The sequence below is a fragment of the Pseudomonas sp. E1MeOHC2 genome (assembly GCF_058745025.1).
Genome location: NZ_CP196675.1, coordinates 795,695 through 1,252,786, shown reverse-complemented (window position 1 = coordinate 1,252,786; position 457,092 = coordinate 795,695). Strand labels below are relative to the sequence as shown.

The 457,092-nt window shown below is 62.4% G+C and carries 386 protein-coding genes, 8 tRNA genes, 3 rRNA genes and 2 pseudogenes (2 of these 399 only partly in view); 209 read left to right on the top strand and 190 right to left on the bottom strand.

The window, feature by feature from the left end; all coding sequences use genetic code 11:
- Positions 1-273, bottom strand: the start of a protein-coding gene (locus tag ACSSU5_RS05515; RefSeq protein ID WP_492560762.1) for a DUF4917 family protein. 738 nt of this gene lie to the left of the window's left edge; 273 of the gene's 1,011 nt are visible here — the first part of the coding sequence; its start codon is at positions 271-273; the stop codon falls past the left edge of the window.
- Positions 274-407: 134 nt separating this feature from the next.
- Between ACSSU5_RS05515 and ACSSU5_RS05510 the strand changes: the two genes are divergently transcribed.
- The 4 genes from ACSSU5_RS05510 (at position 408) to ACSSU5_RS05495 (ending at position 5,946) form a co-directional block, all read left to right on the top strand.
- Positions 408-947, top strand: coding sequence for an RNA polymerase sigma factor (locus ACSSU5_RS05510; RefSeq protein ID WP_264311796.1), 540 nt, complete (start codon positions 408-410; stop codon positions 945-947).
- The gene (locus ACSSU5_RS05505; RefSeq protein ID WP_264311797.1) at positions 940-1,902 is read left to right on the top strand and encodes a FecR family protein; all 963 of its coding nucleotides are present in this window, start codon (positions 940-942) and stop codon (positions 1,900-1,902) included. Before ACSSU5_RS05510 ends, ACSSU5_RS05505 begins: the two co-directional genes overlap by 8 nt.
- A 71-nt stretch (positions 1,903-1,973) precedes the next feature.
- On the top strand, positions 1,974-4,355 hold the full coding sequence (locus tag ACSSU5_RS05500) for a TonB-dependent siderophore receptor (RefSeq protein WP_492560761.1): 2,382 nt from the start codon (positions 1,974-1,976) through the stop codon (positions 4,353-4,355).
- A gap of 7 nt (positions 4,356-4,362) precedes the next feature.
- The gene (locus ACSSU5_RS05495) at positions 4,363-5,946 is read left to right on the top strand and encodes an esterase family protein (protein ID WP_492560760.1); all 1,584 of its coding nucleotides are present in this window, start codon (positions 4,363-4,365) and stop codon (positions 5,944-5,946) included.
- Positions 5,947-5,960: 14 nt separating this feature from the next.
- On the opposite strand, the gene nadS is transcribed toward ACSSU5_RS05495, so the two are convergent.
- The 8 genes from nadS to ACSSU5_RS05455 form a co-directional block, all read right to left on the bottom strand.
- Positions 5,961-6,248, bottom strand: coding sequence for a NadS family protein (gene nadS / locus ACSSU5_RS05490; protein WP_264311800.1), 288 nt, complete (start codon positions 6,246-6,248; stop codon positions 5,961-5,963).
- On the bottom strand, positions 6,245-6,565 hold the full coding sequence (locus ACSSU5_RS05485) for a type II toxin-antitoxin system RelE/ParE family toxin (RefSeq protein WP_264311801.1): 321 nt from the start codon (positions 6,563-6,565) through the stop codon (positions 6,245-6,247). The genes nadS and ACSSU5_RS05485 overlap by 4 nt, the downstream gene beginning before the upstream one ends.
- Before the next feature lie 153 nt (positions 6,566-6,718).
- Positions 6,719-8,416 (bottom strand): SulP family inorganic anion transporter, encoded by a 1,698-nt coding sequence (locus ACSSU5_RS05480; protein WP_264311802.1) that lies wholly within the window; start codon positions 8,414-8,416, stop codon positions 6,719-6,721.
- A gap of 226 nt (positions 8,417-8,642) precedes the next feature.
- Positions 8,643-8,716 (bottom strand) — tRNA-Gly (locus ACSSU5_RS05475).
- A gap of 111 nt (positions 8,717-8,827) precedes the next feature.
- Positions 8,828-9,712 (bottom strand): alpha/beta fold hydrolase, encoded by an 885-nt coding sequence (locus ACSSU5_RS05470; RefSeq protein ID WP_492560759.1) that lies wholly within the window; start codon positions 9,710-9,712, stop codon positions 8,828-8,830.
- A 450-nt stretch (positions 9,713-10,162) separates the two neighbouring features.
- Positions 10,163-10,855 (bottom strand): pseudouridine synthase, encoded by a 693-nt coding sequence (locus ACSSU5_RS05465; protein ID WP_264311804.1) that lies wholly within the window; start codon positions 10,853-10,855, stop codon positions 10,163-10,165.
- Positions 10,856-10,888: 33 nt separating this feature from the next.
- On the bottom strand, positions 10,889-11,110 hold the full coding sequence (locus ACSSU5_RS05460) for a cysteine-rich CWC family protein (RefSeq protein WP_264311805.1): 222 nt from the start codon (positions 11,108-11,110) through the stop codon (positions 10,889-10,891).
- Complete coding sequence (locus ACSSU5_RS05455; RefSeq protein WP_264311806.1) at positions 11,103-12,593, bottom strand: sensor domain-containing diguanylate cyclase; 1,491 nt, start codon at positions 12,591-12,593, stop codon at positions 11,103-11,105. The genes ACSSU5_RS05460 and ACSSU5_RS05455 overlap by 8 nt, the downstream gene beginning before the upstream one ends.
- A gap of 212 nt (positions 12,594-12,805) precedes the next feature.
- Between ACSSU5_RS05455 and ACSSU5_RS05450 the strand changes: the two genes are divergently transcribed.
- A complete protein-coding gene (locus ACSSU5_RS05450) occupies positions 12,806-13,246 on the top strand; it encodes a hypothetical protein (protein ID WP_264311807.1) in 441 nt (146 codons plus the stop codon).
- Positions 13,247-13,287: 41 nt separating this feature from the next.
- On the opposite strand, the gene dspII is transcribed toward ACSSU5_RS05450, so the two are convergent.
- Positions 13,288-14,394, bottom strand: coding sequence for an enoyl-CoA hydratase/isomerase DspII (dspII, locus tag ACSSU5_RS05445; protein ID WP_264311808.1), 1,107 nt, complete (start codon positions 14,392-14,394; stop codon positions 13,288-13,290).
- Positions 14,395-14,521: 127 nt separating this feature from the next.
- On the opposite strand from dspII, the gene ung reads away from it, so the two are divergent.
- Positions 14,522-15,214, top strand: coding sequence for a uracil-DNA glycosylase (gene ung / locus ACSSU5_RS05440; protein WP_264311809.1), 693 nt, complete (start codon positions 14,522-14,524; stop codon positions 15,212-15,214).
- Between the two features lie 183 nt (positions 15,215-15,397).
- On the opposite strand, the gene ACSSU5_RS05435 is transcribed toward ung, so the two are convergent.
- From ACSSU5_RS05435 to ACSSU5_RS05410, 6 genes are all read right to left on the bottom strand, one after another.
- Entirely contained in the window at positions 15,398-16,333 is a 936-nt protein-coding gene (locus ACSSU5_RS05435; RefSeq protein ID WP_264309399.1) for an IS110 family transposase, read from the bottom strand.
- A gap of 246 nt (positions 16,334-16,579) precedes the next feature.
- Entirely contained in the window at positions 16,580-17,611 is a 1,032-nt protein-coding gene (locus ACSSU5_RS05430; RefSeq protein WP_264311810.1) for an AbrB family transcriptional regulator, read from the bottom strand.
- Positions 17,604-19,118, bottom strand: coding sequence for a tripartite tricarboxylate transporter permease (locus ACSSU5_RS05425; protein ID WP_264311811.1), 1,515 nt, complete (start codon positions 19,116-19,118; stop codon positions 17,604-17,606). The genes ACSSU5_RS05430 and ACSSU5_RS05425 overlap by 8 nt, the downstream gene beginning before the upstream one ends.
- A gap of 3 nt (positions 19,119-19,121) precedes the next feature.
- The gene (locus ACSSU5_RS05420) at positions 19,122-19,580 is read right to left on the bottom strand and encodes a tripartite tricarboxylate transporter TctB family protein (protein WP_264311812.1); all 459 of its coding nucleotides are present in this window, start codon (positions 19,578-19,580) and stop codon (positions 19,122-19,124) included.
- Between the two features lie 140 nt (positions 19,581-19,720).
- Complete coding sequence (locus ACSSU5_RS05415) at positions 19,721-20,701, bottom strand: Bug family tripartite tricarboxylate transporter substrate binding protein (RefSeq protein WP_264311813.1); 981 nt, start codon at positions 20,699-20,701, stop codon at positions 19,721-19,723.
- A gap of 32 nt (positions 20,702-20,733) precedes the next feature.
- A complete protein-coding gene (locus tag ACSSU5_RS05410; protein WP_264311814.1) occupies positions 20,734-22,023 on the bottom strand; it encodes an OprD family porin in 1,290 nt (429 codons plus the stop codon).
- Positions 22,024-22,224: 201 nt separating this feature from the next.
- Between ACSSU5_RS05410 and ACSSU5_RS05405 the strand changes: the two genes are divergently transcribed.
- Positions 22,225-22,896 (top strand): response regulator, encoded by a 672-nt coding sequence (locus ACSSU5_RS05405; RefSeq protein WP_264311815.1) that lies wholly within the window; start codon positions 22,225-22,227, stop codon positions 22,894-22,896.
- On the top strand, positions 22,889-24,268 hold the full coding sequence (locus tag ACSSU5_RS05400; protein WP_264311816.1) for a sensor histidine kinase: 1,380 nt from the start codon (positions 22,889-22,891) through the stop codon (positions 24,266-24,268). Before ACSSU5_RS05405 ends, ACSSU5_RS05400 begins: the two co-directional genes overlap by 8 nt.
- A gap of 106 nt (positions 24,269-24,374) precedes the next feature.
- Here ACSSU5_RS05400 and ACSSU5_RS05395 read toward each other — a convergent pair whose 3' ends face one another.
- Both ACSSU5_RS05395 and ygfZ read right to left on the bottom strand, forming a co-directional pair.
- On the bottom strand, positions 24,375-25,181 hold the full coding sequence (locus tag ACSSU5_RS05395) for an HDOD domain-containing protein (protein WP_264311817.1): 807 nt from the start codon (positions 25,179-25,181) through the stop codon (positions 24,375-24,377).
- A gap of 55 nt (positions 25,182-25,236) precedes the next feature.
- The gene (ygfZ, locus tag ACSSU5_RS05390) at positions 25,237-26,178 is read right to left on the bottom strand and encodes a CAF17-like 4Fe-4S cluster assembly/insertion protein YgfZ (protein ID WP_492560758.1); all 942 of its coding nucleotides are present in this window, start codon (positions 26,176-26,178) and stop codon (positions 25,237-25,239) included.
- 134 nt (positions 26,179-26,312) lie between these two features.
- Between ygfZ and ACSSU5_RS05385 the strand changes: the two genes are divergently transcribed.
- Positions 26,313-26,567: an FAD assembly factor SdhE gene (locus tag ACSSU5_RS05385; RefSeq protein WP_027594141.1), complete on the top strand. Its 255-nt coding sequence runs from the start codon at positions 26,313-26,315 to the stop codon at positions 26,565-26,567.
- Complete coding sequence (locus ACSSU5_RS05380; protein WP_492560757.1) at positions 26,551-27,009, top strand: protein YgfX; 459 nt, start codon at positions 26,551-26,553, stop codon at positions 27,007-27,009. The genes ACSSU5_RS05385 and ACSSU5_RS05380 overlap by 17 nt, the downstream gene beginning before the upstream one ends.
- 117 nt (positions 27,010-27,126) lie before the next feature.
- On the opposite strand, the gene nadB is transcribed toward ACSSU5_RS05380, so the two are convergent.
- Positions 27,127-28,731: an L-aspartate oxidase gene (gene nadB / locus ACSSU5_RS05375; protein ID WP_492560756.1), complete on the bottom strand. Its 1,605-nt coding sequence runs from the start codon at positions 28,729-28,731 to the stop codon at positions 27,127-27,129.
- A 434-nt stretch (positions 28,732-29,165) separates the two neighbouring features.
- On the opposite strand from nadB, the gene rpoE reads away from it, so the two are divergent.
- The 10 genes from rpoE to pdxJ all read left to right on the top strand — a co-directional run bounded on the left by rpoE (position 29,166) and on the right by pdxJ (position 39,252).
- Positions 29,166-29,747: an RNA polymerase sigma factor RpoE/AlgU gene (gene rpoE / locus ACSSU5_RS05370; protein WP_010220971.1), complete on the top strand. Its 582-nt coding sequence runs from the start codon at positions 29,166-29,168 to the stop codon at positions 29,745-29,747.
- Positions 29,748-29,778: 31 nt separating this feature from the next.
- A complete protein-coding gene (locus ACSSU5_RS05365) occupies positions 29,779-30,381 on the top strand; it encodes a sigma-E factor negative regulatory protein (RefSeq protein WP_492560755.1) in 603 nt (200 codons plus the stop codon).
- Between the two features lie 8 nt (positions 30,382-30,389).
- Complete coding sequence (locus ACSSU5_RS05360; RefSeq protein WP_492560754.1) at positions 30,390-31,355, top strand: MucB/RseB C-terminal domain-containing protein; 966 nt, start codon at positions 30,390-30,392, stop codon at positions 31,353-31,355.
- Positions 31,356-31,563: 208 nt separating this feature from the next.
- Positions 31,564-32,964 carry a DegQ family serine endoprotease gene (locus tag ACSSU5_RS05355; protein WP_492561302.1) on the top strand — a complete coding sequence of 467 codons (1,401 nt, stop codon included), beginning with the start codon at positions 31,564-31,566 and terminating at the stop codon, positions 32,962-32,964.
- Positions 32,965-33,327: 363 nt separating this feature from the next.
- On the top strand, positions 33,328-35,127 hold the full coding sequence (lepA, locus tag ACSSU5_RS05350) for a translation elongation factor 4 (RefSeq protein WP_264311824.1): 1,800 nt from the start codon (positions 33,328-33,330) through the stop codon (positions 35,125-35,127).
- A gap of 5 nt (positions 35,128-35,132) precedes the next feature.
- Entirely contained in the window at positions 35,133-35,987 is an 855-nt protein-coding gene (gene lepB / locus ACSSU5_RS05345) for a signal peptidase I (protein ID WP_264311825.1), read from the top strand.
- 161 nt (positions 35,988-36,148) lie between these two features.
- Complete coding sequence (rnc, locus tag ACSSU5_RS05340; protein ID WP_264311826.1) at positions 36,149-36,838, top strand: ribonuclease III; 690 nt, start codon at positions 36,149-36,151, stop codon at positions 36,836-36,838.
- Complete coding sequence (gene era, locus ACSSU5_RS05335; RefSeq protein ID WP_027594149.1) at positions 36,831-37,733, top strand: GTPase Era; 903 nt, start codon at positions 36,831-36,833, stop codon at positions 37,731-37,733. The genes rnc and era overlap by 8 nt, the downstream gene beginning before the upstream one ends.
- 51 nt (positions 37,734-37,784) lie before the next feature.
- The gene (recO, locus tag ACSSU5_RS05330) at positions 37,785-38,468 is read left to right on the top strand and encodes a DNA repair protein RecO (protein ID WP_264311827.1); all 684 of its coding nucleotides are present in this window, start codon (positions 37,785-37,787) and stop codon (positions 38,466-38,468) included.
- Between the two features lie 61 nt (positions 38,469-38,529).
- Positions 38,530-39,252, top strand: a complete 723-nt coding sequence (gene pdxJ / locus ACSSU5_RS05325) for a pyridoxine 5'-phosphate synthase (protein WP_371113220.1) — start codon at positions 38,530-38,532, stop codon at positions 39,250-39,252.
- A 95-nt stretch (positions 39,253-39,347) separates the two neighbouring features.
- Here pdxJ and ACSSU5_RS05320 read toward each other — a convergent pair whose 3' ends face one another.
- Positions 39,348-40,730, bottom strand: a complete 1,383-nt coding sequence (locus tag ACSSU5_RS05320) for a heavy metal sensor histidine kinase (protein WP_492560753.1) — start codon at positions 40,728-40,730, stop codon at positions 39,348-39,350.
- Positions 40,727-41,401, bottom strand: coding sequence for a heavy metal response regulator transcription factor (locus ACSSU5_RS05315; protein ID WP_264311829.1), 675 nt, complete (start codon positions 41,399-41,401; stop codon positions 40,727-40,729). The genes ACSSU5_RS05320 and ACSSU5_RS05315 overlap by 4 nt, the downstream gene beginning before the upstream one ends.
- 233 nt (positions 41,402-41,634) lie before the next feature.
- Here ACSSU5_RS05315 and ACSSU5_RS05310 point away from each other — a divergent pair, with 233 nt between their 5' ends.
- Positions 41,635-41,838 (top strand): hypothetical protein, encoded by a 204-nt coding sequence (locus ACSSU5_RS05310; RefSeq protein ID WP_264311830.1) that lies wholly within the window; start codon positions 41,635-41,637, stop codon positions 41,836-41,838.
- Positions 41,839-41,905: 67 nt separating this feature from the next.
- Here ACSSU5_RS05310 and cmoB read toward each other — a convergent pair whose 3' ends face one another.
- Both cmoB and cmoA read right to left on the bottom strand, forming a co-directional pair.
- Positions 41,906-42,862, bottom strand: coding sequence for a tRNA 5-methoxyuridine(34)/uridine 5-oxyacetic acid(34) synthase CmoB (cmoB, locus tag ACSSU5_RS05305; protein WP_492560752.1), 957 nt, complete (start codon positions 42,860-42,862; stop codon positions 41,906-41,908).
- Positions 42,859-43,602: a carboxy-S-adenosyl-L-methionine synthase CmoA gene (gene cmoA / locus ACSSU5_RS05300; protein ID WP_492560751.1), complete on the bottom strand. Its 744-nt coding sequence runs from the start codon at positions 43,600-43,602 to the stop codon at positions 42,859-42,861. The genes cmoB and cmoA overlap by 4 nt, the downstream gene beginning before the upstream one ends.
- Before the next feature lie 216 nt (positions 43,603-43,818).
- On the opposite strand from cmoA, the gene ACSSU5_RS05295 reads away from it, so the two are divergent.
- Together ACSSU5_RS05295 and ACSSU5_RS05290 are read left to right on the top strand one after the other, a co-directional pair.
- Entirely contained in the window at positions 43,819-45,009 is a 1,191-nt protein-coding gene (locus ACSSU5_RS05295) for an alpha-xenorhabdolysin family binary toxin subunit A (RefSeq protein WP_264311833.1), read from the top strand.
- A 1-nt stretch (position 45,010) separates the two neighbouring features.
- Positions 45,011-45,946 carry an alpha-xenorhabdolysin family binary toxin subunit B gene (locus ACSSU5_RS05290; RefSeq protein ID WP_492560750.1) on the top strand — a complete coding sequence of 312 codons (936 nt, stop codon included), beginning with the start codon at positions 45,011-45,013 and terminating at the stop codon, positions 45,944-45,946.
- A gap of 6 nt (positions 45,947-45,952) precedes the next feature.
- Here the strand turns inward: ACSSU5_RS05290 and ACSSU5_RS05285 are convergent, their stop codons facing one another.
- From ACSSU5_RS05285 to ACSSU5_RS05265, 5 genes are all read right to left on the bottom strand, one after another.
- A complete protein-coding gene (locus ACSSU5_RS05285; protein ID WP_264311835.1) occupies positions 45,953-46,345 on the bottom strand; it encodes a protease inhibitor I42 family protein in 393 nt (130 codons plus the stop codon).
- A gap of 108 nt (positions 46,346-46,453) precedes the next feature.
- Positions 46,454-48,874 carry an endopeptidase La gene (gene lon, locus ACSSU5_RS05280; RefSeq protein WP_492560749.1) on the bottom strand — a complete coding sequence of 807 codons (2,421 nt, stop codon included), beginning with the start codon at positions 48,872-48,874 and terminating at the stop codon, positions 46,454-46,456.
- Between the two features lie 147 nt (positions 48,875-49,021).
- A complete protein-coding gene (locus ACSSU5_RS05275; RefSeq protein ID WP_492560748.1) occupies positions 49,022-51,433 on the bottom strand; it encodes a glucose/quinate/shikimate family membrane-bound PQQ-dependent dehydrogenase in 2,412 nt (803 codons plus the stop codon).
- 30 nt (positions 51,434-51,463) lie between these two features.
- Positions 51,464-52,798, bottom strand: coding sequence for a carbohydrate porin (locus ACSSU5_RS05270; protein ID WP_492560747.1), 1,335 nt, complete (start codon positions 52,796-52,798; stop codon positions 51,464-51,466).
- A gap of 259 nt (positions 52,799-53,057) precedes the next feature.
- A complete protein-coding gene (locus ACSSU5_RS05265; RefSeq protein ID WP_492560746.1) occupies positions 53,058-55,115 on the bottom strand; it encodes a TonB-dependent receptor in 2,058 nt (685 codons plus the stop codon).
- A 165-nt stretch (positions 55,116-55,280) separates the two neighbouring features.
- Between ACSSU5_RS05265 and ACSSU5_RS05260 the strand changes: the two genes are divergently transcribed.
- Positions 55,281-55,502 (top strand): VF530 family protein, encoded by a 222-nt coding sequence (locus ACSSU5_RS05260; RefSeq protein ID WP_264311840.1) that lies wholly within the window; start codon positions 55,281-55,283, stop codon positions 55,500-55,502.
- A 1-nt stretch (position 55,503) separates the two neighbouring features.
- Complete coding sequence (locus ACSSU5_RS05255) at positions 55,504-56,145, top strand: Pr6Pr family membrane protein (protein WP_492560745.1); 642 nt, start codon at positions 55,504-55,506, stop codon at positions 56,143-56,145.
- A 55-nt stretch (positions 56,146-56,200) separates the two neighbouring features.
- Here the strand turns inward: ACSSU5_RS05255 and ACSSU5_RS05250 are convergent, their stop codons facing one another.
- The 3 genes from ACSSU5_RS05250 to ACSSU5_RS05240 form a co-directional block, all read right to left on the bottom strand.
- Entirely contained in the window at positions 56,201-56,962 is a 762-nt protein-coding gene (locus ACSSU5_RS05250; RefSeq protein ID WP_492560744.1) for a siderophore-interacting protein, read from the bottom strand.
- The gene (locus ACSSU5_RS05245; RefSeq protein ID WP_264311843.1) at positions 56,955-57,500 is read right to left on the bottom strand and encodes a PadR family transcriptional regulator; all 546 of its coding nucleotides are present in this window, start codon (positions 57,498-57,500) and stop codon (positions 56,955-56,957) included. Before ACSSU5_RS05245 ends, ACSSU5_RS05250 begins: the two co-directional genes overlap by 8 nt.
- Positions 57,501-57,588: 88 nt before the next feature.
- The gene (locus ACSSU5_RS05240) at positions 57,589-60,726 is read right to left on the bottom strand and encodes a transglycosylase domain-containing protein (protein ID WP_492560743.1); all 3,138 of its coding nucleotides are present in this window, start codon (positions 60,724-60,726) and stop codon (positions 57,589-57,591) included.
- 419 nt (positions 60,727-61,145) lie between these two features.
- Between ACSSU5_RS05240 and ACSSU5_RS05235 the strand changes: the two genes are divergently transcribed.
- On the top strand, positions 61,146-62,564 hold the full coding sequence (locus tag ACSSU5_RS05235; protein WP_492560742.1) for an amino acid permease: 1,419 nt from the start codon (positions 61,146-61,148) through the stop codon (positions 62,562-62,564).
- Positions 62,565-62,611: 47 nt separating this feature from the next.
- On the opposite strand, the gene ACSSU5_RS05230 is transcribed toward ACSSU5_RS05235, so the two are convergent.
- The 3 genes from ACSSU5_RS05230 to ACSSU5_RS05220 form a co-directional block, all read right to left on the bottom strand.
- Positions 62,612-63,109 carry a YkgB family protein gene (locus tag ACSSU5_RS05230; RefSeq protein WP_492560741.1) on the bottom strand — a complete coding sequence of 166 codons (498 nt, stop codon included), beginning with the start codon at positions 63,107-63,109 and terminating at the stop codon, positions 62,612-62,614.
- A 137-nt stretch (positions 63,110-63,246) separates the two neighbouring features.
- Positions 63,247-63,840, bottom strand: a complete 594-nt coding sequence (locus tag ACSSU5_RS05225; protein WP_492560740.1) for a hypothetical protein — start codon at positions 63,838-63,840, stop codon at positions 63,247-63,249.
- A 113-nt stretch (positions 63,841-63,953) separates the two neighbouring features.
- Complete coding sequence (locus ACSSU5_RS05220) at positions 63,954-65,573, bottom strand: FMN-binding glutamate synthase family protein (RefSeq protein ID WP_264311848.1); 1,620 nt, start codon at positions 65,571-65,573, stop codon at positions 63,954-63,956.
- A gap of 227 nt (positions 65,574-65,800) precedes the next feature.
- On the opposite strand from ACSSU5_RS05220, the gene ACSSU5_RS05215 reads away from it, so the two are divergent.
- Positions 65,801-66,214 (top strand): NUDIX hydrolase, encoded by a 414-nt coding sequence (locus tag ACSSU5_RS05215; protein ID WP_492560739.1) that lies wholly within the window; start codon positions 65,801-65,803, stop codon positions 66,212-66,214.
- Here the strand turns inward: ACSSU5_RS05215 and metR are convergent.
- Together metR and ACSSU5_RS05205 are read right to left on the bottom strand one after the other, a co-directional pair.
- Positions 66,198-67,115 carry a transcriptional regulator MetR gene (metR, locus tag ACSSU5_RS05210; protein ID WP_264311850.1) on the bottom strand — a complete coding sequence of 306 codons (918 nt, stop codon included), beginning with the start codon at positions 67,113-67,115 and terminating at the stop codon, positions 66,198-66,200. The two genes, ACSSU5_RS05215 and metR, sit on opposite strands and share 17 nt — an antisense overlap.
- Before the next feature lie 128 nt (positions 67,116-67,243).
- Complete coding sequence (locus ACSSU5_RS05205) at positions 67,244-72,013, bottom strand: dermonecrotic toxin domain-containing protein (protein ID WP_492560738.1); 4,770 nt, start codon at positions 72,011-72,013, stop codon at positions 67,244-67,246.
- A 462-nt stretch (positions 72,014-72,475) separates the two neighbouring features.
- On the opposite strand from ACSSU5_RS05205, the gene ACSSU5_RS05200 reads away from it, so the two are divergent.
- The gene (locus ACSSU5_RS05200) at positions 72,476-73,471 is read left to right on the top strand and encodes an alpha/beta fold hydrolase (RefSeq protein WP_492560737.1); all 996 of its coding nucleotides are present in this window, start codon (positions 72,476-72,478) and stop codon (positions 73,469-73,471) included.
- Positions 73,472-73,530: 59 nt separating this feature from the next.
- Here the strand turns inward: ACSSU5_RS05200 and aauR are convergent, their stop codons facing one another.
- The 6 genes from aauR to ACSSU5_RS05170 all read right to left on the bottom strand — a co-directional run bounded on the left by aauR (position 73,531) and on the right by ACSSU5_RS05170 (position 80,040).
- Positions 73,531-74,859: a two-component response regulator AauR gene (aauR, locus tag ACSSU5_RS05195; RefSeq protein ID WP_264311854.1), complete on the bottom strand. Its 1,329-nt coding sequence runs from the start codon at positions 74,857-74,859 to the stop codon at positions 73,531-73,533.
- Positions 74,856-76,760 carry a two-component sensor histidine kinase AauS gene (aauS, locus tag ACSSU5_RS05190; RefSeq protein ID WP_492560736.1) on the bottom strand — a complete coding sequence of 635 codons (1,905 nt, stop codon included), beginning with the start codon at positions 76,758-76,760 and terminating at the stop codon, positions 74,856-74,858. The genes aauR and aauS overlap by 4 nt, the downstream gene beginning before the upstream one ends.
- A gap of 67 nt (positions 76,761-76,827) precedes the next feature.
- Positions 76,828-77,562, bottom strand: coding sequence for an amino acid ABC transporter ATP-binding protein (locus tag ACSSU5_RS05185; RefSeq protein ID WP_264311856.1), 735 nt, complete (start codon positions 77,560-77,562; stop codon positions 76,828-76,830).
- Positions 77,559-78,230 carry an amino acid ABC transporter permease gene (locus ACSSU5_RS05180; RefSeq protein ID WP_264311857.1) on the bottom strand — a complete coding sequence of 224 codons (672 nt, stop codon included), beginning with the start codon at positions 78,228-78,230 and terminating at the stop codon, positions 77,559-77,561. The genes ACSSU5_RS05185 and ACSSU5_RS05180 overlap by 4 nt, the downstream gene beginning before the upstream one ends.
- The gene (locus ACSSU5_RS05175; protein ID WP_264311858.1) at positions 78,231-78,977 is read right to left on the bottom strand and encodes an amino acid ABC transporter permease; all 747 of its coding nucleotides are present in this window, start codon (positions 78,975-78,977) and stop codon (positions 78,231-78,233) included.
- A gap of 145 nt (positions 78,978-79,122) precedes the next feature.
- Positions 79,123-80,040, bottom strand: coding sequence for a glutamate/aspartate ABC transporter substrate-binding protein (locus ACSSU5_RS05170; RefSeq protein WP_264311859.1), 918 nt, complete (start codon positions 80,038-80,040; stop codon positions 79,123-79,125).
- Positions 80,041-80,368: 328 nt separating this feature from the next.
- Here ACSSU5_RS05170 and ACSSU5_RS05165 point away from each other — a divergent pair, with 328 nt between their 5' ends.
- Positions 80,369-84,772 (top strand): NEL-type E3 ubiquitin ligase domain-containing protein, encoded by a 4,404-nt coding sequence (locus tag ACSSU5_RS05165; protein WP_492560735.1) that lies wholly within the window; start codon positions 80,369-80,371, stop codon positions 84,770-84,772.
- A gap of 60 nt (positions 84,773-84,832) precedes the next feature.
- Here the strand turns inward: ACSSU5_RS05165 and glpD are convergent, their stop codons facing one another.
- The 4 genes from glpD to ACSSU5_RS05145 all read right to left on the bottom strand — a co-directional run bounded on the left by glpD (position 84,833) and on the right by ACSSU5_RS05145 (position 89,927).
- On the bottom strand, positions 84,833-86,371 hold the full coding sequence (glpD, locus tag ACSSU5_RS05160) for a glycerol-3-phosphate dehydrogenase (RefSeq protein WP_492560734.1): 1,539 nt from the start codon (positions 86,369-86,371) through the stop codon (positions 84,833-84,835).
- A 274-nt stretch (positions 86,372-86,645) separates the two neighbouring features.
- Positions 86,646-87,401, bottom strand: a complete 756-nt coding sequence (glpR, locus tag ACSSU5_RS05155) for a DNA-binding transcriptional repressor GlpR (RefSeq protein ID WP_186677481.1) — start codon at positions 87,399-87,401, stop codon at positions 86,646-86,648.
- A 123-nt stretch (positions 87,402-87,524) separates the two neighbouring features.
- Positions 87,525-89,024: a glycerol kinase GlpK gene (gene glpK, locus ACSSU5_RS05150; protein WP_492560733.1), complete on the bottom strand. Its 1,500-nt coding sequence runs from the start codon at positions 89,022-89,024 to the stop codon at positions 87,525-87,527.
- 51 nt (positions 89,025-89,075) lie between these two features.
- Positions 89,076-89,927: an MIP/aquaporin family protein gene (locus tag ACSSU5_RS05145; protein ID WP_033702676.1), complete on the bottom strand. Its 852-nt coding sequence runs from the start codon at positions 89,925-89,927 to the stop codon at positions 89,076-89,078.
- Positions 89,928-90,230: 303 nt separating this feature from the next.
- On the opposite strand from ACSSU5_RS05145, the gene ybaK reads away from it, so the two are divergent.
- A complete protein-coding gene (gene ybaK, locus ACSSU5_RS05140; RefSeq protein ID WP_264311863.1) occupies positions 90,231-90,701 on the top strand; it encodes a Cys-tRNA(Pro) deacylase in 471 nt (156 codons plus the stop codon).
- Positions 90,702-90,738: 37 nt separating this feature from the next.
- Here ybaK and ACSSU5_RS05135 read toward each other — a convergent pair whose 3' ends face one another.
- Positions 90,739-91,848 (bottom strand): ABC transporter ATP-binding protein, encoded by a 1,110-nt coding sequence (locus tag ACSSU5_RS05135; RefSeq protein WP_264311864.1) that lies wholly within the window; start codon positions 91,846-91,848, stop codon positions 90,739-90,741.
- Positions 91,845-92,765, bottom strand: coding sequence for an ornithine carbamoyltransferase (gene argF / locus ACSSU5_RS05130; RefSeq protein WP_264311865.1), 921 nt, complete (start codon positions 92,763-92,765; stop codon positions 91,845-91,847). The genes ACSSU5_RS05135 and argF overlap by 4 nt, the downstream gene beginning before the upstream one ends.
- A gap of 364 nt (positions 92,766-93,129) precedes the next feature.
- Between argF and ACSSU5_RS05125 the strand changes: the two genes are divergently transcribed.
- Entirely contained in the window at positions 93,130-95,238 is a 2,109-nt protein-coding gene (locus ACSSU5_RS05125; protein WP_492560732.1) for a molybdopterin oxidoreductase family protein, read from the top strand.
- 91 nt (positions 95,239-95,329) lie between these two features.
- Entirely contained in the window at positions 95,330-95,665 is a 336-nt protein-coding gene (gene grxD, locus ACSSU5_RS05120) for a Grx4 family monothiol glutaredoxin (protein ID WP_264311867.1), read from the top strand.
- Positions 95,666-95,722: 57 nt separating this feature from the next.
- Here grxD and bfr read toward each other — a convergent pair whose 3' ends face one another.
- Together bfr and ACSSU5_RS05110 are read right to left on the bottom strand one after the other, a co-directional pair.
- The gene (gene bfr / locus ACSSU5_RS05115; RefSeq protein ID WP_027594191.1) at positions 95,723-96,196 is read right to left on the bottom strand and encodes a bacterioferritin; all 474 of its coding nucleotides are present in this window, start codon (positions 96,194-96,196) and stop codon (positions 95,723-95,725) included.
- A gap of 201 nt (positions 96,197-96,397) precedes the next feature.
- Complete coding sequence (locus tag ACSSU5_RS05110) at positions 96,398-96,616, bottom strand: bacterioferritin-associated ferredoxin (protein ID WP_264311868.1); 219 nt, start codon at positions 96,614-96,616, stop codon at positions 96,398-96,400.
- A 210-nt stretch (positions 96,617-96,826) separates the two neighbouring features.
- Here ACSSU5_RS05110 and ACSSU5_RS05105 point away from each other — a divergent pair, with 210 nt between their 5' ends.
- On the top strand, positions 96,827-97,429 hold the full coding sequence (locus tag ACSSU5_RS05105; RefSeq protein ID WP_008099573.1) for a peroxiredoxin: 603 nt from the start codon (positions 96,827-96,829) through the stop codon (positions 97,427-97,429).
- Between the two features lie 86 nt (positions 97,430-97,515).
- Here ACSSU5_RS05105 and rnt read toward each other — a convergent pair whose 3' ends face one another.
- Positions 97,516-98,127 (bottom strand): ribonuclease T, encoded by a 612-nt coding sequence (rnt, locus tag ACSSU5_RS05100; RefSeq protein ID WP_371097688.1) that lies wholly within the window; start codon positions 98,125-98,127, stop codon positions 97,516-97,518.
- A 59-nt stretch (positions 98,128-98,186) separates the two neighbouring features.
- Positions 98,187-99,233 (bottom strand): dihydroorotase, encoded by a 1,047-nt coding sequence (gene pyrC, locus ACSSU5_RS05095; RefSeq protein ID WP_264311870.1) that lies wholly within the window; start codon positions 99,231-99,233, stop codon positions 98,187-98,189.
- A 130-nt stretch (positions 99,234-99,363) separates the two neighbouring features.
- On the opposite strand from pyrC, the gene ACSSU5_RS05090 reads away from it, so the two are divergent.
- Entirely contained in the window at positions 99,364-100,290 is a 927-nt protein-coding gene (locus ACSSU5_RS05090) for a flagellar protein MotY (protein WP_492560731.1), read from the top strand.
- 165 nt (positions 100,291-100,455) lie between these two features.
- Positions 100,456-101,673, top strand: coding sequence for an argininosuccinate synthase (locus ACSSU5_RS05085; protein WP_264311872.1), 1,218 nt, complete (start codon positions 100,456-100,458; stop codon positions 101,671-101,673).
- 70 nt (positions 101,674-101,743) lie between these two features.
- On the opposite strand, the gene ACSSU5_RS05080 is transcribed toward ACSSU5_RS05085, so the two are convergent.
- Positions 101,744-102,178, bottom strand: coding sequence for a hypothetical protein (locus ACSSU5_RS05080; RefSeq protein ID WP_264311873.1), 435 nt, complete (start codon positions 102,176-102,178; stop codon positions 101,744-101,746).
- Positions 102,179-102,547: 369 nt separating this feature from the next.
- Here ACSSU5_RS05080 and ACSSU5_RS05075 point away from each other — a divergent pair, with 369 nt between their 5' ends.
- Positions 102,548-103,171, top strand: a complete 624-nt coding sequence (locus tag ACSSU5_RS05075; RefSeq protein WP_264311874.1) for a response regulator transcription factor — start codon at positions 102,548-102,550, stop codon at positions 103,169-103,171.
- A gap of 42 nt (positions 103,172-103,213) precedes the next feature.
- Here ACSSU5_RS05075 and ACSSU5_RS05070 read toward each other — a convergent pair whose 3' ends face one another.
- The 7 genes from ACSSU5_RS05070 to metG form a co-directional block, all read right to left on the bottom strand.
- Positions 103,214-103,390 carry a PA3496 family putative envelope integrity protein gene (locus ACSSU5_RS05070; protein WP_027594199.1) on the bottom strand — a complete coding sequence of 59 codons (177 nt, stop codon included), beginning with the start codon at positions 103,388-103,390 and terminating at the stop codon, positions 103,214-103,216.
- A 104-nt stretch (positions 103,391-103,494) separates the two neighbouring features.
- Positions 103,495-104,133: an endonuclease III gene (gene nth, locus ACSSU5_RS05065; RefSeq protein ID WP_264311875.1), complete on the bottom strand. Its 639-nt coding sequence runs from the start codon at positions 104,131-104,133 to the stop codon at positions 103,495-103,497.
- A gap of 4 nt (positions 104,134-104,137) precedes the next feature.
- Positions 104,138-104,662, bottom strand: a complete 525-nt coding sequence (locus ACSSU5_RS05060) for an NADH:quinone oxidoreductase (RefSeq protein ID WP_492560730.1) — start codon at positions 104,660-104,662, stop codon at positions 104,138-104,140.
- Positions 104,655-105,257 carry an RnfABCDGE type electron transport complex subunit G gene (locus tag ACSSU5_RS05055; RefSeq protein ID WP_492560729.1) on the bottom strand — a complete coding sequence of 201 codons (603 nt, stop codon included), beginning with the start codon at positions 105,255-105,257 and terminating at the stop codon, positions 104,655-104,657. The genes ACSSU5_RS05060 and ACSSU5_RS05055 overlap by 8 nt, the downstream gene beginning before the upstream one ends.
- The gene (locus tag ACSSU5_RS05050; RefSeq protein ID WP_492560728.1) at positions 105,254-106,225 is read right to left on the bottom strand and encodes an RnfABCDGE type electron transport complex subunit D; all 972 of its coding nucleotides are present in this window, start codon (positions 106,223-106,225) and stop codon (positions 105,254-105,256) included. Before ACSSU5_RS05050 ends, ACSSU5_RS05055 begins: the two co-directional genes overlap by 4 nt.
- Before the next feature lie 42 nt (positions 106,226-106,267).
- Entirely contained in the window at positions 106,268-106,816 is a 549-nt protein-coding gene (locus tag ACSSU5_RS05045; protein WP_492560727.1) for an Rnf-Nqr domain containing protein, read from the bottom strand.
- 88 nt (positions 106,817-106,904) lie between these two features.
- Positions 106,905-108,950, bottom strand: a complete 2,046-nt coding sequence (gene metG, locus ACSSU5_RS05040; RefSeq protein ID WP_492560726.1) for a methionine--tRNA ligase — start codon at positions 108,948-108,950, stop codon at positions 106,905-106,907.
- 158 nt (positions 108,951-109,108) lie between these two features.
- Between metG and apbC the strand changes: the two genes are divergently transcribed.
- On the top strand, positions 109,109-110,203 hold the full coding sequence (apbC, locus tag ACSSU5_RS05035; RefSeq protein WP_264311881.1) for an iron-sulfur cluster carrier protein ApbC: 1,095 nt from the start codon (positions 109,109-109,111) through the stop codon (positions 110,201-110,203).
- 163 nt (positions 110,204-110,366) lie between these two features.
- On the opposite strand, the gene ACSSU5_RS05030 is transcribed toward apbC, so the two are convergent.
- Positions 110,367-110,576 carry a cold-shock protein gene (locus ACSSU5_RS05030; protein WP_012273869.1) on the bottom strand — a complete coding sequence of 70 codons (210 nt, stop codon included), beginning with the start codon at positions 110,574-110,576 and terminating at the stop codon, positions 110,367-110,369.
- A gap of 339 nt (positions 110,577-110,915) precedes the next feature.
- Between ACSSU5_RS05030 and dcd the strand changes: the two genes are divergently transcribed.
- Complete coding sequence (gene dcd, locus ACSSU5_RS05025) at positions 110,916-111,482, top strand: dCTP deaminase (protein WP_012313046.1); 567 nt, start codon at positions 110,916-110,918, stop codon at positions 111,480-111,482.
- 95 nt (positions 111,483-111,577) lie between these two features.
- Complete coding sequence (locus tag ACSSU5_RS05020; RefSeq protein WP_264311882.1) at positions 111,578-111,805, top strand: hypothetical protein; 228 nt, start codon at positions 111,578-111,580, stop codon at positions 111,803-111,805.
- 10 nt (positions 111,806-111,815) lie between these two features.
- On the opposite strand, the gene pdeM is transcribed toward ACSSU5_RS05020, so the two are convergent.
- The 10 genes from pdeM to ACSSU5_RS04970 form a co-directional block, all read right to left on the bottom strand.
- Positions 111,816-112,469 (bottom strand): ligase-associated DNA damage response endonuclease PdeM, encoded by a 654-nt coding sequence (gene pdeM, locus ACSSU5_RS05015; RefSeq protein WP_264311883.1) that lies wholly within the window; start codon positions 112,467-112,469, stop codon positions 111,816-111,818.
- Complete coding sequence (locus tag ACSSU5_RS05010) at positions 112,462-114,918, bottom strand: ligase-associated DNA damage response DEXH box helicase (RefSeq protein ID WP_264311884.1); 2,457 nt, start codon at positions 114,916-114,918, stop codon at positions 112,462-112,464. The genes pdeM and ACSSU5_RS05010 overlap by 8 nt, the downstream gene beginning before the upstream one ends.
- 69 nt (positions 114,919-114,987) lie before the next feature.
- Positions 114,988-116,103, bottom strand: a complete 1,116-nt coding sequence (locus ACSSU5_RS05005) for a succinylglutamate desuccinylase/aspartoacylase family protein (RefSeq protein ID WP_492560725.1) — start codon at positions 116,101-116,103, stop codon at positions 114,988-114,990.
- A 98-nt stretch (positions 116,104-116,201) separates the two neighbouring features.
- Entirely contained in the window at positions 116,202-117,860 is a 1,659-nt protein-coding gene (locus tag ACSSU5_RS05000; RefSeq protein ID WP_492560724.1) for an ATP-dependent DNA ligase, read from the bottom strand.
- Positions 117,857-118,873, bottom strand: coding sequence for a ligase-associated DNA damage response exonuclease (locus ACSSU5_RS04995; protein WP_492560723.1), 1,017 nt, complete (start codon positions 118,871-118,873; stop codon positions 117,857-117,859). Before ACSSU5_RS04995 ends, ACSSU5_RS05000 begins: the two co-directional genes overlap by 4 nt.
- Positions 118,874-119,016: 143 nt before the next feature.
- On the bottom strand, positions 119,017-121,458 hold the full coding sequence (locus ACSSU5_RS04990; protein WP_492560722.1) for a penicillin acylase family protein: 2,442 nt from the start codon (positions 121,456-121,458) through the stop codon (positions 119,017-119,019).
- 625 nt (positions 121,459-122,083) lie between these two features.
- Positions 122,084-122,287, bottom strand: coding sequence for an SEC-C metal-binding domain-containing protein (locus ACSSU5_RS04985; RefSeq protein WP_033694179.1), 204 nt, complete (start codon positions 122,285-122,287; stop codon positions 122,084-122,086).
- A gap of 7 nt (positions 122,288-122,294) precedes the next feature.
- A complete protein-coding gene (locus ACSSU5_RS04980; protein WP_264313874.1) occupies positions 122,295-122,771 on the bottom strand; it encodes an LEA/WHy family protein in 477 nt (158 codons plus the stop codon).
- A 2-nt stretch (positions 122,772-122,773) separates the two neighbouring features.
- On the bottom strand, positions 122,774-123,250 hold the full coding sequence (locus tag ACSSU5_RS04975; RefSeq protein ID WP_492560721.1) for a YchJ family protein: 477 nt from the start codon (positions 123,248-123,250) through the stop codon (positions 122,774-122,776).
- A 2-nt stretch (positions 123,251-123,252) separates the two neighbouring features.
- Positions 123,253-123,747, bottom strand: a complete 495-nt coding sequence (locus ACSSU5_RS04970; RefSeq protein WP_264311890.1) for a DUF6231 family protein — start codon at positions 123,745-123,747, stop codon at positions 123,253-123,255.
- 160 nt (positions 123,748-123,907) lie between these two features.
- Here ACSSU5_RS04970 and ACSSU5_RS04965 point away from each other — a divergent pair, with 160 nt between their 5' ends.
- The 4 genes from ACSSU5_RS04965 to ACSSU5_RS04950 all read left to right on the top strand — a co-directional run bounded on the left by ACSSU5_RS04965 (position 123,908) and on the right by ACSSU5_RS04950 (position 126,528).
- On the top strand, positions 123,908-124,600 hold the full coding sequence (locus tag ACSSU5_RS04965; protein WP_264311891.1) for a PA1041 family peptidoglycan-binding anchor lipoprotein: 693 nt from the start codon (positions 123,908-123,910) through the stop codon (positions 124,598-124,600).
- Between the two features lie 87 nt (positions 124,601-124,687).
- On the top strand, positions 124,688-125,401 hold the full coding sequence (locus ACSSU5_RS04960) for a PA1041 family peptidoglycan-binding anchor lipoprotein (protein ID WP_264311892.1): 714 nt from the start codon (positions 124,688-124,690) through the stop codon (positions 125,399-125,401).
- A gap of 100 nt (positions 125,402-125,501) precedes the next feature.
- Positions 125,502-125,777 carry a DUF1145 domain-containing protein gene (locus ACSSU5_RS04955; RefSeq protein WP_264311893.1) on the top strand — a complete coding sequence of 92 codons (276 nt, stop codon included), beginning with the start codon at positions 125,502-125,504 and terminating at the stop codon, positions 125,775-125,777.
- Positions 125,770-126,528, top strand: a complete 759-nt coding sequence (locus ACSSU5_RS04950; protein ID WP_264311894.1) for a collagen-like protein — start codon at positions 125,770-125,772, stop codon at positions 126,526-126,528. Before ACSSU5_RS04955 ends, ACSSU5_RS04950 begins: the two co-directional genes overlap by 8 nt.
- Positions 126,529-126,563: 35 nt before the next feature.
- Here the strand turns inward: ACSSU5_RS04950 and ACSSU5_RS04945 are convergent, their stop codons facing one another.
- The gene (locus tag ACSSU5_RS04945; protein WP_264311895.1) at positions 126,564-127,028 is read right to left on the bottom strand and encodes a CopD family protein; all 465 of its coding nucleotides are present in this window, start codon (positions 127,026-127,028) and stop codon (positions 126,564-126,566) included.
- 98 nt (positions 127,029-127,126) lie between these two features.
- Here ACSSU5_RS04945 and dinG point away from each other — a divergent pair, with 98 nt between their 5' ends.
- The 5 genes from dinG to pdxH all read left to right on the top strand — a co-directional run bounded on the left by dinG (position 127,127) and on the right by pdxH (position 134,606).
- Entirely contained in the window at positions 127,127-129,271 is a 2,145-nt protein-coding gene (gene dinG, locus ACSSU5_RS04940; protein WP_264311896.1) for an ATP-dependent DNA helicase DinG, read from the top strand.
- 81 nt (positions 129,272-129,352) lie between these two features.
- Positions 129,353-131,590 (top strand): beta-galactosidase, encoded by a 2,238-nt coding sequence (locus ACSSU5_RS04935; RefSeq protein ID WP_492560720.1) that lies wholly within the window; start codon positions 129,353-129,355, stop codon positions 131,588-131,590.
- A 120-nt stretch (positions 131,591-131,710) separates the two neighbouring features.
- On the top strand, positions 131,711-132,856 hold the full coding sequence (locus tag ACSSU5_RS04930; RefSeq protein WP_264311898.1) for a serine hydrolase domain-containing protein: 1,146 nt from the start codon (positions 131,711-131,713) through the stop codon (positions 132,854-132,856).
- A 99-nt stretch (positions 132,857-132,955) separates the two neighbouring features.
- Positions 132,956-133,939, top strand: coding sequence for an OmpA family protein (locus tag ACSSU5_RS04925; protein ID WP_264311899.1), 984 nt, complete (start codon positions 132,956-132,958; stop codon positions 133,937-133,939).
- Positions 133,940-133,958: 19 nt separating this feature from the next.
- The gene (gene pdxH, locus ACSSU5_RS04920) at positions 133,959-134,606 is read left to right on the top strand and encodes a pyridoxamine 5'-phosphate oxidase (protein ID WP_492560719.1); all 648 of its coding nucleotides are present in this window, start codon (positions 133,959-133,961) and stop codon (positions 134,604-134,606) included.
- A gap of 39 nt (positions 134,607-134,645) precedes the next feature.
- Here the strand turns inward: pdxH and ACSSU5_RS04915 are convergent, their stop codons facing one another.
- Positions 134,646-134,879, bottom strand: coding sequence for a hypothetical protein (locus tag ACSSU5_RS04915; protein ID WP_264311901.1), 234 nt, complete (start codon positions 134,877-134,879; stop codon positions 134,646-134,648).
- Positions 134,880-135,030: 151 nt separating this feature from the next.
- Between ACSSU5_RS04915 and ACSSU5_RS04910 the strand changes: the two genes are divergently transcribed.
- Positions 135,031-135,495: an outer membrane lipoprotein gene (locus ACSSU5_RS04910; protein ID WP_492560718.1), complete on the top strand. Its 465-nt coding sequence runs from the start codon at positions 135,031-135,033 to the stop codon at positions 135,493-135,495.
- 79 nt (positions 135,496-135,574) lie between these two features.
- Here the strand turns inward: ACSSU5_RS04910 and nhaA are convergent, their stop codons facing one another.
- The 8 genes from nhaA to ACSSU5_RS04870 all read right to left on the bottom strand — a co-directional run bounded on the left by nhaA (position 135,575) and on the right by ACSSU5_RS04870 (position 144,565).
- Positions 135,575-136,750 (bottom strand): Na+/H+ antiporter NhaA, encoded by a 1,176-nt coding sequence (gene nhaA, locus ACSSU5_RS04905; RefSeq protein WP_264311903.1) that lies wholly within the window; start codon positions 136,748-136,750, stop codon positions 135,575-135,577.
- A 247-nt stretch (positions 136,751-136,997) separates the two neighbouring features.
- Positions 136,998-138,611 (bottom strand): NAD(P)/FAD-dependent oxidoreductase, encoded by a 1,614-nt coding sequence (locus ACSSU5_RS04900; RefSeq protein WP_264311904.1) that lies wholly within the window; start codon positions 138,609-138,611, stop codon positions 136,998-137,000.
- Between the two features lie 103 nt (positions 138,612-138,714).
- Positions 138,715-139,389: a COG3650 family protein gene (locus tag ACSSU5_RS04895; RefSeq protein WP_264311905.1), complete on the bottom strand. Its 675-nt coding sequence runs from the start codon at positions 139,387-139,389 to the stop codon at positions 138,715-138,717.
- A gap of 231 nt (positions 139,390-139,620) precedes the next feature.
- Positions 139,621-140,322 carry an ABC transporter ATP-binding protein gene (locus tag ACSSU5_RS04890; protein WP_085273538.1) on the bottom strand — a complete coding sequence of 234 codons (702 nt, stop codon included), beginning with the start codon at positions 140,320-140,322 and terminating at the stop codon, positions 139,621-139,623.
- On the bottom strand, positions 140,323-141,090 hold the full coding sequence (livG, locus tag ACSSU5_RS04885) for a high-affinity branched-chain amino acid ABC transporter ATP-binding protein LivG (protein ID WP_027594237.1): 768 nt from the start codon (positions 141,088-141,090) through the stop codon (positions 140,323-140,325).
- Positions 141,087-142,343 carry a high-affinity branched-chain amino acid ABC transporter permease LivM gene (locus ACSSU5_RS04880; RefSeq protein WP_264311906.1) on the bottom strand — a complete coding sequence of 419 codons (1,257 nt, stop codon included), beginning with the start codon at positions 142,341-142,343 and terminating at the stop codon, positions 141,087-141,089. The genes livG and ACSSU5_RS04880 overlap by 4 nt, the downstream gene beginning before the upstream one ends.
- On the bottom strand, positions 142,340-143,263 hold the full coding sequence (livH, locus tag ACSSU5_RS04875; protein WP_003254876.1) for a high-affinity branched-chain amino acid ABC transporter permease LivH: 924 nt from the start codon (positions 143,261-143,263) through the stop codon (positions 142,340-142,342). Before livH ends, ACSSU5_RS04880 begins: the two co-directional genes overlap by 4 nt.
- Positions 143,264-143,449: 186 nt before the next feature.
- Positions 143,450-144,565, bottom strand: a complete 1,116-nt coding sequence (locus tag ACSSU5_RS04870) for a branched-chain amino acid ABC transporter substrate-binding protein (RefSeq protein ID WP_492560717.1) — start codon at positions 144,563-144,565, stop codon at positions 143,450-143,452.
- A 360-nt stretch (positions 144,566-144,925) separates the two neighbouring features.
- Here ACSSU5_RS04870 and ACSSU5_RS04865 point away from each other — a divergent pair, with 360 nt between their 5' ends.
- Complete coding sequence (locus ACSSU5_RS04865; RefSeq protein WP_264311908.1) at positions 144,926-145,231, top strand: DUF2288 domain-containing protein; 306 nt, start codon at positions 144,926-144,928, stop codon at positions 145,229-145,231.
- A gap of 210 nt (positions 145,232-145,441) precedes the next feature.
- A complete protein-coding gene (locus tag ACSSU5_RS04860) occupies positions 145,442-146,329 on the top strand; it encodes an NAD(P)-dependent oxidoreductase (RefSeq protein WP_492560716.1) in 888 nt (295 codons plus the stop codon).
- Here ACSSU5_RS04860 and ACSSU5_RS04855 read toward each other — a convergent pair.
- The gene (locus ACSSU5_RS04855; protein WP_492560715.1) at positions 146,229-148,493 is read right to left on the bottom strand and encodes a putative bifunctional diguanylate cyclase/phosphodiesterase; all 2,265 of its coding nucleotides are present in this window, start codon (positions 148,491-148,493) and stop codon (positions 146,229-146,231) included. The genes ACSSU5_RS04860 and ACSSU5_RS04855 overlap by 101 nt on opposite strands.
- 220 nt (positions 148,494-148,713) lie before the next feature.
- The gene (gene rapA / locus ACSSU5_RS04850; RefSeq protein WP_264311911.1) at positions 148,714-151,560 is read right to left on the bottom strand and encodes an RNA polymerase-associated protein RapA; all 2,847 of its coding nucleotides are present in this window, start codon (positions 151,558-151,560) and stop codon (positions 148,714-148,716) included.
- 151 nt (positions 151,561-151,711) lie between these two features.
- Here rapA and ACSSU5_RS04845 point away from each other — a divergent pair, with 151 nt between their 5' ends.
- The 8 genes from ACSSU5_RS04845 (at position 151,712) to ACSSU5_RS04810 (ending at position 157,124) form a co-directional block, all read left to right on the top strand.
- Positions 151,712-152,407: a M949_RS01915 family surface polysaccharide biosynthesis protein gene (locus ACSSU5_RS04845; RefSeq protein WP_492560714.1), complete on the top strand. Its 696-nt coding sequence runs from the start codon at positions 151,712-151,714 to the stop codon at positions 152,405-152,407.
- 61 nt (positions 152,408-152,468) lie between these two features.
- Entirely contained in the window at positions 152,469-152,798 is a 330-nt protein-coding gene (locus ACSSU5_RS04840) for an aspartate-semialdehyde dehydrogenase (protein ID WP_264311913.1), read from the top strand.
- Positions 152,799-152,865: 67 nt separating this feature from the next.
- Positions 152,866-153,027 carry a hypothetical protein gene (locus tag ACSSU5_RS04835; protein ID WP_077068735.1) on the top strand — a complete coding sequence of 54 codons (162 nt, stop codon included), beginning with the start codon at positions 152,866-152,868 and terminating at the stop codon, positions 153,025-153,027.
- Positions 153,028-153,162: 135 nt separating this feature from the next.
- Positions 153,163-153,279 carry a cytochrome c oxidase subunit CcoM gene (gene ccoM, locus ACSSU5_RS04830; protein ID WP_003254862.1) on the top strand — a complete coding sequence of 39 codons (117 nt, stop codon included), beginning with the start codon at positions 153,163-153,165 and terminating at the stop codon, positions 153,277-153,279.
- Between the two features lie 182 nt (positions 153,280-153,461).
- Positions 153,462-155,450 carry an FUSC family protein gene (locus tag ACSSU5_RS04825; RefSeq protein WP_492560713.1) on the top strand — a complete coding sequence of 663 codons (1,989 nt, stop codon included), beginning with the start codon at positions 153,462-153,464 and terminating at the stop codon, positions 155,448-155,450.
- Positions 155,437-155,643, top strand: coding sequence for a DUF1656 domain-containing protein (locus ACSSU5_RS04820; RefSeq protein WP_264311915.1), 207 nt, complete (start codon positions 155,437-155,439; stop codon positions 155,641-155,643). The genes ACSSU5_RS04825 and ACSSU5_RS04820 overlap by 14 nt, the downstream gene beginning before the upstream one ends.
- 34 nt (positions 155,644-155,677) lie before the next feature.
- A complete protein-coding gene (locus ACSSU5_RS04815; protein WP_492560712.1) occupies positions 155,678-156,547 on the top strand; it encodes an efflux RND transporter periplasmic adaptor subunit in 870 nt (289 codons plus the stop codon).
- 256 nt (positions 156,548-156,803) lie between these two features.
- Positions 156,804-157,124 carry a DUF2025 family protein gene (locus ACSSU5_RS04810; protein WP_264311917.1) on the top strand — a complete coding sequence of 107 codons (321 nt, stop codon included), beginning with the start codon at positions 156,804-156,806 and terminating at the stop codon, positions 157,122-157,124.
- Between the two features lie 48 nt (positions 157,125-157,172).
- Here the strand turns inward: ACSSU5_RS04810 and ACSSU5_RS04805 are convergent, their stop codons facing one another.
- Together ACSSU5_RS04805 and ACSSU5_RS04800 are read right to left on the bottom strand one after the other, a co-directional pair.
- Positions 157,173-159,761, bottom strand: coding sequence for a bifunctional diguanylate cyclase/phosphodiesterase (locus ACSSU5_RS04805; protein ID WP_492560711.1), 2,589 nt, complete (start codon positions 159,759-159,761; stop codon positions 157,173-157,175).
- 56 nt (positions 159,762-159,817) lie between these two features.
- A complete protein-coding gene (locus ACSSU5_RS04800; RefSeq protein ID WP_492560710.1) occupies positions 159,818-160,891 on the bottom strand; it encodes a diguanylate cyclase in 1,074 nt (357 codons plus the stop codon).
- A 130-nt stretch (positions 160,892-161,021) separates the two neighbouring features.
- On the opposite strand from ACSSU5_RS04800, the gene ACSSU5_RS04795 reads away from it, so the two are divergent.
- Complete coding sequence (locus tag ACSSU5_RS04795; protein WP_492560709.1) at positions 161,022-162,116, top strand: MBL fold metallo-hydrolase; 1,095 nt, start codon at positions 161,022-161,024, stop codon at positions 162,114-162,116.
- Between the two features lie 3 nt (positions 162,117-162,119).
- Here the strand turns inward: ACSSU5_RS04795 and ACSSU5_RS04790 are convergent, their stop codons facing one another.
- Positions 162,120-163,016: a formate/nitrite transporter family protein gene (locus ACSSU5_RS04790; RefSeq protein WP_492560708.1), complete on the bottom strand. Its 897-nt coding sequence runs from the start codon at positions 163,014-163,016 to the stop codon at positions 162,120-162,122.
- 456 nt (positions 163,017-163,472) lie between these two features.
- On the opposite strand from ACSSU5_RS04790, the gene ACSSU5_RS04785 reads away from it, so the two are divergent.
- The 11 genes from ACSSU5_RS04785 to ACSSU5_RS04735 all read left to right on the top strand — a co-directional run bounded on the left by ACSSU5_RS04785 (position 163,473) and on the right by ACSSU5_RS04735 (position 176,533).
- Positions 163,473-165,009, top strand: a 16S ribosomal RNA gene (locus ACSSU5_RS04785).
- A 77-nt stretch (positions 165,010-165,086) separates the two neighbouring features.
- Positions 165,087-165,163: transfer RNA gene (locus ACSSU5_RS04780), tRNA-Ile, on the top strand.
- A 6-nt stretch (positions 165,164-165,169) separates the two neighbouring features.
- A tRNA-Ala gene (locus ACSSU5_RS04775) sits at positions 165,170-165,245 on the top strand.
- Positions 165,246-165,474: 229 nt separating this feature from the next.
- Positions 165,475-168,367 (top strand): 23S ribosomal RNA (locus tag ACSSU5_RS04770).
- A gap of 135 nt (positions 168,368-168,502) precedes the next feature.
- Positions 168,503-168,618: ribosomal RNA gene (gene rrf / locus ACSSU5_RS04765) — 5S ribosomal RNA — on the top strand.
- The 16S, 23S and 5S rRNA genes sit together here with 2 tRNA genes alongside, the layout of an rRNA operon.
- A 289-nt stretch (positions 168,619-168,907) precedes the next feature.
- Positions 168,908-170,551 (top strand): acetolactate synthase large subunit, encoded by a 1,644-nt coding sequence (locus ACSSU5_RS04760; RefSeq protein WP_264311921.1) that lies wholly within the window; start codon positions 168,908-168,910, stop codon positions 170,549-170,551.
- A gap of 126 nt (positions 170,552-170,677) precedes the next feature.
- Positions 170,678-171,229: a UPF0149 family protein gene (locus tag ACSSU5_RS04755; RefSeq protein ID WP_492560707.1), complete on the top strand. Its 552-nt coding sequence runs from the start codon at positions 170,678-170,680 to the stop codon at positions 171,227-171,229.
- Between the two features lie 173 nt (positions 171,230-171,402).
- Positions 171,403-172,032, top strand: a complete 630-nt coding sequence (locus tag ACSSU5_RS04750; protein ID WP_264311923.1) for a glutathione S-transferase family protein — start codon at positions 171,403-171,405, stop codon at positions 172,030-172,032.
- Between the two features lie 27 nt (positions 172,033-172,059).
- Positions 172,060-174,084, top strand: a complete 2,025-nt coding sequence (locus ACSSU5_RS04745) for a pyridoxamine 5'-phosphate oxidase family protein (RefSeq protein ID WP_492560706.1) — start codon at positions 172,060-172,062, stop codon at positions 174,082-174,084.
- Positions 174,085-174,150: 66 nt separating this feature from the next.
- Positions 174,151-175,047: a LysR family transcriptional regulator gene (locus ACSSU5_RS04740; protein WP_264311925.1), complete on the top strand. Its 897-nt coding sequence runs from the start codon at positions 174,151-174,153 to the stop codon at positions 175,045-175,047.
- 190 nt (positions 175,048-175,237) lie between these two features.
- Entirely contained in the window at positions 175,238-176,533 is a 1,296-nt protein-coding gene (locus ACSSU5_RS04735) for an MFS transporter (RefSeq protein WP_492560705.1), read from the top strand.
- 48 nt (positions 176,534-176,581) lie between these two features.
- Here the strand turns inward: ACSSU5_RS04735 and ACSSU5_RS04730 are convergent, their stop codons facing one another.
- From ACSSU5_RS04730 to ACSSU5_RS04695, 8 genes are all read right to left on the bottom strand, one after another.
- Entirely contained in the window at positions 176,582-177,451 is an 870-nt protein-coding gene (locus ACSSU5_RS04730; RefSeq protein WP_492560704.1) for an aldose 1-epimerase, read from the bottom strand.
- 26 nt (positions 177,452-177,477) lie between these two features.
- Entirely contained in the window at positions 177,478-178,401 is a 924-nt protein-coding gene (locus ACSSU5_RS04725) for an EamA family transporter (protein ID WP_492560703.1), read from the bottom strand.
- Between the two features lie 53 nt (positions 178,402-178,454).
- Positions 178,455-179,735, bottom strand: a complete 1,281-nt coding sequence (locus tag ACSSU5_RS04720) for a TRAP transporter large permease (RefSeq protein ID WP_492560702.1) — start codon at positions 179,733-179,735, stop codon at positions 178,455-178,457.
- Complete coding sequence (locus ACSSU5_RS04715) at positions 179,736-180,263, bottom strand: TRAP transporter small permease (protein ID WP_492560701.1); 528 nt, start codon at positions 180,261-180,263, stop codon at positions 179,736-179,738.
- Positions 180,264-180,329: 66 nt separating this feature from the next.
- Entirely contained in the window at positions 180,330-181,301 is a 972-nt protein-coding gene (locus ACSSU5_RS04710; RefSeq protein ID WP_492560700.1) for a TRAP transporter substrate-binding protein, read from the bottom strand.
- Positions 181,302-181,366: 65 nt separating this feature from the next.
- Positions 181,367-182,245 (bottom strand): glucurono-1,5-lactonase, encoded by an 879-nt coding sequence (locus ACSSU5_RS04705; protein WP_264311932.1) that lies wholly within the window; start codon positions 182,243-182,245, stop codon positions 181,367-181,369.
- A 25-nt stretch (positions 182,246-182,270) separates the two neighbouring features.
- On the bottom strand, positions 182,271-183,077 hold the full coding sequence (locus ACSSU5_RS04700; protein WP_264311933.1) for an NAD-dependent epimerase/dehydratase family protein: 807 nt from the start codon (positions 183,075-183,077) through the stop codon (positions 182,271-182,273).
- Between the two features lie 188 nt (positions 183,078-183,265).
- Positions 183,266-184,504, bottom strand: coding sequence for an OprD family porin (locus ACSSU5_RS04695; RefSeq protein ID WP_492560699.1), 1,239 nt, complete (start codon positions 184,502-184,504; stop codon positions 183,266-183,268).
- A gap of 521 nt (positions 184,505-185,025) precedes the next feature.
- Between ACSSU5_RS04695 and ACSSU5_RS04690 the strand changes: the two genes are divergently transcribed.
- Together ACSSU5_RS04690 and ACSSU5_RS04685 are read left to right on the top strand one after the other, a co-directional pair.
- The gene (locus ACSSU5_RS04690; RefSeq protein WP_264313876.1) at positions 185,026-185,343 is read left to right on the top strand and encodes a helix-turn-helix domain-containing protein; all 318 of its coding nucleotides are present in this window, start codon (positions 185,026-185,028) and stop codon (positions 185,341-185,343) included.
- Positions 185,336-186,604, top strand: a complete 1,269-nt coding sequence (locus tag ACSSU5_RS04685; RefSeq protein ID WP_492560698.1) for a type II toxin-antitoxin system HipA family toxin — start codon at positions 185,336-185,338, stop codon at positions 186,602-186,604. Before ACSSU5_RS04690 ends, ACSSU5_RS04685 begins: the two co-directional genes overlap by 8 nt.
- A gap of 104 nt (positions 186,605-186,708) precedes the next feature.
- Here ACSSU5_RS04685 and pdxR read toward each other — a convergent pair whose 3' ends face one another.
- Positions 186,709-188,187: a MocR-like pyridoxine biosynthesis transcription factor PdxR gene (gene pdxR / locus ACSSU5_RS04680; protein ID WP_492560697.1), complete on the bottom strand. Its 1,479-nt coding sequence runs from the start codon at positions 188,185-188,187 to the stop codon at positions 186,709-186,711.
- A gap of 102 nt (positions 188,188-188,289) precedes the next feature.
- Here pdxR and ACSSU5_RS04675 point away from each other — a divergent pair, with 102 nt between their 5' ends.
- Positions 188,290-188,754: a GNAT family N-acetyltransferase gene (locus ACSSU5_RS04675; protein ID WP_492560696.1), complete on the top strand. Its 465-nt coding sequence runs from the start codon at positions 188,290-188,292 to the stop codon at positions 188,752-188,754.
- Positions 188,755-188,768: 14 nt separating this feature from the next.
- A pseudogene (locus ACSSU5_RS04670) lies at positions 188,769-188,879 on the top strand (type II toxin-antitoxin system mRNA interferase toxin, RelE/StbE family); the annotation flags it as partial.
- Positions 188,880-189,170: 291 nt separating this feature from the next.
- On the opposite strand, the gene ACSSU5_RS04665 reads toward ACSSU5_RS04670, so the two are convergent.
- Positions 189,171-190,421 (bottom strand): ribonucleotide-diphosphate reductase subunit beta, encoded by a 1,251-nt coding sequence (locus ACSSU5_RS04665; protein ID WP_027594698.1) that lies wholly within the window; start codon positions 190,419-190,421, stop codon positions 189,171-189,173.
- 714 nt (positions 190,422-191,135) lie between these two features.
- A complete protein-coding gene (locus tag ACSSU5_RS04660; protein ID WP_264311939.1) occupies positions 191,136-194,015 on the bottom strand; it encodes a ribonucleoside-diphosphate reductase subunit alpha in 2,880 nt (959 codons plus the stop codon).
- Positions 194,016-194,639: 624 nt separating this feature from the next.
- Here ACSSU5_RS04660 and ACSSU5_RS04655 point away from each other — a divergent pair.
- Both ACSSU5_RS04655 and ACSSU5_RS04650 read left to right on the top strand, forming a co-directional pair.
- Positions 194,640-195,338, top strand: a complete 699-nt coding sequence (locus tag ACSSU5_RS04655) for a response regulator (RefSeq protein WP_264311940.1) — start codon at positions 194,640-194,642, stop codon at positions 195,336-195,338.
- Positions 195,335-196,942 (top strand): ATP-binding protein, encoded by a 1,608-nt coding sequence (locus tag ACSSU5_RS04650; RefSeq protein WP_264311941.1) that lies wholly within the window; start codon positions 195,335-195,337, stop codon positions 196,940-196,942. The genes ACSSU5_RS04655 and ACSSU5_RS04650 overlap by 4 nt, the downstream gene beginning before the upstream one ends.
- 3 nt (positions 196,943-196,945) lie before the next feature.
- Here the strand turns inward: ACSSU5_RS04650 and ACSSU5_RS04645 are convergent, their stop codons facing one another.
- Entirely contained in the window at positions 196,946-197,647 is a 702-nt protein-coding gene (locus tag ACSSU5_RS04645; RefSeq protein WP_264311942.1) for a 4'-phosphopantetheinyl transferase family protein, read from the bottom strand.
- 80 nt (positions 197,648-197,727) lie between these two features.
- Complete coding sequence (locus ACSSU5_RS04640; RefSeq protein ID WP_264311943.1) at positions 197,728-198,519, bottom strand: dienelactone hydrolase family protein; 792 nt, start codon at positions 198,517-198,519, stop codon at positions 197,728-197,730.
- 129 nt (positions 198,520-198,648) lie between these two features.
- Here ACSSU5_RS04640 and ACSSU5_RS04635 point away from each other — a divergent pair, with 129 nt between their 5' ends.
- From ACSSU5_RS04635 to ACSSU5_RS04620, 4 genes are all read left to right on the top strand, one after another.
- On the top strand, positions 198,649-199,254 hold the full coding sequence (locus tag ACSSU5_RS04635; protein WP_492560695.1) for a hypothetical protein: 606 nt from the start codon (positions 198,649-198,651) through the stop codon (positions 199,252-199,254).
- Positions 199,255-199,377: 123 nt separating this feature from the next.
- Positions 199,378-200,055, top strand: a complete 678-nt coding sequence (locus ACSSU5_RS04630; protein WP_264311945.1) for a response regulator — start codon at positions 199,378-199,380, stop codon at positions 200,053-200,055.
- Entirely contained in the window at positions 200,052-201,398 is a 1,347-nt protein-coding gene (locus ACSSU5_RS04625) for an ATP-binding protein (RefSeq protein WP_264311946.1), read from the top strand. Before ACSSU5_RS04630 ends, ACSSU5_RS04625 begins: the two co-directional genes overlap by 4 nt.
- Before the next feature lie 307 nt (positions 201,399-201,705).
- Entirely contained in the window at positions 201,706-203,028 is a 1,323-nt protein-coding gene (locus ACSSU5_RS04620) for a dicarboxylate/amino acid:cation symporter (RefSeq protein ID WP_264311947.1), read from the top strand.
- A 57-nt stretch (positions 203,029-203,085) separates the two neighbouring features.
- Here ACSSU5_RS04620 and tsaA read toward each other — a convergent pair whose 3' ends face one another.
- The 5 genes from tsaA to rimO form a co-directional block, all read right to left on the bottom strand.
- Positions 203,086-203,781: a tRNA (N6-threonylcarbamoyladenosine(37)-N6)-methyltransferase TrmO gene (tsaA, locus tag ACSSU5_RS04615; RefSeq protein WP_492560694.1), complete on the bottom strand. Its 696-nt coding sequence runs from the start codon at positions 203,779-203,781 to the stop codon at positions 203,086-203,088.
- 6 nt (positions 203,782-203,787) lie between these two features.
- A complete protein-coding gene (locus ACSSU5_RS04610; RefSeq protein WP_492560693.1) occupies positions 203,788-204,249 on the bottom strand; it encodes a YehS family protein in 462 nt (153 codons plus the stop codon).
- 49 nt (positions 204,250-204,298) lie between these two features.
- Complete coding sequence (locus ACSSU5_RS04605; RefSeq protein WP_264311950.1) at positions 204,299-205,009, bottom strand: rRNA pseudouridine synthase; 711 nt, start codon at positions 205,007-205,009, stop codon at positions 204,299-204,301.
- 112 nt (positions 205,010-205,121) lie between these two features.
- Entirely contained in the window at positions 205,122-205,580 is a 459-nt protein-coding gene (locus ACSSU5_RS04600; protein WP_264311951.1) for a GNAT family N-acetyltransferase, read from the bottom strand.
- Between the two features lie 111 nt (positions 205,581-205,691).
- Positions 205,692-207,023 carry a 30S ribosomal protein S12 methylthiotransferase RimO gene (rimO, locus tag ACSSU5_RS04595; RefSeq protein WP_264311952.1) on the bottom strand — a complete coding sequence of 444 codons (1,332 nt, stop codon included), beginning with the start codon at positions 207,021-207,023 and terminating at the stop codon, positions 205,692-205,694.
- A gap of 236 nt (positions 207,024-207,259) precedes the next feature.
- On the opposite strand from rimO, the gene ACSSU5_RS04590 reads away from it, so the two are divergent.
- The gene (locus ACSSU5_RS04590) at positions 207,260-209,170 is read left to right on the top strand and encodes a potassium transporter Kup (RefSeq protein ID WP_264311953.1); all 1,911 of its coding nucleotides are present in this window, start codon (positions 207,260-207,262) and stop codon (positions 209,168-209,170) included.
- A gap of 43 nt (positions 209,171-209,213) precedes the next feature.
- Here the strand turns inward: ACSSU5_RS04590 and ACSSU5_RS04585 are convergent, their stop codons facing one another.
- From ACSSU5_RS04585 to ACSSU5_RS04565, 5 genes are all read right to left on the bottom strand, one after another.
- Positions 209,214-210,506 (bottom strand): virulence factor family protein, encoded by a 1,293-nt coding sequence (locus ACSSU5_RS04585; protein WP_492560692.1) that lies wholly within the window; start codon positions 210,504-210,506, stop codon positions 209,214-209,216.
- Entirely contained in the window at positions 210,506-213,148 is a 2,643-nt protein-coding gene (gene mprF, locus ACSSU5_RS04580) for a bifunctional lysylphosphatidylglycerol flippase/synthetase MprF (RefSeq protein WP_264311955.1), read from the bottom strand. Before mprF ends, ACSSU5_RS04585 begins: the two co-directional genes overlap by 1 nt.
- A gap of 265 nt (positions 213,149-213,413) precedes the next feature.
- A tRNA-Met gene (locus tag ACSSU5_RS04575) sits at positions 213,414-213,490 on the bottom strand.
- Positions 213,491-213,623: 133 nt separating this feature from the next.
- A tRNA-Met gene (locus ACSSU5_RS04570) sits at positions 213,624-213,700 on the bottom strand.
- Positions 213,701-213,835: 135 nt separating this feature from the next.
- Positions 213,836-213,912: transfer RNA gene (locus tag ACSSU5_RS04565), tRNA-Met, on the bottom strand.
- A gap of 221 nt (positions 213,913-214,133) precedes the next feature.
- On the opposite strand from ACSSU5_RS04565, the gene dinB reads away from it, so the two are divergent.
- Positions 214,134-215,192, top strand: a complete 1,059-nt coding sequence (gene dinB, locus ACSSU5_RS04560) for a DNA polymerase IV (RefSeq protein WP_264313877.1) — start codon at positions 214,134-214,136, stop codon at positions 215,190-215,192.
- Positions 215,193-215,234: 42 nt separating this feature from the next.
- On the opposite strand, the gene ACSSU5_RS04555 is transcribed toward dinB, so the two are convergent.
- The 3 genes from ACSSU5_RS04555 to ACSSU5_RS04545 form a co-directional block, all read right to left on the bottom strand.
- Entirely contained in the window at positions 215,235-216,188 is a 954-nt protein-coding gene (locus ACSSU5_RS04555) for a YceB family lipoprotein (protein ID WP_264311956.1), read from the bottom strand.
- Positions 216,189-216,208: 20 nt separating this feature from the next.
- Positions 216,209-217,924: a proline--tRNA ligase gene (locus ACSSU5_RS04550; RefSeq protein WP_492560691.1), complete on the bottom strand. Its 1,716-nt coding sequence runs from the start codon at positions 217,922-217,924 to the stop codon at positions 216,209-216,211.
- A gap of 160 nt (positions 217,925-218,084) precedes the next feature.
- Positions 218,085-219,368 carry an OprD family porin gene (locus ACSSU5_RS04545; RefSeq protein ID WP_492560690.1) on the bottom strand — a complete coding sequence of 428 codons (1,284 nt, stop codon included), beginning with the start codon at positions 219,366-219,368 and terminating at the stop codon, positions 218,085-218,087.
- Between the two features lie 763 nt (positions 219,369-220,131).
- Here ACSSU5_RS04545 and ACSSU5_RS04540 point away from each other — a divergent pair.
- Both ACSSU5_RS04540 and ACSSU5_RS04535 read left to right on the top strand, forming a co-directional pair.
- Positions 220,132-220,551, top strand: coding sequence for an HIT family protein (locus ACSSU5_RS04540; RefSeq protein WP_492560689.1), 420 nt, complete (start codon positions 220,132-220,134; stop codon positions 220,549-220,551).
- 1 nt (position 220,552) lies between these two features.
- Complete coding sequence (locus ACSSU5_RS04535; RefSeq protein WP_492560688.1) at positions 220,553-220,759, top strand: SlyX family protein; 207 nt, start codon at positions 220,553-220,555, stop codon at positions 220,757-220,759.
- Between the two features lie 38 nt (positions 220,760-220,797).
- Here the strand turns inward: ACSSU5_RS04535 and ACSSU5_RS04530 are convergent, their stop codons facing one another.
- On the bottom strand, positions 220,798-221,391 hold the full coding sequence (locus ACSSU5_RS04530) for a cold-shock protein (protein ID WP_319026033.1): 594 nt from the start codon (positions 221,389-221,391) through the stop codon (positions 220,798-220,800).
- A gap of 278 nt (positions 221,392-221,669) precedes the next feature.
- Between ACSSU5_RS04530 and ACSSU5_RS04525 the strand changes: the two genes are divergently transcribed.
- The 18 genes from ACSSU5_RS04525 to ACSSU5_RS04440 all read left to right on the top strand — a co-directional run bounded on the left by ACSSU5_RS04525 (position 221,670) and on the right by ACSSU5_RS04440 (position 235,320).
- The gene (locus tag ACSSU5_RS04525) at positions 221,670-222,143 is read left to right on the top strand and encodes a Dps family protein (protein WP_264311961.1); all 474 of its coding nucleotides are present in this window, start codon (positions 221,670-221,672) and stop codon (positions 222,141-222,143) included.
- A gap of 181 nt (positions 222,144-222,324) precedes the next feature.
- A complete protein-coding gene (locus ACSSU5_RS04520) occupies positions 222,325-222,654 on the top strand; it encodes a ribbon-helix-helix domain-containing protein (RefSeq protein ID WP_492561301.1) in 330 nt (109 codons plus the stop codon).
- Positions 222,655-222,747: 93 nt separating this feature from the next.
- Positions 222,748-222,969, top strand: a complete 222-nt coding sequence (locus ACSSU5_RS04515; RefSeq protein WP_033699849.1) for an FmdB family zinc ribbon protein — start codon at positions 222,748-222,750, stop codon at positions 222,967-222,969.
- A 93-nt stretch (positions 222,970-223,062) separates the two neighbouring features.
- Positions 223,063-224,838 (top strand): aspartate--tRNA ligase, encoded by a 1,776-nt coding sequence (aspS, locus tag ACSSU5_RS04510; protein ID WP_264311962.1) that lies wholly within the window; start codon positions 223,063-223,065, stop codon positions 224,836-224,838.
- A gap of 114 nt (positions 224,839-224,952) precedes the next feature.
- On the top strand, positions 224,953-225,699 hold the full coding sequence (locus ACSSU5_RS04505; RefSeq protein WP_264311963.1) for a YebC/PmpR family DNA-binding transcriptional regulator: 747 nt from the start codon (positions 224,953-224,955) through the stop codon (positions 225,697-225,699).
- 124 nt (positions 225,700-225,823) lie between these two features.
- Complete coding sequence (gene ruvC / locus ACSSU5_RS04500; RefSeq protein WP_264311964.1) at positions 225,824-226,348, top strand: crossover junction endodeoxyribonuclease RuvC; 525 nt, start codon at positions 225,824-225,826, stop codon at positions 226,346-226,348.
- A 109-nt stretch (positions 226,349-226,457) separates the two neighbouring features.
- Positions 226,458-227,075: a Holliday junction branch migration protein RuvA gene (gene ruvA, locus ACSSU5_RS04495; protein WP_264311965.1), complete on the top strand. Its 618-nt coding sequence runs from the start codon at positions 226,458-226,460 to the stop codon at positions 227,073-227,075.
- Positions 227,072-228,118 carry a Holliday junction branch migration DNA helicase RuvB gene (ruvB, locus tag ACSSU5_RS04490; protein WP_264311966.1) on the top strand — a complete coding sequence of 349 codons (1,047 nt, stop codon included), beginning with the start codon at positions 227,072-227,074 and terminating at the stop codon, positions 228,116-228,118. The genes ruvA and ruvB overlap by 4 nt, the downstream gene beginning before the upstream one ends.
- A gap of 125 nt (positions 228,119-228,243) precedes the next feature.
- Positions 228,244-228,696 (top strand): tol-pal system-associated acyl-CoA thioesterase, encoded by a 453-nt coding sequence (gene ybgC / locus ACSSU5_RS04485; RefSeq protein ID WP_264311967.1) that lies wholly within the window; start codon positions 228,244-228,246, stop codon positions 228,694-228,696.
- 2 nt (positions 228,697-228,698) lie between these two features.
- Positions 228,699-229,394: a protein TolQ gene (gene tolQ / locus ACSSU5_RS04480; RefSeq protein ID WP_008090219.1), complete on the top strand. Its 696-nt coding sequence runs from the start codon at positions 228,699-228,701 to the stop codon at positions 229,392-229,394.
- A gap of 14 nt (positions 229,395-229,408) precedes the next feature.
- A complete protein-coding gene (tolR, locus tag ACSSU5_RS04475; RefSeq protein ID WP_012273765.1) occupies positions 229,409-229,861 on the top strand; it encodes a protein TolR in 453 nt (150 codons plus the stop codon).
- A complete protein-coding gene (gene tolA / locus ACSSU5_RS04470) occupies positions 229,861-231,009 on the top strand; it encodes a cell envelope integrity protein TolA (protein WP_264311968.1) in 1,149 nt (382 codons plus the stop codon). The genes tolR and tolA overlap by 1 nt, the downstream gene beginning before the upstream one ends.
- Positions 231,010-231,035: 26 nt before the next feature.
- The gene (gene tolB, locus ACSSU5_RS04465) at positions 231,036-232,307 is read left to right on the top strand and encodes a Tol-Pal system beta propeller repeat protein TolB (RefSeq protein WP_264311969.1); all 1,272 of its coding nucleotides are present in this window, start codon (positions 231,036-231,038) and stop codon (positions 232,305-232,307) included.
- Positions 232,308-232,361: 54 nt separating this feature from the next.
- Positions 232,362-232,862: a peptidoglycan-associated lipoprotein Pal gene (gene pal / locus ACSSU5_RS04460; RefSeq protein ID WP_012273762.1), complete on the top strand. Its 501-nt coding sequence runs from the start codon at positions 232,362-232,364 to the stop codon at positions 232,860-232,862.
- Between the two features lie 6 nt (positions 232,863-232,868).
- Positions 232,869-233,684 (top strand): tol-pal system protein YbgF, encoded by an 816-nt coding sequence (gene ybgF, locus ACSSU5_RS04455; protein WP_492560687.1) that lies wholly within the window; start codon positions 232,869-232,871, stop codon positions 233,682-233,684.
- A gap of 159 nt (positions 233,685-233,843) precedes the next feature.
- Complete coding sequence (queE, locus tag ACSSU5_RS04450; protein ID WP_264311971.1) at positions 233,844-234,491, top strand: 7-carboxy-7-deazaguanine synthase QueE; 648 nt, start codon at positions 233,844-233,846, stop codon at positions 234,489-234,491.
- A gap of 17 nt (positions 234,492-234,508) precedes the next feature.
- Positions 234,509-235,183, top strand: coding sequence for a 7-cyano-7-deazaguanine synthase QueC (queC, locus tag ACSSU5_RS04445; RefSeq protein WP_492560686.1), 675 nt, complete (start codon positions 234,509-234,511; stop codon positions 235,181-235,183).
- 61 nt (positions 235,184-235,244) lie between these two features.
- Positions 235,245-235,320, top strand: a tRNA-Lys gene (locus ACSSU5_RS04440).
- 92 nt (positions 235,321-235,412) lie between these two features.
- Here ACSSU5_RS04440 and ACSSU5_RS04435 read toward each other — a convergent pair.
- From ACSSU5_RS04435 to ACSSU5_RS04425, 3 genes are all read right to left on the bottom strand, one after another.
- Positions 235,413-236,372: a cation diffusion facilitator family transporter gene (locus ACSSU5_RS04435; RefSeq protein WP_264311973.1), complete on the bottom strand. Its 960-nt coding sequence runs from the start codon at positions 236,370-236,372 to the stop codon at positions 235,413-235,415.
- Positions 236,373-236,513: 141 nt separating this feature from the next.
- Entirely contained in the window at positions 236,514-238,580 is a 2,067-nt protein-coding gene (locus tag ACSSU5_RS04430; protein WP_492560685.1) for a methyl-accepting chemotaxis protein, read from the bottom strand.
- A 66-nt stretch (positions 238,581-238,646) separates the two neighbouring features.
- Entirely contained in the window at positions 238,647-239,999 is a 1,353-nt protein-coding gene (locus tag ACSSU5_RS04425) for an APC family permease (protein ID WP_264311975.1), read from the bottom strand.
- A 437-nt stretch (positions 240,000-240,436) separates the two neighbouring features.
- On the opposite strand from ACSSU5_RS04425, the gene ACSSU5_RS04420 reads away from it, so the two are divergent.
- On the top strand, positions 240,437-241,945 hold the full coding sequence (locus ACSSU5_RS04420; RefSeq protein ID WP_492560684.1) for a YdgA family protein: 1,509 nt from the start codon (positions 240,437-240,439) through the stop codon (positions 241,943-241,945).
- Positions 241,946-242,160: 215 nt separating this feature from the next.
- Positions 242,161-243,219 (top strand): quinolinate synthase NadA, encoded by a 1,059-nt coding sequence (nadA, locus tag ACSSU5_RS04415; protein WP_264311977.1) that lies wholly within the window; start codon positions 242,161-242,163, stop codon positions 243,217-243,219.
- A 129-nt stretch (positions 243,220-243,348) separates the two neighbouring features.
- On the opposite strand, the gene ACSSU5_RS04410 is transcribed toward nadA, so the two are convergent.
- The gene (locus ACSSU5_RS04410; RefSeq protein ID WP_027594653.1) at positions 243,349-244,785 is read right to left on the bottom strand and encodes a M48 family metalloprotease; all 1,437 of its coding nucleotides are present in this window, start codon (positions 244,783-244,785) and stop codon (positions 243,349-243,351) included.
- A 120-nt stretch (positions 244,786-244,905) separates the two neighbouring features.
- Between ACSSU5_RS04410 and ACSSU5_RS04405 the strand changes: the two genes are divergently transcribed.
- Together ACSSU5_RS04405 and ACSSU5_RS04400 are read left to right on the top strand one after the other, a co-directional pair.
- Positions 244,906-245,145: a sulfurtransferase TusA family protein gene (locus ACSSU5_RS04405; RefSeq protein WP_264311978.1), complete on the top strand. Its 240-nt coding sequence runs from the start codon at positions 244,906-244,908 to the stop codon at positions 245,143-245,145.
- A gap of 20 nt (positions 245,146-245,165) precedes the next feature.
- Positions 245,166-246,236 carry an AI-2E family transporter gene (locus ACSSU5_RS04400; protein ID WP_264311979.1) on the top strand — a complete coding sequence of 357 codons (1,071 nt, stop codon included), beginning with the start codon at positions 245,166-245,168 and terminating at the stop codon, positions 246,234-246,236.
- A 35-nt stretch (positions 246,237-246,271) separates the two neighbouring features.
- Here ACSSU5_RS04400 and ACSSU5_RS04395 read toward each other — a convergent pair whose 3' ends face one another.
- Together ACSSU5_RS04395 and ACSSU5_RS04390 are read right to left on the bottom strand one after the other, a co-directional pair.
- Positions 246,272-246,745, bottom strand: coding sequence for a peroxiredoxin (locus ACSSU5_RS04395; protein ID WP_264311980.1), 474 nt, complete (start codon positions 246,743-246,745; stop codon positions 246,272-246,274).
- A gap of 9 nt (positions 246,746-246,754) precedes the next feature.
- On the bottom strand, positions 246,755-247,315 hold the full coding sequence (locus tag ACSSU5_RS04390; RefSeq protein WP_172219404.1) for a glycine cleavage system transcriptional repressor: 561 nt from the start codon (positions 247,313-247,315) through the stop codon (positions 246,755-246,757).
- Positions 247,316-247,574: 259 nt separating this feature from the next.
- Between ACSSU5_RS04390 and dapA the strand changes: the two genes are divergently transcribed.
- From dapA to ACSSU5_RS04365, 5 genes are all read left to right on the top strand, one after another.
- On the top strand, positions 247,575-248,453 hold the full coding sequence (dapA, locus tag ACSSU5_RS04385; protein WP_264311981.1) for a 4-hydroxy-tetrahydrodipicolinate synthase: 879 nt from the start codon (positions 247,575-247,577) through the stop codon (positions 248,451-248,453).
- A 17-nt stretch (positions 248,454-248,470) separates the two neighbouring features.
- Complete coding sequence (gene bamC, locus ACSSU5_RS04380; protein ID WP_264311982.1) at positions 248,471-249,589, top strand: NlpB/DapX family lipoprotein; 1,119 nt, start codon at positions 248,471-248,473, stop codon at positions 249,587-249,589.
- Entirely contained in the window at positions 249,590-250,348 is a 759-nt protein-coding gene (locus ACSSU5_RS04375; RefSeq protein ID WP_264311983.1) for an MBL fold metallo-hydrolase, read from the top strand.
- A gap of 29 nt (positions 250,349-250,377) precedes the next feature.
- Positions 250,378-251,088 (top strand): phosphoribosylaminoimidazolesuccinocarboxamide synthase, encoded by a 711-nt coding sequence (purC, locus tag ACSSU5_RS04370; protein WP_008097517.1) that lies wholly within the window; start codon positions 250,378-250,380, stop codon positions 251,086-251,088.
- A 92-nt stretch (positions 251,089-251,180) separates the two neighbouring features.
- Positions 251,181-251,270 (top strand) — tRNA-Ser (locus tag ACSSU5_RS04365).
- Between the two features lie 54 nt (positions 251,271-251,324).
- Here the strand turns inward: ACSSU5_RS04365 and ACSSU5_RS04360 are convergent.
- From ACSSU5_RS04360 to ACSSU5_RS04350, 3 genes are all read right to left on the bottom strand, one after another.
- Positions 251,325-251,600, bottom strand: coding sequence for a DUF3077 domain-containing protein (locus tag ACSSU5_RS04360; RefSeq protein ID WP_264311994.1), 276 nt, complete (start codon positions 251,598-251,600; stop codon positions 251,325-251,327).
- 136 nt (positions 251,601-251,736) lie between these two features.
- Positions 251,737-252,000, bottom strand: coding sequence for a hypothetical protein (locus tag ACSSU5_RS04355; RefSeq protein ID WP_264311995.1), 264 nt, complete (start codon positions 251,998-252,000; stop codon positions 251,737-251,739).
- 522 nt (positions 252,001-252,522) lie between these two features.
- Positions 252,523-253,140, bottom strand: coding sequence for a LysE family transporter (locus ACSSU5_RS04350; RefSeq protein WP_492560683.1), 618 nt, complete (start codon positions 253,138-253,140; stop codon positions 252,523-252,525).
- Between the two features lie 204 nt (positions 253,141-253,344).
- Between ACSSU5_RS04350 and ACSSU5_RS04345 the strand changes: the two genes are divergently transcribed.
- The 4 genes from ACSSU5_RS04345 to ACSSU5_RS04330 all read left to right on the top strand — a co-directional run bounded on the left by ACSSU5_RS04345 (position 253,345) and on the right by ACSSU5_RS04330 (position 256,935).
- The gene (locus tag ACSSU5_RS04345; protein ID WP_264311997.1) at positions 253,345-253,536 is read left to right on the top strand and encodes a YhfL family protein; all 192 of its coding nucleotides are present in this window, start codon (positions 253,345-253,347) and stop codon (positions 253,534-253,536) included.
- A gap of 348 nt (positions 253,537-253,884) precedes the next feature.
- Complete coding sequence (gene mqo, locus ACSSU5_RS04340) at positions 253,885-255,522, top strand: malate dehydrogenase (quinone) (protein ID WP_492560682.1); 1,638 nt, start codon at positions 253,885-253,887, stop codon at positions 255,520-255,522.
- Between the two features lie 157 nt (positions 255,523-255,679).
- Positions 255,680-256,318: a hypothetical protein gene (locus tag ACSSU5_RS04335; RefSeq protein WP_492560681.1), complete on the top strand. Its 639-nt coding sequence runs from the start codon at positions 255,680-255,682 to the stop codon at positions 256,316-256,318.
- Entirely contained in the window at positions 256,318-256,935 is a 618-nt protein-coding gene (locus ACSSU5_RS04330; protein ID WP_264312000.1) for a helix-turn-helix transcriptional regulator, read from the top strand. The genes ACSSU5_RS04335 and ACSSU5_RS04330 overlap by 1 nt, the downstream gene beginning before the upstream one ends.
- Before the next feature lie 99 nt (positions 256,936-257,034).
- Here the strand turns inward: ACSSU5_RS04330 and ACSSU5_RS04325 are convergent, their stop codons facing one another.
- On the bottom strand, positions 257,035-257,370 hold the full coding sequence (locus tag ACSSU5_RS04325) for an ArsR/SmtB family transcription factor (RefSeq protein ID WP_264312001.1): 336 nt from the start codon (positions 257,368-257,370) through the stop codon (positions 257,035-257,037).
- 49 nt (positions 257,371-257,419) lie between these two features.
- On the opposite strand from ACSSU5_RS04325, the gene xenA reads away from it, so the two are divergent.
- On the top strand, positions 257,420-258,511 hold the full coding sequence (gene xenA / locus ACSSU5_RS04320; RefSeq protein ID WP_264312002.1) for a xenobiotic reductase XenA: 1,092 nt from the start codon (positions 257,420-257,422) through the stop codon (positions 258,509-258,511).
- 129 nt (positions 258,512-258,640) lie between these two features.
- Here the strand turns inward: xenA and ACSSU5_RS04315 are convergent, their stop codons facing one another.
- The 5 genes from ACSSU5_RS04315 to ACSSU5_RS04295 all read right to left on the bottom strand — a co-directional run bounded on the left by ACSSU5_RS04315 (position 258,641) and on the right by ACSSU5_RS04295 (position 265,204).
- Positions 258,641-259,897, bottom strand: coding sequence for an NAD(P)/FAD-dependent oxidoreductase (locus ACSSU5_RS04315; RefSeq protein WP_492560680.1), 1,257 nt, complete (start codon positions 259,895-259,897; stop codon positions 258,641-258,643).
- Positions 259,898-259,900: 3 nt separating this feature from the next.
- A complete protein-coding gene (locus tag ACSSU5_RS04310) occupies positions 259,901-261,478 on the bottom strand; it encodes an aldehyde dehydrogenase (NADP(+)) (RefSeq protein WP_492560679.1) in 1,578 nt (525 codons plus the stop codon).
- Positions 261,479-261,629: 151 nt separating this feature from the next.
- Positions 261,630-262,577, bottom strand: a complete 948-nt coding sequence (locus tag ACSSU5_RS04305; protein WP_264312005.1) for a dihydrodipicolinate synthase family protein — start codon at positions 262,575-262,577, stop codon at positions 261,630-261,632.
- Positions 262,578-262,632: 55 nt separating this feature from the next.
- On the bottom strand, positions 262,633-263,559 hold the full coding sequence (locus tag ACSSU5_RS04300; RefSeq protein ID WP_492560678.1) for a 4-hydroxyproline epimerase: 927 nt from the start codon (positions 263,557-263,559) through the stop codon (positions 262,633-262,635).
- Positions 263,560-263,587: 28 nt separating this feature from the next.
- Positions 263,588-265,204, bottom strand: coding sequence for an APC family permease (locus ACSSU5_RS04295; protein ID WP_492560677.1), 1,617 nt, complete (start codon positions 265,202-265,204; stop codon positions 263,588-263,590).
- A gap of 418 nt (positions 265,205-265,622) precedes the next feature.
- Here ACSSU5_RS04295 and ACSSU5_RS04290 point away from each other — a divergent pair, with 418 nt between their 5' ends.
- Entirely contained in the window at positions 265,623-266,405 is a 783-nt protein-coding gene (locus ACSSU5_RS04290) for a helix-turn-helix domain-containing protein (RefSeq protein WP_492560676.1), read from the top strand.
- Here the strand turns inward: ACSSU5_RS04290 and ACSSU5_RS04285 are convergent.
- Positions 266,393-267,280, bottom strand: a complete 888-nt coding sequence (locus ACSSU5_RS04285; protein ID WP_264312009.1) for a LysR family transcriptional regulator — start codon at positions 267,278-267,280, stop codon at positions 266,393-266,395. The two genes, ACSSU5_RS04290 and ACSSU5_RS04285, sit on opposite strands and share 13 nt — an antisense overlap.
- Positions 267,281-267,420: 140 nt before the next feature.
- Between ACSSU5_RS04285 and moaB the strand changes: the two genes are divergently transcribed.
- Positions 267,421-267,960 (top strand): molybdenum cofactor biosynthesis protein B, encoded by a 540-nt coding sequence (gene moaB, locus ACSSU5_RS04280; protein ID WP_492560675.1) that lies wholly within the window; start codon positions 267,421-267,423, stop codon positions 267,958-267,960.
- Positions 267,961-268,076: 116 nt separating this feature from the next.
- On the opposite strand, the gene ACSSU5_RS04275 is transcribed toward moaB, so the two are convergent.
- Together ACSSU5_RS04275 and moaA are read right to left on the bottom strand one after the other, a co-directional pair.
- Positions 268,077-268,976 (bottom strand): bestrophin family protein, encoded by a 900-nt coding sequence (locus tag ACSSU5_RS04275; RefSeq protein WP_492560674.1) that lies wholly within the window; start codon positions 268,974-268,976, stop codon positions 268,077-268,079.
- Positions 268,977-268,996: 20 nt separating this feature from the next.
- Positions 268,997-270,001, bottom strand: a complete 1,005-nt coding sequence (moaA, locus tag ACSSU5_RS04270; protein ID WP_492560673.1) for a GTP 3',8-cyclase MoaA — start codon at positions 269,999-270,001, stop codon at positions 268,997-268,999.
- Between the two features lie 231 nt (positions 270,002-270,232).
- On the opposite strand from moaA, the gene ACSSU5_RS04265 reads away from it, so the two are divergent.
- Positions 270,233-272,563, top strand: a complete 2,331-nt coding sequence (locus ACSSU5_RS04265; RefSeq protein ID WP_492560672.1) for an FdhF/YdeP family oxidoreductase — start codon at positions 270,233-270,235, stop codon at positions 272,561-272,563.
- A 116-nt stretch (positions 272,564-272,679) separates the two neighbouring features.
- Here the strand turns inward: ACSSU5_RS04265 and ACSSU5_RS04260 are convergent, their stop codons facing one another.
- Positions 272,680-273,141, bottom strand: a complete 462-nt coding sequence (locus ACSSU5_RS04260) for an Lrp/AsnC family transcriptional regulator (RefSeq protein ID WP_492560671.1) — start codon at positions 273,139-273,141, stop codon at positions 272,680-272,682.
- A 128-nt stretch (positions 273,142-273,269) separates the two neighbouring features.
- Here ACSSU5_RS04260 and ACSSU5_RS04255 point away from each other — a divergent pair, with 128 nt between their 5' ends.
- Positions 273,270-274,454 (top strand): trans-sulfuration enzyme family protein, encoded by a 1,185-nt coding sequence (locus ACSSU5_RS04255; RefSeq protein WP_264312015.1) that lies wholly within the window; start codon positions 273,270-273,272, stop codon positions 274,452-274,454.
- A 61-nt stretch (positions 274,455-274,515) separates the two neighbouring features.
- Here the strand turns inward: ACSSU5_RS04255 and ACSSU5_RS04250 are convergent, their stop codons facing one another.
- On the bottom strand, positions 274,516-274,752 hold the full coding sequence (locus ACSSU5_RS04250) for an HP1242/YdcH family protein (RefSeq protein WP_264312016.1): 237 nt from the start codon (positions 274,750-274,752) through the stop codon (positions 274,516-274,518).
- Between the two features lie 299 nt (positions 274,753-275,051).
- Here ACSSU5_RS04250 and ACSSU5_RS04245 point away from each other — a divergent pair, with 299 nt between their 5' ends.
- The 4 genes from ACSSU5_RS04245 to ACSSU5_RS04230 all read left to right on the top strand — a co-directional run bounded on the left by ACSSU5_RS04245 (position 275,052) and on the right by ACSSU5_RS04230 (position 279,233).
- Entirely contained in the window at positions 275,052-276,689 is a 1,638-nt protein-coding gene (locus ACSSU5_RS04245; protein ID WP_492560670.1) for a phosphoethanolamine transferase, read from the top strand.
- A 109-nt stretch (positions 276,690-276,798) separates the two neighbouring features.
- Positions 276,799-277,932: a ribonuclease D gene (gene rnd, locus ACSSU5_RS04240; protein ID WP_264312018.1), complete on the top strand. Its 1,134-nt coding sequence runs from the start codon at positions 276,799-276,801 to the stop codon at positions 277,930-277,932.
- A complete protein-coding gene (locus ACSSU5_RS04235) occupies positions 277,929-278,222 on the top strand; it encodes a YcgL domain-containing protein (RefSeq protein WP_264312019.1) in 294 nt (97 codons plus the stop codon). The genes rnd and ACSSU5_RS04235 overlap by 4 nt, the downstream gene beginning before the upstream one ends.
- A gap of 78 nt (positions 278,223-278,300) precedes the next feature.
- Complete coding sequence (locus ACSSU5_RS04230) at positions 278,301-279,233, top strand: D-2-hydroxyacid dehydrogenase (protein ID WP_264312020.1); 933 nt, start codon at positions 278,301-278,303, stop codon at positions 279,231-279,233.
- Between the two features lie 132 nt (positions 279,234-279,365).
- Here ACSSU5_RS04230 and ACSSU5_RS04225 read toward each other — a convergent pair whose 3' ends face one another.
- Positions 279,366-279,959, bottom strand: coding sequence for a nitroreductase family protein (locus tag ACSSU5_RS04225; protein ID WP_264312022.1), 594 nt, complete (start codon positions 279,957-279,959; stop codon positions 279,366-279,368).
- 145 nt (positions 279,960-280,104) lie between these two features.
- Between ACSSU5_RS04225 and ACSSU5_RS04220 the strand changes: the two genes are divergently transcribed.
- Together ACSSU5_RS04220 and ACSSU5_RS04215 are read left to right on the top strand one after the other, a co-directional pair.
- Positions 280,105-280,554 (top strand): YcgN family cysteine cluster protein, encoded by a 450-nt coding sequence (locus ACSSU5_RS04220; RefSeq protein WP_492560669.1) that lies wholly within the window; start codon positions 280,105-280,107, stop codon positions 280,552-280,554.
- A 41-nt stretch (positions 280,555-280,595) separates the two neighbouring features.
- Positions 280,596-281,810: a hypothetical protein gene (locus ACSSU5_RS04215; RefSeq protein WP_264312024.1), complete on the top strand. Its 1,215-nt coding sequence runs from the start codon at positions 280,596-280,598 to the stop codon at positions 281,808-281,810.
- Positions 281,811-281,940: 130 nt separating this feature from the next.
- Here the strand turns inward: ACSSU5_RS04215 and ACSSU5_RS04210 are convergent, their stop codons facing one another.
- Positions 281,941-282,282 carry a DUF2892 domain-containing protein gene (locus ACSSU5_RS04210; RefSeq protein ID WP_264312025.1) on the bottom strand — a complete coding sequence of 114 codons (342 nt, stop codon included), beginning with the start codon at positions 282,280-282,282 and terminating at the stop codon, positions 281,941-281,943.
- 324 nt (positions 282,283-282,606) lie between these two features.
- On the opposite strand from ACSSU5_RS04210, the gene ACSSU5_RS04205 reads away from it, so the two are divergent.
- From ACSSU5_RS04205 to ACSSU5_RS04185, 5 genes are all read left to right on the top strand, one after another.
- Positions 282,607-283,323: a GntR family transcriptional regulator gene (locus ACSSU5_RS04205; protein ID WP_264312026.1), complete on the top strand. Its 717-nt coding sequence runs from the start codon at positions 282,607-282,609 to the stop codon at positions 283,321-283,323.
- A gap of 62 nt (positions 283,324-283,385) precedes the next feature.
- The gene (locus ACSSU5_RS04200; RefSeq protein ID WP_492560668.1) at positions 283,386-284,705 is read left to right on the top strand and encodes an NAD(P)/FAD-dependent oxidoreductase; all 1,320 of its coding nucleotides are present in this window, start codon (positions 283,386-283,388) and stop codon (positions 284,703-284,705) included.
- A 182-nt stretch (positions 284,706-284,887) separates the two neighbouring features.
- Positions 284,888-286,216, top strand: a complete 1,329-nt coding sequence (locus ACSSU5_RS04195) for an MFS transporter (RefSeq protein WP_264312028.1) — start codon at positions 284,888-284,890, stop codon at positions 286,214-286,216.
- Positions 286,217-286,291: 75 nt separating this feature from the next.
- Positions 286,292-287,194, top strand: a complete 903-nt coding sequence (locus ACSSU5_RS04190; protein WP_492560667.1) for a dihydrodipicolinate synthase family protein — start codon at positions 286,292-286,294, stop codon at positions 287,192-287,194.
- 2 nt (positions 287,195-287,196) lie between these two features.
- Entirely contained in the window at positions 287,197-288,687 is a 1,491-nt protein-coding gene (locus ACSSU5_RS04185) for an aldehyde dehydrogenase (RefSeq protein ID WP_492560666.1), read from the top strand.
- A gap of 166 nt (positions 288,688-288,853) precedes the next feature.
- Here ACSSU5_RS04185 and ACSSU5_RS04180 read toward each other — a convergent pair whose 3' ends face one another.
- Positions 288,854-289,324 carry an RNA methyltransferase gene (locus ACSSU5_RS04180; protein WP_027594606.1) on the bottom strand — a complete coding sequence of 157 codons (471 nt, stop codon included), beginning with the start codon at positions 289,322-289,324 and terminating at the stop codon, positions 288,854-288,856.
- Positions 289,325-289,395: 71 nt separating this feature from the next.
- The gene (locus ACSSU5_RS04175) at positions 289,396-289,767 is read right to left on the bottom strand and encodes a YajD family HNH nuclease (RefSeq protein WP_027594605.1); all 372 of its coding nucleotides are present in this window, start codon (positions 289,765-289,767) and stop codon (positions 289,396-289,398) included.
- Positions 289,768-289,899: 132 nt separating this feature from the next.
- Between ACSSU5_RS04175 and ACSSU5_RS04170 the strand changes: the two genes are divergently transcribed.
- Entirely contained in the window at positions 289,900-290,178 is a 279-nt protein-coding gene (locus ACSSU5_RS04170; protein ID WP_264312031.1) for a hypothetical protein, read from the top strand.
- Between the two features lie 54 nt (positions 290,179-290,232).
- Here ACSSU5_RS04170 and ACSSU5_RS04165 read toward each other — a convergent pair whose 3' ends face one another.
- Positions 290,233-292,275, bottom strand: coding sequence for a S9 family peptidase (locus tag ACSSU5_RS04165; protein ID WP_492560665.1), 2,043 nt, complete (start codon positions 292,273-292,275; stop codon positions 290,233-290,235).
- Between the two features lie 187 nt (positions 292,276-292,462).
- Here ACSSU5_RS04165 and ACSSU5_RS04160 point away from each other — a divergent pair, with 187 nt between their 5' ends.
- Genes ACSSU5_RS04160 through ACSSU5_RS04150 form a run of 3 tightly spaced genes read left to right on the top strand, consistent with a single transcriptional unit; the run spans position 292,463 to position 294,276 of the window.
- A complete protein-coding gene (locus ACSSU5_RS04160; RefSeq protein ID WP_264312033.1) occupies positions 292,463-292,957 on the top strand; it encodes an MFS transporter in 495 nt (164 codons plus the stop codon).
- Positions 292,958-292,971: 14 nt separating this feature from the next.
- Positions 292,972-293,745, top strand: coding sequence for a class II glutamine amidotransferase (locus ACSSU5_RS04155; protein WP_264312034.1), 774 nt, complete (start codon positions 292,972-292,974; stop codon positions 293,743-293,745).
- 9 nt (positions 293,746-293,754) lie between these two features.
- Positions 293,755-294,276 (top strand): DUF2937 family protein, encoded by a 522-nt coding sequence (locus tag ACSSU5_RS04150; protein ID WP_264312035.1) that lies wholly within the window; start codon positions 293,755-293,757, stop codon positions 294,274-294,276.
- 169 nt (positions 294,277-294,445) lie between these two features.
- Here the strand turns inward: ACSSU5_RS04150 and ACSSU5_RS04145 are convergent, their stop codons facing one another.
- Positions 294,446-295,357, bottom strand: coding sequence for a LysR family transcriptional regulator (locus tag ACSSU5_RS04145; RefSeq protein WP_492560664.1), 912 nt, complete (start codon positions 295,355-295,357; stop codon positions 294,446-294,448).
- Positions 295,358-295,486: 129 nt separating this feature from the next.
- On the opposite strand from ACSSU5_RS04145, the gene ACSSU5_RS04140 reads away from it, so the two are divergent.
- The 4 genes from ACSSU5_RS04140 to ACSSU5_RS04125 are packed head-to-tail and all read left to right on the top strand — an operon-like array spanning position 295,487 to position 299,168.
- Entirely contained in the window at positions 295,487-296,773 is a 1,287-nt protein-coding gene (locus tag ACSSU5_RS04140; RefSeq protein ID WP_492560663.1) for an MFS transporter, read from the top strand.
- 9 nt (positions 296,774-296,782) lie between these two features.
- The gene (locus ACSSU5_RS04135; protein WP_492560662.1) at positions 296,783-297,562 is read left to right on the top strand and encodes a 5-oxoprolinase subunit PxpA; all 780 of its coding nucleotides are present in this window, start codon (positions 296,783-296,785) and stop codon (positions 297,560-297,562) included.
- On the top strand, positions 297,559-298,254 hold the full coding sequence (gene pxpB / locus ACSSU5_RS04130; protein ID WP_492560661.1) for a 5-oxoprolinase subunit PxpB: 696 nt from the start codon (positions 297,559-297,561) through the stop codon (positions 298,252-298,254). Before ACSSU5_RS04135 ends, pxpB begins: the two co-directional genes overlap by 4 nt.
- Complete coding sequence (locus ACSSU5_RS04125; RefSeq protein ID WP_492560660.1) at positions 298,251-299,168, top strand: 5-oxoprolinase subunit C family protein; 918 nt, start codon at positions 298,251-298,253, stop codon at positions 299,166-299,168. Before pxpB ends, ACSSU5_RS04125 begins: the two co-directional genes overlap by 4 nt.
- A 103-nt stretch (positions 299,169-299,271) precedes the next feature.
- Here ACSSU5_RS04125 and ACSSU5_RS04120 read toward each other — a convergent pair whose 3' ends face one another.
- From ACSSU5_RS04120 to ACSSU5_RS04110, 3 genes are all read right to left on the bottom strand, one after another.
- A complete protein-coding gene (locus ACSSU5_RS04120; RefSeq protein ID WP_264312041.1) occupies positions 299,272-300,450 on the bottom strand; it encodes a vWA domain-containing protein in 1,179 nt (392 codons plus the stop codon).
- 10 nt (positions 300,451-300,460) lie between these two features.
- Positions 300,461-301,306, bottom strand: coding sequence for an AAA family ATPase (locus ACSSU5_RS04115; RefSeq protein WP_264312042.1), 846 nt, complete (start codon positions 301,304-301,306; stop codon positions 300,461-300,463).
- Positions 301,307-301,521: 215 nt separating this feature from the next.
- Positions 301,522-302,595, bottom strand: a complete 1,074-nt coding sequence (locus tag ACSSU5_RS04110) for a DUF748 domain-containing protein (protein WP_492560659.1) — start codon at positions 302,593-302,595, stop codon at positions 301,522-301,524.
- 133 nt (positions 302,596-302,728) lie between these two features.
- Here ACSSU5_RS04110 and cysK point away from each other — a divergent pair, with 133 nt between their 5' ends.
- Both cysK and ACSSU5_RS04100 read left to right on the top strand, forming a co-directional pair.
- On the top strand, positions 302,729-303,703 hold the full coding sequence (gene cysK, locus ACSSU5_RS04105; protein WP_264312044.1) for a cysteine synthase A: 975 nt from the start codon (positions 302,729-302,731) through the stop codon (positions 303,701-303,703).
- A 172-nt stretch (positions 303,704-303,875) separates the two neighbouring features.
- Positions 303,876-304,811, top strand: coding sequence for an aspartyl/asparaginyl beta-hydroxylase domain-containing protein (locus ACSSU5_RS04100; protein WP_492560658.1), 936 nt, complete (start codon positions 303,876-303,878; stop codon positions 304,809-304,811).
- A gap of 106 nt (positions 304,812-304,917) precedes the next feature.
- Here the strand turns inward: ACSSU5_RS04100 and ACSSU5_RS04095 are convergent, their stop codons facing one another.
- Both ACSSU5_RS04095 and azu read right to left on the bottom strand, forming a co-directional pair.
- Positions 304,918-306,570: a cyclic peptide export ABC transporter gene (locus tag ACSSU5_RS04095; RefSeq protein ID WP_492560657.1), complete on the bottom strand. Its 1,653-nt coding sequence runs from the start codon at positions 306,568-306,570 to the stop codon at positions 304,918-304,920.
- A 46-nt stretch (positions 306,571-306,616) separates the two neighbouring features.
- Positions 306,617-307,069 carry an azurin gene (gene azu, locus ACSSU5_RS04090; RefSeq protein WP_264312047.1) on the bottom strand — a complete coding sequence of 151 codons (453 nt, stop codon included), beginning with the start codon at positions 307,067-307,069 and terminating at the stop codon, positions 306,617-306,619.
- Between the two features lie 181 nt (positions 307,070-307,250).
- Here azu and ACSSU5_RS04085 point away from each other — a divergent pair, with 181 nt between their 5' ends.
- The 4 genes from ACSSU5_RS04085 to ACSSU5_RS04070 all read left to right on the top strand — a co-directional run bounded on the left by ACSSU5_RS04085 (position 307,251) and on the right by ACSSU5_RS04070 (position 340,594).
- The gene (locus ACSSU5_RS04085; RefSeq protein WP_492560656.1) at positions 307,251-308,234 is read left to right on the top strand and encodes a TauD/TfdA family dioxygenase; all 984 of its coding nucleotides are present in this window, start codon (positions 307,251-307,253) and stop codon (positions 308,232-308,234) included.
- 402 nt (positions 308,235-308,636) lie between these two features.
- A complete protein-coding gene (locus ACSSU5_RS04080; protein WP_492560655.1) occupies positions 308,637-315,116 on the top strand; it encodes an amino acid adenylation domain-containing protein in 6,480 nt (2,159 codons plus the stop codon).
- A gap of 1 nt (position 315,117) precedes the next feature.
- Positions 315,118-327,489 carry a non-ribosomal peptide synthase/polyketide synthase gene (locus tag ACSSU5_RS04075; protein WP_492560654.1) on the top strand — a complete coding sequence of 4,124 codons (12,372 nt, stop codon included), beginning with the start codon at positions 315,118-315,120 and terminating at the stop codon, positions 327,487-327,489.
- A gap of 7 nt (positions 327,490-327,496) precedes the next feature.
- Positions 327,497-340,594 (top strand): non-ribosomal peptide synthetase, encoded by a 13,098-nt coding sequence (locus ACSSU5_RS04070; protein WP_492560653.1) that lies wholly within the window; start codon positions 327,497-327,499, stop codon positions 340,592-340,594.
- Positions 340,595-340,862: 268 nt separating this feature from the next.
- Here the strand turns inward: ACSSU5_RS04070 and ACSSU5_RS04065 are convergent, their stop codons facing one another.
- Positions 340,863-343,328 carry a TonB-dependent siderophore receptor gene (locus ACSSU5_RS04065; protein ID WP_264312052.1) on the bottom strand — a complete coding sequence of 822 codons (2,466 nt, stop codon included), beginning with the start codon at positions 343,326-343,328 and terminating at the stop codon, positions 340,863-340,865.
- Positions 343,329-343,454: 126 nt separating this feature from the next.
- Positions 343,455-344,315: a dihydropyoverdine dehydrogenase gene (gene pvdO / locus ACSSU5_RS04060; RefSeq protein WP_264312053.1), complete on the bottom strand. Its 861-nt coding sequence runs from the start codon at positions 344,313-344,315 to the stop codon at positions 343,455-343,457.
- Positions 344,316-344,775: 460 nt separating this feature from the next.
- Here pvdO and ACSSU5_RS04055 point away from each other — a divergent pair, with 460 nt between their 5' ends.
- Positions 344,776-345,657 (top strand): DMT family transporter, encoded by an 882-nt coding sequence (locus ACSSU5_RS04055; protein ID WP_264312054.1) that lies wholly within the window; start codon positions 344,776-344,778, stop codon positions 345,655-345,657.
- A 17-nt stretch (positions 345,658-345,674) separates the two neighbouring features.
- Here ACSSU5_RS04055 and ACSSU5_RS04050 read toward each other — a convergent pair whose 3' ends face one another.
- Complete coding sequence (locus ACSSU5_RS04050; protein ID WP_492560652.1) at positions 345,675-346,133, bottom strand: DUF4265 domain-containing protein; 459 nt, start codon at positions 346,131-346,133, stop codon at positions 345,675-345,677.
- A 13-nt stretch (positions 346,134-346,146) separates the two neighbouring features.
- On the bottom strand, positions 346,147-347,022 hold the full coding sequence (locus ACSSU5_RS04045; protein ID WP_264312056.1) for a DMT family transporter: 876 nt from the start codon (positions 347,020-347,022) through the stop codon (positions 346,147-346,149).
- Positions 347,023-347,159: 137 nt separating this feature from the next.
- On the opposite strand from ACSSU5_RS04045, the gene aceK reads away from it, so the two are divergent.
- Positions 347,160-348,875 (top strand): bifunctional isocitrate dehydrogenase kinase/phosphatase, encoded by a 1,716-nt coding sequence (aceK, locus tag ACSSU5_RS04040; protein ID WP_492560651.1) that lies wholly within the window; start codon positions 347,160-347,162, stop codon positions 348,873-348,875.
- 23 nt (positions 348,876-348,898) lie between these two features.
- Here aceK and ACSSU5_RS04035 read toward each other — a convergent pair whose 3' ends face one another.
- Positions 348,899-349,759 (bottom strand): DUF6279 family lipoprotein, encoded by an 861-nt coding sequence (locus ACSSU5_RS04035; protein WP_492560650.1) that lies wholly within the window; start codon positions 349,757-349,759, stop codon positions 348,899-348,901.
- A 151-nt stretch (positions 349,760-349,910) separates the two neighbouring features.
- On the opposite strand from ACSSU5_RS04035, the gene ACSSU5_RS04030 reads away from it, so the two are divergent.
- From ACSSU5_RS04030 to ACSSU5_RS04015, 4 genes are all read left to right on the top strand, one after another.
- Entirely contained in the window at positions 349,911-350,429 is a 519-nt protein-coding gene (locus ACSSU5_RS04030) for a sigma-70 family RNA polymerase sigma factor (RefSeq protein ID WP_492560649.1), read from the top strand.
- Positions 350,426-351,367, top strand: coding sequence for a FecR domain-containing protein (locus ACSSU5_RS04025; protein ID WP_492560648.1), 942 nt, complete (start codon positions 350,426-350,428; stop codon positions 351,365-351,367). The genes ACSSU5_RS04030 and ACSSU5_RS04025 overlap by 4 nt, the downstream gene beginning before the upstream one ends.
- A gap of 96 nt (positions 351,368-351,463) precedes the next feature.
- Positions 351,464-353,911 (top strand): TonB-dependent siderophore receptor, encoded by a 2,448-nt coding sequence (locus ACSSU5_RS04020; RefSeq protein ID WP_492560647.1) that lies wholly within the window; start codon positions 351,464-351,466, stop codon positions 353,909-353,911.
- Between the two features lie 111 nt (positions 353,912-354,022).
- Positions 354,023-354,859 (top strand): CvfB family protein, encoded by an 837-nt coding sequence (locus ACSSU5_RS04015; protein ID WP_492560646.1) that lies wholly within the window; start codon positions 354,023-354,025, stop codon positions 354,857-354,859.
- Here the strand turns inward: ACSSU5_RS04015 and ACSSU5_RS04010 are convergent, their stop codons facing one another.
- Together ACSSU5_RS04010 and ACSSU5_RS04005 are read right to left on the bottom strand one after the other, a co-directional pair.
- Positions 354,860-355,240: a hypothetical protein gene (locus ACSSU5_RS04010; protein ID WP_264312060.1), complete on the bottom strand. Its 381-nt coding sequence runs from the start codon at positions 355,238-355,240 to the stop codon at positions 354,860-354,862.
- A 131-nt stretch (positions 355,241-355,371) separates the two neighbouring features.
- Positions 355,372-356,844 (bottom strand): right-handed parallel beta-helix repeat-containing protein, encoded by a 1,473-nt coding sequence (locus ACSSU5_RS04005; protein ID WP_264312061.1) that lies wholly within the window; start codon positions 356,842-356,844, stop codon positions 355,372-355,374.
- 232 nt (positions 356,845-357,076) lie between these two features.
- Between ACSSU5_RS04005 and ACSSU5_RS04000 the strand changes: the two genes are divergently transcribed.
- The 3 genes from ACSSU5_RS04000 (at position 357,077) to def (ending at position 358,901) form a co-directional block, all read left to right on the top strand.
- The gene (locus tag ACSSU5_RS04000) at positions 357,077-357,256 is read left to right on the top strand and encodes a CsbD family protein (protein WP_027593166.1); all 180 of its coding nucleotides are present in this window, start codon (positions 357,077-357,079) and stop codon (positions 357,254-357,256) included.
- Between the two features lie 158 nt (positions 357,257-357,414).
- Positions 357,415-358,368: a YihY/virulence factor BrkB family protein gene (locus ACSSU5_RS03995; RefSeq protein WP_492560645.1), complete on the top strand. Its 954-nt coding sequence runs from the start codon at positions 357,415-357,417 to the stop codon at positions 358,366-358,368.
- Positions 358,365-358,901 (top strand): peptide deformylase, encoded by a 537-nt coding sequence (gene def / locus ACSSU5_RS03990; protein WP_492560644.1) that lies wholly within the window; start codon positions 358,365-358,367, stop codon positions 358,899-358,901. Before ACSSU5_RS03995 ends, def begins: the two co-directional genes overlap by 4 nt.
- Here def and ACSSU5_RS03985 read toward each other — a convergent pair.
- A complete protein-coding gene (locus ACSSU5_RS03985; protein WP_492560643.1) occupies positions 358,856-359,224 on the bottom strand; it encodes a GNAT family N-acetyltransferase in 369 nt (122 codons plus the stop codon). The two genes, def and ACSSU5_RS03985, sit on opposite strands and share 46 nt — an antisense overlap.
- A 376-nt stretch (positions 359,225-359,600) precedes the next feature.
- Here ACSSU5_RS03985 and ACSSU5_RS03980 point away from each other — a divergent pair, with 376 nt between their 5' ends.
- Positions 359,601-359,858: a DUF2790 domain-containing protein gene (locus tag ACSSU5_RS03980; protein ID WP_264312065.1), complete on the top strand. Its 258-nt coding sequence runs from the start codon at positions 359,601-359,603 to the stop codon at positions 359,856-359,858.
- Positions 359,859-359,926: 68 nt separating this feature from the next.
- Here the strand turns inward: ACSSU5_RS03980 and ACSSU5_RS03975 are convergent, their stop codons facing one another.
- Entirely contained in the window at positions 359,927-361,273 is a 1,347-nt protein-coding gene (locus ACSSU5_RS03975) for an aminotransferase-like domain-containing protein (protein ID WP_492561300.1), read from the bottom strand.
- 91 nt (positions 361,274-361,364) lie between these two features.
- Between ACSSU5_RS03975 and ACSSU5_RS03970 the strand changes: the two genes are divergently transcribed.
- The 8 genes and pseudogenes from ACSSU5_RS03970 (at position 361,365) to ACSSU5_RS03935 (ending at position 367,277) form a co-directional block, all read left to right on the top strand.
- Entirely contained in the window at positions 361,365-362,330 is a 966-nt protein-coding gene (locus ACSSU5_RS03970; protein ID WP_492560642.1) for a threonine dehydratase, read from the top strand.
- Positions 362,331-362,388: 58 nt separating this feature from the next.
- Positions 362,389-362,721, top strand: a complete 333-nt coding sequence (locus ACSSU5_RS03965) for a type II toxin-antitoxin system HicB family antitoxin (protein WP_008098794.1) — start codon at positions 362,389-362,391, stop codon at positions 362,719-362,721.
- A gap of 79 nt (positions 362,722-362,800) precedes the next feature.
- Complete coding sequence (locus tag ACSSU5_RS03960; RefSeq protein WP_264312068.1) at positions 362,801-363,445, top strand: LysE family translocator; 645 nt, start codon at positions 362,801-362,803, stop codon at positions 363,443-363,445.
- Positions 363,446-363,551: 106 nt separating this feature from the next.
- Positions 363,552-363,977: a YybH family protein gene (locus ACSSU5_RS03955; RefSeq protein ID WP_264312069.1), complete on the top strand. Its 426-nt coding sequence runs from the start codon at positions 363,552-363,554 to the stop codon at positions 363,975-363,977.
- 44 nt (positions 363,978-364,021) lie between these two features.
- Positions 364,022-364,366 carry a YciI family protein gene (locus ACSSU5_RS03950; RefSeq protein ID WP_264312070.1) on the top strand — a complete coding sequence of 115 codons (345 nt, stop codon included), beginning with the start codon at positions 364,022-364,024 and terminating at the stop codon, positions 364,364-364,366.
- A 21-nt stretch (positions 364,367-364,387) separates the two neighbouring features.
- Positions 364,388-364,873: an SRPBCC family protein gene (locus ACSSU5_RS03945; RefSeq protein WP_264312071.1), complete on the top strand. Its 486-nt coding sequence runs from the start codon at positions 364,388-364,390 to the stop codon at positions 364,871-364,873.
- Positions 364,873-366,111: an RNA polymerase sigma factor gene (locus ACSSU5_RS03940; RefSeq protein WP_492560641.1), complete on the top strand. Its 1,239-nt coding sequence runs from the start codon at positions 364,873-364,875 to the stop codon at positions 366,109-366,111. Before ACSSU5_RS03945 ends, ACSSU5_RS03940 begins: the two co-directional genes overlap by 1 nt.
- Positions 366,112-366,342: 231 nt before the next feature.
- A pseudogene (locus ACSSU5_RS03935) lies at positions 366,343-367,277 on the top strand (IS110 family transposase).
- A 141-nt stretch (positions 367,278-367,418) separates the two neighbouring features.
- On the opposite strand, the gene ACSSU5_RS03930 reads toward ACSSU5_RS03935, so the two are convergent.
- Together ACSSU5_RS03930 and ACSSU5_RS03925 are read right to left on the bottom strand one after the other, a co-directional pair.
- Complete coding sequence (locus ACSSU5_RS03930) at positions 367,419-367,889, bottom strand: MaoC family dehydratase (RefSeq protein WP_264312073.1); 471 nt, start codon at positions 367,887-367,889, stop codon at positions 367,419-367,421.
- 34 nt (positions 367,890-367,923) lie between these two features.
- Positions 367,924-368,868, bottom strand: coding sequence for an alpha/beta hydrolase (locus ACSSU5_RS03925; RefSeq protein ID WP_492560640.1), 945 nt, complete (start codon positions 368,866-368,868; stop codon positions 367,924-367,926).
- Positions 368,869-369,090: 222 nt separating this feature from the next.
- On the opposite strand from ACSSU5_RS03925, the gene fadD2 reads away from it, so the two are divergent.
- Together fadD2 and fadD1 are read left to right on the top strand one after the other, a co-directional pair.
- On the top strand, positions 369,091-370,779 hold the full coding sequence (gene fadD2, locus ACSSU5_RS03920; RefSeq protein WP_264312075.1) for a long-chain-fatty-acid--CoA ligase FadD2: 1,689 nt from the start codon (positions 369,091-369,093) through the stop codon (positions 370,777-370,779).
- A gap of 264 nt (positions 370,780-371,043) precedes the next feature.
- On the top strand, positions 371,044-372,741 hold the full coding sequence (gene fadD1 / locus ACSSU5_RS03915) for a long-chain-fatty-acid--CoA ligase FadD1 (protein WP_264312076.1): 1,698 nt from the start codon (positions 371,044-371,046) through the stop codon (positions 372,739-372,741).
- Between the two features lie 128 nt (positions 372,742-372,869).
- On the opposite strand, the gene ACSSU5_RS03910 is transcribed toward fadD1, so the two are convergent.
- Together ACSSU5_RS03910 and ACSSU5_RS03905 are read right to left on the bottom strand one after the other, a co-directional pair.
- Positions 372,870-374,177, bottom strand: coding sequence for an NAD(P)/FAD-dependent oxidoreductase (locus ACSSU5_RS03910; protein WP_264312077.1), 1,308 nt, complete (start codon positions 374,175-374,177; stop codon positions 372,870-372,872).
- A gap of 25 nt (positions 374,178-374,202) precedes the next feature.
- Complete coding sequence (locus ACSSU5_RS03905; protein ID WP_492560639.1) at positions 374,203-375,567, bottom strand: glutamine synthetase family protein; 1,365 nt, start codon at positions 375,565-375,567, stop codon at positions 374,203-374,205.
- Between the two features lie 498 nt (positions 375,568-376,065).
- Here ACSSU5_RS03905 and hrpA point away from each other — a divergent pair, with 498 nt between their 5' ends.
- Both hrpA and ACSSU5_RS03895 read left to right on the top strand, forming a co-directional pair.
- The gene (hrpA, locus tag ACSSU5_RS03900) at positions 376,066-379,971 is read left to right on the top strand and encodes an ATP-dependent RNA helicase HrpA (protein WP_492560638.1); all 3,906 of its coding nucleotides are present in this window, start codon (positions 376,066-376,068) and stop codon (positions 379,969-379,971) included.
- A 177-nt stretch (positions 379,972-380,148) separates the two neighbouring features.
- Entirely contained in the window at positions 380,149-381,270 is a 1,122-nt protein-coding gene (locus ACSSU5_RS03895; protein WP_492560637.1) for a beta-ketoacyl-ACP synthase III, read from the top strand.
- 199 nt (positions 381,271-381,469) lie between these two features.
- Here the strand turns inward: ACSSU5_RS03895 and ACSSU5_RS03890 are convergent, their stop codons facing one another.
- Positions 381,470-382,714, bottom strand: a complete 1,245-nt coding sequence (locus ACSSU5_RS03890; protein ID WP_027593146.1) for a putative porin — start codon at positions 382,712-382,714, stop codon at positions 381,470-381,472.
- Between the two features lie 263 nt (positions 382,715-382,977).
- Between ACSSU5_RS03890 and ACSSU5_RS03885 the strand changes: the two genes are divergently transcribed.
- Positions 382,978-384,105 (top strand): GNAT family N-acetyltransferase, encoded by a 1,128-nt coding sequence (locus tag ACSSU5_RS03885; protein WP_492560636.1) that lies wholly within the window; start codon positions 382,978-382,980, stop codon positions 384,103-384,105.
- 183 nt (positions 384,106-384,288) lie between these two features.
- Here ACSSU5_RS03885 and ACSSU5_RS03880 read toward each other — a convergent pair whose 3' ends face one another.
- The 5 genes from ACSSU5_RS03880 to ACSSU5_RS03860 form a co-directional block, all read right to left on the bottom strand.
- The gene (locus ACSSU5_RS03880) at positions 384,289-385,224 is read right to left on the bottom strand and encodes an IS110 family transposase (RefSeq protein WP_264309399.1); all 936 of its coding nucleotides are present in this window, start codon (positions 385,222-385,224) and stop codon (positions 384,289-384,291) included.
- Positions 385,225-385,468: 244 nt separating this feature from the next.
- Positions 385,469-387,301, bottom strand: a complete 1,833-nt coding sequence (locus tag ACSSU5_RS03875; protein ID WP_264312082.1) for an ABC transporter ATP-binding protein — start codon at positions 387,299-387,301, stop codon at positions 385,469-385,471.
- 62 nt (positions 387,302-387,363) lie between these two features.
- Positions 387,364-387,921 (bottom strand): peptidylprolyl isomerase, encoded by a 558-nt coding sequence (locus ACSSU5_RS03870; protein WP_264312083.1) that lies wholly within the window; start codon positions 387,919-387,921, stop codon positions 387,364-387,366.
- Positions 387,915-388,727: an alpha/beta fold hydrolase gene (locus ACSSU5_RS03865; RefSeq protein ID WP_492560635.1), complete on the bottom strand. Its 813-nt coding sequence runs from the start codon at positions 388,725-388,727 to the stop codon at positions 387,915-387,917. Before ACSSU5_RS03865 ends, ACSSU5_RS03870 begins: the two co-directional genes overlap by 7 nt.
- Positions 388,728-388,740: 13 nt before the next feature.
- A complete protein-coding gene (locus ACSSU5_RS03860) occupies positions 388,741-389,664 on the bottom strand; it encodes a LysR family transcriptional regulator (RefSeq protein ID WP_264312085.1) in 924 nt (307 codons plus the stop codon).
- A gap of 48 nt (positions 389,665-389,712) precedes the next feature.
- On the opposite strand from ACSSU5_RS03860, the gene ACSSU5_RS03855 reads away from it, so the two are divergent.
- The 4 genes from ACSSU5_RS03855 (at position 389,713) to ACSSU5_RS03840 (ending at position 392,749) form a co-directional block, all read left to right on the top strand.
- Positions 389,713-390,027 carry a 3-phosphoglycerate kinase gene (locus ACSSU5_RS03855; RefSeq protein WP_492560634.1) on the top strand — a complete coding sequence of 105 codons (315 nt, stop codon included), beginning with the start codon at positions 389,713-389,715 and terminating at the stop codon, positions 390,025-390,027.
- A 107-nt stretch (positions 390,028-390,134) separates the two neighbouring features.
- On the top strand, positions 390,135-390,734 hold the full coding sequence (locus ACSSU5_RS03850; RefSeq protein WP_492560633.1) for an FMN-dependent NADH-azoreductase: 600 nt from the start codon (positions 390,135-390,137) through the stop codon (positions 390,732-390,734).
- A 202-nt stretch (positions 390,735-390,936) separates the two neighbouring features.
- A complete protein-coding gene (locus ACSSU5_RS03845; protein ID WP_264312088.1) occupies positions 390,937-391,812 on the top strand; it encodes a carboxylate/amino acid/amine transporter in 876 nt (291 codons plus the stop codon).
- 1 nt (position 391,813) lies between these two features.
- Positions 391,814-392,749, top strand: a complete 936-nt coding sequence (locus ACSSU5_RS03840; protein WP_492560632.1) for an AEC family transporter — start codon at positions 391,814-391,816, stop codon at positions 392,747-392,749.
- Between the two features lie 119 nt (positions 392,750-392,868).
- Here the strand turns inward: ACSSU5_RS03840 and ACSSU5_RS03835 are convergent, their stop codons facing one another.
- Entirely contained in the window at positions 392,869-394,155 is a 1,287-nt protein-coding gene (locus tag ACSSU5_RS03835) for a mechanosensitive ion channel family protein (RefSeq protein WP_492560631.1), read from the bottom strand.
- Positions 394,156-394,259: 104 nt separating this feature from the next.
- Between ACSSU5_RS03835 and ACSSU5_RS03830 the strand changes: the two genes are divergently transcribed.
- A complete protein-coding gene (locus ACSSU5_RS03830; RefSeq protein ID WP_492560630.1) occupies positions 394,260-395,621 on the top strand; it encodes a DEAD/DEAH box helicase in 1,362 nt (453 codons plus the stop codon).
- A 56-nt stretch (positions 395,622-395,677) separates the two neighbouring features.
- Here the strand turns inward: ACSSU5_RS03830 and ACSSU5_RS03825 are convergent, their stop codons facing one another.
- The 3 genes from ACSSU5_RS03825 to ACSSU5_RS03815 form a co-directional block, all read right to left on the bottom strand.
- Entirely contained in the window at positions 395,678-395,950 is a 273-nt protein-coding gene (locus ACSSU5_RS03825) for a hypothetical protein (protein WP_264312092.1), read from the bottom strand.
- Between the two features lie 112 nt (positions 395,951-396,062).
- A complete protein-coding gene (locus ACSSU5_RS03820; protein WP_027593133.1) occupies positions 396,063-396,356 on the bottom strand; it encodes an addiction module antidote protein in 294 nt (97 codons plus the stop codon).
- Positions 396,349-396,651, bottom strand: coding sequence for a type II toxin-antitoxin system RelE/ParE family toxin (locus ACSSU5_RS03815; RefSeq protein ID WP_264312093.1), 303 nt, complete (start codon positions 396,649-396,651; stop codon positions 396,349-396,351). The genes ACSSU5_RS03820 and ACSSU5_RS03815 overlap by 8 nt, the downstream gene beginning before the upstream one ends.
- A gap of 130 nt (positions 396,652-396,781) precedes the next feature.
- Between ACSSU5_RS03815 and ACSSU5_RS03810 the strand changes: the two genes are divergently transcribed.
- A complete protein-coding gene (locus ACSSU5_RS03810; protein ID WP_264312094.1) occupies positions 396,782-397,177 on the top strand; it encodes a transcriptional regulator in 396 nt (131 codons plus the stop codon).
- Between the two features lie 106 nt (positions 397,178-397,283).
- On the top strand, positions 397,284-398,210 hold the full coding sequence (locus tag ACSSU5_RS03805; RefSeq protein WP_264312095.1) for a DMT family transporter: 927 nt from the start codon (positions 397,284-397,286) through the stop codon (positions 398,208-398,210).
- Between the two features lie 9 nt (positions 398,211-398,219).
- Here ACSSU5_RS03805 and ACSSU5_RS03800 read toward each other — a convergent pair whose 3' ends face one another.
- The gene (locus ACSSU5_RS03800) at positions 398,220-399,401 is read right to left on the bottom strand and encodes an MFS transporter (protein WP_492560629.1); all 1,182 of its coding nucleotides are present in this window, start codon (positions 399,399-399,401) and stop codon (positions 398,220-398,222) included.
- A 106-nt stretch (positions 399,402-399,507) separates the two neighbouring features.
- Between ACSSU5_RS03800 and ptrR the strand changes: the two genes are divergently transcribed.
- Positions 399,508-400,401 carry a putrescine utilization regulator PtrR gene (ptrR, locus tag ACSSU5_RS03795; protein WP_264312097.1) on the top strand — a complete coding sequence of 298 codons (894 nt, stop codon included), beginning with the start codon at positions 399,508-399,510 and terminating at the stop codon, positions 400,399-400,401.
- A 124-nt stretch (positions 400,402-400,525) separates the two neighbouring features.
- On the top strand, positions 400,526-400,654 hold the full coding sequence (locus ACSSU5_RS03790; RefSeq protein ID WP_256214945.1) for a PA1414 family protein: 129 nt from the start codon (positions 400,526-400,528) through the stop codon (positions 400,652-400,654).
- Between the two features lie 77 nt (positions 400,655-400,731).
- Here ACSSU5_RS03790 and ACSSU5_RS03785 read toward each other — a convergent pair whose 3' ends face one another.
- Both ACSSU5_RS03785 and speB read right to left on the bottom strand, forming a co-directional pair.
- Positions 400,732-402,111, bottom strand: a complete 1,380-nt coding sequence (locus ACSSU5_RS03785; RefSeq protein WP_264312098.1) for a sodium:solute symporter family protein — start codon at positions 402,109-402,111, stop codon at positions 400,732-400,734.
- A 156-nt stretch (positions 402,112-402,267) separates the two neighbouring features.
- Positions 402,268-403,218 (bottom strand): agmatinase, encoded by a 951-nt coding sequence (gene speB, locus ACSSU5_RS03780; RefSeq protein ID WP_027593127.1) that lies wholly within the window; start codon positions 403,216-403,218, stop codon positions 402,268-402,270.
- Between the two features lie 223 nt (positions 403,219-403,441).
- Here speB and ACSSU5_RS03775 point away from each other — a divergent pair, with 223 nt between their 5' ends.
- From ACSSU5_RS03775 to ACSSU5_RS03765, 3 genes are all read left to right on the top strand, one after another.
- Positions 403,442-404,335, top strand: coding sequence for a LysR family transcriptional regulator (locus ACSSU5_RS03775; protein WP_264312099.1), 894 nt, complete (start codon positions 403,442-403,444; stop codon positions 404,333-404,335).
- Between the two features lie 135 nt (positions 404,336-404,470).
- Entirely contained in the window at positions 404,471-406,036 is a 1,566-nt protein-coding gene (locus ACSSU5_RS03770; RefSeq protein ID WP_264312100.1) for a methyl-accepting chemotaxis protein, read from the top strand.
- 75 nt (positions 406,037-406,111) lie between these two features.
- Positions 406,112-406,711 (top strand): tRNA-uridine aminocarboxypropyltransferase, encoded by a 600-nt coding sequence (locus ACSSU5_RS03765; RefSeq protein ID WP_492560628.1) that lies wholly within the window; start codon positions 406,112-406,114, stop codon positions 406,709-406,711.
- 99 nt (positions 406,712-406,810) lie between these two features.
- On the opposite strand, the gene ACSSU5_RS03760 is transcribed toward ACSSU5_RS03765, so the two are convergent.
- The 3 genes from ACSSU5_RS03760 to ACSSU5_RS03750 form a co-directional block, all read right to left on the bottom strand.
- A complete protein-coding gene (locus ACSSU5_RS03760) occupies positions 406,811-408,184 on the bottom strand; it encodes a TolC family outer membrane protein (protein ID WP_264312102.1) in 1,374 nt (457 codons plus the stop codon).
- A gap of 373 nt (positions 408,185-408,557) precedes the next feature.
- Positions 408,558-408,923, bottom strand: coding sequence for a YbaN family protein (locus ACSSU5_RS03755; RefSeq protein ID WP_264312103.1), 366 nt, complete (start codon positions 408,921-408,923; stop codon positions 408,558-408,560).
- 7 nt (positions 408,924-408,930) lie between these two features.
- Positions 408,931-409,518 carry a YecA/YgfB family protein gene (locus ACSSU5_RS03750; RefSeq protein WP_492560627.1) on the bottom strand — a complete coding sequence of 196 codons (588 nt, stop codon included), beginning with the start codon at positions 409,516-409,518 and terminating at the stop codon, positions 408,931-408,933.
- Between the two features lie 246 nt (positions 409,519-409,764).
- On the opposite strand from ACSSU5_RS03750, the gene recQ reads away from it, so the two are divergent.
- A complete protein-coding gene (gene recQ, locus ACSSU5_RS03745; protein WP_264312104.1) occupies positions 409,765-411,909 on the top strand; it encodes a DNA helicase RecQ in 2,145 nt (714 codons plus the stop codon).
- Between the two features lie 150 nt (positions 411,910-412,059).
- On the top strand, positions 412,060-412,497 hold the full coding sequence (locus ACSSU5_RS03740) for a MarR family transcriptional regulator (RefSeq protein ID WP_027593119.1): 438 nt from the start codon (positions 412,060-412,062) through the stop codon (positions 412,495-412,497).
- Positions 412,498-412,527: 30 nt separating this feature from the next.
- On the opposite strand, the gene ACSSU5_RS03735 is transcribed toward ACSSU5_RS03740, so the two are convergent.
- Positions 412,528-414,714, bottom strand: coding sequence for a patatin-like phospholipase family protein (locus ACSSU5_RS03735; protein WP_492560626.1), 2,187 nt, complete (start codon positions 414,712-414,714; stop codon positions 412,528-412,530).
- A gap of 67 nt (positions 414,715-414,781) precedes the next feature.
- Here ACSSU5_RS03735 and ACSSU5_RS03730 point away from each other — a divergent pair, with 67 nt between their 5' ends.
- The gene (locus ACSSU5_RS03730) at positions 414,782-415,063 is read left to right on the top strand and encodes an Rdx family protein (protein WP_264312106.1); all 282 of its coding nucleotides are present in this window, start codon (positions 414,782-414,784) and stop codon (positions 415,061-415,063) included.
- Here the strand turns inward: ACSSU5_RS03730 and ACSSU5_RS03725 are convergent, their stop codons facing one another.
- Together ACSSU5_RS03725 and ACSSU5_RS03720 are read right to left on the bottom strand one after the other, a co-directional pair.
- Positions 415,064-415,954 (bottom strand): DMT family transporter, encoded by an 891-nt coding sequence (locus ACSSU5_RS03725; RefSeq protein ID WP_492560625.1) that lies wholly within the window; start codon positions 415,952-415,954, stop codon positions 415,064-415,066.
- A 166-nt stretch (positions 415,955-416,120) separates the two neighbouring features.
- Positions 416,121-416,894: an AraC family transcriptional regulator gene (locus ACSSU5_RS03720; protein WP_492560624.1), complete on the bottom strand. Its 774-nt coding sequence runs from the start codon at positions 416,892-416,894 to the stop codon at positions 416,121-416,123.
- A gap of 126 nt (positions 416,895-417,020) precedes the next feature.
- On the opposite strand from ACSSU5_RS03720, the gene ACSSU5_RS03715 reads away from it, so the two are divergent.
- Positions 417,021-417,830 carry a UDP-2,3-diacylglucosamine diphosphatase gene (locus ACSSU5_RS03715; protein ID WP_264312109.1) on the top strand — a complete coding sequence of 270 codons (810 nt, stop codon included), beginning with the start codon at positions 417,021-417,023 and terminating at the stop codon, positions 417,828-417,830.
- Here the strand turns inward: ACSSU5_RS03715 and ACSSU5_RS03710 are convergent.
- Positions 417,827-418,138 (bottom strand): Mpo1-like protein, encoded by a 312-nt coding sequence (locus tag ACSSU5_RS03710; protein ID WP_492560623.1) that lies wholly within the window; start codon positions 418,136-418,138, stop codon positions 417,827-417,829. The two genes, ACSSU5_RS03715 and ACSSU5_RS03710, sit on opposite strands and share 4 nt — an antisense overlap.
- A gap of 153 nt (positions 418,139-418,291) precedes the next feature.
- On the opposite strand from ACSSU5_RS03710, the gene ACSSU5_RS03705 reads away from it, so the two are divergent.
- Positions 418,292-419,353 (top strand): AraC family transcriptional regulator, encoded by a 1,062-nt coding sequence (locus ACSSU5_RS03705; protein ID WP_264312110.1) that lies wholly within the window; start codon positions 418,292-418,294, stop codon positions 419,351-419,353.
- Here the strand turns inward: ACSSU5_RS03705 and ACSSU5_RS03700 are convergent.
- Positions 419,310-420,764: a TrkH family potassium uptake protein gene (locus tag ACSSU5_RS03700; protein ID WP_264312111.1), complete on the bottom strand. Its 1,455-nt coding sequence runs from the start codon at positions 420,762-420,764 to the stop codon at positions 419,310-419,312. The genes ACSSU5_RS03705 and ACSSU5_RS03700 overlap by 44 nt on opposite strands.
- A 102-nt stretch (positions 420,765-420,866) precedes the next feature.
- Here ACSSU5_RS03700 and ACSSU5_RS03695 point away from each other — a divergent pair, with 102 nt between their 5' ends.
- Complete coding sequence (locus tag ACSSU5_RS03695; RefSeq protein WP_492560622.1) at positions 420,867-421,424, top strand: NAD(P)H nitroreductase; 558 nt, start codon at positions 420,867-420,869, stop codon at positions 421,422-421,424.
- Positions 421,425-421,571: 147 nt separating this feature from the next.
- Here ACSSU5_RS03695 and ACSSU5_RS03690 read toward each other — a convergent pair whose 3' ends face one another.
- From ACSSU5_RS03690 to ACSSU5_RS03670, 5 genes are all read right to left on the bottom strand, one after another.
- Complete coding sequence (locus ACSSU5_RS03690) at positions 421,572-422,912, bottom strand: sensor histidine kinase (RefSeq protein ID WP_264312113.1); 1,341 nt, start codon at positions 422,910-422,912, stop codon at positions 421,572-421,574.
- Between the two features lie 60 nt (positions 422,913-422,972).
- Entirely contained in the window at positions 422,973-423,389 is a 417-nt protein-coding gene (locus ACSSU5_RS03685; RefSeq protein WP_264312114.1) for a Spy/CpxP family protein refolding chaperone, read from the bottom strand.
- A gap of 157 nt (positions 423,390-423,546) precedes the next feature.
- Positions 423,547-424,224, bottom strand: coding sequence for a response regulator transcription factor (locus tag ACSSU5_RS03680; RefSeq protein WP_264312115.1), 678 nt, complete (start codon positions 424,222-424,224; stop codon positions 423,547-423,549).
- Between the two features lie 187 nt (positions 424,225-424,411).
- Positions 424,412-424,711 carry a YciI family protein gene (locus ACSSU5_RS03675; protein ID WP_008091826.1) on the bottom strand — a complete coding sequence of 100 codons (300 nt, stop codon included), beginning with the start codon at positions 424,709-424,711 and terminating at the stop codon, positions 424,412-424,414.
- 1 nt (position 424,712) lies between these two features.
- Positions 424,713-425,306, bottom strand: a complete 594-nt coding sequence (locus ACSSU5_RS03670) for a septation protein A (protein ID WP_264312116.1) — start codon at positions 425,304-425,306, stop codon at positions 424,713-424,715.
- A 67-nt stretch (positions 425,307-425,373) separates the two neighbouring features.
- Between ACSSU5_RS03670 and ACSSU5_RS03665 the strand changes: the two genes are divergently transcribed.
- The 6 genes from ACSSU5_RS03665 (at position 425,374) to ACSSU5_RS03640 (ending at position 431,968) form a co-directional block, all read left to right on the top strand.
- A complete protein-coding gene (locus ACSSU5_RS03665; protein WP_264312117.1) occupies positions 425,374-426,234 on the top strand; it encodes a PHP domain-containing protein in 861 nt (286 codons plus the stop codon).
- Positions 426,235-426,247: 13 nt separating this feature from the next.
- Positions 426,248-426,877 carry an L-threonylcarbamoyladenylate synthase gene (locus ACSSU5_RS03660; RefSeq protein WP_264312118.1) on the top strand — a complete coding sequence of 210 codons (630 nt, stop codon included), beginning with the start codon at positions 426,248-426,250 and terminating at the stop codon, positions 426,875-426,877.
- Positions 426,874-427,728, top strand: coding sequence for a segregation and condensation protein A (locus ACSSU5_RS03655; RefSeq protein WP_492560621.1), 855 nt, complete (start codon positions 426,874-426,876; stop codon positions 427,726-427,728). Before ACSSU5_RS03660 ends, ACSSU5_RS03655 begins: the two co-directional genes overlap by 4 nt.
- Positions 427,715-428,494 carry an SMC-Scp complex subunit ScpB gene (gene scpB / locus ACSSU5_RS03650; RefSeq protein ID WP_492560620.1) on the top strand — a complete coding sequence of 260 codons (780 nt, stop codon included), beginning with the start codon at positions 427,715-427,717 and terminating at the stop codon, positions 428,492-428,494. Before ACSSU5_RS03655 ends, scpB begins: the two co-directional genes overlap by 14 nt.
- A gap of 274 nt (positions 428,495-428,768) precedes the next feature.
- On the top strand, positions 428,769-429,866 hold the full coding sequence (gene rluB / locus ACSSU5_RS03645) for a 23S rRNA pseudouridine(2605) synthase RluB (protein ID WP_264312120.1): 1,098 nt from the start codon (positions 428,769-428,771) through the stop codon (positions 429,864-429,866).
- Positions 429,867-430,549: 683 nt separating this feature from the next.
- The gene (locus ACSSU5_RS03640) at positions 430,550-431,968 is read left to right on the top strand and encodes an amino acid permease (RefSeq protein ID WP_264312121.1); all 1,419 of its coding nucleotides are present in this window, start codon (positions 430,550-430,552) and stop codon (positions 431,966-431,968) included.
- A 117-nt stretch (positions 431,969-432,085) separates the two neighbouring features.
- On the opposite strand, the gene ACSSU5_RS03635 is transcribed toward ACSSU5_RS03640, so the two are convergent.
- The gene (locus ACSSU5_RS03635) at positions 432,086-432,970 is read right to left on the bottom strand and encodes a LysR substrate-binding domain-containing protein (protein ID WP_264312122.1); all 885 of its coding nucleotides are present in this window, start codon (positions 432,968-432,970) and stop codon (positions 432,086-432,088) included.
- A gap of 152 nt (positions 432,971-433,122) precedes the next feature.
- On the opposite strand from ACSSU5_RS03635, the gene ydiJ reads away from it, so the two are divergent.
- On the top strand, positions 433,123-436,143 hold the full coding sequence (gene ydiJ, locus ACSSU5_RS03630) for a D-2-hydroxyglutarate dehydrogenase YdiJ (RefSeq protein WP_492560619.1): 3,021 nt from the start codon (positions 433,123-433,125) through the stop codon (positions 436,141-436,143).
- Between the two features lie 117 nt (positions 436,144-436,260).
- On the opposite strand, the gene ACSSU5_RS03625 is transcribed toward ydiJ, so the two are convergent.
- From ACSSU5_RS03625 to phhA, 4 genes are all read right to left on the bottom strand, one after another.
- Positions 436,261-437,460 (bottom strand): MFS transporter, encoded by a 1,200-nt coding sequence (locus ACSSU5_RS03625; RefSeq protein ID WP_492560618.1) that lies wholly within the window; start codon positions 437,458-437,460, stop codon positions 436,261-436,263.
- A 96-nt stretch (positions 437,461-437,556) separates the two neighbouring features.
- Complete coding sequence (locus ACSSU5_RS03620) at positions 437,557-437,685, bottom strand: hypothetical protein (protein WP_256214942.1); 129 nt, start codon at positions 437,683-437,685, stop codon at positions 437,557-437,559.
- A gap of 290 nt (positions 437,686-437,975) precedes the next feature.
- On the bottom strand, positions 437,976-438,332 hold the full coding sequence (locus ACSSU5_RS03615) for a 4a-hydroxytetrahydrobiopterin dehydratase (protein ID WP_099454978.1): 357 nt from the start codon (positions 438,330-438,332) through the stop codon (positions 437,976-437,978).
- A gap of 37 nt (positions 438,333-438,369) precedes the next feature.
- Complete coding sequence (phhA, locus tag ACSSU5_RS03610; protein WP_264312125.1) at positions 438,370-439,158, bottom strand: phenylalanine 4-monooxygenase; 789 nt, start codon at positions 439,156-439,158, stop codon at positions 438,370-438,372.
- 254 nt (positions 439,159-439,412) lie between these two features.
- Here phhA and ACSSU5_RS03605 point away from each other — a divergent pair, with 254 nt between their 5' ends.
- The gene (locus ACSSU5_RS03605; protein ID WP_264312126.1) at positions 439,413-440,972 is read left to right on the top strand and encodes a sigma-54-dependent transcriptional regulator; all 1,560 of its coding nucleotides are present in this window, start codon (positions 439,413-439,415) and stop codon (positions 440,970-440,972) included.
- 85 nt (positions 440,973-441,057) lie between these two features.
- Here ACSSU5_RS03605 and ACSSU5_RS03600 read toward each other — a convergent pair whose 3' ends face one another.
- Positions 441,058-441,312, bottom strand: a complete 255-nt coding sequence (locus ACSSU5_RS03600) for a DUF2790 domain-containing protein (RefSeq protein ID WP_027593091.1) — start codon at positions 441,310-441,312, stop codon at positions 441,058-441,060.
- A 117-nt stretch (positions 441,313-441,429) separates the two neighbouring features.
- The gene (locus ACSSU5_RS03595) at positions 441,430-441,687 is read right to left on the bottom strand and encodes a hypothetical protein (RefSeq protein WP_264312127.1); all 258 of its coding nucleotides are present in this window, start codon (positions 441,685-441,687) and stop codon (positions 441,430-441,432) included.
- Positions 441,688-441,719: 32 nt separating this feature from the next.
- On the opposite strand from ACSSU5_RS03595, the gene acs reads away from it, so the two are divergent.
- The 14 genes from acs to alaS all read left to right on the top strand — a co-directional run.
- Positions 441,720-443,681: an acetate--CoA ligase gene (gene acs, locus ACSSU5_RS03590; RefSeq protein ID WP_264312128.1), complete on the top strand. Its 1,962-nt coding sequence runs from the start codon at positions 441,720-441,722 to the stop codon at positions 443,679-443,681.
- A gap of 506 nt (positions 443,682-444,187) precedes the next feature.
- Positions 444,188-444,973, top strand: coding sequence for an ABC transporter substrate-binding protein (locus ACSSU5_RS03585; protein ID WP_264312129.1), 786 nt, complete (start codon positions 444,188-444,190; stop codon positions 444,971-444,973).
- Between the two features lie 88 nt (positions 444,974-445,061).
- Positions 445,062-445,751: an ABC transporter permease gene (locus tag ACSSU5_RS03580; RefSeq protein ID WP_264312130.1), complete on the top strand. Its 690-nt coding sequence runs from the start codon at positions 445,062-445,064 to the stop codon at positions 445,749-445,751.
- A complete protein-coding gene (locus tag ACSSU5_RS03575; RefSeq protein WP_264312131.1) occupies positions 445,748-446,446 on the top strand; it encodes an ABC transporter permease in 699 nt (232 codons plus the stop codon). Before ACSSU5_RS03580 ends, ACSSU5_RS03575 begins: the two co-directional genes overlap by 4 nt.
- Positions 446,447-446,468: 22 nt before the next feature.
- Complete coding sequence (locus ACSSU5_RS03570; RefSeq protein WP_264312132.1) at positions 446,469-447,233, top strand: ABC transporter ATP-binding protein; 765 nt, start codon at positions 446,469-446,471, stop codon at positions 447,231-447,233.
- 102 nt (positions 447,234-447,335) lie between these two features.
- The gene (argR, locus tag ACSSU5_RS03565; RefSeq protein WP_264312133.1) at positions 447,336-448,316 is read left to right on the top strand and encodes a transcriptional regulator ArgR; all 981 of its coding nucleotides are present in this window, start codon (positions 447,336-447,338) and stop codon (positions 448,314-448,316) included.
- Positions 448,317-448,646: 330 nt separating this feature from the next.
- Entirely contained in the window at positions 448,647-449,867 is a 1,221-nt protein-coding gene (locus ACSSU5_RS03560) for an aspartate aminotransferase family protein (RefSeq protein ID WP_264312134.1), read from the top strand.
- 142 nt (positions 449,868-450,009) lie between these two features.
- The gene (aruF, locus tag ACSSU5_RS03555; RefSeq protein ID WP_264312135.1) at positions 450,010-451,029 is read left to right on the top strand and encodes an arginine/ornithine succinyltransferase subunit alpha; all 1,020 of its coding nucleotides are present in this window, start codon (positions 450,010-450,012) and stop codon (positions 451,027-451,029) included.
- A gap of 86 nt (positions 451,030-451,115) precedes the next feature.
- Positions 451,116-452,144: an arginine N-succinyltransferase gene (astA, locus tag ACSSU5_RS03550; RefSeq protein WP_264312136.1), complete on the top strand. Its 1,029-nt coding sequence runs from the start codon at positions 451,116-451,118 to the stop codon at positions 452,142-452,144.
- Complete coding sequence (gene astD, locus ACSSU5_RS03545; protein ID WP_492560617.1) at positions 452,145-453,608, top strand: succinylglutamate-semialdehyde dehydrogenase; 1,464 nt, start codon at positions 452,145-452,147, stop codon at positions 453,606-453,608. It abuts the gene before it with no gap.
- Between the two features lie 23 nt (positions 453,609-453,631).
- The gene (gene astB, locus ACSSU5_RS03540; protein WP_492560616.1) at positions 453,632-454,981 is read left to right on the top strand and encodes an N-succinylarginine dihydrolase; all 1,350 of its coding nucleotides are present in this window, start codon (positions 453,632-453,634) and stop codon (positions 454,979-454,981) included.
- A gap of 14 nt (positions 454,982-454,995) precedes the next feature.
- Positions 454,996-455,286: a topoisomerase II gene (locus ACSSU5_RS03535; RefSeq protein WP_264312139.1), complete on the top strand. Its 291-nt coding sequence runs from the start codon at positions 454,996-454,998 to the stop codon at positions 455,284-455,286.
- Positions 455,287-455,296: 10 nt separating this feature from the next.
- A complete protein-coding gene (astE, locus tag ACSSU5_RS03530) occupies positions 455,297-456,304 on the top strand; it encodes a succinylglutamate desuccinylase (RefSeq protein ID WP_492560615.1) in 1,008 nt (335 codons plus the stop codon).
- Positions 456,305-456,634: 330 nt separating this feature from the next.
- Positions 456,635-457,092: the beginning of an alanine--tRNA ligase gene (gene alaS / locus ACSSU5_RS03525; RefSeq protein WP_492560614.1), read on the top strand. Its footprint extends 2,167 nt past the window's final position; 458 of the gene's 2,625 nt are visible here — the first part of the coding sequence; its start codon is at positions 456,635-456,637; its stop codon lies off the right edge, out of view.

Here is a 457,092-nt window from a genome sequence, read left to right as displayed (position 1 = left end):
GTTGATAGCCAGGGCGGCGTTGGCTCGTACGGTGGTATTGAGGGCGCTGAGCACAGGCTCGAACAGCTCCGTGGCGAGCGACTTGAACAGGGCCTGGTCGCTGATTGCCAGGCCCTTTTTGCGGCCCGCGCGTTGCGCTTGCTCGAACAGTGAGAAATAGCCGAACGGCTTCCACAGTGCACGGCTGGCGCCATTGCCCAGCAACAGGGCGTCGCAAGGGTGGCGTTGGTCGAGTTCAGGCCAAGGGGCGAGGTGAGCGTCAAGTGCGGGCATGCGGGGTCCGTTGGGCGAAGCGGAAAACGGGGCGACTTTAGCATGCCATGCAAACACCCGGTTATTGAGGCTGGCGATGGCAAGAAGTCATGTGTGAGAATGATAGGAATTCCTATTAACGACGCTCGCCTTCAATGACCTCCATTACCACGCCCTGGGCTGGCACTGCTTCGACGTTTCAGGCAGTCGTCGATGACCTGCTGGCCAACTACAGTGATTTGCGTCGCTACCTGTGCGGGCGCCTGCGTAACCCCGACGACGCCGCAGACATTGCCCAGTCCAGTTTCGCCCAGGCCTACGCCCATGCCCTGAATGCGCCGGTGCTCAATGCCCGCGCGTTGTTGTTTCAGGCCGCGCGTAACCTGTGCATTGACCAGTACCGCCGTCGCAGTACTGAACTGGCGGCGTTGGAAGACTGGCTGGTGCGGGTGGACGGGCTGAGCCCCAGCGTCGAAGACATCATGATCGCGCGTGAGCAACTGCAGCAATTGATCGCGATGATCGAGCGCATGCCACGCCTGCGCCGCGAAGTGTTCGTGCGGGTGCGGCTGTATGGCCAGAGCCACCGGGAAGTGTGCGATGCGCTGGGGCTGTCGGCCAAGTCGGTGGAATTGCACATCGCCCGCGCGGTGTTCGACCTCTCCGAACTGCGCATGGCCAGCCGTCATGGCTGAACCTGCAGCCGCACGCAAGGTACAGCAGGCCCTGGTCTACCTCGCCGCCATGCATGGTGACGACCCCGCACGGGTGCGCGAAGCCAGCGGCCAGGCACAGCGCTGGCGGCACAAGAGCGATGAGCATGAGCAGGCCTGGCAAGAGGCTGAACAGCGCTGGCAGTTGGTGCACCGCCTGGCGCCGCAACTGCGCGGCGCCCTGCAACCGCAGCCGTTCGATCCGAGCCGACGGCGCCTGTTGCGCCAAGGCGGCGCGCTGGCAGTGGTGCTGGCGGCAGGTGGCTGGTTGGGTTGGATGTGGCAGCGCACCGCAGCATTCCAGCAGGACCTGCAGACCGCACACGGCGAACAGCCCCGCAGCCTGGCCTTGCCCGATGGCAGCCAACTGCTGGTGGCGGCCGAGAGCAACCTGCGCATCCGTTTCGATCACGGCCAGCGCCAGGTGATGCTGCTGCACGGCAATGTCTTCTTCGACGTCGCCCATGAGCGCTGGCGGCCTTTCCACATCAGCACCCGGGTGGGCAGTGTGCAGGTGTTGGGTACGGCCTTTACGGTCAGTGACAGGGGCGACCGGGTATTCGTGGCGGTGGCCCGCGGCCGGGTGCAGGTCCGTGACCTGCACGGTGGTGAACGTACCCTTGGCGCGGGGGAACGTGTCTGCATCGATGGCCAGGGGCATCTGGGCAGTCTGCATGCACAGGGGCAGCTCGGCCCGGACAGGGACCATTGGCAACGCGGTTGGTGGTCTTACACTGATCAGTCGCTGCGTGAAGTGATCGGCGAACTCAACGCTTATCTGGCGCAGCCCGTGCTGCTGGCGCCGGAAGTCGCCGAGCTGAAGCTGACCGGAAGTTTCCCCAGTGACCAACCCCAGAAGCTGCTGGACGCTTTGCCACGGATTCTGCCGGTGCGCGTGAGTGAACGGCAGGGCAGGGTGGCGCTTTTGCCCCGCTGAAAAAGTTTTGAGGGGTAAGGCGCTGGAGCGGCGTCATCAACGGTGAACCCCTCCAAGAGCAAGGACCCTTCATGTCGTTCGCCACCACCCGCTTATCTGCGCCGCTGCGCCACCTGGCCCTGGCCTGTGCATTGGGCAGCCTGTTGTCGCCGGGCATGGCCCTGGCCGACAGCCAGCCATTGGCCCTGGATTTTCCGAGCCAACCGCTGGAAGCCACCGTGCATGCCCTTGCCCGGCAGTCCGGTGTGGCCATTGCTGCCGACAGCCGCGTACTGGCGGGCCGCAATGCTCCGGCCCTGCATGGGCGCTTCAGCGTGTTGCAGGCCCTGCAGCAGTTGCTGGTCGGCACCGACCTGGTGGCCGAGGAGCAGAACGGCGTGGTGATCCTGCGCAGCACCGCTGAGGACGGTGCCCTGACCCTCGGGGCCACCAACGTCAACGCTGCCGGTTTCAACAGTGACCTGCCCGAGACCTACAGTGGCGGCCAGGTGGCGCGCGGTGCACGGCTTGGCATGCTGGGCAATCGCGACATCATGGACACGCCGTTCAACATCACGGCCTACACCGCCAAGACCATCGCCGACCAGCAGAGCGGCACGGTTGGCGCGGTGTTGCGCAATGACCCGTCGATCCGCTTCAGCACGGGCGAAGGCCATGCCTACGAAAACTTCATGATCCGCGGCTATGGCCTCGAATCGTCCGAGCTGGCCGTGAATGGCCTGTACGGCCTGGCGCCGGATGGTCATGTGCCCACCGAATTCCTAGAACGGGTCGAGGTGCTCAAAGGCCCGAGCGCGTTGCTCAGCGGCATGGCGCCCAATGGCGGGGTGGGCGGCAATATCAACCTGATTCCCAAGCGCGCCGGCGATGCGCCGCTGACCCGCTTGACCACCAGCTACGTATCCGATGGCTTCTTTGCTCAGCACATCGACGTGGGCCGGCGCTCTGAGGACGGACGTTTCGGTATTCGTTTCAACGGGGTGTACGGCAGCGGCGACACCGGTGTCGACGAGCAGTCCAAGGACCGCACTTTGGCCTCGCTGGGGCTCGATTACCGAGGTGACGATTTCAAGCTGGAACTGGATGCCTACGAGACCCATGAAAAACTCGATAACGGCAGCCCGATGATGGCGGGCTTCAGCGAGCTCGGTTACGTGACCAAGGCGCCCAAGCCCGACACCAACGTGCTCGAAGGCATCTATGCCAAGCAGGTCAGCAAGGCGCTGATGCTGCGTGGTGAATACCAGCTCAACGACGACTGGACGGCCTTTGCCAGTGTCGGCGGTGCGCGCACTTACTACGACGGTTTCCTCAACGGCACCCGCATCCGGGTGCAGGCGGCCGATGGCAGCGCCAAGGGGCAGACCTACAACCAGGCCGGCTACACCCACAGCTTGTCCGGCGAGGCGGGCCTGCGCGGCAACTTCATGACCGGCCCGGTTACCCACCAACTGGTGTTCAGCACATCCTTGCTGCACCAGGACATCGGCCGTGCGCCCACGGTTACCGGCCCGACCTACGACACCAATCTGTATCGCCCGGTAAAAGGGGTGATCGCCGGTGATCACGGCTCCAACGTCAAGACCGGCGACAATACCTTGTCCAGCTTTGCCTTGGCCGACACACTTGGCTTCTTCGACGAGCGCGTGCTGCTGACGCTGGGCGCACGTGCCCAGCGGGTGCGGCAGAAGATGAGCAAGCCAACGGCCTATGACGAACGCAAACTGACCCCAGCCTTCGGCATCGTGGTCAAGCCTTGGGATGCGCCAGTTTCACTGTACGCCAACTACATCGAAGGCCTGACCCAGGGTGGTACGGTGACCGAAGTGGGGGCGCTGAACAAGGATGAGCAGTTTGCGCCGTACGTGGCCAAGCAGATGGAAGCGGGTGTGAAGTGGGACCTGGGCCGGTTCAGCCATACTCTGGCAGTGTTCCAGATCGAAAAACCCAGCATGGTCAAGAACACTCGCGGCGACACCTTCTGGTACACCGATGATGGCGAGCAGCGCAACCGTGGCGTGGAATGGAACATGTTCGGTGAAGCAGCCCCTGGTGTACGCCTGCTGGGCGGGGTGACCTACACCCGTGCCGAACTGAGCAAGACAGCCAACGGCACCCTGGATGGCAACACCGCGCGCGGTGTGCCGGCCTGGTCGGCGAACCTCGGCGCCGAGTGGGACCTGCCCTGGGTCGAAGGCCTGACCCTGACGGCGTTGGGTATCCACAGCAGCTCGCAGTACCTGGACGACGAGAACACGCTGAAAATCCCACAATGGACGCGCTACGACCTGGGCGCGCGCTACGCCACCCGTGTACTGAGCAAGGATGTGACGCTGCGCGCGAGCCTTGAGAACGTCGAGAATCGCGCGTACTGGGCAGGGGTGTTCAACCCAGGGTATGCCACCGTCAGCGAACCGCGCACCTTGAAGCTGTCCGCCAGCGTCGACTTCTGAGGTGAGCATGGACCGCATCACTCACCTCAGTTGCGCCGTGCTGTTGGCCTTGACCTGCGCGGCTACAGCGCAGGCGGCAACAGGCCCTACGCTGCAGCCCGGTCAGACTGTAAACGGCCAGGCTGTATCGGCAGACAGCGCGGTCTGGCGCGTTGCGCTCAAGGCGGGCGACCTGGTGCGCGGGCGGGTCGACGGCGACGTCAACCTGCGCCTGCTGGACCCGCAGGGCAGGCCCCTGCGCTTGCTGATCGACGGCCAGGACCAGCCCCGCGCGTTCATCTTTGTCGCCGACAGCCCGGGGCCATACGGCTTGCGTGCAGAGCCACTGGACGGGCGCGCGGGCGCCCCTTTCAGCCTGCGTCTGGACCAGGTGCTGGCGCTCGCCGAACAGCAGCAAAGCGCACCACCGCTGGCCAGCCCGACCCTGGCCCAGTTGGCCGGGCAGCTTGCCCAGGGCGGCGATACCGAGGCCTTCTGGCACGCGCGAAAGGCCCAGGGCACGCCGCTGGTCGAGCTGCTACCGGGCCAGCCGCAGCTGCGTCTGGTGACCTTTCTGTGGCGCGGCGCCCAGCACAATGTGCGCATGTTCGGCGCGCCCTCGGGCCGCCACGAAGCGCTGCAACGGCTGGGCACCAGCGATGTCTGGTACGCCAGCTTCGAAGTCCCGGCCAGTACCCGGCTCAGCTACCAGATGGCGCCTGATGTACCACGGTCGGATGATCGCCGGGTGATTCTTGCCACCACGCGCCGCGATCCGCTCAACCCTGCCACGTTCGCCGACAGCAGCGGTGATCCGTGGCTGTCGCGCTCGCGCCTGGAGCTGGCGGATGCACCACCACAACCGTGGGTAGCCGAACGGCCGGGCATCGCGCGGGGCACGCTTGAGCGCAAGCGCCTGGCCAGCGACGTGCTGGGCAACGCGCGCGATGTCTACTTGTATCGCCCGGCTGCTGCAGGCCAGGCCTTGCTGGTGCTGTTCGACGCCCATGCCTATACCCGCCAAGTGCCTACACCGACGATTCTTGACAACCTGATCGCCGATGGCCTGATCCCGCCCACGGCAGCCATCATCATTGCCAACCCCAGCGACCTGAGCCGCCAGCAGGAACTGCCACCCAACCCACGGTTCGCCCGCTTCATGGCCGAAGAACTGATGCCCTGGGCGCGAGAACAAGGCTTGAGCGCACCCGCAGCCAGTACGGTGATCGCGGGCTCCAGCTATGGGGGGCTGGCCGCTTCCTACCTGGGCCTGAAGCACCCCGAGTTGTTCGGCAACGTGCTGAGCATGTCGGGGTCGTACTGGTGGGCCAAGGACGGTGAAGAGGCGGGCTGGCTGACCCGCGAATACGTCAAGGCAGCGCCCAAGCCGCTGCGCTTCTACCTGCAATCGGGGCTGTTCGAAGGGCCGACGATTCTGGATACCAACCGCCACCTGCGTGATGTACTGCGTGCCAAGGGTTATGCGGTGCAAGCGGTGGAGTACCCGGCGGGGCATGATTATCTGCAATGGCGCGGGTCACTGCCGTGTGGCTTGATCAGCCTGATTGGCAGGCAGGGGGAGGCCAGTTCTCAGGCGTGTCGGCGGAAGTAGTCCCAAGTGCATGCTCAATACGCCAAGGCCTTGAGTACATGTTCAGGGTCGTTGCGAATCGCCCGCAGCAGTGCTTTGGCGGGGCCAGTAGGCTCTCTGCGACCTTGCTCCCAGTTACGCAAGGTCGCAACCTGAACATCGATCATCTCGGCAAACCGAACCTGAGAGAGGCCCGTTGACTTGCGGATGCTTCTGACCTGCAGCGCATCGACCTCGAATACACGGGAGGGCACCTGCCTTCCTTGGACAATGTCATCCATCTGCTGAACGCTTTCCATCAGCTCTTCAAAGAATCGGCTCATGCATGCCTCCAGTTTTCGATGATTTTTTTCAGGGCTTTTCGCTGTTCAGCGGACAAGTCAGGCTGCTCGTTCTTTGGGTAGATGTAGAGCATTGCAATCTGTGATTTGCTAATGAAATGGTAATAGATGACCCTGGCTCCGCCGCGTTTTCCATGCCCATTAGCAGCGATGCGCACCTTGCGTAGCCCACCGGTTCCTTCAATCAGGTCTCCAGTGTCAGGTTGGGCCATCAGCCTGATCTGGAGAAGGCGGTATTCGTCATCCTCAAGGAGGTCTTTCACACGCTTCGTGAACAGAGGAGTTTCAGTGAACAGCATAGCAGGATGTACGCCATTGGCGTAGTCGCTGGTTGCCCAGCTCTACAGGGGTGAGGAGATCCCGTCGCATCATCAAGCGTGGGTTAGCGATGCTAACGAATGGTGCTTCAATGGACGGATCGTCTCTTTCCCGCAGGCATGTAGTCTTTTTCTTTAATTAGCTGCTACAGCACGACTCCTATTCCGCCACACCCGATACGCGCGGATCCCGGCCCGTACCGAGCCGAACAGCAGCTTATCCTCCATCTCCCGCGCCATCCCCGAGCGCACCAGCATGCGCAGGAAGGTGCCGCGGGCGCGGGCGATGGCAAAGAAGATGCCTTGGGCGGCCAGGGTGTCGCGGACTTCGCGCAGGGCAGCAATGCCGCTCACGTCGATGCTGGTCACCGCTTCGGCATCGAACAGCACGGCCTTGGGCTGGGCCTGGCTCTGCACCGCTTCGAGCAGGCGCATCTTGAAGTAGTCGGCGTTGAAGAACAGGATCGCGTCGTCGAAGCGGTACACCACCAACCCCGGTACGGTGCGGGCGTCCTTGAACTTGCGAATGTCGACCTGGCCCTCGGTGCCCGGCAGCCAGCCCAGCACCGCGTCGGTGGGCTGGTAGATGCTGTACAGCAGGCGCAGGATCGCCAGGGTCACGGCAAACACGATGCCCGGCAGCACGCCCAGGCCCAGCACGCCGACCGTGGTCAGCAGGCATAGCCAGAATTCGAAGCGGCTCAGGCGCTTGATGGTCTTCAGCGACTTGATGTCGATCAGCCCCCAGCCTGCCATCAACAGCACGGCACCCAGGGCCGCTTGAGGAATCCAGGCCATGGGGGCGGTGAAGAACAGCAGGATCAGGGCGATCACCAACGCGGCGATGATGCCTACCAGTTGGCTCTTGCCGCCGACCATGTCGTTGACCGCGGTGCGCGAGTCGGCGCCGCTGATGGCAAAGCCCTGGGACATCCCGGCAGCCAGGTTGCTCACACCGAGCGCCACGAATTCATGGTTGGCATTGATGGCATAGCCGTGGCGCGCGGCAAAGCTGCGGGCCGTGAGCATGGCGCTGCAGAAACTGACGGTGGCGATACCCAGGGCATCGCGCAGCAGGCTCTTCATTTCGGCCAGGTTGCTTTGCGGCCAGGCCAGTTGCGGCATGCCGGCCGGTACCGGGCCGAGGATGGCGACACCGAAGCGGTCCAGGCCGAACAGACCCACCACCACCGTGAACAGCGCCACTGCCACCAGCGCGGCCGGCAACCTTGGGTAGCGCTGAGGCAGCCAGATCAGCAGCGCCAGTGCGGACAGGCCGATGGCCAGGGTCACCACGTGGATCTCGCCCAGGCGCTGGAGGAAGTTGACCAGGCTCAGGATGAACCCATCACCCTCGATCTTGAACCCCACCACCTTGGACAACTGCCCGGCGATCAGGCTCAGCCCAATGCCGTTGAGGTAGCCGATCAGGATCGGCCGCGAGAAGAAGCTGGCGATGAACCCGGCACGGGCCAGGCCGGCGCCGATCAACATCACGCCCACCAGCACGGTGACGATCACTGACAGTTCGGCAATGCGCTGTGGGTCGCCCAGCGCCAGCGGTGCCACGGCGCCGGCAATCATCGCGCAGGTGGCAGCGTCCGGCCCGACCATCAGCTGGCGCGAGCTGCCGATCAGCGCATACACCATCATCGGCAGCACGCAGGCATACAGGCCATATTGCGGTGGCAGGCCGACGATCTGGGCGTAGGCGATGGCGATGGGGATCTGGATAGCGGCTACCGACAGCCCAGCCTGCAGGTCGGCGTGAAACCACTCGCGGCGGTAGTGCAACAGGTTGGCGAGGCCGGGTAGCCAGCGGGACAGAAACATGCGCGGTCCTTTCGAAATGTTTCACGAATCCGGTAAGCATATGCGCTTCAAGCCGTTTCGCTTGCAAGCGGATTCGTCGGTCGCGCATTCAAGCGCAGCGGCCGGGAAGTGGCCATGGGCCAGATCAAGAGAAGGGCATGAAAACCGACAGGCAGAAACGAAAAAAGGAGCCGAGGCTCCTTTTGACAGCGATGACGTTGCTGGAACGCCATGCGGGAATGCGATGTGGAGCGGGTAGAGGGAATCGAACCCTCAACTAAAGCTTGGGAAGCTTTCGTTTTGCCACTAAACTATACCCGCGTCTGCGTTCGACTTTTTACCAGAACCTTCCACGAATTAGAAGCCCAAGTTATAAAAAAGCTTGTCGGCGACCCATAACCTGCGGGTAGAGGCTACAGGACGCCGAGGCGCTCAGAGGGCCAGTGCATGCTGCCCCTGTACGTGCTGGTAGCGATGACGTGGTTCACGCTCGGTTGGCTTGAGGAAGCCCAGCAGCACGCTGCGGGTGTCTTCGCAGGCAGCCTTGGTTTCCATGTCGAGGAAGTGGCCAGCATCGCGGATCACGCTGAAGTGGCTCTTGCCCACATGGCGACCAAACTCTCGGGCATCTTCGGCTGTGGTGTACTCGTCGCGGTCGCCGTTGATGAACAGCACCGGGATGTCGATGTTGCGCGCACCGCTTAATGCCCGTTCCAAGTCATGTTGCAGCACTTCGTTGATGTGGAAGTGCATCTGCGCGTACTCGTGGCTGTCCAGGCTGCTCACGTGGCGATAGTTGAAGCGCTTGAACAGCGACGGCAGGTGCTTGCCGATGGTGTCATTGACCAGGTTGCCGACCTGATAGCGGTCGCAGGCGGCCAGGTACTGGCAGCCACGATCCAGGTAGTCGCGCATCGGTTCGTTGATCACCGGCGAGAACGAGCTGACCACTGCCTTCTTCACCCGCCGCGGCTGGTGCGCCAGCGCCAGCAACGTACTCGCACCGCCCCACGAGAACGACATCACGTGATCGGCCTGGAAGTGCTCGATCAGCTCAAGGAGGATATGCGCCTCGGTCTCCTTGGTGATCAGCCGTTCCTGGCGATTGTGCGGTTTTGACTTGCCAGCGTACGGCTGGTCGAACAGCACGACGTTGAATTGCGGGTGCAGGTTACGCACCGTCTGGGCGAACGAGGCCGTGGTGGCCAGCGATCCGTTGATCAGGATGATCGTCTTCTCGGCCGCATCCGCGCGATGGAACTCCGTGTAAACCCGATACTGACCTTGGATATCAAGTACAGCGATTTCTGGCCTCATGTCATCGACTCCTGGCGCAAAAAGGGTATTCGCGTCACCTAGGGTGCACGTTCTTTATGACAGGTAGGCATTTGCCTTGAAGAGTAACCGGGGGCCCAGTGTCGATCCTTGGCACACGTGTCGACGGTATTGTTTTTGGCGGGCAATTTACCGTGCCCCAAGGCATCTAGGCCTTGGGTAGCCGGCAAAAAGGTGTCTTCGACTGCGGGCGTGACTCGTGAGTCACATGCAGACTGACGATTTGGATTCAAGCAGTGGCTTGCGGATCCCGCAAGTGCCGTTCGGGGGAAAATGTGACTTGGACCGCTGGGCGGTCGTGTGACACGGCCAGTGTTGTCTTTTCTGGCCTCTTCGCGGGCGAGCCCGCTCCCACAGGATCTCCACAGCTTTGGAAGCTTGTGCAGTACCTGTGGGAGCGGGCTTGCCCGCGAAGAGGCCGGTACAGGCAAGCTAGACCGAAGCGATTTCCTCGGCCGTCAACGCCCTGAATGCCCCCGGCGCCAACGCCGGATCCAGGCAAATCGTGCCCATGCTCTCGCGGTGCAACCCCACCACCTTGTTGTTGAAATGGCCGAACATGCGTTTGACCTGGTGGTACCGCCCTTCGACGATCGCCAGCCGCGCCTGGCGTGGGCCTAGGATGTCGAGTTGGGCGGGCAGGGTGGTGAGGTTTTCGAAGGCGAAATACAGGCCTTCGTGAAACGTGGCTGCATAGTGCTCGCCAATCTCGTCCTCGGTCTCGACCAGGTAATGCTTGGGCAGTTTGGTGGTTGGCTGGGTCAGGCGACGTGACCATTGGCCATCGTTGGTCAGGATCAGCAGGCCGGTGGTGTTGAAGTCCAGGCGCCCGGCAATGTGCAGGTCGTCGCGCAGCTCGGCGGGCAGTAGCTCAAGCACCGTGCGGTGCTGGGGGTCCTGCGTGGCGCTGACGCATCCGGTCGGTTTGTTGAGCATCAGGTAGCGTGCTGGGCGCCCTGCCTGCAGCAGTTGCTCATCCACTTCGACGCGGCTGAACTCACGTACTTCCGTCAACGGGTCGGCCGCCACTTCGCCATCGACCCGCACGCGGCGCTGCACCAGCAGCAGGCGAACATGCTGACGGTTGTAGCAGGGCAGGTTGGCAAGAAAACGGTCGAGGCGCATGGCGAACAGGGCTGAAGTAAAAGGCCGCGCAGTCTAACGCTTTGCACCGGGCGGCGCTGCCTGCAGTTGTGCTTCGACTGCGGCGCAGCGTGGGCACAGGCAGGCTTTGTCACGCAGCTCGGCGGGCAGGGCCTTAAGCACTGCGGGGTCGATGGTCACGCTGTAGCACCAACAGGCCTGCGTGGCGCTGCGAGGGTCGGCCAGGCTGCACTGGTTGAGGGCGCCGCAGGCGGGGCAGTGCTGGCTGTCATTCATGGTCGGGTCCAGGGGCTTCAGTGCAGACGCGGTTGCGGCCGGCCTGCTTGGCCCGATAGAGCGCACGGTCGGCGCGGGTCAGCAGGGCATGCAGGGTATCACCCGGTTGCAGGCTGCTCAGGCCGATGCTGGTGGTCAGGCGCAACGGTTGGTCGTCGTAACTGAAGGTCAGTTGTTCGGTGCGGCGGCGGATTTTCTCCGCCACATCGATGGCTGGCCGGCCTTCTGCCTCACGCAGCAGCACGATGAACTCCTCACCGCCCCACCGGCACAGTATATCCGACTGGCGCAGGCTGCCCTGCAGCACATTGGCGAACTGGCGCAGCACCTCGTCACCTGCCAGGTGGCCATGGGTATCGTTGAGTGCCTTGAAGTGGTCAAGGTCGATCAGCAGGGCCACCAGCGGGCCGCTGTCGCGCTGGGCTTCATGCAAGGCCTGGGCGGCCAGCAGGTCGAAGCTGCGGCGGTTGGGCAGGCCGGTGAGGCTGTCGAGGGTGGCCAGGGCCTCGGTGCTGGCCTGGTGGCGCTTGACCATCGCATGCACCAGTGACAGCACCACCAGGGTGATCATCGTGCAGATCGCCAGGTTCAGGTACAGGGAGTGGCGGATGCGGTCCAAGGTACCGGTTTCGCGCTTGTCCACCAGCAGGTACCAGTCCAGCTCTGGCAGGTGGCGCACATTGAGAAAGTGGCTGTGGTTGTCGCTGTCGCGGTATTCGTGGCTGCCCTCGCCAGGTACGGGTTGCTGGGCAAGCAGGTCGCTCAGTTCGGGGTTGTCGCTTAGCGGCTGGCCGACGCGCAGGCCGTGGGGGCCACCCTCGGCGCCGGTCAGCAGGACCCTGCCCTTGGCGTCGGTGAACAGCACCGAGCGTTGGTAGCGCCGCTGGTATTCATCGATCAGCTTGACCACCGACGACACGCTCAACCCCACCCCGGCGGCGCCGATGAAGCGGTGTTGGTAATCCAGCACCTGGTAGTTGATGAACACCGTCAGGCTGTCCTGGTTGGCCATGTCCAGGTCGACATTGATCTCGTAGGGGGCCTTGAGGTCGCGCAGGCGGAAATACCAGGCATCGCGCCAGGCGCCTGGCTGGATCTGTTTGAGCACGCCCTTGGCCTGGTAGTAGGTGAGGCTGCGGTCGGAGACGAAAAACGAGGTGAAGGTGTCCTGCTTGCCCATGATCTCGCCGAGGTAGCGGGTGATGCGCTGGTTATCCTGCTCACCTGACAGCACCCAGTCCCGCAGAAAGGTGTCCTGGGCCATCATCGAGGCGATCAGCACAGGGCGGATCAGGTCTTTCTGGATTTCCGAATAGACCGTGTCGGAGGTCAGTGGCAGTTCGGTATTGACGATGCCATCACGGATGGCACTGCGTGAGGCGAAATAGCTGAGCAGGGAGGTGGCGAGAAAGCCGCTGGCCAGCAACATCAGCAAGGTAATGATCAGCGAGCGCTGGGAAAACAGAGCGGAACGTGCAGGCATGATCTTCCCGTGATGTGTGCCGAGGCGCTCATTCTAGTGAGATGACCGGCAATTGACTGCAAGTTTTTCAGGGTTATCACACATGTTTCAAATTATTGCAAAAATGGCACTGCACCCAGGTATGACGGTCTTATTCAGTGTCGATGAACGCGTTTTGCATCGATGCTCGCCAGCGCCGCTGTTCGGGCACTCCAGCGGTCCAGGAGGCCGCCATGTCCTATCGAATTCTGTTGATCGCCCTGCTGGGTCTGATGACGTCTGCCTGTGCCCCTTACTACGGTGGCGGGGGCTACTACCGTTCGGATTACTACTCCACCGACCGCTATGTATCGCCGGGGTACTACCGCTATGACCGCTACTATGTAGCGCCACAACCGCGCTACTACTACCAGCCAGCGCCTCGCTATTACCGCCCGGCGCCAGTGCCGCAATACCGGTCCCACCCGCAGCCTGGGATGAACCAGTGGCACGGCAACCCGCGCTATGACTATGGCAATCGCCAGCGTTATGACTACGGGCGCGACCGTGATCGCCACGACTATCGCAATGGCAGCCAGCGGTATCAGAACGACCGTTGGCATTCCAATGGGCACGGGGATCGTGACCGCAGGCCGGACGGCGGCCGGGGGCAGGGCCGCAACTGGCAGCGGTGAAGTGACAAAAGGGGCCGCTCAGCGGCCCTTTCTGTTTGTGCTCAGCCCAGATCCGCCAACGGGTGCCGCCCTTCCCAGACCTTGGCAAAATGCGCCTCGACCACCGCCGCCGGTACCTGCGCCACATCCGGCCAGTGCCAGCGCGGCTGATTGTCTTTGTCCAGCAGGCGTGCGCGCACCCCTTCGCTGAACTCCGGGTGGCGACAACAGTTCAGGCTCATGCTGTATTCCATCTGGAATACCTGCGCCAGCGACAAATGCCGCGCACGACGAATCTGCTCCCAAACCAGGTGCGCAGTCAGCGGGCAACCCTCGTGCAGCCGCCTGCCCGCGTCGGCCAGCACTGGGTCATCATGGTATTTCAGCCCTTCCAGTGCACGCCAGGCTGCGGCAGGGTCGGCAACGTCGAGCAATTGATCGATTTCCTGCCGGCGGGGCAGCCACTGGGCTTCGGGCAGTTCGGCGCAGGCGCGGTGCTGTTCGGCCTTGAACAGACTGTTCAGCTGCGCCGCAGTTTGTTCCTGCCAGTTCATTTGCAGCAGTTCGTCGATCAACGCGTCCTGTTGGCGTTCGCCCAGGAAGCGATCGGCCAAGCCTAAGTCCAAAGCGTCGTGGGCGTTGATCGACGCGCCCGTCAGCCCCAGGAACAACCCGAGCTTGCCTGGCAGGCGGGCAAGGAACCAGCTGGCGCCAACGTCCGGGTACAAGCCGATGCTGATCTCGGGCATGGCCAGTTGGCTGCTGGGGGTGACGATGCGTACGTTCGCGCCTTGAAGCAGCCCCATACCCCCGCCGAGTACATGCCCATGCCCCCAGCACAGCAGGGGCTTGGGGTAGGTATGCAGGGCGAAGTCGAGGCGGTACTCGGCGGCGAAGAAGGCGGTGGCCAGCCACGGCACGCTGCCGGGGTGTGCCTGGCAGGCCTGGGCCAGGGCGCGCACATCGCCCCCGGCGCAGAACGCCTTGACGCCATTGCCGCGCAGCAGCACGCAGACGATTTCGGGGTCACGGGCCCAGGCATGCAGTTGCTCGGCGAGCACTTCGATCATCCGCAGGTTCAGCGCATTGAGTGCCTTGGGCGCATCCAGGGTGGCAATGCCGATGTGGGCGCCATCGGCACCGGTGAGTACCTCGCAATGAATAGACATGGACTACCTCTCGCAGGTCATCGCACAAAGTATGGCCTGCCTGGGCGATCATGCCGGTCGTCGGTCGGATCGTTTGACAAGCGGGAGTGGCTTACCTAGTGTCGCGCCATTGTTTACGGATGGCCCCATGACTGACGACGATCGCATCAAACTCGAACCCAGCTGGAAAGCCGCATTGCGCGACGAGTTCGACCAGCCCTACATGCATCAGCTGCGCGAGTTTCTGCGCCAGGAGCACGCGGCCGGCAAAGAGATCTATCCGCCCGGCCCACTGATTTTCAATGCGCTCAATTCGACGCCGCTGCAGCAGGTCAAGGTGGTGATCCTCGGCCAGGACCCCTATCACGGCCCAGGCCAGGCCCACGGCCTGTGCTTTTCGGTACAGCCGGGCATCGCCACGCCGCCGTCGCTGGTGAATATTTACAAAGAGCTGCAGCGCGACCTGAACATCCCGATTGCCAACCACGGCTACTTGCAGAGTTGGGCCGAGCAGGGCGTGCTGTTGCTGAACACGACCATGACCGTGGAACGTGCCAATGCCGCGTCGCATGCCAAGAAGGGGTGGGAGTTCTTTACCGACCGCGTCATCCAGGTGGTCAGCGAGCAGTGCCCGAACGTGGTGTTCCTGTTGTGGGGGGCGCATGCCCAGGGCAAGCAGAAGCTGATCGATGGCACCAAGCACCTGGTGCTCAAGTCGGTGCATCCGTCGCCCTTGTCGGCTTATCGCGGGTTTCTTGGCTGCGGGCATTTCAGCCGGGCCAATAGCTTCCTCGAACAGCGTGGGTTGGCACCGATCAACTGGGTGTTGCCACCGCTTTGATGGCATGAAACACCGTGTCGCCTGCTTCGCGGGCAAGCCCGCTCCCACCGGTATTCCACTGCCCTTGAGATTAGTGGAGTACGGTGGGAGCAACTGTCTTCTTGTGGAAGCTGGCCTTGCCGGCGATGGGGCGCGTAGCGCCCCAGGCCCGGCTGTGCCGGGCATCGCCAGCAAGGCTTGCTCCTACGAATGAGCTATTTGCTCCTTCCAGGGCGTTCCGGTCTTGAGCATCGCATTTAGCCTCACTATCAATACTCGCATACACGCCACCACCGATACTTTCGCGCACTTCCCTTGGGCTCGCAGTGCTTTGTAGCGCTCGCAGAAGTCCTTGTTGTGCCGTATCACCACCCAGCAGGCCATATAGAGCGCCCGCCTGACTTGTGAGCGCCCCCCCCAGATTGAACGCTTGCCCGACTGCTTGCCGCTGTCCTGGTTGAACGGCGCAACACCGACCAAGGCGGCAATTTCCTTCTTATCCACCTGGCCCAGCTCTGGCAGCAAGGCCATCAGCTTTCCGGCAGTAATCAGACCAATTCCTTTGACTTGAGTGAGCTGTTTAACCCGGTCATCAGGCAAAGCTGCTGCCTGCTGTGCGATCTCTTGTTCCAGCGCTCGAATTTCACCCTTCAGATAGGCGATGTGTTGTTCCAACCGCAAACAAACACTGGGAGCCCGCGCCTGCTTCAGGCGCCGCTTGTCATCGTCGCGCTGTTGGACGAAGCGATCCCGCTGCATAAGCAGTTCGCGCAGCAAGGCCCGCTCGGGTGTCATCACCTGGCAAGGCCGTGGGGGCATAACTTCAGCCAGGTGAGCCAAAACCGCTGCGTCAATGGGATCGGTCTTGGCGCGTTTACCCATCGACTTGGCAAAGTCCCGGGCACGACTGGGATTGATCCGGCAAACCGGAAAATCGGCATCCTGCAGCGCTTTGAGGACATTGCACTCGTAGCCACCGGTAGCTTCGAGCAAGACCATTGAAACTGCATACCCGCCAAGCTTTTCGACGAGCAGTTGGAATCCCTTCAAGTCATTGGAAACACTGAAGTTCACCCCCTCAGGGCGGATGTGAACAGCAAGTGTGGCACTGGAAACATCGATGCCGACAGAGGAAGACATGGCCAAACCCTCTTAAACTCAAGGAGTGAGAGCGCTTTGGCTTGGCCCACGCTTGTGATTCGAGATTACGCCCCTCATCCAACTGTTCGGGCTCTCGCCAAAGTGGAACGGTGAATGGCAGCTTTTGCTCCCACACGTGCTCTGGGCACCTCGGGCTATCAGCTTGCCATTCACCGCTCTCACTTCAGATTCTATTCCCTCTCCAAGACACAAGCGGGTTCACCCGCGAAGCAGGCGACGCGTTTTTCAGCCCTGCCCAGCGTTCCACAACCGGAACAAAGGCTCTGCCAGAAACAGCACGAACAGTAAGCGCATCACCTGCAACGCCGTCACCAGCGGCACCGACAATTGCAGGGTTTCGGCCGTCAGGCTCATCTCTGCAATCCCGCCCGGCATCATCCCCAGCGTCAGCGAGCGCAAGTCCAGTGCGGTCATCACGCTCAGTGCCCAGGCTGCGCTGGCAGCGATCACCATGCACAGGCCCGTGGCCACCAGCGTGCGCCCCAGGAAGGATGGCGCCCGGCGGAAAAACGCACGGTTGAAGTGACACGCCAATCCGCTGCCGATCAACCACTGGCCGACCTGGCTGGCGCCATTGGGCAGGGCGATTTGCAGGTTACCGGCAAGGCTCACCGTGGCCGCTACCAGCAAGGGGCCGAACAGCCACGGGTTGGGCTGGCGCAAGCGTTGCCAGAGCAGCGCAACGGCAACCGCCAACGGTGCGATCACGGCCAGCCACCCCCAACTGACGCTGCCTGCGTGGTTCAGTGACACCCCGTCGCCCATCAGCAACTTGAACAGCGCCGGCACGCACAGCACCACCGCCAGCACGCGCAGGCTCTGCGCGGCCGCCACTTGGCTGAGCACCGCGCCATTGCGCGCGCCCAGGTTGACCATCTCACCCGAGCCGCCCGGCATGCTGGCGAAAAACGCTGTGGCGCGGTCTTCGCCGGTGCGTCGCAGCAGCCACACACCGACCCCGCTGGAAACAGTGGTGAACAGTGCGGCGAAAAAGATCAGCAGGAAATGGCTGCCCACCTGTTCGATCACGGCGGGCGTGAAGTGCAGGCCGATGCCCAGGCCAATGATGAATTGCCCGCATTTTCGGCCGTTGGGTATTTCCGAAAGCTGCCAGGGGGTCAGGCAGCGCACCAGGATGATCGCCAGCAACGAGCCGACCATCCACGGCAATGGCCAGCCGACCCGGCTGGCGAGGTACCCGCCAGCAAGGCCGACCAGCCCGGTCGCCCAATACAGGGGCAACGACCGATCAGGCATCAGCCATGGCCCGACGCTGCAGGCTGCGCTTGCGCAAGATACGCAGCAACGGCAGGCACAGCATGCACACCACCAGAGCCCACACACCCATGCTGATCGGGCTCGACCAGAGAATGCCCAGCTCGCCGTTGGAGATCGACAGCGCGCGGCGCAGGTTCTGCTCCATCAGCCCGCCGAGGATGAACCCGAGCAGGATCGGCGACAGTGGGAAGTCCAGCTTGCGCAGGATGTAGCCCATGATGCCGATACCGACCATCAGGAACAGGTCGAAGGTGGTGGCGTGCACGGCATACACGCCGATCCCGGTGATGATCGCGATCACCGGCACCAGTGCCCAGTTCGGCACGGCGAGGATGCGGGTGAAGATGCGGATCATCGGGATGTTGAGGATCACCAGCATGATGTTGGCGATGAACAACGAGGCGATCAGGCCCCAGACGATGTCGGGTTGCTGTTCGAACAGCATCGGGCCGGGGGTGATGTTGTACAGGGTCAGTGCGCCGATCATGACCGCAGTGGTGCCAGAACCCGGTACACCGAGGGTCAGCATCGGCACCAGGGCGCCACAGCAGGATGCGCCGATGGCCGTTTCCGGAGCCGCCAGGCCGCGGGCATCGCCCTTGCCGAACTTGCCGCTTTCACCGGCGATGCGCTTCTCGGTCATGTAGGCCACGGCACTGGCCAGGGTCGCTCCCGCGCCGGGCAGCACACCCATGATGAAGCCCAGCAGGCCGCAACGGATGTTGACCACGAACACCGAAGCCGCCTCCTTGAAGTTGAACAGCATGCGCCCGGTGGCCTTGACCGCCTGGTGGCCGTGGTGGGTCTTTTCCAGCAGTAGCAGGATCTCGCTGATCGAGAACAGCCCCAGCACCAGGACCACGAACTGAATGCCGTCGGCCAGGTGCACGCTGTCACCGGTGAAGCGGTACACGCCGCTGTTGGCGTCGATGCCGACCGCCGACAGGAACAACCCGATCAACGCAGCAATGAAGGTCTTCAACGGCTTGTCGCCAGCCATGCCACCCAGGGCGACGATGGCGAACACCATCAGCACGAAGTATTCCGCCGGGCCGAAGGCGATCGCCCATTTCGCCAGCAACGGCGCGAACAGCACCATGCCGCAGGTGGCGATGAAGGCACCGATGAACGAACTCCAGGCAGACAGCGACAGGGCCACGCCTGCCAGGCCCTGGCGGGCCATCGGGTAGCCGTCGAGGGTGGTCATCACGGTCGAGGCTTCGCCCGGGATGTTCAGCAGGATCGAACTGATGCGCCCGCCGTATTCGCAGCCCAGGTACACCGCCGCCAGCAGGATCAGCGCCGACTCAGGCGGCAAGCCCAGGGCAAAGGCGATGGGGATCAGCAGGGCCACGCCGTTGATTGGGCCCAGGCCCGGCAGCAGGCCGACCACGGTGCCGATCAGGGTGCCACTGAGGGCGGTGACCAGGTTGTACGGGGTCAGGGCGACGCCGAAGCCCTGGCCCAGGTAGCTCAAGGTATCCATGTGTCAGTTCTCCAGTACGCTCAGCAGGCCAAGGGGCAGGGGCACGTCCATCACGCGGTCGAACAGCCAGTAGAGCAGCAGGCTCATGCCGACCACCACGATGGCGCTGTGCAGCCAGCGGCCTCCGTACAGCCGGGCCATGGGCAGGCCGACCAGGATGGCGCTGAGGATGAAACCCAGGGGTTCGAAGGTGGCCGCAAAGACGATCAGCAGGCCGACACAGATGGCGATCTTGGTCAGGGTTTCGCGGTCCAGTTCCGGCTCGTCGTCCTTGCGCACGATCGGCGTAGGGCGGATGGCCAGGTAAAGCAGGCCCAGGCCCATCAGGCCGAGCATCAGTAGCGGGTAGGCGCGGGGGCCGACCGGTTCGTAGGAAAACGCAGCCTGGTACGGCCAGGCCATCACGGCCAGGGCGGCGCACACCGCCAGCAGAGCCAGGGCGAAAATACGTTGCAGGATCATTTTGAAATCCTCGTTGGACGCGGACTCTGTGGGAGCGGGCTTGCCCCGCGAACACCGGCAAAGCCGGTGCCATGGATCGCGGTGCTGGATTCGCGGGACAAGCCCGCTCCCACAGGGATCGGTGACAGGTCGTTGGCGGCTTACTGAATCAGGCCGAATTCCCTGGCCAGTGCCTTGTAGTCAGCCACCTGCTTCTTCACATAGCCGTCCAGCTCCTCGCCGGTCATGGCGAACGGGAACAGCTCGCGCTGGTCACGCAGCTTGGCGAAGTCTTCGGAAGCCAGCATCTTGTCGAACGAAGCCTTCCACCAGGCGTAGTCTTCGTCGCTCACCTTCGGCCCCAGGTAGAAGCCGCGTACCACTGGCCAGACGATGTCGTAGCCCTGCTCCTTGGCAGTGGGGATGTCTTTCATTTCTGGCTCGTCCAGGCGGTTTTCGGAGAACACCGCGAGGATGCGCATGTTGCCGCTCTGGATGTGCGGCATGGAGTCGGAGATGTCGGTGGAGCCGACCTGGATGTGCCCACCCAGCAGTGCGGTGGCAATTTCGCCGCCGCCTTCCAGCGCCACGTAACGCAGGTCACGCGGGTTGATGCCGGCGGCCTTGGCGATCAGCGCGGTCTGCATCCAGTCCTGGCTGCCGACAGTGCCACCGGAGCCGATCACGACCTTGCTCGGGTCCTTTTTCAGCGCGGCGACCAGGTCGTCGAGGGTCTTGTAGGGCGAATCGCTTTTCACGGCGATGGCCCCGTAGCTGGTGCCGACGGCGGCCAGCCATTTCACCGCGTTCTCGTCGAAGCGGCCGAACTTGCCCTGGGCCAGGTTCAGCAGCGAGCCGCTGGACCAGGCCACCAAGGTGCCGGCATCACCTGGGCGCTGGGCCACCACGGCGTTGTAGGCCACAGCGCCAACGCCGCCGGGCATGTAGGTGACACGCATGGGCTTGCTGAGGATCTTCTCCTGCACCAGGGCGCTTTGCACCAGTTTGCAGGTCAGGTCGAAGCCACCGCCAGGCGAGGCGGGGGCGATGCATTCGGGGCGTTTCGGTTCGCCAGCGAGGGCGTTGCCGGCCAGCAGCAGGCAGCCGGTAGCGAGGACGAGGCGGCGCAGTGAAAAGGTCATCGTCAATCTCCGTGAGCATTGTTGTTATTGGGTTACCACAGGGCCACGCTGTAGCTCACCAGCAGCCGCACTTCGTCGGCGTCGCGGGCAAAATTCGAGCGGAAGGTGGCGTTGCGCAAGCGCACGGCGACGTTTTTCAACGGGCCGCTTTGTACCACGTACTTGAACTCGGTGTTGCGTTCCCACTCCTTGCCCTCGCTGCCATCGGCGCGGCTGACGTTGTCGCCGCTGATGTAACGGGTCATGAAGGTCAGGCCGGGGATGCCCAGGGCTGCGAAGTTGTAGTCGTAGCGCATTTGCCAGGAGTGCTCGTCGGCACCGGCGAAGTCGTTGATTTGCACGAAGTTGACCAGGTACGGGTCGGCGCCATCGATGTAGGGGAAGGCGCTGTCGCCGGACAGGTGCTGGTAGGCAGCGCTGACCTTGTGCCCACCCAGGGCGTAGCTGAGCATGCCGTTGACGGTGGTGTTGTCGATGTTGCCGGCCTTGGCGGCGCCGGCATCGTCACTCACGGCCAGGCGCAGGTCAGCGCCGAAGGTGCCCGGGCCCCACGGCTGAGTGGCGACCATGCCCAGGAAGTGCTGGCGATAGATGTCGTCGAGCTGGGCGAAGTGGTAGCTGCCAGTGATGCGGTCGGTGAACTGGTAGTCCAGCCCGCCGAGGTCGAGGTTGTCGGCGCTGAACGAGCCGCCGAAGCGGCCGTTCTTGTTGTTGAGGGCCAGGTCTTCCCAGTTGGTGTCGTTGCGGTCCTTGGCCTTGTCCAGGCGACCGCCGGTGAAGGTCAGGCCCTTGATCTCTTTCGAGGTGAGCAGGCCGCCCTCGAAGGTTTGCGGCAGGATGCGCCCGTCGTTGGGCTGCAGGGTCGGCAGTTCCGGGATCAGCGTGCCGACCTTGAGTTCGGTCTTGGACACTTTGACCTTACCGGTCAGGCCGAGCTTGGAATACTCGTCGGCGGCCTTGCCGTCGTCATGGGTCGGCAGCAGGCCGGTGTCGGTGCGGTCGGGGCTGGAGTCGAGCTTGATACCGAGCATGCCCAGCGCATCCAGGCCAAAGCCTACGGTGCCGTCGGTGTAGCCGGACTCGAAGTTGAGCATGAAACCCTGGGCCCATTCGTCGCGCTTGGATTGCTGCGCGCTGGTGCCGTCGCGAAAGTCGCGGTTGAAGTACATGTTGCGGGTTTCGAAGGTCGCCGTGCTGTCTTCGAAGAAGGCGGCCTGGCTCATGGGCGCGACACCGGCAAGCGCAAGGGCGCTGGCGATGGCAGAAGGGCGTGCGGCAAAGGAACGGGTAGGCGCGTACGCCTGCGGCTGCGATGACAGCATCGAGATGACTCCGTTTATTGTTCTTATTCGTCGCACCTTGCTGGTGCTTTTTTTCGGCGCGCGGGGCGACCGTGGTGCGATGCTAGGTAACGAACCTTTCGCTAACCTTTCAGCGAGAAAGGTTTGTCACAAGGGGCTTCACAGGCGGGTCTACAGCGGTACACTCCGCGCCACCGCCCCCACCCGAGCAGGGAGAATCCGATGCGTGTGCTGCTGGTCGAAGACCACCTGCAACTGGCCGAAAGCGTGGCCCAGGCCTTGAAAAGCCACGGCCTGACCGTGGATGTACTGCATGACGGCGTGGCCGCCGACCTGGCCCTGGCCAGTGAGGAATACGCCGTTGCCGTGCTCGATGTCGGCTTGCCGCGCATGGACGGCTTCGAGGTGCTGGCGCGTTTGCGCGGCCGTGGCAAGACCCTGCCGGTGCTGATGCTGACGGCGCGCAGTGACGTCAAGGACCGGGTCCACGGGCTGAACCTGGGGGCTGACGACTACCTGGCCAAGCCGTTCGAACTGACCGAGCTCGAAGCGCGGGTCAAGGCCCTGCTGCGGCGTAGCGTGTTGGGTGGCGAGCGCCAGCAGCGCTGTGGGCCGCTGGTATACGACCTGGACACTCGGCGCTTCAGCCTGGGCGAGGACAACCTTACCCTGACCTCGCGCGAACAGAGCGTGCTCGAAGCACTGATCGCCCGCCCAGGCCGGGTGATGAGCAAAGAGCAACTGGCCGCCCAGGTGTTTGGCCTGGACGAGGAGGCGAGCCCCGACGCCATCGAAATCTACATTCATCGCCTGCGCAAGAAGCTCGACGGCCATGCGGTGGCCATCGTCACCTTCCGTGGCCTGGGCTATCTGCTTGAGCATCGCGATGCGTGACAACGGCAGCCTGCGCGGGCGGCTGCTGGGCAACCTGGCATTGCTGTTGGTGGTGCTGATGCTAGCCAGCGGCCTGAGCGCCTACTGGAACGGCCGTGAAGCGGCCGACACGGCGTACGACCGAACCCTGCTGGCCTCGGCACGGACCATTGCCGCAGGCCTGTCCCAGCGCGATGGCTCGTTGAGCGCGGACGTGCCCTACGTAGCCCTGGATACCTTCGCCTACGACAGCGCCGGGCGCATCTACTACCAGGTGCTGGACATCAAGCAGCGGTTGATTTCCGGCTACGAGAACCTGCCACCGCCGCCGCCCGGCACGCCACGCACCGATGACTACCCGGCACTGGCGCGGTTCTACAACGCGACGTATCTGGGCCAGGACGTGCGGGTGGTAAGCCTGCTCAAACCGGTCAGTGAGCCAAACATGAACGGCATGGCGGAGATCCGCGTGGCCGAGACCGAGGAAGCCAGGGTGCGCATGGCGCGTGGGCTGATGGCCGACACCCTGCTGCGCCTGGGGATGCTGGCGCTGGGCGCTCTGGTGATGGTGTGGTTTGCCGTCAGTGCGGCGCTACGCCCGCTGGAGCGCCTGCGCACGGCCGTGGAAGAGCGTCAGCCCGACGATCTGCGGGCCTTGCCGGTGGTGCAGGTGCAGCGCGAACTGGGCCCGCTGGTGCGTGCCCTGAACCACTTCACCGAGCGCCTGCGCGGCCAGTTCGAACGCCAGGCGCAGTTCATCGCCGACGCTGCCCACGAACTGCGCACCCCCCTGGCAGCGCTGAAGGCGCGAGTCGAGTTGGGCCTGCGCTCGTCAGCGCCCGAGGAGTGGCGCCAGACCCTTGAGTCCGCAGCCCAAGGCACCGACCGCCTGACGCACCTGGCCAACCAGTTGCTGTCCTTGGCGCGGGTCGAGAACGGCGCCAGGGCAATCGCCGAGGGTGGCGCGCAGCGCCTGGACCTCAGCCAGCTGGCCCGCGAACTGGGCATGGCCATGGCGCCCCTGGCCCACAAGCGTGGGGTGGCGCTGGCGCTGGAGGCCGAGGCGCCGGTGTGGCTCAAAGGTGAGCCGACCTTGCTCAACGAACTGCTGAGCAACCTGGTGGATAACGCCCTGGCGCATACCCCGGCCGGTGGCAACGTGATTCTGCGGGTGTTGGCCCCGGCGGTGCTGGAGGTCGAGGACGATGGCCCCGGGATCCCCGAAGATGAGCGTGAGCGGGTGTTCGAGCGCTTCTACCGCCGCAGTGCCCAAGGCAGTGGGCTGGGGCTGGCCATTGTCGGCGAGATCTGCCGTGCACACCTGGCGCAGATCAGCCTGCACGATGGGGAGAAGGGTGGTTTGCGGGTGCGTGTGAGTTTCATCGCTGATTGATGCCAGCGCCTTCGCGGCCCACAGGTAGAACACAGGCCTTGAGAGCTGTGCCGTACCTGTGGGAGCGGGCTTGCCCCGCGAAGGGGCAGCACAGGCTACGCGGCTTCTAGCGCAACAGGCTCCGCGCTTCCAGCAGCTCTTCCACTTCCAGTTCGGTCCCGAACGGCAGCCCCAGGTGCCGATACGCCGGCAGTGCCGCCAGCGGCCGGTTGCGCCCTCGCTGGCTGATGCAGCGGGCGATCTGCACGACGTCGATGTAGTCGACTTTGTCGGTCTGCCGGTCAAGGTCCTGAACCTGGCTCGGCAGGTTGACCAGTTGCTCGGGAAACTCCCATGCCTTGAGGATCTTGTCGCCCAGCGCCGGCTGGATCTGCTCGATCACGTAATGCAGGCAGACCGGGTCGGAAAGCAGCTCGTTGTGTTCTTCGGCGTAGATCAGCACCGGTAGCGCACCGATCTGGTTAACCAGGCCACCCAGGGTGGCCTGGTCCGGTTTCAGGTCAGTATAACGGCGGCAGATTTCATAGCTGATGCCTGCCACTTCAAGGCTGTTCGCCCAAACATCACGCAGTTTCTGTTCAACGGCCGGTGCACGCGCATGGAAGATCTGTTCGATCACCAGGCCAATGGCCAGGTTGCTGCTGTAGTTGATACCCAGCCGGGTGATCGCGGTGTGCAGGTCGGTAACTTCTACTGCGGCACGCAGCAGTGGGCTGTTGACCACCTTGATCAGGCGCGCCGAGAGGGCCGCGTCGCGACCAATCACCTTGCTCAGGGCCGACACGCTGATCTCGCTATCCTCAGCGGCCTCGCGGATGCTCAAGGCAACCTCGGGGAGGGTCGGCAGGACCAGGTCATCCTTTTCGATGGCATCGAGCAACTGTGCTTGAACCATCTCGGCCAGCTTGTTCATGGACTTCTCTACCGCAGTGGTGGTGCGGCCCCGTCACGCGGACGGGGCAGGCTGGTCAGCGCTGGATTTCCCGGTCGCGGTCCAGTTCGTAGGGCAGGCTCAGCACGTGCAGGCGTGGCCCTTCGAGGCTGCCCAGGTGCAGGTTGTCATCGTTTACCGCATCGGCGCTAAGCACCGCGAGCAATTCGCAGCCAGTACCGGTACTGGCTGCGATCACTACTTCACCGACCGACGAGCCATGGGTGGGCGAGAAAATCTCGGCACCGGGCGCCGGGATATCCTGCTGATCGAGCGCTAGGCGGTACTGGCGGCGCTTGAGCTTGCCCAGGTACTGCATGCGGGCGACGATCTCCTGGCCGGTGTAGCAGCCCTTCTTGAAACTGACGCCGTCGACGGCCTGCAGGTTGATCATCTGCGGGATGAACAGCTCGCGGGTAGTGCCCGTGACCTGGCCGATGCCTGCCCGAATCTGGCCCAGCAGCCAGTCGTTGAGGCGGCCTTCAGGCAAGGTGGCGGCCAGCGTGGAGCGCACAGTGGAGGCCTGCTCGGCGGGTACCCACAGTTCAACCCGGCCCACCGACACGGCAATGGCGATCAGGCCCTCGTGGCGCACGGTGGCCCCTGCTTCGGTGGGCGGTGTCAAACCCAGCGCTTGCAGCGCCGCATCGCCGTCCTGCAGGCCAAAGCGGGCCCAGGCAGCGCTCTCGTCGCTGAGGGTGGCCTTGGAAAACACGGCGTACTTCTTCAGGTCGGCCAACTGCGCATCGAGCAGCTCGCTGGCCATGGCCAGCAGGTAGCCGTTGCCTTCCGGCAAGATGCGGAAGCTCGACTGCATGCGCCCTTTGACCATGCAGCGGGCACCGAGGCTGGCATGTTCCTGGCTGAGGTAGTTGATGTTGCAGGTCAGCTGGCCCTGCAGGAATTTGCCTGCATCGGAGCCGCGGACAGCGAGGATGCCCTCGTGGGACAAGGGGCTGAAGAAAGCGGAATCGGCCATGGGTCATCGCGGTGGCTTAAAGACTGGCGGCCATCATAGAACGCCAGTAACAAAATAGGTAGGTGACTAGACCAACGCCCTGTGCCGCTTGGCTCGCCTGGCTGTATACTGGCGGGCCATTCGAGGAGGGCCCCATGGTCGAACAAACTGAACTCAACCGGCTTTTCTGGCACAGCCGTCGCGGCATGCTGGAACTGGACGTACTGCTGGTGCCTTTCACTCAGGAAGTCTATGCCACCCTCAACGAAGCCGACCGCGAACTCTATGTACGCCTGTTGAGCTGCGAGGATCAGGACATGTTCGGCTGGTTCATGGAGCGCACCGAGTCCGAAGACCCGGAGCTGCAGCGCATGGTCCGCATCATCCTGGACCGTGTCCAGCCCAAGTGAGTGTTTCGAAAGCCGTTGGCAAGGCTCGCGCCTGCTGCTGACGGCTTACCTGAGTTGCCAGGTGCTGGCGGTGTTCACCGTGTGGGTGAGCGCGCTGCCCTGGTGGCTGTCCGTGGCGGCCACTGCCGCGTCTTTTGCCCACGCCTGCTGGGTTATTCCCCGCCGTATTCTGCTTACGCATCGTCATGCCGTTACCGGGCTGCGCCGAGACCTGCTTGGCTGGCGGGTATTTAGCCGCGCCCAGGGTTGGCAGCCGGTGCGTTTGTGCCGCGACACGGTCGCGTTGCCAGGGATTGTGGTGCTGCGCTTTGTGCGGGAAGGGCGTTGGCTGGGGGAGGGGCAGTGTGTGGCGAAGGATGCCCTTGGGGCTGATGAGCACCGCCGGTTACGGGTGAGGCTGAAGTTCAGCCGGCGTAGGTGGGTTGAGGTATCTCGGACATAGGTCAGGACAGAGTGGGCTTCTTCGCGGGCAAGCCTGATCCCACCGATACCGCGCCCGGCTCGAGGCCTACGCAGTACCTGTGGGAGCGGGCTTGCCCGCGAAGGGCGCGACGCCGACTCAGAGCGGGCTGAGGATGGTGTCCTTGGCCTCGTCCAGCATCCCCGGGTAATCCAGGGTGTAATGCAGCCCACGGCTTTCCTTGCGCTGCATGGCCGAACGAATCATCAACTCCGCCACCTGGGCCAGGTTGCGCAACTCGATCAGGTCGCGGCTGACCTTGTAGTTGCTGTAGAACTCGTCGATCTCGTCGAGCAGCAGGCGGATGCGGTGTTCGGCGCGTTGCAGGCGCTTGCTGGTGCGCACGATGCCGACATAGTCCCACATGAAACGCCGCAGTTCGTCCCAGTTGTGCGCGATGATCACGTCCTCGTCCGAGTCGGTGACCTGGCTGGCATCCCAGCCGGGCAGGGCTTTGGGCATGCTGACCTGATCCAGGTGCGCCTCGATGTCGGCGGCCGCCGCGCGGCCATAAACGAAGCATTCGAGCAGTGAGTTGCTGGCCATCCGGTTGGCGCCATGCAGGCCGGTGAAGCTGGTCTCGCCGATGGCGTACAACCCCGGCACGTCGGTGTGGCCACGGTCGTCGACCACCACCCCACCGCAGGTGTAGTGGGCTGCCGGCACCACAGGGATCGGCTGGCGGGTGATGTCGATGCCGAAGGTCAGGCAGCGTTCGTACACGGTGGGGAAGTGGCCCTTGATGAACTCGGCCGGCTTATGCGTGATGTCCAGGTACACGCAGTCCACGCCCAGGCGTTTCATCTCGTGGTCGATGGCGCGGGCCACGATATCGCGGGGCGCCAGCTCTTCACGCGGGTCGAAGCGTGGCATGAACCGCTCGCCGTTGGGCAGGCGCAGCAGAGCGCCTTCGCCACGCAGGGCTTCAGTCACCAGGAAACTCTTGGCCTGAGGGTGGTACAGGCAGGTCGGGTGGAACTGGTTGAACTCAAGGTTGGCCACCCGGCAGCCGGCCCGCCAGGCCATGGCGATACCGTCGCCGCAGGCACCGTCCGGGTTGCTGGTGTACAGGTAGACCTTGGCCGCGCCACCGGTGGCCAGTACGGTGAAACGCGCACCGAAGGTGTCTACTTCGCCGCTATTGCGGTTCAGCACGTAGGCGCCCAGGCAGCGCTCGCCAGGCAGGCCCAGGCGGCGTTCGGTGATCAGGTCGACCGCCACCCGCTGCTCCAGCAACTGAATGTTGGGGCGTAGACGGGCCTGGGCCAGCAAGGTGGTGAAGATCGCCGCGCCGGTGGCGTCGGCGGCATGGATGATGCGCCGGTGGCTGTGGCCACCTTCGCGGGTCAGGTGGAACTCGAAGCCGCCATCGTCGTCGCTATGCTGCTCATCCCGGGTAAAGGGCACGCCTTGCTCGATCAACCACTGGATGGCTTCGCGGCTATGCTCGACGGTGAAGCGCACGGCATCTTCATGGCACAGGCCGCCGCCGGCATTGAGGGTGTCCTCGACATGCGACTGCACGGTATCGGTGTCATCCAGCACCGCGGCGACACCGCCTTGGGCCCAGAACGTCGAGCCATTGGCCAGGTCGCCTTTGCTGAGCACCGCGACACGCAGGTGGCTGGGGAGGTTCAGTGCCAGGCTGAGACCGGCGGCACCGCTGCCGATCACCAGGACATCATGTTGGAATTGTTGGCTCATGTCGGGACACTAGTAATCTTCGGAAGGGGCACGGCACAATAGTCACGCGCCGATGGCATTGTGAAACTATCGTCAAACCAGGCCGGGTTGCCTTTATAGCAGCCCCGGGTGGCCCATTTCCATGCCACTTGCCAGGTTGCGGTAACCTTTGTGGGAACTTTCCGATATCGACGGAAATCCTATGAAGGCTGCCCGCACGCCACAAATGTCGCGGCGACGTACGGCGGCAGCTCTATTCGGGCTGACTCCTGCGTATTCGAAACCTGATTATCGACGCAGCCGGCCGTGACCGCGCCGCGTCTTCCGTGCGAGCCGACCAAGGGCTGCAGGAAACTTGCTTGGAGGGGAGAACTTTTGCGCAAAGCCCGAGTCTATGTTTGCAAGCCTGAACGATGGCTGTTGCAACGCTCCTTCGAGTTCACTGAGGAGTGTTCATGCTAACCCAGGAAGAGGATCAGCAGCTTGTCGAGCGCGTTCAGCGCGGCGACAGGCGAGCGTTCGATCTGTTGGTGCTGAAGTATCAGCACAAGATTCTCGGGTTGATCGTGCGGTTCGTTCACGATACCCACGAGGCCCAGGATGTGGCACAGGAAGCTTTTATCAAGGCCTACCGTGCGCTTGGCAATTTTCGCGGAGACAGTGCGTTTTATACCTGGCTGTACCGCATCGCCATCAACACGGCGAAGAACTACCTCGTGTCACGTGGCAGACGGCCACCAGACAGCGATGTGAGCTCCGAGGATGCGGAGTTTTATGACGGCGATCATGGTCTCAAGGATCTCGAGTCCCCAGAGCGCGCGTTGTTGCGGGATGAAATCGAAGGCACTGTCCATCGCACCATCCAGCAGCTGCCCGAAGACCTGCGCACGGCGTTGACCCTGCGCGAGTTCGACGGACTGAGTTACGAAGACATTGCCAGTGTCATGCAATGTCCGGTGGGCACCGTGCGCTCTCGAATCTTCCGCGCTCGGGAGGCCATAGACAAAGCCCTGCAGCCGTTGTTGCAGGAAACCTGAGACAGCGGCTACAGCCAAGAGAGGAACCGCCATGAGTCGTGAAGCGTTGCAGGAATCGCTGTCCGCGGTAATGGATAACGAAGCGGACGAACTGGAATTACGTCGGGTACTGAGTGCCGTCGACGATGCCGAAACCCGTGCTACCTGGTCGCGTTACCAGGTCGCCCGCGCAGCGATGCACAAGGAACTGCTGCTGCCTAACCTCGATATCGCCTCGGCGGTCTCTGCAGCATTGGCCGATGAAGCGGTACCGGCCAAGGTCAAGAAAGGCCCATGGCGCAGCATTGGCCGCCTGGCGGTTGCCGCCTCGGTGACGGTCGCGGTGCTGGCGGGTGTACGCATGTACAACCAGGATGAGATCACCGGTGCCGAGCTGGCTTCCCAGCAACCTGCGCAGCAGGGGCAGGGGCTGAGCGTGCCACAAACTCAGGGCCCGGCTGTATTGGCAGGCTATAGTGAGAGCAGTGAGCAACCGACCGGGCCGATGGCCAACGGCGTGCTGCAGAACCAGGCCGGCTGGGATCAGCGTCTGCCAGGGTATCTGCGCCAGCATGCCCAGGAATCTGCGCTCAAGGGCAGTGAAACCGCTCTGCCTTACGCCCGCGCCGTCAGCCTGGATAACCCCGCTAAGTAAGGAGGATCATGCGCGCGCTACCTCTCCTGTCGCTGCTCATAGGCAGCTGCATGACGGTGCCAGCGTTGGCGGCCAACTCTTCGCCCGAGGCAAATGAGTGGCTGAACAAGCTGGCACAGGCCGAGCAAGAGCAGAGCTACCAAGGCTCTTTCGTCTACGAACGCAACGGCAGCTTTTCTTCCCACGAGATCTGGCACAAGGTTGAGGACGGCAAGGTCAACGAGCGGCTTTTGCAGCTCGACGGCGCCGCCCAGGAAATCGTGCGCGTGGACGGCAAAGTGGCGTGCGTCAGTGGTGCCTTGGTAGGCGGCGTGACGCCGCCGCCCGATGCTGCGCCGCGTGTGCTCGATCCCCTCAAGTTGATGGGCTGGTACGATCTGCGTGTCAGGGGCAAGTCACGTGTCGCCGGGCGCGATGCGGTGATTGTCACCCTCACTCCGCGCGACCAGCACCGTTACGCTTTCGAATTGCATCTGGACCGCCGAACCGGCTTGCCTCTGCGCTCGTTCATGCTCAACGACAAGGGGCAATTGCTCGAGCGTTTCCAGATGATCCGTCTCGATACCGATAACCTGCCTACCGACCAGGACTTGCAAGCCAGTGCTGCCTGCAAACCGGTGCAGCATGGCGCGCCCGCCTCTCAGGCAGCCGTCGCTGGCTGGCACTCGGACTGGCTGCCACCGGGTTTCGAACTGGTCAACAGCTCGGTGCGCCGCGACCCGGCCCGCAACAGTACGGTCAGCAGCCTGATGTATGACGATGGCCTGGCCCGCGTTTCGGTGTTCGTCGAACCGGTCAACGACAACTCTGGCATCGACACGCGCGTGCAACTGGGGCCGACCGTGGCGGTATCGCGCCGGCTGAACACACCTAAAGGCAAGGTGTTGGTCACTGTGGTAGGTGAAATACCCTTGGGTACCGCCGAGCGCATCGCGCTTTCGATGCGGGCTCAGGATGCCCAGGCGCGGCAATGATGGCGTGCTTTTTCAGGAGGTTTGCGGCGTGAGAGACGTGCTTCTGAAATGAAATTAAAGCATTGTCATTTGCAATCTTTCGGTAAATTTTCTATAGGTCAGGCTTCTTGGAGCCTGGCCTTTCCTGCTTGTGCAGGGGCCTTACGCTAACCACGCTCGTTGTGACGGGAGCCGTATGTCAATACCACGCTTGAAATCCTACCTATCGATGTTCGCCGCCGTGCTGATGCTCGGCCAGGTGCTCAGCGCCCAGGCCGAGGAAGCCCTGCCGGACTTCACCACGTTGGTCGAGCAAGCCTCGCCAGCGGTGGTCAACATCAGTACCAAGCAGAAGCTGCCGGACCGCCGCGTTGCCGCCGGGCAGATGCCGGACCTCGAAGGCCTGCCGCCGATGTTCCGCGAGTTCTTCGAGCGCAACATGCCGCAGCAGCCCCGCTCGCCGCGTGGTGATCGCCAGCGTGAGGCCCAGTCGCTGGGCTCGGGCTTTATCATTTCCAGCGATGGCTACGTGCTGACCAACAACCATGTGGTGGCTGACGCTGACGAGATCATCGTCCGCCTGTCGGACCGCAGCGAGCTGCAGGCCAAGCTGGTCGGCACCGACTCGCGCACCGACGTGGCGCTGCTCAAGGTCGAGGGCAAGAACCTGCCGACCGTCAAACTGGGCGACTCCGAAAAACTCAAGGTAGGTGAGTGGGTACTGGCTATCGGTTCGCCGTTCGGCTTCGATCACTCGGTGACCAAAGGTATCGTCAGCGCGAAGGGGCGGACCCTGCCGAACGATACCTACGTACCGTTCATCCAGACCGACGTAGCCATCAACCCAGGTAACTCCGGTGGCCCGCTGTTCAACATGAAGGGCGAGGTGGTGGGTATCAACTCGCAGATCTTCACCCGCTCCGGCGGTTTCATGGGCCTTTCGTTCGCGATCCCGATCGATGTGGCGATCGATGTGTCCAACCAGCTGAAAAAAGACGGCAAGGTCAGCCGTGGCTGGCTGGGCGTGGTGATTCAGGAGGTCAACAAGGACCTGGCTGAGTCCTTCGGCCTGGACAAACCAGCCGGTGCCCTGGTAGCCCAGGTGCTGGAAGACGGCCCGGCCGCCAAGGGTGGCCTGCAGGTGGGTGATGTGATCCTGAGCATGAACGGCCAGCCGATCGTCATGTCGGCCGATCTGCCGCACTTGGTCGGCAGCCTCAAGGATGGCGACAAAGCCAAACTCGAGATTATCCGCAACGGCAAGCGCCAGAACCTGGACGTCAGCGTCGGCGCATTGCCGGACGATGACGCCGAGATCGGTACCGGTGCCGACGGCAGTGCCGAGCGCAGCAGCAATCGTCTGGGCGTTTCTGTCGCTGACCTGAGCGCCGAGCAGAAGAAAGCCCTGGAACTTAAAGGCGGCGTGGTGATCAAGGAAGTCCAGGATGGCCCGGCCGCGTTGATCGGCCTGCGCCCAGGTGACGTTATCAGCCACCTGAACAACCAGGCGATCGGCTCGGCCAAGGAATTCACCGAAATTGCCAAGGACCTGCCGAAGAATCGTTCGGTGTCGATGCGCGTGCTGCGTCAAGGGCGTGCGAGCTTCATTACCTTCAAGCTGGCTGAATAAGCGGTTTTTTCGGTAGGAAAAAGGCAGCTTCGGCTGCCTTTTTCGTGAGTATTCACAAATCAATCCCTGTCGCTCAGATGTACCTTGTGTTGTCGTGGTCAATGATCGTGAACACGGCGCAGGCCCTGTGGGAGCGGGCTTGCCCGCGAAGCTGGCACTGCGCTGTATGGCACCGACTGCGCCGGTGTTCGCGGGCAAGCCCGCTCCCACCGGGATGGGCGTGCTCAGATAATGAGCAGAATGTTAGGAGGGCGTTATGTACACCCCGATAGAGGAATCTCCCATATCCCTGCTGCTTGAGGTACAATTCCCGGCTATTTTTCGGCGGGCGTCCCGGCTCGCAGCCTTTTCGAGTGTTGACCCGTGAGTGATTTGAGTCATATCCGCAATTTCTCCATCATCGCCCACATCGACCATGGCAAGTCGACGCTGGCCGACCGTTTCATCCAGATGTGCGGTGGCCTGTCGGCGCGCGAAATGGAAGCACAGGTCCTCGACTCCATGGACCTGGAGCGCGAACGCGGGATCACTATCAAAGCCCACAGCGTCACGCTTCACTACAAGGCGCAAGACGGCAAGACCTACCAGCTGAATTTCATCGACACCCCCGGCCACGTTGACTTCACCTATGAAGTCTCGCGCTCGCTGGCCGCCTGTGAAGGCGCGCTGTTGGTGGTGGACGCCGGTCAAGGCGTCGAAGCTCAGTCCGTGGCCAACTGCTACACCGCTATCGAGCAAGGCCTTGAGGTCATGCCGGTGCTGAACAAGATGGACCTGCCCCAGGCTGACCCGGACCGCGTCAAGGACGAGATCGAGAAGATCATCGGCATCGACGCCACCGACGCCGTGGCCTGCAGTGCCAAGAGCGGCATGGGTGTCGACGAGGTGCTTGAGCGCCTGGTGCACACCATCCCGGCTCCCGAGGGCGAGATCGACGCGCCGTTGCAGGCGCTGATCATCGACTCCTGGTTCGACAACTACCTGGGCGTTGTCTCTCTGGTGCGTGTACGCCAGGGCCGCGTCAAGAAAGGCGACAAGATCCTGGTCAAGTCCACCGGCAAGGTGCACCTGGTCGACAGCGTCGGCGTCTTCACCCCGAAACACACCCAGACCGCCGACCTCAAGGCCGGTGAAGTGGGCTTCATCATCGCCAGCATCAAAGACATTCACGGTGCGCCGGTCGGTGACACCCTGACCCTGTCCTCGACGCCGGATGTCGAAGTGCTGCCGGGCTTCAAGAAGATCCAGCCGCAGGTCTATGCCGGCCTGTTCCCGGTCAGCTCCGACGATTTCGAAGACTTCCGCGACGCGCTGCAGAAGCTGACGCTCAACGACTCTTCGTTGCAGTACATGCCGGAAAGCTCCGACGCTCTGGGCTTCGGCTTCCGCTGCGGCTTCCTGGGCATGCTGCACATGGAAATCATCCAGGAGCGCCTGGAGCGCGAGTACGACCTGGACCTGATCACCACCGCTCCTAGCGTGATCTACGAGCTCGAACTGAAGACCGGCGAGACCATCATTGTCGACAACCCGTCGAAGCTGCCGGATGTCTCGGCTGTCACTGATTTCCGCGAGCCGATCGTCACCGCGACCATCCTGGTCCCGCAGGAACACCTGGGTAACGTTATTACCCTGTGCATCGAGAAACGTGGCGTGCAGCGCGACATGCAGTTCCTCGGCAGCCAGGTTCAGGTGCGTTACGACATGCCGATGAACGAGGTGGTGCTGGACTTCTTCGACCGCCTCAAATCGACCAGTCGCGGATACGCTTCGCTGGACTATCATTTCGATCGCTACCAGTCGGCCAACCTGGTCAAGCTGGATGTACTGATCAACGGCGACAAGGTCGATGCCCTGGCCTTGATCGTGCACCGCGACAACGCGGCCTATAAAGGCCGTGCGTTGACCGAGAAGATGAAGGAACTGATCCCTCGGCAGATGTTCGATGTGGCGATCCAGGCAGCCATCGGCGGCCAGATCATCGCGCGGACAACCGTCAAGGCGCTCAGAAAGAACGTACTGGCCAAGTGCTACGGTGGTGACGTCAGCCGTAAGAAGAAACTGCTGGAGAAGCAGAAGGCCGGTAAGAAACGCATGAAGCAGGTGGGCAACGTGGAGATTCCACAAGAAGCCTTCCTCGCCGTGCTCAGGTTGGATAGCTAGGTCCTATGTCGCTAAATTTCCCGCTGTTGCTAGTCATCGCCGTAGCCGTCTGTGGCTTGTTGGGCTTGATCGACCTGCTGTTCCTGGCCCCGCGCCGGCGAGCGGCAATCGCCACCTATCAGGGCCGCGTCAATCCGCCCGAGATGGCGGTGGTCGAGCGCCTGAACAAGGAGCCGCTGCTGGTCGAATACGGCAAGTCGTTCTTCCCGGTGCTGTTCATCGTGCTGGTACTGCGCTCGTTTTTGGTCGAGCCGTTCCAGATCCCTTCGGGGTCGATGAAACCGACCCTGGAAGTGGGCGACTTCATCCTGGTGAACAAGTTCTCCTATGGCATTCGCCTGCCGGTGATCGACAAGAAGGTCATCGAGGTGGGTGACCCGCAACGCGGTGATGTGATGGTGTTCCGCTATCCGAGCGACCCGAACGTCAACTACATCAAGCGTGTGGTCGGCCTGCCGGGCGACCAGATCCGCTACACCAACGACAAGCGGCTGTACGTCAACGGCCAGCCGATTGCCGAGCAACTGGTGGGTACCGAGCCGGGCACCTTGGGCAGCGCCGAGCTGTACAAGGAGAAGCTGGGCGAGGCTGAACACCTGATCCGCAAGGAGATGAGCCGTTATCGCATGCCGCCGGACCAGCAATGGACCGTACCGGCCGGCCATTACTTCATGATGGGCGACAACCGCGACAACTCCAACGACAGCCGCTACTGGGACGATCCGAACATTCCCAAGGAACTGCACGGCATGGTTCCGGACCGGAACATTGTCGGCAAGGCCTTCGCGGTCTGGCTGAGCTGGCCAGAGCCCAAGCTCAGCCACATGCCCAATCTGTCGCGGGTCGGCCTGATCCATTGATACCCATCGGCGCTGTCCAGCAGACAGCGCCGAATGCATTTCTGACATAGGCTGTGTTCTCAGGGATCGAGAGTTTCGTCGCTTGCAGCGGCGGACCACAGCCAAACAGTCTTTCAGGATGTTGATTTGAACAACGCGTTGAACAACGAACGGGTGGCCGCATGAGTGCTTCCCTCGCCCCTCTGGAGCGAAAGCTCGGTTACACCTTCAAAGACCAGGACCAGATGTTGCTGGCCCTGACCCATCGCAGCTACGCCGGGCGCAATAACGAGCGCCTGGAGTTTCTCGGCGATGCCATTCTCAACTTCGTGGCTGGCGAGGCGCTGTTCGAGCGCTTCCCACAGGCCCGCGAAGGCCAGTTATCGCGCTTGCGTGCCCGCCTGGTCAAGGGCGAGACCCTGGCCCGTCTGGCGCGTGGCTTTGACTTGGGCGAATACCTGCGCCTGGGTTCTGGTGAGCTGAAAAGCGGCGGTTTCCGCCGCGAATCGATCCTGGCCGATGCCCTGGAAGCGCTGATTGGCGCCATCTATCTGGACGCGGACATGCAGACCGCCCGGGAGCGTGTCCTGGCCTGGCTGGCCGATGAATTCGAAAGCCTGACCCTGGTCGACACCAACAAGGATCCCAAGACCCGCCTGCAGGAGTTTCTGCAGTCGCGCAGCTGTGAGTTGCCGCGTTACGAGGTGGTGGATATCCAGGGCGAACCGCACTGCCGGACCTTCTTCGTCGAATGCGAAGTGGTGCTGCTGAACAACAAGAGCCGTGGTCAGGGTGTGAGCCGGCGTATCGCCGAGCAAGTCGCCGCTGCGGCTGCACTGATCGCCCTGGGCGTGGAGAATGGCAATGACTGATAACAACCCGACTCGCTGCGGCTACGTGGCCATTGTCGGCCGCCCCAACGTGGGCAAGTCGACCTTGCTCAACCACATCCTCGGCCAGAAGCTGGCGATCACGTCGCGCAAGCCTCAGACCACCCGGCACAACATGCTCGGCATCAAGACCGAGGGTGACGTGCAGGCGATCTATGTCGATACGCCCGGTATGCACAAGGCCAACGACAAGGCCCTGAACCGTTACATGAACCGTAACGCTTCGGCGGCCCTGAAAGACGTCGACGTGGTGATCTTCGTGGTTGATCGCACCCGTTGGACCGACGAGGACCAGTTGGTGCTCGAGCGCGTGCAGTACGTGAGTGGCCCGGTCATCCTGGCGGTCAACAAGACCGACCGTCTGGAAGAGAAGGCCGATCTGATCCCGCACCTGCAATGGCTGCAGGAGCAACTGCCAAACGCGGAAGTGGTGCCGATCTCCGCGCAGCAGGGGCATAACCTCGAAGCGCTGGAAGGCCTGATTGCCAAGCACTTGCCAGAGAACGAGCATTTCTTCCCGGAAGACCAGATCACCGACCGCAGCAGCCGTTTCCTGGCGGCTGAACTGGTGCGCGAGAAGATCATGCGTCAGTTGGGTGCGGAGCTTCCGTACCAGATCACCGTAGAGATCGAAGAGTTCAAGCAGCAGGGGCATGTGCTGCATATCCACGCGCTGATCCTGGTTGAACGCGATGGCCAGAAGAAGATCATCATCGGCGACAAGGGCGAGCGTATCAAACGCATTGGCTCCGATGCGCGCAAGGACATGGAAGTGCTGTTCGACGCCAAGGTCATGCTCAACCTCTGGGTCAAGGTCAAAGGCGGTTGGTCCGACGACGAGCGCGCCCTGCGCTCGCTGGGCTACGGCGACCTGTAACCCTGTGGCGGCCCGGATCTCTCCGGGCCGCTCTGCTTTCGGGCCACTCCCATGGAACAACCAGTCGGCCAGCCGGCCTATGTGCTGCACAGTCGTGCCTACAAGGAAACCAGCGCACTGGTGGACTTCCTCACGCCGCAAGGCCGTGTGCGGGCCGTACTGCGCCGTGCACGAGGCAAAGGTGGCAGCCTGGTGCGGCCGTTCGTGCCGTTGGAAGTGGAGCTGCGCGGGCGGGGCGAGCTGAAGAACGTCGGCCGCCTGGAGGCGCTTGGCATTGCCAGCTGGTTGCACGGTGATGCGTTGTTCAGTGGTTTGTACCTCAACGAGCTGCTGATGCGTTTGCTGCCTGGCGAAGCCCCTCACCCCGCGCTGTTCGACCACTACACCCTGACCTTGCAGGCGTTGGCTGCCGGGCGCCCATTGGAGCCGCTGCTGCGCGCATTCGAATGGCGCCTGCTGGACGAGCTCGGTTATGCGTTTTCGTTGCAGCGTGATGTCAACGACATGCCCATAGACGCCAATGGCCGCTACCGCTTGCGCGTGGATGCGGGGCTTGAGCGGGTCGAGCTGCTGCAGCCTGGCCTGTTCCAGGGCTTCGAGCTGCTGGCCCTGGCTGAAGCGGACTGGGAAGCCCCCGGCGCCTTGCTCGCAGCCAAACGGCTGATGCGCCAAGCACTGGCCGTTCACTTGGGCGCTAAACCGCTGGTCAGCCGGGAACTGTTTCGCAAGCGCTGATCACGTCGTATGCTGTGGGGCTCAATCTTCAGGAGAGCCTTTCGTGACTCACAGCAACCGCATGCTTCTCGGCGTTAATATCGACCACGTGGCGACGCTGCGCCAGGCCCGGGGCACGCGTTACCCTGATCCGGTCAAGGCTGCTCTGGACGCTGAAGAAGCGGGCGCCGACGGCATCACCGTGCACCTGCGCGAAGACCGCCGGCACATTCAGGAACGTGACGTGGTGCTCCTCAAAGATGTGCTGCAGACGCGCATGAACTTCGAGATGGGCGTCACCGAAGAGATGATGGCCTTCGCCGAGAAAATTCGCCCGGCGCACATCTGCCTGGTGCCCGAGACCCGTCAGGAACTGACCACCGAAGGCGGCCTGGACGTGGCGGGGCAAGAGGCGCGGATCAAGGCGGCAGTGGAGCGCTTGGCGCGCACCGGTGCCGAGGTGTCGCTGTTCATCGACGCCGACGAGCGGCAGATCGAAGCGTCGCGTCGCGTAGGTGCGCCGGCCATCGAGCTGCACACCGGCCGTTACGCCGACGCGCAGACGCCGACCGAAGTCGCTGAAGAGCTCAAGCGCATCGTCGACGGCGTGGCGTTTGGCGTGGGGCAGGGGTTGATCGTCAACGCCGGTCATGGCCTGCATTACCACAACGTCGAGGCGGTCGCGGCGATCAAGGGCATCAATGAGCTGAACATCGGCCACGCGCTGGTGGCCCATGCGCTGTTCGTCGGCTTCAAGGCTGCGGTGGCGGAGATGAAGGCGTTGATCGTGGCGGCTTCGCGCTGATCACTGATTGACTCAACGGTGTGATGAGATGTGGTTCTTGTAGGAGCGCCCCGGCAAGGCTGCTCCTACAGGGTGCGGCGGCAGAACTGTCAGCGTCAGTTAGCGGGAAACACCAGGGTAAACCGGGTTGGCCCTGCCGGGCTGCTCATCACCTCGACCCGCCCACTATGCAACTGCATGATCGATTTCACGATCGCCAACCCCAGCCCGGTGCCTCCCTCCAGCCGTGAGCGCCCAGCACCCACTCGATAAAAACGCTCGAACAGCTGCGGCTGATGCTCTGCGGCAATGCCCGGCCCCTGATTCTCCACCCATACCCTGATATCGCTGCCCTCGCGCTCGATGCCAAGGTCTATGTGTTTGCCTGCCGGCGCATGCCGAATGGCATTGCTCAACAGGTTCGACAACGCACGCTGGAACATCAGCCGATCACCCAAGGCCGTGCCCCAGCCCCGGATGCGAAGCTCGATATCTTTGAACTCGGCACTGATGGCGAACAGTTCGGCCACCTGCGCCGTCTCATCGGCGAGCGCCAGGGGCTTGAGCGCCACCTGGGCCTGCGGCTGGCTGACCTGGGCAAGAAACAGCATGTCATTGATGATGCGGTTGAGCCGGGTCAGTTCTTCGATGCTGTCTTCCAGTACTTCCCGGTAATTGGCATTGTCGCGCTCACGGCTCAGTGTGACCTGGGCCTTGCCCATCAAGTTGCTCAGCGGTGTGCGTAGCTCGTGGGCCAGGTCGTCGGAAAACTGCGACAGCTGGCTGACGCCCTGGTCTAGGCGGTCGAGCATCACGTTGATACTCCTGGCCAGCGTCGCCAGCTCCTGCGGCAGCCCGGTATCGGGCAACCGGTGTTGCAGGTCATGTGCTGATACCTGCCCGGCGATTCGCCTGAAGTGGTGCAGTGGCGACAGGCCACGCTGTACCAGCCACCACGCCGCAGCGCCGATCAACAGCAGCAGCAACGGCAAGACCAGCAGCGTTGAATGCAGGTAGGCCTGGAGCAGCGCGTTGTCGTCGGCGCGGTCGAGCGACATCATCACCCGCACCGGCGTCTCGTCGCGCAAGCGCATCTGGCGTGTCGCTGTCAGCATCTGGTTACCGCGGCTGTCGCGCCATTCGTGGAACGTCAGTCGCGTACCGGTCTGCAGTTCACCCACGCGCGACTCCAGGGCAGGGCCCAGGCTGAGCAGGTGCGGGTGGCGGCCTTCGAGTGCCAGCACGCTGAGGCTGAGGTTGTCGTGCCCCATGACCAGGTCGAGTAAAGGGTGGGCGCGGCTACCCAGGTCCTCGTTGCGCAGGTCGACCCGCAGATTGTGCTCCACCTGCAGCATCTTGCGCGCCAGGTCCTTACGGGCGCGGCTGTCCAGTTCGTGATCAAGGGCAAGCACGGCCAGGCAAGCCAACAGCAGCACCAGTACCGCCCCCATCAGCGTCACACTCAGGCCCAGGCGCAGCGACAGGCTGGCGTTTTTCAAAAGCGTGCCTCAAGTACATAGCCAACGCCGCGCAGGGTATGGATCAGCTTATCTTCGAACGGGTCGTCGATCTTCGCCCGCAGGCGCCGGATCGAAACCTCAACGACGTTGGTGTCACAGTCAAAGTTCATGTCCCACACCAACGAGATGATTTGCGTGCGCGACAGCACTTCGCCTGTCTGGCGCATCAGCAGGTGCAGTAAAGCGAATTCCTTGGCGGTCAGGTCGATGCGCTGCCCAGCGCGATAGGCGCGGTGGCGGCCGGGGTCCAGCTCCAGGTCGGCGACGCGCAGGGTGCTGGGCTGCAGTTGCTGGTCGTTGCGGCGCAGCAAGCTGCGGATTCGCGCCAATAGCTCTGGGAATTCGAAAGGCTTGAGCAGGTAGTCATCGGCGCCCAGGTCCAGCCCTTTGACCCGGTCGGCAAGGCGACCGTGGGCGGTCAGCATCATGATGCGCGTGGCCGAGTCGGCGCGCAGCCGTTGCAGCACGGTCCAACCATCGAGCTCGGGCAGGTTGACGTCAAGGATGACCAGGTCGTAGGCCTGCTGGCGGGCCAGGTGCAGGCCGTCGGTGCCGGTATGGGCACAGTCGACCACGTAGCCGTTCTCGCGCAGGCCTTGTTGCAGGTAGTCGGCGGTACGCAGTTCGTCCTCGATGATCAGTAAGCGCATAGGGGGCTCGAAGTGGTGAAAAGGGGCGATTCTCGACCCTGAAGTGACATCAGGGTCAAGCGGCAGGATGTTACGGCATGAGAGAGGGGTATTTGCTTGGATAACGGATTTGTAATCTGGGTGTTAACTGGCTGTTTAGGCACATTGCAGGACTGTAATGCCCGCCTCACCTTGGCGTTAGCTACGCCTCGCTAGGATGGCCTCATCTGAACGGTTATCACGAGGCAAGCACGATGAACCTGATCAAATACCTGCTGTTGGCAACCCTGGCCCTGGGCAGCGCCAGCGTCTATGCCGAAGGGGGCGCCGAACGTTCCAGGCAGTTCTGGGAGGCCTTCCGCCAAGACCAGCAGCGCCTGCACGGCGACAAGCAACAGGTGCTGGTGAAGCAGGAACGTACTGCGCAGGAGAAGGCCCGCGAGGTGGCCAAGGACTGATTGTACCCACCTGCGACGCCATCGCTCCTCGTCGCAGGGTTGTTCGGGCGCCCGTCGGGCGCCTTTTTTATTTGCGCGCCACCAGCGTCGCCCGGCGCGGGGCCGGCAGGCCTTCGATGGTCCGGCTGTGGTCGTTCGGGTCGAGGAAGTCGCTTAGCGACTGGTAGCGCATCCAGTCGGTGCTGCGCTGTTCATCGATGCTGGTGACGCTGACATCGACGCAGCGTACATCGCTGAAACCGGCACGGCGTAACCAGCGCTCCAGGGCCGGTACCGAGGGCAGATACCAGACGTTGCGCATCTGCGCATAACGGTCTTCAGGCACCAGCACCTGTTGCTCGTCACCTTCGACCACCAGCGTCTCCAGCACCAGCTCGCCGCCTTTGACCAGGCAGTCCTTGAGGGCCAGCAGGTGCTCTATGGGGGAGCGGCGGTGATAGAACACGCCCATGGAAAACACGGTGTCGAAACCTTCCAGGTTGGCCGGCAGGTCTTCCAGGGCGAACGGCAAGTGCCAGGCCGGCAGCTCTGGCAGGTACTGCTGTACTGCCTGGAACTGGCAGAAGAACAGCCAGTTGGGATCGACCCCGACCACCATGTCGGCACCTGCGCCGAGCATGCGCCACTGGTAGTAGCCGTTGCCGCAGCCGACATCGAGCACACGCTTGCCCTTGAGGTCCAGGTGCGGGCTGACCCGTGACCATTTCCAGTCCGAGCGCCATTCGGTGTCCACGTGCACGCCGAACAGGTCGAATGGCCCTTTGCGCCAGGGCGACAGGCCCATCAGCGCCTCGCGCATCTGCGCGCGGGTGGCATCGTCGCAGTCACAGTCCAGACGCAGCCCGTTGACCAGGTCGATTTCGCTCGGTTGCACGGCGGGCAGCGCGTCGAGCGCGCCGCGCCAGCGATCGAGGTCGCCGTGACCTTTTTCCAGTTTGGCTTCCAGTTGCGCTTGCAGGCCTTGCGACCAGGAAGCCAGGGGGGTGCCCGCCAGGCGGCGGACAAGCGGGGACAAATCGATCATGGCAGGGCTATCAGCGAGGCAAAATTAAGGCATTGGAACCATGGCACGACCTTGGAGAAACCCGCAGCGCGCAGGCGCGCCTTGTGGGCCTCCAGGGTGTCTGGCTTCATCACGTTCTCGATGGCACTGCGCTTCTGGGCGATTTCCAGTTCGCTGTAACCATTGGCCCGTTTGAAGTCCAGGTGCAGTTCATTGAGCAGGGCCTGTTCCTCTTCATCGGCGAAATGCAGTTTCTCCGAGAGGATCAATGCGCCGCCTGGCAACAGGGCCTGGCGGATACGGCCAAGCAGTTCGAGGCGTTGATGGGGGGCGATGAACTGCAGGGTGAAGTTCATCGCCACCACCGAGGCGGGCTCGAAGGGCAGGGCGAGGATGTCGGCTTCCAGCACGCTGACCGGCAGCAGCTCCTGGAACATCGAGTCCTGGGCCGTGAGGTACTGGCGGCAGCGCTCGACCATCGCAGCGGAGTTGTCCACGGCGATCACCCGGCAGCCGTCGCTGCGTACATGACGGCGCAACGACTGGGTCACAGCGCCCAGTGAGGCACCCAGGTCGTACAGCGTGCTGTTCGGCTGGGCGAAGCGCGCAGCCAGCACGCCAAGGTTTTCGACGATGGTCGGGTAGCCCGGCACCGAACGCTTGATCATGTCCGGGAACACGCGCACCACGTCCTCGTTGAAGGCGAAGTCGGGTACCTGCTCCAGAGGTTGGGCGAAGAGGCGGTCGGGTTGTTTGCTCACGGCGGGCTCGATACGGGGTGAAACGGAGACGCATTTTAGCCAAAGGCGGCGCATCTTGCCATGGCAGTGCTTCGGGGTCAGTGCGATCACACTGGCTTAATTGAACTTTCCTACCCGATAACAACAATTACCTCTATTAACGTGAGCCCCGTAATACCGCTACTTTAATGACGCACTCCCATCGTGGGTTATACGGGTAAGGTCATGGAACATATAATGAATGATGCGTCGGGGCAGGCAGGTATTCCCATTGAGGAAATGGACCTGGCGCTCAAGGTTAAGTTATTGCCCGAACGGTACTTTGCATTTATCAGCAGCCGTATCAATAGCGGCAGCCAAGTGGGCGGCTTATTGACCGCAGAGAACCTCAAGGCAATCAAGTCGTATGCCAATGTTGTTCACCAGTTACCGCGCACCCGAAGCGATGTTGATCAGGATGTCAATTACGCGTCGCTCGGCATTGACGCCACCTATGTGCATGATCTGTATGTGGCGCTGCACAGGCATGTAAATGAATGGGACACGCTCGAACGCAGCATTAAACAGCTGGGGCCGGAAATTGAACTGTTCGCTGAAAGCCTGGTACAGCGCGGCGGTGCATTGCTGGATAACCTTGAGCGCAGCGAGGTGTTTCAGCAGATCAAGAAAAACAAATCCGAAGAAGGCGTGGATGTCTACAACCATGTGCTGACCCCGGATGAGCGCGAGCAGATCACATCCGTGTTAAGTGGCGGCATCACTGGCCTGATCCGCGAGATCGAGAACACTCAGCGGCGCATCGAAGACGTCGACAAGCGCGCCTCCTGGTTCAATCGTGAAATCAGGATTGAGCTCAAGCCTCGCATGGTGCGGTTGCTTAAGCATTTTGATGAAAAAAACGCCGCCCACGATGTCTTGGAAAAGCGCAAGCAGCTTGATGAGTGGGATCAGAAAATCGAACACCTCAAGTCGGAGTACGACGCCAACGTTGGTTATGCATTCACGGGGCTGGTGTTAGGCCCGCTGGGGCTGTTGGTGACCGGTGGTGTGTTCGGTGCCAAGGCAGAGCAGATACGTGCAGCCAAGAATGAAATGATTGCGCAACGGGATGAGTTGGCGCTTGCACTGATAAAAATGGAGCCGGCGCGCAAAGATTTTGAACGGGTATCTTCCTTGGTCAGGGACCTTCATTTCAGGTGCAAAGACCTGTCTGCGGCCACTAAAAGGCTCGCGGATGTCTGGTTGTTTCTGGCGTCCTATGCCAATAACTCGGTGAATGAGGCCAAGGAACTGACCAGCAGTACCCAATTGGAATCCTTCGTCCACGATTTTTCAGAGGTGATCAACCCGTGGACCAAGATAGGCGGTATTTGCCATACGCTGTCTGAATTGTTTAATGACCTGGTTGAAGAATACGAGGATGCCTGACATGGATGTTGCAAACGTCGAATACGCAATACCTGATTTCACCCGCATGCAGGTGTTGGAAGATCAGGCGTTCTTGTTGATTGATACCAAGCGCCAGCAGGTCTTGCCTGCAGCGCGAGAGCAACTGGATGATCTGAAGAAACTGATAGTGGCGGTGGAGCGGTTCTTCATGGAAAGTCTGGTCGGCGGCATCGTCCTTCTGGAAAATCGGGAATTTGTTACCCGCACGGCGGTGGCCAGCATCGATACGAGGTTGGCCGGCGTTATCAGCCGGCTCAACCAGCATCATGCAGTATTGGCCAAGCAGTGTTTGCGGCTGGAGCTCTTTTCGCTTTCCGCCTTGGTGCAGCAGTTGCCCGACCTGGAAGCACGCACCGCCAGGCTCGATGGCCAGGTCGCAGCGTTTGACCAGCGCTTGCAGCAGCAGCGGCAACAACAGGCGGATATCGTCCAGGCCATCACGCTGTTCGAAAAACCCTCCATCTCCAGTGCCTTGAAGGGGCTGATCCCCAGTGAGGAGGAGATCGCTCAGATAGCCGGGTTGATCAAAGACCCGAAAGTCGACACCCAGTTGCTCACGGCAGTCGTTCAGAAACTCACAAGCCACGTCGATGTACTGGAAGGGGCGAAAACGTTCAATGACCTGATCAAGGTGCGCGCCCAGCTCGACGTGAAGATCAGTGAAACGACCGGTGACCTGGCAACGGTGAAGCACGCCTTGAACGATGCACTGAACGAGTACGAGGCAGTCAAGCTGCTGGTCGGGGTTGAGCCGCTCAAGCAGGCGTGGCTGCAAGAGCTGCGTAAGGTGGAGCATGAATGGCACTCTCAAGCCATGCAGCTCAACCCCATGATGGACCTGGCGGTCGCGCAGGTGAAGCTGCAGGACCTTTGCACGTATCTGCAGGCAGTCAAAGTTGCCAGCGACAGGCGTTAAGCGCTGTCAGCGGACGATGATCTTGCACTCGAAGCTCTGCACCGGTGCTATTTCAGCTTCCCAGGGGCGTTGGTAGACCAGGACGAGTTGGCCTTCTCCGGCACTGCTGGCAAGGTAGCGCCAGGTGGACGAGCCGGCACTGCCGACCACGTCGGTGTCATCGGGGGCACTGTAGAGCTCGGGGCCGAGGCTTTTCAGGATGCTTGCGGCAGGGTTCTCAATGCGCCAGCGGTAGCCGGTTGAGGGATTTCCTGGCAGGGTCAGGGTCAGTGCCTGGCCCACCTGCAGACGCTGGGGGCATTCGCTTTCGGCGTCCAGTTCGACGGTTTGCAGGGGGTGTTGGGCGCAGGCAGCAAGCAGGGCGAGGCTCAAGGGAACGAGCAGACGAGGGGCGGTCATGTTGGCTCCAAAGGCTGGCAATGGCCTGAGGATAACCGAAGCAGGTGCAAATTTGTGCCACCTGTACTGGCCTCTTCGCGGCTTAGGCCACGAAGAGGCCAGGACTGATCAGAACAACACTTTCGCCACGTCGGCAAAGCGCTTGGCGAAATGCACCGTCAACCCTTCACGCAGGTAGTCCGGCAATTCCTCGAAGTCGCCGCGGTTGGCCTCCGGCAAGATCAACTCGAAGATCTTCTGCCGCTTGGCAGCAATCACCTTCTCACGCACCCCGCCAATGGGCAGCACCTGGCCGGTCAGGGTCAGTTCACCGGTCATGGCCACGCCCTTTTTCGGCGCCTGGTCCCGCGCCAGCGACAGCAGCGCGCTTGCCATGGTCACCCCGGCACTCGGGCCGTCCTTGGGCGTAGCGCCCTCGGGCACGTGCAGGTGGATGAATGCTTCGTTGAAATAGCCTGGGTCACCACCAAACTGCTGGAGGTTGGAGCTGACGTAGCTGTAGGCGATCTCGGCGGATTCCTTCATCACATCCCCCAGTTTGCCGGTCAGCTTGAAGCCGCGGTTGAGGGTATGGATGCGGGTGGCCTCGATCGGCAGCGTGGCGCCGCCCATGCTGGTCCAGGCAAGGCCCGTGATCACGCCCTTGCCGGCCAGCACCTGCTCGCTGCGGAACACCGGCATGCCGAGCGCGGCTTCCAGGTCCTTGCTGCCAATCTTGAGCTTGGCATCCGGGTCTTCCAGCAGCTTGACCACGGCTTTGCGCACCAGTTTGCCCAGTTGCTTTTCCAGCTGTCGCACGCCGGCCTCGCGGGCATAGCCTTCGATCACGGTGCGCAGGGCGCTGTCAGTGATGCTCAGGCTGGTCTTGGCCACGCCGGCCTTGGCCAACTGCTTGGGCCACAGGTGGCGCTTGGCGATGGCCAGCTTCTCTTCGGTGATGTAGCCGGAGAGGCGGATCACTTCCATGCGGTCGAGCAAGGGCCCTGGGATCGAGTCGAGGGTGTTGGCGGTGCAGACGAACAGCACCTTGGACAGGTCCAGGCGCAGGTCGAGGTAGTGGTCCAGGAAGTCGACGTTCTGCTCGGGGTCGAGGGTTTCCAAAAGAGCCGAGGCTGGGTCGCCCTGGTAGCTCTGGCCCATCTTGTCGATCTCGTCGAGCATGATCACCGGGTTCATCACTTCGACGTCTTTGAGCGCCTGCACCAGCTTGCCCGGTTGGGCGCCGATGTAGGTGCGGCGGTGGCCCTTGATTTCCGCCTCGTCGCGCATGCCGCCGACGCTGAAGCGGTAGAACGGCCGGCCAAGGGATTCGGCGATGGACTTGCCGATACTGGTCTTGCCCACACCGGGCGGGCCCACCAGCAGCACGATCGAGCCGCTGATCTCGCCTTTCCAGGCACCCACGGCGAGGAATTCGAGGATGCGTTCCTTGATGTCGTCCAGGCCCGCGTGGTGTTGGTCAAGCACCTTGCGCGCGTGCTTGAGGTCAAGCTTGTCTTTGCCGTAGACGCCCCAGGGCAGGGCGGTGGCCCAGTCGAGGTAGTTGCGGGTCACGGCGTATTCTGGCGAGCCGGTTTCAAGGATCGCCAGCTTGCCCATTTCTTCGTCGATGCGCTTTTGCGCCTGGGCGGGCAGCGTCTTGCCGTCAAGGCGCTGCTCAAACTGTTCGAGGTCGGCGCTGCGGTCGTCCTTGGTCAGGCCCAGCTCCTGCTGGATGACCTTGAGCTGCTCTTTGAGGAAAAACTCGCGTTGGTGTTCGCCGATCTGGCGGTTCACCTCGGCCGAGATCTCGTTCTGCAGACGCGCCACTTCGACCTCTTTGCGCAGCATCGGCAGGACCTTTTCCATGCGCTTGAGCATGGGCACGCAGTCGAGCACTTCCTGCAACTGGCTGCCGGTGGCCGAGGTGAGGGCTGCGGCAAAGTCGGTCAGCGGCGAAGGGTCGTTGGGGCTGAAGCGATTGAGGTAGTTTTTCAGCTCTTCGCTGTACAGCGGGTTGAGCGGCAGCAGCTCTTTGATCGCGTTGATCAGCGCCATGCCGTAGGCCTTGACCTCGTCGGTAGGCTCGGTGGGCTGGCGCGGGTATTCCACTTCGACCAGGTAGGGCGGGCGATGGTGCTTGAGCCAGGTACGGATGCGTACCCGGGTCAGGCCCTGGGCAACGAACTGCAGCTTGCCGTTTTCACGGCTGGCGTGGTGCACCTTGACCAGGGTGCCATACTCCGGCAGAGCCGAGGTGTCGAAATGACGGTGGTCTTCGGGCGGGGTGTCCATGAAGAACAGCGCCAGGCAGTGGTCCGGCGTCTTGGCCACCAGGTCGAGGGTTTCTGCCCAGGGCTCTTCGTTGACGATTACCGGCAACACTTGTGCAGGGAAGAATGGGCGGTTGTGGATCGGGATCACATAGACCTTGTCCGGCAGCTGCTGGCCGGGCAGGGCGAGGGCATGGCCGGGGGCGGCCTGGGTGTCGGTGTGTTCGACTTCGCTGTGTTCGTCGGGGTGTTCGGGGAAATCCTGCTGGTCGCTCATGGGGCACCTGCGTGAATGACTATGGTGCTTAGATGGGGCGCGGGGGGATGGGTTTCAAGCTTCGCGTTAGAAGCTGCAAGCTGCAAAAAAAAACGGGGCCATGCAGGCCCCGCTTTCTCTTGTGGCTTGTAGCTTGCCGCTAGAAGTTTAGTCGGCGAGTTTGTAAGCGATGATGTAATCACCCATCTTGGTGCCCAGCGAGCCGTGGCCGCCAGCGGTTACCAGCACGTACTGCTTGCCGTCCTTGCCGCTGTAGGTCATGGGCGTGGCCTGGCCACCGGCCGGCAGGCGGGCTTTCCACAGCTCTTTGCCGTTGTTGGTGTCGTAGGCACGCAGGTACTGGTCCAGGGTGCCGCTGAGGAAGCCGACGCCGCCTGCGGTGACGATCGAACCGCCCATGCTTGGCACGCCTACCGGCATCCCGATCGGTATCGGGGTGCTGTCGCGGGTGGTGCCGTTCTTGTGCTTCCACACGACCTTGTTGGTGAACAGGTCGATGGCCGCCACATAGCCCCAGGCAGGTGCCTGGCACGGTACGCCCAGCGGCGACATGAACGGGTGCATGGTTACCGCGTACGGTGCGCCGGTGTTGGGCTGCACGCCGCTGGTTTCGCTCTCGCGCTTGCTGCCAGCGGCCACTTGCTCGCGTGGCACCATTTTCGACACGAAGGCCATGTAGTTGGGCGAGGTGAACAGCAACTGGCGTACCGGGTCGACCGACACGCTGCCCCAGTTGAACACACCAACGTTACCCGGATAGATCAGCGAACCCTGCTCGGACGGCGGAGTGTACTGGCCTTCGTAACGCAGTTCGCGGAACTGGATGCGGCACAGCATCTGGTCAAACGGCGTGGCGCCCCACATGGCCTGTTCGGTCAGATCAGGGCCGAGCAGGTTGAGGTCGGAGCGGGCCTGGGTCGGCGAGGTGTGGTCGCTTTTCACCGCGCCTTGCGGGGTCGGGATCTCACGAATCGGCACAATCGGCGTACCGTCGCGGCGGTCCAGCACATACAGGCTGCCTTGCTTGGTCGGCACGATGATTGCCGGTTTCACGCCATCGGCGGTCTTCAGGTGAACCAGGGTCGGCTGGCTGCCGACGTCCATGTCCCACAGGTCGTGATGGGTGAACTGGTAGTTCCAGCGGGCCTTGCCGGTGGTCAAGTCCAGGGCGACAACGCCTGCGCTGTACTTCTCCGCGCCTGGGGTGCGGTCGGCGCCCCACTGGTCGGGGGTCTGGTTGCCCAGCGGCAGGTAGATCATGCCGAGGTCTTCATCGACACTGGCAATCGACCACATGTTTGCCGAGTTGCGGCTGTAGGTCTTGCCGGGGGCCAGTGGTTTGGTGTCGTCCGGGTTGTTGCTGTCCCAGTTCCACACCAGGTGGCCGTCGTGCACGTCGTAGGCACGGATGACGCCGGAGGGCTCGTTGGTCGACTCGTTGTCGGTGACATGGCCGCCGATGATCACCAGATCACGGGTGATCGCTGCAGGCGAGGTGGAGTAGTAGCCGCCAGCGGTGAACGGGCCGATGCCGGTGGTCAGGTCGACCACGCCCTGGTTGGCGAAGCCTTCGCAGACCTTGCCGTTGTCGGCGTTGATGGCGATCAGGCGGGCGTCCGCAGTGGGCAGGTACAGGCGGCGTGGGCAGGCCTGGGCAACGGCTTGGCCTGCGTCGGTGATCTTCGGTGCTGGTGTGCCGTCACGGCTGACGTAGTTGTTCTCGTCATAGTACGAGACGCCGCGGCAGGTCATGTGGGCAAAGCCCTTGAAGGTGCCGACCGGGCTCTTGACCTGGGGGTCGTAACGCCAGATTTCGGCGCCGGTGTCCGGGTCCAGGGCCAGCAGTTTGCTGTGCGCGGTGCAGGCGTAAAGCATGCCGTTGACCTTCAACGGGGTGTTCTGGTTGGTCAACTCCACCGGGTCGTTGTCGGTCGGCAGGTCGCCGGTACGGATGCGCCAGGCTTCTTCCAGGCGGTAGGCGTTCTGCGGGGTGATCTGGCGCAGCGGCGAGTAGCGGTCGCCATGCTCGGTGCGGCCGTAGGCCTGCCATTCGCCGTCGGGCATGGCGGGCGCGGCACTGGCCATCTCGCTGCTCTCACGGCCCAGTTCGCCGAACACTTCACCAGGGTGGGTGAACTGGCTGCCCAGCGCACAGGCGCCGGAGGCGAGGACTGCGACGCTGAGCAGCGCGGTGTTGGCCGTGGCGGCCGGGCCGATCAGGGGGCGACGCGCCCATGGCAGCAGCAGGACCACGCCGATGGCGAACCAGATGGCCAGGCGCGGCACCAGTTGCCACCAGTCAAGGCCCACTTCCAGCAATGCCCAGGCCGTGCTGCCGAGCAGCACCAGGCCATACAGGCCAAGGGCGATACGGCGCTGGGCCAGCAGCAGGATGCCGGACAGGGCAAAGCCGATACCGGCGATCAGGTAGTACAGCGACCCCCCCAGCTGGCTCAGCTTGATACCGCCCGCCAGCAGGGCCAAGCCCATCAGCAATAGCAGCACGCCCAGAAGGCGCGGTAGCCAGCGGGTTCCATTCTTGGCACCGTCAGTGCTCATCGTAGGTTCTCCGTTACGTCAAAAAGTTGATCAGAAACTGCTTTGGATCTTCAGGCCGCCGATCAGGGCATCGTCAACCTGCGACACCCCGCCCGGGTGGCGGATGTACTGCAGGTTGGGGCGCACCGTGAGCCAGTCGGCCAGGTGAATGCCGTAGTACAGCTCGGCGCTGTACTCCGTGTCCTGCACGGGCAGGAAACCAGGGTTGTGGTAGTCGTCGAGGCCGGCGGCCTGGTTGGCCAGGCGGGCGTTCTTGCGATAGGCCGGGTTAACGTGCACGCGGGCGAGGGCGAAGCCGATGTCGTCCTTGGCGCGGGCATCGAAGGGCCCTTTGTATACCAGTCCTGCCTGAACATAGTTGTCGATGGCATTGGTCTTCTTGTCGTGCAATGTGGCATTGGCGAACACGCTCAGGCCGCGCGACTGGTCGGATGCCAGCGAAGTGACCTGCTGCTGGGCGCCGAGCCACATGCCGTGCTTGCTCGAACTGCTGCGGTAGGCCGCGCCGCTGAGGGCGGCCGGCTGGCCGTTACTGTCGTTGAGCACATCTTGTGCCTTGGCATTACTGTAGTAGTAGCCGGCGCGATATTCCCCTTTCAGGCCATTGACCTGTGGGCTCCACACCAGTTCGACCGGCATGATGGCGCCCTGGGTGCCACTGCCGCTGAGCTTGAAGCCGTTGCCCGACTCCAGGTTGGAGGGGTTTTGCTCGTACACGCCGACCTGGGCATAGAGCGTGTCGGCCAAGTTGTAGCGCACGCGCAGGGCCCACTGGCTGACGGGCCAGTTGTACCAGATGCCACCCACCCAGTTGCCCACCTGCGAACCGCAGAAGGCCAGGTTCTGGAAGTCGCAGGGGAAGCTGTTGAAGTCTTCGCCTTCGCCGAAACGGCCAAATTTGACGTCCAGCGCGCCATCGAAGTACTTCTGTTTGACCCACAGTTGCGTGAGCCGCCAGGTTTCACCACGGCCCCAGACTTCCTGGGCGGAAGTGAAACCGCCGACGCGCGGGTCGTTGATGCGGTCGTTGCTGATGTTGTCGCCGTGGCGCTCGGTGATGGTCAGCTGGAATTCGGTGTCGCCCCAACCAAGGATCTTTTCCAGGTCCAGATGGCTACCGAAGGTGAACTGGTCGCTGTAGCGCGCGGTACGGTCGTGGTCGAAGCCACCGTGCAGGTTGCTGCCCATCTCGCCGGTATAGCCGAGGGTGAAGTCGTAACCTTTTGCCAACAATTCGCTGCGGCTGCCGCCCCAGTCACCCAGCATCCAAGGGGAATCGCTGGCGAACATGTCGCTGGCGCTGACAGGGGTTGCGAGTGCGGTGAGGGCAAGGCCGATGAAGCAGGTTTTGGGCGGCTGGAGCATGAGATAGCGCTATCTTTTGATTATTGAACAAACGGCAAGGGCATCGAAGGGCGAGCCCGTCAATGGAGATGACAACAAGGTGGATTCAGTGAAGCGATTCAGCTTTCGGCGGGGAGGATATAGCGGAAGTTGTAAGAAAAAAAGACAATTTGTCGCAGTTGATTGTTGTTAATTCAGTAATAGTGCTGTTGTTGCAATTACCCAAACCTGTGGGAGCGGGCTTGCCCCGCGAATGGGGCGCAAAGCGCCCCAAGGGATTTCAGAACGACGTCCGCAACCCGACTTGCACGCTGCGCCCCGGTGCTGGCGCAATATCGCGCAGAATCGAGCTGGCGTAGCGCACGGTCTGGTCCGTCAGGTTTTCACCCCGTACGAACGCCAGCCACTGGCTTTGCCCGATGTCAAAGCGATAGCCGACGCTGGCGCCCAGCGTGGTGTAGCCATCGGTGCTGGTCTCGTTGGCCGGCTTGCGATGTTGCGACGTGGCATGCTGCACATCGACCCGCGCCTGCCAGCGGTCCAGCTCCCAGACCAGGCCGCTGTTCAACCGCAGCGGTGCGATACGCGGCAATGGCTCGCCGCTGTCGAGGTTCTTGGCACGGGTATAGTCGCCGGACAGCTCCAGTGCGAAGCTGCCATACCGGTTCTCGACCAGTTGCCAGCGGTCCTGCGCCTCGATGCCATAGAAGCGTGCCCGCACACCCTGGTATTGATACTCCGGGATGCCGCCATGGTCGTGGTCGTGGTCGTGGTCATGGTCATGGTCATGGTCGCCATGGTCGTGGTCATGCCCTTCACGCAGGTTACCCGTGCCGATCAGGCCGATGTAATTGCGAAAGTGGCTGTAGAACACGCCGACACTGCCCTTGTGGGTACCATTGTCGAAGCGCAGGGCCAGGTCACCAGAAATGGCCTTTTCCTTGTTCAGGCTGGCATCGCCCACTTCATACGCACCCGTGGCCACGTGCGCACCATTGGCATAGAGCTCATAGAAGGTCGGGGCGCGCTCCGTGTAACCAAGGTTGGCGGCCAGCGCCCAGACCGGGTCGAGCTGGTACACCGCCCCAGAGGACAGGCTGAAGGCATTGAAACTGCTGGCGCTGTCGGCCGCAGCAAAGGTCGCGTTGCCCTTGGCATCCGGCTCGACCCGGGTGTGTTCCAGGCGTGCGCCCAGGCTCAGGTTCAGGCGCTCGGTGGCCTGCCATTGCTCGAGCATGAACAGCGCCAGGCTGTCGGTATCGGTATGCGGGACGAACGCCTCCTCGCCCAGCGCCGAGAACTCGTTGCGGCTGACCTGGGCGCCGATCACCCCTTCAACCGGCCCGATGGGCTGATGGCGTGCCTCGATGCGGGCTTCGTAGCCCTTGTTCTTGAAGGTGGTGTGCACCTCGCCTTGTTCGATCTCGCTGTGTTCGTAGTCGGTATAACCGGCATCGACCTTGACCGAGCTGAACGGGCCGTCCAGGTCGCGCAGCTCTGAGGCGAAGCCGTAGTGATCCTGCTTCATGTCCAGGCGTACGCCGGGTTCGGCCACCGACCCGTAGTTGCTGTCATAGCGGCTGTAGGACAAGCCGGCATACCCATGATCCCAATGGTAGGACCCGCCGACGGCGCCCCCGTCCTGGCGCCCGTCGCTGTTTTCCAGGCGGTGTTTGCTGCCGGGTTCGTCGGCGTCGCGCACTTTCGAACTGCGTGCGTAGCCGGGGATGCGCAGGTCGTTGAACTGGCGGCTGTTGGCGTCCAGGTGCAAGGCGAAGGCGCCGTTGCCTGCCTCCAGCTTGCCGGCGCTGCTGCGGGTGGTGTCGGCACCGCCGTAACGCAGTTCGCCAGCCCCGTGGATGCCTTCGATGGGCGCATCGGGGATGCGGTTATCGAACGTATTGACCACCCCTCCGATCGCATTGCCGCCATACAGCAGGGCGGCAGGGCCGCGGACGATTTCGACGCGCTCCACATTCACAGGATCGAGCGGCACGGCGTGATCGTAGGAGAGCGACGAGGCATCCAGGGCGCCGACGCCGTTGCGCAAGATGCGGATACGGTCGCCGTCCAGGCCACGAATCACCGGGCGACTGGCGCCAGGGCCGAACCAGGTGGAGGCGACACCGGGCTGTTTGTTCAGGGTTTCACCGAGACTGCCGTGTTGCTGCTGCAGCAGGTCGTCGCCTTCAAGGACCGTGCTCGGGGCGGCCAGTTGGCGGTTGCCCAGCGGGTTGGCAGTGATGACCTGGGGTTCGAGTTCAACGGCCTGGCTGGGCGATGAGGCCAGCCAAAGCGCGACGGCGAGGGGGGAGAGGCGGAGCGGGATGTACAGCATGGGGATGGGGCGTTCCTTGGCAGAGGCTGTTTTAATGTAACTGTATAACATATCTATTTCAGCACAAGGGTTTCGCCTCTGGCCAGCGGTTTTTCAAGCGCCCCCAGATCCCCTGGCCACTACACTCGTGTAAGGTGCGCACCTTTCCCACGCTGGAGCACTGGCATGAGCACGGCCCAACACAACGCGCTGCACGGCAAGACCCTGGAGCAGATCCTCACCGAGCTGGTGGCTCACTACCAATGGCAGGGCCTTGCCGAGCGTGTCGACGTGCGCTGCTTCAAGAGCAATCCGACCATCAAGTCGAGCCTGACTTTCCTGCGTAAGACTCCTTGGGCACGGGAGAAGGTCGAACAGCTGTACGTGAAGCTGCAGCGCAAGGCCTGAGGTGCGGCACCATCCGTGGCTGACCCTGGCAGCCCTGCTCGGCTGGTTCGGCCTTGCCGTCCAGGTCTATCTGGTACTGCTGGCGCGCTGGCAGGAGCACGCCAGCCTGATCGGCGGCCTGGTCAATGTGTTCGGCTACTTCACGGTTTTGACCAACACCCTGGTGGCGACTGTGCTGAGCTATGCGGCGTTTGGCCGAGAGGGCGGCGCCAAGCGCTTCTTCCTGTTGCCGTCGGTAAGTTCTGCGGTGGCGGCCAGTATCGTGCTGGTGGCGCTGGCCTACAGCGTGCTGTTGCGCCACCTGTGGCAACCCGAGGGCTGGCAGTGGCTGGCGGACGAACTGCTGCACGATGTGATGCCGGCGTTGTTCGTGCTGTACTGGTGGTTCGCAGTGCCCAAGGGCCATTTGCGGCTGTGGCACCTGGCGCGCTGGGCGCTGTACCCGGCGGGGTACTTTGTTTATGCACTGTGGCGGGGCAGTGAGATTGGCGTGTATGCCTACCCGTTCATCGATGTGTCGAGACTCGGCTATGGGCAGGTCATGCTCAATGCCCTCGGGGTGTTGGCGGGGTTCTGGGGGATTGGGCTGGTGCTGCTGGGGTTGGATAGGTGGCGGGGCAGGCAGTTGGCGGCCAGCGTGTAGGAGCAGCGCAAGGCTGCTCTACAGAAAGCGCGTTACCTGTTGAGGCCTGGGCCGTTTACTCGTCGTCCGCAGTACCGTCTGCCCGCCAGTAGGCCGCTGCTTTCAAGGCATCTTCCGGCACGCCTTTGTCCAGCAACAACGCCTTGGCCTGGCGAGTCAGGGCTTTCTCCAGCGCCACCCAACCGTACAGCTTGCCTTGCGGCAAGGTCAGGTTCTTCAGCAGGGCGAGCACGTCCTCTTCCTGGCGCCTTACCCAGATCACATCCACCTGCGCCTTGCTCGGCAGTGGCTGGCGCTCCTGTTCGTCTTCGATCTGGATCACCGCCAGCACCTGGCGGCCCGCAGGCAGTTCTTCAAGGCGCCGGCCGATGGCGGGGATGGCGGTCTCGTCGCCAATCAGCAGGTAACTGTCGAAGATGTCCGGCACCACCAGCGAGGCCCTGGGGCCGGCGATGTTCAGGTGCTGGCCTGGGGTGGCCTGGGCAGCCCAGGTGGAGGCAGGGCCATCACCGTGCAGGACGAAGTCGATGTCCAGCTCAAGGGCCACCAGGTCGATGCGCCGTGGCGTGTATTCGCGCATGGTGGGCCGTGCGCCACCGTCACGGCCCAGGTTACGGGCCTCGATGGCCTGCTGTTGCTCTGGGGTTTCGGCGAACAGCAGTTTGACGTGGTCGTCACTGCCGACGCTGGTGAAGCCCGCCAGCTCCGCACCACCCAACGTGATACGACGCATGCGTGGGGTCAGGTCGGTGACGCGCAGCACGTCAAGGCGGCGTTGGCGGATTTCGTGATTGACGCGGTGGATGGTGTCACTCATGGGTGTTCTCCGTAACGGGGGCGGCCGGCCCGGAGGCGATGGCCTTGGCAGTGTTGTTGAGCAGGTCGCGAACCCGCTCGATTTCTTCCGGTGTCCAGCGCCCGCTGTGCATATGCAGTGCATGGCGCAGGTTGCCGACTGCTTCATGGATCTCGGGTGGGCGGTCGTGGCCGCGCAGTGCGCGCTTGCTGACTTCAATGCGCATGCGCACGCCGTCAAGGGCGACGGCCTGTTCGGCCAGGGCGTTGCGGCCGGCATCGGTGATGACGTAAAGGCGTTTGCTGCCTTGGGTCTGGCCGCTGATCAGCTCGGCCTCCTCAAGGAAGTTGAGGGTGGGGTAGATAACGCCAGGGCTAGGGCTGTAGCTGCCGTCGAAGAGGTTTTCGATCTGGCGGATCAGGTCATAGCCGTGGCCAGCTTGCTCGGCCAGCAAGGCCAGCATCAGCAGCTTCAGATCGCCCGGGGCGAAGACGCGTGGGCCGCGTTCGCCGCGGCCGGGGCGACGTTCGAAAGGGTCGTGGGGTGAATGCTCGCGCATGATCATGGGCTCCGTCTTGTGCGATATATCTTAAGATATTACTCAAGATATATCTAAAGACAAGCCCTTTAATGCGGATGATTATCATCTAAATGTTGGATGAGTCCGATCCGTGCATCGCTACCTGGGGTGGTTTGCACTCATTTGGATTGCCAGGTTGCAGGTACGGCATGAGGATCGGCGCCATGCCCTTGAGCACCTGAACGGGCAACGCCGAGGTAAATTTGAAGGCTTCCGCCGTGCGCCCCGGCACGAACGCAGTCAATGTGCCGAAGTGGTTATCCCCCAGGAAGAACACGAACGTGGCGGTACGGTTCAGCGAGCGCGAGCCGATCAGCCGGCCGCCCGCCCCGAAGCTTTCGATGCGGTTGTCGCCGGTACCGGTCTTGCCGCCCATCACCAGCGGTGTGCCGTCCTGCAGCTTGAAACTGCCGGAAATACGCCGGGCGGTACCCGCATCGACCACTTGCGACATGGCCCCTTTCAGGGCCCGCGCGACCTCAACCGGAAGGATGCGTTGGCCGCGGTCCGGGTCACTCACCAGCTTGGTCTCGTAGGGCGTGTTGTCGGCGAAATGCAGGGTGTCGATGCGCAAGGTTGGCAGGCGCACGCCGTCGTTCTGGATAATGCCGACCAGTTCGGAGAGGGCGGCCGGGCGGTCGCCCGAGCTGCCGATGGCGGTGGCCAGTGACGGCACCAGGTGGTCGAACGGATAGCCCACGCGCTTCCAGCGTTGGTGGATGTCGAGGAACGCTTCGATCTCGACCATGGTGCGAATGCGGCTGTCGCGCGCGCCCTGGTGGCGGCTCTTGAACAGCCAGCCATACACCTCCTGGCGTTCGAAGCGGCTGGCATTGACCATTTCGGTCAGCGACGAGCTCGGGTGCTTGAGCAGGTAGCCGAGCAACCACAGGTCCAGTGGGTGGACCTTGGCGATGTAACCTTGGTCAGGCAAGTCGTACTTGCCCGGGCCGTAGGCGTCGTACATTTCCGACAGGCGACCGTCGGTGAGTTTGCCCAGGGCGATCTTGTCGTCCTTGCTGTGCGCGCGCACGAACGCGTTGAAGGTTTCCTGGCCCGCTTCGGGGAACAGGTAACGGTGCACCGCCGCCAGGCGCTGTGGGGTCACGCGCATGCTGTCGAGGAAGGTATCCAGGCGTTGTTGCGAGGTCTTGCGCTGGTACTTCTTCCAGAACCGCATCAGGTAGTTGGTGCCTTCCTTGTCAGCGAACCGGGCCAGGTATTCCTGGCGGCGTGGGTCGGCGTCGTCCTTGAGCAGCGGTACCCGATTGAACGGCTGTTGGTAGGTCACGTAGCGCACCACGTCGCGCATCAGGCGGATAAACGGCAGGTTGATCGACTCGCGCAGGGCAATTTTCAGTGTCGGGTTGCGGCTGTTGTCTTCTTTGCGGAAGTTGTTGAACACGTGCATGCCGCCGCCGGTGAAGAAGGCTTCGCCGGTGTTGGCCGAATATTTGCGTTCCAGCGCGGCGTCGAGCATGGCATCGAGGTTCTGGTCCTTGCTGTTTTGCGTCAGCCATTCCAGCGACCACTGGGTGAGGCGGTCCAGTTCGGCTACCTCGACCTTTTTCAGTTCGGCGGCGGGCTTGCCGGCGTATTTGTCGTGCAGTTCGGCAATGATTTCAAGGTAAGTGGTGAGCACCCGCAGCTTGGCGGTCGAGCCCAGCTCCAGCTTGCTGCCTTCGTTGATGTCAAACGGCTGGTCGGTGCTGTCGGTCTGCACTCGCACCCGCGAACCGTCCGCCGTGCGCTCGATCAGCGTGAAGCTGTAGCGCACCTGGTCGGTGGTCTTGCTGGTCAGCAGGCGCTCGCCGATCAGGCCGATCTGTGCGGCAAATTCAGGGTCGGAGAGGTTTTTCAGGTACTGGCTGACCTGCATCTGCAGGTCGGCCTGCAAGGTGCTGGTGGCCGACAAGTCGAGGCGATCGAGGTCGTACAGTGGGCGGTTGAGCATGGCCGCCAGGCGATTACGGGCCAGGCTGATGCCTTTGTTGGTGATGATCGGGACGATGGTCGGTTGTGCCACCCAGTCGCGATACACCGCCTTGCTGGCCAGCGCCGCGTCGGCCAGTGGCTGGTCGATGACCTTGTTGGCGGCCAGTACGCGAACGTGCGAATCGGTGAGCTCGGCCAGTTCGACGCGGCCTTTGGACAGGTAATGCGAGGGGCGGCGCTGGGCGATCATCAGCGACAGCACCTGGCGCAGTGCCAGGCCGCGCGCGGCCATGCTTTCGGGGTCGCTGGCGGTCGAGATCAAGGCCTGGTTGACCTGATCGAAATCGGCGCCGTACCACACCCGCAAGCCCTCAGCCATGCCATGCACTTCGCCGTGGCCGGGCACCGCCGAGAGCGGCACGCTGTTGAGGTAGTCGCGCACGATGCGCTGACGGGCCTCGGTGGTGTCCGGGCCGCCCTGGTAGGCGCGCACGCTGGCGGAAATCATCTGCCGAATCTTCTCGGCACCGGACACGGTCAGGCCATCCGGCGAGTGGCGGTACTTCTCCAGTTGCGTCGCCAGGGTACTGCCGCCCGCCGACTGGCCGGGCAGGGCAAAGTACTTGGCCACCTGGCTGTAGGCGGCCTTGGCGAAGCGCGGCCAATCCACCGCCGGGTTGTTGCGCGGGTCCTTGGTATCGAGCAGGTCGCGGTTCTCGATATACAACAGGCTGTTGACCATCACCGGCGGGATCGCTGCAAAGTCCGGGTACAGGTGCTGCGGGTAGTTGTACTGGTAGAGCGTGTCGCCACGGCAGTCGGTGATCGACAGGCCAGCCTGGATCTTCTCGATGTAGGGGGCGAACAGGCCGTGATCGACGTAGTCCATCAACGCTGGCGAGAACTGCACTTGTTCACTGATCAGGTAGTCGCGTTTGAGCAGCCGCGGCAGGAATTCACCTAGCGCGCTGTAGCCCAAACGTTTGTCGAACGGGCCCTCACCGGGGTAGACGATGGCATCGCTGGGGCCCGGCTGCAGCGAGTAGGTCAGGGTGGTGGCGAGCTTGCTGAATTCCCGCGATTGCAGGTTGGAGGTGCGGAACTCGTCATAGGCGGCAAAACCCAGGGCAATGAGGGCCACCAGCAGGATGAGGATGATCAGCCGCCACCAGAGCCGACGCTGACGTGGGGACTTTGCAGGTGGCGTCTCGGCCGGAGGGGTTGCGGGTGCTTCCGTTCTGGTTGGTTCCGATTGCCACAGTGCGCCCATAGTCTTCTATCCGGCCAGGTATTTTCGTCTTGCTTGTCTGAAGCTTAGACGTTGACCGGGTTAGGTGAAAAATTTGTAGGAGGGCGAGAAAACTGGCGTAGGGATATGCGGCTTTGGTGTGGGTTTCGGGGTAAGGCGATGTTGTTAAGGTGGCAGCATGTGTCTGGCGCTGTTCGCAGCCTCAGAACCCTACACGGGATGAAATTTGCCCGAGATTTCTCGCCAAATTTCCCCGTTTATACAGTGAAAATCCCTACAGGGAGCTTCCTATACTGCTCGCCCCCTTCGCCCTGTCGGACGCTCTACTCCGGCACACGGGCCGGCCCACGAGGCCTGCCCGGCAAGCCAACGCCCCGCCTATCGGCTCGGCTGGTGCTGCACGAAGGCCAAATCCAATAACAAAATGAGGTTGTATTGCTATGCCCGTCGGCAACCACCCTGCCCATGCCGAGACCGCCCAGGGCGGCCCTCTGAAGCGTGAACTTGGCGAACGGCACATCCGTCTGATGGCGCTGGGCGCCTGTATCGGTGTCGGTCTCTTCCTCGGTTCGGCCAAAGCCATCGAAATGGCCGGCCCTGCCATCATGCTTTCCTACATCATCGGCGGCCTGGCCATTCTGGTGATCATGCGTGCCCTCGGCGAAATGGCCGTGCACAACCCAGTAGCGGGCTCCTTCAGCCGTTATGCCCAGGACTACCTTGGCCCGTTGGCGGGCTTTCTTACCGGCTGGAACTACTGGTTCCTGTGGCTGGTGACCTGCGTGGCAGAAATCACCGCGGTGGCCATTTACATGGGCATCTGGTTCCCCGACGTACCGCGCTGGATCTGGGCCCTGGCGGCGCTGGGCAGCATGGGCGCGGTCAACCTGGTCGCGGTCAAGGCGTTCGGTGAGTTCGAGTTCTGGTTCGCCCTGATCAAGATCGTCACCATCATCGCCATGGTCTTGGGCGGCATCGGCATCATTGCCTTCGGCCTCGGCAACGACGGCGTGGCCATGGGTGTCTCCAACCTGTGGAGCAACGGCGGCTTCATGCCTAACGGCGTGACGGGCGTGCTGATGTCACTGCAGATGGTGATGTTCGCCTACCTGGGCGTGGAAATGATCGGCCTCACTGCCGGTGAAGCGCGCAACCCGCAGAAAACCATCCCGCAGGCCATCGGCTCGGTGTTCTGGCGCATCCTGCTGTTCTACGTGGGCGCACTGTTCGTGATCCTGTCGATCTACCCGTGGAACGAAATCGGCAGCCAGGGCAGCCCGTTCGTGATGACCTTCGAGCGCCTTGGTATCAAGACCGCAGCCGGTATCATCAACTTCGTGGTCATCACTGCGGCGTTGTCGTCGTGCAACGGCGGCATCTTCAGTACCGGGCGCATGCTTTACAGCCTGGCGCAAAATGGCCAGGCCCCGGCAGCCTTTGCCCGTACCTCGAAAAACGGTGTACCGCGCAATGCCTTGCTGCTGTCGATCGGCGCGCTGTTGCTGGGTGTGCTGGCCAACTACCTGGTACCGGAAAAAGTGTTCGTCTGGGTGACGTCTATCGCCACCTTCGGCGCGATCTGGACCTGGGTGATGATCCTGCTGGCGCAGCTCAAATTCCGCGCAGGGCTGTCGACTGCCGAGCGCAAGGCGCTGAAATACCGCATGTGGCTGTGGCCGCTGAGTTCCTACCTGGCACTGGCCTTCCTGGTGCTGGTGGTGGGGCTGATGGCGTACTTCGAAGACACCCGCGTGGCGCTGTACATCGGCCCGGCGTTCCTGGCGCTGCTGACCGTGTTGTATTACGCATTGCGTCTGGCGCCGAAAGAAGCACACGGTGCGATCAGTACCGCCTCCTGAGCCAACACGCCTGGAGCTGTAAAACGGCTCCAGGCGTTGCTGCGCTGTCACGCGCGTTCGTGGTGGCGCAGCAAACCTTCGGCCAACACCATCAGGCTCACCCCCAGCAGTGCGAGGTCCTTGATGAGGAAGCTGCCGTAGCCATTCAACCAGGGGAAACCGCCTGAGGCTTCTTCCCAGATAGGCATGGTGAGCAGGGTCGACAAGGTGGTGATGAACGTCAGCGTGCACAAGGCTCCGCCTGCAACGGCGGCCCTGGTTGACCATCGTGAGGCAATCAGCAGCACAGCGGCCAGAATTTCCACCACGCCCAGCAGATAGGACGTTCCGGCTTCGCCGAACACCGCGTACAACCACGCCAGCCATGGCGTCTGGCTGATCAGCGGTTTGAGTGCCTCAACTTCAATGGCAGTGAACTTGAGCAAGCCGATCATCAACATGGGCATGACCACGCCAAGCACTGCGATGTTCTTGCCGAGGATGAGCAGTTTCTGGTGATGAGAGGAACACGTTGTGGAAGCGCTTGAATCAACGGATGTGGGCACGATGCATACTCCTGAATGAGAGGCATCGAGCTTGTCTGCCGACGATTAACGAGCACTTAATCCATACGTAGGACCTGGCTCAGGGTGTTGTAGGAGGTTTCTCGATTTTTGATACACCTGCTTTTTGCGTGTGAACATCACACTTCGTCAGGGTTATCCAGATAGGGAGCATGGGTTTGAAGGATCTGCAGGTGAAGACTCAGTGGGATCGCCCCATCTGCTGAAATGCCGGTAAACGTTTCATACTGTGCAGGGTGTCTACGCCCTCCGACGTTGAGCTGGAGTCTGCGCGTACGCACACTCAGGGGCTTGCCTGTGGATCTTGCTATCAGATGACAAGTGAGCCGCGAATCAGGTTGGACCGGCAGTTCGGGCGTGCCGCCAAGCCACTGAATGCTGAACAGTTCTCGATGCTCGTTTTCTTGCGTCGAAAAAGCGCCAATAAAGCCGTCCTTGAAACCTAGCGTCGACCGGTAACAGCGAGCACTGCGGACAAACAGTTTGTAGCCATGTTCGGTGTACCTGAAATACAGCCGCAAGGGCGTCACACTTCGCGGCTCGGCAAGGTAACCCAACATATGGCCTAGCCTGGATACTTGTACGCCTACCCACGAAAAAGCAGGATTGGGGTCCAGTGGAACCACATCGTGCAATTCAGAAAAAAAGCCCAGCGTGCCGGTCTCGGCAGTCAGTTGGGCGATGAATGAGCGTTCCCGGTCTGTTTGGGTCATGTTGCATCATCCTCAAGGGTGGTTGGGTGTACCCGTGAGGATGATCGCGATCCGGGATAGGGCTGAGGTGCTAGTTATTTACCCCGGTCACGGTTTGCTGAACATGGGCTTGGTTACGCTGCCGCCTCTGTGTTCGGCTCGAAGCTGTCCGCCCTGGCCAGCTGCCACATGCGCGAATAGAACTGCCCATTCACCTCACCGGTCAGCAACTCGCCCGGCTTGAGGAACACATGCATCTGCGAGAACAGCTTGATTTCGGTGGCCGAGACGCGCCGCACCAGGTGCTTGGCCTCCAGTTGCGCGGGGTGCTCCAGGCCTGCCGCTGCCAGCATTTCGGCCAGGGCGCGCAGCGTGTTGTGGTGGAAGTTCAACACCCGCTGGGCCTTGTCCGGCACCACCAGTGCACGTTGGCGCAAGGGGTCTTGCGTGGCCACGCCGGTCGGGCACTTGTTGGTGTGGCAGCTTTGCGACTGGATGCAACCAATGGCGAACATGAAGCCGCGCGCCGAGTTGGCCCAGTCGGCGCCGATGGCCAGCACGCTGGCGATGTCGAAGGCGCTGACGATCTTGCCGCTGGCGCCGAGCTTGATCTTGTCGCGCAGGTTCAGGCCTACCAGGGTGTTGTGCACGAACAACAAGCCTTCGCGCAGCGGTACGCCAATGTGGTCGGTGAACTCCACCGGTGCTGCCCCGGTGCCGCCTTCCTTGCCATCGACGACGATGAAATCGGGCAGGATGCCGGTTTCCAGCATCGCCTTGGCGATGCCCATGAACTCCCACGGGTGGCCCAGGCAGAACTTGAAGCCCACCGGCTTGCCGTCCGACAGCTCACGAAGCTGGGCGATGAACTGCATCATCTCAATGGGGGTGGAGAAGGCGCTGTGGCGCGACGGCGAGATGCAGTCTTCGCCCATGAGGATGCCGCGGGTTTCGGCAATCTCCTGGGTCACCTTGTGTTTGGGCAGGATGCCGCCATGGCCAGGTTTGGCGCCTTGGCTCATCTTGATTTCGATCATGCGCACCTGCGGGCTGCGTGCCTGGGCGGCGAAGCGCTCGGGGTCGAAGCGCCCGTCAGGCGTGCGGCAACCGAAGTAGCCGCTGCCCAGCTCCCAGACCAGGTCGCCACCGTGTTCACGGTGGTAAGGGCTGATGCTGCCTTCCCCGGTGTCATGGTGGAAGTTGCCCAGTTTGGCACCTTGGTTGAGGGCGCGGATGGCGTTGGCGCTGAGCGAGCCGAAGCTCATGGCGGAAATGTTGAAGATCGACGCCGAATACGGCTGGCGGCACTGCGGCCCGCCGACGATGATGCGAAAGCTCGCCGGGTCGGTCAGCGGTGCCGGGCGCATGGAGTGGCCGATGAATTCGAAGCCGGACTCATACACGTCGATCAGGGTACCGAAGGGTTTGTCCGAGGCCTCGTTCTTGGCCCGGGCATAGACCAGCGAGCGCTGGGCACGCGAGAAGGGCAGGGCGTCGCTGTCGGCTTCGAGCAGATACTGGCGGATTTCCGGGCGAATGGCCTCGACCAGATAACGGATGTTGCCAAGGATCGGATAGTTGCGGCGCACGGCGTGACGCTTTTGCAGCAAGTCGAACACGCCGACCAGGCTGAGCACGGCTGTGGTCAGGGTGAAAGGCCACAACCACTCGTGGTGAGTGAACGGCAGGCTTGCCAGGGTGAACAGTACACAGGCGGCGAAGAAGGCGTAGCGGCTGAGAAGTGACAGGCTCATACAGGGTCCTTGCGATGGCGCGGTCAGGCTCAGGGCCTGGGGCAAACCCCGACCATAGCCCGGTTGCGCGGTGCTGAAAATGAAATTCGGGGTATCGAAAATCATTCGTAAAGGCTGGGGCGGGTAGGCGGCGGGTAGGCAAGGGGCCGTTCGTCTGTCAGAGGGTCGGTTGCCTGAAGCACGACCTCATGTGATCCTTGCGCGCCCCGCCCCTTGAGAATTCAGACATGCCCAACATCATCCGCATCGCCGCCGCCCTGCTCATCGACCCTGAAGGCCGCACCCTGTTGGTGCGCAAGCGTGGCACCCAGGCCTTCATGCAGCCTGGCGGCAAGATCGACGCGGGGGAGTCGCCGGTAGCAGCACTGGTGCGTGAACTGCATGAAGAGCTCGGCCTGCACATCGACCCGGCCCAGGCCATCCACCTGGGCCGGTTCAGTGCCCCGGCTGCCAACGAGCCGGGCTTTGAGGTGCAGGCTGAGCTGTACCGTGTCGACAGCGCAGAGGCGGTAGCCCCGGCGGCGGAAATCGAAGAGGTGATCTGGCTGGCGGCTGACCAGGCGCCTGCGCTTGAGCTGGCGCCGCTGACTCGCGACCTGATCCTGCCCTTGTACCGCCAGGCCGTCAGCGTACCGCGCTGACCCCGTCGAGGGTGGCGAACGAGGTGTCCTTGGCGGTCAGCAGGAAGTCGCGCATGTACGGCGCATCGAGCATGTCGGTGCGCACCGCCGCGTAGAGCGTGGCGAACAGGCCTTTTTCGCCCAGGCGTTTGCCCTTCACATAGCCGCGTGAGCTGTACTCGTGCAGCGCCCAGTGGGGCATGCCACACACGCCCCGGCCGCTGGCCACCAGTTGCATCATCATCACCGTCAGCTCCGAGGTGCGTACGGCGGCCGGCTCGATGTCGGCGGGTTCCAGGAAGCGGGTGAAGATATCCAGACGGTCGCGTTCTACTGGGTAGGTGATCAGGGTCTGGTCGAGCAGGTCCTGGGGCACGATGTACGGTTTGCTGGCCAGCGGGTGCTGGTTGGCAACGGCGAGCATCGCCTCGTAGGTGAACAGCGGTACGTAGGTGATGCCGGCAAGGTCCAGTGGGTCGGAGGTGACCACCAGGTCCAGGTCGCCGCGGGCCAAGGCGGGCAGCGGAGCGAACGCGAAGCCGGAGGCCAGGTCCAGCTCCACCTCTGGCCAGGCATCGCGGAACTGGTCGATGGTCGGCATCAGCCACTGGAAGCAACTGTGGCACTCGATGGCCATGTGCAGGCGCCCGGCGGTGCCGCCGGCCAGCCGTGCGATGTCACGTTCGGCGCCGCGCAGCAGCGGCAAAGTGGCATCGGCCAGTTGTAGCAGGCGCAGCCCGGCGCTGGTGAAGCGGATCGGTTTGCTCTTGCGCACGAACAGCGGCAGGCCAAGGCGTTCTTCAAGTTCCTTGAACTGGTGCGACAGCGCCGACTGGGTCAGGTGCAGGCGCTCGGCAGCCTCCACCAGGCTGTCGGCCTCGCGCAGGGCATGAAGGGTTTTCAGGTGACGGATTTCGAGCACAACGACTTCCCATGAGGAATATTGGAGATAACGCAATTATCGTTGAGTTTGGCTCAAGTTGACTTGGCTGTCGATCAGGGTTTTGTGTGAGGCCACCTGGGCGGAGAAGCCCCCGCCCAGGTGTGCTGCTACAGGCGGGCAAAGTGCTTGTTGGCGATCTGGCGTGACACAGGCCCACGCCAGATCGCGTCATGCTCAGGCTGACCCTGTTGCCATTGCTGGCCGTGATAGCGATCTACGGCACGTTTGAGGTGCGCTGCGCTGAACTGCTCGAAGGGGGTCTCCAGGCCCCGGTAGTGAAAGTGAACGTACCACAGCACGGGCGAGCCGTTGGGGCGGGTATCCAGCACCTCGTACTCTTGCAGGTAGTCGCGTTCATTAAGCCTCTGGCGCGTGCCCACGCGGCGTATCTCGACCTGCTGCTGTTCAATCAGGTAGCTCAAGTGGGCCTCATTGGGCTGAGCACCTTGTTTGACCTGTTCAATCCGCAGGGTCCGGCCTTCGTTGCGCAGGGTACTGGCTTCGGCGCGCAGGCGGGCCGGCTCGGTCGCAGTCGGTTGCAACTGATGCAATCGGTTGGCGTAACGCTCAAGGTCCTCGGCCTTGATGGTCATCATGTGTTCGACGTCCACGGGCAGCATGCCTTGGCGCTGGTAGCGCTGGATCTGGTGGCGGTAGGCGGGTAGATCGGATAACGCCTGGTTGGCTACCTGCTTGAGGTCTTGCAGTTCATGGGGACGTGCGGGCCGGTTGGTTGGCAGTTGGCGCCAACGTTCACCGTCGGCCGAGAAGCGGTTGAGCACAGTGCCGTCATCCCTGTGAATGATAATTTGCGCGGGATGGGCTGTGGTTGCAGGCTGATAGTCGCCGACATGCCAATGCCCGGTGGTGTCGAGGAATAACCTCGGGCTGCGCGAGGCCCCACCGGTTACTGGCTGCCGTGGCAAGCGCCTGAGTTGGGTGTCCGATATCGCCATGAGCGCATCCAGATTGTCGTAGAGCCGCTTGAGGTACGCCTCGTCGAACAGCGCCGGGAAGCTTGCATGGGTGCTTTGCAAGCGTCGCTTGTACTGCCCGTGGACGGTACGAGCCTGTTCATAGATGGCCCGCCTTTGCTGGGCGTTGACGGAAACCTCCTGCAGGCCAACCAGCGTATTACGGCTACGGTGGATGCTGTCTTCAAACTCGATGAGACCCTCAAGAAGGTATTCAGCCACCACTGTTGCAGCGTTATGGCGTAATGCAGCTGTCATCAGGTGGAAGGTGTCGAAGAATGACTTGAAGTCTTTGTTCAGGTGCTGCTGGTATCCCTCAACGGACCTCTGTAGCGTCGGGTCGCGTTCGGCCCTTGGGAACCATGTGTCCAGTTCATCCATCTCCTTGAACATCTCATCCCGCTCCTTGAGGTGCTGGACGGCTTTCTGTCGCCATTGCTGCAACAGCGGCAACCGCTCGGCCAACCCCTCCCTCAGCAACATCGCTGCGTGCAACTGGGCCATTTCCACCAGGCGGGCGCGAGCGCGAATCGCCCGCTGTTCGATCACATTGATCAACCGCTCGCAGATCAGTTTGGCCGAACGGGCTTTTTGCGTTTTCGGCGTTACTTGATCCCTGCGCACGCTGATTTTCAGGAGTTCGTCCCAGGACTGGTAGCTTTGCTTGGCCAGCCTGATGTCGTTGAGAAAGTGCGCTTCCAGTTGTGCAGAGGAGGCGGAGCGCTCGGTAAGTGCATTGCTGCGCTTTAGCGATGCGATCACATTCGCTTCGTCTGCAAAGGCCTTGTCGGTTATCCGGCGTTGCTGGCGATACTGTTGGTCGACCAGAAAACGTGGCAGTTGGTCACGTATCGCAGCGGGCCAGTAAGGGTTCAGCTGATCGGCCAGCCGCCCGAAGATTTGTCCGCCACCTGATCCACCGCCCCGCAGGTGAACGCCATACAGCGCGAAGTGGGTGTCCCACAGGCCGTTCTCATCCAGCGCGATGGCACGTTTCCATGTCTTGCTTGCAGAGCCCTTCAGGCGCCAAGTATGAGCGGTTGAATCCCATTCCACCTGATATGGCTGATGTTCGATCAGGACGAAATCGCCCTCAGCATGCCGGTAAACGCCTTGGTAACGCCCCTGCGCACCCGGTGACATGCCATCCAGGGTGATCGCCTGAGGGTGTTCATACCCGGCAAAACGTCTGGCGCGTTGAAGGGCATCAGCCTCCACTTGCAGGCGCTGGGGCGTCGTTCTGCGAAACGTACGTAGCTGGCGCTGACGCGTCAGCTGACGCAGAGTGAGCACATTGACGCCGACGCCGGTCGCGACATCCGTCGCCGCGTCGATGACCGCCAGCAAGACATCATTGAGGGCTTCGAGCCCTTCGATAATCTTGCTTTGGGTAAAGGCGTTGACCGCTCGTGCCGCAGAATCGAAAAAGTCATAAATCCCGATCGCGGTGCCAAGAAAGGGCACCAGGCCCAGCACGATCTTCAGGTACGTAAAGATCATGGTGCTCTGCTGGGTGAAGTTTTCCAGCCACAACTCGTCATTTGAGCGTGTCGTAGCCCGATGCGCTCGTATGACGCGGCCCATCTGCGCTTTTAACAGGTGCTCGGGCAGGGAGGTAGTTGCTGGCCAGGCGCCGCCGATGCCAATCATGCCCGAGTAAGCGTTGGTATGAGCTTGCCGTATACGGCTGCTGTGCGCGCGCGGATCGCCGAGTAGAGCGCGACCTGCGAGGTAGTCGGCCTCACCCGCTTGTTTACTGCGTTCGTACAGGCTGAGCCTGGCGGCCTCTAGGCTTGCGTATTGGGTCAGGGGAGTGGTGGAGTGTTCGGGCAGATACAGCAGCGTGATGCCAGATGTGCGGTCCTCTATGAAGGTGATGCCTGAAAGGGCAGCCGGGCGGTCTTCGGTGTCCGGGCCGCCTGCGGTCAGCATCGCGGCCAGCAGCTGGATGTCGTGTCCTTGTGCCTGATAGGCGGCACGGGAGCTTGCCGCTATGGCGATCTCCAGGATGGCAAGGCCTTGGGTGTCCAGTGTGCCCTTCCCACGCAGCAACAGGCCCTGCATGCGCAGCATTGATGCATAAGGCGCAGTCAGGCACTCGCGGCGAAACTCGGCAACGAAGGGGCTATCGTTCAGCCCTTGATACGCGGCGAGAATCTGCGTTTCGTAGGCCTTTGCGAGGTCAAGGTCTTTGGTCAGCGTCTCCAGATACTGTCGTGTGACCCCGGTTGTCATGCTGTGTAGCAGTGAAGCGTCGTTTGTCGCCAGTTGCAGTTTCAGGTAGTTCAGCCGCCTGCCCATGGTTTCGTCGATGTTTTCCAGCAACAGCGTTTCAAGGCTCAGCGTTTCACGCTCTCGGCTGGGCCGGTAGACTTTTTTTGTCACTGATCCTGGGGTTCCCCCCGTAACGATTTCGGTGACCAGGTCGACCCTGAGGGGCACGTCCAGGCCGATATAGCAGTTGTCGTAGCCAGGGAAGTCTTGTTTCAGGCGTTGCCTGATGAGGGGGCGGCAGAATGCCTGGCAGTCCAGCAGGTCTTTGCTCAGCAGGGCTTCTGATCGCTTTACTGCTTCGATGTATTGAGGAACGATACGGCCAAGTGCCTGGCACGTGGCGAGCGGTAGTTTGCTCAGGCGTGTGGCGCTTGCAGTGGCCAGGCTCACTACCTGATGCTGCTCACGCACAAGGTCAAGTGCCACTTCTCGCGCCGTATGGCGAGGGGGCTGCAGACGTTGTTGGAGCACTTCCTTTAGGCGTGGCAGTTCGGTGGCTAGCGCATCCAGACCTTGGTCATTTTGTATCTGCTGCTTTTCTGCGCGCACGCCTATAAGCGTGGCGTTAAGCACTTGGGTAAGTACATCGCCTTTGATTTGCCGCAGTTCCACTGACTGGTGCTCGGCGGTCGCACCGAGGCAGGTTGCAAGGGCCAGATGGTTTTCGCAGAGCAGCAGCCCGCCCTGTGTACCAGGCCAGTACAGCAAGAACGGACCATCGGCTGTGGCAGCCAATGTTGCTTGGGAGGTGACCAGCAGGATTTGGCGCAGTGATTCTTCACCCGCGCTGTCGCCGAATTCGGCATGGGCTTGCTGCTTGATCAACGGATAGGCGGCGACCACATCGCTGCCTGCTTGAGGAAAAAGCTCACCTTGATCCAGCATGCGCTCAATGGCGTTCAGCTGTGCTGTTGTAATCTGCCCCAGCAGTCGCTGAGCCTGTGCATGAATGCGCAGGCTCTGACGGTGGGCGTCGATCAAGGCAGGGTTGATGGGCGGTACAACAGCGCCCGAGTGCCAGCGTGGCGATTGCAACAGGGCATTGATTGCTTGCCTGGCGTGTTCGCCTTGTACCTGCAAGTCAGTTTCAAGCTGCTCCAACTGCTTGGCGTCGGTATCGCTCAAGGCCTCTATCAGCTGCATCTGGATGTCGACCTGACGTGAGCCTGCGAGGCTCGAAACTTCAGCACCCAAGCTGCCCATGTCGAACAGCGATAGCGGCGCAGCAGCGTCACTGGCCTCTGGCAGCAGGTCGGCCGGGTTGGCGAAGACTATTTGCGGGGTGGCGAGCGTTGCTTGATGCTCGGTTTCAAGCAGGTCATCGAGTAGAGCGCCAAGCCCGTCTGCCACGTCGTCTAGCGGGCGATAACGGATCGCTTCGGTGCTCGTCGGCAGGTGATGCTCCAGTTCTACGCGCGTGGCATGGCTGCTGAAGGCCGCAGCACGTCCGGGCAGATACAACACCAGCGCCTCTTCGTCTTGGATGCTGAATACCAAAGCACCTGAGCCGCAAGCGGGTGATTCAATCAGAATCTGTTTGCCATCGATCTTCTTCCATTCAGGGTCGTCGAGCACACCAGTGACAGGCCGCAACTGCACGTCGGTCAGTTCATTGGCGGCCAGTGACAAGGTCAGCGCCGAATCGAAATAGCCAACGTACTGAGCCCGGGCATGGTGCTGGCGGCTTAACGAAGTGCCCTCGGCCCTGCCTTGCCAATAGGTCGCCCACTGTTGGCCTGTGGCTGCAGGCCTTGGCGCCGCGTTGAGCAGCTCATGGAGCGTTGCCCGCGTGCGCTTGCAGCGGCTTATTGCGGCAAGTGTCGAGCGTGTCAGCGGTAGCTGGCGTGCGGGTATGAGCGGGGTGGTGATAACGGAGGGCAGGTCGTCGGTCATTGGGCTTCCCGTGATGCAAGCAAGGCCGTAAGTGGTATCGCTATTAGAGGAGGCACCCTGAAAGCACGTGCGGTAGATAACTAGTGCCTGTACCGCTGGGCGAGGTTCATGAAATTGTCATTGAACTGTGGCAGCGCGCTTGAATGGTTTTCATCAAACTCGCGCTCTACTGGGGATCTGCATTCTGGTGTTTCTTTCATGCGGGCTTTTTTGCTGTTTTTCTTCTTTCTTGTCAGTGTGCCGGCAAGCTTCGCCGATCAGCGTTGTGACGTGCACGCGGCGGTTCAACGGGCGGACCTGGGGGGCTTGAGCCTGGTTTACCAGAGCGTCGGTGCGCCGCGAGACCCTGCATTGCTGCTGGTCATGGGCCTGGGAGGGCAACTGATCCACTGGCCGGACGATGTGGTCGAGGCTTTGTGCCGCCAGGGTTTTCGGGTCATTCGCTATGACAACCGCGATGTCGGTCTGTCGCGCTGGAACCAGCCGCCACCCTCGGCCAACCTGACGCTTGAGCTGCTGCGCTACAAGCTCGGCCTGCCGGTTGCCGCGCCCTACACGCTCACCGACATGGCGGGTGACGGGCTGGGGCTGATGGACGCACTGGGTATACGTCAGTTTCATGTGCTGGGTGTCAGCATGGGCGGGATGATCGCACAGCATCTGGCGGCCATGGCGCCGGAACGGGTGCGTAGCCTGACGCTGGTGATGTCCAGCTCTGGCGCGGCAGGCCTGCCGGCACCGGACCCTGCGCTGGTGCAGTTGCTGGCACGGCGCAGTGCGCCGAATCGCGAGGTGGCCATCGAACAGCAGGCCGACCTGCTGGCGGCACTGGGCAGCCCACAGGTACGTGACGATCGGGCCGCTTTGTTGCAACAGGCCGCAGTGGCCTATGACCGGGCGTTCAACCCCGATGGCGCCAAGCGCCAGATCATGGCGATTCTCGCCGAGCCAAGCCGGGTGGAGTTGCTTAATCAGTTGCGCGTACCGACCCTGGTGGTGCATGGCACGGCCGACCCGTTGTTGCCGGTGATGCATGGGGTGCACCTGGCGGCGCATATCCAGGGCAGCCAGCTGCGCTTGATACCGGGCCTGGCGCATCGCTTCCAGGAACCGTTCAAGGGGCCGTTGCTGGGGGCGGTGCTGCCGTATCTGCAGTCACATCGGCAGGATGTCACGCATATCGCAGGTCTGTGAGATTTGCGTTGGCTTCTTCGCGGGCAAGCCCGCTCCCACAGGATAGCGACGCCGACTTTTCACCCCAGCCCGTACTTTTTCACTTTGTCGAACAGCGTGGTCTTGGCCATGCCCAGTTCCTGGCTGGCCTGGCTGAGGTTGCCGCCGGTGCGTTGCAAGGCATCGCTGAGCAGGTTGCGCTCAAAGGCCTCCACTGCCTCGGAAAAGCCCAGCCCTTGGCTGGCACCGCCACTGGGGCCCTTCTTGAAGGCGGGCAGGCCCAAGGCATAGCGCTCGGCAACGTTGCGCAGTTCACGCACGTTACCCGGCCAATCGTGGGCCATCAAACGCGACAGGGTCTGGCTGTCGAGCGTTGGCGTTTCACGGTCGAAACGCAGGGCCGATTGCTGCAGGAAGTGCTCGAACAGCTGCAGGATGTCTTCGCGGCGTTCGCGCAGTGGCGGCAACTCCAGCGTTACGACGTTCAGCCGGTAGTACAGGTCGCTGCGAAACTGCCCGTTCTGGCCCATGGCATCGAGGTCGGCCTTGGTCGCGGCGATCACCCGGCAATCCACTGCAATGCTCTGGTTCGAGCCCAGCCGTTCCAGGGTGCGCTCCTGTAATACGCGCAGCAGTTTGATCTGCAGATTGATCGGCATGCTCTCGACCTCGTCGAGGAACAGCGTGCCACCGTTGGCGTGCTCGATCTTGCCGATGCGGCGTTTGCCCGCACCGGTGAAGGCGTTGGCCTCGTGGCCGAAGATCTCGCTCTCGAACAGGTTCTCGGGCAGGCCGCCGCAGTTCAGTGCCACGAAGGGCTGCCCTTGGCGGCGGCTGAAGTCGTGCAGGCAACGGGCGACCAGCTCTTTGCCGGTACCGGTCTCGCCTTCGATCAGTACGTTGGCTGAGGTGTCGGCCACGTTGGCGATCAACTCACGCAGATGCTCCATGCCGGCCGAGCGGCCAATGATGCGACCCTCCAGGCTGCTCTGTTCGGCCAGTTGGCGGCGCAGGGCAACCACCTCTCGGGACAGGCCGCGATGCTCCAAGGCCCGGCGCACCACGTCGACCAGACGCTCTGGCGAGAAGGGTTTCTCCATGAAGTCGTAGGCGCCATTGCGCATCGCGCCGACCGCCATGTCGATATCGCCGTGGCCGGTGATCAGCACCACCGGCAGGCTGCGGTCACGTGCCTTGAGGCGGGTGAGCAGCTCAAGGCCATCGATGCCCGGCAAGCGGATATCGCTCACGACGATGCCGGCGAAGTCGTCGCCGATGCGTTCCAGGGCCAGCTCGGCGCTGCCGACACCTTCGCAGGCGATGTCTTCCAGGGCCAGCGCCTGCTGGCAGCCGAGCAGCACATGCGGGTCGTCTTCGACAATCAGGACGGTGAGAGGCGCTTGGTTCATGAGTGCTCTGCCGATTCGCTAGGGGGGGATACCAGGGGCAGGACAAGCACAAAGGCCGTGCCGCCACTGACAGGATGCTCGACGTTCAGGCTGCCCCTGGCGGCGGCGGCGAGGCTCGCCGACAGGGTCAGGCCCAGGCCCAGGCCGTGTTCGCCCGGTTTGGTGGTGAAGAAGGGCTCGAACAGGTGCTTGCGCGCCTCGGCGTCGATGCCATGGCCATTGTCGCGGACCCGCAGACGATACTTGTCGCCCTGCAGTTCGCCTTCGAGCCATAGCTCTGGCAGGGGCTGGGTGGCCATGGCGTCGAGGGCGTTGCCGATCAGGTTGACCAGTATCTGCTCCAGGCGGGTCTGGTCGATGGCCAGGTGCTGGTCTTCGAATTCGTTGTGCAACTGCAAATGGCAGCTGCTGATGCGGTTAGCCAGCACCTGCAAGGAGGCTTCCACGGCCTTGGCCAGCGACGCCTGGCCACTGTCGTCGCCGCGGCGGGCGAATGATCGCAGGCTGGCGGTGATACGGCCCATGCGATCGATCAGGTCGTTCATGGTGCGCAGGTTGGTGCTGGCGGTTTCCAGCGCGCCGCGTTCGAGGAAGCGCACGGTGTTGCCCGACAGTGTGCGCAGCGCGGCCAGGGGCTGGTTGAGTTCGTGGGCGATGCTCGTGGACATCTGCCCAATGGCGGCCAGCTTGCCCGCCTGCACCAGCTCATCCTGGGCGTGGCGCAGGGTCTGCTCGGCATGCCGGCGCTCGCGGATCTGCCCCTTGAGCCGCTCGTTGCTGGCGCGCAGGTCGGCGGTGCGTTCGGTGATACGCCGTTCGAGCTGGCTGTTGGCTTCCTGCAGCGCCTCGCGCGCGGCCAGGCGGGTGGCGATGACCTTGCGGCGTTCATTCCAGGCGATACCCAGAATCGCCAGCAGGGCGAATGCCACCCCAACGAGGATGCCTTGCACCATGGATTCGCGGCGCAGGTCCTGCAACGGGGTCAGCAGGGTGAAGTTCCACGGGGTATCGACCAGGCGACGGGTTTGGGCCAGGTAGGTCACTTCATGCGCCTTGCCTTGAGCCGTTTCGCTGTTGGCCGGGAAGGTCAGTTTCTCGACGCCATCGGCCAGGGTTTCCCGGGCCAGCGGCTGCAGCTCGTTCAACGGCCACCAGTAATACTGCAGGCTGCGCGCCAGGCGCTCCTTGATTTGCGGGGTTAGCGGGCGCACCGACTTCAGGCGTCGCGCCGGGTCGCTGGAGAGGATGATGATGCCATTTTCGTCGCTGACGAAGGCTTCCAGACGGGCACGCTGCCAGCGCTCCTCAAGGGTGTCCAGGCGCACCTTGATCACCGCCACGCCTATGATCTTGCCGTGTTCTTCCAGCCCGTGGGCCAAGTAGTAGCCGGCCTCGCCGGTGGTGCTGCCGATGCCGTAGAAGCGCCCGGGTTCGCCGCGCACGGCAGTCTGGAAATAGGCCCGGAACGACAGGTCTTCGCCAAGGAACGAATCGGCATCGCGCCAGTTGCTGGTGGCCTGCACCCGGCCATTGGTGTCGAGGACGAAGATTGCCCGGCTGCGGCTGCGTCGGTTGAGGCCTTCGAGGTATTCGTTGACGACCTGGCGGGAGCCGCCATCAGCGTCGGTAAGCAGGTGCGAAACGCTGTCTTCAAGCTCCAGCAGGCTGGGCAGGTAGGTGTATTTGCTGATCTCGCTCTCGACCGTGCGCGCGTGCAGCTCCAGTTGACGTTCGCCGTTTTCGCTCAGGTTGCGGATGCCATTGCTTTCGCTGACCAGGTAACCGGCCATGCCGAGGCCGACCATCAGCAGGATGATCAGGGGGGGAAGCAGCAATTGACGGATCAGGCGGGAATTCACGGCAGGTCTGGCAGGGAGCGGTAGAGAAGGGTCGCATTTCATCACAGTGGCCTTGTCACGACCAGCATCCGCTGCCCGATGGGGGCGGGCAGAGGATGCTGAGGCCGACTTAGTGTTGCAGGATCTTGCTGAGGAAGTGCTGGGTACGTTGGTCGCGGGCGCTCTGGTCACCGAAGAACTCTTCTTTGGTGCAGTCTTCGATGATGCTGCCCTTGTCCATGAAAATGACCCGGTTGGCGACCTTGCGGGCGAAGCCCATCTCGTGGGTCACGCACATCATGGTCATGCCTTCGTGGGCCAGCTGTACCATCACATCCAGCACCTCGCTGACCATTTCCGGGTCCAGTGCGGAGGTGGGTTCGTCGAACAGCATGACGATGGGGTCCATGGCCAGGGCGCGCGCAATCGCCACGCGCTGCTGCTGGCCGCCGGAAAGTTGGCCGGGGTGTTTCTTGGCGTGTGCACTGAGGCCGACGCGCTCAAGCAGGGCCAGGCCTTTTTTGCTGGCCTCCGCCTCGCTGCGGCCGAGCACCTTGCGCTGGGCGATGGTCAGGTTCTCGGTGATGGTCAGATGCGGGAACAGCTCGAAGTGCTGGAACACCATGCCGACCCGCGAACGCAGCTTGGGCAGGTTGGTCTTCGGGTCGGCAATCGAGGTGCCATCGACCACGATGTCGCCCTTCTGGAACGGCTCCAAGGCGTTGACGCATTTGATCAGGGTAGATTTGCCCGAGCCCGATGGGCCGCACACCACTACCACTTCACCCTTCTTGACCTCGGTGCTGCAGTCGGTCAGTACCTGGAAGTCGCCGTACCACTTGTTGACGTTCTTGATGGAAATCATACGGTGATCCTTTTTTGCAGGCGCTTGACCAGCCACGAAGCGGAGAAGCTGATGATGAAGTAGACAACCCCGGCGAAGATCAGGAACTCATGGGAGCGCCCGATGATATCGCCGTTGGAGCGAGCCGAGTTGAGGAAGTCGACCAGGCCCACGGTGTATACCAGCGAGGTGTCCTGGAACAGGATGATGCTCTGCTGCAGCAGCAGTGGGGTCATCTTGCGGAAGGCCTGGGGCAAAATGATCAGGCGCATGGTCTGCGCGTAGTTCATACCCAGCGCTTGCGCGGCGCCCATCTGCCCTTTCGAGATCGACTGCACACCGGCGCGGACGATTTCGCAGAAGTACGCGGCCTCGAACATCATGAAGGCGACCACGCATGAGGTGAACGCACCGACCGGGGTGTCCTCGCCGGTGATCCAGCGCAGTACGAACGGCACCGCCAGGTAGAACCAGGTGATCACCAGCAGCAGCGGGATCGAGCGGAAGTAGTTGACGTAAGCGCCCGCCACCCGCGACAGCAGCTTGCTCGACGACAGGCGCATCAGCGCCAGGATGGTGCCGAGTGCGATACCGCCGACCACGCCCATGACCATCAGTTGCAGGGTCATGACCATACCGTCCCACAGGGCAGGCAGGGCCGGGATGATTTCGCTGAAATCCATCTCCATTTACTTGCCTCCTACAGAAATCAGGCCGGGTACGGCGACTTTCTTCTCGACCATGCGCATGAGCAGCATCAGGCCCATGTTCAGGGTGAAGTAGATCAGCGTGGCCAGGGTGAACGCCTCGAACAGGTTGGCGGAGAACTCAGCCGTCTGTTTGGTCTGCGCCAACAGCTCCATCAGGCCGATCAGCGACGCCACCGAGGAGTTCTTGAACACGTTGAGAAACTCGGAGGTAAGCGGCGGAATGATGATCCGGTAGGCTTGCGGCAGCAGCACGTTGGTGTAGATCTGCGGCAGGCTGAAGCCCATGGCGCGGGCGGCGGCTTCCTGGCCGCGGGGCAGCGCCTGGATGCCGGTGCGCACCTGTTCGCAGACACGGGCGGCGGTGAACAGGCCCAGGCAGATGACCACGCTGATCAGTGCCGAGGTAGTCGGGTTGAGGTCCTGCTTGAACCATTCCTGCAGGCCTTCGGGCAGCAGGTCTGGCACCAGGAAGTACCAGATGAACAGCTGCACCAGCAGCGGTACGTTGCGGAACAGCTCGACATAGGCAGTGGCGATGCCTGATACCAGGCGATTCGGCACGGTACGCATGACACCGAGCACCGACCCCAGCAGCAGCGCGACGATCCAGGCAGTGATGGCGATGGCGATGGTCCAGCCCAGGCCGGTGATGTACCAGTCCAGATAGGTTTCGCTGCCCACGCCGGTGGACTTGAAGAACACGCCCCAGTCCCAGTTGTAATTCATCGGGATTTCCCCTCAGACGGTTGTTTCACGGGCACCTTCCAGCATCCGGGGGCGCTTGGCGCCCTCGGATGAAAGGTTAGACACTAATGAGTGGCCTGCAGAATTGATTCGTGCTCGTGAGCACCAGGCCACTATTTGCTGAGGGTTAGGACTTCTTCTCGTCCGCGGCCTTGTCGGTCGGCTCGGCGATCAGTTTTTTCAGCTCGTCGCTCATCGGGAACTGCAGGTTCAGGCCCTTCGGTGGGATCGGCTGATTGAACCACTTGTCGTAGCTCTTGTTGACCTCGCCCGACTTGAAGTAGGCAACGATGGCGTCGTCGACCGCTTTCTTGAACGCAGCGTCTTCTTTGCGCACCATGCAACCGTAGATTTCGTACGACTGTGGAGTACCGGTGATGGTCCAGTCTGCGGGTTTGCGCGCCTTGGCCATTTCACCGGCCAGCAGGGCGTCGTCCATCATGAAGGCCACGGCGCGGCCGCTTTCGAGCATGTTGAAGGCTTCACCGTGGTCCTTGGCGGAAATCACGTTCATCTTCATCTGCTTGTCGGCGTTCATCGCCTTGAGGATGCGCTCGGAGGTGGTACCGGCAGTGGTTACCACGTTCTTGCCAGCCAGGTCCGGGAAGTCTTTGTATGCTGGCTGACCGTCCTTGAGCTTGGTCAGCAGGCGCGTGCCGACTTCGAAGATACCGACCGAGAAGCCGACTTGCTGTTGGCGCTCGACGTTGTTGGTGGTGGAGCCGCATTCCAGGTCAACGGTGCCGTTCTGCACCAGCGGGATACGGGTCTGGGAGGTGACGAGGTTGTAGCGGACCTTGATGTCGGTGCCCAGTTGCTTTTTCAGCGCGTCGACCACGGCCAACTGGATGTCATGGGAGTAGCCGACGGGTTCAGGCTTGCCTGCCAGGTAGGAAAACGGAATGGATGAGTCACGGTGCCCCAGTGTGATGGTGCCCGAGTCCTTGATCTTCTTCAGGGTGCCGGTCAGCTCCTCGGCCATGACGGGCGAAGCGATGACTGCAGCCGCGATAGCGGCGCCCAGCAATTGACGAACGATACGCATCAAATTTTCCTCGACGTGTTTGTTTTTTTTATGGAGCCGTTGGCGGACTCTTTCGTTCAACGAATACAGCATGAAGCGATGTGCATTCGGCTTCCAAGTGTAGAGCATGAGTCGTGCCAAGCTCTGACATTGATCATAACGCCCCGGAAAAAGGCGCAACGGAGTATTTTTTGCTGAGTGGAAGGTGATTTTTCGATCGGCTTTCCGAATGCGTGGCCTGGTTGCGTTCGGTTATCCGAACGGATTGTTGTCTGCCAGCCCTTGAGAAATATCTACCACTCTTTTGAAAGGGGCCTGAGGGACGCTCGCTTTTTCAAGAGGTGAGCCAATGAGCACTGCAGACAGCAAACTGTTTCCTCCTGCATCGGTGGACGCCCTGATCGCCAGGCAGATGCCAGATTGGGTCAAGACCACTTCCAGCGAGTCACTTCAGCAGTTGCACCAGGCGTTGAAGCGGGAGCAGAAGGCAGCCGAGAAGCTCAGGCGGGTGCTCGCGAGCATTCCGGGGCTTGGTGCCTTTGCACAACCCTTGCTTGAGGAGCAGTTGCACAAAAACTTCAACATCAAAGTGGAGTGCCGGACCGCGCTGCTGTGCACGGTGGTGAGCAGGGAGTTCCCAAGCATTTTCCCTCTTCCGCCCATCGTGCGTACGGTGCGCACGTCGTTCATCCCGCTGTTATCGGCGGCACTGCATAATTTTGCCTTGGAGGAGCTGGATGCTCGGCCGCGCGTGCGCCGAAAGCTCGAGCGCGCATCGGGTACACCTTTGGCGATCTCATTTGTGCAGTTCGCCAAACTGTGCCGCGACCTGGATATTGGTGCGCGTTATCAGGTGCTGTTGCGTGAGCATTTGTTACCCGCTGATGCCAAAGGGGATTCCCCAGGTCAGCGTCGAAAGCACGTCGAGGCGTTGATTGAGGAGTCGACGCGCGCCGCAATGGAAGCAGCCGTGCGTTATGCAGCAGTCAAGGGCCAGATTGACGAAAGCAGCTATCTGCAGATGTTGAGGGTTTTCACCGCCAAAGCAATCGTGCCTGCAGACACATCAGTACTCAAGTATCGCCAGCTGTACGTACTGGGCAAGACGGTGCAAGGGGTGGTAGCCGTTGAAGCCTGGGATGATAAGCGCTTCACGTTGCTCAACCTTGTGGTCTGGATACCGGGTGATCCCGTGCAGGCGGTAAGGCAATTCGCCTCCTGGGCGGCGCTCTATCAAGCGCTCGGGCTCAATTTGCGAAACCCAGACTACCGCCAGTTCTTCAGCAGGTTCATTGCCGAGAAGGACCGCGTCGCGTTTCTGATGACCCTCGACCGCTTGCTGTCGGCCACCAAAGCAGGCCGGGCGTTGGAACTTGATGGCCGTCACGTCCAGATCGGCGGTCCCCTCTTTATGTACCTGCGTGCCCGGTGGATTCAGAAAATCCTTGATGATGCACAAGCGTTGGCCGTACCGACCGGGGTTGAGGACGCAGCGTCCCGCAGGGAACGGTTGACCGGTTACGAGAATGTCGGCCTGACAGTGCTGGGGCTGGCAGGGCTGTTCGTCCCTGTGTTGGGGGAGGTGATGCTTGGGATCACGGCGTTGCAGATTGCTGGCGAGGTCTATGAAGGCTATGAGGACTGGCAGATAGGCGATCGTGAAGCGGCGCTTGGGCATTTGTTTTCGGTAGCAGAAACACTGGCAGTGGGCGCAGTAGTGGGCGGTGTTTCGGTTGCGGGGGGCAAGGTGCTTGAACGTATAGCCTTTGTCGATGACCTGACACCCGTTATTGACGGTGCCCGCGTAAAGCTGTGTTCCGACGACCTGTCGCCGTACAGGACTGTGCATGAGGGTGAGCATTTCGTGGGTCAGATTCACCCGGATGAAACAGGCTGGCATCTGCACCAACAGGAAGGCACTTACCCGGTGGCCCGTTCAGATGACGGAACGCAATTGCAGTTACGTCACCCCTCCCGTGACACCCGTTATCGTCTTCCACTTGAGCGCACAGCAGCTGGCAGCTGGCGGCACGCGCTGGAACATCCAGAGACCTGGGCAGAAGACCTGCTGCTTCTGCGACGGCTGGATGATGCGTATGCCGTTGTCACTGAGCAGCAGGCCACTGCCGTGCTCGATTGCACAGGGTTCGATGAATCGCGATTGAGGCAGCTGCACCTGGAGAACGCGCCTGTGCCTGCACGGCTGGCGGACGCCATGGAGCGCTATCGGCTGCATGAAACGTCCCCCGACACGACAGGCGATAGCTTCGAACGAATGATCACTGCGTCCCAGGAAGCTGAAGACACACAAGGCACGCTGCTAAGGCGCGATTTTCCGGGGCTCACTGTGCGGGGAGCGAAGGAGATATGCCGCCAAGTCAGTAGTGATGAGCTGATGCAGCTTGAGGCCACGGGCAAAGTCCCGTTGGGCATGGCGGAACGAGTGCGCTGGTTTTTGCGGGACAGTCGCCTGGATCGCGCTTGCGCCGGTCTGCGACAGTGGCAGGCTGTCAACGAGGACACGGAAAAGCTTGCCCTCGGTTTGGTGCAGGCGCTGGCAGCATGGCCCGATTCGCTCCGTGTAGAGTTGCGAGCAGGGTCCATTGAGGGGGCTTTGGTGGGCCGTGCGGGCGCTGAATCGGCGCAGAAGGTCATCAGCCTCGTTCGCGACGAACGTACCTACAGCGTTCATCTGCCGGCTGGCTCGCAACCAGGAGCGACTGATAACGGTACGCTGATGCGGGCACTGCTGCTCACGCTCAGTGATGATCAGAAGCTTGGTCTGGGCGATGCCGCGTTAAGTGAGTCGCAATTGGTCGATAAGCTGTCGACCCATGTGCGAACGCACAGGTCATTGGCGTCAAGATTGATCGGGCAGGCGGACATTGCCGGTGGTGTGCGGCCGCCGGTACGTTTTGGCGATGGACGTATAGGTTACCCACTCAGTGGTCACGGAGAAAGCCAAGGGCAGGCGGCGAGGCGGGGGATCAGGCAGGTGTTTCCAACCCTTGATGATACCCAGGTGCAGCAGTACCTGCTGGAGCACATCGCGGAAGGTGAAGACCCATGGTCACATTATGAGGCGCTGCACCGCCAATGGACCGCGTTGCGCCAGGGATTGCAGTCTTGGCGGGCCGAATATGCCTCGGTCACCGATTACCTGCGCCGGACCCGAGTGATAAACACGATCCGGCGAAGCTGGCGGCGCAAGATTGGGCGCAGGGCCGATGGCACATACACCTTGGAAATCCGCGGCGAACGGGTGGCTGGCTTGCCAGCGCTACCGGATGAGCTCAGGTTCGATCATGTGACGCGTTTGGTGCTGCGGGACATGAACCTGCCTGCTGTCGACATTGATTTCCTCAAGCGCTTCCCGAACCTTGAATGCCTGGATCTGCGGGGTAATCGTTTGCCTTCGATTCCGTCGGGTGTCTACTCGTTGGCTCGCCTGCGCGTATTGCGGCTCGACCACAACCAGATCGTGCTTACCATTGCGGACAACTCAAGGCTGGGTAGGCTAAGCAGGCTGGAACGACTCGAACTCAATCATAATCCGCTGGGGCAGATGCCACTGGTAAGGCGTTTGCCAAACTTGCTGCAGCTGGGTTTGCGTTCAACGCAATTGGCTACTTTTCCGTCCGACATTCAGCAACTGCCCTGGCGGGGCATGGTTGATTTGCGAAACAATCAGATCCGGCAGGTCAATCAAGACCTTGAGGGGCTGCGGGTTCGCTTGGAACAGATGGCGCTGCATGAAAATCCTGTCGATGAAGCCAGTGAACGCTTGCTGCAACCGCAACCTGGCCCTTCGAGTACTGCAGCGCATGAAGCCCAGCCGAGCCCAAGTTATCGTCAGCATGTGCTTGCGCAGGCGCAAGTTTCAGATTGGCTTGTCGGCTCGACCGGTGCGCAACGGGTCATGCGCGAAACGTCCTGGGGCAACCTGCGTGGTGAAACTGGCTCGGACGACTTCTTCCGCTTCCTTACGGACTTTTCCCAATCGCCCGACTATCTGAAGTACCCGGCATTCTATCGCGCGCGCGTCTGGGCCATCATCGAGGCATGCGAGCAGAATGCCGAATTGCGTGAGCTTTTGTTCGAGCAGGCAGGTGGTATTGCAACGTGTGAGGATCGGCTGCTGTGGGTATTCAGCCAGATGGAGGTCAGGGCATTGATTCATGGCCAAACCGCGGGCGCGGGAGAGATGTCGAGTGAAAGGTCGCTGTTGAGACTGGGCCGTTCGCTTTACCGGATGCAGGAGGTCGACCGGATAGCGGCGCAAAAACTGCAGCGGTTGAGGGTGCTGTTCGCGGATCAGCCGGCTCGGCTGGAGAAAATCGATGACGTCGAAACCTATCTTGCCTACCGGATCCGCCTGGCATCACCGCTGCAATTGGTTGGGCAACCGATAAGAATGCATTATGAAGCAGAGTCCCTGGTGACCGCTGCGGACATCAATGCTGCCCGGCTCGAGATTCTCCAAGGTGAAACTGACGAGCGCTTGGTCGATTCACTTGCAGGCCAGGAATTTTGGCAAGAGTACTTGCGTGCCACGTACAGCCCTCGGTTCAAACAGCTGGTCGATGCAAAACAGTCCGAATTATCACTCCTCGAAGAAAAGCTTGGCCGTGAAGAAATGACGGAGGCGGATTATCTGACCGCCTGCAATGTGCTGAAGTCGGACTTGACGCAGGAGGAGAGCGAGCTGATCAGGGCCTTGACAGCAGAGGCTTACAAGCACCAGCCGCTCTGAGCGGCCCCAGGCATGTTCGCCCCCGGGAACTGACCTTGGTCAGTGCCGGGGGCATCGTCTTCAAGCGGCTCGTTCGTTTGCGTCAAGAGGCGCAGTCTGCTGCAGGTAATCACTCAGCGATTGTTGCTCGGCGATAGAGGTAAACAGGCCCAACTTGGTGCGTCGCCACAGGATATCGTCGGCAGTCACTGCCCATTCTTCGCTGCGAAGGTAATCGACTTCCCGAGCGAACAGGCCGCCGCCCAATGATTGACCCAGGCCTTCAGGCCCGCTGATGCCCTCAAGCAGGCGCCAAACCCGGCTGCCGTATGTGGTTGCCCAACGTTGCGCGATCGCTACTGGCAGCCAAGGGTGGCGTGCAACCAATTCGTCAACCAAAGTCTGGGCTGCGGTCATTTGCTCGCCTCCTGGCAGAGGGGCAGCGGCGGTCCAGCTGCCGCGCATCTGGGTGAAGAATGGCTTGAGCTCGCCCATGGCCGATTCAGCCAGTTTGCGGTAGGTAGTGAGCTTGCCGCCAAAGACCGACAGCAACGGTGCCTGGCCTTCACCGGCGGACAGCGCAAGGGTGTAGTCGCGGGTCACGGCCGAAGGGTTGTCCGATTCGTCATTGCACAGCGGGCGAACGCCGGAGTAAGTGTGCAGGATGTCGTCACGGCTGAGCTGATGGTTGAAGTGCTGGTTGACCACTTTGAGCAGGTAATCGGTTTCGCCTTCAGTGATTTTCACCTGCGCCGGGTCGCCGCTGTATTCGCGGTCGGTGGTGCCGATCAGGGTGAAACGTTCCAGGTACGGGATGCAGAACACGATGCGCTGGTCTTCGTTCTGCAGGATATAGGCGTGCTCACCTTCATACAGGCGCGGGACGATGATGTGGCTGCCCTGGATCAGGCGGATGCCATACGGTGCGTCCAGCTTGAGGTCATCCTTGATGAAACTGGCCACCCAGGGGCCGGCAGCATTGACCAGGGCACGGGCACGAATCGTCTGCAGGCGACCGCCGGCATGCTGCAGTTCGACTTGCCACACGCCATCGACACGCTCGGCACGCAGGCAGCGGGTGCGAGTGACGATATCCGCACCGTTTTCGCGCGCCGCCATGGCATTGAGCACCACCAGGCGTGCGTCGTCCACGGCGCAGTCAGCATATTCGAACCCACGGGTGATGGCCGGCTTGAGCGGGTAGCCCGGGCCGAAGCGCAGGCTACGCGAAGCGCCCAGGCGCTTGCGCTTGCCCAGGTGGTCGTAGAGGAACAGGCCGGCGCGAATCATCCAGGCCGGGCGCAGGTGCGGGCGGTGAGGCAGCACGAAACGCATTGGCTTGACGATATGCGGTGCTTTGGCCAGCAGTACTTCGCGTTCTGCCAGCGCTTCGCGTACTAGACGGAATTCGTAGTGCTCCAGGTACCGCAGGCCGCCGTGGATCAGCTTGCTGCTGGCCGATGAGGTGTGCTGCGCCAGGTCGTCCTTTTCGCAAAGGAACACCTTCAGGCCGCGCCCGGCGGCGTCGGCAGCAATGCCCACACCATTGATGCCACCGCCGATCACGGCGAGGTCATAGCAGTCGGCGAGGGGTGGCTGGGACGAAACGGGCTGGGACACGGGCAAGGCCTCCTGAGGCTGTTCACATCGAATATGAACATTGATGTTCGTTTTCGAAAATACTAGCGCAACAGAAGGCCGGTATCCAGTCAGTCTTTATAGAAAATACTGATCGGATGACAATAAAGTGAACATTTACGAAAATTCGGGTGTAAGGCTTGATTGGCCCGAAACAAATAGGGGCGAGCGTTGCTCGCGATGCGCCGCGCGGGCGGCGCTCGATCTAGAGAGCGATAAAAATCTCAATCCATACGCTTGAGTGCCGCAATCTGCTTCACACCACGTCGAGGCGAATCTTGTACTGGTTGAGCAAGTGGGCGAGGGCGGGTGTCGGCGTCTGGTCGGTCACCAAACAGTCCACCAGGCTGATCGAGCCCAAGCGAACCATGGCATTACGCCCGAACTTGCTGGAGTCGGCAGCCAGGATCACCTGGCGTGCATTGGCGATCAGGGCCTGGGAAACCCGTACCTCCTGGTAATCGAAGTCCAGCAGGCTGCCATCTTCGTCGATGCCGCTGATGCCAACCAGGGCGAAGTCGACCTTGAACTGGTTGATGAAATCGACGCTGGCCTGGCCTACCACACCACCATCGCGGCGCACCGTGCCACCTGCCACCAGTACTTCGAAATCGTCTTTGGCCGCCAGGATCGAGGCCACGTGAAGGTTGTTGGTAATCACCTTCAGGTGGTTATGGTTGAGCAGTGCGCGGGCGATCGATTCGGTCGTTGTGCCAATGTTGATGAACAGCGAGGCATGGTCGGGAATCTGCGAGGCTACAGCTTCGGCGATGCGCTGTTTCTCGTCGCGCATCTGGTCGGCGCGCATGGCGTAGGCGGTGTTCTCGATGCTCGAGTCATACGCGGCGCCCCCGTGGTAGCGGCGCAGCAGGTTGAGCTCGGCAAGCTGGTTGATGTCGCGACGGATGGTTTGCGGGGTGACGACGAACAGCTGCGCCATTTCTTCGATGCTGACGTAGCCGCGTTCGCGGACCAGCTCGAGGATTTGTTGTTGGCGAGGGGGCAGATTCATGGGCGGTCCTTTTGGGCTGCCGGACAAATTCTGCAATGATGCCGTAGGACGGGGATGACGGCCAGTAGCCGGTTGTGCAAGACGCCTGTAGGAGCAGCACAAGGCTGCCCCTACAGGAAGGCGTCAAGCCTCGTGGTCTTCCCAGTCGCGGGTACGGTCGACGGCTTTTTTCCAGCCAGCGTACAGCTTCTCTTTCTGCGTCTCGTCCAATTGTGGGCTGAACTCGCGCTCGATGATCGCCTTGTCGCGCAACTCGTCCAGGCTGCTCCAGAAGCCACAGGCCAGACCCGCCAGGTAGGCGGCGCCAAGGGCTGTGGTTTCACGCATTTTCGGGCGTTCCACACAGGTACCGAGGATGTCGGCCTGGAACTGCATGAGGAAGTTGTTGGCGACTGCGCCGCCGTCCACGCGCAGCTCGGACAGGCGCTGGCCGCAATCTTGCTGCATGGCGTCAAGCACGTCACGGGTCTGGTAGGCGATAGACTCCAGCGCTGCGCGGATGATGTGGTCTACCTTCACCCCGCGCGTCAGGCCGAACAAGGCGCCACGGGCATAGGGGTCCCAGTAGGGGGCGCCCAGGCCAGTGAAGGCGGGCACCAGATATACGCCGTTGCTGTCCTTGACCTTACTGGCGAAGTACTCGGTGTCCAGTGCATCGTTGACGATCTTCAGTTCGTCGCGCAGCCACTGCACGGTAGAGCCACCGTTGAACACTGCGCCCTCCAGGGCATAGGCCACCTCGCCGCGGGGGCCGCAGGCGATGGTGGTGAGCAAGCCGTGAGACGAGTTGACGGCCTTGTCGCCGGTGTTCATCAGCAGGAAGCAGCCGGTGCCATAGGTGTTCTTGGCCTGGCCAGGCTCGACGCACATCTGGCCGAACAGCGCTGACTGCTGGTCGCCGGCGATACCGGCGATGGCAATCCCGCTCTTGGTGTGGCCATAGACTTCGGAAGAGGAGCGTACCTCGGGCAGCATCTGGCGTGGAATGCCAAGGATTTCCAGCAGCTTGTCGTCCCATTCCAGCGTGTGGATGTTGAACATCAGCGTACGCGACGCGTTGGTGTAGTCGGTGACATGCACCTTGCCGCCGGAGAACTTCCAGATCAGCCAGGTATCGATAGTGCCGAACAGCAGTTCGCCGCGTTCGGCGCGTTCACGGGCACCTTCGACATTGTCGAGAATCCACTTGAGCTTGGTGCCGGAGAAGTACGGGTCGGTGACCAGGCCCGTGGTCTCGCGGATGTAGCCTTCATGGCCATCACGCTTGAGTTGTGCGCAGATCTCGGTACTGCGCCGGCACTGCCAGACAATGGCGTTGTACACCGGGCGGCCGGTTTCCTTGTCCCACACCACCGTGGTTTCACGCTGGTTGGTGATGCCGAGTGCCGCGACCTGGGCATGGCTGATGCCCGCCTGGGCCAGGGCTTCGACCATGGTGGCGCTCTGGGTGGCGAAGATCTCCATCGGGTCGTGTTCGACCCAGCCAGCCTGGGGGTAGTGCTGGACGAATTCGCGCTGGGAGGTGCCGACCACATTGGCGTCGCGGTCGAAAATGATGGCCCGCGAACTGGTGGTGCCCTGGTCCAGGGCGATGATGTAGTTCTTATCCAGGGTGTCTGTCATGGTCGTAGGCCTTGCAAAATTAGGAAGTCAGGGCTTGGGCGTGAGGCCGCATCAGTTGACTTGAGTATCGCCCTGGCGATTGTCGTTTGTCTCAGGGTTCGCGGTTGGCGCCACCGGCAGGTTGCGGGCGATCAAGCCGCGATACGCTGCGGCGCCCAGGCATGCGCCGAGAATAGGTGCGAACACCGGAACCAGGAAATAGGGGATGTCCCGTCCGCCAGTGAAGGCGATTTCGCCCCAACCGGCCAGGAAAGTCATCAATTTTGGCCCGAAATCGCGGGCCGGGTTCATCGCAAAGCCGGTCAGCGGCCCCATGGCGCTGCCGATCACGGCAATCAACAGGCCGATGAGCAACGGCGCTACGGCGCCACGGGGCAGGCCATTGTTGTCGTCGGTGAGGGCCATGATCACGGCCATGAGGATGGCGGTGATGACCACTTCCACCAGGAACGCCTGGCCGGTGGAAAGCGAGGGGTGCGGGTAGGTGGAGAACACCGAGGCCAGTTCCAGGCTTTCGGTGCTGCCGCGCAGCATGGCGTGGGCTTGTTCGAAATCGAAGAACAGGTTGCTGTACAAGGTGTAGACCAACGCTGCGCCGCAGAAGGCGCCGCACACCTGAGCGAGCATGTAGAACGGCAGCTTGCGCTTGTCGAAACCGGCGAACAGGGTGAGGGCGATGCTCACGGCCGGGTTCAGGTGCGCACCTGAAACGCCAGCGGTGAAGTAGATCGCCATGCTCACGCCGACGCCCCAGATGATGCTGATCTCCCACAGGCCGAAGCTGGCGCCCGCGACTTTGAGCGCGGCGACGCAACCAGTACCGAAAAAGATCAGCAGCGCAGTGCCAAGAAACTCGGCCAGGCATTGGCTGGACAAGGTGGGTTCGCGTAGAGCAGTCGTCATGTATGACCTCGTTTTTTTTGTTGTGAGGCGCGTGGCGCTCGACAGCAAAGCCCGGTGTCTATCCCCATTGACCCCGGGCAGATGTAAGAAATGCACCTAAAACGTGCACCATTTATTCAGAAACGAAAAAATATAGACAAGAAACGCTTATGTCAAAGGTCGAAAGTGAACGGTCAGTCACGATTTGGACGTAGTTCTAGGTCGCGAAACCTTACGCTAGAGAGGCGCGTAAGCTCCGAACTGGCTGGGATGTGGGATATGTCCTAAAGTAGCCGCCGACTTGTCCCTGACCGGAGCCTACGCATGACCCCCGCCCTAGACCTGTTGAAAAAAAACCGCGCCGAGCATCGCGTGCACAGTTATGAACACGATCCGAAATCAGCGTCGTATGGGTTGGAGGCAGCGGAAAAGCTCGGGCTCGACCCGCAGCAGGTGTTCAAGACCTTGCTGGCGAGCAGTGAGAAAGGTGAATTGCTGGTGGCGGTGGTGCCGGTGGTGGGGACCTTGGACCTTAAGGCGCTGGCCCATGCGGCGGGGGTGAAGAAGTGTGAGATGGCCGACCCTGCGGCGGCCCAGCGTGCCACGGGGTATCTGGTGGGCGGCATTAGCCCGTTGGGCCAGAAGAAGCGCCTGCGCACCTTCATTGATGATTCGGCGCAAAACTTTGCAACCATTCATGTCAGCGCCGGGCGGCGCGGGTTGGAAGTGGAGTTGGCGGCAGCGGTGCTGGCTGAACATACCCAGGGCACGTTTGCAGGCATTGGCCGGGGCTGACATTGCTGGGGCTGCGCAGCAGCCCCTGAATACAGAATCAGGTCGCCGAACTGTACCGGCGAACACCATTCTCCTGCCGTGGCAACTGCGCCGCGACACTGCCCGGCACTGGGAACAGCACCAGGTGATCGGCCTCCACCGCAATCCCTACGTCTTCACCGACCTGTTGATCGATATGGCTTGGGAAGATCGCCTCCAGCTGGCTGCCTGTAGGCAGTTGCAGGCGATACAGGGTCGATGCACCGAGGAAGCTCTTGCCGACGATGCTTGCGCGCAGTTGGCTGTCTGGCGCATGCACGATGTCATCGGGCCGCAGCAGCACATCCACCGAGCTCCCCGGCGCCATGATGTACGCACGGTTGCCCCGTAGCTCACCGAGTTCGGTACTGACCGCCTCGTGGCTGCTCATCTGGCCCCGGATGAAGTAGCCCTGGCCGATGAAGCTGGCCACGAACGGCGTCTGCGGCTCATGGTAGAGGTTGTACGGGGTATCCCACTGCTCCAGGCGACCTTCCTTGAACACCCCCACCTGGTCACTGACGGCAAATGCTTCCTCCTGGTCGTGGGTCACCAGAATAGCGCTGGTGCCACGGCTCTTGAGGATGTCGCGAACCTCATGGCTCAAGCGCCGGCGCAGTTCCACGTCGAGGTTGGAAAAAGGCTCGTCGAGCAGCAGCAACTGAGGCTCTGGCGCCAGCGCGCGGGCCAGGGCGACCCGCTGCTGCTGCCCACCGGACAGTTCGTGCGGATAGCGGCCGCCCAGCCCACCGAGCTTGACCAGTTCGAGCATTTCTTCGACGACTTCAGCCTGGCGCGGGTGCTTGGCGATGCCGAAGGCGATGTTCTGGGCGACGGTCAGGTGCGGGAACAGGGCGTAGTCCTGGAACACCATGCCGATGCGGCGCTTTTCTGGGGCCAGGGTGAAGCCGGCACGGGATATGACCTCGCCAGCCAGCTGGATCTCGCCTTCATGGATAGGCTCGAAGCCGGCGATGGCGCGCAAGGTGGTGGTCTTGCCACAACCGGATGAACCCAGCAGGCAACCAATGTCGCCTGCGTTCAGGTGCAGGTTGAGGTTCTGGACGATGCGCTGGTCGCCATAGCCGCAGGCGAGGTTGCGCAGGTTGAGCAGTAGGGGTTGACTCATGCGTGGTGGTAAGCCGGTTCTACAAGGAATTCGAGAAGGGCCTTCTGTGCATGCAGGCGGTTTTCAGCCTGGTCCCAGGCGACCGAACGAGGGTCGTCGAGCAGGTCATGGCTGATTTCCTCGCCACGGTGGGCGGGCAGGCAGTGCATGAACAGGGCGTCGGGTGCCGCCAGGTCGAGCAGTTCGCGGGTGACCTGGTAAGGCGCGAAATGCGCCAGGCGCCGTGCAGTTTCCTCCTCCTGGCCCATGGAAGTCCAGACATCGGTGGTCACCAGGTGCGCGCCACGTACTGCTTCCTTGGGATCGCGGATGATCTGCACGCGATCACCGCCCAGTGCCATGAAGCGTGGATCCGGGTCGTACCCTTCCGGGCAGGCGATGCGCAGTTGGAAATCGAACTGCCGAGCGGCTTCGATATAGGAGTTGCACATGTTGAAGCCATCACCGATCCACGCCACGGTCTTGCCCTGGATCGCGCCGCGATGTTCGAGGAACGTCTGCATGTCGGCCAGCAACTGGCACGGGTGCGACTCATCGGACAGGGCGTTGATCACCGGTACGCGCGATTTCGCGGCGAACTCGGTCAAGGTGCTGTGGGCGTGGGTACGGATCATCACCACGTCGAGCATGCTCGACAGGACGATGGCGCTGTCACCGATTGGCTCGCCACGGCCCAGTTGGGTATCGCGAGGCGACAGGAAGATCGCCTGGCCGCCCAACTGGATCATGCCGGCCTCGAACGACACTCGGGTACGGGTCGAGGACTTTTCGAAGATCATGCCCAGCACACGGTTTTTGAGGGGCTCGAACAGCACGCTTCGCTTGCGCAGGTCCTTCAGCTCGATGCCGCGGCGGATCACCCCGAGCAATTCGTCGGTGGTGAAGTCCAGCAGGGAGAGAAAGTGCCTAGCGCTCATGATTGACTACCTTATCTGCAACGGTATGCAGGTCGACCGTATGGTTTTTTTTGACAACGGGAGTGACCTGCGGCGTAAGCCGCACGGGGCGGACGAAATAGGGAAAGGCGCAATACTATAATTAAATGTCGCCTGAAACCAAGAGGGGAAACAGCAGCTCTGTTGCAAAGGGTGTCGTTACCCATTGAGCGTGCGCTGTTTTTTATTTGCTACAGAGGTTGTACACGGCTTGCCCGCGATTTGGCAAATGTGTGTCGCGAATCGTTTGCCTGATGTCGGGGAATTCACAGCGCGAAACGCGCTGGCGGGGCCCTGGGGCCGGGCGCATAGTCGTGATCGGACCCACCATAACGCAGAGGCGGCCATGACCAAGACCCTGCATCACCGTGCCTGTCACCTGTGCGAAGCGATCTGCGGGTTGAACATTGAAGTCAGCCATGACGACGACGGTCGGGCGCTGATCAGTGCGATCAAAGGCGACCCCGACGACCCGTTCAGCCGCGGCCATATCTGCCCAAAGGCCGTGGCCTTGCAAGACATCCAGAACGATCCCGACCGCCTGCGTCAGCCCCACCGACGGGTTGGCGATCAATGGCAGGCGATCGGTTGGGACGAGGCCTTCGCCCTGGCGGCCGACACATTGTGGCGCATCCAGCAGGCCCACGGTCGCAACGCAGTGGCGGTGTATCAAGGCAACCCCAGCGTGCACAACTATGGGTTGATGACCCACAGCAACTATTTCCTGGGCTTGTTGAAGACCCGCAATCGATTTTCGGCCACCTCGGTGGATCAATTACCCCAGCACCTGACCAGTCACCTGATGTACGGCCACGGTCTGCTGTTGCCGATTCCGGACATCGACCACACCGACTTCATGCTGATGCTGGGCGCCAACCCGTTGGCGTCCAATGGCAGCATCATGACCGTGCCCGATGTGGAAAAGCGCCTGAAGGCCCTGCGTGCCCGTGGTGGCCAGTTGGTGGTGGTTGACCCGAGGCACAGCGAAACGGCAGCCATGGCCGACCAGCACCTGTTCATCCTCCCCGGCGGCGATGCGGCATTGCTCAGTGGTTTGCTCAATACCCTGTTCGACGAAGGCCTGACCCGTGTGTCACACGTGCCAGTCAATGGCCTGGATCAGGTGCGCAGCGCAATCGCCCCGTTCACGGCCGAAGCCATGAGCGCATTGTGTGGCATAGCTGCTGCGGATATTCGCCAACTGGCGCGGGATTTCGCGGCGGCCGACAAGGCGGTCTGCTATGGCCGCATGGGCGTTTCGACTCAGGCCTTCGGCACCGTGTGCCACTGGCTGGTGCAACTGATCAACCTGGTCACCGGCAACCTGGATCGGGTGGGTGGCGCATTGTGTACCGAGCCTGCTGTCGACCTGGTGGCAAGTACTTCGGGCGGGCACTTCAATGCCTGGCAGAGCCGGGTTTCGGGGCTGCCGGAGTACGCGGGCGAGCTGCCGGTCGCTGCACTGGCCGAGGAAATCCTCACGCCCGGAGAGGGGCAGGTGCGGGCCCTGATCACCGTGGCGGGCAACCCGGTGCTGTCCACGCCTAACGGTCGGCAACTGGACGGGGCGCTGGAGGGGCTCGAATTTATGCTCAGCATCGACCTTTACATCAACGAGAGCACTCGCCATGCCGACTTGATCCTGCCGTCCACGTCGGCGCTGGAGAACGATCACTACGACAGCACCTTCAACCTGCTGGCCGTGCGCAACGTGACGCGCTTCAACCGAGCGATCCTGGCCAAGCCCGAAGGCGCGCTGCATGATTGGGAGATCTTTGTCGGCCTGGCCAGGGCCTTTGCCGAACGGGCGAACCTTGAGCTCAAGCCAACCATGGCGCCGGCGAAGATGATCGATTGGGCCCTGCGCAAGGGGCGCTACGGCGATGAGTCGGCCTGGAAACTCTCGCTGGAAACGCTCGATCGGTACCCCCACGGGGTCGACCTTGGGCCGTTGAGCGCCAATCTGGAGGCCCGTTTGAACACTGCCAGCCAGGCCATCGAGGCGGCACCGCAGGTGCTGCTCGACGACTTGGCCAGGCTGGCACGGCAAGCGCCGATGGCGTCGGGGACGCTGTTGTTGATCGGCCGCCGCCATGTGCGCAGCAACAACTCGTGGATGCACAACTATCACCGGCTGGTCAAAGGTAAGCCGCGCCATCAGCTGTTGATGCACCCTGACGATTTGCAGCAACGGCAGTTGCAGGATGGCCAGCGTGTGCGCATACGTTCGCGTACCGGCACCCTCGAAGTTGAGGTGCAGGCGTGTACGGACATGATGCCAGGCGTGGTCAGCCTGCCACACGGGTATGGCCATGGCCGCCAGGGCGTGCGGTTGCAGATTGCCCACGGGCAGCCTGGGGTCAGTGCCAACGACCTGACCGATGAGCGCTTGCGCGATCAGGTGTCGGGCAATGCAGCCCTCAATGGCGTGCCTGTGCACGTAGAGGCCGCCTGAGCAACGGCAAGGCCGAGCACTCCGCTCGGCTTTCCGATACAATGCGTCACCGTGCCGACCATCGAGTCGGAAAGTTCAGACGAGGTGTTCCATGGATATCATCGAAACGATCAAAGAGCAGATTGCCAACAACACCATTCTGCTTTACATGAAAGGCTCGCCGAATGCCCCGCAATGCGGGTTCTCGGCCAAGGCATCGCAAGCTGTGATGGGTTGTGGCGAGAAGTTCGCCTACGTCGACATCCTGCAGAACCCGGAAATCCGCGCGAACCTGCCCAAGTACGCCAACTGGCCAACCTTCCCGCAGCTGTGGGTAGCTGGCGAGCTGGTCGGCGGCAGCGACATCATGCTGGAAATGTTTGAAAACGGTGAGCTGCAAACCCTGATCAAGGAAGCGGCTGCCAAGGCGAAGGCTGCTGAAGCCTGATCCTAGAACGCCCATAAAAAAACCCGCTCATGGCGGGTTTTTTTATGGGCGGTGATTTTACTCTTCGCCCATCTGCGACTGCAGGTAGTTCTCGATGCTGATCTTGTCGATCAGGCTCAGCTGGGTTTCCAGCCAGTCGATGTGCTCTTCTTCGGACTCGAGGATGTCTTCGAGCATTTCACGCGAGCCAAAGTCGCCGACGGTTTCGCAGTGAGCGATGGCGGCTTTCAGGTCGATCAGGCCTTTTTGTTCGATCTTCAGGTCGCACTCGAGCATCTCTTTGGTGTGCTCGCCGATCAGCAGCTTGCCCAGGTCCTGGACGTTGGGGATGCCTTCGAGGAAGAGAATACGCTTGATCAGTTTGTCAGCGTGTTTCATCTCGTCGATGGATTCCTTGTACTCGTGCTTGCCGAGTTTGTTCAGGCCCCAATCTTCGTACATGCGTGCGTGCAGGAAGTACTGGTTGATCGCGACCAGCTCGTTTCCGAGGATCTTGTTGAGATGCTGGATGACGCTTACGTCGCCTTTCATGACGGGTTCCTGCCCTGTAGAAGTGTGCCAATACAGAGAAGTTTGAGCTTGATACTTAGGGCTGTCAAACCTAAGTTGTTGAATAATAAGTGAAAATGAATAGGAATAAGAATGTTTGTGAAGCGCGTTGGGGAGCTAAGTTATTGAATTTCGGGCATAAAAAAACCGGACACTAGGCCCGGTTCTTCAAATAAGGTGGTTTCAGGCAGCGGTAAATTCTACCGGATAGGGCAGGGCAGCCTGGCTGACCTGAAGATCGGTCAGGGTTTCGCGCACCACTTGCTTGGCAAGGCAGGCGCATTTGCCGCATTGGCTGGCGACATTGGTCGCGGCTCGAACTTCCTTGTAGCTGCAGCATCCTTCATAGATCGCATCGCGGATCTGTCCATCGGTCACGCCGACACAAAGACACACATACATAAAGTCGGACCATCGCTGGTTGAGATGGATTGGAGCTTAATGGTAATGAGAATGCTTGTCAAAAGACTTTCTGAGAGGGCCGTGCTTGAGCGACCGGCGGTTGGATTCGGCCTGTCATGAGAAGCCGTGTATGATGGTCAGCCTTTGTTGGATGTCGGGCAGGCCCGTCTGGCCCGGCAAACGGTTTTTCACCCTCATCAGGAGATAACAATGAGCGTACTCGTTGGTAAACAAGCCCCCGACTTCACCGTTCCAGCTGTGCTGGGCAACGGCGAAATCGTCGACAGCTTCAACCTGGCCTCGGCCATCAAGGGCAAGTACGGCCTGGTGTTCTTCTACCCGCTGGACTTCACCTTCGTCTGCCCGTCCGAGCTGATCGCCCTGGACAACCGCATCCCTGACTTCCAGGCGCGCAACGTGGAAGTGATCGGCGTTTCGATCGACTCGCACTTCACCCACAACGCCTGGCGTAACACCCCGGTCAACAACGGCGGCATCGGCCAGGTGAAGTACACCCTGGCTGCCGACATGACCCACGAAATCTGCAAAGCCTACGACGTTGAGTCCGAAGGCGGCGTGGCCTTCCGTGGCGCCTTCCTGATCGACACCAACGGTGTTGTCCGTTCGCAGATCATCAACGACCTGCCACTGGGCCGTAACATGGACGAGCTGCTGCGTCTGGTCGACGCCCTGCAATTCCACGAAGAGCACGGCGAAGTCTGCCCTGCCAACTGGAAAAAAGGCGACAAAGGCATGAACGCTTCGCCAGAAGGCGTTGCTGCATACCTGAGCGAGAACGCTGGCAAGCTGTAATTGCCGAGCGCATAAAAAACCGGCCCTGGTGGCCGGTTTTTTTGTGCCTGCATGTTGGGACCGCTTTGCGGCCCCAAAATCTCAACTCAGTCGTTGAAATCGCGCCAGCCGCCCATTTCCTTCCAGCGGTTGACGATGCCGCAGAACAGCTCGGCGGTCTTCTCGGTGTCGTAGCGCGCCGAATGCGCCTCACGCCCGTCAAAGTCGATGTCGGCACTCTGGCAGGCCCGCGCCAGTACGGTCTGGCCATAGGCCAGGCCAGCGAGGGTGGCGGTGTCGAAGCTGGAGAACGGGTGGAAGGGGTTGCGCTTGAGGTCGTTGCGGTTGACCGCGGCATTGAGGAAGCCCAGGTCGAAGCTGCTGTTGTGGCCGACCAGGATTGCGCGCTTGCAGCCGTTGGCCTTGAGCGCCTTGCGCACGCCACGGAAGATGTCGGTCAGCGCGCTTTCTTCACTCACAGCCATGCGCAGCGGGTGGTCCAGCTTGATGCCGGTGAACTCCAAGGCGGCAGCCTCGATATTGGCCCCTTCGAACGGCTCCACCCGGTGGAAATAGGTATGTTCCGGGAACAGGAAGCCTTTTTCGTCCATGCCGATGGTGACAGCGGCGATTTCCAGCAGGGCATCGGTGGCGCTATTGAAGCCGCCGGTCTCGACATCCACCACCACAGGCAGGTAGCCACGGAAGCGCTCAGCCATCGGGTGGCGCGAACCGCCGCCGGCCTGGCCGTCCTGATCGTCTTCGTAGAGGTCTTCGCTCACGCGTTGTCCTCCAGCAGGCGCCAGCGCAACTTCTCGCCAGCGCGCAGCGGTATTACCGTCTGCTCGCCAAAGGGCAGGCTTTCGGGTGCGGTCCACTCTTCGCGAACCAGGGTGATGGTGTCGGTGTTCGCTGGCAGGCCATAGAAGGCCGGGCCGTGCACGCTGGCAAAGCCTTCGAGCTTATCCAGCGCATTGCGCTGCTCGAACGCTTCGGCGTACATCTCGATGGCTGCATAAGCGGTGTAGCAACCGGCACAACCACAGGCGGCTTCCTTGGCGTGACGGGCGTGAGGGGCCGAGTCGGTGCCGAGGAAGAATTTGGGGTTGCCACTGGTGGCAGCGTCCAGCAGCGCCACTTGGTGGGTGTTGCGCTTGAGGATCGGCAGGCAGTAGAAGTGCGGGCGAATACCGCCTACCAGCATGTGGTTGCGGTTGTACAGCAGGTGCTGGGCGGTAATGGTCGCGCCGACGTTGGCCGAAGCCTCGGTGACGAACTGCGCGGCATCGCTGGTGGTGATGTGCTCGAACACCACCTTGAGCGTCGGGAAGCGTTCGACCACGCGACGCATGTGTTCGTCGATGAAGCGCTTCTCGCGATCGAATACATCGATTTCGCTGCGCGTCACCTCACCGTGCACCAACAGCGGCATGCCGACTTCGGCCAGCGCTTCGATGGCGGGGAAGATGTTGTCGATGCTGGTCACGCCTGAATCGGAGTTTGTCGTGGCGCCGGCCGGGTAGAGTTTGGCGGCGTACACGATACCGCTGGCCTTGGCCGCGCGGATGTCCTCGGGGCTGGTGCGGTCAGTGAGGTAAAGCACCATCAGGGGTTCGAAACGGCTGCCGGCCGGACGCGCGGCAAGGATGCGCTCACGGTAGGCGCCGGCTTCGACGGCGTTGCGTACCGGCGGTACGAGGTTGGGCATGATGATGGCACGGGCGAAGGTACGCGCCACATCGCCAACGGTATGGGGCAGGACGGCACCATCGCGCAGATGGATGTGCCAGTCGTCGGGACGCAGGAGGGTCAGGCGATCGGACATTGGGGATTCCAGGCGGGTCGAACTCAAGGCTCAATGCTACCGGAAAACCCTGGCCCGAGCACGGCTATCAAGTTTTTCGGGCAGCGTCCGATACCCTGCAGGTAAGCCGTCAGAATTTGTGGAGCCGCCCGTGCGCCAGCGTTACCTAGCCCTGTTGACCCTGTTCGCCAGCCTGCCGGCCGGTGCACTGACTTTCCAGACGCGCATGGAGAACATTGCCTGGCAGGTCGAGGGCGACCAGTTCGAATGCCGGCTGATCCAACCGATCGACGGTTTCGGCAGTGGCGAGTTCGTGCGCCGGGCAGGTGAGCAGCCGGTGTTCCAACTGCGATCACACAGTAATGCGCTGGGCGCCGGTTCAGCCACGTTGCTGGCGGCAGCGGCGCCCTGGCAGCCAGGGCGCGGTGATATCAACCTGGGCGTTGTGCGCCTGGCGCGCAACGGCGTGCTGTTCAGTTCGTCCCAGGGGCAGGCCAGCCGACTGATCAATGGTTTGCTCGATGGCCGCAGCACGGTGGTGCGCAACTACACCGGCGAGGCTGGGCGGGCAATGGAAGTTCGGGTGCTGCCGGTCAGCTTCGCCAAGGCCTATGGCGACTACCAGGCCTGTGCCAGCAAGTTGCTGCCGATGAATTACGATCAAGTGCGCCAGACACAGGTGGGCTTCCCAGGGGGGGGCATCGAGCTGGACGATTCGGCTCGGGCGCGGCTGGACGTGGTGCTCGATTACATGAAGGCCGACCCGACGGTTAACCACATCGAACTCAACGGCCATTCCGACAACAGCGGTAATCGCCTGACCAACCGTGATCTTTCGCGCCGCAGGGCGATGGCCGTGGCGGACTATTTCAAGGCCCATGGCGTGCCGGAAGCGCAGATCACCGTGCGCTTCCACGGCGAGCGCTATCCGCTGGCGAAGAACAACAGTGCCGCCAACCGGGCGCGTAATCGGCGGGTGAATATCGAGCTGGATCGGGTGGCGGTGGTTGAGAAGCCGGTCGAGAAGGCGGCTGAAACGCCAGCGCCTGTGCCTGCACCTGCATCCGCTGCGAAATAACACCATTGGCAGGAACGCTGTGGCAGCCGGCAAGGCAGCCACACAGTACGTCGCGCCTTCGACAATTACTGTCGCTTTGTCGTCAGAAGCTGTCGCCCCACTGTAAATTTTTCCGCAACGCCGTTAGAATCGACCCCTTTCCGTACAACCCCGTGGAGTGATGGCATGGCGGACGTAAATAAGGTCGTACTGGCGTATTCCGGCGGCCTTGATACTTCGGTGATTCTCAAGTGGCTGCAGGATACCTACAACTGCGAAGTGGTGACCTTCACCGCTGACCTGGGTCAGGGCGAAGAGGTCGAGCCGGCCCGTGCCAAGGCACAGGCGATGGGTGTGAAAGAGATCTACATCGACGACCTGCGCGAAGAATTCGTGCGTGATTTCGTGTTCCCGATGTTCCGCGCCAACACCGTCTACGAAGGCGAGTACCTGCTGGGTACCTCCATCGCCCGTCCGCTGATCGCCAAGCGCCTGATCGAAATCGCCAACGAAACCGGCGCCGACGCCATTTCCCACGGTGCAACCGGTAAAGGCAACGACCAGGTTCGTTTCGAACTGGGCGCCTATGCGCTCAAGCCGGGCGTCAAGGTCATCGCCCCTTGGCGTGAGTGGGACTTGCTGTCCCGCGAGAAGCTGATGGACTACGCCGAGAAGCACGGTATCCCGATCGAGCGTCATGGCAAGAAGAAATCGCCGTACTCGATGGACGCCAACCTGCTGCACATCTCCTACGAAGGCGGTGTCCTGGAAGATACCTGGACCGAGCACGAAGAAGACATGTGGCGTTGGAGCGTCTCTCCGGAAAACGCCCCGGACCAGGCTACCTACCTCGAACTGACCTACCGCAACGGTGACATCGTCGCCATCGATGGTGTCGAGAAGTCGCCGGCCACCGTCCTGGCCGACCTGAACCGCATCGGCGGCGCCAACGGCATCGGCCGTCTGGACATCGTCGAGAACCGTTACGTCGGCATGAAGTCCCGTGGCTGCTACGAGACGCCTGGCGGGACCATCATGCTGCGCGCCCACCGTGCGATCGAGTCGATCACCCTGGACCGCGAAGTCGCTCACCTGAAAGATGAGCTGATGCCGAAATACGCCAGCCTGATCTACACCGGTTACTGGTGGAGCCCGGAGCGTGTGATGCTGCAGCAGATGATCGACGCTTCGCAGGTCAACGTGAATGGCGTAGTACGCCTGAAACTGTACAAGGGCAATGTCACCGTTGTCGGCCGCAAGTCGGACGACTCGCTGTTCGATGCCAACATCGCGACCTTCGAGGAAGATGGCGGCGCCTACAACCAGGCGGACGCTGCCGGCTTCATCAAGCTCAATGCACTGCGCATGCGCATTGCCGCCAACAAGGGCCGTTCGCTGCTCTGAGTACTGGCACGCGTTGCACGAACCCCGGCTCAGGCCGGGGTTTTTTTTTGTGGCGCTATCCAAATGGCCTTCAAGCTCTACGATTGGCGGTACCTTCCTCAAGTGCGCTGATGGACAGGCGTGCGCATTGGCGCTTCTCCAGATTAAGGAAGTGCCAGGTACGCGTTGATGCCGGCGCTTGAGCGAGGGCCACGAGGATGTGCTGTTCCAGCCGGTGTTGTGCATCGGGGCCGGAAAAGATAACGGTAACCGGCTCGAGTGCATCGGTGTCCGGGCTGTCGTTAGTTGCTCTTTTTAGACCTGGGTTATAGAACGACTTGTAATTGAAGTTCAGGGTTAGAAAGAACAGCGCAGTAAGGAAAAACGGAAAGCCCACCAGAAACCAAGTATAGAGGCTCTGGCTGGATTCGCTGAGGAACGGCAGTGTCGCAAGTGCGGATGCTTCGATAATCCCCGCGAAGATAGCAATGATCGTCAGCGGGGCGACAGGTTGTGCTTCGGGCATGATGGCTGTCTCCTGCGGTTTTGCTCATCATTACCGTGCTGCGGCGCTTAACTGAAGGCTGCAGTGTTTCCCGCCTGAGCACTTTCTGATGAACAACCTCGTACCTGAATTTTTCGCCTCATTGAAGTGGCATATTCCGCGCGTGGAAGTTTGTTTTCAGTGGCTTCAGTCGATTGAATCCGCGATGCGGTTTCTTGTGAGTCTTTAACCTTGCGGTTAGCGCTGTGCGAAGTTTTGTGTAGGAAATTTCTGTAAGTGTTGTAGGGCTCGTCTATTCATGAGTTTCATTGGCAAATCGTCGCGCCACGAAGCGTTCTGTCGGTTATCGTGGCGTGCCATAGCAAAAATAAATGAATGAATGGATATCACATGAATAAAGTCCTTATCGTGGATGACCATCCGGTCATACGCCTAGCCGTACGTATGCTGATGGAGCGGCATGGGTATGACGTCGTTGCGGAAACCGATAACGGCGTGGCCGCCTTGCAACTGACGCGTGAACACCTGCCCGATATCGTCGTGCTCGACATCGGTATTCCAAAACTGGATGGCCTTGAAGTCATCGCCCGCATGGCCGCCTTCAGCCCAGGCAGCAAAGTGCTGGTGCTCACCTCGCAGGTGCCTGGAAACTTCTCGATGCGTTGCATGCAAGCGGGGGCGGCGGGTTATGTGTGCAAACAACAGGAGCTGACCGAATTGCTTAGCGCCATAAAGGCCGTGCTGTCAGGCTACAGCTATTTCCCTAATCAGGCCTTGCATGCCTCACGGGGTAGGGGAGGTGGTAGCGAGACGGACATGGTCAACCGCCTCTCGGCCCGGGAAATGACGGTCTTGCAACAGCTGTCGCGCGGTCGGTCCAACAAGGAAATTGCCGACAGCATGTTCCTCAGCAACAAGACCGTCAGCACGTACAAGTCACGCTTGTTGCTCAAGCTCAACGCCCGGTCGCTGGTAGACCTGATCGAGCTTGCGCAGCGTCACGGTTTGAACTGAGCGCCGCAATGCAAAGCCTCCCAGGGCAGGCTTTGCATTGCGCTACAGATCGTAGTCGAAATCGGCCAGTTGCTTCTGCAGGCGTCGCTCTTCCAGCAGGTTGTCGATGGTGCGGCGTTTGCTCAGGTTGGTCTTTGCAGTCTCTACCTGGGGCTCCGCTTCATCATCTGCGGCAACAAAATCATCTTCGATTGACAGGTCGTCTTTATCGGCACTCATGAGTCGCTCCAAGCCAAAGGGCCATTGGCCGTCCTTATAACCAGAAAGCTGACGCTGGTAAAAAAGATTTTTTCAATCGTACCGGGTGGTTTTTCGCTATCGGCTCAATCGTCAGACGTCTTCTGCTTGTATTCGCACAGGTCCTCGATTCGGCAACTCCCGCAGCGGGGCTTGCGTGCCTGGCATACGTAGCGCCCATGCAGGATGAGCCAATGATGGGCATCGAGCAGGTATTCCTTGGGCACGAACTTGACCAGCTTCTTCTCGACCTCCAGCACGGTTTTGCCCGGTGCGATACCGGTGCGGTTACTGACCCTGAAAATATGGGTGTCCACTGCCATGGTCGGCTGCCGGAACGCCGTGTTGAGTACCACATTGGCCGTCTTGCGGCCCACCCCTGGCAGCGCTTCGAGTGCTTCTCGGGTTTGTGGCACTTGGCTGTCATGGCGCTCTATCAGCAGCCTGCAAGCCTCGATCACGTTCTTGGCTTTGCTGTTGTAGAGGCCAATGGTCTTGATGTAATTGCTCAGCCCTTCGACGCCCAGGGCGTAGATCGCCTCTGGGGTATTGGCGACCGGGAACAGGCGCGCGGTGGCCTTGTTGACGCCTACGTCAGTGGATTGCGCTGACAGCGTGACGGCAACAAGCAGTTCAAACGGTGTGGTATAGGCCAGTTCCGTCTTGGGGTCAGGATTGTCTTCGTGAAGCCTGCGAAAGATCTCCAGGCGTTTTGCGGCATTCATGGAATCAGGGCTTTCCTTGACGACGTGGGTGGGCAGAGCCCGGACGCAGGTGATTGTACAAGGCCAACAGCACGCCGAGCAGTAGCAGGGCGCCAGGGGCGACACTGGCAAGGTGCACGCCCAAGCCTTCGGTCAGCCCTTGACGGCAGGCGCCGAGCAGCAGGCAGGCGGCCAGCAGGCCCGCCAGGTGCACCAGCAGTGCGTGCCAACGGCCTTCATGCGGTAGCAGGCGGTCTGCTGCCAGGCACTGCAGGCACAGTAGGGCCGGATACGGGCCCAGTAACAGCGCCGTTGGCAGCAGCCAGGCACGCAGTGCCAACTGCAGGCAGCAGGCCAGGGCAGCCAAAAGCAGCAGGCTTGCCAGCACGTATGCCGCACCGTTCAGGCGGCTGCGCAACGGCATCAGCCCTACTTGATGCAGGCCGAGCATCATGACCGCGCACACGCCTATGGCAGCGGCCAAGGGCAGCGTTTGCGTGGCACCGAGCAGGGGGGCAAGGCTGGCGGCCAGCAAGTAGCCCCTATTCATGGTCGAGCTCCCCGAGCAATACGTGACGGTGCTCATCGAAATAGCGTAGGGCATCTTGTATTGCCTCGATAACCGCGCGTGAGGTTACTGTCGCGCCCGCCAGTTGGTCGAAATCGCCCTGGTCCCGCTTCAATGCCCAGCGATCACTCAGGCGGTGTTCGGCAAACTGCGCCAGCCAGTTCGCTTGCGGGTCGGCAAGGCGTCCGCCCAGCCCAGGGCTTTCCTGCTGCTCGACCACCTGGCTACCGATCAGGCGCCCGTCCGGTGCGATGGCGATGCTTAACACGATTGGCCCGGCATAGCCTTGGGCATGGGTAACCAGGACGATGGCGCTAGGCTTGCCCACCAGCGTTGCGCGGTAGGCTGCCATGATGCGGCTGTGTGCAAGTGGCGAGCCGGGCCTGGGCAGCGGAGCATCCAGCGGCTGGTTGTCGTAACTGCCCTCGGGCAATACCGCGAGTCTCTGGCGACTTTGCAGCTGTTTTTCGGCTTCGCGGATGGACGGGGTTGTCCACGTGCGCCAGACCAGCGTCGTCGACAACGCCAGTGCAGCTGTCACCAGCAGCAGCCCTGCTGAACGCACCCGGCGGTTCACCGGTCAGCCCGCTGGCGGCGCAGGGCCAGCCGTTCGAGGCTGGGGACCGTGAGGTTCATCAGCAGGATGGCGAACGCCGTGCCGTCGGGGTAACTGCCCCAGGTGCGGATCAGGTAGATCAGCAGGCCCGCACCAAAGCCGAATACCAGCTTGGCCCCTTCGCTTCTGGGGCCGGAGACAGGCTCGGTGGCAATGAAAAAGGCGGCCAGCATGGTCGAGCCAGAAAACAGGTGCAGCAAGGGGGAGCCATTGGAGTCCGAGCCTGACCCGTTCCAGGCCAGCAGGCTGAACAGCGACAACCCCACCAGCAAACCCACTGGCGCGTGCCAACTGAACACCTTGCGCTGCAACAGAAACAAGCCACCGAGCAAAAAGGCCAGATTGACCCATTCACCACCGCGCCCGCCGATGCTGCCAAAGCCCGGGTGGCTGGCGAACAGCTCGTCGAGGGTCAGGCTGCGGTTATGGCGCAGGCCATCGAGGATTGTCGGTTGTGCCCAGGCATCGATGTGCTCACCGCCACCCAATACCTGTTGCAGGCTCTCGAACAGGCCTGATGGCTGTCCTGGCCACTGGTTCATCTGCAAGGGAAAGCTCAGCAACACAAAGGCAAAACCAACCATGGCCGGGTTGAACAGGTTGCGTCCGACACCGCCAAAAGCCTGTTTACCCACCCCGATAGCCGCTACAGCGGCGACCACGGGCAGCCACCCTGGGGCCTGGGTAGGCAGTGCGGCCGCCAGCAGCACGGCGGTCACCAGTGCGCTGCCGTCGTTCAGTGCGACGCTGACAGGCTGGCCACGCAGCTTCACTAACAGCGCCTCGCAGAGCAGCGCTGCACTGGCGCACAGCAGCAGATTGCAGAGCAGCCCCCAGCCCTGCAACCACAATAGCGTCAGTAAACCAGGTGCACAGGCCAGTAGCACCAGGCCCATGCTCGTACGCAGGCGTGGGTCAGGCTTCGCCATGATCGCGCTCGTACTCTCGGGGCTGGGGGTGTTGAATCCGCTTCATTGTGCGAAGAGTCCGTTGAAACCGGAAAATGCCATGGCCATTACCCCGGCGCCAAGCAGTTCTATGGGCAGGCCGCGCAGGGCGCCGGGTATGTCGGCCTGTGCGCTGCGCTGGCGCAGGTCCGCGAACAGGGCCAGTGCAAGCCACAAGCCGCCCCCTGCCAGCAAGCCCTTGGTCAGTGTCGAAAGCCAGGTGGTGTCGTTGCCTGCCTCTTCCAGAGCCAGCCCCAGCACGGTGGCGTTACACAGCAGCAGCCCGGTCAGGTCGGCCACAGGCCAGCCAGGGCGTAGCCTTGTCAGTGCCCACGGCACTGCGAATGCCAGCAACGCCAGCCAGGGCAGCAACAGGAACAGGCTGAGGTCGTGGATCTGCCAAGGGTCGAGCACCAGCCACCTCAGCAGGTGAGCGCCGATCAGCCCCAGCGCAATGGACAGGGCGCATGCCAGGCCGAGCACATGCAAGCGCAGCTGAGAAGTCGGCTGCTGCTGCAGGCACAGATGATTGACCAGCGTAGCGCTGATCAGAACCAGAACGTAGTCACTCATGAACTGACGATAGCCGGGAATCGTGGCGATTGTCCGGCATTGAGCGGGAGAGGGAACTGCCCCGGCACTGAGGCCGGGGCAGGGGGGCTTACTTGATGCGCTGGCCTGGCTTGGCGCCGCTGTCCGGGCTGAGCAGGTAGATTTCTTCACCGCCAGGGCCGGCGGCCATGACCATGCCTTCAGAGACGCCAAAGCGCATTTTCCGAGGCTTGAGGTTGGCTACCATCATGGTCAGGCGGCCTTCCAGCTTGGACGGGTCGGGGTAGGCCGACTTGATGCCGGAGAACACGTTGCGCTGCTCGTCACCGATGTCCAGCGTCAGTTGCAACAGCTTGTCGGCACCGGGTACGGCCTGGGCCTTGACGATCAGCGCCACGCGCAGGTCGACGGCGGCAAAGGTATCGAATTCGATTTCCGCCGACAGCGGGTCCTTGGTCAGCTCGCCATTGCCTGCCGGGGCCTGGGCCTGGGCTCCAGCCGCCAGCAGGTCTTCCTTGCTGGCAGCGACCATGGCGTCGACCTTGGCCGGTTCGATGCGGCTCATCAGTGCCTTGAAGGCGTTCAGGCGGTGGTTTTCCAGGCGCGACTGGTGGTCGTTCCAGGTCAGTGGCGCGACATTGAGGAAAGCCTCGGCATCGGCGGCCAGCACCGGCAGTACCGGCTTGAGGAAGATCACCAACTGGCGGAACAGGTTGACGCCCTGGGCGCAGATGGCCTGAACCTCATCCTGTTTACCTTCCTGCTTGGCCAGCGACCAAGGTGCCTTGTCGGCGATCCAGGCGTTGGCGCGGTCGGCCAGGGCCATGATTTCGCGCATCGCGCGGGCGAAGTCACGGCTCTCGTAGGCTTCGGCGATGGAAGGCGCGGCGGCCAGGAAGGCTTCGGTCAACTCGGGCGCAGCATCACCGGCTACCAGTACGCCTTCGTTACCTTTGTGAATGAAACCGGCGCAACGGCTGGCGATATTGACCACCTTGCCGACCAGGTCGGAGTTGACCTTCTGCACGAAGTCTTCCAGGTTCAGGTCCAGGTCATCGACGCCACGGCCCAGTTTGGCCGCGTAGTAGTAACGCAGGTATTCCGGCTGCAGGTGATCCAGGTAGGTGCGGGCCTTGATGAAGGTGCCGCGCGACTTGGACATCTTGGCGCCGTTGACGGTCAGGTAGCCGTGCACGTTGACCGCAGTCGGTTTGCGGAAGCCCGCGCCTTCAAGCATGGCTGGCCAGAACAGGGCGTGGAAGTTAACGATGTCCTTGCCGATGAAGTGGTACAGCTCGGCCTTGGAGTCTTCTTTCCAGAAGGCATCGAAGTCCAGCTCCGGGCGGCGCGCGCAAAGGTTCTTGAAGCTGGCCATGTAGCCGATTGGCGCATCCAGCCAGACGTAGAAATATTTGCCTGGCTCGCCCGGGATTTCAAAGCCGAAATACGGCGCGTCGCGGGAGATGTCCCACTCCTGCAGGCCCGAGTCCAGCCATTCGGCCAGCTTGTTGGCAACGGCTTCATGCAAGGTGCCGCTGCGGGTCCACTGCTGCAGCATGGTCTGGAAATCGGGCAGCTTGAAGAAGAAGTGCTGGGAATCACGCAGCACCGGAGTGGCGCCGGAGATGGCCGACTTGGGGTTCTTCAGCTCGGTCGGGGCGTAGGTCGCGCCGCACTTTTCGCAGTTGTCGCCGTACTGGTCTTCGGCCGCGCACTTGGGGCAGGTGCCCTTGATGAAACGGTCGGCCAGGAACATGCCCTTTTCAGGGTCGTAGTACTGGGTCACCGAACGGGTGGCAATGTGCCCGGCTTCACGCAGGCGCGTGTAGATCATGCCGGACAGCTCACGGTTCTCTTCGCTGTGGGTCGAGTGGAAATTGTCGAAATCCACCAGGAAGTCGGCGAAGTCGCCGCTGTGCTCGGCCTGGACGTTGGCGATCAACTGCTCAGGGGTGATGCCTTCCTTTTCGGCGCGCAGCATGATGGCCGAGCCGTGGGCGTCGTCGGCGCAGACGTAGATGCACTGGTTGCCGCGTAGTTTCTGGAAACGGACCCACATGTCTGTCTGGATGTACTCGAGCATATGGCCAAGGTGGATCGATCCATTGGCATAGGGCAAGGCGCTGGTGACGAGAATCTGACGTGGCTCGGACATGGTGGCTCGGCTACTTATCTGGCTACGGGGTAAAAATGAGGGTGATCGGCCACTATAAAGGGCTGGCGAAGATATTTCACCCCACAGACGCACCTGCTGACGATTGACGGGTTAGGATAGGCGCCTGTTTTACATTCAGTTTGCCAATGGGAGTCTCCATGAGTGCCGTCACCCGTGCCGCCATCGAAGGCGTGCTTCGCCAGTACACCGACCCCTACCTGAACCAGGATCCAGTCAGCGCAGGTTGTGTGCGCGCCGTCGATATCCAGGGCGGGCAGGTCAATGTGCAGTTGCAACTGGGGTATGCCGCAGGGTTGTTCAAGAACGGCTGGGCCCAGGTACTGCAGACAGCGATCGGCAACCTGGAAGGCGTCAGCAGCGCCCAGGTGTCGATCGACTGCGTGGTCGCCGCGCACAAGGCTCAGGCGCAGGTGCCGGCCATGGCCAACGTCAAGAACATCATCGCCGTGGCCTCGGGCAAGGGTGGCGTCGGCAAGTCGACCACTGCCGCCAACCTGGCCTTGGCCCTGGCCCGTGAAGGCGCCCGGGTCGGTATTCTCGACGCGGATATCTATGGCCCTAGCCAGGGCGTGATGTTCGGTATCGCTGAAGGCACTCGGCCACAGATTCGCGAGCAGAAGTGGTTCGTGCCGATCAAGGCGCATGGTGTGGAAGTCATGTCCATGGCGTTTCTCACCGACGACAACACGCCGATGGTGTGGCGTGGCCCGATGGTGTCCGGCGCGTTGCTGCAACTGGTGACCCAGACCGCCTGGGATGACCTCGACTACCTGGTGATCGACATGCCGCCAGGCACGGGTGACATCCAGTTGACCCTGGCGCAGAAGGTACCGGTGGCCGGCTCGGTGATCGTCACCACGCCGCAGGACCTGGCCCTGCTGGACGCCAAGAAGGGCGTGGAGATGTTCCGCAAGGTCAATATCCCGGTGCTGGGTGTGGTGGAGAACATGGCCGTGCACATCTGTTCGAACTGCGGCCATGCCGAGCACCTGTTCGGCGAAGGCGGCGGTGAGAAACTGGCGGCCCAGTATGGCGTCGACCTGCTGGCGTCGCTGCCGTTGTCGATGCTGATCCGCGAACAGGCCGACAGTGGCAAGCCAACGGCGATTGCCGAGCCCGAAAGCCAGATCGCCATGGTCTATCAGGAATTGGCCCGTCAGGTGGGCGCGCGCATCGTGCTGCAGGAAGCAGCGGCACCGGCGATGCCGAACATTACCATCAGCGAAGACTGACCAGAGACCGCGTCGCCTGCTTTGCGGGTAAGCCCGCTCCTACAGGTACACCACAGGCCTGTAGGCGCGGTTTTACCCGCGAAGAAGGCAGCGCCGGTTCAGCCAGGCATAAAAAAACCCGCCAGAAGGCGGGTTTTTTGAAAGCTAGAAAGCTTAGATCGACTTAGGCGATCTGAACTTCTTCAGCCTGCATGCCTTTCTGGCCGCGGGTAGCGACGAAAGTAACAGCTTGGCCTTCTTTCAGGGTCTTGAAGCCGTCAGCTTGGATGGCTTTGAAGTGCACGAACAGGTCGTCACCCGACTGAGGGGTGATGAAGCCGTAGCCTTTCTCGTCGTTGAACCACTTAACGGTACCGTTTTGACGGTTGGACATGTTTCTGTCTCCTTGGACAAAGTTGATAACGGTCAGGAAAATCCCTGCCCGGGACTGAGTGCAAAGAGAGCAGAAAATTCAGAGATGGGCCGATCAGGATCGTGCATCAAACTAGAGATTCTCGGTGTCACGTGCAGCACAGTGGCGCCACCTTAACCCACTTTCCGCAACCTGCCAATGGCCAGAGGCCGCTTTACTGAAAATCAGATCGGCGGCGGCTGTAAGCCCCGCCTGGCGGGGATTGTGGCCAGAATGCAGGATGGAACTTTGAAGAGGGCGCCGGGACCGGTAAGATGCGCCTCACGATTTTCACCTCGCAACTCTTCAGGACACCCCGCCATGAGCATCAAATCGGACAAGTGGATTCGCCGCATGGCGCAGGAACACGGCATGATCGAACCCTTCGTCGAGCGCCAGGTGCGCGGCGAACACGACAGCCGTGTCATCTCCTTCGGCGTCTCCAGCTACGGCTACGACGTGCGCTGCGCCGACGAATTCAAGGTGTTCACCAACATCAATTCGGCCACCGTCGACCCGAAAAACTTCGACGCCGGCAGCTTTGTCGACGTCAAGAGCGACGTCTGCATCATCCCGCCAAACTCCTTCGCCCTGGCCCGCACTGTGGAGTACTTCCGCATTCCACGCAACGTGCTGACCATCTGCCTGGGCAAAAGCACGTATGCGCGCTGCGGCATCATCGTCAACGTCACCCCGCTTGAGCCAGAGTGGGAAGGCCACGTGACCCTGGAATTCTCCAACACCACCACCTTGCCGGCAAAAATCTATGCCAACGAGGGTGTGGCGCAGATGCTCTTCCTGGAATCCGATGAAGAATGCGAAGTGTCCTACAAGGACCGTGGCGGCAAGTACCAGGGCCAGCGTGGCGTCACCCTGCCACGCACCTGAGCCGACGAGCGCGGGGAATTCCCCGCGTGTTTGCGACTCCAACGAGTAACTTGCCGATGTGCATGATGCGCATCGGCTCTCGTCAGGAGCCGCCAATGAAACTCCATCCCGCAATCAGTGCCAAGCTGGCTGGTTTGCAGCCCAATCATGTCGGGTTGTTGCCATGGTCACTGCTGGCGCATCCGCTGCCGATGCAGGCGGGGGGCGTGCCTCATCAGCCTGATCCCGATACCCCACAACCACCGGAGCCGGGTGAAACGCAGCCCATGGAGCCAGGTGAACCCACCTTGCCCGATGAGCCGCCTCCCGCACCGGTCGCCTGAGCACGTGTGGCTATAGCGCCCAGACCCGCTCTGCGCCTGCCAGAAACACGCGGGTAGTCGCATCGCCGCGCACGCGCCAGCCACCGGTGAATTCGCCGAAGGCTGGCAGCAGGCTGACCCTGTCATCCATCAGAAAGCAAGGCAGGCGAAGACGCTGTCTGGCCCGCCCCTGCAAGACGAACACAGGGTGGACATGGCCCGCCAGCACCGGGTGCTGGGGATGGGCGACGGGCTCGTGCTGCAAGGCGAAGGGCGCCAGCACCCATGGCTCTTCCACCACCTCAATCCCCAGTGCAACCGGTGGGTCGCCAGCGTGGCGATCATGATTGCCACGCACCAGCACGATGCGTAGCCCCGCATGCCGTTGCCGCCACGCCTGCAGCCTGGCCAGCGTCGCCGGTGCGCGTGCCGTGCGGGCGTGCAGGAAATCGCCAAGCACGACCAGCAGTCGGCAATCATGGTTGGCCAGCAGGGTGTCAAGGCGCGCCAAGGTTGCCTCGGTGGTACCGCGTGGCACGGGCTGATGAAGGGCGCGATAGCTGGCGGCTTTGCCGATATGCACATCGGCCACCAGCAGGGCGCGACGGGCAGGCCAGTACACGGCTTTGTCCGGCAGTAGCCAGAGCGTTTGGTCGCAGTGCTGGATGGCCAGGTGATCATTCATCGCGGCCACTCGCCGCCTTTTCCAGGTCCGCGACCATCCGGGCTATGCGCTCTGCCAGTTTTTCCGTGCTCAAGGTTTCGCGCATGCCTTCCACCAGCAAGGCAAAGGCCAACGGGCCAGGGCGAGGCAACGCATGCAGGTCCAGCCGCAGTTGGCCAAGCTTGAGCAACTGGCGATGCAGCCGCTCGATCTCGAGTTCTTCACGCAATACCTCGTCCCGAGCCTGGCCCAGCAGCAGGTTGTCGGCATCGTGCTTGCGGAAAACCTCGTAAAACAGCCCACTGGACGCCTGGATCTGCCGGGTGCTCTTTTGCGCGGCCGGGTAGCCGCCAAATACCAGCCCGGCAATCTGGGCGATCTCGCGAAAGCGCCGTAGTGCCATCTCGCCCGCGTTGAGGCTGGCCAGTACATCCTCCAGCAGGTGCTCGGGCAAGAGTGCGGTCGGCAAGTGCGTTGCCCAATCCACGGCACTTGGGCTGAGCAGCTCAAAGCCATAGTCATTGACAGCGATGGACACTGAGAGCGGCTGTACCCGGCTGATTCGCCAGGCAATCAGGTTGGCCAGGCCCAGGTTGGCCATGCGCCCGGCGAACGGGTAGAGAAAAAGGTGCGAGCCCTGACGTGATTTCAGGGTTTCTGCCAGCAGTGTGCGGGTGGTCGGTAGCGCCGACCAGCTGGCCTGCAACGCCAGTAGGGGGCGCACGGCGCGCATTTCCGGGCTGTCGTAACGCTGATGGGCTGCGGCATCTAACTGTGCGACCAGGGCATCGGCCAGCTCGCTGGACAGGGGCATGCGCCCGCCGTTCCAGCGGGCCACGGCGGCTTTGCGCGAGGTGCTGCGGCGTACATAGGCGGTCATGTTTTCGACACGCACCAACTCCAATACCCGGCCTGCGAAGATCAGGCTGTCGCCAGGGCGAAGGCGGGCGATGAAGGCCTCCTCGACACTGCCCAGCGGCTTGCCGCCACCGCCTTTGCTCCAGTACTTGAGCTGCAGGCTGGCATCGCTGACGATGGTGCCGATGCCCATGCGGTGCCGCCGCGCCAGGCGCTCGCTGGCCACCCGCCAGACCCCGTCGGCATGGGGCTCGACACGCTGGTAATCAGGGTAGGCGCTGAGCGAGTTGCCGCCGTGGCAGACAAAGTCCAGCGCCCACTGCCACTGGCTGTCGCGCAACGCGCGAAAGGCCCAGGTGCTGCGTACTTCGGCTAGCAACTGCTCGGGTCGAAAGCCGCTGCCCAGGGCCATGCTGACCAGGTGCTGCACCAGCACATCCATGCACAGCTGAGGCGAGCGCCTGGCCTCGATCTGCCCGGCGAGCAGCGCGTGCCGGGCCGCTGCTGCCTCTACCAGTTCGAGGCTGTGAGTGGGCACCAGGGTTACCCGCGAGGGGCGGCCTGGTGCGTGCCCGGAACGCCCGGCGCGTTGCATCAGGCGGGCGATACCTTTGGCCGAACCGATCTGCAGTACCCGCTCCACAGGCAGGAAATCCACGCCCAGGTCCAGGCTGGAGGTGCAGATCACCGCTTTGAGCGAACCTTGCTTCAAGTTGCGCTCGACCCAGTCGCGGGTATCGCGAGCCAACGAGGCATGGTGCAGGGCAATCAGGCCGGCCCAGTCAGGGCGTGCATCGAGCAATGCCTGGTACCAGAGTTCGGCCTGGGCGCGGGTGTTGGTGAACACCAGGCTGCTGGCGCTCGTGTCGATCTCCCGGCTGACCTGATCGAGCATCTTCAACCCCATATGGCCTGCCCAGGGGAAACGCTCGATCTCAGTGGGCAGCAAGGTATCGACCTGCAGTCGTTTGTCCTGTCGGCCTTGCACCAGCAACCCGTCGTGGGGCATCAGCACGTCGAGGGCATGTTGCAGGTTGCCAAGGGTGGCCGAAAGCCCCCAGGTCAGCAGCGTCGGGTGCCAGCGGCGCAGGCGTGCCAGGGCCAGTTGCAATTGCACCCCACGCTTGTTGCCCAGCAGTTCATGCCATTCGTCCACCACCACCAGGCGCAGGCCGGCGAAATCATCGCAGGCTTGCGCCCGGGTCAGCAGCAGCGTCAGGCTTTCGGGTGTGGTGATCAACACGCTGGGCAGGCGCCGGGCTTGTCGGGCGCGCTCGGCGCTGCCGGTGTCGCCACTGCGCACCCCCACGCTCCAGTTCAGGCCTAGCGCATCGAGCGGTGCTTGCAAGGCACGCGCGGTATCGGCGGCCAAGGCGCGCATGGGCGTGACCCACAGCACCTGCAAGGGGGCCGGTTGGCGGCCTGGGCTGGCAATGGCGAACGCGCGCAGTGCCGCCAGCCAGACAGCATAGGTTTTGCCGGCGCCGGTACTGGCGTGCAGCAGCCCGGACTCGCCGCGTTCGACGGCCGCCCAGACACGTCGCTGGAAAGCGAATGGTTTCCAGCCGAGCATGGCGAACCAGGCATTGGCAAGGTCGGTGGAGGTGGCCATGGGCGCGGGCTGATCCTTCGAAGGCTGTGCTTCTACTGACCGCCCGCCGGGGAGATTGGTTTTACCGGATCAGTTGCCCAGCAGGTAGCCGCTGCGGCACACCTGCTCGCCCGCCACATGGGCGATGACCATGCCCGCCGTCGCCATGCGGCGCACGCTGCGGGCGTACAACAGCCCGGGCTGGCTGTTACGCACTGCGGTTACCCGGTCGTTTAGCGGGTCGATGACCTCGGCGATCAGCTGGTCGGCTTGCAGGTACTGGCCTGGCCGCGTGTGGTACACCAGCAAACCGCCAAGCGGCGTCGAGACGGGCTCTACGGCGGCCAGCGGTGTAGCCGGGCGGGACAGCGGCGGAAGGGGCGCGCGGCTGCCTTCGATGACGCCGGCATGGGTCAGGAAGTCGAGGATCGCCTGGCAGTCCTTGCCGGCCAGCTCATGGCTCACATCCGCCTGGCCACGCAATTCGACGGTTACCGAGCAGCAGCCCAGCGGAATCGGGAAACGTTTGCCGAAGCGCTGTTGCAGCTGCCACCAGACCAGGCTGAAGCATTCATCGAACGATTGCCCGCCCGAGTCGGTGGCCAACAGGCTCGCCTGGGCCCCCAGGTAACGGGCCAGCGGCTCGATCTGCGGCCAGGCTTCCGGCGTAGTGTAGAGGTGTTCGACTGCCTCGAAGTCGCAGTGCAGGTCCAGCACCAGGTCGGCGTCGCACGCCAGGCGCTGCAGGATCAGGCGCTGGTCCTGAAGTGGGGTGCGGGTGGGGTGTGCATCCAGCCCGCGACGCAGGTACTCGCGGATCAGCGCGATGTTGTGTGCCGGGTCCTGGGTCAAATGCTGTTCAATCTGGTCGCCGATGCTGTCGGAGAGGTCGACGAAATTGCGGTTGAAGTTTTCGCCGCTTTGCAGCTCGAAACGCCCCAGCGGGGCGTCCAACAGCACCTGTTCCAGGCCCACCGGGTTGGCCACCGGCACCAGAATGATTTCCCGCTGCAGACGGCCCTGCTGCTCCAGCTCGGCCAGCCGACGCTTGAGGTGCCAGGCCACCAGCATGCCGGGCAGTTCGTCGGCGTGCAGCGAGGCTTGGATGTACACCTTGCCGTCACCGCGGGGGCCGAAGTGAAAGCTGTGCAGTTGGCGTGAGATGCCCGGTACGGGAGAAAGCAGCTCGTGGGTCGAATGGTGCATGGTGGTCCTAGGTTCGTGGCGAATACGGTCTGCGACACGGGTCGGCACAAAAATAGAAGCATAATTTTTGCATCTGCGCCTGTGCAAATTAGGCACTGTCAGATCAGCAGTGCCTGCAGGGTCGCCAGGTTGTCGGCTTCTTCGACCGGTTTGTCCAGGCGCCAGCGCAGCATGCGTGGAAAGCGCACGGCGATGCCGCTTTTGTGGCGGCTGGACAGGGCAATGCCTTCGAAGCCCAGTTCGAACACCAGGGTCGGTGTCACGCTGCGCACGGGGCCGAACGTTTCCACGGTGGTTTTGCGGATGATCGCGTCAACCTTGCGCATCTCTTCGTCGCTCAGCCCCGAATAGGCCTTGGCGAATGGGACCAATGCTCGTCCGGCCGTGCCGGCGGGCGCGTCCCAGACGGCGAAGGTGTAGTCGCTGTAGAGGCTGGCGCGGCGGCCATGGCCACGTTGGGCGTAGATCAACACGGCATCGACGCTGAAGGGGTCGATCTTCCACTTCCACCAGGTGCCCATGTCTTTGGTGCGCCCCACGCCATACAGGGCCTCGCGCTGCTTGAGCATCAGGCCTTCGACGCCCAGGCTGCGGGACTGCTCGCGCTGTTCGGCCAGCTCGGCCCAGGTTTGCCCTTCGAGCAAGGGCGACAGCAGCACGGGCGCTAGCGGGTAATCTGCCACCAGCCGTTGCAACTGCTGACGACGTAAGTGCTGCGCCTGGTTGCGCCAATCCTCGCCCTGCCATTCCAGCAGGTCATAAGCCTGCAGCACCACGGGCGCGTCGGCCAGCAGCTTCTTGCCCAGGGTCTTGCGGCCCAGGCGTTGCTGCAACAGGGCGAAGGGTTGCACGGCCAGGGCATCGTCCGTGGCCCTCGGTTTCCACACTAGGATCTCGCCATCGAGCACGACGCCGTCAGGCAGCGTCTGCGCCAGGCTATGCAGTTCGGGGAAGCGATCAGTGACCAATTCTTCGCCGCGCGACCAGACCCACAATTGGCCGTCGCGCTTGACCACCTGCGCGCGGATACCGTCCCACTTCCATTCGATCTGCCAGTCTCTCGGCGGGCCGAGCAGCGCGTCAAACTGCTCGACGGGCGCCTGCAGCGGGTGAGCCAGAAAAAAAGGATAGGGCTGACCGCCACGCTGGCGGTGTTCATCCGCCGACTCGGCAGCGATCAACTGCTGGTAGCCGGCGGCGGTAGGGCGGTGGCTGATGTCGGTGTAGCCAACCAGGCGCTGGGCCACGCGCTTGGCATCGAGGCCGGCCAGTTGCGCCAGGGCGCGGGTGACCAATAGCTTGGAAACACCGACGCGAAAGCTGCCGGTGATCAGCTTCAGGCACAGCATCAGGCTTGGCCGGTCGAGCTGCGCCCAGAGCGGCGGCAGGCGCTGGCGGATCACTTCGGGCGGCAGGCCGCGAAGGGGCAGCAGGTATGTCTCGACCCAATGGGCCAAACCCTCGTCGCTGCCGTGGCTGTTCTCGGGCAGCAGTAACGAGATCGTTTCGGCCAGGTCGCCCACGGCTTGATAGCTCTCTTCGAACAGCCATTCAGGCAGCTCTGCCAACTCAGTCGCCAGTTCGCGCAGCACTCGGGTTGGCACCAGTTGCCGAGGGCGGCCGCCGGCCAGGAAGTACACGGCCCAGGCCGCATCCTCGGCAGGCGCCTGGGCAAAGTAGTCGCGCAAGGCTTCGAGCTTGGCGTTGCTGGAGGTGGTCGCGTCCAGGCGCAGGTACAGCGCGGCGAAGGCTTTCATGCCTCGGGCTCCGAGGGCGCTGGCTCGTCTTCGTCGCCGTATTCGGTGGCGAAGGCGCGAGCATCCAGGCCCTGTTCGTTCAAGTAGCGCACCAGCACGTTGACCGAGCCATGGGTGACCATCACGCGCTCCGCGCCAGTCTGGCCAATGGCCCACAGCAGGCCCGGCCAGTCGGCGTGGTCCGACAGTACGAAGCCTCGGTCGACGCCACGCCGCCGGCGTGTGCCGCGCAACAGCATCCAGCCGCTGGCGAAGGCATCGCTGTAGTCGCCGAAGCGCCGCATCCAGCTACTGCCCCCGGCAGAAGGTGGGGCCAGGACCAAGGCGTGGCGCAGCAACGGGTCGTTGCGCGGGATGTCGCCGGCATAGCGGGTTTCCGGCAGGTGCACGCCAGCCTCACGGTACACCCGGTTCAACGGCTCGACCGCGCCGTGTACCAAAATCGGCCCGATACTCGCGTCCAGCCCGTGGAGAATGCGCTGCGCTTTGCCGAAGGCGTAGCAGAACAGCACGCAGGCTTTGCCCTGCGCGCAATTGGCGCGCCACCAGGCGTTGATACCGGCGAATACCTCAGGCTGGCGGGGCCAGCGGTAAATAGGCAGGCCGAAGGTCGACTCGGTGATGAAGGTGTGGCAAGGCACTGGCTCGAAGGGGGCGCAGGTGCCATCGGGTTCGACTTTGTAGTCGCCCGAAGCGACCCAGACCTGGCCCTGGTATTCCAGGCGAACTTGCGCCGAGCCCAGTACATGGCCGGCGGGGTGCAGGCTCAGGGTGACACCGTGGTGAAGGATGCGCTCGCCGTAGGCCAAGGTTTGCAGGTTGATGTCCGGGCCCAGTCGGCTGCGCAGGATGCCTGCGCCGGGCGCGGCGGTCAGGTAGTGGTTATTGCCGGTGCGGGCGTGGTCGCCGTGGCCGTGGGTGATGATGGCACGGTCCACCGGCCGCCAAGGGTCGATGTAGAAATCACCGGGCGGGCAGTACAGGCCTTCGGGGCGGGCGATAACGAGGTCCATGGCACGGGCGCTGGTGGTGGGTTACCCGTTAGGAGCGCGGCGGGCGATGGGAAGTTCGAGTGGGTTTGTCGTGAGTGTTGTAGCGCCTGGGAGATCGAGCGCCGCGCGCGCGGCGCTCGATCTCCCAGGCCATCCCCTCCCGATTACCGCCCCGGCACCAACGTCAGCCGTTGATTGCCATAGCCCCGCCCAAAGTTCTGCGGTTGCATCGGTAGGCTCATGAAACGCCCTTTGAACCAGGCATCCAGCCCGTCGCTGTAGTGCGGGCTTGCCGAGTTGCCGGACTGGCCGCTGCTGGTCAGTACCTGCAACGGTTCGGCCTGGCCAAAGTCGACGATCATACGTGCCGACGCTGGCAGGCGGGTGTTGAAGTCACTGCCCCAGGCGTAGGGGGTGAGGGCCAGGGTACTGAAGTCGCCGCCGGCAGCCAGCGGTGAACGGCTGAGGGCATCACCCAGGCCATGGTAGGCCGGTGCCGGCCAGCGGTACTGGTGCAGTTTGCCCCACTGCCAGGCGCGGCGGTCGGCGCCGAGTTGCGCAGTGCCGGCATCCACTGCAGCAGCCAGGCTGCGGGCGAGAATCAGCGGCTTGTCTTCTTTCTGCGGGGTGCTGCGGTCATCCCAGAACGGGCTGTCCTCGCGGCCCAGCAGGTGGTCGGCCTGGGCCGAGTAGGACAACCGCGCATTGCTGACGAACGCCTGCCAGGCAGGGCCGGATTCTGGCCCGAGGTCATCGAGGAAGGTTTCGCGGGCGAAGGCCTGGAGGAACAACGCGTACAGCGCGGCATCTGCCGACACCGGGCTCAGGCGGCCATCGAATGCCTTGAGCCGGGCCAAGGCGTCGCGGGCCTTGTCACGCTGTGCGGCTGGCAGGGCATCGATGGCTTGTTTGAGCGGTTGAGCCATGCCCGGTGCGTCGAACATCTGCTTGAGCTTGTCGGCCAGCAGGGTGACTTGATCGTTCTGCAGGGCCATGAGGCTGCGGCTGTCGTGACGGCCGTTGCCTGCCAACTGAGCCAGGCGCTCGGCGCGCTCGGGGTAGTACCAGGTGTTGGACAACTGCATGCCGTAGCCGCGCGGCAGGCTGCGCTGGTTGGCGTGGCCGATCCAGCCGGCGGGTGGGTCCTGATCGTAAGGGTGCAGCATCGGGTCAGCGTAGCCGTCCCAATCGTAACGCCCGTCCCAGCCGGGCGAGGGCAGCAGGCCCTGGCCTTCGCGGCGGTTAGGGTAGCGCCCGCTAACTTGCCAGCCGATGTGTTCGGGCTCGGCGAAGACGAAGTTGAGCGCCGCGGCGGCGACTTCGCGGGTGCTGTCGAAGGCGCGCTCGACCGTTTTGGCGCGGGTCAGGTCGAACAGCGCATCGAGGCTACGGTCGCCCTTGAGCTGTGGCAGGTTCAGGGCCAGGCCCAGGCTGGCGCTTGTCGGTTGGGCGAGCAAGGTGCCGTGGCGCGTGTCATACATCACCTCGCGCAGCGGGCGTTGGCCACGCACGAAGAAGGTTTCGCTGCGTGCCCGTGCTGGCAGCCACTTGCCGTCGGCCAGGTAGCTCAACTGGTTGCCTTGGCGGCGCAGTTGCTCCAGGTACAGGTCCTGGTTGTCGGCCATCACGGCGCTGCTGCTCCAGGCGATCTTACCGTTGTAGCCGGCCAGCACGATTGGCAGGCCCGGCAGCGACAGGCCGGCGACCTGATACTTGCCGGTGTGGATCTGCACTGGGCTCAAGGCCCAGGCGGCCTGGCTGTCGCTGGCCAGCAGGCTCTTGCCGCTGCGGCTGCGTTGGGCCGCCAAGGCCAGGTTGGCCGAGCCTGGGTTGCCGAGCAGGTCGAGGTCGGCGAGTTTCTGGCTGGCTGCCGCCAGGGCAGGCAAGCCGGGTAGTTGGCTGGAGAGGTTGAGGCCCTTGAGCTTGTCCACTTCGCTGTCGGCCAATGGTTCGTCCGGTGCGCCGGGCAGCAGCCAAGCCAGCTTGTCGCTGCCGACCTGCTGCGCCAGAGTCAGGGCACTGAGTTCTTCTTGCAGGTTTACCGATTGGCTGAAGGCGTACAGGCTGAAGATCAGCGCCGAGTCTTCTGGCTTCCAGTACTCAGGGCGATGGCCGCTGCTGGCCAGGCTGGCGGGCAGCTTGTCGCGGTAGCGGAACAGGTAGGCGTTGACGCCGCGGGCGTAGACTTCGAAGAAGCGCTTGAGCCGGGGCGAGGCGTCGGCGTATTGCTGAGCGGCGCTTTGCTTGAGGTTGGCGGCGCGCATCAGGCGGTCGATGTCGAGTGCATCGCTGCCGGCAAGTTCGGCGAGGCGGCCTTGGGCGAGCAGGCGCATGGCGACCATCTGCTCGATGCGATCGCCTGCGTGTACGTAACCCAGGCTGAACAGCGCGTCATGGAAGTTGCCGCTTTCGATCAACGGAGCGCCCATGGCATTGCGCCGTACCGAGACGTTTTGTGCCAGGCCCTTGAGCGGCTGTACGCCGGTGGTCGGTGGCACGCTGTCCTGGTAGCCGCCCATCTGGCAACCGGCGAGTCCGAGCGTGCCCACTAGCGTGGCAGCGGTCGTTAACCGCAGGCGGAAGGGAGGAAAGGCGGGGGCGGCCATGACAAGGGCTCCTGCAAGGCGTGGCGGGGGTTTGGAAGGCGCTAAGGTAGTGAGCACGCAGGCGCGGTGCAAGGTGCTGAGGCGGTTTATTTACGAATGGTACGTTACTGAACGGATCACCCATATGGGTCGCAGACGCGTTCACTCACCAACGCGCAATTCTGAGCGTCACCTTAGGTGAGTTTTTGCTCTTGCTCTTGCATGGTTACGCGGTGTGTCCGGCCATAGTTGTGCGTTGGGCTTCAACTGATGGTGCTGAGATCTGGCAAGGTCCATTTGCGGTGGCGACGCTTAATCACCTTTCCGCTTTTACAGCGGGTCACTTTTTGGCAAACGCCCCAAAAAGTAACCAAAAAGGTCTGCGCTCCATCATACGGCCCCTACGCTGCGCTTCGGGGTCCCCTCGCTCCGGCGTCTTACGGGCCCGCGCGGCCTACGGTTTGCTACGCAAACCTACATCTCGCGCCTTCGGCTGCGCCGAAGGGTGCTGCGCACCTGGCCCTCCAGACGCCTACGCTCGGCCTCCTGAGTCGCTGAAGATCAAAAGCCAGATCAAGATCAAGATCAAGATCAAGAGCTCGGTTCAGCGCTCAGGTAGACCTTTGCTATTAGGTGCTTCGTCAGATCAGGCGCCGTGGCACTTTTTGAACTTTTTCTCGCTGCCGCATGGGCAAGGATCGTTGCGGCCAACGTCCTTCAGGGCGTTGCGAACAGGCTCCTGATGGCCGTGGTTGCAGTGCGGGCCGTGTACATGGCCATGGTCGTGATCGTGGTGGTGATCATGATCGTGGTTGCAGTCAGGGCCATGAACATGGGGTTGCTGAGTCATTGCAAGGTTACTCCGGTATGAAATCACCGGGGATTATCTCACCACTGCGCGACAAGTGCAGGTCCCGATGGATGAGCAACCCGGTGGCCAACTCCCCTTGCAGGGAATAGTGCAGCGGCTGTTCGCTCTTCAGCAGCTTGGCCAGCGGCTTCAAGTGCTGCCACAGGTTGGTCCGCGCAGTGATCTTGAACGTACGCCGGGCATGGCCGCCAACGCTGCGCCATACACTCGTCTCATCCTGCACCAGAAGCAGGTCGTTGAGCCGTATCGAATACGCCAGGCTACGAATGAACAACCGGCTGTCATTCGGGTTGTCGACACGCAGGTGCAGGACGAATTCCTGCTGGAGCAGCCTGGCCTTGACTGTCTCTACCTTGACCAGGTGCACCTCAGGCTCGCGCCAATCGTCGCCGCCCCAGCTGGCGCAACCCGCCAGCAGAGCCAGCAGGATGCCGAGCAGAAGCACGCGGGCCTGGGCGATCATGCTCAACTGGCCACGTAGCTGGCGCAGCATTTCTTGAACTTCTGACCGCTGGCGCACGGGCAAGGGTCGTTGCGCCCGGCTTTCAGCCCGACCGTAGGGTCAATGAAGTACCAACGCCCGTCATGCTGGACGAACGCCGAGCGCTCGCGGTGCTGGTGATCGCCCTCCAGGTCGTGCCAGCGTGCGGTGAAGGTGACGAAGCCGTGCTCCGGCTGGCCGCCAAGCACCTCGGCTTTTTCCACTTCCAGCCCCAGCCAGGTGCTCTGGGCGCTCCAGCTGGCTATGGCGGCACGGTCCAGCCCCGCTTGCTGGGCAGGCAGGGTAGTGCTTACCAAGTAATCGATCAGGCCCAGCACGTAAGCGCTGTAGCGTGAGCGCATCAGCGTCTGTGCATCGGGTGCCGGAGTTCCGGCATGGTAGTGCCCGCAGCAGGCGTCCAGCAGGTTGCCACTGCCGCAGGGGCAAACCGAAACACTCATCATCACCACCAATACTTTCCAAAGTTTTCAGGGTTGGCCCAAAACCGCGCATTCAGCCAGTCCGGCACTTGCTTGTAATCATGTAGATCATAGGTGAACAGGCTCAGTACTTGCCCTTCACGCCGGAATTTTTCGCTGGCCGACAAGGCCAGGGCGAAGAAGTCAGTGTCTTGCCAGCCGCAGGCCGAGAGGTCGGCCAGCACAGCAACCCGGCTGGCATTGAGGTTACGAATGCCACCGAGCAGTTCCAGGCCCGTGCGCTTAGGCAGGTGTTCCAGGCAGTCCACCAGTACCGCCAGGTCAAAGCGTTGACTCGCAAGGTCTGCCGGCAGCGGGCCAGGCGCGGTCGTTGCGATGGCTACCTGCGGGTGTGCCTCGGCAAAGGCGTCCAATGCAGGGAAGCGCGTGCCTACCAGCAGCAGGCGCTGAGGGGTGAAACGCTCGAGCAGGGCTGCCAGGGCCTGCTGGGGTGTGCGCTGGGAAAAACCGTCGGTCATTGCCAATCCTCGTTCAAGTCGTCCAAGACTAGCGGGCCGCGGCGCGTGGGCAAAGCAGCATGTGACCGTGTCGTGGCTTATTGCTGGCAGGGATGGATTGCGCGGTCTTTACTCCCAGAGATCGGCCTTATGCCGATTCCCCCTAGGAGATGCAACGAAAATGAGCATAGTACGCACAGCGATACCCCTGGTACTGCTCACCAGTGTGTTGACTGGTTGTGCAGGTTTGCAAAAAACCGACTGGCCGAAGTGTGCTGCCGTCGGGGGCGTAGGCGGCGCCGCCCTGGGCGCCATCGAGAGTTCCAGCTGGGCTGGCTGGGGCGCGTTGCTGGGCGGCGGCCTGGCGGCGGGCTATTGCTGGGCCCATGGTGATGGCGACGAAGATGGCGATGGCGTGCCGGACAGCCGCGACAAATGCCCCGGCACCCCGCGCGGCGTGCAGGTCGATGCCAATGGCTGCCCTCCGGAGCCGGTTGCGGTAGTCGAAGAGGTGGTGGTGCAGAAGGAAGAAATCATCGTCATTCGTGACGTGCACTTCGAGTTTGACTCCGCGCGCCTGACCGCTACCGATAAAGAGCGCCTGAACACCATCGCCACCCGCCTCAAACAGGAAGCACCCAGTGCTCGTCTGAGCGTCAGTGGCCATACCGACAGCGTGGGGTCCGACAGCTACAACCAGAAACTGTCCGAGCGCCGTGCACATTCGGTGACCGATTACCTGGTCGAGAGTGGTGTACCACGCAGCAGCTTCGTCTCGGTGGTCGGTGCGGGTGAAACCCAGCCAGTGGCAGACAATGCTACGGCCGATGGGCGCGCCATGAACCGTCGCACGGAGATCAAGATCCAGCGGTGACGGCTTGCGCCCGTGCCTTGAGCAGTGGCGCGGGCGCGTCTTCAAACCGCTAAGCCGGTTGTGGCCAATGACACAAGGAGCGTCAGCATGCGTGTTATGTCGAAGACAGCACTGCCGTTGCTGGTGGTGACGAGCCTGCTTGCAGGTTGTGCCACCCACAGCGATGGCAGTGCGCCCCTCAATCAAAGGACCTGGCCCCTCTGCAGCGTGCTGGGCGGCCTGGCAGGTGGCGGCCTGGGCGCCATCGAAAGTTCAGCCTGGGCCGCGGGTGGCGGCGTGCTGGGGGCAATCACCGGCGGCCTGATCTGCTTTGCGCAGGACGGTGATGAAGATGGCGATGGCATTTTCGATCGTCGTGACCGCTGCCCCGACACGCCGGCCAATACCGCCGTCGACCACATGGGTTGCCCGCTCAAACAGAGTCCACCGCCATCACCGGCAGTCGAGCCTGCGCCAGAGGTGATTACTCTGGACGATAACGGGCAGGTGATGTTCGCCTTCGACTCCGCCGAACTCACCACCGCTGCTCAGCAGCGTCTGCAGGGGCTCTTGCCCAAGCTCAACGAGCCGGGGGTGACCCGGGTCAAGGTCATCGGCCACACCGACAGTGTCGGTTCCGACAGCTACAACCAGGCACTGTCCGAGCGCCGCGCCAGCAGTGTTGCCGAGTACCTGATCGGCCAAGGCCTGGCACCGGCCAAGGTCACCAGCCAGGGGCGTGGTGAAAGCGAGCCAGTCTCCGAGAACGACACCGAACAAGGCCGCGCCCATAACCGACGGGTGGAACTGCACCTCAACTGAGCAGTGCTGGCGGATGCCTGGGCAAGGCAGGTACTGTTGGTCGCACGGCCCGCTCGAACGGGCCGCTTCGACATAACAATAAAGGTATAGGGGCGGGGGTATGAAATTCATCCTGGGCCTGGGCAAGGTCCTGACGGTTGTCTTCTGGGGCGTGGCGCTGTTCAATTTGCTGATGCCGCAACCCTTGCCATTGAATTTACTGATCAACGCGGTAGGGATTATCCTGCTGAGCCTGCATGTGCTTGAGGTGCTGTTCTTCAACGCCAGCCTGCGGGGTCGCAGCCACCGTTGGTTCGACCGTCTGCAGATCCTGCTGACGGGTATCTTCCATGTCATGTCCATACCCCGTGCGCAGGAGGCGCCGCGTAATGCGTAATCTGATGTTGCTGGCCGTGTTGGCCGCTCCCCTGGCCCAGGCCGAAACCCTCGAAGTGGCCTCCAACTCCATGCTGCGCCTGCCCGACAAGTCTGCCAGCGTGCACCTGGAGCATCTGCGTGTGGCCGATTCGGCGACGTTGCTGTTGCCCGCCACGCTCACCGAGTTGAAAATCGATCATCTGCAACTGGGGCGTGAGGCGCGTATCGCCATTGCCCCCTCCGACCATCCACTGCGCATCGAGGCGCACAGTGCGAAGCTGGGCGAAGGCAGTGAGATCAGTGCGCCGGGTGCCCCGGGCACCTACCAGCGTGCGGCCCGTTCTGGTCGAAGCCTGGACTTGAAGCTGGATGAGATAGAGGCCGAGCAGCTCGCGATCGATGCGCGAGGCGGGGCCGGTGCGCCGGGTTATGTCGGGCTTGATGGCGCCAACGGCCAGGCCGGAGGCTGTACCTGGGGCCAGGCCAGCCGCGGCGCCAATGGCGATGACGGTGGCAACGGGCACGATGGCGCAGCGGGTGGGCGAATTCGTCTGAGCCTGCCACAGGGCTTCCCGCAGGAGCGCATCGTGGTGCGCCTGGATGGTGGGGCGCCGGGGCAGGCCGGTGCCGCAGGCAAGGCAGGCAAGGGCGGGGCGAGCAAGGGTTGCCTGGTCTATCGCACCGATGCCGGCGCCAGCGGCCGGCCGGGGCAAGCGGGCCAGCCAGGCCTGGCCGGTGCTTCGGGTGAGTTGATCTTGCAGCGTCTTTGACGTGAAGGGGCGGTGCGGCCCTCGGGCCGCGTCGCTTACAGCATCACGCGCGAACTGGCCACCGCCACCACCGCGATCCCCAGCAACAGGTTGATCCCGACCATCCGTCGAATCCGTCCCAGTACCGCAGCCCCTGCCGGCCAGTCCTCGGCTTGCACGGCCGTTTTCAGCTCTGGCAACAGCAACGCCTGAATGCGCATGAACAGGGCGAACATGGCGATGCCGCCACCGATCATCACCTGCACGTACTTCGGCGCCGTCTCCAGGCCGCTGAAGCGCATGTGCAACATGCCGATACCACTTATCGCCAGGATCGCGACAGCCAGCCAGACCCATCCGAAGAAGCGTCGGAAAACTTCCACCCACAACCGCAGGCGAGCAGGCCCGTCGAGGGCTGCAACCGTTGCCGGGCGCAGCACCAGCCAGGCGAAGAACATGCCGCCGACCCAGACCAGCGCGGCCAGGACATGCAGTGTGTAGGGCAGGGCAAAGGCAAGCATCCGGATCTCCATGCGGCATAAAGGGCAATAGCGGGGTATGATAGCCGTCCAATGCGAAACACTGAAAATATATCCAGCCCTTCGGGCGCCTGCAGACCATGATCAGCAACGAACTCAAAGCCACCATCCAGGGCGCCTACTCGCGTTTTCTCGAAGCCAAGAGCCTCAAGCCGCGTTACGGCCAGCGCCTGATGATTGCCGAAGTGGCCAAGGTGCTCGGCGACATCGCCTGCGACGATGAAGGCCGCCGTGCCGGCGAGCCTGCCGTGGTCGCCGTGGAGGCGGGCACCGGTACCGGCAAGACGGTCGCCTATGCGCTGGCCGCGATCCCGGCCGCCAAGGCCGCCGGCAAGCGCTTGGTGATCGCCACCGCCACCGTCGCCTTGCAGGAGCAGATCGTCTTCAAGGACCTGCCCGACCTGATGCGCAACAGTGGGCTGAACTTCAGCTTCGCCCTCGCCAAGGGGCGTGGCCGCTACCTGTGCCTGTCCAAGCTCGACGTACTGCTGCAAGAAGGTCACGCGCAGTCGGCCACTGCTCAGTTGTTCGAGGAAGAAGGCTTCCACATCGAGGTCGACGAGCGCAGCCAGAAGCTGTTCAACAGCATGATCGAAAAGCTGGCCGGCAACCGCTGGGACGGTGACCGTGACAGCTGGTCCGAAGCCCTGGAAGACCAGGACTGGGCACGCCTGACCACCGACCATAGCCAGTGCACCGGCCGCCACTGCCCGAACTTCCAGCAGTGCGTGTTCTACAAGGCTCGCGAAGGCATGGGCAAGGTCGACGTGATCGTCACCAACCATGACATGGTCCTGGCTGACCTGGCCCTGGGCGGCGGCGCGGTGCTGCCCGACCCCCGCGACACCATGTATGTGTTCGACGAAGGCCACCACCTGCCAGACAAGGCCATTGGCCATTTCGCCCATTATTCGCGTCTTCGCTCCACCGCCGACTGGCTGGAGCAGACCGCCAAGAACCTCACCAAGCTGCTGGCCCAACACCCGCTGCCGGGTGACCTGGGCAAGTTCATCGAACAGGTGCCAGAGCTGGCACGGGAGATCCGTACCCAGCAGCAGTTCATGTTCACCCTGTGCGAGCAGGTCGCGGACTTCCGCCCCAGTGAAGACACCGAGGGCCGCGAACGCCCCCGCTATCGCTTCGAAGGGGGCGTGATACCGGAGCAGATCCGCGAGGTGGGCATCGAGCTGAAAAAGGGCTTCGCCCGCCTCAACGATCTGTTCACCCGCCTGGCCGACCTGCTGAAGGAAGGCATGGACGGTGAAGTCAATATCGGCATCGCCAGCCATCAGGCCGAAGAATGGTACCCACTGTTTGGCAGCCTGGTGACCCGCGCCCAGGGTAACTGGGAACTGTGGACGGCCTTCACCGCCGAAGACCCCGAGGACAGCCCGCCCATGGCGCGTTGGCTGACCCTGGCCGAGAGTGGTGCGCTGTTCGACATCGAAGTCAACGCCAGCCCCATACTGGCTGCCGAAATGCTTCGTCGCAGCCTGTGGAGCGTCGCCCACGGCGCGCTGGTGACCTCGGCCACGCTCACCGCCCTGGGCAAGTTCGACCGCTACCGCATGCGTTCGGGGCTGCCGCGCGATGCCGTGACCTGTGTGGTACCCAGCCCGTTCGTGCATGGCGACGCTGGCTTGCTGCGGGTGCCCGACCTGGGCGCCGATCCGCGTGATGCGACGGCGCACACTGCGGCGATCATTCGTGAACTGCCGAACATGCTCGATGATGCCCGTGGCGCGCTGGTGCTGTTCTCGTCACGCAAGCAGATGCAGGATGTGTTCGACGGCCTGGACCGCGACTGGCGCAAGCTGGTGCTGATCCAGGGCAACCTGTCCAAGCAAGAAACCCTCAACAAGCACAAGGCGCGGGTCGATGACGGCCAGCACAGCGTACTGTTCGGCCTGGCCAGCTTTGCCGAGGGGGTCGACCTGCCTGGCGCCTATTGCGAGCACGTGGTCATCGCCAAAATCCCCTTCGCCGTGCCCGACGACCCGGTCGAAGCGGCCCTGGCGGAATGGATCGAGGCCCGAGGGGGCAATCCGTTCATGGAAATTGCCGTGCCCGACGCCTCTCTGCGCCTCATCCAGGCCTGCGGCCGGCTGCTGCGTACCGAGCAGGACCGCGGCGTCATTACCTTGCTTGATCGACGTCTGGTCACCCAGCGCTACGGCAAGGCTATTCTCAATGCGCTGCCGCCCTTCCGGCGGGAGATTTCCTGACAGCCGGAGCACACTGCACCGGCTTGTTGTCCATCACTCAGTCTTGGGCTCATGAGGGCCCTGAAGGAGAGCCCCAGCCTTATGGTCCGCCGTACCCTGCCCGTCGTATTCGCCCTGTTGTTCAGCTCGCCATTGCTGGCCGGGCAGCAGACGCTGTTCAGCTTCGTGCGCCCGGCCTCGGTGGTCAATGTGGTGACCGAGGATGCCGGCATGCCGCAGTACAACGCAGAGCAGACGGCCGGGGGTGAGGTATTGCGGCGCGTGGTGTTCAACCCGGCCGAGCGGCCGACGCTGCGCCTGAGCCCGCAGAGCGGTGTCTGGGACTGGTCTGCCGGGCAGTTTCTGACCTTACGCCTGCAAAGCGCCATGGACTGGGCGCTGACCGTGGACGTTACCGTGGTGGGCAGTGATGGCCGCACGCTGACCAGCCGCATCGACCTGCCCGCAGGGCCTGCCCAGACCGTGATGGTGCCGCTCACCGCCAGCTCACCGTTAAGCCAGGGCATGCGCGCCGGCCCGCCGATGCCGTGGACGTACGCTGGTCAGCGCCTGCTGCTGACCAGCAGCGCGGGCGCGGTTGACCTCAAGCAAGTGGCGTCTGTCAGCCTGAGCATTCCCAACCCCAAGGTGGCGCAGAACCTGCTGATCGAGAAGGTGGGTATTCAGGATGACGATCAGGCCTACAAGGCTGCCTACCATGAACTGATCGACGCGTATGGCCAGTCCACCCGCAGCCAATGGCCAGAAAAAATTGTCAGTGACGAGCAGCTCAAGGCTGCTGATGGCCGTGAGCAGCAGCAACTCAAGGGCTGGTTGGCCGAGCATGGCAAGCAGCAGTTGGACAGCTATGGCGGGCTGTTGGGCGGGCCGGCGTTCGAGGCCAAGGGGTTTTTCCGTACCGAGAAGCAGGGTGGCCGCTGGTACCTGGTAACGCCGGAGGGGCACCCGTTCTACTCGCTGGGTGTCAACGCCGTGGCCGCTGATGGCGGGCGCACTTATGTCGAAGGCCGTGATGGCATGTTCAAGGCGCTGCCAACCGAGAGCGATCCGCTGGCGGCGTTCTATGGCAAGGGTAACAACGACGACGGCAACGCCTCGTCACAAGGGCGTAACTTCAAGCAGGGGCGCTGGTTCGACTTCTATGCCGCCAACATCCAGCGTACCTATGGCAAGCCATGCCCACCCAGTGTCGAGGGGCAGCCTGCGGCCAACTGCCCGCCGCTGGTGCTGGACGCCTCGCGCTGGCAGGCGCACACGCTCGATCGCCTGCAAGCCTGGGGCTTCAACACCCTGGGTAACTGGAGCGATCCGGCCTTGGGCCAGGCCAAGCGCATGCCCTATACCCTGCCACTGTCGATTGTCGGTGACTACGCCAGCATCAGCACAGGCATGGACTGGTGGGGCAGCATGCCCGATCCCTTCGACCCACGGTTCGCCATGGCCACCGAGCGCGCCGTCGCCATTGCTGCCCGGGACCACCGTGATGATCCCTGGTTGATCGGCTACTTCGCTGACAACGAGCTGGCGTGGGCCGCGCCGGGCAATGACCCCAAGGCTCGCTACGGGCTGGCTTATGGCACCTTGCGCCTGACCACCGACGTGCCCGCCAAGCGCGCCTTCCTCAAGCAACTACGGGACAAGTACCGCAATCAGGAGGGGCTGTCCAAGGCCTGGGGGATCGAATTGTCCGCCTGGGAACTGATGGAAGACCCTGGTTTCGAGGCGCCCGTGCCCAACCCCGAGCACCCGGAAATTGAGCGGGATTACCAGCACTTCCAGCAGGTGTTCGCCGAGACCTACTTCAAGACCATCGCCGACTCGTTGAAGTGGCATGCGCCCAATCACCTGCTGCTCGGCGGTCGCTATGCCGTGAGCACGCCAGAGGCGGTCAAGGCCTGCGCCGAGTTCTGCGATGTGCTGAGCTTCAACTTCTATACCCTCAAGCCCGAGGACGGTTACGACTTCGCTCGCCTGGCCGAACTGGACAAGCCGGTGCTGGTTTCCGAGTTCCAGTTTGGCTCCCGCGATCGTGGGCCATTCTGGCCGGGGCCATTGGAAGTCGCACGTGAAGAAGACCGTGGGCCGGCCTATGGCAACTTCCTCAAGGCCGCGTTGGCGCAGCCGATGATTGTCGGTGCGCATTGGTTCCAGTACCTGGACCAACCAGCCAGTGGGCGGTTGCTCGATGGCGAGAATGGGCACCTGGGCCTGGTGGCGATTACCGATGTGCCGTATTCGGGGTTCGTCGAGGCCGTGCGTAAAAGCAACCAGCAGGCCATTGGTCAGTTGCGCGCTCAGTTGGCCAAGCCGCTCCCCTGAGCCATTGGGGCCGTCAACCGGCCCCTTTTATGGCGACCACCGAGCCTAAGCCAGTTTGCAAAACCGCCAACTACTGAAACAATGCACGCCATTTTCAGAAGGTCGTACGGAGAACAGTGGGTGCAGATCCAGGGTCACTATGAGCTGAAGTTCGAGGCGGTGCGCGAAGCCTTCGCCGAGTTGTTCGATGATCCCCAGGAGCGCGGCGCGGCGCTGTGTATTCAGGTGGGCGGCGAGACCGTGATCGACCTGTGGGCGGGCAGCGCCGACAAGGACGGGCAGCAGGCCTGGCACAGCGACACCATCGCCAACCTGTTCTCCTGCACCAAGACCTTCACGGCTGTCACCGCCTTGCAACTGGTGGGCGAGGGCAAGCTTGCCCTGGATGCGCCGGTGGCCCGTTACTGGCCCGAGTTCGCCCAGGCTGGCAAGCAGTCCGTCACCCTGCGCCAGCTGCTCAGCCATCGCGCTGGCCTGCCAGCTATCCGTGAGCTGCTGCCGGCCGAGGCGCTGTATGACTGGCAGGCCATGGTCGATGCCCTGGCCGCCGAAACCCCATGGTGGACGCCGGGCACCGAGCACGGTTACGCCGCCATCACTTATGGCTGGCTGATCGGTGAGCTTATCCGCCGCGCCGATGGCCGTGGCCCAGGTGATTCGATCGTGGCCCGTACGGCCCGTCCGTTGGGGCTGGACTTCCATGTCGGCCTGGCAGATGAAGAATTTTATCGCGTGGCGCATATCGCGCGCGGCAAGGGCAACCCTGGAGATGACGCGGCCAAGCGTTTGCTGCAGGTGACCTTGCGCGAGCCCGAGGCACTGTCGACCCGTGCCTTCACCAACCCGCCAGCGATTCTTACCAGTACCAACAAGCCCGAGTGGCGGCGCATGCAGCAGCCGGCGGCAAATGGCCACGGCAATGCCCGCAGCCTGGCCGGCTTCTATGCTGGGCTGCTCGATGGCAGCCTGCTCGAATCCGAGCTGCTCGACGAACTGACGCGCGAGCACAGCATCGGCCAGGACCGCACTTTGCTGACCCAGACCCGTTTCGGCCTGGGCTGCATGCTCGACCAACCGCAGGTGGCCAATGCCACCTTTGGCCTTGGTGCCCGTGCCTTCGGGCATCCTGGCGCGGGCGGTTCGGTAGGTTTTGCCGATCCGGAGCACGATGTGGCCTTTGGCTTTGTGGTCAATACCCTCGGCCCGTATGTGCTCATGGACCCAAGAGCGCAGAAACTGGTACGCGTTCTTGCCAGTTGCCTTTGATCGGGTAATGCGGGTATTGGCTGACCCCTTTGACTATCCTCACTGTCTACGCTTTAAGTGCGTTGGCAAAATTTCTTTTTATTTCATGGTGTATCGCTGATGTCTTCACATAAAACCTTAGCACTCGCCCTGTGCCTGACCGCCGTCACCGGCTGCGCCAGTCATTCCCCGGACGCCGCGAAGGGCAGTGGCTCCAGCTGGTGGCCTTTTGGTTCGGACCAGGTTGCCGAGCAGGAAGTGAAGGAAGCCGTCACCGAAAAAGTAGCCAAGGCCGATGCCAAGTCGGAAAGCGCCAGTCGCTGGTGGTGGCCGTTCGGGGGTGACGACAAGGCCAAAGGGCCAGTCGTGCCGAAAATCGACCAGAAAGCCACCCAAGCCTGGCTGGACGAGTACGAGCCCAAGCTGCGTGAGGCCATCAAGGACAGCAAGCTGGAGCTTGAGCGCCGTGACAACGTGCTGGCTGTGACCATTCCAGTGGACAGCGCGTACAACCCTGACCGCCCGAACATGCTGTTGCCCATGACTCTGGGGCCGATCACGCGTGTGGCCAAGACCGTCGAGGGCGATACCAAGACCGCCGTGTTGGTGCTGGGCCATGCCGACAGCAGCGGTGCCGCCGCCGCCAACCAGAAACTCAGCCTGGAGCGTGCCGCCTCGGTATCGGCGATCTTCCGCCTCAGCGGCCTGCAGCGTGATCGCCTGACCTTGAAGGGCATGGGTTCGGTGATGCCGCGTGCGGCCAACGACAGTGCCGAAGGCCGTGCATTGAACCGCCGGGTGGAAATGCTGCTGACGCCGCAGAACACCATGATCGCGCTGCTGGCCAAGTACCAGCAGGCCGCGCCGGCACCTGTACCGGCCTCGATGGTCGCCGTTCAGGATGCCAAGGCGCCTGCCGTCAAGGCTGCTAGCAAGCCCGCTGCCAAGGCTGCTGCCAAACCGGCTGCGAAGAAACCTGTCGCCAAGGCCAAGGCACCTGCCAAGACTGCCGCCAAGAAGAAAGCCGCGCCGGTCAAGCCTGCTGCCAAGAAGGCGACGGCTGACAAGAAAGTAGCCGCCAACAGCCCTGCGAAGACCAACTGATCGTCAAGGAAACGCAGCCATGACCCAATCCCTGGCCGATATGCGCCGCGACTATACCCGTGATGGCCTGGCTGAAGCCCAGGCCCCGAGTGAGCCGTTCGCTTTGTTCCACCAGTGGTTCGCCGATGCGGTGAAGACCGAGCAACCACCGGTCGAGGCCAACGCCTTGACCCTTGCCACAGTCGATGGCGAGGGCCGCCCCCATTGCCGCGTGTTGCTGCTCAAGGGGCTCGATGACCGTGGTTTTACCTTCTTTACCAACTACGAAAGCGCCAAGGGCCAGCAACTGCTGGCCAACCCTTTCGCCGCCATGACGTTCTTCTGGCCGGCGCTGGAGCGCCAGGTTCGGATTGAGGGGCGCGTGGAAAAGGTCACGGCCAAGGAGTCGGACGACTACTACCAGGTGCGCCCTCTGGGCAGTCGCCTGGGGGCCTGGGCCTCGCCTCAGAGCCGGGTCATTACCGGCCGCGAAGAGCTGGAAGGGCTGGTCAAGGCGACTGAGGCACGGTTCTCCGACGCTCAGCCACATTGCCCGGAGCATTGGGGAGGGTACCGTCTGTTGCCTGAGCGTATCGAGTTCTGGCAGGGGCGGGCGAGCCGCTTGCATGACCGGATGAATTATCGTCTGGTCGATGGGCAATGGCTGCGGGAGCGGCTGGCGCCTTGAAGTACCTGGGGCCGCAATGCGGCCCCAACGCCCATCCGGCTACCCCGGATAAGCCTGCGCCTCACGCGCCAACCAGGCTGCCAGGTCCTTGCGCTTGACCTTCTCCACCCGCGCCTGTTGCAGTCGCTGCAACATGTAGTCACGCTTGCGTACATCGTCCCCGGCCAGCGACAGCGCCAGATCCCGGTCCATCCAGCGGCGCATGCGCACATACAGCCACCCGTGGAAATACAGCCCTGCGACGGTCGTCACCACGACGATGAAGTAATCCATGGCTATCCTTGGTCTCACTTGAAAGGCCCCACGATACAGCCCAGACAGGCTGTACCCAGGCTGAATGAAAACAATTTTATTACGTCTGTGTCGTGACAGCCGTCAACGCGCAGCGTCTAATGGACACCGATGACTTTTGGAGACTTTACCCATGCGTAAATCCGCTTTGCTGGTGGCGACCTTTACCACCATGTCGCTGTTGCTGGGGGGCTGTGCCTCGAGCCTGACCGGCGATAGCTACTCCCGTGATGAGGCCCGTCGCGTGCAGACCGTACGCATGGGGACCATCGAAGCCCTGCGTCCAGTCAAGATCGAAGGCACCAAGACCCCGATCGGCGGCGGCGCTGGCGCCATTGTCGGCGGCGTTGCTGGCAGCGCAGTGGGTGGTGGCCGCGGCAGTATCGTCGCGGCTGTGATTGGTGCGGTTGCCGGTGGCCTGGCAGGCTCTGCCGCCGAGGAAGGCATTACTCGCACCCAAGGTGTTGAGATCACCGTGCGTGAAGACGATGGCAGCATGCGCGCCTATGTGCAGGCCGTTCAGGAAAACGAAATTTTCCGGGTGGGCGAACGTGTGCGCATCATGACCGTCGACGGTACCAGCCGCGTCTCGCACTAAGCCTCGCAAGGGCCATAGCGCAGAAACAAAAACCCCGACATGGCCAAGCCAGTCGGGGTTTTTTCATACCGCTGCCTGTTTAGCTTGCGCGGGGTGCTCGGCTGGCCATGGCGGTAACGGCATAGCCGATGACCGCCGCGAAGAACGAGCCAGTGAGGATGCCCATGCGGTCCATGCCCGCATAGTCGCTACTGCCTGGCACGAAGGCCAGCGAGCCCACGAACAGGCTCATGGTGAAGCCGATGCCACACAGGATCGCCACCCCCAGCAACTGCCCCCAGTTTGCGCCTGCAGGCAATGCGGCCACGCGAAGCTTGATCGCGACCCAGGTCAGGCCGAAAACCCCCACCGTCTTGCCCAGCAGCAAGCCGACAGCGATACCCATCGGCACCGGATGGGTGAAGCTTTCCACGGTCATGCCTGCCAGCGAGACACCGGCGTTGGCGAACGCGAACAGCGGCAAAATGGCATAGGCAACCCAAGGGTGCAGGGCGTGCTCCAGGGACAGCAGCGGCGACGTTTCGGCGTTGCGGGTGCGCAGTGGAATGCACAGCGCCAGGGCGACACCCGCCAACGTGGCATGGACACCGCTCTTGAGTACGCACACCCAGAGTATCAGGCCGATGATCAGGTAAGGCCCAAGCTTGACCACGCCAAGCCGGTTCATGGCCAGTAGCGCTACCAGGCAGGCACCGGCCAGCAGCAGCGACACGCTCGACAAGGTGCCCGAGTAGAACAGGGCGATGACGATGATCGCACCCAGGTCATCGATGATCGCCAGGGTCATCAGGAACAGCTTCAGCGACACCGGCACACGCTTGCCCAGCAGTGCCAGCACGCCAAGGGCGAAGGCGATGTCGGTGGCGGTGGGGATTGCCCAGCCGGCGACGGCCGCCGGGTCTTCACGGTTGATGAACCAGTAGATCAGTGCCGGCACCACCATGCCGCCCACCGCAGCGGTAGCGGGCAGGACTACCTGAGAGGGCTTTGACAGGTGGCCGTCGACCACCTCGCGCTTGACCTCCAGGCCGATGAGCAGGAAGAACAGCGCCATCAGGCCGTCGTTGATCCACAGCAGCAGAGGCTTGGCGATTTCCAGCGCGCCAACCTTGACGGCGACCGGGACTTCGAGCAAACCGTTGTAGAGGAAGGACAAAGGTGAGTTGTTGATGACCAGAGCAAGGATGGCTGCGGCGATCAGCAGCAGGCCACTGGCAGCTTCAAGCTGAAAGAATCGGGTGAAGAGGCTACGCACGGGCTATGGGCTCTCCCTGAGAGAATTTAAGGATGGAACGGGCGTACACCCTAGCCTGTGGCGATATGCTTTAAAACAAAAACTATATTCTTTTTTGTTCTAAGGTGTTGCTGCCTCGGCTGTGGGAAGCCTAGATGCAGTTTGGGAATGTGAGGGTAGGGGAAATCTGATTTTCCCAGCAGAACTATCTGGCAATTGCCATGGCCCCTTCGCAAGCTTGCCCGCGAAGAGGCCTGATCAGGCGATTTTAGCCCTGCAGCCCGAGCATATCCCGCGCAACCGCCTCGGCAATGCGAATGCCATCCACGCCCGCCGACAGGATACCGCCCGCGTAACCCGCACCTTCACCGGCCGGGAACAGCCCCTTCATGTTCAGGCTCTGGAAGTCCTCGCCACGGGTAATGCGCAGTGGCGAAGAGGTGCGCGTCTCGATGCCGGTCAACACCGCATCGTGCAGGTTGTAGCCCTTGATCTGCCGATCGAAGGCCGGCAGTGCTTCGCGGATCGCTTCGATGGCGAAGTCCGGCAAGCTGGGCGCCAGGTCACCCAGGGTCACGCCTGGCTTGTACGACGGTTCGACACTGCCCAGGGCAGTGGAGGGCCTGCCGGCCACGAAGTCGCCTACCAACTGCGCCGGTGCCTGGTAGTTGCTGCCACCCATCACATAGGCGTGAGCCTCCAGGCGCTCTTGCAACTCGATGCCGGCCAGCGGGCCGCCCGGGTAGTCACGTTCGGGGTCGATGCCTACCACGATGCCGGAGTTGGCGTTGCGTTCATTACGCGAGTACTGGCTCATGCCGTTGGTCACGACGCGGCCAGGCTCGCTGGTGGCGGCGACCACGGTGCCGCCTGGGCACATGCAGAAGCTGTAGACCGAACGGCCGTTCTTGGCGTGATACACCAGCTTGTAGTCGGCGGCGCCGAGTTTCGGGTGGCCGGCGTATTTGCCCAGGCGCGCCTTGTCGATCAGCGTTTGCGGATGCTCGATGCGGAAGCCGACCGAGAAGGGTTTGGCCTCCATGTACACGCCCTTGGCGTGCAGCATGCGGAACGTGTCGCGGGCGCTGTGGCCCAGGGCCAGCACCACATGGCGCGACTGCAACTGCTCGCCGCTTTCCAGCACCACACCGGTCAGTTGGCCCTCATCGGTCAGCAGGTCGGTGACTTTCTGTTGGAAGCGCACTTCGCCGCCCAGGGCGATGATTTCCTGGCGCATTTGCTCGACCATGCCGGTCAGGCGGAAGGTACCAATGTGCGGCTTGTTGATGTAGAGGATCTCATCCGGCGCGCCGGCCTTGACGAACTCTACCAGCACCTTGCGGCCGTGGTGCAGCGGATCCTTGATCTGGCTGTACAGCTTGCCGTCGGAGAATGTCCCGGCGCCGCCTTCGCCAAATTGCACGTTGGACTCCGGGTTGAGCTCGCTTTTGCGCCACAGGCCCCAGGTGTCCTTGGTGCGCTGGCGCACTTCCTTGCCGCGCTCGAGGATGATCGGCTTGAAGCCCATCTGCGCCAGCAGCAGCCCGGCGAAGATGCCGCAAGGGCCGAAGCCGACCACGATCGGGCGTTGTTCAAGCTCAGCGGGGGCTTGGCCGACATACCTGTAGGTGACGTCGGGTGCAACGCCGATGTTGCGATCGTCTTCGAACTTGCGAAGTAGTTCGGCTTCGTTGCTGGCTTCGAGGTCGATGGTGTAGATGAACAGCAGCTCGCTGTTTTTCTTGCGTGCGTCGTAGCTGCGCTTGAACAGGTTGAAGCTGAGCAATTGCTCATCGCTGATGCCCAGGCGCTGGACGATGGCTTCGCGCAGGGCTTCGTCAGGGTGGTCCAGGGGCAGCTTCAGTTCGGTGATTCGTAGCATGGCAGGGTCCAGTATCCCGGCCATGGGCGGCCGGCGGCTTTACACAAACCGCCAAGTATAAGCTGTTCGCCGCCCTGACTGGCAGGATAAAAGCGCCCGGCGATCAGTTGTCGCGTGCACCACCGTAGTAACCGCAGCCTTGCAGGGTCTTGCCGTCGATACGCAGCTCGGCGCGCAGGTGACGGACCGCCCCGGTGGCGCTGTCCACGCAGCGTTGCGGTGCGACCCAAAGCTCCACGTGCTGGCCGTTGGCTTCGCTGGTCAGGGTCAGGCCGCCACCTGGCACTTCTTCCTCCAGGAACGGCAGCGGCAGCGGCGCCTGGCCAACGCGGCTGACGACCATGCCCTTGCCACTGGCCTTGATGTCCCAGTCGGGCTCATGGCCGTTGGCACGCAGGGTCAGTTGCTTGAAGTTGGGGTCTTCGCAGGCGCGGGTCGAGGGTTCCAGGCGGTACAGGCGACGGACTTCGAGCTGGCCGTCGTTGTTGGCCTGCTTGCTGCCGGTAAGGCGGCCACGTACATCGGCGAACAGCTTGTCGCCCGCATCCTTGGCGAGGTTGGCGGCTTCCTGCAGGATCCCCGTGCCGGCGACGTCGTTGATCACGAAGCGGCGGCTTTCATTGCAGGGTTTGAACAGCAACTGGCCACCGGCGGCGCTCAGTTCGCCCTGCATGCGCGTGGTGCCGATGTTCGGGTCGGTCGGCGTGGCAGCCATGAGCTGGCAGCCGGCGAACAGTGGCAGCAGGGCGGCGAGCAGCAGGGAGGGGGTGAGGCGCATGGGGCGGGCTCCGGCGAACGTTGCAAAAGAGCTGGCCACGTTACTCAGGCTGGGCAGGGTTCACAAGCGCTGATGTGTTGCCGGCACCGGCTCTTTCGCGGGGCAAGCCCGCTCCCACAGGCCTCTGATCTGTGCCTATATTTCTTGTGGGAGCGGGCTTGCCCCGCGAAAGGGCCGGTACTAGTGGTGCATCTCGTTCTGGCAAAAAAGGGCCCGAAGGCCCTTTGTTCATCAACCTCCGAGGTAGGCGTCACGTACCTTCGGATCACTCAGCAGTGCTTCACCCGTGCCCTGCATCACCACCCGTCCGTTCTCCAGTACATAGGCACGGTCAGCGATCTTCAGCGCCTGGTTGGCGTTCTGCTCCACCAGGAACACGGTCACGCCGTCACGGCGCAGCTGTTCGATGATGTCGAAGATCTGTTGGATGATGATCGGGGCCAGGCCCAGTGATGGCTCGTCAAGCAGCAGTAGCTTGGGTTTGCTCATCAGTGCTCGGCCAATGGCGAGCATCTGCTGCTCGCCACCGGACATGGTGCCGCCACGCTGGATGTAACGCTCCTTCAGGCGCGGGAACAGCTGCAGGACCTTGTCCAACTGCTCCTGGTAGTCGCCCTTGTCGGTGAAAAACCCGCCCATGGCGAGGTTCTCTTCGACTGTCAGGCGGGCGAACACGCGGCGCCCTTCCGGGACGACGGCGATGCTCTTGCGCATGATGTGCGAGGAGGTCTGGCCGACCAGCTCTTCACCCAGGTACTTGATGCTGCCGCTATGGGCTTGCGGCGAGCCGCACAAGGTCATCAGCAGGGTCGACTTGCCCGCGCCGTTGGCGCCGATCAAGGTGACGATCTCGCCCTGGTTGATCTCAACGTTGACGCTGTGCAGCGCCTGGATCTTGCCGTAGAAAGTGGAAACGTTCTCGAACTTCAGCATTTACGCTTCCCCCAGGTAAGCCTTGATCACATCAGGATTGTCGCGAATCTGCTCCGGCGTGCCATCTGCCAGGGGGGTACCCTGGTTGATCACCACGATATGGTCGGAAATGCTCATCACCAGCTTCATGTCGTGCTCGATCAGCAGCACGGTGACGTTGTGTGATTCGCGCAGATAGGCAATCAGTGCCTTGAGATCTTCGGTCTCTTTCGGGTTCAGGCCCGCAGCCGGTTCGTCGAGCATGATGATCCGTGGTTGGGTCATCATGCAGCGGGCGATTTCCAGGCGGCGTTGCTGGCCGTAGGCGAGGGTGCCGGCGGTACGGTTGGCGAACTCGGTCAGGTTGACCTTCTCCAGCCAGTACTGCGCGCGCTCCATGGCCTCCTTCTCGCTGCGGCGGAAGCTCGGGGTCTTGAACAGGCCCGCGAAGAAGTTGGTGTTCAAGTGCCGGTGCTGGGCGATCAGCAGGTTCTCCAGCGCGGTCATTTCCTTGAACAGGCGTACGTTCTGGAAGGTCCGCACCACGCCCTTGCGGGCGATCTGGTGGCCGGCCAGGCCTTGGATCGGCTGGCCATCGAGCAGGATGGTGCCGCCGCTGGGCTTGTAGAAACCGGTCAGGCAGTTGAACACGGTGGTCTTGCCTGCGCCGTTCGGGCCGATCAGCGCCACCACCTGTTTTTCCTTGACGGTCAGGGCCACGCCGTTGACCGCCAACAAGCCGCCGAAGCGCATGCTCAGGCCGCTGACTTGCAGAATTTCGCGGCTCATCGACGCAGCTCCATGTGTGGACGTTGCATAGGCAGCAGGCCTTGCGGACGCCAGATCATCATCAACACCATCAGCGCACCGAACATCAGCATTCGGTATTCGCTGAACTCACGCATCAGCTCGGGCAGCAGGATCATCACGATGGCCGCGAGGATCACGCCCAGTTGTGAGCCCATGCCACCGAGCACGACGATGGCGAGGATGATCGCCGACTCGATGAAGGTGAACGACTCGGGTGTCACCAAGCCTTGGCGGGCAGCGAAGAAGCTGCCGGCAAAACCGGCGAAGCAGGCACCCAGGGTGAACGCCGAGAGCTTGATCACGGTAGGGTTCAGGCCCAGTGCGCGGCAGGCGATCTCGTCTTCACGCAAGGCTTCCCAGGCACGACCGATTGGCATGCGCAGCAGGCGGTTGATGACGAACAGCGCCAGCAAGGCCAGCAGCAGGGCTACCAGGTAGAGGAAGATGACCTTGTTGATCGAGTTGTATTCCAGCCCGAAGAACTCGTGGAAGGTCTGCATCCCCTCGGCGGCACGGCGTTCAAAGGTCAAGCCGAAGAGCTCCGGCTTGGGGATGTTGCTGATGCCGTTGGGGCCGCCGGTCCAGTCGGTGAGGTTACGCAGGAACAGGCGGATGATCTCGCCAAACCCGAGTGTCACGATGGCCAGGTAGTCGCCCCGAAGGCGCAGCACCGGGAAGCCGAGCAGGAAGCCGAAGGTGGCGGCCATCAGGCCGGCGATCGGCAGGCACACCCAGAAGCTCCAGCCCAGGTAGTGCGACAGCATGGCATAGCTGTAGGCACCCACGGCGTAGAAGCCCACATAACCCAGGTCGAGCAAGCCCGCCAGGCCGACCACGATGTTCAGGCCCAGGCCAAGCAACACGTAGATCAGGATCAGCGTGGCGATGTCGACCGCACCGCGCGAGCCGAAGAACGGCCAGACCAGCGCGGCCACGATCAGCCCCATGATGATCCAGCGCTGGGTCTTGGGCAGGGTCAGGTAATTGCTTACCGCAGGCGGCATCAGCTTGCGATCCGAGCGGCGACCCATCACCGAACTCCACTGCTTGTCGAACAGCACACGCAGGAACATCAACACCGAGCAGGCGGCGATGATGCTGATGGTGAACGAGCCCTGGCTGTGCACGATCAGGCTGATGCCGTCGATGCTCAGTTTCAGGCCCAGTACCGGGAAGGCCACGGCCCAGACCAGCAAGGCGCTGAAGAACGCCTGTTTGAGATTTTTGTTCATACTTTTTCAACCTCCGGGCGGCCCAGGATGCCGGTCGGCCGGAACAGGAGGACAAGCACCAAGAGACCGAATGCCACCACATCCTTGTACTGGTCGCCGAAGATGTCGGCGCCGAAGGCCTCGGCCACACCCAGCACCAGCCCACCGAGCATGGCGCCCGGAATACTGCCGATGCCACCCAGCACAGCTGCGGTAAAGGCTTTGAGGCCCACCAGGAAGCCGGCGTTGGGGTTGATCACCCCGTACTGCATGCTCAGCAGCACGGCCGCCACCGCCGCCAGTGCGGCACCAATGACGAAAGTGAGGGCGATGATGTTGTTGGTGTTGATGCCCAGCAGGTTGGCCATCTTGATGTCCTCGGCGCAGGCGCGGCAGGCGCGGCCCAGGCGGGAACGGGAGATGAACAGGGTGAGCAAGGTCATGGCCACCAGGGTGACCACGAACACCAGGACCTGCATGTAGCTGATCAGGACTTCTTCAGCGCCACCCGGCCCGAAGGAGAAGCTCCCAGGGATCAGGTTGGGGATGGATTTGTCCTTGGAGTCCTGCGAAAGCAAGACCGTGTTCTGCAGGAAAATCGACATGCCGATGGCGGAGATCAGCGGAATCAGACGGTTGCTGTTGCGCAGGGGGCGGTAGGCAACCCGTTCGATGCTGTAGCCATAGGCACTGGTGACGAAGATCGTCGCAACGAAGGCGACGGTCATCAGGATCGGCAGCGAATGGATACCCATCATGGCCAGGCCCGCCAGGGCGATGAAGGCCACGTAGGAACCGATCATGTACACCTCGCCGTGGGCGAAGTTGATCATGCCAATGATGCCGTACACCATCGTGTAGCCGATGGCGATCAAGGCATAGGTGCTGCCGATGGTCAATCCATTAACCAGTTGTTGGAAGAAATGGTAGATCTCAGGCATTACAGCGCTCCTAAAAACCTGATTTGCATTTCGCTGGCGGGGGTAGGCCAGGAAACCGCGAGTGACGGTTTTAAGATTTTCAGGTGAACCGGCCCCCGGATCGCGGGAATCAGGTCCATGAACCTCGTAAAACAAAGCCCACTGCTCGCACAGTGGGCTTTTACGGTCAGCTATTTAGTCACGCAGTTACTGAGGGGAAACTTCAGTCTTCGGCTTGCCGAAGTGCCATTCGTAGACCACGAACTTGAAGTCTTTCAGGTCGCCCTTCTCGTCATACGACAGGGTGCCGGTAGGGGTCTTGAAGGAGCCGGCGTGGATGGCGGCTGCCACCTTGTCGGTGTCTTCGGACTTGGCGGCCTTGATGCCTTCGGCAATCAGCTCGACAGCCGAATAGGCCGGGAACACGAACGGGCCGCTTGGGTCTTTGCCGTCAGCCTTGATGGCGTCGACGATGGCCTTGTTCGCAGGGTCTGCGTCGAACGACTTCGGCAGGGTGACCAGCAAGCCTTCGGAAGCGCCCTGGGCGATCTGCGAGATGGAGTCGTTGCCGACACCTTCTGGGCCCATGAACTTGGCTTTCAGGCCTTTTTCCTGAGCCTGGCGCAGGATCAGGCCCAGCTCTGGGTGGTAGCCGCCGTAGTAGACGAAGTCGACGTTGTTCTGCTTGAGCTTCTGGATGATCGAGGAGAAGTCCTTGTCACCGGCGTTCAGGCCTTCGAACACGGCAACCTTGGTGCCTTTGCCTTCCAGGGTTTGCTTGACTGCGGTGGCGATGCCTTCACCGTACTGCTGCTTGTCGTGCAGGACCGCGACGACTTTCGGTTTGACGTGGTCGGCGATGTAGTTGCCGGCGGCCGGGCCCTGGGCGCTGTCCAGGCCGATGGTACGGAAGATCATTTTGTAGCCACGCGCGGTGATTTCCGGGCTGGTGGCGGCGGGGGTGATCATGATCACGCCTTCGTCTTCGTAGATGTCGGACGCAGGCTGGGTGGAGCTGGAGCACAGGTGGCCGATGACGTACTTGACGCCGTCGTTGACCACTTTGTTGGCGACTGCAACGGCCTGTTTAGGGTCGCAGGCGTCGTCGTATTCCTTGGCTTCAAGCATCTTGCCATCGACGCCGCCCTTGGCGTTGATGTCTTTGATAGCTTGCTTGGCGCCGATGAACTGCATGTCGCCGTACTGGGTCACAGGGCCGGTCTTAGGACCTGCGATCCCGATCTTGATGGTATCGGCGGCAAACGAATGGCTGGCTACCCCGGCCAGAACCATTGCGGCGAACAGCTTGGAAATCTTGATCATAGTGCTCCACTCATTCTGTTGTAATTCTTATAGTCCTGGCGGCCAGGGCTACAGACCGGGCGGGATTTGCGGTATGGCCACGCCATACTGCATGCCCACCTTCCCCCGGAACATGTCCCGGAACTGTACCGGTACAGTGTAGAGCGCTGTTCGAGCGCTTGAAAAGCGGTCAAAAAGAGCCTGTTTCCTGGGTTGTCGCATGATCGACATAAAGATACAGAAAAGCGCCATCAATTAGCCTGCATCTGCGGCCCCACCCCACAAGTTCGGGGCCAATCGACCAAATTACGTATTTGAAACCGGGTTTTTCTGCAAAAATAGCGGCCTTTTTTATTGGCCGATTTTTGCGGGTAGCAACCCATGACTGATCAAACAAGCACCCTCTATGCCAAATTGATTGGCGAGACGGCAATCATCGAGTGGAAAGCGCTGGAGCGCTTCTGGGCAAAGGGTGACCTGATTTGGGTCGACCCCAGCCTGGACCTGATCACCGTTGCCGAAGCGATGGCCGAGAATCGCAGCGAGATCTTCGCCAAGTGGCGTAGTGATGGCACTGTTGGGCCGGTCACAGCCGAGCAGGCAGTGGACCTGCAAAGCCGCGATCCAGAGATCTGGGCGGTGGTGGTTTCACCGTTTATCGTGATTCAGGCGAAGCGCTCGGAATGAGCGTGAACGTTTTTGGTGCGTGAAAATACGCAGCTGCCTCAATCTGGTGCTTGAGGGCGATCAGGTGGGTAGAGGTAAGTAACAATTCGGCGTGGCGGTAACAGTTTACGGGATGCGTAATGGGGTCGCCGCAGGGCCCTTCGCGGGTATGCCACGGCAGCAGTGCCCTGACTGCGGCCTTAAAAATAACAAATGTGCCAGGAGTCGTTCATGAGCTCACAACTACCTTCGCTAGGATTCGCCGGCATCGGCCTGATGGGCCTGCCGATGTGCCGGCGCCTGCTGGCTGCCGGGTACCCCCTGACGGTGTGGAACCGCAGCCCGGACAAATGCACCGAGCTGGTGGCGGCTGGCGCGCGCCTGGCGGCAAGCCCGGCCGAGCTGTGCCGCGACAGCGACATGGTGCTGCTGTGCCTGGCCGACACGGCGGTGGTGCGCGAAGTGGTGTTTGGTGAGCAGGGCATTGCGCAGGGTGGGCGCAGTGGCCAACTGCTGATCGACTTCTCCAGCCTTGAACCGACCGCCACCCGCGAGATGGCCGCAGAGCTCGCGGCGTTGTCTGGCATGGCCTGGGTGGATGCGCCGGTGTCCGGTGGCACGCCGGGCGCAGAGGCCGGCACCTTGGCAATCATGGTCGGTGGTGACGCGTCTGATGTGCAACGCGCGCAACCGGTGCTGCTGACCCTTGGCCAGCGTGTGACGCACATGGGCGCTGTGGGCGCGGGCCAGGTGACCAAGGCCTGCAACCAGATGATCGTGGCCTGCAATGCCTTGGTGATTGCCGAAGTGGTGGCGTTGGCCGAGCAGTCGGGCGTCGATGCGACCCTGATCGCCGAGGCCTTGGCGGGCGGCTTTGCCGATTCGAAACCCTTGCAGATCCTCGCCCCGCAAATGGCCGAGAGCCGCTTCGAGCCGATCAAGTGGCATGTGCGTACGTTGCTCAAGGACCTCGACAGCGCGGTCAAGTTTTCCCGCGAGCAGGGCTCGGCGACACCGCTCAGTGGCCTCGCCGCGCAATTGATGCGCTTGCACGGTAGCCAGGGCTATCTGCAAAAAGATCCGGCGACCCTGGTATCGCTGTATCGCAGCAAGGGCTGAGCACGCCGTTGTGGCGTTCCAGCCGCTCGAGGATTGGCCGCAATTCGCCCAGCGTCACCGGGCGGCTGAGCAGGTAACCCTGCAGGTAGTCGCAGCCGTGGGTTTCTAGGAATTCAAGCTGTTCGACGGTTTCCACACCCTCGCTGACCACCTGCAGGTGCAGGGTGTGGGCCATGACGATGATGGCCTGGACGATCTCGCGATCTTTCTGGCTGCCTGGCACATCCTGCAGGAATGTCCTGTCGATTTTCAGGACATCAAGCGGCAAGCGCTTGAGGTAGGCCAGCGAAGAGTAACCCGTGCCGAAATCATCGATCGACAGGGCCACGCCCAGGGCGCGAACGCGCTTGAGCAGGCTGACCGTGCGCTGAATGTCTCCCATCAAGGCGTTTTCGGTGACCTCCAGCTCCAGGTGGCGGGGCGCCAGCGCTGAATGAAACAGCGCTTTCTCCACTTCGCTGGCCAGTTCGTCGTGGCTGAGGGTCACTGCCGAGCAGTTCACCGTAACCTTCAGGTCGCCATAGCCGTGGCGGTGCAGCTGGGCCAGGTCGGCACAGGCATGGCGCAGCACCCACAAGTCGAGGTCGATGATCAAGCCATTGGCTTCGGCAATGCCGATGAACCGGTCGGGCCCGAGCAGGCCGTGTTGTGGATGCTGCCATCGTACCAGGGCTTCGAGCTTGGCCACCTGGCCATTGCGCAGGTCGAAGATCGGCTGGTAGTGCACGCACAGCCCGCGTTCCTCCAGCAGCGCGATGCGCAATTCTTCTTCCAGCTGCAGGGCAAGGGTGGCGCGGGTTTTCAGGCTGTCGTTGAAGAAGTTCAGGCTGTTGCGCCCGTTGCCCTTGGATTGGTACAGGGCAAGGTCGGCGTGCTTGAGCAACTCTTCGGCCGTGTTGCCATCGTCGGGGAAAATACTGATACCGATACTCGTGGTCATGACCATGCGCCGGCCGCCCAGGTCGATGGGCTCTTTCATCCGTTGCATGATGCGCTGCGCTAGATGGCGTGCCTCATCACGGTTATTGAGGCTGGTGACCACGCAGAACTCGTCGCCACCGAATCGTGCCACCAGGTCCTGGCTGCGGGTGGCTGCCTTGATGTGGTTGGCAATGACTTTGAGCAGTTCGTCGCCGGCCGCATGGCCAAGGCTGTCATTGATGCGTTTGAAATGGTCGATGTCGAGAAACATCACCGCCAGGCGGTTTTCATCGGCGTTCTGTTCGGCGAGGCGTTCGGCGAATACCTGATTAAAGCCGCGGCGGTTGATCAGGTTGGTCAGGGCGTCGTAGTGCGCGGCCTGTTGCAGCGAGGCCCGTGCCTGATCCAGTTGGTTGAGCAGCACGCTGACCCGGCGCAGGTCGTGTTCCTTGCTTTGCAGCTTCTTGTCGGCCAATGCCGCACTGATGCTGGCACCACTGATCAGCAGGGTGATGAAGGCAATGGTCAGCCCCAGTTGCAGGCTGTTGTCTGCAGAGGGCAAGCGCAGGGCGGTGTCGGCTGGAATGACCAGGGTCATGGCCGACATCGCGGTGAAATGGGTCGCGACGATGCCGCCGGCCATCAGCAGGCTGGCGCCATACTTCAGGGCCTGGTGCAACGTGCCGCTACCGTTGCGAAAATACCGCGCCAGCAGCAGCGCCGCGAGGCTGGTGAGCAGGGCGATGGCCATGGCGGCCAGCAGCAGCCCGGTCTGGTAGTACTGATGGGCGCTGGTCTCCAGGGCGGCCATGCCAACGAAGTGCATGAGAATGATGCCGGCAGCGATCAGCACTGCGCTTTTCAGGTAATGGTGCGGGCGCATGTGGCTACGGTTGAGGCTGTTCATGCCCACCCAGGCAACGATCAGGGCAATGAGGAGTGAAAGGACCGTCAGCGAGACGTCGTAGTGAAGCTCCAGGGGGGCCTGGAATGCCAACATGCTGATGAAGTGCATGGCCCAGACACCGCCGGCCAGGCAGCAGGCGCCGAGCATGCGCCATTGGCGTTGCGCGGTGGGCTGTTCGCTATGGGATTGGCGCTCGACCATGTCCAGGGTCGCGAAGCACGCAGCGCAAGCCACGGTGTAGGCGAGCAGGACCAGGAAGGGTTCGTGCCGACAATCGATGACGATGCGTCCGGTTGCCGGAAGATCGGCGAACAGTTGCAGTCCCAGCCATTCCATTGCGCGCCTCGTGGTCGAGTTTTCACTCGTCTCCGGTACAACCCTTGGGAGACTGTCCAGACGCAGTATAGGAAGAGGTAGTTAGGCCTTCCTGACTAATGGCACTTTGATTTCTACGATTTGGTTATGAGCCTAATCGCAGTCAGGAATATGACTGCTGTGGGAGTGGCCTTGTGTCGTGATGGGGCTGCAATGCAGCCCCCTGATGCCGGTGAAAGAATCAGCCAGCTACCAGCACGCGAATCGCTTCCAGGCGCAAGGCCGCCTTGTCCAGCATCGCCAGGCCGTCTTCACGCTGCTTGCGCAGGGCGTCGATCTCGCTGTCGCGCACGCTTGGGTTGACGGCCTTGAGGGCAATCATGCGCGCCAGTTCTTCGTCGGCCTCGGCCTTCAAGCGGCGCTGGGCTTCGGCCACACGCTCGACGTGGGTCGGCATGATCTTGGCTTCACCACCACTGATGCGTTGGGACAGCACATCACGCTGGGCCTGGACGAACTTGTTGGCGCTAGCGCGAGGCACGCTTTCGAGCTGGTCGTTGAGCGTTTCGAACGCCACGCGCGACGCCAGGTCGTTGCCGTTGGTGTCGAGCAGGCAGCGCAGGGCTGCCGGTGGCAGGTAGCGGCCAAGCTGCAGGCTGCGCGGTGCCACCACCTCGCTGACGAACAGCAGTTCGAGCAGCACGGTGCCTGGTTTGAGGGCCTTGTTCTTGATCAGCGCAACGGCGGTATTGCCCATCGAGCCGGACAGTACCAGGTCCATGCCGCCCTGGACCATCGGGTGCTCCCAGGTCAGGAACTGCATGTCCTCGCGGGACAACGCCTGGGCGCGGTCGTAGGTAATGGTGACGCCTTCGTCGTCACCCAGCGGGAAGCTGGCGTCGAGCATCTTCTCGCTTGGCTTGAGGATCAGGGCGTTTTCCGAATGGTCTTCGCTGTCGATGCCGAACGCGTCGAACAGGGTTTCCATGTAGATCGGCAGGGCGAACTGGTCGTCCTGTTCGAGAATCGCTTCGACCAGTTCCTGCCCTTCGCCGGCGCCGCCGGAGTTGAGTTCCAGCAAGCGGTCGCGGCCGCTGTGCAGCTCGGCTTCCAGGCGTTCGCGCTCGTTGCGGGCATCGGCCACCAGCGCTTCCCAGGCTTTGCTGTCACCGCTTTCAAGCAGCGGCAGCAGGCGAGGGCCGAACTGATGTTGCAGGGCGTTGCCGGTCGGGCAGGTGTTGAGGAAGGCATTGAGCGCTTCGTGGTACCACTGGAACAGGCGCTCTTGCGGGCTGTCCTGCAGGTAGGGCACGTGCAGTTGGATGGTGTGCTTCTGGCCGATCCGGTCGAGACGGCCGATACGCTGTTCAAGCAGGTCCGGGTGGGCCGGCAGGTCGAACATCACCAGGTGATGAGAGAACTGGAAGTTGCGGCCTTCGCTGCCGATCTCGGAACAGATCAGCACCTGGGCGCCGAATTCCTCGTCCGCGAAATAGGCGGCGGCGCGGTCACGCTCAAGAATGCTCATGCCTTCGTGGAACACCGAAGCCGGTATGCCGGAGCGCACGCGCAGGGCGTCTTCCAGGTCCATGGCGGTCTCGGCATGGGCGCAGATCACCAGCACCTTGGTGCGCTTGAGCATCTTGAGGGTATCGATCAGCCAGTCGACCCGAGGGTCGAAACGCCACCAGCGCTCGTCATCAGTGGTGTCGCCGTGAGCCTGGAAGGCGACTTCCGGGTACAGCTCAGCCTTTTCGCCAGGCGGCAGGTCGCGGTACTGCTCCGGCATGGCCACCGGGTAGGCATGCAACTGGCGCTCGGGGAAGCCCTGAACCGCTGCACGGGTATTACGGAACAGCACGCGGCCGGTGCCGTGGCGGTCGAGCAACTCGCGGATCAGGCGCGCGCTGGCCTGGGTATCGCCATCGCTGACGGCCGCCAGCAGGGCATCGCCTTCGGCGCCCAGGAAGCCATGGATGGTCGCGTGGGCCTTGGGCGACAGGCGGCCTTCGTCAAGCAGCTCCTGTACCGCCTCGGCGACCGGGCGATAGTTTTCGCTCTCGGCACGGAACGCCACCAGGTCGTGGAAGCGGTTGGGGTCGAGCAGGCGCAGCCGGGCGAAGTGGCTGTCCTGGCCGAGCTGTTCGGGGGTGGCGGTGAGCAGCAGCACGCCAGGGATCACCTGGGCCAGTTGCTCGACCAGGCCGTATTCCGCGCTGACCTGGTCTTCATGCCAGACCAGGTGGTGGGCTTCATCGACCACCATCAGGTCCCAGCCTGCGGCAAACAGCGCGTCCTGGGCCTTCTCGTCGTCAACCAGCCATTCCAGGGCGACCAGCGCGAGCTGGGCGTCTTCGAACGGGTTGCTGGCATCGCTCTCGATGAAGCGTTCGGCGTCGAACAGCGCCACCTGCAGGTTGAAGCGCCGGCGCATTTCCACCAGCCACTGATGCTGGAGGTTTTCCGGGACCAGGATCAGCACGCGGCTGGCGCGCCCGGAGAGCAGCTGGCGATGGATGACCAGGCCGGCCTCGATGGTCTTGCCCAGGCCTACTTCGTCAGCCAGCAGAACCCGTGGCGCACTGCGGTCTGCGACTTCGCGGGCGATGTGCAACTGGTGAGCGATCGGTTGGGCGCGGCAGCCACCCAGGCCCCAGAGCGACGATTGCATCTGTTTACTGGTGTGCTGCAGGGTGTTGTAACGCAGGCTGAACCACGACAGCGGGTCGATCTGGCCGGCGAACAGGCGGTCGCTGGCCAGGCGGAACTGAATGAAGTTCGACAGCTGGGTTTCCGGCAGGGTACGCGGCTGGTTCTGCCCGTCCAGGCCGTGGTAGACCAGCAGGCCATCGACATCGTCGACCTCACGCACGGTCAGCTTCCAGCCGTCGAAGTGGGTGATCTGGTCACCTGGCGAGAAGCGCACGCGGGTCAGCGGCGCATTGCGCAGGGAATACTGGCGGGTGTCGCCAGTGGCCGGGTAGAGCACGGTCAACAGGCGGCCATCCTGCGCCAGGATGGTACCCAGGCCGAGCTCTGCTTCGCTGTCGCTGATCCAGCGTTGCCCCGGTTGATACTGCTGCGCCATACTGCCTGAACTCCCGCGATGAAAAGCCGGCTATGTTAACGGATCGGCCGGTCAGACCAAAGTGTTGAAGTGCACCGAAGGGTGCCGAAGACCAACAGTCTAGCCGTTTCATCGACCAACACCGTCTTGCTGACGAGGGCTGCGTATCAACATGTCCGCCAAGCACCGCTGGTTGAACGCTTCCCTGGCCGTGAGCAGCCTGGTGCTGTTGGCCGCCTGCGAACAAAAAAGCTTCGAGACCTTGCCGGCGATTCCGCCCGGGCAGCTTGAGGCCCTGGGCGTGCAGACGCCGATCAAGAGCGTGCACTTTCGTGACCGTGACGGCGAAGGCCTGCTGGTGCTGAGCCGCGCCGATGGCCAGGCCACCGACGCACAGAACCAGCAGGAAGTGGACAAGGTGGTGCTCAAGGCCACGTTGTATGGGCGTATGGCCGAAAGCGATGCGTTCAAGGCACGTTGGCAGATCGAACAGGAAACCACCTGCCCGGGGCTGGACCTGGATGTCGACTTCTATACCGATGTCAGTGATGTCAGTGACCTGAACAAGGACGGCATCGCCGAGCTGACGGTCGCCAGCCATGCCTTCTGCGGCGGCGGCATCGACCCTCACGATATCGCCATCGAAATGCGCGAGGGCCAGGCCAGCTACACCATTACCGGCCAGTCGCTGATCACGCCAGCGGGCGAGGAACCGATCGGCGGTGAGCGCGAGGACAGCGCCTCGCTCAAGGGCGCGCCGCCCGTAGTGCGCGAGCACATGGACGCGGTCTGGCAGCAGGTCTACAAGCGGCCCTGGAGCGAGGCAAGCCCGCCGAGCGATGACGACCCCGATGACGAAGCCGAATAAGCGTTGTCTGTATTCAAGGTAGGTGACCGCCCGCCGATACAGGGGTAATAGGAGACTTGCCATGTTACCGCCGATCATTCCGCTCAGTGCAGCCCCGGTAACCTCGCAACAGGACCCGGTCAAGCCAACCCCCGACATCAAGCCAGTGGTTCCCACGCAGCCCGCGTCTGGTGAAAGCGCCATCGACCTCAAGCAGCAGCGCGACCCGCAGGAGCAGGCCTTGATCTTGCGTGATGAGCAACGGCGTCAACAGCAACGTCGGCAGAAGCGCGACGGCGAGCGTTACAGCGCGCTACCCGGTGACGAGGTCAATGCCGACAACACCGTACCGGTGGCCCCGCTGATGGGCGAGAGCCCGCGCCAGGGGCTGCTGGTCGACATCGAAGTCTGACGCGGGGCTGGTCAGCGTCCGTGCCTGGCTTCATCATGTAAGCCTCAGTTGATCGTCGAGCCCACCCATGAGCCAAGACAACCTCATCGATTTCGATGCCGAACGTGCCAAGCGCGTTCACGACCTCAAAGAAAAGCGCCTCAACGAAGTGCGCCAGGCCTTCGAGCAAGCCATGCCCTTGAGTGCGGCCAAGAAAAAGAAACCCAAGGGCAAGCCCAAGAAGCGCTGAAACTTGACGCAGGTCAACCCTGCACCCGCCTCGCGTGCCCGGTCCCGGGCACCATTGACCCCGATCAATTTTCCCCGCCCCCACATTCGTTACCTTGCATCCATCGGACAACGGCAAACGAAGAGGGAGGCCGACATGTTCTTCGACAACGTGGTTATCGCAGGTGTGGTAACGGTTGGGTTGATGGTCGCATTCTTTGCCGGTCTGGGCATTTTCATCTGGAAGGACTCGAACAAGCGCAAGCCGCGCTGACCTTCCGGATTCACGAGCACGCAAGGCATTTAGGGCGACTTCGGTCGCCCATTTTTTTTGCCTGTGAAATGTCAGGCAACGCAGCCTTCAAGAAGATGATTAGCTAGCTAATTAATCGTTTCCGCCTTATTCTTCTCTTCATTGTCTATCGTTTACCTGACCATCCCCGCAAGGTCCGCCTCGTGCCCATTACTCTTCAGGCCCTGTTCGCACCCAGCAGCCTCGCCCTCAAATTCGCCATCAAGACCCTGCTCGGCGGTGGTCTGGCGCTATGGTTGGCGATGCGCTGGGGGCTGGAGCAGCCGTCTTGGGCACTGATGACGGCTTTCATCGTGGCTCAGCCGTTGTCTGGCATGGTGGTGCAGAAGGGCCTTGCGCGCCTGGCCGGCACCTTGGTCGGCACCTTCATGTCGGTGCTCTTCATCGGCGTGTTCGCCCAGACGCCGGGCCTGTTCCTGATTACCCTGGCCTTATGGTTGGCACTGTGCACGGCGGCCTCTACCCAACTGCGCAGCGCCTGGGCCTACGCCTTTGTGCTGGCCGGCTACACCGCTGCGATCATCGCCTTGCCCGCGATCGATCACCCGCTTCAGGTGTTCGACCAGGCCGTGGCCCGCTGCACCGAGATTTGCCTGGGGATCTTCTGCGCCACCGCCACCAGTGCCCTGATCTGGCCGATGCGCGTGGAACAGCAGTTGGGTGGTCAGGCCAGGCAGGCTTGGCACAATGGCTTGCAGGCGGCCAGCGCCATGCTGGGGGGGGAGGATGAGGCGCGTAAAGGGCTGCTGGAAAGCCTTGGGCGCATCGTCGCCATCGACAGCCAGCGCGAACATGCCTGGTTCGAAGGTAATCGTGGGCGTCAGCGAGCCCGAGCCATTCGCGGCCTGAGCCAGAAACTGATGGTGCTGCTGCGTATTTCCCGCTCGGTGCGCCGGCAGTGGCGGCAGCTTGATGAAGGCGAAGCCCGGCACCTGTCGCCTTGGCTGGACGAGGTGCGCGCGCAATTGGCTAAACCCGATCAACCGAGCCTGTTGCTGTTGCGACAGCGCATCTGGGACGCCGCCCATGATGAGCAAATCAGCTCTGCCGAGCATTATTGCCTGGCGCGCATGGCGCTGTTGCTGGATTACGCGATGGCCGCGACCCAGGCCCTGGACGATGTCGAAGCGGGCAGGGCGCCCAAGGATGTATCCCAAGGCCTGGCCGCGCACCGCGACTGGTCGCTGGCATTGCTGTTCGGCTCACGCAGCGCGCTGGCGTTTCTGGTGATGAGTGGCTTCTGGCTGGCGACCGCCTGGCCATCTGCGCCGGGCGGTCTGGTGTTGACCTGTGTCGTCTGCAGCCTGTTTGCCAGCCGCGAAAACGGCGCCCAGATCGGCCTCAGTTTCCTGCGTGGCATCCTGCTGGCGATCCCTGCGGCCTTTTTGGTCGGGCAGATTCTTTTGCCCCAATGGAGCAGCTTCGCCATGCTCTGCCTGGGCATGGGCGTGCCACTGTTTCTCGGCGCCCTGGGCATGGCCCACCCGCGTACCGGGGCGACCGCTACCTCTTATTGCCTGCACTTCATCGTGTTGGTAGCGCCGCTGAACGTCATGCAGTTTGGCGTAGCCAGCATGCTCAACAGCGCGCTGGCGATGCTGGTGGGGGTGTCTGCTGCCGTGATGGCGTTTCGTTTGCTGGTGTTCCGTCACCCGGCCTGGCTTGGCCGACGCCTGCGGGCGGCGACCCAAAGCGACCTGGTGCGCCTGACCCGGCGCGACCTGCGTGGCGCCGACAGTTGGTTTGGCGGGCGCATGGCCGACCGCCTCATGCAACTGGCGCGGCATGCCGGTGAGTTGCCTGAAAGCGAGCGCAAACGTTGGGACGATGGCCTGCACGGTCTGGACATCGGCGACGAACTGGTGCACCTGCGCATGTGCCTGGCGGTCGCCAAGGCACCGTTGGGGCGGGCCGAACGCGAGTACCTGCAACAGGTAGAGGCGGTGCTGGCCAAAGGGCCGGCAGCCGGGCGTGGGCAGCGTCTGGACAGCGCCAGCGCGCAATTCATTGAAGCCTTGCGCCGGCTGCCTGCGAGTGATCCGCTGCGCCTGGCCGAAGGCGCGGTGCTGCAGTTGCAGAAGAGCTGGGGCAAGTGGTGCCGCTGGCAGGAGGAGGTTCATGGGGTTGCGTGAATGGTCGCTGGGCGGCGTGCTGCTCAGTCCGTTTTTGATTTATGTGCTGCTGGCGCTGTTGTGCACCGGGCTGCTGCGCTTGCTGGTGCAAGCCACGCCATTGGGCCGCTGGATCTGGCATGAAGCACTGTTCGATGCGGCATTGTTCGTGTGTGTGTTGTTCCTGGTGGTGCGAGTGCTAGGGGCTGCATAAGGGCTTTTGTAACGTTTTAGTAAGGAGTGATTCGATGCGTACTGCCGTACGTACCTTGGTGACCCTGTGTGTGGTGGCCCTTGCCCTGTTGGCCGGCTACCAGCTGTGGCAGTACTACATGCTCACCCCCTGGACCCGCGATGCCCGTGTACGCGCCGACGTGGTGGTGATCGCCCCGGACGTTTCTGGTTGGGTACGCGAGCTCAAGGTGCACGACAACCAGCAGGTCAAGGCCGGCGATTTGCTCATGAGTATCGACCGCGAACGCTTCCAGGCGGCTTTCGACCAGGCCAGCGCGGTGACCGAGACCCGCGCCCAGCAACTGCGCCTGCGCGAGCGTGAAGCGGCGCGGCGGACGGCCCTGGGGCCGGAGGCGATCAGTGCCGAGCTGCGTGAAAATGCCCAGATCAATGCCGCCATCGCCCGGGGCGAACTGCATGAGGCCGAGGCGCAGCTGCAGGTGGCCAAGATCAACCTGGCGCGCAGTGAAGTGCGGGCGCCGCGCAGCGGGCATATCACCAACTTGCGTTTGGCCCAGGGCAACTATGTGAACACCGGCGAGTCGGTCATGGCCTTGGTGGATGACTCGACGTTCTATATCCAGGCCTATTTCGAAGAAACCAAGCTACCGCGCATCCGCGTCGGTGACACGGTGAAGGTCTGGCTGATGGGCGCGGGCGAGGCGATGCAAGGGCATGTGGAGAGCATCAGCCGGGGCATCACCGACCGCAACAGCAACCCGGACAGCCAACTGCTGCCGGAAGTCGAGCCAACCTTCAACTGGGTGCGGTTGGCGCAGCGGATACCCGTGCGCATCCGCCTCGACCAGATCCCCCAGGGCATGAACCTGAGCGCAGGGATGACCGCCAGCGTGCAGGTGCATGAAGACCGCAATCTACAGTGATGACTCTAGGGCTGCTTAACGGCTGACTTGCCCTATGCCCGGCAAAGGCATGTGCCATGGTTTTATGAGCAAGATGGCGGTGCTGCTGGCGACCCAGGCTAAAGTCCAGCACATCGCACGGCCTTTCGACGGAAGATGAAAAACTTTGGCGAATGCTTTGCCTCTTGCGTTAGGCTAGCCACTGCGAGTTGCCCGGCAGAGGCGACCGTTTACCGCCAGGCGTGCGTCACTTCCGATTAAATTGCGAGGTTACGTCATGGCCATCACTTCCCAGGATATCTGCAACGCCGCAGAGCAGCTCAATGGTTTCGTCGGCTTTCATGGCAAGCGCGGCGTTCACATCGTGCGATTTTCCGAAGACGCTTTCGGCATGGACGTGGCCGACGACAGCATTACCCCCTGCAGCGAATTCGTCTGGCGGCCCGAGCAAGGGCTGCGCATGGCCTTGTGCCGCGAACGCCTGGCACTGTTGCTGGAGCAGCATGTGGACGACCGCTTGAACATCGGCGAGCCTTTGCGTACCTATTTGCGGCGCAGCGATTTGCCCGAGATCGTGGCCGAACGCAACATCCGCTGACAGCCCGCCGTTGTGTAGGAACACGCTTGCGCTGCGACAAGGCTGTTCCTACAACAGGCCCTGCGCCGAGCTTTCGGGTAGCTGTCGCAGTAGCGCTTCGAGGCTGTCTTTATCCAACGGTCGGCTCAGGAAATACCCCTGCACTTCATGGCAGTGGTCCTTCTCCAGCGTTCTGAGCTGCTGTTCACTCTCCACGCCCTCGGCCGTCACCGTCAGCCCCATGGCTTCGCCCAGGTTGATGATGGCCTGGACCACGGCGCGATCGCTACCACTGGTGTTGTTCAGCCCGGCGATGAAGCGTTTGTCGATCTTTATGCTGTCGAACGGGTAGGTGCGCAGATAGCCCAGGGACGAATAACCGGTGCCGAAGTCGTCCATGTTCAGGCGAACTCCCAGTTCCTTGAGTGACAGCATGGTGCTGAGTGCGCCTTCAATGTCGTTGAGCATCACGTTTTCGGTAATCTCCAGCTCCAGGCGCTGGGCGGGGAACGCGGTTTCCAGCAGGATCTCGCGCACATCGGCCACCACGTCGCTGCGCAAGAACTGTGCGGGCGACAGGTTGACCGAAATCAACAGGCCCGCCGGCCAGTCATGGGCCGTGCGGCACGCCTCGCGCAGTACCCAGCGGCCCAGCGCGACAATGATGTCGCTCTGCTCGGCCAGCGGGATGAACGTGTCGGGCCCCAGCAGCCCTTCCTGCGGGTGTTGCCAGCGCAGCAGGGCTTCGACCGCGACGATGCGCAGGTCGCCCAGGCGATAGCGCGGCTGGTAGTGCAGCTCGAACTCCTGGTTCTGCAGGGCCCGCCGCAAGTCATTCTCCAACTGCCGGCGGTACTGGATCTGCTGGTTCATTTCGGCGGCGAAATAGCGCCAGGTGCTCTTGCCATCTGCCTTGGCCTGGTACAGCGCGATGTCGGCGCAGCGGATCAGTTCGCCTGCATCGAAACCCAGCGTGCGGCTCTGTGCAACGCCAATGCTGGCACCTATGTGCAGTGGCTGGTTGTCAAAGACGATGGGTTGCTGCAACAGAGCGATCAGGCGTGCGCAGAAGCGATCGACTTCGCTGCGGTTATCCATGCCATTGAGCACCAGAATGAATTCGTCACCCCCCAGGCGCGCGACCAGGTCGACATCGCGGGTGCTGTCGCGCAGGCGGGTCGCCACCTCTTGCAGTACGGCGTCACCGGCGGCGTGGCCGAGGGAGTCGTTGATCGGCTTGAAGTTGTCCAGGTCCAGCAGCAGTAACGTGAGTGGGGGCGAGTCGCTGCCGCGCAACAATACTTGCTCCAGATGCCTGGCGAGTTTGTTGCGATTGGCAAGCCCGGTCAGTGGGTCGTGCAGCGAGAGATGCTGGATGCGCGCATGGGCGTCGACTTCGTCGGTGATGTCGCTGGCGGTACCGCGAAAGCCGGTAGGCTTGCCGTCGTACCAGATCGCCCGCGCCGAAATGCGGCAATAGCGGTTCTGCCCGTTGTGGTCACGGTAGGTGCAGCGCAGGTTCGCCAACTGCTGCGGGTCGGCAGCGGCCAAAGCGTCGAACCAGGGTGACAGTGGCGTGGTATCGCAGGCCAGCAGTTGGTTGACGGGCTGGCCCAGCCACACGTCCACCGGGTAACAGGTAACGCTGACGAAACGCTGAGAAAGGTAGGTCAGGCGTTGTTGTCGATCGGTTTCCCAGATCCAGTCGGAAGCCGCTTCGGCCACTGCGCGAAAACGCTGCTCGCTGGCTTCCAGGGCCTGGTTACTCTGTTGCAGGCGTTTCAGGCTGAGGTCGATGGCACGGGAGCTGCGCAAGGCATGACGGAACAGGTAAAGCATCACCAGGCCCAGTATCAGCAGGGCGCAGAGCAGCGGAGGGAGCATTGCCCACAACAGTTGCCGCCCCGGCAGCGGGCTTGTCCAGGCCAGGTGGTAGCCGGTATCGCCCAGTTCGATGCGCTGGTGGCCATGCGCGCCTGCGCTGTCTTTCTCGACATGCATGCCAGCCAGGCCGGCGCCGGTGCCCAGGCGCGTGAGCTTGTCCTCGGTCAGTTGATCGACGAACAGCATGACCGGCGCCTGGTTCACTTCGCTGTCCGAAACGTCCCTGTCGGGGCGTATGGCGGCGGCGCTGAGTACTGCCGGCCAGCCGTTGAACAGCACGAAGCGGGTGATTTGTTCACGCGCGCTGGCGGCACCTCGCGCTTCGCTGATGATGGGCTGCAGGGGCGCTTCTATATAAGTACTGGCATCGGCTTCGCTGGGCTTGCCTTTGAACAGGGCATAGGTGGTGCGTTGGTCGTCCACCACGAATACGCCTTCATAACCACTGGCGCTGTACAGTGATTCGCCAACGTTCTTCTCTTCATAGGCCCACTTCCAGTCCGCCTTGCCGGACAGGTGTTCAAACGCGGCATCCCATACGGCATAGCTGGAAAGGAACTGGCGTGAGGCGAGCAGGCGTTGCTCGAGGGCCTGGGTGGCATGGAATGCACTGCGTTGCTGCTCTTGGCGATCGAGAGTGGCGGCAATATTGAGCAGTGCGCCCAAGGTGACCAGGCATGCCAGGGCGAAAACCGCGCAAAAGCCTGCAAGCAAGCGGCGGACTTGAAATCGGGGGGTGGGAAGGGTGGGTGGAAGGTTGGCGGTCCTGGCCATGCGTGAGCAACTCCTTCAAGAACAGCTGCCTCCCACTGGGCAATCAGGAAGGAAGTTCAGTCAGGATAGGCCAGCCTGAGCACGGTGGCCTCGCTTTGCGCGAAATTGACCTGGTCGCGGCCACCGTGCTTGGCGGTGTACAACGCTTTGTCGGCCTGTTCGAGCCAGTGTTCGGGCGATTCGAGGTCGGCCTGGAAGGCGGACAGGCCGATGCTGAGGCTGATACGCAAATGCGGCAGTTGCGCATTGCGGTAGTTCGCCACCCGCTCGCGCAAGCGCTCCATGGCCTGGCAAGCCTGGGCCTCATTAGTGTCTGGCAGAATCACGCAGAACTCGTCGCCGCCATAGCGCCCGGCCTGGTCAACGTCACGCAGGTTGCGTTTGAGCTCTTCGCTCATCTGCCGTAGCACGCAATCGCCGACCACATGACCAAACGTGTCGTTGATGGTCTTGAAGTGGTCGATGTCGATGAGGGCGATGACCGCCTGTTGCTGTTGTTGCTGGCAGGTCTGGAACTTGACCAAGAGCAGGTCTTTCCAGGCACCGTGGTTGAGCAACCCGGTCAGGCTGTCGGTAAGGCTAAGCGCACTGAGGCGGCGCTTGTGTTCTGCCAACTTGATTGCGAGTTGGTAGCAGACCCAGCCAAGGGCCAGTGGATACAGCGTGAGCATTGGCAGGCAGGCGTAAACCTGCAGAGGCGTGGCATTGAGCTGCAGCCCGGGGCCGAGCACAAGCGTGGCCAGGAGCATGCCGGCGAGCTGCGCCAGCACGCCACGTGCTACCAGGCGCTTGCCGCCTGCGGCGACGTTGTTCATGGTCATCATCGACAGTACGGTCACGCTGGGCAGCGGATTGAACTGCATGGCGGCGGTCCAGAAGCCCCCCATCAGCGAGTCCAGCAGCAGGTTGCGTTGCTCTGCCTGATAAGGCGTTGTCGAGCGGATCGCCCACAGGTAGGCCACATGGGGCCAGAGAATGCCGTTGAACAGCATCAGCAGCCAGACCCAGGTGGGCGGCGACAGTGGCGCCAACGCTGCCATGACACTGAACAGGCCGATGCCCATGCCAATGATGCGCGGCAGGTAGATGCGTTTGACGAAAGAAAGTCCCTTGCCGCTGCGGTTGTCCATCATGGTTATCGTTCTTCTGTTAAGGCGCCGTTTATCGCATAACTCGTGTGAATATTGTTGAACAGTGTTTCATCTATGAAAAATGACCTTACAAGCCAATTCACGGTTGATGCGATCACTGTGGGGTAATATGAAGGCTTTCCTGTTGCTCGGAGTGCTGATGCTCATGTCTCCCTTGGCTAACGCTGCCGGCGAGCCGGCGCCACAGCGAGACGGCCGGTTCCACAATCAGGCACGCCTGCCTCAGGATGGCGTGATGAAGAAGCTGCGCATCGGCCTCAAGTACCTGCTTTTGCGCAAGCCGCCCGAAACACGTCCCGCCACCGCTATCGCCGTGCAGCCCATGACCCGGCAGCAGGTGCTCGATGCACCTGATCACAGCCTCTGGCGCTTGGGCCATTCCACGATATTGCTCAAGTTGCGTGGGCGTTTCTTTATTACCGACCCAGTATTCGCCGAACGCGCCTCACCGGTGCAGTGGGCGGGGCCGCAGCGTTTTCATGCCGCACCGCTGGGTCTGGACGAGCTGCCGCCGTTGGCCGCGGTAATTTTGTCGCATGATCACTTCGACCACCTGGATGAGCAGGCGATTCGTCGGCTTGCCCCACGTACCGGGTTTTTCCTGGCACCGCTCGGCGTGGGCGACCTGTTGATTGAATGGGGCGTCCCGGCAGAAAAGGTCCGTCAGCTGGATTGGTGGCAGGAGACCGAAGTCGAGGGTGTGCGTTTCATCGCGACGCCGGCGCAGCACTTTTCCGGGCGTGGATTGTTCGACAGCAACCGGACCTTGTGGGCGTCCTGGGTGATGGTCGATGAACAGCTGCGGTTGTTCTTCAGTGGCGACACCGGTTACTTCGATGGTTTCAGGCAGATCGGCGAGCGCTTCGGGCCTTTCGACCTGACCCTCATCGAGACTGGGGCTTATAACGTCGCCTGGCCGAACGTACACATGCAGCCGGAGCAGAGCCTGCAGGCACACCTCGATCTGAAGGGGCGCTGGCTGCTGCCGATCCACAACGGCACGTTCGACTTGTCCACCCATGGCTGGCAGGAGCCTTTCGAGCGCATTCTGGCCCTGACCGCGCAAGCGCAGGTACGGCTAAGCACACCGCAGATGGGGGAGCGGGTCAGCCTCGACTCGCCCCATGCCGGGCAGAACTGGTGGCAACCAAAGCCTGTGCATGAGCGCGGGCGCTCGGCAGAGCGTGCAGTGGCAGTGCGCTGAGGGTCATCTTTCAGTGTCTTTCGGGTGAGGGGAGGGCGGCGCTTGGTCGTCCAGTAACCGCGAGGGCGGCTTGCCGCTGTCACTGCGCACCTGCGCATGGCTGATCAGCGCGAAGATGAAGCTGCCGCCAATGATGTTGCCGGCCAGGGTCGGCAGGGCGAACTGCATCCAGAAGCTGCGCCAGGTCTCTTCGCCGGCCCAGACCAGGTAGGACACCTCGACCGAACCCACGACTATATGGGTGAAATCGCCCAAGGCCATGAAGTACGTGATCATCAGGATGATCCAGATCTTGGCGTGCTCCATCGACGGAATCATCCAGACCATGGTGGCGATCATCCAGCCCGAGACAATGCCTTTGGCGAACATCTGGCTAATGTCATTCTTCATTACCTTGCGACCGACCTCAAGGAAGGCCACGTCGGTCTTGCTGTCGAAGATCGGCAGTTCAAGCATGACCCAGGCCACCAGCAGGGTGCCTGCCAGGTTGCCGAGCAACACCACGCTCCAAAGGCGCAACAGGCGGCCGAAGTTGGCCAGGGTAGGCGAGGTCATTACTGGCAGCACGGCAGTCAGCGTGTTCTCGGTGAACAGTTGCTGGCGGGCGAGGATTACAGCAAGGAAACCGGCACTGTAGCCAATGCTCGCGATCACCTGGGCGCTGTCCCCAGCGGGAAGGCGCGCATAGAACAAGCCCATTGCCATGAGCGATAGCCCCATGGACAACCCTGCGGCCAACGCCGACCACCACAGTGCTGCAAGCGTGCGTTCGAGCTCCTGATCGCCCTGGTAGCGAATGATTTCGTGCAGCACCGCTGCTCGCGGTGGCTGATTTTGGCTGACTTCCTGCTCTTCGTCCGCCGAGAGGCCTGGCGTTTTCTCGCTTTGCGCATCGCTCATGATCGCCATGCTCCGTGGGGTGTTTATCTACAGATCGGTTACGCCTTCATTAGTTGCGGGTGACCGTGAAAGGCGATTGGAAAGTTTTTTCAGATCAAGGTGTTGACTCTGAATTTAAAGCGCGTATTATTCGCCTCCTCGCAGCGATGAACGCTTCGGGGCAAGCGGTAAGTTGTTGAAGTTGAAGGCTTTCGAAAGAAAGCGGCGGTAAAAAACTTCAAAATAAACGCTTGACAGCAAATGAGGAAAGCGTAGAATGCGCACCTCGGTTGAGGCGAAAAGCTCTTAACCAAACGCTCTTTAACAAATTGAATCAAGCAATTCGTGTGGGTGCTTGTGAGTATGGATTGATAGTCACAAAGATTATCAGCATCACAAGTGACCATGCGAGAAATCACATAGTCATTTGAGATTGCTGAGCCAAGTTTAGGGTTTCTTAAAAACCCAAGCAGTATTGAACTGAAGAGTTTGATCATGGCTCAGATTGAACGCTGGCGGCAGGCCTAACACATGCAAGTCGAGCGGATGAGAAGAGCTTGCTCTTCGATTCAGCGGCGGACGGGTGAGTAATGCCTAGGAATCTGCCTGGTAGTGGGGGACAACGTTTCGAAAGGAACGCTAATACCGCATACGTCCTACGGGAGAAAGCAGGGGACCTTCGGGCCTTGCGCTATCAGATGAGCCTAGGTCGGATTAGCTAGTTGGTGGGGTAATGGCTCACCAAGGCGACGATCCGTAACTGGTCTGAGAGGATGATCAGTCACACTGGAACTGAGACACGGTCCAGACTCCTACGGGAGGCAGCAGTGGGGAATATTGGACAATGGGCGAAAGCCTGATCCAGCCATGCCGCGTGTGTGAAGAAGGTCTTCGGATTGTAAAGCACTTTAAGTTGGGAGGAAGGGCAGTAAGCGAATACCTTGCTGTTTTGACGTTACCGACAGAATAAGCACCGGCTAACTCTGTGCCAGCAGCCGCGGTAATACAGAGGGTGCAAGCGTTAATCGGAATTACTGGGCGTAAAGCGCGCGTAGGTGGTTTGTTAAGTTGGATGTGAAAGCCCCGGGCTCAACCTGGGAACTGCATCCAAAACTGGCAAGCTAGAGTACGGTAGAGGGTGGTGGAATTTCCTGTGTAGCGGTGAAATGCGTAGATATAGGAAGGAACACCAGTGGCGAAGGCGACCACCTGGACTGATACTGACACTGAGGTGCGAAAGCGTGGGGAGCAAACAGGATTAGATACCCTGGTAGTCCACGCCGTAAACGATGTCAACTAGCCGTTGGAATCCTTGAGATTTTAGTGGCGCAGCTAACGCATTAAGTTGACCGCCTGGGGAGTACGGCCGCAAGGTTAAAACTCAAATGAATTGACGGGGGCCCGCACAAGCGGTGGAGCATGTGGTTTAATTCGAAGCAACGCGAAGAACCTTACCAGGCCTTGACATGCAGAGAACTTTCTAGAGATAGATTGGTGCCTTCGGGAACTCTGACACAGGTGCTGCATGGCTGTCGTCAGCTCGTGTCGTGAGATGTTGGGTTAAGTCCCGTAACGAGCGCAACCCTTGTCCTTAGTTACCAGCACGTTATGGTGGGCACTCTAAGGAGACTGCCGGTGACAAACCGGAGGAAGGTGGGGATGACGTCAAGTCATCATGGCCCTTACGGCCTGGGCTACACACGTGCTACAATGGTCGGTACAGAGGGTTGCCAAGCCGCGAGGTGGAGCTAATCTCACAAAACCGATCGTAGTCCGGATCGCAGTCTGCAACTCGACTGCGTGAAGTCGGAATCGCTAGTAATCGCGAATCAGAATGTCGCGGTGAATACGTTCCCGGGCCTTGTACACACCGCCCGTCACACCATGGGAGTGGGTTGCACCAGAAGTAGCTAGTCTAACCTTCGGGAGGACGGTTACCACGGTGTGATTCATGACTGGGGTGAAGTCGTAACAAGGTAGCCGTAGGGGAACCTGCGGCTGGATCACCTCCTTAATCGACGACATCAGCCTGCTGATGAGCTCCCACACGAATTGCTTGATTCATATGTGAAGACGATCAAGACCCTCTATAGGTCTGTAGCTCAGTTGGTTAGAGCGCACCCCTGATAAGGGTGAGGTCGGCAGTTCAAATCTGCCCAGACCTACCAATATACGGGGCCATAGCTCAGCTGGGAGAGCGCCTGCCTTGCACGCAGGAGGTCAGCGGTTCGATCCCGCTTGGCTCCACCACTCTTGCAGTACCTTGATCAAACTCAGAAATGAGCATTCGCTTCGAATGTTGATTTCTGACTTTTGTCAGATCGTTCTTTAAAAATTCGGATATGTGATAGAAATAGACTGAACACTACTTTCACTGGTAGTGGATCAGGCTAAGGTAAAATTTGTGGGCTCGAAAGAGCAAAACGAATTTTCGGCGAATGTCGTCTTCACAGTATAACCAGATTGCTTGGGGTTATATGGTCAAGTGAAGAAGCGCATACGGTGGATGCCTTGGCAGTCAGAGGCGATGAAAGACGTGGTAGCCTGCGATAAGCTTTGGGGAGTCGGCAAACAGACTGTGATCCAGAGATCTCTGAATGGGGGAACCCACTCAGCATAAGCTGAGTATCTTGTACTGAATACATAGGTGCAAGAGGCGAACCAGGGGAACTGAAACATCTAAGTACCCTGAGGAAAAGAAATCAACCGAGATTCCCTTAGTAGTGGCGAGCGAACGGGGACCAGCCCTTAAGTTGGTTTGAGATTAGTGGAACGCTCTGGAAAGTGCGGCCATAGTGGGTGATAGCCCCGTACACGAAAATCTCTTATCAATGAAATCGAGTAGGACGGAGCACGAGAAACTTTGTCTGAATATGGGGGGACCATCCTCCAAGGCTAAATACTACTGACTGACCGATAGTGAACTAGTACCGTGAGGGAAAGGCGAAAAGAACCCCGGAGAGGGGAGTGAAATAGATCCTGAAACCGTATGCGTACAAGCAGTGGGAGCCTACTTTGTTAGGTGACTGCGTACCTTTTGTATAATGGGTCAGCGACTTATATTCAGTGGCGAGCTTAACCGAATAGGGGAGGCGTAGCGAAAGCGAGTCTTAATAGGGCGTTTAGTCGCTGGGTATAGACCCGAAACCGGGCGATCTATCCATGGGCAGGTTGAAGGTTAGGTAACACTGACTGGAGGACCGAACCGACTACCGTTGAAAAGTTAGCGGATGACCTGTGGATCGGAGTGAAAGGCTAATCAAGCTCGGAGATAGCTGGTTCTCCTCGAAAGCTATTTAGGTAGCGCCTCATGTATCACTGTAGGGGGTAGAGCACTGTTTCGGCTAGGGGGTCATCCCGACTTACCAAACCGATGCAAACTCCGAATACCTACAAGTGCCGAGCATGGGAGACACACGGCGGGTGCTAACGTCCGTCGTGAAAAGGGAAACAACCCAGACCGTCAGCTAAGGTCCCAAAGTCATGGTTAAGTGGGAAACGATGTGGGAAGGCTTAGACAGCTAGGAGGTTGGCTTAGAAGCAGCCACCCTTTAAAGAAAGCGTAATAGCTCACTAGTCGAGTCGGCCTGCGCGGAAGATGTAACGGGGCTCAAACCATGCACCGAAGCTACGGGTATCACCTTTTGGTGATGCGGTAGAGGAGCGTTCTGTAAGCCTGTGAAGGTGAGTTGAGAAGCTTGCTGGAGGTATCAGAAGTGCGAATGCTGACATGAGTAACGACAATGGGAGTGAAAAACTCCCACGCCGAAAGACCAAGGTTTCCTGCGCAACGTTAATCGACGCAGGGTTAGTCGGTCCCTAAGGCGAGGCTGAAAAGCGTAGTCGATGGAAAACAGGTTAATATTCCTGTACTTCCAGTTATTGCGATGGAGGGACGGAGAAGGCTAGGCCAGCTTGGCGTTGGTTGTCCAAGTTTAAGGTGGTAGGCTGAGATCTTAGGCAAATCCGGGATCTCAAGGCCGAGAGCTGATGACGAGTTGCCTTTAGGCGACGAAGTGGTTGATGCCATGCTTCCAAGAAAAGCTCCTAAGCTTCAGATAACTGGGAACCGTACCCCAAACCGACACAGGTGGTTAGGTAGAGAATACCAAGGCGCTTGAGAGAACTCGGGTGAAGGAACTAGGCAAAATGGCACCGTAACTTCGGGAGAAGGTGCGCCGGCGAGGGTTAAGGACTTGCTCCGTAAGCCCATGCCGGTCGAAGATACCAGGCCGCTGCGACTGTTTATTAAAAACACAGCACTCTGCAAACACGAAAGTGGACGTATAGGGTGTGACGCCTGCCCGGTGCCGGAAGGTTAATTGATGGGGTTAGCGCAAGCGAAGCTCTTGATCGAAGCCCCGGTAAACGGCGGCCGTAACTATAACGGTCCTAAGGTAGCGAAATTCCTTGTCGGGTAAGTTCCGACCTGCACGAATGGCGTAACGATGGCGGCGCTGTCTCCACCCGAGACTCAGTGAAATTGAAATCGCTGTGAAGATGCAGTGTATCCGCGGCTAGACGGAAAGACCCCGTGAACCTTTACTATAGCTTTGCACTGGACTTTGAATTTGCTTGTGTAGGATAGGTGGGAGGCTTTGAAGTGGGGACGCCAGTTCTCATGGAGCCATCCTTGAAATACCACCCTGGCAACTTTGAGGTTCTAACTCAGGTCCGTTATCCGGATCGAGGACAGTGTATGGTGGGTAGTTTGACTGGGGCGGTCTCCTCCCAAAGAGTAACGGAGGAGTACGAAGGTGCGCTCAGACCGGTCGGAAATCGGTCGTAGAGTATAAAGGCAAAAGCGCGCTTGACTGCGAGACAAACACGTCGAGCAGGTACGAAAGTAGGTCTTAGTGATCCGGTGGTTCTGTATGGAAGGGCCATCGCTCAACGGATAAAAGGTACTCCGGGGATAACAGGCTGATACCGCCCAAGAGTTCATATCGACGGCGGTGTTTGGCACCTCGATGTCGGCTCATCACATCCTGGGGCTGAAGCCGGTCCCAAGGGTATGGCTGTTCGCCATTTAAAGTGGTACGCGAGCTGGGTTTAGAACGTCGTGAGACAGTTCGGTCCCTATCTGCCGTGGACGTTTGAGATTTGAGAGGGGCTGCTCCTAGTACGAGAGGACCGGAGTGGACGAACCTCTGGTGTTCCGGTTGTCACGCCAGTGGCATTGCCGGGTAGCTATGTTCGGAAGAGATAACCGCTGAAAGCATCTAAGCGGGAAACTTGCCTCAAGATGAGATCTCACTGGGATCTTGAATCCCCTAAAGGGCCGTCGAAGACTACGACGTTGATAGGTTGGGTGTGTAAGCGCTGTGAGGCGTTGAGCTAACCAATACTAATTGCCCGTGAGGCTTGACCATATAACACCCAAGCAATTTGAGCGTAAGACGCCGAATTGTGGTGGTGAAGACGAAATAACCGAAAGTTCGTAACCACAAATATCGCATATCCGAATTCGCTGGGCTGTCCATCTGGACATTCTTGCTACAGAATTTCTTGACGACCATAGAGCATTGGAACCACCTGATCCCATCCCGAACTCAGTAGTGAAACGATGCATCGCCGATGGTAGTGTGGGGTTTCCCCATGTGAGAGTAGGTCATCGTCAAGATTCATTTCGCAAAACCCCTATCTGCGCAAGCAGGTAGGGGTTTTGTCTTTCTAGCATTTTTACCCTCGAAGTGCTGTCTTCTGGCAAAGATGTTTTGTCCGTCCTGTACCTCTCCAACCGTGCTCAAGGGTGCGACAATTATTCCTGTTCGTACACGTGACTTTGCCCTGCCTAGGCTGCGTCAAGACTTAGGTTCGGGGCAACCTCGCGCCCGGATAGAGCGATGCCAGCGTGCCGTGCTGCGCATTTATGGACTTTCACCGTCCTATCACTTGAGGTAGAGAGCAAGATGGCCAAGGCCGCCGATGTCGTTGTGCAATGCCTGGAAAACGAAGGTGTCGAGTATGTGTTCGGCATTCCCGGTGAGGAGAACCTCGACCTGCTGGAATCCCTGCGCAAGTCGAAGATCAAGCTGGTACTGACCCGCCACGAGCAGTCTGCGGGCTTCATGGCCGCGACCTATGGCCGCCTGACCGGCAAGACCGGCGTCAGCCTGTCGACCCTCGGCCCCGGCGCGACCAACCTGGTCACCGCCAGTGCCTATGCCTACCTCGGCGGCATGCCGATGATGATGATTACCGGCCAGAAGCCGATCAAGAAGTCCAAACAGGGCCGCTTCCAGATCATCGACGTGTGCGGCATGATGGACCCCATCACCAAGTACACTCACCAGTTCGCCTCGGCTGACAACATTCCGGCTCGCATGCGTGAAGCGTTCCGTCTGGCTGAAGAAGAGAAACCAGGCGCCGTGCACCTGGAGCTGCCTGAAGACATCGCCGCCGAGCAAACCGACGCACTGCCGATCCCGCGCAGCCTGCACCGTCGACCTCTGGCCGAGCACGTGGCTATCGAAGCTGCTGTGCAGAAACTGCAAAACGCCCGCAACCCGATCCTGGTGATCGGTGCCGGTGCCAACCGCAAGATGACCGCCAAAGTCCTCAAGCAACTGATCGACAAAACCGGTATCCCGTTCATCACCACCCAGATGGGCAAAGGTGTGGTCGACGAGCGCCACCCGCGCTTCCTCGGCAACGCTGCACTGTCGTCGGGTGACTTCGTGCACCGCGCCGTCGAAGCCGCTGACCTGATCATCAACATCGGCCACGACGTGATCGAGAAGCCGCCATTCTTCATGGTCCGTGGCGGCACCGAAGTCATTCACATCAGCTTCCGCTCCGCCGAAGTCGATGCCGTGTACTTCCCGCAGGTCGAAGTGATCGGCGACATCGCCAACGCCGTGTGGCAGATCAGCGAAGCGCTGAGCGACACTTCGCACTGGGACTTCACCCGCCTCATGGCCATCCGTGAAGCAAACGAAGCGCAGATCGCCGAAGGCGCCGATGACGACCGTTTCCCGGTCTACCCACAGCGCATGGTGGCCGACATCCGTCGTGTGCTGCCATCCGAGGGCATCGTTGCCCTGGACAACGGCATCTACAAGATCTGGTTTGCCCGTAACTACAAGGCCCACAAGCCGAACACCGTATTGCTGGACAATGCCTTGGCAACCATGGGCGCAGGCCTGCCGTCAGCGATGGCCGCGCACCTGGTGTACCCGGACCGCCCGGTAATCTCGGTGTGTGGCGACGGCGGCTTCATGATGAACAGCCAGGAGCTGGAAACGGCAGTACGCTTAGGCATGCACATCACTGTGGTGATCCTGCGTGACGACGGCTACGGCATGATCCGCTGGAAGCAGGCCAACATGGGCTTCACCGATTTCGGCCTGGACTACGGCAACCCGGACTTCGTCAAATACGCCGAAGCCTACGGTGCCAATGGCCACCGCGTGGAAAGCGCCGAAGGCTTGCTGCCGCTGCTTGAGCACTGCATCAAGACCCCAGGCGTGCACGTGATCGACTGTCCGGTTGACTACAGCGAGAACGACCGCATCCTCAACAGCGAGCTGCGTGAGCGCGCGCTGGCGGTATAAGGCTTGACGGCCTGTTCGCGGGGTAATCCGAATTGCCCCGCGAACGCTTTGGGCCAGGCAACAAATTCCTTGATCCATTCCCCATGTGCTAGGGTGCACGCAAATCTTCACCCAGGACACCCGCACATGCTCCCCGCGCTCAGCGAAAAAGAACTCGATCGCCTTGAAGATCTGTTGATCACTTACGGCAACGATTACTCAGTGATCAACCTGGCCGAGCTCAATGGCTTTTTTACCGCCCTGGCCAGTTCCCCGGCCACTGTCCTCCCCGAACAATGGTTGCCTGCAGTTGCGGGTGGCAAGGTGCCAAAATTCAAGAAGCCTGCCCATGAAGAGGCGTATACGGCGCTGATGTTGCGTTATGCCAGCCAAGTGGCGGAACAACTCGCTGACAACGTCGATCACTTCGAACCGGTGTTCGAAGAGGGAGAAGGCGAGCAAGGTACTTCAATCATTATGGAGGAGTGGTGCTTCGGCTATATGCGCGGTACGCAGGTCGCTAACTGGGGCGAGTTGCCGCCAGAGCAGGATCAGTTGCTCAAGGCGATTTCGCTGCATGGTCTGGAAGACAACTTCGAGTTGCTCGATCAAATGAGTGAACAGGACATTCAAGCGTGTGTGCCTCACGTGATCGAGGCGGCACGTCAGCTGTATCGCTTTCACAATCAGCGCCACTGAGCCGAAAATGTAGCCAATGCATTCCTCTGTAGAAGCGGATTAACGCCGCTTCTACAAGCATTATTCCGCTAAGCGAAATTATGGTTTCCCCCCAGCGCTGATTCTGCTGCGGGTCGAACCGGTCCAACATGGCCTGCATCAGCCCATCCCGGCGCTGACCAGGAGCCAAGCCCATGTCGAACCCTATCAAGCTCTACAACTTCCCCAAGTCTGGCCACGCCCACCGCATCGAACTGATGCTCTCACTGCTGAACCTGCCCACCGAGCTGGTCTTCGTCGACCTCGCCAAAGGTGCGCACAAACAACCCGAGTTCCTTGCCCTCAACCCCTTTGGCCAAGTCCCTGTCATCGATGACAACGGTACTGTCATCGCCGATTCCAACGCCATCCTGGTGTACCTGGCAAAGAAATACGACCACGGCACCTGGTTGCCCGAAGAGCCCGCAGCAGCCGCTCGCGTGCAACGCTGGCTGTCGGTCGCAGCAGGCCCACTGGCCTTTGGCCCCGCCGCCGCGCGCCTGGTCACGGTGTTCGGTGCCTCGTTCAACACCGATGAAGTCATCAGTCGCGCCCATACCCTGCTCAAGGTGATCGACGCCGAACTGGCCAAGAGGTCTTTCCTGGCAGGCAGCGAACCTACCATCGCCGACATTGCCAACTACTCCTACATCGCCCACGCACCGGAAGGCAACGTCTCGCTGGAGCCCTACGCCAACGTACGCAGCTGGCTGGCACGTATCGAAGCGCTGCCAGGTTTCGTGCCTATGCCGCGCACAGCGGTGGGCCTGCAAGCCACTGTCTGAATCCGCACCCTTGCGAGGAATGCCCCCATGCGTAAGCTCCCAGGCCATCGCGCGTCACCTTGGCACAGCGGTGAAAAGATCCTGCAGGAAAAGGTCGGTGTGTCGGAGCGCATGGAGGTGTTCGGGCAAAAGGTTATTCGCGACTACATGCCTGACCAGCATCGCGCGTTCTATCAGCAACTGCCGTTCATGGTGGCGGGCAGCGTGGATGCCCACGGCAAGCCGTGGGCAACCCTGCTCGAAGGCCCGGAAGGTTTTGTCAGTTCGCCTGATCCACGGCGGTTGCTGATCAATGCGAATCTGAAAGCAGATGACCCCGCTACACAAGGGCTGCTGAGCGGGCAGGCGATAGGGCTGCTGGGGATCGAGCTGCATACCCGTCGGCGCAACCGTATCAACGGCCTGATCACCCAGGCAACCCACGGGCAGTTGCACGTGACAGTGGAGCAGTCGTTCGGCAACTGCCCACAGTACATCCAGCTGCGCGACTACACCCGCATCGATGAGCCCGCACAAGGTCGCTTCGATGCGACAGCGCTGGATGCTCGTGCGGTCACCATGATCGAGACGGCCGACACCTTCTTTGTCGCAAGCTTCGTTGACCATGAAGGCGGTCAGCGCTCTGTGGATGTGTCGCACCGCGGCGGCCGGCCAGGGTTCGTCAAAGTCGAAGGCAACCGCCTGACCATTCCCGATTACGCCGGCAACCTGCACTTCAACACACTGGGCAACTTGCTGGTCAACCCGCAGGCAGGCTTGCTGTTCATCGACTTCGCCACTGGCAATGTACTGCAGCTCTGTGGGCGTACCGAGGTGATACTGCAGAGCCCTGCCATCAACGCGTTCGAGGGTGCCGAGCGGCTGTGGACGCTGGATGTCGAGCAGGTGGTGTGGCGCCCGGCTGCGGTGTCGCTACGCTGGGCATTGCAGGCGTACGCGCCAACCAGCCTGATGACCGGCACTTGGGCCGAGGCCGAACAGCGCCTGCAGCAGCGCGAACGCCAGCGTCAATGGTTGGCGTGGCGCGTGGTGCGCCTGGAGCAGGAGAGCCGGGATATACGCTCGCTGTATCTGGCAGCAGATGCACCGGTGGCGTTTGCACCGGGGCAGCACATCCCAGTGCGCATTGCGTTGGGCAGTGATGCCCCGCTGATTCGCACCTACAGCGTTTCCAGCGCGCCGTCGGACGGCTACCTGCGCATCAGCGTCAAGGCTCAGGGCCCGGCATCGCGCTATCTGCATGAGCGCATCGCCGTGGGTGACCTGCTCGACGTGCGCCTACCCATGGGCAGTTTTACCCTGGATGAGCAAAGCGAACGGCCGATCGTGCTGATCGGCGCGGGCGTGGGCATCACCCCACTGATCGCCATGCTGCGCGAGCAGTTGGCCAAGCGTCAGGCACGGCGTATTCACCTGTTTCACGGTGCGCGCAGCCTGGCTGACTTGCCGTTCCAGCTAGAGCTCGACAGCCTGCGACAGGAGGCGGGCGAGCTGTTGAGCCTGCACCGCTGCCTGAGCCAGCCGGAAGCAACTGCTGTGCAGGGCCGTGACTACGAGCATGTTGGCCGGCTTGGCATCGAGCAGGTGAAGGCCACACTGACGCTGGATGACTACGACGTTTACCTGTGTGGCCCAGCCAGTTTTACCCAGGACCTGTATGAAGGCTTGCGCGCCGTGCACGTGCCCGACGCTCGCATACACGCCGAAGCCTTCGGGCCTTCGACCCTCAGGCGGCACACCGATGACGACCAACCTGTGCTGCCACAGCCACCGGCTGCGAGCGAACCTGTGCCGGTGTACTTTGCCAGCTCGGCCAAGGAGGCGCGCTGGGTACCCGGCAGCGGCACCTTGCTGGAGCTTGCCGAGGCGCGCGGGCTGTCGCCGGATTTCAGTTGCCGGGGAGGTTCATGCGGCACCTGCAAGACCAAGGTGGTGAGCGGGCAGGTGCATTACCCGAACCCGCCAGCGGAGATGCCTGAAGCGGGGACGGTACTGATCTGCTGTGCCGTGCCGGGTAAAGGGGAGGAAGCAGGGCTGGTGCTTGAGCTTTGATTTCAGTTGTACAGGCAGTATAAAACCGCAGATACCCGATAACCCCCCGACACCCCAGGAGCCGGCATGGATCAGATTCACCTGATGAAGGTGTTCGTCGCAGTCGGCGAGCTGGAAAGCTTCGCCGCTGCCGCCCGCCGGCTGGACATCTCGCCCGCAGCGGTCACCCGTGCCGTCAGTGCCCTGGAAGAGCAGCTAGGGGTCAAGCTGCTGCTGCGCACCACCCGCAGTGTGCGCCTGACCGAGGCAGGTGGCCGCTATCTTGAGGACACCCGGCACATCCTCGCCAGCATCCACGAGGCCAATGAAGCCGCGGCTGGCATCAATGCCACGCCCAAAGGCGATCTGGCCGTTACCGCGCCTATCCTGTTTGGCAAGAAGTACGTCATGCCGTGCATCGTTCGTTACCTGCAGCGCTACCCCGATGTCGACGTGTCTGCGTACTTCCTCGACCGGGTGGTGAACATGGTCGAGGAGGGGATGGATGTGGCTGTGCGTATCGGCCCGCTGCCAGACTCCGGGCTCAAGGCGCTGCGCGTGGGCAGGGTGCGGCGCATGCTCTGTGCCTCACCCGATTACCTGACGCGTCATGGCGTACCGCAGCACCCTTCGGATTTGCCGGGTCATGCGGTAATTGGCACGACCAATCTGTCGCCCCGGGCCGGTTGGCGGTTCGGTGTGGCCGATGAACCGACCCTGGTGCGCATGAAGCCCCGGCTGACGGTGACCAGCAATGATGGGGCGATCGCCGCAGCGAGTGGTGGGCTGGGTATTGCGCGGTTGCTGTCTTATCAGGTGGCGGACGAGCTGGCGAACGGGCAGTTGCAGGTGATTCTTGCCGAGTATGAGGAGGCGCCCTGGCCGATTCATGTGCTGCACCGGGAGAGCAAGTACGGGTCGTCCAAGGTGAGGACGTTCATCGACATGCTGGCCCATGATCTGCGTGCCCAAGGGCTGGATTGAGATCGTACAACAATCTGATTTTTTGGCTTGATCTCATCGCGTCAGGCCAGTCCATAGCGTTCCAGTTAATAATTTGTGTTGTACGACGACCTATGACATGGCAATCTTCGCCTGAAACAAATTGTCTCAATTCGCCATGCCGGCATTGAGCCAATCACCCGCGCCTCTAAAAATAATATTCAGGTGATCCATGAAGATGAAAGGCATCCGTTGGTGGATGGTCAGCCTCGTCACGGCTGGGCTCGTCGTTAACTACCTCGCCCGCAACACCCTCTCGGTGGCTGCCCCCACCTTGATGACCGACCTCTCCATCACGACCGAGCAATACGCCAAGATCGTCGCCGCCTGGCAGGTGTGCTACGCCCTCATGCAGCCGGTTGCCGGCTGGTTCATCGACTTCATCGGCACCAAACTGGGTTTTGCCGTGTTCGCCATGGCCTGGTCGGTGGCCTGTGCCGGCGCGGCTTTGGCCACGGGCTGGCAGAGCATGGCGTTTATGCGCGGCGTGTTGGGCATGACCGAGGCGGCCGGCCTGCCTGCCGGCGTCAAGGCCACCACCGAATGGTTCCCGGCCAAGGAACGTTCGGTGGCCATCGGCTGGTTCAACATCGGCTCCTCACTCGGTGCCTTGCTGGCGCCGCCCCTGGTGGTGTGGGCGATCCTGCACAGCGGCTGGCAGCTTGCCTTCGTGATCGTCGGGCTATCTGGCATCGTCTGGACCGTGCTGTGGATGCTGTTCTACAAGCACCCACGCGATCAGAAGCGCTTGAGCAGCGACGAACGTGACTACATCCTTTCTGGCCAGGAAGCGCACTTCAAGGACGAGAAACGTGAGAAGGGCGCCTGGAAGCGCATCTTCAAGACCCGCAACTTCTACGCCATCGCCTCGGCGCGCATTCTTTCGGAGCCGGCCTGGCAGACCTTCAATGCCTGGATCCCGCTGTACCTGATGACTGAGCGGCACATGAACATCAAGGAAGTGGCGATGTTCGCCTGGCTGCCGTTCCTCGCTGCCGACATCGGTTGCGTGCTCGGCGGTTACCTGAGCCCGTTGTTCCACCGTTACTTGAAGGTGTCGTTGTTCACCTCGCGCAAGATGGTGCTGGTGTTTGGTGCCAGCTGCATGATCGGCCCGGCGTGCATCGGCCTGGTGGAAAGCCCGTATACCGCGATTTTGCTGCTGTGCATTGGCGGTTTTGCGCATCAGACGCTGTCGGGGGCGCTGTACTCGATCACCTCGGACTCGTTCAGCAAGGATCAGGTGGCTACCGCGACAGGCATGGGCGGGATGTGCGGTTACCTGGGGGCGGCAGTGTTTACCCTGGTGTTCGGGATTTTGGTGACGCAGATAGGCTACAGCCCGCTGTTCGTGGTGCTGGCAGCGTTCGATATCATTGCGGCGGTGCTGGTGTGGAAGGTCGCGCGCGAGGTACGGGGTGAGCCGGTGGCGCGTCAGGGCGTGGCCACTGGCGAAGTGCTTGTTTAAAGCTTGAGGTCGTGGGGCCGCAGAGCGGCCCCAATACAGGCAACCCGTTTACAGCGCCCGATACTGCATCCTGAACCCCAAGCTCATCGCTTCACCCTGCTGCAGCAACCGCAACCCTGGTCGCCCTGGCAGGTGATGCGCGTTGATCGGGTGGCTGACCGGCTCGAAGCAGAAAAACGCCTTGCCCGGTGGGCAGAACAACAGGAAGTGCTCGCAACCGCTGGCAGTGCATTGCAGGGCATAGCCCGCGCTGGGCTGTTCGATCACGCAGCTGCCAGGCCAACCGCCGAATGCATGATCCACCCCAGTCGCTGGCAGCGCGCCAGGTGCCTCGAAGCGCCACTCTAGCGGCACCGCTGCCCGGCACGATGGCAGCCGGTCTTGTTCAGCCAGCCACACATGCTGCGCCGCAGCGCTCAGGCGAGTGTCCGGGTAGCGCGGGAAATAAGGATGCAGCCCCAGCCCATACCAGGTGGCCGCTCGATCCAGGTGGGTCACATGCAAGTCAAGGTTCAGGCACCCCGCCTGCAGGTGCACATCCAGCGTCGCCCGGTAGGCAAATGGCACCTTGCTGTCGAGCGTCAGCCGGGCACGGCGCTCACTGTGGTGGTCCACCTGCCAGGCCTGCTGCCAGGCCGTGCCATGTATCGGGTAGGCGTCATGTGCGGTGTTGGGCGCCAAGGCCAGCCAGCCCTCGGGCCGTGCGAAACCACCTTCGGCAATCCGGTTGGACCAGGGCGCCAACGGGTAGCAGGCCAGTTGCCGCGGCGTACCGCTGGCCAGCGCGGCCTGGTCGGAGTGGCGCAGCAGCGCCTGCCCGGTCGCCTTCACTTCCCAGTTGATCAGGCTGGCGCCCAGTTCTGGCGCCAGGCTCAGGCGGGTCAGGTGGTCTTGCAGGTGCAGTTCGGTGACAGCCATCAGCGGCTCCTTTCAGAAGGGTTTGCTCAGCTAGCCCGGCGGTAGGTCAACAGTACGATGCCGCACACCACCACGGCCCCACCCATCAGTTGCCAGGTACTCAAGCGCTGATCGAGCAACGCCCAGCCCAGCAGCAGGGTGGCGATCGGTTCGATGTTCATCACCGGTGCGTTCTGCGCCATGTTCAGCCGGGGCACACAGACAAACAGCAGGGTGAAGGCCACGCCATACAGCACCACCAGGCTGGCCAACGCCGCCCAGCCGCTGGTGCTGGCGGGCAGCGACAGCCCGGAAGGCATCACGCCGCTTACGCCTGCGACCAGCATGCTGGAGAACACGATCAGCAAGGTCAGCAGGCTGCGTACCGGGCCGCGCACGGCGGCCAGTTTGTGATCGGTAATCCACAGCGCGCAGGCGAAGGCACACGCGGCGCAGAAGGCCAGGCTGACGCCCTGGGCCCAATGCGGGTTGGCGTCGGCGCTGTCGGCCAGCCGTGCCGGTACATCCAGCGCCAGCACCAGGCCGCAGAGAATCAGGCCCATGAACAGTACGGTGCGGCCCGTCGGGCGCGCACCGCCCAGCGCCCACGTGAGCAGCGCCAGCAACATCGGGAAGGTATTGCCCACCAGCAGCGCCAGTGCCACCGGGATGCGCGCCACCGCCGAATACAGGCACAGGCTCTGCGTGGCGATCAGCAGGCCGAGCAGCAGTTGCCAGCGCCGCGTACCCGTCGGCAGGCCCAGTGCCTGGCGCTGCCACAGCAGCAGGCAGGCCAGGACCAGAAAGGTGATGCCTGAGCGGCAGAGAATCGCCAGCAGCACGCCGGTGCCGTCATCGAAGGCGATGCGCGCGGCAACGTGGTTGGCGGCGAACGAGCATGCCAGCAGCGCCAATAGCGCAATCGCCAGCTTGCGAGGAAAGAGAGTTGGGGCAGAGGAGGGAACAGCCATGTGCAGGATCCATTTGCAAAAGAGGATGGGGCCGCAAGCGGCCCCATTTGGCTTTACAGCACCACGCTGGGCAGCCAGAGCGAGATGGCAGGGATGTAGGTCACGGCCATCAGTACCAGGAACAACGCCAGGTAGAACGGCAGCAGCGCCTTCACCGTCGACTCGATGCTCACCTTGCCGATGGCCGAGCCCACGAACAGCACCGCGCCCACCGGTGGCGTGATCAAACCGATGCCCAGGTTCACCAGCATGATCATGCCGAAGTGCACCGGATCCACGCCGATGCCATTGATCACCGGCAGCAGGATCGGCGTCAGGATCAAAATCAGCGGCGCCATGTCCATCACCGTGCCCAGCAGCAACAGCATGAAGTTGATGCACATGAGGATCACGTAACGGTTGTCCGACAGGGTCAGGAACGTGGTGGTGATCTTCGAGGGGATCTGCATCAGCGTCATCACGTAGCCAAAGCTTGCGGCAAAGCCGATCAGGATCATCACGATCGAGATGGTGCGTACCGTGCGGTGCATCAACTTGGGCAGGTCACGCCATTTGTAGTCGCGGTAGATGAACATGGTCACGAAGAACGACCAGACCACCGCCACGGCGGCCGACTCGGTCGCGGTGAACACGCCCGACAGAATGCCACCGAGGATGATGACCATCGCCATCAGCCCCCACAGCGCCTCACCGGCGATTTTCAGCGCCTGGCGCAACGGAATGACTTCGCCTTTGGGGTAGTTGCGCTTTTTCGCGAAGATCAGGCACAGGCCCATCATCACTGCGCTCAGCAACAGCCCGGGCATCACCCCAGCCATGAACAGCGAGGCGATCGACACCGTGCCACCCGCCGCCAGCGAGTACAGCACCGAGTTGTGGCTGGGCGGGGTCAGCAGTGCCTGCACCGAGCCACTGACAGTCACGGCGGTGGAGAACTCACGCGGGTAGCCTTTGCGCTCCATTTCCGGAATCAGCACCGAACCCACCGACGCGGTGTCGGCCACCGACGAGCCCGAGATAGCGCCAAAGAACGTCGAGGCCATGATGTTGACCAGCGACAACCCGCCCCGCACGAAGCCCACCAGCACCCCGGCGAATGCCACCAGCCGCCGGGACATACCGCCCTCGGCCATGATCGCGCCGGCCAGCACGAAGAACGGAATCGCCAGCAGCGAAAACTTGTTAACCCCACTGGAGACCTGGATCATCATCGCCTGCAGCGGGATATCGATCCACCAGGCACCGATCAATGCCGACAACCCCAGTGCATAGGCCACCGGCATGCCCAGCAGGATGAGCGCGATGAAACTGCCCAACAGAATGAACGCATCCATTTACGCAGCTCCTTCGCTTTCTTCAGCCAGGTCGAAGCGCACCACCTTGCGGTTGCTTTGGTCGCCCAGCAGGAGTTTTTCCACCACAAAAATCAGTGTCAGTACGCCACCCACCGGGATCGGCGCATAGGTCATGCCCACGCGTACCCCTGGCAGAGAGGCCAGCGACTGGTTCCAGGTGGTGATGCACAGTTTGGTGCCGTAGTAGGTCATGAACACGCACACCACGATCATCAGCAGTTGCACCAGCAGCGAAACCAGCTGGCGCTGCAGGGGTGGCAGGCGGTCGGTGATCATCGCCACCGCCATGTGCGCGCCAGCCCGGTAGCTGGCGGCGGCACCGACGAAGGTGAACACCACCATCAGCAGGATCGAGACCGGCTCCGGCCAGCTGGAACCGGTGCCCAGCACGTAGCGGGCGAAGATGCCCCACGGGATGATCAGCGTCATGGTCAGGATCGACAGGCCCGCGATCCAGATGCAACTGCGGTACAGCGTGTCGTTCACGTTCAGAAATAGCGATTTCATAGGCATCACCAAAGCGACAGGGCGGCGGGCGCCGCACTGCCGAGGTCGTCTTGGAAGGGGCCGGTATTACTGGACGGCGTCGATACGCTTCATCAGGTCGGCGTAAGGCGCGCCGTACTTCTCGCGTACCGATGCGGTGGCCTCGAAGAACGGCTTCTTGTCGACGGTGATGAACTCGACACCGGCAGCCTTGAGTTTCTCTTCACTGGCAGACGACTTGGCGTCCCACAGTGCACGTTCTTCCATCTGCGCTTCACGCGCGACTTTCTTCACCAGGGTCTGCTGCTCAGGGGTGAGCGTGTTCCAGGTGGTCTTGGACATCACTACCGGCTCAGGCAGGATCAGGTGCCCGGTGAGGGTGTAGTACTTGGCGCTCTGGAAGTGATTGTGCTCAAGCAGGGTGGGCGGGTTGTTCTCGGCGCCGTCGATCACGCCAGTCTGCAGGGCGCTGAAGATTTCGCCGGTGTCCATGGCGATGCCGTTGCCACCCATGGCGTTCATCATGTCGATGAACAGCGGGTTGCCCTGCACGCGAATCTTCATGCCCTTGAGGTCTTCGAGGCTGCGTACTGGTTTTTTCGTGTAGATTCTGCGCGAACCGCCATCCATCCAGGCCAGGGCTACCAGGTTGAATTCGGAGTGGGTGATCTTGTCGAGGATTTCCTGGCCGATGTCGCCGTCGATGATCTTGCGCATGTGCTCATGGTCGCGGAACACGAACGGCATGTTGAACACGTTCACATCCGGCACTACCGGGCCGACGATTCCCAGGCTGACGCGGGTCATCTGCACGGCACCGATCTGTGCCTGTTCGATCACTTCCTTCTCGGAGCCGAGCACCCCACCGGCGAACATCTTGAAGGTGATCTCGCCATTGCTGGCGGCTTCGAGCTTCTTGCCCATGTTCTGTTCGGCAACCACGGTCGGGTAGCCGGCCGGGTGAATCTCGGCGAACTTGATGTCCAGCGCAAAGGCTGGCATCGACACGCTGAAGGCGAAAGGGAGTACGGCAAGGAGCAGCTTGCGTTTGAACGTCATGATGAAACTCCGTGGTTTTTATTATCCGGTTTCGTGTGTGCAAGTGTGCGTGGCAGAGCGGGCGTTCAGCCCCGGTAGGCAGGTTCCTCCAGGCCTTTGATGCCAAGCTCGAAGGCAAATACCCCGCCGGCCAGCGGCTGGTCGCAGAGGTCGATGCCCGAAGGGCGGATCGAGGTGACGAACAGGGTGTCCAGGTTGGCGCCGCCAAAGGCGCACATCGCCGGTTTCTTCACCGGCACGCTGAGTGAGCGATCGAGGCGGCCTTCGGGGGTGAAGCGGTGGATCTGGCCGGCGTCGTTGCCACAGATCCAGTAGCAGCCGTCCTGGTCGATGGCGGCACCGTCGGGGCGGCCGGGGAAGGCGTGCATGTCGACGAACAGGCGCTTGCTGTGGGGCGTGCCGCTGTCGATGTCGTAGTCGAACACCCAGATCTTCTGCACGTTGGGGTGCGAGTCCGACAGGTACATGCGTGTGCCGTCGGGACTGAAGGCCAGGCCATTGGGCACGATCATGCCGTCCTGCTGCAGGTGCAATTGCCCTTCGCCGTCATGCCGGTACAGCGCCCCGACATGGGCACCTTGTGACATGTCCATGAGCATGGTGCCGGCCCAGAAACGGCCCTGGCGGTCGCAGCGCCCATCGTTGAAGCGCATGCCGCCCTGGGCATGTTCGACGGCACTGAGCAGGCGGCTGTCGAGGCTGCCATCGGCGTTGGCTTCGAGCTGGAAGATGCCGCTTTCCATGCCCGCGACCCACCCCTGTTCGGTGCGGGCGATGCAGGCGAGCATCTCGTCGCCTTGCCAGGTGTTGTGAGCGCCGTTGGGCTGCCAGCGGTGCAATGTGCGGGCGGGGATGTCGACCCAGTAAAGGGCCTGTTCGATAGGGTGCCACACAGGGCTTTCGCCGGTACCGTTGCGGGCGTCGACGATCAGTTCGCAGTTCATGGCCGTGCCTCCTGGCGCGCTGGGGTCAGTTGAACGGTCCGGCCACGGCGAAGGCGCCGCCCTGATAGACCATGCTCGGGTCATCGGCGGCAGGCGACGGCTGTGCCTCGACCGCTTCGCGGAACACCTCTGAGGTGTCTTTAGGCGCATAGCCCAGGTGCGCGGCATGGCGGTTGTCCCACCACACAGTGCGGTTGTCGGAGGCGCCATAGACGATGGTGTGGCCGACGTTGGGCGTGAACAGCCCGCGCTCGATCAGTTGCACCAGGTCGTCGTAGCTCAGCCAGGTGCAGAGCATGCGCGGGTTCTGCGGTTGCGGGAACGACGAGCCGATGCGGATGCTCACGGTCTCGATGCCATAGCGATCGAAGTAGAAGCTGGCGACGTCCTCGCCGTAACATTTGGACAGCCCGTAGTAGCTGTCGGGGCGGCGCGGGGAGTGGGCGTCGATGCGCTCGTCCTGGTGGTAGAAACCGATGGTGTGATTGGAGCTGGCGAAGATGATGCGTTTGACGCCATGTTTGCGCGCCGCTTCGTAGACATGGAACACGCCGCAGATGTTGGGGCCGAGGATGTCTTCGAAGGCATGTTCGGTGGACACGCCGCCGAAGTGGATGATGGCGTCCACGCCTTCGACCAGTGCGTGGACGGCAGCCTTGTCGGCGAGGTCGCAGGCCACCACCTCTTCATGCGGGCCCGCGGCAGGTGGCATCGGGCTGATATCGGAAAGGCGCAGGACCTCGGCGTAGCCTTGCAGGCGTTCGCGAAGGACCTTGCCCAGGCCGCCTGCGGCTCCGGTGAGCAGCAGGCGATTGAGGGGAGTAATGGTCATGGCCGGCTCATTGTTGGTTGTTGTAGGTTGTCGTATGACTTGGCTGAATTATCGGCAGCGGGTTCCAGAGTTGTCAATGTTAATTCTGTGACCCTGTGTGCCTCATTGCGGCAAACCCGCACCTACAGGCTTCACGCGGTCCGTGTAGGAGCGGGCTTGCCCGCGATGGGCCGCAAAGCGGCCCCCTCTTACAACAATGACAACGGATAGTTGAAGATCAACCGGTTCTCATCAAACTCGTTGTTGCTGTAGTCCCGGCGAATGCTCGAGTTGCGCCACTTCACGCTCAAATCCTTGAGCGCCCCGCTCTGGATCACATACGCCAGCTCCGTCTCCCGCACCCACTCTTTGCCATCGGTAACCGCCCCTGCGTGCACGTCCTGCCCACTGATGTACCGGTTCATCAGCGTCAACCCCGGCACCCCGACGGTGACGAAGTTGAAGTCATGTCGCACTTGCCACGAGCGCTCGTTGGCGTTATCGAAACTGGAGTTGTAGCTGTCGTTAGCCAGCGTGCCGCCGCTGGTGCCATTGACCCGCATCCAGGTATCGCCATCAACTTTTTGCAGGCCGACCCAGAAGGTGTTGCCGCCATACTTGGCCGAGAACATCCCCGAATAGGTCTTGTTGTCCAACTGCCCGGCACGCTCGGAGCCGTCTTCATTGCCATGGAAGTAGCCAAGGTTGGCACCCAGGGTCCAGTCACCCAAGGGCTGGCTGTGGCTCACTTGCAAGTACTGTTGCTGGTAGACGTCCTTGAGCACTGCGTTCCACAGCCCGACCAATGTGCGGTCCTGGTTGAACTTGTATTCGCCACCGACGAAGTTGAAGCGGTCCGAAAGCCCACCGCCGTAGCTCATGTCGTCCATGCTCGCGTCGTTGCGCGGGCTGTTGCCACGGAACTGCCCGCCATACAGCGTCAGCCCGCGGATTTCGTTGGAGGTGACCTGCCCCCCGCGGAACGTCTGCGGCAGCGAGCGGCCGTCGTCGGAGCGCAGGATCGGCAGCACCGGCATCCATTCGCCGATCTTCAGCTCAGTCTTCGAAACCCGCGCCTTGCCCGCCACCGCCAGGCGCCCGTAGTCATCGGCCGGCCGCCCATCGTCGTGGCGCGGCAGCAGCCCGGTGCCGTAGGTGCCGCCACCGCCATCGAGCTTGACCGACCACAGCCCCAGCACATCCACGCCGAACCCGACCGGCCCTTCGGTGAAACCCGAACGCGCATCGAGGATAAAGCTCTGCGTCCATTCCTCAGCCTTGCTTTGCGGGTTGCTGGGGTTGGTGAAGTTGCGGTTGATATAGAAATTGCGCAGGCCGAGCGTGGCCTTGGCATCCTCGACAAAGCCCGCCGCCACAGTGGTGCCCGGCAGGCTGCCGAGCAGGCCGACGCCGAGCAAGGCAAAGGGGAGGGTTTGGCAGATTTTCATTATTGTTGTGCTCCGCAAAAGGGTGTGGCGGCCCGTCCACCGGGCACGCGCGAGCGGCCTGCGGCAGGGGCGGGTGGGTAACGGGCCGGTCAGGGCCAGGGAGGGTGAAACGGGCTTACGGCGCTGTGGCCGCAGGTGACGAAATTGGGAACGGTGAAACGTGGGGGGATAGCGCGATTGATGTCGACATGGCGATCGTCCACTGATTGTTGTTTTTGTTATGCGTTGTCGTACAACTGTGGCGATTTTTATCAAGTGGTGGTGGGGATGTCAACGCTTTGTGGTGCGATGAAGGCGAGATCACTGAGTCATACGTAGGCAGGCGTGCATGAATTTTCTGATAGGCCGCCTAACGATCAAGATCGTGTACGCGCGCTTTATTTTAATTCCAGTATTCTGTGTCTAAACTAATATTATTCAATATAAGGCACAAAATTTTGCTTCTAAAGAAATTGATCGCACTGAGGCCAGAGTACTACTATGTTGTGTATTAAGTGGATTTCATGGGTTTAATGCACGTTATGCTGGATTTAAGCCTCAGCAAGCCGAGTGAGGTCGTAAAACGTCTTTGCGAACGTTTGCGCACCGAGCGGCTAGCGCAGCAGATGACGCAGGCGGATGTGGCTGGCAGGGCTGGTATCGCTACCAATACCGTGTCCAATCTGGAGGCTGGGCGTAATGTCGGCTTTGAGAACCTGGTCAGGGTGGCCATGGTGCTAGGGCGCGGCAAGGAGCTGGAAAGCCTTTTCTTGCCCAAACTGGACAGCCTCGCTGACCTGCATCGCTATGAGCAGAGTGCCAAGCGGCAGCGTATCAGGAGCAAGCACGACAATGCTTGAGCAAGTGCGCATCTATTATCAAGGCTGGGGTGAGCGCTGGCTGTGGGGCACACTCGTGTCCACCACAGCCGTCTCTAGCCGTCCGCAGATAGTGTTCGAGTACAGCAGCGAAGCGAAGCAGCGTGGCCTTGAGTTGTCGTCGTATGCCATGCCATTGCAAGGTGATGCGTTGCGTAGAGGCTTCCCGGCCCATCAGTCCGGTTTGCCGGGGCCTGTCTACGATGCGATGCCAGATGGCTGGGGCATGCTGCTGATGGACCGCCTCTTCAAGCGCCGTGGGCTCAACGTTGCTCGCGTAGGGCCGTTGGAGCGGTTGGCTTACATCGGCAATAACGCCATGGGGGCCCTTTCGTTCGAGCCCGTTGCGGCCGAGGGGCTGCAACCGCAGGAGCATATCCCGCTCGACGTGCTGGCCGCCGAGGTACAAGAGGTGCTCAAGGGGGACGGAGGCGCGTTTCTGCAGAAGCTGTTGCTGGTGGGCGGCTCCCCTCAAGGCGCGAGGCCTAAAGCCTTGGCCTATCGCGATCCATACACCGGGGCCTTCACTACCGTTGCCAAGACAGGTCTGGAAGCGTGGCTGATCAAGTTCCCGGCGCGAGAAGAGCACCCAGAAGTCTGCGCCATTGAAATGGTCTATGCCGAGTGCCTGCGTCAGTGCGGCATCCCGACGCCGGATACCCAGCATTTCAGTTTGCCAAATGGGCTGGCGGCCTTCGCCAGTCGACGTTTTGATCGCCAGGGTGATCTGCGTGTGCCGATGCAGAGCCTGGCGGCCTATACCGGTGCCGACTTCAGGTCACCCGGTGCGCTGGATTACATCAACTTCTTGCGGGCGACTCATCTGTGCACCAACGACCTGCGAGAGAAAGCGCGAGCCTTTGAGCGAGCGGTGTTTAACGTGGTGTTCAATAACCGCGATGACCATCCCAAGAATTTTTCTTACGTGATGTCTCGGGCAGGCGAGTGGAAACTGGCACCCGCGTATGACGTGACGTTTTGCGAAGGCCCTGGCGGCTATCATCAGATGGATGTGATGGGTGAGGCCTTGGCGATTGACCGCAAAGCGATACTGGCCCTGGCAAGCGAAGCAGAAGTTACGCCGGCGTCCGCCGCCGCCATCATCGACCGTATATGCGCTGCAGCCAGCCAGTTCACGAGCATGGCCGAGCGTATGTACCCGCAGATGATCACCCAGGACACGCTGCAAACCGTGCAAGGCCGTATCGACGAAAACAGTGCGCTGCTCCAGTCGATGAGTTGATGCAGCCGCAAATGCTTTTAAACTTAGAAACGGTCTCGCCCTCGACCACGTCTCTGGGCGCCCCAGTACGGCACATCGATGCCTTGGTGGCGAGGGCGAGCCCTTTACTTAAGTCTCGCAAACACCTTCGCCAGCTTCTCTACCGCTAAACGCATCTCGCCAGGCGTCAGCGCCGCGAACCCCATTAACAGGCCTGCGTCATTCCTCGGCGATGCATACAAACTGCCGAGCCCCAACAGGTCGATCCCCACCGCATTCGCCGCCCTGACCACGGTATCTTCTGGGAAATCCTGCACGAAATGGCAGGGTATCTGCAGCCCTCCGGCCGGAATGGTAGGCGCCAGAAACGCCCCCAGGTGCTTGTGCACCAGTTCGGCGAGCATGTCCCGGCGCGCGGCATACAGCGCCCGCATGCTCCGCACATGCGCCGTGTAGTGCCCACCTTCCATGAAGCGCGCTAGGGTCAGCTGGGCAATGGACGCCGTATGCCCATCCTGCAGCGTGCGTGCACAGGTCATTGGCGCGACGAGAGCAGGCGGCAACAGCAAGTAGCCGATGCGTAGCCCGGCGAACAGCGACTTGGTGAAGGTGCCGATGTAGAGCGTCCGTTGATGCGGGTCCAGGCCCTGCACGCAGGCCGTCGGCCTGCCTTCGTAGTGGAACTCGCTGTCGTAGTCATCTTCGATGATCCAGGCGCGTTGCTGCCTTGCCCATTCGATGGCCTGCAGGCGCCTGTCCAGCGATAACGTCGCGCCGGTGGGGTATTGATGAGACGGCGTCAGAAACACCGCCCTGGCATTGGTCGCCAGCCTGGCCATGCTTTCCACCTGCATGCCGCCTTCGTCCACTGGCACGGGTACGCTTTCCAGGCCTGCGGCGGCGACGGCTTTGCGCGTGCCTTGGTAGAGCGGGTCTTCGACCAACACCTGATCGCCCGCATCCATGAGCACCTGCGCGCACAGGCCAAGCGCCTGCTGTGAGCTGGTGAGTATCAGCACCCGATCAGCAGACGCCTGCGCCCCGCGTTCAAGGTTAAGGTAGTCAGCGATCGCACTGCGCAGGCAGGCCATGCCCTGTGGCGCACTGTGCTCCAATGCCTGGGTGCCGTATTCCTTGTACACCTGGCGCTCCAGCTTCTCCCAGATCGCCAGGGGAAAGTGCCGGGTCTCGGCGACTCCGGGGGCGAATGGGCGGGGCGCTTGAAAGTTGTGCACGCCTCCGCTCTGCAGCACCGCTATCGCTCTGCGACTCAACTGCGGTGGCTCATTGCACAGAACCTCGTGTTGGCGCTTTCGCCGCGGCAGGTGCCGCGCGCGTTGCGACACGAAGCTTCCACTGCCCACGCGCCGTTCGATGAAGCCCTCTGCGTGCAGCTGGCTGTAAGCCGCCTCCACGGTATCCCGCGAGACGCCCAGCGACTGGGCCAGTGGCCGGGAAGCCGGCAGTGACTTGCCGACCGGCAATGCACCATCAAGGATCAATTGGCGAATCGCCCGCTGGATCCGCACATGCAGCGACAACGCCCCATGGGCTGGGTCGCTCATCCAGGCTTTGACCGATTGCAGCTGGGCATGCTTGAACATTGGTCTGGTTCACTTGTAGAAAGTGGCGGGGATATTCAAGCCATTCTATCGCTATAAATGCACCTGTTTTCAGACCATTCCCACATTGAAAGGGGTTTCACGATGACAGTTGCACAAACATTGGTTTCGGTTCGTGAGTTGGAGCAGAGCGATTTTCCACAATGGTCCGCCTACTGGGACCAGTACCAGGCGTTCTACAAAGTGGAACTGAACAAGGCCACGACCGAGCTGACCTGGGCCCGTTTTTTCGACCCGGCAGAGCCCGTGCACTGCGCCGTCGCCACGGACGGTGAGCGCATCCTCGGTTTCGTCCATTTTGTGTTCCATCGCTCGACCTGGGGGCGTAACGACTTTTGCTATCTGGAAGACCTGTACGTCTGCCCAAGTGCGCGAGGCAAGCAGGTTGGCAAGCAGTTGATCGAGTTCGTTCAGGGCCAGGCGCGGGAGAAACAGTGCGATCGGCTGTATTGGCATACCCAGGAAACCAACCAGACGGCACAGCGGCTGTATGACTGGATCGCTGAAAAGCCGGGAGTGATCGAGTACCGCATGGCGCTGCCTGCGTAGGGCACTGAGGCCCCAATCGGCTGCATGCGTTTCCGGACTGCTACAAGATCAAACTGCGTAGCAGTGGCTACCGGTTGGTTTACCAGGTGATCGACAATGAGGTTGTCGCCCTTTGGGCTGCATAAGCAGCCGGCCTGCCAATCCTGTGGGAGCGGGCTTGCCCCGCGAATGGGGCCACGCGGAGTATGGCACCGGCTTCGCCGATGTTCGCGGGCCAAGCCCGCTCCCACAGGCCCCTGCTGAATCACTAATAGATGCGTTGTTCTACGAATGCGGTATTGCCGAGAACGCGGGTTGAAAATGCCTGGGTTGTTATTATTGGTGTATCCAGAACTTGTAAAAAAGCCACTCATGCCTTGTCGGCGTGAGTGGCTTAATGTGATACCTGTTATGGCTGGGAAGGGCTGATGATTAAGTTAATCCCAGCTCAACGCCCCACCCGTCTGATACTCGATCACGCGGGTCTCAAAGAAGTTCTTCTCCTTCTTCAAGTCCATGATCTCGCTCATCCAAGGGAACGGGTTGGTGGTCCCTGGATATTCTTCTTTCAGGCCAATCTGGGTCAGGCGACGGTTGGCGATGAACTTGAGGTAGTCCTCCATCATCGCTGCGTTCATGCCCAGTACACCGCGCGGCATGGTGTCGCGGGCGTATTCGATCTCCAGCTGGGTCCCTTGCAGGATCATCTGGGTCGCTTCTTCCTTCATCGAGGCATCCCACAGGTGCGGGTTCTCGATCTTGATCTGGTTGATCACGTCGATACCGAAGTTCAGGTGCATCGACTCGTCACGCAGGATGTACTGGAACTGCTCGGCAACGCCGGTCATCTTGTTACGGCGGCCCATCGACAGAATCTGGGTGAAGCCGCAGTAGAAGAAGATGCCTTCCAGAACGCAGTAGTAAGCGATCAGGTTGCGCAGCAGCTCTTTGTCGGTTTCCGGGGTGCCGGTGTTGAATTCCGGGTCGGAGATGGCGCGGGTGTACTTCAGGCCCCAGGCGGCTTTTTTCGCGACCGACGGGATCTCGTGGTACATGTTGAAGATCTCGCCTTCATCCATGCCCAGCGACTCGATGCAGTACTGGTAGGCGTGGGTGTGGATCGCCTCTTCGAAGGCCTGGCGCAGGATGTACTGGCGGCACTCCGGGTTGGTGATCAGGCGGTACACGGCCAGGGCCAGGTTGTTGGCAACTAGGGAGTCGGCGGTGGAGAAGAAGCCCAGGTTACGCATGACGATGCGGCGCTCGTCTTCGGTCAGGCCGTCCTGGCTTTTCCACAAGGCGATGTCGGCGGTCATGTTGACCTCTTGCGGCATCCAGTGGTTGGCGCAGCCGTCGAGGTACTTCTGCCAGGCCCAGTCGTACTTGAACGGTACCAGCTGGTTAAGGTCGGCGCGGCAGTTGATCATGCGCTTTTCGTCGACCGCGACGCGGGCGGCGGAGCCTTCCAGCTCGGCCAGGCCTTCGGCAACGTCGAGGGCGTCGAGGGCGGCTTTGGCGCGTTTTACGGCTTCGGAGTCAGAAGCGGTAGCGGCACGGGCTTCCAGGGCGGCGGCACCGCCGGCGCTGTCGAGCTTGTCGAGGGTGGCAGCGGCGTTGGCCTGCGCAGGGGTGTTGCCTTTGGCGGCTACTTCGCCGTCTTCCTTGTCGAATTCGTCCCAGCTCAGCATGGTTTGGCTCCTGCTTGAGGGTCGCCCTCAGGCAACCGGTTGGATTTTAAGAATGTGATGCCTGACGCAAGGCCGTTACGGCGAATGGACAGCTCGAGAGGCTGACTCTCGTTACATCGGGATGTGCTTGTGCCTGGCCAGGCCTCGGGGAGGGGCCAGGACAATTGAATGGTGCCCTTTTCAGAGGGGGCGCAGTATACCGGAATTCGCCTTCGATCGGGGCGCGAGTCTGGCCGGCGAGGGTAACTTTTTCGACCGGTTTTGCGCGCATCCGTTCACAAAGCTTGTATCGTTCGTTCGGGCAAGAGTGTAGCCGCTAAACGCCTGCTTGGCACTATATATGGTGGTTTTTTATTTTGGCGGCACAGCATGTGGGGTTTTTTGGGCTTATGCAGGCGCGGCCTTGTGTCGCGAAAAGGCCGCAAAGCGGCCCCAGCAATTCGCGTTAGCTGCACCGCTTGCGCAGGGTCTCGACCACATGTGTCTTGGGGTGCTTGCGTGCTACTTCGACCGAGGTAAAACGGCCGGTTTCTGCATTGCGACCAATCTTGCGAGTTGCCACTTTTTTCCGCGCCATGGGGTACGTCCTTTTTTGAGAGGTCCTGCCCTTTTACCGAGCCGCGCGAGCGGTGGGCAAAGGGCAAGGCTTCTCTGGAACGCGGATACAAAAATGCCGCAAGGGGCACCCGTGAGCACCCCTTGCGGCATCAGGCCTTACTGGCAGGCTTCGCAGTCAGGCTCGTCGATCGCGCAAGCCTTCGGCACAGGGGCCGGGCCGGCGGCCTGGACCGGGGCGCTGTCGCCGCCGCTGGAAACGGCGTTGAGCTTGCCGGTGTTGATGGTCGACTTCTCGGTGCTGGTCGCGGCCAGGGCACGGAGGTAGTAGGTGGTCTTCAGACCACGGTACCAGGCCATGCGGTAGGTCACGTCCAGCTTCTTGCCCGAAGCGCCAGCGATGTACAGGTTCAGCGACTGGGCCTGGTCGATCCACTTCTGGCGACGCGAGGCGGCATCGACAATCCACTTGGTCTCGACTTCGAACGCGGTGGCGTACAGGTCTTTGAGCTCTTGCGGGATACGCTCGATCTGCTGGACCGAACCGTCGTAGTACTTCAGGTCGTTGATCATGACCGAGTCCCACAGGCCGCGGGCTTTCAGGTCGCGAACCAGGTACGGGTTGATCACGGTGAATTCGCCCGACAGGTTCGATTTCACGTACAGGTTCTGGTAGGTCGGCTCGATGGACTGCGACACGCCAGTGATGTTGGCGATGGTGGCGGTCGGCGCGATGGCCATGATGTTCGAGTTACGAATACCTTTTTGTACGCGAGCACGCACCGGCGCCCAGTCCAGGGTCTCGTTCAGGTCGACGTCGATGTACTTCTGGCCACGGGCCTCGATCAGGATCTGTTGCGAATCCAGCGGCAGGATGCCTTTGGACCACAGCGAACCCTGGAAGGTCTCGTAGGCGCCACGCTCGTCGGCCAGGTCGCAGGACGCCTGGATCGCGAAGTAGCTGACCGCTTCCATCGACTTGTCGGCGAACTCGACCGCAGCGTCGGAACCGTAGGCGATGTGCTGCAGGTACAGTGCGTCCTGGAAGCCCATGATGCCCAGACCGACCGGGCGGTGCTTGAGGTTCGAGTTACGCGCTTGCGGCACCGAGTAGTAGTTGATGTCGATCACGTTGTCGAGCATGCGCACGGCGGTGTTCACGGTGCGTTGCAGCTTGGCGGTGTCCAGCTTGCCGTCGACGATGTGGTTCGGCAGGTTGATCGAGCCCAGGTTGCAGACCGCGATCTCGTCCTTGTTGGTGTTCAGGGTGATCTCGGTGCACAGGTTCGAGCTGTGGACCACGCCCACGTGCTGCTGCGGCGAGCGCAGGTTGCACGGGTCCTTGAAGGTCAGCCATGGGTGGCCGGTCTCGAACAGCATCGACAGCATCTTGCGCCACAGGTCTTTGGCCTGGATGGTCTTGAACACCTTGATCTTGTTGTACTCGGTCAGGGCTTCGTAGTACTCGTAGCGCTCTTCGAAGGCCTTGCCGGTCAGGTCGTGCAGATCAGGCACTTCCGACGGCGAGAACAGGGTCCACTTGCCGTCATCGAAGACGCGCTTCATGAACAGGTCTGGGATCCAGTTGGCGGTGTTCATGTCGTGGGTACGACGACGGTCATCACCGGTGTTCTTGCGCAGCTCGATGAATTCTTCGATGTCCAGGTGCCAGGTTTCCAGGTAGGCACACACAGCGCCTTTGCGCTTGCCACCCTGGTTGACCGCAACGGCGGTGTCGTTGACCACTTTCAGGAAGGGTACGACGCCCTGGGATTTACCGTTGGTGCCCTTGATGTAGGAGCCCAGTGCACGCACAGGGGTCCAGTCGTTGCCCAGGCCACCGGCGAATTTCGACAGCATGGCGTTGTCGTGGATCGCGTGGTAGATGCCCGACAGGTCGTCCGGCACGGTGGTCAGGTAGCAGCTGGACAGCTGCGGGCGCAGGGTACCGGCGTTGAACAGGGTCGGGGTCGAGGCCATGTAGTCGAAGGACGACAACAGGTTGTAGAACTCGATCGCACGGGCTTCTTTGTCTTTCTCTTCCAGCGCCAGGCCCATGGCCACACGCATGAAGAACACCTGTGGCAGCTCGAAGCGCACGCCATCCTTGTGGATGAAGTAACGGTCGTACAGGGTCTGCAGGCCCAGGTAGGTGAACTGCTGGTCGCGCTCGTGGTTGATCGCCTTGCCCAGTTTTTCCAGGTCGAAGTCGGCCAGGGCCGGGTTCAGCAGCTCGAACTCGATACCTTTGGCGACGTAGGCTGGCAGCGCCTTGGCGTACAGGTCAGCCATCTCGTGGTGGGTGGCGCTGTCGGCAACGCTGAGGAAGGCCAAGCCTTCGGCACGCAGGGTGTCCATCAGCAGGCGGGCGGTGACGAACGAGTAGTTCGGCTCGCGCTCGACCAGGGTACGGGCGGTCATCACCAGGGCGGTGTTGACGTCCTTGATGGCCACGCCGTCGTACAGGTTTTTCAGGGTTTCGCGCTGGATCAGGTCGCCATCGACTTCGGCCAGGCCTTCGCAGGCTTCGCTGATGATGGTGTTCAGGCGTGCCATGTCCAGCGGCGCCAGGCTGCCGTCGGCCAGGGTGATGCGGATGCTTGGGTGCGGCTCGACCACGGCGTCGGTGTTGGCGCGGGTGGCGCGCTCTTTCGCCCGCTGGTCGCGGTAGATCACGTAGTCGCGGGCGACTTTCTGCTCACCGGCACGCATCAGGGCCAGTTCGACCTGGTCCTGGATTTCTTCGATGTGGATGGTGCCACCCGATGGCATGCGACGCTTGAACGTGGCGGTGACCTGCTCGGTCAGGCGCGCGACGGTGTCGTGGATGCGCGACGAGGCGGCGGCGGTGCCGCCTTCAACTGCGAGGAACGCCTTGGTGATGGCCACGGTGATCTTGTCGTCGGTGTAGGGGACGACAGTGCCGTTACGCTTGATCACGCGCAGTTGGCCGGGCGCGGTGGCAGCCAGATCCTGGTTGGAATCGGCGGCCTGCGGCACCTGGGCCTGCGGGTTCTCGCGAGTTGTGTCGGTTTGCATGGGTGGGTGTCTCCACAGTTTCTATATTGTACAGGCGCCTTTTGGGCGCCCACCGTTCCGTCCACTTGCTCGATCACCCGTGCGGGGGATGCGTCATGCGCACGCATCCGCCCGCTCGGGCGTACCGACTTCGGGACAGACTCAGGAATAAGGGGCAATAGCTTGCCGCTCCCTGGCCGAAGTCAAAGGCTTTGGGCAGTACCCAAAAGCTGTTGCAGTTCAGTAGTCCGCTGGAGCGGTATGGCTGGTCAAATCACCTGAAGTTCAACCGGAAAATCGAATAATTTGCCGGGTTGACTTTTGTGTGTGATTTTGCACGAACCCCAACATGTAGTGGTTCGCTGCGATCGGGATACAAGATAATGCGGTATCAGGGTCTTTGCAAGGCGAGCGCCTGTGGATAAGTTGTGCGTACTTTGTGGGTATGGCCTGTAGGCCTTGTGCCAAGTGGTTTGCAGTATTTTTCTTCGGCGCGCTGCCCCACGGCAGAATTTTGAGGGCGCGAACCCTACCACAAAAAACGGTTCAGTCCAGTGGCTTGTGAGGCACGGCAGGTTGGTTGGCAGTGCCTGGGGCGGGACGTACTATCGGCGATAGAAGAACAACAATTGAAAGGCAAAAGCCATGGACCAACCCACACCGCGCATCCTTATCGTCGAAGACGACCAGCGTTTGGCCGAGCTCACCGCCGAATACCTCCAGGCCAACGGCTTCGATGTCGCAGTCGAGGGCGATGGTGGCCGCGCCGTGCGACGGATCGTCGACAGCCAGCCTGACCTGGTGATTCTCGACCTCATGCTGCCCGGTGAAGACGGCCTGAGTATCTGCCGTCGGGCGCGCAGCCACTACGCAGGCCCGATCCTCATGCTCACCGCCCGCAGCGACGAGCTCGATCAGGTCCAGGGCCTGGACCTGGGCGCCGATGATTACGTCTGCAAACCGGTGCGCCCGCGCGTGTTACTGGCCCGTATCCAGGCCTTGCTGCGGCGCAGCGAAGCACCGGAAAGCAAGCGCCAAGACCTGGCATTCGGCCCGCTGCACATCGACAACCGCCTGCGCGAAGCCCGGCTTGGCGAACAGCTGATAGACCTGACCGGCGCCGAGTTCGACCTGCTCTGGCTGCTGGCCAGCAATGCCGGCCGGGTATTGTCGCGCGAACAGATCTTCACCGCCCTGCGCGGTGTCGGCTATGACGGCCAGGACCGCTCCATCGATGTGCGTATCTCCAAGATTCGCCCCAAGATCGGCGACGACCCGATCCACCCACGCCTGATCAAGACCCTGCGCAGCAAGGGCTACCTGTTCGTCGGCGAGGCGCCATGAACAACTCGATCTTTCTGCGCATCTATGGCGGCATGCTCGGCGTGCTGGTGCTGGTGGCGCTGCTCGGCGTGCTCAGCCTGCACCTGGTCAACGAAGTGCGCGCCGCCCAGCACCGTGAGGGGCTGGCCCAGGGCACCTTCAGCCTGATGGCCGACAACCTGGCCGGGCAGAACGACACCGAACGCAAGCGCTCGCTGCTGATGTGGGAGCGCTTGCTCGGTGTGCCGCTGGCGCTGCAACCGATGTCGGCGCGTACCCTCGACGGTGGCCAGCGTGCCCGTTTGCATCGTGGCCTGGTGGTGGTCGAGAAGACCGGCCCGCACGCCGCACAGGTGCTGCGCAAGGTTGGCCGCGAGGATGTGCTGCTGGTGGCCCAGGTCAAACAGGTCAGCGAGCAACTGGCGCGGGCTACCCTTTATCTGTTGGCTGACGAACTGGTGCGCTACCCGGTGACCGAGCAGCAGCAGCGCCTGGCGCAGATCAAGCAGAGCAAGGGCTTTGGCTTTGATATTGCCCTGCAGCGCCTGGAGCGGGTCGGCCTGGACGACGACCAGCGGCGTCGGGTCGAAGAGGGCGACACGGTCATGGCCTTGGGCAAGGATGGCGATTCGATCCGGGTGTTCTCGGGCCTGTCGGGTTCGCCCTGGGTGCTGGAAATCGGGCCATTGCATCAGCTCAACCCGTACCCGCCGCAGTTGTTGATTCTGATCGCCTTCCTCGGGCTGTGCCTGATCGGGCTGGTGGTGTACCTGCTGGTGCGTCAGTTGGAGCGGCGGGTGTCGGGCCTGGAAATCGCCGCCACGCGTATTGCCCAGGGCAGCCTGGACACCCGTGTACCGGCCGGTGACGCCGACTCGGTCGGGCGCCTGGCCGCAGCATTCAACGGCATGGCCGAGCACCTGCAGCGCTCGTTGACCATGCAGCGCGAGCTGGTGCGGGCGGTGTCTCACGAGCTGCGCACACCGGTGGCGCGGCTGCGTTTTGGCCTGGAGATGATCGAGACCGCGAGCACCGACCAGGCCCGCGCCAAGCACCTGGCCGGCATGGATGGCGACATCCAGGACCTGGACAAGCTGGTCGACGAGATGCTGACCTACGCGCGCCTTGAGCAAGGCGCGCCGGCCCTGAAGTTTCAGCGGGTCGATCTCGACGCATTGCTGGACCGGGTGATCGAAGAACTTGCGCCGCTGCGGGCTGAAATCAAGGTGGTACGCGGCGCCTGCCAAGGCGCTGAATCAGATGGCGCCTGGGTTGAGGCCGAGCCGCGCTACCTGCACCGGGCCCTGCAAAACCTGGTGAGCAACGCCATGCGCCATGCCGAGGGCGAGGTGCGCCTGAGTTACCAGCTGGGGCAGCAACGCTGCAGGGTCGATGTGGAAGATGACGGGCCGGGTATCCCGGAAGGCGTCTGGGACCGCATCTTCACGCCCTTCACCCGGCTCGACGACAGCCGCACGCGTGCCTCGGGCGGGCATGGGTTGGGCCTGTCGATCGTGCGGCGGATCATCTACTGGCACGCAGGCCGGGCCACGGTAGGGCGCAGCGAGGCCCTTGGCGGCGCCTGCTTCAGCCTCAGCTGGCCACGGGCACAGGCGCCGCAGTGAGGGTCAGACGCTGACCAGGCTGAGCAGGTGGCCGTCTTGAAGGCAGAACTGGCCCTGCAGCTCGCTGCCCTGTTGCCACTCGGGTGACAGGTCGGTGAGCAGGCGCAGGCGGGCCAGGCCCTCGGCCGACCATTCCAGCACTTCGGCGTGCTCAAAATAGAAACGCTGGCGGGTTAGCGGGTATAGGGTTTTGAACAGGCTTTCCTTGAGCGAGAAGGTCAGGGTCACTGCCAGGCCGAGCTGGTTGCGGTCCAAGCGCTCAAGTTCTGCTGGCGTGAGGATTTCGGCCATCAGGCGCTCGGCGCGTTCGTCATCCAGCAGTGACTCCTGATCCAGGCCCAGGCCGCGGCAACTGCCCTGGCCCGCGACAATGGCAGCGGCCCAGCCTTTGCCGTGGGTGATCGAGCCGTGGATGCCGGCAGGCCAGATGGGCGAGCGGTCTTCATGGGTGCCTGGCACATAGTCGCGGCCGTCAAGGTGTTGCAGTGCGGCGCGGGCGCAGACACGGCCGGCCAGGTACTCGGCCTGGCGCTTGGCCACCGAGCGTTGCAGGCTGGCGCTTTGTGCAATGCCGGCGCGCTGGAAGTCGTCGGCAGCCAGGTGGGCGGGGTCGAAGGCGCAACTGACCAGGACGGCGCCCGGCAGCGGCCGAGGCAGGGGCCAGTGGTGCTGGAGTGGGGCGCAGCAAGTGGGGAGTCTGTTCATGGGCGCTATTGTGCCAGCCGCGACGGATGTGTGGGAGCGGCCTTGCGTCGCGATGGGCCGCAAAGCGGCCCCGGCGATCGTTACTTGAACACTTTCTTGAAGAACGCCTGCATATCCGCCCACGCGCTTTCATCGGCGGCCTTGTTGTAACCAATGTCCGGCCCGCCATGCTCGCCATGGCTCAAGCGGTCGGCATCGGGGTTGGTGAAGCCATGCTTGGCCCCGGGGATGCTGACGAACTGATAATTGACCTTGGCCGCGTCCATTTCCGCCTTGAACGCGGTGACCTGCTCCTCGGTGACCATGCTGTCCGCCGCGCCGTGTTCAACCAGTATGTCGGCCCTGACCACGCCAGGCTTGGCCGGTGTCTGGGTGGCCAGCGCGCCATGAAAACTCACCACGCCATCGAGCTTCTCTCCCCGACGTGCCGCATCGAGTACCACCTTGCCACCGAAGCAGTAACCCACGGCGCCCAGTTGATGCTTGTTGACGTTCGGCTGCTTTTTCAGCAGTTCGAGGCCGGCGTCGAAACGCGCCGCCGCCGCGGCCGGGTCCTTCATCGCTTCGGCCATGAATGCCTGGGCATCCTGCGGATGCTCGGTGTGCTTGCCATCGCCGTACATGTCGATGGCCATCGCCTTGTAGCCCAGCGCAGCCAAGTCTCGTGCGCGACGCTTGGCATAGTCGTTCAGGCCCCACCATTCGTGCACCACGACGATGCCTGGGCGCTTGTCGTCCAGCGCATCGTCGTAGGCGTAGTAGCCGACGAGGCGGTTGCCGTCGTCGTCCTGGTAGGGGATCTCGCGGGTCACTACTGCCGCCTGGGCGAGGGCGGCGCTGCACATCAGGGTCAGGGCTAGCAGGGCACGCATGTTTACAACTCCTTGTCTTGCGGACAGTTCGTTCAGCCGTGGTTCAGTCAGGGTTCAGTCACGGTTCAGGGTGCCTTCCTTACTCTAGCTTCCAGACCGAAACAGCGCATCCAACTGGAGTACGAAGCCTTGAAAACCATCAATACCTTGCTCGCCGCCATGGCCGTCTGCGCCGCTGGCATCACCACCGCCCAGGCCGCCGACGACACCTTCGCCAGCCTGACCTATGGCCAGACCAGCGACAAAGTCCGCAAGTCCGGCCTGCTGCAGCGCAACACCGACCACCTGAACGCCGACGGCATCATCGGCAAGGACGACACCTGGGGTGTACGTGTGGGCAAAATCAACGACCAGGGTCGCTACTACATGACCTACGACAACGTCTCGGGCGACCACAGCGGCCTCAAGCTGCGCCAGGAAAACCTGCTGGGCAGCTATGACCTGTTCCTGCCGGTGGGCGACACCACCAAACTGTTCGGCGGTGGCAGCCTGGGCATGACCAAGCTGACCCAGGACTCCCCAGGTGCCAGCCGTGATACCGACTATGGCTACGCCGTGGGCCTGCAGGCAGGCGTGATCCAGGAAATCACCGACAAGGCTTCGGTGGAGTTGGGCTACCGTTACCTGCGCACCAATGCCGCTACTGAGGTTGGCGCCAGTGGCGGGCCCAAGGACGGCACCCTGCGCCTGACCAGCAGCGCGCAGACTTACCTGTCGGCCAACTACAAGTTCTGAGGTAGTTGTTATCCTGTACCGGCCGCTTCGCAGCACAAGGCTGCTCCAGGCGCAGAGATCGCCCGATGGAGCAGCCTTGTGCTGCGAAGAGGCCGGCACAGGCCATAAAAAAAGGAGCTGCACATGAAACTGCTGGTGGTCGAGGACGAAGCGCTGCTTCGCCATCACCTCTACACCCGCCTGGGCGAAAGCGGCCACGTGGTCCAGGCCGTCGCCGACGCCGAAGAGGCGCTGTACCAAGCCGAGCAGTACCACTTCGACCTGGCCGTGATCGACCTGGGGCTGCCCGGCATGAGCGGCCTGGAACTGATCGGCCGCCTGCGCAGCCAGGACAAGACTTTCCCCATCCTCATCCTGACCGCCCGTGGCAACTGGCAGGACAAGGTCGAAGGCCTGGCCGCCGGTGCCGACGACTACCTGGTCAAACCCTTTCAGTTCGAAGAGCTCGAAGCGCGCCTCAACGCCCTGTTGCGCCGCTCCAGCGGGTTTACCCAGTCGACCATTGCCGCAGGGCCACTGGTACTCGACCTCAACCGCAAACAGGCGGCCCTGGACGATCAGCCCCTGGCCCTGACCGCCTACGAATACCGCATCCTCGAATACCTCATGCGCCATCATCAGCAGGTGGTGGCCAAGGACCGTCTGATGGAGCAGCTCTACCCAGGCGATGAAGAACGGGACCCCAATGTCATCGAGGTGCTGGTCGGGCGCCTGCGCCGCAAGCTGGAGGGTGAGCAGGGGTTCAAACCCATCGACACGGTGCGCGGGCTGGGTTACCTGTTCACCGAGCGCTGCCGATGATCCGCTCCCTGCGGGTGCGCCTGATGCTGGCCGCCGCAGTGCTGGCGCTGCTGTTCATGCTGGCGCTGCTGCCTGCCTTGCAGAAGGCGTTCAGCCTGGCCCTGCAGGAGTCCATCGAGCAACGCCTGGCCTCGGACGTGACCACGCTGATCTCCGCCGCCCGCATTGAGCACGGCCAGTTGCAGATGCCCACCCTGTTGCCGGACGAGCGCTACAACCTGCCCTACACCGGCCTGCTGGGTTATATCTTCGACCGCGACGGTAACCTGGTGTGGCAGTCACGGGCCACTGCAGACCAGAACATCAACTACCGGCCCCGCTATGACGGCCGTGGCAACGAATTCGCCCGCACCCATCAGGCCAATGGCGATGAGTTCTTCGTCTATGACGTCGAGATCAAGCTGCTCGGCGGCCAGAGCGCGGCCTACAGCATCGTTGCGCTGCAGCCGGTGCGCGAGTACCAGCACACCCTCGATGGCCTGCGCGAAAAGCTCTACCTGGGGTTTGGCGCCGCGCTGCTGGCGCTGCTGGTGCTGCTCTGGGCCGGCTTGACCTGGGGGCTGCGTTCGCTGCGGCGGTTGAGCCGGGAGCTGGACGAGGTCGAGGCGGGGGCACGGGACGGCTTGAGCGGCGAGCACCCGCGTGAACTGCTGCGCCTGACCGGTTCGTTGAACCGTCTGCTGCACAGCGAACGTGAGCAGCGTCAGCGCTATCGCGACTCGTTGGACGACCTGGCGCACAGCCTCAAGACACCGTTGGCGGTGTTGCAGGGGGTCGGCGAGAGCCTGCGCCAGCGCAGCGGCGAGCGCGAACAGGCGCGGGTGCTGCAGAGCCAGATCGAACGCATGAGCCAGCAGATCGACTATCAACTGCAGCGCGCCAGTTTGCGCAAGAGCGGCCTGGTGCGCCACAGCGTGCTGCTCAAGCCGCTGCTCGACAGCTTGTGCAGCACGCTGGCCAAAGTCTATCGGGATAAGCGTGTCAGCGTCGCACTGGAGATCCCCGAGGCCGCGCAGGTACCAATGGAGCAGGGCGCCTTGCTGGAGCTGCTTGGCAACCTGCTGGAGAACGCCTACCGGCTGAGCCTGGGCCAGGTGCGGGTAAGCCTGGAAGAGGCGCCAGGGCAACTGACGCTGTGCATTGAAGACGATGGGCCGGGGGTACCGGCCGATCAGCGCGAGCGCATTCTGGAGCGTGGTGAGCGGCTGGACAGCCAGCACCCGGGGCAGGGCATCGGGCTGGCGGTGGTCAAGGACATCGTCGACAGCTATGACGCCGGCTTGAGTTTGGGCGATTCGCCGCTGGGTGGTGCAGCGTTCCGGATCACCTTCAAGCTGGATTGATCTGCAGCCAGTAGCGGCCCATGATGGGCGGATTCCCGCCATCCGCCCTTGTACAAATCCCGCCACCGGGCGGAAATCCGCCAGCCTTCCTCAGCTTTTTCGCCCTGTCGTTGGGCAATGACCCCTAGCAAACAGTGCCTTTGCACCCTTCATGGGCAATTTGGCATTGCCCTTGCTATTGATCCTGGCAGAGGCCTGCCCAGGCAGCTCGAACACAACGACAAATCCCTCCATGTGCAGGAGGGTTAGCGATTCAGGTGCCTTCGCCCTGGGAAGGGTGAAACCGGCACACTTGAGGAAATTAGCCATGACGACACGTCAGCCGCTGTACAAATCCCTGTATGTCCAGGTGTTGGTCGCCATCACCATCGGCATCCTGCTCGGCCACTTCTACCCGGAAACCGGCGTCGCCCTCAAACCCCTGGGTGACGGGTTCGTCAAACTGATCAAGATGGTCATCGCCCCGATCATCTTCTGCACCGTGGTCAGCGGCATCGCCGGCATGCAGAGCATGAAGTCGGTAGGCAAGACCGGCGGCTACGCGCTCCTGTACTTTGAAATCGTTTCCACCATCGCCCTGATCATTGGCCTTGTCGTCGTCAACGTGGTCAAGCCAGGCGCTGGCATGCACATCGACGTCTCCACCCTGAACGCCAGCAGCGTGGCCGCCTACGCCGCCGCCGGCGCGCAGCAGACCACCGTTGGCTTCCTGCTCAACATCATCCCCAACACCGTGGTCGGTGCCTTCGCCAACGGCGACATCCTGCAAGTGCTGATGTTCTCGGTGATCTTCGGTTTCGCCCTGCACCGCCTGGGCAGCTATGGCAAGCCGGTGCTCGACCTGATCGACCGCTTCGCCCATGTCATGTTCAACATCATCAACATGATCATGAAACTGGCCCCGGTCGGTGCCTTCGGCGCCATGGCCTTCACCATCGGCCAGTACGGTGTGGGTTCGCTGGTGCAGCTGGGCTACCTGATGGCCTGCTTCTACGTGACCTGCCTGCTGTTCGTCCTGGTGGTCCTCGGTGGTATCTGCCGCGCCCACGGCTTCAGCGTCATCAAGCTGATCCGCTACATCCGCGAAGAGCTGATGATCGTGCTGGGCACTTCCTCCTCCGAGTCCGCCTTGCCACGCATGCTGGCCAAGATGGAGCGTCTGGGTGCGAAGAAATCCGTGGTTGGCCTGGTGATCCCGACCGGTTACTCGTTCAACCTGGACGGCACCTCGATCTACCTGACCATGGCTGCCGTGTTCATCGCCCAGGCGACTGACACCACCATGGACATCACCCACCAGATCACCCTGCTGCTGGTGCTGCTGGTGGCCTCCAAAGGTGCTGCAGGCGTGACCGGTTCGGGCTTCATCGTGCTGGCCGCTACCCTGTCGGCTGTTGGCCACCTGCCGGTTGCCGGCCTGGCGCTGATCCTGGGTATTGACCGCTTCATGTCCGAAGCCCGCGCCCTGACCAACCTGGTCGGTAACGCCGTTGCTACCGTGGTCGTGGCCAAGTGGGTCAACGAAATGGACGACGACAAGCTGGCATCGGAACTGGCATCCGGCGGCGCACCGCTGGAAGATACTCGCCCGACCGACGACCTCGGCGTGGCTGAAGGCCCGGCTCGCTGATCGCGCGCTGAAATGAAAAAGGCGACCTTCGGGTCGCCTTTTTTGTAGCTGCTTGGATCAACGGTCGAGGACCACTTCCAGCACGCGGATCTGTTCCGGTTGCGGATAGTGCCAGCGCACCTGCACATCCCAGAACTTCACCCCGTATACCCGCTCCGGTGCGGGTACCTGATACGCCGGTCGAGGGTCCTGTCCCAGGCACTGCTCGATCAGCTCCACCAGGGGTTCACCCAGGCGCAGGGCATGCTCGCGGGCCTGGGGCAGGGCATTGTCGTGCCACGCTACGGCGATTGCGGCAGGTGCTTCGCTGGCCATCTGGTTACGGGCGCCGGCAATGCTGTCGGCGTACGGTACGTAGGGCTTGATATCCAGCACCGGGGTGCCATCGAGCAAGTCGATCCCGGAAAGCAGCAGGCGCCCCGGCTCGACGCCCTCCAGGCGTACCACCGACTGGCCGATACCGTTGGGCCGGTGGGTGGCACGGGTGGCGAACACCCCCATGCTCTTGTTGCCGCCCAGGCGAGGTGGGCGCACTTTCAGGCGTGGCGTGTCTTCCAGGGCCTGGTGGAACAGAAACAGCAGCCACACATGGCTGACCTGTTCCAGGCCCGCCACGGCATCACCCTGGTCGAACGGTGGCAGCAACTCCAGCACACCACGCGCCGCAGGTGCCAGCTGTGGCTGGCGCGGGATGGCGAACTTTTCCTTGAAGCAGGAGCGGACGATGCCGACCGGTGAAACCGTATGCTGCATGGCCACTCAGCCGCGCACGCGCAGGGTCAGGCCCTTGAGGAAGTTGCGCAGCAGTTGGTCGCCGCAGGGCCGGTAGTTGTCATGGCCGACCTTACGGAACAGGGCGCTGAGCTCGGGCTTGGAGACCGGGAAGTTGACCGACTTGAGTATTACGTGCAGGTCTTCTTCCTTGAGCTCGAATGCGACCCGCAGCTTTTTCAGAATGGTGTTGTTGGTCACCGGCAGTTCGACCGGCTGTGCAGGGCGGCTGTCGTCCTTGCCACGGCGGTGGATCACCAGGCCATCAAGAAAGTGCGCCATGACCGGGTCGGGGCAGCGCACGAAACCTGGCTCTTCCTCTTTCTTGAGGTAGTTGGCCAAGGCCTCGGCGGTGACGTCCAGGCCAGACAGCTTGATGATGCCGACCATTTTGGCATCGTTGATCTTGAGCATGTAGCGCAGGCTGCGCAGTACATCGTTGTGGTTCATTTGACTCGAATCCTGTTCTGAGCCGCGCGATCCGGCGCGGCGGTATTGCTTAGAAGCGTTCGCTGGAGGCCATGTAACGCCACTGTCCCAGTGGCAGCTTGCCCATGGACACACCGCCCAGGCGAATGCGGCGCATGCTGATTATCTGCAGGCGCAGGCTGGCGCACAGCTCGGAAATTTGCCCCGGTTGCGGGTTTTTCAAGGCCAGGCGCAGGTGGGTCTCGTTCTGCCAGCTGGCTTTGGCCTTGGGCAGCTCCCGGTCATTGCGCATGACACCACGAGCCAGGCGTTCCAGCGCCTGTGGCGTGGCTTCGCCGCTGACTTCGATGATGTATTCCTGCTCCAGGCGACGCAGGTCGGCGTCGATCTTGCGGGAAACCCGCCAATCCTGGGTGAACACCTGCAGGCCGCTGGCGCCGCGCTCCAGCGGGGCAATGCAGGACAACTTGGTGAAGTGCCCATGCAGGGGGCGTACCCCTTCACGGTGCGCCTCGCTGAGGCTGTCCATGGTCATGCTGATACGTGCCGACTCGGTGTCCAGGCCGGCAGGCTGGTTGAGCAGGAGGGTCACGGGCTCAAGGTTCTCGGCACGCGCGCCGGGCAGCAGCGCGACCTGCTGGCCTTCAACCTTGAACTGCGGCTGCTCGACCACCACGCCATCGACCGTGACCCAGCCGCCTTCGATATACAGCTCGGCTTCGCGGCGGGAGCAGCCGAACTGCTCGATAAGGCGTTTGGACAGGCGGACGGGCTCAGACATGACGACGATTCGCAAAGGCAGGGAAAGGCCGTCATTGTACCTGCCTGAACGGCCGAAGGGCTGGGAATCTGTGTCATTTACGCCGTTTTGGCGAGAGAGCACGGCAGCCGGGTCAGGCCTCTGCGCGGATCAGTCGCAGGTGCAGCAAGGGGTAGGGCTGCCCCAGCCCATCGGTCTCTGAACGGCCGACTACCTCAAAACCTTCGTGCAGATAGAACCCCAAGGCTTGGGGGTTCTGTTCGTTGACGTCCAGGCGTTCGGCATTGAGCTCCTTGATGGCATAGTGCAGCAGCCGCTTGCCAATGCCCTTGCCGCGCCAGGCGGGCGCGACGAACAGCATGTCCACCTGCCGCTTGGACACCCCGGCAAAGCCCTGGATACGCTGGTGTCGGTCCTTGCAACAGATCAGCATGACCGCGTCGAGGTACTGGCGCAGTACATGCTCGCGAAGCAGGACGATGTAGGCATCAGGCAGGAAGTCGTGGGTCGCGCGCACTGAGTCTTCCCAAACCTGAGTCAGTTCGGGGTAATCGCTCAGGTGTGGTGTTTGTAGCGTCGAGACCTGGACCATCCGCGTATTCCTCCTGTGGATTGAGGAAAACATAGATGCAAAAGCCAGAAGTGGCCTGGGAGATGTTGGGGCTGCTTTGCAGCCCCCGGCATTACAAAGGTGATGCGTCGATCAGACAGGCTCAGCCCACATGTCGTACTCGTCGGCATCCACCACCCGGCAACGCACTTTGTCGCCCGGTTTGAAACCGTGGTCGCCATCGATGAACACGCTGCCGTCGATCTCCGGTGCATCGAAGAAGCTGCGGCCAACCGAACCTTGCTCCTCGACTTCGTCGATCAGTACTTCGATCTCCTTGCCGATGCGCAGTTGCAGGCGGGCGCTGCTAATGGCCTGCTGATGCGCCATGAAGCGGTCCCAGCGGTCCTGCTTGACGTCATCTGGCACTTCGTCCAGGCCCAGGTCATTGGCCGGGGCGCCTTCGACAGGCGAATACTGGAAGCAGCCGACGCGGTCGAGCTGGGCTTCGGTCAGCCAGTCGAGCAGGTACTGGAAGTCTTCTTCGGTCTCGCCGGGGAAGCCGACGATGAAGGTCGAACGGATCACCAGCTCAGGGCACTGCTCGCGCCAGTTCTTGATGCGCGCCAGGGTGCGGTCTTCGAAGGCCGGGCGCTTCATCGACTTGAGCACCTTGGGGCTGGCGTGCTGGAAGGGGATATCCAGGTACGGCAGGATCTTGCCGGCGGCCATCAGCGGGATCACGTCGTCGACGTTCGGGTACGGGTACACATAGTGCAGGCGCACCCAGGCGCCCAGGCTGCTCAGCGCTTCGCACAGCTCGAGCATGCGGGTCTTGACCGGGCGGCCGTTCCAGAAGTCAGTCTTGTACTTGACGTCGACGCCGTAGGCGCTGGTGTCCTGGGAAATTACCAGGATCTCCTTGACGCCCGCCTTGACCAGGCGCTCGGCCTCGCTCAGCACTTCACCCACCGGGCGGCTGACCAGCTTGCCGCGCATCGACGGGATGATGCAGAAGCTGCAGCTGTGGTTGCAGCCTTCGGAAATCTTCAGGTACGCATAGTGGCGCGGGGTCAGCTTGATGCCCTGTGGCGGCACCAGGTCGATCAGCGGGTTGTGGTCCTGGCGCGGCGGTACCACTTCGTGCACGGCGTTGACCACCTGCTCGTACTGCTGCGGGCCGGTAACCGACAGCACGCTTGGGTGCACATCACGGATGCTGCCTTCCTCGACACCCATGCAGCCGGTGACGATGACCTTGCCGTTTTCCTTGATCGCTTCGCCGATCACTTCGAGCGACTCGGCCTTGGCGCTGTCGATGAAGCCGCAGGTGTTGACCACCACCACGTCGGCGTCCTCGTAAGTAGGCACGACTTCATAACCTTCCATGCGCAGCTGGGTCAGAATGCGCTCGGAATCGACCAGGGCTTTAGGGCAACCCAGGCTTACGAAACCTACCTTAGGAGTGGCGGGAGTGGTGGACATGACTAACCTCGGTATTGAATACAGGTCGCCCGGCCGGAAACGGGGGCGATCTTGACGGGCGCTTTTTGGCGCCTCTGATCAAAAAGTGCGCAATTCTAGCGAGCGTAAGGTCGCTTGACTAGCAGAAATACGACGAACGCTGCGCTATGCTTCGCGCCGTTGCGCCTAGGCATCTGCCATGCCCAGGCGCGGGGGTGAATTCTATCGGCCCAGAGGGCCGTCTGCGGGAGTGGTCGATGGTTCAGGCAAGCAGTCATGCCGAAGGCGGACACGAGGGAAAGCAGGGCGCGACGCGGTCGCTGGGCCTACTCGTGGCGGCTGTCGGGGTGGTTTATGGCGATATCGGCACCAGCCCGCTGTATACACTCAAGGAAGTCTTTACCGGTGGCTATGGAGTGCCGGTCAACCATGACGGCGTGCTGGGGATCCTGTCGCTGATCCTCTGGTCGCTGCTGTGGGTGGTGTCGTTCAAGTACGTGATGTTCATCCTGCGTGCCGACAACCAAGGCGAGGGTGGCACCATGGCGCTTACCGCACTGGCGCGGCGGGCCACGGCGGCCCATCCGCGGCTGCGTACATTGATGGTTATCTGCGGGTTGATTGGTGCTTCGCTGTTCTATGGCGACAGCATGATCACCCCGGCAGTGTCGGTGCTGTCGGCTGTAGAGGGCATGGGCCTGGCCTTCGACGGCATCGATCACTGGGTGGTCCCGATCTCGCTGGTGGTGCTGGTGGCGCTGTTCCTGGTGCAGAAGCATGGCACCGAGAAGATCGGCAAGTTGTTTGGCCCGATCATGGTGGCCTGGTTCGTGGTGCTGGGGGCCTTGGGGGTGCATGGCATCTCGCAGAGCCCGGAAGTGCTCAGGGCGTTCAACCCAGGCTGGGCGGTGAACTTCTTCATCGTTCATCCCGGCATGGGGGTGGCCATTCTCGGCGCCGTAGTGCTGGCGCTGACCGGTGCCGAGGCGCTGTACGCCGACATGGGCCACTTCGGCCGTAAACCCATCGCCCGCGCCTGGTTCGCCCTGGTGCTGCCGGCGCTGGTGCTCAACTATTTTGGCCAGGGCGCAATGCTGCTGCAAAACCCGGAGGCGGCGCGCAACCCCTTCTACTTGCTGGCACCCTCCTGGGCATTGCTGCCGTTGGTGGGGTTGGCGACCATGGCCACGGTGATTGCTTCGCAAGCGGTGATTTCCGGGGCGTTCTCCCTGACCCGTCAGGCGATTCAGCTGGGGTACATACCGCGCATGCAGATCCAGCACACCTCCAGCGATGAGCAGGGGCAGATCTACATCGGTGCGGTGAACTGGACGCTGATGGTCGGCGTGGTGCTGCTGGTCATTGGTTTCGAGTCTTCCGGGGCCCTGGCCGCGGCGTACGGTGTGGCGGTCACCGGCACCATGCTGATGACCACGATTCTGGTGTCGGCGGTGATGCTGCTGCTATGGAAGTGGCCCCCGGTGCTGGCGGTGCCGATTCTGCTGGGCTTTCTGTTCGTGGATGGGCTGTTCTTCGCTGCCAACGTGCCGAAGATCGTGCAGGGCGGGGCCTTCCCGGTACTGGCGGGCGGCGTTCTTTACTTGTTGATGAGCACCTGGAAGCGCGGCAAGCAGATCCTCGTCGAGCGTATCGATGAGGGTGCGCTGCCGCTGCCGGTATTCATCAGCAGCATCCGCATACAACCGCCGCACCGGGTCGAAGGCACAGCGGTGTTCCTGACTGCGCGGCCGGACGCCGTACCCCATGCGCTGTTGCACAACATGCTGCACAACCAGGTGCTGCACAGTCAGGTGGTGCTGCTGACGGTGGTCAGCGAGGACCGGCCACGGGTGCCGGAGCAGGAGCGCTTCGAGGTGGAAGCCTATGGCGACGGGTTCTTCCGCGTCCTGTTGCATTTTGGCTTCATGGACGAGCCGGACGTGCCGGCGGCCTTGAAGCTGTGCCATCTGGAGGACCTGGATTTCAGCCCGATGCGCACGACCTACTTCCTCAGCCGCGAAACAGTGATTGCTTCGCGGCTGGAGGGCATGTCGCGCTGGCGCGGAAATCTGTTCGCGTTCTTGCTCAAGAATGCCAACGGCAATCTGCGGTTCTTCAATCTGCCGTTGAACCGGGTGATCGAACTGGGCACCCAGGTCGAGATCTGATCCGCAGCCTGATGGGCCTGGTGCCCAGGCCTACAAAAGGCTCTCAGTTCTGTTCCGCCACACTCGACTTGCCCTGGCGCGTCTCGATCTCGCCGATCAGGCGCTTGGCCAGGGCAGGGTAGTTCTCGTCGAAGTGGTGCCCACCCGGCAGCTTCAGGCGCTCACCGACGGCCGTCTTCTCGGTGCAACCGCTTTCGTCGGTCTCTTCCACGCCATACACGCACACCACCTTGGACGCAGGCAGCTTGGCCATTTCCGGCCCAGTGGGTGCCTCCTGGCCTTCCTTGCCCAGCCAGCCTTCGACCTCGATCTCGAAACTGCCGCTGCGGGCGAAGGCCAGCAGCATCACCGCGTCGATGCGTTGCTGGTCCTCGGCCGGCAGGCGGTTGTAGATCGCTGGCAGCACGTCGGCGCCAAACGAATAGCCGGTCAATACAAAGCGCTTGGTACCCCATTTCTGGCGATAGTGCTGCATCAGTTCCGACAGGTCGGCGGCGCTTTGCTCGGGGGTCTTGTGTTGCCAGTAATAGCGCAGGGTGTCGATGCCGACCACCGGGTAGCCCAGTTTGGCCATCTCCCCGGCCACGTCGCGGTCCAGGTCGCGCCAGCCGCCGTCCCCAGAGAGGAACAAGGTGACGGTATCAGTGGTTTGCCCAGCCGGCACCTCGACCACCGGAATGGCCAGGGCATTGCCATCGTGACCGACCAGGGCTTGGGTCAGTTGCAATTTGAGCACCTGAGGCAAGTGGATGTCGTAATCGCTGATGCTGGTTTCGGCGTTGGCCTGGTCGCGCACGAAGGCTGCGCTGGCGTCATCCGGGTTGTCGTTCCAGGCGACGTTCCAATGGCCATGGGCCGCTGACTTGGGCAGCGCGGCCTGGCAGCCGGGTTGCTCCAGGGTGAAGTCGACGGAAATGGCCCGCGCCTTGTCGTCGGTCTGTGCGGCCAGCCAACGCCAGGCCTGTGCCGCGCCTGGGCCGATACCGGCCACCAAAGTCGGTTTTTCCGACAGCTGGGTCACTGCCAGGTCCAGCGCTTGTTGCTGGAGGGTGCAGTCGTTGGGCGGCAGGATCACCTGCACCAGCTGGGCTTCCCCGGCCTGGCTCAGGTCCAGCAACTGCTTGTCGGTCAGGGCCTGGTCCTGAGGTACGCCGATGGCGACCCGGGCCTTGGCGTGCACGCCAGGGGTGACACGGGTAATGCTGGTGTTATTGAGGGTCAGTTGCTCAAGGCGCGCCTCGGGCGCAGGGCGCGTCCACAGCCAGAAGGCCACGGCAGCGCCCAGGGCGGCGAGCAGCAGCGGTATCACCAGGTACAGCCAATAGCGTCGGATCATCAGCGTTTCACCAATCCAGTCAGGCCGCCAGCGATCAGGGCGGCAGTGTCGGCCAGTGCCACCAGCGGGTCGAGCCCGGCCGGCACGGCCATGTAACGGGGTTCCCAGTCCGGTTGGAACTTGTCCTTGAAGCGTCTAAGCCCCTGGAAGTTGTAGAGCTGTTCGCCGCGGCGGAACACCATCGAGCCCAGGCGCTGGGTCAAGGGCGCACCGCGCCGTGGCTGCAGCCCGGAAAGCGGGACCATGCCCAGGCTGAAGCGGGCGTAGTCGTGGCTTTTGTAGTGCAGGATCAGCCCGATCATCATGAATTCCATGGTCAGCTTTGGTGCTTCGGGGTGTGCACGCATCAGGTCGAGGCTGGCCAGCGCGTTGCCGTGGGTTTCCAGCAGGTTGGCAAATGCCACCGGCCGGCCCTGGAAGCGAATCAGGGCGATGCGAAAGTGCTGCAGGTACTCGGGGCTGAAGCGCCCGAGCGAGAAGCCTTTCTCGCGCACGTTCTTGCCACCCAGCCAGGCATCGGAAATGTCCTTGAGCTCTGCCAGCGGGGCGTGACCGGGCTCGTGGATTTCCAGGCTGAGGCCGTCACGGCCACCGCGGTTCCAGGTGTAGCGCAGGTCTTTCATCTCCTTGCCCTTGGCTTCGAGGTCAAAGCGGCGCAGGTCGACCCGGGCTTCCTCGCCGAGCTTGAGTGCGGTCAGGCCAATGTCCATGTAGAACGGCAGGTTCTCCGCCCGGACCTGATAGAACACCGGCCGGGCGTGGTGCAGGTCGCACAGGTCACGGAACTGCCAGATCATCTCGGCGCGCTCCTGGGCGGGGCCGATCGGGTCATACAAGGCGACCAGGCTCCGACCGCGACGGGCGTACATGAGGAAGGCGTTGTCACCGGGGTGGAACAGCAAGGCCTTGTCGCCGGTCAGGGCCAGGCCGCCATCGGGTTGGTCGGACGCCAGCAGGATGCGGTTGGCACGTTGCAGCTCTTCGTCATCGGGCAGGTGGATCACCGGTGGTGCGGTACGCAGCAGCCAGGTCAGGGCGACTGCCAGCAACAGCACCGCGCTGCCCATGGCGGCGCGCAGGCCACGCGGTGCGTCGGCATCCAGGGTGAACTGCCACCACAACTGGTGGCTGTAGGGGACATCCTGATAGGCGAACAGCAGCAGCCACACTGAAGCACCGACCACGCAGGCACTGGCCACCAGGAATACCGGCGAGAAGGGCAGCTCCAGCAGGCGGCTGGGGCGGTAGAACGAGCGACGGAACAGGGCAAGCAGCGCGGCGGTGAAGGTCAGCAGGCAGGCTTCTTCCCAGTCGAAGCCCTTGAGCAATGACAGCAATGCACCGACCAGCAGCAATGTCGTGGTCAACAGCCAGGCCGCAGACAGGCGTCGGCGCAGGCCTTGGGCCAGCAGCAGGCAGAGCACGCCTATCAGGCTGGCGCCGAAGTGCGATGCATCGATCAGGCGATGGGGGACCAGAAACCCCATGTGTTCCAGGCGCGTGTCGATCTCAGGCGTGGCACCCGAGAACAGCAGTACCACACCAGACAGAAACACCAGGATCGACAACACCGGTGCGGCCAGCCCCGAGGCGACCTTGATGGCCTGTTGCGCGAACAGCAGGCGCCGGGCTTCGTTGGCCAGCAGCAGCACACAGGCCAGCAGCAGCGGCAGCACCACATAGATCAGGCGATACAGCAGCAGGGCGGCAGCCAGTGGCGCGGCGCCCAACTGGTCGGCAAAGGCGGCCAGCAAGATCGCCTCGAACACGCCGACGCCACCGGGTACATGGCTGAGTACGCCAGCGGCCAGGGCCAGCAGGTAGACCAGGATAAAGGCGCCAAACGGCGGTGCCACTGGCAGCAGGAGATACAGCACGGTGGCGGCGGCGGCCACGTCCAGGGCAGTGATCAGCATTTGCAGGGCAGCCAGGCGAGCGCCCGGCAGGCGCAAGGTGCGGCGGCCCAGTTGAACCAGCAGGTTATCGGCCAACGGTTGTTCGGCCAGGCGTCTGCGGTAAAGCCCCATCACCAGCACCGCAAACAGCACCAGTACGGCTGCGGCAATGCCTGCCAGCAGGCCCGGCGAAAGGCCCAGCGCAGTCGAGGCGGCCGGCAGATCGCTCAAGGTCGCCAAGGCCGCCAGAGGCGGCAGTGCACAGCCCAAGGACAGGCTGGCAAACACGGTCATCCGTGCGACTTCTGCGGCCCCAAGCCCCTGTCGGGCATACAGGCGGTAGCGCACCGAGCCCCCCGAGAGCATCGACAGGCCGATAGCGTTACCGATGGCGAAGGCGCTGAAGCCGCCCAGAATCAAACTACCCGCAGGCAGTTTCACGCCGGCATAGCGGCTGGCCGACCATTCGTACCCCAGCAGAATGACGAACCCGGCTGCCGTAGCCAGCAAGGCACCCAGCAGTGACTGCGTCGGCACGCTGAGCATGGCATCGTGCAGTGCATAGATGTCCAGTTCGCTCAGCAGGTGTCGGCAGGCAACCAATGCCATGGCGAACAGTACCAGCGTTACCGCCAGGCCAATGGGCTGGCGATAGCGGCTCAGTCGCTCGATCATGGGCAGGCGCTGCGCAGCAGCCGGTAGCGCCGTAGCGAGCGGCACCGGAGGTTCGGGGTTGTGGGAGGTCATGAATCAATACCCCGAGCCGATAGCGCGAGGCGAGGGAGAGGTGCGGCCAAGTGAAAGTCCCTTAGGAAAACGTATCCAATATTACTCCGGGCACAGACGCTTTCAGCGGGCTGGCAGGGTTAAAGATAGTTCATCCTGAGTGCGACATCTCAAGCCTGGGGGATAGGCTGAAGGCAAGCGGGTTGCGAGGCGACGAAACGCATGGGACCCAAAAACAACAAACCCCGCGCTGCTGTTACACAGGCGGGGTTTGTTCTGACTAATATGGTTGCGGGAGCCGGATTTGAACCGACGACCTTCGGGTTATGAGCCCGACGAGCTACCAGACTGCTCCATCCCGCGTCAGAGGTGCGCATTCTACAGCTTGTTGAATCTGTGTAAAGCGTTAATTGTTGATTTCTCAACCTATTTTCTTCGGCATCATTTTCGATGCAAAGAAAAAGGCCACTGCGTTAACAGTGGCCTTTTCTTTATTTGGTTGCGGGAGCCGGATTTGAACCGACGACCTTCGGGTTATGAGCCCGACGAGCTACCAGACTGCTCCATCCCGCGTCTGTGGGGCGCATTCTACAGTTTAACGATTCAGTGTCAAGCGCTAACACTTGATTTCTCGTAACTTTTTGGCTGTCGTCTTTTTTGAGCGCAAAGAAAAAGGCCACTGCGTTAACAGTGGCCTTTTCTCGAATCTGGTTGCGGGAGCCGGATTTGAACCGACGACCTTCGGGTTATGAGCCCGACGAGCTACCAGGCTGCTCCATCCCGCGCCTGTGAGATCGAATTCTACGGATTTACGCACCTATGTCAAGCGTTTTTACTTAAAAAACCTTTTTCGTTCAAACCCTTAGCGTTTGATTAATGCGTGCGGGTCAGGCGTGGCGGGGCTTTCAGGCCGATTGTCGAACGATGCGGCGCGCAGGCTGTTGCGCCAGAGGGGGCATGCGATACTATCTGTATGAATCTACAGTACTGACGGTCATCCATGTCCTTGCGCAAGATCATCCATGTCGACTGCGATTGCTTCTACGCCGCGATCGAGATGCGTGATGACCCGCGCCTGGCCGGTCGGCCCATGGCGGTCGGCGGGTCGGCCGAGCATCGCGGGGTGATCGCCACCTGCAACTATGAAGCGCGCGCCTATGGTGTGCGCTCGGCCATGTCATCGCGGCATGCGCTCAAACTGTGCCCTGACTTGTTGATCGTCAAGCCGCGTTTTGAAGCCTATCGCGAGGCATCGCGTGAGATTCACGCCATTTTTCGTGACTACACCGAGCTGATCGAGCCGTTGTCGCTGGATGAGGCCTACCTGGATGTAAGCGATAGCCAGTGGTATGCCGGTAGCGCCACGCGTATTGCTGAAGATATCCGCCGGCGCGTCGCCCGTACCTTGCATATCACGGTGTCGGCGGGTGTCGCACCCAACAAGTTCCTGGCCAAGATTGCCAGCGACTGGCGCAAGCCCAACGGGCTGTTCGTCATCACCCCGGGTGAGGTCGAAGCCTTTGTCGCTGCCTTGCCGGTGGCCAGGTTGCACGGCGTGGGCAAGGTTACGGCGGACAAGCTGGCGAGGATGGGCATCGACACGTGCCTTGACCTGCGTGAGTGGTCGCGCCTGGCGCTGGTGCGTGAGTTCGGCAGTTTTGGTGAGCGGCTGTGGGGGCTGGCGCGGGGTATTGACGATCGCGCCGTGCACAATGACAGCCGCAGGCAATCGGTCAGTGTGGAGAACACCTACGATACCGACCTGCCGGATCTGGCCAGTTGCCTGGAACGCCTTCCTGCATTGCTCGACAGCCTTGATGAGCGCATCGCCCGTATGGATAGCAGCTATCGGCCGGACAAGCCTTTCGTCAAGGTCAAGTTCCATGACTTCAGCCAGACGACAATGGAGCAGGCGGGGGCGGGCAGGGACCTGGAGAGTTACCGGCAGTTACTGAAGCAGGCGTTTGCACGGGGTGGCAAGCCGGTGCGCTTGCTGGGCGTAGGGGTAAGGCTGCGGGATTTGCGCGGTGCGCATGAGCAACTGGAGTTGTTTCCACCTAAATGAACAAGGGCCGCAAAGCGGCCCTGTTCATTTACTGCACGTCATTTATTGCACGCCAGGATCAGCCACTAACCGCCCGGTGGCCTTGGTCAGTGATTGCAAGAATTCCTGCTGCAGTTCCGGATCGTTGCGCGTCAGCTCGATCAGGCTCTGCTCCATTTCACTGGCTTCCTCTTCCAGGCCCAGCTCGGACAGGCGCTTGACCCGGTGCACCCACTGGCCGACATCATCGTCTTCCAGGTCGTCGAAGATCAGTTCGTGGGCTTCGAGCAGCTTGTTGCGCAGGGTGGCACTGACCAGCAGGCTGGCGTCACCGCGCACCGCATTGTCCTCATCGACCACCTGCAGGTGCAGGGTACCGATGTGGTTGAGGTTCTGCTCCGAGAACGGGCTGTCGAGCAGGTTCAGGCGCAGTACGCCGTTCCTGTCGGTGGTCAGCTCGTGGTTCATCTTGCCGGCCTTGACCTCAACCAGGCGCTCGCTCCAGGGCAGGCTGGTGGATTCTTCGCGTTTGTCCTTTTGTACTTCGCTGATCCCGGCAAGGTTCTGCTGGGCGCGACCGTTGGACTGCACGTTCATGAACGGGTTGAGCCCCGCCACGCCATAGCTGAGCCAGTCGTGGGTCACGCTTTCAGGCAGGTTGCCCAAGGCGAAGACGTTGACCACGTTGGCCCCCACGCCAGCCACCACAGCCACCGCACCCAGCGGGATCTCGTAGATCTCCCGCCAGGGCTGGTAGGGCGTGTAGCGGTCGTAGCGACGGGTGACTTCGAACTCGGTGACTTCGAAGCGCTTTTGCTCATGCACGCGCACACGTCGTTGCGGCAGCTCCATCACCTTCGGCTCGCCGACATCGATCTGCAGACTGTGTTCGAGCAGCTTTCGCTCGACGCGCTCCTCGTGCTCGCTGCGCTGGGACATCTGGTTGGCGCAGCCGCTGATGAGCAGGGCGCCGCACAGTGCGGCGCCCCCCAGGGTAAAGGTACTTCGCTTGGACATGATCACTCGTGCATTGATTATCAGCGGCGAACGCGGGCCTGCAGGAAGGACAGCACTTCATTGAGTGGCAGCGCTTGAGCATCCTGTTCGGTGCGGTGCTTGTATTCCAGATTGCCTTCGGCCAGGCCGCGGTCGCTGACGACGATGCGGTGCGGGATGCCGATCAGCTCCATGTCGGCAAACTTGATGCCAGGGCTGGTCTTCTTGTCGCGGTCGTCCAGCAGTACTTCGAAGCCGGCGGCGGTCAGTTCGGCATACAGCTTGTCGGTCGCCTCGCGAACCACCTCGGTTTCATAGCGCAGCGGCACCAGGGCGATCTGGAAAGGCGCCAGGGCGTCGTTCCAGATGATGCCTTTTTCGTCGTAGCTCTGTTCGATGGCGGCAGCGACCACACGGGACACGCCGATGCCGTAGCAACCCATGGACAGCACCACCGGCTTGCCGTTCTCGCCCAGTACCTGGCATTTGAGTGCCTCGCTGTACTTGGTGCCGAGCTGGAAGATGTGCCCGACTTCAATGCCGCGCTTGATCACCAGGGTGCCCTGGCCGTCCGGGCTCGGGTCACCTTCGACGACATTGCGCAGGTCGGCGACTTGCGGAACCGGCAGGTCGCGTTCCCAGTTGACGCCGAAGTAGTGCTTGTCGTCGATGTTGGCGCCGATGCCGAAGTCGCTCATCAGGGCAACCGAACGGTCGATGACGCATTCCAGTGGCAGGTTCAGCGGGCCGAGCGAGCCTGCGCCGGCGCCGATGGCGTCGCGCAGTTCAGCTTCGGTCGCCATGACCAGCGGGTCGGCAACCTGTTCCAGCTTGGTGGCCTTGATTTCGTTGAGCTCGTGGTCGCCACGGATGATCAGCGCGATCAGCTTGCCTTCTTCGGCGCCGCGCACAATCAGGGTCTTGACGGTCTTCTCGATCGGCAGGCCGAAGTTTTCGACCAGCTGGGCGATGGTCTTGGCATCCGGCGTGTCGACCAGGCGCAGCTCCTCGGCTGGGGCTGGGCGCACGCTTTCACGTGGGATGGCCTCGGCCTTCTCGATGTTGGCGGCGTAGTCGGAGCTGTCGCTGAAGATCACATCGTCTTCACCGGATTCGGCCAGGACGTGGAATTCGTGCGAGTAGCTGCCACCGATGGAGCCGGTGTCGGCTTGCACTGGGCGGAAGTCCAGGCCCAGGCGGCTAAAGACGTTGCTGTACGCCTGGTGCATGCGGTCGTAGGTTTCCTGCAGGGAAGCCTGGTCGGCATGGAAGGAGTAGGCGTCCTTCATGATGAACTCGCGGCCGCGCATCAGGCCGAAGCGCGGGCGGATCTCGTCACGGAATTTGGTCTGGATCTGGTACATGTTGAGCGGCAGCTGTTTATAGCTGGACAGCTCGTTACGGGCCAGGTCGGTAATGACTTCTTCGTGGGTCGGGCCAACGCAGAAGTCGCGGTTGTGGCGGTCCTTGACGCGTAGCAGTTCTGGGCCGTACTGCTCCCAGCGACCGGATTCCTGCCACAGTTCGGCAGGCTGGATGCTTGGCATCAGCACTTCCAGGGCGCCGGCGGCGTTCATTTCCTCGCGTACCACGGCTTCGACCTTGCGCATTACTCGCAAGCCCATCGGCAGCCAGGTGTACAGGCCAGAGGCCAGTTTGCGGATCATGCCGGCGCGCAGCATGAGCTGGTGGCTGATGACCACTGCGTCGGCAGGGGTTTCTTTCTGGGTGGCGAGCAAATATTGACTGGTGCGCATGGTGGGCCGTGTCGATTGCCTAAGACGTTGAAATGACCCCGCATTGTACGGGGGCGAAACGAAGGCGTACAGGATGCCCCAGGGCGTGGCAATTGTCAGCCAAGAAAAAGCCCGGCAATCGTGCCGGGCTTTTTCAGGTGCGGGGCACTATAAGCGAGGCTTACAGGATGCTCAGCGGGTATTCGACGATCAGACGCAGTTCGTCGATCGAGCTCGAACCGTAGTACACGCCGTCGCTGGAACGGTAGGTAGCTTGACGGACACGGAAGCTCAGGTCCTTCGCCGGGCCGCTCTGCATGACGTATTTGACGTCGATGTCGCGTTCCCATTCCTTGCCGTTGTCGGTGGTACGGGTGGTTGCACCGGTACCGCGCGCGTAACGGGTCATGAAGGTCAGGCCTGGTACGCCGAACTCGGCGAAGTTCAGGTCGTAGCGCGCCTGCCAGGACTTCTCGTCTTCGGCGTTGAAGTCGGAACGGGCGATGGAGTTGGCCAGGAACACGGTACCGCCGCCGTCTACGCCATAGGCGTAGTCGCCGTCACCGCTGACCTTCTGGTAGGCCAGGGTAAAGGTGTGGGCGCCAATGTTGTAGGCACCGGACAAGCTGGCTGCGATGTTGTCGAGTTCGTTGCTGCCGTCGGACTTGCTGACGAACGCGCCGGTGCGGTTGTCGCCGATGGATTTGGTGTCATAGATGTTGAAGTCGAACACCAGGCCTTGCTTGTCGCTGATCGGCAGCGCCCAGTTGATGTTGCCGTACCACTTGCGGAAGTGATCTTCGACGCGCGAGTAGTAGATGCTGGTGCTGAGGCTGTCGGTGACAGCGTAGGTGCCGCCGAAGATGTTGGCTTCGGTCAGGTTCAGGCTGTCGTGGAACGTCTGAGCCTGGGCATTCATGGCGGTAAAGTGACCGGCGTTCAGGGTCAGGCCATCGATCTCGTTGCTGGTGATCAGGCCACCTTCGGCAACTTCTGGCAGCAGTCGGCTGTCATCAGTGGCGAATACCGGCATGGCGGTGAACTGGTCACCGAACTTCAGCACGGTATTGGAAATGCGCATTTTTACAGCGCCGCCGCCCTCGGAGTAATCATCTTGCGAACGACCATCGGAGCCGGTCGGGAACAGGCCGGTGCCAGCACGACCTTTGCCGCTGTCCAGTTTCAGACCGAGCATGCCGATGGCGTCGACGCCGAAGCCTACGGTGCCCTGGGTGAAGCCCGATTCGTAAGTGCCGAGGAAGCCAAGGCCGGTTTCTTCCACGCGGCTCTGGCTGCCGGCTGGGTTGTTGCGGAAGTCACGGCTGAAGTACAGCATGCGAGTTTTGACGTTCAGCTGGCTGTCTTCGATGAAACCCTTGGACTCGTCTTGTGCAGAGGCGAAGGCCAATTGCGAGGTCCCTGCCGAAACGGCCAGGGCGATCATGCTCCACTTCATCACGCGCATCGTGATTTGCTCCTTTGGTTTTTAGGAAGAGTACCGCTGCGCCCAAGTTTTCTAGTTATATGGGGCAGCTCTTTCTTGTTATGTCGGCGGAAATGTATAGCACGCTGACTGTTGTTGGCGATATGGGCATATTCATCGTTTCGTGAACTTTATGGCCATGTCGCTTTAAGGTATTTCCATGTCGCAAATCACGCCCCGGTTTCCGGGTCGTACAACGCCAGCGCTGTTCCTGTCACCGTGACGAATCTGTAACTACAGATTCCGGTTAGGGAAACTCCCTGGTGTATCCAAAGCGGCTGTTGTTATTTGTCGCGTACATCGCTCAATGCAGATGCCGTGCCGACTTGGTGGGGAAGGAATGCAACAACCGTGCTCAAAATTAACCCCGGTTCATGAAATTTTCACAAACGCGGGTGCCGAAGGTCGGAAAGTACCGGAAACACGGGGTGAGGCTTGTCTGATGGTGTGCCGGATAAGTTGTCCGTTTCAAACCCAAAAGCTGTCATAAAAGTCAATGTGTTACCGATCACTGTTAATGCAGTGTCATTCGAGTGGGTAAAAGCGTAGTGCCGTGCTCGTTTGCGGCCTCATTTTGGTGCGAAAAGTAGCGGTGTGTTACCGCGGCTGTGCACGCTGCGGGTGTTCATGAACTTAAAGTGTGCAGTGCAGGGCGGCTGTGACATGCCGGCGCACGCGAAGCAAGGTATCCTTGCGCGATAGCCCCGTGTGTCGCGGGCCCGTTTTTGAGTGTTGGAGGTTGGTAGTGGCTGAGATGGATTCGCGTTTGCAGCAAGATACTTGGGTGCTTGGAGACTTTCCGTTGTGCCGTTTGCTGCTCAGCAAAGATGCCAATTACCCCTGGTTCATCCTGGTGCCTCGGCGCGCCGGCGTGAGCGAGTTGTTCGACTTGAGCCAGGAAGACCAGGCGCAACTGTGGACAGAAACCACGTACCTGGCCGAGGCGCTCAAGCGCGAGTTCGAGGCTGACAAGGTGAACGTTGCCACGCTGGGCAATGTGGTCAGCCAGATGCACATGCATGTGATCGTTCGCCACAAGCATGACGCCGCCTGGCCAGCGCCAGTGTGGGGCAAGGTGCCGGCCGTCGAGTATGCGCCGGGGCAGGTCGATGCCATCCGTCAGCGCCTTCGCGCGCTGCTCAACGACGATTACCAGGAGGCCTGAAATGTCACCTGAATTGCGAATCATCGAGCTCGAAACCCGGCAGGCGTTCCAGGACGATACGCTCCAGGCGTTGAATGATGTGGTGGTCGAGCAGGGGCGGGTGATCGAACGCCTGCAACTGCAGATGGCCGAGCTGCTCAAGCGTTACGAAGAGATGGTGGGGCAGTACGGCAGCGAGGGAGAAGAGGCGCCGCCACCTCATTATTGAGTTCAGGCAGCCCTGGCATTGCACCAGGGCTGGCAAGGTCAGCGACGGGTTACCGCGACCACATCTTCGGCCTGCAGGCCTTTGTCACGGTGCATGACTGAAAACTCGACGCGCTGGCCTTCGACCAGAATGCGGTGGCCTTCACCGCGAATGGCGCGAAAGTGCACAAAGATGTCGTCGCCCGAATCGCGGGAAATGAAGCCAAAGCCTTTGGACGTGTTGAACCACTTGACCGTACCCGTATCGCGGTTGCCGGCCTCCAGGGGCGCGTTCTGGCTGGCGCGGGCTTTTCTGTTGCCACGGGCGAAGCCTGCGGCCAGGTGCAGGGCCACGGCCAGTGCCGCGCAGACCAGCGCCGCCAGGTTGCCCATCTCGGGCCGAGCCAGCAGCGTCAAGGTCTGCAGCACCACGGCCACCACCAGCAGGGCGCAGGCCAGGTGTTGCAGTTGTTGCCGGGCACCTCGGTAGTACAACGGCACGACCGGGGCCAATACCAGGTTAAGCAGGCCGAGCAGCGCCAGGTAGACCGCATCAGGTTGCTGCAGGAAGGGTGTTGCATCGGTTTTCAGGCTGGGTATGAGCGATAGCAGCAAAGCCGCTACGCCCGTCACCAGATGGACGATCTTGAACATGGGGTTGGCTCACAGTTGACAAGCTGATCACAGGAAGAGCTGGCGACACGGTGCGCATGAGGTGTAAAGCGCGAACACGTGGTGGGCCAGCCTATGCACCCGGCAATAACAGTCCGCACGGGTGGCACCCTGCCTATTTAACAGCAAAGGGGCAGGGTACTCAAACCGCAGGCCACTGCAGCCGATGTGTTGCGCTATGTCACAGGCGGCTTTTACCAAGTGTTGATACAGTGTGAAGGGCCCGCTTGATCATCAAGCCTTATGGAAAGGGGAACTTCATGGCAATCGATATCGGTATCAGTGAAGAAGATCGCAAGTCCATCGTCGATGGGCTGTCCCGCCTGTTGTCGGATACCTATGTGCTGTATCTGAAAACCCATAACTTTCATTGGAACGTCACCGGTCCGTCGTTCCGTACCCTGCACCTGATGTTCGAAGAGCAGTACACCGAGCTGGCGCTGGCGGTCGACTCGATTGCCGAGCGGATTCGTGCCTTGGGCTTCCCGGCGCCGGGGTCCTATGCCTTTTATGCGCGGCATTCTTCGATCAAGGAGGAGGAGGGCGTGCCGGCGGCGGACGAAATGATCCGTCAGTTGGTCCAGGGCCAGGAGGCGGTGGTGCGCACTGCACGCAGCATCTTCCCGGCTGTGGATAAGGTCAGCGATGAGCCGACCGCCGACTTGCTGACCCAGCGCATGCAGGTGCACGAAAAAACTGCCTGGATGCTGCGCTCCTTGCTCGACGATAGATAGTCGCCGCGTAGCGTCAGAAACGCCTGAAAAGCCCGACTGCCGGTAGTGCAGTCGGGCTTTTTGCGTTTCTGCGGGAAGGTTTTGCCGCTGCTTCGAAGGCGCAGGCTGGCGCTTCATGGTTGCCGTAGAGGCCCGGGTGCAGGGGCCATGGCAGTCGCGATGGAGTGGCCAAATGGCAGGCATGATGCAAGAACACAAACGAGGCGGTGGCCAGGGACGCTGGCCGAGCAAGCAATGCGTCGACCCCTTCAAGGCCGACTTCGACATGTTGCAGATCAGGCCGGTTTCGCGCTCGGTGCGGCTCAACGGGTTTTCCACCTGCCTGCGCCTGGAGGCGGTCTACTGGGGGATCCTGGAGCGTATCGCCGAGGCCAACCGGTGTTCGGTCAGCGCGGTGCTGTCCTATGTGGATCGCGAGGTGCATCTGCGCCAGGGTGGGGTCCGCAACTTCAGCGGCCTGATCCGCGTGATCTGCGTCGCCTGGCTACTTGATCCGCCGAGTGCACGCTGATCGCCAGGCGGGCTGCGCAGTGCTTGCTAACCATATATAATCCCGCTTTTTGCTGCCCCGGCAGCCAGCGTTTATGGTTGACGAGAGACACCCATGCCCCTTTATGACTATCAATGTGCGTCCTGCGAGCACCGCATGGAAGCGCTGCAGAAGATCAGCGCCGCGCCGCTGACCGATTGCCCGGCCTGTCAGGCGCCGGCGCTGAAGAAGCTGCTGTCGGTACCCGGCTTTCGCCTGAGCGGTACCGGTTGGTACGAAACCGACTTCAAGACCGGGGCGAAAAAGAATCTGGCAGGCGGCGACAAGGCCGACTGAGTTGAATGCTGTGACCGGGTCTTGCAGTATTAGCCCTCTGGGCGGCCAAGGCCTCCACCGAATACACGAATCACGAGAAGCGAAACCACCATCATGATGCGCAGCCATTATTGCGGCCAACTGAACGAGAGCCTGGACGGCCAGGAAGTCACCCTTTGCGGCTGGGTCCATCGTCGCCGCGACCACGGCGGGGTGATCTTCCTCGACATCCGTGACCGCGAGGGCATGGCCCAGGTCGTATTCGACCCTGATCGCGCCGAAACCTTCGCCGCCGCCGACCGCGTGCGCAGCGAGTACGTCGTGCAGATCACCGGCAAGGTACGCCGCCGTCCGGAAGGCGCGGTCAACCCGAACATGGCCTCCGGTGGCATCGAAGTGCTGGGCTACGAGCTGCAGGTGCTCAACGAGGCCGAAACGCCGCCGTTCCCGCTCAACGAATACTCCGACGTCGGCGAGGAAACCCGCCTGCGTTACCGCTTCATCGACCTGCGTCGTCCGGAAATGGCCGACAAGCTGCGCCTGCGTTCGCGCATCACCAGCAGCATCCGTCGTTTCCTCGACGAAAACGGCTTCCTCGACGTCGAGACGCCGATCCTCACCCGCGCCACGCCAGAAGGTGCGCGTGACTACCTGGTGCCGAGCCGCACCCACGCCGGCAGCTTCTTTGCCCTGCCGCAGTCGCCCCAGCTGTTCAAGCAGCTGCTGATGGTTGCCGGTTTCGACCGCTACTACCAGATCGCCAAGTGCTTCCGCGACGAAGACCTGCGTGCTGACCGCCAGCCGGAATTCACCCAGATCGACATCGAGACCAGCTTCCTCGATGAATCCGAGATCATGGGCCTCACCGAGAGCATGATCCGCAAGCTGTTCAAGGAAGTCCTGGACCTGGAGTTCGGTGAGTTCCCGCACATGACCTTCGAAGAAGCCATGCGCCGTTACGGTTCCGACAAGCCAGACCTGCGCAACCCGCTGGAACTGGTCGACGTTGCCGATCAGCTCAAGGACGTCGACTTCAAGGTCTTCGCAGGCCCTGCCAACGATCCAAAATGCCGCGTTACCGCCCTGCGTCTGCCAGGCGGCGCCAGCATGCCGCGCAGCAAGATCGATGAGTACACCAAGTTCGTCGGCATCTACGGTGCCAAGGGCCTGGCGTACATCAAGGTCAACGAGCGCGCCAAGGGTGTCGAAGGCCTGCAGTCGCCAATCGTCAAGAACATCCCGGAAGCCAACCTCAACGTGATCCTCGATCGCGTGGGTGCAGTCGATGGCGACATCGTGTTCTTCGGCGCCGACAAGGCCAAGATCGTCAGCGAAGCCCTGGGCGCGCTGCGGATCAAGGTCGGTAACGACTTCAACCTGCACACCTGCGAATGGGCGCCGATGTGGGTTGTCGACTTCCCGATGTTCGAAGAGAACGAAGACGGCAGCTTCACTGCGCTGCACCATCCGTTCACTGCACCGAAGTGCTCCCCGCAAGAGCTGGAGGCCAACCCGGCCACCGCGCTGTCGCGTGCTTACGACATGGTGCTGAACGGCACCGAGCTGGGTGGCGGTTCGATCCGTATCCACCGCAAAGAGATGCAACAGGCGGTGTTCCGTCTGCTGGGTATCGAAGCAGCGGAACAGGAAGAGAAGTTCGGCTTCCTGCTCGACGCCCTGAAGTTCGGCGCGCCGCCTCACGGTGGCCTGGCCTTCGGCCTGGACCGTCTGGTCATGCTGATGACCGGTGCCCAGTCGATCCGTGAAGTGATCGCCTTCCCGAAAACTCAGAGCGCTGCCTGCGTCATGACCCAGGCCCCAGGCTTGGTCGACGCCAAGGCCTTGCGCGAGCTGCACATCCGCCTGCGCGAACAGACCAAGGTCGAGTAAGCGGACCCCGGGCGCATCCAGATGGATGCGCCTTTGCGTTACGGCGCAGGTTTTTTTGTCGTTGCGCCCCGTCAGGGGCGCAATTGTTTGTGTTTCAAAGAATTTGGAGTCGTTATGGCTGGTCATTCCAAGTGGGCGAACATCAAGCACCGCAAAGAGCGCCAGGATGCCAAGAGAGGCAAGGTCTTCACCAAGTGGATCCGCGAGCTGACCGTCGCCGCCAAGCAAGGCGGGGGGGATCCGGCGTCCAACCCGCGTCTGCGCCTGGCGCTGGACAAGGCCCTCGGCGCCAACATGAGCCGCGATATCATCGACCGCGCCGTTGCCCGTGGTGCTGGCACCAACGAAAGCGACAACGTCGAAGAGCTCAGCTACGAGGGCTACGGCCCCGGTGGCGTGGCGATCATGGTCGAAGCCATGACCGACAACCGCAACCGTACCGCTGCTGCCGTGCGTCATGCCTTCACCAAGTGTGGTGGCAACCTCGGCACCGATGGCTCAGTGGCCTACCTGTTCGAGCGCAAGGGCCAGATCAGCTTCGCGCCGGGCGTGGATGAAGACGCCTTGATGGAAGCCGCGATGGAGGCCGATGCCGACGACGTGGTGAGCAATGACGACGGCTCGTTCGATGTCTTCACCTCCTTCAGCAGCTTCTACGCCGTGCGTAATGCCCTGGAAGAGGCTGGCTTCAAGGCCGATGACGCCGAGATCGTCATGCAGCCGACCACCAGTGCCGAGCTCGACCTGGAGGGCGCTGAGAAGGTGCTCAAGCTGATCGACATGCTCGAAGACCTGGATGACGTGCAGAACGTCTATTCCAATGCCCAGATTTCCGACGAGATCATGGAAAAACTCGGCTAAGGTTTTCCTTTGGCCTTTGCGGCCATTCGCGGGCAAGCCCGCTCCCACAGGTACTACACGGTTTCTGTGGGAGCGGGCTTGCCCGCGAATGGCCACTACTGATTGCAACGACATTGCAGGCGTTATGACTCTGATTCTTGGTATCGACCCAGGCTCGCGAATCACCGGTTACGGCGTGGTTCGCCAGACCGCCCGTGGTTGCGAGTATGTGGCGTCGGGTTGTATCCGCACGGGCAGTGGTGAGTTGCACGAACGTTTGCAGATCGTCTTTCGCGGTGTCAGCGAAATCATCAAGCAGCACGAGCCGGTGACCATGGGCATCGAACGGGTGTTCATGGCCCGTAACCCCGACTCGGCGCTCAAGCTTGGCCAGGCCCGCGGGGCGGCGATCGTGGCGGCAGCCGAGGCAGGGCTGGAAATCGCCGAGTACAGTGCTACCCAGGTCAAGCAGGCCGTCGCGGGTACGGGTGGGGCCAACAAGGAGCAAGTGATGATGATGGTCATGCACCTGCTCAAGTTGACGCAGAAACCCCAGATCGACGCCTCCGACGCCCTGGCCATCGCCCTGTGCCATGCCCATACCCGCTCCAGCCTGGTGCCGCATGGCCTGGCCACGGCACGGCGACGCGGTGGGCGCTTGCGTCTGTAGGCGCTTCATGCGCTGATACACATTTTGTTCGGGTGACAGGTTCACCCATCGCATTTGCTGATAGGGTTGAGCGGTCTTTGACCGGCTCCCCGAGAGGAAGGATCGGAACGTGATTGGACGTTTGCGCGGCACCCTGGCGGAAAAGCAACCGCCGCACCTGATTATCGACGTCAATGGCGTGGGGTATGAGCTGGAAGTGCCCATGACCACCCTGTATCGCCTGCCCAAGGTCGGCGAAACAGTTACCGTGCACACCCACCTGGTGGTTCGCGAAGACGCCCATCTGCTCTACGGGTTTCACGAAAAGCGCGAGCGCGAACTGTTCCGCGAACTCATTCGCCTCAATGGCGTCGGGCCCAAGCTGGCGCTGGCGTTGATGTCGGGCCTGGAGGCCGACGAGCTGGTGCGTTGCGTGCAGGCCCAGGACACCTCGGCCCTGGTGCGCGTGCCGGGTGTTGGCAAGAAGACCGCCGAGCGCCTGCTGGTCGAGCTCAAGGACCGCTTCAAGGCCTGGGAAACCTCGCCGGCCATGTTCACCTTGGTGTCCGACGGGCCGGTACCGGCCAGCAGCGCCTCCTCGGCCGAGGCCGATGCCGTCAGTGCGTTGGTCTCCCTGGGCTACAAGCCGCAGGAAGCCAGCAAGGCAGTGTCCGCCATCAAGGACAAGGCGGGCCTGAGCAGTGAAGAACTGATCCGCAGCAGCCTCAAAGGGATGATTACCAAGTGATCGAAGCCGACCGTCTGATCGCCGCCAGTGGGCGTGACCGCGAAGAGGTCCAGGACCGCGCGATCCGCCCCCTGCGCCTGGACGACTACATCGGGCAGCCCGTGGTGCGCGAGCAGATGTCGCTGTTCATCCAGGCCGCCCGGGGGCGCAGCGAGTCGCTTGACCATACCTTGATCTTCGGCCCGCCAGGGTTGGGCAAGACCACCCTGGCCAACATCATCGCCCACGAGATGGGCGTGTCGGTCAAGAGTACCTCGGGGCCTATTCTCGAACGCCCGGGCGACCTGGCGGCGATGCTGACCAACCTTGAGCCCCATGACGTGCTGTTCATCGACGAAATCCACCGGCTTTCACCGGTCGTCGAAGAAGTGCTCTACCCGGCGATGGAAGACTTCCAGCTCGACATCATGATCGGCGAAGGGCCTGCCGCCCGTTCGATCAAGCTCGACCTGCCGCCCTTCACCCTGGTGGGGGCCACCACCCGCGCCGGCATGCTGACCAACCCGTTGCGTGACCGCTTCGGCATCGTCCAGCGCCTGGAGTTTTACAGCGACAAGGACCTGGCGACCATCGTCAGCCGTTCCGCCGGCATCCTGGGCCTGGTCATCGAAGACCAGGGCGCCTTCGAAATCGCCCGGCGTGCCCGTGGCACGCCACGTATCGCCAACCGCCTGCTGCGCCGTGTGCGCGACTATGCAGAAGTGCGCGGCAAGGGCCAGATCACCAAGGCTGTGGCTGACCTGGCGCTGAACCTGCTTGATGTCGACGAGCGTGGTTTCGACCATTCCGACCGCCGTCTGCTGTTGACCATGATCGAGAAGTTCGACGGTGGCCCGGTGGGCGTGGACAACCTCGCGGCCGCCATCAGCGAAGAGCGCCACACCATCGAAGACGTGCTCGAACCCTACCTGATCCAGCAGGGTTACATCATGCGCACGCCGCGCGGCCGCGTGGTCACTCGGCATGCCTACCTGCACTTTGGCCTGAATATTCCCGGGCGCCTGGGGGAGGGTGGTGATTTTTCCGAGCCAGGCGATGAATGACAGATCAAACCCGGCTTTTTGTGGTCCTACCGCTGGCATGCCACTGGCGCGCTGGCAATAAGACATTAATGAAGAAAAAACAGTTGCCGCAGCGGATTGGCAAGCTGAGGAGTAAGCACTAGAGTATGCGCGCGCAAAATCAGCTCGAACCGTTCGCCCACCGTTGTCGCGTCTATTACGAAGACACCGATGCGGGCGGCGTGGTGTATTACGTCAACTACCTGAAATTCATGGAGCGCGCGCGTACCGAGCGGCTGCGGCATCTGGGCTTTTCCCAATCGCAGCTGGCCGGTGAAAACCTGTTGTTCGTGGTCCATTCCAGCGAGGCGCGCTACCACGCGCCGGCGCGTCTGGACGATGAACTGCGGGTTACCGCGCAAGTACTTGAACTCAATCGTGCCAGCCTGCGTTTCGTACAGCAGGTCTGGCGGGAAAAGGATGAAACGCTGCTCTGCGAGGGGCAGTTCCTGGTGGCCGCCGTGCGCGCCGACACTTTCAAACCCCGAGCCATACCCCCCCAGCTGCGCGACGCCTTTATGGCGGACGGCTCGGGTACACAATCGAATGCAGGAGAATAAGCGTGGAAGCTAACGTCGTCGACCATACCTCCATGTGGAGTCTGGTCAGCAATGCCAGCGTGGTGGTACAGCTGGTAATGCTGATCCTGGTGGCCGCCTCGGTCACCTCATGGATCATGATCTTTCAGCGCAGCACCATGCTGCGCGCCGGTCGTCGTGCGCTGGATGCCTTCGAGGAGCGCTTCTGGTCGGGTATCGACCTGTCCAAGCTGTACCGTCAGGCAGGCAGCAACCCAGACCCGGATTCGGGCGTGGAGCAGGTCTTCCGCGCAGGTTTCAAAGAGTTCTCGCGCCTGCGCCAGCAGCCGGGTGTCGACCCGGACGCGGTCATGGAAGGCGTTGGCCGGGCCATGCGCGTGGCCATTTCGCGTGAGGAAGAAAAGCTCGAGCAGAGCCTGCCATTCCTCGCCACCGTTGGTTCGACCAGCCCGTACATCGGCCTGTTCGGTACCGTGTGGGGCATCATGAACTCCTTCCGCGGCCTGGCCAGCGCCCAGCAGGCCACCCTGGCCACGGTTGCCCCAGGTATCGCCGAAGCCCTGATCGCCACCGCCATCGGCCTGTTCGCGGCAATCCCTGCGGTTATCGCCTACAACCGATTCGCCGCGCGCAGCGAAGTGCTGATCGGTCGTTACTACACCTTCGCCGACGAGTTCCAGGCGATCCTGCACCGCAAAGTGCACACCAGCGAAGAGTAATCAGGTAGAAGCCCATGGCCCGAGTTCGCCACAAACGCAAGCCGGTCGCCGAGATGAACGTGGTGCCCTACATCGACGTGATGCTGGTGCTGCTGGTCATCTTCATGGTGACGGCCCCCATGCTCAACCAGGGCGTGAAGGTCGACCTGCCCAAGGTTTCCAGTGAAGCCTTGCCGCAGGACAACAACGTCCAGATCCTCACCATCTCCATCAAGGCCGACAAAACCTACTACTGGAACCTCGGCAGCGAAGTCGATACCGACAAGCAGATGGACAAGGCCATGACCTTGCCCGACATGACCAACGCAGTGACCAAGATCATTGCCGCCGGCCGTGACCAGGGCAAGCAGACCCAGGTCTTCATTCGTGGCGACAAGGCTGTCGACTACGGCGCCGTCATGGGTGCCATGGGCGGGTTGCAGAAGGCCGGTGTCGGTAACGTTGGCCTGATTACCGAGGCGCCCTGATGCAACAGCGAGAGCCATCCGCCTCGGAAAGCTACTTCTGGCCCAGTGTCTGGGCCATCGGCCTGCATGTGCTGGTGTTCGCCATGCTGTTCGTCAGTTTTGCCATGACGCCTGAACTGCCGCCTTCCAAGCCGATCGTCCAAGCTACCCTGTATCAGCTCAAGTCCAAGAGCCAGGCGACTACCCAGACCAATCAGAAGATTGCCGGGGAAGCGAAGAAAACCGCCTCGCGCCAGACCGAAGTCGAGCAGCTTGAACAGAAGAAGGTCGAGCAAGAGGCCGTGAAGGCCGCGGAACAAAAGAAAGCCGACGCCGCTCAAAAGGCCGAGGAGGCTCGCGAGGCTGCCGAGGCCAAGAAGGCTGAGGCTGCCGAGGCCAAGAAAGCTGAAGCCGCCGAAGCCAAGAAGGCTGAGGAAGCTGCCAAGGCCACCGAGGCCAAGAAAGCCGCCGAAGCCAAGAAAGCCGAGGAGGCGAAGAAGGCCGCCGAGAAGCAACAGGCCGACATCGCCAAGAAAAAGGCTGAGGAAGAGGCCAAGAAGAAAGCCGCCGAGGACGCCAAGAAAGAGGCTGCCGAGGAAGCGAAAAAACAAGCCGCCGAGGACGCCAAGAAAAAGGCAGCCGAAGAGGCCAAGAAGAAAGCAGCCGAGGACGCCAAGAAGAAAGCGGCGGCCGAGGATGCGAAGAAGAAGGCAGCTGAAGAGGCCAAGAAAAAGGCCGCGGCAGACGCCCAGAAGAAAAAGGCACAGGAAGCGGCCCGTAAGTCGGCGGAAGACAAGAAAGCCCAGGCCCTGGCCGAGCTGTTGTCCGACACCACCGAGCGGCAGCAGGCACTGGCTGACGAGCAAGGCGACCAGGTGGCCGGCAGTTTCGACGACCTGATCCGTTTGCGAGCGGCCGAAGGCTGGGCGCGTCCGCCTTCCGCGCGTAAGGGCATGACGGTGGTCCTGCAGATCAACATGTTGCCAGATGGCACCATCACCAATGCCAGCGTTCTGCGCTCCAGTGGCGACGGTCCGTTCGACAGTTCGGCGGTGGCAGCAGTGAAGAACATCGGTCGTCTGACCGAAATGCAGGGTATGAAGCCGAGCGATTTCAATCAGTATCGTTCGTTCAAGATGACATTTACACCTGAGGATCTAGCGTTGTGATTAAACGTCTGAGAGGACTGCTGGTCATGCTCTGCTGCGTAGCAGGCATGGCGGTGGCAGATGAAAAGAACATCCTGGTCACCAGTGGCAGCGACCGGGCCACGCCCATCGCGGTAGTGCCGTTCGGTCTGCAGGGCGGCAGCGTGCTGCCCGAAGACATGGCCGACATCATTGGCAACGACCTGCGCAACTCCGGCTACTACTCGCCGATCCCGCGGCAGAACATGATCAGCCAGCCATCCCAGGCCAGCGAAGTCATCTTCCGCGACTGGAAAGCGCTGGGTGCCCAGTACGTGATGGTCGGCAGCATCGTGCCGTCGGGCGGGCGCCTGCAGGTGCAGTACGCCCTGTTCAACGTCGCCACCGAGCAGCAAGTGCTGACCGGTAGCGTGGCGGGCAGCGTTGACCAGCTGCGCGACATGTCGCACTACATCGCCGACCAGTCGTTCGAAAAACTCACCGGTATCAAGGGTGCGTTCTCGACGCGCATGCTGTACGTGACGGCCGAGCGTTTCTCCACCAACAACACCCGTTACACCCTGCAGCGTTCGGACTACGACGGTGCTCGGGCGGTGACCCTGCTGCAATCGCGTGAGCCGATCCTGTCGCCACGCTTTGCACCGGATGGCAAGCGTATTGCCTATGTGTCGTTTGAGCAGAAGCGCCCGCGCATTTTCGTTCAGCACATCGATACCGGTCGCCGTGAGCAGGTCACCAACTTCGAAGGCCTCAACGGTGCGCCGGCCTGGTCGCCTGACGGTTCGCGCCTGGCGTTCGTGCTGTCCAAAGATGGCAACCCGGACATCTACGTGATGAACGTGGCTTCGCGTCAGATCAGCCGTGTCACTGCCGGCCCCGGTATCAACACCGAGCCGTTCTGGGGCAAGGATGGCAACACCCTGTACTTCACCTCCGACCGTGGTGGCAAGCCACAGATCTACAAGCAGTCGGTCAGTGGTGGTAGCGCCGAGCGCGTAACTTTCGTCGGCAACTACAACGCCAACCCGAAACTTTCGGCGGACGAAAAGACGCTGGTGATGATCCACCGTCAGCAGGGCTTCACCAACTTCAAAGTGGCGGCACAGGACTTGCAGCGCGGAAGTGTAAAGATTCTCTCTGAAACAAGTCTTGATGAGTCTCCCACTGTTGCGCCAAACGGCACCATGCTAATCTACGCCACCCGCCAGCAGGGCCGGGGAGTCTTGATGCTCGTGTCGCTTAATGGCCGCGTGAGGCTCCCACTTCCTACCGCTCAAGGCGAAGTCAGAGAACCGTCCTGGTCCCCTTTCCTGAACTGATTGCGGCGTAATACGTTTTGCTTAACACACTGGGGTTTCATTAGGAGTTTCACGATGGAAATGCTGAAGTTTGGTAAATTCGCTGCGCTGGCTCTGGCCATGGCTGTAGCTGTAGGTTGCTCCTCGAAGGGCGGCGACAACGCTGGTGAAGGCGCTGCTGTCGATCCGAACGCTGGCTACGGTGCAAACACCGGCGCCGTTGACGGTTCCCTGAGCGAAGAAGCCGCCCTGCGCGCAATCACCACCTTCTACTTCGAATACGACAGCTCGGACCTGAAGCCAGAAGCCATGCGCGCTCTGGACGTTCACGCCAAGGACCTGAAGTCCAACGGCAACCGCGTTGTTCTGGAAGGCAACACCGACGAGCGCGGCACCCGCGAGTACAACATGGCTCTGGGTGAGCGTCGTGCCAAGGCCGTTCAGCGTTACCTGGTTCTGCAGGGCGTTTCCCCTGCTCAACTGGAACTGGTCTCCTACGGTGAAGAGCGTCCTGTTGCCACTGGCAACGACGAGCAATCCTGGGCTCAGAACCGTCGCGTAGAACTGCGTAAGTAAGTTCCTATGCGAATGTGCCGCCGTGTTGTAACCGTCCTCGCACTCAGCCTGCCGCTCGCGGCCTGGGCTGAGATCCCTGTAGTAGATGACAACGCAGGCGGTTATCCGCCTGCGGGTTATGGCACGAGCGGCGCCTATGCCGGGGCAGGGGCTTCGGCCCCTGCCTCTGCGCAGGGGCAGCTGTTCATGCAGCTGCAACAGATGCAGGATCAGCTTTCCCGCCAGCAAGGCATCATCGAAGAGTTGCAAAACGATGTGTCGCGCATGAAGCAGGAGAACCTGGAGCGTTACCAGGATCTGGACCGTCGCATCAACAGTGGTGCCGCGCCTGCCGCGACCCCTGACAATTCCGCTACCGGTGGTGCATCCAATGCCGCCCCCGGTGCAGCAGCAGGCGCCGTTGGCGCTGCTGCACAACAACCGGCCGCCAGCAGCGAGCCCGGTGATCCGGCGAAAGAGAAGCTCTATTACGATGCCGCTTTCGACCTGATCAAGCAGAAGGACTTCGACAAGGCCAGCCAGGCGTTCAACGCCTTCCTGCGCAAATACCCCAACAGCCAGTACGCCGGCAACGCCCAGTACTGGCTGGGTGAGGTGAACCTGGCCAAGGGTGACCTGCCAGGTGCCAGTCAGGCATTTGCCCAGGTGAGCCAGAAGTACCCCAAGCACAGCAAAGTGCCTGATTCGCTGTACAAGCTGGCCGATGTCGAACGCCGCATGGGCCACACCGACAAGGTCAAAGGCATTTTGCAGCAAGTCATCACCCAGTACCCCGGCACGTCTGCCGCGCAACTGGCGCAGCGTGACCTGCAGAAGCTCTAAGCTGCACCCTTCGAAAGAAACCCGCGCCAGTCGCGGGTTTTTTCGTTAGAATTACTGCCCTTTTTCTTAAACACGCTGCTGCGGATAACGCCATGTCGAGTCCGCGACAGTGCCTGACGGAGGCGGACAGCCTGTTTAGCTGTCACGCCCGTGGCGATCATGCAAGACACATTACGCATCACCGAAGTCTTTTACTCTTTGCAGGGTGAAACACGAACGGCTGGGCTGCCCACGGTATTCGTGCGCCTGACCGGTTGCCCCCTGCGCTGTCAGTACTGCGACAGTGCCTACGCGTTCACTGGCGGCACCCTTCGCACCCTCGATTCGATCATGGAACAGGTGGCCGGCTTCAAACCGCGCTACGTCTGCGTCACTGGCGGTGAGCCGTTGGCCCAGCCCAATGCTTTGCCGTTGCTCCAGCAGTTGTGCGATGCCGGCTACGAAGTCTCGCTGGAGACCAGTGGCGCGCTGGATATTTCGGGTACCGACACCCGCGTCAGTCGCGTGGTCGACCTGAAGACCCCAGGCTCCGAGGAGTCGCACCGAAATCGCTACGAGAACATCGAGCACCTGACCCGCAATGACCAGGTCAAGTTCGTGATCTGCTCCCGCGAGGATTATGACTGGGCCGTGTCCAAGCTGATCCAGTACAACCTGGCCGAGCGTGCCGGCGAGGTGCTGTTCTCGCCTAGCCACCATCAGGTGAGCGCGAGCGACCTGGCTGACTGGATCATTGCCGACAACCTGCCCGTACGTTTCCAGTTGCAGCTGCACAAGCTTTTGTGGAACGACGAACCCGGACGTTGATTGAGGAGTAGCAGTACATGACTGAGAAACGCGCGGTAATCCTGCTGTCTGGCGGCCTGGACTCGGCCACCGTCGTGGCCATGGCCCAAGCTGAGGGCTACAGCTGTTACACCATGAGTTTCGACTACGGCCAGCGTCATCGGGCTGAGCTCGATGCGGCCGCCCGCGTCGCGCGTGATCTGGGCGTGGTCGAGCACAAGGTCATTGGCCTGAGCTTGGACGGTATTGGTGGCTCAGCCCTGACCGACAGCAGCATCGATGTACCGGAAGCCCCCGGTGAGGGTATCCCGGTCACCTACGTGCCTGCGCGCAACACGGTCTTCCTGTCCTTGGCCCTGGGTTGGGCGGAGGTGCTCGAAGCGCGTGACATCTTCATCGGCGTCAATGCCGTGGATTATTCCGGTTACCCGGACTGCCGCCCAGAATTCGTCGAAGCCTTCGAGCGTATGGCCAACCTGGCGACCAAGGCGGGTGTCGAAGGGCAGGGCTTCCGTATCCAGGCGCCGTTGCAGAACATGAGCAAGGCGCAGATCGTACAGGCCGGCATCGCCCGTGGTGTGGACTACAGCCTGACGGTTTCCTGCTACCAGGCCGATGACCAGGGCCGTGCCTGCGGCAAGTGCGACAGCTGCCGCCTGCGTGCCGATGGTTTCAAGGCCGCCGGCATTACGGACCCGACGCGTTATTTTTGAAAAATTTTATGATGGGGTGTTGATTTCTCGTTAGAAATCAGTATTATACGCGCCATCCAACGGGTCGTTAGCTCAGTTGGTAGAGCAGTTGGCTTTTAACCAATTGGTCGTAGGTTCGAATCCTACACGACCCACCATACGCAGTAAGTCAAAGCCCGCTACCGGCAACGGTCGCGGGCTTTGTCGTTTCTGGCTTGTGCTGCCGCCGATGGGCCGCAAAGCGGCCCGATTACTCGGCCCACTCCGGATCACCGGTAAACACCACGGTCAACCAGCGGTCCGGCCCTTCGCCGCCCACGGCGTCGCCGATTTCATTGCGCAGCGCATCCCACTCATCGATGGTCTTCGCGCCCATGCCCGTAGGCACGATGAAGTACAGCTCGATTTCCCGCGAGCGCCCGACCTTGGCCACATAGGCGCGGTACGACTGCAGCCCGTGGCGGGCGACGAATGCCTTGGCGACTTCGTCGACATGCAGTTTGAGGTCGCTCGGCGTCACCAGGAAAATTTCCGAAAACGCCTGGCGTACCACCGACAGCGGCAATGGAATGATCACCAGGCAGACCAGCGCCAGCACCGCTGGGTCGATGTATGGAGACATCCACTCCCACTGCGTGCCTTGCACCGCATAACCAAAGCAGAAGGCGATCAGCAACGCGGCGGTAATGCTTGCCGACATCACCCAGCCCTTGACGTCCATGCGCACGAAGTCCGAACCCAGTTTGCGGTTGGCGCGTGCTTCGACGACCGCGATGGTGGCGCAGGCAATCACGGTCAGTAACGCGTAAACCATGGCAATGCCAAACTCCAGATGCCGCCCGCCCTGCAGCACGCTGCTGACGGCGTTGATCAGCGCATACAGGGCCACACCGCTAAGCAGGATGCCATTGAGCGCCAGGACCATCGGTTCCAGGTGCCAGAAGCCCATGGTGAACCGCTCGCGCAATTTGCGCGACATCTGCAGGCTGGTGGCGTGCGAGGTAATCAGTTTGACCACCACCAGCGACAGGCCGCTCATGCTGGCGTCGACCAGGGAATAGACGCCGTCGAAAATGATCGAGAACGAACCGGATGCCAGGCCGAAGGCGATGCCGATGGTGGCGATGAACAAGGTGACGGCGATCGAGGTGCGTAGCAGGCCTTGCTCGCTGGTGATGTCGAAGAAGGGGGTTTTGTTTGCTGCTTCCATGGGTAAAGCTCTTTCAAAAAGGTGGGTTGCCTGTACTGGCTTCTTCGCGGGGCAAGCCCGCTCCTACAGGTGCGACACCGCCCTCAAGGCTGGCGACCATCCTGTGGGAGCGGGCTTGCCCCGCGAAGAGGTCAGTACAGACTAAACGCGGAACTGCTCCATCAAGGCTTGCTGCTGATTGGCCAGCCGGTTCAGCGCCTGGCTGATCCGCGCCGATTCATCAGCCTGGCCAGACAGCGATTCTGTCACATCGCGAATGCCAGCCACGTTACGGTTCACTTCTTCGGCCACTGCGCTCTGTTCTTCCGCCGCCGAGGCGATCTGCAGGTTCATGTCGCTGATCACCGCCACCGCTTCGCCGATACGCTGCAGCGCTGGCAGCGCCTGCTCCATGCGCGTTGCGCTGGCCTGGGCCTGGCGCTGGCCTTCATGCATGGCGCCCACCACATCCTGGGTGCCTTGTTGCAGGCCTTCGATGACCTGGCGGATCTCCTCGACCGACACCTGAGTACGTTGCGCCAAGCTGCGCACTTCATCGGCGACCACGGCAAAGCCGCGTCCGGCCTCGCCGGCGCGTGCCGCTTCGATCGCGGCATTGAGCGCGAGCAAGTTGGTCTGCTCGGCAATCGCGCGGATCACATCAAGCACAGAGCCGATCTGCTCGCTGCGGCTTTCCAGGGCGCGGGCCTCGTCCATCGCGGTGTTCATGTCGGCTGCCAGGCGGTCGATGGCCTGGCGGGTGCTGGCAATCAGCTGCAGGCCTTCGCGGCTGGCCTGGTCGGCGCCACGCGCGGCCTGGGCTGCCTGCGAGGCATTGTGGGCGACGTCCAGCGCGGTGGCGCTCATCTCGTTGGCGGCCGTGGCCACCTGCTCGATTTCCCGGTGTTGCTGCTGCATGCCGTTGCTGGTCTGGCTGGCGATGGCTGCGGATTGGTCGGCGGTGCCGCGGGCCTCCTGTAGCGAACCTTTGACCTGGGCGATCACCGGTTGGAGCTTGTCGAGGAAGCGGTTGAACCAGCCGGTCAGCTGGCCCAGTTCGTCCTGGCGGGCGTAGTCCAGGCGGCGCGTCAGGTCGCCTTCGCCGCTGGCAATGTCTTCCAGGCGCGCCGCTACGGCAAGGATCGGCCGGGTTACGCCGCGGGCGGTCAGCCAGACCAGCGCCAGGCCCAGCACAGCAGCGCCGAGGCCGATCAGCAGGCTGGTAATGTTGGCGCGCTGGTTGTGCGCGTCCAGGCGTTGGTTGAGGGCGACTGCTGGCGCTTGCAGCACGCTTTCCGGCAACTCGAGCAACACCTGCCAGGGGGCAGCGTCGGGGATGGGGGCGAACGGGTGGGCAACGCGCAGCAGGCCGCTTGCCACGGCCTTGTCCAGCACCTTGCCGAGCTGGGTGCTGTCACGGCTGTGGCCCGCCAGCAGGCCGGCGGGGCTGACTATGCTGACTTGGCCCTGGCCATCGAACAGTTCCTGGCGACCGTCCAGGCTTAGTTGTTGCAAGTTGTCCAGGCCAATGTCCAGGCCTACCACGCCGATGACCTTGCCGTTGTCCAGCAGGGGCAGGGCAATGCTGGTCATCAGCACCTGACGGCCATTGACCTCGTCGAGGTACGGCTCAAGCATGCAGGTCTGGGCCGTCTCTTGCGGGCAGGTCAGCCAGCGGTTCTGGGGGCTGCCGCTGGTGCTGATACGGGTATCGGCCAGCATCGACTCAGGCATGGCTTCGTGTTCCAGGGTGCCGGGGCGGGGTTGTGACCAGTACAGCGAGAAGCGCCCGCTGTCGTTGCTGCCCACGGCATCCTGGCCAACGAACTGGCTGTCCTGGTGGTCCAGGGCATTGGGCTGGAACACCAGGTACAGGCCGATCACATCTGGGTTGCCGGCCAGGCTGGCACGCGCTTCGCGGGTCAGTTCGGCGCGCAGGTCGCTGCCGCCACGGGCTTTCAGCACCTGCACCAGGCGGCGAAAGCCATTGCCATATTGATAAGCGTCCATGACGTAGCGCTGGATGCGCAGCGCCTGGGTTTGGGCGTGAGCCTGCAGGCGCAGGCGCGCGCTCTGGTCGAGCATTTCGGTATTGGCCTGGTTGACCAGTGCTGCGCTGCGCCGGGCCTGGGTCAGCGAGGTGGCGACCAGCAGGGCGACAATGGCCAGCAGGCACAGGCCGGCAAGCAGGGTGATCTTCCACTGGATGGAGAGGCGGCGCAGCGGCATGAGGGCTTTCCTTTTCGATCAAGGACAACGCCCGCGATCAGGCGCGGGCGTTGTCGGCGGCGGGGGTCATTCAGCGATGCAGTTCGGGGGTGCGACCCTGAAGGCCTTGGTCAGCCAGGCCAGGTAGATCACCCCGAGCAATGCCCAGAGACCGCCAAACATCAGCGAGTGCTCGTTGAGGTCCAGCCACAGCGAAACAATGATGCAAAAGCCGATGGTCGGCAGCACCAGGTACTTCAGCTTGTTGGCCAGTCCCTTGCGATTGCCTTCGCGCAGGTAGCAGTGGTTGATCACCGACAGGTTGACGAAGCTGAACGCGACCAAGGCGCCGAAGTTGATGATCGACGTGGCGGTAACCAGGTCGAAGAAGATCGCCGACAAAGCGATCAGCCCGACCACGGCGATGTTCATGACGGGCGTTTTGTAGCGCGAATGCAGGCGGGCGAAGATGCTGGCCGGGATCACGTTGTCGCGCCCCATCACGTACAGCAGGCGCGATACGCTGGTCTGCGAGGCCAGGCCCGAGGCGATGGTATTGATCACGGTGCAGGCGATGAACACTGACTGGAACAGCTTGCCGCCGACGTACAGGGCGATTTCCGGCAGCGCCGCTTCCTGGTCATGGAAGCGCGCCATGGTCGGGAAGTAGGCCTGAATGAAGTACGACACCAGGATGAACACCATCCCGCCGATCAGCGCGGTGAGGAAGATTGCCCGGGGAATGGTCTTGCCCGGGTCGCGGGTTTCTTCCGACAGGCAGGTCACTGCATCGAAGCCCAGGAACGAGAAGCACAGGATGGTTGCGCCAGCCGCCAGGGCGCTGAGATGGGTCTGGCTGTCGGCGAAGGGCAACAGGCTCCAGGTGGTGCCCAGCCCTTCGCCGTGGTCCAGGCCCCGTACGCAGAGGTAGATGAACACGGCAATGATCGCGACCTGCACCGCCACGAACAACAGGTTGAAGTGTGCCACCAGGTTGATGCTGCGCATGTTGATCAGGCTGATCAGGCTGACGAACCCAGCCACCCACACCCACGCCGGCACTTCGGGGAACATGGCCGACAGGTAGAGCTTGGCCAGCAGCGCGTTGACCATGGGCAGGAGCAGGTAGTCCAGCAACGATGACCAGCCCACCAGGAAGCCTACGTGCGGGTTGATGGCGCGCTGGGTGTAGGTATAGGCCGAGCCCGATTGTGGGAAGCGTCGTACCAGGGTGCCGTAGCTCACTGCAGTGAAAAGGATGCCGGCCAGCGCCAGGAGGTAGGCGCTGGGCACATGCCCGGCGGTGATGCCGGAGACAATGCCGAAGGTGTCGAACACGGTCATCGGTGTCAGGTAGGCCAGGCCGATGATCACCACGTGCCAGAGGCGCAGGGATTTGTGGAATTGTCCGCTGCCGGAACCGCTGTGATCAGGCTGCATGCTGGCATGGCTCCTGCGGCTGGGCGTGAACGGCAGGCGCAGGGGATTGCGCATGCGGCAAGGGCGAGCGGGTGGGCTCCATGTTGTTCACCTTTTATTGTTTGGAGCGGAGGGAGGCGCGTGCGGGGCGCCGCAAGTGGTGAAAATAAAAAACGATGGCGCGATGAGTGTCAAGTTAAACATGACAAGATGTTGCTAGATTGAAATATTTATCGATTTTAATGGGGGTTTCTTCGCTTTTTGCGCGTTTATGTGCGTTTTTGATCGATTTTGCTGTTCGTAAAATTTAACGAATGAGGTGTTTCCCTCTAACCTGTCAGACGCTGCCCAAAGGTGGGATTTCTCTGCTTCGACCCCTGGCTGCGGTGATATTCTTCAGGCCTTGTGCGGCAGCTTGGCCGTGTGTAAGCCCTTATGGACAGCAATCGGTTTTATTCATGAAGAAATCAGTAGGCATCCTTTCCGGCCTGGCCATCGCCATCGCCGTCGCAACCACCGCTGGCGCCTGGTACACCGGCGAACGCCTGCCAGCGGAGCTGGAGTATTCCATCAAGCGCAGCAACGCCGAACTGAAGAAAGCCCTGGTGGGCGTTGGTGGCAGCATGACCGTCGAACTGGTCTCGCTGGATCGGCACCTCTTCAGTAGCACTGCCCAGTACCGGCTCAAAGCCAAGGACATCAACCTTGGCGACGACGAAATGGCCAATTTCGACGTGGGCCTGACCGACCGTATCGAGCATGGCCCGTTCCCTTGGTCGCGGGTCAAGGCGCTGAAGCTGATGCCTGTGCTGGCGGTCAGCAACAGCACGCTGCAGAAGGACGACTTCACCGCTCCCTGGTTCGCCGCAGCGGGCGAACAGGCACCGGTCAGCGCGCAGACCAGCCTGGGCTACGGCGGCGATGTCGACAGCCAGGTCCTGCTGGCGCCTGTCAAAGTCAACGAAACCGATGGCAACAGCCTCGATTTCTCGGGCATGCACTTGCAACTGCGCGGTGACCGCGAAGGCAAGGCGACGAAATTCCAGGGAAACGCCGAGCGCTTCGAGATGAAACTCGTGCGCGACGATCAGCCGCCTGCCACGTTCGAGCTGAAGGGCTTGAAGGTTGACGGCGACCTGGCGGCCACCGAGCATGACGCGATCTATGTCGGCAACGTCGACCTGTCGCTGGCTGAAACCAAGGTCACCTTGGGGCCCAAGCAGCAGGTGCTGTCGATCAAAGGCTTTGAGCAGAATGCCGTGCAAGCCCTCGATGGCCCGGACACGGTGGGTGGGCGCGTGGATTACAAGCTGGCGGATATCACCTGGGATGGCCGTGCAGTCGGCAATGCTCAGCTGGCCGTGAGCATCAAGTCGCTCAACGCGCCGGCGTTGCAATCGCTGTCGCACTGGTATCAGGCGCATGTGCCGGAGTTCGAGGCGGCGGCCGCAGCGGGCCAGCCGGTGCCGCAAATCCAGATGAGCGAAGCCGAGAAGGCCAAGTTCCAGGGCGACCTGCAACAGCTTCTGGCGTCCAAGCCCAAGTTGGCCGTGGAAAACCTGTCGTTGAAGACGGCCAACGGCGAGAGCCGCTTCAATCTGGCAATGGACTTTGCCAGCCCGACATCCTTCGACCTGCCGCCTGACCAGTTGAGCAAGCAACTGATCACCGAGGTGAAGAGCAAATTGTCGCTGTCCAAGCCGATGATCGGCGATCTGGCCACCCTGCAGGCCTTGCTGGAAGGGCAGACCGATGCCCAGGCCATCGCCATGCAGTCCAGCCAGGCCGGTGAAATGGTCGGCATGATGGCGCTGCAGAGCGGCATGGCCACGGTGCAGGGCGATGATGTGGTAAGCAGCCTGCACTATGCCGATGGCATGGTCGATTTCAATGGCCAGAAAATGACTGTGGAAGCGTTCGCCATGTTCATGTCCCTGCGCCTTGCAGCCTTACAGCCGCAAGGTTGATCGGCTGAGCCTGTACCGGCCCTATCGCCGGTACAGGCTGCACAAAAACCCCTTTTGAATTCCCTCGATTGTCTGTAGCCTTCGGCGTCCGATAATAATCCGCGCCCGCAGAGGGCTGTGATGGCCTGTTCGCCGTCCGGCGCCCCTAGCCGATCTGCCAGGGCCGGGTGATACACTCGATTTGACGCGCGCACGCGCCTGCAGGTCCAGCGATCATGACCCAGATTTCCGAACGCCTGTTGGTTCAGGCTCACCTCGACGCCAAACAGCCCAACCCGCTGACAGCCGAGCAGGAGGCCGAATACCGTGCGGCCATCGCTGCCGAGCTCAAGGCCCAGAATGCCGTGCTGGTCGCCCACTACTACTGCGACCCGGTGATCCAGGCGCTGGCCGAAGAGACTGGCGGCTGCGTATCCGACTCGTTGGAAATGGCCCGCTTCGGCAAGAACCACCCCGCCCAAACCGTGATCGTCGCCGGCGTGCGCTTCATGGGTGAGACGGCAAAAATCCTCACCCCCGAAAAACGCGTGCTGATGCCGACCCTGGAAGCCACCTGCTCCCTCGACCTGGGGTGCCCGGTCGAAGAGTTTTCGGCGTTCTGCGACCAGCACCCGGAACGCACCGTGGTGGTCTACGCCAACACCTCGGCGGCCGTTAAGGCCCGTGCCGACTGGGTGGTGACATCGAGCTGCGCACTGGAAATCGTCGAAAGCCTGATGGACAACGGCGAGACCATCATCTGGGGCCCGGACCAGCACCTGGGCCGTTACATCCAGAAGCAGACCGGCGCCGACATGCTGCTGTGGGACGGCGCGTGCATCGTCCACGAAGAATTCAAATCGCGCCAGTTGGCCGACATGAAGGCGCTTTACCCGGATGCCGCGATTCTGGTTCACCCCGAATCGCCGGAATCGGTCATTGACCTGGCCGACGCAGTAGGCTCCACCAGCCAGTTGATCAAAGCCGCGCAGACCCTGCCGAACAAGACCTTTATCGTCGCCACCGACCGCGGCATCTTCTACAAGATGCAGCAGCTGTGCCCGGACAAGGAATTCGTCGAAGCTCCGACTGCCGGTAACGGCGCGGCGTGCCGTAGCTGCGCGCACTGCCCGTGGATGGCGATGAACACGCTGGAGCGGGTGCTGGATTGCCTGCGCACTGGCAGCAACGAGATTTTCGTTGATCCGGCGCTGGTGCCCAAGGCGATCAAGCCGCTTAACCGCATGCTGGACTTCACCCAGGCGGCGCGTTTGAAGCTCTCGGGTAACGCCTGATAGTGCTGGGGCCGCTCTGCGGCCCATTCGCGGGGCAAGCCCGCTCCCACAGGTACTGCACTCGCCTTATGGGCACTGGAGATTTTGTGGGCGCGGGCTTGCCCCGCGAATGGGCCGGTTCAGGTGGCCCTAACGGCCCATCATCTCCCTGACCATCCGCTGCTGCTCCATGACTTCGCGCTGGCGCTGATCAATCTGCGACGCCAGCGGGAAGTTGCTCCCCGCACGACGCTTGGCGTAATCCAACTGCTGGATAGCCTGGTCGAAGTCCCCGACCAAGGTGAAGTACTCGGCCCGTGCCCGGTGCAAGCCGATGGTATTGCCCGACAACCCTCGCACTTCGGCCACGTCGTACCATACATCCGGATCATCCGGCCGGCTCTTGAGCAGGTCGTTCAGGACCTTTTCCGCCTCGGCCGGCTTGTTCTGCTTGACCAGCAGGTCGGCCCGCACCTGTTTCAGTGGGTAGTTACCCGGATACAGCCCCTGCATGCGCTCGGCGCGCTGTTGTGCATCAGCGAGGCGGTTGTTGGTGATGTCCAGGTCGATCTGCGCCAGGTTGTAGGTGATGTCGTTGGGCGCTTTGGCCAGCAGTGGCTTGAGCAGTTCGCGGGCTTCGTTGAGCTGCCCGCCCTTGATCTGGGCCAAGGCCAGGCCATAGCGTGCGGCGTCCAGCTTGGGGTCTTCGTCAAGCTGGGCGCGGAAGCGCTTGGCGGCAAGGCCCGGGGTGCCCTCATAAGTGAGTGCCACGCGGGCACGGATCAACTGGTAGCGCTGGGTGTCCTCGATGCCGCCCTTGGGCGCCTGCTCGGCGCGGTTGCGGGTGTCGGCAACACGCGATTCGGTAACCGGGTGAGTCAGGAGGAATTCTGGCGGCTTGGCATCGTAGCGGTATTGGCGCGCCAGGCGCTCGAACATGCTCGGCATGTTGCGCGGGTCGTAGCCGGCCTTTTCCAGGTTCTGAATACCGACACGGTCGGCTTCCTGTTCGTTCTGCCGCGAGAAGCGCCGCTGCTCCTGGATCGCCGCCGCCTGGGTGCCGGCAATCATGCCGATGCCCGCATCGCCAGCGCCTCCGGCAGCCAGCACGATGCCCGCCAGTAGCGCGGCCATCATCGGCAGCTGCATGCGTTGCTGGGCTTCGACGCCACGGGCGAAGTGGCGCTGCGACAAGTGCGCCAGTTCGTGGGCCAGTACCGAGGCGTATTCGCCCTCGGTCTGGGCATTGAGGAACAAGCCGCCGTTGACCCCGACAATACCGCCAGGGGCTGCGAAGGCGTTGAGCTCGCGGCTGTCGATCAGGATGAATTCCAGGCGCCGGTCCTGCAGCTGGCTGGTTTCGGCCAGGCGGTACACGCTGGTTTCGACGTAGTCCTTGAGCTGCGGGTCGTTCAACTGGTTGACCTGGCCACGCAACAGGCTGAGCCAGGCACGGCCGAGCTGGTGTTCCTGTTGCGGCGAGACGATCGCGGAGCTGGCATCACCCAGTGATGGCAGGTCGTCAGCATGGCCGGGAAGGGCCATCAGGCAGGCCAGCGTCAACAGGGTAGGGCGCAGTAGATTCATGCACGAAGCTCGCGTCGGGTCAAAGACCTCTACTGTAGCCCGCTCACACGTTGGCGACCAGTGGCGGTATCCTAGCGGGCCTGTTACCAAAGACGTCTGCCCCGCACGTGGAGAACCCCGATGAGTGACACCCTGACCTGCGACGCCGAACTCGATGCCAGCGGGCTGAACTGCCCCCTGCCACTGCTCAAGGCGAAGATGGAGCTCAACCGGCTGGCCAGCGGCGCGGTGCTCAAGGTGATTGCCACCGATGCCGGCTCGCAGCGTGACTTCCGCACTTTTGCCAAGTTGGCCGGTCATACGCTGCTGCACGAAACGGCCGAGGCCGGTCTCTATACCTACTGGCTGCGCAAGGCCTGAGTCTTAACCAAGGATCGTCAATGTTCAAAGTGCTTCGCGACTGGATGCAGCGCTACTTCTCCGATGAGGAGGCGGTGGTGCTGGCGGTCCTGCTGATACTGGCGTTTACCGCGGTACTGACCCTGGGCGGCATGCTGGCGCCGGTGCTGGCGGGGATGGTCCTGGCGTTTCTGATGCAGGGCCTGGTCAACGCCCTGGAGCGCCTGCGTGTCCCTACCCGGCTGGCGGTGGCAGTGGTGTTCGCGCTGTTCATGGGGGCGTTGGCGGTCATCCTGCTGGTGCTGGTGCCATTGCTCTGGCATCAGCTGATTACCCTGTTCAACGAGTTGCCGGGCATGCTGGGCAAATGGCAGTCGCTGTTGCTGCTCTTGCCTGAGCGCTACCCGCACCTGGTGTCGGATGAGCAGGTATTGCGTGCCATCGAGTCGGTGCGCGGTGAAATCGGCAAGTTCGGCCAGTGGGCGCTGACGTTCTCGCTGTCGAGCCTGCCCCTGCTGGTCAATGCCATGATCTACCTGGTGCTGGTGCCGATCCTGGTGTTCTTCTTCCTCAAGGACCGCGAGATGATCGGGCGGTGGGTGGTTGGCTATCTGCCCCGCGAGCGCACGTTGCTCAACCGGGTGGGCAACGAGATGAACCGGCAGATCGCCAACTACATTCGCGGCAAGGGCATTGAGATCCTGATCTGCGGGGTTGCCACCTACATCGCGTTCATCAGCCTGGGGCTCAATTATGCCGCCTTGCTGGCGCTGCTGGTGGGGTTGTCGGTGGTGGTGCCCTATGTGGGCGCGGTGGTGGTAACCGTGCCGGTGACGCTGATCGCCTTGTTCCAATGGGGCTGGGGGGACCAGTTCATCTACCTGATGACGGTGTACGCGATCATTCAGGCGCTGGATGGCAACGTGCTGGTGCCGCTGCTGTTTTCTGAGGCGGTGAGCCTGCACCCGGTGGCGATCATCTGCGCGGTGCTGCTGTTTGGCGGGCTGTGGGGCTTTTGGGGGATTTTCTTCGCGATCCCGCTGGCGACGCTGTTCAAGGCGGTGCTGGATGCCTGGCCGCGGCAGGAGCCCAGTGTTTCGCCATTGCTCTGAATGAAACAGGGGCTGCAGAGCAGCCCCAATCAATCTCAAGCCTTGTTCAGGCCCTGTGCCGCCGCCAAAACGGCATCCACATGCCCCGGTACCTTCACCCCACGCCATTCCTGGCGCAGCACACCGTCCTTGTCGATCAGGAAGGTGCTGCGGTCCACGCCCATGTATTCCTTGCCATACAGCTTCTTCAGCTTGATCACGTCGAACAGTTGGCACAGGGCCTCGTCCTTGTCGCTGATCAGCTCGAACGGGAAGCCTTGCTTGGCCTTGAAGTTCTCATGTGACTTGATGCCATCGCGCGACACGCCGAACACCACGGTGTTGGCAGCGGCAAAGGCCTCATGCTGGTCACGGAAACCCTGGCCTTCTGTGGTGCAGCCTGGGGTGCTGTCCTTCGGGTAGAAGTACACCACCACCTGGCGGCCCTTGAGCTCGGCGAGGCTGACCGTCTGGCCGCTGGTGGCCTGGGCCTGGAAATCGGCGACGGGTTGATCGAGTGCTACGGCCATGGGGCTTCCTTACATGGGGTTCTGTGGGCGCCAAGGCTCGATCAGCGCGTCCAGGTTCAAGGCATCGGCAAAGTCCAGGAACTGGTCACGCAGCCAGCTGATCTGGGTGCCGGCCGGCAGGATCACGGTGAACTGGGCGTTGAGCATGCTGCTGCCGGTCTGCGGCGCCAGGTAGGTGTCGCAGGTCATGGCTTCGAGCTCGACGCGGTGGTCGAGGAAAAACTGGCACAGCTCGTTGATGATGTCCGGGCGGTAGGCCGCACTGACATAGGCCACGTAAGGCAGCGCCTGCGGGCGTACCTCCTGGTCGGCACTGCGTACCACATCGAGGGTCAGGCCGTGCTTTTTGCCCAGGCTCGGCAGGGAAGCTTCAAGACGCGCCAGGGCGTCCCAGCTGCCACCGACCTGCAGCACCAGGGCGCTGGTCTCGCCATGGCGGCTCAGGCGCGAAGTGACCACCGCGCAGCGGTTCTCGAAGGCAGCGCGGCTGAGGACGTTGGCCAGTTCCATGGGGTTTGGGCCCAGGGCACTGATGACAAGGAATTGTTCGCGGACGGTGGGGGTGGACATGCAGCATTCCTAAAGCGATGAGCGGTCGGTGCAGGACAGGCAAAAGCCTCCAGTCGGCAGGGCCCGGGGCTCGCATGCGAGGTCGTGGACGCCGGCGGGGAGCAAGGTCGACGGCCCGGCGGGCCGCGCTGCACCGATCAAAGGGTCAAGGGTAGCGAAATAAGCCGCCGAGGGGAATGCTCCGCCCGCCTGCTTCGCTTGTGCAAGGCCGATGCCCCCAGTACCATTACCGCTCTCTTTTTCCGGCAGGAGCAGTTACATGATTGCGGGCAGTATGGTGGCATTGGTCACACCCATGGATGCACAAGGGCGTCTTGATTGGGACAGCCTCGGCAAACTTGTAGACTTCCACCTGGAAAACGGCACCCATGCGATCGTCGCCGTCGGTACCACCGGCGAGTCGGCCACCCTGACTGTCGAAGAACACATCGAGGTCATCGAGTTCGTGGTCAAGCGTGTCGCTGGCCGCATTCCGGTCATCGCGGGCACTGGCGCCAACTCCACCTCGGAAGCCGTGCACCTGACCCAGAACGCCAAGAACGCTGGCGCCGATGCCTGCCTGCTGGTCGTGCCGTACTACAACAAGCCGACCCAGGAAGGCTTGTACCAGCACTTCAAGCACATCGCCGAAGCCGTCGACATCCCGCAGATCCTCTACAACGTACCCGGCCGCACCTCCTGCGACATGCAGGCCGAGACCGTGATCCGCCTGTCGACCGTACCGAACATCATCGGCATCAAGGAAGCCACCGGCGACCTGGCCCGTGCCAAGGCCATCCTCGATGGCGTCAGCAAGGACTTCATCGTCATGTCCGGCGATGACCCGACTGCGGTCGAGCTGATCCTGCTGGGCGGTAAGGGCAACATCTCCGTGACCGCCAACGTCGCCCCGCGCGAAATGGCCGATCTGTGCGAGGCCGCCCTTGCGGGCAATGCCGAGAAGGCCCGCGCGATCAACGAAAAACTCATGCCGCTGCACAAAGACCTGTTCTGCGAAGCCAACCCGATTCCGGTGAAGTGGGCGCTCGTCGAAATGGGCCTGATGCACAAGGGCATTCGCCTGCCGCTGACCTGGCTGAGCGAAGGCTGTCACGAAAAAGTCCGTACTGCCTTGCGCCAGTCCGGCGTACTGGTTTAATCGAGGAAGTACACCGCATGAAGCGACTGGCTGGTCTTTCCGCCCTTGCCCTGATCATTTCCAGCACCAGCGGTTGCGGCTGGCTGTGGGGCGACGAGGGTTATTTCCGCGACCGCGGCAGCGATTACCTGCAGGCGCACCCGACCGCGCCGATGCAACTGCCGCCGGACGCCAGCAACGTCAAGCGTCTCGACCCGCTGTTGCCTATTCCGCGTAACGTTGCTGATGACCGTGCCACCGGCGAGTTCGAAGTCCCGCGTCCACAACCCCTGACGGCCGGTGCCGAGGTCAGCGACTTCAGCCTGCAGCGCAGCGGTAACAGCCGTTGGGTCCTGGCCCAGCGCTCGCCGGCCGAAGTCTGGCCAGCGGCCCGTCAGTTCTTTGAAGACAATGGTTTCCGCATTGCCGAAGAGCGCCCACAGACGGGCGAATTCAACACCACCTGGCAGCGTTTCGACGAACTCTCCGCGTCCCTCGGTCAGCGCCTGGCGAGCACCGCCAGCAGCGGTGACAGCGAAGTGCGCGTGCGTGTACGCATGGAACCCGGCGTGCAGCGCAACACCTCCGAGGTGTACGTCGTCAGCGTCGAACGCCCGGCAGGCAGCACTGCCGAGCCTGGTTTCCCGTCCACCTCCAGCAATACCGGCGCCGATGCCCTGCTGGTCGACGAAATGCTCGCCAGCATGAACCGCGGCGCCGAGAAGGGCGGTTCGGTCTCGTTGCTGGCCGCGCGCGATTTCGATGCCCCGAGCCGCGTCAGCCTGAGCGAAGACGGCAGCGGCAACCCGGTGCTGTACCTGGGCGCCGACCTGGATCGCGCCTGGTCCAGCGTGGGCCGTGCCCTGGAGCAGGGTGGCGAGTGGCGTGTCGAAGACATCAACCGCAGCCTGGGCCTGTACTACATCAACCTGTCCGAAAAGCCTGACGACAAGCAGAACGAGCCTGGCTTCTTCAGCCGCATGTTCGGCAGCGCACCGACCAAGGAAGAGCGTGAAGCCCGTGCCGAACGCTACCAGGTGCGCCTGAGCAAGGTTGGCGAAAGCGTCCAGGTAACGGTCGAGAAGAACATCAACACCGTGGCTCCGGCCGATGTCGCCCGCCGTGTGCTGAGCGCCATTCAGGACCACCTGGGTTAAGTGCGCTTCGCAGTACTCGGAAGCGGCAGCCAGGGAAACGGCACGCTGATCGCCAGTGGTGACACGTTCATCCTGGTCGATTGCGGGTTTTCCCTGCGTGAGACCGAGCGGCGCCTGGCGCTGCTCGGGGTCACGGCGGCACAGCTGAGCGCGGTGCTGGTCACCCACGAACATGCCGACCACGTGCATGGGGTGGGGCTGCTGTCGCGGCGCTACAATGTACCGGTCTACCTCAGCCAAGGGACCTTGCGCGGTTTGCGCAAGCCGGTGGAGGTGGCCGGTTTTCTCGCGTGTGGCGACAGCCTGCGCATCGGTGGCCTGGAGGTGACGGCAGCGCGCGTCGAACACGACGCCTACGAGCCGTTGCAGTATGTGCTCAGCGACGGTCGGCGGCGCTTTGGCATGCTCACCGACCTGGGCTCGTACGATGCCTTGTTGCTGGAGCGCTATCAGGGCCTGGATGCCCTGCTGATCGAGGCCAATCACTGCCGCGACATGCTGGCACGCGGTCACTATCCGTCTTTCTTGAAGCAGCGGGTAGGTGGCGCGCAAGGACATTTGAACAATCATCAGGCTGCGCGCCTGGTGGACGAGTTGGGCTGGAGCAACCTGCAACACCTGGTGCTGGCCCACCTCAGCAGCAAGAACAACCTGCCACAACTGGCCCGCCAGTGCTTCGTCGACACCCTTGGGTGCGACCCGGACTGGCTTCAGGTGGCGAATCAGGAACACGGGCTCGACTGGCGCGAAATCGCCTAGCCCAACTACTCAAGCAAGCGGAGCCCATCATGGAAAAACGCGAAGAACTTTACCGCGGCAAGGCCAAATCGGTTTACAAGACCGACGACGCCGACCGCTTGATCCTGCTGTTTCGCAACGACACCTCGGCGTTCGACGGCAAGCGCATCGAACAGCTCGACCGCAAAGGCATGGTGAACAACAAGTTCAACGCCTTCATCATGCAAAAGCTCGAAGAAGCCGGCGTGCCGACCCAGTTCGACAAGCTGCTGGGTGACAACGAGTGCCTGGTGAAGAAGCTCGACATGATCCCGGTCGAGTGCGTGGTGCGTAACTATGCGGCGGGCAGCCTGGTCAAGCGCCTGGGCGTGGAGGAGGGCATCAAGCTGGAGCCGTCCACCTTCGAACTGTTCCTGAAGAACGACGAGAAGGGCGACCCGTTCATCAACGAATCCCACGTTGTTGCGTTCGGCTGGGGCACCGCCGAGCAGCTGGTCGAAATGAAAAAGCTGTCGCTGAAAGTCAACGAAGTGCTGAACAAGCTGTTCGATGACGCCGGCCTGCTGCTGGTCGACTTCAAGCTGGAGTTCGGTGTATTCCACGGCCAGATCGTCCTGGGCGACGAATTCAGCCCAGATGGCTGCCGCCTGTGGGACAAAGAAACCCGCAAGAAGATGGACAAGGACCGCTTCCGCCAGGGTCTGGGCGACGTAATCGAAGCCTACGAAGAAGTTGCCAAGCGCCTGGGCGTGCCGCTGTAAGCGGCGCGTTCACGCAAGCGCCTGATACCACGCGAATTTTTTTGAAATAAAGGTTTGCGTTTCAAAAATTCGCTGGTATGATGCGCGCCATTGGAGAGATGCCGGAGTGGTCGAACGGGACGGATTCGAAATCCGTTGTACTGGCAACAGTACCTAGGGTTCAAATCCCTATCTCTCCGCCATATATCGAGAAGCCCCGCAGATGAAAATCTGCGGGGCTTTTTCGTTGTCTGGCGTTAATGCTTCATCATCCCGAGCTCCGCATCATCCAGCAGTGCCTTGGCCATCGCGCTCAGGTAATGCGAAGCCCAGATCAACTTCTGATCGCCATCCATCAACCCGGTCAGGGTCATGTCGCGTACGTAGCCCATCAGCTCGGATGCCTGTTCGCGGGCGCTTTGGCAGCAGATGCCGGGTTCGATGCGAAAGAGTGGGTGGGTTTGGTTTTCGCCTTGGTAGAACGTTGTCAGGCCGACGGTAGTGGGCGGCTTTGGGGTGGCTGTAGTCGTCATTTGAACTCCCTGGAATCTTTAGTGCCGGGTCGGGCCTCTTCGCGGGCAAGCCCGCTCCCACCAGGCTCGGCCAACTATTGTGGGAGCGGGCTTGCCCGCGAAGGGGCCGGGCCTGGCTACGCAGCTTTTCGAATGCTCAATGCACCGTGCCCGGCGCTGCGGGGATGTGCGGCTGCATCTGCAATTGCATCAAGGCGGACTCCACCAGGCTTTGTACTGCCTCCATCTCGTGGATGACTGCCTGCATCACGATCGAGCTGGGGGAGGTGGGTTTGAGTTGCACGGATTGGCGGGCTACGAAGAGGGCACAGAGGACGTACTCTGTGGATTGGATCAGGGTGTCCTGCAGTATCTGCGAGGAATCGAGGGAGTAGGGCGGATCGGGGACTATCTTGCGCATGAAAGCTCCTTGGGTAAGTGGAGCTGCCTGGCAACGCTGTCAAACGAATGGAGGCAGCTATACACAGGTTGACAGACCGGTACCCAAGCAACCCGGCGCACACGAATGTGCCCTATGTACAGCCGCCATGAAGCGCTGCAACGGAAACTTGGGTTGTCGGCCTGTCAAAGCCAGTCGTTGATTTGGCAACGACAGGGCGAGACTAGAGCGCGACCCAAGCACTCGCAACAGTTTGAGCGGATCGGCAGTATGTTTGGGAAATGGACTACAAGATAGGGGAAAAAACTGAAGGTTAGCTGTAGGGCGGAAGGCTGATTTGCCGTCCTTTATAGTTCAGGAGATGAGAACTGCGTTCTCCTGTTGTTTATGCGCTTTGGATAAACCCTGGGGCCGCTTTGCGGCCCATCGCAGGCAAGCCAGCTCCTACAAGCCTTGAAGGCAGTGCACAGTACCTGTAGGAGCTGGCTTGCCTGCGATGGGCTGCGCAGCAGCCCCGGCAATCTCGAACCCGAATGACAACCCTCAGCGCATCGCCGCCAGCTTGATCCCGAACCCGACCAGGCAAGCCCCCGCCAACCGCTCGAACAGGTTGGCAATCCGTGGGTTCGCGCGCATGCGTTCGGCCAGCTTGTGGGTCAGCACCACCGCAATCAGCCCATACAGGAACGTCACCACCGCCACGGTCGCGGCCAGGAAGCCAAAGGTCACCAACCCTTGGTGCTTCACCGGGTCGACAAACAGCGGGAAAAACGCCATGTAGAACATGATCGCCTTGGGGTTGAGCAAGGTGATCATCATCGTCTGGCGCAAGTAATGGCCGTTGTCCATGCGGCTCGCACGCGGGCCGCCGCCAGGTTTGCTCAGCAGCATGCGCAGCCCCAGGTAGGCCAGGTACGCAGCCCCCGCCCATTGCACCACGTGGAAGGCGGCGGGGTAGGCGGCAAGCAGGGTGGCAACGCCTGCCACGGCCAGCCACAGCAGCACCTGGTCACCCAGAATCACCCCGCAGGTTGCCGCAAGCCCAGCTTTGATGCCGCCCTTGCCCGTGGCAGTGATCAAGGCAAAGTTGCCCGGGCCGGGGATGGCCAGGACGATGATGAAGGCGATGACAAAGGCGCCGTAGTCGGTAACACCGAGCATGGGGAAACTCCTGTAAGCGTGCAGATGCGGGGCAGAACTACAGACTATCTTCCGCTGCGGCCTACTTTTCAACTGTCCATTAATACGGCGATAACGCGACGTATTGTTACATCACGGCCTGAGCGACTTGGATCCAATGCCTTGGTTCTGTATGATTCGGACGCCATCAGTACGATGGCCGACGATTCATTTAAAGGACTTAGTATGAAAAAGCTGTTGAAAGCCACTGTTGCCGTTGCTGTCGTTTCGGGCGTTGCCCTGCTGTCCGGCTGCACTGGTCAAGTCTACAACCAGCAGAAGAACTGCTCGTACGACTACCTGTTCCACCCTTCGGTTTCCATCTCCAAGGTCATCGGTGGCTGCGGCCCAATCGATAAACTGCCTCAGCAGCAGTAATCTTGGCGATACCCTGATCGCGGCGCTTGCGGCGTGATCCAAGGACCCCGGTCATGCAAATGGCCGGGGTCTTTTGTTTTTCCAGCAGTCGTCCACGTATCCACTTTTCCGTACACCTGGGACAACCTGTCGCCTTGACGCATAGCCCCTCAATTTGTTTGTGCTGGCAATTCAGTTACAATCGGAAAATCGTTTCAGCCATGGCGGGTCAACTCGACCATCGGCTGTGCGTTGACTGTTTCTCTTGGCTGCTGACTCCAATGATCAATAACAAGCGCGCGCTAAAGGACAGAGAGATACGAGGCCCAGCCTAGGCCTCCCTTACGTGCTAATCATTGGAATCGATCAATGTTCAAGAAAGCTGGCAAGACCTTGCTGGGTCTGGCTGTCGCGGCGAGCGTCATGCAAGCGCACGCGGCAGAAACCAAGAAAGTCGACGTGCTGCTGGTCGGCGGCGGCATCATGAGCTCCACCCTGGCGGTCTGGCTGCACGAGCTGGAGCCGAGCTGGTCGATGGAAATGGTCGAGCGCCTGGACGGCGTCGCCGAAGAAAGCTCCAACGGCTGGAACAACGCCGGTACCGGCCACTCCGCGCTGGCCGAGCTGAACTACACCCCTGAAGACAAAGACGGCAACGTCAACATCACCAAGGCCATCGAAATCAACGAAGCCTTCCAGATCTCCCGCCAGTTCTGGTCGTGGCAGGTGCGTCAGGGCGTGCTGAAGAACCCGCATTCGTTCATCAACAGCACCCCGCACATGAGCTTCGTCTGGGGCGATGACAACATCAAGTTCCTCAAGAAGCGTTATGACGCGCTGCAGGCAAGCCCGCTGTTCCGCCCGATGCAGTACTCCGAGGACCACGCGCAGATCGCCAAGTGGGTCCCGCTGATGATGCAAGGCCGCGACCCGAACCAGAAGCTGGCCGTGACCTGGACGCCGATTGGCACCGACGTCAACTTCGGCGAGATCACCCGCCAGTTCGTTGGCCACCTGAAGACCCAGGACAAGTTCGACCTGAAGCTGTCCAGCGAAGTGCAGGACATCACCCGTAACAAGGACGGCTCCTGGCACGTCGAGTACAAGAACCTGAAGGACGGTACCGAATCGGCCACCGACGCCAAGTTCCTGTTCATCGGTGCCGGCGGCGGCGCGCTGAAGCTGCTGCAGAAGTCGGGCATCCCGGAGGCCAAGGAATACGCAGGCTTCCCGGTGGGTGGCTCGTTCCTGGTGACGGAGAACCCGACCGTTGCCATGCAGCACATGGCCAAGGCCTACGGCATTGCCTCGACTGGCGCACCGCCCATGTCGGTACCGCACCTGGACACCCGCGTGCTGGACGGCAAGCGGGTGATCCTGTTCGGGCCATTCGCCACCTTCTCGACCAAGTTCCTGAAAAACGGCTCGTACCTCGACCTGCTGGGCAGCACCACGCTGCACAACGTGTGGCCGATGACCAAGGTCGGTATCGAACAGTACCCGCTGGTGGAGTACCTCGCTGGCCAGTTGATGCTGTCTGACGACGACCGCTTCGAAGCCCTGCGCACCTACTTCCCGAACGCCAAGAAAGAAGATTGGCGCCTGTGGCAGGCGGGCCAGCGCGTGCAGATCATCAAGCGTGATGCCGAGAAGGGCGGCGTGCTGAAGCTGGGCACCGAAGTCGTGGCCTCCGAAGACCGCACCATTGCCGGCCTGCTGGGTGCCTCGCCAGGTGCATCGACTGCTGCACCGATCATGCTGACCGTGCTGGAAACCGTGTTCAAAGAGAAAGTGGCTACACCTGAGTGGCAAGCCAAGATCAAAGAAATCGTGCCGAGCTATGGCACCAAGCTCAATGATTCGGCAGCCGCCACGCAGAAAGAGTGGAACTACACCGCTGAAGTGCTGCAGCTGGAGAAGCCGCCAGTGATCGACGCGAGCGTTGATTTCGGCGGTTCGCCAACCCAGCCGGTTGAAAGCAAGCCTGAGAACGACATGGCGCTGTAAGCGACACTGTTGTGAACGAAAGCCACGGGGGTGACCTCGTGGCTTTTTTGTTTCCGGGCAAAGCCGCTGATCGGAAACCCTGGCGGGAACTAATAAAAACATATTTTGATGCTTAAATTAATCTTGTCAGTCGATCCCCCTCCAGGAGGGTGCCGTCATGAACCTCAAGATTGCTGCCTTACTGCTGCTAGCGCTGTGCGCACAGCCGGCATGGAGCCAGAGTTACTCAACCGCTACCCCCGCCGCCAAACCCGCCGAAGCCGGTGCACTGACCACGCGCCTGGCCCTGCGCGACCTCTGGGTCGAGCACATTTTCTGGGTCCGCAACTACGCTGTGGCCAACCAGGCCGGCAATGCCAAGCAAGCCGAAGTCGCGGCCAACGAAGTGGTCGCCGATGCCACCCGGATCGCCAACAGCATTGCGCCGTTGTACGGCCAGACGGCAGCCGACCAGTTGCTCAAACTGCTCGCCGGCCACTGGGGTGCCATCAAGCACTACAGTGATGCCACCGTGGGCAAGGACAAAAAAGGCCAGCAGGCCGCCGTCGATGACCTGACCAGCAACGCCAAGGCGATTGCCGCGTTCCTGGCCAAGGCCAACCCCAACCTGCCCGAGCAGACGCTGATCACCATGCTGGGCGCCCATGGCGGCCATCATATTGCGCAGATCGACCAGCTTGCCGCGGGCGACTACGCCGGTGAGGCACGCACCTGGGGGATGATGCGCGAGCATATCCTGGCACTGGCGGACGCCTTGACGGCGGCGCTGGTCAAGCAGTTCCCGGACAAGTTCTGATGCTCGAAGGGCTTGGCCGTACCCAACAGGACCTGCTCCATGCGTTGTTGCACCAGCCGGCAGGCATGAGCATCGACGACCTGGCGCAGGCCCTGGCCATTACGCGTACGGCCGTGCGTCAGCACCTGGCCGCACTGGAGCGCGACGGCCTGGTGATGCGCGGCGCCACCCGGCCCACCGGGCGGCGCCCGGAGCAACTGCACCAGCTCACCGAGCATGCCCGTGAGCTGTTCCCACGGCAGTACCCGCTGTTGGCCAATCTGCTGATCGGTGAAGTGGCCGGGATCATCGGCCATGACGCCCTGCGGGTGCTGATGCGCCAGTTGGGGCGCAAGCTGGCGGCGGACCTGGAACAGCAGGTGGTGGATGAGGCGCGCATCGTGCAGCACATGAACACGGCCGGGTATGAGGCCGAGGTGTTCTTTCGTTCAGCCGGGGAGCCGCAGATCGTGGCGCACAATTGTGTGTTCCATCACCTGGCCAAGGCACATCCCGTGGTCTGCGAGCTGGACCTGGCGTTGATCGGGGCGTTGGGAGGCGCAGAGGTCAGCCATGAGGAATGCATGTTGAGGGGAGGACAGGTGTGCAGGTTTGCACTGATCAAGAAAGACCTGTGATGTTGTTCATGCCGGCCTCTTCGCCGGCAAGCCCGATACCACAGATACCCCGCTAATCTCCTGTGTGGGGCTTGCCCCGCGAAGAGGCCCGCACAGGAATTATTGCTGCCGAAGAATGCACGTCAGTAACCCAGGGAACCGTTCGTCGAGCATTTCACTGCGCAACGAGTTCATATGGGTAGTGCCGACATTACGCGTATGCACCAGCCCCGCATCGCGCAACACGCGAAAATGGTGCGACATGCTCGACTTCGGCCGGCCGCCATCCAGCTCGCCGCAGCTGGCCTCGGCAACGCCCGCCAAGTGGCGCACGATCTCCATGCGCACGGGGTCGCTCAGGGCGTAAAGCAGGCGCTCGAGGATCAGGTCTTCAGGGTTGGGATGTTTGTAGGCTCGCATGGTCGACATGATAACGGGCCTTTCAATTATTGCCATAGTTCGATTATGATCGAACTATCGTATTCAAATGACCCCGGAGTCCCTCATGTCCGCATTGTTCGAACCCTATACCCTCAAAGACGTCACCCTGCGCAATCGCATTGCCATCCCGCCGATGTGCCAGTACATGGCCGAAGACGGCATGGTCAACGACTGGCACCACGTGCACCTGGCCGGTTTGGCCCGTGGCGGTGCCGGTCTGGTGGTGGTCGAGGCCACGGCGGTAGCGCCGGAAGGGCGCATTACCCCCGGCTGCGCCGGTATCTGGAGTGACGCCCATGCCCAGGCGTTCGTGCCGATGGTGCAGGCGATCAAGGCTGCAGGCTCGGTGCCGGGCATTCAGATCGCCCATGCCGGGCGCAAGGCTAGCGCCAACCGCCCGTGGGAAGGTGACGACCATATCGCCGCCGACGATGCCCGCGGCTGGGACACCATCGCCCCATCGGCCATCGCCTTCGGCGCCCACCTGCCGAAAGTGCCGCGCGAGATGACCCTGGACGACATCGCCCGGGTCAAGCAGGACTTCGTCGATGGCGCCCGCCGTGCACGTGATGCGGGCTTTGAGTGGATCGAGCTGCACTTTGCCCACGGGTACCTGGGCCAGAGCTTCTTCTCTGAGCATTCCAACCAACGTACCGACGCCTATGGCGGCAGCTTCGAGAACCGCAGCCGCTTCCTGCTGGAGACCCTGGCCGCCGTGCGTGAGGTTTGGCCAGAAAATCTGCCGCTGACGGCCCGCTTTGGTGTGCTGGAATATGACGGCCGCGATGAGCAGACCCTGGACGAATCCATCGAGTTGGCCCGTATGTTCAAAGCCGGTGGCCTGGACCTGCTGAGTGTCAGCGTCGGTTTCACCATCCCTGAGACCAATATCCCCTGGGGCCCGGCGTTCATGGGGCCGATTGCCGAGCGCGTACGCCGCGAGGCTGGCCTGCCGGTGACGTCGGCGTGGGGCTTTGGTACGCCGCAGTTGGCCGAAGGCGCGCTTAAAGCCAATCAGCTCGACCTGGTGTCGGTAGGGCGTGCGCACCTGGCTGACCCGCACTGGGCGTACTTCGCGGCCAAGGAATTGGGCGTGGATAAAGCGTCGTGGACCTTGCCGGCGCCTTATGCGCACTGGCTTGAGCGTTATCGCTGAGTTGCTGATTATTCAGTAGCCTGGGCCGGCCTCTTCGCGGGGCAAGCCCGCTCCCACAAGTAGCCGCCAACCTCAAGGCCAGCGGGGAGCCTGTGGGACCGGCTTGCCCCGCGAAGAGGCCGGCCCTGATCAGAACCGGTCCAGCCGGTAAGCCTCCATGTGCGGCCCTCTCTCCCGGTCAGCCAACCGCCCCACCCATTCCGCCGTCACCGCTGCCTGGGTCAGCCCCAGGTGCTGATGCCCGAACGCAAGCATCACCCGCCCATCACACACCCGGTCGATCACCGGCAGTGAGTCCGGCAACGACGGCCTGAACCCCATCCACGGTGTCGCCCCTTCGGCATCCAGATCTTGCTGAAACAAGCCCTTGCTCAGCCGATGCAATTGCCACGCCCGCTGCATGCTCGGCGGCGCATCGAGCCCGGCGAACTCCACCGTGCCGGCCAGCCGCAAGCCTTCGGCCATGGGCGTCATGATGAACTTGCGCTCCAGCGAGGTGACGGCAAACGGCAGCCGTTGATGTTCGCCCGGCAACATCAGGTGGTAGCCACGCTCGGTGTCCAGCGGTACCCGCTTGCCGGTGAGGGCTGTGGTGAGCTTCGCCGAATGCGCGCCGCAGGCCACCAGCACCTGACGGGCTTTCAGCGGGCCCTGGTCGCTGCTCAAGGTGACGCCGGCAGCCTCCACTTGACCGTCACTGACCGCTGCCCGAACGAAGCGCACACCACTGGCCTTGGCCGCTTCGAACAGTTCGCAGACCAACCGGTAGGGGTCGAGAAAGTGCCCGGTACGCGGGAAGAACAGGCCACCCAGAAGCGACGGGCTCAACTGCGGGGCCGCTGTGCGCACCGTTTCGGCCGACCAGAAGTCCACCGGCACGGCCTGCTGGCGCATACGCGCACGCAAGGCCTCCAGCGCCTGGCGTGATTGTGGGCGTTCGAACACCAGCAACGAGCCATCTTCCTTGAGCAGGTTGCCGCGCTCGATGGATGCCAGCAACCGCTGCCAGGCCCCCAGGCTGCCTTCGTTCAGCGCACGGATGCCGGCCACGCTGCGTTGAAACGGCGCCGCCCGCAGGTTGAGCAGCAGGCGGGTGAACCAGGGCATGGCCTTGGGCAGGTATTTCCAGTCCAGGCGCAGCGGGCCCATGGGGTCCATGAGCATGCTGGGCAGGCGTTTCAGGATCGACAGGTCGGCGATCGGGAATACTTGCTCGGTAGCCAAGTGCCCGGCGTTGCCAAAAGAGGCGCCGTGGCCGGGTTGTTCGCGGTCGATCAACAGCACCCGACGGCCCTGCCTTGCCAGCTGCAGGGCACAGGCGACGCCGACGATGCCGGCGCCGACCACGGCGATGTCTGTTTCAGCAGCGTTAAGCGGCTCGACCATGGCCTAGCCTTCCCGCTTGCCGTCGAGCAACCGGCGCAGTTGCAGTGGGTTGCCGTGTTGCAAGGCCGCTGGCAGCAGAGCGTCAGGGAAGTCCTGGTAGCACACCGGGCGGAGGAAGCGCAGGATCGCCGCTGTGCCCACCGACGTGGTACGGGCATCGGAGGTGGCCGGGAACGGCCCGCCGTGGACCATCGCATCGCACACTTCGACCCCGGTCGGCCAACCGTTGACCAGGATGCGCCCGGCTTTGCGTTCAAGGGTCGGCAGCAGTGCGCGGGCACTGTCGATATCCGCCTCGTCCAGTTGCAGGGTAGCGGTCAGTTGGCCTTCCAGGTGCTCGGCAACCTGACGAATCTGCGCGTCGCTGTCGCACGCCACCACCAGTGATGCGGCACCGAAGACTTCGGCTTGCAGCGCCGGGTCGGCCAGAAACGCGCTGGCCTGGGTCACGAACAACTGGGCCTGGCATTGGTTAGGGCCTTGCGCTGGCTGACCGCTGGCGACAACTTGGGCATGGATGTTCTCGGCCAGTGCGCCGACACCTGTTTCATAGGCGTTGAAAATGCCGGGGGTGAGCATGGTCTGGGCGCCAGTGCGTTGCACCTGTTCGCTGGCGGCGGTGACGAAGCGTTGCAGCGCCGGCCCTTGACGGGCGATCACCAGGCCAGGGTTGGTACAAAACTGCCCGGCGCCTTGTGTCAGCGAAGCGACGAAACCTTGCGCCAGTGCTTCGCCGCGGCTTTGCAGGGCTGCGTCAAACAGGAATACCGGGTTGATCGAGCTCATCTCGGCATACACCGGGATTGGCTCCGGGCGTGCCTGAGCGGCGTGGCACAACGCAACGCCACCGCTGCGTGAGCCGGTAAAGCCGACGGCCTTGATACGCGGGTCACTGACCAGTGCAATCCCCACCTCACGGCCTGCGCCGTACAACAGCGAGAACACGCCTTCGGGCAGGCCGCATTGCTTCACGGCGTGGGCCACTGCCCGGCCAACCAGTTCGCTGGTGCCAGGGTGGGCGCCGTGCGCTTTGACCACCACCGGGCAGCCAGCGGCCAGCGCCGAAGCGGTGTCGCCGCCGGCCACCGAGAAGGCCAGGGGGAAGTTGCTGGCGCCAAACACCGCCACCGGCCCCAGGGCCACCTGGCGCTGGCGCAGGTCGTGGCGCGGCAGAGGCTGGCGTTCGGGCAGGGCATTGTCGACCCGCACGTCCAGCCACTCGCCGGCACGTACCACACGGGCAAACGTGCGCAGTTGCGTGCAGGTGCGGCCGCGTTCGCCCTGGATGCGTGCCTTGGGCAGGCCCGTCTCGGCGACGGCGCGGTCGATCAGGGCATCGCCCAGGGCTTCGATCTGTTCGGCGATGGTTTCAAGAAAGTGTGCCCGTTGTTCGAGCGAGGTCTCGCGGTATTCATCGAACGCCGCCCAGGCCAGTGCGCAGGCCTGGGCCACGTGCTCACCGGTACCGCCGAGGTAGGCGGGTTCGAGCGCTTGGCCGGTGGCCGGGTCGATGGCGCGGATGGCGTCGTGGCTGCCGGTTACCGGCGTTTGGCCAATCAGCAGGTTGCCTGTCAGGGGCATGGAGCCTCCTATGGAGTCAGATTCAGGTGCAAGGGTGTAGCGCTTACCCTGTGGGAGCGGGTTTACCCGCGAAGCAGGCACCACGGTGCATGGCACCGGCTTTGCCGGTGTTCGCGGGGCAAGCCCGCTCCCACGGTTATTCCCACAGTGATCAGGCGACGTTCTGCTCGGCCGACCAGTTGGCGTACCACTGACGGAACAGCGCGTATTGCTGCTCGGCGTAGTTGCGCTGGGCATCGGTGAGGGCGTCGGTTTCGTTGAAGTGCAGGCTGTACTCGCGGTCGCCGTTGAGCACCATCAGGTGCTTGTAGTACAGCACCAGGTCGCAGCCTTCATCGAACGACGACAGCACCGCCAGCGCCGCTTCCAGTTCGCGGGCCAGGCGCCGGGCCTTGGCATCACCTTTGGCGGCCTGCTTGCTCAGGCTTACCAGTTGCAGCACTTCACGGGGCAGGGCATTGCCGATCCCGGTGATGGCGCCGGTGGCATTGCAGTTGACGAAGCCATGTACCACCTGGGTGTCGACGCCGACCATCAGGGTCACGTCATCGTCTTTGGAGGTGATGTGCTCGGCGGCGTAGCGCAGGTCGGCGCCACCGCCGAACTCCTTGAAGCCGATCAGGTTCGGGAATTCGCGACGCAGTTCGAAGAACAGGTCGGCGCGGGTGGCGAAGCCGTAGTACGGGCTGTTGTAGATCACCGCCGGCAGCTTCGGTGCGGCGGCCAGAATGGCCGAAAAGTGGTGCTTCTGGGCGATCAGCGAGGCGCCGCGGGACAATACACGCGGGATCACCATCAGGCCGGCGGCGCCGACCTTGGCGGCATGGGCCGCGTGGGCGACCGCTTCACGGGTATTCACCGCGCCGGTCCCGACGATGGTCGGGATGCCGGCAGCCACCAGGCGCGCCACGCCTTCCTGGCGTTCGGCCTCGGTCAGCAGCGGCCAGTCGCCCATCGAGCCGCAGTACACCACGGCGCTCATGCCGGCTTCGATCAACTCAAGGCCTTTGCGTACCAGGGCGTCGAAGTCCGGTGTGCGCGCGGCGGTGCAGGGGGTCATCAGGGCAGGCATGCAGCCGGTGAAGATGTTGTCGCTCATGGGTGTCACTCCTTGCAGTATTCAGTCGGGGTACGAATAAAAAGGCCTGGGCGGGTCAGATGCCCCAGGCGAAAGGATCCTGTTCGTCGATCAGCAGCGTGCTGTCGGCGGTCATGTGGGCGCGGCCAGTAATGAATGGGCGAATGCGCTCGCCCTCGCGCTGGTAGCGGCCCTGGAACTGGCTGCCGGTGATGCTCGCCTGGACCCAGGTCTGGCCTTCGTCGAGCTTGCCGTCAGCGGCCAGGCAGGCCAGCTTGGCGCTGGTGCCCGTGCCGCAGGGGGAGCGGTCGTAGGCCTTGCCGGGGCACATGACGAAGTTGCGGCTGTCGGCGTCGGGGTCGTCGGCGAACAGCTCGACATGGTCGATCGGCTCGCCGTGCTCGCCCGTGATGCCCTGGGCCTCAAGGGCCTTGAGCATCGCCCAGGTGTAGTGGGTGAGTGCCTCGACGTTGTCCAGCTCGATGCGCTGGCCGTGTTCGGACACCAGGAAGAACCAGTTGCCGCCCCAGGAAATGTCGCCGTACACCACGCCATGGCCCGGTACCTCGACCGGCACCTGCTGGCGATAGCGGTAGGCGGGCACGTTGCCTACGGTGACTGCGCCGTCTTCATGCAGGGTGGCGCTGACCTGGCCAACCGGCGTGTCTATCTTGTGCACGCCGGGTGCGATCAGGCCCAGGTGTTGCAACGAGGCGATCAGGCCGATGGTGCCGTGGCCGCACATGTTCAGGTAGCCGGCGTTGTTGAAGAAAATCACACCGCAGGTGGCGTCTTGCGACACCGCAGGGCAGTACAGCGCGCCGACCAGCACATCGTTGCCGCGTGGCTCCAGCAGGCAGGCGCGGCGCCATGGGTCGTGCAGTTCGCGCAGTTCGTCACGCTGTTCGGCCATGGTGCGGCCGTTGAGCTGCGGGAAACCTTTCATGACCAGGCGGGTCGGTTCGCCGCCGGTGTGCGAGTCGATGACGTGAATGTGTTTCATGGGCATGTCCCTTGAATGGTGGCCGGGGTCAGGAAGCGACAGCGGCAGGGCGTTGGCCCGGGTAGGTGTCGGCGGCGGTTTCGCTTTCATCTTCGCCATCCAGGCGTACCAGGTGCGCTGGCACGCCAGTCGCGGCGCCCCAGTAGTAGATGCCCAGGGCACAGGCAGCCACGACCACGGTGTCGAACGGGTGGCCGATCACGCCCAGGCCGCCGAAGCTGCCTAGCCACGACAGCAGGATGGTCACGGCGTAGAAGCCGATCAACCAGGCCGACGAGCGCACTTGCTGGCCGATGGACAGGTGCTGGGTCGGCACGAAGCGGGCGCACAGCAGGTACAGCACGAACATCACGATTTGCAGGGCCAGCAGCCACGACACGGTGTTCCAGCCAGACCAGTAGACGATCAGCGCGGCGATGATGAACGACAGCGGGCCGAGCACGCCCATGCCCTTGACCCGGAACGGGCGCGGCATGTCGGGTGCGTTGCGGCGCAGCGCGGCGACGGTGACCGGGGCCACGGCATAGCTCAGTACCAGGGCCGCCGAGACCACGTTGATCAGCGCCTCCCACGACGGGAATGGCAGGGTCCAGAACACCGACAGGGCAAAGGTCAGCCATAGGGCCGGGCGGGGAATGCCGGACTGCTCGTCGATGCGGGTGAAGACTTTGAAGAAGGTCCCGGTCTGTGCCCAGCCATAGACCACGCGCGGGGTGGCGTTCATGTAGATATTGCCGCAACCGCTTGGCGAGATGACCGCGTCGGCCACCACCAGGTAGGCCAACCAGCCCACGCCCAGTGCCAGGGCGATGTCACGGTAGGGCAGTGCCAGCTCTTTGGTCACGCCGGCCCAGCCGTTGGCCAGCATCTCGGTCGGTATGCTGCCGAGGAAGGCCAGTTGCAGCAGGGCGTAAATCGCGGTGGACAACAGCACCGACAGGATCAGCGCGATTGGAATGGTGCGCTGCGGGTTCTTCACTTCACTGGCCACCGAAATGATCGGCGTCAGCCCCAGGTAGGCGAAGATGATGCCACCCGCCGACACGGCCATTTCCACACCCGACAGGCCGAACGGCGCAAAGCCCTGGACTTCGAAGTTTGCCGGTTTGAAGAAGGTGAACAGCACACCGATCACCAGCAACGGCACGATGAACTTGAACACGCTGACCAGGTTGTTGGCCTTGGCGAAGGTCTTGACGCTGCGGTAGTTGAGCAGAAAAAACAGCCCCAGCAGCGCGAACTGCAGCAACCAGCCGAGCACGCTCGGGTCACTGGACCCGGCCTTGGTCAGCTCGGGGAGCCAGGCCGCGGCGTATTGGCGCGATGCGACCACTTCGATGGCGATCAGGCTGGAAAACGCGATCAGGGTGATGAAGCCCATCAGATAGCCGAGCAGCGGGCCATGGGAGTACACCGGGTAACGCACCACGCCACCGGCGCGGGGCAGGGCAGCGCCAAGCTCGCAGTAGACGATGCCCAGCAACAGCACGGCGAAACCGCCGAGGAACCAGGAGAGGATACCGGCGGGGCCGGCGATGGCCGAGACGTGGCTGGCAGCGAACAGCCAGCCGGAGCCGAAGATGGCGCCTAGGCCGATGAAGGTGAGGTCGAGCAGTGACAGCTGTTTTTTGAATTTGCCTGACATGGGTGCGCCTTTTTGTAGGTTTTGGATAGGCAGGTCTGATGTCACGAGGTGCGGCTTTTTGGGCCGCGCTCTTGTAGGTCTTGGGCGGCTTGCGTGGGGCATAGAGTGGACCGATCGGGGCATCGGTTCTTGATGGTTTTCTGCAGGGCGGGTGACGAAATCGGCACAGTTGCAGAAAAGGCTGGCGGCTAGCGGGGCGGGTTGGATAGGCTGGAGGCCATGTCGCACAAGGGCTGCAGAGATGCATCAGCAGTGCTGGCCCCTTCGCGGGCAAGCCCGCTCCCACAGGAATACCACTTCCTTCAAGTACAGTGGTTTACCTCCCACAGGTACACCACTCTCTTCAGGTTCAGTGGTTTACCTGTGGGAGCGGGCTTGCCCGCGAAGAGGCCAGTCGCCTAACCCCCCGAGAATCGAGATGACAAAAGCCCCCCTGGCAACCCTCTACCAGTCCTTGGACCAGCACCGCCCCGCCACTCTGGAGGCCTTGCTTGCCGGGGTCTCCCTGCTGCTGCCGATTCTCGACGCGATCCCCAACGCCGCGATCTTCATCAAAGACCCCGACGCCCGCTACGTGCTGGCCAACGACACGCTGGTCCAGCGCTGCGGCCTCAAGCGTCTGCAGCCCTTGCTGGGCAAGACCAGCGCCGAAGTCTTCCCGGCGCAACTGGGCCCTGGCTACACCGAGCAGGATCGTCGCGTGCTCAAGGATGGCCTGGTCCTGCAAGACCAGCTCGAACTGCACCTGTACGGCAGCCGCGAACCCGGCTGGTGCCTGACCCACAAGCGGCCGTTGCGCAACCCCGAAGGCGCCATCATCGGCCTGGTGGGCATCTCGGTCGACCTGCAGTCAGCCGCCGACACCCACCCCGCCTACCAGCGCCTGGCAGCCGTGGATGAGCACATTCGACGGCATTTTCACCAACCGATCAGCCTGGGCGAACTGACCCGCATCGCGGGTATTTCCGTGGCGCAACTAGAGCGCTACTGCAAGCGGGTGTTCCACCTCACGCCGCGGCAGATGATCCACAAGGCGCGGCTGGAGCACGCCCATCGCTTGCTGCACAGCGACTTGCCGATCACCGAGGTGGCGATGCAGTGCGGCTACACCGACCACAGCGCCTTCAGCCGCCAGTTCAAGCAATTGACGGGGTTCACCCCGCGCCAATACCGTCTGGCGACGGCGAATCAGGTGGGCTGAAACAGCAACTTCGCTTCGTCAAAGCACTGCTCGGCAATCGCCGAGCGCGGCTCGCTGCGGCGCAGCAGCAGGCCCACCGGGCTGTGGATGCTGGCGTCGACGATGGGCAGGATGCGCATGTGGTCGCTCAAGTCTTCCAGCCCGCAATCGAGGGGCATGATCGCGCAGCACACGCCGGTGTTGATGGCCTGGATCAGCTGGAAGCTCGAGTCGCTTTCCAGCACGGCGTTGGGTTCCAGGCTGCGGCTGCGGAAACTCAGGTCCAGCGACTGACGGTAGTGCATGCCTTTGCTCAGCAAGCCCAGCGGAATCTCGCCGAGGTCTTCCCAGCGCAGGGTGTCGGCCTCGAACTGGAAGTGCCGGGTATCGTGCAGCAGGCCCATGGTGGTGGTGCCCAGCTCGATCACTTCGAAGAAGCTTGCGTTGACCTGGTCGAGGTAGCAGATGCCCAGGTCGAGCTGGTTGCGGCTCAGGCCATCCATGATCTGCTCGGTGCTGTGCGAGCTGAGCTGAAACTGCAGTTCGGGGTATTTTTCGCGCAGCGGCAACAGCAATTGCATGGGGTTGAAGCTGGCCAGCGGCACGGTGCCCAGGCGCAGGCTGCCGACCACCTGGCCGCGACAACTGGCGGCTTCGGCCTGCAGGCCGTCGTGGGCGGCCAGCAGCGTGCGGGCCCAGGCCAGAATGCGCTCGCCAGCTTCGGTGAAGCCTTCGAAGCGCTGGCCGCGTTTTACCAGCACCAGGTCCAGTTCGTCTTCCAGGTTGCGCAGGCGCATCGACAGCGTCGGCTGGGTGATGTGGCACAGTGCTGCGGCCTGGCCGAAGTGGCGGGTCTGGTCGAGCGCGATGAGGAACTTGAGTTGCTTGATGTCCATGGGAGTGCCTGGCGTCTGGTTGTGCTGACCTTAACCAAGTCAGCGATAGATGTCATTGATCACCCGGTACGCCATATCGATTGGACGCCCTTTGGCCGTGCCTCTAGCGTGGTGACAATGCCCTTTCAGGAGTAGCCCACGTGAGCGTCAAACCCGACGCGGTCTTCGTACCGCTCAACATCGCCGTGCTGACCGTCAGTGACACCCGCACCTACGACAACGACACCTCCGGCGAGCTGCTGGCCAGCCGCTCGGTGGAAATCGGCCATCGCCTGGTGGCGCGTGCGCTGCTCAAGGACGACCTGTACAAGATCCGCGCCCAGGTCGCCACCTGGATTGCCGACGAGCAGGTGCAGGTGGTGCTGATCACCGGCGGTACCGGCTTCACCGGGCGTGACAGTACGCCTGAAGCCGTTGAATGCCTGTTGGACAAACGTATCGATGGCTTTGGCGAGCTGTTCCGGGCGTTGTCCATTCTCGATATCGGCACGTCGACCATTCAGAGCCGGGCATTGGCCGGCCTGGCCAACGGCACGTTGGTGTGCTGCCTGCCAGGTTCGACCGGGGCCTGCCGCACGGCGTGGGAAGGGATCCTGGCCGAACAGTTGGATGCGCGGCACCGGCCGTGCAATTTCGTGCCGCACCTGAAATCCATCGAGGCCTGTGCAAGCCGCGGGTAATGGTTAGCTTGTGCTGGCCTCTTCGCGGGCAAGCCCGCTCCCACAGGTTCAGTGTTGATGCGAAACTTGTGGGAGCGGGCTTGCCCGCGAAGAGGCCAGCACAGGCAGTAGAAAACTCAGCTCAACACATACCCCACCGGCTCCAGCGCCGGTGGCAGTGGCTCAACCCCCAACCCCGCCAGCACATCGCGTTCCACGGTACGCACCAGCGCATCGGTGGGCAGGTCGTTCTCATCCCGCCCAAACGGGTCCTCCAGCTCATTGCCAATCGCATCCAGCCCAAAGAACGTGTAACCGACGATGGTGGTGAACAGCGGTGCCAGCCAGCCCAGCGGTTCAGCCAAGGCGAACGGCAACAGCAGGCAGAAGATGTAGATGGTGCGGTGCAGCAACAAGGTATAGGGGAACGGCAACGGCGTGCCTTTGATCCGTTCGCAGGTGGCCTGTACTTCCGTCAGCCCCACCAGCCGCTGCTCCAGCACGCTGTAGCGCCAATCGCTGATCTGCTGCTGCTCGGCTAACCGCGAGCAGTGCCCGCCGACCTCACGCAAAATGGCGTCGCAGACATTGTGCGGGCTGATTGCGTCGGGGTTGGCCAGCCAAGGCCGGGCGGCTGCCAGGTCATCCTCGTTGCGCAGCCGGGCATTGAGCGCATGGGCAAAGCCGCACAAGCTGCGCAGCAACGCGGCACGTAGCGCCGGGTCGGCGATTGCCACGCTTTCGCGCACGAACGAGCGGGTCTCGATGATCAGCTTGCCCCAGGCCTTGCGGCCCTCCCACCAGCGGTCGTAGCAGGCGTTGTTGCGAAAGCTCATGAAGATCGACAGCGACAGGCCCAGCAAAGTGAAAGGCGTGGCGCTGACCGGGTAGAAAAATGCCGGGTAGTGACGCTCGACCAGCACGATCAGCGCGGCCAGCAGGGTGACCATCAGGCAGCGCAAGGCAATGCGCTTGATGATCGAACCCTTGAGGGTGAACAGCACGCGCAGCACATCAGGGCGGGGGTGGACGATCATGGAAATCCAGAGGTGGCTGTTCAGCCGCCGGTCATGTTCATGAAACGCAGGATCTGCACCTCGCCACCCACCTCGAAGTGATGGCGGTAGGGTTTGAGGTGCAGCGAGTCACGGATGGCTTTCTCCAGGCGCCCGGCGTCGCCCGGGTGGGCACGCAGAACCTGCTTGAGGTCCACCGAATGCTCGTTGCCCAGGCACAGCAGCAGGCGGCCTTCGACGGTCAGGCGCACGCGGTTGCAGGTGGCGCAGAAGTTGTGGCTGTGCGGCGAGATGAACCCCACTCGGGTATGTGCCGCTTCGGCCAGGCGCCAGTAACGTGCCGGGCCTTGAGACGACTCGGTCGACTCGATCAGGGTGAACTGTTCGGCCAGCCTGTCGCGCACTTCGTCACTGGAGTAGAACGACTCACCGCGCTGGTGTTCGCTGATGGCACCCAGGGGCATTTCTTCAATGAAGGTAATGTCCAGCTCGCGGTCGATGGCAAAGCGCACCAGGTCTGCCAGCTCGTCATCGTTGCGGCCTTTGAGCACCACGCAGTTGAGCTTGGTTTTGCGAAAGCCTGCCTGGCGCGCGGCGTCGATGCCGGCGATCACCTGGTTGAGGTCGCCGGTGCGGGTCAGTTGCTTGAAGCGCCCGGCGTCCAGGCTGTCGAGGCTGATGTTCAGGCGCGATACGCCGGCGTCGAACAGCGGCTGGACCAAGCGCCCGAGCTGCGAGCCGTTGCTGGTCAGGCACAGCTCGCGCAGGCCGGGCAGGGCGGCGATGCGCCCGCACAGCTCGACGATGCCCTGGCGTACCAGCGGCTCGCCACCGGTCAGGCGGATTTTGCGGGTGCCTAAAGCGACGAAGCGCTCGGCCACCTGGAACAGTTCTTCGAGGCTGAGGATCTGCTGGCGCGGCAGGAACTGCATGTCTTCGGCCATGCAGTACACGCACCGGAAGTCGCAGCGGTCGGTGACTGACATCCGCAGATAGTCGATTTTCCGGTTGAAGCCGTCGATCAGGGCCCGGCTGTTCTGTTCCACGATTGCGCTCGAATGGGATGGACTCAGCTCCAAGCTATAACCTGGCCGCACCCCCGTCAAATTGCTTTCCCCGACTGGTTGATCAATCTCGTCTATCACGGTTGCGGGGGGCGCGAGGCAATGACCAAACCATGATCGAAACGGCTTATCAGGCCGTAAGATCTTTCGATTGGACGGCGCTGCCCCACGCTCAATAGTCTGGAAAAAACACCGAGTGTGAGGATTCACCGCATGAGCCAGGACGAACATATCAGGGACTACAAAGGCGCCGCCGCCGGCTGGGGGGCGCTCAAGAGCGTGACCAAGAGCTGGCTGGGCAGCGAAAACGCCTTCAAGAACCTGCGGGCCATGCTCAAGACCAACCAGAACGGCGGCTTCGACTGCCCCGGCTGCGCCTGGGGCGAGTCGCCGGAAAACGACATGGTCAAGTTCTGCGAAAACGGCGCCAAGGCGGTCAACTGGGAAGCCACCGGTCGCTCGGTAGACCCTGCATTCTTCGCCAAGTACAGCGTCAGTGCGCTGGCCGAACAGACCGACTACTGGCTTGAATTCCAGGGTCGGCTGACCCACCCGATGCGCTACGACGCGGCCACCGACCACTACGTCGAAACCTCCTGGGATGATGCTTTCGCCCTGGTCGCCAAGCACCTGCAAGCGCTCGACTCGCCCGATCAGGCCGAGTTCTACACCTCGGGGCGGGCCAGCAACGAAGCAGCGTTTCTGTACCAGCTGTTCGTCCGCGCCTACGGCACCAACAACTTCCCCGATTGCTCGAACATGTGCCACGAGGCCAGCGGTGTGGGCATGTCGGAAACCCTCGGCGTGGGCAAGGGCACTGTGGTGTTCCATGACCTGGAACTGGCCGACGCCATTTTCGTCATCGGCCAGAACCCCGGCACCAACCACCCACGCATGCTCGAACCGCTGCGTGAGGCGGTCAAGCGTGGCGCTCAGGTGGTGTGTTTCAACCCGCTGAAGGAACGTGGCCTGGAGCGCTTCCAGCACCCGCAGCACCCCTTCGAGATGCTCAGCAATGGCTCCGAGCCGACCAACACCGCGTACTTCCGCCCGGCCCTGGGCGGCGACATGGCGGCCATGCGTGGCATTGCCAAGTATTTGCTGCAGTGGGAGCGTGAGGCCCAGGCCAAGGGCGAGCCGGCGGTGTTCGACCATGCCTTCATCGCCGAGCACACCAGCGGCGTCGATGCCTACCTGGCGGCGGTAGATGCCACCTCTTGGGCGCATATCGTCGAGCAGTCGGGCCTGACCCAAGCCGAGATCGAACTGGCTGCGCGTATGTACCGCAAGGCTGAGCGGGTCATCATGTGCTGGGCCATGGGCATTACTCAGCACCGCCACTCGGTGCCCACCGTGCAGGAAATCGTCAACCTGCAACTGCTGCGCGGCAACGTTGGCAAACCCGGCGCTGGCCTGTCGCCGGTGCGTGGCCATAGCAACGTGCAGGGCGACCGCACCATGGGTATCGACGAGAAGCCCAAGGCCGGGTTGCTCGATGCCCTGGAAAAACGCTTCCAGTTCCGTGTGCCCCGCGCCCATGGGCATAACGCTGTGCTGGCGATCAAGGCCATGGAAGAAGGGCAAGCCAAGGTGTTCATCGCCCTGGGCGGCAACTTCGCCCAGGCAACCCCGGACACCCCGCGCACCCATGCAGCCCTGCGCAACTGCGCATTGACCGTGCAGATTTCCACCAAGCTCAACCGTTCGCACCTGGTCACCGGCCGCGATGCGTTGATCCTGCCGTGCCTGGGCCGTACCGAGATCGACCTGCAGGGCAGCGGGCCGCAGGGCGTCACCGTGGAAGACACGTTCAGCATGGTGCACATCTCCCACGGCCAGTTGCGCCCGCGCTCGCCGCACTTGCGTTCGGAACCGGCCATCGTTGCCGGCATGGCCCAGGCGACCTTGGGCAAGCAGCCGATCGATTGGGACTACGCCATTGCCGACTACGGCCGTATCCGCAGCATGATCGCCGATGTGATCCCAGGCTTTGCCGACTTCAACGAGCGCCTGCAGCACCCGGGCGGCTTCCACCTGGGCAACAACGCGGCGGATCGCAACTGGCGCACCGCGACCGGCAAGGCACGTTTCAGTGCCAGTCAGTTGCCGGAGCAACTGGTCAATGCCCAGGTGCTGGCCCGTGGCGACAAACCGGACCTGATCCTGCAGACCTTGCGTTCGCACGACCAGTACAACACCACCCTGTATGGCCTGGATGACCGCTACCGTGGGGTGTTCGGCCTGCGTGAGGTGGTGTTCGTCAATGAGGCCGACATTCGCCGCCTGGGGTTCGAGCCTGGCGAGCACGTGGACCTGGTGTCGCTGTGGGAGGACGGGCGCGAGCGGCGTGTATCCGGGTTCCGCCTGGTGGCGTATGACGTGCCCGAGGGGCAGGCCGCGGCGTATTACCCGGAAACCAACCCGTTGGTGCCGCTGGAGAGTTATGGCGAGGGGACGTATACCCCGACCTCGAAGTTCATCGCGATCAGGGTAGAGAAAGCCAAGGCGGGGAACCGGATCGAGGCGGTGCAGGCGGCGGAGTAAAGGTTTGCCTGATCCGGCCTCTTCGCGGGCAAGCCCGCTCCCACAGGTATATCTCAAGGCTTGAGCAGTGTGCCTCCCTGTGGGAGCGGGCTTGCCCGCGAAGAGGCCAGCACCGATCAGGGGCGGTGCACTGGGTAAGCCGTGGTGTATTTCATCTGTTCCATGGCAAAACTAGAGGTAATGTTGGAAAGCCCATCCGTGCGGGTGATCAGCTTCTTGTAAAACTGGTCATACGCGCCAATGTCACTCACCACCACCCGCAGCATGTAATCCCAATCCCCAGACATGCGGTAAAACTCCATCACCTCTTCGAAACCGGTCACGGTGGCGGCAAACTGCTCAAGCCAGGCGCTGTCGTGGCGCTGGGTCTTGAGCTGGACGAACACGGTCAGGCCCAGCCCCAGGCGCGTGGGGTCGAGCAGGGCGACGCGGCCAAGGATGTAACCCTCTTCTTCCAGGCGCTTGACCCGCTTCCAGCAGGGCGTGGTGGACAGGTTCACCGCCTCGGCCAGGTCCTTGAGGGAAATGGAGGCGTCACGCTGCAGCAAGGTGAGGATGTGTTGGTCGAAATTGTCCATATCGATTACGGGCTGGCCAGAGAATGATTTTCTCCAGATTACTGCAAAACCAGAAAAATGCATGACCTCTGCTGCGTGTCCTTGCCGCCCGCACTGGTTGTGCGATAGTTGCAGGCTTACCTCAGTCAATGGACCGGATCATGTCCGACAAGCCGCGTAATTTCGCCACCCGCACCATCCACGCCGGCGAGCAGCATAGCGTCGCCGACAACGCGATTTTCCCGCCCATCTATACCGCCAGTTCCTACATCAAACGCAGCCTGGACGACAACCCCGAGTATGCCTACAGCCGTGTCGGCAACCCGACTCGGCATGCCTACGAAAGCTGTGTCGCAGCGCTGGAAGAAGGCGTCGGCGCGGTAGCCTGTGCCTCCGGCGTGAACGCCACTGCGACGGTGCTCGAACTGTTGCCCAAGGATGCCCACGTGGTGGTGATGAACGGTGTCTATGGGGGTACCTTCCGTATCCTGGAGGACTACCGCGGCCATACGTCGGGGCTGACCACCACCTACGTCGACCTCAACGACCTGCAGGCCGTGGCCGCAGCGATTCGCCCGGAAACCCAGCTGATCTGGATCGAATCACCGACCAACCCCTTGCTGCACTTGGTCGACATCAAGGCCGTCTGCGACCTGGCCCGCTCGCGGGGCATCCTTACCTGCATCGACAACACGTTCTGCTCGCCTTGGAACCAGCGCCCGATCACCCTGGGGGTGGACCTGGTGATGCACTCGGCCAGCAAGTACATCGGTGGCCATTCCGACCTGACCGGCGGTGTGGTGGTCGCGGCCAATGACGCGCTGCTGGCACGTCTGCGCAAGATCAGCATGGCGGTCGGGGCGATTCAGGGCCCATTCGACTGCTACCTGGCCCTGCGCGGCCTGAAGACCTTGGATGTGCGCATGGAGCGCCAGTGCGCCAATGCCCTGCAGGTGGCGCGTTTTCTCGAAAGCCATCCGCAGATCGAGCAGGTCTTTTACCCGGGGCTTGAAAGCCACCCACAGCATGACCTGTGCAAACGCCAGATGCGCGCGGGCGGGGCCGTGGTGGCAATGAAGGTCAAGGGCGGCGACCGGGCGGCGCTCAATCGCCTGGTGGAAGCCTTGCAGATCTTCGTCCTCGCCGACTCGCTGGGTGGGGTGGAAAGCATGATCAACCACTCCTGGAGCATGTCGCACAACTCGCTGAGCCCGGAGCAGAAGGGCGTGATGGGGATCAGTGAGAACCTGCTGCGGTTGTCGGTGGGGATCGAGGACTATCGGGACCTGATCGAGGACCTGGATTCGGCATTGCGGGCGTCGGCTGGCGTGTGAAGGCTGCTGGCCCTATCGCTGGCTTGCCGGCGATAGGGCCGGTTGACTTGGCAAAAATCCTTCAGGATTTCGGCGGATGAATGGTCCGTTCGATCTTGTCCTTGATCAGTAGCCGCTCCTTGCGCAAGCGGGTGACGGTGTCGTCGGTGCTGGCGTTGCCTTCGGCGGCCAGCACTTCCTTGTCTTTGGCGTTGTACTCCTTGTGCAGTTTGTGCAGGTCATGGTCTTTGTCGATGCGCGCCTGGAAGTCCTCGGCAGTGATGTTCAGGTCAGCGAGCAGATCATGCGGAACGGGCATTTCTTCACCTCTCTTGGGGGTTGGCGAATGGTCCTGACCTTTGAGGATAGTCGCCTTTGCGCGGGTGGGGGCCTGGGGTAGGCTGTCGCAGCCTGCCATCAATCGGGCGGCGAACGTGGCTGGCCAGGCACAATGGCGGCTGAATAAACTTAATTTAATGTTGGAAAAAGGCCACCTCACTGTTTTGTTGGCGGCTTTTTCACGAAAAATTGATGGTGCACTTTCTAGAGTTCAGCCAACTTTCCCTCCCGGTGCCGCACAGGCCGCGGGCTGATAATCACTCTTGATTGCGAACACTGATGCTCAACTTCAAATCCCTGCGGACTGAATGGGTCACGCTGCTGGCTAGCCTGTACCTGCTGATCGGCTTGAATGTCTTTCTCTGGCAGCACTTGGAACAGGTGCTTCCGCCAGGGCTGGCGGGGCTTTGGCTGGGCCTGGCGTTTGCCGTGCTGATGCTGTTCGCATTCAACCTGATCCTGACGTTGTTTGCCTTCCGGTATGTGTTGAAACCGGTGCTTGTCTTATTGTTCATGAGTGGTGCGGGTGTTGCTTACTTCATGAATCAATACGGTGTGCTTATTGACGCCGGTATGTTCCGTAATATCGCCGAAACCAATGTAACGGAAGTGCGCGACTTACTCTCGCTGAAGTTTGCTTTGTATATGCTGGGGTTGGGTGTCTTGCCGTCGGTGTTGCTGTGGAAAGCCCCGATCGCTTACCGCGCCTGGCACCGCGAACTGCTGGGCAAACTGGTGGTGAGCGGCGCTTGCGTGGTGGCCCTTGGGTCGGTGGCACTGATCAATTATCAGGGGTTGTCTTCGCTGTTTCGCAATCACCATGAACTGCGCCTGATGCTCACCCCGAGCAATATCGTGGGGGCCTCCATTGGTTATGTCAGCGAGCGCGTCGGTACTGCGGCCAGGCCCTTCCAGCTTTATGGCACAGATGCTCACCGTGATGCCGCCTGGCAGCACCATGAGCGCAAGTCGTTGACGGTGCTGGTGGTTGGTGAAAGTGCACGGGCTGACCATTTCGGCGTGCTCGGCTATGACCGGGACACCACCCCCAACCTGGCCAAGGAGCAGGGCCTGCTGGCGTTTTCCGATGTGCACTCCTGCGGTACTGAAACCGCCGTTTCGGTGCCCTGCATGTTCTCGGGCATGCCGCGCAAGGACTACGACGCTCGCGTGGCGAAAAACCGTGAAGGGCTGCTCGATATCCTGCAGCGGGCAGGCCTGGCCGTGCAGTGGCGCGACAACCAGTCGGGCTGCAAGGGCACCTGTGATCGGGTGCAGTTCATCGATGTCAGCAACCTCACCGACCCGGCACTGTGCGCTAACGGCGAATGCCACGACGAGATCCTGTTGCAGGGCCTGGGCGAGCTGATCGACACCCTCGACAAGGACACCGTGCTGGTGCTGCACCAGATGGGCAGCCACGGCCCCGAGTACTTCAAGCGCTACCCCAACGCCAGCGAGCGCTTCACCCCAGTGTGCCAGAGCAATGCGCTGAACCAGTGCAGCGAGCAGGACATCATCAACGGTTACGACAACACCTTGGCCTACACCGACAAGGTGCTGGCGTCCCTGATCGACACGTTGCGCAGTAAACAGGACAAGGTCGACACGGCGATGATCTACCTGTCCGACCACGGTGAGTCGCTGGGCGAGTACAACCTGTTCCTGCACGGCACCCCTTACGCCATTGCCCCGGAGCAACAGAAGCACGTGCCACTGCTGACCTGGTTCTCCGACAGCTACAAAGAGGACTTTGGCCTGGACACCGACTGCCTGGCCAGGCTCAGCGATGCCCCGCTGTCCCAGGACAACCTGTTCCACTCCATGCTCGGCCTGTTGCAGGTGCGCACCGAGGTGTACCAGCAATCGCTGGACATGTTCGCCAGCTGCCGGCCTTGGCTGGCAGCCAAGCACTGATCGCCAATGGCCTGCAGCAGCACCGTTTATCTATTCCAGGGATGGCGCAGGTTTCACCCGCAGTGCCCGCGCCGTATATACTGCGCGCCAATGTTAGTGGGAGAGCCTCGTGGCCATCGAAATACACTGGATCCGTGACGACCAGACCCTGGCCGAACTCTGCCGAAGCTGGCGCGAACTGCCCTTCGTAGCGCTCGACACCGAATTCATGCGGGTAGACACCTTCTACCCCAAAGCGGGGCTGATCCAGATCGGCGACGGTCAACGTGCCTTTCTGATCGACCCGCTGCTGATCAAGGACTGGCAGCCCTTGGCCGATCTGCTCGAAGACAGCGGTGTGGTCAAGGTGCTGCACGCTTGCAGCGAAGACCTCGAAGTGTTGCTGCGCCTGACTGGCAAGTTGCCTCAGCCACTGTTCGACACGCAGTTGGCCGCCGGTTACCTGAACCTGGGCTTCTCCATGGGCTACTCGCGCCTGGTTCAGGACGTGCTGGGGCTCGAGTTGCCCAAGGGGGAAACCCGCTCCGACTGGTTGCAGCGCCCGCTTTCCGAAACCCAGATCAGCTACGCCGCCGAAGATGCCGTGCACCTGGCCGAGCTGTTCATCGCCCTGCGTCCGCGTCTGTCCGACGACAAGTACGCGTGGGTGCTGGAGGACGGCGCTGAACTGGTTGCCCAGTTGCGCCGCGAAGTCGTGCCCGAGAGCCTGTACCGCGACGTCAAGCTGGCCTGGAAGCTTGCGCCCCAGCAGTTGGCGGTGTTGCGCGAGCTGTGCGCCTGGCGCGAGCGCGAGGCACGCAACCGTGATGTGCCGCGCAACCGCATTCTCAAGGAGCACTCGCTGTGGCCGATGGCCAAGTCCCAGCCGTCCAACCTGTCGGCGCTGGCCAAGATCGACGAGATGCACCCGCGCACCATCCGCCAGGACGGTGAATGCCTCGTCCAGCTGATCAAGCGTGCTGCCAGCCTGCCCGCCGATCAGTGGCCGCAGGTTCTGCCCGAGCCGCTGCCGATCGAAGCGGCCGGCATCATCAAGCAGCTGCGCGCCATCGGCCAGGCCGAAGGTGAGCGTCTGGGCATTGCCCCAGAGCTGATGCTGCGCAAGAAGACCCTGGAAGCGCTGCTCAAGAGCGGCTACCCCAATGGCCCCTATCAACTGCCCGATTCGCTGCGCGGCTGGCGTCGCGAGCGCATGGGCCAGGCCCTGCTGGACAACCTGGCAGGTGCCGGAGAGACCCAATGAAACGTATCTGCTCAATCTACAAGAGCCCCCGCAAGAACGAAATGTACCTGTATGTGCTCAAGGCCGAAGGCCTGGAGCGCGTGCCCGAGGCCCTGCTGCCGTACTTCGGCACCCCGGTGCATGCCTTCGACCTGGTGCTGAGCCCAGAGCGCAAGCTGGCGCGCGAGGACATCGTCAAGGTGCTGGAAAACCTCGACAACCAGGGCTATCACCTGCAGATGCCGCCGGTCGAAGACGAGTACATCGAGCACCTGCCCGAAGAGCTGCTGCGCCGTAACGACCCGGTCTGACCCAGGCCAGGTTCCCTTCTTTCGCCAAGTGGCCCGTGTGTCGGGCCGCTTTCGTTGTCTGCCAAGGTTGTCTTCACGATGCGCGTTCTGATCGCCGAACAGGATCATGCCAATTACGCCCAGCTGTTGGGCCAGGCGGCCCCTGACCTGGAAATCCTGACCAGCAGTGACTCTGCCGAGCTGGCGCTCCAGGCGCCGCAGTGCTCGGTGTGGCTGGGCCAGCCCGACTTGCTGGCGAGCCTGCTGCGCCAGGGCCACACGCCAGCCTGGATGCAGTCGACCTGGGCGGGCATCACGCCGCTGCTGGCCGACGGTTTGCCACGGGATTACCGCCTGACGCGTGCGGTCGGCATTTTTGGCCAGGTGATGGCGGAGTACGTGCTCACCTACCTGCTTGGCCACGAGCGCGAAGTGCTGTCGCGCCTGGTGAGCCAGGTCGAGCGGCGCTGGGACGACCGCCCTGGCGGGACGCTGGAGGGGCGCCAGGTGTTGATCGTCGGCACCGGCGATATCGGCCAGCGCGTGGCTGAGTTTCTCCAGCCATTTGGCGTCACCCTGTACGGTATCGCCAGCAGCGCCCGTGCGCAGGCGCCGTTCGTTGAGGTGGCCGGGCTGGCTGACCTACCGCGCAGGGTCGAACAGGCGGATTACGTGATCAACCTGCTGCCGGACACGCCCGCTACCCATGATCTGTACGATGCGGCGCTGTTCCAGCGCTTCAAGCCCACGGCGTTGTTCATCAATGCCGGGCGTGGGGTGGCGGTGGTCGATGGCGACCTGGTCGAAGCACTCAAGCAAGGCCATTTGGCGGGCGCGGTGATCGATGTGTGCCGCCAGGAGCCGCTGCCCCAGCGTCATCCGTTCTGGACCGCCTGGGGGCTGCTGCTGACCGGGCACAGCTCGGCGCCCACCTCGCCGGCGGCGATGGTGCGGTTGTTTGTCGAGAATGTGCGGGCGTATGAGGCGGGACAGGGGTTGCGTGGGGAAGTGGACTTCACCCGGGGTTATTGATTTGTAGTGTCTGTACTGGCCTCTTCGCGGGGCAAGCCCGCTCCCACAGGTACATCGCAGGGTTCAGAACTGCAGGGCGGTTGTGGGAGCGGGCTTGCCCCGCGAAGAGGCCAGTACAGCCAACAAAAATGCTTACAGGCTAAAATCACCCTCAGCCGCCAGCTCGCTCAGCGGCCGGCGCGGGCTCGGCACTTCACGCGCTTGCAACGCCTCGGCCAAGGTCGCCTTGTCGCCCAGTTTGCCGATCGCCACCATGGCATGCAGCTCGTAGCCCTCCGGCACCTTCAGTTCGCTGCGTGCCAGTGCCTTGTCGAAACCGGCCATGCCGTGGGTGTGCCAGCCGCTGATGCTGGCCTGCAGGGCCAAATGCCCCCAGGCGGAACCGGTGTCGAAGGTGTGCCACAGGGCCGGGCTTTCTTCGGCGGCGCCAGGCGCTGCGAAGGTGGTCTTGGAGATGATCAGCACCAGCGCCGACGCCTGTTGCGCCCAGCTGCGGTTGAACGGCACCAGCAGGTTCAGGTAACGCTCCCAGTTCGGCGTATCGCGGCGGGCATAAAGGAAGCGCCAAGGCTGCGAGTTGTACGCCGAAGGCGCCCAGCGCGCGGCTTCCAGGAAGCTCAGCAGGGTCTCTTCGCTGATCGGCTCGGCAGTGAAGGCGCGGGGCGACCAGCGGTTGATGAACTGCTCGTTGATCGCGTAATCGGCAATACGGGGGGTGGCGCTCATGGCTGCTCCTGCAAGAGGATGGGGAAAACCGCACGCTACTGCGTCCCGTCGTCACTGACAAGCGGTCTGGCTTTGCCGAAGGCCAGGCTCTAGACTGGCGCCGCCGCGCGCCGCCCACTGAAGATGAATGCAGGAAACCCGTGTGATGATCGCTGACAGCGCGCCGTTCTGGCGGCGCAAGACCCTTGAACAACTCAACCCGCAAGAGTGGGAATCGCTCTGTGACGGTTGCGGTTTGTGCTGCCTGCAAAAGCTTGAGGACGAGGACGACAACAGCATCTATTACACGCGCATTGCCTGCAAATTGCTGGACCTCGACACCTGCCAGTGCAGCGACTATCCCAACCGCTTCGCTCACGTGCCCGACTGCATCCAGCTCACCCCGGGCAAGGCCGACCAGTTCAAGTGGCTGCCAAGCACCTGCGGTTACCGCCTGGTCAGCGAAGGCAAGGATTTGCCTGACTGGCACCACTTGATCTGCGGTGATCGCCAGCAAGTCCATGAACAGCGCATTTCCCAGTCAGGGCGTATGCTCAGTGAGCATGATGTCGACGAAGACGACTGGGAAGACCACCTGATCTTTCGCGCCAGCTGACCGGCGCGCCCCGTCGCTTCTGGGAAACAAGGAGTTTCTGAATGCGTTGCCAGCTGTTGTTGCTTTTGAGCCTGGTGGCCTGTTCACCGGCCTGGGCGAAGAACGTCGACCTGGACTATCACGTGCGCCTGCTGCCCGCCAGTGGCCAGGCCGAAGTACGCCTGACCCTGGCTGAAGGCAGCAGCGTTCGCAGCTTGGACTTCGACCTGGGCAAGGGCGGCACCTACAGTGGCTTCCAGGCCGACGGCCAATGGCAGGTTGTAGGCAAGGGCGAGCGTGGTGTGTGGCACCCGGCGCCCGGCAAGACCAGCCTCAGCTACCGTGTGCAGTTGGACCAGAAGCTGCGCAGTGGCGCCTACTCATCGCGCATCACGCCCCATTGGGCCTTGTTCCTGGGCGATCAGTTGGTGCCGCCTGCGCACCTCGATCAACAGGACGGTACCGAGCTGGTGGCGCGCCTGTGGTTCGACCTGCCCGAAGGCTGGAAGAGCATCGAAACGTCCTGGCCACGTATCGGCAAGGACAAATTCCGCATCGACAACGTCTCGCGCCTATTCGACCGCCCCACCGGCTGGATGTTGGCCGGTGATCTGGGTAGCCGCCGCGCGCGCCTGGGCGAAACCGAGGTCACTGTCGCCGCGCCGGTCGGGCAGGGCATGCGCCGCATGGACAGCCTGACCCTGCTGACTTTTGTCTGGCCGCAATTGCAGGCGGTGTTCCCACGTAACCCTCCGAAACTGCTGTTGGTCGGTGCCCGTGACGGCATGTGGCGCGGGGCGATGGCGGCGCAGGGTTCGCTGTACATGCACAGCGCACGGCCGATGATCAGCGAAAGTGGCAGCAGCCCGTTGTTGCGCGAACTGGTGCAACTGTTTGCGCAGATTCACGGGCGCGAGGGCAGTGACTGGCTTGTCGAGAGCCTGACCGACTACTACGCCAGCGAGCTGCTGCGCCGGGCGGGCGGGGTGAGCGATGACCGCTACCAGGCTTGGCAGGCGCGCTTGAGCAAGCAGGGCGCCAAGGTCACCCAGCTCAAGGGCGAGCAGGCCAGCCCGGCGCAAGTTGCCCGTGGCGTGTTGCTGTTGCAGGCGCTGGACAAGGAAATCCGCATCCACACCCAGGCCAAGCGTTCGCTGGATGATGTGGCGCGGGCGCTGATGCGCTTGCCGAGTGTGAGCACCGAAGAGTTCGTGCAGATCAGCGAGAGTGTGCTGGGGCGCCGGTCCGAGGTGTTGCAGAGCAAGGCGTTGCGCTAGAGATCGGTGTCACCTGTGCCGGCCTCTTCGCGGGGCAAGCCCGCTCCCACAGTCGCTTCACTGGTCCTGGGGCAGTCCAGTCCTGTGGGAGCGGGCTTGCCCGCGAAGAGGCCGGCACAGGCAAAACACCTCAAAGGCCAGTCAGCGGATCCTTCCCCGTCACCGTCACCCCTCGGGTAGCCGCCTTGGCACTCGCCTTCAACGCCTGCAACTGCGCAGCACTCTGTTCGATGTCCGCGCGCAACCGGTTGTATTCCTGACGATGGCGCTGCCACCAGGCCTTGGTCGAGCAATGCCCGCTGACCCCGCGCGCAACCGCCAGGCCGCCCACCACCATCTGCAACAGCCCGACCAGGCCACCATGACGCAGCCCCTTGCTGAACATCAGCGCCCCGCCGGCCAGCGAGCCGACCCTTTCCAGACCCTGAACATTGTGCTCCGGCGATGCCGCAGCGGTATGGATATCGAGCATGGCAAGCCCTCCGTATCAAGTGTAAGCAGCTGACCGCAGGTCGCTTGCAGCCGTTCACTCACTGTGCCGAATGGTTGCCAGGCGCCCAGCCAAGCATTGCCATTCAGTGCCAGAAATGTCATGTCTGGACAAATATTTGTCCGGTTTGGCAATGCAGCCTGCCGGGGTGTTTAATCTCACCTAAAAACCCATGAATCCCTTTAAATACGGGCGATTCAGAGTTTAAGCCGCTCGTCCAAAATGCTGTAGACACATTGTCTAACAGTGCCCTATAGTCGTTATACAAATAGTAGACACAGCGCTATGACAACAAAAAAGGCCGCCATGAAAGCCACCGTTCAACCCATCAGCGAAGAAGCGCCGCAGGACCGCAAGGCCGTCCTCGCCGAAGCGCTGCGCCGCCGGATCCTCAGCATGGAGCTGGCCCCAGGCGCTGTGGTGGACGAGTTGGCCCTGTGCGATGAGTTCGGCCTGTCGCGCCCACCGGTACGTGAGCTGCTGCGCCAGATTGCTGCCGAAGGCTATATCGAGCTTGAGGCCAACCGCGCGCCACGGGTTGCCGCGATGAACCACGATTCGCTGCACAGCTTCTTCGTCGCCGCGCCGCTTATCTATATTGCCACCACCCAGTTGGCCGCCACCTACGCCAGCGCTGCGGAAATCGAGGCGCTCAAGGCTATCCAGGCACAGTTCCGTCAAGCCATCGAAGACCGCGACGTGGAAAACCGAGTCGTCCACAACGATGCCTTCCACCTGGAAATCGGCAAGATGGCGCACAACGACTACCTGATGCCGAGCCTGCGCCGTCTGCTCATCGACCATGCCCGCCTGGGCAAGATTTTTTATCGCCACCCGACCACCGATGACATGCAGCAGGACCTTGAAACCGCCTGCGATCAGCACGACCAGATGATCGATGCCATCGAACGCCGCGACCCAGAGCGTGCCGGGCAACTGGTGCGCGAACACTTCGAGCTGTCACGTCGACGCATGGCCGAGTACGCCGCACCTCAAGGGCTGGATGTGCCGATACAGCTATGAGTTCTCCAGGTCATCGCCGCTGGCGCTGATCGCTCGTCAACAACAAGATCCAGGTTAGTGACATGACAAGAATAAGTTCGTTACCTGCCGATGATGCCACCTGTGGTTGGTATCACCTGAGTACACCGCGCACGCCACGGCCGGCCCACAGTGGCCACAGCCAGGCGCGCTGGGTGGTGGTCGGCGCCGGTTTCACCGGGCTGGCCGCTGCGCGTCAGTTGGCAACGAACTTTCCGAATGACGAAATCGTGCTGGTCGAGGCGCAGGAGGTCGGTTTCGGCACCTCCGGGCGCAACGCCGGTTTTGCCATCGACCTGCCCCATGACATCGGCGCCGAGGACTATATCGGCGACATCGATACCGCCAAGACCGTGCTCAAGCTCAACCTGGGCGGGCAGTCGTACCTCAAGCAGCTGATCGAGCGCCATGGCATCGAGTGCCAGTTCCGTCACTGCGGCAAATACCAGGCAGCTGTCGAGGATCGCGGCATTGCCGTGCTCGATGCCTACCGTCGAGGCCTAGACAAGCTCGGCCAGCCCTATGAAGTGATCGAAGGTCGCGACCTGCCCGAGCACATCGGCACGCACTTCTACCGCCAGGGCTTGTTCACGCCGGGTACTGCTTTGCTGCAGCCCTCGGCACTGGTCAAAGGCCTGGCCGACAACCTGCCGAGCAACGTCTCACTGTACGAAAATACGCCGATCACTGACGTCGAGTACGGTGCCAAAGTGGTGCTGCGCCACGCCAAGGGTTCGATCACGGCCGATAAGCTGGTGCTCACCACCAATGCCTTCGGCATGAGCTTCGGCTTCCTCAAGGGCCGCATGCTGCCCGTGTTCACCTATGGCAGCATCACCCGCCCGTTGACCGAAGACGAACAGGCACGCCTGGGTGGCAAACCGTACTGGGGGGTGATCCCCGCTGACCCATTTGGTACCACCTTGCGGCGCACCGTCGACAACCGCCTGCTGGTGCGCAACAGCTTCAGCTACAACCCGGACGGGCGCAGCAACCGCAAGTACCTGGATCGCTTCGTTCAACGCCACCGCGAATCGTTTGCCCGGCGCTTCCCGATGTTGCCCGACGTGAACTTCGAATACACCTGGGGCGGTGCCCTGGCGTTGTCGCGCAATCACATGGGGTTCTTCGGCCAGTTGGCGCCCAATGTGTTCGGCGCACTGTGCTGTAACGGCCTGGGTGTTACCCGTGGCACGGTCACCGGGCAGTTGCTGGCCGACTGGCTCGCCGGCGACAAGAACGAACTTATCGAGTTTCTGCTCAATGCTCCCGGGCCTTGTGCGAACCCTCCGCAGCCCTTGGTATCCCTGGGCTTGAACGCCAACTTGATGTGGGGGCAATTGCGCGCGGGCAAAGAAAGCTGATCGTTTTGTAAGTTAGGCCATTGCATATTTGACGTCGGGCGGATTTGCCCGGCACGGGCGCGCTTTGCCCAAAATTGATGTTTGAGATGTGAAGTCCGATGACCGGGGCTGAAGGCTATTTTCAGTTTCGCGGACACGCTCGCCTTGAAAACGTACATGCAGATGAAGTGGTAGGAACAACAATGACAAGTCCGAATATTTCGATTGAAGATGTACCGATCAACCGTTTTCACCAGTTGCTGACCCTGCGCTCTGGTGGCGGCTCGTTCGTCGATGGCTATGTGTTGAGCATCATTGGCGTGGCAATGGTGCAAATGTCCGCAGGCCTGAGCCTGGACAGTTTCTGGCAGGGCATGATCGCCGCTTCGGCGCTGATTGGCATTTTCTTCGGCGGCTTTTTCGGCGGTTGGCTGACCGACCGCTTTGGTCGCAAGCGTGTGTTCTTCGTAGGCCCGACCCTGTTCATCCTGTCTTCAATTGCCCAGTTCTGGGTGGAGTCGGCGCTGGCCTTGTTCCTGTTGCGTTTTGCCATCGGCATCGCGGTGGGCATCGAGTACCCGGTGGCCACCTCGCTGCTGGTGGAGTTCCTGCCCAAGAAGCACCGCGGCCCGCGCCTGGCCACCCTGACGGTGCTGTGGTTTGCCGGCGCCGCTACCGCCTACATGGTGGGGGAGGCGATCCTGCGCCACGGTGGCGATGATGCCTGGCGCCTGGTATTGGCCAGTGCGGCGGTGATCGGCGCGCTGCTGTTCGCCATTCGCCTGGGTACCCCAGAGTCGCCGCGCTGGCTGATCAGCAAGGGCCGCTTGGCCGAGGCCGAGCAGGTGATCAAGCGGGTCTATGGCACGGGTTTCTCGCTGCGCAACCTGCCGGAAGAACCCAAGGCCCGCAAGCTGTCGTTTTTCAGCCTGCTGCACTCCGGCTACGGCAAGCGCATGCTGTTCGTCACCCTGTTTTGGACCTGCTCGGTGATCCCGGTGTTCGCCGTGTACGCCTTTGCCCCGAAGGTGCTGGGTGCGCTTAACCTGAAGGGCGACTGGGCGTCGATTGGTTCGGTCGCCATCACCTTCCTGTTCGTGGTCGGTTGCTTGATCGGCACTCGCCTGCTCAACACCCTTGGCCGGCGCACCACGCTGCTGCACAGCTTCTTCTGGTCGGGGCTGGCGCTGCTGGGCCTGGCGGCGTTCAGCCATGGCAACGAGATGCTCATCCTGGTGCTGTTCGGTGCCTATGCCGTGTTCATCGGCGGTGCCCAGGTATTGCAGTTGGTCTACCCCAACGAGTTGTTCCCCACCGAAATCCGTGCCGGCGCCGTGGGCGTGGGCACCTCCATGTCGCGGGTCGGTGCCGCTGTCGGTACCTGGCTGGTACCCATCGCCCTCGACAACTATGGCATCGGCGCAACCATGTATGCCGCCGCCGCCGTCACCTTTGTCGGCCTGGCCATCTCCGTGGCCCTGGCCCCGGAAACCCGTTCACTGAACCTGCAGCAAGCGGCTTCGCTGAGCTGAACCATTTGAAACGCCGCCGCAGCGTCGATCCGCTGTGGCCACTACAACCTTGATCAACGCACTGGAGAACCTACCGTGAAATTCGAAGGCATCTACACCCCGGCAATCACTCCGCTGGCTGCGGACGGCTCGATCGACAAGGCGGCGTTCGCCGAAGTCCTCGAATACCTGGTCGAATCGAACATCCATGGCGTGATCATCGGTGGCTCCACCGGCGAGTACTACGCCCACACCGCGCAAGAGCGCATCGAGCTGGCGGCACAGGCTAAGGACGTACTCAATGGCCGCCTGCCGCTGATCATCGGCACCGGCGCGATCCGCACCGAAGATTCCGTGGCCTTCGCCAAGCACGCCAAGGAAATCCAGGCCGATGCGCTGTTGGTGGGGACGCCGCCGTACGCGCTGCCGACCCAACAGGAAATCGCCCTGCACGTCAAAGCGGTCGACGCCGCCGCCGGCCTGCCGATCATGCTCTACAACTACCCAGGCCGCATGAGCGTGAGCATGGGCGAAGAATTCTTCGACGCCGTGGCGGATGTGAAAAACATCGTCGCCATCAAGGAGAGCTCTGGCGACATGGCCCAGCTGCACCGCCTGGCCATCCAGCGCCCGAACATCCAGCTGTCGTGCGGCTGGGACGACCAGGCCCTGGAGTTCTTCGCCTGGGGCGCCCAGAGCTGGGTCTGCGCCGGTTCCAATTTCATCCCGCGTGAGCACGTTGCCCTGTTCGAAGCCTGCGTGATCGAGAAGGACTTCGCCAAAGGCCGCCGCATCATGGGCGCCATGATGCCGCTGATGGACTTCCTCGAAGGTGGCAAATTCGTCCAGTCGATCAAGTACGGCTGCGCGCTGAACGGCCTGAGCACCGGTGGCGTGCGCAAGCCGCTGTACGATTTGGATGCTGCCGAGAAGCAGGAACTCGAGCGCGTAGTCACTGAACTCAAGCGCAACATCGCCCAGATCACCGGAGGTGCCTGAACATGGCCCAATTGCTGAGCAAGGCACAGTACGCGGCCATCGCCGCCGACCTGCAACTGCGTAACCAGGCGTTCATCGACGGTGAGTTTCGCGATGCCGTCTCCGGCCGCACGTTCGTCACCACCAACCCGGCCACCGGCAAGCAACTGGCCGAAGTCGCCGCCTGCGATGTGCAGGATGTCGACATTGCTGTGGCAGCGGCCAAGCGCGTGTTCGAAGACGGATCCTGGTCAAAACTGCAACCCGGTGAGCGCAAGCACATTCTGCTGAAGTTCGCCCAACTGCTGGAGGACAACAGCCACGAGCTGGCGGTGCTGGAAGCGCTGGACAGCGGCAAGCCGGTTAGCGAATGCCAGAACGTCGACGTGCCGGAAACCATCCACACGATCCGCTGGCACGCCGAGCTGATCGACAAGATCTACGACGCCACTGCCCCGACCGGCAACGCGGCCGTGACCATGGTGGTGCGTGAGGCCATCGGCGTGGTCGGCCTGGTGCTGCCGTGGAACTTCCCGCTGCTGATGCTGGCCTGGAAGATTGCCCCATCGCTGGCCGCCGGTTGCTCGATCGTGGTCAAGCCCGCCAAGGAAACCACCCTCAGCGCCCTGCGGGTGGCCGAGCTGGCCCACCAGGCAGGCGTACCGGCAGGTGTGTTCAACCTGGTGCCAGGTGGTGGCCGGGAGGTGGGCGAGGCCATCGGCCGCCACATGGACATCCCGATGGTCAGCTTCACAGGCTCCACCGACACCGGTCGGTTGTTCCTGAAATACGCGGCCGAGTCCAACCTCAAGCGCATCGTCCTGGAGCTGGGTGGCAAGAACCCGGCCGTGGTCATGAACGACTGCGAGGATCTGGACGAAGTGGCCCAGTTCGTCACCGCCGGTGCGTTCTGGAACATGGGCGAAAACTGCTCGGCGTCCTCGCGCCTGATCGTGCACAAGGACGTCAAAGACGAGCTGCTGACGCTGATCGGCAAGCACCTCAAGGACTGGAAGCTGGGCGACCCACTCGACCCGGAAAACCGCCTGGGCGCGATGGTCAGCAAGTCGCACTTCGAGAAAGTGAAGTCCTACCTGGAGTATGCCGCCGAGCAGAAGCTCAACGTGGTGCAGGGCGGTGAGACCGAGCAGGGCGTGTTCGTGCAGCCGACGATCGTCGATGGCGTGCCCCGGGACAACAAGCTGTTCGTCGAGGAAATCTTCGGGCCGGTGCTGAGCGTGACCAGCTTCGAGACCATCGACGAAGCGATCGAGCTGGCCAACGACACCATTTACGGCCTGGCCGCCTCGGCCTACACCGGCAGCTTGCGCAACGCTTTGCGCCTGTCGCGTGAAATTCGTGCGGGTGTGGTGACGGTCAACTGCTTTGGCGAGGGCGATGCGTCCACGCCCTTTGGCGGCTACAAAGAGTCTGGCTTTGGTGGGCGCGACAAGTCCATCTGGGCTCATGACCAGTATACGGAGCTGAAAACCATCTGGATCAACGCTTCGTGAGCTGATTGCGGGACGGTGCTGTTCTGGGGATGCCTGTACCGGCCTCTTCGCGGGGCAAGCCCGCTCCCACAGGTACCTCACAGTGCTCAAGGGCAATGGGGACCCTGTGGGAGCGGGCTTGCCCCGCGAAGAGGCCGGTACAGTCATCACTCAGGCGTTTTTTTTGTTACTTGAACTTGGGCCCCGACCGGGTATTCAGACCTTTGGCCATCCGGTCATACAGCACCACATTCACCGTCGCCGCCAGGTTCATGCAGCCCTGGGTCGGGATGTAGATGGTCTCTTCACACCACCCCCTTACATCGGCGTCCAGGCTGCCGTCTTCGGGCCCGAAGATGTAGATGGCCCGATCAGGGTGGGTGTACTCGGGCAGCGGCCGTGCGCCGTCGACCAGCTCCACCGCCACGGGCGTGCAGCCCAGTGGGATGATGCGTTGCAGGTCGTCGATGCCGATCAGCGGGATGTCGTAGTGCACACGTTTGGTGTCGGTGACGAAGTCGCGGGCGCGCTCATACCGTTTGCCGGTGTAAAACACCGAGTTGACGCCATAGCAACCCGCTGCGCGCATCACCGAGCCGACGTTTTCCGCCGACTTGGGGTTGAACAGGCCGATGCAGCTGTATCGTTTGTTTGCCACGTACCGGGGCCCTTCGCGAAAAAAGCGCGATTATACGGGCTCGCCGGCCACAGCGGGGGCTCTGTCGATGGTCAGTCTTTTTTCAGCAGGCCAGCCAGCCCGGCAAACGGGTTGTGGGTGGCCTTGGCGATGCTCGGGGTGCTGGTCGAGCCTTCACTGAAATACTGCTGGTCGGTGTAGCGCGAGTGCTCGTTGTCGTGGCAATACAGGCACAGCAACTCCCAGTTCGAACCGTCCTGCGGGTTGTTGTCGTGGTTGTGGTCACGGTGGTGCACGGTCAGCTCGCTCAGGCGCTTGCCGGCAAACTCGCGGGCGCAGCGGCCACACACGTGCGGGTACATCTTCAGGGCCTTGTCGCGGTAGCCCATCTCTTTGTCGCGCTTGGCGTCGGCAAGGATGCGGTCGAGGCGCGCGGTGGCGGCGGAGGTAGAGGCCGAGCTCATGGTGTTTCCTTTGTTCTGATCAGGCAAATGACGGTTATGCCACTGAGTCTAGCGCGCTTGCAGGCCAGGCGGACAGGCGAAAGCTTTGATTTAGGCGTAGCCTGTAAGAAGGTTCCCGACAGGAGGTTGCTGATGTTGCATGCGATCCTCACCGCGTTGCTCCTGGCTGGCCTGCCCATGGCTGAAGCCGCCAGCACGCCACCCCGGCTCAACACCCCCGTGCCCGGTGCGCCCGGCACGCCGACGCCTACGCCCTATCCGCAGATCACCCCGAGTACACCGCCCAAGGCCTATGACAGCCAGCCGGGCGCACCGCTGCTGCCGCCGATGCCGGTGCCCGGGCCGCCGAAGGACCAGCCGTTGCCGGGTTTGCGGCCAGAGCCGCCGAAGGTGCCGGTGGAGGAGGACTGACCTGCTGTTGTGTCGGCTGTGACAAGTGGGGGCACAAAGCGCCCCCAGCATTCGTCAGATCACACCCAGCTCACCAAACACGAAGGCATACTCCAGCGCCACATCCTTGAGCCCCTGGTACCGCCCACTCATGCCGCCGTGCCCAGCGCCCATTTCTGTCTTGAGCAGCAGCAGGTTGTCATCGGTCTTGCGTGTGCGCAGGCGAGCGACCCACTTGGCGGCCTCCCAATACTGCACGCGGCTGTCGTTGTAGCCGGCCACCACCAGCATGGCCGGGTAAGCCTGGGCCTTGATGTTCTCGTACGGGGCGTAGGCCTTGATGCGCTCATACACCTCGGGCTCTGCCGGGTTGCCCCATTCGTCGTACTCGGTGACGGTCAGCGGCAGTTCCGGGTCGAGCATGGTGTTGAGCACGTCGACAAACGGCACTTCGGCAATCGCGCAGCGGAACAGCTCGGGGCGCAAGTTGAGCACCGCCCCCATCAGCAACCCGCCAGCGCTGCCGCCGCTGATGGCCAGGCGCTCAGGCGTGGTCACGCCTTCGGCGATCAGGTGCTCGGCACAGGCAATGAAGTCGGTGAAACTGTTTTGCTTGTGCGCCTGCTTGCCGGCCCGGTACCAGGCCTCACCCAGCTCGCCGCCACCGCGCACGTGGGCAATGGCGAAGGCCACGCCGCGCTGCAGCAGGCTCAGGCGGGCATGCGAGAACCACGGGTCGAGGCTTTCGCCATAGGCGCCGTAGCCATACAGGTACAGCGGCATGGTCTTGCCCAGGTCTTCGCGGCGGCGCACCAGGCTGATCGGTACCTGGGTGCCGTCCTGGGCGGTAGCCCACAGGCGCTGGCTGACATAGTCGTCGGCATCGAACGCACCCAGCACCGGGGTTTGCTTGAGCACTGCCTGCGCCCCCGTGGCCAGCTCCAGCTGGCGCACCTGGGCCGGTCGGTTGAGCGCTTCGTAGCGCAGGCGCACGCGGGTGCTGGCGAACTCCAGGCTGTCCTGCACGTACAGGCTGTAGGCGGCATCCGGCAATTCGACACGGTAGGCCGGCAGGCCCTGCGGGCGTACTTCGATGATTGGCAGGCCGCCTTCGCGCAGGCTCAAGGTCAGGGCGCCTGCGTTGAGGCTGAGGCCTTCGAGCATGACCTTGTCGCTGTGCGGTACCAGCAGCTGCCAGCAATCACGCGTCGGCACGCGCTCGGCCGGGGCGTGGTAAAGGGCGAAGTTGATGCCGTCCTGGTTACTGCGGACAAACCAGTGCCATTGGCCATCGAGCTGGCCGTGGTCGGGGAAGTACTCATGGTCTTCAACCCGTGGCGCCAGGCAGGTGAACGGCAGTTGTGGCGTTTCGGCATCGAGTACCCAGGCTTCGCTGGTGGTCTTGCTGTTGAGCAACAGTACCAACTGGCGTTCGGAGCTGGTGCGGTAGCAGTGCAGGAAGAAGCGGCCATCGGGCTCTTCGAACACGGTGGGCGCGTCGCTGCCACCCAAGGTGTGGCGACGCAGGCGCCAAGGGCGTTGGGTGTCATCGAGTTCGGCGAAGAACAGCGTCTGGCTGTCATTGGCCCAGGTCAGGCTGCCGTCGCAGTCCTCGAAGGGCAGGGCGGTGACGCTGTCGTCGCCCAGGTCTTTGACGTACAGGGTGTAGACCTCGTCGCCGCTGGTGTCGAGGCTGTAGGCCAGCAGGCGATGGTCGGGGCTGACGTTGAACGCACCCAGCGACAGGAAACCGCCGTTGGCCAGTGCGTTGGGGTCGAGCAGCAGCTGTTCGCGGCTTTCATCCACCGTGTTGGAGTCGTCGGCCGGGCGTGGGCAGCGGTAGTGGCGTGGGTACTCGTCGCCGGCAGTGGTGCGGGTGTAATACAGGTACGGGCCCCAGGGCGAGGGCAGCGACAGGTCGGTTTCCAGGATGCGGCCTTTGATCTCCTCGAACAGCGTTTCGCGCAGGGGCGCCTGGTCGGCCAGGCAGGCCTCCTGGTAGCTGTTTTCGGCCTGCAGGTATTCGAGCACCTCGGGCGTGTCACGCTGTTGCAGCCAGGCGTAAGGGTCGGCGGCTTGGTCTGCGCGGGCGATAGGGGGGTGGGGCTTGGTGGGCATCGGGGGTCCTTGGCTGAGGGCTTGCGGTGCCTGTTAAGGCCTCTTCGCGGGCAAGCCCGCTCCCACAGGCGTTGCGCTGACCGGTGGGAGCGGGCTTGCCCGCGAAGAGGCCATAATAGGGAAGCGCTGTCTGCGCCCTGAAAAGTGTTTATCATAGGCAACTCTTTGCCTGGCTTGCACGAACACCATGACCGAGAACGACTATACCCTCGCCTGGGGCCTCTACGCCTTAGCCGCCCTGGGCTGCCTGTTGGTGGGCTTCAAGCTTACCGGCTGGATGTGGCGCTGGCTGCGCGAACCGCTGCGGGTGATCCTGGCGGTGCTGCTGCTGACCCCGACCATCGTCGACCCGGTCAAGGACAGCTTTGCGCCGGCCATCGCCATCACTGCCCTGGACGTGGCCTTCAAGGTCGGCAACAACGCCTGGCGCGCGGTGTCCGATTTTGCCATGTACGGCATGATCGCCTTTGGCCTCTATTTCATTTTCGTCCTGTTGCGCTGGCCGCTGGAAAAGCGTGCCCGCGAGCGTCGCGAGCAGGCTGAAGCCGCCGCCAAGCGCCAGGCCGCCGAAGATGACGACGTCCGGGGCGGCGCCCCGCTGGTGGCCGAGCGCCGCGACCGTTACCGCAACGATCCCCCTGCCGCGCCTGCCGGCGGCGGTCGGGTCGAGCCTCGCCTGTAATCGGAGACACGCGCATGTGCGAACTGCTGGGCATGAGTGCCAACGTCCCCACCGACATCGTTTTCAGCTTCACCGGCCTGATGCAGCGTGGCGGCCGCACCGGCCCGCACCGTGATGGCTGGGGCATCGGCTTCTATGAAGGCCGCGGCCTGCGCCTGTTCCAGGACCCGGCGGCGAGCAGCGAGTCGGAAGTGGCCAACCTGGTTCAGCGTTACCCAATCAAGAGCGAAGTGGTCATCGGCCACATTCGCCAGGCCAACGTCGGCAAGGTGTGCCTGTCCAACACCCACCCGTTTGTCCGCGAGATGTGGGGCCGCAACTGGTGCTTTGCGCACAACGGGCAGTTGGGCGACTTCAAGGGTGAAGCCACCTTCTACCGACCGGTGGGCGATACCGACAGCGAGGCGGCCTTCTGCGACCTGCTCAACCGCATCCGTGCGGCCTTCCCCGAGCCGGTCGCAGTGGAACAGCTGTTGCCGGTGCTGGTCGAAGCCTGTGCCGGTTACCGTGGCAAGGGCGTGTTCAATTGCATGCTCAGCGACGGCGACTGGCTGTTCTGCTTCTGCTCGACCAAGTTGGTGCACATTACCCGCCGCGCCCCTTTTGGCGCGGCACGCTTAAAGGATGTCGACCTGATCGTCGATTTTCACACCGAAACGACCCCCAATGACGTAGTCACGGTGATTGCCACCGAGGCCCTGACCGAGAACGAGACCTGGCAGCGTTATGCGCCTGGTCAGTGGGCCTTGTGGCGGCACGGAGAGTGCGTTTCGCAAGGCCAGAGCTAAGGACGCTGCATGTTCAGAAGTTACCTGCGATTGCTGTTGTTTACCTTCGGCCTGCTGGCCGGTATCCAGGTTCCGGGGCTGGTCAAGGACTACAGCCAGCGGGTCGAGGCGCACCTGTTCGAATCGCGCCAGGCGCTCGATGGCTTCACGCAGACGGCCGAACGGTTCTTCAATGGCGACCTGCAGGCCTTGCTGCGGCATTACCGCAGCAGCGATGACCCCGTGTTCAACAGTGATGCCAACAGCATCGAAAGCCTGATGATCCGCAACGAACTGCTGGAAAAGGAATGGCAGGCGCTGCAAGGGTCGTGGGTAAACCGCACCTGGCATGTGCTGGTGCAGCCGGACCCGCAAATGCGTGAAGAAACGCTCAAGGGTTACAGCTACCAGATTCTGCTGGTGCCGGAGGCGATTGGCTGGGGCATTGGCGCCGGGTTTGTGCTGGCCTTTGTGGTCGAGAGCCTGTTGCTTGCGCTTGGCTGGGTGATCATGGGCGGGCGACGCCGGGTGGTGAAGGAAAGCTGGCGCTGAGTTAGGTAGCGCCTGTGCGGGCCTCTTCGCGGGGCAAGCCCGCTCCCACAGAAATGCCCACTGCCCACCGCTCACTGCCCACAGGTTGCCCACTGCCCTCAGGTCCAGTGGGTAACCTGTGGGAGCGGGCTTGCCCCGCGAAGAGGCCGGTAAAGGCAGCGATAATCCCTCAGACCAGTACAATCCGCTGCCCACCCACATCTCGCGCATACTGCTCCAGCACCTGCCGGCACACCCCGACCACCTCATCCACCAATGCCACCCCGGTCTGCCAGGCCACCACCAGCTCCAGGCTCGGCGGTGGTTGCAGCCCTTCCAGCAGCACCAGCTCCCCCAGGCCCAGCTCCGCATCCACCAGCGCCGGTGGCAGTGCACCAATCGCAAAGCCGTCGCGCAGTAGTCGGGTAATCGCCGCCACCGAGTTCACGCAGTTCAACCGCGGGGTTTCCACCCCGGCACTGTGCAACAGGCTGAGCACCTCCTGATGCGGCCGCGAGTTCTTCGAAAAGGTCACGATGCGCTCGCGCCCGAGCTCCGCCAGCGAGGCGTAGTCCCGGTGCTGGAGCGAGCCTGCGGCCACGACCCAGCCCATCGGGTAACGCGCCAGGTCCAGGCTGCGGATCGACTGTTCACGCAACAGGTCGGTCTGCAGGATCACATCCAGAAAGCCTTTCTGTAGCTGTTCGCGCAGGTTTAGCGCGGTATCGGCCACCAGTTCGATCTCTACCTGCGGGTAGCGCTCGGTCAAGGCCGCCACCAACGCGCTCATCCAGGTATGGATCACCGTGTCCATCACCCCAATGCGGATGCGCCCGACCTTGGCCCGGTCGCTGTCCAGCGATTGCTTCATGGCCTTGGCGGTGTCGAGCATGCGTTCGGCGTATTCCAGAACCTTGCTGCCCTCCGGGGTCAGGCTGACACCGCGAGAGTCACGCAACAGCAGCTTGACGCCCAGGTCTGCCTCCAGCGCAGCGATGCGGCTGGAGACAGACGCCTGGGTGGTGAACAGTTTTTCCGCCGTCAGGCGGAAGCTCTTGAGCCGAGCGACCCAGACGAAGGTTTCGAGGAAGCGAAGGTTCATGATCAGTTTTTCTTGTTCCAGACCGGCGGTTTTTCTCGTTGGACGCAAACGACGTGGCCTCTGAACATGGCGCACAGGCCGCGACGCCAGACGTCGCCCATAAAACAATACCAACAAGCCGAGGCAAGCATGAACCCAAGCGGCGTGCAGCAACAGGTGCAATCCCCACCTTCGACCGGGCCCTTCGCCTGGTACCGCGACATTGACTCCCAGCAACGACGCACCTTCTGGAGCTGCAAGATCGGCTATGGCCTGGACGGCATGGACACGCAGATGCTCAGCTTCGTCATCCCCACGCTGATCCTGATCTGGGGCATCAGCACCGCCGAGGCCGGGCTGATACACACCAGCACCCTGATTGCCTCGGCCATCGGCGGCTGGATCGCTGGCATCCTCTCCGACCGCATCGGCCGTGTGCGCACCTTGCAACTGACGGTGCTGTGGTTCGCGTTCTTCACCTTCCTCTGCGGCTTTGCGCAGAACTACGAACAGCTGCTGATCGCCCGCACGCTGATGGGCTTTGGCTTCGGCGGCGAATGGACTGCAGGTGCGGTGCTGATCGGTGAGGTGATCCGCGCCCAGCACCGTGGCAAGGCAGTGGGCATGGTGCAGTCTGGTTGGGCTCTCGGCTGGGGCCTGACGGCGATCCTGTATGCGTTGCTGTTCACCTACCTGCCGCCCGAGCAGGCCTGGCGCGCGTTGTTCCTGCTGGGCATCGTACCGGCCGTGTTCGTGATCTTCGTGCGCCGCCTGGTCAAGGACCCTGAGGTGTACCGCCAGGCCAAGGCCGCTGAAAAGGCCGAAGCACCGTCACACTTCTACGAGATTTTCGCCCCCGGCATGCTCTGGACTACCGTGCGCGCCTCGTTGCTGACCACGGGTGCACTGGGCGGTTACTACGCGATCACCGCGTGGTTGCCGACCTTTCTCAAGAACGAGCGCGGCCTGAGCGTGCTGGGCACCGGTGGCTACCTGGCGATGGTGATTGTGGGTTCCTACATCGGCTACGTGGTCAGCGCGTATCTGTCCGACCTGCTGGGCCGCAAAAAGAACTTCATCCTGTTTGCCGTGGGGTCTTTCATCATCGTGCTGTTGTACACGCAGATGCCCGTCAGCGATGGCGTGATGCTGTGGCTGGGCTTCCCGCTGGGCTTCTTCGCATCGGGCATTTTCAGTGGCATGGGCGCATTTTTGACCGAACTGTTCCCCACCCGTATTCGGGGCTCGGGGCAGGGCTTTTGCTACAACATCGGCAAAGTGATCGCGGCACTGTTCCCGTTGCTGATCGGCATGCTTGGCGAAAAGGTGCCGCTGGGGCTGGGTATTGGCGTGTTCTCCGCGGTGTCCTATGGCGTAGTGATCCTGGCGGCGCTCAGCCTGCCGGAAACACGCGGCAAACAACTCCAGGCGCGGTAAGGTAGGCCTATGAACATCGACAAGGGAGTTTGTGTGGTGGAACGCCTGCTTCTCAATTGCGACATGGGCGAGAGCTTCGGCAGCTGGCGCATGGGCCTGGATGCCGAGGTGATGCCGTATATCGATTGCGCCAACATCGCCTGCGGCTACCACGCTGGCGACCCCAGCATCATGCGCCGCACCGTGGAGATGGCGCTGGCGCACGGGGTGACCATCGGCGCGCACCCGGCCTACCCGGACCTGGTCGGCTTCGGCCGCCGCGCCATGGCCTGCAGCCATGAAGAAATCCGCGACCTGCTGCACTACCAGATCGGTGCGCTGGACGGTATCTGCAAGGTGCTCGGCGGCCGGGTGGCGTACGTCAAACCCCATGGCGCGCTGTACAACGACATGATGGCCGACCCGCGCAAGCTGCGCGCGGTGCTCGAAGCCGTGGCGGCCTACGATAGCAGCCTGCCGCTGATGCTCATGGCCACTGCCGATGACCGCGCGGCTCAGGCCCTGGGCGATGACATCGGCGTGCCGCTGTGGTTCGAAGCCTTCGCCGACCGCGCCTACACCGCCAGCGGCCATCTGGTGTCGCGGCGCCTGCCTGGCGCTGTGCATCACGACCCGGCGCTGGTGGTCGAACAGGCCTTGCGCCTGGCCCGTGGCGAGGCGCTGGTGGCGGACGATGGCAGTGCGTTGCGTCTGCACGCCCGTACCCTCTGCGTACACGGCGACAACGACAGTTCTGTGGCGGCGGTGCGGCAGATCCGTCAGGCCCTCGATGCGCTGGAGCAAGCATGAAAGTGCGCGTTGAAGTGGTCGCGATCGACAGCCTGATGGTGCGCCTGTTTAACACCATCGACGAAGCCAACATGCCGTGGATCCTCGCGGCCAGCCAGCGCGTGCGTGCAGCCTTTGGCGAGCGGTTGATCGACCTGGTGCCGTCCTACACCACCTTGATGGTGCAATACGACGGGGCGCCTGGCACGGCGAGGGCGTTGATCGCACAGGCGTTGGAGGGGCTGCAGCCTGATGCAGGCAACAGTGGCCGACGCCATGAGATTGCGGTGTGGTACCACGCCAGTGTCGGCCCCGAGCTGCCGGCCTTGGCGAGCCAAAGCGGGCTGACCGAGGCCGAGGTGATCCGCTTGCACAGCGAGCGCGAGTACCCGGTTTTCGCCCTGGGCTTCGCGCCGGGCTTCGGCTTCATGGGGCTGGTGGACGAGCGCCTGGCCACGCCGCGCCTGAGTACCCCACGCAAGCGCGTAGCGGCCGGCAGCGTTGGCATTGCCGAACGCCAGACCGCTGCTTACCCGGCGGTATCGCCAGGCGGTTGGAACCTGATCGGGCGCACCCCGGTGCGCCTGTTCGACCGTGAACGCGAAGGCTACAGCTTGTTGCAACCGGGTGACCGGGTGCGTTTCGTGGCGGTTTCCCACGCCGAGTTCGTGGCGTTGGGGGGCGATGACAGCCCGCTGGAGGCGCAGGCATGACGCAGTTGAGGATCGAGGCCAGCACCGCGCTGTGCCAATTGCAGGATGCCGGGCGCTTTGGCGTACGCCACTTGGGCGTGACCCAGGGTGGGGCGCTGGACTGGGTGGCGATGAGCTGGGCCAACTGGCTGCTGGGTAACCCGCTGGGGGCGCCGGTGATCGAGGTGGCGTTAGGCGGATTCAGCGTGGTGGCTGAGCAGGATTGCGTACTGGCCTTGGCTGGCGCCGATCTGGATGCGCGGGTCGATGATCAGCCCCTGGCACCGTGGCGCAGTTTTGCCCTGGCCAAAGGTCAGCGCCTGACCCTGAAGCAGCCCAAGCAGGGCGTGCGGGCCTATCTTGCAGCCCCGGGCGGGTTCCAGGCAGAGGCTGTGCTGGGCAGTTGCGCCACGGTTGTACGTGAAGCGCTGGGCGGCATCGATGGGCGCGGGGACGCGCTGGGCAAAGGGCAGGTGCTCGCGTTTGCGGGTTCAGCACCGGCCCTGCGTGAAGTGCCCGAAGCGTTGCGACCCGTGTATTCGGCAAAGCCTGTGCTCGACCTGGTGATGGGCGCGCAGATTGGTGACTTCAGCGGTACCAGCCTGTTCGAGGCGTTTAACAGCGACTGGACGTTGGACAGCCGAGCAGACCGCATGGGGATCCGTTTGCTTGGGCCACAGCTGGTCTATCAGGGCGCGGCGATGATCTCCGAAGGGATCCCGCTCGGGGCGGTGCAGGTGCCGCCAGATGGGCAGCCGATTGTGCTGCTCAATGACCGGCAGACCATTGGCGGCTATCCGCGGTTGGGGGCGTTGACGCCGTTGGCGTTGGCGCAACTGGCGCAGTGCATGCCTGGAGAGGCAGTGCGGTTCAGGGCGGTGGTGCAGGAGGAAGCTTGGCGGGAACAGCAGGGTTATCTGAACCGTTGGCGGTGAAGCTACCGGCCTCTTCGCGGGACAAGCCCGCTCCCACTTGTCTGGACTGCACTTGAACCTGTGGGAGCGGGCTTGTCCCGCGAAGAGGCCGGTGCAAGCGATATCACTTAGACAGATACCGCATCCCATCCTCCAACCCCTGCAAGGTCAGCGGATACATCTTGTCCTCGATCAAATCCCGCACCAGGTGCGTTGACGCGGTGTAGTCCCAAGCCTGCTTCGGGTACGGGTTGATCCAGATGATCTTCTTGAATTTCTCCATGAAGCGCTGCATCCACACATACCCGGCTTCTTCGTTCCAGTGCTCCACGCTGCCACCGGGCTGGGTGATCTCGTAGGGCGCCATGGCCGCATCGCCGACGAACACCACTTTGTAGTCATCGCCGTACTTGTGCAGCAGGTCGAAGGTAGAGAACCGCTCCGACGTGCGCCGCAGGTTGTTCTTCCACACCGACTCGTACACGAAATTGTGGAAATAGTAGTACTCCAAGTGCTTGAACTCGGTCTTGCAGGCCGAGAACAGCTCTTCGCAAACCTTTACATGAGCATCCATCGAGCCGCCGATATCGAACAGCAACAGCAGCTTGACGGTGTTGCGCCGCTCGGGGCGCATCTGAATGTTCAGCAACCCGGCATCGCGTGCGGTGTGGTCGATGGTGCCGTCGATATCCAGCTCTTCAGCCGCACCTTCACGGGCGAACTTGCGCAGCCGGCGCAGGGCCAGCTTGATGTTGCGCGTGCCCAGTTCGACCTGATCGTCGAGGTTCTTGTACTCGCGCTGGTCCCACACCTTGACGGCCTTGCCCTGGCGCTGGCCAGCCTCGCCCACGCGGATGCCTTCGGGGTTGAAGCCGCCCGAGCCGAACGGGCTGGTGCCGCCGGTGCCGATCCACTTGTTGCCGCCGGCGTGGCGTTCTTTTTGCTCTTCGAGGCGCTTTTTGAATGCTTCGATCAGCTTGTCCAGGCCGCCGAGGGACTGGATCTGTGCACGTTCTTCATCGCTCAGCGAGCGCTCGAATTCCTTGCGCAGCCAGTCTTCGGGGATCAGTGCTTCAAGGTGACGGTCGAGGTTTTCCAGGCCTTTGAAGTAGGCGGAAAAGGCCCGGTCGAACTTGTCGAAATGGCGCTCGTCCTTCACCAGGATGGCCCGCGCCAGGTAATAGAACGCGTCCATGTCGGCGAACACCACGCGCTGTTGCAGGGCATTCAGCAGGTCGAGCAGTTCACGTACCGACACCGGCACCTTGGCCGCGCGCATTTCGTTGAACAGGTTGAGCAGCATGGCCGGCTCCTCAGCGGTTGCCGCGCCGGCTCATGAAGGCCAGGCGTTCGAGCAACTGGACGTCCTGCTCGTTCTTGACCAAGGCGCCAGCGAGGGGCGGGATGGCTTTGGTCGGGTCACGCTCGCGCAGCACCGCTTCGCCGATGTTGTCGGCCATCAGCAGCTTGAGCCAGTCGACCAGCTCGGAGGTGGAGGGCTTCTTCTTCAGGCCCGGCACCTTGCGCACGTCGAAGAACACGTCCAGCGCCTCGCTGACCAGCGATTGCTTGATGTTCGGGTAATGCACATCGACGATCTGCTGCAGCGTGGCGCGGTCGGGGAAGGCGATGTAGTGGAAGAAGCAACGGCGCAGGAAGGCGTCGGGCAGTTCCTTTTCGTTGTTCGAGGTGATGATGATGATCGGGCGCTGTTTGGCCTTGATGGTCTCGTCGATTTCGTAGACGTAGAACTCCATCTTGTCGAGCTCTTGCAGCAGGTCGTTGGGGAACTCGATGTCGGCCTTGTCGATTTCGTCGATCAGCAGAATCACCCGCTCTTCAGCCTCGAAAGCCTCCCACAGCTTGCCCTTTTTCAGGTAGTTGCGCACATCGTGGACTTTCTCGGTGCCCAACTGCGAGTCGCGCAGGCGGCTGACCGCGTCGTACTCGTAGAGCCCCTGGTGGGCCTTGGTGGTGGACTTGATGTGCCAGGTGATCAGGCGGGCGCCGAAGGAGGCCGCGAGCTGCTCGGCGAGCATGGTCTTGCCGGTGCCTGGTTCGCCTTTGACCAGCAGCGGGCGTTCGAGGGTGATGGCCGCGTTTACCGCCAGTTTCAGGTCATCTGTGGCGACGTAGTCGCGGGTGCCTTCGAACTTCATGGGAGTGTCCTCTGCGGGGTGCCTGTGCCGGCCCTTTCGCGGGGCAAGCCTGCTCCCACAGGGGTAATGCAGTCTCTGTGGGAGCGGGCTTGCCCCGCGAAAGGGCCGGCACAGGCAACACATGTTTGTCGTTTGTCAGCGACTATACCCCGGCCCCGGACGCCTGCAAACGCAGACCGGGTATTCAGTCTCTGAATGATGCGTCGCAGCAGAATTCAGTCAGCATCAGGCGCAGGCTGCTCATACCGCGCACTGAACGCCTGCACAAACCCATTGCGCAGTATCTGCAAAAACGCCTCGAAGCCACTGACATCCTGCTTGTGCACGCTGCCACTGAGCGCCACCCGGGTGGCGAACTGGTTTTTTGGCTGGTTCTTCAGCACCGTTTCGGTGCCCCCCACCAGCGCTTCCCACACCGAGCGGAAGAAGCCCTTGTCCTTGTTCTGCACGTCCTGCTGCCAGTTGAAGACATCCACATCGCGCAGCAGCGGCTTGATGTAACCGTTGAGCCGGCCGTTTTCGGCCTGGGCTTCGATCACCAGGTCGCCATGCCCGGCATTGAAGTCGAACTTGCCATAGGCACTGGCAAAGTCATTGAGCGTGCGCAACTGAATGTCGGTGGCGCGCAGGCGGAATTCGAAGTCGTCGAAGTCGCTGAACGGGTCGAAGGTGGCGCGGCTCTCCACCTTGGCATTGCCGAACAACACGGCACGGGCGTCGAGGCTGGCGTCCCGCCGGCCTTTTTCGTTGCGCACATTGGTCAGGTTGCGAATGCTGGCGTCGAGCCGGGTGGCCTTGAGGTTGACCGGTGGCTTGGAGGTGAAGTTGCGAAAGGTCAGCACGCCGTCTTCGATGCGCACTTCATTGAGGGTGATTGGCAGCAGTTTTTCCAGCTGCTGGCGCCAGTCGGTGCCCCGGCCAGTCTGCGAAGCCTGCTTGCTGCCCCCATCGACGAAGTTCAGCGCTGGCCGCACGAACGTCACCTCCGCCACCACGGCACGGTCGTACCACAGCGCGTGCCAGCTCACCGACAGGTCGATCAACGGTGCGTCGAGCAGTGGCACCGGCACCTTGCCGGTGGTCTTGATGATCGTCAGGCCGTTGATCTGGTAGGCGCCACGCCACCAGGCCAGATCGACGTCAGCGACCTGGCCCCGGTAGTCACCCATGTCGGCCAGCTTGTCGTTGAGGTAGTCGCGCACCAGGTAGGGCAGGGCCAGGTGCAGGGCCACCAACAGCACGACCAGGCTGGCCAGGCCGACCAGCGGCCAGCGGTAGCGACCTTTCATCGAAGGTTCTCCAGGGCTGGATGTGCGGTTGACCGCAGCCGGAGCCTGGGAGTTCGAACAGGCTTTACGGGCCAACGGGGCAGGCTTACCCTTTAAGTCTTTCCCTGCATCTTCATGTTCAAGGACCCCTGCCATGAGCCGTATCTACGCAGACAACGCCCATTCCATCGGTAACACGCCGCTGGTGCAGATCAACCGCATCGCCCCGCGCGGGGTAACCATCCTGGCCAAGATCGAAGGGCGCAACCCAGGCTACTCGGTCAAATGCCGGATCGGCGCGAACATGGTCTGGGACGCCGAGAGCAGCGGCAAGCTCAAGCCTGGCATGACCATCGTCGAGCCCACCTCGGGCAACACCGGCATTGGCCTGGCGTTCGTCGCCGCCGCCCGTGGCTACAAGCTAATCCTGACCATGCCGGCCTCGATGAGCCTGGAGCGACGCAAGGTGCTCAAGGCGCTGGGCGCCGAGCTGGTGCTGACCGAGCCTGCCAAGGGCATGAAGGGCGCGATCGAGAAGGCCAACGAGATCGTCAACTCCGACCCAGCCCAGTACTTCCAGCCAGGCCAGTTCGAGAACCCGGCCAACCCGGCGATCCATGAAAAGACCACCGGCCCGGAAATCTGGAACGACACCGACGGCGCGGTCGATGTGCTGGTGGCGGGCGTGGGCACCGGCGGTACCATCACTGGCGTGTCGCGCTACATCAAGCAGACCCAGGGCAAGTCGATCCTGTCGGTGGCGGTGGAGCCGGTGGCCTCGCCGCTGATCAGCCAGACCCTGGCCGGTGAAGAGCTCAAGCCCAGCCCGCACAAGATCCAGGGCATTGGCGCAGGCTTCGTGCCGAAGAACCTCGACCTTTCCATGGTCGACCTGGTTGAGACAGTGACCGATGAAGAGTCCAAGGCCATGGCCATCCGCCTGATGCAGGAGGAGGGCATTCTTTGTGGTATTTCCTGTGGCGCGGCGATGGCGGCGGCAGTGCGCCTGGCCGAAAAACCGGAGATGCAAGGTAAGACCATCGTCGTAATCTTGCCCGACTCTGGCGAGCGTTACCTGTCGAGCATGCTGTTCAGCGACCTGTTCAGCGAGCAGGAAAACCAGCAGTAATCGCCCCACCCGCTGATCAAGCGCAACACTCGGCGATCCGGTTTATTGCAAAATCTTCATGAGTGAGATCCCGCCCAGGTTGTTTGTACCGGGGCGGGATGGGTTTATGATGGCCGGATGATTTTTTTGGGAGCAGGCAGCGCTGGCCTGTTTCCTTGCCAAGGAGTGTTGCATGACCTTTTCCTTTGTCGCCAAGGCGGGTGTCCTGCTGGTGTTTTTCGGCAGCGTGCTGTTCGTGCACCTGCGCGGCAAGGCGCGCCTGCCGGTGTTGCGCCAGTTCGTCAACCATTCGGCGCTGTTCGCCCCCTACAATGCCTTGATGTACCTGTTCTCTGGCGTGCCTTCCAAGCCCTACCTGGACCGCCAGCGCTTCCCCGAGCTGGATGTGCTCAAGGACAACTGGCAGGACATCCGCGAGGAGGCCATGCGCCTGTTCGATGAGGGCTATATTCGCGCTGCGGAAAAAGACAACGACGCAGGCTTCGGTTCGTTCTTCAAGAAGGGCTGGAAGCGCTTCTACCTGAAGTGGTACGACAAACCGCTGCCGTCGGCCGAAGCCCTGTGCCCGCGCACCGTCGAGCTCGTCAGCAGCATCCCCAACGTCAAGGGCGCGATGTTCGCCTTGCTGCCGGGCGGCAGCCACCTGAACCCACACCGCGACCCGTTCGCCGGCTCCTTGCGCTACCACCTGGGCTTGTCCACGCCCAACTCCGACGACTGCCGCATCTACGTCGATGGCCAGGTCTATGCCTGGCGTGATGGTGAGGATGTGATGTTCGACGAAACCTACGTGCATTGGGTCAAGAACGAAACTGACGTCACCCGCGTGATCCTGTTCTGCGACATCGAGCGCCCGCTGAGCAGCCCGCTGATGACCCGCATCAACCGCCAGGTTAGTGCCTTCCTCGGCCGCGCTACCGCGCCGCAGAACACCGATGATGAGCGCGTGGGCGGGATCAACCAGGCGTATGCCTGGAGCAAGCGCTTCAGCAACAAGATCAGCGGCCACGTGAAGCAGTTCAAACGCGCCAACCCCAAGGCTTACCGCATTTTGCGGCCGGTGTTGGCGGTGGTGGTGGCGTATCTGTTGTATCGCTGGTTGTTCTAATTTCTACGCGCCCGCAGCGCCAGGTGTTCCTGGTGCTCGCAGGCGTTGCCTAAAAAAGGGCGGTCATTGTTGTGACCGCCCCCGGCTAAACGCGCTTTACGCTACCTCACGCCGTCTCCAACGCCTCGACCACCTTCCCACGGCTTAGATGCACCACCTTGTCCGCCGTATCGAAGTACCGGTCATCATGCGAGATCACGATGATGGTCTTGCCCAGCCGCTTCAGGTCCGGCAGCAGCTCGGTGTAGAACACCCGGCGGAATGTCGGGTCCTGGTCTGCCGCCCATTCGTCGAACACCAGTACCGGCCGCCCATCCAGCCAGGCATTGACCAGCGCCAGGCGTTTGCGCTGGCCGGTAGAAAGGTCGGTGGTGGTGAACGCGCCATCGCGTACGCTCACCTTGTGGGCGATCTCCAGCCGCTCCAGGTAGCGGGTGGCATCGCTGGGCAGGCTGTGCTCGTGCTCGGGCAGGTCTTCAAACAAGTAGTAGTCGGCGAACACGGTGGTGAACAGCTGGCGATAGTCGTCCAGCCCCTCAGGCCCGATGGCCTTGCCGTTCAGGCGCACTTCGCCGCGTTGCGGGGTATACAGGCCCAGCAGCAGCTTGATCAGCGAGGTCTTGCCGCAGCCGTTCTCGCCGACGATGAACAGGATCTCGCCCGGCGCGATGCTCAGGTTCACCGGCCCGACGCGGAAGGGCTCGTTGCCGTCCACTGGTGGGTAGGCGTATTCGACATTATGCAGCTCCAGGTGCGCGCTGCCTGGGGCGGTGTGCTTGACCGGTTGGTCCAGCAGCAGGTGCGGTTCGGGCGAGGAAAAGCGCTCGGACAGGTCGGCGATGCGGCGGAACGCCACCTGGGCGCGGCCGAGAATCGGCAGGTTGCCGATCAGGGTCTCCAGCGGGCCTTTCATGTACAGCAGCACCAGCACGAAGCCGCTCATCACCGCCGGGTCGTTGCTCGGCCACAGTGATTGCAGGGCCAGGGTCAGGCCGATGACCACAAAGAACAGCATCGACCCGAGGCTCTTGGCGGCCACGAAAATGTTGATGGCGCGGATGTGCGTGTTGGCGATGAAGTCCGCAGTGCCCTGGATGTTACGGGTCAGCATGGCGTGGCGGCGGCGGCGGTCGATGCGCAGCTCCTTGGCGCCTTCGGCAATGGCCGAGTAGTGCTTTTGCAGGTTGTCTTCGGCGTCGCGGGCGGCGTTGAACCCGGCCACGCCTTTTTGCCGGGCCACGTACTGCACCGCGCTGCCGATGCCGATCGCCACCAGGGTGATCAGGAAGATCGGCCACGACAGCCAGGCCAGGTAGGCCATGCAGCCGATCACCGTGGTCAGCGAGATCGCCAGCGGGGCGAAGGCGAAGGTGAAGTCGCTGATGGTGTCGACGTCACGGGTCAGCACCGGGATCAGGCGGTGGCTGCGGTAGCGCTCGATCTGCTCGATCGGTGCCGACAGCACCTTGGCGCCGAGGTCTTTGCGCAGCCGGGCAATGACCTTCTGGCCCACGTAGTTGGTGCCACTGTCGGCAGCCACGCTGCTCACCAGCGCCAGCACGCACAGGCCGGCGAAGGCCAGGATAACGCCCTGGCTCATGCCATCGGGGGCATGCAGGCCCTGGTTGACGGTGGCCAGCAGGGCGGTCACGGCCAGGCCGCCGACCATGCCCAGCAGCACCGAGACGATGACCGCTGGGCGGTAGGGTTTGAGCAGGCCCAGCAATTCGCGGATGGCCCCGGGGGAAGACGTTTTCATGAAGCGCGATCTCGGTGATGGAGTGGGGGTGGGCGGCGCGGCGGGGTCAGCTCCCGAGGGCCAAGGTGCCCTTCATCAAGGTGCTGTGGAACGGGAACGAGCAGTAGAAGCTGTAGGCGGTGCCGGCCTTCAACGACCGGGTGTCGAGGGTGACGCTGTCTTTTTCACCGCCGCCGATCAGGCGGGTATGGGCGATCACTCGGGTGTCGCCAGGCTTTACGTAGTCCTGCGCCTCCCCCGCCTTCAGGCCGTCGTCCAGCACGCCCTGCATGTCTGCCTGGGTGCTCAGTACCCAGTTATGGCCCATGACGTTCTTCGGCATTTCGCCGGGGTGGGCGAGGGTGACGGTGAACGATGAACAGGCCTTGGGGATTGTGATTTCGGCCTTGTCGAAGGTCATCTGGTCGGTGCCATGGATTTGCACGGCGCATTCCTCGGCCGACCAGGCAACGGCAGGGGCCGCGGCAAGCAGGGCGAGGAGCAGAAACTGGCGAGTCATGTAAGGTTCCTGGACGATAAAAGGGTGCACATCGTTCAGACGAACCGGCGTGCGCTCGCTTTACCTTGTGTGTGCGTGCGGGTGAATTTCTGCCGGGCATGCTCGTTCATCTAGTCAGGCGCCCTGATGGCGCAGCATCCGATTTCGCCGCCACGGCGGCCCTGGCTTGAGGTGACGGTACATGAGTGAATTGCTGAGCTTTGCGATCGAACCCCTGAACGCTGCGCGCGGCGACTTGCCGCTGCTGGTGCGCGCACCAGAGCCCGGCATCGATCTGCTCGACGCGTTTGACGCTTTGAAGCCGCTGGTGGACCGTCACCTGCTGCACGCGGGCGGCATCCTGTTCAGGGGGTTCCAGGTGAGTGGGGCCGAGGCTTTTCGCCAGTTCGCTGCCGCGTTCGGCCACCCGTTGCTCAACTACGAGTTTGGCTCCACGCCGCGCAGCAGCGTGACCAAGGGGGTGTACACCTCGACCGAGTACCCGGCGCACCAGAGCATCCCCCTGCACAACGAGCAGGCTTATACCCTCGAGTGGCCGATGAAAATCTGGTTCTACAGCGTGATCCCCGCCGAGACCGGCGGCGAGACGCCGATTGCCGACAGCCGCGAGGTCTATCGACGGATGCCGGCGCGTATTCGCGAGCGCTTGGTCGAGAAGGGCTTGATGTATGTGCGCAACTACGGCAACGGCCTTGATGTTGAGTGGTCGCAGGTGTTCAACACCGAAGACCCGCGCCAGGTCGAGGCTTACTGCCGGGCGCATGCCATCGAATGCATCTGGAAGGAGGATGGCGAGCTGCGCACCCGTCAGCGTTGCCAGGTGGTGGCCCGTCATCCGGTGACGGGGGATGACGTGTGGTTCAACCAGGCGCACCTGTTCCATGTGTCGAACCTGCAGCCGGAGGTGCGTGAGTCGCTGATGGACATCGTCGAGGAAGAGGACCTGCCGCGTAATGTGTATTACGGCGATGGGTCGACCATCGAGGACTCATTGCTTGATGAGGTGCGCGGGGTATTGGATGAGTGCACCATCAGTTTCCCGTGGCTTGAGAATGATGTGCTGATGCTCGACAACATGCTCGCGGCGCATGCGCGTTCGCCGTTTACCGGGAAGCGTAAGGTGGTGGTGGCGATGGCGCAGGGGCATTCGCAGGGGGTGCGGTGACTGGGTAGGGGAATAGGGTTGGGGTGCAGAGGTGCATGCCTTGGGTTTTGCAGCGCCTATGAGATCGAGCGCCGCCCGCGCGGCGCATCGCGACGCAAGGCCGCTCCCACATTTGTTTCGGGCCAGTGAGGCCTGTCGCATCTGCGCGCGACCGCCTTGTTTGCCCGACTCGATATCCAGCCATGCGCCAAGGGGCGCGCGCCCATGTCACAGGAATAATTGGCCCGAAACAAATGTGGGAGCGGCCTTGCGTCGCGATGCGCCGCGCGGGCGGCGCTCGATCTCGCAGGCGCCACAACCCTCAAGGCATGCGCCCAGCAGCCCCAAATCTAACCCCCCCTAAATCATCCCCCAATGCGTTCGTCTGACAGTTACCGCTCGACTGCCAGGACAACGCTCGACATGAATGCTGAACAGACGCTCAAACTCGCCCGCCGCTTCATCGAACTCAGCCCCGACAAGCGCCGCCTGTTCCTCAAGGCGTTGCAGGGCGAGGGCATGGACTTCTCCGTGCTGCCGATTGCGCCGGGTGTCGAGGTCGACGAGCGTGACCGGTTGTCTTACGCGCAGCGGCGCATGTGGTTCCTCTGGCAGCTCGACCCCCAGGGCGCGGCCTACAACCTGCCGATGGCCGTACGCCTGCATGGCCCGCTGAACCTAAGCGCCCTGCAGCACGCCTTCGATGCCCTGGTGGCCCGCCACGAAACCCTGCGCACCCGCTTTGTCGCCGACGGCGATGACGTGCGTCAGCACGTGGATGCCGTCGCTGCCCCGCTGCAACTGCGCCAGGACTGCTTGAGCGAGCTGGCCGAAGCGGCTCGCCAGCAGGCCGTAGAGTCCATTGCCGAACAAGAGGCCTTGGCGCCTTTTGACCTGGCGTCCGGCCCGCTGCTGCGCGTGCGCCTGCTGCAACTGGCTGAACAGGAATACGTCCTGCTGCTGACCCTGCACCATATCGTCGCCGATGGCTGGTCGATGAACGTGCTGATCGACGAATTCCTGCACCTGTACGATGCCGCCGTGGCCGGTACCGAAGCCGCCCTCGAACCCCTGCCGATCCAGTACCGCGACTACGCTCTGTGGCAGCGCAGCTGGCTTGAGGCCGGTGAGCAGGACCGCCAGTTGGCGTACTGGCAGGCGCGCCTGGGCGACGATCACTCAACGCTGGAGCTGCCACTGGACCGCACCCGTAGCGGTCGGCCAAGCTACCGCGGCGCCCGCTACGAATTCCCGATTGCCGCCGACGTCGCCGAAGGCCTGCGCGGCCTGGCGCGTCGTCACAACGTGACCCTGTTCATGGTCCTGCTGGCCGCCTTCAAGCTGCTGCTGCAGCGCTACAGCGGGCAGAGCGCTATCCGCGTCGGTGTGCCCATCGCCAACCGCAACCGCGCCGAAAGCCAGGGCCTGATCGGCTGCTTCATCAATACCCAGGTGCTGCACACCGAGCTCGACCCGCTGCTGGACATCACCGGCCTGTTGCAACGCGTGCGCGAAACCGCCGTGGGCGCTCAGAGCCATCAGGACCTGCCGTTCGAGCAACTGGTCGAAGCCTTGGAGCTGCCTCGCAGCACCGAGAGCCCACTATTTCGGGTGCTGTTCAACCACCAGGCGCAGGTGGCGGATGTCGAAGCCATCAAAACCCGCTCCGGGCTGAGCCTGGCACCGATCACGCTGGAAAAGCACAGCGCCCGTTTCGACCTGGCACTGGATACCCACGAGCGTGACGGGCAACTGCATGCGGCCTTCACGTATGCCCTCGATGTGTTCGACGCGGGCACCATCGAGGCCCTGGGCGAACAATGGCTGGCCCTGGTGCAGGCGCTGGCCGACGACGCCGTTGGCGCGGTGGGCGAGTTGCCGCTGCCAGGCCTGACAGCCAATCGGGGGGCGCCGCAGCAGCCCACCGAACCCCTGCTGGTTCATCAGCGCTTTGCCGACGCCGCCCGCCGTCACCCCGAGCGCACCGCAGTGATGGCCGCCGGCGAGGCAGCCAGCTACGCCGAGCTCGATGCCCGAGCCGAGGCCATTGCTGACAGGCTGATCGAAGCCGGCGTGCAGCCAGACACCCTCGTCGGCGTGCTGGCTGACCGCAGTGTCGGCATGCTCGCCAGCATCCTCGGCGTGCTCAAGGCGGGCGGCGCGTACCTGCCACTGGAACCTGAGCAGCCGGCCGAACGCCTGGCCTACATGCTGGCCGACAGCGGCACCCACCTGGTGCTAGCGCCTGACAGCTGGCAGGCGCAACTGCCGGACGACGTGCGCCCACTGGCGTGGGAGCACACCCAGGCCCGCAGCCAAAACGCGCCACGCCTTGCTGTTGCAGCGGCCAACCTCGCCTATGTGATCTACACCTCCGGCACCACCGGCCAGCCCAAGGGCGTCGCGATCAGCCATGGCGCGTTGGGCAACTACGTCGAGGGCATCGCCGCGCGCCTGCCGATGGGGCAGGTCCGCAGCATGGCGCAGGTTTCGACCCCGGCGGCGGACCTCGGCCACACCATGCTGTTCGGCGCCCTGTGCGGCGGCCAGACCTTGCACCTGCTACTGCGCGAGCAGGTACTGGATGCCGAAGGCTTCGCAGCCTACCTGGCGCAGCACCAGGTGGATGCCCTGAAGATCGTGCCCTCGCACCTGGAGGCCATGCTGGTAGCCGGTCGCTCGGCACTGCCAGGGCAGTGCCTGGTGCTGGGCGGCGAAGCCATCAGCCCAGGCCTGCTCGGTAAAATCCGCGCGCTGGCGCCGACCCTCAAAGTGTTCAACCACTACGGCCCGACCGAGACCACGGTCGGCGTACTGGTGGCTGAACTGGACGATCAGGCGTCGCTCGGCCAACCGCTGGCCAACGCAACCGTCAGCGTGCTCGACAGCTGCCTGCAGCCAGTGCCAGCCAAGGCCAAGGGCGAGTTGTACATCGGCGGTGCCGGCCTTGCCCGTGGCTACCTCGGCCGCCCGGCGTTGACTGCCGAGCGCTTTGTGCCCGACCCGAACGGTATCAACGGCGAACGCTTGTACCGCAGCGGCGACTGGGTACGGCAGAACGCGGCCGGTGAGCTGCAGTTTGCCGGCCGCATGGACGGCCAGGTGAAGATCCGCGGTTACCGCGTAGAACTGGCCGAGATCGAGAACCAGCTGCGTGCGCTGGACGGCGTCGCCAACGCCCTGGTCCGGGTCAAGGGCCAGGCACCGGAGCAGCAATTGGCGGCCTGGCTGGTGCCCAGCCAGATGCCGGCCGACAGCCAGGCCTGGCAGGACGCGATTCGCGCCACGCTCAAAGGGCTGCTGCCCGAGCACATGGTGCCGACCCACCTGATGGTGCTGGAGCACCTGCCGGTGACGGTCAACGGCAAGGTCGACATCAAGGCGCTGCCCGAGCCGGTCGCCACCCAGGTGGCCTATCAGGCACCGCAGACCCCGCTGCAGGCGCAGCTGGCGCAGATCTGGGTTGAGGTGCTGCAGGTGCCGCAGGTGGGCCTGAGCGACAACTTCTTTGCCCTTGGCGGGCATTCGCTGCTGGCCACCCAGGCTGTATCGCGGGTGCGCAAGCACCTGGGCCTGGACATCCCGCTGCGCACCCTGTTCGACACGGTCGACCTGCAGGCCTTCGCCCAGGCAGTGGCCGAGGGCGAGCAGGGCGCGGGCCTGGACATCGAGATCCTCGACCGCCAGCAGCCGCTGCCGGTGTCCCGCTCGCAAAACCGCCAGTGGCTGTTCTGGAAGCTCAACCCCGAAAGCCTGGCCTACAACACGCCGATGGCCGTGCGCATGCAAGGCACCCTCGACCGTGCTGCCGTACAGGCCGCCCTCGACGCGCTGGTGGCACGCCATGAGTCGCTGCGCACGGTGTTCGTCGAAGCCAACGGCTTGCCGTGGCAACGCATCCTGCCCGCAGCTTCTGTGCCGATCGGTTTCGAAGACCTCAGTGGCCAGGACCACGCTGCGCAGATGCGCAAGCTTGAGGCCGAAGCCTTCGCCACCTTCGACCTGGAGCACGGCCCGCTGCTGCGTGCCCGTTTGTTCAAGGTGCATGCGCACGAGCACCTGCTGTCGCTGACCCTGCACCACATCGTCTCTGACGGTTGGTCGATGAGCCTGCTGGTACGCGAGTTCGCGGCCGCCTACAACGCGGCCGCCAGCGGCCAGGTGCGGGCCATCGAACCGCTGCCGGTGCAGTACGCCGACTTCGCGGCCTGGCAGCGTAAATGGCTGGCCGAAGGGCAGATGCAGGCACAGATCGACTATTGGAAGGCGCACCTGGAAGACGACTTCGAAGTCCTCGAACTGCCCGCCGACCGCATTCGCCCACAGGTCAAAAGCTACCAGGGCAGCCGCTTCGACGTGCGCCTGCCGCTGGCCCTGACCGAGCGCCTGCGGGCATTGGCGGTGGCGTCCAATGCCACGCTGTTCCATGTCTTTTTGGCGGCCTACGCCATTGTGTTGTCGCGCTACAGCCGCAAAGGCACGATCAACATCGGCGTGCCCGTCACCAACCGTAACCGCCTGGAGCTCGAAGGGCTGATCGGCTTCTTCATCAACGTGGTGGTGGCACGGGTCGGTGTCGATGGCAGCCTGCCGTTCCCGCAATTGCTGGCGGCGATCAAGGAGACCACCTTGCAGGCCCAGGCCAACAAGGACGTGCCGTTCCTTGAGGTGGCCGAGGCCCTGTACCCCGAGCGCGACCAGGGCGTGAACCCGTTCTTCCAGGTGCTCTACAACCACCTGCGCGATTTGGGCGAGCAGGTGTCCAGCGATGCCCTGCAGGGCCTCACGGTCCGGGAAGTGGACCTGCTGGAACCGGGCGCGCAGTACGACCTCTCGCTCAACACCCTGGAGCGTTCCGACGGTGTGACCGCCTCGTTCAACTACTCCACCGACTTGTTCGATGCGCCACGTATCGAGCGCATGGCCGGGCACTGGCAAGCGCTGCTCGAAGCCATTTGTGCCGAGCCGCAGCGCTGCATCGGCGAGCTGGACTTTTTGGCCGACGATGAGCGCCATCAACTGACCCACGGCTGGAACCCGCAGCCACAGGCCAGCAGCGGCCTGTGTGCGCACCAGTTGCTGGAACGTCAGGCACGTGCGCGGCCAGAGGCCGTGGCGCTGATCTTCAACGACCAGCAACTGAGCTACGCCGAGCTGGACCGCTGCAGCAACCAGCTGGCCCACCGCTTGCGTGCCCTGGGTGTCGGCCCCGACAGCCTGGTGGGTGTGGCCGTCGAGCGTGGACTGTCGATGGCCTTGGCGCTGATCGCCATCCACAAAGCCGGCGGTGCCTATGTACCGCTGGACCCGGACTACCCGCAAGAGCGCCTGGCATACATGGTCGAGGACAGTGGCCTTGGTCTGCTGCTGGCCGATGCGTCGTCGCTGGCGCGCTTGCAGCTCGACCAGCAACTGCCTTGCCTGGTACTCGAACCCGGCACCCAGTGGCTGAACGCCTGGCCAACCGACGCGTTGCCGAACCTGGCTTCACCGCACAACCTGGCCTACGTCATCTACACCTCGGGCTCCACCGGCATGCCCAAGGGCGTGGCCATCGATCACCATGCCCTGTCGGTGTTCTGCCAAGTGGCCGGCGACTATTCGCGCCTGAGCCCGGATGATCGTGTGCTGCAGTTCGCTACCTTCAGTTTCGACGGCTTCATCGAGCAGTTCTTCCCACCGTTGGCGCAAGGCGCTTGCGTGGTGCTGCGCGACCTGCGGCTGTGGGACACCAACACCCTGCTGGACGAGATCAACCGCCACGGGGTTACCGTGGCCGACCTGCCAGCGGCCTACTGGCGCCTGTTGGCCCTGGAGCGTCGCGCCCCTGAGGCCTATGGCCGGCTCAAGCAGATTCACGTCGGCGGTGAGGCGGTGCCGGAAGATGCCCTGCGCGCCTGGCTGGCCGACGGGCCGCCGGCGGTGCGCCTGCTCAACACCTACGGCCCGACTGAGGCGACCGTGGTCGCTACCACGTTCGATTGCTCGCAGATGACGCTTGAGCAGATCAGCGCAGGTGGCGTGCCGATTGGCCGAGCGTTGCCAGGCCGGACCTTGCACGCCCTGGACGACGGCCTGTCGCCGACCCCGGTGGGTGTGTCGGGCGAACTGTTCATCGGTGGGGCAGGGTGCCTGGCGCGGGGTTACCACCAACGCCCGTCGCTCACGGCCGAACGCTTCATTCCCGACCCGTTCGACAGCGTTGGCGGTGGCCGCCTGTATCGCACCGGCGACCTCGGTTATTACGACGAACACGGGCAGCTGGCCTATCGCGGGCGGGCCGACCATCAGGTGAAGGTGCGCGGCTTCCGCATTGAACTGGGCGAGATCGAGCAGTACCTGCGGGCGCACCCGGATGTGCGCGAGGCAACCGTACTGGCCATCGACCTGCCCAGCGGCAAACAGCTGTGTGCCTATGCCGTGCCTGCCGAAGGCTGCAGTGGCGACCTGCGCCAGGCGCTCAAGCAGTACCTCAAGGCCAGCCTGCCGGACTACATGATCCCGTCTTACCTGGTGACCCTGCCGAACATGCCGCTGACCCCTAGCGGCAAGCTCGACCGCAAGGCGCTGCCGCTGCCCGACCCCAGCCAGCCGCAGCACGACTACGAACCCCCGCAGACCGAACTGCAACAGCAACTGGCGCAGATCTGGGCGCAGTTGCTCAACCTCGGCCAGGTTGGCCTGAACGACAACTTCTTCGAACTCGGCGGCCACTCCCTGCTGGCCGCACAGGCGGTTTCGCGCATCAACGTGGAACTGGGCCTGGACATGCCCCTGCGGCTGATCTTCGCCCACCCCGAGCTGCGTGCGTTCACCCAGGCGCTGGAAGAACAGGGCCTATCACTGAGCGACGACGGCCTGAGCGATATCGAAAAAATGATGAACGAATTCACAGAGGCCTGACATGGAACTCACCCCAGCACAACGCATTGCCCAACGCTTCGTCGGCCTCCCTGTGGAGCAGCGTCAGCAGATCCTGGAGAAAATGCAGGCCACCGGGCAGAGCTTCCGCCTGCTGCCCATCGTGCCTGCGCGTCAGGGCCTGGCGCGGATTCCTTTGTCGTTTGCCCAGCAGCGCTTGCTGTTTCTCTGGCAGTTGGAGCCGGACAGCCCGGCTTACAACGTGCCGATGGCCGTGCGCCTCAAGGGCGCACTCGACCTGACGGTGTTGCAGCAGGCCCTGGATGCGCTGGTCAGCCGCCATGAGTCGCTGCGTACGCGCTTCGTCTCGGATGAAGGCGAGTTCCATCAGGACATGCTCGACGCCTGCCCGCTGGTGTTGGACGTGGTCGAGTGCCAGGACGATGAAGCCGCCTTGAGCGTGGCCGTCGATGCCGCGCTGAAGCAGCCGTTCGACCTGCTGGCCGGGCCGTTGATGCGGGTTACGCTGCTGCGCCTGAACGCCGAGCACCACGTGCTGGCCCTGAGCATGCACCACATCATCTCCGACGGTTGGTCGAGCGACTTGCTGGTGCAGGAGTTCATCCAGCTGTACACCGCGTTGGCTGAAGGCCGCCAAGCCGAATTGCCGGCCCTGCCGATCCAGTACGCTGATTATGCGATCTGGCAGCGTGCCTGGCTGGAGGCCGGGGAGGCCCAGCGCCAGCTGGCGTACTGGCAGGCACAATTGGGTGACGAGCAACCGTTGCTGAGCCTGCCGCTGGACTTCGAGCGGCCCGCCACGCCGAGCTATCGCGGTGCGGTGCTCAAACTGCACCTCGGTGCCGAGCAGGCCGAGGCACTGCGTACCCAGGCACGCAAAGGCGGCCACACGCTGTTCGTGCTGATGCTGGCGGCCATGGCGGTGGTGCTGTCGCGCTACAGCGGGCAGTCGGATATTCGCATCGGCGCGCCGAATGCCGGGCGTAACCGCAAAGAGCTGGAAGGCCTGATCGGCTTCTTCATCAATACCCAGGTGCTGCGTGTGCAGGTGGACGAGCGCGCGACGTTCGCCGCGCTGCTTGAGCAGGTCAAGGACGTGATCGGCGGTGCCCAGTCGCACCAGGAGCTGCCGTTCGAACACCTGGTGGATGCCTTGCTGCCAGAGCGAAACCTGGCCCACAACCCGCTGTTCCAGTTCAAGATCAACCAGCACGTGGCGGCCGGCGACCCGTCGCGCAAGCGCCTGGGCGAGCTGGAAGTGGAAGGTTTTGCCCGCGAAGGGGGCGATGCGCGCTTCGACCTGGCCTTCGACTTCTCGGACAAACCCGATGGCATCGAGGGCTACTTCACCTACGCCACCGACCTGTTCGAGCAGGCCACCATCCAGCGCATGGCCGATTCGCTGCGGCGTGTGCTGGACGTGCTGAGCCACGCTCAGCACCAGCCGATCGTCGAGCACCTTGAAGTGGAGAGGCGGCAGCAGGCCGCGCCAGAAGCCTACCCGCACCGCGACTTCCTCGCCCTGTGGCGCCAGGCGATGGCCCAAGGGCAGGCCCAGGGTGGCGTGCGCGCCGGTGAGCGCTTCATGACCCAGGGAGGGCTGGATGCCGCGTCCAACCGCGTGGCCGACTACCTGCGTCAGCGCGGTGTCGGCGCTGGCAGCATCGTTGCCCTGTGCCTGCCGCGCTCCATCGAATGGGTCACAGCCTTGCTGGCGGTGCTCAAGACCGGAGCCGCATACCTGCCGCTGGACACCCAGCAGCCGCAAGAGCGCCTGCTGCAGTTGATTGTCGACAGTGGTGCCGCCGCGCTGCTGCATGAGCCTGGCGATACGCGCTTTACGGGCCTCGACGGGGTGCAGGCGGTTGCCTGCGAGCCCGCCACGTGGGCGGCCTGCAGTGACAGCCCGGTGGCGGTCGCGGTCAGCCCTGAACAGCCGGCTTACGTGATCTATACCTCGGGTTCGACCGGCCAGCCGAAAGGCGTGGTGGTCAGCCACGGAGCGTTGGCCAGTTACATCCAGGCCGTGCTGGAGCGCCTGCAACTGCCGGCTGGGGCGAGCATGGCCATGGTTTCCACCACTGCCGCCGACCTGGGCCACACCGTGCTGTTCGGTGCCCTGGCCTCGGGCCGACTGCTGCATTTGCTGTCCCAGGAACTGGCCTTTGACCCCGATGGTTTCGCCAGCTACATGGCGCAGCATCAGGTGGGCGTGGTGAAGCTGGTGCCAAGCCACCTGCAAGGCCTGCTGCAAGCGGCTCGCGCCGCTGATGTGCTGCCTGCCGAAGCGCTGATTCTGGGTGGCGAAGCCTGCCCGTGGAGCCTGCTGGAAAAAATCCGCGCATTGCGCCCTGAATGCCGGGTGATCAACCACTACGGCCCGACCGAAACCACGGTCGGCGTGCTGACCTTCGAGCCAGGCCAGCGCCTGGACGGCTGCCGCACGGTGCCGGTCGGTCGGCCGTTGGGCAATGCCTGCGCCGAGGTACTCGATGGTTATCTCAACCCGCTGGCGCCGCACGTGGTCGGCGAGCTGTATCTGGGTGGGCACGGCGTTGCCCAGGGCTACCTGGGCCAGCCGGGGCTGACGGCCGAACGCTTTGTGCCGGCTGCCGATGGCGCCCGCCTGTACCGCACGGGCGACCGTGCGCGATTGAGCGATGAAGGCTTGATCGAATTCGTCGGGCGGGCCGATGACCAGGTGAAAATCCGTGGCTATCGCGTCGAGCCGGGTGAAATCGGCCGAGTGCTCGCCGGGCTGCCGGGTGTCAGCGACGCCGTGGTCCTGGCATTGCCGCTGGAAGGCGATGCCGAGCGCTTGCAGTTGGTGGCCTACGTGGTGGCCGAAGGCGGGGTCAGCGTGCAGCAGTTGCAGGCGCAATTGCAGGCGCGCTTGCCCGACTACATGGTGCCTGCGCAGATGCTGTTGCTGGAGCGCCTGCCACTGACCGCCAACGGCAAGCTCGACAAGCGCGCCTTGCCGGCGCCGGGCGCGGTAAGCCGGGGCTACGTGGCGCCCGAAGGCGAGATCGAGGAGAAACTCGCGGCCGTGTGGGCCGACGTGCTCAAGCTGGAGCGTGTAGGCAGCAGCGATAACTTCTTCGAGCTGGGTGGCGACTCGATCCTCAGCCTGCAGATCATCGCTCGGGCCAAGCGCCAGGGCATCAAGATCACCCCCAAGCAACTGTTCGAGCAGCAGACCGTTGGCCAACTGGCTCAGGTCGCCAAGCGCATCGAAGCCAAGCCGCCGGTTGTTGCCCCCGTGGACACCGTGACCTGCGGTGAAGTGGCCCTGCTGCCGGCCCAGGCGCGCTTCTTCGAGATGGACATCGCCCAGCCAGCGCACTGGAACCAGTCGGTGCTGCTGAAACCGGCCCAGCGCATGCAGGTGGAACACCTGGAAACGGCCCTGCGTGCGGTGCTGGAACAGCACGATGCCTTGCGCCTGCGCTTCAGCCGCCAGAACGGCCAGTGGCAGGCCCGTTTCCAGGCTATGGACAGTGCACCGCTGGTGCGTCAGCGCAGCCTCGCTGCGCTGAGCGAGCTGGACGCCGCGGGCAGCGAGGTGCAGGCCAGCCTCGACCTTGAGCACGGGCCGCTGCTGCGTGCCGAATTGTTCGACGTCGCCGATGGCCAGCAGCGTTTGCTGTTGGTCATTCACCACCTGGTGGTGGACGGCGTGTCCTGGCGGGTACTGCTGGAGGACTTGCAAGAGGCCTATCAGCAACGCCTGAATGGGCAGCCGGTGAGCCTGCCGGCCAAGACCTGTAGCGTGAAAACCTGGGCCGAGCGCCTGGTCGCTCACGCCAGCAGCCCGGCGCTGCAAGCGCAGGCTGACTACTGGCTGCAGGTGCTGCAAGGCAGCCCGGCAGAGCTGCCGCGTGACAACCCACAGGGCAGCCTGGGCAACCAGCATGCCCGCACCGCTGCCTCGCGGCTGGATGCCGCGCGTACCGCCCAGTTACTGAAGCAGGCCCCTGCCGCCTACCGCACGCAGATCAACGACCTGCTGCTGACCGCGCTGGCCCGCACCCTGAGCCAGTGGAGCGCGCAGGACGAGGTACTGGTGCAACTGGAAGGCCATGGCCGCGAAGACCTGTTCGACGACCTTGACCTCAGTCGCACGGTCGGTTGGTTCACCAGCGTATTCCCGGTACGCCTTGCCCCTGGTGAGGCGATGGGCCCGTCGATCAAGGCGATCAAAGAGCAGCTGCGCGCAGTACCGGACAAAGGCATCGGTTACGGCCTGCTGCGTCACCTGGGCGATACCCCCGTGCGTGAGCGGCTCAGTGCTGCTGCGCAACCACGCGTCACCTTCAACTACCTGGGCCAGTTCGACAGCAGCTTCACGACAGACGACACGGCATTGTTCAGCCCGAGCGGCGAAAGCGCCGGGCGTACCCAATACGCCGGTGCGCAGTTGGGCAACTGGCTGAGCATCACCGGCCAGGTCTATGGCGGCGAGCTGTTCCTGGAGTGGACCTACAGCGAAGACGTCTACCGCCCGGAAACCATCCAGCACCTGGCCCAGGCCTACGAGCAGGCGCTGGCCGAGTTGGTCGAGCACTGCTGCCAGCCGCAGCACCAGGGCGTGACGCCTTCCGACTTCCCGCTGGCCGCACTCACCCAGGGCCAGTTGGACAGCTTGCCCGTGCCCGCAGCGCAGATCGCCGATGTGTATCCGCTGTCGCCGATGCAGCAGGGCATGCTGTTCCACACCCTGTACGACCAACAGGCCGGCAACTACATCAACCAGTTGCGGGTCGATGTCGAGGGGCTGGATGTGCAGCGCTTCAAGCAGGCCTGGCAGGCCGCGCTTGACGCCCATGACATTTTGCGCAGCGGTTTCGTGCTGCAGGGCGAGCTGGAGCAGGCCGTGCAAGTGGTGCGCAAGTCGGTGGCATTGCCGTGCAGCGAGCATGACTGGCGTGGCCAGCCGGCGCTTGAGCAAGCCCTGCAGGCGCTGGCCGAAGGTGAGCGCCAACAAGGTTTCGACCTGACCGAAGCGCCGCTGCTGCGCTTGGTCCTGGTGCAAACGGGCGAGGCGCGCCATCACCTGATCTACACCAACCACCACATCCTGATGGATGGCTGGAGCACCTCACGCTTGTTGGGCGAAGTGCTGCAGCGTTACGCAGGCCTGGCGCCGCAGGCGCAGGCCACGCACTACCGCGACTATATCGCCTGGCTGCAAGGCCAGGACGCGGCGGTTGCCCAAGCCTTCTGGCAGGCCCAGCTGGCTGCGCTCGACGCGCCGACTCGCCTGGCCCAGGCCATTGCCGGCAGTGCAGGGGTTGCGGGCAGCGGCTACGGTGATCATCGCCTGGCCTTCGATACCGAGCAGACGGCACGCCTCGAAGCCTTCGCCCGGGCTAACCGCGTCACCGTCAACACCCTGGTGCAATCGGCCTGGCTGCTGCTGTTGCAGCGCTGCACCGGTCAGGCCAGCGTTTGCTTCGGCGCCACCGTGGCCGGCCGCCCGGCGGAGCTCACCGGGGTGGAAGAGCAAATCGGCCTGTTCATCAACACCCTGCCGGTGATTGGCGTGCCACGTGCCGAGCAGACCGTGGCCGCGTGGATCGGCCAGGTGCAGGCCAGCAACCTGGCCGTGCGCGAGTTCGAGCACACCCCGCTGTATGACGTGCAGCGCTGGGCGGGGCAGGGTGGTGACGCGCTGTTCGACAGCATTCTGGTGTTCGAGAACTACCCGGTGTCCGAGGCGCTGCAACAAGGCGCGCCGGGCGGGCTGCGCTTTGGCGACGTGGCCGTGCAGGAGCAGACCAACTACCCGCTGACGTTGGTAGTAGAACTGGGCGCGACCCTGTCGATGCAATACAGCCACGACCGTGCGCTGTGGAGCGATGAGGCCATCGCCTGCTTGGCGGCTTACTTTGCCAATGTGCTGCAGGCATTGGTCGCGGACGCGGAGGCAGTGGTTGGCGAGCTGCCAATGCTGGGCCTGCAAGAGCAGCAACTGATGGTCGAGGGCTGGAACGACACCCAAGCGGCTTATCCGGATGAGCGCAGCATTCACTCACTGATCGAAGCCCAGGTGTTCGCCACCCCGGATGCCCCGGCACTGGTGTTTGGCGAGCAGACCCTGAGCTATGCCGCGCTCAACGGCAAAGCCAACCAGCTGGCGCACAAGTTGCGTGAGCTGGGCGTGGGCCCGGACGTGCTGGTGGGCATCGCCATGGAGCGTAGCCTGGAGATGGTCATCGGCTTGCTGGGTATCGTCAAAGCCGGTGGTGCCTACGTGCCGCTGGACCCGGAGTACCCGCAAGACCGCCTGAGCTACATGTTCGAGGACAGCGGCATCGCCTTGCTGCTGACCCAGTCGCACCTGCGTGATGCCTTGCCGATCCCGGCCGGCCTGCGCAGCCTGGACCTGGATAGCGAAAACCTCGAAGGTTACAGCGATGCCAACCCAGGTATCGACGTAGCCCCGCTGAACCTCGCCTACGTGATCTATACCTCCGGCTCCACCGGGCGCCCGAAAGGCGCTGGCAATAGCCATCAGGCGTTGGTGAACCGCCTGTGGTGGATGCAGAAGGCCTACGGCCTGGACGCCAGCGACAGCGTGCTGCAGAAAACCCCTTTCAGCTTCGACGTGTCGGTGTGGGAGTTCTTCTGGCCGCTGATGACCGGCGCGCGCCTGGTCATGGCCCAGCCGGGCGCCCACCGCGACCCGCAGCTGCTGGTCGAGACCATCAACCAGTACGCCATCAGCACCTTGCACTTCGTGCCGTCGATGCTGCAGGCGTTCATGACCCACGAAGCGGTGGAGAGCTGCCGCAGCCTCAAACGCGTGGTGTGCAGTGGTGAAGCATTGCCAGCCGAGCTGGCCCGCCAGACCCTGCAGCGCCTGCCGGCAGCGGGCCTGTACAACCTGTACGGCCCGACCGAAGCGGCCATCGACGTTACCCACTGGACCTGCCGCCCGGACGAAAGCATCAGCGTGCCGATCGGCCAGCCGATCGACAACCTCAAGACCCACATCCTCGAAGGCAGCCTGCAACCGGCGGTACGTGGCAGTGCCGGCGAGCTGTACCTGGGCGGTGTAGGTCTGGCGCGCGGTTATCACCAGCGCCCGGCGCTGACTGCCGAGCGCTTTGTGCCGGACCCGTTCAGCGACAATGGCGGGCGCCTGTACCGCACCGGCGACCTGGCGCGTTACAACGCCGAGGGCGTCATCGACTACGCCGGGCGTATCGACCACCAGGTGAAGATCCGCGGGCTGCGTATCGAACTGGGCGAGATCGAAGCGCGCCTGCTGGAATTGCCAGCGGTGCAGGAAGCGGTGGTGCTGGCCCAAGACGGGCCAAGCGGCAAGCAGCTGGTGGGTTATGTGGTGCCAGCCGACAGTACGCAAGACGAGGCCGCGTTGCGCGACAGCCTGCGTGAGGCCCTGAAGGTCGGTCTGCCGGACTACATGGTCCCGGCGCACTTGCTACTGCTGGCCAAACTGCCGGTCACGCCGAACGGCAAGCTGGACCGCAAGGCCCTGCCGCAACCGGACGCCAGCCTGCTGCAAGGCGAGTACGTGGCGCCACAAAGCGAGCTGGAACAGCAAATCGCGGCGATCTGGGCCGATGTACTGAAGCTGGAGAAGGTCGGCCTGACCGACAACTTCTTCGAGCTGGGCGGCGACTCGATCATCTCGCTGCAGGTGGTGAGCCGAGCGCGCCAGCAAGCCATCCAGTTCACGCCCAAAGAGCTGTTCGAGGCCCAGACGGTGCAGGCTCTGGCAGCCGTGGCACGCCGTGAAGGCAGCACGCTCATCGATCAGGGCGCTGTGACGGGTACGTTGCCACTCACCCCGATCCAGCATTGGTTCTTTGAACGCGAGGTGCCCGAACGCCATCACTGGAACCAGTCCGTGCTGCTCAAGCCGAATGCCACCTTGCAGGCCACCCAGGTGGACGCCGCCTTGCGTGCGCTGGTCGAACATCACGATGCCTTGAGGTTGCGCTTTGTGCAGTCAGAGGTGACGGGCCAGGCCGAGTTTGCCCACGTGGAACCGGCTCAATTGCTGTGGGTGCTCCACCTGCCGGACGTGGCGGCACTGGAGCAGGTCGCCAACGATGCGCAGCGCAGCCTCGTGCTCGAACAGGGCCCGCTGCTGCGCGCCGTGCTGGCTTCGCTGCCAGACGGCAGCCAGCGCTTGTTGCTGGTGATCCATCACCTGGTAGTGGATGGTGTTTCCTGGCGCATCCTGCTGGAAGACCTGCAGCAGGCGTACCGTGCTCTTGCAGCCTTCGAACCCACCAACCTGCCGGCCAAGACCAGTTCGTTCAAGGCCTGGGCAGAGCACCTGCAAGCCTACGCCCAAGGCGCCGAACTGCAGGCCGAGCTGGGCTACTGGCAAGGGCAGTTGCAGGGCGCCAGTGATGCCTTGCCTTGTGACCACCCGCAGGGCAGCAATCAGCAGCGCCATGCCGCCTCGTTCACGACGCGCCTGGACCGTGAAACCACGCGGCAACTGCTGCAGGACGCCCCCGCCGCCTATCGCACACAGATCAACGACCTGCTGCTGACTGCGTTGGCACGGGTAGTCGGTGGCTGGACCCAGCGTGAAGACGTCCTGGTTCGCCTGGAAGGCCATGGCCGTGAAGACCTGTTCGATGACATCGACCTGAGCCGCACGGTGGGCTGGTTCACCAGCATGTACCCGGTCAAGCTCAGCCCCCAGGCTGACGTGGCGAACGCGATCAAGGCCATCAAGGAGCAACTGCGGGCGGTGCCGAGCAAAGGCCTGGGCTATGGCCTGCTGCGCTACCTGGGCGGTGCCGAGGCAAGCGCGACCCTGGCGGCACTGCCGCAGGGCGAGATCGTGTTCAACTATCTGGGCCAGTTTGACGGCAGCTTCGATGAGTCGGGGCTGTTCGTGCCCGCGCAGGAAAATGACGGCATCAAGCAGAACGAAGCGTCTGCCTTGAGCAGCCTGCTTTCCCTGAGTGGCCAGGTCTACGGCGGTGAACTGCGCCTGGAGTGGCGCTACAGCCAGGCCATCCATGACGCCGAAACCATCGAGCGACTGGCGACAGACTACCAGCAGGCGCTGATCGAGATCGTTGCCCATTGCTGCCTGGAGCAGAGCCGTGGCGTTACGCCATCGGACTTCCCGCTGGCCGGCCTCAACCAGGCTCAGCTGGACAGTTTGCCGGTGCCTGCCACCCAGATTGCGGATATCTACCCGTTGTCGCCGATGCAGCAAGGGATGTTGTTCCACACGCTTTATGAAGAGCAGGCGGGTAACTACATCAACCAATTGCGCGTGGATGTGGATGGCCTGGATGTGCAGCGCTTCAGGCAGGCCTGGCAAGCGGCACTGGATGCCCACCCTGTACTGCGCAGTGGCTTCGTTTGGCAGGGTACGCTCGACCAGGCGGTGCAAGTGGTGCACAAACACGTGGCGCTGCCGTTTACCGAACATGACTGGCGCGGCCTGCCTGAACTGGACCACGCGCTGCAGGCGCTTGCCGCAAGCGAGCGTGAGCAAGGCTTTACCCTGGACCAGGCACCCTTGTTGCGCTTGGTGCTGGTGCGTACCGGCGCTGGGCGCCACCAGTTGATCTACACCAGCCATCACATCCTCATGGATGGCTGGAGCAGCTCCCGCCTGCTGGGCGAGGTGCTGCAACACTACGCTGGCCACGCGCTGCCGGCCCAGGCAGGCAACTACCGTGACTACATCGCCTGGCTGCAGCGCCAGGACGGTGTTGCGGCAGAAGCGTTCTGGAAGGCACAACTGACCGACCTGCAGGCGCCTACCCACTTGGTCCAGGCCATTTGCGAAGCGCAGGCAAGCACCGGCACGGGCCAGCACGATCTGACGCAGCACTTTGACGCGCAGCAGACCGCCCGCATCGAAGCCTTTGCCCGTGCCAACCGCATTACCGTCAATACCTTGGTGCAGTCTGCATGGTTGCTGCTGCTGCAGCGCTACACCGGCCATGCCAGCGTGTGCTTCGGTGCCACTGTTGCAGGTCGCCCAGCCGAGCTTGCGGGCGTCGAGGAGCAAATCGGCCTGTTCATCAACACCCTGCCGGTGGTCGGTGCCCCGCGTGCAGAGCAGACCGTGGGTGACTGGGTCGCCCAAGTGCAGGCGAGCAACCTGGCCCTGCGCGAGTTCGAACATACGCCGCTTTACGATGTACAGCGTTGGGCCGGCCTGGGCGGCGAGGCGCTGTTCGACACCTTGGTGGTGTTTGAAAGCTACCCAGTGTCCGAGGCACTCAAACAGGGCGCGCCGGGGGGGCTGCAGTTCGGTGATGTGGGTATCCAGGAGCAGACCAACTACCCGCTGACCCTGCTGGTGAGCCTCGGCGAGACCTTGTCGATCCAGTACCGCCATGACCTCGCGCGGTGGAACCCGGCAACCCTCCAGCAGGTCGCCCGCCACCTGAGCCATCTGCTGCAAGCAATGGCCCAGGATGCAGGCCAAGTGCTCGGGGAGCTGCCGTTGTTTGACGCGGATGAGCAACAGCAGATTGTGCAAGGCTGGAACCCCCGCCACGCGCAGTACCCGGATCATCGCGCCATCCACCACCTGATCGAGGCCCAGGTGCAACGTGCACCGAACGCGCCGGCCCTGGCCTTCGGTGAGCTGACGATGAGCTATGGCGAGCTCAACCGCCGTGCCAACCGGCTGGCACACAAGCTGCGCGAGCTTGGCGTTGGCCCTGATGTGCTGGTGGGTATTGCCATGGAGCGTGGCCTGGAGATGGTGATTGGGCTGCTGGGCATCCTCAAGGCCGGCGGCGCTTATGTACCGCTGGACCCGGGTTACCCGAGCGAGCGTCTGGCTTACATGTTCGAAGACAGTGGTATCGAGCTGTTGCTGACCCAGGCGCATCTGGCCGACGCCCTGCCGGTACCTGTTGGGGTGCAGTGCCTGGATATCGTTGCGGACCCGTTTGCCGGCTACAGCGATGCCAACCCGGCGATCGTGTTGACGCCGGACAACCTGGCCTACGTGATCTACACCTCCGGGTCCACCGGCAAGCCCAAGGGCACCTTGCTGCCGCACGGCAACGTGGTGCGGTTGTTTGCAGCAACCCACGATTGGTTTGCCTTTGACGCAAGCGACGTGTGGACGGTGTTCCACTCCTATGCATTCGATTTCTCGGTGTGGGAACTGTTCGGGGCGTTGGTGTATGGCGCCAAGGCGGTGATCGTGGCCAAGGACGTGGCTCGCGACTTCGACGCATTCCATGCCTTGCTGGCACGCGAGCAAGTGACCGTGCTCAACCAGACGCCTTCGGCTTTCAAACAGCTGATGCCCATTGCCTGCGAGCGGGCAACGGCAGGGCAGGGGCTGGCGCTACGGCACGTGGTGTTTGGCGGCGAGGCGTTGGAAGTTGCCAGCCTCAAACCCTGGTTCGAGGTGTTTGGCGACAGCCAGCCACGGTTGATCAACATGTACGGCATCACTGAAACCACGGTGCATGTCACTTACCGGCCGATCACCCTCGAAGACTTGCACAAGGGTGCGACCAGCCCTATTGGCGAGGTCATCCCCGACCTTAGCTGGTACTTGCTCGATGCCGTACTGAACCTTGCGGTACCCGGAGGGCATGGCGAGCTGGTGATCGGTGAGGCCGGCCTGGCCCGTGGCTACCACGGCCGTGCAGGGCTGACCGCCGAGCGCTTTGTGCCCAACCCGTTTGGTGCACACGGCGGCCGCCTGTACCGCTCGGGCGACCTGGCCCGCTACCGCACCGACGGGGTGATCGAGTACATGGGCCGCATTGACCATCAGGTGAAGATTCGCGGCTTCCGCATCGAACTGGGCGAGATCGAAGCCTGCCTGCTGAACCAGCAGGCTGTGCGTCAGGTCGCGGTCCTGGCCCAGGACGGGCCGAGTGGCCAGCAACTGGTGGGGTATGTGGTGCCTGCCGACGTCGCGGTCCTGGCCAGCGTCGAGGCCCAGGCCGTGTTGCGCGAAACCTTGCGAGCTGCGCTCAAGGCCGATTTACCGGATTACATGGTGCCCGCGCACCTGCTGCTGCTGGCTACCTTGCCGCTGACCGTCAACGGCAAGCTCGACCGCAAGGCCTTGCCGCAACCGGATGCACGCCTGCTGCAGGGCGATTACCTCGCCCCGCGCAGTGAGCTTGAACAGCAAATCGCAGCGGTCTGGGCCGAGGTGTTGAAGCTGGAGAAGGTGGGGTTGCACGACAACTTCTTCGAGCTGGGCGGCCATTCGCTGTTGGCAACCCAGGTGCTGGCCCGTCTGCAGATCGAGCTGGGCATGAACCTGCCGCTGGCCTTGCTGTTCCAGGCTGAAAACCTGCAGGCCTACGCGGCCATGATCAGTGAACTGAATACGAATAGTGACGAAGACCTGGATGAGCTCCAGGACTTCATGAATGAGCTTGAGGCAATTTGAGATGCACATGGATAAAAGAAATTCGGACCTGGTCCAGCGCTTCGTTCGGCTGCCTCTTGCACAGCGCAAGCTCTTTCTCGAGAAGCTGACCGACAAAGGCATCAGCCTTGCGCAGTTGCCCATTCCGGTGGTGCGCCATGAGGTAGAAAACCGCGAGCTTTCCTATGCTCAGCAACGCCAATGGTTCCTTTGGCAATGGGAGCCGGACAGCGCGGCCTACAACATTCCCACTGCCTTGAAGTTCAAGGGTGAGCTGGACACGGCTGCACTGCGGCGCAGTTTCGAAACGCTGATAGCTCGTCATGAGACGCTGCGCACCACCTTCCACCTGGAGGGTGAGCAGGCCGTGCAACGGCTGCACGATGATCAACCTTTCGAACTGTCGCTGGAAGTACAGGAGCAGGCAGACGAGCAGGCCGTTCGGGGTTGGGTCGAGGCCCAAGCGCGTCAGCCTTTCGACCTGGCTAACGGGCCGCTGTTACGGGTCAAGCTGTTGCGCCTGGCGGAGCACGAACATGTGCTGGCCGTTACCCTGCACCACATTGTCTCCGACGGTTGGTCCATGCCGGTGATGGTGGAAGAACTCGTGCGCCTTTATGAAGGCTACAGCCAGGGCCAGGCGGTCACGCTGCCGGAGCTGCCCATCCAGTATGCCGACTACGCCATCTGGCAGCGTCGCTGGATGGAAGCTGGGGAGCAGGAGCGCCAGCTGGCCTACTGGAAGGAGCAGCTGGGCGATGAGCAGCCGGTCCTCGAATTGCACACCGACCGACCACGCCCTGTCGTACCGAGCGGTGCCGGTGCTTGTGTCGGCATCAGCGTGCCGGCTGAGCTGGCCGCTTCGCTCAAGCAATGCGCGCAGCAGCAGGGGGTGACGCTTTTCATGCTGTTGCTGGCGAGCTTCCAGGTGCTGTTGCACCGGTATACGGGGCAGGCGGACATTCGTGTGGGTGTGCCAGTGGCCAACCGCAACCGGGTGGAGACGGAACGCTTGATCGGCTTTTTCGTCAACACACAGGTACTCAGAGCCGAGTTCGCTGCGGGTGTCAGCTTCAATGACCTATTGGCGCAGATCAAACAGCGTGTGCTGGGTGCCCAGGCCCATCAAGACCTGCCATTCGAGCAATTGGTCGAAGCCTTGCAGCCTGAACGGAGCTTGAGCCATAGCCCCTTGTTCCAGGTGATGTACAACCACCAGACCCAGGTCAAGGGTGAGCGCCACAGCTTGCCGGGCCTGGAGGTCGAAGGGGTGGCCTGGCGCAATGACACGGCACAGTTCGACCTGAAGCTGGATACCGTCGAGCACGCGGGTGGGATCGAGGCCGCACTGACCTACGCAACCGATTTGTTCGAGGCTTCAACCCTTGAGCACATGGCGCAGCATTGGCGTAACCTGCTGGAAGGTATTGTCCGCCAACCTGCGCAGCAGGTCGCTGAGTTGCCTCTGTTGAGCCCGCAAGAGCAGCAGGCGATGGTGCAGGGTTGGAACGCCACCGCAGCCGAGTTCCCAGGCGAGCGCAGCATTCACCAACTGATCGAGGCCCAGGTGTTCGCCACCCCGGGCGCCCCAGCGTTGGTGTTCGGTGAGCAGACCCTGAGCTACGCCGAACTCAACGGTAAAGCCAACCAGCTGGCGCACAAGTTGCGTGAACTGGGCGTTGGCCCGGACGTGCTGGTGGGCATCGCCATGGAGCGCAGCCTGGAGATGGTCATCGGCTTGCTGGGTATCGTCAAAGCCGGTGGTGCCTACGTGCCGCTGGACCCGGAGTACCCACAGGACCGCCTGAGCTACATGTTCGAGGACAGCGGCATCGCCTTGCTGCTGACCCAGTCGCACCTGCGTGATGCCTTGCCGATCCCGGCTGGCCTGTGCAGCCTGGACCTGGATTGCGAAAACCTCGAAGGCTACAGCGATGCCAATCCGAACATCGACGTAGCCCCGCTGAACCTTGCCTACGTGATCTACACCTCCGGCTCCACCGGGCGCCCGAAAGGCGCTGGCAATAGCCATCAGGCGTTGGTGAACCGCCTGTGGTGGATGCAGAAGGCCTACGGCCTGGACGCCAGCGACAGCGTGCTGCAGAAAACCCCTTTCAGCTTCGACGTGTCGGTGTGGGAGTTCTTCTGGCCGCTGATGACCGGCGCGCGCCTGGTCATGGCCCAGCCGGGCGCCCACCGCGACCCGCAGCTGCTGGTCGAGACCATCAACCAGTACGCCATCAGCACCTTGCACTTCGTGCCGTCGATGCTGCAGGCGTTCATGACCCACGAAGCGGTGGAGAGCTGCCGCAGCCTCAAACGCGTGGTGTGCAGTGGTGAAGCATTGCCAGCCGAGCTGGCCCGCCAGACCCTGCAGCGCCTGCCGGCAGCGGGCCTGTACAACCTGTACGGCCCGACCGAAGCGGCCATCGACGTTACCCACTGGACCTGCCGCCCGGACGAAAGCATCAGCGTGCCGATCGGCCAGCCGATCGACAACCTCAAGACCCACATCCTCGAAGGCAGCCTGCAACCGGCGGTACGTGGCAGTGCCGGCGAGCTGTACCTGGGCGGTGTAGGTCTGGCGCGCGGTTATCACCAGCGCCCGGCGCTGACTGCCGAGCGCTTTGTGCCGGACCCGTTCAGCGACAATGGCGGGCGCCTGTACCGCACCGGCGACCTGGCGCGTTACAACGCCGAGGGCGTCATCGACTACGCCGGGCGTATCGACCACCAGGTGAAGATCCGCGGGCTGCGTATCGAACTGGGCGAGATCGAAGCGCGCCTGCTGGAATTGCCAGCGGTGCAGGAAGCGGTGGTGCTGGCCCAAGACGGGCCAAGCGGCAAGCAGCTGGTGGGTTATGTGGTGCCAGCCGACAGTACGCAAGACGAGGCCGCGTTGCGCGACAGCCTGCGTGAGGCCCTGAAGGTCGGTCTGCCGGACTACATGGTCCCGGCGCACTTGCTACTGCTGGCCAAACTGCCGGTCACGCCGAACGGCAAGCTGGACCGCAAGGCCCTGCCGCAACCGGACGCCAGCCTGCTGCAAGGCGAGTACGTGGCGCCACAAAGCGAGCTGGAACAGCAAATCGCGGCGATCTGGGCCGATGTACTGAAGCTGGAGAAGGTCGGCCTGACCGACAACTTCTTCGAGCTGGGCGGCGACTCGATCATCTCGCTGCAGGTGGTGAGCCGAGCGCGCCAGCAAGCCATCCAGTTCACCCCCAAAGAGCTGTTCCTCAACCAGACCGTGCAAGCGCTGGCAGCGGTCGCCCGGCGTGCGTCCCAAAGCGTCATCGATCAGGGGCTGGTGACGGGTGCTACGCCATTGCTACCGATTCAGCACTGGTTCTTCGAGGCGAAGATGCCAGCGCCCCATCACTGGAACCAGTCGGTATTGCTGGCGCCCAGCGAAACACTGCTGGCAGACCCCCTGAATGCCGCGTTGCTGGCCCTGGTCGAGCATCATGACGCACTGCGACTGCGCTTCGGGGCGCAAGCCACCTTCGGCGCCCCTGAACCGACCGCGTTGTTGTGGGTCAGGCCGTGTGCAGATGAACAGGCGTTGCATCGCGTCGCCGATGAGGCACAACGTAGCCTGAACCTGGAACAAGGCCCTTTGCTGCGTGCCGTGCTGGTCGAGATGCCCGAGGGTGAGCAGCGCCTGTTGCTGGTCATCCACCACCTGGCGGTGGACGGTGTGTCGTGGCGGGTGCTGCTGGAAGACTTGCAACAGGCCTACCAGTCGCTGCGTACAGGGCAAGCGCTGAAGCTGCCGGCCAAGACCAGTGCGTTCAAGGCCTGGGCAGAGCATATGCAAGCTTACGCCCAAGGCGCCGAACTGCAGGCCGAGCTGGGCTACTGGCAGGCGCAGTTGCAGGGCGCCAGCGATGCCTTGCCTTGCGACCATCCGCAAGGGGGCAACCAACAATGCCATGCCGCTTCGGTCAGTACCCGCCTGGACCGGGAAACCACTCGCCAGCTGTTGCAGGACGCCCCCGCCGCCTACCGCACACAGATCAACGACCTGCTGCTGAGCGCCCTGGCGCGCGTGGTCGGGCGCTGGACCAAGCAAGGCGATGTGTTGGTGCGCCTGGAAGGCCACGGCCGTGAAGACCTGTTCGATGGCATCGACCTGAGCCGCACGGTGGGTTGGTTCACCAGCATGTACCCGGTCAAGCTCAGCCCTCAGGCTGACGTGGCGAGTTCGATCAAGACCATCAAGGAGCAACTGCGCGCGGTACCGAACAAAGGCCTGGGCTACGGCCTGCTGCGTTACCTGGGCGGTGCCGAGGCCAATGCGGCCCTGGCTGCGTTGCCGCAGGGTGAGATCGTGTTCAACTACCTGGGCCAGTTCGATGGCAGTTTCGATGAGTCGGGGTTGTTCGTACCCGCCAAGGAGTATGCCGGCGCCCCTCAGGATGCACAGGCCCCTCTGGGTAGCCTGCTGGCGCTTAACGGGCAGGTTTATGGCGGTGAGCTGAAACTGAGCTGGAACTTCAGCCGGGAGCAATTTGATGAAGCGACGATTGAGCGGCTGGCGGATGACTATGCCGAAGAGCTCAAGGCACTGATCGCTCACTGCTGCCAGCCACAGCACCGCAGTGTCACGCCTTCGGACTTCCCGTTGGCCGGGCTTACCCAGGCGCAGCTGGATGGCCTGCCGGTACCGCCCGAGCAGATCGCCGACGTGTACCCGCTGTCACCGATGCAGCAAGGCATGCTGTTCCACACGCTGTACGAGCAGGAAGCCGGCAGCTACATCAACCAACTGCGCGTCGACGTGGACGGGTTGGACGTGGAGCGCTTCAAGCAGGCCTGGCAGGCCGCGCTCGATGCCCATGACATCCTGCGAAGCGGCTTCGTCTGGCAGGGCGAACTGAACCAGGCAGTGCAAGTGGTGCGCAAACGGGTTGCCCTGCCGTTCAGCGCGCTTGACTGGCGCGCCCAGCCGGCGTTGGAACCGGCCTTGAATGCGCTGGCCGAAAGCGAGCTGCAGCAGGGCTTCGTGCTGGACGAGGCGCCCTTGTTGCGTCTGGTGCTGGTACGGACAGACACCAATCGGCATCACTTGATGTGCACCCATCATCACATCCTCATGGATGGCTGGAGCACCTCTCGGCTACTGGGCGAAGTGTTGCAGCGTTACACGGGCCACACGCTGGCCACCCAGCCTGTGCACTACCGCGATTACATCGCCTGGCTGCAGCAGCAGAGTGCGAGTGCTGCCCAGACCTTCTGGCAGGCCCAACTGGCCAGCCTGGAAGAGCCGACGCGGCTGGCTCAGGTGCTGCGTAACGCGTCGGAGCAAGAACTGCCTGGCCAGGGTGAACTTCATCAGGTGTTCGATCAGGCACTCACCCAGCGCATCGAAGGGTTTGCCCGAGCCAATCGGGTGACCGTCAATACGCTGCTCCAGTCGGCGTGGCTGCTTCTGCTGCAACGCTACACCGGGCAATCCACTGTGTGTTTCGGTGCCACCGTAGCCGGGCGTCCTGCAGAGCTGCCGGGGGTGGAGGAACAGATCGGCCTGTTCATCAATACATTGCCGGTCATTTGTGCACCCCGCTCGGAGCAGAGCGTGGCCGAATGGATCGAACAGGTGCAGGCGAGCAACCTGGCCCTGCGCGAGTTCGAACACACGCCGCTCAATGAGGTTCAGCGCTGGGCAGGCCTTGGGGGCGAGGCGCTGTTCGATACCCTGATGGTGTTCGAGAACTATCCGGTTTCCCAGGCACTTCAGGAAGGGGCGCCGCAGGGGCTGAGTTTCGGCGTGGTTGCGCACCGTGAGAAGACCAATTACCCCCTGACCCTGGCTGCCATGCTCGGGGAAACACTGTCCATCCAATACAGCTATGACCGTGCGAGCTGGAGCGAAGCCAGTGTTCAGCGGGTGTCCGATCACTTGCACAACCTGCTGCAAGCGCTCATTGCGGATGCGAACACTGCGGTGGGAGAGCTGTCGCTGCTCGGCAGTTCCGAGCGCCAGCAGATCCTCCACGAGTGGAACCGCAGCGAAGCCGTTGCGCTAACCGGCAAGTGCGCTCACCAGTTGATCGAAGCACAGGCACACCAGCGTCCGGATGCGCTGGCGCTGGTGTTCGACGACCAACAACTGACCTACCGCGAGCTGGATCGACGCACCAACCAGTTGGCGCGCAAGCTCCAGGCGCAAGGGGTAGCAGCGAACACGTTAGTGGGTATTGCTGCCGAACGAGGGCTTGCGCTGGCTGTAGCCTTGATTGCCATCCACAAGGCCGGTGCGGCCTATGTGCCCTTGGACCCGGACTATCCGCAAGATCGGTTGGCTTATCTGATTCAGGACAGTGGCATCGGCGTGCTGCTGGCGGACGCAGCGTCCATGGCGCGCCTGCCAATTCCTGACGGCTTGCCGTGCGTGGGCCTGGAGCAGGGCGGGCAGTGGCTGGAGCACCTCAGTGCCCAGCCGCTGGAAACACAGGCCACGGCAGACAGCCTGGCGTATGTGATCTACACCTCGGGCTCCACCGGCATGCCCAAGGGTGTAGCCATCGCTCACCATGCGCTGTCGGTATTCTGCGAAGTTGCCAGTGGCTATTCGCGCCTGTCAGCCGAAGACCGCGTGCTGCAGTTCGCGACGTTTAGTTTCGACGGGTTCATCGAGCAATTCTTCCCGCCACTGTCGCGGGGGGCTTGCATCGTGATGCGCGATCAACAGCTCTGGGATACCGACACCTTCAGCCAGCAGATCATTCGGCATGGGGTGACCGTCGCCGACCTGCCTGCCGCCTATTGGCGCTTGCTGGCCCTCGATCGCCGCAAGCCTGAGGCCTATGGCCAATTGAAGCAGATCCATGTCGGCGGCGAAGCCGTGGCCCTCGATGGCCTGCAAGCCTGGCTGGCAGATGGCCCGCCGGCAGTACGGTTGCTTAACACCTACGGGCCGACTGAAGCCACGGTGGTTGCCACCACCTATGACTGCTCGCGCCTGGCCCATGCCCCGGCGGCAGACAGCGGTGTGCCGATTGGCCGTGCATTGCCTGGGCGGGTCATGCGTGCGTTGGACGACGGTTTGTCGCCGACGGCGATTGGCGTAGCCGGTGAACTGTACATTGGCGGTGACGGGTGCCTGGCGCGTTGTTACCACCAGCGTCCGTCGCTGACGGCTGAACGCTTCATCCCCGACCCCTTCGATGAAGTCGGCGGGGGGCGGCTGTACCGCACAGGTGATCTGGGTTACTTCGACGAGCAGGGTGAAATTGCCTACCGTGGCCGCGTAGACCATCAGGTGAAGGTGCGCGGTTTCCGCATTGAACTGGGCGAGATCGAACAGCATGTGCAGGCGCACCCGCAGGTGCGTGAGGCCGCCGTGATCGCTATCGATCAGGCCGCAGGCAAACAGTTGTGCGGCTACGTGGTACCCAACGATGAGGTCGAAGACGAAAGCGACCTGCGTGCCTCCTTGAGGCAGTACCTGAAGGCCAGCCTGCCGGACTACATGATCCCGACCTACCTGGTGATCATGCAGCACATGCCGATGACGCCAAGTGGCAAGCTGGATCGCAAGCGCTTACCGGCTGCCGACCTCGATCAGTCGCAACAGGACTATGTGGCCCCGCAGGGCGTGCTTGAGCAGCAGTTGGCAGAGATTTGGGCGGGCGTACTGAAACGGGAGCAGGTTGGCGTTACCGACAACTTCTTCGAACTGGGTGGCGATTCGATCATTTCCCTGCAGGTGGTCAGCCGCGCCCGTCAGGCCGGTATCCAGTTCTCGCCCAAGGAGCTGTTCCAGCATCAGACGGTTCAGGAACTGGCAGCGGTTGCCCGACGTGTCGTCGGCACTTCGATCGATCAAGGCCGGGTGACGGGTTCGTCGCCACTGACACCGATTCAACACTGGTTCTTCGACGAGGACATCCCCGCTCGGCATCACTGGAACCAGTCGGTATTGCTGCATCCAGGCGAGGTTATTGTCGCCGAGCAGTTGCAGGCTGCGTTGCGCGCGGTGCTCGATCATCACGATGCGCTGCGCATGCGCTTCGAGCAGGTCGTGGGGACATGGCGGGCCGAGTTCAGCGCTGATACGGCGCAGGACCTGGTCTGGGTGCGGACACTGGCCGCAGAAGAAGACCTGCTCGATATCGCAGAGCAGGCGCAGCGCAGTCTGGACCTTGGGCAAGGCCCGTTGCTACGGGCGCTGCTGGTCGGGCTGCCAGATGGCAGCCAGCGATTGCTGCTGGTGATTCACCACTTGGTGGTGGACGGTGTGTCGTGGCGGTTGCTGCTGGAGGACTTGCAGCAGGCCTACCAGTCGCTGAGCGAGGGGCAGTCGGTGAACCTGCCGTCCAAGACCTGCGCGTTCAAAACGTGGGCCGAGCACTTGCAGCGCTACGCTGCAGGCGAACCCTTGCAGGCCGAACTGACCTACTGGCAGAACCAGTTGCAAGGGGCCAGCGATGAATTGCCTTGCGATCACCCACAAGGTGGCAACCAGTTGCAGCACGCCACCTCGGTCAGCACCCGCCTGGACCGCGAAACCACGCGACAACTGCTGCAGGATGCCCCGGCGGCCTACCGCACGCAAATCAACGACCTGCTGCTAACCGCCCTGGCACGCGTAGTCAGCCGCTGGACCCAGCGTAGTGACGTATTGGTGCGCCTGGAAGGTCATGGCCGTGAAGACCTGTTCGATGACGTAGACCTGAGCCGTACGGTGGGCTGGTTCACCAGCATGTACCCCGTCAAGCTCAGCCCGCAGGCCGATCTGGCTGGCTCGATCAAAACCATCAAAGAACAGCTGCGAGCCGTGCCGAGCAAGGGGCTGGGCTATGGCCTGCTGCGCTACCTGAGTGGTACTGAGGCTGCTGAGACGCTGGCTGCGCTGCCGCAGGGCGAGATCGTGTTCAACTACCTGGGCCAGTTCGACGCCAGTTTCGATGAGCAAACAGGGCTGTTTGTACCGGCCAAGGAGTACGGCGGGGCAAGCCACGACGCGCGCGCCCCGTTGGGTAGCTTGCTGGCCGTGAACGGGCAGGTGTACGGCGGTGAACTGGAGCTGGCCTGGTCGTTCAGTTCGCAGCTGTTCGAACGCTCGACCGTCGGTGGGCTGGCAGATGCCTATGCCGAGGAGCTGAGAGCACTGGTGGCTCACTGTTGCCAGGAGCACCATCGAGGCGTCACACCGTCCGACTTCCCATTGGCCGGCCTGACCCAGGCGCAACTGGACAGCCTGCCAGTCCCTGCCTTGCAGGTCGGCGACATCTACCCGTTGTCGCCCATGCAGCAAGGCATGCTGTTCTACAGCGCGCAGGGAGCGGAAGGGGGGATCTACATCAACCAGACGTCGGTGGCTGTGGAAGGCCTGGTGATCGAACGGTTCGTCGAGGCGTGGAATTTCGTGATCGCGCGTCACGATATTTTGCGTACCGGCTTCTGGTCGGCGGCACACTTGGCGCAGCCACTGCAGATTGTTCATCGTCATCTGGACTTGCCCATCCGCGTGCTGGACTGGCGCGACCGCACTGTCACGCAAGAGGCCTTGGAGGCCTTGGCCGCCGCAGAGTCGGGTGAAGCGTTCGACATGATGTTGGCGCCCTTGATGCGGGTCATCCTGGTGCGCCTGGACGACCATCGCATGCAGTTGATCTGGACCCGCCACCACATTCTGATGGACGGCTGGAGTAACGCCAGGCTGCTGGGAGAGGTGTTCCAGGCTTACCATGGCAAGGCTTTCGACAGCCCTAAAGGACGGTTCGGCGATTACATCCGTTGGCTCGATGGACAGCCCCAGGCACAGCTGGAGGCGTTCTGGAGCAGCAAGCTTGGCGCGCTCGAAGGCCCGACCCTGTTGGCGGACAACATCGCACCTAAGCCCTCTGGCGAGCTGACAGGGCATGCCGCGCTCTACTTGCATTGGGATGCCCAGCGCACCGAGTACCTGCGTGAACGTGCCCAGCGTCTGCGCGTGACGCCCAATACGCTCGTGCAGGCGACTTGGCTGCTGTTGCTGCAGCGCTATACCGGCCAACAGACGGTCTGCTTCGGCGCGACCGTGGCCGGCCGCCCGGCCTCGCTGCCGGGTGCCGACGAGATGCTGGGCTTGTTCATCAACACCTTGCCGGTGGTGCAGGCGCCGGAGCCTGCGCAAAAGGTCAGTGATTGGTTGCAGCAACTGCAGAGCTACAACCTGGAGCTGCGCGATCACGAACATGCTGCGCTTTCCAACGTGCAGCGCTGGGCGGGTCGTCCGGGGCAGCCGTTGTTCGACAGCATCCTGGTCTTTGAAAACTACCCGGTGGGTGAGCGCTTGCAGGGCGACGGCAGCAGTACGTTGCAGTTTGGCGAGGTCAATGATCGCGACGTCACCAACTACGCGATGGACCTGGCCGTGCATTTGAATGACACCTTCTCGGTGGAGTTCATGTACCTGCGTAGCCGCTTTACCGAGGCGGCTACCGACGCCATCCGCAGCAGTTTCGAGTGCCTGCTGAGCGCGATGCTGGATGATCCGCACGCCACGATCGGCAGTCTGGAAATGCTCAGTGCCGTACAGCTGCAGCGAGCGGCTCAGCGCAATCTGTTGCAGCCAAGCGAGCCGAATACGCCTCGGCTGGCCCAGCTCATCGCCCGGCATGCGCAGTCATGCCCCGATGCGCTGGCGGTCATCTGCGCCGACCAGCAGTTGAGCTATGCGCAACTGGAGGACCGTGCCAACCGTTTGGCTCATCATCTCATCGGCCTTGGTGCCCGTCCGGAAGTCACCGTGGGGGTCGCTCTGGAGCGGTCCGTCGAGGTGATCGTGGCCTTCCTCGCGGTGATGAAGACGGGTGCTGCCTATGTGCCGCTGGACATTGATTATCCTCAAGAGCGTTTGCAGTGGATTGTCGAGGATTCGGCCATGCACCTGCTGTTGACCAGCAGCGGCTTGCGTCAGCGATTCCCAGAGGTGGAGCATTGCGTGGCGCTGGACCGACTGGCGTTGGCTGAGCAGGTTGCGAGCGTGCCTGAAGTCTCGGTGATGGACGACAACCTTGCCTACCTGATCTACACCTCGGGCTCTACCGGCAAACCGAAGGGCGTCGCGGTGAGCCATGGCCAGATCCGTATGCACTGCCAGGCCATTGCGCAGCTTTACGAGATGGACGCGTCCACCCGCGAATTGCTTTTCATGTCGTTCGCCTTCGATGGTGCCCAGGAGCGCTGGCTGTCGACACTCTCGTCGGGCGGTTGCCTGATCGTGCGTGACAATCGCTTGTGGACTGCCGAGGAGACCTTGCAGGTGCTGCATGAGCAGCGCATCGACATTGCCTGCTTCCCGCCGGCGTACCTGCAGCAAATGGCCGAGTTCGCCGAAAGCCAGCAGCAGGCTGCACCGCCTGTGCGCATTTACTGCTTCGGCGGCGATGCAGTGCCTGATGCGTTGTTCGAGTTGGTCAAGCGCACCTTGCAGCCTCAATACCTGACCAATGGGTATGGCCCCACCGAAACCGTGATCACGCCGCTGCTGTGGAAAGTATCGGCGCAGCAGGCCTGCGCGGCGGTGTATGCGCCGATCGGTGAGCGGGTTGGCCAGCGCACACTGCATGTGCTCGACCAGGACCTCAACCCGTTGCCCGATGGGGTGGCTGGGGAGCTGTACATTGGTGGGGAGGGTGTTGCACGCGGTTACCATCAGCGTGCAGCCCTTAGCGCCGAGCGCTTCGTTGCCGACCCATTCGGCCAGGGGGCACGCCTGTACCGAACCGGTGACCGCGTACGCCGTCGCGCAGATGGGGTGATCGATTTCATCGGGCGCTTGGACAACCAGCTGAAAATTCGCGGTTTCCGCATTGAGCCGGGTGAAATCGAAGCGCGCCTGCGCAATCTGCCCGAGGTCAAGGACGCGGTCGTGGTTGCACGGGAAGGGGCAACGGGCAAGCAACTGGTAGGTTACGTCGTGACCGGCACAGGCGTAACGACGCCTGGCCAGTTGCGCGAGGCCTTGCGCGCCGAGCTGCCGGACTACATGGTGCCCGCGCAGCTTGTGCTGCTGACGGCCATGCCCCTCACCCCGAATGGCAAGATCGACCGTAAAGCGCTGCCAGCGCCTGAGCTGGACGGGCAGCGTGCACGTCTGGCGCCGCGTAACGGTATCGAGCGGGTATTGGTGCAGATATGGCAAGACGTGCTGGGGGTGGAGGCGCTGGGCATCGACGACAACTTCTTTGAACTGGGCGGCGACTCACTGCGCGTGCTGAAAATGCTGTCGAAAGTACGCAGCCACGCTGACCTGCCAATCGAGTTGAAGCTGCGGGATGTGATGGCCAAGCCGACAATCGCTGAGTTGTCTGGCTATTCGGCCGATGAGGCAAGCCTTGACCCACTGCTGTTACTTAACACCCGTGTCGATCAGGCAACACCGCTGTTCTGCCTGCATGCCGGCTTCGGTACGGTGTTCGATTACGAGCCACTGGCGCGCCGCCTGGACGGGCATTGCAGTGTCTACGGTATCCAGTGCCGCATGTTGCTTGACCGCGAGTGGCAAGACGATTCGCTGCAATCGATGGCGATCGACTATGCGCAGTACATCCGCCAGAAGCAGCCCGAAGGGCCATACCGGTTGGCGGGGTGGTCACTGGGTGGGGCGTTGGCGGTCCTTGTCACCCAAGAACTGGAGAGCCAGGGGCAGAAGGTTGCACTGCTGGGTTTGGTTGACAGCTTCATTCCGTCAGCCCCGAGCGAACCGTTCTCTGACGACTGGAGCCAGGATTTGCAGGGCTTCTTGAGTGTGATCCTGGGGGTAGCCAAGGACGACTTGGCGGTGCCTGGCGTTTCTGCCGACAGCGACGTCGTTCACTTGCAGGGTGTGATTGAGCAGATCCGTTCGGCCCAGGCGCTGCAATCGGCCTATGCCGAAATCGACAGTGCCGAACTTGCCCACACCTTCGTCGTGGCCATGCGCTTGAAAGCGCTGTCGCAGCAGCTTGCCGGCCTTGCGCAGACGAAGGCTGTGGCGCATTGCTGGTGGGCTGGGAACGCCGCCGGCGAGGTGCTCGGAGACGCGGTCCATTGCCAGGTGGACGCTGGCCATTACGACATCCTCAAGGCCTCTGAGGTGATCGAAGGGCTGGCCGTGCGGTTGATCCAGGAGGGATCAATGGTGGAGTGAGGGTAGCTTCCAGTTGATTCAAGCATCTACTGCTTGTGCCGCCCTGCGGTGTCAGTCGTCCAGGCTGATACCGCAGGGCTTTTTTTTTAGGCGGCATTTGGGTTGGGTCATGCGTTTGCACAGGGCATGGCACATGCGGCTGCCGAGCGGTGTGATGAGGATGTTTGTAGCTTACGCTGGGGCGTTAACGCGGGGGGGGGGGGGAGGTGATGCGAATGCTGTACGAGGGGAGGCCCCTGGCGTTTTTCGCCAGGGGCCAAGGGGGGGATCAGAAGTCGTAACGCAGGTTCATCTGAGCGTTGCGCGGAGCGCCGTAGTGGCCGTAGTTGCCCGCAAAGCCTGCATAGTATTTCTCATCGAAGAGGTTGTTGAGGTTCAGGGTTGTCGAGAGATGATCGGTGATCTGGTAGCGCGCCATCAGGCTGGCGACGTAGTAGTCATCTTGGGTCGCTCGGGTCTTGTACGACGAGAAGTACAGTGAAGTGCCAGAGTTCCAGTTAAGGCCACCCCCGACGGTCAGTTTGTCGAACTCACCGGGCAGGCGGTACGTGGTCCAGAAACGCAGGGAATCCATCGGCAGTTGCGTCAGCATGCGATCGCCGTCGCCGTTCTCGGTCCTGGAGTAGCTGTAGCCGGTCTGCACATTCCAGCCTGGCAGGATTTCACCAGAAAGCTCAAGGTCAACACCTCTGGTTTTCGCCCCGTTGACAGCTTTATAGGCCTCTTCGCCATTGGTGCTATCGGGGATGGTCTGGCCAGTACGCTCTGCCAGGTTGTCCCTTTCGATCCAGTAGACTGCTGCGCTGGCATTCAAGCGGCTGTCGAAGAACTCACCTTTCCAGCCCATCTCATAGTTCTTGCCCAGCACGGGGTCCAGTACCTTGCCTTCGATGTCGCGCGCGGACTGGGGCTTGAAGATGTCGGTGTAGCTGACGTAAACCGACTGTTCAGGCGTGAGGTCGTAGACAAGCCCTGCATACGGGGTAACCACACCGGTTTCGCCAATGTGATAGTCGGTCGGTGGGCGGGCGATGGTGAGTACTTTTGAGTAGTAGTTGTAGCTGTAGTTAGTCCCCCGGGCGCCGAGGATCAGGTGAAGCTGGTCGGTGAAGTTAAGACGTGTTGCGGCGAAGTAGCCGCTCTGCCGAGAGTTGATGTTGAAGTCCAGCAGCGGAATGTAGCTGTCGGGCTTCTCCATGTAATTGTCCCAGCTGCCGAAATTGAAGGAGTTCGACCCTGAGCCCAGCGCGGAAAAGTGGTCGTTGTTGTACTCGTTCCAGTTCCAGCCGAAGATCAGATCATGCGTTTGGCCGAGCAGCTCGAAGGGGCCTTGCAGGGTGACATCCACGCCTTTCTGGACTTGTTCGGCATGCGCCTTGCCAATGTCGGCAGATGCCTCCAGAGTCACTGGGTCCAGCGACGAGGAGCCACTGGCGGTTTCATAGGTGGCATCGGCAAAATCCCGGTCCACATCCATGTAGTTGGCTGCGACCTTGAACTCCCAGTCGTTGGCCAGCTTCTGCTCGAAATTGAGGGTGTAGTTCAGCGTCTCGTAGTCATCGAACGCCCAGCGCGCCCCCGAACTGGTGGAGCGAGAAAAGTGGGTTTGTTGGCCGTTGCTGTACATCAACGGTACACCTGGGGCGCCGTTGGCCTTGTACTTTTGATAGTCGACGCCGAAACGCACCAGGGTGGTATCGGTGACATCGGCTTCGACCACACCGTAGACAATGTCCTTGCGCTGGCTGTACCAGTCCATGAAAGAGTTGTTGTCTTGCTTGGCTGCAACGAAGCGGCCACGCACATTGCCGCTATCAGTCAGCGGCCCGGACACGTCCGCTTCCAGGCGGTTGTAGTCCCATGAGCCTACCCCGGCCTGTACATAAGACTGAAAATGGCGGGTGGGGCGTTTGTGAATGATGTTGACCACCCCACTGGGGTCGCCGGCACCGGTCATCAAACCGGTCGCACCCCTGACCACTTCAATCCGGTCATAAAGCGCCGTGTCGAAAAAAGTGCTGGGCAAGGTGCGGGTCTGGTTTTCCTGGGTGGTGGTGACACCATCGATCTGGTAGGTGTTGATCTGGCTGCCGCGGGAATAGATGTTGAAACGCTCGCCGCCATCCTGGGACATCGTGATGCCAGGGGTCTGGGTGAGCACATCGGTCATGCTGTGAAGCTGTTGGTCATCCATGCGCTGGCGGGTGATGACGCTGATCGACTGCGGGGTTTCGCGAAGCGACAGGTTCATCTTGGTGGCAGTGTTGGTGACCCCCGTGGTGTAGGAGCCGGTGCCCTCTGTGGTTGCTCCAAGCGCGTGGCTATTTACGCTGGTTGGCGACAGTTCCATCTGGCCTTCGCCGTTCGCAGCAGCGGTCACAGTGACTGTATTGCCATCAATCTGATAACGCAGCCCCGTCCCTTGCAGCAAGGTGCGCAGTGACGATTGCAAATCATGCCGCCCCTTGAGCGCAGAAGAGCGCAGCCCGCTGATGTCTTCCGGGCTGTACAGCAGTTGGGTATCCGTCTGCTGGGCCAGCGCCTGCAGCGCCGCGTTCATGGACTGCGCCGGAATATCCAGGGTCCATTCCTGGGCCTGTACCTGGGCAACCAGCGCGGTGGACAGCGCCAGGCCCAGGCCGATGCGTGACAGCGCACGCTGGGGGCGAAGGGAGTGACGAATCAGTAAGGCTTTGGCGAGCGGGTTGAGCGCACTGGGCAATGGCATGGACATCTGTTGCGTTCTCGTTGGCAGAAGGGGTTTTTATCTATGTGCTGTATGTGACGCAGCACCTGTGAAAAACCGGAACGATTCTTATTGACTGTTTTTTCACAGGTGCTGTTAACCGCGTCACACTGTTCAGAGCTCGCGTGCTACGCGAAAGCCGAGGAAGTCGCCACGGGTGGTCTTGAGGCGGTCGTTGCGGTTGGCCGAGCGCGAGAAGATCGGTGGCTCACCCCAGTCGTTGCCGCGCATGTGCGCACGGATGCACTTAGGGTCCTGGATCCAGGCGCTGCCGTCGCTGGGGGCGCCTTCGTAGCTTTCGTGGTAGCAGTCGGCGACCCACTCGTAGACGTTGCCGTGCATGTCGTACATGCCAAAGGCATTGGCCGGGTAGCTGCCCACGGGGGCGGTGAAGGTGTAGCCATCCCGCGGGCCGTAGGTGTTGGCGTGCTTACTGATCTCGTACTTGCCGGGCTCGTCGAACGGGAAGGGGAACGGGCCGGTGGAACCGCCGCGGGCGGCATATTCACGTTCGGCCTCGCTGACCATGCGGTACGGTTTGCCGGTTTTTTTTGCCAGCCACTCGGTGTAGGCCTGAACTTCGTCATAGTCGACGCAGACCGCAGGCTGGCGGGCTGTCTGTTTGTAGGTGGGTTTGCTGGCTTCGCACCAGCGGCCGGGGCGGTCGTCGCCGCTCTTGATGACGGTGCCGGTGGCCTTGATGTAGGCGTCCAGCTCGCCGGCGGTGACCTGGTAGCGGCTCATGGCGAAAGGCTTGGCGAAGGTCACGGTATGCAGCGGGCCTTCGTCGGGCTGGCGGCCGGCTTCGTCGTCGGGTGCGCCCATCACGTAGCTGCCGGCAGGCAGTACTACCATCTCTGGGCAGTCCTTGCAGTCCTGGAAAACGTCACCTGGCTTGGCCGCATGGGCGTAGGCGCTGACGAGCAGCAGGCAGGTGATCTGGGCTGGTCGGTAGAGCCAGGTTTTTGCGTTCATGAGTGGTCCTCGGAGCGGGTGAATGCGTGCGGCGTTACGCATTCAGACGAGCCGGGGCGGTGAATAATTAACCAGCGGCCCCTGATGACTCAGGTGTACGCCAATCACTGTAGGAGCATGTAGTTGCCAGCCGGAAAACGCCGGGCTATAGTCCTGGCCATTGATCTCTTCCTGAAGACCTGTTCATGCCAGCCATCACTTCCACCCCATGCTTTGCCATCGCGCCAGTCGCGGGCACGGTCGTGCGTGGTAGCCAGCAGCCGGCCATGATCAGTCACTACCCCCCACCTGTCAGTGGCGTTGTAGGCGGCGTAGCTCCGCCTCTTTGCGTGGTCGTGCTGGGCTGATCGGCTTTTGGCCGCTTCTCACCGCACGCGCAACCTACTGAACACGGTCGGCTACTTCCCTCGCTGAAGCTCACGCCCTCCGTTCGGCTCATTCGCCCGAAAGGTGGCAATACATGTCTGTCATTTGCAAAGCATCCGTGGCCTCGGCGGCCACCACCAGCCTGTTCGTCCTGCTGTGGAGCAGCGGGGCAATCGTCTCCAAACTGGGCCTGGCGCACGCCAGCCCGTTCGCTTTTCTGTTGTTACGCTCGGCGCTGGCACTCGCTGGCTTGTTGATGATCGGCCCGTTGCTGGGCCTGCGCTGGCCGCGCAGCCGTGGGGCGATTTTGCGCGCGCTGGGCACCGGCTGCGTGTTGCTGGGGGCCTACCAGATCTTCTATCTGCTGGCGCTCAATACCCACGTCACCCCCGGCGTCATGGCCACGGTGATGGGGGTGCAACCGATCCTCACCGTGGTACTGATGGAGCGTCAGCGTTCCTGGAGCCGGCTGTTCGGCCTGGGGCTGGGCCTTGCCGGCCTGGTGATGGTGGTCTATCAAAGCATCAACCTGGGTGGGGTATCCCTGGTCGGCATGCTGTTTGCGCTGCTGGCGCTGGGTAGCATGACCTTTGGCTCCATCCTGCAAAAGCGCATCACCGACAACCCCATGGGCACCTTGCCGCTGCAGTACCTGGCCGGGTTTGCCCTGTGCGCGCTGTTCGCACCCTTGCAGCCGCTGCAGGTGCAGTGGACCGGTGGTTTTGTCGGTGCGCTGTTGTGGATGGGGCTGGTGGTGTCGCTGCTTGCGACCCTGCTGCTGTATCGGCTGATCGCCAAGGGCAATCTGGTCAATGTCACCAGCCTGTTTTACCTGGTGCCAGCGGTGACCGCGGTGATGGACTTCCTGATCTTCGGTAACCGTTTGGCACCGCTGAGCCTGCTGGGGATGGGGCTGATCGTGGTGGGCTTGCTGTTCGTGTTCCGCAAGCCGGCTGCACGGTTGGCTGAGGCGTAAGCCTTAGCGGGGCTTATCTAGCGAAACTCTTCGGGGATGGTGTGCCGCAGCACGCCTTCCTCGAAGTCCAGCAGGTCGGCTTCGCGCTGGGTCAGCAGGTAATAGAGCAAGGTGTCGAGCGCGCGTTGCGAGGGGACTTCGACAGCGAGCATCTTCACCGCCTGTTCGGCTTCGCAATTGCAGCCAAAATCCTGCAGGGCCGCGTGCACTTGGTCGAGGGTTTCCGGTGGTTTGACGATGACCCGGAACACCGAGCGGCCGCCGCTGATGCGCAAGGCGTCGAACCAGGTTTCGCCGGCTTCATCGCGCGTGCCAATGACGTCTCCCGGCGCAATGCCGTAAACATAAAACGGAATGCTGTCGACCTCGTAACCGCCTTCTACTGCCTTGGCCCACAGGCCCTCGACCGAGGCGGGCGGGTAACCGTCCGCACCCTGTTCCAGGCGGAACAACACCTTTTTGTATGCTGCGTTCATCGTGTGCTCCGCTTCATGTGCGTGCCGGGCGCAGCACCAGCCACAGTGCGGCGCCAATCAGCAGCCCGCCGTAGAGGTGCGCCATCGACAGCGGCTCATCCAGCAACCACGCACCCCACAATACGCCAAATACCGGGATCAGGAAGGTCACGGTACTGGCCTTGACCGGGCCGATTTCTTCGAGCAGACGGAAGTACAGGATGTAAGCGAATGCGGTGCACAGCAGGCCCAGCCCCAGCAGCGACAGCCATACCTGCCAACCGCCCCAGCTGGCAGGTGGCTGGGTCAGCGCGCTCCAGGTGAACAGCGGGGTCAGCAACAGCGTGGCGCCGAGCATGCTGCCCAGGGCCGAGAGGCGGCTGTCCAGGCCGCTGACCCAGCGGCGGGCGAGGAAACCGGCGAAACCATAACAGGTAGTGGCCGCCAGGCAGGCGAGGGCGCCTTGCAGCAGGGCCATGTCCAGTGCAACGGGGCCGGCGCCGCTGAGGATGCCGACGCCGAACAGGCCAAGGAAGATGCCGCTGAGCTTGGGTAGGGTCATCGGTTCGCGGAAGAACAGCACGCCGATCAGTACACCCATCAGCGGTGTGGTGGCGTTGAAGATCGCCGAGTAGCCGGCTGGCAGTACTTGTGCCGCCACGGAGTAGAAGGTCGCCGGGATGCCCGAGTTGATCATGCCCAACACCAGGCAGGCGCCGAGTTTGCCCTGGAAGTCCCAGCGTACTCGGGCAACAGCGAGGATGGCGACCAGGCCCAGGCAGGCGATCGACACACGGAAGAACGCGGTCGGCACGGTGCCAAGTTCCGGGGCGATGATGCGCATGAACAGGAAGCTCGCCCCCCAGACAGCGGCAAGGGTCAGCAGGCGGGCTAGGGCAATGGGGGTCACAACGGTCTCCGGGTTCTGGGCAGGGCGCGAGTTTACGCCAGGGGGGAGTGGGTTTCTTGTGCTTTCTTGCGGTGTGAATCTAGGCGGGCGCTGGACCGGCTAAGCTGTAGCTCTCACCCTGCACCGAGATGCCCTGCATGTCCCAGCACTGGCCTGCCAGCGAAATCGCCCAGATGATCCTCGATGGCTTCGATGACTACCGTGAACACTTTCGGCGCATCACCCTTGGCGCCCGTGAGCGCTTCGAGCAGGCGCGCTGGCAGGACATCCAGCGCGCAGCCGCGGCGCGCATCAACCTCTACGAAGAAAAGGTGGCCGAGGCCAACGGCCGGCTCCGGCAAAGCTTTGCCGATGAGGTGCTGCTGGACGTGGAGCAGTGGCCACTGGTCAAGAGCGCCTACATCCGCCTGATCGACCCACGGCTCGACGACGAGCTGTCCGAGACTTGGTACAACTCGCTGTTCTGCAGCCTGTTCAGCCATGACCAGATCAGCGACGGCTGCATGTTCATCCACACCACTCGGCCGTCCATGCGCAGCCACGAGCGCGCCGCGCAAACCCGCACCTACCCGCTTGAAGAGGGGCTTAAGGGCCTGCTGCGGGCGATCTTCGCCGACTACCGATTCGATGTGCCCTATGGCGACCTTGAGGGCGACCTGACGCGCCTGGAAGAACAACTGCGCGAATGCCTGCCGAACTGGGTGTGCAAGGACCCGGCCCTGTCGGTCGAGCTGTTTTCGCCGGTGTTGTACCGCAACAAGGGCGCCTACCTGGTCGGCCGCCTGTACACCCCCGACGAGCAGTGGCCGCTGGTGATCCCCTTGCTGCACCGCGAGGACCATGGCATCGAGGCCGATGCACTGATCACCGACGAGGCCGAGGTGTCGATCATCTTCTCCTTCACCCGTTCCTATTTCATGGTCGATGTGCCGGTGCCGGCGGAATTCGTCAACTTCCTCAAGCGCATTCTGCCGGGCAAGCACATTGCCGAGTTGTACACCTCGATCGGTTTCTACAAGCATGGCAAGTCGGAGTTTTACCGGGCGTTGATCAACCACCTGGCCAGCAGCGACGACCGCTTCATCATGGCGCCGGGGGTGCGCGGGATGGTCATGAGCGTGTTCACGCTGCCGGGTTTCAATACCGTGTTCAAGATCATCAAGGACCGGTTCTCACCCTCGAAGACCGTCGACCGCGCCACGGTGATCGACAAATACCGCCTGGTAAAAAGCGTGGACCGGGTAGGGCGCATGGCCGATACCCAGGAGTTCGCCGATTTTCGTTTTCCGCGCAGCAAGTTCGAGCCGGAGTGCCTGGCCGAGTTGCTGGAGGTGGCGCCGTCCACGGTCGCCCTGGAAGGCGACACGGTGCTGATCCGCCACTGCTGGACCGAGCGGCGCATGACACCTCTCAACTTGTATCTGGAGCATGCCAGTGAAGGCCAGGTGCTCGAAGCGCTGGAGGATTACGGCCTGGCCATCAAGCAACTGGCGGCGGCGAACATTTTCCCCGGCGACATGTTGCTGAAAAACTTCGGTGTCACCCGTCATGGCCGGGTGGTGTTCTATGACTACGACGAAATCTGCTACCTGACCGAGGTGAACTTCCGCCACATACCACCGCCGCGCTACCCGGAAGACGAAATGTCGGGCGAGCCGTGGTACTCGATCGGGCCGCACGACGTGTTCCCTGAAGAGTTTCCGCCGTTTCTGTTTGCCGATATGGGCCAGCGGCGTTTGTTCAGCCGCTTGCATGGGGAGTTGTATGACGCGGATTACTGGAAAGGTGTGCAGGCAACGATCCGCGACGGGAAGGTGATTGATGTGTTCCCGTATCGGCGCAAGGGGCGGTGACCCCGCGCAGTACCCCCCGGCATTCAGCCCTTCAGGCACTTCAACTCACTGAAATCGGTGCGCACCTTGCTCAACCGCGCCTGCAGCAGTTGGCGCTGCTCCGGCGTGCTCAACTGCATCAGGTCCACCAGCAACCTGCGCGCCTGTTGCTCGCTGTTCTGATACGCGATGCGGTACTCCGGCGTCCACAGGCTCTCCTTGCGCTGCAGCAACTGCGCCAGGCGCGGTTCGAAGCTGGCATCGCTGCGCTGGTTCATCGCTAACACCAGCTGTTGCTGCCAGTGGGCACGGTTGCTGATCCACTGGCGGTTCTGGTCACCCAGCGCCTGTGACCAGGTCATCACGCGCAGCCGTTGCGCCGCATTGAGCTCACCCAGCCAGGGCGTGAGGCGTTTTTCCATGCGCTCGGCGCGGCGGGCAATCTGCTTGGGCAACGGTGTATCGACATACTGCTTCTGCCGTTCGCTGATATCGTCGCGAAACGCCTCGCGCATTTCTGCCACTTGGGCGTCGCTCATGCCGCGTAGCAATTCGGTGGCGGAAGGGGTGATTTCTTCGGCGACCCGACCAATCGCCTCGCGCGCTTCGCGGGTGCGTTGCCGCAACGCCTGGTCGGTGACCTGGTCCTCGGCGACCATGGTCCGCACCCGGTCCAGCCAGTCGAGGTAGCTGGGCAGCTGGGTTTTGCAATGCCAGGCCAGGTGCTGCTTGAGGCGCTCGTCGAGCAGTACTTTCTGGTCGCGGTTCATGTCCAGGTAGTCGCCCAGCGACCACGGCACCAGGCGGTCGAGGTTGCGGTAGGCCAGGTCGATGCGGCTGCACGCCACCAAGGCCAGGGCGAACGCGACGCAGAGGAGCAGGGGCTTGAACAGGCGTGAGGGCATGTGCTGATCCTTGCTGTGGCTGGCCAGTCGGTAGACGTAAGGTTAGCCGGACGGTTCCGCTGCATGGCTTCACAAGTCAGTGTTTCCTTCCATCGGCAATGCCACTATTATTGCGACTAATTCTTATCTGCATCTTTACAAGGATGATTGGGTGTATAAGGTCCCGCCTGCACGGCACGATGACATGCATTGCCTGTATCGCGACCACAGCGGCTGGTTGCAAGGCTGGTTGCGCCGGCGCCTGGGTGACCGGGAACGGGCGGCGGACCTGACCCATGACACCTTCGTGCGCCTGATCGCGAGCACCGTTGCCCACCCGCTTCGTGAACCACGTCATTTTCTGGCAACAGTCGCCAAGCGGGTGATGGTCGACCACTTGCGTCGCCGCTCGTTGGAGCAGGCGTATCTGCAAGCCTTGGCGCTTGAACCGGAGCTGCTGGCGGCATCCCCGGAAGAACGGGTGGTTCTGCTGGAAACCTTGTTGCAGCTCGATGCCATGCTGGACGGGCTCAACCACAAGGTTCGCCAGGCCCTGTTCCTTTCTCATCTCGAAGGCTTGAGCTATGCCGAAATCGCCGTGCGTTTGGGCGTTTCTGTCAGTTCGGTGACCAAATACATAGCCAAGGCCACCGAGCAGTGCCTGCTGTTCGCGCTGGATGCCGAGTTGTGAACGCGACCCGCCAGCGCCAGGCGCTGCGTGACGCGGCGCAGTGGCACGCACGCTTGAGTGCCGGGGTGGATTACCCTGCGACGTACCGGCATTGGCAGCAATGGCACCAGGACGATGCTATCCATCAGTGGGCCTGGCAACGCCTCGAAGCGTTTCATACCGAACTGCGCAAAATGCCTGCAGCGGTCGCCCAGCGCACCTTGGCGGTGGGGCCGGTGTTGCCAGGGCGGCGTGCGGTGCTCAAGGGCCTGGTAGTGGGGCTGGGTGTGTCCGGGCTGGCCTGGACGGGCTACCGGCAATCGCCCCTGTGGCTGGCCGACGTACGTACCGCCACCGGTGAGCGGCGTGAAGTGCTGCTGGACGATGGCACCCAGCTCACGCTCAACACTGACAGTGCCGTGGACATCCGTTATGACCACCAGCAACGCCTGATCATCCTGCGTGCCGGCCAGATCATGGTGACGACGGCCAAGGACCCCCGTCCGCTCCGCGTGCGCAGCCAGCAGGGCGAAATGCGCGCGCTGGGCACCCGCTTTGCCGTGCAGCAACGGGATGGGCAGACCGAGCTGGAGGTGTTCGAACATGCGGTGGCCGTGCGCAATCGGGCAGGCGCCGAGCCGCTACGGGTGGAGGCGGGCATGTGCCTGCGCTTCGGTTCAGGCCCGCTGCCGCCTGCACAGCCGCTCGACCCCAACCGAGCCGAATGGGTCAATGGCCGCCTGGTGATCGACAACTGGCCGCTGGGCCGGGTATTGGACGAATTGCAACGCTATCGCCCTGGCTTCATCGACTGTGCGAAGGACGTGGCTCAGTTACGTGTTTCGGGGGCTTTCCCCTTGGACGATACCTCGCGAGCGCTTGAAGCGATTGCCCAGGCGTTACCTGTGCGCATTGAGACGCGCACGCGTTTCTGGGTACGGGTGCGGTCTCTGGGCTGATTTTTTGATAAATATTTCTCGTTTGCATTGTCGGTTTTCTCGTCTCGCTCGACCCCTCCTGCAAACCGCCACGACAGGCATTTGAAGGAGCTCTCTATGCTGCGCCGCGATACCCACCACGCCTATCCCAGAAAACCTCTAGTTATTGCCATGTTTAGCGCGGCGCTGCTGATACAAGCTTGGGTGGTTCAGCCGCTGGGCCCCGCTGGGCAAGCCCGTGCCGCAGAGGCTACACGCAGCTACTCGATTGCAGGCGGGCCACTGGGCGCGGTGCTAAGTCGATTCGCCAGCGATGCCGGGGTGGTGCTGTCGTTCGAGGCCGAACTGACACAGGGCAAACAGAGTCCAGGTTTGCAGGGTGCGTTCAGCGTCGAGCAAGGATTTGCCCGGTTGCTGGCGGGGAGTGACTTGCAGGTAATGACCGCCAGCAATGGCAATTACCTGCTGTTGCCACGCGCTTCAGACGGAGCACTGGAACTGGGTGCGACCAGCATCAATGCGATGGGATTGGGCGCTACCACGGAGGGGACGGGGTCCTACACGACGGGGGCGACCAGTACGGCGACGAAGATGAATCTTTCGATTCGAGAGACGCCCCAGACGATTAGCGTTATTACTCGCCAACGCATAGAGGACCAGCAGCTCAACAGTATCACCAGCGTATTGAACCAGACACCGGGTGTGACCATGACCCAGGATGGCGGGCGGCGTTACAACATCTATTCGCGTGGTTCGGCAATCGATACCTATCAGGTAGACGGTGTCACGACCACTCAGGTTAACGAAACCCGCACCATGCCCAGCACATTGCTGGACACCGTCATATACGACCATATCGAGGTTGTACGAGGCGCCACGGGACTGATGACGGGGGCAGGTAGCCCCAGCGGTGTAGTCAACCTGATCCGTAAACGTCCCACCCGTGAGTTTCAGGCGCATGTGCAGCAAAGCGTTGGCTCTTGGGATACCTACCGTAGCGAAGTGGATGTTGCGGGTCCGTTGACAGAGGGTGGAACACTGCGCGGACGTTTCGTGGCGGCCCATGAGGAAAGCGACAGCTTCAGGGATTGGTACAAAGAGGACAAAGATACGCTGTACGGTGTGCTTGAAACCGACCTCAGCGATGTAACCCTGTTGCGTTTCGGTGTGGATTATCACGTGCTGAAAAATCAGGGCTCACCCGAAGTGCCGCTGTTGTTTACCAATGGCAGGCCTACCCACTTTTCCCGTTCGACCAGTAGCGGCGCGCGCTGGATGTTCGACAACTACGAGATCAAGAATTACTTCGTCAACCTGGAGCGTGCGCTCGCTAACGATTGGGCATTCAAAGTGGCGGCCAACTACCAGGACACGGAGCGCGACAACTACTCCGGCTCCGGGTTGTCATCAACCAACAGTGCTTATCTGAACCAAGAGACGGGCGAAATGAGGCTCAGTACCTATCGAGCGATCACGCGGCAAAACCAGACAGGTGTGGATGTGACGCTGGATGGCCCGTTCCAGCTGGGGGGGCGAACGCATCAGCTCATCGTTGGCTATAACTTTCAAAACTACAACAACCACATGGATGGCTACGAGACCCACTACCCCACCGTTAATTTCTTCACGTGGGGCAATGTCATAGAGCGGCCTGTAAGACGTGGGGCGCCGGAGGACATTTTCAGCATCGAAACGCGTCAGCGTGGCAGCTATGCCGCCGTGCGCCTGAATGTCATGGATAACCTGAACATCATCCTCGGCGCGCGCGCTTCCGACTACGACTATGACTATTTCTACGGTGCGGTCAACGGTGACTGGGGGCGTACTTCCTCCATGAAGAAGCATGGCGAGGTCACACCCTATGCCGGTATCACCTATGACATCACGCCAGAACAAACCCTTTACGCTAGCTACACCGACATCTTCAAACCCCAAACGGCTGTTGATCGCAATGGCAAGTTGTTGGACCCCGAGATTGGCAGCAACTACGAAATGGGCTGGAAAGGCGAATTTTTTGGCGGACGGCTCACTGCCAATGCCGCCATTTACTTGATCCAGAAAGAAAACCTGGCAGTGCGAGACGGCACAGTAGCGGGTAGTGCCTCTCAAGCCGCATACAAAGCTGAAACCGGAGAGACCCAAGGTATCGACCTGGAAATCAGCGGTGAAATACTGCCGAATTGGAATGCCCAAGCCAGTTACAGCTACTCGCGCACCGAAAACCCGGAGGGTGATCGATTGCTGACGCAGTTGCCGATGGACTCCTTGCGTCTGTGGAATACCTACCGACTTACAGGTGACTGGGACAGGTTGACGGTAGGGGGCGGTGTGACGTGGAACTCCGGGATCTCCCTTTATTATCCGCAACCCTATAACAGCAAGATTAGCCAGGGCGATTACACGGTGGTCAGCCTGATGGCGCGCTATCAAATCACTCCAACACTCGCGACCACCGTGAATGTGAACAACCTGTTTGACGAGAAATACTACTCAGGCATCGGAGGCAGTGTGGGCCATTACGGTGATCCGCGGAACGCATCGGTCAATCTGCGCTACGATTTCTGACCTCTGACCTCGGCGCCTGATAGAGGTATAAAGGGGGCAACCGTCCGGAAGCTTTGACACCATGGGTTGTCTATCCGGAGAATAGCCCCCTTGTCTTGAGGATCATCAGAAATGGCTCTGCTTGGGCGTTACAACAGTTTGCAAATCGTTAAACACGTGGAATTCGGCCTCTACCTGGACGGCGGCGCCGATGGCGAGATCCTGCTGCCCGGGCGCTACATCCCGAAGAACGCCGAGACCGAGGTGGACGATTGGTTGAACGTGTTCATCTACCTGGACAGCGAAGACCAGCTGATTGCCACCACCGAAAAGCCCAAGGTGCAGGTCGGTGAGTTCGCCAGCCTCAAGGTCAAGGACATCAATGGCGCCGGCATTTTCCTGGACTGGGGCCTGCCCAAAGACTTGCTGATGCCTTATTCGGAAGAGTTGCAGCCGTTGAAGATCGGCGACTACTGCGTGGTGCATGCCTACCTCGACAAGCGTACCCGCCGCATCACCGCGACGGCGCGCCTGGATCGTTACCTGGACCGCACCCCGGCCGATTACCAGGTCGGCCAACCGGTCGAACTGCTGGTGGCTGGCGAGACGCCGATGGGCTTCAAGGCGATCATCAACAACCGCCACTGGGGCCTGATCCACAAGAACGAGGTGTTCAAGTTCTTGCGTTCAGGGATGCACGAGAAGGGCTTCATCAAGGAAATTCGCCACGACGGCAAAATCGCCCTGAGCCTGCAACCGGTTGGCGCGGCCCTGGCGGACAGCCTGCAGGAGCAGATCATGGCGCGCCTGGACGCCGAAGGCGGTTTGCTGCCGGTGTGCGACAAGAGCGACCCGGCAGTGATCAGCAAGCTGTTCAACGTCAGCAAGGGCAACTTCAAGAAGGCCATTGGCGCGTTGTTCAAGCAAGGCCGCATCGTCATCCATGACGATCGCATCGAGCGGGTCTGATCAGGCCTGCACGAAAGTGCGGAAGTCCAGCTGCTCGCCGCCTGGGCGGGTGTCGCGCAGCAGCGAGTCGCGGTCTGCGCTCAGGGCCAGGCTGATGGTCGAGCGGCGCTTGCCGGGTTTGCGCACTTCCATTTGCTCCAGGTGAGCTTTGAGGAAGTTGGTTGGCACTTTCAGGTGCTGCAGCTCATCGGTCTCTGGGGTATGCAGCAGCAGGTTGACCCAGTCGGGCTGGCCTTTGCCCAACAGCGCGACCGGCACCTCGAACCACCACAGGTTGCGTTTGGGGTCGAGGATGGCGAACAGGGTGTTGCTGCTGGTCAGTACAGGCCGGGCCAGTGCTTCGTTGCGCCGGGCGATGGCGGCGGGTTTGTCGAGTTTCATGCAGGTTCCTGCGGGTTGACGCTTGATAAGGCCTGCATTGTGAGGGGTGGCGGTTAGCGGGGCAAGGTTTGCCATGCGCTTTGCCTGGGCCGGCCTCTTCGCGGGCTTGCCCCGCGAAGAGGCCATTTGCCTCAGCGTCTAACCGGCAGGCTCAACTCGGAAGTCGCCCCATCGGCTGTGGTCACCGTCGCAGTAAAGCTGTTTAACCCACCGATATTCTCCAGCAGGTGGGCAAACCGCGCCTGCCCCTTGGCATCGCTGGCCACCAGCACGTCCCCGAGATACTGCTCCGCCTCGCTGCCCGCAGCCTGCGCATTGCCGAACAGTTCAATGCGCAACAGGCTCGACGCCGGCCCCTGCACTTCACCGCGAATCACATTCCCCTCAAGTGCAATCAGCCGAGGCGCCTGCTGGTTGTGGTTGGGCAGCGGTTGGCAAGGCTTGGGCTCGCCCTTGGCATCGCAGATGATCGCCTGGTCCTTCTTCGCCAGCTCCGCCCCCACCCCGCGCGACCCTACATACAAAGCATGCGCCTGCGCCGGCACGCCAAAGACGATGGCACCGGTGCGTTGATCCGGCACGCAGGAGCCGCCGGCCTCGCAGCGGCGGATGTCCTGGCTGTTACTCCAAATGCGGTTGGCGCTCAGGCGCGTGGCGGTGATGGTCGGTTCTGGGCGCAAGGCCACGCCAATGCGGTTGCCGTGGATCAGGTTGCCGTCGAGCATGTTGCCCTCACCGGTGACGCTGACGCCGATCGAGTTGCCGCTGAAGGTGTTGGCGCCCAGGTAGTTGCGGTTGCCCCAGTTGATCTGCAGCCCGTCCGAGTAGTTTTCGAAGCGGTTGCGCACCACCGTGTTGTCGTTGCCCAGCAGAATCTCGATGCCTTGGGACGGTTCGGGGTTGGCCGCGGTGGAGCGGAACAGGTTGTCGGCTACCAGGTTGAAGGCCGCGCCACGAGTCAGCTCCAGGCCGTCGCCGTTGTCGATCAGCTGGTTGCGCAGCACTTTGTTGTTGATCGTGGTGGTTGCCGTCGGGTTGCCGGCGCCATCGTCGCCGGTGAGCATGATGCCGGCGCCACCCTTGTTGGCGATGACGCGGTTGTCTTCGATGACGTTGCCGCTGGCGCGGTTGACCAGGATGCCGATGCAGAAGTTGCGCACTTCCAGGCCGCTCAGGTGTACGCCTTGGGTGTCGCGCAGCACCAGGCCCGGGTGGGTGGTGGTGCGCACGTTAGTGCCGAACTGGCCGGGCAGGGCGCCGGGGCAGGTATGTACACCCTGGTCCTTGATGTAACCCGAGCCGTCGATGGCGATGTACTGGCCGTCGCGGGCCCATGGCAGGCCGGCGATGCGCACAGGGCCTTTGATTTCAGGCAGCGCATGCGTTGGGCGAATGACATAGGGCGCCTGGCCGACCGCAGCGATCTCGATGCGGTAGTGGCCGGGGTTCTGGTTGCTGGTCTCGATCGCCCAGCGCAGGGTGCCGGGCTGGCCATCGTCGGCATAGCGGTCGACGCGCAGGGCTTCGGTTACGGCCGGCGAGGCGGCGAGGGCAGGCAGGGGGAGCAGTGGCAGCAAGGCCACGAGCACAGGCATCAAACGCATGGGGGCAGGGTTTCCGATAAGTCGTTGTTTTTATTGCAGGCGGTCGTATGCGGGGGATTCTAGAGCAGGCAGCCCGTGCTGCGCAGGCAGTTGCCAGGGATTTGGTGCGGTATTCGCCCGCAGATTGGCCGCTCGGCTTGATCGAGGCAAATTGATTGAAACTCCTGCGAAAGGCCTTGGGTCCACAGACTGTCGACACGGTTCACGTGTCTCCATTTGCAGGAGTTTTGCCATGAGCGGTACTAAAGACAAAGCCAAAGGCTTGGCCAACGAAGCAATCGGTAACGTGAAACAAGGCGTCGGCAAAGTGACCGACAATGAAAAGCTCAAGGCCGAAGGTAAGGCCCAAGAACTCAAGGGCGAAGCTCAGCAGATCAAGGGCAATGTGAAGGACGCTGTGAAGAAGCCTTGATGTTGTCAGGTGTTGCCCGGTAGGAGCAGCACATAGCTGTTCCTGCCGGGATTGCGTTTAACGTAGGCATTTTCTTTTAAACCCTCGGGAGCAGCACAGCAACGGCGTGGTCTATTAGACTTGTCTGTTGTATCGATCGAGCGGCGAAAGGAGACGCTATGATTTTTCCCGCCCTGCAGGGCCTGCCCTTGCACCGCGTGCTGGTGCGCACCGTCCAGGAATTCCTCGACGACGAGATGTCCACCTATGCGTCAGCGCTGGCCTACCAGATGCTGTTTTCGCTGTTCCCCTTCCTGTTGTTCCTGATTGCCCTGATCGGTTTTCTGCATCTGCCGGATTTCTTTTCCTGGTTGCGCCTGCAGTCGGAACTGGTGCTGCCGCCCCAGGCTCTGGAACAGGTGAACCCGGTGATCGACCAGTTGCAACAGTCCAAGGGTGGGCTGTTGTCGGTGGGTATCGTGATTGCCCTATGGACCGCCTCGGCCGGCGTGCGGCTGATGATGAGTGCCATGAACGCGGCCTATGACGTGCCCGAAGGCCGCCCGGTCTGGAAGCGCATACCGCTGTCCATCTTCTACACCGTGGGCATCGCCGTCATGCTGCTGGCTGCTGCGGCGCTGATGGTGCTGGGGCCGCAGGTGATGGAATGGATTGCCGCCCAGGTCGGCATGCAGGAAGTGATCGTCACGGTGTGGACCATCCTGCGCTGGCCGGCGATCATCATCCTGATGATGGTGGCGGTGGCATTGATCTACTACGTGATGCCCGATGTGAAACAGAAGTTTCGCTTCATCACCCCAGGCTCTGTATTGGCCGTGGTGGTGTGGATTGTCGCTTCCCTGGGTTTTGCCTACTACGTGAAAACCTTTGCCGATTACAACGCCATGTATGGCAGCATCGGTGCGATCATCGTGCTGTTGCTGTATTTCTACATTTCCGCTGCGGTGCTGTTGCTCGGCGCCGAAATGAACGCGGTGATCGAGCACATGTCGGCCGAGGGCAAGAACCCTGGCGAAAAGGATTTCGAGGGCGATAAACCCAAGGAAACCATCACTGTGCTCGGCCATGAACACCCGGTCGAGCCGCACACCACCGAGCCAAATCCCAGATGATCCGTGACATTCTCAAGATGGGCGATGAACGCCTGCTGCGCATCGCCCCGCCCGTGCCCCAGCAGATGATCGGCAGCGCCGAGCTGCAGCAGTTGATCGACGACATGTTCGAGACCATGCGCCATGTTGGGGGTGTGGGCCTGGCTGCACCGCAGATCGGTATCGACCTGCAACTGGTCATCTTCGGCTTCGAGCGCAGCGAGCGTTACCCGGATGCCGAACCGGTGCCGCAGACCATCCTGCTCAACCCGTTGATCACGCCGATGTCCACCGAGGTCGAGGACGGCTGGGAGGGCTGCCTGTCGGTGCCCGGCTTGCGCGGCGTGGTGCCGCGTTACAAGCACATCCGCTATGAGGGCCTCGACCTTCAAGGCAACCCGATCAATCGCTTTGCTGATGGCTTCCATGCACGGGTGGTGCAGCACGAGTGCGACCACCTGATCGGCCGGCTGTACCCCTCGCGCATCCAGGACTTCGCCAAGTTCGGTTACACCGAGGTGCTGTTCCCCGGGCTGGATGCCAGCGACGACTGACCGCGCGCCAGAGCCACCAGCCGCTTGCTGCGTTGGTAGCGCTGCAAGCGGGCAGCCAGGGGTTGGGGTAGCGTGACGGCCGTATCGAAGCCAAGGCGCTGGTAGAAGGGCACAAGGTCGGGGTGGCAGAACAGCCAGGTCGGCCCAGTGACCTGCGCCAGTGCGGCGTCGACCAGCCGCCCAGCCACACCCTGGCCGCGCCGTTGCGGGTCGACGAACAGCCCGGTCAGCCAGTAGCCATCGCCCACCGCGGCCACGCTCAACCCCGCAATGATGCCGCTGGCACGCGCAACCCACAGTTCACCGTCACAGGCTGAGCGCATGCGTGAACCGTGCTGGCGGTAGAAGTGATCGAGCAGGCGACGCTCAGGGGCAAGCAGCCTTGAGCAATACAGATATTCAGAAATTACGCATATCCCTTGTTTAAACGGCCAAGACGGGCAGGTACATGCCAAAAGCTCTACCCCAACATGTCCAAGCCATTATGTCGCAGATTGTTGCAAATCCGGCAAGGGTGAATATCCGACTTCGGGGTTCAACTATTGCCAACCGGGAGTAGACTTTTATTCATCCCACCAGCAGTACGACGAAGCGGGATCGGTACTTCGTGTCATCTTTGCAGTCGATGACAACTTCTCCGCGCCAGTGACGGCATTAGAAGTCAATCGATCAGCTTGATTGCGTTATAGGCAAACCCACATGAAACCATTACTGATTCTTGCATTGGTCGGTATGTCCTCGTTCGCCCTCGCCGATGAGGCCAAACCTGTCTCCAACGAGCCTGTGGCCCAGCAGTACGACTACTCCATGAACCTGGATATCAAACGGGTCATCAACCTGTCGACCATCCCCAATGTTTGCGAAGTGGTGCCAGCGACCATGACCTATGAAGACCACCAGGGCCAGGTGCACACCATTCAGTACCGCGCCATGGGCGAGGGTTGCCAGCAGGGTTGATGAGTCAACGCCAGCCCCCTCTTCGCGCCAAGCCGTCGTGAAGAGGGGGCTGCCGGCCACTCTCGGGCTCATCGGCTGGACAGTACCTGCCGCACCACCTCCAACCCTCGTTTCAGTTCAGCTCGGCTTGCCGCCGCTGACAGGCTAATACGTACGGCCTGCACCTCGGTCGCGCCAATGGCGAAGACACTGGCAGGGACGACTTCCACCCCCAGTTCGCGACACTGCTTTACCACCCCCTCGGCCCCCTGCGATGTGGCCAACCACGCGTGGGGTGAAGGCTGGCCTGTGTGGTGCAGCCCATCACCCAGCAACTTTCGCGCGAGGCGCCAACGCTCGGCAATTTCCGTACGCTGCCAGGCCAGCCGCAGCGCTGCGGTGCCGTCCTCGATCCACTGGCAGGCGATATGCAGGTTCAGCGGTGACACCGGCCAGTGGCTGGCCTGGGCGTGCGGGTCGACCTGTGCAAGCACCTGTGGGCTGGCCACGATCCACCCCAATCGCAAACCTGCCGCCACCGTCTTCGACAGGCTACTGATCAGAACCCCTCGCTCGCCCAGTAGCGGGTAGAGCGGCGGCCGGTCGCTGAGCGCGCCATACACGTCGTCCTCGATCACCAGCAGCCCCAGGCGTTTGACTACCGCAGCGAGCGCTTCGCGGCGCGCGTCATCCATGCAGGCGCCGGTAGGGTTGTGCAGGGTAGGCGTGGTCACCAGCACGCGGGCACCACTGGCGCGGGCGACGCGGTCAAGGTCGTCGGGCCGTAGGCCTTGGCTGTCCAGGGCCACGCCATGCACGGGTAGGCGCAGCTGCCGGCAGGCCGCCTTGATGCCTGGGGCGGTCAGCGCTTCGAGCATGACCGGCTCACCGGCCTGGCAGAACGACTGCAGCACCAAGGTCAGTGCCTGCTGAGCGCCGCCACTGAGCAACAGCTGCTCTGCAGACAGGGCCAAACCGCGATTGGCCAACCACTGTGCGCCGTGAATGCGGCCCAGCAGCAGCTGCTCGGGCCCCAGGTAGTGATCCAGCAGGCCGCTATCGCGGCGTTCCAGCAAGCTGCGCAGGCTGTCGTGCAAATCCTGATTGTGCGGGTCGGCCACCGGTACGTTGGTCGACAGGTCGATCAGCGGCTGTTGCCCATCGTGGTGCTTGAGGCGAAACAGGGTCGCTTCCTTGCTGCCTGCCAGCACATAAGTGCCGCGGCCGACTTCGCCTGCCACCAGATGGCGAGCGGCCGCTTCACGGTAGGCCTGCTGGGTGGTGCTGGGGTTCAGGCCGAGCTTCCAGGCCAGGCGCCGCTGGGGCGGCAGGCGGTCACCGACCTTGAGTTCGCCGCGTTCGATGGCGTTGGCGATGGCATCGACCAAGGCCAGGTAGCGGGGTTGCTCATCATCCACAAGCGCTGGGATCCACACGAAATTGCTACCCATGCAATATAAGGTTGTACCCATACAATGCCCGGGGTTTAGGATCGGATCAACCACCTACCGAAAAGGGATGATCGCCATGTTCGACCTGAAAGCCCTGCGCGAAGCCGCCGATTTCGTTCACCAGCATGTGCCTGCAACACCTCAGCACGCCTGGCCTTTGCTGGCTGAGCGGCTGGGCTGCCAGGTGTGGGTGAAACATGAAAACCATGCGCCCACCGGGGCATTCAAGGTGCGGGGTGGGCTGGTCTACGTGCGCTCGCTGCTGGCGGCTGGCGAGCCGCCCCGTGGCCTGGTCACCGCGACGCGCGGCAATCACGGCCAAAGCATGGCACTGGCCACACGCCAGGCGGGCATACCCTTGGTGATCGTCGTGCCTGAAGGCAATTCCACCGAGAAGAACGCCGCCATGCGCGCACTGGGTGCCGAACTGGTGGAGCACGGTGTCGACTTTGACGTGGCCCGCGAGGAGGCCGCCCGGCTGGCTGACGAATTGGGCTATGCGATGGTGCCGTCGTTTCACCCGGAACTGGTGCGCGGGGTAGCCACGTATGCCTTGGAGCTGTTCGAGGCGGTGGCTGACCTGGACTGTGTCTACGTGCCTATCGGCATGGGGTCGGGCATTTGCGGGCTGATCCAGGCCCGCAACCTGCTGGGGCTGAAGACCGAGATCGTGGGGGTTGTGTCCAGCGCCGCCGATGCCTATGCGCAAAGCTTCGAGCGAGGCCGTATCGTCACCACCGCCACTGCCGACACCTTCGCCGATGGCATGGCCTGCCGGGTACCGCACCCGGAGGCGTTCGCCCTGGTATGCGAGCATGCCGCGCGCATCGTGCGCGTCACCGACGACGAAGTTGCCGAGGCCATGCGGGTGTACCACGAGGCCACGCACAACACCGCCGAAGGTGCTGGGGCGGCAGCGCTGGCGGCGTTGATGCAGGAGCGCGAGCGGCAAGTGGGCAGGCGGGTGGCTGTAGTGCTGAGTGGGGCGAACGTGGATCGGGCGCGTTATGCGCAAGTGCTGGCGGGCGATGAAAAATCCTGAATGAATATCGAGGAACAAGTGCTATCTTAATTTGATAGCACTTGGCAGGAGTCAGCCTATGAGTTGCATGCGCTACAAGGGCTATGCCGCCCGAATCGAATACGATGAGCGTGACGACATTTTCGTGGGTCGCGTGCTTGGCATGCGCGACATCATCAGCTTTCACGCAAGCTCCGTTCCTGAGCTGCATGAAGCCTTCCGCGAAGCGCTCGAGGACTATCTGGCCGACTGTGCGGAGCAGGGCATCACCCCCGAAAAGCCGGCGTCGGGCAAGGTCATGTTGCGTATCCGGCCAGAAGTCCACGCGGCTGCCAGCATTGCGGCCCGTGCTGCCGGCAAAAGCCTGAACCAATGGGCGGATGAGGTGTTCGAGCAGGCAGCCTTTGCCTGATCGAACACTTCTTCTTCCCAACCCGTGATCACTCGTGGCAGGCTCTACGGCGCTTAATTGGCCGGTCATCGAGTGCTCAATGCCTTTCTCCAATGGTTTTCTCCTCAGCCTGTCCCTGTGCCTGGACATCGGCATCGCCAACATCGCCATGATCACCTTGGCCATGCAGCGTGGTTTTCTCAAAGGCTTCTGGCTGGGGCTTGGCACCTGCGTGGGGGATCTGGTCTATGCCGTTGCCGCACTGGCCGGGATGACCGTGCTGCTGCAATTCGAAAGCGTGCGCTGGACCTTGTGGCTGGGCGGTTCGGCGCTGCTGGTGTGGTTCGCGGTGAAGATGCTGCTGGCAGCATGGCGTGGCGGGCATATGGACACCCGAGCAGACGTGGTGGTGGAGTCGGGCTGGCGCGAGTTTTTGCGCGGGATCTTCTTGGCCATGTCTTCACCCACCGCGATTTTGTGGTTCGCGGCGGTCGGTGGCGTGCTGATTTCCCGCTCGGGCGGTGGCAGCTTGCTGGAGGCTGGGTTGTTCCTCAGCGGCTTTTTCGCGGCGGGGCTGGTCTGGTGCCTGAGCCTGTGTGGCATCGCTAGCCACGGTGGGCGTTTGCTGGGGGATCGATTGCTGACCTGGTCGTACCTGCTGTCGGCGGCGATTTTCTGCTATTTCGCGGTGTACGTGATTGTTTCGGGGTATCGCGAGTTCATTCTCTCTAGCCCAGCCCTTTAAGATTTTTTTCATAGGCCTGTCGATTCCCCCGGCTACCGTTCGACCAAGCGTTGAAGGCACAGACATCCTTGTGCCGAAACCTGACGAACGATCGGAGGAACCCCCGATGAGCACCGCAGCCGAAAGCGAAATCCGCCAACTGATCGACCGCTGGATGCAGGCCGTGCGCGGCCGTGACATCCCAGGCATCACTGCCCCCTATGCCGACGATATCGTCGCCTTCGATGCCATCAAGGCACTGCAATTCAAAGGCAAGGCCGCCTACAAGGCCCACTGGGAAATGTGCATGGGCATGTGCACCGGTCCCATGGTCTTCGAACTCACCCAACTCACCGTCTACGCCGACGGCGACCTGGGCCTGGCCCACTGGTTGAACCGTTGCGGCCCGTCGGACGACGAAAGCCAATGCGGCTTCATGCGCGTCACGGTCGGCTATCGCCGCCAGGGCGGGCAATGGCAGGTGATCCACGAACACTGGTCGGCACCCTTCGACATGGAAACCCAAAAAGCCCTGTTCGATCTCAAGCCCTGATCCGATATCGCCAAACGCACTTTGCCAAAGCCCTGGAGGCGATCATGAAATACCTGTGCCTGGTCTATTGTGACGAAGGGCTGCTGCACAGCCTGCCCGACAGCCCGGAAGACGCCGAGTGCATGGCGTATGCCGAAACCTTGCAAGGCTCCGGGCGCATGCTCGCGGCCGAGGCGCTCAAGACGGTACAGACCGCTACCACGGTGCGTGTGCGCAGTGGGCACATGAGCCTTACCGATGGCCCGTTCGCCGAGACCAAGGAGCAACTAGCCGGCTTTTATCTGGTGGATGCCCGGGACCTGAACGAGGCGCTGAACATCGCCAAGGGCATCCCCGCCGCCAGGGTCGGCAGTGTAGAAGTGCGGCCTGTGCGCGAACTGCAACCCTGACAATAACGGAGAACAACCAGCATGAGCCTTGCACACCCTGCGCAAGCGCAGCACGAGTTGTCCATCAGCCGCCTGATCGACGCACCACCGGCCAAGGTGTTTCGCGCCTGGACCGAACCTGAGTGGTTGATGAAATGGTGGGGGCCGCATGGCATGACCACCCCGCAATGCGAGATGCAGCTGTGGGTCGGTGGCCTGTTCCGCACCCTGATGCGCGCCCCGGATGGTACCGAGTACCCGACCCAGGGCGTGTTCCTAGAGATTGCCGCGCCAAGGCGGCTGGTGTTCACCGACGCCTTTGGGCCAGGCTGGGTGCCTTCCGACAAAGCGTTCATGACCGCTGTGGTCACCTTCGACGAGGAACACGGCAAGACCCGCTATACCGCCCGCGCCTGGCACTGGAATGCCGCCGACAGCCGTGCCCACGAGGAAATGGGCTTTCACCAGGGCTGGGGAGAAAGCCTGGATCGCCTGGTGGAGGTGGTGACCCAACGGATGCCAGACTGATGGCAAGCCTGGAGCAGGTGCGCGCCGAGGTCGAGGCGGTCTACCGCCGTGATTCGCGGCGCATCCTGGCAACCTTGATCCGCCTGTTGGGGGATTTCGACCTGGCCGAGGAGGCCATGCACGATGCGTTCTTCATCGCCGTCGAACGCTGGCAGCGTGATGGCATCCCCGGTAGCCCGCGGGCGTGGCTGGTTTCGACCGGCCGCTTCAAGGCCATCGATGCGTTGCGCCGACGTGCCCGCTTCGACCGCTCCCAGGCGGACCTGATCATGCTGCTGGAAAGCCAGGTGCAAGACCCCAGCGAGGACGAACTGCTTGTCGACGACCGTCTGCGGCTGATCTTCACCTGCTGCCACCCGGCATTGGCTGCCGACGCCCAGGTGCCACTGACCCTGCGCGAAGTCTGCGACCTGACTACCGAGCAGATTGCCCGGGCCTTCCTGCAAAGCCCGGCAACCATCGCCCAACGCATCGTGCGCGCCAAGGCCAAGATCCGCGACGCCGGCATCCCCTATCAAGTGCCCGCGCTCAACGAGTTGCCCGAGCGCCTCGCGAGCGTACTGCGGGTGATCTACCTGGTGTTCAACGAAGGGTACTCGGCGTCGTCCGGAAACGTACTGCTGCAGCAGGATCTGTCTGACGAAGCGATCCGTCTCGGCCGCCTGCTGGTGCAATTGCTGCCAGACCCGGAGGTGACCGGCTTGCTGGCACTGATGCTGTTGCAGGCATCGCGGCAACGCGCGCGTACCGACGCCGAGGGCAACCTGGTGTTGCTTGAACGACAAGACCGCAGCCTGTGGGACCGTGAGCGCATCGAAGAGGGCTGTGAACTGGTGCGTCACGCCCTGCGAAGCCGGGGGTATGGCGCCTATACCGTGCAGGCGGCGATAGCTGCGGTGCATGCCGAGGCGGCCACGGCCAATGACACCGACTGGGACGAGATCGTCGGGCTGTATGACGTGTTGCAAGGGCACTGGCCGTCCGCCGTGGTGGCGCTCAACCGGGCAGTGGCGCTGGCGAAACGGGATGGGCCCGAGGCGGGGCTGGCGGAGGTTGAAGCGATTCTGGCGGCGGGCGAGTTGCGTGATTATCACCTGGTGCATGCGGCAAGCGCGGAGCTGCATGCTCAACTGGGCCATGTCGAAGAGGCCCGTGCCGCCTGGAAGCAGGCATTGGCGTTGACCCGACAGGAGCCGGAGCGGCGGCATATCGAGCGGCGGCTCCAGGCACTGGAATGAGCGGGCAATACTGCCCGCTTGTGTCTTGGAGAGGGAATAGAATCTGAAGTGAGAGCGGTGAATGGCAAGCTGATAGCCCGAGGTGCCCAGAGCACGTGTGGGAGCAAAAGCTGCCATTCACCGTTCCACTTTGGCGAGAGCCCGAACAGTTGGATGAGGGGCGTAATCTCGAATCACAAGCGTGGGCCAAGCCAAAGCGCTCTCACTCCTTGAGTTTAAGAGGGTTTGGCCATGTCTTCCTCTGTCGGCATCGATGTTTCCAGTGCCACACTTGCTGTTCACATCCGCCCTGAGGGGGTGAACTTCAGTGTTTCCAATGACTTGAAGGGATTCCAACTGCTCGTCGAAAAGCTTGGCGGGTATGCAGTTTCAATGGTCTTGCTCGAAGCTACCGGTGGCTACGAGTGCAATGTCCTCAAAGCGCTGCGGGATGCCGATTTTCCGGTTTGCCGGATCAATCCCAGTCGTGCCCGGGACTTTGCCAAGTCGATGGGTAAACGCGCCAAGACCGATCCCATTGACGCAGCGGTTTTGGCTCACCTGGCTGAAGTTATGCCCCCACGGCCTTGCCAGGTGATGACACCCGAGCGGGCCTTGCTGCGCGAACTGCTTATGCAGCGGGATCGCTTCGTCCAACAGCGCGACGATGACAAGCGGCGCCTGAAGCAGGCGCGGGCTCCCAGTGTTTGTTTGCGGTTGGAACAACACATCGCCTATCTGAAGGGTGAAATTCGAGCGCTGGAACAAGAGATCGCACAGCAGGCAGCAGCTTTGCCTGATGACCGGGTTAAACAGCTCACTCAAGTCAAAGGAATTGGTCTGATTACTGCCGGAAAGCTGATGGCCTTGCTGCCAGAGCTGGGCCAGGTGGATAAGAAGGAAATTGCCGCCTTGGTCGGTGTTGCGCCGTTCAACCAGGACAGCGGCAAGCAGTCGGGCAAGCGTTCAATCTGGGGGGGCGCTCACAAGTCAGGCGGGCGCTCTATATGGCCTGCTGGGTGGTGATACGGCACAACAAGGACTTCTGCGAGCGCTACAAAGCACTGCGAGCCCAAGGGAAGTGCGCGAAAGTATCGGTGGTGGCGTGTATGCGAGTATTGATAGTGAGGCTAAATGCGATGCTCAAGACCGGAACGCCCTGGAAGGAGCAAATAGCTCATTCGTAGGAGCAAGCCTTGCTGGCGATGCCCGGCACAGCCGGGCCTGGGGCGCTACGCGCCCCATCGCCGGCAAGGCCAGCTTCCACAAGAAGACAGTTGCTCCCACTCAATCAAGGGGCTGGCCTTGCGCAGAAACCCGCGCTGAAATCAGCTGGCCACGAAATTAGGTGGCGATACCAGCTCGACGGTCTGCTGCTTGCGCGGTGCCAGGATCTCGGCCTCGCCCTCGACGACCAGCTCATCGTTCTGGTTGTACACATTGGTGGCGATGCGCACCTTGAACTTGGGCAGCTTCTCAAGGATTTCCAGGCGCACGGTCAGGGTGTCGCCAATTTTTACCGGCTTCTGGAAGCTCATCTTCTGGCCCAGGTAGATGGTGCCAGGCCCAGGCAGGGTGCAGGCCACCGCCGCACTGATCAGCGCGCCGCTGAACATGCCATGGGCAATGCGTTCACGGAACATGCTTTTGGCCGCGAACTCGGCATCCAGGTGCACCGGGTTGTGGTCACCGGACATCGCGGCGAACAGCTGGATGTCGCGTTCTTCCACAGACTTTTCAAAGGTGGCTGTCTGGCCGACTTCAAGGGCTTCGTAAGGCGTGTTGGTGACCTGGGACATCGGGGCTTCCTTAAGCGGTGGGCGAGGGCGGCTATCATTCACTGCGCGCAGGGCGGCCAAGGGCCAGCGCCTGTTCGAGCCAGCCGAGAATATCGGCGGTGACCTCGTCACGGTTGGTTTCGTTAAGCACTTCGTGCCGCGCCTCAGGGTAGACGCGCAGCTGTATATGCCGGTTGCCGGTCGCGCGCAGCGCGTCGGCCAGATGACTGAGACGCTTGCCGGCACTGACCGGATCACATTCGCCGCCAATCACCAGCATTGGCAGGTTCGGATCGATCTGCGCGAGGTTACTTGCCTGGCTGATTTGCGCCAAGCCTCGCAGCAGGTCAAGCCACAGTTGATTGCTGCAGCGAAAGCCGCAGAGCGGGTCATTCACGTACAGGTCGACTTCGCCAGGGTCGCGGCTAAGCCAGTCGAAGGCCGTGCGGTTGGGCTTGAAGGCCTTGTTGAACGAGCCGAACGACAACCAGTCGATCAGCGCGCTCTTGCCCAGCGGCCCCTGGCGCCAGGCCTCTACCCGGGCAATCAGCCGTGCCACCCGGTACAGCGCTGCCGGCTGGAAGTTGGAGCCGCTGAGGATCGCCCCATGCACGCTGGCACTGTGGTGCATCAGGTACGCCTGGGCAATGTAGCTGCCCATGCTGTGGCCGAACAGGAACAACGGTGTGCAGGGGTATTGCTGACCAATGTGCTGGGTGAGCAATCCCAGGTCATTGATGACGGCATTCCAGCCATGATGGCGGGCGAACAGGCCGAGGCTGCCCAGCTCGGCGGTGCGGCCATGGCCCCGCAGGTCGGGGGCGAACAGGGCGAAGCCGGCCTCGCTCAGCGCGTGGCCCAGGCGCTGGTAGCGCCCGGCGTGCTCGGCCATGCCATGAGCCAGCAACACCACGGCCTTGACCGGCGTGGCCGGCAGCCATTGGTGCACGTACAGGCTGCAATGCTCGCTGGCGGGCAGCCAGAAGGCGTCATGTGGCATGGCGGATCCTTTGCGCAGGGGTACGAGCACAGTGTATGCGCAACCGGCTGGATTGCAGGAAGGGCACAAATAAGATTCACAATGTTAATGGCGCAGCTTGGCGTATATGCCGTCTTGGGCTTACCTGCTAACGTCGGTTGAACGCCTGTTTGCCATTGGCGACCAGGTCAAAGGATTAACCGACCCGCTCCACGGCAGGTCCAGGCAGAGGAACAATAATAAATGCAAGCCGACTTCTGGAACGACAAGCGCCCGGCGGGCGTGCCTTCTACTATCGATATCCATGCCTATACCTCCGTCGTCGAGGTGTTCGAGCGCTCCTGCAAGCGTTTTGCCGATCGCCCGGCGTTCAGCAACCTCGGCGTCACCCTGACCTACGCGGAACTGGAGCGCCATTCGGCGGCCTTCGCTGCCTGGCTGCAGCAACATACCGATCTGGTCCCGGGCGATCGCATCGCGGTGCAGATGCCCAACGTGCTGCAGTACCCGATTGCCGTCTTCGGTGCGCTGCGCGCTGGCCTGATCGTGGTCAACACCAACCCGCTCTACACCGAGCGTGAAATGCGCCACCAGTTCATGGACTCCGGCGCCCGCGCGCTGGTCTACCTGAACATGTTCGGCAAACGCGTGCAGGAGGTGCTGCCCGATACCGCTATCGAGTACCTGATCGAAGCGAAAATGGGTGACCTGCTGCCCGCCGCCAAGGGCTGGCTGGTCAACACCGTGGTCGACAAGCTGAAAAAGATGGTCCCGGCCTACCAATTGCCCCAGGCGGTGTCATTCAAGCAGGTGCTGCGCGAAGGCCGCGCGCTGAGCCACAAGCCGGTGCCGCTGAGCCTGGGCGATATCGCCGTGCTGCAATACACCGGCGGCACCACAGGCCTGGCCAAGGGCGCCATGCTCACCCACGCCAACCTGGTGGCCAACATGCTTCAGGTGCTGGCGTGTTTTTCGCAGCACGGGCCAGACGGGCAGAAGATGATCAAAGAAGGGCAGGAGGTGATGATCGCGCCGCTGCCGCTGTATCACATCTATGCCTTTACCGCGAACTGCATGTGCATGATGGTCACCGGCAACCACAACGTGCTGATCACCAACCCGCGGGACATTGCCGGCTTCATCAAGGAGTTGGGCAAGTGGCGTTTCTCCGGCCTGCTGGGGCTCAATACGTTGTTCGTCGCGCTGATGGACCACCCAGGCTTCAGGCAGTTGGACTTTTCCGCACTGAAAGTCACCAATTCCGGCGGTACCGCGCTGGTCAAGGCCACCGCCGAGCGCTGGGAGAGCCTCACAGGCTGTCGCATCGTCGAAGGTTACGGCCTGACCGAGACCTCGCCGGTCGCCAGCACCAACCCTTACGGCCAGTTGGCGCGCCTGGGCACGGTGGGTATCCCGGTGGTAGGTACGGCGTTCAAGGTGATCGACGACGACGGCAACGAGATGCCGCTGGGGGAGCGGGGTGAGCTGTGCATCAAGGGCCCGCAGGTGATGAAGGGCTATTGGCAGCAACCCGAAGCCACGGCGCAGACCCTGGATGCGCAGGGCTGGCTGAAAACCGGCGACATCGCGGTGATCGACCCGGATGGGTTCACCCGCATCGTCGACCGCAAGAAGGACATGATCATCGTCTCGGGCTTCAACGTGTACCCCAACGAAATCGAGGATGTGATCATGGGCCATCCGCAGGTGGCCAACTGCGCGGCCATCGGTGTGCCGGACGAGCGTTCCGGCGAGGCGGTGAAACTGTTCGTGGTGCCGCGCGAGGGCGGGTTGAGCGTCGATGAGCTCAGGGCGTACTGCAAGGCCAACTTCACGGGCTACAAAGTGCCCAAGCACATTGTGTTGCGCGAATCGTTGCCGATGACACCGGTGGGCAAGATCCTGCGACGCGAGTTACGTGACATCGCGTGACCGGGCTGAAAGACGTCTCTAGAACGGGCCTTTTGGCCCGTTTTGCGACATTTTGGATAAATACTCTAAAAATGACCTGTATTGTTCATTGAGTCATTTTTGTGACCGTAAGGCCTATTTTGGCCTCTAGGCGACCCCTGGCAAAGCTGTTACTCTCGGGCCGCTTTCAGATGATTCGGTTTGCAATGAGCCGTCATCACATATCAATAATAAGCGCATCGACGCGTGAATCGAACTTCGCTGTTGCTGAAGGAGTGGGCTTCCATGATCGAACATTTTTGGAAGGATAAATACCCAGCCGGGATTACGGCGGAAATCAATCCTGACGAATTCCCCAATATCCAGGCGGTACTCAAGCAATCCTGCCAACGCTTTGCCGACAAACCGGCCTTTAGCAACCTGGGCAAGACTATCACTTATGGCGAACTGTATACGCTGTCGGGGGCATTTGCCGCCTGGCTGCAGCAGCACACCGACCTGAAACCGGGTGATCGCATCGCTGTGCAACTGCCCAATGTCATGCAATACCCGGTAGCGGTATTCGGTGCCATGCGTGCAGGGCTGATCGTGGTCAACACCAACCCGCTGTACACCACGCGGGAGATGGAGCACCAGTTCAACGACTCCGGCGCCAAAGCGTTGGTGTGCCTGGCCAACATGGCCCACCTGGCCGAAAAGGTGGTGCCCAAGACCCAGGTCAAGCATGTCATCGTCACCGAAGTGGCCGACCTGCTGCCGCCGCTCAAGCGCCTGCTGGTCAACAGTGTCATCAAGTACGTGAAGAAGATGGTGCCGGCCTACGACCTGCCGCGTGCGGTGCGCTTCAACGATGCCCTGGCCCTGGGCAAGGGCCAGCCGGTGACCGAGGCCAACCCGCACGCCAACGACGTTGCGGTGCTGCAATATACCGGCGGCACCACGGGGGTGGCCAAGGGCGCGATGCTGACCCACCGCAACCTGATGGCCAACATGCTGCAGTGCCGGGCGCTGATGGGCTCGAACCTGCATGAAGGCTGCGAGATCCTGATCACACCGCTGCCGCTTTACCACATCTATGCCTTTACCTTCCATTGCATGGCGATGATGCTGATCGGCAACCACAACGTGCTCATCAGCAACCCGCGTGATTTGCCTGCGATGGTCAAGGAACTGGGCAAGTGGAAGTTCAGCGGTTTCGTTGGCCTCAACACCTTGTTCGTCGCCCTGTGCAACAACGAAGGGTTCCGCGCCCTGGACTTCTCTGCGCTGAAAATCACCTTGTCGGGCGGCATGGCCCTGCAACTGAGCGTGGCCGAGCGCTGGAAGGCCGTTACCGGTTGTGCCATCTGCGAAGGCTACGGCATGACCGAAACCAGCCCGGTGGCTGCGGTTAACCCGTCTGAGGCCAACCAGGTCGGCACCATCGGTATTCCGGTGCCTTCGACGCTGTGCAAGATCATCGACGACAATGGCAATGAACTGCCGCTGGGCGAGGTGGGTGAGCTGTGCATCAAGGGCCCGCAAGTGATGAAGGGTTACTGGCAGCGCGAGGATGCCACCGCCGAGATCCTCGACAGCGAGGGCTGGCTCAAGACCGGCGACATCGCGCTGATCCAGCCAGACGGTTACATGCGCATCGTCGACCGCAAGAAGGACATGATCCTGGTCTCGGGTTTCAACGTGTACCCCAACGAGCTGGAAGACGTGCTGGCCGGCTTGCCCGGTGTGCTGCAGTGTGCGGCCATTGGCGTGCCGGACGAGAAATCGGGCGAAGTGATCAAGGTGTTCATCGTGGTCAAGCCGGGCATGACCGTAACCAAGGAGCAGGTGATGGAGCACATGCGTGCCAACGTCACCGGTTACAAGGTGCCGCGCTTCATCGAGTTCCGCGATACATTGCCGACCACCAACGTGGGCAAGATCTTGCGCCGTGAGTTGCGTGATGAAGAGTTGAAGAAGCAGGGGCTCAAGAAGATCGCTTGATCCTTTAATCTGGGCTGGCTTTGCTGGCCCTATCGCGGGGCAAGCCCGCTCCCACAGGTATCCCGAAACACATCAGTATTGTGGGATACCTGTGGGAGCGGGCTTGCCCCGCGAAAGGGCCGGTAAAATCAGCGCAGTTTCTCAAGCATCTGGTAGTACCACATCCCCGCCGCCAGCAGCGGATTCCCCAGCAAGTCCCCCATCGGCACCCGCACGTGCTTGCACTGCGCAAAGGTGTCGAACTTCTCCAGTGTCCCGGTCAGCGCCTCGGCCATGATCTCGCCCATGATGTGGCTGGTGGCAATGCCGTGCCCGGAGTATCCCTGGCAGTACCAGACATTGTCCGAGAGCTTGCCCAGTTGCGGGATGCGATTGACCACGATACCCATGGCGCAGCTCCACTGGAACTCGATCGGTACCCCTTTTAGCGCCGGGAAGGTGCGTTCGATGCAAGGGCGCAGCTCACCTTCGATATCCCGTGAATCACGCCCGGAGTAGTTGGCGCCGCCGCCAAACAGCAAACGCTTGTCGGCGGTCAGGCGGTAATAGTCGAGGACAAAGCGGCAGTCGTACACCGCCAGGTCCTGCGGGTTGATCTGCTCGGCCAGCTCGCCCAGCGGTGCGGTGGTGACGATGCCCCCCATGGCCGGGAAGATCTTGCCCTTGAGCTTGCGCTGCTCCAGCTTGTGGTAAACATCGCCGGCCAGCATCACCTGGCGGGCTTCAATCCGCCCCTGGGCTGTCACGACCGCCGGGCGCGGGCCGTGGACGATGTCCAGCACTTCTGAGTTCTCGAAGATCAGTGCCCCCAGGCTGTGGGCGGCACGCGCCTCGCCCAGGCACAGGTTGAGCGGGTGCAGGTGCAGGTTGCGACGGTTTTTCAGAGCGCCCAGGTACAGCGGGCTCTGCAGGTGCCGGGCAATGGCGCGGCTGTCGAGCATCTCGACCTGGTCACCCATGCCGCGCCGCTGGGCCTCAGCCTCGAAGCCCCGCAGCTCGTTCAGGTGCGAGGGCTTCATCGCCGCATGCAGGTGGCCGCGCTTGAGGTCGCAGTCGATGCCGTAGCGTGCCACCCGTTGCTCGATGATCTGGTGCCCACGCCAGCGCAGGTGCCAGATGAAATCATCCACCTCGCTGCCCAGGCGATCGCGCATCTGTGTGCGCATGGCTTCATCACCCGACAGGCTGCCGGTCACCTGCCCGCCATTGCGCCCGCTGGCGCCCCAGCCGATGCGGTTGGTCTCGACGATGGCCACCTTGAGGCCGCGCTCGGCCAATTCCACTGCGGTGGCCACGCCGGTGAATCCACCGCCGATGATGGCCACGTCGACGTCCACGGTGCCCTTGAGGGTTGGGTACTGCGTGTGGTCATTGAGGGAGGCGCTGTAGTAGGACGGCGCACGTTGGGCCGGTCCCTTGTTCAATGCTGCGTTCATGGGTGTTCCTTGTAATGAATGGGGCTCAGGCCTGGTGCAGGTACCAGCGCCAGTCCTGTTCGCTGACTTCGGCCATGAACTGGCGGTACTCGGCGCGCTTGACCTTCAGGTACACCCCGAGGAAGTCCTCGCCCAGTGCTTCCCGGGCCCAGTCCGAATGCTGCAAGGCATCCAGGGCGGTCAGCCAGTCGGTGGGCAGGTGCTCGGTGGCCTGGGCGTAGCCGTTGCCCTCGACGGGGGCGCCGGGGTCCAGCTGTTCACGAATGCCGCGGTGGCTGGCAGCGAGGATGGCCGCAGCGGCCAGGTACGGGTTGGCATCGGCACCGCAGATGCGATGCTCGACGTGCCGGCTGTTGGCCGGGCCGCCCGGTACCCGCAGGCTGACCGTGCGGTTGTCGACGCCCCAGGTGGGTGCAAGCGGCGCGTAGCTGTTGGCCTGGAAGCGGCGGAACGAGTTGGCATTGGGGCAAAACAGCAGCAGCGAATCGCGCAGGTGGCGCAGCATGCCGGCCACCGCTTGGCGCAGCAACGGCGTACCGGCTTTGTCCTCGCTGGCGAACAGGTTGTTGCCGGCGCTGTCGGCCAGGCTCAGGTGCATGTGCATGCCGGTGCCGGCCAGTTGAGCAAACGGTTTGGCCATGAAGCAGGCCTGCATGCCATGGGCATGGGCCACGCCTTTGACCAGGCGCTTGTAGCGCACGGCTTGGTCCATGGCCGCCAGCGCATCGCCGTGCTCAAGGGTGATTTCCACCTGGCCGGGTGCGTACTCGGAGATCGCCGTGCGGGCCGGAATGCCCTGGGCCTTGCAGGCGGCGTAGAGGTCGGCGAGAAACGGCTCGATCTGTTCCAGCTCACGCAGGCCATATACCTGAGTGCTGCGCGGGCGACCGCCGTCGTTGTCCAGGGCCGGCTGCGGGCGGCCCTGTGCATCGCGTTTCTGGTCGAGCAGGTAAAACTCCAGTTCGCACGCCATCACCGGGTGGTAGCCGTCGGCCTTGAGCGCATCGATGGTGCGCAGCAGTACATGGCGGGGGTCGGCGATGCTGGCCGGCAAGCCTTCGCTGGGGTGCATGCTGACCTGTACCGCTGCCGTCGGTATGCGCCGCCAGGGCAGGCGTACCAGGCTGCCCTCCAGCGGGTAGGCGCGGCAGTCGATGTCGCCAACATCCCAGACCAGGCCTGAGTTTTCGACGTCATCGCCATTGAGGGTCAGGCCGAGGATGGTGCTGGGCAGCGGCCGCCCGGTCTGGTAGACCGCCAGCAGTTCCTCGCGGTGCAGCAGCTTGCCGCGCGGAACGCCGTTGGCGTCGAGGATGAACAGTTCGACCAGCTCGATATCGGGGTTGTCGGCCAGAAATCGGCTGGCCTGCTCTACGGGTGCAAAATGCATGATGAATTCGCTCACGGGCGCACAGGGCCACCGCGCATGCAGGCGGCCCAGTTGAGTCAAACGGCCAGACGGTGGCCGGGTTTGGTCACAATGGCGTGAGCGAAGTGTCCGGTGGGCGTGCGTGGCGGCAGTGCCACAAGGCCCAGAAGGCGAGGATGATGTGGACCAGCGGATTTTCCCCAGCACGGCTCCGGGCCTTCGGTAGCGAAGGGCGGGACGACGGTGGGGCAATAGGCTGGGCGGGAGTCATGCCTTTGATACTCACATGCGGCGTAAGGTTGATTAAAGCAGTGAATGGCAACCTTTACATCAGGCTTCACTAAACATTGTGCGCTTGCCTGATCGTTGTAGGAGCGGCCTTGGGTCGCGAAAGGGCTGCACGGCAGCCCCCGTTTTGAATGCCGGGAATCAGCAGAGAACCCTCAAATCTGCGACAATCGCGCCTCTTCAAATGCCGATCATGAAAAAGCAGGCTCACCTGCATCACTAAAAAGCCCCATGACAGACCAAGCCATCGACCAGCTCCTGAAAAACCTCGACCACGCCATGATCGCCGACCGCCATCGTCTGCGCCGGCAACTGCATGAGCTGCGCAAACGCCCAGACGAAGCCAAGCTTGCCCAGTGGGTGGAAAAGGTTCAGGCCTCCTGCGCCCAGGTCACCGCGCGCCAGCAAAGCGTGCCGACCGTGCGCTACGACGATAGCCTGCCGATTGCCGCCAAGCGTGACGAGATCAAAAAGGCGCTGGCCGAGCACCAGGTGCTGGTGATCGCCGGTGAGACCGGCTCGGGCAAGACCACGCAGTTGCCGAAGATCTGCCTGGAACTGGGGCGCGGCAGCCATGGCCTGATCGCCCACACTCAGCCACGCCGGATCGCCGCGCGCAGCGTCGCCGCCCGTGTCGCCGAAGAGCTCGGCACGCCGCTTGGCGGGCTGGTTGGCTACCAGGTGCGGTTCGAGGACCAGAGTGATGCCAATACCCTGGTCAAACTGATGACCGACGGCATCCTGCTGGCCGAGACCCAGCACGACCGCTTCCTCGAACGCTACGACACGATCATCGTCGACGAAGCCCACGAGCGCAGCCTCAACATCGACTTCCTGCTCGGCTACCTCAAGGCCCTGCTGCACCGCCGTCCGGAGCTGAAGCTAATCATCACGTCGGCGACCATCGACCTTGAGCGTTTCTCCCAGCATTTCGATGGCGCACCGATCATCGAAGTGTCGGGGCGCACCTTCCCGGTAGAAACCTGGTACCGCCCGCTGACCAGCGAGCAGGACGAGGAAGGCAACCAGATCGAGGAAGACCTCACCGTCGATCAGGCGATCCTCGCCACGCTGGACGAGCTGGCGCAGCACGAGCGCAGCGAGGGCAAGGGGCCTGGCGATGTGCTGATCTTCTTGCCCGGCGAGCGGGAAATCCGCGATGCCGCCGAGATTTTGCGCAAGGCGCAACTGCGCCATACCGAGATTCTGCCGTTGTATGCGCGCCTGTCGCCCGCCGAGCAGCAGCGTATTTTCCAGTCGCACACCGGGCGCCGGGTGATCCTGGCCACCAACGTCGCCGAGACCTCGCTGACCGTGCCGGGCATTCGCTACGTGATCGACACCGGCACCGCCCGTATCAGCCGCTACAGCTACCGCGCCAAGGTCCAGCGCCTGCCGATTGAGGCGGTGTCGCAGGCCAGCGCCAACCAGCGTAAAGGCCGTTGCGGCCGGGTCGAGCCTGGCATCTGCGTGCGCCTGTACAGCGAAGAGGATTTCAACGGCCGGCCGGCGTTTACCGACCCGGAGATCCTGCGCACCAACCTCGCGGCAGTGATCCTGCAGATGCTGCACCTGCGCCTGGGTGCGATCGATGCCTTCCCGTTCATCGAGCCGCCGGATGGCAAGGCCATCAGCGACGGTTTCAACCTGTTGCAGGAGCTCTCGGCGGTCAACCGCGAGAACCAGCTGACCCCGCTCGGCAGGCAGCTGGCGCGCTTGCCTATCGACCCACGGCTGGGCCGCATGCTGCTGGAAGGCGCCCGCCAAGGCAGCCTGCAGGAAGTGCTGATCGTCACCAGTGCCCTGTCGGTGCAGGACCCGCGCGAGCGGCCGCCGGAGCGCCAGCAGGCGGCCGACCAGGCGCATGCGCAGTGGAAGGACGTCGATTCCGACTTCGCCGCGCTGGTCAACCTGTGGCGTGGTTTCGAGGAGCAGCGCCAGGCATTGACCGCCAACCCGCTGCGCAACTGGTGCCGCAAGAACTTCCTGAATTACCTGCGCCTGCGCGAATGGCGCGATTCCCACCGCCAGCTGGCGTTGATCTGCCGTGAACTGCAGTTGGCGGTCAACAAGGAGCCGGCCGATTACCAGCGGATGCACAAGGCCATCCTCAGCGGCCTGCTCAGCCAGATCGGCCAGAAGACAGAAGAGGGCGATTACCAGGGTGCCCGTCAGCGGCGCTTCTGGGTCCACCCGTCCTCGGGGTTGGGCCGCAAGCGCCCACAGTGGGTCATGGCTGCGGAGTTGGTGGAGACCACCAAACTGTATGCGCGCATGGTCGCCAGGATCGAGCCCGACTGGATCGAGCCGCTGGCGACTCACCTGATCAAGAAGAACCACTTCGAGCCGCACTGGGAGAAAAAGCGCGGGCAAGTGGTGGCCTATGAACAGATCACGTTGTATGGGTTGATCCTGGTGGGCCGGCGCCCGGTGCACTTCGGCCCGATCGACCCGGTGACATCGCGGGAGCTGTTCATCCGCGACGGGCTGGTGGGGGGCGAGATTCAGTCGCGGGCCAAGTGCCTGTCGGCCAACAAGCGCCTGCTCGAACAGCTCGACGAACTGGAGGCCAAGGCCCGCCGGCGCGACATCCTCGCCGATGAAGAGACCCTATACGCCTTCTACGAAGCGCGCCTGCCCGAGGACATCCACCAGACCGCCACCTTCGATGCCTGGTACCGCATGACCAGCCAGAAGGACGCCAACTTGCTGATCATGCGCGAGGAAGACGTGCTGGCGCGCGAGGCCAGCGAAGTCACCGCTGCGCAGTACCCGGACAGCCTGCAGGTGGGTGACTTGCGCCTGTCGTTGACCTACCACTTCGAGCCGGGCCACCCCCGCGACGGTGTGACCGTGCGCGTACCGGCGCCACTGTTGCCGAGCCTGCCGGGCGAGCGCCTGGAGTGGCTGGTGCCGGGCCTGATCGAGGCCAAGTGCGTGGCGCTGGTGCGCAACCTGCCCAAGGCCCTGCGCAAGAATTTTGTGCCGGTGCCTGACTTTGTCAAAGCCTCGCTGGCGCGCATGACCTTTGGCCAGGGCGCGTTGCCCCAGGCGCTGGGCCAGGAGCTGCTGCGCATGACCGGTGCGCGTGTTTCCGACGAGGCTTGGGCAGAGTCTGTCAGCCTGGTCGAAGGCCACCTGCGGATGAACATCGAAGTGGTCGATGGCCAGGGCAAGTTCCTCGGCGAGGGCCGCGACCTTGCCGAGCTGACCGCACGCTTCGCCGCTGCCAGCCAGGCCGCACTGGCCGTGCCACGCAGCGAGAACGCCGAACGACCGGTGCAGGCCAAGGCCTTCAGTGAAGTGGCGCAGAGCACCCAGCAGAAGATTGCCGGCCTGTCGATGACCGTCTACCCAGCGTTGGTGGACGAAAACGGCACCGTGCGCGAAGGGCGTTTCTCGACCCAGGCCGAAGCTGAGTTCCAGCACCGCCGCGCCTTGCAGCGCCTGTTGCTGCAGCAGTTGGCGGAGCCTGCCAAATTCTTGCGGGGCAAGCTGCCCGGGCTGACCGAACTGGGCTTGCTGTACCGCGAGCTGGGCCGTGTCGAGGCGCTGGTCGAAGACATTCTGCTGGCCAGCCTGGACAGCTGCATCCTGGAGGGCGAACACCCGCTGCCGCGCGATGGTGCAGCCTTGGCCGGGCTGGCCGAGCGCAAACGCGGCAGTTGGGCCGAGCATGCCGAGCGCCTGGCGCGCCAGACCCTGGAAGTGCTCAAGCTGTGGCACGGGCTGCAGAAGCGCTTCAAAGGCAAGATCGACCTGAGCCAGGCGGTGGCGCTGAACGACATCAAGCAACAGCTGGCCAACCTGGTGTATCCGGGCTTCGTTCGCGAGACCCCGGGTGCCTGGTTCAAGGAGCTGCCGCGTTACCTCAAGGCCGTGGAACTGCGGTTGGAGAAACTGGGCTCGCAGGTGCAGAAGGACCGTGTCTGGAGCGGCGAGCTGGCGAACCTCTGGGCCCAGTACAAGACGCGCGCCGACAAGCACGCCCAGGAGGGCAAGCGCGATGAGCAACTGACGCTGTACCGTTGGTTGCTGGAAGAATATCGGGTGTCGTTGTTTGCTCAGCAGCTCGGGACCAAAGTGCCGATTTCGGACAAGCGCTTGAGCAAACAGTGGAGTCAGGTGGAAGGCTAAACTTCCTGACTTGTGGCAATATTGGTGCAATTTGGGGCCGCGTTGCGGCCCTTCGCGGGCAAGCCCGCTCCCACAGGGAGTGCAGCCCTCGCCCTTGAATTGGCACTAAGGTGCCATTGTCCAGTCATGTTTCCAGCCAACGCCCTGTGGCGATGGCCTTTGACCAGAGGAACGACCGTGCATAACGTCGTGATCAGCGGCACCGGCCTGTATACCCCGGCCCAGAGCATTTCCAACGAAGAACTGGTGGAGTCCTTCAATACCTGGTCGCAGCAGTTCAACCGCGACAACGCGGCTGCCATCGAGCGCGGTGAGGTCGAGGCAGCGCCGCAGTCCGATGCCGCGTTCATCGAAAAGGCCTCGGGCATCAAGAGCCGCTTTGTGCTGGACAAGGCCGGCATCCTCGACCCACAACGCATGAAGCCGCGTCTGCCAGAGCGCGCCAATGACGAGCCCTCGATTTTGTGCGAGATGGCGGTGGCCGCTGCCCGCCAGGCACTTGAACGTGCGGGCCGCACCGCCGCCGACGTCGATGGTGTGATCGTCGCGTGCTCCAACCTGCAGCGCCCATACCCGGCCATTGCCATCGAAGTGCAAAATGCATTGGGCATCGAGGGCTTTGCCTTCGACATGAACGTGGCCTGCTCGTCAGCCACCTTCGGCATCCAGACCGCCGCCAACAGCGTGCAGCTGGGCCAAGCGCGTTCGGTACTGATGGTCAACCCCGAGGTCTGCACCGGCCACCTGAACTTCCGCGACCGCGACAGCCACTTCATCTTCGGCGATGCCGCTACCGCCGTGCTGATCGAACGTGCCGACCAGGCCACCTCCAAGCACCAGTTCGAAATTGTCAGCAGCAAGTTGTGGACCGGGTTCTCCAACAACATTCGTAACAACTTCGGCTTCCTCAACCGTGCGGCGGAGGAGGGTGAAGGTGCGGCGGACAAGTTGTTCATCCAGGAAGGCCGCAAGGTGTTCCGTGAAGTGTGCCCGAAGGTGGCTGAACTGATCGGCGAGCACCTCGAAGCGAATGACCTGCAGCCGAGCGACGTCAAACGCTTCTGGTTGCACCAGGCCAACCTGAGCATGAACCACCTGATCGTCAAGAAGCTGCTGGGGCGTGAAGCGACCGAGGAAGAAGCACCGGTGATTCTGGACCGCTATGCCAACACCAGTTCGGCGGGGTCGGTGATTGCCTTCCACCTGTATCAGGATGACCTGGCCGAGGGCTCGGTGGGTGTGTTGAGTTCGTTTGGTGCGGGGTATTCGGTGGGTAGCGTGATTTTGCGCAAGCGCTAGTTTTTGCAAGGGCTGTACCGGCCTTTTCGCGGGCAAGCCCGCTCCCACAGGTGCATCACAGATTTCGAAGACTGTGCTGCACCTGTGGGAGCGGGCTTGCCCGCGAAAAGGCCGGCGCATTTCTGGCAGGCAAAAAAAGGCAGGAAATACCGGATGGGGTCGGCATTTCCCGCCTTGAGTGAAGCGGTGAAGCGTTTGCTTAGAACTTGGCTTCCAGGTCTACCTGCAGCGTGTCTACGTCAGCATTGCTGTTCGGCAGCTGCGACAGATCGGTCTTGGCCATGAGGTAGGCAGCGCCCAGCGAGAAGTTCTTGTCGATCTCGTAACCGACCTTGAACTTGTGACCGCGAGAACCGGTAAAGCCGTTGCCGAAGTCCGAGTCGGTGAACAGGCTGACGACGGCGTTACGCTGAACATCGCGATAGTTGTAGTCCAGGCTCCAAGCGCCGACCTTGGTTTTCAGGCCGGCCAGCCAGGCCTGGTCTTCACCGTCGGTGCTCTCGGTGTTTTTCACGTATTGGCCGTAGGCCGACAGCGGAATGGCGAAGCCAGTGAAGTCGAGTTGACCGAAGCCTTCCACCAGGTTGAACTCATTGGTGGTGTTGCCGAACGACTGCAGAATGGCTGCTTCCTTGTCATTGTCGTAGCCGTAGATGCTCGCACCCACGGTAACCTTCAACACGTCGGCAGGGGCGAACTTGGCACCCAGCTGGCCGTGGTAGACCTGAGCATCGTGCTTATACTGCACGCCGTCGCCGTCGACGTTGTCCTTGAGGGTGTACTGACCGGCACTGGCGAACACTTCGGCGCCGCCCAGGTCAGCCTTGTAGGTCGCGGCCACGCCTTCGGGGTTGATGTCGCTGTCCCAGATGATGTCGCCCATGCTCACCCACGGCTGTGGCATCTTGCCACCGATCAGGTGCAGGTTCGGCACTGCGGTCGGGTGCCAGTCGAGGTAGGCAAGGTCGACCCACAGCGATTTCTTGTCGAAGTAGTTGTCGAAGCTCTGGTTGGTCGAACGGCGGTCGGCGCTGCTGCCGGTGGCGATACGCACGCCAGCATCGACTTGCGGGTTGATCTCACTGTAGAAGCCGACACGGGCACGGACGCGCTGGCGGTCCTGGTTGCCGCTGCTGCTGTTCGGGTCGTCAACGTTGACGTCTTCGTAACGCAGGCGCACATCACCCTTGATCTGGGTCTTGGCGGCCCATGCCACTTTTTGTTCAAAGGAACTCATACGTTCGGACTGCGCTTTCTGGTCGGCCTTTTCCTTGGTCTCTTTTGCCAGATCGCCTTGCAGTTCGTTGTACTGCGCCTGGTTGATCGAGCCATTGGCGCGGAGCATTTCGAGCAGCTTGGCGTCGACAGCAGCACTGGCCGGAGTACTCAGAGCCAGCATCATGCCGGTGAGGCTCACTCCGGTAAGTGTGGAAACAAGACGCATAAGGTTCTCCCTACTTGAAAAAATGAGGGGAGGCTCAGCGCCCGCCCCTGTGTTGGCATGTCTTCGGAAAGGGCCTGAATAGACAGGTTCTAGGGTTCCGGAAAACAGGCGCAAGTATTGCGGGGGGGAATGACAGATTAATGTCTGATTGGTGGCACTGTTGTTAAGTCATCGGGAATAAACGCAAGGGTCGGGTGATCGTCATTTGAGTGATGGGCCATTCTTCCGGGATACTGAGGGCCTCAAGACAGCGAGTCGAAACCGTGACCAGCCTGTACAGCCTTGCTCATCTGCGTGATCTTCCGGCGTCTACCTGGGATGCCCTGGTACCGGCTGGCCAGCCGTTTCTGCGCCACGCCTTTCTCACCGCCCTGGAGGACAGCGCCAGTGTTGCCCCCGCGACCGGCTGGGCTGCCGAGCACCTGGTGCTGGAGCGCGAAGGGCAGGTACGCGCGGTGCTGCCGGCCTACCGCAAGTGGCATTCGTTTGGCGAGTACGTGTTCGACCACGGCTGGGCCGATGCGTGTGAACGGGCAGGCATCGCCTACTACCCCAAGTTGCTCGGTGCGGTGCCATTCAGCCCGGTCAGCGGCCCGCGCCTGTTTGCGGCTGACCCCGCCGACGGCCTGCTGGTGTTGCAAGCGCTGCCCGAGTACCTGGGCAAGGGCGGGCTCTCCGGGGCGCACATCAACTTCACCGACCCGGCACTGGACCAGCAGATGGCCAGTTTGCCAGGCTGGATGGAGCGGCTTGGCTGCCAGTTTCACTGGCGTAACCGAGGCTATCGGGACTTCCAGGACTTTCTCGACACGCTCAGCTCGCGCAAGCGCAAGCAGATGCGCAAGGAACGTGAGCAGGTGGCCGGGCAGGGCATCGACTTCCAGTGGTATCGGGGGGATGAGCTGGATGAGGCGCAGTGGGACTTCGTCTACCTGTGCTATGCCAACACCTATGCCGTACGCCGGCGTGCCCCGTACCTGACCCGTGAATTCTTCAGCCTGCTGGCCGAGCGCATGCCCGAGGCGCTGCGGGTGGTCATGGCCAGGCAAGGTGGGCGTGAGGTGGCCATGGCCCTGAGCCTGGTGGGTGGTGACAGCTTGTATGGCCGTTACTGGGGATGCCTGGATGAGTTCGACCGGCTGCATTTCGAGACGTGTTTTTATCAAGGCATGGACTTTGCCATTGCTGAGGGCCTGCAGCGGTTCGATGCGGGGGCTCAGGGCGAGCACAAGCTGATACGCGGGTTTGAGCCGGTGCTGACGCGGTCGTGGCACTACCTGCTGCATCCGGGGTTGCGGCGGGCGGTGGAAGGGTTTTTGTTGCAGGAGCGCGAAGGGGTGCAGGGGTATGCCGAAGAGGCGCGGGGGATGTTGCCTTACCGCAGGGATTGAATTTTATGTCGCTTGCCCCGGCCTCTTCGCGGGCAAGCCCGCTCCCACAGGTGTATCACTGCCCTCAACACAGTGATGCACTTGTGGGAGCAACTGTCTTCTTGTGGAAGCTGGCCTTGCCGGCGATGGGGCGCGTAGCGCCCCAGGCCCGGCTGTGCCGGGCATCGCCAGCAAGGCTTGCTCCTACGAATGAGCTATTTGCTCCTTCCAGGGCGTTCCGGTCTTGAGCATCGCATTTAGCCTCACTATCAATACTCGCATACACGCCACCACCGATACTTTCGCGCACTTCCCTTGGGCTCGCAGTGCTTTGTAGCGCTCGCAGAAGTCCTTGTTGTGCCGTATCACCACCCAGCAGGCCATATAGAGCGCCCGCCTGACTTGTGAGCGCCCCCCCCAGATTGAACGCTTGCCCGACTGCTTGCCGCTGTCCTGGTTGAACGGCGCAACACCGACCAAGGCGGCAATTTCCTTCTTATCCACCTGGCCCAGCTCTGGCAGCAAGGCCATCAGCTTTCCGGCAGTAATCAGACCAATTCCTTTGACTTGAGTGAGCTGTTTAACCCGGTCATCAGGCAAAGCTGCTGCCTGCTGTGCGATCTCTTGTTCCAGCGCTCGAATTTCACCCTTCAGATAGGCGATGTGTTGTTCCAACCGCAAACAAACACTGGGAGCCCGCGCCTGCTTCAGGCGCCGCTTGTCATCGTCGCGCTGTTGGACGAAGCGATCCCGCTGCATAAGCAGTTCGCGCAGCAAGGCCCGCTCGGGTGTCATCACCTGGCAAGGCCGTGGGGGCATAACTTCAGCCAGGTGAGCCAAAACCGCTGCGTCAATGGGATCGGTCTTGGCGCGTTTACCCATCGACTTGGCAAAGTCCCGGGCACGACTGGGATTGATCCGGCAAACCGGAAAATCGGCATCCTGCAGCGCTTTGAGGACATTGCACTCGTAGCCACCGGTAGCTTCGAGCAAGACCATTGAAACTGCATACCCGCCAAGCTTTTCGACGAGCAGTTGGAATCCCTTCAAGTCATTGGAAACACTGAAGTTCACCCCCTCAGGGCGGATGTGAACAGCAAGTGTGGCACTGGAAACATCGATGCCGACAGAGGAAGACATGGCCAAACCCTCTTAAACTCAAGGAGTGAGAGCGCTTTGGCTTGGCCCACGCTTGTGATTCGAGATTACGCCCCTCATCCAACTGTTCGGGCTCTCGCCAAAGTGGAACGGTGAATGGCAGCTTTTGCTCCCACACGTGCTCTGGGCACCTCGGGCTATCAGCTTGCCATTCACCGCTCTCACTTCAGATTCTATTCCCTCTCCAAGACACAAGCGGGCTTGCCCGCGAAGAGGCCGGTACAGTTCAATCCACCCCGACAAACCCCCCGGTCTGGTGATGCCACAACCGCGCATACAACCCCTGCTGCGCCAGCAACTCACTGTGGCTGCCACTCTCGACAATATGCCCCTTGTCCAGCACCACCAGCCGGTCCATCCGCGCAATGGTCGAAAGCCGGTGAGCGATGGCAATCACCGTCTTGCCCTGCATCAGGGTTTCCAGGCTTTCCTGGATCGCCGCCTCGACCTCCGAGTCCAGCGCGGAGGTGGCCTCGTCCATGATCAGGATCGGTGCATTCTTCAGCAGCACCCGGGCAATCGCGATACGTTGACGCTGGCCGCCAGACAGCTTGACCCCACGCTCGCCCACATGGGCATCGAACCCGGTACGCCCCTGGGCGTCCGTCAACTGCGGTATGAACTCGTCGGCGCGGGCACGGCGTACCGCTTCGAGCAGTGCCGCTTCGCTGGCCTCGGGACGGCCGTACAGCAGGTTGTCACGGATCGAGCGGTGCAACAGCGACGTGTCCTGGGTGATCATGCCGATCTGCGCACGCAGGCTGGCCTGGCTCACCTCGGCGATGTCCTGGCCATCGATGAGAATGCGCCCACCCTGCACGTCATACAGACGCAGCAGCAGGTTCACCAGGGTCGATTTACCCGCGCCAGAGGGGCCGATCAAGCCAATCTTCTCACCCGGCCGTATGTCCAGGTTGAGCCCCTCGATCACGTTGCTGGCCTTGCCGTAATGGAAGTCCACATCGTCGAAATGCACCGCGCCACGGCTCACCTTCAGCGCAGGCGCATTGGGCTTGTCGGTGACGGTGACCGGTTGGGCGATGGTCTGCAGGCCGTCCTGGACCATGCCGATGTTCTCGAAGATGCCGTTGACCACCCACATGATCCAGCCCGACATGTTGACGATGCGAATTACCAGGCCGGTGGTCAGGGCAATTGCCCCCACGGAGATCAGCGATTGGCTCCACAACCACAGCGCAAGGCCCGTGGTGCCGACCACCAGCAAGCCGTTGAGGGTGGTGATGACCACGTCCATGCTGGTGATCACCCGCGAGGCCAGTTGGGTCTTCTCGGTCTGTTCGCGGATCGCCTCACGGGCATACTGCTGCTCGTAGTCGGTGTGGGCGAACAGCTTGAGGGTGGCAATGTTGGTGTAGCCGTCGACGATGCGCCCCATCAGCTTGGAGCGTGCATCGGATGAAATCACCGAGCGCGCCTTCACCCTGGGCACGAAGTAGAACAGCGCGGCGATGTAGCAGGCGATCCAGGCCAGCAGCGGCAGCATCAGGCGCCAGTCGGCCTCGGCGAACAGCACCAGCGAGCTGACGGCGTAGATCAGCACGTGCCACAGTGCGTCCACCGCCTGGACCGCCGAATCGCGTAGCGAGTTGCCGGTCTGCATGATGCGCTGGGCAATGCGCCCGGCAAAATCGCTCTGGAAGAAGTTCAGGCTTTGCTTGAGCACATAGCTGTGGTTTTGCCAGCGGATCATGCTGGTCATGCCTGGGTTGATGGTCTGGTGCACCAGCAGGTCGTGCAGGCCGAAGAACAGCGGGCGCAGCAGCAGAATCACCACCAGCATCCAGATCAGCTCACCGCTGTGCTCGCTGAAGAAACTGGCATTGGGCGTGCCCTGGGCCAGGTCGATGATGCGGCTCAGGTAGCTGAACATCGCCACTTCGATCAACGAAGCGATCAGGCCGACCACCAGCAGGGCAGCAAAGCTTGGCCACACCTGGCGCAGGTAGTACAGGTAGAACGGCCACACCGTGCTCGGTGGTGCCTCGCTCGGCGCCTCACGGAAAATGTCGATCAGTCGTTCGAAACGGCGGTACAGCATGGGTGACAACACTCCTGTTGGTCCGGCCTTCAGGCGGGTTCACGTCCCTGTGAAACCTGCATTCAGTCGATACGTTTGGCGGACTTGATATAGACCGGATCGGCCGGCACGTCGCGCATGCCTTTTTTCATGGTGGTCGGTGAGTTGACGATCTGGTCGACCACTTCCATACCTTTGGTCACCTTGCCGAACACGGCATAGCCACGGTCACGGCCTGGGTTGAGGAAGTCGTTGTCGGCCACGTTGATGAAGAACTGGCTGGTGGCCGAGTTCGGGTCCGAGGTGCGGGCCATGGACAGGGTGCCGCGGGTGTTCAGCAGGCCGTTGCCGGCTTCGTTACGGATCGGATCCTGGGTGTTCTTCTGCACCATCTGGTCGGTAAAACCGCCGCCCTGGACCATGAAGCCCGGGATCACGCGGTGGAAGACGGTGTTGTTGTAGAAGCCGCTGTCGACGTACTGGAGGAAGTTCTTGGTACTGATCGGCGCCTTCTCGGCATTCAACTCGATTTCGACCTGACCGAAGCTGGTGTCCAGCAACACGTGGGGGGTCTTGTCGGAGGCCATGACGCTGGTGGCGAAGGCGACCGAGCAGGCGGTGAGCAGGAGTTTTTTCAGCATGGGCTCAAAGATCCTTGAGAGGTGGAGGCGGCTGCAAGGAACTGCAGCAGGGTCTGGTTGAAGACCTCGGGTTGATCGAGGGGCGTAGCGTGCCGGGAATCGTCGATGACTACCAGCCTGGCCTGGGGCATCAGGGCGACGTAGCGCTCTTTCAGTTGTATCGGCGTGTAATCGTGGTCGGCGGCGATCACCAGGGTGGGACAGTGAATCTGCCCGATGCGTTCCTGCACGCCCCAATCGACGATGGCGTCGAAGCTCTTGAGGTAGGCGCGCTTGTCGTTGCGCGCCCAGCGCTGGGCCATCTTCTGGCGCAGGTCGGCTTGCCCGGGTTTGGGGAACAGGCGTTCGGCCAGGCCTTTGCCAACGGTCTCGACGCTGAGCAGGCGTGCCAGGCCCCAGCGCTTGGCCCACCAGATCCAGTCGCTGCGGGTGCGGCGCTTGACCTCGGGTGCGCTGTTGACAATGCACAGGCTGCGCAGCCACTGCGGATGGTCGACAGCGAACTGGAACCCGACCATACCCCCCATCGACAGGCCGACGAAGTGCACGGGGCCGCACTGCAGGTGTTCAAGCAGGGCCAACAGGTCTTCGCTGAAGGTGGCGATCTGGTAACCGTCGCGGGGCTTGTCGGAGCGGCCGTGGCCGCGGTTGTCCATGAGGATCACCCGGTAATGGCGGCTCAGCAACGGTACCTGCAGCTCCCAGTCCTGGCTACTGGAACCCAGGCCATGCAGCAGCACCAAGGGCTCGCCCTGGCCATATTCCTCGTAATGCAGTAAGCATCCTTCGTGTTCGAAATAGGCCAAGGGCGCGGTCCTCTCAGGCTTGTGGGGGGGCTGCGAAGGGCACGTCCAGAGGCGCGGTGTCGAAGTTGCGCAGCAGGTCGATGAGAATCTGCGTAGCCGGGCCCAGGGTCTTCTCTTTGCTCGAATAAAGGTAGAACAGTGGATGGCGGCTGCCACCCTGATCCAGCGGCAACGGCTTGAGCACACCTTCACGCAGTTCGCGTTCGATCATGTGCTGGGGCAGCCAGGCAAAGCCCAGGCCACTGCTGACGAAGGTGGTGGCGGTGCCCAGGCTACCGACCGTCCAGCGCTGCTCGGCACCCAGCCAACCGACATCCAGTGGCTGCGCGCGCCCGGAATCGCGGATCACCACCTGTAGCTGGCTTTCCAGGTCCTGGAAGGTGATTTCCCGGCCCAGGCGGTGCAGGCTGTGTTCGGGGTGGGCAACGGCGATGAATTCCACTGCGCTCAGTTCGGCACCCAGGTAGCCGCCGATGCTGTAGCTGCTGATGGCCAGGTCGGCGATGCCTTCGCGCAGCACTTCCTCGACGCCAGACAGCACCTCTTCGCGCAGACGTACCCGGCAGCCACGGCTCTGCGGCATGAACGCACTCAAGGCACGGACCAGCCGGGCGCTGGGGTAGGCGGCGTCGACCACCACGCGCACCTCGGCTTCCCAGCCTTGTTCCATGTGATGGGCAAGGTCTTCGAGCTGGCTGGCCTGCTTGACCAGGTGGCGCGAACGGCGCAGCAGCACGTTGCCCGCCTCGGTGAGCACCGCCTTGCGGCCATCGATACGCAGCAACGGAACACCGAGCTGCTCTTGCATGCGGGCGACGGTGTAGCTGACCGACGACTGCGAACGGTGCAGCGCCTCGGCGGCCTGGGCAAACCCGCCGTGGTCGACCACTGCTTGCAGCGTTCGCCACTGATCAAGGGTTACGCGCGGCGCTTTCATCTTTCGCTCCTGTTGTCCTAAGCTGCGCTCTTCCAAGGAGAGCGCCCCATGAAGAAATGTTGTGCGGCAATACTGATGTGCCTGCCCCTCGGGGCCATGGCTTATCCCATCGATGTGGAGAAGCAACTTGACGGGGTCAAGCTCGACTACACCGCCTACGACACTGCCTACGATATTGGCGCCATCACCCTCAACAACTACGGGCAAGTGCCGGCGGCCTGCAAGGTGACGTTCCGCAACGGCCCGGAAGCGCCGCGGGTGCGCCGGGTGAACGTACCGGCCGGTAAAAGCGTCGATGTCACCGCCAAGTTCAATCGCCAGATCATCAAATTGCGGATCGGCGTGAACTGCTCAGTGGAATAAACTGATTAATCGATTGATTAAACCCACTTTTTACGCTTTTTTATCGATAGGTCAAGCCTTAATCTCACCTCCATCGAATCGCACCCTTTTTGCCGATGGAGGCACCCATGTCCCGCGTACTGATCATCGAAAGCAGCGCCCGCCAGCAGGATTCCGTTTCCCGTCAACTGACCCGCGACTTCATCCAGCAATGGCAGGCGGCGCATCCGGCCGATCAGATCAACGTACGTGACCTGGCCTTGACCCCGGTGCCCCACCTGGATGCCAACCTGCTCGGTGGCTGGATGAAGCCCGAAGAGCAGCGCAGCGCTGCCGAACGGGAAGCGCTGGCCCGCTCCAATGAACTCACCGATGAACTGCTGGCGGCCGACGTGCTGGTGATGGCAGCACCGATGTACAACTTCACCATCCCCAGCACCCTCAAGGCCTGGCTGGACCACGTGCTGCGCGCCGGTATCACTTTCAAGTACACCCCGACCGGCCCACAAGGCCTGCTGACCGGCAAGCGCGCCATCGTCCTGACCGCCCGCGGCGGCATTCATGCCGGTGCCACCAGCGACCATCAGGAACCGTACCTGCGCCAGGTGATGGCCTTCATCGGCATTCACGATGTGAACTTCATCCATGCCGAGGGCCTGAACATGAGCGGCGACTTCCATGAGAAGGGCATCAACCAGGCCAAGGCCAAACTGGCTGCGGTGGCCTGAGCGTCAACGAATTCCCAACCCTGACACCTGTTTTTGCTCCTTTGGGTGTACCTGCCCGGCCTGATGGCCGGGCTTTTTTATGCCTGGGATTTCTCGGTTGCTTGTGCCGGCCTCTTCGCGGGCACAGCCCCCACACTTCTCATGGTTGAACTGACGCGCCGCAACCCGCTAAGGTCGCCGCCTTGATCCACGAGAGGCAACCATGGGCTACCTGATTATCGTCGCGCTGATCCAGGCGTTTTCCTTCAGCTTGATCGGCGAGTACCTGGCCGGGCACGTCGACAGTTACTTTGCCGTGCTCGCCCGGGTGCTGCTGGCGGGCCTGGTGTTTCTGCCGCTGACCCGCTGGCGCCAGGTCGAGCCGCGTTTCATACGTTCGATGCTGCTGATTGGCGCGCTGCAGTACGGCATCACCTATGTCTGCCTGTACCTGAGCTTTCGCGTGCTCACCGTGCCGGAAGTGCTGTTGTTCACCATCCTCACGCCGTTGCACGTCACCCTGATCGAAGATGCCTTGAACCGGCGTTTCAACCCTTGGGCGTTGCTGGCGGCGCTGGTGGCCGTGGCGGGTGCCGCGGTGATCCGCTTCGACAGCATCAGCGGCGAATTTTTCATGGGCTTCCTGTTGCTGCAGCTGGCCAACTTCACCTACGCGGCCGGCCAGGTGCTGTACCGTCACCTGATCGCCCGAAACCCCAGCGACCTGCCGCACTACAAGCGTTTCGGCTACTTCTACCTGGGGGCCTTGATCGTCGTGTTGCCGGCATTTGTGCTGTTCGGCAATGCCCAGCACCTGCCGAGCACCGACGTGCAATGGCTGGTGTTGCTGTTCCTCGGGCTGTGCCCGACCGCGCTGGGCCTGTACTGGTGGAACAAGGGCGCATGCCTGGTGTCCGGGGCGACGCTGGCGGTGATGAACAACCTGCATGTGCCGGTGGGGCTGTTGCTCAACCTGTTGATCTGGAACCAGCACGAGCCACTGGGGCGGCTGCTCATCGGCGGGGCGGTGATTCTGGCGTCGGTGTGGATGAGCCGATTGGGCAGCCGAACGGAAGCAGCGCTGACTCGCAAGGCCTGACATGCATACCATCTTCGTCATCGTCGCGCCGATCTTTGCCCTCATCCTGGTGGGCTACCTGTGTCGTCGCGCCAATAAGCTCGGTGACAAGGCTGCAGCCGAAATCAACAAGATGGTGGTCTGGCTCTGCCTGCCGGCCTTGCTGTTCAAAGTGACCGCCACGGCGACCTGGAGCGAGATCTGGCACCCAGGCTTCATCGTGGCGTTTGGTGCCGGGGCGCTGGCGATGTTCGTGATCACCCTGGGGTGGCGCCTTTACAGCGGCCATGGCCTGGCTGCGGCGAGTATCGATGGGCTCAGCGCCGGTTATGCCAATACCGGGTACATCGGGATCCCGCTGTGCGTGCTGCTGTTTGGCGAGCCTGGGCTGCAGCCGGCGCTGATTTCGTCGCTGATCGTGGTCTGCCTGGTGTTTGCACTTTCGCTGACGCTGATCGAAATCGGCCTGCAGGAGGAGCGGCAGATCGGTCGCGCCATGCGGGTCGTGTGCAAGGCGCTGGCGAAGAATCCGCTGGTTATTTCGCCGCTGGTGGGGGCTGCCTGGGCCTTGTCTGGTTTGGGATTGGCAGAGCCGGTGATGCATTTTCTCGACATGCTGGCCCTGGCGACCACCCCCTGTGCGCTGATTTCTCTGGGGGCGTTCCTGGCCGAGAAGCGGGGCACGGGGCAGGCTAGCCCGTGGCCACTGGTGGGGCTGAAACTGGTCGGGCAACCGGCGTTGACCTGGGTGCTGGCGTTCAAGGTGTTCAGCCTGCCGACCATGTGGGCGGCGTCGGCGGTATTGCTGGCGGCGCTGCCAACGGGGACCGGGCCGTTCATGCTGGCTGAGTATTACAACCGCGAGGCGGGGCTGATTTCGCGGACGATCCTGTTTTCCACGGTGGCTTCGCTGCTGACCTTGACCGGGTTGTTGTACCTGCTGGGTTATGCGGGGTAGTTGAGAGCCTCTTCGCGGGCTTGCCCGCTCCCACAGGTTCACCGCTTATCCTGAGGCAGCGCTGTACCTGTGGGAGCGGGCTTGCCCCGCGAATGGGCCGCAAAGCGGCCCCAGCAATCTCAAGCCTCGCTCAATTCTTCCAAGCGGTGCGGCACTCGCCCCGCCAACCCCACCCGCATGTCATTGCCACTCGGCTGCTGATACAAGCTCAAGCCAAACTCCGGCAACACCGCCAGCAGATAATCGAAGATATCGCCCTGGATCCGCTCGTACTCCGCCCACACCGTGGTCGTGGTGAAGCAGTAGATCTCCAGCGGCACCCCTTCGGCGGTGGTCTGCATCTGCCGGACCATGCACGTCATGCCCTGGTGCACATTGGGGTGGTTCTTCAGGTAGGCCAAAGCAAACGCGCGGAAGGTGCCGATATTAGTCAGCTTGCGGCGGTTGGCGGACAGCTCGGCCACCGGCCCCAGCGCTTCGTTCCAGTTCTGCAGCTCCTGGCGCTTGCTGGCCAGGTAGTCACCGAGCAGGCGCACCTGGGTCAGGCGTTGTTCCTCTTCGCGGGTCAGAAAACGCACACCCGCCGCGTCGATGAACAGGCTGCGCTTGATGCGCCGGCCGCCCGACTGCTGCATGCCGCGGTAGTTGCGGAACGATTCGCTCATCAAGCGCCAGGTCGGGATCGAGACGATGGTCTTGTCGAAGTTCTGTACTTTCACCGTGTGCAAGGTGATGTCCACCACATCACCATCGGCGCCCACCTGGGGCATTTCGATCCAGTCGCCCACATGCAGCATGTCGTTGCTGGTCAGTTGCACGCTGGCCACGAATGACAGCAAGGTGTCCTTGTAGACCAACAGCAGTACCGCCGACATTGCACCCAGGCCCGACAGCAGCAGCAACGGCGAGCGGTCGATCAGGGTGGCGACGATGACGATGGAGGCGAAAATCCACAACATCATCTTGGCCAGTTGCACATAGCCCTTGATCGAGCGGGTGCGGGCGTGCTCGGTGCGGGCGTAAATGTCGAGCAGGGCATCCAGCAGGCAGGACAGTGCCATGGTCATGAACAGCAGGGTGAAGGCCAGGGCGACGTTGCCAAGGAAGTGCTGGGCCGTGTCGGACAGCTCCGGCACCAGTTTCAGGCCAAACTGCAGCACCAGCGACGGTGTGGTCTGGGCCAGCCGGTGCAGGACTTTGTTGTGGCGAAGGTCATCCAGCCATTTCAGCGCCTGTTGGCGAGCCAGCAGGCGGGTGCCGTGCAGCATCAGAAAGCGCGACAGGCGGCCGACCACCAGCGAAATCAGCAGCAGTACGGCCAGGCCGATGGCGGCGTGGAGCATGGGATGTTGATCGAGGGTGCCCCAGAGGTCGAGGGAGTCACGCCAGATTCGTTGGATATCCATGGGCTTGTGAACGGTCTGTATTGCCAAACGAAGCGCCATTAGAGCGCGGATGCCGATAAAGTTGCCAAAAGAAATTCGGCTATGGCGGCAGAAAACGTTACCCTATGCAACTGAATTTCCCGCACTTGCCTGAGGTTACCTCCGTGTTTTCCCAATTCGCCCTGCACGAACGCCTGCTTAAAGCCGTGGCCGAGCTTAAATTTGTCGAGCCGACCCCGGTGCAGGCAGCGGCCATCCCCCTGGCCCTGCAAGGGCGTGATCTGCGTGTGACCGCGCAGACCGGCAGTGGCAAAACGGCGGCCTTCGTCCTGCCGCTGCTCAACCGCCTGGTCGACCTGAAAGGCGGGCGCGTCGAGATTCGCGCGCTGATCTTGCTGCCGACTCGCGAGCTGGCCCAGCAAACCCTGAAGCAGGTGGAGCTGTTCTCGCAGTTCACCTATATCAAGTCGGGCCTGGTGACCGGCGGCGAAGACTTCAAGGAACAGGCCGCCATGCTGCGCAAGGTGCCGGACGTGCTGATCGGCACCCCAGGTCGCCTGCTTGAGCAGCTCAACGCCGGCAACCTGGACCTGTCCCATGTGCAGGTAATGATCCTCGACGAAGCCGACCGCATGCTCGACATGGGCTTTGCCGAAGACATGGAGCGCCTGTGCAAAGAGTGTGAGAACCGTGAGCAAACCCTGCTGTTCTCTGCCACCACAGGCGGCGCGGCGTTACGCGACATCATTGGCAAGGTGTTGAAAGACCCTGAGCACCTGATGCTCAACAGCGTCTCGCAGCTGGCCGAAGGCACCCGTCAGCAGATCATCATGGCTGACCACGACCAGCACAAAGAAAAGATCGTCCAGTGGTTGCTGGAAAACGAGACCTACCAGAAGGCGATCATCTTCACCAACACCCGTGCCCTGGCCGACCGTATCTATGGTCACCTGGTGGCCAAGGACGTGAAGGCCTTCGTACTGCACGGTGAAAAGGACCAGAAAGACCGCAAGCTGGCCATCGACCGTTTCAAGCAGGGTAGCTCCAAGGTGCTGGTAGCCACCGACGTTGCGGCCCGTGGCCTGGATATCGACGGCCTCGACCTGGTGATCAACTTCGACATGCCACGCAGCGGTGACGAGTACGTGCACCGTATTGGCCGTACCGGCCGTGCGGGGGGCGAGGGCCTGGCGATCTCGCTGATCACCCACAACGACTGGAACCTGATGTCGAGCATCGAGCGCTACCTCAAGCAGCAGTTCGAGCGCCGGGTGATCAAGGAAGTGAAAGGCACCTACAACGGGCCGAAAAAGGTCAAGGCTTCGGGCAAGGCTGCCGGTACCAAGAAGAAAAAGGTCGAGAAGAAGTCGGGTGACAAGAAGGCTGGCGCCAAGCGCAAGCCGACCGCCAAGCCAAGGGCCAACGCACCGCTGGCCAGCGCCGATGGCATGGCACCGCTGAAAAAGCGCGCGCCTGCGGCTGAGTAAGCCAGTTGCAGCCCTGTCGTCGCCTTGCCGGCGATAGGGCCTTCACCACCTGTACGTTAGTCCGCTTTCTTCTCCGCTGTTTTCAATTCCTTGATCCGCGTATCGATCAACTGGCACTTGTCCGGTAGGTCTTTGCTCGCCGTCCCCAGCTCCATACCCTGCAGCTCGTCGTTGATCTCCTTGGCCTTCTGCGGGTTCTGTTCGGTCAGCTGGCTGACCAGCCCGGCCAGTTCTTCGCGCTTCTGAGTGGCCTCTTCTGGCGTGCAGGCCCAGGCGGGCAGGGCGCAGAACAGGGTAATGGTACCGATGATTTGCAGCGACGGTTTCATCCTTCATACCTCCGGTATTGGCGATGCCTGGTGGAGGGCCGAGGATGCGTTGAAGTTCAGCCTCGACGACCGGCGGGCTCGGCAACCCGCGGGCGCAATACAACCAACGTTGTCAGTGTGCAAGGTGAGGTTTTGCCGTCATGTCTATGCCCAACGCCTTCATGACTGCGAGGAACGATTTAAGGGTCGGATTGCCGTGTTCGCTGAACGACCGGTAAAGTTGCTCACGAGACAAGCCAGTTTCTTTCGCCAGATCGCTCATCCCTTTTGCACGAGCCACCACGCCAACGGCTTTGGCCACGTAGCTGGCGTCACCCGTCTCCAGCGCATCGGACATGAATTGTGCAATGGCTTGCGGAGTGGTCAGGTAATCGGCCGCATCGAACTCAAAAAATGTTTCAGTCATTTTGCATCCTCCAGGAGCGCAGGATTTCGTGAGCCGCTTTGATGTCCCGCCGCTGGCTGCTCTTGTCCCCGCCGCAAAGCAGTATTACTAAGGTATCGCCCGCTTGGTGAAAGTACACCCGGTAGCCCGGGCCATGGTGAACTCTGAGTTCACTCACTCCGTGGCCAACTGCCGAGACGTCTCCAGGAAGGCCCTCCATCAAACGGTTGATACGAGCAATGATCCGGATACGCGCCATTTCGTCCCGGAGCCCATGCACCCAATGTCTGAAACTGCTGGATTCGATCTTCTTCATTGGGTGAATGTAGTTTATAAATCACACTGGGCTAGCGCATCAAATGGTTTCTGTTTTTTTCTGAACACGACTCGCCGCAGGCAGGTCCCAACCTGTGTACCCCTTCCGTCCACAGCAGGAGCCTGCCGCCATGAGCACCACCTACGACTGGGACTTGATCGAGCGCTTGCTGCATGAAGTGCAGAACAGCGCCGGTCACAGCTTCACGCCACGCCCCTATGCCGAGCAGCACGCTGCGGCTCTGGCCGCCAAAGGCCAGCCGATAGGCGATCTGGACCACCTCAAGACCCGCGCTTGCGAATACGAAAAGCTGCTGTTCGAGCGCGGCTTTATCGAGAGCCGGCCCGATGAAGAGGGCGGCAACGGTGAAAACTTCGTCCTCAGCGAACGCGGATCACGCCTGCTGAGCCTGATCGACAGCAGCATTCCTGGCTTTGAGCACCCACGCCTGGTTTTGGATGAACAAGCCGATGCGCTGGATGAAGCGACGTTTGAACAGGTGTCATCCAAGGCGCAGATTGCTTGAGGTCGTTTTGAGGGTGGCACGGGCGGGCATGGAAACCCGATAATCGGTAATTCCTGAAAACTGCCGAGCTGACGCCCATGCCAATGACTACCCGAAAGGCCCGCCCATGAGCGCGGCCCGGAAGAACCCCGACGCATTTGCTTTCCAGGTCATGCTTGGGTTGTGCCTGATCTGGGGCTGCCAGCAGGTGCTGATCAAGACGGCCGCTGTCGACATCGCGCCGGTGATGCAGGCTGCCTTGCGTAACTGCATCGCCGCCGTGTTGGTGGGCCTGATGATCTGCTGGCGCGGTGGTTGGGAGCAGGTGGGCAGCACCTGGCGTGCCGGGCTGTTGGCGGGTGGGCTGTTTGGCGTGGAATTCCTGTTCATCGCCGAAGGGCTGAAGCTGACGTCGGCAGCGCACATGTCCGTATTCCTCTACACCGCTCCCGTTTTCACGGCGTTGGGCCTGCACTTCATGCTGCCCAGTGAGCGACTGCGGCTGTTGCAGTGGTTGGGAATCTTGCTGGCCTTCGGTGGGATTGCCACGGCGTTTGCCGGTGGTATGTCGTTTGAAGAAATGGACAGCCGCACCTTGCTGGGCGACGCCTTTGGCGTTGTGGCAGGGCTGGCCTGGGGCGCGACGACCGTGGTAGTGCGCTGTTCGCGGCTGTCGGAAGCACCGGCGACCTTGACCTTGTTCTATCAGCTGGCCGTCGGCTTTGCCGGGCTGCTGCTGATTGCCTTGCTCAGCGGCCAGATCGGCGCGGTGTCGCTGACGCCGTTGGCGGTCGGCAGTGTGCTGTTCCAAGGGATCGTGGTGTCGTTTGTCAGCTACCTGACCTGGTTCTGGTTGTTGCGCAAGTACTTGGCGTCGAACCTCGCGGTGTTCTCGTTCATCACGCCGCTGTTCGGCGTGACGTTCGGGGTGCTGCTGCTGGATGAGCCTCTGAGCGTGAACTTCGTACTCGGGGCAGTGATGGTACTGCTTGGGGTGATCCTGGTGAGCGCCGAGCCTTGGGTGAAGCAGCAACTGCGCAAATGGGTGGGGTAACAAGTGCCTCTACACCGATTGCGCATCAGCTGAGTTTTGCGCCAGGCAGCTGGGGTTGGCATGGCCTCCCGCCAGCACCAGCCCCCCGGCTACGGCCAAGCCACTCGCTGCCAGCAGCAAAGCCGGCTGTAAACTCCCTGTGTAGTGGTTGCTGACCGCCGCCAACAACGGCCCACTCAGTTGGCCGAGTGCGAAGCACGCCGTGAGCAGCCCCGCATTACGCTGCGTCGCATGCGGCGCCAGCTCCCGCGAACGCTGCATCACCAGCTGCATGCAGGCCAGGAACGGCGCACCGCAAAGCACCACGCCCAACGCCAGGCCAAGGCCACCGCCCATCAGGCATGCCAGCACGCCTAGCCCTTGCAGCCACAGGGTGGCAGTCAGCCAGGTAGAGGTGCGGCCGGCTCGGCGCACGCTCACCAGCAGCACGCCCAGCGCGGCTGCCACACCAAAGGCAGGCCAGAACAGGTCGGCCATCCATTGCCCCTGAAATTGCTGGTTGGCCATCTGTGACAAGAAGGTGGCCGGCAGAATGTAACCGACGCCGTACAACGCATAGACCAGCCCAAGGCGAGCGATGCCGACATTTCGCGTTGTGCCTTGCTGCACAGTCGCCGGGGCAATCGCTAGCGCCTGCGGCTGTGGCAACCAACGCCCCACCGCCAACAGCATGATCAGCGCAGCGCTGGCATAAATCAGCCACAGGGCTGCCGAACCCAGCCCCAGCACATGCGCACCGAGGGCCAACAGACCCGTAACGGCGATACCCAGGCCTGGGCCGGCGAAAACCAGGGCACCCAGGCGCTGGCGATTGTGTGCACTGGCAACGTGCTGGCTGAGGCTGGTGATCATCACCAGTACCCAGGCGCTGGCCACGCCTGTGCCAAAGCGCAGCAGCAGGTGGGGCCAGAAGCCATCGGCGGCCCATGAAGCCAGGGTCAACAGTACGCACAGCCACAGGCCGCCGTGCAGGCGCAGACGCACCTGGGCAGGTTTGCGAACGAACATGGCATCCACCGCACCCAGGAAGTAACCGAGGTAGTTGGCTGCCGCGACCAGTCCGGCGGCCGTGAGGTCAAACTGGCCTTCAGCGATCAGCTGCGGCAGTTGCGGGGTAAGGGCGAAGCGACCTATGCCCATGGCCATCATCAGCGCCACGGCGCTGGCCAGCAGGTGTATCAGCGGCGACATGGAAGCACTCCTGCAGATTGGTTGGCGATGGATGGCAGGTTAGGGGGCTTTTATGTTCAATAAAATTGAATAATGATGAGGAAGTTGTTCTGTTTTGGAGAATGTTATGGAGTTCAGCCAGCTGCGCATCTTCCAGGCGGTGGCCGAGGAAGGTTCCGTCACCCGCGCCGCCGAGCGCCTGCATCGGGTGCCGTCGAACCTGTCGACACGCTTGCGCCAGCTCGAAGAGCAATTGGGCGTGGAGCTGTTTTTGCGCGAGCGCCAGCGCCTGCAATTGTCGCCGGCGGGCAAGGTGTTGCTGGACTACGCCAATCGCCTGTCTGCCCTGCGTGACGAGGCGGTGGCAGCCATACAGGGCGGCCAGCCGGCCGGGGAATTCGTGCTGGGCACCATGTACAGCACCGCAGCCACTCACCTGCCTGCATTGCTGGCGCGTTATCACCAGGCGTATCCGGCGGTGAACCTGCAGGTGCGCGCAGCGCCCAGTGGCGAGTTGTTCGAGGGTTTGCTCAGCCATGGCCTGGACGCGGCATTGGTGGACGGCCCGCCGAGCCTGGCCGGGCTGGACGGTGTGCCGCTGTGCGAAGAGCAGCTGGTGTTGATCACCAGCCCCGAGCACCCGCCCGTGCACACGGCAAAAGATGTGGCAGGCAAAGCCGTGTTCACCTTCCGCCAGGGCTGCTCGTACCGGATGCGCCTTGAGGCCTGGTATGCCCACGCCCATACGCCGATGGGGCGGGTGATGGAGATCGAGTCCTACCAGAGCATGCTGGCCTGCGTGATTGCAGGCGCGGGCGTGGCCATGATGGCGCAGTCCATGCTCGACAGCCTGCCTGGGCGCGACCGGGTGCGGGTTCATCGGCTGCAGGCGCCGTTCGATCAGGCGGTGACCTGGTTGATGTGGCGCCAGGGCATGCGCGGGGCGAATTTGCAGGCGTGGATCGATCTGCAACAAACCGAAACGATAAACCAGTCGTCGGAATGCGGCGTTTCGCCTTGATCCGCGTCAAAATGGCCCCTATCTCTAGGAACAGATGCATGCGTAATACAGGACATCGGGCTATGATCTGTATGAAACATCACTGGATTGATTGACCGTGAGGCTGACCCGTCAAGGGGGCACTATGAAGAAACCACTGTTCAACTGGCTCCACGACTTGGCTGTCGCACTGGGGTTGATTCCACCGCCCTTGCAGCCGGTGCCGATCCCGACTGATGAAGAGCAGCGCAAGCGCCAACCGCGCCGTCGCTGACATGACAAAGGCCGCCGCATCATTGCTGATGCGGCGGCCTTTTTGTTGCTGCGGATCGTCAGTCTTGGGTAGCGGTATCAGGCCAGCTTCATCGCTGCCACCGATTTACGCGACATCAGGCTGACCCCCACGAAGCTCACCAGGCCGATCGCCAGGCTGTAGTAGATCGGCGTGTTGGCTTCCAGCCCATCCTTGAACATGAACAACAGCGCGGTAGCAAAGCCCAGCGACATGCTGGCGATTGCACCTGCGGTGGTGGCGCGTTTCCAGAAGATCGCACCGATCAACGGGATCAGCATGCCGCCGACCAGCAGGTTGTAGGCCAAGGTCAAGGCGTTGATCACATCGTTCACCACCAAGGCGATGCCCAGTACCACCAGACCCGTGAGCAGGGTGAACAGGCGGCTGATGCCCAGGCTCGATTGCTTGCCGCCACGCAGCTTGGGCAGCAGGTCTTCGGTCAGGGTGGTGGACGCGGCCAGCAGGCCGGCGCTGGCGGTGGACATCATGGCTGCCAGGGCCGCCGCCATCAGCAGGCCGCGAATGCCATCGGGCAGGGTGCTCTTGATCATCTCGGCAAAGGCATTGTTCGGGTTGGCCAAGTCCGGCATCAGCACGTGCGCGGCCATGCCGATCATGGCGCAGGCCAGGCCGTACACCACGCAGTAGACACCTGCAGTGGTACCGGCACGTTGGCAGACCTTCTCGTCACGGGCAGTGAATACCCGCTGCCAGATGTCCTGGCCGATGAGGATGCCGAAGAAGTAGATCAGGAAGTAAGTGATGATGGTGTCCCAACCGATGGAGGTCAGTTGGAAGCTTGCCGCTGGCAGTTTGGCCACCAAGGTGTCCCAGCCGCCGGCTTTGTACAGGCAGACTGGCAGCAAGATGAACATCAGGCCGACGGTCTTGATAACGAACTGGACGATGTCGGTCAGGGTCAGCGACCACATGCCACCGATGGTCGAATAGAGCACCACCACGCCACCGCCGAGCAGCAGCGACATCCAGAACGGCAACTCAAGCAATACCTGCAGCACCGTTGCCATGGCCAGGGTCGAGGTGACGCCGATCATCAGGGCGTAAGCCAGCATGATCACCGCGCTGGCCTGACGTGCCATGGGGTTGTAGCGCCGCTCCAGGACCTGGGTCACGGTAAAGATGCGCAGGCGCAGCAGGGGTTTGGCGAGGAACAGGTTGAGGGCGATGATGCCCAGGCCCAGGGCTGCGCACAGCCAGAAGCCAGAAATGCCGTGGACATAGCCCAGGCGCACGGTGCCGACGGTGGACGCACCGCCCAGTACGGTGGTGGCCATGGTGCCCATGTACAGGGTCGGGCCGAGGTTGCGCCCGGCCACCAGGTAGTCTTCGTGGGTTTTCGCACGCCGCATGCCATACCAGCCAAGGCCGAGCATGCCGGCGGTATAGATCATTACAACAATGATGTCCAAGGCCATTGGGAGTCTCCCGATTATCTTTATTATGGCGAGATCGACCGCGCGGGCTTAGCGCCACCCGGCGGTCTTGTCTTGTGTTGACGGGCCTCAGTGGCCCTCCCTCATGGCTCCTGCCGGGGTATAGCGATCAAGCGGTGCCGTGCGGTGTGGCCAACTTCAGCGACGCACGACGCCCGGCAGCACGCAGAGCATTTCGAACAGCAGGTTGGCGCCGAGCAGCGAGGTGTTGCCGGTGGTGTCGTAAGGCGGGGAGACTTCGACAAGGTCACAGCCGATCAGGTCCAGGCCGTGACAGCCGCGAATGATCTCCATCGCCTGGATCGTGGTCAAGCCCCCGATTTCAGGAGTGCCGGTGCCTGGCGCCCAGGCAGGGTCGATGCCGTCGATATCGAACGACAGGTACACCGGGCCACCGCCGACCTTTTCTCGGACTTCGGCCATCAGCGGTTCCAGCGATTTGTGCCAGCATTCTTCGGCCTGGACTACACGAAAGCCCTGGCGACGGCTCCAGTTGAAGTCGTCGGCGGTGTAGCCCTGGGCGCGCAGGCCGATCTGCACCACGCGGTCACAGTCGAGCAGGCCCTCTTCCACGGCGCGGCGGAAGGTGGTGCCGTGGGCGATCTTCTCGCCGAACATGTGATCGTTGACGTCGGCGTGGGCATCGATGTGCACCAGGCCGATCTTGCCGTGCTTTTTGTGCAGGGCACGCAGGATCGGCAGGGTGATGGTGTGATCGCCGCCCAGGGTCATCGGGATGACATTGTGCTCGACGATTTCATCGTAGGCTTCTTCGATGATGCGCACGGCGTCGAGCAGGTTGAAGGTGTTGATGGCCACGTCACCGATGTCGGCTACCGACAGCGAGTCGAAAGGCGCGGCCCCGGTGGCCATGTTGTACGGGCGGATCATCACCGATTCGGCGCGGATCTGCCGTGGGCCGAAGCGGGTGCCAGAGCGCAGCGAGGTGCCGATGTCCAGGGGCACGCCGATGAACGCGGCATCGAGGCCGGCGGCGCTTTGCAGGTGGGGGAGGCGGAGCATGGTGGCGATGCCGCCGAAACGCGGCATTTCGTTGCCGCCCAGTGGTTGGTGGAGAGTCTTGTCCACGGTGGGCCTCATCAGTCGGTCGATTGTTGTGTTTGTTCGAACCTGTGCCGCGGCGCGCCTGTTTGCTTTGGTTGTGCCGGCGGGCAGGACATTTCGGCCGAGTTTGCTCAAGGTAGTGCACGGGAAGAATCGCTACCGGCAAATACTTACTTCAGGAATTTCTGAACTAATACCCCGCAACCGGTTAGACTTCACGCATTTACCGTTGTGGAATTGTTGCACCATGGCCTCGACCCTGCCTGATCTGAAACTCCTGCGCATCTTCGTCAGCGTGGTGCGCCACCAGGGCTTCGCCAACGCCCAGCGCGAGTTGAACCTGTCGACGTCGGCCATCAGCACCTACATGAGCCAGCTGGAAGGCGGGCTGGGTATTGTTCTTTGCCACCGGGGGCGCGGGGGGTTCAGCCTGACCAGCAAGGGCGAGCTGTTCCATCAGGAGAGCCTGCGCCTGCTGGCCGAGCTCGATGGCTTCGAGCAATATGCCGCGGCGCTCAAGGGCGAGCTGCGCGGCACACTTAACCTGGGCGTGATCGACTCCACCGTGGGTGATCGCGCACTGCCGCTGGCCGAAGCCATCGGCGCTTACAGCCAGGAGCACCCGGCGGTGCACCTGCACCTGTCGGTGTCCAGCCCCTACGAACTGCAACTGGGTGTACAGGACAACCGCCTCGACCTGGCCATTGGGGCGTTTTCCTCGCGCATGAGTGGCCTGGTCTATCAACCGCTGTACCGGGAGCAGCACTGGTTGTATTGCAGCAGCCGCCACCCCTTGTTCGCCGAACGGCGCATCCATGAGCAGGTGGTGACTCAGCAGCGCATGGTCGGTCGCGGCTACTGGAGCCAGGCAGAGTTGGCCCGGCATGGCTTCAAGCACAGCGCGGCGACCGTCGAGAGCATGGAGGCGCAGCTGATTCTGATACTGTCCGGTGCCTACATCGGTTACCTGCCAGAGCATTATGCCCAGGCGTGGGTGGAGAAGGGCGATTTACGGGTATTGTCGCCGTCGACCTTCGGTTACCAGGCGCCATTTTCGCTGATCATTCGCCGTGGTCGTAGCCGCGAGCCTTTGATTCAGACCTTCCGCGACTTGCTCAAAAGTCAGCTCAACGTCGGCTGATGCACACCAGGTTTATGCATTCCGTCGGGATGGGCTCAATTCCTACAGGACTTGACCGCTAACCTGATAGCGCTCTGCTAAACATCAACGTGCGCTGAAGATCCCCCCTATTTCATCCTGCAAGGATTGCCCAAGATGCGCATGAATTTGCCCGTCACTGAGCACGAAAGAACCTTTTCCAGCGAACAACGCCTGATTTCCACGACGGACCTCAACAGCCGCATTACCTACTGCAATGACGCTTTCGTGGCGATCAGTGGTTTTACCTACGACGAACTGGTTGGCCAGACCCACAACCTGGTGCGTCACCCCGACATGCCGCCGGCGGTCTTCGGCCACATGTGGGACACCATCAAGCAAGGCAAACCCTGGATGGGCGTGGTCAAGAACCGCGCCAAAAATGGCGATTACTACTGGGTCAGCGCCTATGTCACCCCGGTGTATGAGCAGGGCAGGGTCAGCGGCTATGAGTCGGTGCGTTCGGTGCCGACGCGCGAGCAGATTCACCGCGCTGAAGCCCTGTACGCGCGGTTGCGTGCCGGCCGTTCGCCGGTATCCTGGGCGGCGCGGCTAGGGCATGAATTGGGGCACGGCTGGCCGCTGATTGGCGCGGGCCTGCTGTCGGCGGCAAGCTACCTGTGGCTACCGCCCTATGCGGCCTTGGGGGTATTGATGGCCAGCTTGTTGCTGGCCTGGTACCTGGTCGAGCATCAGCACAGCCAGGCCATTCGGCGCACACTTGGCGAGCACCCAAAAGCCTTCACCAGCCCGTTGGTGGCGTTGACGTACAGCGACAATCTGGGCCTGCAAGGCCAGCTGGACCTGGCCATCCTCAGCGAAGAGGCACGCTTGCAAACTGCCTTGACCCGCCTGGTGGACGCCGGGGTCGGGGTGAAGTCGCGGGCGGCGCAGTCGGCCGACCTGTCCGACGCCCAGGCGCAGATGCTCGACCGCCAGCGCAGCGAAACCGACCAGTCCGCCACGGCGATCGCGCAGATGGCAGCGACCATTCAGGAGGTCACCCATAACGTGCAAAGCACCGCCCATGCCGCAGGTGATGCCGACCAGTTGGCGCAGCAAGGCAGTGAGTTGGCCCAGCAGAGCCTCAAGGCGATGGGCAGCATGAGTGATGCGGTCAACGATATAGGCCAGGCCGTCAACGCCTTGGCTGAACAGACCCAGTCGATTGGCAGTGTGGTCGACACGATCACCTCGATTGCCGACCAGACCAACCTGCTGGCGCTCAATGCTGCCATCGAGGCGGCGCGGGCCGGTGAGCAGGGTCGCGGGTTTGCCGTGGTAGCCGATGAGGTGCGTTCACTGGCCCAGCGTACCCGTGCCTCGACCGAGGAGATCCATCAGATCATCGCCTCGCTGCGGGCGGGGGCTGAACGGGCGGTCAGTACGGCTACCCGTGGCGAGCAAATTTCCCGCGACAGCGTACACAGTGTCGAAGCGGTGCAAGCGGCGTTAACCGGCATTGCCCAGGCGGTTAGCCGGATCACGGGCATGAGCCAGCAGATGGCGACGGCTTCGGAGCAGCAAAGTCATGTTGCCGAAGACATCAACCAGCAGATCGTCAGGATTGCACAGCTGTGCGATCAGAGCGCCGGGCAGGCCAGGCAGGGGGCGGAAATTAGCCAGGACCTGGAGCGCATGGCGGAGTACCTGCACAGCCTGGCGGAGCGTTTCAACCGCTAACTTCGAGCCTATCCCACAAGGATGTGGGGCTTTTCTGCAGGGCTATGGCACACTGCGCCCGGTAAGGAGAAGCCGATGTCCAGACCCCGCTGCGAGCGCTGCCAGCGCCCGCTCGATCACTGCCTTTGCCCACTGATCCCCTCGCTCGACAGCCGCACCCGCGTGGTCCTGCTGCAGCACCCCAGTGAAAGCGCGCACGCCCTGAATACCGCCCGCCTGGCCGCCCTTGGCCTGGTCAATGCCGAGTTGCGCATTGGCGAGGTGTTCGAAGACCTCGTTGAGTTGCTGCAGACGCCAGGCTACCGGCCGGTGCTGCTGTTCCCAGGCGATCACGCCCAGGTGCTGACGGTTTATGGTGAGGAGGATGACAGGCCCTTGCTGTTGATCGTGCCTGATGGCACCTGGCGCAAGGCACGCAAGCTGCTGTACCTGAACCCATTGCTGGAGACATTGCCGCGTGTGACGCTGGCGGCGGTTGCGCCTTCGCGCTACCGGCTGCGCAAGGCGCCGGAGCCGGGGGCGTTGTCGACCATCGAGGCGGTGGTCGAGGCGCTGAACGTGCTGGAGCAGCCGGTCAGCTTCGATGCATTGCTCAAACCCTTCGAAGCCCTGATCGAGGGGCAAATCAAGGCCATGGGCGCCGAGACGTTCCAGCGCAATCACGGCACCCGTTAAGGCCAATGGGGTCGCTGTGCGACCCATCGCAGGCAAGCCAGCTCCTACAGGTTTGCGCGGATCTAACCCCAGGAGGCTGGCAATCCCCCTACGGTTAAATCAACGCATCTCAGGCAGCTGTGCGTCGGTCTTCACTTCATTGCTGGCAATGGCTTCCGGCGGCAGCGAGATACGTTGCTTGCTCAGCAACTCGCCCATGGTTGCCAGAACCCGGTACATCGAGAACTCCTCGGTGTAGCGCACTTCGGTGTAGCGGCGATCGGCGTTGTACAGTTCGTTCTCACTGTCGAGCACGTCGAGCAGGGTGCGTTGGCCAAGGCCGAACTGATCCTGGTAAGCGGCACGTACACGCTTGGTGGTCTCGGCGTATTCACGCGCCGTCGGGGTCTGCTTGCGCGCGTTGTTCATGGCGTTCCAAGACAGGCTCAGGTTCTCGGTCAGCTCGCGCAGCGCGTTGTTGCGGATGTCCAGTGCCTGGTTGATCTTGTGGGCATCGGACTGCAGGCGAGCCTTGTCGCTGCCGCCGCGGAACACGTTGTAGTTGAGCTCGACACCGGCCTGCCAGTCATTGTTGCTGTGGCCCTTCTCGCCGCCTAGGTTGTTGTTGGCACCTGTGGCCAGCACGGCGTCCAGACGTGGGTAGAAGGTCGACTTGGCCACTTCGTATTGCTGCTCGGCAGCGTTGACGTCGGCCTGGGCGGATTTGATGTAAGGGTTGTTCTGGCGCATGCCTTCGCGCGCATCGTCGAGGGTGCCAGGGATCTCTACCTTGATCGATTGCGGCCCTTCCAGTTCATCGGGGTGTTTGCCGATGACGCTGAAGAAATTGGCCTCGGCATCGGCCAAGTCGACTTCGGCGGTGTCCAGGTTGTTTTCTGCCAATGCACGGCGGGCGCGGGACTGATCAAGGTCGGCGGTGCTGCCGACGCCGCGCTCGGTGCGCAGGCCGATCTGGTCGTTTACCCGCAGGTGGGCTTGCAGGTTGTTCTTGGCCAGCGTCACCAGCTCACGGCGCTTGAGTACCTCGAGGTAGACCTCCACCGCGCGCAGGGCAACATCCTGGGCGACTGCCTGGGTGTAGTAGGCGCGAGAGGTGGCGACCGCCTCGGTGCGGCCTACTTCGTTCGAGGTGTTGAAGCCGTCGAAGAGCATCTGCCGCAGGCGCAGCTCCGACTGGGTGTAGCTGAGGGTGGCTTTGTCGTGGTTGCGGGTACCGTCGGGGTTGGAGCCGCGGGTATTGAGGTTGTCGGAACGCTGGCGACCATAACCTGCGACCAAGTCCACGGAAGGGTAGTAACCACCACGCGCGAATTTCACGTCTTCATCGGCAGACAACTTGCTGTTGCGGTTGGAGCTGATCTGCGGATGGTAGTCCACGGCGCTCTGGACAGCTTCGGTAATCGACATCGCCTGTACGTTGGCACACGCCATGGCCAACAGTAATGCACTGGTGATGGGGTTCAAAACGCGCATGGGTACCTCTCCCTGATCCTAGAATAAGTCCTGCTTGTCGCCAAAAAAATGACGATATATTTATCATGCAAACCGTGTCAGGTTTTTAACAACGAAGCTAAGAACATTCAATCAAAGATGTAAGAAGATTTTCTCATAACAGTTTATTTTATTTGACATATTAGGTCTAAGGGTGCGCGAGGAATGGTTCAAACCAGGCAATTTGAAAGCCGCTGAAAGTCTCGTTTTTCATGGTTTACAGAGGGTTCCAGAACTTTTGCAGCTAAAAAAAAGCCTGGATAGGCCAAAGAGATATTTGGCGACAAAATATTGACGATCCGAGATTTCGGGAAGGTATAGGCATCCGTGAGGGTGCCTTTACTGGCGCACGCGTTCACCCCGGCTTGCGCAGGGTCTTCTGCTTGAGGATATACACGCTGACCAGCACTGCACTAGTGAGCATGAAGGCCCGCGCCCAGAACAGCGGCACCAGGTAGCAAGACAGACCGATGCTGGCCCACATCAGGCCGATGGCGTAGACCTTGCCTTTGAGCGGAATGCCTTCGCCACTGAGGTAATCACGGATCCACGGCCCGAGTTTGGGGTGATGGACCAGCCAGTGATGAAAGCGGGGCGAACTGCGGGCAAAGCAGGCCGCCGCCAATAACAGGAAAGGGGTGGTAGGCAACACCGGCAGGAATATCCCCAGCACCCCCAGCGCGACGCTGAGCCAGCCGATGGCCAGCAGCAGGTAGCGCACAGCCGACTCAGTGATGGCGAGGCTTGAGCAGCGCCGGCTTCTCGTCAGGGGCGTGCAGCAGCAGGAACAGCGCGCTCAGTGCCTCTGGGATCTGCACAATCATGTCATCCTGCAGGTTGGCGTTGCTGGCGATGTCGGCAAACTCTGGTTGCTCGTCGAACAGGCCCGAACCGACCATGATCGGCAGCAGCATCTCGCTGACTTCTTCCTCGGCGTTCTCGAACCAGGCCTCTTCGCGCAGGAACACGCCTTCCATGAAACCGATGCACCAGCCGCGCAGGTCGGAATCGTCCGGCTCGTCGGTCAGGTCCAGTTCGCACGGCAGGTCGAACTCTTCGTCGCTGGCCAGTTGGCGGGCGATGTGAGCCTTCAGCGCCACCAGGGTCGCTTCGATTTCGGTGCGCTGGGCCTCGTTGGCGTAGTGGGGCTCTTCGGCGAACAGGGCGTCGATCCATTCACGCTCGGGAACGTCCTCGGCATTGATCGACAGGGCTGTGAGGTAGCCGTGGGCGGCGACGTAGTCCAGCGCTTCTTCGTGCAGCTCGTCGGCGTCGAGGAAGGCTTGCAGGCGGGTGAGTTGCTCGGCGAAGGACATTACAGGGCTACCTTGGGGAATAAACGATAGTGAATTCTAGCACCTTGCAGCGATGGCGGGGCAAAGGGAACGTCTGTCACAGCGGCGCCCTGCGTGGGTTGGCACTGGGGTATAATCCGCGATTTTTCATCCAGGGGCGGTCTTTGTCGGCCGTCTGGTAAAAACCGCTTACGCATTCGGCGTGTGCGGGGCGGGTTTTTCGTCCAGCCTGTCTCCAGGATGGTACGGCGATTTGTGGAGTTGCACATGCTCGAACAGGCTCAGCGCGTTCTCAAGGATATCTTCGGCTACGACAGTTTCCGTGGGCGCCAGGCAGCAATCATCGAATGCGTGGCCAACGGCGGCGATGCGCTGGTACTGATGCCCACCGGCGGCGGTAAGTCGCTATGTTTCCAGGTGCCGGGGCTGCTGCGCCCAGGCCTGACCGTGGTGGTTTCGCCGCTGATTGCGTTGATGGACGACCAGGTCGCTACGCTCGACGAGCTTGGCGTGGCCGCGGCCGCACTCAACTCAACGCTCAGCGCCGAGCAGCAGCGTGAGTTGGCCGGGCGCATGCGCCGCGGTGAGCTGAAGATGCTGTACCTGGCTCCGGAACGCCTGGTGCAGCCACGCATGCTCGATTTTTTGCGCGAGCTGGACGTTTCGTTGTTCGCCATCGACGAGGCCCACTGCGTGTCGCAATGGGGCCACGACTTCCGCCCGGAATACCTGCAGTTGGGCCAATTGGCCGAGCTGTTCCCGCATGTGCCGCGCATCGCCCTGACCGCCACCGCCGACATGCGCACCCGCGAAGAGATCGTCCAGCGTCTGCACCTGCAGGGCGCTGAGCGTTTCCTTTCCAGTTTCGACCGGCCGAACATCTTCTACCGCATCGTGCCCAAGGAGGCGCCGCGCAAGCAACTGATGGCCTTCCTCGGCGAGCGTCGTGGCAACGCAGGCATCGTCTACTGCCTGTCGCGCAAGAAGGTCGACGAGACGGCTGCCTTCCTTTGTGATCAAGGCTTCCCGGCGCTGCCGTATCACGCCGGCCTGGCGGCCGAAACGCGATCCGCCAACCAGCACCGCTTCCTCAACGAGGAAGGCTTGATCATGGTTGCCACCATCGCCTTCGGCATGGGCATCGACAAGCCCAACGTGCGCTTCGTCGCCCACCTCGACCTGCCCAAGTCGCTCGAAGCCTATTACCAGGAGACCGGCCGTGCCGGCCGTGACGGCTTGCCGTCCGATGCCTGGATGGCCTATGGGCTGCAGGACATGGTGATGCTCAAGCAGATGCTGCAGAACTCCGAGGGTGACGAGCGCCACAAGCGCGTTGAGCAGCACAAGCTCGATGCCATGCTGGCCCTCTGTGAAGAAACCCGCTGCCGCCGTCAGTCGCTGCTGGCCTACTTCGACGAAACCCTGGAGCAGCCCTGCGGGCATTGCGACAACTGTATCGACCAGGTGCAGACCTGGGATGCCACCGAACCTGCCCGCCAGGCGCTGTCGGCGGTGTTCCGTACTGGCCAGCGTTATGGCGTGGGGCACCTGATCGACGTGCTGCTGGGCAAGGACACCGAGAAAGTGCGCAATTTCGGCCACCAGAAGCTTTCGGTGTTCGGTGTCGGCAAGCCGCTGGCCGAAGCCGAGTGGCGCTCGTTGTTCCGCCAGTTGGTCGCCCGTGGCCTGGTGGACATCGACCTGGAAGGCTACGGTGGCTTGCGTCTCTCCGACAGCTGCCGGCCGCTGTTGCGCGGCGAAGTGACCTTGCAGCTGCGCCGTGATCTCAAACCGCAAACCGTCGCCAAGAGCGCTGGCAGCGGTGGCAGCCCGGCCAGCCAGTTGGTGCGTGCCGAAGAGCGCGAACTGTGGGAAGCGCTGCGTACCCTGCGGCGCAAGCTGGCCGAGGAGCACAGCGTGCCGCCTTACGTCATCTTCCCCGACTCGACGCTGCTCGAGATGCTGCGCAGCCAGCCCGCCAGCCTCAGCGACATGGCCCAGGTCAGCGGTGTGGGGGCGCGCAAGCTCGAACGCTATGGTCAGGCGTTCCTTGAGGTACTCAATAACAGCGGTGGCACTGACGACGCGCCGAAAGTGGTGCTCGACCTGCGTCATGAGCTGGTCAGCCTGGCGCGGGCGGGGATGACCCCGGCGCAGATTGCCGGGCAGCTCAATTGCAGCGAAAAGAACGTTTACAGCCTGCTTGCCGAGGCCATTGGCCGCCAGGAGCTGAGCCTTGATCAGGCCCTCGATCTGCCGGAGGACCTGATGATGGAGGTGCAGGACGCCTTCCTCGACGGCGAAGGCGAGCTGCCGCCGGTATCGACCATCGCGCCACTGTTCGGGCCACGGGTACCGGAGGGCGTGCTGTATTGCATACGCGCGGCGCTGGCAGCGGAATTCGACCTCTGATAGCCGGCAGGTTCGAGGCCAGAAGCGCCAACTGCTGACCTTTGTCATGTTTTTTGACGATTATCGAACAGTGGCAGGCGCCCGAGCCTTGCCACGTGCTCCGGGTCATGGTTAGCTGCCTAACAATTAGATCTGTTCAATGAGTTGCTTATGCCCTTGACCGACAACCAACACCGCTTCGGCATGCAGCTGGCCCAGATGTCCCGGGGCTGGCGTGCCGAGCTGGATCGCCGCCTGGCCGGGCTCAACCTGTCCCAGGCGCGCTGGCTGGTGTTGCTGCACCTGGCCCGTTTCGAGGAGGCCCCCACCCAGCGTGAGCTGGCCCAGAGTGTAGGCGTCGAAGGCCCGACCCTGGCGCGCTTGCTCGACAGCCTTGAGGCACAGGGTTTGGTGCGCAGGCAGGCAGTGCTTGAAGACCGGCGGGCGAAGAAGATTCTGCTGTGCCCACCGGCCAAGCCGCTGATCGAGCAGATCGAGACCATTGCCAATGCGCTGCGGGTAGAGCTGTTTACCGGGGTGGATGAGGCGGACCTGGAGGTGTGCATGCGGGTGCATGCGAAAATTCTGGGTAACCTCGAAAAGTCCTGATTCCTGGGGCTGCAAAGCAGCCCCATCGATTTAGAAGGTATGCCCCAGGTTCAGGTATACCGCCTGCTCGTGCGCACTGTTGGCCCCATAGCTCAGGTTCAACGGCCCCAGCGGTGTCTCCAGCCCCAGGAAGATGCTCGCTGCATTGATGTAGCCACTGTCAAATTCGTTGTCGTTGTTCCATGCCCGCCCACGCTCCAACGACGCCCCGATATACAGTGGGAAGTCCAGCGGCACGTAGGCCCGTGGCGTCAGGCGACGGTAATAGACCATGCGCAGCAAGCTGATGTTCTGCCCAGACACCGAATCCTGGCGGAACCCTGACAGCTCCCGCGCGCCCCCCATCACGAAGCTCGACGTCACCACCTCGGCATCATCGAGCGTGCGCCCATAGCGCCCGCCCAGCACCCAGGTATTCGGGCCACTGCTGATGGCCTTGTCCAGGCTGAACAGCCACTGGCGGTAGTCCTGGTCGGAGTCGAGCGATTTGTCGTACTTGCGCAGGGTCATGCCGATATCTTCGCCGCTGTGCGGGAAGTACACGTTATCGAGGGTGTCGAACGAGTACTTGAGCTCGTAGAACCCTTCGTTGAAGCTGACCTTGGGCAGGTCCTGGTCACCGATACGCACCTCGGCTTCGCCCCAGGCCTTGCCAGCGCCAAGGCGTACCTCGCCGTAGGTGCCGATCTGCCGGCCGACATTGAGGCCAAAACCGTAACGCTCCAGGCGGTATTCAGCGATAGGGTCGTTGTCCAGGGTCGCCTCGATGTTGCGCGAGCCCAGGTCCAGGTAAGGGGCGATGAAGAAGCGCGAGCCTACGTCCAGCGGCTGGTAGAACTCGCTGTAGAGCTCTTGCTGGTCGCCGATCTGGGCGCGGGTCAGCCATTCGGCGCCCAGGCTGTTGATGCCGTTGACCCGGTAGCTGGCACCCAGGTTGAAGGCGCTGTCACCGCGCAGGTCGTCCGACAGGTTCAGGCCCAGGCGCAGGTAGTCGGTGCCGCCGCGCCTGCCGCGGGCATTGATCACCAGCGTGTTGTCGGCGCCCTTGTGCACCACGCGGTACTGCACCCGGTCAAAGTAGTCCAGGCCATAGAGCGTGCCCATGTCGGTCTGCAGGCGGTCCAGTTCCAGCGGTGCATTGATCGGCTGGCGGATATAGGAGCGGATCACGTCGTCGCTGACCTTGGAGTCGTTTTCCACCCTGATCGCGGTGATCACTGGCGTGCGCTGATGCGGTGAGCGGGCAATGGCCAGGCTGCTGTCACCCTCGGGCTGGCGCAACGCCGCCAGGCGCGAGTCGAGCAGGCGCGTGGCGCGGTAGCCGGCTTCGATCATCTCGCGGGCACGGCCGAAGTCGGTCACGCCAAATGCGGCCAGCGACGGCTGGACCAGGATGTCGTCGGCGTGCAGGCTGGCCAGTTGTTCTTCGGAGTTGCGCCGGGTCATCAGGGTAATCGACTGGTTGAGCACATCGACCACCGTGGCCAGTTGCTTGCGGTCACGCAGCGGCGTGCCGATGTCGACCACGATGGCCAGGTCTACCCCCATGTCGCGGGCCACATCCAGCGGAATATTGTCGACCATGCCGCCATCCACCAGCAGGCGGCCTTCCAGCTCCACCGGGGCGAATACGGCGGGGATCGACATGCTGGCGCGGATTACCTGGGGCAAGTGGCCGCGGCGGAACACCACCTTTTCGCCGCTAGCGATGTCGGTGGCCACCGCACGGAAGGGGATTGGCAGTTTGTCGAAGTCACGGGTGTCAGCGGTGTGGGCCAGCTTGCTCTCAAGCAATAGCGCCAGGTTCTGGCCCTGGATCACGCCCAGCGGCAGGCCCAGGCTGCCGTCGTCGCGAAAGCTCAGCTTCTGCTTCACCAGAAAGTCACGGTCGTCCTGCTTGCGCCGGAAAGGGACGTCCTTGCGCGGTGGCGCATCGGACAACGCCTGCTGCCAGTCCAGGGTGGTGGCCAGTTTTTCCAGCTCTTCGACACTGTAGCCGGAAGCGTACAGCCCACCGATAACAGCGCCCATGCTGGTGCCGGCGATGGCGTCGATGCGCACACCTTGTTGTTCCAGGGCCTTGAGCACGCCGATATGGGCCAGGCCGCGGGCCGCGCCACCAGAGAGCACCAGGCCAACCTTGGGCCGTGTCTGCTCGGCGGCATTTACCGTGGCAGAAACCAGCATCAGCAAAAAGCAGAACAGCAAACGGCGCATCGTGAGTCTCAAACCGTGGGCGAAAGACCGCTAGTATAAGCGGCCCCTTACCTGGAGATGCTTCGCCATGGTCATCAACAAGCCGGAAATCGTCATCACTTATTGCACGCAATGTCAGTGGCTGCTGCGCGCCGCCTGGCTGGCCCAGGAACTGCTCAGTACCTTTTCCGATGACCTGGGCCGGGTGGCGCTGGAGCCTGGTACCGGCGGCATCTTCCGCATCACCTGCAATGGCGTGCAGATCTGGGAGCGCAAGGCCGACGGTGGTTTCCCGGAGGCCAAGGTGCTCAAGCAGCGGGTACGTGACCAGATCGACCCGCAGCGCGATCTGGGCCACAACGACCGCTGATCAGGCGCCTTCTGCCAGTGGCCGGGGCTTTGCGGGTTGATCGTCGGCCAGGCGGCTGGACAGCACGATGGCGAAGATGATCAGCGCGCCACCCAGCAGCATGCGCACGGTGGGCGTTTCGGCGAACACCGCCCAGGCCACGGCGATGCCGTAGACCGGCTCCATACCGAACACCACCGCAGCGGTGCGCGCCTTGATCACGGCCAGGCTGGCGACAAACAAGCTATGGGCAACACCCGTGCAGAAGATGCCGAGCAGGGCGATCCACAACCAGTCCATCGGCGTCACAGCGCCCAGGCCTGGCGCTGCGAATGGCAACAGGCAGAGGCTGACCACCAGGTTTTGCCACAATGCTGCCTGCACCGCCGGCAAACGACCCGAGCCGGCGCGGTTGGTCAGCGACAGCAACGAGAACAACAGCCCCGAAAGCAGTGCCCAGAGCAGGCCGCCAGTGGCCTCGCTGGCCAGGTCGAATGCCGGTGTGACCAGCACCAGGCCGATGCTCACCAGCAGTACCAGCACGGCTTCGTTGCGGCGGATGCGTTCGCGGAACAGCAGGCCTTCGAGGATCACGGTAAAGGCCGGGAAGCTGGCGAAGCCCAGGGTGGCGATGGCCACGCCGCCGACTTTGACGGCGATGAAGAAGCTGACCCAGTGCCCCGCCAGCAGCACGCCGCCGAGCAGCAGGCGGCGCACATCCTGGCCACTGAGCCGGTGCCAGCCTTGACGGGCAAAACGGGCGAACAGGGCCAGGGCCAGGACGGCAAAAACTGCGCGGCCGAAAACGATGATGGCCGGGCTGGCGCTGGCGGCCAGCTTGCCGAAGACGCCGGTGAGGCCGAAGAACAGCGCGCCAATGTGCAGGGCGCCTAGGGCTGTGCGGTGGTTCATGGGGGTCCTTGCTCAAGATCTCTACTGGCTGTGCCGGCTTCTTCGCGGGCAAGCCCGCTCCCACAGTTACAATGCAACCTTCCTATCTGTGGGAGCGGGCTTGCCCCGCGAAAGGGCCAGTGCCGGCATAGTGTATGTCGTAAGGCCGATGAGTTCTGTCGCCCACCTAGCGTCCGTTATCGCCAGACTCTCGCCGCAATGCCAGCGGCGTGCAGCCAAAGGCCCGCAACATCGCCGCCGAAAATGCACTCTGCGAGCTGTACCCGACCTGCGCCGCAATCTCACCCATCGGCAGCCGTGTTCGCTCCACCAACTGCCGCGCCTTGAGCAAGCGCCGCTGGCGCATGTAATCCATCGGCGTCATCGCGCATTCGGCGATAAAGCGCGCATGCAGGCGAGCAGTGGAAAGCCCGGCCAGGCGCGCCAGGTCGGCGACCTGCAGCGGGTAGGCGGCATGCTGCTCGATATGCGCATCGAAGGCTGCATAAGGCAGGCGCTGGCTGGCCCTGATACTTGCCGCTGCCGTAGGGTTGAGGCTGGCCAATAGCAGTGCCGCGCCTTGTCGGGCGATCAGCGGGTCGTCCATGGGGCAGGTCGCCAGCCAGTCCACCAACTGCTGCTGGCGGGTATCCAGGCCCAAGGCAGCGGGCCGATCGAGCAGCCGGCGGCTGGCATCGGCATGCTCGCCCAACTGCTCGCGCAACCAGTGCTCGCCAGGCACGTCCAGCACCAGGCAGTCGCTGCCGGCACCGCTGGAGCAGGTGTGATGGGCGCCGGCTGGCACCACCATCAGGCCCTGACGATCAACCCGTGCTCCCTGGCCCTGGACCTCGAATTCCAGGCGGCCGCTCAGGCCGAACACCAGTTGCGGGTGTTCGTGGCTGTGGGCGATCAAGCTGTCTCGGTAATGGCGCAGCGAGAGGATCGGGCCGGTGGTCATGGGGAGTCCTCGCAGGGCAGAAGCGCATTGTGCCTCATTCACTGCAGGCCATCACCCGTAACCGTTTTGCCACAGCGCTGTCATCCGCGCCTGCCAGTCTCCAGCAAACTGCGCCGGAGCCCGCCCATGACCCACGTCGAACTTGCCCGTCCCTCACGCAAGCAGCGCGTGCGCACGTTATGGATTTCCGATGTGCACCTGGGCACCCGCGACTGCCAGGCCGAGCACCTGTCGCGGTTTCTCAAGGGCTATCAGGCGGATCGCATCTACCTGGTGGGCGATATCATCGATGGCTGGAAGCTGCGCGGCGGCATCTATTGGCCGCAAGCCCACACCAACGTGATCCGGCGTCTGTTGACCATGAGCAAGCGGGGCACCGAGGTGATTTATGTCACCGGCAACCATGATGAATTCCTGCGCCGCTATTCCAAGCTGATGCTGGGCAACATTCAACTGGTGGATGAGGCCGAGCACCTGACCGCCGATGGCCGTCGCCTACTGGTGATCCATGGTGACCAGTTCGACGTGATTACCCGCTACCACCGCTGGTTGGCGTTTCTGGGCGACCGTGCGTATGAGTTCACCCTGGTGCTCAACCGTTGGCTCAACCATTGGCGTGCCCGTTACGGTTATGGCTACTGGTCGTTGTCGGCTTACCTCAAGCACAAGGTCAAGGGCGCGGTGAACTTCATCAGTGACTTCGAGGATGCGATTGCCCACGAATGCACCCGCCGAGGCTTTCATGGGGTGGTGTGCGGGCACATCCATCACGCCGAAATCCGCAAGGTGGGGGAGGTGGAGTACCTCAATTGCGGGGATTGGGTGGAGTCGTGCACGGCCTTGATCGAGCACTGGGATGGCAGCATCGAGTTGTATCGGTTGGCCGATGCGCAGGCGCGACACGCTGAAAGCCGCAAAGCGGCCCAGGCAATTTAAAGGCTGATCTTGCCCAGCAAGATGTCGCGGAACATGGCGAAATCGCCGATCAGGCTGTACAGCGGATAGGTAAACGTCGCCGGCCGGTTCTTCTCGAAAAAGAAATGCCCGACCCAGGCAAAGCCATAGCCAAACAGCGGCACGGCCAGCAGCAGCAGCCATTTGCCGCTGCCGATGGTGTATGCCATCAGGGCAATTACCAGGCTCGTACCGACAAAATGCAGCCGGCGGCAGGTGGGGTTGCTGTGTTCGCCCAAGTAGTAGGGGTAGAACTCGGCAAAACTGCGAAACTGCGCTGTGCTGTTCATGGCAGTGCTCCGGGGTAAATACTTCTGGATAAGATGCACGGCGTGGAGCCTGAATCGAGTCTAGAGTCATTGGCGGGGCCTACCAGTGACAATAGGCGCCAATTGAGTATCCTTGGGGTTCACCGCAGGAGCGGTCAGCATAAGAAGCCTGTCATGAGTGAAAGAACCACGTCAGCCAGCTGGGCATCAGGGATCGTCAAGGCACTTGAGCTGGAAGGGCTCGATTGCCAAGCCATGTTCAAGCAGCTCGGGCTGGATTTCGCCGCCCTCGATGACCCTGACGCACGTTTTCCACAGGACTCAATGACCCGGCTCTGGCTGCTGGCGGTGGAGCTGTCGGGCAACGAAGCCATTGGCCTGAACATGGCGCGCGTGGTACGACCGGCTTCGTTCCACGTGGTGGGCTATGCGCTGATGTCCAGCCGCACCCTGGCCGAAGGCTTCGAGCGGCTGGTGCGGTACCAGCGCATCATTGCCGAAAGTTCCGACTTGAGCTTTCGCCTGGGGCCTGAGGGCTATTCGCTGATTCTGACCGTGCATGGCGATCATCTGCCGCCGACCCGGCACAGCGCCGAAGCATCGTTGGCGTGCGCGCTTTCGCTGTGCACCTGGCTCAGTGGGCGCGTCATCCAGCCGCGGCGGGTGCTGGTGCAGGGGCCGCAGCCGAAGAATATCGACCCTTACAAGGTCGCCTTCCACTCCCCTCTGGTGTTCGACGCGCCGCATGATGCGCTGGTGTTCGAGCGGGCCGACATGGAAGCGCCGCTGCCGACCGCCAATGAAGCGATGGCGGTGCTCCACGACCGTTTTGCCGGTGAATACCTGGCACGCTTCTCGGAAAGCCGGGTCACCCACAGGGTGCGTCAGGTGCTGTGCCGCATTCTGCCCCAGGGCGAGCCCAAGCGCGAAACCCTGGCCCAGGCCCTGCACCTTTCGCAGCGAACCTTGCAGCGGCGTTTGCAGGAAGAAGGCACCAGCTTTCAGACCCTGCTCGACGATACCCGGCGTGAGCTGGCCGAGCAGTACCTGGCCCAGCCGGGCATGACCCTGCTGGAAACCGCGTACCTGCTGGGTTTCGCCGACCCGAGCAATTTCTACCGGGCGTTCCGCCGCTGGTTCGATGCCACACCCAGCGAATACCGCGCCCGTTTGGGCGCGGAACCGGAGGGGGTCAGTGACGCCAGAACGCCGGCATGCACAACACTAGCACCGTGATGATTTCCAGCCGGCCCAGTAGCATGCCGCCGGCGAGGATCCACTTGGCGGCGTCCGGCAGCGTGGCATAGTTGCCGGCTGGGCCGATCACTTCACCCAGCCCTGGGCCTACGCCCGACACCGTGCCGGCGGCACCGGTCAGTGCGGTCATCCAGTCCACGCCCAGCAGCGACAACAGCAACGCCATCACGCAGATGGTGATCGCGAAGAAGAACGAGAAGGTCAGGATCGAACGTACGATTTCTTCGTCCAGGCGGTGCCCGTTGTACTTCTGCTTGATCACCGCGCGCGGGTGGATCAGCTGGTTGAGGCTGGCCTTGAGCAGGATATAGGCAACCTGGAAGCGGAAAATCTTGATGCCGCCTGCGGTCGAGCCGGAGCAGCCGCCGATAAAGCCCAGGTAGAAGAACAGCATCAGCGAGAAATTGCCCCACAGGCTGTAGTCGCCCAGGGCGAAACCGGTGGTGGTGACCACCGAGGTCACGTTCAGCGCCACGTGGCGCAAGGCATCCAGCCAGTGCAGGTTGGTGGTGGCCCAGTACCAGGTGCCCAGCACGACCCAGGTGACCACCAGCATACCGAGCAACCCCTGAACCTGCTGGTCGCGGATCAGCGCCTTACGGTTGCCACGCAGGGTGGCCACGTACAGGGTGAAGGGCAGGCTACCGAGGATCATCACCACCACCGCGACCCAGTGCACGGCAGGGATGTCCCATTTCGCCAGCGACTGGTCGGAGGTCGAGAACCCACCGGTGGAAATCGCCGACATGGCGTGGTTGATGGCGTCGAACGGGCGCATGCCGGCCCACCAGAAGGCCAGCGCGCCGAGTACGGAGAAACCGACGTACACGCCGACGATCGACTTGGCGACCATGTGTGAGCGCGGCATGACCTTCTCGGAGCGGTCCGAGGACTCGGTCTGGAACAGGCGCATGCCACCAATGCGCAGCAGCGGCAGGATCGCCACGGCCATGGCAATGAAGCCGATGCCGCCGAGCCAGTGCAGCATCGAGCGCCACATCAGGATCCCCGGCGACATGTTGTCCAGGCCGCTGAGCACCGTGGCGCCGGTGGCAGTGATGCCGGACATGCTCTCGAAGAAGGCGTCGGTGTAGCTGATGTGCTGGGTCAACAAGAACGGCAAGGCTGCGAACACGCACACCACCAGCCAACTGCTGACCGTCAGCAGGTACATGTCGCGTGGGCGCAGGTGAACGTGTTCGGGGCGGCCCTGGACGACCATGAGCAGGCCGGCGATGAACGTGATCAGGCTGGACCAGAGGAACGACGGCATGTCGCCGGTGCGCTCGAAGATCACCAGGGTCGCCATGGGCACGACCATGCTGACGGCCAGGGTGATCAGGAAGATGCCGATGATGAAACCAATGATCCTTAAGGTCGGCAACGCCATGTGATCTGCTCTGACTCTGAACGGAAGGGCGCCATTCTACCTATGGGTCTGGTGATGTAAACGCTAGAATGGCCGCACATTCACCTGCCAGGAGGGTAGCCGATGGAGGCTCTCGACGCATTGCTCAACCGTGTATCCGTGCCACGCCTGACCGAGCCCGCGCCCAATGACGCCCAGCGCGAGGCGTTGTTCCAGGCCGCACTGCGTGCGCCGGATCACGGCCAGCTGCGGCCGTGGCGGTTTCTGACCATCGAAGGCCAGGGCCGCGACAAGCTCGGCGAGTTGTTCGCCGAAGCGGTGCAGCACAAGGGTGATGCCAGCCAGGCTGCGCTGGACAAGGCGCGCGCCATGCCGCTGCGTGCACCGTTGCTGATTGTGGTAATTGCCACGTTGCAGGATCACTTCAAGGTGCCCAAGTCCGAGCAGCGCCTGGCGGCGGGGTGTGCGGCCCATGGGATTCTGATCGCGGCGCATGCCCAGGGTGTCGGTGCGGTGTGGCGGACGGGTGACATGGCCTTTGATGCGCATGTGCACAAGGGGCTGGGGCTGGCCGAGAACGAGGAGTTGATCGGCTACCTGTATGTCGGCACGCCGCTGAATGAGCCGCGTACTGCGCCCGTACTGAAAACCGCTGATTTCGTCAGTGCCTGGGGTGAGTAACATCCAGTTGGGCTGATTGTTGTATCAGGGCTGCTGGCCCTTTCGCGGGCAAGCCCGCTCCCACGGGTACTGTGCAATGCTTGAGATTTGCACAAAACCGGTGGGAGCGGGCTTGCCCGCGAAAGGGGTAGATGCCTTTAAATCACCTCAACTGCCAGTCGCTTCAGTCACAGGCAACTCCAGCCTGGCCACAAATCCCCCTTGTGGATGATTGCCCAGCACCAGGCTCCCGCCATGGCGCTCTGCCGCCTTGCGCGCAATCGCCAGGCCCAGCCCATGCCCCGCAGCCTGTTGCCCTGGCGCTCGGAAGAACGGCTCACCCAACTGCGCCAGGTGCTCTGCCGCCACCCCAGGCCCATGGTCGCGCACGCTCAGTACGATACGGTCCTGCTCGCGCTCGGCACTGACTTCGATCGGTTGCCCGGCCGGGTTGAAGCGCAAGGCGTTGCGCAGCAGGTTGTCCACCGCGCGTTCGATCAGCGTTGGCCAACCCTGCAAGGTCAGCCCGGGTTGTGCCTGCAGGCGCACGTCCTGGTCTGGCGCGCTGAGCAAGGCATCCTTGCGCACACCCCCGAGCAACGCGTTGAGGTCAACCGGCTCGGCGTGGGCCTGTTCGGCATCGACACGGGCCAGGGCGAGGATTTCGCTGATCAGGTCTTCCAGTCGGTCGCACTCGCGGGTCAGGCGTGGCCACAGTGCCTGGCGCTGCTCGGGCTCGGCGCGCTCGGCCAGCGCCAGGGCGATACGCAGCCGCGCCAGCGGTGAGCGCAGTTCATGGGACACGTCGCGCAGCAACTGGCGCTGGCTGCCAATCGTGCTCTGCAAGCGGGCGCCCATCTTGTTGAAGTCGTTGGCCAGCACCCCGAACTCGTCGCGCCGTGCCGCCAGGCGTGCCAGGCTGTTTTGCTGGTAGCTGGTCTGGCCGAGGTCGTGCACGGCGCTACGCAGGCGGCTCAAGGGGCGGGTGATGGACAAGGTCACCAGCAGGCTGAACAGGGTCAGTACCACCAGGGCGATACCCAGCGCACTGAGCGGCCAGAGCAGGCTCTCGCGGTGCCAGGCGTCCAGCTCGGGGTGGGGGATCCGGTAGATCAGCAAGTAGGTTTCACCGCTGTAGGGGCTGGTGTATTCCTCGGTCAGGCGGCGCCACGGCAGACGCCGCTCGTCATTGTGCTGGCGTGCCTCGAAGGCAGCGGCGCGGCGCGGGAAGGTACCGGGCACGACCGCGTCGCCGCTGTCGTCGAGCACCTGTACGTCGATCTTGAAGCGCTGCTTGCGGCGTTCGAGGAAGTGCTGCGCCGAGTCCAGGCCTTCTTGTTCGTAGTGCTTGGCCCAGTGGCTGGCCAAGGTATTGAGGCCTGGGTGGCGGCTGAGGATCCAGGCGTCCTGGTTGAGCATGTGGCCCAGCAGGATCGAAAGGCCCGCAACCAGGGTGATGGCCAGCCAGAAGCTGGCCAGGATGCGCCAGAACAGTGAACGCAAGTGCACCTCCTGCAAACGGGAAAAGCCCGGCCCGCAAGGGTGCGGGCCGGGCGTGGGGCGGACAGCTTACTGAGCCTTGCCGCCTTTTTCAGCTTTCCAGGCCTGGAACTCTTGCCATTCGGCTTTCTGTGCGGCGCGTTCTTTTTGCAGTTCGTCGAACTTCTTCTGCTGCTCAGGCTTGAGCAGGCCACGGACCTGGCTGTCGGTCTTGTCGCGGCTGGCTTTGATTTCGTCCTTCATGGCCTTTTGGTCGGCGGCCGGCAGTTTGGACAGGTAGCGCTCGGTGATGTCGCGGCGCTGCTTCATCTGCTCGCCCATCAGCTTGCCGATCTGCTGACGTTGATCGCGGCTTAGGTCCAGTTGGGCGAAAGGCGCATCACCGCGATGATGCGGGCCGTCGTGACGCGGGCCGCCTTCAGGCATGGCCATGGCCACGGTCGGCAGGGCGGCGGCGAACATCAGGGCGATAAGGGTCTTGCGCATGGTGTCTCTCCTTTCATAGGCCGGTGGTTACCGGATGAGCACAGTCTACGCAGGCCACCGTCAAGGGCGGTCAGGGGAGGGTAAAGGCTGGGTAAAGATGGGGTGCTGAGATTGGGGGCCGCTGCCTGCGATGAACTGCGCAGCGGCCCCGGCGATTTCACAGACTGTAGTAATAGCCGCGGCTGCGCAACGCGACGATGCGCGGGCGCCCATCGGCATGTGGCCCGATTTTCTTGCGCAGGTTGCTGACGTGCATGTCCAGGCTACGGTCGTACAGGGTCAGCTTGCGTCCCAGGCCGATCTGCGCCAGTTCCTGTTTGTCCAGCGGCTCACCCGGCTGGCGCAGCAGGGCTTCGAGGATGCGGCTTTCAGACAGGGTCAGGGTCATTTCGCGGCCATCGATGCTGGCCACGCCACGGGCCGGGCTGTAGACCAGGTCGCCCAGCTCCACCTGGCTGGTGGTCGCGGTGGGGTGGCTGCGGCGCAGTACGGCTCGCAGGCGAGCGGTAAGCTCGCGCGGGTCGCAGGGTTTGGCCAGGTAGTCGTCGGCGCCCAGCTCCAGGCCGAGGATGCGGTCCAGCGGCTCGCCACGGGCCGAGAGCATCAGCACGGGCAGTTCGGCATGCTCGCTGCGCAACTGCTTGAGCAGTTCCAGGCCACTGCCGTCTGGCAGCATTACATCCAGGACCACGGCTGCCGGGGCGTGTTCGGCCAGGGCCTGGCGTGCGCTGTGGCCATCGTGGCAGGCACGGACGGTAAACCCTTCCTGGGTCAGCCAGCTGCCGAGGAGCTCGCACAGCTCCTGGTCATCATCAATCAGTAACAGCTCGCTCATGACTCACTCAATTCAACCATTGACGGCGAGTATTCGGCCCGCCAGTGGCAAAGATACCGCAGACTGATGGCAAGTGTGTAACCACCAGCACCGTGTCGCCTGCTTCGCGGGCAAGCCCGCTCGCACAGAACGCTGTAAACCTCAGGCTCTGTGAGGTGGCCGGGGAAGCAGGCGACACGGCCTTCGATCAAGGCAAGACTTGCTTGAAGGGCTTGACGATGACCTTGTCGTACACGCCCGCGGCAATGTACGGATCGGCATCGGCCCAGGCCTGTGCAGCGGCCAGGGAATCGAACTCGGCCACGATCAGGCTGCCGCTGAAACCGGCTTCACCCGGGTCGTTGCTGTCAATGGCAGGGTGTGGGCCGGCCAGCACCACGCGGCCTTCGGCCTTGAGTTGCTGCAGGCGCTCGATGTGCGCAGGGCGGGCCGCCAGGCGCTTTTCCAGGGAGTTAGCGACGTCGCTGGCAATGATGGCGTAGAGCATGTCAATCCTTGGGTTTGGAGGTAGAAGGGTCGTCGTGCAGGTGGCGTGACAGGTAGACACCTTGGGCCACCAGGAAGATCACGGTCATGCCCAGGCTGCCGAACACCTTGAAATCGACCCAGAAGGCCTGGAAGGTGAAGGCGACGAACAGGTTGGCCGCCCCGCAGATCAGGAAGAAGCAGATCCAGGCCAGGTTCAGGCGGGTCCAGATGGCATCGGGCAGGGTCAGGGCGTGGCCCATGATGCGCTTGATCAGCACCCGATCGCCGATGAAGTGGCTGCCGGCGAACGCCAGGGCGAACAGCCAGTTGACCACCGGCGCTTTCCATTTGAGGAAGGTTTCGCTGTGGAAGGTCAGGGTCAGGCCGCCGAACACCAGGCAGGCGATCAAGGTCAGCCATTGGCCTTTCTCCAGCTTGCGCTGGCGCAGGAACAGGGCACCGTACACCACCAGGGAGCTGGCGATGAGCATGGCCGTGGCACTGTAGATCCCGCCGAATTCGAAGCTGTGGCCGGCGACCTCCATGGGCCGTGGGTCGAGCTTGTAGACGATGAAGAACAGCAGCAATGGGATGAAATCGATGAATTGTTTCACAATGGCAGCCAGAATCGGGATGTGACGGCATAATAACAAACATCGATTCCAGCGGTAGCGCTCCTCCATGAATGTTGATCTGCACTGTCACAGCACGGCCTCCGACGGCGCCCTGTCGCCCACGGTCCTGGTCGCCCGGGCCCATGAGCACGGGGTGCAAACGCTGGCACTCACCGACCATGACACCATCGAAGGGCTGAGCGAGGCGCGTCTGGCCTGCCATGAACGCGGCATGCGCTGGGTCAGCGGGGTAGAGCTGTCGTGTACCTGGGGTGGGGCGACCATCCATGTGTTGGGTTATGACTTCCCGCTCGACGCCGCGCCGTTGCTTGACGCCATCGAAGCCTTGCACCGTGGCCGCTGGCTGCGCGCCGAGGAAATCGACAAACGGCTGGCGGCCAAGGGCATGCCGGGCACGCTTGACGGTGCCAGGGCCGTGCAGCAAGCGCTCGGCGACAGCGGTAATGCCCCGGCACGCCCGCACTTTGCCGAGTATCTGGTGCGCGCCGGCCACGTCAAGGACCGCGGCGAGGCGTTTCGCAAGTGGCTGGGCGCCGGCAAGCTGGGTGACGTCAAACAGCACTGGCCGACCCTGGACGAAACCGTCGCGACCCTGCGCCAGTCCAACGCTTGGGTAAGCCTGGCCCATCCGATGCACTACGATCTGACCCGCAGCAAGCGCAGAAGGCTGATTGCCGACTATATTCAGGCAGGCGGGCAGGCGCTTGAGGTGGTCAACGGGATGATGCCGGCCGAGCAGGTGGGCACGATGTCCATCCTCACCCGTGAGTTCGGCCTGCTGGCAAGCGCTGGCAGTGACTTCCACGGCCCCGGCACCTGGGGCGAGATTGGTGCCTACCGGCCTTTGCCCGAGGACCTGCCACCTCTGTGGCGCCGATTCAGCCATGAACAGCCTATGGCGGTATGAACAGGATGATTACGTGAGCCAATTTTTCCAGATTCATGCGGAAAACCCGCAAGCGCGCCTGATCAAACAGGCCGTTGAAATCATTCGCAAGGGCGGTGTGGTGGTCTATCCCACCGACTCGGCCTACGCGCTGGGTTGCCAGATCGGCGACAAGAACGCCATCGAACGGGTTCGCCGCCTGCGCCAGTTGGACAAGCAACACAATTTCACCCTGTTGTGCTGCGACCTTTCGCAAATGGGCCTGTTTGCCAAGATCGATACCTCCACGTTCCGCCTGCTCAAAGCGCACATTCCAGGGCCCTATACCTTTATCCTCAATGCCACCCGAGAAGTGCCGCGGCTTCTGATGCACGAGAAGCGCCGCACCATCGGCCTGCGCGTGCCGTCCAACCCCATCGTCCTGGCGCTGCTTGAGGAACTGGGGGAGCCGTTGATGAGCGTGAGCCTGATCTTGCCGGGCGATGAAGAGCCCATGACGGATCCCTACGAGATCCGTCAGCGCCTGGAGCACCACGTTGACCTGATCATCGATGGCGGCTTTGGCGACCTAAAGGCCTCCACCGTAATCGACTTGACGGGCGATGAGCCTGCCTTGATCCGCGAAGGCTGCGGTGATCCCACACCGTTTATGGCCAACGCTTGAGCCAGGTAGAAGCGCCCGAGGCGCCGGCCGAGGAGGTCGAGTCGCCTCAGCAGTTGCAACTGGCCCTGGTCTACGGCGAAGCCCTGACCGAGATGCCGGTAGACCTTTACATCCCGCCGGACGCCCTGGAAGTGATTCTCGAAGCGTTCGAAGGCCCGTTGGACCTGCTGCTGTACCTGATTCGCAAGCAGAACATCGACATCCTCGATATTCCGGTGGCGGAGATCACCCGCCAGTACATGGGCTATGTCGAGCTGATGAAGAGCGTGCGCCTGGAACTGGCTGCCGAGTACCTGGTCATGGCGGCCATGCTTGCCGAGATCAAGTCGCGCATGCTGCTGCCACGCTCGGCCGAGATCGAAGAGGACGAGGGCGACCCGCGCGCCGAGCTGATCCGCCGCCTGCAGGAGTACGAACGCTTCAAGGCGGCCGCAGAGGGGCTCGACGAACTGCCACGGGTAGGCCGCGACATTGTCGTGCCGCGTCTGGAGGCCCCACAGGCCAAGGTGCGCAAGCTGCTGCCCCAGGTCAGCCTGGAGGAGCTGCTGGTCTCGATGGCCGAGGTGATGCGCCGTAATGACCTGTTCGAAAGCCACCAGATCACCCGCGAGACGCTGTCTACCCGAGAGCGCATGAGCCAGGTGCTTGAACGCCTCAAGGGCGGGGCTTTCGTGCCCTTCGTCGAGCTGTTTGCCGCCGAAGAAGGCAAGTTGGGCGTGGTGGTGACGTTCATGGCAATTCTTGAGCTGGTGAAGGAATCGCTGGTCGAACTGGTGCAGAATGAGCCTTTCGCCGCGATCCATGTCCGGCTGCGCGCCGAGTTTGTTGAAGAGCCTGATGAACCTGAATGAACCCCGCGACCTGGCGTCGCTGATCGAAGCTTTTTTGCTCGCCTCGGGCAAGCCGCAATCCCTTGAACGCCTGTACGAGCTGTTGGAGGAGGCCGAGCGCCCGGAGCCCAAAGTGTTCAAGAAGGCCCTGGAAGTGCTCGGCAAGTCGTGCAATGGCCGCGCCTTCGAGCTCAAGGAAGTGGCCACCGGCTATCGCCTGCAGATCCGCGAAAACTTTGCCCCTTGGGTAGGGCGCCTGTGGGAGGAGCGGCCGCAGCGCTACTCCCGCGCGCTGCTCGAAACCATGGCGTTGATCGCCTACCGCCAGCCCATCACCCGTGGCGAGATCGAAGACGTGCGCGGCGTGGCCGTGAACAGCAACATCATCAAGACCCTGATGGAACGCGAGTGGATCCGCATCGTGGGCTACCGCGAAGTGCCGGGCCGACCGGCGATGTTCGCCACCACCAAGGCCTTTCTCGACTATTTCAACCTCAAAAGCCTCGAGGAACTGCCGGCGTTGGCCGAGCTGCGCGAGATGGAGCCAGAGCCCTTGCTCGACCCGGACGAGGCGCCGGTGCCCGCGCATCTTCAGGCGTTGGCCGATGCCAGCCTGGGTGATGAGGCCGAAGCCGAGGCGCCGAAGGATGAAACCAGCTTCCGCACCCTGCTGGTGGAGCTGGATGCGATGGAAGACGGGTTGAAGACCGACTTCGATGATTTGCGTGAGCAGGACGTGGTCGAGCCAGAGCCTTCGGTCGAGGGTGAAGACCCGTTGCAGCCCTGAATCCTCTACTGCCTGTGCCGGCCTCTTCGCGGGGCAAGCCCGCTCCCACAGGTATGTGAGTTGTGACGGGTAGAGGGTAGCCTGTGGGAGCGGGCTTGCCCCGCGAACAGGCCGGCCCTGCCAATGCAAAACCACTGGGCAGAAAACCAATCCAGCCCCCACAAAAACCACTACGCTCCAGTGCGTTCCATCACCGAACCGCGTATGATGCGCGGCCCTTTGGCGCGTTCGTCGCCAAGACCCCTTTTTCATTCCTACACCGGGAGGTGCCCAGATGAGTGAGCAAGACCTGCAAGACGACCAAATTACCCCTCCATCCGGCGAAAAGCTGCAAAAAGTGCTGGCGCGCATTGGCGTCGGTTCACGCCGTGACGTCGAGGCCTGGATCAGCCAGGGCCGGATCAAGGTCAATGGCGTTGCCGCCACCCTCGGTCAGCGCGTCGACCTGCACGACGCCATCGCCGTCGACGGCAAGCTGATCAAGCGCGAGGAAGCCGCCGAGGCCACCCGCCGCGTGATCATGTACAACAAGCCCGACGGCGAGATCTGCACCCGTGACGACCCAGAAGGCCGCCCGACGGTGTTCGACCGCCTGCCACGGCCGAAAGAAGGGCGCTGGATCAACATCGGCCGCCTGGACATCAACACCACCGGCCTGCTGCTGTTCACCACCGACGGTGAGCTGGCCAACCGCCTGATGCACCCCTCCTACGAGATGGACCGTGAATACGCGGTACGTGTGCGTGGCGAGGTCGACGACGAAATGCTCGATCGCCTCAAGGCTGGCGTGATGCTCGAAGACGGCCCGGCCAAGTTCACCGACATCCAGAAGGCACCGGGCGGTGAAGGCTTCAACCATTGGTACCACTGCGTGGTGATGGAAGGCCGTAACCGTGAAGTGCGTCGCCTGTGGGAGTCGCAGGGCATGGTGGTCAGCCGCCTGAAGCGCGTGCGCTTCGGCCCGGTATTCCTCAATTCCGACCTGCCGATGGGCCGCTGGCGCGAAATGACCCAGGGCGAAATCGACATCCTGGCCGCCGAAGTGGGCCTGCAGCCGGTCGCGCTGCCAACCCTGAACCTCAAGGCCAAGGACAAGATGGAGCGCATGCAGCGCAAGTCGACCCGTCCGATGGGGCGTGGCGAGCGCGTGCGTAACCTGCGCCCTGCCAGTGAAGGCACTGCCGAGCGCCCAGCCCGTCAACCACGTGACAGCGCATCCGAGCGCCCAGCGCGCCCGGCGCGTGACGAAGCGCCGCGTAAAGGCAACCGTGGTAGCGCGGTGGCCGAGCGCCCGAGCGAGATGCGCAAGCGTACCGGCAAGCCAGACGGCGACAAGCCGGCAGGCCGTGGCCGCGGCAAGCCGCGCGGTTGATTCGCAGCGGTAGATAAAAGAACCAGCCTTCGGGCTGGTTTTTTTTCGCCTCCTGCAAAGGGGAATACAGCGCGGACCTGCAGGCGCTGGCTTGCCTGCGATGGGCCGTGAAGCGGCCCCAACCTGTTGATCAATCACAATTTTTCTGACGAGTGGAAAGCTGGCAAACCACCTTGTAAAGTTTTCTATACGAAATCGCTCGCTTCTGGCCATGGAATGGGTATTTCCCTAGGGCTGTAAACACAGCTTGCCACCTTGGAGTCAGCAGCGCTCCTCCTCAGCCTTGCCCCCCTATTGCCCAAACCCCCGGCGCACGCTGATATAGCAGCCATTGCCGTGTGCAAAAGCTCGCCCGCAGAGGCGTGCTGACAAAACAACAAATGGAGGCGCCATGTACGCCGATCACTCCGCCTTTCAAGGCTCACACCACAGGATCGCTGCGTTTTTTCCCAAGGAAATGACGCAACGCGTTGACGCCTGCGCGCTTGCAGGGGTATACAGTGCGCCGCGTTTTACCTGTGACCCTCTTGCGTACCGCGCACTCTTGATCACACCCGGCTGAACCGCCCCGGCGGCGCCCGCGTTCAAGAAACCCAAGGTAACCACCTTGCCCATTCCGCTGCGCCACGAGCGCGGTGGGTCCGATTTCGTCACAGATAAAAACAATGCAGGTGACTTCGTTCATGAGTGGACAAAACATGCATTCAGGCGAGCTAAAGCGGGGCCTGAAGAACCGCCACATCCAGTTGATCGCCCTTGGTGGTGCGATTGGTACTGGCCTGTTCCTCGGCTCGGCAGGCGTGATGAAATCCGCCGGCCCGTCGATGATCCTCGGCTACGCCATCTGCGGCTTCATCGCCTTCATGATCATGCGCCAGCTGGGCGAGATGATCGTCGAAGAGCCGGTGGCCGGTTCGTTCAGCCACTTTGCCCACAAGTACTGGGGCGGCTTCGCCGGCTTCATGTCGGGCTGGAACTGCTGGGTGCTGTACATCCTGGTGGGCATGTCGGAACTGACGGCGGTCGGCAAGTACATCCACTACTGGTGGCCGGAGATCCCGACCTGGGTCACGGCAGCGGGCTTCTTCCTGCTGATCAACGTCATCAACCTGATGAACGTGAAGGTATTCGGTGAGGCCGAATTCTGGTTCGCCATCATCAAGGTCGTGGCCATCGTCGGCATGATCGGCCTGGGTGCCTACCTGTTGACCAGCGGCAGCGGTGGCCCCGAGGCCTCGGTGACCAACCTGTGGGCGCACGGCGGCTTCTTCCCGCATGGTGTCAGCGGCCTGGTCATGGCGTTGGCGTTCATCATGTTCTCCTTCGGTGGCCTGGAAATGCTCGGTTTCACCGCCGCCGAGGCCGACAAGCCGAAGACTGTGATCCCTAAAGCCATCAACCAGGTCATCTACCGCATCCTGATCTTCTACATCGGCGCGCTGGTCGTGCTGTTGTCGCTGACCCCGTGGGACACCCTGGTCGCCAGCATCGACGCCTCCGGCGGCAGCTATGGCAGCAGCCCGTTCGTGCAGGTGTTCTCCCTGCTGGGTAGCGATGTGGCCGCCCACTTGCTGAACTTCGTGGTCCTGACCGCTGCGTTGTCGGTGTACAACAGCGGTACCTACTGCAACGCCCGCATGCTGCTGGGCATGGCCGAGCAAGGCGACGCCCCGGCGGCCCTGGCCAAGGTCGACAAGCGCGGCGTGCCGGTGCGTTCGATCCTGGTGTCGGCGGCGGTGACCCTGATTGCAGTGCTGCTCAACTACTTCATTCCGCAGAATGCGCTGGAGTTGCTGATGTCGCTGGTCGTGGCGACCCTGGTAATCAACTGGGCGATGATCAGCTATTCGCACCTGAAGTTCCGCCAGCACCTGGACCGCACTGGCCAGAAACCGCTGTTCAAGGCGCTGTGGTACCCCTACGGCAACTACATCTGCCTGGCGTTCGTGGTGTTGATCCTTGGCATCATGCTGCAGATCCCGGGTATCCAGATCTCGGTGTATGCGATTCCGGTGTGGGTGGTGGTGATGTTCCTCTTCTACATCATCAAGCCCAAGCGTGAGGCGCAGGCTAACGGTGCTGCCGGTACTGTGGCCAAGTAAAGGCTGCCGGTAATACCCGAAACCCGATGCCAGGTGACTGGCATCGGGTTTTTTGTTGCCTGCACAGGCCTCTTCGCGGGCAAGCCCGCGAAGAGGCCTGTGCAGCAAAACAAAAACTCAGATCTGCTCCAGCAACCAGCTGCGAAACGCCCGCAGCGACGGCAGCGCTTCGTTACGTGGCGGATAGATCAGGTAATAGCTGCGCTGGCTGGCAAACGCCGCCCCAGGGCTGAACAGCTCGCCCTTGGCCAGTTCCTCTTCCACCAAAATTCGCGGCACCAGGCCGATGCCGATCCCGGCCCGCACCGCCTGGATCAGGTGCGAGGTCAATTCGAAGCTCGGCCCCAGGCGCATCGCCCGGTGCGGCAGGCTGTGATGAGAGAACCATTCGCCCCAGGCATGCGGGTTGTTGGCGACGTTGAGCAGCACCTCCTCGCTGACCCGGGCGGGGCTCCAGCCATGGGTGTCCGCAGCCGCTTCTGGCGGCAGAATCACCAGCAGTTCCTCGGCATGCAAGCGGTGGCAGATCAGCCCCGGCAGGTCGTGGCTTGCCACGCCGATCGCCGCATCGATCTCGCTGGTGTCGAAGTTGATCGCTTCGATCCGGGAGTGGATGTGCACCAGCATGCCCGGGTGGGCGCTGTAGAAGGCGTGCAGTCGTGGCAGCAGCCATTTCGAGCCGAAGGTGGGCAGGGTGGCCAGGCGCAACGTGCCGACACCGGACTGGTAGGCCAGTGCCTGCAGGGTGGCACTGCGGATGCGCCCCAAGGCTTCGCTCAACTCGCGCTGGTAAAGCCGGCCGACGTCGGTCAGCTGCACCTGGCGCCCTTCGCGGCGGAACAGCGTAAGCCCCAGTTGCTGCTCAAGTGCCTGCACCTGGCGGCTGACGGCGCTCTGGGTCAGCGACAGTTCAGCGGCGGCGCGGGTATAGCTTTCATGCCGGGCGGCAGCCTCGAACGCCAGCAGCAGCGACATGGACGGTGTCAGGTGGCGGTAATTCATTCATAAAAGTCATCGATAGCGGCAGGATTATCCGTTTGCCCCTGGCGCGAAAGTACAGGAACATTGGCCTATTCGTCATCCGCCGTGAAGCAACCCATGCCGGCATGACAGGATTCCCGTGAATTAGCCCATATCAAGAGGCCATCCGTTCGATGATCGCCCAGCTGCTGACCAGTGCACCGACCGCCAACTACCCAGATTTCCTCGAAGCCCTGCGCAAAAGCGGCTTCCGTGGCCAGATCAGTGCCGATTACGCCACCCGTACGGTGCTGGCCACCGACAACTCGATTTACCAGCGCTTGCCCCAGGCCGCCGTGTTCCCGCGTGATGCCGATGACGTGGCGCGGGTCGCCGCGCTGATGGGCGAGGCGCGCTTTGGCCAGGTCAAACTGACCCCGCGTGGCGGGGGGACTGGCACCAATGGCCAGTCGCTGACCGATGGCATCGTCGTCGACCTGTCGCGGCACATGAACAGCATCCTCGAAATCAACGTCGAGGAGCGTTGGGTGCGGGTCCAGGCCGGTGTGGTCAAGGACCAGCTCAACGCCGCGCTCAAGCCACACGGGCTGTTCTTCGCGCCTGAGCTGTCCACCTCCAACCGCGCCACTGTCGGCGGCATGATCAACACCGACGCCAGTGGCCAGGGCAGTTGCACCTACGGCAAGACCCGCGATCACGTGCTCGAATTGCACAGCGTGCTGCTCGGTGGTGAGCGCCTGCACAGCCTGCCCATCGATGACGCTGCGCTGGAGCAGGCCTGCGCCGCGCCAGGGCGGGTTGGCGAGGTGTACCGCGTGGCTCGCGAGATCCAGCAAACTCAGGGCGAGCTGATCGAGAGCACCTTCCCAAAGCTCAACCGCTGCCTGACCGGCTACGACCTGGCGCACCTGCGCGATGCGCAGGGGCGTTTCAACCTCAACAGCGTGCTGTGCGGCGCCGAAGGGTCGCTGGGCTACGTGGTAGAAGCCAAGCTCAATGTGCTGCCGATCCCGAAATACGCGGTATTGGTCAACGTCCGCTACACCAGCTTCATGGACGCCCTGCGCGACGCCAATGCGCTGATGGCGCACAAGCCTTTGTCGATCGAAACCGTCGACTCCAAGGTACTGATGCTGGCCATGAAGGACATCGTCTGGCACAGCGTCGCCGAGTATTTCCCGGCCGACCCCGAGCGCCCGACCCTGGGTATCAACCTGGTGGAGTTTTGCGGCGATCAGCCCGATGAGGTCAATGCGCGGGTACAGGCGTTTATTCAGCACCTGCAAAACGACACCAGCGTCGAGCGCCTGGGGCACACCCTGGCCGAGGGCGCCGAGGCGGTCACCCGCGTCTACACCATGCGCAAACGTTCGGTGGGCCTGCTGGGTAACGTCGAGGGTGAGGTGCGCCCGCAGCCGTTCGTGGAGGACACCGCGGTGCCGCCAGAGCAACTGGCCGACTACATTGCCGACTTCCGCGCGCTGCTCGATGGCTACGGCCTGGCCTACGGCATGTTTGGCCACGTCGATGCCGGTGTGCTGCACGTGCGCCCGGCGCTGGACATGAAAGACCCGGCCCAGGCCGCGCTGGTCAAGCCGATTTCCGATGCCGTGGCGGCCCTGACCAAAAGCTACGGCGGCCTGCTGTGGGGTGAGCACGGCAAGGGCCTGCGTTCAGAATACGTGCCCGAGTATTTTGGCGAGCTGTACCCGGCGCTGCAGCGCCTGAAAGGCGCCTTTGACCCGCGCAACCAGCTCAACCCCGGCAAGATCTGCACCCCGCCAGACAGCGCCGAAGGCCTGACCAAGGTCGATGGCGTGACCCTGCGTGGCGACCTCGACCGCACCATCGACGAACGTGTCTGGCAGGACTTCAGCAGCGCGGTGCACTGCAACGGCAACGGTGCCTGCTACAACTACGACCCCAACGACGCCATGTGCCCGTCGTGGAAGGCCACCCGTGAGCGCCAGCACTCGCCCAAGGGCCGTGCCTCGCTGATGCGCGAATGGTTGCGCCTGCAGGGCGCGGCGGATATTGACGTGCTGGCGGCTGCGCGCAACAAGGTGTCCTGGCTCAAGGGCCTGCCAGCGCGGCTGCGCAACAACCGCGGGCGCGACCAGGGGCAGGTGGACTTCTCCCACGAAGTCTACGACGCCATGGCCGGTTGCCTGGCGTGCAAGTCCTGCGCGGGGCAGTGCCCGATCAAGGTCAACGTGCCGGACTTCCGCTCACGTTTCCTTGAGCTGTACCACGGTCGCTATCAGCGCCCATTGCGTGATTACCTGATCGGCTCGCTGGAGTTCACCATCCCGTACCTGGCGCATGCGCCGGGGTTGTACAACGCGGTAATGGGCTCGAAGTGGGTAAGCAAGCTGCTGGCGGACAAGGTCGGCATGGTCGACAGCCCGCTGATCAGCCGTTTCAACTTCCAGGCGACCGTGACCCGCTGCCGCGTTGGCGTGGCCAGCGTGCCGGCCCTGCGTGAGCTGACGCCGGCCCAGCGTGAGCGCAGCATCGTGCTGGTGCAGGATGCCTTCACCCGTTACTTCGAGACGCCGCTGCTGGCTGCGTTCATCGACCTGGCGCACCGCCTCGGGCACCGGGTATTCCTGGCACCGTACAGCGCCAACGGCAAGCCGCTGCACGTGCAGGGTTTCCTTGGGGCGTTTGCCAAGGCGGCGATTCGCAATGGCAACCAGCTCAAGGCTCTGGCCGATTGCGGCGTGCCGCTGGTGGGGCTGGACCCGGCGATGACCCTGGTCTATCGCCAGGAGTACCAGAAGGTGCCTGGCCTGGAAGACTGCCCGAAGGTGCTGTTGCCGCAGGAATGGTTGATGGATGCACTGCCCGAGCAGGCGGCGGCCAATGCCGGCAGTTTCCGCCTGATGGCCCACTGCACCGAGAAGACCAACGTGCCGGCCAGTACCAAGCAATGGGAGCAAGTGTTTGCCCGTCTGGGGCTGAAGCTGGTAACCGAGGCTACTGGTTGCTGCGGCATGTCCGGCACCTACGGGCATGAAGCGCGTAACCAGGAGACCTCGCGGACCATCTTCGAGCAATCGTGGGCGACCAAGCTGGACAAGGAAGACGAACCGCTGGCGACAGGGTATTCGTGCCGCAGCCAGGTCAAGCGCATGACCGAACGGCAGATGCGCCATCCGCTGGAGGTGGTCTTGCAGTACGCGCAGCGCTAAATCTGCACCGGCCTCTTCGCGAGCAAGCCCACAGGTATGGACCGCTGCCCTTGAGAGCAGTGGAGTACCTGTGGGAGTGGGCTTGCCCGCGAAGAGGCCGGTACAGGCGCTGCATAATCACGGCCGCTGCAGGGTATCCCGAGCCCGCCGCGCCTGCTGATACAGGTAAAGGCTCAACACCAGCCCACAAGCCGAAGCCCCCGCTGCAAACAAGAACATCGAAGCAAACCCGAACCCTGCCGCCACCGCGCCCACCAGCGGCCCGGTAATCCCCAGCGACAGATCGATGAACAGCGAATACGCACCAACCGCCGCCCCGCGGTTGGCCGCCGACACCTGGTTCACCGCTTCCACACCCAGCGCCGGGAACACCAGCGAAAATCCAAACCCGCTAAGTGCGGCACCTGCCAATGCCAGCTCGGCACTGGGTGCCAGCCACAGCATCAACAGCCCCACGGTCTCCACCGCCAGGCAGGCGATTGCCACGCAAAAACCGCCAATCCGGTTGATCAAGTTACCGAACAGCAGGCGCGCACTGATGAAGCTGGCGCCGAACAGGCTCAGGGTGAGTGCGGCATTCGGCCAGCCCTGGCTGGTGTAGTACAGGGTGATGAAGGTGGCGATCGTGCCAAAGCCGATCGAGCCCAGCGCCAGGCCCGACCCATGGGGGAACACCTTGCCCAGCACGCTGAGAAACGGCAGGCGCACCCCGCTGACGATGGGCGCTGCGCGTTTGGGCCAGGCCAGCAGTAGGCCTGCCGCGCACAGCAGCATGATGCCCGCGCCCATGCTCCATAGCCCCAGCGTCTTGACCATCAGCACCCCCAGTGGCGCGCCAACGGCCAGCGCACCATAGCTGGCAATGCCATTCCAGGAGATCACCTTGGCGGTGTTCTCGGCGCCCACCCGGCCGATACCCCAGCCGATCGCACCGGAGCCCACCAGGCTTTCGCCGCCGCCCAGTACCACGCGGCCGATCAGCAGGCAGGTCAGGCTCAGCCAGGGCAGGTGGGTCAGGAAGGCGCAGGCCAGCATGAACACGCCGCTGAGGCCGCAACCGGCAAGGCCGTACATCACCGCCTTCTTGGGGCCGAGGTTATCGATGATGCGGCTGGCCGTTGGGCGGCTGAGCAAGGTGGCGAGGTACTGGACGCTGATCACCAGGCCCGCGACCACGGCACTGAAACCCAGGTCGTTGTGCACATAGCTGGGCAATACGGCCAGGGGGATGCCGATGTTCAGGTAACCGATGAAGGTGAAGAGGACGATGGAGACGACTTGCAGGGTTACCGCAAGGGGGCGCGGTGAGTCGGGCATGGGGGCCTTCGTGGCAGAGGTTCTGGACGGTGTGAAAACGTGATGACGGGGGTGGCCCGCAGGTCAGCCGTTTTCACACAGTCGGGGGATGCGCAGTTATTCCTGGTCAGCGCTGGATTGATCGTCACCATCCTGGTCGACGGCAGGCGTCGGCTCGGCGTGGACGGTAACGGTTTGCTCTTCTGGGTTCAGGCTTGGGAAGGGAAGATTCGGGATTTCATGCATCTCGTCGTTCCTCGCAAGTGTGAGTGAAAAGGCTGCGCCAGGCGCATTTGGGGCTTCGGAAAGCTGGGGCAGGATACAGCAGTCTGGATGACAGTTTGAACTTTTTCCCGTTCGCTTGTCGGTTTTACGGGCGAATAGCGGACATTTTTCTTACGCAAAAACGGGGCCGCTGCGCAGCCCTTCGCGGGCAAGCCTGCCCCCACAGCAAGCGCGAACAACCGAAGCTTGCGCTGTACCTGTGGGAGCGGGCTTGCCCGCGAAGGGCCACACAGCGGCCCCGTCTTTGGTGCTTACTTACGGCCTTCAGCCGTCTCGGCCACCTTGTCGGTGCGCGCGCACATGATGAAGTCGTTACGGTGCAGGCCTTTGATCGAATGGCTCCACCAGGTCACGGTGACCTTGCCCCACTCGGTCAGCAGGCCTGGGTGATGGCCTTCGGCTTCAGCGATTTCGCCCACGGCATTGGTGAAGTCCAGTGCATGTTTGAAGTTCTTGAACTTGAACACGCGCTCCAGCTCCATGTGGCCGTCACGCACTTCGATGTTCCAGTCCGGGATTTCGCGAATCAGCTCGGCCAGCTCGTCGTCGCTGACTTTCGGGGCGTCGGCGCGGCAGGCTTCGCAATGGGCTTGGTTCAAGGCATTCATGAGTTCTTTTCCAATTCGAGTTGTTATCAGGCTGGCTTCAGGCAGCAACCTTGGGTGGAAACTTGGGAGCGTGCAGGCCCAGCTGCATGGCCTGCTGAACCATGCCCATGATGTCTTCGTGGGCCAGGTCGAACAGGCGCTTGAGGTTCGGCAAGACGAAATACAGCGGCTGCAGGATGTCGATGCGGTACGGCGTGCGCATCGCTTCGATCGGGTTGAACGCCTGATGTTCCGGTTCGTTCGACAGACTGTAGACCGTTTCTTTCGGCGAGGAGAGGATGCCGCCGCCATAGATCTTGCGACCTTGCGGGGTCTCCATCAGGCCGAACTCGATGGTCATCCAGTACAGGCGCGCCAGATACACACGCTGTTCCTTGGTCGCGGCGAGGCCGAGCTTGCCGTAAGTGTGGGTGAACTCAGCGAACCAGGGGTTGGTTAGCAGCGGACAGTGGCCGAAGATCTCGTGGAAGATGTCCGGTTCCTGCAGGTAGTCCAGTTCTTCCGGGGTGCGGATGAAGGTGGCGACCGGGAAGCGCTTGCTGGCCAGCAATTCGAAGAAGGTCTGGAAGGGGATTAATGCAGGCACCCTGGCGACCTGCCAGCCGGTGGTGGCGCCCAGGACCTTGTTGACCTCGCCCAGTTGCGGGATACGGTCGTGCGGCAGCTTGAGTTGATCGATGCCGTCCAGGTATTCCTGGCACGCACGGCCTTCGATGACTTTCAGCTGGCGGGTGATCAGCGTGTTCCACACCGCATGCTCTTGCTGCGGGTAATCGATAAAACCATGCGCATCGGGCTCGCGTGCCACGTAGTGCGTCTGTTTCATGTGGCTCTCCTGGTGAGGGCTTTCTTGTTATGTGCAGGACATGCTTAAGGAATACCCCTGCATGGGCGGCTTTGCACGGGGTGGGCGGGTGTCGGTACGGGTTTTATGCTGTGATTTCGTAACGATAATTTTACAAAGCAGCGCGGGTGTCGGAAAATCCGAGGCATCTGGCTGATGATTTCGCTGTTTTTGTCAGCTTATCTTTACGACTTTTCCGCGCTGAGTTGAAAAACATTGGCGCTTCGAGAGCCCTCATGCGTATCAAAGTGCATTGCCAGAACCGCATTGGCATCCTGCGCGACATCCTCAACCTGCTGGTGGAGTACGGCATCAACGTGCTGCGCGGCGAGGTGGGCGGAGACCATGGCAATGCCATCTACCTGCATTGCCCGAACCTGATCAACCTGCAGTTCCAGGCCCTGCGGCCGAAATTCGAGGCCATTACCGGGGTGTTCGGCGTCAAGCGCGTCGGGCTGATGCCCAGTGAGCGTCGGCACATGGAGCTGAATGCGTTACTGGGGGCGTTGGATTTCCCGGTGCTGTCGATCGACATGGGCGGCAGCATCGTTGCCGCCAACCGCACGGCGGCGCAGTTGCTCGGGGTGCGGGTCGACGAGGTGCCGGGCATGCCGCTGGCGCGTTATGTCGAAGACTTCGACCTGCCCGAGCTGGTGCGGGCCAACAAATCGCGCATCAACGGCCTACGGGTCAAGGTCAAGGGGGATGTGTTTCTGGCCGATATCGCACCCTTGCAATCCGAGCACGACGACAGCGAGGCCCTGGCTGGCGCGGTGCTGACCCTTCACCGTGCCGACCGTATTGGTGAGCGCATCTATAACGTGCGCAAGCAGGAGTTGCGGGGCTTTGACAGTATCTTCCAGAGCTCGCGGGTGATGGCGGCGGTGGTGCGCGAGGCGCGGCGCATGGCGCCCCTGGATGCCCCCTTGCTGATCGAAGGGGAGACGGGCACCGGTAAAGAGTTGCTGGCGCGTGCCTGCCACCTGGCCAGCCCACGTGGGCAGTCGCCGCTGATGGCGCTCAATTGTGCGGGCTTGCCTGAGTCGATGGCTGAGACCGAGCTGTTTGGCTACGGGCCGGGCGCGTTCGAGGGTGCCCGCGCCGAGGGCAAGCTGGGGCTGCTGGAGTTGACAGCCGGCGGTACGTTGTTCCTCGATGGGGTAGGGGAGATGAGCCCGCGCCTGCAGGTGAAGCTGCTGCGTTTTCTGCAGGATGGTTGCTTTCGCCGCGTAGGCAGTGATGAAGAGGTGTACCTGGATGTGCGGGTCATCTGCGCGACTCAGGTGGACTTGTCCGAGCTGTGCGCGCGCGGCGAGTTCCGCCAGGACCTGTATCACCGCCTCAACGTGCTGTCGCTGCACATTCCGCCACTGCGCGAGTGCATGGATGGGCTGGAAGGCTTGGTGCAGCACTTTCTCGACCAGGCCAGCCGGCAGATTGGCTGTGCCTTGCCGCGCCTGTTGCCGGGGGCGATGGATAAACTCAGCCAGTACCACTGGCCGGGTAATGTGCGGCAACTGGAAAACGTATTGTTTCAGGCGGTTTCGTTATGTGAAGGCGGCGTGGTTAAAGGCGAACACATTCGTTTGCCAGATTATGGCGTGCGGCAACCGTTGGGTGAGTTTTCGTTGGACGGTGATCTTTCACAGATTATCGGGCGTTTTGAAAAGGCCGTGCTGGAAAGTTTGATGGGGGAATTTACAAGTAGCCGTGCATTGGGCAAAAGATTGGGTGTTTCGCACACAACGATTGCTAATAAGTTGCGCGATTATGCATTGGGTAAAACGTCTGAATAGTGCGCAGTTGAATTGCGCTGAAAGCGCGTAACCTGCTTCGCGGGTAAGTCCGCGAAGGGCCCCAGAGGGGCCCCAATCTCAAGGTTTAGCCGTTGGAGCAGCCATTCCCCATCACGCGGTATTCAAGAATGTGCTTCTGGCCCTGGGAGTCCTCGTAGGTCATGCGGGCTGGCACGACTTCGCAGACGTTGGGCACTTCGCTCATGGAGATGACGCGGGCAATGTCCAAGTGCTGCGAGTAACTGTACTGTTCAACCGGAATCTGCTCGGCATCGTTTGCTTCGCCGGCCATTGCCGCGCCGCAAAGACTGCCAAGTACCAATACCAGTAAAGCTTTCATTTTCTATTTACCTGTCTAAGGTCGTGAGGGGGTGCGCGGCGCTTGTGACGCCGCGAGTACTGCTAGATTTAACGATCGGGATTAGCGGGTGATTAACGCTTGCCTTCGTGGGGGCTGTTACCAGAAGTTAATCGCCTTGCCGTTGTTGGCGAGATGAATTTTAGGGCGGCGACAACCGCTGAAACAGTGGGTCTTTTGATAAAGTGTTTTGACAGAATCTGTAACAATCACGCAAAAAAACCGCTGTTTTTTGCCTGCCAGGGCTGCGAAGCCCGATCTAGAGCGCTTTGCTCGTACGTCAGTGCCAAATGCCGTCGCTTTACTACCAACGTCGAATGGCTTTTGCCGCTCTGGTACAGTTACAAACGGTTCCATACAAAAACAACTATTACACCGAGGTAACACAGATGAGTGCGGCTCCACTGTATCCCGTTCGTCCCGAGGTTGCGGCCACTACCCTGACCGACGAGGCCACCTACAAGGCCATGTACCAGCAATCGGTGATCAACCCGGACGGCTTCTGGCGCGAGCAGGCCCAGCGTCTGGACTGGATCAAGCCGTTCACCAAGGTCAAGCAGACCTCCTTCGATGACCACCATGTCGATATCAAGTGGTTTGCCGACGGCACTCTGAACGTGTCCTCCAACTGCCTGGACCGCCACCTTGAAGAGCGTGGCGACCAGTTGGCGATCATCTGGGAGGGTGACGACCCTTCCGAACACCGCAACATCACCTACCGCGAGCTCCACGAGCAGGTCTGCAAGTTCGCCAACGCCCTGCGTGGCCAGGACGTGCACCGTGGCGACGTGGTGACCATCTACATGCCGATGATCCCCGAGGCCGTGGTTGCCATGCTGGCCTGTGCCCGTATCGGTGCGATCCACTCGGTGGTGTTCGGCGGCTTCTCCCCTGAGGCGTTGGCCGGCCGTATCATCGACTGCAAGTCCAAGGTGGTGATTACCGCCGACGAAGGTCTGCGCGGTGGGCGCCGTACCCCGCTCAAGGGCAACGTCGACCTGGCCCTGACCAACCCTGAAACCAGCAGCGTGCAGAAGATCATCGTGTGCAAGCGCACCGGTGGCGATATCGCCTGGCACCAACACCGCGACATCTGGTACGAAGACCTGATGAAAGTGGCCTCCAGCCACTGCGCACCTAAAGAGATGGGCGCCGAAGAAGCCCTGTTCATCCTTTATACCTCCGGCTCCACCGGCAAACCCAAGGGCGTGCTGCACACCACCGGGGGGTACCTGGTTTACGCAGCGCTGACCCATGAACGCGTGTTCGACTACCGCCCAGGCGAGGTCTACTGGTGCACCGCGGACGTTGGCTGGGTCACCGGCCACAGCTACATCGTCTACGGCCCGCTGGCCAACGGCGCCACCACCTTGCTGTTCGAGGGCGTACCGAACTACCCGGACATCACCCGGGTGTCGAAGATCATCGACAAACACAAGGTCAACATTCTCTACACCGCCCCTACCGCGATTCGCGCCATGATGGCCGAAGGGCAGGCGGCCGTTGAGGGTGCCGATGGCTCCAGCCTGCGGCTGCTGGGTTCGGTCGGCGAGCCGATCAACCCCGAGGCGTGGAACTGGTACCACAAGGCCGTCGGCAAGGAGCGTTGCCCAATCGTCGATACCTGGTGGCAGACCGAGACCGGCGGCATCCTGATCAGCCCGCTGCCAGGCGCCACCGCTCTCAAGCCGGGTTCCGCGACCCGTCCGTTCTTTGGCGTGGTACCGGCACTGGTGGATAACCTGGGCAATCTGATCGATGGTGCCGCCGAGGGTAACCTGGTGATCCTCGATTCCTGGCCGGGCCAGTCGCGTTCGCTGTATGGCGATCACGACCGCTTCGTCGATACCTACTTCAAGACCTTCCGCGGCATGTATTTCACCGGCGACGGCGCACGCCGCGACGAAGATGGCTACTACTGGATCACTGGGCGCGTGGATGACGTGCTCAACGTGTCTGGCCACCGCATGGGTACCGCCGAGATCGAGAGCGCAATGGTTGCCCACACCAAGGTTGCCGAGGCGGCCGTGGTGGGCGTGCCGCACGACATCAAGGGCCAGGGCATCTATGTGTATGTCACCCTCAATGCCGGCGTGGAGCCGAGCGAGCAGTTGCGCCTTGAGCTGAAGAACTGGGTGCGCAAGGAGATCGGCCCGATCGCCTCGCCGGACGTCATCCAGTGGGCGCCAGGGCTGCCTAAGACCCGCTCGGGCAAGATCATGCGGCGTATCCTGCGCAAGATTGCCACGGCGGAATACGGCTCGCTGGGCGATATCTCGACCCTGGCCGACCCGGGTGTGGTGCAGCATCTGATCGATACGCACAAGGCGATGAACCTGGCTTCGGCGTGATGCCAATGGGGTCGTGAAGCGGTCCCCAGGCCTTTGAAGAAACCCCGCTCGGGCAACCGGCGGGGTTTTTTGCTTTACTGTTACCCGACATTCATCGGTAACTCTTCTGTCACCGATTACGCACGGGAGCGGGGCGAACTGAAACAGCGGTGTCCCGTTTTGGTGCGTGAGAGTAGCCATTTTTTTCAACACAGCACGCTACACTTGCCGTAGTACAAGGCTTTGCGAATAATAGGTCCAGTAATTGCTAGGTCTATAGGTTATTTTCCTTGCGCCTTTGCATATTTTGCAATGGCTGTCAACATTGCCCGCAGCGGTTTCAAGCGCTTCTGTAAGTAGTTGTCGCTTTGAAGAAATATCGACTACCGGGCTGTCGTTAAAATGCCACTCACTCGCTCGTGGTCTGCGGCCTTGGTCGAACCCTGCGCGGCTCGCGTTGTACCCATTCGCATATCGGGCAGTTGTTACTCCTGCCTTGTATTGCCCCGTACCGATGGAGTTACCTGATGAAGAAGCTCGCACTGCTTGGCGCCCTGGCGCTGTCCGTGTTTTCCCTGGTGTCGCAGGCCGATGAAAAACCTTTGAAAATCGGTATCGAAGCCGCCTACCCACCCTTTGCCTTCAAACAGCCCGACGGCAGCATCGCCGGTTTCGACTACGACATCGGCAACGCGCTGTGTGAAGAGATGAAAGCCAAGTGCACCTGGGTCGAGCAAGAGTTCGACGGCCTGATCCCAGCACTGAAAGTGCGCAAGATCGACGCCATCCTGTCGTCCATGTCGATCACTGATGACCGCAAGAAGTCGGTCGACTTCACCAAGCGCTACTACCTGACCCCGGCGCGCCTGGTCATGAAGGAAGGCACCTCGGTCAGCGACAGCCTGGGTGAACTGCAGGGCAAGAAGATTGGTGTGCAGCGCGGCTCGATCCATGACCGCTTCGCCAAGGAAGTCCTGGGCGCCAAAGGTGCCACCGTGGTCCCTTATGGCACCCAGAACGAAATCTACCTGGATGTGGCAGCCGGCCGCCTCGATGGCACCGTGGCTGACGCTACCCTGCTGGAAGACGGCTTCCTGAAGACTGACGCCGGCAAGGGCTTCGCGTTCGTAGGCCCGGCATTCACCGACGCCAAGTACTTCGGTGACGGCATCGGCATCGCCGTGCGCAAGGGTGACAAGGCCAACGTCGACCGCATCAACGCGGCCATCGACGCGATCCGCGCCAACGGCAAGTACAAACAAATCGAAGCCAAGTACTTCAATTTCGACATCTACGGTCCAGACTCGAAGTAAGACGTCGAGTTTCACCTGTGCAATGGTGCAAACAGCAGAGGCTCTGAGGTTTGCACCATTTTTCATTCTTTAGGTCGAGGACCTCATCATGTTGAAAGGCTACGGGGCAGTCATCCTCGACGGGGCGTGGCTGACGCTGCAGCTCGCCCTGTCGTCGATGGCCCTGGCCATCGTGCTCGGCCTGATTGGCGTGGCGCTGCGCTTGTCGCCGGTGCGCTGGCTGGCCTGGTTGGGCGATATGTATGCCACGGTCATCCGTGGTATTCCGGACTTGGTACTGATCCTGCTGATCTTCTACGGCGGGCAGGACATCATCAACCGAGTGGCGCCGCTGCTCGGCTACGAAGACTACATTGACCTGAATCCGCTGATTGCGGGTATCGGGACCTTGGGCTTCATTTTTGGCGCCTACCTGTCGGAAACCTTCCGCGGCGCCTTCCTCGGTATCCCCAAGGGCCAGGCCGAAGCCGGCGTGGCCTATGGCATGAGCAATCGCCAGGTGTTCTTCCGCATCCAGGTGCCGCAGATGATCCGCCTGGCCATCCCGGGGTTCACCAACAATTGGCTGGTGCTGACCAAGGCCACCGCACTGATCTCGGTGGTCGGCCTGCAGGACATGATGTTCAAGGCCAAGCAGGCGGCGGACGCCACCCGCGAACCCTTTACCTTCTTCCTGGCAGTGGCGGCCATGTACCTGGTGCTGACCAGTGTTTCGCTGCTGGCCTTGAAGTATCTTGAAAAACGCTACTCGGTGGGCGTCAAGGTGGTTGAACTATGATCTTCGACTACAACGTGGTGTGGGAGGCCATGCCGCTGTACCTCGGCGGGTTGCTGACCACGCTCAAGCTGCTGGCGTTGTCGCTGTTGTTTGGCCTGCTCGCGGCGATCCCGCTGGGCCTGATGCGGGTGTCCAAGCAGCCGCTGGTGAACCTCAGCGCCTGGCTGTACACCTATGTGATCCGCGGCACGCCGATGCTGGTGCAGCTGTTCCTGATCTACTACGGCCTGGCTCAGTTCGAAGCGGTGCGCGAGAGCATCTTCTGGCCGATGCTGTCCAGCGCGACCTTCTGTGCGTGCCTGGCCTTTGCCGTCAACACCAGTGCCTACACCGCAGAAATCATCGCCGGCAGCCTCAAGGCCACGCCCCATGGCGAGATCGAGGCGGCCAAGGCCATGGGCATGTCGCGCTTCAAGATGTACCGCCGCATCCTGCTGCCTTCGGCTCTGCGCCGGGCATTGCCGCAGTACAGCAACGAAGTGATCATGATGCTGCAGACCACCAGCCTTGCGTCGATCGTCACCCTGATCGACATCACGGGCGCAGCGCGCACGGTCAATGCCCAGTACTACCTGCCTTTCGAGGCCTACATCACGGCGGGCGTGTTCTACCTGTGCCTGACCTTTATTTTGGTGCGCCTGTTCAAGATGGCCGAACGCCGCTGGCTCGGCTACCTGGCGCCGCGCAAGCACTGACCGCTCTGTGAGAATCGACAGCATGTACAAACTCGAAGTCCAAGACCTGCACAAGCGCTACGGCAGCCATGAAGTGCTCAAGGGCGTGTCCCTGGCGGCCAAGGCAGGCGATGTGATCAGCATCATCGGCTCCAGCGGTTCGGGCAAGTCCACCTTCCTGCGCTGCATCAACCTGCTGGAGCAGCCCCATGCCGGCAAGATCCTGCTCAACAACGAAGAGCTGAAACTGGTCGCCGGCAAGGATGGCGCGCTCAAGGCGGCCGACCCGCGCCAGCTGCAGCGCATGCGCTCGCGCCTGTCGATGGTGTTCCAGCATTTCAACCTGTGGTCGCACATGACGGCGCTGGAAAACGTCATCGAGGCCCCTGTGCACGTGCTCGGCATGAACAAGAAAGAGGCCTTGGAAAAGGCTGAGTACTACCTGGCCAAGGTCGGTGTCGGCCACCGCAAGGACGCCTTCCCAGGGCATATGTCCGGTGGCGAGCAGCAGCGTGTGGCCATTGCCCGTGCCCTGGCTGTCGAGCCTGAGGTGATGCTGTTCGACGAGCCGACCTCGGCGCTCGACCCGGAGCTGGTGGGTGATGTGCTCAAGGTCATGCAGGCGCTGGCCCAGGAAGGCCGGACCATGGTGGTGGTGACCCATGAGATGGGCTTTGCTCGCGAGGTGTCGAACCAGTTGGTGTTCCTGCACAAGGGCTTGGTGGAAGAGACCGGTTGCCCGCGCGAGGTGCTGGCCAACCCGCAATCGGAGCGGCTCAAGCAGTTCCTCTCCGGCAGCCTCAAGTAAACAAGGCTGCATCTTTGCACCAGAATAGGGCATGCTGCGCAGCGAGCGCAGCCTGACCCTGTGCCACAGACTCGAACGACCCCAGGTTTCGGACCGCACCCTATGACCACCCAGCGAATCGGTTTTCTCATCTGGCCCAGCACCAAGCCCTTGACCCTGGCGCTGGCCGAGGAAGTGTTGCAGGTGGCCCAGCGGGTGCATCCGGATGTGGTCTACGAATTGTCGTTTCTGCAGGCAGAGCCTGCAGTGGAGGGCGCTTGGCGCCTGCCGGGCGAGCCGTGGAATGGCCGCTTGGAGGGGTGCCAGAAGCTCTTGTTGCTGGCCGATGAGCCGCCGCAGGCGGTGGGCTCGGTGCTGTCTACCGCACTCAAGCAACTGGCGCGCAGTGGCTGCGTGATGGGTGGCTTGTCTGCCGGCGTGTATCCACTGGCCCAACTTGGCCTGCTCGACGGTTACCGCGCGGCGGTGCACTGGCGCTGGCAGGACGATTTTGCTGAGCGTTACCCCAAGGTCATTGCCACCAGCCACCTGTTCGACTGGGACCGTGACCGCCTGACTGCCTGTGGCGGCATGGCGGTGACCGACCTGTTGCTCGCTGTGTTGGCGCGTGATCATGGCGCGGAACTGGCGGGGGCGGTGTCTGAAGAGCTGGTGGTCGAGCGCATCCGTGAGGGGGGCGAGCGTCAGCGTATTCCGTTGCAGAACCGCCTGGGCTCCAGCCACCCCAAGCTGACCCAGGCTGTGCTGCTGATGGAAGCCAACATCGAAGAGCCGCTGACCACCGACGAGATCGCCCAGCACGTGTGCGTGTCGCGTCGGCAGCTGGAGCGCATCTTCAAGCAGTACCTGAACCGGGTGCCCAGCCAGTATTACCTCGAGTTGCGGCTGAACAAGGCGCGGCAGATGCTGATGCAGACCAGCAAGTCGATCATCCAGATCGGCTTGTCGTGCGGGTTTTCTTCTGGGCCGCATTTTTCCAGTGCGTACCGTAACTTCTTCGGCGCGACGCCGCGCGAAGACCGCAACCAGCGGCGTAACAGCAGCCCATTCGAGTTGAGCTCGGCACCTGCCGAAAAGGGCTGATTTTTCCTTCGTCTGTACCGGACTCTTCGCGGGCAAGCCCGCTCCCACTGGGTTGTCACAGCTACGGATACTGTGGGAGCGGGCTTGCCTGCGAAAGGGCTGGCCCAGGCAACCTCCGATCTTGCTGTGAACACCCGTTCACCCAGCCACCCACTCCCGTTACACTGCGCGATTGCGACAGTGTTTGTCGCATTGCCGAAAACCTGGCCAAAACTGGGTTTTGCGCTGTAACAAGTTGTCGCTTGGCCGCAAGGACAGGCGCTGATCAGTCCTTACAATCCCCCCATCGCTCGCCAATTCCAGGCCAGCGTTCCTCTTCAGGAGACTCAGATGTCCGTTGAGCAAGCCCCGGTGCAACGTGCCGATTTTGACCAGGTCATGGTTCCCAACTATTCGCCGGCGGCCTTCATTCCTGTGCGAGGCGAGGGCTCCCGCGTGTGGGACCAGTCGGGTCGCGAGCTGATCGACTTCGCTGGCGGTATTGCCGTCAACGCCCTGGGTCACTGCCACCCGGCACTGGTCAAGGCGCTGACCGAGCAAGCCAACACGCTCTGGCACGTGTCCAACGTCTTCACCAACGAGCCGGCCCTGCGCCTGGCCCACAAACTGGTAGACGCCACCTTTGCCGACCGTGCCTTCTTCTGTAACTCCGGTGCTGAAGCCAACGAGGCCGCCTTCAAGCTGGCCCGTCGGGTTGCCCATGACCGCTTCGGCCCTGAAAAGCACGAAATCATCGCCACTGTGAACAGCTTCCACGGGCGTACCCTGTTCACCGTCAGCGTCGGTGGCCAGCCGAAGTACTCCGACGGCTTCGGGCCGAAGATCACCGGCATCAGCCATGTCCCGTACAACGACCTGGACGCGCTCAAGGCACAGATTTCCGACAAGACCTGCGCCGTGGTGATCGAGCCGATCCAGGGCGAGAGCGGCGTAGTCCCGGCCGACCAGGCGTACCTGGAAGGCGCGCGCAAGCTGTGCGATGAGCACAATGCCCTGCTGATCTTCGACGAAGTGCAGACTGGCGTTGGCCGTACCGGTTCGTTGTACGCCTACCAGCACTACGGTGTTACGCCCGACATCCTGACCAGCGCCAAGAGCCTGGGCGGCGGCTTCCCCATCGGCGCCATGCTGACCACCACCGAACTGGCCAAGCACCTGGCCGTCGGTACCCACGGCACCACCTATGGCGGTAACCCGCTGGGCTGCGCCGTTGCCTGCGCCGTGCTAGACGTGATCAACACCCCAGAAACCCTGGCCGGCATCAAGGCCAAGCACACGCGTTTCAAAACCCGTCTGGAGCAGATCGGCCAGCAATACGGCCTGTTCACCCAGGTGCGTGGCGTCGGCCTGCTGATCGGTTGCGTGTTAACCGAAGCCTGGCAGGGCAAGGCCAAGGACGTGCTCAATGCCGCCGAAAAAGAAGGTGTGATGGTGCTGCAGGCCGGCCCGGACGTGGTGCGTTTTGCGCCTAGCCTGGTGGTTGAAGACGCCGACATCGATGAAGGCCTGGTCCGCTTCGAGCGCGCTGTGGCCAAACTGACCCAAGGCTGATTCGCCTGCGGTCCTTTCGCCGGCCCTGAACGGGCCGGCGATACTTGAATTCCAGCGCGGGCGCGTACTTGCAGTGTCAATTGCGCGCCCGCCGTTTTTTCGCGCCGTCGTGAACGGCCCGCTTTACCAAAGGAGTGACACCATGCTGGTGATGCGCCCCGCGCAAATGGCTGACCTGAACGAAGTGCAGCGCATGGCTGCCGACAGCCCCATTGGTGTCACCTCGCTGCCGGACGATACAGCCCGTCTGGGCGACAAGATCGCCGCGTCCGAAACCTCCTTCGCCGCTGAGGTCAGCTTCAACGGCGAGGAAAGCTACTTCTTCGTGCTCGAAGACAGCGACACCGGCAAGCTTGCCGGCTGCTCGGCCATCGTCGCTTCGGCCGGCTACTCCGAGCCGTTTTACAGTTTTCGTAACGAGACCTTCGTGCACGCCTCGCGCGAGCTGAAGATCCACAACAAGATCCACGTCCTGTCGCTGTGCCATGACCTGACCGGCAACAGCCTGCTGACCAGCTTCTATGTACTGCCCGAATTGGTCGGCAGCGGCTGGGCCGAGCTCAACTCACGCGGCCGCCTGCTGTTCATGGCCTCGCACCCGGAGCGCTTCGCCGACTCGGTGGTGACCGAAATAGTGGGCTACAGCGATGATCAGGGCGAATCGCCGTTCTGGGATGCCATAGGCCGCAACTTCTTCGACCTCAACTACGCCGATGCCGAACGCCTGTGCGGGTTGAAGAGCCGCACGTTCCTGGCCGAACTGATGCCGCACTACCCGATCTATGTGCCGCTGCTGCCCGATGAGGCGCAGGAGGCCATGGGCCAGGTCCACCCACGGGCGCAGATCACCTTCGACATCCTGATGCGTGAAGGCTTCGAGACCGAGCACTACATCGACATCTTCGACGGTGGGCCGACATTGCACGCGCGGGCTTCGGGCATTCGTTCGATTGCCCAGAGCCGTGTGGTACCGGTCAAGCTGGAGGATGCTCCGGTCAAGGGCGGGCGCCCGTACCTGGTGTGCAACGGCCAGTTGCAGGACTACCGCGCGGTGTTGCTGGAGCTTGACTGGGTGCCAGGCAAGCCGGTCAGCCTGGGGCGCGGCGCGGCCGACGCCCTGGGTGTCGGTGACGGTGCAAGTGTGCGTCTGGTTGCCGTCTAAGGCGCGAGCCTGCGCAGATAGCTCGAAACAGCAAGCTCGAAACGAAGCGTTTCGCGGTGGCAAGGGTCGCCGCTCAAGGAGATAGCATGATCGTTCGTCCCGTACGCAGCAGCGATTTACCCGCGCTGATCGAACTGGCTCGCAGCACCGGTACCACCGGGCTGACCACGCTGCCGGCCAACGAAGAACGCCTCGGGCATCGCGTGGGTTGGGCCGAGAAGAGTTTCCGTGGCGAAGCCGAGCGTGGCGATACCGACTACCTGTTTGTGCTGGAGAATGACGAAGGCCTGGTGGTGGGCATCAGCGCCATCGCCGGCGCCGTCGGCCTGCGCGAGCCCTGGTACAACTACCGGGTCGGCCTCACCGTCAGCGCTTCGCAAGAGCTGAACATCTACCGTGAAATCCCCACCCTGTTCCTGGCCAACGACCTGACCGGCAACTCCGAACTGTGCTCGCTGTTCCTGCGCAGCGACCACCGTTCTGGCCTCAATGGCCGCTTGCTGTCGCGCGCGCGCATGCTGTTCATCGCCGAGTTCCCGGAGCTGTTCGGCAAAAAGATCATCGCCGAGATGCGCGGCATGTCCGACGAACAGGGGCGCTCACCGTTCTGGGAAAGCCTGGGCCGGCACTTTTTCAAGATGGAATTCAGCCAGGCCGACTACCTGACTGGGGTGGGTAACAAGTCGTTCATCGCCGAACTGATGCCAAAGTTCCCGCTGTACACCTGCTTCCTGTCCGAGGCGGCGCGCAATGTGATTGGGCGTGTGCACACCGACACCGAGCCTGCGCTGGCCATGCTCAAGCAGGAAGGGTTCAACTACCAGGGCTATGTCGACATCTTCGACGCCGGCCCCGCCATCGAGTGCGATACCGCGAAGATTCGGGCTGTGCGCGAAAGCCAGACCCTGGTGCTGGCCGTTGGTACTCCGGGCGATGACGCGACCCCTTATATCATCCACAACCGCAAACGCGACGACTGCCGCATCACGGCCGCGCCCGCACGCCTGGCGGCAGGCACCCTGGTGGTCGACCCGCTGACCGCCAAGCGCCTGCGCATGGGGGCTGGCGACAACGTGCGTGCGGTGCCGCTGTCGGCAAGCCGGGAGGCCCAGTAAATGACCACGCATTACATCGCCGGCAACTGGCAGGCTGGCCAGGGAGAACCCCTGCAATCGCTCAACCCGGTGACCCAGGCCGTTGTCTGGGAAGGGCAGGGCGCCGACGCCAGCCAGGTTGATGCCGCCGTGCAGGCCGCTCGCCAGACCTTTCCGGCCTGGGCACAGTTGAGCCTGGACGCGCGCATCGACGTGCTGGAAAAGTTCGCCGAACAGTTGAAAAAGCATGCCGACGCGCTGGCGCATTGCATCGGCGAAGAAACCGGCAAGCCGCTGTGGGAATCGGCGACCGAAGTCACCAGCATGATCAACAAGGTGGCGATTTCGGTACAAAGCTACCGTGAGCGAACCGGTGAGAAAAGCGGCCCGCTGGCCGATGCCACCGCAGTGCTGCGGCACAAGCCCCATGGTGTGGTGGCGGTGTTCGGGCCCTACAACTTCCCAGGCCACTTGCCCAATGGCCATATCGTGCCGGCGCTGTTGGCGGGCAACTGCGTGGTCTTCAAGCCCAGCGAGCTGACGCCCAAGGTTGCCGAGTTGACCGTCAATTGCTGGATCGCCGCTGGCCTGCCTGCAGGCGTGCTCAACCTGGTCCAGGGCGCTCGCGAAACCGGCGTGGCGCTGGCGGCCAACCCAGGTATCGACGGGCTGTTCTTCACAGGCTCCAGCCGCACCGGCAACCTGTTGCACCAACAGTTCGCCGGGCGCCCGGACAAGATCCTCGCGTTAGAGATGGGCGGTAACAACCCGCTGCTGGTGGACGAGGTCAAGGACCTGGACGCTGCGGTCTACACCATCATTCAGTCGGCATTCATTTCCGCCGGCCAGCGCTGCACCTGCGCCCGTCGTCTGCTGGTGCCGCAAGGGGCCTGGGGCGATACGCTGATCGCGCGGCTGGTCGAGGTGTGCAAAAGCATCACCGTGGGCGCCTTCGACCAGCAGCCGGCGCCGTTCATGGGCTCGGTGATTTCGCTGCAGGCGGCACAGGCGCTGATCGCAGCCCAGGCCGACCTGGTGGGCAAGGGCGCGGTGAAATTGCTCGAAATGACCCAGCCGCAGGCCGACGCCGCGCTGCTCACGCCTGGCATCCTCGATGTCAGCGCCGTTGCCGGGCGCCCGGATGAAGAGTTCTTCGGCCCGTTGCTACAGGTGATTCGCTACGCCGACTTCGATGCCGCCATCGATGAGGCCAACAACACCCAGTACGGCCTGGCCGCCGGGTTGCTGTCCGACTCCCGCGCCCGCTACCAGTACTTCTGGCTGCGCAGCCGTGCGGGCATCGTCAACTGGAACAAGCAACTGACCGGCGCCGCCAGCAGCGCGCCGTTCGGGGGGGGTGGCAACAGCGGCAACCACCGCGCCAGTGCCTATTACGCAGCCGATTACTGCGCTTACCCCGTGGCTTCGCTGGAGACCGCCAGCCTCGCCTTGCCGGCAACCCTGACGCCGGGCGTCACCCTATAACAAACGGTCTCGGAGCCTAGCCGATGAAATCCTACGAAGTGAATTTTGATGGCCTGGTGGGGCCTACCCACAACTATGGCGGCTTGTCCTACGGCAATGTGGCTTCGCAGAGCAACAGCCAGCAGTCGTCCAACCCGCGTGAAGCCGCGCGCCAGGGCCTGGCAAAGATGAAGGCCTTGGCCGACATGGGCTTCAAGCAAGGCGTGCTGGCCCCGCAAGAGCGCCCGGACGTGGCCGCGCTGCGTCGCCTGGGTTTTTCGGGTAGCGATGCCGAGGTGATCCAGCGCGCAGCCAAGGAGGCCATGCCGTTGCTGGTTGCCAGTTGCTCGGCGTCGAGCATGTGGGTGGCCAACGCGGCCACGGTCAGCCCCAGTGCCGACACTGCCGATGGTCGTGTGCATTTCACTGCCGCCAACCTCAACTGCAAGTACCACCGCAGCATCGAGCACCCGACCACCAGCCGCGTGCTGGGGGCGATGTTCGCCGATGCCCGGCATTTCGCGCACCACGAGGCGTTGCCAGCGGTGGCGCAGTTCGGCGATGAGGGCGCAGCCAACCACACGCGCTTCTGCCGCAACTACGGCGAGGCGGGCGTCGAATTCTTCGTCTACGGTCGCAGTGCCTTCGACAGCCGTTACCCAGCGCCGCAAAAGTACCCGGCTCGGCAAACCCTGGAGGCATCCCAGGCCGTGGCACGGCTGCATGGCCTGAGCGACGACGGCGTGGTCTACGCTCAACAGAACCCGGCGGTGATCGACCAGGGCGTGTTCCACAATGACGTGATTTCAGTGGGCAACGGCGAGGTGCTGTTCTACCACGAAGACGCCTTCCTCGACACCGATGCGGTGCTTGCTCAGCTGCGAGCTAAACTGGCCAACAAGGGTGGCAACTTCCAGGCCATTTGTGTGCCGCGTGCGGCGGTGGCGGTGGAGGACGCAGTGCGTTCCTACCTGTTCAACAGCCAGCTGCTTAGCCGCGACGACGGCTCCATGCTGCTGGTAGTGCCGGAAGAGTGCCGCAGCAACGAACGGGTCTGGGCTTACCTTGGCCAGTTGACCCAGCAGGGCGGCCCGGTCAGGGAGGTCAAGGTATTCGACCTCAAGCAAAGCATGCAGAACGGCGGAGGCCCCGCTTGCCTGCGCCTGCGCGTGGCTTTGAAGGAATCGGAACTGGCGGCGGTCAATCCAGGCGTTATCATGACCGCGCCGCTGTACGACACGCTGCTGCAGTGGGTCGACAAGCATTACCGCGATCGCCTTGGCGAAGCGGAACTTGCCGATCCGCACTTGCTGGTCGAATGCCGTACGGCACTGGATGAGTTGACCCAGATTCTGAAATTGGGTTCGGTCTATCCGTTCCAACGCCAACCTTGAAGAGAGACTAAGTAATGACCGATGCCCTGCGCCTGATCCTCGAAGACGAAGACGGCACCCAGCTGGAAACCTCCTGCACCCGCTTTGCCGTGGTCTGGCAAGGCAAGGAAGTGTGGATTCAGCAGGACGGCCGTGGCCAGTTGCTGATTGGCGTGGACGTCGAGGAGGACGATACCGAGTACGCCAACCTGCTGCTGCGCCCGATGGCTACCAACCTGGTCAGCCTGCAGCTGGAGATGGAACCGGCTGAAGTCGCTGAAGGCGACGATCACGTCCATGGCCCTGATTGCGGCCACCACCACTAAGGAAGTGCCTATGCTCGCCCTCGGAAAACTGCTTGAGCTGACCTTGACCGATCACGAACCGGCCGAGAAGACCCAAGTTACACCCAAGGGCGTGCGTTTGCGCTGGCTGGGGGAGGGCGCACTTGAAGTGCGCCCGGCCGAGAGTGAAGATTGCGGGCTCGATCTGCTGTTGTCGGCCGGCATTCATGGCAACGAAACGGCGCCGATCGAGTTGCTCGAGCGTCTGCTGCACGGTGTGGCCAACGGCAAGATCAAACCGCGTGCGCGGGTGCTGTTCCTGTTCGGCAACCCCGTGGCCATCCGCAAGGGCGAGCGCTTCATCGAGCAGGACATCAACCGTCTGTTCAATGGTCGTCACGAGCTTTCCAGTGGTTTCGAGGCGTTGCGTGCGGCCGAGCTTGAGCAGTTTGCCCGGGTGTTCTTCAGCAAAGCGGGCCGTAATCGCCTGCATTACGACCTGCATACCGCCATCCGTGGCTCCAAGATCGAGCAGTTCGCCCTGTACCCCTACAAAGAGGGGCGCAAGCATTCCCGTCGGGAGCTGGCACGCCTGGCGGCGGCGGGCATGGAGGCAGTGCTGCTGCAGAGCAAGTCGTCCATTACCTTCAGCGCCTTCACCTATGAGCAGCTCGACGCCGAGGCGTTCACCCTGGAGCTTGGCAAGGCGCGACCGTTCGGGCAAAACGAGCAGGTCAACCTCGACAGGCTGGAAGAGCGGCTGATCCAGATCATCGAAGGCACCGAGCCCGAAACGCAAGACTCGCTCGATGGCTTGAAGCTGTTCAGCGTTGCCCGCGAGATCATCAAGCACAGTGACAGCTTCCACCTGCACTTGCCGGCGGATATCGAAAACTTCTCCGAGCTGAGCAAGGGTTACCTGCTGGCTGAAGACCTGGCCGAAATGCGCTGGGTGGTCGAGGAGGAGGGCGCGCGTATCATCTTCCCCAACCCCAAGGTCAAGAACGGGCTGCGGGCCGGGATTCTGGTGGTGCCGGACTCGGGCCAGCGCCTGGGTTGAGATCGGCGCTGCCTGCTTCGCGGGTATAACGTCGCCTTTGAAGCAGGCAGCGCCATTTCTGGATCCCATCACACGATGAAAACCTTTTAATTCACCGCCTATTCCATTTTCCCTTCCCTTCGGCCGTAATGGGCTTGCCAGTGGCGAAAGGCTGCAATTAGCATCCGATCATGTCATTTTCGTTTGCAACCGCCTGAAAACCGTCGAATCGACGTTTTACATCGCATAAACACACTGCACCGAGTTTGCAGGACCGATATAATGCGGCCCTTTGCCGTCGTTTCGTCGACGCGTTTGCCCACCAGGGCCGCCGTTTCCGTGGAAGAACCTATGAAAAGCGCAGAAATCCGTGAAGCCTTCCTTCGCTTCTTCGAAGAGCAGGGACACACCCGAGTCGCCTCCAGCTCCCTGATTCCGGGCAATGACCCGACCCTGCTGTTTACCAACGCCGGCATGAACCAGTTCAAGGACTGCTTCCTCGGCCAGGAAAAGCGCGCCTACACCCGCGCCGTCAGCAGCCAGAAATGCGTGCGCGCCGGTGGCAAGCACAACGACCTGGAAAACGTCGGCTACACCGCGCGCCACCATACGTTCTTCGAAATGTTGGGCAACTTCAGCTTCGGCGATTACTTCAAGCGCGACGCGATCACCTACGCCTGGACCTTCCTGACCTCGGACAAGTGGCTGAACCTGCCCAAGGAAAAGCTCTGGGTCACCGTCTACGCCACCGATGACGAGGCGTACGACATCTGGACCAAGGAAATCGGCGTGCCGGCCGAGCGCATGGT

Bases quoted from the DNA above. Each gene is read 5' to 3' on its own strand.
- ACSSU5_RS04895 (WP_264311905.1), bottom strand. From the start codon at position 139,389: ATGCGCCTCACCCCCTCCCTGCTGCTCGCCGCCCTGCTGCCACTGTTC.
- ACSSU5_RS04665 (WP_027594698.1), bottom strand. From the start codon at position 190,421: ATGCTGAGCTGGGACGAATTCGACAAGGAAGACGGCGAAGTAGCCGCC.
- ACSSU5_RS03860 (WP_264312085.1), bottom strand. From the start codon at position 389,664: ATGAAAGCGCCGCGCGTAACCCTTGATCAGTGGCGAACGCTGCAAGCA.
- ACSSU5_RS05315 (WP_264311829.1), bottom strand. From the start codon at position 41,401: ATGCGCTTACTGATCATCGAGGACGAACTGCGTACCGCCGACTACCTG.
- ACSSU5_RS04515 (WP_033699849.1), top strand. From the start codon at position 222,748: ATGCCCCTTTATGACTATCAATGTGCGTCCTGCGAGCACCGCATGGAA.
- ACSSU5_RS03820 (WP_027593133.1), bottom strand. From the start codon at position 396,356: ATGACTGAAACATTTTTTGAGTTCGATGCGGCCGATTACCTGACCACT.
- ACSSU5_RS04810 (WP_264311917.1), top strand. From the start codon at position 156,804: ATGGCCATCACTTCCCAGGATATCTGCAACGCCGCAGAGCAGCTCAAT.
- nadS (WP_264311800.1), bottom strand. From the start codon at position 6,248: ATGAGCCGATTCTTTGAAGAGCTGATGGAAAGCGTTCAGCAGATGGAT.
- ACSSU5_RS04305 (WP_264312005.1), bottom strand. From the start codon at position 262,577: ATGAGCGACAACATCTTCACCGGCTGCATGCCTGCCCTGATGACCCCC.
- ACSSU5_RS05415 (WP_264311813.1), bottom strand. From the start codon at position 20,701: ATGACCTTTTCACTGCGCCGCCTCGTCCTCGCTACCGGCTGCCTGCTG.
- ACSSU5_RS03995 (WP_492560645.1), top strand. From the start codon at position 357,415: ATGATTTTTCCCGCCCTGCAGGGCCTGCCCTTGCACCGCGTGCTGGTG.
- ACSSU5_RS04005 (WP_264312061.1), bottom strand. From the start codon at position 356,844: ATGCGTTTGATGCCTGTGCTCGTGGCCTTGCTGCCACTGCTCCCCCTG.
- purC (WP_008097517.1), top strand. From the start codon at position 250,378: ATGGAAAAACGCGAAGAACTTTACCGCGGCAAGGCCAAATCGGTTTAC.
- ACSSU5_RS05285 (WP_264311835.1), bottom strand. From the start codon at position 46,345: ATGACCGCCCCTCGTCTGCTCGTTCCCTTGAGCCTCGCCCTGCTTGCT.
- ACSSU5_RS05460 (WP_264311805.1), bottom strand. From the start codon at position 11,110: ATGAATGACAGCCAGCACTGCCCCGCCTGCGGCGCCCTCAACCAGTGC.
- livH (WP_003254876.1), bottom strand. From the start codon at position 143,263: ATGCCTGAGATCTACCATTTCTTCCAACAACTGGTTAATGGATTGACC.
- ACSSU5_RS04160 (WP_264312033.1), top strand. From the start codon at position 292,463: ATGACCGAGAACGACTATACCCTCGCCTGGGGCCTCTACGCCTTAGCC.
- ACSSU5_RS05450 (WP_264311807.1), top strand. From the start codon at position 12,806: ATGTCCTATCGAATTCTGTTGATCGCCCTGCTGGGTCTGATGACGTCT.
- ACSSU5_RS03980 (WP_264312065.1), top strand. From the start codon at position 359,601: ATGAAACCATTACTGATTCTTGCATTGGTCGGTATGTCCTCGTTCGCC.
- ACSSU5_RS04800 (WP_492560710.1), bottom strand. From the start codon at position 160,891: ATGGACAACCGCAGCGGCAAGGGACTTTCTTTCGTCAAACGCATCTAC.
- dapA (WP_264311981.1), top strand. From the start codon at position 247,575: ATGATTGCGGGCAGTATGGTGGCATTGGTCACACCCATGGATGCACAA.
- ACSSU5_RS05365 (WP_492560755.1), top strand. From the start codon at position 29,779: ATGAGTCGTGAAGCGTTGCAGGAATCGCTGTCCGCGGTAATGGATAAC.
- ACSSU5_RS05070 (WP_027594199.1), bottom strand. From the start codon at position 103,390: ATGAGTGCCGATAAAGACGACCTGTCAATCGAAGATGATTTTGTTGCC.
- ACSSU5_RS04075 (WP_492560654.1), top strand. From the start codon at position 315,118: ATGGAACTCACCCCAGCACAACGCATTGCCCAACGCTTCGTCGGCCTC.
- ACSSU5_RS05500 (WP_492560761.1), top strand. From the start codon at position 1,974: ATGTCGTTCGCCACCACCCGCTTATCTGCGCCGCTGCGCCACCTGGCC.
- ACSSU5_RS03955 (WP_264312069.1), top strand. From the start codon at position 363,552: ATGAGCACCGCAGCCGAAAGCGAAATCCGCCAACTGATCGACCGCTGG.
- ACSSU5_RS05125 (WP_492560732.1), top strand. From the start codon at position 93,130: ATGACCAAGACCCTGCATCACCGTGCCTGTCACCTGTGCGAAGCGATC.
- ccoM (WP_003254862.1), top strand. From the start codon at position 153,163: ATGTTCTTCGACAACGTGGTTATCGCAGGTGTGGTAACGGTTGGGTTG.
- ACSSU5_RS04970 (WP_264311890.1), bottom strand. From the start codon at position 123,747: ATGACCGACGGTTTTTCCCAGCGCACACCCCAGCAGGCCCTGGCAGCC.
- ACSSU5_RS04110 (WP_492560659.1), bottom strand. From the start codon at position 302,595: ATGAAAGGTCGCTACCGCTGGCCGCTGGTCGGCCTGGCCAGCCTGGTC.
- ACSSU5_RS05480 (WP_264311802.1), bottom strand. From the start codon at position 8,416: ATGTTTCTGTCCCGCTGGCTACCCGGCCTCGCCAACCTGTTGCACTAC.
- ACSSU5_RS04065 (WP_264312052.1), bottom strand. From the start codon at position 343,328: ATGTCCATGCCATTGCCCAGTGCGCTCAACCCGCTCGCCAAAGCCTTA.
- ACSSU5_RS04890 (WP_085273538.1), bottom strand. From the start codon at position 140,322: ATGCTGAAGTTCGAGAACGTTTCCACTTTCTACGGCAAGATCCAGGCG.
- ACSSU5_RS03940 (WP_492560641.1), top strand. From the start codon at position 364,873: ATGGCAAGCCTGGAGCAGGTGCGCGCCGAGGTCGAGGCGGTCTACCGC.
- ACSSU5_RS05425 (WP_264311811.1), bottom strand. From the start codon at position 19,118: ATGGATACCTTGAGCTACCTGGGCCAGGGCTTCGGCGTCGCCCTGACC.
- ACSSU5_RS05355 (WP_492561302.1), top strand. From the start codon at position 31,564: ATGTTCGCCGCCGTGCTGATGCTCGGCCAGGTGCTCAGCGCCCAGGCC.
- ACSSU5_RS03965 (WP_008098794.1), top strand. From the start codon at position 362,389: ATGAGTTGCATGCGCTACAAGGGCTATGCCGCCCGAATCGAATACGAT.
- ACSSU5_RS05200 (WP_492560737.1), top strand. From the start codon at position 72,476: ATGCGGGCTTTTTTGCTGTTTTTCTTCTTTCTTGTCAGTGTGCCGGCA.
- ACSSU5_RS03835 (WP_492560631.1), bottom strand. From the start codon at position 394,155: ATGGATATCCAACGAATCTGGCGTGACTCCCTCGACCTCTGGGGCACC.
- apbC (WP_264311881.1), top strand. From the start codon at position 109,109: ATGAGTGCCGTCACCCGTGCCGCCATCGAAGGCGTGCTTCGCCAGTAC.
- ACSSU5_RS05270 (WP_492560747.1), bottom strand. From the start codon at position 52,798: ATGCTCCAGCCGCCCAAAACCTGCTTCATCGGCCTTGCCCTCACCGCA.
- ACSSU5_RS03830 (WP_492560630.1), top strand. From the start codon at position 394,260: ATGCAACTGAATTTCCCGCACTTGCCTGAGGTTACCTCCGTGTTTTCC.
- ACSSU5_RS04630 (WP_264311945.1), top strand. From the start codon at position 199,378: ATGAAACTGCTGGTGGTCGAGGACGAAGCGCTGCTTCGCCATCACCTC.
- ACSSU5_RS05050 (WP_492560728.1), bottom strand. From the start codon at position 106,225: ATGGCGAAGCCTGACCCACGCCTGCGTACGAGCATGGGCCTGGTGCTA.
- ACSSU5_RS03635 (WP_264312122.1), bottom strand. From the start codon at position 432,970: ATGAATTACCGCCACCTGACACCGTCCATGTCGCTGCTGCTGGCGTTC.
- mprF (WP_264311955.1), bottom strand. From the start codon at position 213,148: ATGACCTCCCACAACCCCGAACCTCCGGTGCCGCTCGCTACGGCGCTA.
- ACSSU5_RS03595 (WP_264312127.1), bottom strand. From the start codon at position 441,687: ATGGAACCGTTTGTAACTGTACCAGAGCGGCAAAAGCCATTCGACGTT.
- tolB (WP_264311969.1), top strand. From the start codon at position 231,036: ATGCTCTGCTGCGTAGCAGGCATGGCGGTGGCAGATGAAAAGAACATC.
- ACSSU5_RS05295 (WP_264311833.1), top strand. From the start codon at position 43,819: ATGAATGATGCGTCGGGGCAGGCAGGTATTCCCATTGAGGAAATGGAC.
- mqo (WP_492560682.1), top strand. From the start codon at position 253,885: ATGTTCAAGAAAGCTGGCAAGACCTTGCTGGGTCTGGCTGTCGCGGCG.
- ACSSU5_RS05185 (WP_264311856.1), bottom strand. From the start codon at position 77,562: ATGATTTCCATCAAGAACGTCAACAAGTGGTACGGCGACTTCCAGGTA.
- ACSSU5_RS04255 (WP_264312015.1), top strand. From the start codon at position 273,270: ATGGACCGGATCATGTCCGACAAGCCGCGTAATTTCGCCACCCGCACC.
- ACSSU5_RS04195 (WP_264312028.1), top strand. From the start codon at position 284,888: ATGACAAGTCCGAATATTTCGATTGAAGATGTACCGATCAACCGTTTT.
- ACSSU5_RS04660 (WP_264311939.1), bottom strand. From the start codon at position 194,015: ATGCAAACCGACACAACTCGCGAGAACCCGCAGGCCCAGGTGCCGCAG.
- ACSSU5_RS03960 (WP_264312068.1), top strand. From the start codon at position 362,801: ATGCCTTTCTCCAATGGTTTTCTCCTCAGCCTGTCCCTGTGCCTGGAC.
- ACSSU5_RS05400 (WP_264311816.1), top strand. From the start codon at position 22,889: ATGCGTGACAACGGCAGCCTGCGCGGGCGGCTGCTGGGCAACCTGGCA.
- ACSSU5_RS03810 (WP_264312094.1), top strand. From the start codon at position 396,782: ATGAGCACCACCTACGACTGGGACTTGATCGAGCGCTTGCTGCATGAA.
- ACSSU5_RS03700 (WP_264312111.1), bottom strand. From the start codon at position 420,764: ATGGCGTTGCCGACCTTAAGGATCATTGGTTTCATCATCGGCATCTTC.
- ACSSU5_RS03640 (WP_264312121.1), top strand. From the start codon at position 430,550: ATGAGTGGACAAAACATGCATTCAGGCGAGCTAAAGCGGGGCCTGAAG.
- rimO (WP_264311952.1), bottom strand. From the start codon at position 207,023: ATGTCCACCACTCCCGCCACTCCTAAGGTAGGTTTCGTAAGCCTGGGT.
- queC (WP_492560686.1), top strand. From the start codon at position 234,509: ATGACTGAGAAACGCGCGGTAATCCTGCTGTCTGGCGGCCTGGACTCG.
- ACSSU5_RS03880 (WP_264309399.1), bottom strand. From the start codon at position 385,224: ATGTCTTCCTCTGTCGGCATCGATGTTTCCAGTGCCACACTTGCTGTT.
- ACSSU5_RS05075 (WP_264311874.1), top strand. From the start codon at position 102,548: ATGAATAAAGTCCTTATCGTGGATGACCATCCGGTCATACGCCTAGCC.
- ACSSU5_RS05290 (WP_492560750.1), top strand. From the start codon at position 45,011: ATGGATGTTGCAAACGTCGAATACGCAATACCTGATTTCACCCGCATG.
- ACSSU5_RS04200 (WP_492560668.1), top strand. From the start codon at position 283,386: ATGACAAGAATAAGTTCGTTACCTGCCGATGATGCCACCTGTGGTTGG.
- ACSSU5_RS03720 (WP_492560624.1), bottom strand. From the start codon at position 416,894: ATGACCACCGGCCCGATCCTCTCGCTGCGCCATTACCGAGACAGCTTG.
- dcd (WP_012313046.1), top strand. From the start codon at position 110,916: ATGAGCATCAAATCGGACAAGTGGATTCGCCGCATGGCGCAGGAACAC.
- ACSSU5_RS04235 (WP_264312019.1), top strand. From the start codon at position 277,929: ATGAAACGTATCTGCTCAATCTACAAGAGCCCCCGCAAGAACGAAATG.
- aceK (WP_492560651.1), top strand. From the start codon at position 347,160: ATGTCCCAGCACTGGCCTGCCAGCGAAATCGCCCAGATGATCCTCGAT.
- ACSSU5_RS03710 (WP_492560623.1), bottom strand. From the start codon at position 418,138: ATGAACAGCACAGCGCAGTTTCGCAGTTTTGCCGAGTTCTACCCCTAC.
- ACSSU5_RS03600 (WP_027593091.1), bottom strand. From the start codon at position 441,312: ATGAAAGCTTTACTGGTATTGGTACTTGGCAGTCTTTGCGGCGCGGCA.
- ACSSU5_RS03750 (WP_492560627.1), bottom strand. From the start codon at position 409,518: ATGTCCTTCGCCGAGCAACTCACCCGCCTGCAAGCCTTCCTCGACGCC.
- ACSSU5_RS04035 (WP_492560650.1), bottom strand. From the start codon at position 349,759: ATGCCCTCACGCCTGTTCAAGCCCCTGCTCCTCTGCGTCGCGTTCGCC.
- nadA (WP_264311977.1), top strand. From the start codon at position 242,161: ATGACCCAGATTTCCGAACGCCTGTTGGTTCAGGCTCACCTCGACGCC.
- ACSSU5_RS04550 (WP_492560691.1), bottom strand. From the start codon at position 217,924: ATGCGCACCAGTCAATATTTGCTCGCCACCCAGAAAGAAACCCCTGCC.
- ACSSU5_RS04355 (WP_264311995.1), bottom strand. From the start codon at position 252,000: ATGCGCAAGATAGTCCCCGATCCGCCCTACTCCCTCGATTCCTCGCAG.
- ACSSU5_RS04215 (WP_264312024.1), top strand. From the start codon at position 280,596: ATGCGTTGCCAGCTGTTGTTGCTTTTGAGCCTGGTGGCCTGTTCACCG.
- ACSSU5_RS04880 (WP_264311906.1), bottom strand. From the start codon at position 142,343: ATGAACAAAAATCTCAAACAGGCGTTCTTCAGCGCCTTGCTGGTCTGG.
- ACSSU5_RS04650 (WP_264311941.1), top strand. From the start codon at position 195,335: ATGAACAACTCGATCTTTCTGCGCATCTATGGCGGCATGCTCGGCGTG.
- ACSSU5_RS03970 (WP_492560642.1), top strand. From the start codon at position 361,365: ATGTTCGACCTGAAAGCCCTGCGCGAAGCCGCCGATTTCGTTCACCAG.
- ACSSU5_RS04185 (WP_492560666.1), top strand. From the start codon at position 287,197: ATGGCCCAATTGCTGAGCAAGGCACAGTACGCGGCCATCGCCGCCGAC.
- bfr (WP_027594191.1), bottom strand. From the start codon at position 96,196: ATGAAAGGCGACGTAAGCGTCATCCAGCATCTCAACAAGATCCTCGGA.
- ACSSU5_RS04205 (WP_264312026.1), top strand. From the start codon at position 282,607: ATGAAAGCCACCGTTCAACCCATCAGCGAAGAAGCGCCGCAGGACCGC.
- ybgC (WP_264311967.1), top strand. From the start codon at position 228,244: ATGCGCGCGCAAAATCAGCTCGAACCGTTCGCCCACCGTTGTCGCGTC.
- ACSSU5_RS03945 (WP_264312071.1), top strand. From the start codon at position 364,388: ATGAGCCTTGCACACCCTGCGCAAGCGCAGCACGAGTTGTCCATCAGC.
- pdeM (WP_264311883.1), bottom strand. From the start codon at position 112,469: ATGAATGATCACCTGGCCATCCAGCACTGCGACCAAACGCTCTGGCTA.
- ACSSU5_RS05135 (WP_264311864.1), bottom strand. From the start codon at position 91,848: ATGAGTCAACCCCTACTGCTCAACCTGCGCAACCTCGCCTGCGGCTAT.
- ACSSU5_RS04545 (WP_492560690.1), bottom strand. From the start codon at position 219,368: ATGCGCGTGATGAAGTGGAGCATGATCGCCCTGGCCGTTTCGGCAGGG.
- ACSSU5_RS04225 (WP_264312022.1), bottom strand. From the start codon at position 279,959: ATGAGCGCCACCCCCCGTATTGCCGATTACGCGATCAACGAGCAGTTC.
- ACSSU5_RS04820 (WP_264311915.1), top strand. From the start codon at position 155,437: ATGGGGTTGCGTGAATGGTCGCTGGGCGGCGTGCTGCTCAGTCCGTTT.
- ACSSU5_RS04135 (WP_492560662.1), top strand. From the start codon at position 296,783: ATGAACATCGACAAGGGAGTTTGTGTGGTGGAACGCCTGCTTCTCAAT.
- ACSSU5_RS03930 (WP_264312073.1), bottom strand. From the start codon at position 367,889: ATGTCCCAGGTCACCAACACGCCTTACGAAGCCCTTGAAGTCGGCCAG.
- ACSSU5_RS03925 (WP_492560640.1), bottom strand. From the start codon at position 368,868: ATGCCACATGACGCCTTCTGGCTGCCCGCCAGCGAGCATTGCAGCCTG.
- ACSSU5_RS03905 (WP_492560639.1), bottom strand. From the start codon at position 375,567: ATGCATTTTGCACCCGTAGAGCAGGCCAGCCGATTTCTGGCCGACAAC.
- ACSSU5_RS04210 (WP_264312025.1), bottom strand. From the start codon at position 282,282: ATGCTCGATATCCATACCGCTGCGGCATCGCCGGAGCACAATGTTCAG.
- era (WP_027594149.1), top strand. From the start codon at position 36,831: ATGACTGATAACAACCCGACTCGCTGCGGCTACGTGGCCATTGTCGGC.
- bamC (WP_264311982.1), top strand. From the start codon at position 248,471: ATGAAGCGACTGGCTGGTCTTTCCGCCCTTGCCCTGATCATTTCCAGC.
- ACSSU5_RS04555 (WP_264311956.1), bottom strand. From the start codon at position 216,188: ATGTCCAAGCGAAGTACCTTTACCCTGGGGGGCGCCGCACTGTGCGGC.
- ydiJ (WP_492560619.1), top strand. From the start codon at position 433,123: ATGATCGCCCAGCTGCTGACCAGTGCACCGACCGCCAACTACCCAGAT.
- ACSSU5_RS05005 (WP_492560725.1), bottom strand. From the start codon at position 116,103: ATGCACCATTCGACCCACGAGCTGCTTTCTCCCGTACCGGGCATCTCA.
- ACSSU5_RS04360 (WP_264311994.1), bottom strand. From the start codon at position 251,600: ATGACGACTACAGCCACCCCAAAGCCGCCCACTACCGTCGGCCTGACA.
- azu (WP_264312047.1), bottom strand. From the start codon at position 307,069: ATGACTCGCCAGTTTCTGCTCCTCGCCCTGCTTGCCGCGGCCCCTGCC.
- ACSSU5_RS04620 (WP_264311947.1), top strand. From the start codon at position 201,706: ATGACGACACGTCAGCCGCTGTACAAATCCCTGTATGTCCAGGTGTTG.
- ACSSU5_RS03715 (WP_264312109.1), top strand. From the start codon at position 417,021: ATGACCCACGTCGAACTTGCCCGTCCCTCACGCAAGCAGCGCGTGCGC.
- ACSSU5_RS04165 (WP_492560665.1), bottom strand. From the start codon at position 292,275: ATGCCCACCAAGCCCCACCCCCCTATCGCCCGCGCAGACCAAGCCGCC.
- hrpA (WP_492560638.1), top strand. From the start codon at position 376,066: ATGACAGACCAAGCCATCGACCAGCTCCTGAAAAACCTCGACCACGCC.
- recO (WP_264311827.1), top strand. From the start codon at position 37,785: ATGGAACAACCAGTCGGCCAGCCGGCCTATGTGCTGCACAGTCGTGCC.
- ACSSU5_RS03735 (WP_492560626.1), bottom strand. From the start codon at position 414,714: ATGCGCCGTTTGCTGTTCTGCTTTTTGCTGATGCTGGTTTCTGCCACG.
- ACSSU5_RS05175 (WP_264311858.1), bottom strand. From the start codon at position 78,977: ATGAATTACAACTGGGACTGGGGCGTGTTCTTCAAGTCCACCGGCGTG.
- ACSSU5_RS04990 (WP_492560722.1), bottom strand. From the start codon at position 121,458: ATGGCCGCCCCCGCCTTTCCTCCCTTCCGCCTGCGGTTAACGACCGCT.
- ACSSU5_RS04710 (WP_492560700.1), bottom strand. From the start codon at position 181,301: ATGACGTTCAAACGCAAGCTGCTCCTTGCCGTACTCCCTTTCGCCTTC.
- dspII (WP_264311808.1), bottom strand. From the start codon at position 14,394: ATGTCTATTCATTGCGAGGTACTCACCGGTGCCGATGGCGCCCACATC.
- cysK (WP_264312044.1), top strand. From the start codon at position 302,729: ATGAGCCGTATCTACGCAGACAACGCCCATTCCATCGGTAACACGCCG.
- ACSSU5_RS04325 (WP_264312001.1), bottom strand. From the start codon at position 257,370: ATGGCAATAATTGAAAGGCCCGTTATCATGTCGACCATGCGAGCCTAC.
- ACSSU5_RS04520 (WP_492561301.1), top strand. From the start codon at position 222,325: ATGATGCAAGAACACAAACGAGGCGGTGGCCAGGGACGCTGGCCGAGC.
- ACSSU5_RS03790 (WP_256214945.1), top strand. From the start codon at position 400,526: ATGAAGAAACCACTGTTCAACTGGCTCCACGACTTGGCTGTCGCACTG.
- ACSSU5_RS04855 (WP_492560715.1), bottom strand. From the start codon at position 148,493: ATGGAATGGCTGGGACTGCAACTGTTCGCCGATCTTCCGGCAACCGGA.
- ACSSU5_RS04975 (WP_492560721.1), bottom strand. From the start codon at position 123,250: ATGAGTGTTTCGGTTTGCCCCTGCGGCAGTGGCAACCTGCTGGACGCC.
- ACSSU5_RS04870 (WP_492560717.1), bottom strand. From the start codon at position 144,565: ATGATCAAGATTTCCAAGCTGTTCGCCGCAATGGTTCTGGCCGGGGTA.
- ACSSU5_RS04290 (WP_492560676.1), top strand. From the start codon at position 265,623: ATGACAAAAGCCCCCCTGGCAACCCTCTACCAGTCCTTGGACCAGCAC.
- ACSSU5_RS04245 (WP_492560670.1), top strand. From the start codon at position 275,052: ATGCTCAACTTCAAATCCCTGCGGACTGAATGGGTCACGCTGCTGGCT.
- ACSSU5_RS04625 (WP_264311946.1), top strand. From the start codon at position 200,052: ATGATCCGCTCCCTGCGGGTGCGCCTGATGCTGGCCGCCGCAGTGCTG.
- aauR (WP_264311854.1), bottom strand. From the start codon at position 74,859: ATGAACCAAGCGCCTCTCACCGTCCTGATTGTCGAAGACGACCCGCAT.
- ACSSU5_RS03725 (WP_492560625.1), bottom strand. From the start codon at position 415,954: ATGAACCACCGCACAGCCCTAGGCGCCCTGCACATTGGCGCGCTGTTC.
- ACSSU5_RS05235 (WP_492560742.1), top strand. From the start codon at position 61,146: ATGCCCGTCGGCAACCACCCTGCCCATGCCGAGACCGCCCAGGGCGGC.
- ACSSU5_RS04935 (WP_492560720.1), top strand. From the start codon at position 129,353: ATGGTCCGCCGTACCCTGCCCGTCGTATTCGCCCTGTTGTTCAGCTCG.
- ACSSU5_RS04535 (WP_492560688.1), top strand. From the start codon at position 220,553: ATGTCACCTGAATTGCGAATCATCGAGCTCGAAACCCGGCAGGCGTTC.
- ACSSU5_RS03825 (WP_264312092.1), bottom strand. From the start codon at position 395,950: ATGAAACCGTCGCTGCAAATCATCGGTACCATTACCCTGTTCTGCGCC.
- fadD2 (WP_264312075.1), top strand. From the start codon at position 369,091: ATGCAAGCCGACTTCTGGAACGACAAGCGCCCGGCGGGCGTGCCTTCT.
- cmoB (WP_492560752.1), bottom strand. From the start codon at position 42,862: ATGATCGATTTGTCCCCGCTTGTCCGCCGCCTGGCGGGCACCCCCCTG.
- ACSSU5_RS03560 (WP_264312134.1), top strand. From the start codon at position 448,647: ATGTCCGTTGAGCAAGCCCCGGTGCAACGTGCCGATTTTGACCAGGTC.
- ACSSU5_RS04915 (WP_264311901.1), bottom strand. From the start codon at position 134,879: ATGGATTACTTCATCGTCGTGGTGACGACCGTCGCAGGGCTGTATTTC.
- ACSSU5_RS05145 (WP_033702676.1), bottom strand. From the start codon at position 89,927: ATGACGACTGCTCTACGCGAACCCACCTTGTCCAGCCAATGCCTGGCC.
- ACSSU5_RS04645 (WP_264311942.1), bottom strand. From the start codon at position 197,647: ATGAACAGACTCCCCACTTGCTGCGCCCCACTCCAGCACCACTGGCCC.
- ACSSU5_RS05495 (WP_492560760.1), top strand. From the start codon at position 4,363: ATGGACCGCATCACTCACCTCAGTTGCGCCGTGCTGTTGGCCTTGACC.
- ACSSU5_RS04730 (WP_492560704.1), bottom strand. From the start codon at position 177,451: ATGGCTGTCACCGAACTGCACCTGCAAGACCACCTGACCCGCCTGAGC.
- glpK (WP_492560733.1), bottom strand. From the start codon at position 89,024: ATGACAGACACCCTGGATAAGAACTACATCATCGCCCTGGACCAGGGC.
- tsaA (WP_492560694.1), bottom strand. From the start codon at position 203,781: ATGCAGCATACGGTTTCACCGGTCGGCATCGTCCGCTCCTGCTTCAAG.
- ACSSU5_RS04815 (WP_492560712.1), top strand. From the start codon at position 155,678: ATGCGTACTGCCGTACGTACCTTGGTGACCCTGTGTGTGGTGGCCCTT.
- ACSSU5_RS04985 (WP_033694179.1), bottom strand. From the start codon at position 122,287: ATGACTCAGCAACCCCATGTTCATGGCCCTGACTGCAACCACGATCAT.
- rapA (WP_264311911.1), bottom strand. From the start codon at position 151,560: ATGGCGCAGCAGTATCAACCGGGGCAACGCTGGATCAGCGACAGCGAA.
- ACSSU5_RS05465 (WP_264311804.1), bottom strand. From the start codon at position 10,855: ATGCGCCTCGACCGTTTTCTTGCCAACCTGCCCTGCTACAACCGTCAG.
- ACSSU5_RS03580 (WP_264312130.1), top strand. From the start codon at position 445,062: ATGTTGAAAGGCTACGGGGCAGTCATCCTCGACGGGGCGTGGCTGACG.
- ACSSU5_RS05455 (WP_264311806.1), bottom strand. From the start codon at position 12,593: ATGCCTGCACGTTCCGCTCTGTTTTCCCAGCGCTCGCTGATCATTACC.
- ACSSU5_RS04755 (WP_492560707.1), top strand. From the start codon at position 170,678: ATGCTCCCCGCGCTCAGCGAAAAAGAACTCGATCGCCTTGAAGATCTG.
- ACSSU5_RS04740 (WP_264311925.1), top strand. From the start codon at position 174,151: ATGGATCAGATTCACCTGATGAAGGTGTTCGTCGCAGTCGGCGAGCTG.
- ACSSU5_RS05485 (WP_264311801.1), bottom strand. From the start codon at position 6,565: ATGCTGTTCACTGAAACTCCTCTGTTCACGAAGCGTGTGAAAGACCTC.
- ACSSU5_RS04605 (WP_264311950.1), bottom strand. From the start codon at position 205,009: ATGTCTGAGCCCGTCCGCCTGTCCAAACGCCTTATCGAGCAGTTCGGC.
- ACSSU5_RS04400 (WP_264311979.1), top strand. From the start codon at position 245,166: ATGTTCAAAGTGCTTCGCGACTGGATGCAGCGCTACTTCTCCGATGAG.
- ACSSU5_RS04390 (WP_172219404.1), bottom strand. From the start codon at position 247,315: ATGTCCACCCCCACCGTCCGCGAACAATTCCTTGTCATCAGTGCCCTG.
- ACSSU5_RS05165 (WP_492560735.1), top strand. From the start codon at position 80,369: ATGAGCACTGCAGACAGCAAACTGTTTCCTCCTGCATCGGTGGACGCC.
- ACSSU5_RS04805 (WP_492560711.1), bottom strand. From the start codon at position 159,761: ATGGCCAGGACCGCCAACCTTCCACCCACCCTTCCCACCCCCCGATTT.
- rpoE (WP_010220971.1), top strand. From the start codon at position 29,166: ATGCTAACCCAGGAAGAGGATCAGCAGCTTGTCGAGCGCGTTCAGCGC.
- ACSSU5_RS03615 (WP_099454978.1), bottom strand. From the start codon at position 438,332: ATGAATGCCTTGAACCAAGCCCATTGCGAAGCCTGCCGCGCCGACGCC.
- ACSSU5_RS04590 (WP_264311953.1), top strand. From the start codon at position 207,260: ATGGTTCAGGCAAGCAGTCATGCCGAAGGCGGACACGAGGGAAAGCAG.
- ACSSU5_RS04910 (WP_492560718.1), top strand. From the start codon at position 135,031: ATGCGTAAATCCGCTTTGCTGGTGGCGACCTTTACCACCATGTCGCTG.
- astB (WP_492560616.1), top strand. From the start codon at position 453,632: ATGAAATCCTACGAAGTGAATTTTGATGGCCTGGTGGGGCCTACCCAC.
- ACSSU5_RS05510 (WP_264311796.1), top strand. From the start codon at position 408: ATGACCTCCATTACCACGCCCTGGGCTGGCACTGCTTCGACGTTTCAG.
- ACSSU5_RS04260 (WP_492560671.1), bottom strand. From the start codon at position 273,141: ATGGACAATTTCGACCAACACATCCTCACCTTGCTGCAGCGTGACGCC.
- ACSSU5_RS04020 (WP_492560647.1), top strand. From the start codon at position 351,464: ATGCTGCGCCGCGATACCCACCACGCCTATCCCAGAAAACCTCTAGTT.
- ACSSU5_RS05430 (WP_264311810.1), bottom strand. From the start codon at position 17,611: ATGCCTGATCGGTCGTTGCCCCTGTATTGGGCGACCGGGCTGGTCGGC.
- ACSSU5_RS04425 (WP_264311975.1), bottom strand. From the start codon at position 239,999: ATGCAGCCTGATCACAGCGGTTCCGGCAGCGGACAATTCCACAAATCC.
- ACSSU5_RS04530 (WP_319026033.1), bottom strand. From the start codon at position 221,391: ATGTTCAAGATCGTCCATCTGGTGACGGGCGTAGCGGCTTTGCTGCTA.
- ACSSU5_RS05260 (WP_264311840.1), top strand. From the start codon at position 55,281: ATGAGCACGGCCCAACACAACGCGCTGCACGGCAAGACCCTGGAGCAG.
- ACSSU5_RS05420 (WP_264311812.1), bottom strand. From the start codon at position 19,580: ATGATCCTGCAACGTATTTTCGCCCTGGCTCTGCTGGCGGTGTGCGCC.
- ACSSU5_RS04865 (WP_264311908.1), top strand. From the start codon at position 144,926: ATGACTGATCAAACAAGCACCCTCTATGCCAAATTGATTGGCGAGACG.
- lepB (WP_264311825.1), top strand. From the start codon at position 35,133: ATGTCGCTAAATTTCCCGCTGTTGCTAGTCATCGCCGTAGCCGTCTGT.
- ACSSU5_RS04600 (WP_264311951.1), bottom strand. From the start codon at position 205,580: ATGGTCCAGGTCTCGACGCTACAAACACCACACCTGAGCGATTACCCC.
- ACSSU5_RS05030 (WP_012273869.1), bottom strand. From the start codon at position 110,576: ATGTCCAACCGTCAAAACGGTACCGTTAAGTGGTTCAACGACGAGAAA.
- ACSSU5_RS05215 (WP_492560739.1), top strand. From the start codon at position 65,801: ATGCCCAACATCATCCGCATCGCCGCCGCCCTGCTCATCGACCCTGAA.
- ybgF (WP_492560687.1), top strand. From the start codon at position 232,869: ATGCGAATGTGCCGCCGTGTTGTAACCGTCCTCGCACTCAGCCTGCCG.
- ACSSU5_RS05225 (WP_492560740.1), bottom strand. From the start codon at position 63,840: ATGACCCAAACAGACCGGGAACGCTCATTCATCGCCCAACTGACTGCC.
- ACSSU5_RS04080 (WP_492560655.1), top strand. From the start codon at position 308,637: ATGAATGCTGAACAGACGCTCAAACTCGCCCGCCGCTTCATCGAACTC.
- ACSSU5_RS04420 (WP_492560684.1), top strand. From the start codon at position 240,437: ATGAAGAAATCAGTAGGCATCCTTTCCGGCCTGGCCATCGCCATCGCC.
- ung (WP_264311809.1), top strand. From the start codon at position 14,522: ATGACTGACGACGATCGCATCAAACTCGAACCCAGCTGGAAAGCCGCA.
- tolA (WP_264311968.1), top strand. From the start codon at position 229,861: ATGCAACAGCGAGAGCCATCCGCCTCGGAAAGCTACTTCTGGCCCAGT.
- ACSSU5_RS04015 (WP_492560646.1), top strand. From the start codon at position 354,023: ATGGCTCTGCTTGGGCGTTACAACAGTTTGCAAATCGTTAAACACGTG.
- ACSSU5_RS04395 (WP_264311980.1), bottom strand. From the start codon at position 246,745: ATGGCCGTAGCACTCGATCAACCCGTCGCCGATTTCCAGGCCCAGGCC.
- xenA (WP_264312002.1), top strand. From the start codon at position 257,420: ATGTCCGCATTGTTCGAACCCTATACCCTCAAAGACGTCACCCTGCGC.
- grxD (WP_264311867.1), top strand. From the start codon at position 95,330: ATGGATATCATCGAAACGATCAAAGAGCAGATTGCCAACAACACCATT.
- ACSSU5_RS05180 (WP_264311857.1), bottom strand. From the start codon at position 78,230: ATGGAGATGGATTTCAGCGAAATCATCCCGGCCCTGCCTGCCCTGTGG.
- ACSSU5_RS03585 (WP_264312129.1), top strand. From the start codon at position 444,188: ATGAAGAAGCTCGCACTGCTTGGCGCCCTGGCGCTGTCCGTGTTTTCC.
- ACSSU5_RS04995 (WP_492560723.1), bottom strand. From the start codon at position 118,873: ATGGACCTCGTTATCGCCCGCCCCGAAGGCCTGTACTGCCCGCCCGGT.
- livG (WP_027594237.1), bottom strand. From the start codon at position 141,090: ATGAGCCGCGAAATTCTGCAAGTCAGCGGCCTGAGCATGCGCTTCGGC.
- ACSSU5_RS04050 (WP_492560652.1), bottom strand. From the start codon at position 346,133: ATGAACGCAGCATACAAAAAGGTGTTGTTCCGCCTGGAACAGGGTGCG.
- ACSSU5_RS05245 (WP_264311843.1), bottom strand. From the start codon at position 57,500: ATGCGCGAGCATTCACCCCACGACCCTTTCGAACGTCGCCCCGGCCGC.
- ACSSU5_RS04405 (WP_264311978.1), top strand. From the start codon at position 244,906: ATGAGTGACACCCTGACCTGCGACGCCGAACTCGATGCCAGCGGGCTG.
- ACSSU5_RS05170 (WP_264311859.1), bottom strand. From the start codon at position 80,040: ATGCGTATCGTTCGTCAATTGCTGGGCGCCGCTATCGCGGCTGCAGTC.
- ACSSU5_RS03845 (WP_264312088.1), top strand. From the start codon at position 390,937: ATGGGCTACCTGATTATCGTCGCGCTGATCCAGGCGTTTTCCTTCAGC.
- ACSSU5_RS04410 (WP_027594653.1), bottom strand. From the start codon at position 244,785: ATGAATCTACTGCGCCCTACCCTGTTGACGCTGGCCTGCCTGATGGCC.
- ACSSU5_RS04330 (WP_264312000.1), top strand. From the start codon at position 256,318: ATGCTCGAAGGGCTTGGCCGTACCCAACAGGACCTGCTCCATGCGTTG.
- ACSSU5_RS03765 (WP_492560628.1), top strand. From the start codon at position 406,112: ATGTCCAGACCCCGCTGCGAGCGCTGCCAGCGCCCGCTCGATCACTGC.
- ACSSU5_RS03535 (WP_264312139.1), top strand. From the start codon at position 454,996: ATGACCGATGCCCTGCGCCTGATCCTCGAAGACGAAGACGGCACCCAG.
- ACSSU5_RS04435 (WP_264311973.1), bottom strand. From the start codon at position 236,372: ATGGAAGCAGCAAACAAAACCCCCTTCTTCGACATCACCAGCGAGCAA.
- ACSSU5_RS03775 (WP_264312099.1), top strand. From the start codon at position 403,442: ATGGCCTCGACCCTGCCTGATCTGAAACTCCTGCGCATCTTCGTCAGC.
- ACSSU5_RS04640 (WP_264311943.1), bottom strand. From the start codon at position 198,519: ATGCGTGCCCTGCTAGCCCTGACCCTGATGTGCAGCGCCGCCCTCGCC.
- ACSSU5_RS03705 (WP_264312110.1), top strand. From the start codon at position 418,292: ATGAGTGAAAGAACCACGTCAGCCAGCTGGGCATCAGGGATCGTCAAG.
- pvdO (WP_264312053.1), bottom strand. From the start codon at position 344,315: ATGAACGCAAAAACCTGGCTCTACCGACCAGCCCAGATCACCTGCCTG.
- ACSSU5_RS04760 (WP_264311921.1), top strand. From the start codon at position 168,908: ATGGCCAAGGCCGCCGATGTCGTTGTGCAATGCCTGGAAAACGAAGGT.
- ybaK (WP_264311863.1), top strand. From the start codon at position 90,231: ATGACCCCCGCCCTAGACCTGTTGAAAAAAAACCGCGCCGAGCATCGC.
- recQ (WP_264312104.1), top strand. From the start codon at position 409,765: ATGCTCGAACAGGCTCAGCGCGTTCTCAAGGATATCTTCGGCTACGAC.
- ACSSU5_RS04955 (WP_264311893.1), top strand. From the start codon at position 125,502: ATGAAATTCATCCTGGGCCTGGGCAAGGTCCTGACGGTTGTCTTCTGG.
- astD (WP_492560617.1), top strand. From the start codon at position 452,145: ATGACCACGCATTACATCGCCGGCAACTGGCAGGCTGGCCAGGGAGAA.
- aspS (WP_264311962.1), top strand. From the start codon at position 223,063: ATGATGCGCAGCCATTATTGCGGCCAACTGAACGAGAGCCTGGACGGC.
- ACSSU5_RS05105 (WP_008099573.1), top strand. From the start codon at position 96,827: ATGAGCGTACTCGTTGGTAAACAAGCCCCCGACTTCACCGTTCCAGCT.
- ACSSU5_RS04350 (WP_492560683.1), bottom strand. From the start codon at position 253,140: ATGCTCGGTGTTACCGACTACGGCGCCTTTGTCATCGCCTTCATCATC.
- ACSSU5_RS04155 (WP_264312034.1), top strand. From the start codon at position 292,972: ATGTGCGAACTGCTGGGCATGAGTGCCAACGTCCCCACCGACATCGTT.
- ACSSU5_RS04525 (WP_264311961.1), top strand. From the start codon at position 221,670: ATGGCAATCGATATCGGTATCAGTGAAGAAGATCGCAAGTCCATCGTC.
- ACSSU5_RS04150 (WP_264312035.1), top strand. From the start codon at position 293,755: ATGTTCAGAAGTTACCTGCGATTGCTGTTGTTTACCTTCGGCCTGCTG.
- ACSSU5_RS04230 (WP_264312020.1), top strand. From the start codon at position 278,301: ATGCGCGTTCTGATCGCCGAACAGGATCATGCCAATTACGCCCAGCTG.
- ACSSU5_RS04795 (WP_492560709.1), top strand. From the start codon at position 161,022: ATGAAGGCTTTCCTGTTGCTCGGAGTGCTGATGCTCATGTCTCCCTTG.
- ACSSU5_RS04585 (WP_492560692.1), bottom strand. From the start codon at position 210,506: ATGATCCGACGCTATTGGCTGTACCTGGTGATACCGCTGCTGCTCGCC.
- ACSSU5_RS05360 (WP_492560754.1), top strand. From the start codon at position 30,390: ATGCGCGCGCTACCTCTCCTGTCGCTGCTCATAGGCAGCTGCATGACG.
- ruvC (WP_264311964.1), top strand. From the start codon at position 225,824: ATGACTCTGATTCTTGGTATCGACCCAGGCTCGCGAATCACCGGTTAC.
- ACSSU5_RS04945 (WP_264311895.1), bottom strand. From the start codon at position 127,028: ATGCTTGCCTTTGCCCTGCCCTACACACTGCATGTCCTGGCCGCGCTG.
- metG (WP_492560726.1), bottom strand. From the start codon at position 108,950: ATGTCCGAGCCACGTCAGATTCTCGTCACCAGCGCCTTGCCCTATGCC.
- ACSSU5_RS03985 (WP_492560643.1), bottom strand. From the start codon at position 359,224: ATGCGCTCAGCCTGTGACGGTGAACTGTGGGTTGCGCGTGCCAGCGGC.
- ACSSU5_RS04705 (WP_264311932.1), bottom strand. From the start codon at position 182,245: ATGAACTGCGAACTGATCGTCGACGCCCGCAACGGTACCGGCGAAAGC.
- ACSSU5_RS04685 (WP_492560698.1), top strand. From the start codon at position 185,336: ATGCTTGAGCAAGTGCGCATCTATTATCAAGGCTGGGGTGAGCGCTGG.
- ACSSU5_RS05435 (WP_264309399.1), bottom strand. From the start codon at position 16,333: ATGTCTTCCTCTGTCGGCATCGATGTTTCCAGTGCCACACTTGCTGTT.
- argF (WP_264311865.1), bottom strand. From the start codon at position 92,765: ATGAGCGCTAGGCACTTTCTCTCCCTGCTGGACTTCACCACCGACGAA.
- ACSSU5_RS05470 (WP_492560759.1), bottom strand. From the start codon at position 9,712: ATGAGGCCAGAAATCGCTGTACTTGATATCCAAGGTCAGTATCGGGTT.
- ACSSU5_RS05020 (WP_264311882.1), top strand. From the start codon at position 111,578: ATGAAACTCCATCCCGCAATCAGTGCCAAGCTGGCTGGTTTGCAGCCC.
- ACSSU5_RS03870 (WP_264312083.1), bottom strand. From the start codon at position 387,921: ATGCTGAAAAAACTCCTGCTCACCGCCTGCTCGGTCGCCTTCGCCACC.
- ACSSU5_RS05110 (WP_264311868.1), bottom strand. From the start codon at position 96,616: ATGTATGTGTGTCTTTGTGTCGGCGTGACCGATGGACAGATCCGCGAT.
- rnt (WP_371097688.1), bottom strand. From the start codon at position 98,127: ATGGCTGAGCGCTTCCGTGGCTACCTGCCTGTGGTGGTGGATGTCGAG.
- ACSSU5_RS05080 (WP_264311873.1), bottom strand. From the start codon at position 102,178: ATGCCCGAAGCACAACCTGTCGCCCCGCTGACGATCATTGCTATCTTC.
- ACSSU5_RS04980 (WP_264313874.1), bottom strand. From the start codon at position 122,771: ATGATCGCCCAGGCCCGCGTGCTTCTGCTCGGCATCCTGCTGGCTCTG.
- ACSSU5_RS04790 (WP_492560708.1), bottom strand. From the start codon at position 163,016: ATGAGCGATGCGCAAAGCGAGAAAACGCCAGGCCTCTCGGCGGACGAA.
- ACSSU5_RS04275 (WP_492560674.1), bottom strand. From the start codon at position 268,976: ATGATCGTCCACCCCCGCCCTGATGTGCTGCGCGTGCTGTTCACCCTC.
- ygfZ (WP_492560758.1), bottom strand. From the start codon at position 26,178: ATGGCCGATTCCGCTTTCTTCAGCCCCTTGTCCCACGAGGGCATCCTC.
- ACSSU5_RS05410 (WP_264311814.1), bottom strand. From the start codon at position 22,023: ATGCTGTCATCGCAGCCGCAGGCGTACGCGCCTACCCGTTCCTTTGCC.
- ACSSU5_RS04845 (WP_492560714.1), top strand. From the start codon at position 151,712: ATGTCCGCCAAGCACCGCTGGTTGAACGCTTCCCTGGCCGTGAGCAGC.
- ACSSU5_RS04175 (WP_027594605.1), bottom strand. From the start codon at position 289,767: ATGAGCTCGGCCTCTACCTCCGCCGCCACCGCGCGCCTCGACCGCATC.
- pyrC (WP_264311870.1), bottom strand. From the start codon at position 99,233: ATGTCCGATCGCCTGACCCTCCTGCGTCCCGACGACTGGCACATCCAT.
- argR (WP_264312133.1), top strand. From the start codon at position 447,336: ATGACCACCCAGCGAATCGGTTTTCTCATCTGGCCCAGCACCAAGCCC.
- ACSSU5_RS04610 (WP_492560693.1), bottom strand. From the start codon at position 204,249: ATGAACCACAACGATGTACTGCGCAGCCTGCGCTACATGCTCAAGATC.
- dinG (WP_264311896.1), top strand. From the start codon at position 127,127: ATGATCAGCAACGAACTCAAAGCCACCATCCAGGGCGCCTACTCGCGT.
- ACSSU5_RS05405 (WP_264311815.1), top strand. From the start codon at position 22,225: ATGCGTGTGCTGCTGGTCGAAGACCACCTGCAACTGGCCGAAAGCGTG.
- ACSSU5_RS04735 (WP_492560705.1), top strand. From the start codon at position 175,238: ATGAAGATGAAAGGCATCCGTTGGTGGATGGTCAGCCTCGTCACGGCT.
- ACSSU5_RS05275 (WP_492560748.1), bottom strand. From the start codon at position 51,433: ATGAGCACTGACGGTGCCAAGAATGGAACCCGCTGGCTACCGCGCCTT.
- ACSSU5_RS04070 (WP_492560653.1), top strand. From the start codon at position 327,497: ATGGATAAAAGAAATTCGGACCTGGTCCAGCGCTTCGTTCGGCTGCCT.
- ACSSU5_RS04115 (WP_264312042.1), bottom strand. From the start codon at position 301,306: ATGAAGTTCGAAGGCACCCGCGACTACGTCGCCACAGATGACCTGAAA.
- ACSSU5_RS04315 (WP_492560680.1), bottom strand. From the start codon at position 259,897: ATGGTCGAGCCGCTTAACGCTGCTGAAACAGACATCGCCGTGGTCGGC.
- ACSSU5_RS04220 (WP_492560669.1), top strand. From the start codon at position 280,105: ATGATCGCTGACAGCGCGCCGTTCTGGCGGCGCAAGACCCTTGAACAA.
- ACSSU5_RS04250 (WP_264312016.1), bottom strand. From the start codon at position 274,752: ATGCCCGTTCCGCATGATCTGCTCGCTGACCTGAACATCACTGCCGAG.
- ACSSU5_RS04960 (WP_264311892.1), top strand. From the start codon at position 124,688: ATGCGTGTTATGTCGAAGACAGCACTGCCGTTGCTGGTGGTGACGAGC.
- rluB (WP_264312120.1), top strand. From the start codon at position 428,769: ATGAGTGAGCAAGACCTGCAAGACGACCAAATTACCCCTCCATCCGGC.
- ACSSU5_RS04285 (WP_264312009.1), bottom strand. From the start codon at position 267,280: ATGGACATCAAGCAACTCAAGTTCCTCATCGCGCTCGACCAGACCCGC.
- ACSSU5_RS04675 (WP_492560696.1), top strand. From the start codon at position 188,290: ATGACAGTTGCACAAACATTGGTTTCGGTTCGTGAGTTGGAGCAGAGC.
- ACSSU5_RS05505 (WP_264311797.1), top strand. From the start codon at position 940: ATGGCTGAACCTGCAGCCGCACGCAAGGTACAGCAGGCCCTGGTCTAC.
- ACSSU5_RS04655 (WP_264311940.1), top strand. From the start codon at position 194,640: ATGGACCAACCCACACCGCGCATCCTTATCGTCGAAGACGACCAGCGT.
- ACSSU5_RS03815 (WP_264312093.1), bottom strand. From the start codon at position 396,651: ATGAAGAAGATCGAATCCAGCAGTTTCAGACATTGGGTGCATGGGCTC.
- glpR (WP_186677481.1), bottom strand. From the start codon at position 87,401: ATGAATCTGCCCCCTCGCCAACAACAAATCCTCGAGCTGGTCCGCGAA.
- ACSSU5_RS05265 (WP_492560746.1), bottom strand. From the start codon at position 55,115: ATGCTGTACATCCCGCTCCGCCTCTCCCCCCTCGCCGTCGCGCTTTGG.
- ACSSU5_RS03570 (WP_264312132.1), top strand. From the start codon at position 446,469: ATGTACAAACTCGAAGTCCAAGACCTGCACAAGCGCTACGGCAGCCAT.
- ACSSU5_RS04345 (WP_264311997.1), top strand. From the start codon at position 253,345: ATGAAAAAGCTGTTGAAAGCCACTGTTGCCGTTGCTGTCGTTTCGGGC.
- ACSSU5_RS05010 (WP_264311884.1), bottom strand. From the start codon at position 114,918: ATGGCCACCTCCACCGACCTTGCCAATGCCTGGTTCGCCATGCTCGGC.
- ACSSU5_RS04860 (WP_492560716.1), top strand. From the start codon at position 145,442: ATGAGCTCACAACTACCTTCGCTAGGATTCGCCGGCATCGGCCTGATG.
- ACSSU5_RS04100 (WP_492560658.1), top strand. From the start codon at position 303,876: ATGACCTTTTCCTTTGTCGCCAAGGCGGGTGTCCTGCTGGTGTTTTTC.
- nth (WP_264311875.1), bottom strand. From the start codon at position 104,133: ATGAATGCCGCAAAACGCCTGGAGATCTTTCGCAGGCTTCACGAAGAC.
- ACSSU5_RS05085 (WP_264311872.1), top strand. From the start codon at position 100,456: ATGGCGGACGTAAATAAGGTCGTACTGGCGTATTCCGGCGGCCTTGAT.
- ACSSU5_RS04310 (WP_492560679.1), bottom strand. From the start codon at position 261,478: ATGCCCCTGACAGGCAACCTGCTGATTGGCCAAACGCCGGTAACCGGC.
- ACSSU5_RS04715 (WP_492560701.1), bottom strand. From the start codon at position 180,263: ATGAAATCGCTATTTCTGAACGTGAACGACACGCTGTACCGCAGTTGC.
- ACSSU5_RS05060 (WP_492560730.1), bottom strand. From the start codon at position 104,662: ATGAATAGGGGCTACTTGCTGGCCGCCAGCCTTGCCCCCCTGCTCGGT.
- ACSSU5_RS03890 (WP_027593146.1), bottom strand. From the start codon at position 382,714: ATGCGTCTTGTTTCCACACTTACCGGAGTGAGCCTCACCGGCATGATG.
- def (WP_492560644.1), top strand. From the start codon at position 358,365: ATGATCCGTGACATTCTCAAGATGGGCGATGAACGCCTGCTGCGCATC.
- ACSSU5_RS03680 (WP_264312115.1), bottom strand. From the start codon at position 424,224: ATGAGCGAGCTGTTACTGATTGATGATGACCAGGAGCTGTGCGAGCTC.
- pal (WP_012273762.1), top strand. From the start codon at position 232,362: ATGGAAATGCTGAAGTTTGGTAAATTCGCTGCGCTGGCTCTGGCCATG.
- ACSSU5_RS05220 (WP_264311848.1), bottom strand. From the start codon at position 65,573: ATGAGCCTGTCACTTCTCAGCCGCTACGCCTTCTTCGCCGCCTGTGTA.
- ACSSU5_RS05250 (WP_492560744.1), bottom strand. From the start codon at position 56,962: ATGAGTGACACCATCCACCGCGTCAATCACGAAATCCGCCAACGCCGC.
- scpB (WP_492560620.1), top strand. From the start codon at position 427,715: ATGAACCTGAATGAACCCCGCGACCTGGCGTCGCTGATCGAAGCTTTT.
- ACSSU5_RS03840 (WP_492560632.1), top strand. From the start codon at position 391,814: ATGCATACCATCTTCGTCATCGTCGCGCCGATCTTTGCCCTCATCCTG.
- ACSSU5_RS04055 (WP_264312054.1), top strand. From the start codon at position 344,776: ATGTCTGTCATTTGCAAAGCATCCGTGGCCTCGGCGGCCACCACCAGC.
- ACSSU5_RS03910 (WP_264312077.1), bottom strand. From the start codon at position 374,177: ATGAACGCAGCATTGAACAAGGGACCGGCCCAACGTGCGCCGTCCTAC.
- ACSSU5_RS03850 (WP_492560633.1), top strand. From the start codon at position 390,135: ATGTCCCGCGTACTGATCATCGAAAGCAGCGCCCGCCAGCAGGATTCC.
- ACSSU5_RS04085 (WP_492560656.1), top strand. From the start codon at position 307,251: ATGAGTGAATTGCTGAGCTTTGCGATCGAACCCCTGAACGCTGCGCGC.
- ACSSU5_RS04335 (WP_492560681.1), top strand. From the start codon at position 255,680: ATGAACCTCAAGATTGCTGCCTTACTGCTGCTAGCGCTGTGCGCACAG.
- ACSSU5_RS04000 (WP_027593166.1), top strand. From the start codon at position 357,077: ATGAGCGGTACTAAAGACAAAGCCAAAGGCTTGGCCAACGAAGCAATC.
- ACSSU5_RS04745 (WP_492560706.1), top strand. From the start codon at position 172,060: ATGCGTAAGCTCCCAGGCCATCGCGCGTCACCTTGGCACAGCGGTGAA.
- ACSSU5_RS04840 (WP_264311913.1), top strand. From the start codon at position 152,469: ATGTTACCGCCGATCATTCCGCTCAGTGCAGCCCCGGTAACCTCGCAA.
- ACSSU5_RS04300 (WP_492560678.1), bottom strand. From the start codon at position 263,559: ATGAAACACATTCACGTCATCGACTCGCACACCGGCGGCGAACCGACC.
- aauS (WP_492560736.1), bottom strand. From the start codon at position 76,760: ATGAAATGCGACCCTTCTCTACCGCTCCCTGCCAGACCTGCCGTGAAT.
- pdxJ (WP_371113220.1), top strand. From the start codon at position 38,530: ATGCTTCTCGGCGTTAATATCGACCACGTGGCGACGCTGCGCCAGGCC.
- ACSSU5_RS03760 (WP_264312102.1), bottom strand. From the start codon at position 408,184: ATGCGCGTTTTGAACCCCATCACCAGTGCATTACTGTTGGCCATGGCG.
- lon (WP_492560749.1), bottom strand. From the start codon at position 48,874: ATGAGCGACCAGCAGGATTTCCCCGAACACCCCGACGAACACAGCGAA.
- aruF (WP_264312135.1), top strand. From the start codon at position 450,010: ATGCTGGTGATGCGCCCCGCGCAAATGGCTGACCTGAACGAAGTGCAG.
- ACSSU5_RS04750 (WP_264311923.1), top strand. From the start codon at position 171,403: ATGTCGAACCCTATCAAGCTCTACAACTTCCCCAAGTCTGGCCACGCC.
- ACSSU5_RS04965 (WP_264311891.1), top strand. From the start codon at position 123,908: ATGAGCATAGTACGCACAGCGATACCCCTGGTACTGCTCACCAGTGTG.
- ACSSU5_RS04695 (WP_492560699.1), bottom strand. From the start codon at position 184,504: ATGAAAATCTGCCAAACCCTCCCCTTTGCCTTGCTCGGCGTCGGCCTG.
- ACSSU5_RS03875 (WP_264312082.1), bottom strand. From the start codon at position 387,301: ATGCTGTACCGCCGTTTCGAACGACTGATCGACATTTTCCGTGAGGCG.
- rnc (WP_264311826.1), top strand. From the start codon at position 36,149: ATGAGTGCTTCCCTCGCCCCTCTGGAGCGAAAGCTCGGTTACACCTTC.
- acs (WP_264312128.1), top strand. From the start codon at position 441,720: ATGAGTGCGGCTCCACTGTATCCCGTTCGTCCCGAGGTTGCGGCCACT.
- ACSSU5_RS03620 (WP_256214942.1), bottom strand. From the start codon at position 437,685: ATGCATGAAATCCCGAATCTTCCCTTCCCAAGCCTGAACCCAGAAGAG.
- ACSSU5_RS04690 (WP_264313876.1), top strand. From the start codon at position 185,026: ATGCTGGATTTAAGCCTCAGCAAGCCGAGTGAGGTCGTAAAACGTCTT.
- ACSSU5_RS05045 (WP_492560727.1), bottom strand. From the start codon at position 106,816: ATGAGTGACTACGTTCTGGTTCTGATCAGCGCTACGCTGGTCAATCAT.
- astA (WP_264312136.1), top strand. From the start codon at position 451,116: ATGATCGTTCGTCCCGTACGCAGCAGCGATTTACCCGCGCTGATCGAA.
- ACSSU5_RS04900 (WP_264311904.1), bottom strand. From the start codon at position 138,611: ATGCTACGAATCACCGAACTGAAGCTGCCCCTGGACCACCCTGACGAA.
- astE (WP_492560615.1), top strand. From the start codon at position 455,297: ATGCTCGCCCTCGGAAAACTGCTTGAGCTGACCTTGACCGATCACGAA.
- ACSSU5_RS03800 (WP_492560629.1), bottom strand. From the start codon at position 399,401: ATGTCGCCGCTGATACACCTGCTGGCCAGCGCCGTGGCGCTGATGATG.
- ACSSU5_RS04125 (WP_492560660.1), top strand. From the start codon at position 298,251: ATGACGCAGTTGAGGATCGAGGCCAGCACCGCGCTGTGCCAATTGCAG.
- ACSSU5_RS04835 (WP_077068735.1), top strand. From the start codon at position 152,866: ATGAGCCAAGACAACCTCATCGATTTCGATGCCGAACGTGCCAAGCGC.
- ACSSU5_RS03950 (WP_264312070.1), top strand. From the start codon at position 364,022: ATGAAATACCTGTGCCTGGTCTATTGTGACGAAGGGCTGCTGCACAGC.
- ACSSU5_RS03625 (WP_492560618.1), bottom strand. From the start codon at position 437,460: ATGCCCGACTCACCGCGCCCCCTTGCGGTAACCCTGCAAGTCGTCTCC.
- ACSSU5_RS04925 (WP_264311899.1), top strand. From the start codon at position 132,956: ATGTCTTCACATAAAACCTTAGCACTCGCCCTGTGCCTGACCGCCGTC.
- ACSSU5_RS04140 (WP_492560663.1), top strand. From the start codon at position 295,487: ATGAACCCAAGCGGCGTGCAGCAACAGGTGCAATCCCCACCTTCGACC.
- ACSSU5_RS04430 (WP_492560685.1), bottom strand. From the start codon at position 238,580: ATGCCGCTGCGCCGCCTCTCCATCCAGTGGAAGATCACCCTGCTTGCC.
- tolR (WP_012273765.1), top strand. From the start codon at position 229,409: ATGGCCCGAGTTCGCCACAAACGCAAGCCGGTCGCCGAGATGAACGTG.
- ACSSU5_RS05240 (WP_492560743.1), bottom strand. From the start codon at position 60,726: ATGGGCGCACTGTGGCAATCGGAACCAACCAGAACGGAAGCACCCGCA.
- ACSSU5_RS03605 (WP_264312126.1), top strand. From the start codon at position 439,413: ATGCGTATCAAAGTGCATTGCCAGAACCGCATTGGCATCCTGCGCGAC.
- ACSSU5_RS04950 (WP_264311894.1), top strand. From the start codon at position 125,770: ATGCGTAATCTGATGTTGCTGGCCGTGTTGGCCGCTCCCCTGGCCCAG.
- nadB (WP_492560756.1), bottom strand. From the start codon at position 28,731: ATGAGCCAACAATTCCAACATGATGTCCTGGTGATCGGCAGCGGTGCC.
- ACSSU5_RS05000 (WP_492560724.1), bottom strand. From the start codon at position 117,860: ATGAAAGCCTTCGCCGCGCTGTACCTGCGCCTGGACGCGACCACCTCC.
- ptrR (WP_264312097.1), top strand. From the start codon at position 399,508: ATGGAGTTCAGCCAGCTGCGCATCTTCCAGGCGGTGGCCGAGGAAGGT.
- ACSSU5_RS03575 (WP_264312131.1), top strand. From the start codon at position 445,748: ATGATCTTCGACTACAACGTGGTGTGGGAGGCCATGCCGCTGTACCTC.
- ACSSU5_RS04295 (WP_492560677.1), bottom strand. From the start codon at position 265,204: ATGTCAGGCAAATTCAAAAAACAGCTGTCACTGCTCGACCTCACCTTC.
- ACSSU5_RS05385 (WP_027594141.1), top strand. From the start codon at position 26,313: ATGGTCGAACAAACTGAACTCAACCGGCTTTTCTGGCACAGCCGTCGC.
- ACSSU5_RS04720 (WP_492560702.1), bottom strand. From the start codon at position 179,735: ATGGATGCGTTCATTCTGTTGGGCAGTTTCATCGCGCTCATCCTGCTG.
- pxpB (WP_492560661.1), top strand. From the start codon at position 297,559: ATGAAAGTGCGCGTTGAAGTGGTCGCGATCGACAGCCTGATGGTGCGC.
- ACSSU5_RS04095 (WP_492560657.1), bottom strand. From the start codon at position 306,570: ATGAAAACGTCTTCCCCCGGGGCCATCCGCGAATTGCTGGGCCTGCTC.
- ACSSU5_RS04725 (WP_492560703.1), bottom strand. From the start codon at position 178,401: ATGGCTGTTCCCTCCTCTGCCCCAACTCTCTTTCCTCGCAAGCTGGCG.
- ACSSU5_RS03770 (WP_264312100.1), top strand. From the start codon at position 404,471: ATGCGCATGAATTTGCCCGTCACTGAGCACGAAAGAACCTTTTCCAGC.
- ACSSU5_RS03805 (WP_264312095.1), top strand. From the start codon at position 397,284: ATGAGCGCGGCCCGGAAGAACCCCGACGCATTTGCTTTCCAGGTCATG.
- ACSSU5_RS04700 (WP_264311933.1), bottom strand. From the start codon at position 183,077: ATGACCATTACTCCCCTCAATCGCCTGCTGCTCACCGGAGCCGCAGGC.
- phhA (WP_264312125.1), bottom strand. From the start codon at position 439,158: ATGAAACAGACGCACTACGTGGCACGCGAGCCCGATGCGCATGGTTTT.
- ACSSU5_RS03685 (WP_264312114.1), bottom strand. From the start codon at position 423,389: ATGCGCAAGACCCTTATCGCCCTGATGTTCGCCGCCGCCCTGCCGACC.
- ACSSU5_RS03730 (WP_264312106.1), top strand. From the start codon at position 414,782: ATGGTCATCAACAAGCCGGAAATCGTCATCACTTATTGCACGCAATGT.
- pdxR (WP_492560697.1), bottom strand. From the start codon at position 188,187: ATGTTCAAGCATGCCCAGCTGCAATCGGTCAAAGCCTGGATGAGCGAC.
- ACSSU5_RS03785 (WP_264312098.1), bottom strand. From the start codon at position 402,111: ATGGCCTTGGACATCATTGTTGTAATGATCTATACCGCCGGCATGCTC.
- ACSSU5_RS03855 (WP_492560634.1), top strand. From the start codon at position 389,713: ATGAAGAAATGTTGTGCGGCAATACTGATGTGCCTGCCCCTCGGGGCC.
- queE (WP_264311971.1), top strand. From the start codon at position 233,844: ATGCAAGACACATTACGCATCACCGAAGTCTTTTACTCTTTGCAGGGT.
- ACSSU5_RS05310 (WP_264311830.1), top strand. From the start codon at position 41,635: ATGAACCTGATCAAATACCTGCTGTTGGCAACCCTGGCCCTGGGCAGC.
- ACSSU5_RS03695 (WP_492560622.1), top strand. From the start codon at position 420,867: ATGGAGGCTCTCGACGCATTGCTCAACCGTGTATCCGTGCCACGCCTG.
- ACSSU5_RS04120 (WP_264312041.1), bottom strand. From the start codon at position 300,450: ATGCTGCTCAACCTGTTCAACGAAATGCGCGCGGCCAAGGTGCCGGTG.
- ACSSU5_RS03665 (WP_264312117.1), top strand. From the start codon at position 425,374: ATGAATGTTGATCTGCACTGTCACAGCACGGCCTCCGACGGCGCCCTG.
- ACSSU5_RS04505 (WP_264311963.1), top strand. From the start codon at position 224,953: ATGGCTGGTCATTCCAAGTGGGCGAACATCAAGCACCGCAAAGAGCGC.
- ACSSU5_RS04145 (WP_492560664.1), bottom strand. From the start codon at position 295,357: ATGAACCTTCGCTTCCTCGAAACCTTCGTCTGGGTCGCTCGGCTCAAG.
- ACSSU5_RS04170 (WP_264312031.1), top strand. From the start codon at position 289,900: ATGTTGCATGCGATCCTCACCGCGTTGCTCCTGGCTGGCCTGCCCATG.
- pdxH (WP_492560719.1), top strand. From the start codon at position 133,959: ATGACCCAATCCCTGGCCGATATGCGCCGCGACTATACCCGTGATGGC.
- fadD1 (WP_264312076.1), top strand. From the start codon at position 371,044: ATGATCGAACATTTTTGGAAGGATAAATACCCAGCCGGGATTACGGCG.
- ACSSU5_RS04265 (WP_492560672.1), top strand. From the start codon at position 270,233: ATGAGCCAGGACGAACATATCAGGGACTACAAAGGCGCCGCCGCCGGC.
- ACSSU5_RS04010 (WP_264312060.1), bottom strand. From the start codon at position 355,240: ATGAAACTCGACAAACCCGCCGCCATCGCCCGGCGCAACGAAGCACTG.
- ACSSU5_RS03675 (WP_008091826.1), bottom strand. From the start codon at position 424,711: ATGCTCTACGCCATCATTGCCAGCGACGTCGCTAACTCCCTGGAAAAG.
- ACSSU5_RS05395 (WP_264311817.1), bottom strand. From the start codon at position 25,181: ATGAACAAGCTGGCCGAGATGGTTCAAGCACAGTTGCTCGATGCCATC.
- ACSSU5_RS03740 (WP_027593119.1), top strand. From the start codon at position 412,060: ATGCCCTTGACCGACAACCAACACCGCTTCGGCATGCAGCTGGCCCAG.